At 55.7% G+C, this 454,186-nt stretch carries 424 protein-coding genes, 2 tRNA genes, 1 other RNA gene, 2 pseudogenes and 1 other annotated feature (2 of these 430 only partly in view); of the genes and pseudogenes, 210 read left to right on the forward strand and 219 right to left on the reverse strand.

Features of this window, described 5'->3' with window-relative positions:
- The 3 genes in view from AC2T6E_RS01970 to AC2T6E_RS01980 are tightly spaced (at most 15 nt apart) and all read right to left on the reverse strand, a layout consistent with a single transcriptional unit that may run on beyond the window.
- Positions 1–1,190 carry the 5' portion of an ABC transporter substrate-binding protein gene (locus AC2T6E_RS01970; RefSeq protein WP_108417420.1) on the reverse strand. 343 nt of this gene lie to the left of the window's left edge, so 1,190 of the gene's 1,533 nt are visible here — the first part of the coding sequence; it begins with the start codon at positions 1,188–1,190; its stop codon lies beyond the left edge, outside the window.
- Positions 1,191–1,205: 15 nt separating this feature from the next.
- Positions 1,206–1,781: a D-alanyl-D-alanine dipeptidase gene (gene ddpX, locus AC2T6E_RS01975; RefSeq protein ID WP_010431314.1), complete on the reverse strand. Its 576-nt coding sequence runs from the start codon at positions 1,779–1,781 to the stop codon at positions 1,206–1,208.
- Positions 1,782–1,793: 12 nt separating this feature from the next.
- On the reverse strand, positions 1,794–2,648 hold the full coding sequence (locus tag AC2T6E_RS01980; RefSeq protein ID WP_010431311.1) for a MurR/RpiR family transcriptional regulator: 855 nt from the start codon (positions 2,646–2,648) through the stop codon (positions 1,794–1,796).
- A gap of 267 nt (positions 2,649–2,915) precedes the next feature.
- Here AC2T6E_RS01980 and AC2T6E_RS01985 point away from each other — a divergent pair, with 267 nt between their 5' ends.
- From AC2T6E_RS01985 to dsbG, 11 genes are all read left to right on the forward strand, one after another.
- Positions 2,916–4,391, forward strand: coding sequence for an alpha/beta hydrolase (locus AC2T6E_RS01985; RefSeq protein WP_486690360.1), 1,476 nt, complete (start codon positions 2,916–2,918; stop codon positions 4,389–4,391).
- Between the two features lie 88 nt (positions 4,392–4,479).
- Entirely contained in the window at positions 4,480–5,691 is a 1,212-nt protein-coding gene (locus tag AC2T6E_RS01990) for a diguanylate phosphodiesterase (RefSeq protein WP_265186038.1), read from the forward strand.
- 100 nt (positions 5,692–5,791) lie between these two features.
- Positions 5,792–6,682 (forward strand): aminoimidazole riboside kinase, encoded by an 891-nt coding sequence (locus AC2T6E_RS01995; RefSeq protein ID WP_330752047.1) that lies wholly within the window; start codon positions 5,792–5,794, stop codon positions 6,680–6,682.
- 170 nt (positions 6,683–6,852) lie between these two features.
- The gene (locus AC2T6E_RS02000; RefSeq protein WP_211445560.1) at positions 6,853–8,370 is read left to right on the forward strand and encodes a carbohydrate porin; all 1,518 of its coding nucleotides are present in this window, start codon (positions 6,853–6,855) and stop codon (positions 8,368–8,370) included.
- Between the two features lie 67 nt (positions 8,371–8,437).
- Positions 8,438–9,808: a sucrose-specific PTS transporter subunit IIBC gene (locus AC2T6E_RS02005; protein ID WP_010431297.1), complete on the forward strand. Its 1,371-nt coding sequence runs from the start codon at positions 8,438–8,440 to the stop codon at positions 9,806–9,808.
- The gene (locus tag AC2T6E_RS02010; RefSeq protein ID WP_486690363.1) at positions 9,808–11,214 is read left to right on the forward strand and encodes a sucrose-6-phosphate hydrolase; all 1,407 of its coding nucleotides are present in this window, start codon (positions 9,808–9,810) and stop codon (positions 11,212–11,214) included. The genes AC2T6E_RS02005 and AC2T6E_RS02010 overlap by 1 nt, the downstream gene beginning before the upstream one ends.
- A 28-nt stretch (positions 11,215–11,242) precedes the next feature.
- Positions 11,243–12,259 carry a LacI family DNA-binding transcriptional regulator gene (locus tag AC2T6E_RS02015; RefSeq protein WP_330752040.1) on the forward strand — a complete coding sequence of 339 codons (1,017 nt, stop codon included), beginning with the start codon at positions 11,243–11,245 and terminating at the stop codon, positions 12,257–12,259.
- Between the two features lie 89 nt (positions 12,260–12,348).
- Positions 12,349–13,899, forward strand: coding sequence for a methyl-accepting chemotaxis protein (locus AC2T6E_RS02020; RefSeq protein ID WP_427353653.1), 1,551 nt, complete (start codon positions 12,349–12,351; stop codon positions 13,897–13,899).
- 200 nt (positions 13,900–14,099) lie between these two features.
- Entirely contained in the window at positions 14,100–14,513 is a 414-nt protein-coding gene (locus AC2T6E_RS02025) for a hypothetical protein (protein ID WP_108417429.1), read from the forward strand.
- A 5-nt stretch (positions 14,514–14,518) separates the two neighbouring features.
- Positions 14,519–15,079: an RNA polymerase sigma factor gene (locus AC2T6E_RS02030; protein ID WP_199906598.1), complete on the forward strand. Its 561-nt coding sequence runs from the start codon at positions 14,519–14,521 to the stop codon at positions 15,077–15,079.
- A gap of 41 nt (positions 15,080–15,120) precedes the next feature.
- Positions 15,121–15,897 (forward strand): thiol:disulfide interchange protein DsbG, encoded by a 777-nt coding sequence (dsbG, locus tag AC2T6E_RS02035; protein ID WP_226347823.1) that lies wholly within the window; start codon positions 15,121–15,123, stop codon positions 15,895–15,897.
- A gap of 44 nt (positions 15,898–15,941) precedes the next feature.
- Here dsbG and AC2T6E_RS02040 read toward each other — a convergent pair whose 3' ends face one another.
- From AC2T6E_RS02040 to AC2T6E_RS02050, 3 genes are all read right to left on the reverse strand, one after another.
- Positions 15,942–17,234 carry a glycoside hydrolase family 10-like protein gene (locus AC2T6E_RS02040; RefSeq protein ID WP_486690367.1) on the reverse strand — a complete coding sequence of 431 codons (1,293 nt, stop codon included), beginning with the start codon at positions 17,232–17,234 and terminating at the stop codon, positions 15,942–15,944.
- A gap of 7 nt (positions 17,235–17,241) precedes the next feature.
- Positions 17,242–17,529 (reverse strand): VF530 family protein, encoded by a 288-nt coding sequence (locus AC2T6E_RS02045; RefSeq protein WP_109082036.1) that lies wholly within the window; start codon positions 17,527–17,529, stop codon positions 17,242–17,244.
- A 121-nt stretch (positions 17,530–17,650) separates the two neighbouring features.
- On the reverse strand, positions 17,651–19,138 hold the full coding sequence (locus AC2T6E_RS02050; protein WP_214593974.1) for a UbiD family decarboxylase: 1,488 nt from the start codon (positions 19,136–19,138) through the stop codon (positions 17,651–17,653).
- Between the two features lie 112 nt (positions 19,139–19,250).
- On the opposite strand from AC2T6E_RS02050, the gene AC2T6E_RS02055 reads away from it, so the two are divergent.
- A complete protein-coding gene (locus AC2T6E_RS02055) occupies positions 19,251–20,135 on the forward strand; it encodes a LysR substrate-binding domain-containing protein (RefSeq protein WP_214593975.1) in 885 nt (294 codons plus the stop codon).
- On the opposite strand, the gene AC2T6E_RS02060 is transcribed toward AC2T6E_RS02055, so the two are convergent.
- The 4 genes from AC2T6E_RS02060 to AC2T6E_RS02075 form a co-directional block, all read right to left on the reverse strand.
- The gene (locus AC2T6E_RS02060; protein WP_126817073.1) at positions 20,126–21,037 is read right to left on the reverse strand and encodes a LysR family transcriptional regulator; all 912 of its coding nucleotides are present in this window, start codon (positions 21,035–21,037) and stop codon (positions 20,126–20,128) included. The genes AC2T6E_RS02055 and AC2T6E_RS02060 overlap by 10 nt on opposite strands.
- A 1-nt stretch (position 21,038) precedes the next feature.
- Complete coding sequence (locus AC2T6E_RS02065) at positions 21,039–22,025, reverse strand: MBL fold metallo-hydrolase (RefSeq protein ID WP_214593977.1); 987 nt, start codon at positions 22,023–22,025, stop codon at positions 21,039–21,041.
- A 142-nt stretch (positions 22,026–22,167) separates the two neighbouring features.
- Positions 22,168–22,920, reverse strand: coding sequence for a 5'-nucleotidase, lipoprotein e(P4) family (locus tag AC2T6E_RS02070; protein WP_120158172.1), 753 nt, complete (start codon positions 22,918–22,920; stop codon positions 22,168–22,170).
- A gap of 77 nt (positions 22,921–22,997) precedes the next feature.
- A complete protein-coding gene (locus AC2T6E_RS02075) occupies positions 22,998–23,525 on the reverse strand; it encodes a GNAT family N-acetyltransferase (protein ID WP_108417439.1) in 528 nt (175 codons plus the stop codon).
- Positions 23,526–23,656: 131 nt separating this feature from the next.
- On the opposite strand from AC2T6E_RS02075, the gene treZ reads away from it, so the two are divergent.
- Genes treZ through glgX form a run of 3 tightly spaced genes read left to right on the forward strand, consistent with a single transcriptional unit; the run spans position 23,657 to position 30,000 of the window.
- Positions 23,657–25,444, forward strand: a complete 1,788-nt coding sequence (gene treZ, locus AC2T6E_RS02080) for a malto-oligosyltrehalose trehalohydrolase (RefSeq protein ID WP_214593979.1) — start codon at positions 23,657–23,659, stop codon at positions 25,442–25,444.
- Complete coding sequence (gene treY / locus AC2T6E_RS02085) at positions 25,441–27,909, forward strand: malto-oligosyltrehalose synthase (RefSeq protein ID WP_330752021.1); 2,469 nt, start codon at positions 25,441–25,443, stop codon at positions 27,907–27,909. The genes treZ and treY overlap by 4 nt, the downstream gene beginning before the upstream one ends.
- 15 nt (positions 27,910–27,924) lie before the next feature.
- A complete protein-coding gene (gene glgX, locus AC2T6E_RS02090; protein ID WP_486690373.1) occupies positions 27,925–30,000 on the forward strand; it encodes a glycogen debranching protein GlgX in 2,076 nt (691 codons plus the stop codon).
- 1 nt (position 30,001) lies between these two features.
- Here the strand turns inward: glgX and AC2T6E_RS02095 are convergent, their stop codons facing one another.
- A complete protein-coding gene (locus AC2T6E_RS02095) occupies positions 30,002–30,547 on the reverse strand; it encodes a winged helix DNA-binding protein (protein WP_108417443.1) in 546 nt (181 codons plus the stop codon).
- A 201-nt stretch (positions 30,548–30,748) separates the two neighbouring features.
- Here AC2T6E_RS02095 and AC2T6E_RS02100 point away from each other — a divergent pair, with 201 nt between their 5' ends.
- The 3 genes from AC2T6E_RS02100 to AC2T6E_RS02110 are packed head-to-tail and all read left to right on the forward strand — an operon-like array spanning position 30,749 to position 33,459.
- Positions 30,749–31,471: a DUF969 domain-containing protein gene (locus tag AC2T6E_RS02100; protein WP_010431244.1), complete on the forward strand. Its 723-nt coding sequence runs from the start codon at positions 30,749–30,751 to the stop codon at positions 31,469–31,471.
- Complete coding sequence (locus AC2T6E_RS02105) at positions 31,468–32,454, forward strand: DUF979 domain-containing protein (RefSeq protein ID WP_100166635.1); 987 nt, start codon at positions 31,468–31,470, stop codon at positions 32,452–32,454. Before AC2T6E_RS02100 ends, AC2T6E_RS02105 begins: the two co-directional genes overlap by 4 nt.
- Positions 32,455–32,463: 9 nt before the next feature.
- On the forward strand, positions 32,464–33,459 hold the full coding sequence (locus tag AC2T6E_RS02110) for a DUF2891 domain-containing protein (RefSeq protein WP_330752015.1): 996 nt from the start codon (positions 32,464–32,466) through the stop codon (positions 33,457–33,459).
- A gap of 79 nt (positions 33,460–33,538) precedes the next feature.
- Here AC2T6E_RS02110 and AC2T6E_RS02115 read toward each other — a convergent pair whose 3' ends face one another.
- On the reverse strand, positions 33,539–34,924 hold the full coding sequence (locus AC2T6E_RS02115; RefSeq protein WP_444507907.1) for an MFS transporter: 1,386 nt from the start codon (positions 34,922–34,924) through the stop codon (positions 33,539–33,541).
- A 117-nt stretch (positions 34,925–35,041) separates the two neighbouring features.
- Here AC2T6E_RS02115 and AC2T6E_RS02120 point away from each other — a divergent pair, with 117 nt between their 5' ends.
- Positions 35,042–35,947 (forward strand): LysR family transcriptional regulator, encoded by a 906-nt coding sequence (locus AC2T6E_RS02120; protein ID WP_010431230.1) that lies wholly within the window; start codon positions 35,042–35,044, stop codon positions 35,945–35,947.
- A gap of 3 nt (positions 35,948–35,950) precedes the next feature.
- On the opposite strand, the gene AC2T6E_RS02125 is transcribed toward AC2T6E_RS02120, so the two are convergent.
- Both AC2T6E_RS02125 and AC2T6E_RS02130 read right to left on the reverse strand, forming a co-directional pair.
- Positions 35,951–37,408 carry a Cu(+)/Ag(+) sensor histidine kinase gene (locus AC2T6E_RS02125; protein ID WP_447853596.1) on the reverse strand — a complete coding sequence of 486 codons (1,458 nt, stop codon included), beginning with the start codon at positions 37,406–37,408 and terminating at the stop codon, positions 35,951–35,953.
- Positions 37,398–38,081 (reverse strand): copper/silver response regulator transcription factor, encoded by a 684-nt coding sequence (locus AC2T6E_RS02130; protein ID WP_148400706.1) that lies wholly within the window; start codon positions 38,079–38,081, stop codon positions 37,398–37,400. Before AC2T6E_RS02130 ends, AC2T6E_RS02125 begins: the two co-directional genes overlap by 11 nt.
- A gap of 190 nt (positions 38,082–38,271) precedes the next feature.
- Between AC2T6E_RS02130 and AC2T6E_RS02135 the strand changes: the two genes are divergently transcribed.
- The 6 genes from AC2T6E_RS02135 (at position 38,272) to AC2T6E_RS02160 (ending at position 46,348) form a co-directional block, all read left to right on the forward strand.
- Complete coding sequence (locus AC2T6E_RS02135) at positions 38,272–39,657, forward strand: efflux transporter outer membrane subunit (RefSeq protein ID WP_486690378.1); 1,386 nt, start codon at positions 38,272–38,274, stop codon at positions 39,655–39,657.
- 29 nt (positions 39,658–39,686) lie between these two features.
- Positions 39,687–40,028: a cation efflux system protein CusF gene (gene cusF, locus AC2T6E_RS02140; RefSeq protein WP_010431222.1), complete on the forward strand. Its 342-nt coding sequence runs from the start codon at positions 39,687–39,689 to the stop codon at positions 40,026–40,028.
- Between the two features lie 11 nt (positions 40,029–40,039).
- The gene (locus tag AC2T6E_RS02145; protein ID WP_486690380.1) at positions 40,040–41,290 is read left to right on the forward strand and encodes an efflux RND transporter periplasmic adaptor subunit; all 1,251 of its coding nucleotides are present in this window, start codon (positions 40,040–40,042) and stop codon (positions 41,288–41,290) included.
- Between the two features lie 10 nt (positions 41,291–41,300).
- On the forward strand, positions 41,301–44,477 hold the full coding sequence (gene silA, locus AC2T6E_RS02150; RefSeq protein ID WP_486690382.1) for a Cu(+)/Ag(+) efflux RND transporter permease subunit SilA: 3,177 nt from the start codon (positions 41,301–41,303) through the stop codon (positions 44,475–44,477).
- A 995-nt stretch (positions 44,478–45,472) separates the two neighbouring features.
- A complete protein-coding gene (locus AC2T6E_RS02155; protein ID WP_278435890.1) occupies positions 45,473–45,853 on the forward strand; it encodes a VOC family protein in 381 nt (126 codons plus the stop codon).
- Between the two features lie 132 nt (positions 45,854–45,985).
- Positions 45,986–46,348, forward strand: coding sequence for a TIR domain-containing protein (locus tag AC2T6E_RS02160; RefSeq protein WP_010431180.1), 363 nt, complete (start codon positions 45,986–45,988; stop codon positions 46,346–46,348).
- Positions 46,349–46,359: 11 nt separating this feature from the next.
- Here AC2T6E_RS02160 and AC2T6E_RS02165 read toward each other — a convergent pair whose 3' ends face one another.
- Together AC2T6E_RS02165 and AC2T6E_RS02170 are read right to left on the reverse strand one after the other, a co-directional pair.
- A complete protein-coding gene (locus AC2T6E_RS02165) occupies positions 46,360–47,652 on the reverse strand; it encodes a glycoside hydrolase family 28 protein (protein WP_278435889.1) in 1,293 nt (430 codons plus the stop codon).
- 100 nt (positions 47,653–47,752) lie between these two features.
- On the reverse strand, positions 47,753–48,526 hold the full coding sequence (locus AC2T6E_RS02170; protein WP_431642663.1) for a DeoR/GlpR family DNA-binding transcription regulator: 774 nt from the start codon (positions 48,524–48,526) through the stop codon (positions 47,753–47,755).
- 86 nt (positions 48,527–48,612) lie between these two features.
- On the opposite strand from AC2T6E_RS02170, the gene AC2T6E_RS02175 reads away from it, so the two are divergent.
- Together AC2T6E_RS02175 and tam are read left to right on the forward strand one after the other, a co-directional pair.
- Complete coding sequence (locus AC2T6E_RS02175; protein WP_486690386.1) at positions 48,613–49,197, forward strand: GDP-mannose pyrophosphatase; 585 nt, start codon at positions 48,613–48,615, stop codon at positions 49,195–49,197.
- 82 nt (positions 49,198–49,279) lie between these two features.
- The gene (gene tam / locus AC2T6E_RS02180) at positions 49,280–50,038 is read left to right on the forward strand and encodes a trans-aconitate 2-methyltransferase (protein WP_486690388.1); all 759 of its coding nucleotides are present in this window, start codon (positions 49,280–49,282) and stop codon (positions 50,036–50,038) included.
- 8 nt (positions 50,039–50,046) lie between these two features.
- Here tam and AC2T6E_RS02185 read toward each other — a convergent pair whose 3' ends face one another.
- The 7 genes from AC2T6E_RS02185 to AC2T6E_RS02215 form a co-directional block, all read right to left on the reverse strand.
- Positions 50,047–51,237 carry a cytochrome c biogenesis protein/redoxin gene (locus AC2T6E_RS02185; protein ID WP_108417460.1) on the reverse strand — a complete coding sequence of 397 codons (1,191 nt, stop codon included), beginning with the start codon at positions 51,235–51,237 and terminating at the stop codon, positions 50,047–50,049.
- Positions 51,238–51,374: 137 nt separating this feature from the next.
- Positions 51,375–52,670: a sensor histidine kinase gene (locus AC2T6E_RS02190; RefSeq protein WP_108417461.1), complete on the reverse strand. Its 1,296-nt coding sequence runs from the start codon at positions 52,668–52,670 to the stop codon at positions 51,375–51,377.
- Entirely contained in the window at positions 52,667–53,407 is a 741-nt protein-coding gene (locus AC2T6E_RS02195; RefSeq protein WP_042718094.1) for a response regulator, read from the reverse strand. The genes AC2T6E_RS02190 and AC2T6E_RS02195 overlap by 4 nt, the downstream gene beginning before the upstream one ends.
- 44 nt (positions 53,408–53,451) lie before the next feature.
- On the reverse strand, positions 53,452–54,447 hold the full coding sequence (locus tag AC2T6E_RS02200; RefSeq protein ID WP_486690392.1) for an alpha/beta fold hydrolase: 996 nt from the start codon (positions 54,445–54,447) through the stop codon (positions 53,452–53,454).
- A 145-nt stretch (positions 54,448–54,592) separates the two neighbouring features.
- Complete coding sequence (locus AC2T6E_RS02205; protein WP_108417463.1) at positions 54,593–55,033, reverse strand: GNAT family N-acetyltransferase; 441 nt, start codon at positions 55,031–55,033, stop codon at positions 54,593–54,595.
- A 12-nt stretch (positions 55,034–55,045) separates the two neighbouring features.
- Positions 55,046–55,516, reverse strand: coding sequence for a GNAT family N-acetyltransferase (locus tag AC2T6E_RS02210; RefSeq protein WP_108417464.1), 471 nt, complete (start codon positions 55,514–55,516; stop codon positions 55,046–55,048).
- A gap of 8 nt (positions 55,517–55,524) precedes the next feature.
- Positions 55,525–56,112: a hypothetical protein gene (locus AC2T6E_RS02215; protein WP_126816506.1), complete on the reverse strand. Its 588-nt coding sequence runs from the start codon at positions 56,110–56,112 to the stop codon at positions 55,525–55,527.
- Between the two features lie 101 nt (positions 56,113–56,213).
- On the opposite strand from AC2T6E_RS02215, the gene AC2T6E_RS02220 reads away from it, so the two are divergent.
- A complete protein-coding gene (locus AC2T6E_RS02220) occupies positions 56,214–56,762 on the forward strand; it encodes a GNAT family N-acetyltransferase (RefSeq protein ID WP_100166656.1) in 549 nt (182 codons plus the stop codon).
- Here AC2T6E_RS02220 and AC2T6E_RS02225 read toward each other — a convergent pair.
- The 9 genes from AC2T6E_RS02225 to sad all read right to left on the reverse strand — a co-directional run bounded on the left by AC2T6E_RS02225 (position 56,750) and on the right by sad (position 66,700).
- Complete coding sequence (locus tag AC2T6E_RS02225) at positions 56,750–57,664, reverse strand: bestrophin family protein (RefSeq protein ID WP_108417468.1); 915 nt, start codon at positions 57,662–57,664, stop codon at positions 56,750–56,752. The two genes, AC2T6E_RS02220 and AC2T6E_RS02225, sit on opposite strands and share 13 nt — an antisense overlap.
- A gap of 201 nt (positions 57,665–57,865) precedes the next feature.
- Positions 57,866–59,317: a tagaturonate reductase gene (locus AC2T6E_RS02230; protein WP_214593997.1), complete on the reverse strand. Its 1,452-nt coding sequence runs from the start codon at positions 59,315–59,317 to the stop codon at positions 57,866–57,868.
- Positions 59,318–59,433: 116 nt separating this feature from the next.
- Positions 59,434–59,961, reverse strand: coding sequence for a GNAT family N-acetyltransferase (locus AC2T6E_RS02235; RefSeq protein WP_214593998.1), 528 nt, complete (start codon positions 59,959–59,961; stop codon positions 59,434–59,436).
- Positions 59,962–60,038: 77 nt separating this feature from the next.
- Positions 60,039–61,004: a sensor domain-containing diguanylate cyclase gene (locus AC2T6E_RS02240; protein ID WP_265185837.1), complete on the reverse strand. Its 966-nt coding sequence runs from the start codon at positions 61,002–61,004 to the stop codon at positions 60,039–60,041.
- 53 nt (positions 61,005–61,057) lie between these two features.
- The gene (locus AC2T6E_RS02245) at positions 61,058–62,050 is read right to left on the reverse strand and encodes a sensor domain-containing diguanylate cyclase (protein ID WP_458666882.1); all 993 of its coding nucleotides are present in this window, start codon (positions 62,048–62,050) and stop codon (positions 61,058–61,060) included.
- Between the two features lie 204 nt (positions 62,051–62,254).
- On the reverse strand, positions 62,255–62,611 hold the full coding sequence (locus tag AC2T6E_RS02250; protein WP_348572642.1) for a DUF4186 domain-containing protein: 357 nt from the start codon (positions 62,609–62,611) through the stop codon (positions 62,255–62,257).
- Entirely contained in the window at positions 62,611–63,537 is a 927-nt protein-coding gene (gene glsB / locus AC2T6E_RS02255) for a glutaminase B (protein WP_148400686.1), read from the reverse strand. The genes AC2T6E_RS02250 and glsB overlap by 1 nt, the downstream gene beginning before the upstream one ends.
- A gap of 62 nt (positions 63,538–63,599) precedes the next feature.
- A complete protein-coding gene (locus tag AC2T6E_RS02260; RefSeq protein ID WP_486690399.1) occupies positions 63,600–65,189 on the reverse strand; it encodes a methyl-accepting chemotaxis protein in 1,590 nt (529 codons plus the stop codon).
- 122 nt (positions 65,190–65,311) lie between these two features.
- Positions 65,312–66,700: a succinate-semialdehyde dehydrogenase gene (sad, locus tag AC2T6E_RS02265; protein WP_486690401.1), complete on the reverse strand. Its 1,389-nt coding sequence runs from the start codon at positions 66,698–66,700 to the stop codon at positions 65,312–65,314.
- A 99-nt stretch (positions 66,701–66,799) separates the two neighbouring features.
- Between sad and ptrR the strand changes: the two genes are divergently transcribed.
- Positions 66,800–67,678 carry a putrescine utilization regulator PtrR gene (gene ptrR / locus AC2T6E_RS02270; RefSeq protein WP_010431127.1) on the forward strand — a complete coding sequence of 293 codons (879 nt, stop codon included), beginning with the start codon at positions 66,800–66,802 and terminating at the stop codon, positions 67,676–67,678.
- Here the strand turns inward: ptrR and AC2T6E_RS02275 are convergent.
- The 3 genes from AC2T6E_RS02275 to AC2T6E_RS02285 all read right to left on the reverse strand — a co-directional run bounded on the left by AC2T6E_RS02275 (position 67,632) and on the right by AC2T6E_RS02285 (position 69,795).
- Complete coding sequence (locus AC2T6E_RS02275) at positions 67,632–68,114, reverse strand: GNAT family N-acetyltransferase (protein WP_486690403.1); 483 nt, start codon at positions 68,112–68,114, stop codon at positions 67,632–67,634. The genes ptrR and AC2T6E_RS02275 overlap by 47 nt on opposite strands.
- An 81-nt stretch (positions 68,115–68,195) precedes the next feature.
- Positions 68,196–68,987 (reverse strand): PhzF family phenazine biosynthesis protein, encoded by a 792-nt coding sequence (locus AC2T6E_RS02280; RefSeq protein WP_174339538.1) that lies wholly within the window; start codon positions 68,985–68,987, stop codon positions 68,196–68,198.
- A 19-nt stretch (positions 68,988–69,006) separates the two neighbouring features.
- A complete protein-coding gene (locus AC2T6E_RS02285; RefSeq protein WP_486690406.1) occupies positions 69,007–69,795 on the reverse strand; it encodes a PhzF family phenazine biosynthesis protein in 789 nt (262 codons plus the stop codon).
- Between the two features lie 171 nt (positions 69,796–69,966).
- On the opposite strand from AC2T6E_RS02285, the gene AC2T6E_RS02290 reads away from it, so the two are divergent.
- Positions 69,967–71,163, forward strand: coding sequence for a sugar transporter (locus AC2T6E_RS02290; protein WP_100166674.1), 1,197 nt, complete (start codon positions 69,967–69,969; stop codon positions 71,161–71,163).
- A 91-nt stretch (positions 71,164–71,254) separates the two neighbouring features.
- Here AC2T6E_RS02290 and AC2T6E_RS02295 read toward each other — a convergent pair whose 3' ends face one another.
- Positions 71,255–71,920, reverse strand: a complete 666-nt coding sequence (locus tag AC2T6E_RS02295; protein WP_010431105.1) for a MarC family NAAT transporter — start codon at positions 71,918–71,920, stop codon at positions 71,255–71,257.
- Between the two features lie 256 nt (positions 71,921–72,176).
- Here AC2T6E_RS02295 and marR point away from each other — a divergent pair, with 256 nt between their 5' ends.
- Genes marR through marB form a run of 3 tightly spaced genes read left to right on the forward strand, consistent with a single transcriptional unit; the run spans position 72,177 to position 73,262 of the window.
- Complete coding sequence (gene marR / locus AC2T6E_RS02300) at positions 72,177–72,611, forward strand: multiple antibiotic resistance transcriptional regulator MarR (protein WP_010431103.1); 435 nt, start codon at positions 72,177–72,179, stop codon at positions 72,609–72,611.
- A 20-nt stretch (positions 72,612–72,631) separates the two neighbouring features.
- The gene (gene marA, locus AC2T6E_RS02305) at positions 72,632–73,012 is read left to right on the forward strand and encodes an MDR efflux pump AcrAB transcriptional activator MarA (protein WP_001303241.1); all 381 of its coding nucleotides are present in this window, start codon (positions 72,632–72,634) and stop codon (positions 73,010–73,012) included.
- Between the two features lie 31 nt (positions 73,013–73,043).
- A complete protein-coding gene (gene marB / locus AC2T6E_RS02310) occupies positions 73,044–73,262 on the forward strand; it encodes a multiple antibiotic resistance protein MarB (protein WP_010431092.1) in 219 nt (72 codons plus the stop codon).
- Positions 73,263–73,299: 37 nt separating this feature from the next.
- Here the strand turns inward: marB and eamA are convergent, their stop codons facing one another.
- Positions 73,300–74,199: an O-acetylserine/cysteine exporter gene (gene eamA / locus AC2T6E_RS02315; RefSeq protein WP_316466149.1), complete on the reverse strand. Its 900-nt coding sequence runs from the start codon at positions 74,197–74,199 to the stop codon at positions 73,300–73,302.
- Positions 74,200–74,392: 193 nt separating this feature from the next.
- On the opposite strand from eamA, the gene ydeE reads away from it, so the two are divergent.
- A complete protein-coding gene (ydeE, locus tag AC2T6E_RS02320) occupies positions 74,393–75,586 on the forward strand; it encodes an efflux MFS transporter YdeE (RefSeq protein WP_316466148.1) in 1,194 nt (397 codons plus the stop codon).
- A gap of 60 nt (positions 75,587–75,646) precedes the next feature.
- On the opposite strand, the gene zinT is transcribed toward ydeE, so the two are convergent.
- The 8 genes from zinT to AC2T6E_RS02360 all read right to left on the reverse strand — a co-directional run bounded on the left by zinT (position 75,647) and on the right by AC2T6E_RS02360 (position 83,659).
- Positions 75,647–76,285 (reverse strand): metal-binding protein ZinT, encoded by a 639-nt coding sequence (gene zinT / locus AC2T6E_RS02325; protein WP_427353627.1) that lies wholly within the window; start codon positions 76,283–76,285, stop codon positions 75,647–75,649.
- Positions 76,286–76,337: 52 nt separating this feature from the next.
- Complete coding sequence (gene urtE, locus AC2T6E_RS02330; RefSeq protein WP_421512270.1) at positions 76,338–77,036, reverse strand: urea ABC transporter ATP-binding subunit UrtE; 699 nt, start codon at positions 77,034–77,036, stop codon at positions 76,338–76,340.
- Positions 77,037–77,045: 9 nt separating this feature from the next.
- A complete protein-coding gene (gene urtD, locus AC2T6E_RS02335; RefSeq protein ID WP_010431077.1) occupies positions 77,046–77,843 on the reverse strand; it encodes an urea ABC transporter ATP-binding protein UrtD in 798 nt (265 codons plus the stop codon).
- Positions 77,843–78,916, reverse strand: coding sequence for an urea ABC transporter permease subunit UrtC (gene urtC, locus AC2T6E_RS02340; RefSeq protein ID WP_010431075.1), 1,074 nt, complete (start codon positions 78,914–78,916; stop codon positions 77,843–77,845). The genes urtD and urtC overlap by 1 nt, the downstream gene beginning before the upstream one ends.
- Positions 78,916–80,490, reverse strand: a complete 1,575-nt coding sequence (urtB, locus tag AC2T6E_RS02345) for an urea ABC transporter permease subunit UrtB (RefSeq protein ID WP_486690412.1) — start codon at positions 80,488–80,490, stop codon at positions 78,916–78,918. Before urtB ends, urtC begins: the two co-directional genes overlap by 1 nt.
- A 24-nt stretch (positions 80,491–80,514) precedes the next feature.
- Entirely contained in the window at positions 80,515–81,786 is a 1,272-nt protein-coding gene (gene urtA / locus AC2T6E_RS02350) for an urea ABC transporter substrate-binding protein (protein WP_089598465.1), read from the reverse strand.
- A gap of 199 nt (positions 81,787–81,985) precedes the next feature.
- Complete coding sequence (locus AC2T6E_RS02355) at positions 81,986–83,089, reverse strand: cobalamin-independent methionine synthase II family protein (protein WP_312957725.1); 1,104 nt, start codon at positions 83,087–83,089, stop codon at positions 81,986–81,988.
- A gap of 156 nt (positions 83,090–83,245) precedes the next feature.
- The gene (locus AC2T6E_RS02360) at positions 83,246–83,659 is read right to left on the reverse strand and encodes a rhodanese-like domain-containing protein (protein WP_174339534.1); all 414 of its coding nucleotides are present in this window, start codon (positions 83,657–83,659) and stop codon (positions 83,246–83,248) included.
- A gap of 73 nt (positions 83,660–83,732) precedes the next feature.
- On the opposite strand from AC2T6E_RS02360, the gene ftrA reads away from it, so the two are divergent.
- Entirely contained in the window at positions 83,733–84,731 is a 999-nt protein-coding gene (gene ftrA / locus AC2T6E_RS02365; protein ID WP_214594010.1) for a transcriptional regulator FtrA, read from the forward strand.
- A 151-nt stretch (positions 84,732–84,882) separates the two neighbouring features.
- On the opposite strand, the gene AC2T6E_RS02370 is transcribed toward ftrA, so the two are convergent.
- Positions 84,883–85,245, reverse strand: a complete 363-nt coding sequence (locus AC2T6E_RS02370; RefSeq protein ID WP_010431056.1) for a hypothetical protein — start codon at positions 85,243–85,245, stop codon at positions 84,883–84,885.
- Between the two features lie 296 nt (positions 85,246–85,541).
- On the opposite strand from AC2T6E_RS02370, the gene AC2T6E_RS02375 reads away from it, so the two are divergent.
- Positions 85,542–85,772, forward strand: a complete 231-nt coding sequence (locus AC2T6E_RS02375) for a DUF2554 family protein (RefSeq protein ID WP_108417495.1) — start codon at positions 85,542–85,544, stop codon at positions 85,770–85,772.
- Here the strand turns inward: AC2T6E_RS02375 and AC2T6E_RS02380 are convergent, their stop codons facing one another.
- Positions 85,773–87,737, reverse strand: a complete 1,965-nt coding sequence (locus AC2T6E_RS02380; protein ID WP_486690416.1) for a peptidase U32 family protein — start codon at positions 87,735–87,737, stop codon at positions 85,773–85,775.
- A gap of 80 nt (positions 87,738–87,817) precedes the next feature.
- Positions 87,818–88,345: a helix-turn-helix domain-containing protein gene (locus AC2T6E_RS02385; RefSeq protein WP_100166686.1), complete on the reverse strand. Its 528-nt coding sequence runs from the start codon at positions 88,343–88,345 to the stop codon at positions 87,818–87,820.
- A 95-nt stretch (positions 88,346–88,440) separates the two neighbouring features.
- On the opposite strand from AC2T6E_RS02385, the gene AC2T6E_RS02390 reads away from it, so the two are divergent.
- The gene (locus AC2T6E_RS02390) at positions 88,441–89,607 is read left to right on the forward strand and encodes a benzoate/H(+) symporter BenE family transporter (protein WP_486690418.1); all 1,167 of its coding nucleotides are present in this window, start codon (positions 88,441–88,443) and stop codon (positions 89,605–89,607) included.
- Here AC2T6E_RS02390 and AC2T6E_RS02395 read toward each other — a convergent pair.
- Complete coding sequence (locus AC2T6E_RS02395; protein ID WP_010431040.1) at positions 89,587–90,459, reverse strand: AraC family transcriptional regulator; 873 nt, start codon at positions 90,457–90,459, stop codon at positions 89,587–89,589. The two genes, AC2T6E_RS02390 and AC2T6E_RS02395, sit on opposite strands and share 21 nt — an antisense overlap.
- 173 nt (positions 90,460–90,632) lie before the next feature.
- Between AC2T6E_RS02395 and AC2T6E_RS02400 the strand changes: the two genes are divergently transcribed.
- On the forward strand, positions 90,633–91,529 hold the full coding sequence (locus AC2T6E_RS02400; RefSeq protein WP_108417499.1) for a DMT family transporter: 897 nt from the start codon (positions 90,633–90,635) through the stop codon (positions 91,527–91,529).
- A 33-nt stretch (positions 91,530–91,562) separates the two neighbouring features.
- Here AC2T6E_RS02400 and AC2T6E_RS02405 read toward each other — a convergent pair whose 3' ends face one another.
- Positions 91,563–92,237 carry a DUF3313 domain-containing protein gene (locus AC2T6E_RS02405; RefSeq protein ID WP_010431033.1) on the reverse strand — a complete coding sequence of 225 codons (675 nt, stop codon included), beginning with the start codon at positions 92,235–92,237 and terminating at the stop codon, positions 91,563–91,565.
- A 135-nt stretch (positions 92,238–92,372) separates the two neighbouring features.
- Entirely contained in the window at positions 92,373–93,968 is a 1,596-nt protein-coding gene (locus AC2T6E_RS02410) for an ABC transporter substrate-binding protein (RefSeq protein WP_108417500.1), read from the reverse strand.
- Positions 93,969–94,079: 111 nt separating this feature from the next.
- Between AC2T6E_RS02410 and pepT the strand changes: the two genes are divergently transcribed.
- Positions 94,080–95,309, forward strand: a complete 1,230-nt coding sequence (gene pepT / locus AC2T6E_RS02415) for a peptidase T (RefSeq protein WP_211445679.1) — start codon at positions 94,080–94,082, stop codon at positions 95,307–95,309.
- On the opposite strand, the gene tehB is transcribed toward pepT, so the two are convergent.
- Positions 95,306–95,899 carry a tellurite resistance methyltransferase TehB gene (gene tehB, locus AC2T6E_RS02420; RefSeq protein ID WP_211445680.1) on the reverse strand — a complete coding sequence of 198 codons (594 nt, stop codon included), beginning with the start codon at positions 95,897–95,899 and terminating at the stop codon, positions 95,306–95,308. The two genes, pepT and tehB, sit on opposite strands and share 4 nt — an antisense overlap.
- A complete protein-coding gene (gene tehA / locus AC2T6E_RS02425; RefSeq protein ID WP_486690422.1) occupies positions 95,899–96,900 on the reverse strand; it encodes a dicarboxylate transporter/tellurite-resistance protein TehA in 1,002 nt (333 codons plus the stop codon). The genes tehB and tehA overlap by 1 nt, the downstream gene beginning before the upstream one ends.
- 122 nt (positions 96,901–97,022) lie before the next feature.
- On the opposite strand from tehA, the gene ydcK reads away from it, so the two are divergent.
- The gene (gene ydcK / locus AC2T6E_RS02430; RefSeq protein WP_486691182.1) at positions 97,023–98,003 is read left to right on the forward strand and encodes a YdcK family protein; all 981 of its coding nucleotides are present in this window, start codon (positions 97,023–97,025) and stop codon (positions 98,001–98,003) included.
- Here the strand turns inward: ydcK and rimL are convergent.
- The 4 genes from rimL to AC2T6E_RS02450 all read right to left on the reverse strand — a co-directional run bounded on the left by rimL (position 97,998) and on the right by AC2T6E_RS02450 (position 102,494).
- Complete coding sequence (rimL, locus tag AC2T6E_RS02435) at positions 97,998–98,537, reverse strand: 50S ribosomal protein L7/L12-serine acetyltransferase (RefSeq protein ID WP_108417504.1); 540 nt, start codon at positions 98,535–98,537, stop codon at positions 97,998–98,000. The genes ydcK and rimL overlap by 6 nt on opposite strands.
- A 105-nt stretch (positions 98,538–98,642) precedes the next feature.
- On the reverse strand, positions 98,643–100,298 hold the full coding sequence (locus AC2T6E_RS02440) for a glucan biosynthesis protein D (RefSeq protein ID WP_108417505.1): 1,656 nt from the start codon (positions 100,296–100,298) through the stop codon (positions 98,643–98,645).
- Positions 100,299–100,540: 242 nt separating this feature from the next.
- Positions 100,541–101,314 (reverse strand): transporter substrate-binding domain-containing protein, encoded by a 774-nt coding sequence (locus AC2T6E_RS02445; protein ID WP_010431012.1) that lies wholly within the window; start codon positions 101,312–101,314, stop codon positions 100,541–100,543.
- 10 nt (positions 101,315–101,324) lie between these two features.
- On the reverse strand, positions 101,325–102,494 hold the full coding sequence (locus AC2T6E_RS02450) for a pyridoxal phosphate-dependent aminotransferase (RefSeq protein ID WP_010431010.1): 1,170 nt from the start codon (positions 102,492–102,494) through the stop codon (positions 101,325–101,327).
- A 113-nt stretch (positions 102,495–102,607) separates the two neighbouring features.
- On the opposite strand from AC2T6E_RS02450, the gene AC2T6E_RS02455 reads away from it, so the two are divergent.
- On the forward strand, positions 102,608–103,450 hold the full coding sequence (locus tag AC2T6E_RS02455; RefSeq protein ID WP_108417506.1) for a LysR family transcriptional regulator: 843 nt from the start codon (positions 102,608–102,610) through the stop codon (positions 103,448–103,450).
- Here AC2T6E_RS02455 and AC2T6E_RS02460 read toward each other — a convergent pair.
- Positions 103,437–104,942, reverse strand: a complete 1,506-nt coding sequence (locus tag AC2T6E_RS02460; RefSeq protein ID WP_486690426.1) for a carboxylesterase/lipase family protein — start codon at positions 104,940–104,942, stop codon at positions 103,437–103,439. The genes AC2T6E_RS02455 and AC2T6E_RS02460 overlap by 14 nt on opposite strands.
- 42 nt (positions 104,943–104,984) lie before the next feature.
- Positions 104,985–106,328, reverse strand: coding sequence for a 2-oxoadipate dioxygenase/decarboxylase HglS (gene hglS / locus AC2T6E_RS02465; RefSeq protein WP_212473915.1), 1,344 nt, complete (start codon positions 106,326–106,328; stop codon positions 104,985–104,987).
- A 227-nt stretch (positions 106,329–106,555) separates the two neighbouring features.
- Here hglS and AC2T6E_RS02470 point away from each other — a divergent pair, with 227 nt between their 5' ends.
- A complete protein-coding gene (locus AC2T6E_RS02470; protein WP_100166697.1) occupies positions 106,556–107,479 on the forward strand; it encodes a LysR substrate-binding domain-containing protein in 924 nt (307 codons plus the stop codon).
- A 261-nt stretch (positions 107,480–107,740) separates the two neighbouring features.
- Positions 107,741–110,125: a glucose/quinate/shikimate family membrane-bound PQQ-dependent dehydrogenase gene (locus tag AC2T6E_RS02475; RefSeq protein WP_486690429.1), complete on the forward strand. Its 2,385-nt coding sequence runs from the start codon at positions 107,741–107,743 to the stop codon at positions 110,123–110,125.
- Between the two features lie 119 nt (positions 110,126–110,244).
- On the opposite strand, the gene AC2T6E_RS02480 is transcribed toward AC2T6E_RS02475, so the two are convergent.
- The 3 genes from AC2T6E_RS02480 to AC2T6E_RS02490 form a co-directional block, all read right to left on the reverse strand.
- Entirely contained in the window at positions 110,245–111,936 is a 1,692-nt protein-coding gene (locus AC2T6E_RS02480) for a methyl-accepting chemotaxis protein (RefSeq protein ID WP_042715441.1), read from the reverse strand.
- A 160-nt stretch (positions 111,937–112,096) separates the two neighbouring features.
- Positions 112,097–113,215 (reverse strand): S-(hydroxymethyl)glutathione dehydrogenase/class III alcohol dehydrogenase, encoded by a 1,119-nt coding sequence (locus tag AC2T6E_RS02485; protein ID WP_010430994.1) that lies wholly within the window; start codon positions 113,213–113,215, stop codon positions 112,097–112,099.
- Between the two features lie 30 nt (positions 113,216–113,245).
- Positions 113,246–113,521, reverse strand: coding sequence for a metal/formaldehyde-sensitive transcriptional repressor (locus AC2T6E_RS02490; protein WP_486690432.1), 276 nt, complete (start codon positions 113,519–113,521; stop codon positions 113,246–113,248).
- 237 nt (positions 113,522–113,758) lie between these two features.
- On the opposite strand from AC2T6E_RS02490, the gene AC2T6E_RS02495 reads away from it, so the two are divergent.
- Positions 113,759–114,331 carry a YqhG/Tai3 family protein gene (locus AC2T6E_RS02495; protein ID WP_486690434.1) on the forward strand — a complete coding sequence of 191 codons (573 nt, stop codon included), beginning with the start codon at positions 113,759–113,761 and terminating at the stop codon, positions 114,329–114,331.
- Between the two features lie 28 nt (positions 114,332–114,359).
- Here the strand turns inward: AC2T6E_RS02495 and AC2T6E_RS02500 are convergent, their stop codons facing one another.
- The gene (locus AC2T6E_RS02500; RefSeq protein WP_486690436.1) at positions 114,360–115,280 is read right to left on the reverse strand and encodes a LysR family transcriptional regulator; all 921 of its coding nucleotides are present in this window, start codon (positions 115,278–115,280) and stop codon (positions 114,360–114,362) included.
- A 94-nt stretch (positions 115,281–115,374) separates the two neighbouring features.
- Here AC2T6E_RS02500 and AC2T6E_RS02505 point away from each other — a divergent pair, with 94 nt between their 5' ends.
- The gene (locus AC2T6E_RS02505; protein ID WP_089601340.1) at positions 115,375–115,851 is read left to right on the forward strand and encodes a GNAT family N-acetyltransferase; all 477 of its coding nucleotides are present in this window, start codon (positions 115,375–115,377) and stop codon (positions 115,849–115,851) included.
- A gap of 134 nt (positions 115,852–115,985) precedes the next feature.
- Positions 115,986–116,258, forward strand: coding sequence for an ElaB/YgaM/YqjD family protein (locus tag AC2T6E_RS02510; protein ID WP_316466138.1), 273 nt, complete (start codon positions 115,986–115,988; stop codon positions 116,256–116,258).
- Positions 116,259–116,283: 25 nt separating this feature from the next.
- Here AC2T6E_RS02510 and AC2T6E_RS02515 read toward each other — a convergent pair whose 3' ends face one another.
- Positions 116,284–117,747, reverse strand: a complete 1,464-nt coding sequence (locus AC2T6E_RS02515) for an EAL domain-containing protein (RefSeq protein WP_325842470.1) — start codon at positions 117,745–117,747, stop codon at positions 116,284–116,286.
- A 289-nt stretch (positions 117,748–118,036) separates the two neighbouring features.
- Here AC2T6E_RS02515 and AC2T6E_RS02520 point away from each other — a divergent pair, with 289 nt between their 5' ends.
- The gene (locus AC2T6E_RS02520) at positions 118,037–118,921 is read left to right on the forward strand and encodes a MarR family transcriptional regulator (RefSeq protein ID WP_486690439.1); all 885 of its coding nucleotides are present in this window, start codon (positions 118,037–118,039) and stop codon (positions 118,919–118,921) included.
- Between the two features lie 35 nt (positions 118,922–118,956).
- On the opposite strand, the gene AC2T6E_RS02525 is transcribed toward AC2T6E_RS02520, so the two are convergent.
- The 5 genes and pseudogenes from AC2T6E_RS02525 to AC2T6E_RS02545 form a co-directional block, all read right to left on the reverse strand.
- A complete protein-coding gene (locus AC2T6E_RS02525) occupies positions 118,957–120,132 on the reverse strand; it encodes an HlyD family type I secretion periplasmic adaptor subunit (protein ID WP_108417513.1) in 1,176 nt (391 codons plus the stop codon).
- Positions 120,129–122,294, reverse strand: a complete 2,166-nt coding sequence (locus AC2T6E_RS02530; protein WP_108417514.1) for a type I secretion system permease/ATPase — start codon at positions 122,292–122,294, stop codon at positions 120,129–120,131. The genes AC2T6E_RS02525 and AC2T6E_RS02530 overlap by 4 nt, the downstream gene beginning before the upstream one ends.
- 176 nt (positions 122,295–122,470) lie before the next feature.
- Positions 122,471–124,537: an FG-GAP repeat domain-containing protein gene (locus tag AC2T6E_RS02535; RefSeq protein ID WP_486691184.1), complete on the reverse strand. Its 2,067-nt coding sequence runs from the start codon at positions 124,535–124,537 to the stop codon at positions 122,471–122,473.
- 420 nt (positions 124,538–124,957) lie between these two features.
- Positions 124,958–140,476, reverse strand: a pseudogene (locus tag AC2T6E_RS02540) (Ig-like domain-containing protein); the annotation flags it as partial.
- A 121-nt stretch (positions 140,477–140,597) separates the two neighbouring features.
- The gene (locus AC2T6E_RS02545) at positions 140,598–141,935 is read right to left on the reverse strand and encodes a TolC family outer membrane protein (RefSeq protein WP_108417019.1); all 1,338 of its coding nucleotides are present in this window, start codon (positions 141,933–141,935) and stop codon (positions 140,598–140,600) included.
- A 738-nt stretch (positions 141,936–142,673) separates the two neighbouring features.
- Between AC2T6E_RS02545 and AC2T6E_RS02550 the strand changes: the two genes are divergently transcribed.
- The gene (locus tag AC2T6E_RS02550; RefSeq protein WP_120158106.1) at positions 142,674–143,417 is read left to right on the forward strand and encodes a DeoR/GlpR family DNA-binding transcription regulator; all 744 of its coding nucleotides are present in this window, start codon (positions 142,674–142,676) and stop codon (positions 143,415–143,417) included.
- A gap of 13 nt (positions 143,418–143,430) precedes the next feature.
- On the forward strand, positions 143,431–144,498 hold the full coding sequence (locus AC2T6E_RS02555) for an oxidoreductase (RefSeq protein WP_278435858.1): 1,068 nt from the start codon (positions 143,431–143,433) through the stop codon (positions 144,496–144,498).
- Between the two features lie 95 nt (positions 144,499–144,593).
- Here the strand turns inward: AC2T6E_RS02555 and cybB are convergent, their stop codons facing one another.
- The gene (gene cybB / locus AC2T6E_RS02560; RefSeq protein ID WP_337256103.1) at positions 144,594–145,124 is read right to left on the reverse strand and encodes a cytochrome b561; all 531 of its coding nucleotides are present in this window, start codon (positions 145,122–145,124) and stop codon (positions 144,594–144,596) included.
- Between the two features lie 189 nt (positions 145,125–145,313).
- Here cybB and gap point away from each other — a divergent pair, with 189 nt between their 5' ends.
- On the forward strand, positions 145,314–146,315 hold the full coding sequence (gene gap / locus AC2T6E_RS02565; protein ID WP_126816463.1) for a type I glyceraldehyde-3-phosphate dehydrogenase: 1,002 nt from the start codon (positions 145,314–145,316) through the stop codon (positions 146,313–146,315).
- 37 nt (positions 146,316–146,352) lie between these two features.
- On the opposite strand, the gene aldA is transcribed toward gap, so the two are convergent.
- Together aldA and AC2T6E_RS02575 are read right to left on the reverse strand one after the other, a co-directional pair.
- Positions 146,353–147,792 carry an aldehyde dehydrogenase gene (aldA, locus tag AC2T6E_RS02570; protein ID WP_316382840.1) on the reverse strand — a complete coding sequence of 480 codons (1,440 nt, stop codon included), beginning with the start codon at positions 147,790–147,792 and terminating at the stop codon, positions 146,353–146,355.
- Between the two features lie 198 nt (positions 147,793–147,990).
- On the reverse strand, positions 147,991–148,782 hold the full coding sequence (locus AC2T6E_RS02575; RefSeq protein WP_120158102.1) for a YdcF family protein: 792 nt from the start codon (positions 148,780–148,782) through the stop codon (positions 147,991–147,993).
- 392 nt (positions 148,783–149,174) lie between these two features.
- On the opposite strand from AC2T6E_RS02575, the gene AC2T6E_RS02580 reads away from it, so the two are divergent.
- From AC2T6E_RS02580 to AC2T6E_RS02600, 5 genes are all read left to right on the forward strand, one after another.
- Positions 149,175–150,494: an MFS transporter gene (locus tag AC2T6E_RS02580; RefSeq protein WP_486690446.1), complete on the forward strand. Its 1,320-nt coding sequence runs from the start codon at positions 149,175–149,177 to the stop codon at positions 150,492–150,494.
- Positions 150,495–150,651: 157 nt separating this feature from the next.
- The gene (locus AC2T6E_RS02585; RefSeq protein WP_316382834.1) at positions 150,652–152,304 is read left to right on the forward strand and encodes an MFS transporter; all 1,653 of its coding nucleotides are present in this window, start codon (positions 150,652–150,654) and stop codon (positions 152,302–152,304) included.
- 22 nt (positions 152,305–152,326) lie between these two features.
- A complete protein-coding gene (locus AC2T6E_RS02590) occupies positions 152,327–153,409 on the forward strand; it encodes an HlyD family secretion protein (RefSeq protein ID WP_108417011.1) in 1,083 nt (360 codons plus the stop codon).
- Positions 153,406–154,785, forward strand: coding sequence for an efflux transporter outer membrane subunit (locus AC2T6E_RS02595; protein ID WP_486690449.1), 1,380 nt, complete (start codon positions 153,406–153,408; stop codon positions 154,783–154,785). The genes AC2T6E_RS02590 and AC2T6E_RS02595 overlap by 4 nt, the downstream gene beginning before the upstream one ends.
- 101 nt (positions 154,786–154,886) lie before the next feature.
- Positions 154,887–155,546, forward strand: coding sequence for an O-methyltransferase (locus AC2T6E_RS02600; protein WP_486690451.1), 660 nt, complete (start codon positions 154,887–154,889; stop codon positions 155,544–155,546).
- 82 nt (positions 155,547–155,628) lie between these two features.
- Here AC2T6E_RS02600 and hrpA read toward each other — a convergent pair whose 3' ends face one another.
- Positions 155,629–159,531, reverse strand: a complete 3,903-nt coding sequence (gene hrpA / locus AC2T6E_RS02605) for an ATP-dependent RNA helicase HrpA (RefSeq protein ID WP_486690453.1) — start codon at positions 159,529–159,531, stop codon at positions 155,629–155,631.
- Positions 159,532–159,736: 205 nt separating this feature from the next.
- On the opposite strand from hrpA, the gene azoR reads away from it, so the two are divergent.
- Both azoR and AC2T6E_RS02615 read left to right on the forward strand, forming a co-directional pair.
- Positions 159,737–160,342 (forward strand): FMN-dependent NADH-azoreductase, encoded by a 606-nt coding sequence (gene azoR / locus AC2T6E_RS02610; protein ID WP_010430882.1) that lies wholly within the window; start codon positions 159,737–159,739, stop codon positions 160,340–160,342.
- A gap of 90 nt (positions 160,343–160,432) precedes the next feature.
- Complete coding sequence (locus AC2T6E_RS02615; RefSeq protein ID WP_316382826.1) at positions 160,433–161,119, forward strand: RluA family pseudouridine synthase; 687 nt, start codon at positions 160,433–160,435, stop codon at positions 161,117–161,119.
- A 7-nt stretch (positions 161,120–161,126) separates the two neighbouring features.
- On the opposite strand, the gene AC2T6E_RS02620 is transcribed toward AC2T6E_RS02615, so the two are convergent.
- Positions 161,127–161,666, reverse strand: a complete 540-nt coding sequence (locus AC2T6E_RS02620) for a DUF2058 domain-containing protein (RefSeq protein WP_470297344.1) — start codon at positions 161,664–161,666, stop codon at positions 161,127–161,129.
- 353 nt (positions 161,667–162,019) lie between these two features.
- Between AC2T6E_RS02620 and AC2T6E_RS02625 the strand changes: the two genes are divergently transcribed.
- Both AC2T6E_RS02625 and AC2T6E_RS02630 read left to right on the forward strand, forming a co-directional pair.
- Positions 162,020–162,994, forward strand: a complete 975-nt coding sequence (locus tag AC2T6E_RS02625) for a DUF1852 domain-containing protein (RefSeq protein WP_212473898.1) — start codon at positions 162,020–162,022, stop codon at positions 162,992–162,994.
- Positions 162,995–163,020: 26 nt separating this feature from the next.
- Positions 163,021–164,049: a methionine synthase gene (locus tag AC2T6E_RS02630; protein WP_211445711.1), complete on the forward strand. Its 1,029-nt coding sequence runs from the start codon at positions 163,021–163,023 to the stop codon at positions 164,047–164,049.
- Here the strand turns inward: AC2T6E_RS02630 and AC2T6E_RS02635 are convergent.
- The gene (locus AC2T6E_RS02635; RefSeq protein WP_486690457.1) at positions 164,046–164,984 is read right to left on the reverse strand and encodes a LysR family transcriptional regulator; all 939 of its coding nucleotides are present in this window, start codon (positions 164,982–164,984) and stop codon (positions 164,046–164,048) included. The two genes, AC2T6E_RS02630 and AC2T6E_RS02635, sit on opposite strands and share 4 nt — an antisense overlap.
- Before the next feature lie 97 nt (positions 164,985–165,081).
- Between AC2T6E_RS02635 and AC2T6E_RS02640 the strand changes: the two genes are divergently transcribed.
- Positions 165,082–165,516 carry a DMT family transporter gene (locus AC2T6E_RS02640; RefSeq protein WP_010430856.1) on the forward strand — a complete coding sequence of 145 codons (435 nt, stop codon included), beginning with the start codon at positions 165,082–165,084 and terminating at the stop codon, positions 165,514–165,516.
- A gap of 4 nt (positions 165,517–165,520) precedes the next feature.
- Complete coding sequence (locus AC2T6E_RS02645; protein ID WP_126544598.1) at positions 165,521–165,979, forward strand: DMT family transporter; 459 nt, start codon at positions 165,521–165,523, stop codon at positions 165,977–165,979.
- Here AC2T6E_RS02645 and AC2T6E_RS02650 read toward each other — a convergent pair.
- Genes AC2T6E_RS02650 through AC2T6E_RS02685 form a run of 8 tightly spaced genes read right to left on the reverse strand, consistent with a single transcriptional unit; the run spans position 165,976 to position 171,856 of the window.
- Positions 165,976–166,509 carry a DUF3833 domain-containing protein gene (locus AC2T6E_RS02650; protein ID WP_253178505.1) on the reverse strand — a complete coding sequence of 178 codons (534 nt, stop codon included), beginning with the start codon at positions 166,507–166,509 and terminating at the stop codon, positions 165,976–165,978. The two genes, AC2T6E_RS02645 and AC2T6E_RS02650, sit on opposite strands and share 4 nt — an antisense overlap.
- Positions 166,506–167,030, reverse strand: coding sequence for a chalcone isomerase family protein (locus AC2T6E_RS02655; protein ID WP_325840689.1), 525 nt, complete (start codon positions 167,028–167,030; stop codon positions 166,506–166,508). The genes AC2T6E_RS02650 and AC2T6E_RS02655 overlap by 4 nt, the downstream gene beginning before the upstream one ends.
- Entirely contained in the window at positions 167,027–167,512 is a 486-nt protein-coding gene (locus AC2T6E_RS02660; protein WP_253178503.1) for a DUF2878 domain-containing protein, read from the reverse strand. Before AC2T6E_RS02660 ends, AC2T6E_RS02655 begins: the two co-directional genes overlap by 4 nt.
- Positions 167,509–168,729 (reverse strand): SAM-dependent methyltransferase, encoded by a 1,221-nt coding sequence (locus tag AC2T6E_RS02665; RefSeq protein WP_253178502.1) that lies wholly within the window; start codon positions 168,727–168,729, stop codon positions 167,509–167,511. The genes AC2T6E_RS02660 and AC2T6E_RS02665 overlap by 4 nt, the downstream gene beginning before the upstream one ends.
- Positions 168,726–169,448, reverse strand: coding sequence for a DUF1365 domain-containing protein (locus AC2T6E_RS02670; protein ID WP_253178501.1), 723 nt, complete (start codon positions 169,446–169,448; stop codon positions 168,726–168,728). Before AC2T6E_RS02670 ends, AC2T6E_RS02665 begins: the two co-directional genes overlap by 4 nt.
- A 1-nt stretch (position 169,449) precedes the next feature.
- Positions 169,450–170,709 carry an NAD(P)/FAD-dependent oxidoreductase gene (locus tag AC2T6E_RS02675; protein WP_214594036.1) on the reverse strand — a complete coding sequence of 420 codons (1,260 nt, stop codon included), beginning with the start codon at positions 170,707–170,709 and terminating at the stop codon, positions 169,450–169,452.
- Positions 170,706–171,425: an SDR family NAD(P)-dependent oxidoreductase gene (locus AC2T6E_RS02680; RefSeq protein ID WP_316382807.1), complete on the reverse strand. Its 720-nt coding sequence runs from the start codon at positions 171,423–171,425 to the stop codon at positions 170,706–170,708. Before AC2T6E_RS02680 ends, AC2T6E_RS02675 begins: the two co-directional genes overlap by 4 nt.
- Positions 171,422–171,856 (reverse strand): nuclear transport factor 2 family protein, encoded by a 435-nt coding sequence (locus tag AC2T6E_RS02685; protein ID WP_126816448.1) that lies wholly within the window; start codon positions 171,854–171,856, stop codon positions 171,422–171,424. Before AC2T6E_RS02685 ends, AC2T6E_RS02680 begins: the two co-directional genes overlap by 4 nt.
- A 257-nt stretch (positions 171,857–172,113) precedes the next feature.
- Between AC2T6E_RS02685 and AC2T6E_RS02690 the strand changes: the two genes are divergently transcribed.
- Positions 172,114–172,311: a hypothetical protein gene (locus AC2T6E_RS02690; RefSeq protein ID WP_042715285.1), complete on the forward strand. Its 198-nt coding sequence runs from the start codon at positions 172,114–172,116 to the stop codon at positions 172,309–172,311.
- Between the two features lies 1 nt (position 172,312).
- Positions 172,313–173,083 (forward strand): hypothetical protein, encoded by a 771-nt coding sequence (locus AC2T6E_RS02695; RefSeq protein ID WP_126816447.1) that lies wholly within the window; start codon positions 172,313–172,315, stop codon positions 173,081–173,083.
- A gap of 62 nt (positions 173,084–173,145) precedes the next feature.
- Here AC2T6E_RS02695 and AC2T6E_RS02700 read toward each other — a convergent pair whose 3' ends face one another.
- Positions 173,146–173,484 (reverse strand): winged helix-turn-helix transcriptional regulator, encoded by a 339-nt coding sequence (locus AC2T6E_RS02700; RefSeq protein ID WP_120158082.1) that lies wholly within the window; start codon positions 173,482–173,484, stop codon positions 173,146–173,148.
- 90 nt (positions 173,485–173,574) lie between these two features.
- Between AC2T6E_RS02700 and AC2T6E_RS02705 the strand changes: the two genes are divergently transcribed.
- Positions 173,575–174,354 (forward strand): SDR family oxidoreductase, encoded by a 780-nt coding sequence (locus AC2T6E_RS02705; RefSeq protein ID WP_316382801.1) that lies wholly within the window; start codon positions 173,575–173,577, stop codon positions 174,352–174,354.
- Between the two features lie 51 nt (positions 174,355–174,405).
- On the opposite strand, the gene AC2T6E_RS02710 is transcribed toward AC2T6E_RS02705, so the two are convergent.
- A complete protein-coding gene (locus tag AC2T6E_RS02710) occupies positions 174,406–174,984 on the reverse strand; it encodes a TetR/AcrR family transcriptional regulator (protein WP_260661994.1) in 579 nt (192 codons plus the stop codon).
- Between the two features lie 104 nt (positions 174,985–175,088).
- Between AC2T6E_RS02710 and AC2T6E_RS02715 the strand changes: the two genes are divergently transcribed.
- The 8 genes from AC2T6E_RS02715 to AC2T6E_RS02750 all read left to right on the forward strand — a co-directional run bounded on the left by AC2T6E_RS02715 (position 175,089) and on the right by AC2T6E_RS02750 (position 183,229).
- A complete protein-coding gene (locus tag AC2T6E_RS02715; RefSeq protein ID WP_486690466.1) occupies positions 175,089–175,556 on the forward strand; it encodes a nuclear transport factor 2 family protein in 468 nt (155 codons plus the stop codon).
- Between the two features lie 76 nt (positions 175,557–175,632).
- A complete protein-coding gene (locus tag AC2T6E_RS02720; RefSeq protein ID WP_316382796.1) occupies positions 175,633–175,947 on the forward strand; it encodes a PTS sugar transporter subunit IIB in 315 nt (104 codons plus the stop codon).
- Between the two features lie 225 nt (positions 175,948–176,172).
- A complete protein-coding gene (locus AC2T6E_RS02725; protein ID WP_108416983.1) occupies positions 176,173–176,787 on the forward strand; it encodes a TetR/AcrR family transcriptional regulator in 615 nt (204 codons plus the stop codon).
- A 75-nt stretch (positions 176,788–176,862) separates the two neighbouring features.
- Positions 176,863–177,960: an efflux RND transporter periplasmic adaptor subunit gene (locus tag AC2T6E_RS02730; protein WP_212473887.1), complete on the forward strand. Its 1,098-nt coding sequence runs from the start codon at positions 176,863–176,865 to the stop codon at positions 177,958–177,960.
- Positions 177,957–181,046 (forward strand): efflux RND transporter permease subunit, encoded by a 3,090-nt coding sequence (locus AC2T6E_RS02735; RefSeq protein ID WP_316382792.1) that lies wholly within the window; start codon positions 177,957–177,959, stop codon positions 181,044–181,046. The genes AC2T6E_RS02730 and AC2T6E_RS02735 overlap by 4 nt, the downstream gene beginning before the upstream one ends.
- 35 nt (positions 181,047–181,081) lie before the next feature.
- Positions 181,082–181,675, forward strand: a complete 594-nt coding sequence (locus AC2T6E_RS02740; protein WP_174339492.1) for a TetR/AcrR family transcriptional regulator — start codon at positions 181,082–181,084, stop codon at positions 181,673–181,675.
- 74 nt (positions 181,676–181,749) lie between these two features.
- Entirely contained in the window at positions 181,750–182,349 is a 600-nt protein-coding gene (locus AC2T6E_RS02745; protein ID WP_312957865.1) for an NAD(P)H-dependent oxidoreductase, read from the forward strand.
- 337 nt (positions 182,350–182,686) lie between these two features.
- Entirely contained in the window at positions 182,687–183,229 is a 543-nt protein-coding gene (locus AC2T6E_RS02750) for a cysteine hydrolase family protein (RefSeq protein ID WP_312957867.1), read from the forward strand.
- A 45-nt stretch (positions 183,230–183,274) separates the two neighbouring features.
- Here the strand turns inward: AC2T6E_RS02750 and AC2T6E_RS02755 are convergent.
- A pseudogene (locus AC2T6E_RS02755) lies at positions 183,275–183,379 on the reverse strand (DUF6016 domain-containing protein); the annotation flags it as partial.
- Between the two features lie 192 nt (positions 183,380–183,571).
- Between AC2T6E_RS02755 and AC2T6E_RS02760 the strand changes: the two are divergent.
- Positions 183,572–184,042: a hypothetical protein gene (locus tag AC2T6E_RS02760; RefSeq protein WP_316382788.1), complete on the forward strand. Its 471-nt coding sequence runs from the start codon at positions 183,572–183,574 to the stop codon at positions 184,040–184,042.
- A 46-nt stretch (positions 184,043–184,088) separates the two neighbouring features.
- Here the strand turns inward: AC2T6E_RS02760 and AC2T6E_RS02765 are convergent, their stop codons facing one another.
- The gene (locus tag AC2T6E_RS02765; RefSeq protein WP_108416976.1) at positions 184,089–185,015 is read right to left on the reverse strand and encodes a LysR substrate-binding domain-containing protein; all 927 of its coding nucleotides are present in this window, start codon (positions 185,013–185,015) and stop codon (positions 184,089–184,091) included.
- A gap of 24 nt (positions 185,016–185,039) precedes the next feature.
- Complete coding sequence (locus tag AC2T6E_RS02770) at positions 185,040–185,576, reverse strand: MarR family winged helix-turn-helix transcriptional regulator (protein WP_316382785.1); 537 nt, start codon at positions 185,574–185,576, stop codon at positions 185,040–185,042.
- Between the two features lie 133 nt (positions 185,577–185,709).
- Between AC2T6E_RS02770 and AC2T6E_RS02775 the strand changes: the two genes are divergently transcribed.
- From AC2T6E_RS02775 to AC2T6E_RS02785, 3 genes are all read left to right on the forward strand, one after another.
- On the forward strand, positions 185,710–186,867 hold the full coding sequence (locus AC2T6E_RS02775; RefSeq protein ID WP_316382783.1) for an MFS transporter: 1,158 nt from the start codon (positions 185,710–185,712) through the stop codon (positions 186,865–186,867).
- 64 nt (positions 186,868–186,931) lie between these two features.
- Positions 186,932–187,369 (forward strand): VOC family protein, encoded by a 438-nt coding sequence (locus tag AC2T6E_RS02780; RefSeq protein WP_265185804.1) that lies wholly within the window; start codon positions 186,932–186,934, stop codon positions 187,367–187,369.
- 228 nt (positions 187,370–187,597) lie between these two features.
- Entirely contained in the window at positions 187,598–188,536 is a 939-nt protein-coding gene (locus tag AC2T6E_RS02785; protein WP_148399374.1) for an omptin family outer membrane protease, read from the forward strand.
- A 201-nt stretch (positions 188,537–188,737) separates the two neighbouring features.
- Here the strand turns inward: AC2T6E_RS02785 and AC2T6E_RS02790 are convergent, their stop codons facing one another.
- The 15 genes from AC2T6E_RS02790 to paaA all read right to left on the reverse strand — a co-directional run bounded on the left by AC2T6E_RS02790 (position 188,738) and on the right by paaA (position 201,302).
- Entirely contained in the window at positions 188,738–189,220 is a 483-nt protein-coding gene (locus tag AC2T6E_RS02790; protein ID WP_486690473.1) for a glutathione peroxidase, read from the reverse strand.
- 52 nt (positions 189,221–189,272) lie between these two features.
- Positions 189,273–190,016: an SDR family oxidoreductase gene (locus AC2T6E_RS02795; RefSeq protein ID WP_454539679.1), complete on the reverse strand. Its 744-nt coding sequence runs from the start codon at positions 190,014–190,016 to the stop codon at positions 189,273–189,275.
- Between the two features lie 101 nt (positions 190,017–190,117).
- The gene (gene paaY, locus AC2T6E_RS02800) at positions 190,118–190,714 is read right to left on the reverse strand and encodes a phenylacetic acid degradation protein PaaY (protein ID WP_262182019.1); all 597 of its coding nucleotides are present in this window, start codon (positions 190,712–190,714) and stop codon (positions 190,118–190,120) included.
- A 9-nt stretch (positions 190,715–190,723) separates the two neighbouring features.
- On the reverse strand, positions 190,724–191,659 hold the full coding sequence (gene paaX / locus AC2T6E_RS02805) for a phenylacetic acid degradation operon negative regulatory protein PaaX (protein WP_029485064.1): 936 nt from the start codon (positions 191,657–191,659) through the stop codon (positions 190,724–190,726).
- Between the two features lie 133 nt (positions 191,660–191,792).
- Complete coding sequence (paaK, locus tag AC2T6E_RS02810; RefSeq protein WP_089598793.1) at positions 191,793–193,109, reverse strand: phenylacetate--CoA ligase PaaK; 1,317 nt, start codon at positions 193,107–193,109, stop codon at positions 191,793–191,795.
- A 27-nt stretch (positions 193,110–193,136) separates the two neighbouring features.
- The gene (gene pcaF / locus AC2T6E_RS02815; RefSeq protein WP_214605019.1) at positions 193,137–194,342 is read right to left on the reverse strand and encodes a 3-oxoadipyl-CoA thiolase; all 1,206 of its coding nucleotides are present in this window, start codon (positions 194,340–194,342) and stop codon (positions 193,137–193,139) included.
- Positions 194,335–194,763 carry a hydroxyphenylacetyl-CoA thioesterase PaaI gene (paaI, locus tag AC2T6E_RS02820; RefSeq protein ID WP_237847797.1) on the reverse strand — a complete coding sequence of 143 codons (429 nt, stop codon included), beginning with the start codon at positions 194,761–194,763 and terminating at the stop codon, positions 194,335–194,337. Before paaI ends, pcaF begins: the two co-directional genes overlap by 8 nt.
- Entirely contained in the window at positions 194,753–196,177 is a 1,425-nt protein-coding gene (paaH, locus tag AC2T6E_RS02825) for a 3-hydroxyacyl-CoA dehydrogenase PaaH (protein WP_486690478.1), read from the reverse strand. Before paaH ends, paaI begins: the two co-directional genes overlap by 11 nt.
- Position 196,178: 1 nt before the next feature.
- On the reverse strand, positions 196,179–196,967 hold the full coding sequence (paaG, locus tag AC2T6E_RS02830; RefSeq protein ID WP_212474052.1) for a 2-(1,2-epoxy-1,2-dihydrophenyl)acetyl-CoA isomerase PaaG: 789 nt from the start codon (positions 196,965–196,967) through the stop codon (positions 196,179–196,181).
- Positions 196,967–197,734 carry a 2,3-dehydroadipyl-CoA hydratase PaaF gene (paaF, locus tag AC2T6E_RS02835; RefSeq protein WP_486690480.1) on the reverse strand — a complete coding sequence of 256 codons (768 nt, stop codon included), beginning with the start codon at positions 197,732–197,734 and terminating at the stop codon, positions 196,967–196,969. The genes paaG and paaF overlap by 1 nt, the downstream gene beginning before the upstream one ends.
- The gene (gene paaE / locus AC2T6E_RS02840) at positions 197,731–198,801 is read right to left on the reverse strand and encodes a 1,2-phenylacetyl-CoA epoxidase subunit PaaE (RefSeq protein WP_486690481.1); all 1,071 of its coding nucleotides are present in this window, start codon (positions 198,799–198,801) and stop codon (positions 197,731–197,733) included. Before paaE ends, paaF begins: the two co-directional genes overlap by 4 nt.
- Positions 198,802–198,808: 7 nt before the next feature.
- Positions 198,809–199,306: a 1,2-phenylacetyl-CoA epoxidase subunit PaaD gene (gene paaD / locus AC2T6E_RS02845; RefSeq protein WP_148399383.1), complete on the reverse strand. Its 498-nt coding sequence runs from the start codon at positions 199,304–199,306 to the stop codon at positions 198,809–198,811.
- Positions 199,307–199,317: 11 nt separating this feature from the next.
- A complete protein-coding gene (paaC, locus tag AC2T6E_RS02850) occupies positions 199,318–200,064 on the reverse strand; it encodes a 1,2-phenylacetyl-CoA epoxidase subunit PaaC (protein ID WP_148399384.1) in 747 nt (248 codons plus the stop codon).
- Positions 200,065–200,072: 8 nt separating this feature from the next.
- Entirely contained in the window at positions 200,073–200,360 is a 288-nt protein-coding gene (gene paaB, locus AC2T6E_RS02855; RefSeq protein WP_003857353.1) for a 1,2-phenylacetyl-CoA epoxidase subunit PaaB, read from the reverse strand.
- Between the two features lie 12 nt (positions 200,361–200,372).
- Positions 200,373–201,302, reverse strand: coding sequence for a 1,2-phenylacetyl-CoA epoxidase subunit PaaA (paaA, locus tag AC2T6E_RS02860; RefSeq protein WP_262350748.1), 930 nt, complete (start codon positions 201,300–201,302; stop codon positions 200,373–200,375).
- Positions 201,303–201,587: 285 nt separating this feature from the next.
- Between paaA and paaZ the strand changes: the two genes are divergently transcribed.
- The 4 genes from paaZ to AC2T6E_RS02880 all read left to right on the forward strand — a co-directional run bounded on the left by paaZ (position 201,588) and on the right by AC2T6E_RS02880 (position 209,428).
- A complete protein-coding gene (paaZ, locus tag AC2T6E_RS02865; RefSeq protein ID WP_486690484.1) occupies positions 201,588–203,627 on the forward strand; it encodes a phenylacetic acid degradation bifunctional protein PaaZ in 2,040 nt (679 codons plus the stop codon).
- 203 nt (positions 203,628–203,830) lie between these two features.
- Positions 203,831–206,107 (forward strand): primary-amine oxidase, encoded by a 2,277-nt coding sequence (gene tynA / locus AC2T6E_RS02870; RefSeq protein WP_486690486.1) that lies wholly within the window; start codon positions 203,831–203,833, stop codon positions 206,105–206,107.
- A 168-nt stretch (positions 206,108–206,275) separates the two neighbouring features.
- Complete coding sequence (locus tag AC2T6E_RS02875; protein WP_010430717.1) at positions 206,276–208,249, forward strand: alkyl/aryl-sulfatase; 1,974 nt, start codon at positions 206,276–206,278, stop codon at positions 208,247–208,249.
- 72 nt (positions 208,250–208,321) lie between these two features.
- Positions 208,322–209,428: a GGDEF domain-containing protein gene (locus AC2T6E_RS02880; protein ID WP_214594055.1), complete on the forward strand. Its 1,107-nt coding sequence runs from the start codon at positions 208,322–208,324 to the stop codon at positions 209,426–209,428.
- A gap of 88 nt (positions 209,429–209,516) precedes the next feature.
- On the opposite strand, the gene AC2T6E_RS02885 is transcribed toward AC2T6E_RS02880, so the two are convergent.
- Complete coding sequence (locus AC2T6E_RS02885; protein WP_486690489.1) at positions 209,517–211,016, reverse strand: aldehyde dehydrogenase family protein; 1,500 nt, start codon at positions 211,014–211,016, stop codon at positions 209,517–209,519.
- A gap of 241 nt (positions 211,017–211,257) precedes the next feature.
- On the opposite strand from AC2T6E_RS02885, the gene feaR reads away from it, so the two are divergent.
- Positions 211,258–212,166, forward strand: coding sequence for a transcriptional regulator FeaR (gene feaR / locus AC2T6E_RS02890; protein WP_212473868.1), 909 nt, complete (start codon positions 211,258–211,260; stop codon positions 212,164–212,166).
- On the opposite strand, the gene AC2T6E_RS02895 is transcribed toward feaR, so the two are convergent.
- From AC2T6E_RS02895 to AC2T6E_RS02905, 3 genes are read right to left on the reverse strand one after another with little or no spacing between them, the layout of a single operon-like run.
- On the reverse strand, positions 212,167–212,487 hold the full coding sequence (locus AC2T6E_RS02895) for a YdbL family probable chaperone protein (RefSeq protein WP_126817415.1): 321 nt from the start codon (positions 212,485–212,487) through the stop codon (positions 212,167–212,169).
- Positions 212,488–212,494: 7 nt separating this feature from the next.
- Positions 212,495–212,686 carry a YnbE family lipoprotein gene (locus tag AC2T6E_RS02900; RefSeq protein WP_010430706.1) on the reverse strand — a complete coding sequence of 64 codons (192 nt, stop codon included), beginning with the start codon at positions 212,684–212,686 and terminating at the stop codon, positions 212,495–212,497.
- Positions 212,683–215,322 (reverse strand): YdbH family protein, encoded by a 2,640-nt coding sequence (locus tag AC2T6E_RS02905; RefSeq protein WP_486690492.1) that lies wholly within the window; start codon positions 215,320–215,322, stop codon positions 212,683–212,685. The genes AC2T6E_RS02900 and AC2T6E_RS02905 overlap by 4 nt, the downstream gene beginning before the upstream one ends.
- 210 nt (positions 215,323–215,532) lie before the next feature.
- Here AC2T6E_RS02905 and AC2T6E_RS02910 point away from each other — a divergent pair, with 210 nt between their 5' ends.
- Positions 215,533–216,522, forward strand: a complete 990-nt coding sequence (locus AC2T6E_RS02910; protein ID WP_148399392.1) for a 2-hydroxyacid dehydrogenase — start codon at positions 215,533–215,535, stop codon at positions 216,520–216,522.
- 19 nt (positions 216,523–216,541) lie between these two features.
- On the opposite strand, the gene AC2T6E_RS02915 is transcribed toward AC2T6E_RS02910, so the two are convergent.
- Positions 216,542–217,750, reverse strand: coding sequence for an MFS transporter (locus tag AC2T6E_RS02915; protein WP_486690494.1), 1,209 nt, complete (start codon positions 217,748–217,750; stop codon positions 216,542–216,544).
- A 197-nt stretch (positions 217,751–217,947) separates the two neighbouring features.
- On the opposite strand from AC2T6E_RS02915, the gene uspF reads away from it, so the two are divergent.
- Positions 217,948–218,382: a universal stress protein UspF gene (gene uspF / locus AC2T6E_RS02920; RefSeq protein ID WP_108416950.1), complete on the forward strand. Its 435-nt coding sequence runs from the start codon at positions 217,948–217,950 to the stop codon at positions 218,380–218,382.
- Positions 218,383–218,446: 64 nt separating this feature from the next.
- Here the strand turns inward: uspF and AC2T6E_RS02925 are convergent, their stop codons facing one another.
- Both AC2T6E_RS02925 and dcp read right to left on the reverse strand, forming a co-directional pair.
- On the reverse strand, positions 218,447–218,893 hold the full coding sequence (locus tag AC2T6E_RS02925; RefSeq protein WP_486691187.1) for an EAL domain-containing protein: 447 nt from the start codon (positions 218,891–218,893) through the stop codon (positions 218,447–218,449).
- A 197-nt stretch (positions 218,894–219,090) separates the two neighbouring features.
- Positions 219,091–221,124 carry a peptidyl-dipeptidase Dcp gene (gene dcp / locus AC2T6E_RS02930; protein ID WP_316466115.1) on the reverse strand — a complete coding sequence of 678 codons (2,034 nt, stop codon included), beginning with the start codon at positions 221,122–221,124 and terminating at the stop codon, positions 219,091–219,093.
- Positions 221,125–221,267: 143 nt separating this feature from the next.
- Between dcp and ydfG the strand changes: the two genes are divergently transcribed.
- On the forward strand, positions 221,268–222,014 hold the full coding sequence (ydfG, locus tag AC2T6E_RS02935; protein ID WP_010430687.1) for a bifunctional NADP-dependent 3-hydroxy acid dehydrogenase/3-hydroxypropionate dehydrogenase YdfG: 747 nt from the start codon (positions 221,268–221,270) through the stop codon (positions 222,012–222,014).
- Between the two features lie 91 nt (positions 222,015–222,105).
- Positions 222,106–222,792 (forward strand): GntR family transcriptional regulator, encoded by a 687-nt coding sequence (locus AC2T6E_RS02940; RefSeq protein WP_109080899.1) that lies wholly within the window; start codon positions 222,106–222,108, stop codon positions 222,790–222,792.
- A 34-nt stretch (positions 222,793–222,826) separates the two neighbouring features.
- Here the strand turns inward: AC2T6E_RS02940 and AC2T6E_RS02945 are convergent, their stop codons facing one another.
- On the reverse strand, positions 222,827–223,258 hold the full coding sequence (locus AC2T6E_RS02945; protein ID WP_010430681.1) for a universal stress protein: 432 nt from the start codon (positions 223,256–223,258) through the stop codon (positions 222,827–222,829).
- A gap of 288 nt (positions 223,259–223,546) precedes the next feature.
- Here AC2T6E_RS02945 and ydfZ point away from each other — a divergent pair, with 288 nt between their 5' ends.
- Positions 223,547–223,750 carry a putative selenium delivery protein YdfZ gene (ydfZ, locus tag AC2T6E_RS02950; RefSeq protein ID WP_010430680.1) on the forward strand — a complete coding sequence of 68 codons (204 nt, stop codon included), beginning with the start codon at positions 223,547–223,549 and terminating at the stop codon, positions 223,748–223,750.
- 42 nt (positions 223,751–223,792) lie between these two features.
- On the opposite strand, the gene AC2T6E_RS02955 is transcribed toward ydfZ, so the two are convergent.
- From AC2T6E_RS02955 to AC2T6E_RS02975, 5 genes are all read right to left on the reverse strand, one after another.
- Entirely contained in the window at positions 223,793–225,256 is a 1,464-nt protein-coding gene (locus AC2T6E_RS02955; protein ID WP_486690498.1) for a mannitol dehydrogenase family protein, read from the reverse strand.
- A 224-nt stretch (positions 225,257–225,480) separates the two neighbouring features.
- Complete coding sequence (locus AC2T6E_RS02960; protein WP_486690500.1) at positions 225,481–226,860, reverse strand: MFS transporter; 1,380 nt, start codon at positions 226,858–226,860, stop codon at positions 225,481–225,483.
- Positions 226,861–226,933: 73 nt separating this feature from the next.
- Positions 226,934–227,953, reverse strand: a complete 1,020-nt coding sequence (locus tag AC2T6E_RS02965; protein ID WP_486690502.1) for a Zn-dependent oxidoreductase — start codon at positions 227,951–227,953, stop codon at positions 226,934–226,936.
- A 14-nt stretch (positions 227,954–227,967) separates the two neighbouring features.
- Entirely contained in the window at positions 227,968–229,182 is a 1,215-nt protein-coding gene (gene manD, locus AC2T6E_RS02970; RefSeq protein WP_089598768.1) for a D-mannonate dehydratase ManD, read from the reverse strand.
- Positions 229,183–229,293: 111 nt separating this feature from the next.
- Positions 229,294–229,620 (reverse strand): YnfA family protein, encoded by a 327-nt coding sequence (locus tag AC2T6E_RS02975; protein WP_010430670.1) that lies wholly within the window; start codon positions 229,618–229,620, stop codon positions 229,294–229,296.
- Positions 229,621–229,750: 130 nt separating this feature from the next.
- Between AC2T6E_RS02975 and AC2T6E_RS02980 the strand changes: the two genes are divergently transcribed.
- Complete coding sequence (locus tag AC2T6E_RS02980; RefSeq protein ID WP_042714686.1) at positions 229,751–230,089, forward strand: DUF1283 family protein; 339 nt, start codon at positions 229,751–229,753, stop codon at positions 230,087–230,089.
- A complete protein-coding gene (speG, locus tag AC2T6E_RS02985; protein ID WP_120158751.1) occupies positions 230,089–230,649 on the forward strand; it encodes a spermidine N1-acetyltransferase in 561 nt (186 codons plus the stop codon). The genes AC2T6E_RS02980 and speG overlap by 1 nt, the downstream gene beginning before the upstream one ends.
- A gap of 154 nt (positions 230,650–230,803) precedes the next feature.
- Here the strand turns inward: speG and AC2T6E_RS02990 are convergent, their stop codons facing one another.
- Positions 230,804–231,514: a YnfC family lipoprotein gene (locus AC2T6E_RS02990; RefSeq protein WP_126817432.1), complete on the reverse strand. Its 711-nt coding sequence runs from the start codon at positions 231,512–231,514 to the stop codon at positions 230,804–230,806.
- Between the two features lie 104 nt (positions 231,515–231,618).
- On the opposite strand from AC2T6E_RS02990, the gene AC2T6E_RS02995 reads away from it, so the two are divergent.
- The 3 genes from AC2T6E_RS02995 (at position 231,619) to dmsD (ending at position 235,202) form a co-directional block, all read left to right on the forward strand.
- Positions 231,619–231,912 (forward strand): DUF1161 domain-containing protein, encoded by a 294-nt coding sequence (locus AC2T6E_RS02995; protein ID WP_100166774.1) that lies wholly within the window; start codon positions 231,619–231,621, stop codon positions 231,910–231,912.
- Positions 231,913–232,045: 133 nt separating this feature from the next.
- A complete protein-coding gene (ynfE, locus tag AC2T6E_RS03000) occupies positions 232,046–234,484 on the forward strand; it encodes a selenate/tellurate reductase subunit YnfE (protein WP_486690507.1) in 2,439 nt (812 codons plus the stop codon).
- Between the two features lie 103 nt (positions 234,485–234,587).
- Entirely contained in the window at positions 234,588–235,202 is a 615-nt protein-coding gene (gene dmsD, locus AC2T6E_RS03005; RefSeq protein ID WP_486690509.1) for a Tat proofreading chaperone DmsD, read from the forward strand.
- Between the two features lie 59 nt (positions 235,203–235,261).
- Here the strand turns inward: dmsD and AC2T6E_RS03010 are convergent, their stop codons facing one another.
- The 3 genes from AC2T6E_RS03010 to AC2T6E_RS03020 all read right to left on the reverse strand — a co-directional run bounded on the left by AC2T6E_RS03010 (position 235,262) and on the right by AC2T6E_RS03020 (position 237,940).
- Positions 235,262–235,645: a Rid family hydrolase gene (locus AC2T6E_RS03010; RefSeq protein WP_010430656.1), complete on the reverse strand. Its 384-nt coding sequence runs from the start codon at positions 235,643–235,645 to the stop codon at positions 235,262–235,264.
- Between the two features lie 13 nt (positions 235,646–235,658).
- A complete protein-coding gene (locus tag AC2T6E_RS03015; RefSeq protein WP_126817437.1) occupies positions 235,659–237,113 on the reverse strand; it encodes an MFS transporter in 1,455 nt (484 codons plus the stop codon).
- Between the two features lie 80 nt (positions 237,114–237,193).
- Entirely contained in the window at positions 237,194–237,940 is a 747-nt protein-coding gene (locus AC2T6E_RS03020) for a glucose 1-dehydrogenase (RefSeq protein WP_486690512.1), read from the reverse strand.
- Between the two features lie 128 nt (positions 237,941–238,068).
- Here AC2T6E_RS03020 and AC2T6E_RS03025 point away from each other — a divergent pair, with 128 nt between their 5' ends.
- A complete protein-coding gene (locus tag AC2T6E_RS03025; RefSeq protein WP_042714671.1) occupies positions 238,069–238,938 on the forward strand; it encodes a LysR family transcriptional regulator in 870 nt (289 codons plus the stop codon).
- Between the two features lie 2 nt (positions 238,939–238,940).
- Here the strand turns inward: AC2T6E_RS03025 and AC2T6E_RS03030 are convergent, their stop codons facing one another.
- From AC2T6E_RS03030 to AC2T6E_RS03050, 5 genes are all read right to left on the reverse strand, one after another.
- Positions 238,941–239,480, reverse strand: coding sequence for a cytochrome b (locus tag AC2T6E_RS03030; protein WP_120158756.1), 540 nt, complete (start codon positions 239,478–239,480; stop codon positions 238,941–238,943).
- Complete coding sequence (locus tag AC2T6E_RS03035; RefSeq protein WP_214594064.1) at positions 239,477–240,532, reverse strand: catalase family peroxidase; 1,056 nt, start codon at positions 240,530–240,532, stop codon at positions 239,477–239,479. Before AC2T6E_RS03035 ends, AC2T6E_RS03030 begins: the two co-directional genes overlap by 4 nt.
- Positions 240,533–240,604: 72 nt before the next feature.
- Entirely contained in the window at positions 240,605–241,177 is a 573-nt protein-coding gene (locus tag AC2T6E_RS03040; RefSeq protein WP_108416934.1) for a hypothetical protein, read from the reverse strand.
- 190 nt (positions 241,178–241,367) lie between these two features.
- Complete coding sequence (locus AC2T6E_RS03045) at positions 241,368–241,952, reverse strand: TetR/AcrR family transcriptional regulator (protein WP_212473854.1); 585 nt, start codon at positions 241,950–241,952, stop codon at positions 241,368–241,370.
- Between the two features lie 525 nt (positions 241,953–242,477).
- On the reverse strand, positions 242,478–242,873 hold the full coding sequence (locus tag AC2T6E_RS03050) for a RidA family protein (RefSeq protein ID WP_214594065.1): 396 nt from the start codon (positions 242,871–242,873) through the stop codon (positions 242,478–242,480).
- Positions 242,874–243,013: 140 nt separating this feature from the next.
- Between AC2T6E_RS03050 and AC2T6E_RS03055 the strand changes: the two genes are divergently transcribed.
- The 3 genes from AC2T6E_RS03055 (at position 243,014) to AC2T6E_RS03065 (ending at position 245,175) form a co-directional block, all read left to right on the forward strand.
- Positions 243,014–243,604, forward strand: a complete 591-nt coding sequence (locus AC2T6E_RS03055; protein WP_010430627.1) for a TetR/AcrR family transcriptional regulator — start codon at positions 243,014–243,016, stop codon at positions 243,602–243,604.
- 349 nt (positions 243,605–243,953) lie between these two features.
- Positions 243,954–244,457 carry a P-loop nucleotide/nucleoside kinase family protein gene (locus AC2T6E_RS03060; RefSeq protein ID WP_010430625.1) on the forward strand — a complete coding sequence of 168 codons (504 nt, stop codon included), beginning with the start codon at positions 243,954–243,956 and terminating at the stop codon, positions 244,455–244,457.
- 313 nt (positions 244,458–244,770) lie between these two features.
- Positions 244,771–245,175 carry a cell envelope integrity TolA C-terminal domain-containing protein gene (locus AC2T6E_RS03065; protein ID WP_174339459.1) on the forward strand — a complete coding sequence of 135 codons (405 nt, stop codon included), beginning with the start codon at positions 244,771–244,773 and terminating at the stop codon, positions 245,173–245,175.
- An 88-nt stretch (positions 245,176–245,263) separates the two neighbouring features.
- On the opposite strand, the gene AC2T6E_RS03070 is transcribed toward AC2T6E_RS03065, so the two are convergent.
- Positions 245,264–245,674, reverse strand: coding sequence for an ASCH domain-containing protein (locus tag AC2T6E_RS03070; RefSeq protein WP_174339930.1), 411 nt, complete (start codon positions 245,672–245,674; stop codon positions 245,264–245,266).
- Positions 245,675–245,946: 272 nt separating this feature from the next.
- On the opposite strand from AC2T6E_RS03070, the gene AC2T6E_RS03075 reads away from it, so the two are divergent.
- On the forward strand, positions 245,947–247,347 hold the full coding sequence (locus AC2T6E_RS03075; RefSeq protein WP_481978670.1) for an alpha/beta hydrolase: 1,401 nt from the start codon (positions 245,947–245,949) through the stop codon (positions 247,345–247,347).
- Here the strand turns inward: AC2T6E_RS03075 and AC2T6E_RS03080 are convergent.
- A complete protein-coding gene (locus tag AC2T6E_RS03080) occupies positions 247,344–247,808 on the reverse strand; it encodes an outer membrane lipoprotein (protein ID WP_486690517.1) in 465 nt (154 codons plus the stop codon). The genes AC2T6E_RS03075 and AC2T6E_RS03080 overlap by 4 nt on opposite strands.
- A 63-nt stretch (positions 247,809–247,871) precedes the next feature.
- Positions 247,872–248,036, reverse strand: coding sequence for a phenolic acid decarboxylase (locus tag AC2T6E_RS03085; protein ID WP_481978528.1), 165 nt, complete (start codon positions 248,034–248,036; stop codon positions 247,872–247,874).
- 463 nt (positions 248,037–248,499) lie between these two features.
- Between AC2T6E_RS03085 and AC2T6E_RS03090 the strand changes: the two genes are divergently transcribed.
- Positions 248,500–249,297 (forward strand): tetratricopeptide repeat protein, encoded by a 798-nt coding sequence (locus tag AC2T6E_RS03090; protein ID WP_010430611.1) that lies wholly within the window; start codon positions 248,500–248,502, stop codon positions 249,295–249,297.
- A gap of 303 nt (positions 249,298–249,600) precedes the next feature.
- Here the strand turns inward: AC2T6E_RS03090 and AC2T6E_RS03095 are convergent, their stop codons facing one another.
- The gene (locus tag AC2T6E_RS03095) at positions 249,601–250,437 is read right to left on the reverse strand and encodes a MipA/OmpV family protein (RefSeq protein WP_486690520.1); all 837 of its coding nucleotides are present in this window, start codon (positions 250,435–250,437) and stop codon (positions 249,601–249,603) included.
- A 202-nt stretch (positions 250,438–250,639) separates the two neighbouring features.
- Here AC2T6E_RS03095 and AC2T6E_RS03100 point away from each other — a divergent pair, with 202 nt between their 5' ends.
- The 3 genes from AC2T6E_RS03100 (at position 250,640) to oqxR (ending at position 253,322) form a co-directional block, all read left to right on the forward strand.
- Positions 250,640–251,317 (forward strand): response regulator, encoded by a 678-nt coding sequence (locus tag AC2T6E_RS03100; RefSeq protein WP_100166787.1) that lies wholly within the window; start codon positions 250,640–250,642, stop codon positions 251,315–251,317.
- Entirely contained in the window at positions 251,317–252,705 is a 1,389-nt protein-coding gene (locus AC2T6E_RS03105) for a sensor histidine kinase (RefSeq protein ID WP_486690522.1), read from the forward strand. The genes AC2T6E_RS03100 and AC2T6E_RS03105 overlap by 1 nt, the downstream gene beginning before the upstream one ends.
- Positions 252,706–252,842: 137 nt before the next feature.
- Positions 252,843–253,322: an efflux pump transcriptional repressor OqxR gene (gene oqxR, locus AC2T6E_RS03110; RefSeq protein ID WP_010430601.1), complete on the forward strand. Its 480-nt coding sequence runs from the start codon at positions 252,843–252,845 to the stop codon at positions 253,320–253,322.
- Between the two features lie 64 nt (positions 253,323–253,386).
- Here oqxR and oqxB read toward each other — a convergent pair whose 3' ends face one another.
- Together oqxB and oqxA are read right to left on the reverse strand one after the other, a co-directional pair.
- The gene (gene oqxB / locus AC2T6E_RS03115) at positions 253,387–256,542 is read right to left on the reverse strand and encodes a multidrug efflux RND transporter permease subunit OqxB (RefSeq protein ID WP_486690525.1); all 3,156 of its coding nucleotides are present in this window, start codon (positions 256,540–256,542) and stop codon (positions 253,387–253,389) included.
- 24 nt (positions 256,543–256,566) lie between these two features.
- Positions 256,567–257,742, reverse strand: coding sequence for a multidrug efflux RND transporter periplasmic adaptor subunit OqxA (oqxA, locus tag AC2T6E_RS03120; RefSeq protein WP_237847719.1), 1,176 nt, complete (start codon positions 257,740–257,742; stop codon positions 256,567–256,569).
- Between the two features lie 337 nt (positions 257,743–258,079).
- Here oqxA and AC2T6E_RS03125 point away from each other — a divergent pair, with 337 nt between their 5' ends.
- The 5 genes from AC2T6E_RS03125 to AC2T6E_RS03145 all read left to right on the forward strand — a co-directional run bounded on the left by AC2T6E_RS03125 (position 258,080) and on the right by AC2T6E_RS03145 (position 261,272).
- Positions 258,080–258,433 carry a helix-turn-helix domain-containing protein gene (locus tag AC2T6E_RS03125; protein WP_029485062.1) on the forward strand — a complete coding sequence of 118 codons (354 nt, stop codon included), beginning with the start codon at positions 258,080–258,082 and terminating at the stop codon, positions 258,431–258,433.
- Between the two features lie 70 nt (positions 258,434–258,503).
- Positions 258,504–258,821: a YebG family protein gene (locus AC2T6E_RS03130; RefSeq protein WP_047174883.1), complete on the forward strand. Its 318-nt coding sequence runs from the start codon at positions 258,504–258,506 to the stop codon at positions 258,819–258,821.
- A gap of 95 nt (positions 258,822–258,916) precedes the next feature.
- On the forward strand, positions 258,917–259,132 hold the full coding sequence (locus tag AC2T6E_RS03135) for a DUF6500 family protein (RefSeq protein WP_023292566.1): 216 nt from the start codon (positions 258,917–258,919) through the stop codon (positions 259,130–259,132).
- A gap of 359 nt (positions 259,133–259,491) precedes the next feature.
- Positions 259,492–260,661 carry a hypothetical protein gene (locus AC2T6E_RS03140; protein ID WP_431641840.1) on the forward strand — a complete coding sequence of 390 codons (1,170 nt, stop codon included), beginning with the start codon at positions 259,492–259,494 and terminating at the stop codon, positions 260,659–260,661.
- Between the two features lie 209 nt (positions 260,662–260,870).
- A complete protein-coding gene (locus AC2T6E_RS03145) occupies positions 260,871–261,272 on the forward strand; it encodes a YybH family protein (RefSeq protein ID WP_444507970.1) in 402 nt (133 codons plus the stop codon).
- A 55-nt stretch (positions 261,273–261,327) separates the two neighbouring features.
- On the opposite strand, the gene AC2T6E_RS03150 is transcribed toward AC2T6E_RS03145, so the two are convergent.
- Positions 261,328–261,783 carry a hypothetical protein gene (locus AC2T6E_RS03150; RefSeq protein WP_444507971.1) on the reverse strand — a complete coding sequence of 152 codons (456 nt, stop codon included), beginning with the start codon at positions 261,781–261,783 and terminating at the stop codon, positions 261,328–261,330.
- 701 nt (positions 261,784–262,484) lie between these two features.
- On the opposite strand from AC2T6E_RS03150, the gene cspE reads away from it, so the two are divergent.
- Both cspE and AC2T6E_RS03160 read left to right on the forward strand, forming a co-directional pair.
- A complete protein-coding gene (gene cspE, locus AC2T6E_RS03155; RefSeq protein ID WP_010430585.1) occupies positions 262,485–262,697 on the forward strand; it encodes a transcription antiterminator/RNA stability regulator CspE in 213 nt (70 codons plus the stop codon).
- Between the two features lie 208 nt (positions 262,698–262,905).
- Positions 262,906–263,064, forward strand: a complete 159-nt coding sequence (locus tag AC2T6E_RS03160; protein WP_213329513.1) for a YnfU family zinc-binding protein — start codon at positions 262,906–262,908, stop codon at positions 263,062–263,064.
- Positions 263,065–263,107: 43 nt separating this feature from the next.
- Here the strand turns inward: AC2T6E_RS03160 and AC2T6E_RS03165 are convergent, their stop codons facing one another.
- Positions 263,108–263,992 (reverse strand): LysR family transcriptional regulator, encoded by an 885-nt coding sequence (locus AC2T6E_RS03165; RefSeq protein ID WP_486691190.1) that lies wholly within the window; start codon positions 263,990–263,992, stop codon positions 263,108–263,110.
- A gap of 114 nt (positions 263,993–264,106) precedes the next feature.
- Here AC2T6E_RS03165 and AC2T6E_RS03170 point away from each other — a divergent pair, with 114 nt between their 5' ends.
- The 9 genes from AC2T6E_RS03170 (at position 264,107) to clcB (ending at position 273,191) form a co-directional block, all read left to right on the forward strand.
- Entirely contained in the window at positions 264,107–265,234 is a 1,128-nt protein-coding gene (locus AC2T6E_RS03170; protein WP_182402352.1) for an alpha/beta hydrolase, read from the forward strand.
- Between the two features lie 49 nt (positions 265,235–265,283).
- Positions 265,284–266,480, forward strand: a complete 1,197-nt coding sequence (locus AC2T6E_RS03175; RefSeq protein WP_262182829.1) for an MFS transporter — start codon at positions 265,284–265,286, stop codon at positions 266,478–266,480.
- 72 nt (positions 266,481–266,552) lie between these two features.
- Positions 266,553–267,176 (forward strand): glutathione S-transferase family protein, encoded by a 624-nt coding sequence (locus tag AC2T6E_RS03180; RefSeq protein WP_126815433.1) that lies wholly within the window; start codon positions 266,553–266,555, stop codon positions 267,174–267,176.
- Between the two features lie 155 nt (positions 267,177–267,331).
- Positions 267,332–268,069 carry a YoaK family protein gene (locus AC2T6E_RS03185; protein WP_126815450.1) on the forward strand — a complete coding sequence of 246 codons (738 nt, stop codon included), beginning with the start codon at positions 267,332–267,334 and terminating at the stop codon, positions 268,067–268,069.
- Positions 268,070–268,345: 276 nt separating this feature from the next.
- Positions 268,346–269,056 carry an osmoprotectant ABC transporter permease OsmY gene (osmY, locus tag AC2T6E_RS03190; protein WP_278435034.1) on the forward strand — a complete coding sequence of 237 codons (711 nt, stop codon included), beginning with the start codon at positions 268,346–268,348 and terminating at the stop codon, positions 269,054–269,056.
- An 18-nt stretch (positions 269,057–269,074) separates the two neighbouring features.
- Positions 269,075–269,974, forward strand: coding sequence for an osmoprotectant ABC transporter substrate-binding protein OsmX (gene osmX / locus AC2T6E_RS03195; RefSeq protein WP_174339446.1), 900 nt, complete (start codon positions 269,075–269,077; stop codon positions 269,972–269,974).
- A gap of 8 nt (positions 269,975–269,982) precedes the next feature.
- A complete protein-coding gene (gene osmW, locus AC2T6E_RS03200) occupies positions 269,983–270,630 on the forward strand; it encodes an osmoprotectant ABC transporter permease OsmW (RefSeq protein ID WP_006808875.1) in 648 nt (215 codons plus the stop codon).
- A complete protein-coding gene (gene osmV, locus AC2T6E_RS03205; protein WP_148399419.1) occupies positions 270,630–271,778 on the forward strand; it encodes an osmoprotectant ABC transporter ATP-binding protein OsmV in 1,149 nt (382 codons plus the stop codon). Before osmW ends, osmV begins: the two co-directional genes overlap by 1 nt.
- 102 nt (positions 271,779–271,880) lie before the next feature.
- Positions 271,881–273,191, forward strand: coding sequence for a voltage-gated ClC-type chloride channel ClcB (gene clcB, locus AC2T6E_RS03210; RefSeq protein ID WP_120158773.1), 1,311 nt, complete (start codon positions 271,881–271,883; stop codon positions 273,189–273,191).
- Here the strand turns inward: clcB and bioD are convergent.
- The 3 genes from bioD to AC2T6E_RS03225 form a co-directional block, all read right to left on the reverse strand.
- Positions 273,126–273,821 carry a dethiobiotin synthase gene (gene bioD / locus AC2T6E_RS03215; protein WP_010430557.1) on the reverse strand — a complete coding sequence of 232 codons (696 nt, stop codon included), beginning with the start codon at positions 273,819–273,821 and terminating at the stop codon, positions 273,126–273,128. The two genes, clcB and bioD, sit on opposite strands and share 66 nt — an antisense overlap.
- A 130-nt stretch (positions 273,822–273,951) precedes the next feature.
- A complete protein-coding gene (gene mlc / locus AC2T6E_RS03220) occupies positions 273,952–275,172 on the reverse strand; it encodes a sugar metabolism global transcriptional regulator Mlc (protein ID WP_182402355.1) in 1,221 nt (406 codons plus the stop codon).
- 121 nt (positions 275,173–275,293) lie between these two features.
- The gene (locus AC2T6E_RS03225; RefSeq protein WP_010430552.1) at positions 275,294–276,199 is read right to left on the reverse strand and encodes a LysR family transcriptional regulator; all 906 of its coding nucleotides are present in this window, start codon (positions 276,197–276,199) and stop codon (positions 275,294–275,296) included.
- Between the two features lie 121 nt (positions 276,200–276,320).
- Between AC2T6E_RS03225 and AC2T6E_RS03230 the strand changes: the two genes are divergently transcribed.
- From AC2T6E_RS03230 to AC2T6E_RS03250, 5 genes are all read left to right on the forward strand, one after another.
- Entirely contained in the window at positions 276,321–277,574 is a 1,254-nt protein-coding gene (locus tag AC2T6E_RS03230) for an MFS transporter (RefSeq protein ID WP_010430549.1), read from the forward strand.
- A 74-nt stretch (positions 277,575–277,648) separates the two neighbouring features.
- Positions 277,649–279,133, forward strand: coding sequence for a carboxypeptidase M32 (locus tag AC2T6E_RS03235; protein ID WP_486690535.1), 1,485 nt, complete (start codon positions 277,649–277,651; stop codon positions 279,131–279,133).
- Positions 279,134–279,279: 146 nt separating this feature from the next.
- Positions 279,280–279,600 (forward strand): acid resistance repetitive basic protein Asr, encoded by a 321-nt coding sequence (gene asr / locus AC2T6E_RS03240; RefSeq protein ID WP_029485059.1) that lies wholly within the window; start codon positions 279,280–279,282, stop codon positions 279,598–279,600.
- Between the two features lie 90 nt (positions 279,601–279,690).
- Positions 279,691–279,774, forward strand: a complete 84-nt coding sequence (gene ydgU, locus AC2T6E_RS03245) for a small membrane protein YdgU (protein ID WP_020688251.1) — start codon at positions 279,691–279,693, stop codon at positions 279,772–279,774.
- Positions 279,775–279,875: 101 nt separating this feature from the next.
- Positions 279,876–280,697 carry a trypsin-like serine peptidase gene (locus tag AC2T6E_RS03250; protein ID WP_010430540.1) on the forward strand — a complete coding sequence of 274 codons (822 nt, stop codon included), beginning with the start codon at positions 279,876–279,878 and terminating at the stop codon, positions 280,695–280,697.
- Between the two features lie 46 nt (positions 280,698–280,743).
- Here AC2T6E_RS03250 and mdtI read toward each other — a convergent pair whose 3' ends face one another.
- The 3 genes from mdtI to AC2T6E_RS03265 form a co-directional block, all read right to left on the reverse strand.
- Positions 280,744–281,073, reverse strand: coding sequence for a multidrug/spermidine efflux SMR transporter subunit MdtI (gene mdtI, locus AC2T6E_RS03255; protein WP_010430539.1), 330 nt, complete (start codon positions 281,071–281,073; stop codon positions 280,744–280,746).
- Entirely contained in the window at positions 281,060–281,422 is a 363-nt protein-coding gene (gene mdtJ, locus AC2T6E_RS03260) for a multidrug/spermidine efflux SMR transporter subunit MdtJ (protein ID WP_010430538.1), read from the reverse strand. The genes mdtI and mdtJ overlap by 14 nt, the downstream gene beginning before the upstream one ends.
- A 117-nt stretch (positions 281,423–281,539) precedes the next feature.
- The gene (locus AC2T6E_RS03265; protein ID WP_085928911.1) at positions 281,540–281,710 is read right to left on the reverse strand and encodes a protein YdgV; all 171 of its coding nucleotides are present in this window, start codon (positions 281,708–281,710) and stop codon (positions 281,540–281,542) included.
- A 132-nt stretch (positions 281,711–281,842) separates the two neighbouring features.
- On the opposite strand from AC2T6E_RS03265, the gene AC2T6E_RS03270 reads away from it, so the two are divergent.
- A complete protein-coding gene (locus tag AC2T6E_RS03270) occupies positions 281,843–282,877 on the forward strand; it encodes an AI-2E family transporter (protein ID WP_486690539.1) in 1,035 nt (344 codons plus the stop codon).
- Positions 282,878–282,940: 63 nt separating this feature from the next.
- Here the strand turns inward: AC2T6E_RS03270 and AC2T6E_RS03275 are convergent, their stop codons facing one another.
- Positions 282,941–283,963 (reverse strand): LLM class flavin-dependent oxidoreductase, encoded by a 1,023-nt coding sequence (locus tag AC2T6E_RS03275; RefSeq protein WP_010430534.1) that lies wholly within the window; start codon positions 283,961–283,963, stop codon positions 282,941–282,943.
- Between the two features lie 178 nt (positions 283,964–284,141).
- Here AC2T6E_RS03275 and yajD point away from each other — a divergent pair, with 178 nt between their 5' ends.
- Positions 284,142–284,489 (forward strand): HNH nuclease YajD, encoded by a 348-nt coding sequence (gene yajD, locus AC2T6E_RS03280; RefSeq protein ID WP_003857471.1) that lies wholly within the window; start codon positions 284,142–284,144, stop codon positions 284,487–284,489.
- Positions 284,490–284,672: 183 nt separating this feature from the next.
- Here yajD and AC2T6E_RS03285 read toward each other — a convergent pair whose 3' ends face one another.
- Positions 284,673–285,458: a MipA/OmpV family protein gene (locus AC2T6E_RS03285; protein ID WP_486690543.1), complete on the reverse strand. Its 786-nt coding sequence runs from the start codon at positions 285,456–285,458 to the stop codon at positions 284,673–284,675.
- A gap of 124 nt (positions 285,459–285,582) precedes the next feature.
- Between AC2T6E_RS03285 and AC2T6E_RS03290 the strand changes: the two genes are divergently transcribed.
- The 4 genes from AC2T6E_RS03290 (at position 285,583) to AC2T6E_RS03305 (ending at position 291,772) form a co-directional block, all read left to right on the forward strand.
- The gene (locus AC2T6E_RS03290) at positions 285,583–286,278 is read left to right on the forward strand and encodes a response regulator (protein WP_042714589.1); all 696 of its coding nucleotides are present in this window, start codon (positions 285,583–285,585) and stop codon (positions 286,276–286,278) included.
- Positions 286,275–287,471, forward strand: a complete 1,197-nt coding sequence (locus tag AC2T6E_RS03295) for a sensor histidine kinase (RefSeq protein ID WP_348572715.1) — start codon at positions 286,275–286,277, stop codon at positions 287,469–287,471. The genes AC2T6E_RS03290 and AC2T6E_RS03295 overlap by 4 nt, the downstream gene beginning before the upstream one ends.
- Before the next feature lie 78 nt (positions 287,472–287,549).
- Positions 287,550–288,698 carry an efflux RND transporter periplasmic adaptor subunit gene (locus AC2T6E_RS03300; protein WP_486690546.1) on the forward strand — a complete coding sequence of 383 codons (1,149 nt, stop codon included), beginning with the start codon at positions 287,550–287,552 and terminating at the stop codon, positions 288,696–288,698.
- Positions 288,695–291,772 carry an efflux RND transporter permease subunit gene (locus tag AC2T6E_RS03305; protein WP_486690548.1) on the forward strand — a complete coding sequence of 1,026 codons (3,078 nt, stop codon included), beginning with the start codon at positions 288,695–288,697 and terminating at the stop codon, positions 291,770–291,772. The genes AC2T6E_RS03300 and AC2T6E_RS03305 overlap by 4 nt, the downstream gene beginning before the upstream one ends.
- Before the next feature lie 18 nt (positions 291,773–291,790).
- Here AC2T6E_RS03305 and AC2T6E_RS03310 read toward each other — a convergent pair whose 3' ends face one another.
- A complete protein-coding gene (locus AC2T6E_RS03310; protein ID WP_341494180.1) occupies positions 291,791–292,558 on the reverse strand; it encodes an arylamine N-acetyltransferase family protein in 768 nt (255 codons plus the stop codon).
- 96 nt (positions 292,559–292,654) lie between these two features.
- Here AC2T6E_RS03310 and AC2T6E_RS03315 point away from each other — a divergent pair, with 96 nt between their 5' ends.
- Positions 292,655–294,109 carry an aminotransferase-like domain-containing protein gene (locus tag AC2T6E_RS03315; protein WP_341494181.1) on the forward strand — a complete coding sequence of 485 codons (1,455 nt, stop codon included), beginning with the start codon at positions 292,655–292,657 and terminating at the stop codon, positions 294,107–294,109.
- Here AC2T6E_RS03315 and AC2T6E_RS03320 read toward each other — a convergent pair.
- On the reverse strand, positions 294,081–294,965 hold the full coding sequence (locus AC2T6E_RS03320) for a LysR family transcriptional regulator (protein ID WP_486690551.1): 885 nt from the start codon (positions 294,963–294,965) through the stop codon (positions 294,081–294,083). The two genes, AC2T6E_RS03315 and AC2T6E_RS03320, sit on opposite strands and share 29 nt — an antisense overlap.
- Before the next feature lie 135 nt (positions 294,966–295,100).
- Here AC2T6E_RS03320 and AC2T6E_RS03325 point away from each other — a divergent pair, with 135 nt between their 5' ends.
- Complete coding sequence (locus tag AC2T6E_RS03325; protein ID WP_486690553.1) at positions 295,101–296,081, forward strand: NAD(P)H-dependent flavin oxidoreductase; 981 nt, start codon at positions 295,101–295,103, stop codon at positions 296,079–296,081.
- 66 nt (positions 296,082–296,147) lie between these two features.
- Here AC2T6E_RS03325 and AC2T6E_RS03330 read toward each other — a convergent pair whose 3' ends face one another.
- Positions 296,148–296,594, reverse strand: a complete 447-nt coding sequence (locus AC2T6E_RS03330) for a hypothetical protein (protein ID WP_486690555.1) — start codon at positions 296,592–296,594, stop codon at positions 296,148–296,150.
- A 75-nt stretch (positions 296,595–296,669) separates the two neighbouring features.
- Entirely contained in the window at positions 296,670–297,725 is a 1,056-nt protein-coding gene (locus AC2T6E_RS03335) for an SDR family oxidoreductase (protein ID WP_486690557.1), read from the reverse strand.
- A gap of 97 nt (positions 297,726–297,822) precedes the next feature.
- Here AC2T6E_RS03335 and AC2T6E_RS03340 point away from each other — a divergent pair, with 97 nt between their 5' ends.
- Entirely contained in the window at positions 297,823–298,719 is an 897-nt protein-coding gene (locus AC2T6E_RS03340) for a LysR family transcriptional regulator (RefSeq protein WP_108416896.1), read from the forward strand.
- A gap of 7 nt (positions 298,720–298,726) precedes the next feature.
- Here AC2T6E_RS03340 and umuC read toward each other — a convergent pair whose 3' ends face one another.
- The 3 genes from umuC to AC2T6E_RS03355 form a co-directional block, all read right to left on the reverse strand.
- Positions 298,727–299,989, reverse strand: coding sequence for a translesion error-prone DNA polymerase V subunit UmuC (umuC, locus tag AC2T6E_RS03345; RefSeq protein ID WP_108416895.1), 1,263 nt, complete (start codon positions 299,987–299,989; stop codon positions 298,727–298,729).
- Positions 299,973–300,407, reverse strand: a complete 435-nt coding sequence (umuD, locus tag AC2T6E_RS03350; protein WP_010430481.1) for a translesion error-prone DNA polymerase V autoproteolytic subunit — start codon at positions 300,405–300,407, stop codon at positions 299,973–299,975. The genes umuC and umuD overlap by 17 nt, the downstream gene beginning before the upstream one ends.
- A gap of 133 nt (positions 300,408–300,540) precedes the next feature.
- Complete coding sequence (locus AC2T6E_RS03355; RefSeq protein ID WP_108416894.1) at positions 300,541–302,064, reverse strand: EAL domain-containing protein; 1,524 nt, start codon at positions 302,062–302,064, stop codon at positions 300,541–300,543.
- 213 nt (positions 302,065–302,277) lie between these two features.
- Here AC2T6E_RS03355 and AC2T6E_RS03360 point away from each other — a divergent pair, with 213 nt between their 5' ends.
- On the forward strand, positions 302,278–302,487 hold the full coding sequence (locus AC2T6E_RS03360; protein WP_174339430.1) for a hypothetical protein: 210 nt from the start codon (positions 302,278–302,280) through the stop codon (positions 302,485–302,487).
- A 37-nt stretch (positions 302,488–302,524) separates the two neighbouring features.
- On the opposite strand, the gene AC2T6E_RS03365 is transcribed toward AC2T6E_RS03360, so the two are convergent.
- Positions 302,525–303,391, reverse strand: coding sequence for an aldo/keto reductase family oxidoreductase (locus tag AC2T6E_RS03365; RefSeq protein ID WP_108416892.1), 867 nt, complete (start codon positions 303,389–303,391; stop codon positions 302,525–302,527).
- Positions 303,392–303,534: 143 nt separating this feature from the next.
- On the opposite strand from AC2T6E_RS03365, the gene tcp reads away from it, so the two are divergent.
- On the forward strand, positions 303,535–305,193 hold the full coding sequence (gene tcp, locus AC2T6E_RS03370; protein WP_148399441.1) for a methyl-accepting chemotaxis citrate transducer: 1,659 nt from the start codon (positions 303,535–303,537) through the stop codon (positions 305,191–305,193).
- Between the two features lie 9 nt (positions 305,194–305,202).
- Here the strand turns inward: tcp and smrA are convergent, their stop codons facing one another.
- Entirely contained in the window at positions 305,203–305,766 is a 564-nt protein-coding gene (smrA, locus tag AC2T6E_RS03375) for a DNA endonuclease SmrA (protein WP_108416890.1), read from the reverse strand.
- 355 nt (positions 305,767–306,121) lie between these two features.
- Positions 306,122–307,033: a LysR family transcriptional regulator gene (locus tag AC2T6E_RS03380; RefSeq protein ID WP_325839925.1), complete on the reverse strand. Its 912-nt coding sequence runs from the start codon at positions 307,031–307,033 to the stop codon at positions 306,122–306,124.
- Between the two features lie 175 nt (positions 307,034–307,208).
- Between AC2T6E_RS03380 and AC2T6E_RS03385 the strand changes: the two genes are divergently transcribed.
- The 6 genes from AC2T6E_RS03385 (at position 307,209) to uspE (ending at position 314,370) form a co-directional block, all read left to right on the forward strand.
- On the forward strand, positions 307,209–308,519 hold the full coding sequence (locus tag AC2T6E_RS03385; protein ID WP_486690563.1) for a M20 family metallo-hydrolase: 1,311 nt from the start codon (positions 307,209–307,211) through the stop codon (positions 308,517–308,519).
- Complete coding sequence (locus AC2T6E_RS03390; protein WP_486690565.1) at positions 308,519–309,964, forward strand: M20 family metallopeptidase; 1,446 nt, start codon at positions 308,519–308,521, stop codon at positions 309,962–309,964. Before AC2T6E_RS03385 ends, AC2T6E_RS03390 begins: the two co-directional genes overlap by 1 nt.
- 36 nt (positions 309,965–310,000) lie before the next feature.
- The gene (gene abgT / locus AC2T6E_RS03395; protein ID WP_456157720.1) at positions 310,001–311,527 is read left to right on the forward strand and encodes a p-aminobenzoyl-glutamate transporter; all 1,527 of its coding nucleotides are present in this window, start codon (positions 310,001–310,003) and stop codon (positions 311,525–311,527) included.
- Positions 311,528–311,537: 10 nt separating this feature from the next.
- Complete coding sequence (ogt, locus tag AC2T6E_RS03400) at positions 311,538–312,053, forward strand: methylated-DNA--[protein]-cysteine S-methyltransferase (RefSeq protein WP_042714140.1); 516 nt, start codon at positions 311,538–311,540, stop codon at positions 312,051–312,053.
- 183 nt (positions 312,054–312,236) lie between these two features.
- Positions 312,237–312,989: a fumarate/nitrate reduction transcriptional regulator Fnr gene (gene fnr, locus AC2T6E_RS03405; protein WP_006174991.1), complete on the forward strand. Its 753-nt coding sequence runs from the start codon at positions 312,237–312,239 to the stop codon at positions 312,987–312,989.
- A 430-nt stretch (positions 312,990–313,419) separates the two neighbouring features.
- Positions 313,420–314,370 (forward strand): universal stress protein UspE, encoded by a 951-nt coding sequence (uspE, locus tag AC2T6E_RS03410; protein WP_010430440.1) that lies wholly within the window; start codon positions 313,420–313,422, stop codon positions 314,368–314,370.
- A 119-nt stretch (positions 314,371–314,489) separates the two neighbouring features.
- Here uspE and pntB read toward each other — a convergent pair whose 3' ends face one another.
- Together pntB and pntA are read right to left on the reverse strand one after the other, a co-directional pair.
- Complete coding sequence (gene pntB, locus AC2T6E_RS03415) at positions 314,490–315,878, reverse strand: Re/Si-specific NAD(P)(+) transhydrogenase subunit beta (RefSeq protein ID WP_010430438.1); 1,389 nt, start codon at positions 315,876–315,878, stop codon at positions 314,490–314,492.
- 10 nt (positions 315,879–315,888) lie between these two features.
- On the reverse strand, positions 315,889–317,418 hold the full coding sequence (gene pntA, locus AC2T6E_RS03420) for a Re/Si-specific NAD(P)(+) transhydrogenase subunit alpha (protein WP_174339425.1): 1,530 nt from the start codon (positions 317,416–317,418) through the stop codon (positions 315,889–315,891).
- A 535-nt stretch (positions 317,419–317,953) separates the two neighbouring features.
- On the opposite strand from pntA, the gene ydgH reads away from it, so the two are divergent.
- From ydgH to folM, 3 genes are all read left to right on the forward strand, one after another.
- A complete protein-coding gene (gene ydgH, locus AC2T6E_RS03425; protein ID WP_010430434.1) occupies positions 317,954–318,898 on the forward strand; it encodes a DUF1471 family protein YdgH in 945 nt (314 codons plus the stop codon).
- A gap of 185 nt (positions 318,899–319,083) precedes the next feature.
- Positions 319,084–320,466: an amino acid permease gene (locus AC2T6E_RS03430; protein ID WP_148399446.1), complete on the forward strand. Its 1,383-nt coding sequence runs from the start codon at positions 319,084–319,086 to the stop codon at positions 320,464–320,466.
- A 39-nt stretch (positions 320,467–320,505) separates the two neighbouring features.
- Positions 320,506–321,228 (forward strand): dihydromonapterin reductase, encoded by a 723-nt coding sequence (folM, locus tag AC2T6E_RS03435; RefSeq protein WP_214604966.1) that lies wholly within the window; start codon positions 320,506–320,508, stop codon positions 321,226–321,228.
- On the opposite strand, the gene AC2T6E_RS03440 is transcribed toward folM, so the two are convergent.
- Positions 321,225–321,560: a GlpM family protein gene (locus tag AC2T6E_RS03440; protein WP_148399854.1), complete on the reverse strand. Its 336-nt coding sequence runs from the start codon at positions 321,558–321,560 to the stop codon at positions 321,225–321,227. The genes folM and AC2T6E_RS03440 overlap by 4 nt on opposite strands.
- A gap of 128 nt (positions 321,561–321,688) precedes the next feature.
- On the opposite strand from AC2T6E_RS03440, the gene rstA reads away from it, so the two are divergent.
- The 3 genes from rstA (at position 321,689) to AC2T6E_RS03455 (ending at position 324,164) form a co-directional block, all read left to right on the forward strand.
- Entirely contained in the window at positions 321,689–322,405 is a 717-nt protein-coding gene (gene rstA / locus AC2T6E_RS03445) for a two-component system response regulator RstA (RefSeq protein ID WP_010430424.1), read from the forward strand.
- Between the two features lie 252 nt (positions 322,406–322,657).
- Positions 322,658–322,918 carry a hypothetical protein gene (locus AC2T6E_RS03450; RefSeq protein WP_486690572.1) on the forward strand — a complete coding sequence of 87 codons (261 nt, stop codon included), beginning with the start codon at positions 322,658–322,660 and terminating at the stop codon, positions 322,916–322,918.
- Positions 322,919–323,210: 292 nt separating this feature from the next.
- Positions 323,211–324,164, forward strand: coding sequence for a lysozyme inhibitor LprI family protein (locus tag AC2T6E_RS03455; RefSeq protein ID WP_486690574.1), 954 nt, complete (start codon positions 323,211–323,213; stop codon positions 324,162–324,164).
- A gap of 322 nt (positions 324,165–324,486) precedes the next feature.
- On the opposite strand, the gene AC2T6E_RS03460 is transcribed toward AC2T6E_RS03455, so the two are convergent.
- Positions 324,487–325,749: a hypothetical protein gene (locus AC2T6E_RS03460; RefSeq protein WP_486690576.1), complete on the reverse strand. Its 1,263-nt coding sequence runs from the start codon at positions 325,747–325,749 to the stop codon at positions 324,487–324,489.
- A gap of 609 nt (positions 325,750–326,358) precedes the next feature.
- Here AC2T6E_RS03460 and rstB point away from each other — a divergent pair.
- Both rstB and tus read left to right on the forward strand, forming a co-directional pair.
- Positions 326,359–327,657, forward strand: a complete 1,299-nt coding sequence (rstB, locus tag AC2T6E_RS03465; protein WP_108416878.1) for a two-component system sensor histidine kinase RstB — start codon at positions 326,359–326,361, stop codon at positions 327,655–327,657.
- A gap of 73 nt (positions 327,658–327,730) precedes the next feature.
- Positions 327,731–328,660 carry a DNA replication terminus site-binding protein gene (gene tus, locus AC2T6E_RS03470; protein ID WP_108416877.1) on the forward strand — a complete coding sequence of 310 codons (930 nt, stop codon included), beginning with the start codon at positions 327,731–327,733 and terminating at the stop codon, positions 328,658–328,660.
- On the opposite strand, the gene fumC is transcribed toward tus, so the two are convergent.
- Both fumC and fumA read right to left on the reverse strand, forming a co-directional pair.
- Positions 328,661–330,055, reverse strand: a complete 1,395-nt coding sequence (fumC, locus tag AC2T6E_RS03475) for a class II fumarate hydratase (RefSeq protein WP_126815410.1) — start codon at positions 330,053–330,055, stop codon at positions 328,661–328,663. It lies immediately after the preceding gene.
- A 183-nt stretch (positions 330,056–330,238) separates the two neighbouring features.
- Positions 330,239–331,885: a class I fumarate hydratase FumA gene (gene fumA, locus AC2T6E_RS03480; RefSeq protein ID WP_126815409.1), complete on the reverse strand. Its 1,647-nt coding sequence runs from the start codon at positions 331,883–331,885 to the stop codon at positions 330,239–330,241.
- Between the two features lie 199 nt (positions 331,886–332,084).
- On the opposite strand from fumA, the gene manA reads away from it, so the two are divergent.
- Together manA and AC2T6E_RS03490 are read left to right on the forward strand one after the other, a co-directional pair.
- The gene (gene manA, locus AC2T6E_RS03485; protein WP_486690579.1) at positions 332,085–333,260 is read left to right on the forward strand and encodes a mannose-6-phosphate isomerase; all 1,176 of its coding nucleotides are present in this window, start codon (positions 332,085–332,087) and stop codon (positions 333,258–333,260) included.
- 99 nt (positions 333,261–333,359) lie between these two features.
- A complete protein-coding gene (locus tag AC2T6E_RS03490) occupies positions 333,360–334,892 on the forward strand; it encodes a YdgA family protein (RefSeq protein WP_486690581.1) in 1,533 nt (510 codons plus the stop codon).
- Positions 334,893–334,995: 103 nt separating this feature from the next.
- On the opposite strand, the gene AC2T6E_RS03495 is transcribed toward AC2T6E_RS03490, so the two are convergent.
- A complete protein-coding gene (locus tag AC2T6E_RS03495) occupies positions 334,996–336,024 on the reverse strand; it encodes a Mal regulon transcriptional regulator MalI (protein WP_126815407.1) in 1,029 nt (342 codons plus the stop codon).
- A gap of 178 nt (positions 336,025–336,202) precedes the next feature.
- On the opposite strand from AC2T6E_RS03495, the gene malX reads away from it, so the two are divergent.
- The 3 genes from malX to add all read left to right on the forward strand — a co-directional run bounded on the left by malX (position 336,203) and on the right by add (position 340,115).
- The gene (malX, locus tag AC2T6E_RS03500; RefSeq protein ID WP_089599526.1) at positions 336,203–337,795 is read left to right on the forward strand and encodes a maltose/glucose-specific PTS transporter subunit IIBC; all 1,593 of its coding nucleotides are present in this window, start codon (positions 336,203–336,205) and stop codon (positions 337,793–337,795) included.
- A 49-nt stretch (positions 337,796–337,844) separates the two neighbouring features.
- Positions 337,845–339,017, forward strand: coding sequence for a MalY/PatB family protein (locus AC2T6E_RS03505; protein ID WP_108416870.1), 1,173 nt, complete (start codon positions 337,845–337,847; stop codon positions 339,015–339,017).
- Between the two features lie 96 nt (positions 339,018–339,113).
- Positions 339,114–340,115, forward strand: coding sequence for an adenosine deaminase (gene add, locus AC2T6E_RS03510; protein ID WP_486690584.1), 1,002 nt, complete (start codon positions 339,114–339,116; stop codon positions 340,113–340,115).
- 51 nt (positions 340,116–340,166) lie between these two features.
- Here add and AC2T6E_RS03515 read toward each other — a convergent pair whose 3' ends face one another.
- Positions 340,167–341,207: an oxidoreductase gene (locus AC2T6E_RS03515; RefSeq protein WP_108416868.1), complete on the reverse strand. Its 1,041-nt coding sequence runs from the start codon at positions 341,205–341,207 to the stop codon at positions 340,167–340,169.
- A 241-nt stretch (positions 341,208–341,448) separates the two neighbouring features.
- On the opposite strand from AC2T6E_RS03515, the gene blr reads away from it, so the two are divergent.
- The 12 genes from blr (at position 341,449) to gstA (ending at position 351,628) form a co-directional block, all read left to right on the forward strand.
- Positions 341,449–341,574 carry a division septum protein Blr gene (blr, locus tag AC2T6E_RS03520; protein WP_168112406.1) on the forward strand — a complete coding sequence of 42 codons (126 nt, stop codon included), beginning with the start codon at positions 341,449–341,451 and terminating at the stop codon, positions 341,572–341,574.
- A 222-nt stretch (positions 341,575–341,796) separates the two neighbouring features.
- The gene (gene ydgT, locus AC2T6E_RS03525) at positions 341,797–342,012 is read left to right on the forward strand and encodes a transcription modulator YdgT (RefSeq protein ID WP_108416867.1); all 216 of its coding nucleotides are present in this window, start codon (positions 341,797–341,799) and stop codon (positions 342,010–342,012) included.
- 85 nt (positions 342,013–342,097) lie between these two features.
- Positions 342,098–342,538, forward strand: coding sequence for a DUF2569 domain-containing protein (locus AC2T6E_RS03530; RefSeq protein ID WP_010430380.1), 441 nt, complete (start codon positions 342,098–342,100; stop codon positions 342,536–342,538).
- Between the two features lie 76 nt (positions 342,539–342,614).
- A complete protein-coding gene (rsxA, locus tag AC2T6E_RS03535) occupies positions 342,615–343,196 on the forward strand; it encodes an electron transport complex subunit RsxA (protein WP_120158804.1) in 582 nt (193 codons plus the stop codon).
- Entirely contained in the window at positions 343,196–343,774 is a 579-nt protein-coding gene (gene rsxB, locus AC2T6E_RS03540; RefSeq protein WP_042716342.1) for an electron transport complex subunit RsxB, read from the forward strand. The genes rsxA and rsxB overlap by 1 nt, the downstream gene beginning before the upstream one ends.
- Positions 343,767–345,788 (forward strand): electron transport complex subunit RsxC, encoded by a 2,022-nt coding sequence (gene rsxC, locus AC2T6E_RS03545; protein ID WP_212473808.1) that lies wholly within the window; start codon positions 343,767–343,769, stop codon positions 345,786–345,788. Before rsxB ends, rsxC begins: the two co-directional genes overlap by 8 nt.
- Positions 345,789–346,841: an electron transport complex subunit RsxD gene (gene rsxD, locus AC2T6E_RS03550; protein WP_212473807.1), complete on the forward strand. Its 1,053-nt coding sequence runs from the start codon at positions 345,789–345,791 to the stop codon at positions 346,839–346,841. It abuts the gene before it with no gap.
- A 10-nt stretch (positions 346,842–346,851) separates the two neighbouring features.
- Positions 346,852–347,472, forward strand: a complete 621-nt coding sequence (gene rsxG / locus AC2T6E_RS03555; RefSeq protein WP_148399457.1) for an electron transport complex subunit RsxG — start codon at positions 346,852–346,854, stop codon at positions 347,470–347,472.
- Positions 347,473–347,474: 2 nt separating this feature from the next.
- Complete coding sequence (locus tag AC2T6E_RS03560; RefSeq protein ID WP_486690590.1) at positions 347,475–348,161, forward strand: electron transport complex subunit E; 687 nt, start codon at positions 347,475–347,477, stop codon at positions 348,159–348,161.
- On the forward strand, positions 348,158–348,793 hold the full coding sequence (nth, locus tag AC2T6E_RS03565) for an endonuclease III (protein ID WP_325839936.1): 636 nt from the start codon (positions 348,158–348,160) through the stop codon (positions 348,791–348,793). The genes AC2T6E_RS03560 and nth overlap by 4 nt, the downstream gene beginning before the upstream one ends.
- A gap of 611 nt (positions 348,794–349,404) precedes the next feature.
- Positions 349,405–350,913 (forward strand): dipeptide/tripeptide permease DtpA, encoded by a 1,509-nt coding sequence (gene dtpA, locus AC2T6E_RS03570; RefSeq protein WP_214604955.1) that lies wholly within the window; start codon positions 349,405–349,407, stop codon positions 350,911–350,913.
- 109 nt (positions 350,914–351,022) lie between these two features.
- Positions 351,023–351,628 carry a glutathione transferase GstA gene (gene gstA, locus AC2T6E_RS03575; RefSeq protein ID WP_023299960.1) on the forward strand — a complete coding sequence of 202 codons (606 nt, stop codon included), beginning with the start codon at positions 351,023–351,025 and terminating at the stop codon, positions 351,626–351,628.
- Positions 351,629–351,688: 60 nt separating this feature from the next.
- On the opposite strand, the gene pdxY is transcribed toward gstA, so the two are convergent.
- The 5 genes from pdxY to anmK all read right to left on the reverse strand — a co-directional run bounded on the left by pdxY (position 351,689) and on the right by anmK (position 356,270).
- Positions 351,689–352,549, reverse strand: coding sequence for a pyridoxal kinase PdxY (gene pdxY / locus AC2T6E_RS03580; RefSeq protein WP_120158808.1), 861 nt, complete (start codon positions 352,547–352,549; stop codon positions 351,689–351,691).
- 65 nt (positions 352,550–352,614) lie between these two features.
- Complete coding sequence (gene tyrS, locus AC2T6E_RS03585) at positions 352,615–353,889, reverse strand: tyrosine--tRNA ligase (RefSeq protein WP_214604953.1); 1,275 nt, start codon at positions 353,887–353,889, stop codon at positions 352,615–352,617.
- A gap of 125 nt (positions 353,890–354,014) precedes the next feature.
- Positions 354,015–354,671, reverse strand: a complete 657-nt coding sequence (gene pdxH, locus AC2T6E_RS03590) for a pyridoxamine 5'-phosphate oxidase (RefSeq protein WP_003857601.1) — start codon at positions 354,669–354,671, stop codon at positions 354,015–354,017.
- Positions 354,672–354,728: 57 nt separating this feature from the next.
- On the reverse strand, positions 354,729–355,052 hold the full coding sequence (mliC, locus tag AC2T6E_RS03595; RefSeq protein WP_010430347.1) for a C-type lysozyme inhibitor: 324 nt from the start codon (positions 355,050–355,052) through the stop codon (positions 354,729–354,731).
- 93 nt (positions 355,053–355,145) lie between these two features.
- Positions 355,146–356,270, reverse strand: a complete 1,125-nt coding sequence (gene anmK / locus AC2T6E_RS03600; protein ID WP_126815400.1) for an anhydro-N-acetylmuramic acid kinase — start codon at positions 356,268–356,270, stop codon at positions 355,146–355,148.
- A 254-nt stretch (positions 356,271–356,524) separates the two neighbouring features.
- Between anmK and slyB the strand changes: the two genes are divergently transcribed.
- Both slyB and AC2T6E_RS03610 read left to right on the forward strand, forming a co-directional pair.
- Entirely contained in the window at positions 356,525–356,992 is a 468-nt protein-coding gene (gene slyB / locus AC2T6E_RS03605; protein WP_010430343.1) for an outer membrane lipoprotein SlyB, read from the forward strand.
- 198 nt (positions 356,993–357,190) lie between these two features.
- On the forward strand, positions 357,191–358,552 hold the full coding sequence (locus tag AC2T6E_RS03610) for a sensor domain-containing diguanylate cyclase (RefSeq protein WP_214594102.1): 1,362 nt from the start codon (positions 357,191–357,193) through the stop codon (positions 358,550–358,552).
- Positions 358,553–358,593: 41 nt separating this feature from the next.
- Here the strand turns inward: AC2T6E_RS03610 and slyA are convergent, their stop codons facing one another.
- Complete coding sequence (slyA, locus tag AC2T6E_RS03615) at positions 358,594–359,034, reverse strand: transcriptional regulator SlyA (RefSeq protein WP_029485052.1); 441 nt, start codon at positions 359,032–359,034, stop codon at positions 358,594–358,596.
- A 184-nt stretch (positions 359,035–359,218) separates the two neighbouring features.
- Here slyA and AC2T6E_RS03620 point away from each other — a divergent pair, with 184 nt between their 5' ends.
- The 3 genes from AC2T6E_RS03620 to AC2T6E_RS03630 are packed head-to-tail and all read left to right on the forward strand — an operon-like array spanning position 359,219 to position 362,351.
- Positions 359,219–359,455: a DUF1656 domain-containing protein gene (locus tag AC2T6E_RS03620; protein ID WP_010430338.1), complete on the forward strand. Its 237-nt coding sequence runs from the start codon at positions 359,219–359,221 to the stop codon at positions 359,453–359,455.
- Positions 359,456–359,457: 2 nt separating this feature from the next.
- Entirely contained in the window at positions 359,458–360,321 is an 864-nt protein-coding gene (locus AC2T6E_RS03625; protein WP_458666766.1) for an efflux RND transporter periplasmic adaptor subunit, read from the forward strand.
- The gene (locus AC2T6E_RS03630; protein WP_486690597.1) at positions 360,318–362,351 is read left to right on the forward strand and encodes an FUSC family protein; all 2,034 of its coding nucleotides are present in this window, start codon (positions 360,318–360,320) and stop codon (positions 362,349–362,351) included. The genes AC2T6E_RS03625 and AC2T6E_RS03630 overlap by 4 nt, the downstream gene beginning before the upstream one ends.
- Here the strand turns inward: AC2T6E_RS03630 and sodC are convergent.
- The 3 genes from sodC to AC2T6E_RS03645 form a co-directional block, all read right to left on the reverse strand.
- Positions 362,330–362,848 (reverse strand): superoxide dismutase [Cu-Zn] SodC, encoded by a 519-nt coding sequence (gene sodC / locus AC2T6E_RS03635; protein ID WP_010430333.1) that lies wholly within the window; start codon positions 362,846–362,848, stop codon positions 362,330–362,332. The genes AC2T6E_RS03630 and sodC overlap by 22 nt on opposite strands.
- Before the next feature lie 80 nt (positions 362,849–362,928).
- Positions 362,929–363,825, reverse strand: a complete 897-nt coding sequence (locus AC2T6E_RS03640; RefSeq protein WP_486690600.1) for an aldo/keto reductase — start codon at positions 363,823–363,825, stop codon at positions 362,929–362,931.
- 48 nt (positions 363,826–363,873) lie between these two features.
- The gene (locus AC2T6E_RS03645) at positions 363,874–364,113 is read right to left on the reverse strand and encodes a DUF1289 domain-containing protein (RefSeq protein ID WP_010430327.1); all 240 of its coding nucleotides are present in this window, start codon (positions 364,111–364,113) and stop codon (positions 363,874–363,876) included.
- A gap of 148 nt (positions 364,114–364,261) precedes the next feature.
- Here AC2T6E_RS03645 and eptA point away from each other — a divergent pair, with 148 nt between their 5' ends.
- The 5 genes from eptA to rnt all read left to right on the forward strand — a co-directional run bounded on the left by eptA (position 364,262) and on the right by rnt (position 368,942).
- Positions 364,262–365,902, forward strand: a complete 1,641-nt coding sequence (gene eptA / locus AC2T6E_RS03650) for a phosphoethanolamine transferase EptA (RefSeq protein ID WP_120158900.1) — start codon at positions 364,262–364,264, stop codon at positions 365,900–365,902.
- Between the two features lie 26 nt (positions 365,903–365,928).
- A complete protein-coding gene (locus AC2T6E_RS03655; RefSeq protein WP_120158813.1) occupies positions 365,929–366,528 on the forward strand; it encodes a TetR/AcrR family transcriptional regulator in 600 nt (199 codons plus the stop codon).
- 53 nt (positions 366,529–366,581) lie between these two features.
- Entirely contained in the window at positions 366,582–367,679 is a 1,098-nt protein-coding gene (gene nemA, locus AC2T6E_RS03660; protein ID WP_010430318.1) for an alkene reductase, read from the forward strand.
- A 99-nt stretch (positions 367,680–367,778) separates the two neighbouring features.
- Positions 367,779–368,186 carry a lactoylglutathione lyase gene (gloA, locus tag AC2T6E_RS03665; RefSeq protein WP_214604949.1) on the forward strand — a complete coding sequence of 136 codons (408 nt, stop codon included), beginning with the start codon at positions 367,779–367,781 and terminating at the stop codon, positions 368,184–368,186.
- A gap of 96 nt (positions 368,187–368,282) precedes the next feature.
- Positions 368,283–368,942: a ribonuclease T gene (gene rnt / locus AC2T6E_RS03670; protein WP_486690603.1), complete on the forward strand. Its 660-nt coding sequence runs from the start codon at positions 368,283–368,285 to the stop codon at positions 368,940–368,942.
- 77 nt (positions 368,943–369,019) lie between these two features.
- On the opposite strand, the gene grxD is transcribed toward rnt, so the two are convergent.
- Positions 369,020–369,367, reverse strand: a complete 348-nt coding sequence (gene grxD, locus AC2T6E_RS03675; protein WP_010430312.1) for a monothiol glutaredoxin 4 — start codon at positions 369,365–369,367, stop codon at positions 369,020–369,022.
- A 338-nt stretch (positions 369,368–369,705) separates the two neighbouring features.
- Here grxD and AC2T6E_RS03680 point away from each other — a divergent pair, with 338 nt between their 5' ends.
- On the forward strand, positions 369,706–370,479 hold the full coding sequence (locus tag AC2T6E_RS03680; RefSeq protein WP_120158815.1) for a C40 family peptidase: 774 nt from the start codon (positions 369,706–369,708) through the stop codon (positions 370,477–370,479).
- Between the two features lie 123 nt (positions 370,480–370,602).
- Positions 370,603–371,184 carry a superoxide dismutase [Fe] gene (gene sodB / locus AC2T6E_RS03685; RefSeq protein ID WP_089599797.1) on the forward strand — a complete coding sequence of 194 codons (582 nt, stop codon included), beginning with the start codon at positions 370,603–370,605 and terminating at the stop codon, positions 371,182–371,184.
- A gap of 37 nt (positions 371,185–371,221) precedes the next feature.
- On the opposite strand, the gene AC2T6E_RS03690 is transcribed toward sodB, so the two are convergent.
- The gene (locus tag AC2T6E_RS03690; RefSeq protein ID WP_010430305.1) at positions 371,222–372,388 is read right to left on the reverse strand and encodes an MFS transporter; all 1,167 of its coding nucleotides are present in this window, start codon (positions 372,386–372,388) and stop codon (positions 371,222–371,224) included.
- Between the two features lie 165 nt (positions 372,389–372,553).
- Positions 372,554–372,643, reverse strand: coding sequence for a cytochrome bd-I oxidase subunit CydH (gene cydH / locus AC2T6E_RS03695; RefSeq protein WP_042717882.1), 90 nt, complete (start codon positions 372,641–372,643; stop codon positions 372,554–372,556).
- A 297-nt stretch (positions 372,644–372,940) separates the two neighbouring features.
- On the opposite strand from cydH, the gene purR reads away from it, so the two are divergent.
- Entirely contained in the window at positions 372,941–373,966 is a 1,026-nt protein-coding gene (purR, locus tag AC2T6E_RS03700) for an HTH-type transcriptional repressor PurR (protein ID WP_010430302.1), read from the forward strand.
- 16 nt (positions 373,967–373,982) lie between these two features.
- Here the strand turns inward: purR and punR are convergent, their stop codons facing one another.
- Positions 373,983–374,894, reverse strand: coding sequence for a DNA-binding transcriptional activator PunR (punR, locus tag AC2T6E_RS03705; protein WP_126543835.1), 912 nt, complete (start codon positions 374,892–374,894; stop codon positions 373,983–373,985).
- Between the two features lie 114 nt (positions 374,895–375,008).
- Between punR and punC the strand changes: the two genes are divergently transcribed.
- Complete coding sequence (gene punC / locus AC2T6E_RS03710) at positions 375,009–376,208, forward strand: purine nucleoside transporter PunC (RefSeq protein WP_316382586.1); 1,200 nt, start codon at positions 375,009–375,011, stop codon at positions 376,206–376,208.
- A 299-nt stretch (positions 376,209–376,507) separates the two neighbouring features.
- On the forward strand, positions 376,508–377,656 hold the full coding sequence (cfa, locus tag AC2T6E_RS03715; RefSeq protein WP_148399465.1) for a cyclopropane fatty acyl phospholipid synthase: 1,149 nt from the start codon (positions 376,508–376,510) through the stop codon (positions 377,654–377,656).
- Between the two features lie 31 nt (positions 377,657–377,687).
- Here the strand turns inward: cfa and AC2T6E_RS03720 are convergent, their stop codons facing one another.
- Positions 377,688–378,329: a riboflavin synthase gene (locus AC2T6E_RS03720; RefSeq protein ID WP_010430291.1), complete on the reverse strand. Its 642-nt coding sequence runs from the start codon at positions 378,327–378,329 to the stop codon at positions 377,688–377,690.
- Positions 378,330–378,554: 225 nt separating this feature from the next.
- Here AC2T6E_RS03720 and mdtK point away from each other — a divergent pair, with 225 nt between their 5' ends.
- From mdtK to AC2T6E_RS03740, 4 genes are all read left to right on the forward strand, one after another.
- Entirely contained in the window at positions 378,555–379,928 is a 1,374-nt protein-coding gene (mdtK, locus tag AC2T6E_RS03725; protein WP_108416850.1) for an MdtK family multidrug efflux MATE transporter, read from the forward strand.
- 153 nt (positions 379,929–380,081) lie between these two features.
- Positions 380,082–380,158, forward strand: a tRNA-Val gene (locus AC2T6E_RS03730).
- A 4-nt stretch (positions 380,159–380,162) separates the two neighbouring features.
- Positions 380,163–380,239 (forward strand) — tRNA-Val (locus tag AC2T6E_RS03735).
- 119 nt (positions 380,240–380,358) lie between these two features.
- Positions 380,359–381,954: an FAD-NAD(P)-binding protein gene (locus tag AC2T6E_RS03740; RefSeq protein ID WP_120158819.1), complete on the forward strand. Its 1,596-nt coding sequence runs from the start codon at positions 380,359–380,361 to the stop codon at positions 381,952–381,954.
- Positions 381,955–381,982: 28 nt separating this feature from the next.
- Here the strand turns inward: AC2T6E_RS03740 and AC2T6E_RS03745 are convergent, their stop codons facing one another.
- Both AC2T6E_RS03745 and AC2T6E_RS03750 read right to left on the reverse strand, forming a co-directional pair.
- Entirely contained in the window at positions 381,983–382,618 is a 636-nt protein-coding gene (locus AC2T6E_RS03745) for a carbonic anhydrase (protein ID WP_010430283.1), read from the reverse strand.
- A gap of 72 nt (positions 382,619–382,690) precedes the next feature.
- Positions 382,691–383,473, reverse strand: a complete 783-nt coding sequence (locus AC2T6E_RS03750; RefSeq protein WP_120158820.1) for an MBL fold metallo-hydrolase — start codon at positions 383,471–383,473, stop codon at positions 382,691–382,693.
- 125 nt (positions 383,474–383,598) lie between these two features.
- Between AC2T6E_RS03750 and AC2T6E_RS03755 the strand changes: the two genes are divergently transcribed.
- Positions 383,599–383,739, forward strand: a complete 141-nt coding sequence (locus tag AC2T6E_RS03755) for a hypothetical protein (protein ID WP_010430278.1) — start codon at positions 383,599–383,601, stop codon at positions 383,737–383,739.
- 38 nt (positions 383,740–383,777) lie between these two features.
- Here the strand turns inward: AC2T6E_RS03755 and AC2T6E_RS03760 are convergent, their stop codons facing one another.
- The 5 genes from AC2T6E_RS03760 to AC2T6E_RS03780 all read right to left on the reverse strand — a co-directional run bounded on the left by AC2T6E_RS03760 (position 383,778) and on the right by AC2T6E_RS03780 (position 388,079).
- Complete coding sequence (locus AC2T6E_RS03760; RefSeq protein WP_126543829.1) at positions 383,778–384,257, reverse strand: GlcG/HbpS family heme-binding protein; 480 nt, start codon at positions 384,255–384,257, stop codon at positions 383,778–383,780.
- 94 nt (positions 384,258–384,351) lie between these two features.
- Positions 384,352–384,963, reverse strand: a complete 612-nt coding sequence (locus AC2T6E_RS03765; protein ID WP_174339406.1) for a response regulator transcription factor — start codon at positions 384,961–384,963, stop codon at positions 384,352–384,354.
- Positions 384,956–386,269, reverse strand: coding sequence for a sensor histidine kinase (locus AC2T6E_RS03770; protein ID WP_250901285.1), 1,314 nt, complete (start codon positions 386,267–386,269; stop codon positions 384,956–384,958). The genes AC2T6E_RS03765 and AC2T6E_RS03770 overlap by 8 nt, the downstream gene beginning before the upstream one ends.
- A gap of 91 nt (positions 386,270–386,360) precedes the next feature.
- Positions 386,361–387,767 carry a DUF1996 domain-containing protein gene (locus AC2T6E_RS03775; protein ID WP_174339404.1) on the reverse strand — a complete coding sequence of 469 codons (1,407 nt, stop codon included), beginning with the start codon at positions 387,765–387,767 and terminating at the stop codon, positions 386,361–386,363.
- 144 nt (positions 387,768–387,911) lie between these two features.
- Positions 387,912–388,079, reverse strand: coding sequence for a hypothetical protein (locus AC2T6E_RS03780; protein WP_042713742.1), 168 nt, complete (start codon positions 388,077–388,079; stop codon positions 387,912–387,914).
- A 247-nt stretch (positions 388,080–388,326) separates the two neighbouring features.
- Between AC2T6E_RS03780 and AC2T6E_RS03785 the strand changes: the two genes are divergently transcribed.
- The 4 genes from AC2T6E_RS03785 to AC2T6E_RS03800 are packed head-to-tail and all read left to right on the forward strand — an operon-like array spanning position 388,327 to position 391,390.
- Entirely contained in the window at positions 388,327–389,157 is an 831-nt protein-coding gene (locus tag AC2T6E_RS03785; RefSeq protein ID WP_214605245.1) for an ABC transporter substrate-binding protein, read from the forward strand.
- A gap of 1 nt (position 389,158) precedes the next feature.
- Complete coding sequence (locus AC2T6E_RS03790; protein WP_214604945.1) at positions 389,159–389,974, forward strand: amino acid ABC transporter ATP-binding protein; 816 nt, start codon at positions 389,159–389,161, stop codon at positions 389,972–389,974.
- Entirely contained in the window at positions 389,974–390,720 is a 747-nt protein-coding gene (locus AC2T6E_RS03795; RefSeq protein WP_214604944.1) for an amino acid ABC transporter permease, read from the forward strand. Before AC2T6E_RS03790 ends, AC2T6E_RS03795 begins: the two co-directional genes overlap by 1 nt.
- Entirely contained in the window at positions 390,704–391,390 is a 687-nt protein-coding gene (locus AC2T6E_RS03800) for an amino acid ABC transporter permease (protein WP_010430258.1), read from the forward strand. Before AC2T6E_RS03795 ends, AC2T6E_RS03800 begins: the two co-directional genes overlap by 17 nt.
- Here the strand turns inward: AC2T6E_RS03800 and fumD are convergent.
- From fumD to AC2T6E_RS03820, 4 genes are all read right to left on the reverse strand, one after another.
- Positions 391,371–391,580 carry a fumarate hydratase FumD gene (fumD, locus tag AC2T6E_RS03805; RefSeq protein ID WP_008500615.1) on the reverse strand — a complete coding sequence of 70 codons (210 nt, stop codon included), beginning with the start codon at positions 391,578–391,580 and terminating at the stop codon, positions 391,371–391,373. The two genes, AC2T6E_RS03800 and fumD, sit on opposite strands and share 20 nt — an antisense overlap.
- A gap of 108 nt (positions 391,581–391,688) precedes the next feature.
- Entirely contained in the window at positions 391,689–392,501 is an 813-nt protein-coding gene (locus tag AC2T6E_RS03810; RefSeq protein ID WP_010430254.1) for a MetQ/NlpA family ABC transporter substrate-binding protein, read from the reverse strand.
- Positions 392,502–392,529: 28 nt separating this feature from the next.
- Positions 392,530–393,198 (reverse strand): methionine ABC transporter permease, encoded by a 669-nt coding sequence (locus tag AC2T6E_RS03815; protein WP_312958176.1) that lies wholly within the window; start codon positions 393,196–393,198, stop codon positions 392,530–392,532.
- Positions 393,191–394,213: a methionine ABC transporter ATP-binding protein gene (locus AC2T6E_RS03820; RefSeq protein ID WP_108416843.1), complete on the reverse strand. Its 1,023-nt coding sequence runs from the start codon at positions 394,211–394,213 to the stop codon at positions 393,191–393,193. The genes AC2T6E_RS03815 and AC2T6E_RS03820 overlap by 8 nt, the downstream gene beginning before the upstream one ends.
- 401 nt (positions 394,214–394,614) lie before the next feature.
- Here AC2T6E_RS03820 and AC2T6E_RS03825 point away from each other — a divergent pair, with 401 nt between their 5' ends.
- The 5 genes from AC2T6E_RS03825 to lpp all read left to right on the forward strand — a co-directional run bounded on the left by AC2T6E_RS03825 (position 394,615) and on the right by lpp (position 399,480).
- The gene (locus AC2T6E_RS03825; RefSeq protein ID WP_182402435.1) at positions 394,615–395,985 is read left to right on the forward strand and encodes a pyridoxal-phosphate dependent enzyme; all 1,371 of its coding nucleotides are present in this window, start codon (positions 394,615–394,617) and stop codon (positions 395,983–395,985) included.
- A gap of 11 nt (positions 395,986–395,996) precedes the next feature.
- The gene (locus tag AC2T6E_RS03830; protein ID WP_260661896.1) at positions 395,997–397,142 is read left to right on the forward strand and encodes a trans-sulfuration enzyme family protein; all 1,146 of its coding nucleotides are present in this window, start codon (positions 395,997–395,999) and stop codon (positions 397,140–397,142) included.
- 73 nt (positions 397,143–397,215) lie between these two features.
- Positions 397,216–397,512, forward strand: coding sequence for a protein YnhH (ynhH, locus tag AC2T6E_RS03835; protein ID WP_419716694.1), 297 nt, complete (start codon positions 397,216–397,218; stop codon positions 397,510–397,512).
- A gap of 7 nt (positions 397,513–397,519) precedes the next feature.
- On the forward strand, positions 397,520–398,932 hold the full coding sequence (pykF, locus tag AC2T6E_RS03840) for a pyruvate kinase PykF (RefSeq protein WP_010430242.1): 1,413 nt from the start codon (positions 397,520–397,522) through the stop codon (positions 398,930–398,932).
- 311 nt (positions 398,933–399,243) lie between these two features.
- Positions 399,244–399,480, forward strand: a complete 237-nt coding sequence (gene lpp / locus AC2T6E_RS03845) for a murein lipoprotein Lpp (RefSeq protein WP_010430241.1) — start codon at positions 399,244–399,246, stop codon at positions 399,478–399,480.
- Positions 399,481–399,540: 60 nt separating this feature from the next.
- On the opposite strand, the gene ldtE is transcribed toward lpp, so the two are convergent.
- The 7 genes from ldtE to sufA all read right to left on the reverse strand — a co-directional run bounded on the left by ldtE (position 399,541) and on the right by sufA (position 406,169).
- Entirely contained in the window at positions 399,541–400,554 is a 1,014-nt protein-coding gene (gene ldtE, locus AC2T6E_RS03850; RefSeq protein WP_120158827.1) for a L,D-transpeptidase LdtE, read from the reverse strand.
- Positions 400,555–400,651: 97 nt separating this feature from the next.
- Complete coding sequence (gene sufE / locus AC2T6E_RS03855) at positions 400,652–401,068, reverse strand: cysteine desulfuration protein SufE (RefSeq protein ID WP_108416839.1); 417 nt, start codon at positions 401,066–401,068, stop codon at positions 400,652–400,654.
- A 14-nt stretch (positions 401,069–401,082) separates the two neighbouring features.
- On the reverse strand, positions 401,083–402,303 hold the full coding sequence (gene sufS / locus AC2T6E_RS03860) for a cysteine desulfurase SufS (RefSeq protein ID WP_486690619.1): 1,221 nt from the start codon (positions 402,301–402,303) through the stop codon (positions 401,083–401,085).
- Complete coding sequence (gene sufD / locus AC2T6E_RS03865) at positions 402,300–403,571, reverse strand: Fe-S cluster assembly protein SufD (protein WP_486690621.1); 1,272 nt, start codon at positions 403,569–403,571, stop codon at positions 402,300–402,302. The genes sufS and sufD overlap by 4 nt, the downstream gene beginning before the upstream one ends.
- On the reverse strand, positions 403,546–404,292 hold the full coding sequence (sufC, locus tag AC2T6E_RS03870) for a Fe-S cluster assembly ATPase SufC (protein ID WP_238460212.1): 747 nt from the start codon (positions 404,290–404,292) through the stop codon (positions 403,546–403,548). The genes sufD and sufC overlap by 26 nt, the downstream gene beginning before the upstream one ends.
- A 9-nt stretch (positions 404,293–404,301) precedes the next feature.
- Positions 404,302–405,792, reverse strand: a complete 1,491-nt coding sequence (gene sufB / locus AC2T6E_RS03875; RefSeq protein WP_010430231.1) for a Fe-S cluster assembly protein SufB — start codon at positions 405,790–405,792, stop codon at positions 404,302–404,304.
- Between the two features lie 8 nt (positions 405,793–405,800).
- Positions 405,801–406,169 carry a Fe-S cluster assembly scaffold SufA gene (gene sufA, locus AC2T6E_RS03880; protein ID WP_010430228.1) on the reverse strand — a complete coding sequence of 123 codons (369 nt, stop codon included), beginning with the start codon at positions 406,167–406,169 and terminating at the stop codon, positions 405,801–405,803.
- A 442-nt stretch (positions 406,170–406,611) separates the two neighbouring features.
- Here sufA and AC2T6E_RS03885 point away from each other — a divergent pair, with 442 nt between their 5' ends.
- Positions 406,612–407,136 (forward strand): DUF2778 domain-containing protein, encoded by a 525-nt coding sequence (locus AC2T6E_RS03885; protein ID WP_214594116.1) that lies wholly within the window; start codon positions 406,612–406,614, stop codon positions 407,134–407,136.
- 241 nt (positions 407,137–407,377) lie between these two features.
- A complete protein-coding gene (locus AC2T6E_RS03890) occupies positions 407,378–407,869 on the forward strand; it encodes an Hcp family type VI secretion system effector (RefSeq protein WP_148399478.1) in 492 nt (163 codons plus the stop codon).
- A gap of 160 nt (positions 407,870–408,029) precedes the next feature.
- Here the strand turns inward: AC2T6E_RS03890 and AC2T6E_RS03895 are convergent, their stop codons facing one another.
- Together AC2T6E_RS03895 and AC2T6E_RS03900 are read right to left on the reverse strand one after the other, a co-directional pair.
- Positions 408,030–408,758, reverse strand: coding sequence for a MerR family transcriptional regulator (locus tag AC2T6E_RS03895; RefSeq protein WP_211445937.1), 729 nt, complete (start codon positions 408,756–408,758; stop codon positions 408,030–408,032).
- 187 nt (positions 408,759–408,945) lie between these two features.
- A complete protein-coding gene (locus AC2T6E_RS03900) occupies positions 408,946–410,166 on the reverse strand; it encodes a diguanylate phosphodiesterase (protein ID WP_214604935.1) in 1,221 nt (406 codons plus the stop codon).
- A 341-nt stretch (positions 410,167–410,507) separates the two neighbouring features.
- Between AC2T6E_RS03900 and ycgZ the strand changes: the two genes are divergently transcribed.
- The 4 genes from ycgZ to fdhF all read left to right on the forward strand — a co-directional run bounded on the left by ycgZ (position 410,508) and on the right by fdhF (position 413,721).
- Positions 410,508–410,747, forward strand: coding sequence for a regulatory protein YcgZ (gene ycgZ / locus AC2T6E_RS03905; protein ID WP_010430219.1), 240 nt, complete (start codon positions 410,508–410,510; stop codon positions 410,745–410,747).
- Positions 410,748–410,751: 4 nt separating this feature from the next.
- Positions 410,752–411,072, forward strand: a complete 321-nt coding sequence (locus AC2T6E_RS03910; RefSeq protein WP_120158838.1) for a hypothetical protein — start codon at positions 410,752–410,754, stop codon at positions 411,070–411,072.
- Between the two features lie 29 nt (positions 411,073–411,101).
- Positions 411,102–411,380 carry a biofilm development regulator YmgB/AriR family protein gene (locus AC2T6E_RS03915; RefSeq protein ID WP_010430215.1) on the forward strand — a complete coding sequence of 93 codons (279 nt, stop codon included), beginning with the start codon at positions 411,102–411,104 and terminating at the stop codon, positions 411,378–411,380.
- A 190-nt stretch (positions 411,381–411,570) separates the two neighbouring features.
- On the forward strand, positions 411,571–413,721 hold the full coding sequence (gene fdhF / locus AC2T6E_RS03920) for a formate dehydrogenase subunit alpha (protein ID WP_486690627.1): 2,151 nt from the start codon (positions 411,571–411,573) through the stop codon (positions 413,719–413,721).
- A gap of 63 nt (positions 413,722–413,784) precedes the next feature.
- Here the strand turns inward: fdhF and AC2T6E_RS03925 are convergent, their stop codons facing one another.
- From AC2T6E_RS03925 to AC2T6E_RS03950, 6 genes are all read right to left on the reverse strand, one after another.
- Entirely contained in the window at positions 413,785–414,426 is a 642-nt protein-coding gene (locus AC2T6E_RS03925) for a helix-turn-helix transcriptional regulator (protein ID WP_337256220.1), read from the reverse strand.
- 39 nt (positions 414,427–414,465) lie between these two features.
- Positions 414,466–414,978, reverse strand: coding sequence for a fimbrial protein (locus AC2T6E_RS03930; protein ID WP_108416829.1), 513 nt, complete (start codon positions 414,976–414,978; stop codon positions 414,466–414,468).
- A gap of 10 nt (positions 414,979–414,988) precedes the next feature.
- Complete coding sequence (locus AC2T6E_RS03935; protein WP_253179212.1) at positions 414,989–415,939, reverse strand: fimbrial protein; 951 nt, start codon at positions 415,937–415,939, stop codon at positions 414,989–414,991.
- Position 415,940: 1 nt separating this feature from the next.
- Entirely contained in the window at positions 415,941–418,484 is a 2,544-nt protein-coding gene (locus AC2T6E_RS03940) for a fimbria/pilus outer membrane usher protein (RefSeq protein WP_486690630.1), read from the reverse strand.
- Positions 418,485–418,512: 28 nt separating this feature from the next.
- Complete coding sequence (locus tag AC2T6E_RS03945) at positions 418,513–419,190, reverse strand: fimbrial biogenesis chaperone (RefSeq protein ID WP_278434922.1); 678 nt, start codon at positions 419,188–419,190, stop codon at positions 418,513–418,515.
- A 61-nt stretch (positions 419,191–419,251) separates the two neighbouring features.
- Entirely contained in the window at positions 419,252–419,782 is a 531-nt protein-coding gene (locus tag AC2T6E_RS03950) for a fimbrial protein (protein ID WP_029485046.1), read from the reverse strand.
- Positions 419,783–420,214: 432 nt separating this feature from the next.
- Here AC2T6E_RS03950 and AC2T6E_RS03955 point away from each other — a divergent pair, with 432 nt between their 5' ends.
- Both AC2T6E_RS03955 and AC2T6E_RS03960 read left to right on the forward strand, forming a co-directional pair.
- A complete protein-coding gene (locus AC2T6E_RS03955) occupies positions 420,215–420,874 on the forward strand; it encodes a helix-turn-helix domain-containing protein (protein ID WP_486690633.1) in 660 nt (219 codons plus the stop codon).
- A gap of 78 nt (positions 420,875–420,952) precedes the next feature.
- On the forward strand, positions 420,953–421,579 hold the full coding sequence (locus AC2T6E_RS03960) for a helix-turn-helix domain-containing protein (RefSeq protein WP_120158846.1): 627 nt from the start codon (positions 420,953–420,955) through the stop codon (positions 421,577–421,579).
- A 46-nt stretch (positions 421,580–421,625) separates the two neighbouring features.
- Here the strand turns inward: AC2T6E_RS03960 and AC2T6E_RS03965 are convergent, their stop codons facing one another.
- The 3 genes from AC2T6E_RS03965 to ydiJ form a co-directional block, all read right to left on the reverse strand.
- On the reverse strand, positions 421,626–421,820 hold the full coding sequence (locus AC2T6E_RS03965; RefSeq protein ID WP_010430192.1) for a YdiH family protein: 195 nt from the start codon (positions 421,818–421,820) through the stop codon (positions 421,626–421,628).
- Positions 421,821–421,906: 86 nt separating this feature from the next.
- The gene (gene menI, locus AC2T6E_RS03970; RefSeq protein ID WP_212473779.1) at positions 421,907–422,317 is read right to left on the reverse strand and encodes a 1,4-dihydroxy-2-naphthoyl-CoA hydrolase; all 411 of its coding nucleotides are present in this window, start codon (positions 422,315–422,317) and stop codon (positions 421,907–421,909) included.
- Entirely contained in the window at positions 422,314–425,370 is a 3,057-nt protein-coding gene (gene ydiJ / locus AC2T6E_RS03975; RefSeq protein WP_212473778.1) for a D-2-hydroxyglutarate dehydrogenase YdiJ, read from the reverse strand. The genes menI and ydiJ overlap by 4 nt, the downstream gene beginning before the upstream one ends.
- A gap of 200 nt (positions 425,371–425,570) precedes the next feature.
- Between ydiJ and ydiK the strand changes: the two genes are divergently transcribed.
- Positions 425,571–426,686, forward strand: coding sequence for an AI-2E family transporter YdiK (gene ydiK, locus AC2T6E_RS03980; RefSeq protein WP_010430184.1), 1,116 nt, complete (start codon positions 425,571–425,573; stop codon positions 426,684–426,686).
- A gap of 209 nt (positions 426,687–426,895) precedes the next feature.
- Positions 426,896–427,003, forward strand: an RNA gene (rprA, locus tag AC2T6E_RS03985) — antisense sRNA RprA.
- Positions 427,004–427,008: 5 nt separating this feature from the next.
- Here rprA and AC2T6E_RS03990 read toward each other — a convergent pair.
- The 3 genes from AC2T6E_RS03990 to ppsA form a co-directional block, all read right to left on the reverse strand.
- The gene (locus tag AC2T6E_RS03990; protein ID WP_486690637.1) at positions 427,009–429,384 is read right to left on the reverse strand and encodes a glycoside hydrolase family 3 N-terminal domain-containing protein; all 2,376 of its coding nucleotides are present in this window, start codon (positions 429,382–429,384) and stop codon (positions 427,009–427,011) included.
- Between the two features lie 3 nt (positions 429,385–429,387).
- Positions 429,388–430,788 (reverse strand): MFS transporter, encoded by a 1,401-nt coding sequence (locus AC2T6E_RS03995; protein ID WP_108416822.1) that lies wholly within the window; start codon positions 430,786–430,788, stop codon positions 429,388–429,390.
- Between the two features lie 234 nt (positions 430,789–431,022).
- Positions 431,023–433,401 carry a phosphoenolpyruvate synthase gene (gene ppsA / locus AC2T6E_RS04000; protein ID WP_010430177.1) on the reverse strand — a complete coding sequence of 793 codons (2,379 nt, stop codon included), beginning with the start codon at positions 433,399–433,401 and terminating at the stop codon, positions 431,023–431,025.
- A gap of 459 nt (positions 433,402–433,860) precedes the next feature.
- Here ppsA and ppsR point away from each other — a divergent pair, with 459 nt between their 5' ends.
- The 8 genes from ppsR (at position 433,861) to AC2T6E_RS04040 (ending at position 441,967) form a co-directional block, all read left to right on the forward strand.
- On the forward strand, positions 433,861–434,694 hold the full coding sequence (gene ppsR / locus AC2T6E_RS04005; RefSeq protein WP_042719439.1) for a posphoenolpyruvate synthetase regulatory kinase/phosphorylase PpsR: 834 nt from the start codon (positions 433,861–433,863) through the stop codon (positions 434,692–434,694).
- A 152-nt stretch (positions 434,695–434,846) separates the two neighbouring features.
- Positions 434,847–435,893, forward strand: a complete 1,047-nt coding sequence (gene aroH / locus AC2T6E_RS04010; RefSeq protein ID WP_108416820.1) for a 3-deoxy-7-phosphoheptulonate synthase AroH — start codon at positions 434,847–434,849, stop codon at positions 435,891–435,893.
- A gap of 189 nt (positions 435,894–436,082) precedes the next feature.
- Entirely contained in the window at positions 436,083–436,271 is a 189-nt protein-coding gene (hemP, locus tag AC2T6E_RS04015) for a hemin uptake protein HemP (RefSeq protein ID WP_010426061.1), read from the forward strand.
- 76 nt (positions 436,272–436,347) lie between these two features.
- On the forward strand, positions 436,348–438,333 hold the full coding sequence (locus tag AC2T6E_RS04020) for a TonB-dependent hemoglobin/transferrin/lactoferrin family receptor (protein WP_444508233.1): 1,986 nt from the start codon (positions 436,348–436,350) through the stop codon (positions 438,331–438,333).
- 23 nt (positions 438,334–438,356) lie between these two features.
- Positions 438,357–439,385: a hematinate-forming heme oxygenase ChuS gene (gene chuS / locus AC2T6E_RS04025; RefSeq protein ID WP_444508232.1), complete on the forward strand. Its 1,029-nt coding sequence runs from the start codon at positions 438,357–438,359 to the stop codon at positions 439,383–439,385.
- Positions 439,382–440,203 carry a heme/hemin ABC transporter substrate-binding protein gene (locus AC2T6E_RS04030; RefSeq protein ID WP_444508231.1) on the forward strand — a complete coding sequence of 274 codons (822 nt, stop codon included), beginning with the start codon at positions 439,382–439,384 and terminating at the stop codon, positions 440,201–440,203. Before chuS ends, AC2T6E_RS04030 begins: the two co-directional genes overlap by 4 nt.
- Positions 440,203–441,195, forward strand: coding sequence for a FecCD family ABC transporter permease (locus AC2T6E_RS04035; RefSeq protein WP_010426068.1), 993 nt, complete (start codon positions 440,203–440,205; stop codon positions 441,193–441,195). The genes AC2T6E_RS04030 and AC2T6E_RS04035 overlap by 1 nt, the downstream gene beginning before the upstream one ends.
- Complete coding sequence (locus AC2T6E_RS04040; protein WP_444508230.1) at positions 441,188–441,967, forward strand: heme ABC transporter ATP-binding protein; 780 nt, start codon at positions 441,188–441,190, stop codon at positions 441,965–441,967. The genes AC2T6E_RS04035 and AC2T6E_RS04040 overlap by 8 nt, the downstream gene beginning before the upstream one ends.
- On the opposite strand, the gene selO is transcribed toward AC2T6E_RS04040, so the two are convergent.
- The 14 genes from selO to thrS form a co-directional block, all read right to left on the reverse strand.
- Positions 441,964–443,406 (reverse strand): protein adenylyltransferase SelO, encoded by a 1,443-nt coding sequence (selO, locus tag AC2T6E_RS04045; protein ID WP_486690644.1) that lies wholly within the window; start codon positions 443,404–443,406, stop codon positions 441,964–441,966. The genes AC2T6E_RS04040 and selO overlap by 4 nt on opposite strands.
- A 64-nt stretch (positions 443,407–443,470) precedes the next feature.
- On the reverse strand, positions 443,471–444,181 hold the full coding sequence (locus AC2T6E_RS04050) for an EAL domain-containing protein (RefSeq protein WP_089601019.1): 711 nt from the start codon (positions 444,179–444,181) through the stop codon (positions 443,471–443,473).
- A gap of 294 nt (positions 444,182–444,475) precedes the next feature.
- Positions 444,476–444,940, reverse strand: coding sequence for a C40 family peptidase (locus tag AC2T6E_RS04055; protein ID WP_108416813.1), 465 nt, complete (start codon positions 444,938–444,940; stop codon positions 444,476–444,478).
- Positions 444,941–445,013: 73 nt separating this feature from the next.
- Positions 445,014–445,769, reverse strand: coding sequence for a vitamin B12 ABC transporter ATP-binding protein BtuD (gene btuD / locus AC2T6E_RS04060; RefSeq protein ID WP_148399490.1), 756 nt, complete (start codon positions 445,767–445,769; stop codon positions 445,014–445,016).
- A complete protein-coding gene (locus tag AC2T6E_RS04065; RefSeq protein WP_444508229.1) occupies positions 445,769–446,320 on the reverse strand; it encodes a glutathione peroxidase in 552 nt (183 codons plus the stop codon). Before AC2T6E_RS04065 ends, btuD begins: the two co-directional genes overlap by 1 nt.
- Positions 446,321–446,353: 33 nt before the next feature.
- Positions 446,354–447,334, reverse strand: a complete 981-nt coding sequence (btuC, locus tag AC2T6E_RS04070; RefSeq protein ID WP_486690648.1) for a vitamin B12 ABC transporter permease BtuC — start codon at positions 447,332–447,334, stop codon at positions 446,354–446,356.
- 103 nt (positions 447,335–447,437) lie between these two features.
- Positions 447,438–447,737: an integration host factor subunit alpha gene (gene ihfA / locus AC2T6E_RS04075; protein ID WP_003857805.1), complete on the reverse strand. Its 300-nt coding sequence runs from the start codon at positions 447,735–447,737 to the stop codon at positions 447,438–447,440.
- Positions 447,738–447,741: 4 nt separating this feature from the next.
- Positions 447,742–450,129: a phenylalanine--tRNA ligase subunit beta gene (gene pheT / locus AC2T6E_RS04080; RefSeq protein WP_444508228.1), complete on the reverse strand. Its 2,388-nt coding sequence runs from the start codon at positions 450,127–450,129 to the stop codon at positions 447,742–447,744.
- Between the two features lie 15 nt (positions 450,130–450,144).
- The gene (gene pheS / locus AC2T6E_RS04085; RefSeq protein WP_010426091.1) at positions 450,145–451,128 is read right to left on the reverse strand and encodes a phenylalanine--tRNA ligase subunit alpha; all 984 of its coding nucleotides are present in this window, start codon (positions 451,126–451,128) and stop codon (positions 450,145–450,147) included.
- 62 nt (positions 451,129–451,190) lie between these two features.
- Positions 451,191–451,315 (reverse strand) — a sequence feature (Phe leader region).
- Positions 451,266–451,310 carry a pheST operon leader peptide PheM gene (gene pheM / locus AC2T6E_RS04090; protein ID WP_001386830.1) on the reverse strand — a complete coding sequence of 15 codons (45 nt, stop codon included), beginning with the start codon at positions 451,308–451,310 and terminating at the stop codon, positions 451,266–451,268. Its footprint overlaps the feature before it by 45 nt.
- Before the next feature lie 117 nt (positions 451,316–451,432).
- Entirely contained in the window at positions 451,433–451,789 is a 357-nt protein-coding gene (rplT, locus tag AC2T6E_RS04095; RefSeq protein WP_000124850.1) for a 50S ribosomal protein L20, read from the reverse strand.
- Positions 451,790–451,840: 51 nt separating this feature from the next.
- Positions 451,841–452,038, reverse strand: coding sequence for a 50S ribosomal protein L35 (rpmI, locus tag AC2T6E_RS04100; RefSeq protein ID WP_003030583.1), 198 nt, complete (start codon positions 452,036–452,038; stop codon positions 451,841–451,843).
- A 97-nt stretch (positions 452,039–452,135) separates the two neighbouring features.
- Positions 452,136–452,678: a translation initiation factor IF-3 gene (infC, locus tag AC2T6E_RS04105; RefSeq protein WP_059443439.1), complete on the reverse strand. Its 543-nt coding sequence runs from the start codon at positions 452,676–452,678 to the stop codon at positions 452,136–452,138.
- Positions 452,679–452,681: 3 nt separating this feature from the next.
- Positions 452,682–454,186, reverse strand: the 3' portion of a protein-coding gene (thrS, locus tag AC2T6E_RS04110) for a threonine--tRNA ligase (protein WP_010430168.1). Its footprint extends 424 nt past the window's final position; the window shows 1,505 of its 1,929 coding nt (coding positions 425–1,929); the start codon falls outside the window, past its right edge — the gene reads right to left on this strand; it ends in the stop codon at positions 452,682–452,684.

Genomic DNA, 454,186 nt, shown 5'->3' on the forward strand with positions numbered 1-454,186 from the left:
TTGCCCACGCGGTCGCGCATGGTGGCGTTGGCCAGTTTCTCCAGCTTGACGTTAATCCCGAGCTTGCCGAGGCTCGCCTGAGTGGAGAGGGCGATCGGCTCCCAGTTCGGATCGTTGTCGGAATAGAGGAACGTCAGACTGGCGGGTTTATCCTTCACTTTTTCCAGCGCCGCTTTTGCTTTGGCCTCGTCAAAGCTGTACTGCATGGCGGTGGCGTCATAGCCCCACATGCCGTCCGGGATCGGCCCGCGCATCTGCTTGCCATTGCCGCTCAGAATACCTTTCACCATCCCCTGATAGTCCGTCGCCCAGGAGACTGCCCGGCGTAAATCAGCCTGGTTCATCGGCGCTTTGCTGTTGTTCAAATAGAGATAGGTCACACGCAGGGACGGGTATTCCGCGACGGTCACTTTGCCCTCCTGCTTGAGGGCAGAAAGCTGATCCACCGGCAGAGAATCGGCGATGTCCAGATCGCCACGGGAAAGCTGCAGGCGGCGCGATGCGCTCTCGCCAATGATCTTCACCGACACGCGCTTAAAGTGCGGCTTGTCGCCCGGCCAGTGTGGGTTCGGTACCAGCACCAGCTGCTGGCCTTTCTGCCAGCTTTTCAGCATAAACGGGCCAGATCCCGCCGTGTTCTGCGCCAGAAAACCGCGTGCATCATCGGCGGAATTGGCTTTCAGCGCCGCCGGGTTAATGATGGAGGCCCCGTCGTTCGCCAGCGTATAGAGGAACGGGGCAAACGGCTGGCTGAGGGTAAATTTCACCGTGTGCTCATCAACCGCATCAATCTTGAGATCTTTCGGGAAGGCTTCCGACGGGCCCTGAGCGATTTTCAGCAGACGTTCGAAGGATAGCTTGACCGCCTCGGCGGTGACCGGCGTACCGTCGGAGAATCTGGCGTTGTCCGTCAGGGTAAATGTCCACTCTTTCTGGTCGTCGGACGCTTTCCAGCCCGTCGACAGATCGCCTTCCACCTCGGTCGTGCCCGGCTTGTATTTCACCAGACGTTGATAGGACGGGTAGGTGACCGTCCAGTCGTTGTTATCAATTGTCACCGCCGGGTCAAGGGTTTGCGGATCGGCCGCCTTGCCAATCACCAGCATATCTTTGGGAACGGCTGCCAGTGCAGCGGTAGAAGTTAACGCCAGCGTAGCGGCGATCAGGGTGGTCAGAAGCGTTTTTTTCATGGCCGGGCTCCAGTATTAACGTGCAGCGTGTGTGGTCGAAAAACAGGGAAATTGGTCGTCTAACAGCGGGTAGCCTGCGGCGTTTGGCAGCTCGAAATGCCACCATTCGCTGCTGATGCCCACGAATCCGCCGCCAAACATAATGGCGTTGAGCAGCAGGCGGTTGCGCTGTGCCTGCGGCGGTACGGAAGGGTGATACGGATGCGAGCGGTCGTGCATTTCGTCAAACCCGGCGCCCATATCCAGCACGTGACCCCGTTCATCCATCAAGGTGACGTCGATGGCGGTCCCCCGGCTGTGGTTCGAGCCAATGGCCACATCAACCACGTATTCCGGGTTTGGGCAGGCATCCCACAGCTGCGCCTGGGCCTCCTGCGGACGGTAGGCGTCGTAGACCACCAGTTTCAGTCCGGCCAGGGTAGCAATACCGATCGATTTCGCTAACGCGGTAGCCGCATCGGTATGCAGCAAGCATCGCGCTTCCTGATAAATCGGCCTGCCGGTGATGTTGTCATCGGTGGCGTATTTAAGATCGATATGCAGCGCGGGAAACGTCTTCGCCACATCAACCAGTTGATACTCGTCGGACATTGATCCACTCCTTTAGCGTTCGAATTGACCAAACTCTTGTTGTAGCTGTCGGTTTACCGCGAGGCGTTCCGGCAGCGCTTCACCCAGTGCTTCCACCACGCCCGAGAGCAGCAGGTTGAACAGGCAACTGACGGGGGCAAGTGAATCCCAGAAGTGTCCGGTATCGGTTTTCACCTGCAGTAAATCGATAGGGTAATCCCGCGCCCACGGACACCAGATATCGGTAATGAGCGCCATCGGAATGCCTTTTTCACTCGCGACGCGACAGTACTGACGGGCAATAGCGGAGTAGGCGCGGGTATCGGTCAGCACCACGTAGGGGTTCGCAAATCCTGAGTTCAGGGACTCCACCCAACTGCCGGATAACCCTTCTGAGTAGCTCACGCGCGGGCGCAGATATTCCAGATGGCTGAAGAACGCATTAGCGATCCCGCGCGTCGACTGAATACCCAGCACAAAAACCGCGTCTGCACGGGCAAGCTGATGGACCACCTGCCTGAAGGCCTCGCTTTGCGCCAGCTGGTACACCTGCGTAATCGCGTCGATTTCCAGGGAAAGCGAGTGCTGAACGCGGTCCGACAGCGGTTGCTGCTGCTGCCACGAGTCAAGACGCTCGTTCATGCCCCAGGGCTGATAAGGGTCGCGCAGGCTTTTTTTAGCATCGTCCAGATTGCGGTAGCCCAGCTTGCGCAGGAAGCGCCCGACGGTGATCCCGCTGGTCCCGGTAATCAGCGCCACGCTTTCTGCCGTTTCAAAGGGGATCTGCGCGGCGTGCGCCAGCATCCAGCTTGCCACCCGCTTTTCGCTTGGCGTGAGCTGACTGAAGGTCGCTTCGATACGGCTCAGCACTTCAGGTTGTGTCGTCATACCGCCTCGCTGTTAACTGGCTGTCAATTGCCGATTTTTTGTTACCTGATTAACAATGCAGGACGCGTGCCATGTTCACAGAGCGGGTAAAACCCGCTATGCAGCAAAGTTAATGCAATATTTATTTAACCAATGATCAACATTTGTGCAGCGTAGTTCACTTTTGGTGCATTGGTCGAAGCGGAGGAGAATGATTTTGGTGAATACGTCAGTGCCTTCACATTTTTGTTAAGATTGAAGGACACTGAGCTGGAAAGGAAAATCGGCATGGCGAATTGGCCCTGGCGTGTCAGCGTGCGGCTGATCGCGTTCGCAAAGAAAAGTATCCTGGTGTTGGGGATTATCCTGTTTGTACTGCTCGCCGTGCGGGTTTATCTCTCGCAGCAGGGGCCGGAACTGCACCGCTGGCATACCTGGCGCGCGGATGAAATGTCCGTCCAGGAGATGGACAAGGCAAATTTCGCCCAGTACCTGACCCGCGAAAACGCCATTTTCAGCGCGCTGGAAAACGAGGTGACGGCGAAAACGGAAGCAGAAGAGCAGACCCCTCTTAACCGCTACAATCGCCAGAGCCTGGTATGGCCCGGACAGTTTTCACCCGATGCCAACCGTTCATTTGTGCTGATGCCAAAAGGCAAACCACGCGGAGCGGTGGTGCTGCTTCACGGACTGACGGATTCGCCTTACAGCGTAAAACACCTAGCGGTTAACTATCAGCAGCACGGCTTTGTCGCCGTCGTTCCGCGCCTGCCCGGTCATGGCACCGCGCCCGGTGCGTTAACGGATGTCGACTGGGAGATGTGGATGGCGGCGACGCGGCTTGCCGTACGTGAAGCGACGCGTCTGGCGGGGGATGCGGTGCCGCTGCATCTGGTGGGGTATTCCAACGGCGGGGCGCTGGCCATGAAATATGCCCTTGATGCGCTCGACGCCCCGACGTTGCGTAAACCTCAGCAGCTGGTACTGCTGTCGCCCATGATTGGCGTCACGGCGTTCGCCCGTTTTGCCGGATTCGCCGGGCTACCCGCGATGTTACCGGCATTTGCCAAAGCCGCGTGGCTCAACATTGCTCCAGAATATAACCCTTACAAATATAATTCGTTTCCGGTGAACGCGGCGCGACAGTCGTGGTTACTGACGCAGGCGTTGCAGCAGCAGCTTAGCCATGATGCGCAGAACCACAGCCTCGACCAGCTCGCGCCGGTGATAGCGTTTCAGTCCATCATGGATTCGACGGTCAGTACCCGGGCGGTGGTGACGGGGCTGTTCGACCAGCTTCCGGCAAACGGCAGTGAACTGGTGGTATTTGATATCAACCAGGCGGCGAGCTTCCGTCCGTTGTTTAAACCCTCTTCCTGGACAGCGCTTGCCGATCTCCTGCCTGCGGCAAAAAGGCGTTACAGTGTCACGGTGGTGACCAATCGCAGGGCAGACAGTGATGACACGGTTGCTAAGATTACGCCTGCGGAGAGTACGCGTGAAACGGTAGTTCCGCTCTCCACTTCGTATCCGCAAGAGGTCTATTCGCTCTCGCATGTGGCCATCCCGTTCCCTCCTGAAGATGATCTGTATGGCCGTCATCCGGAGGTCAAAAACCGCTATGGCATCAGCCTGGGGACCATTGCGCTGTGGGGCGAGACATCGGTTCTTAGCGTCGGGAAGGATGCGCTCATGCGGGTCACGTCAAATCCGTTTTACGACTATATGCAGGAGCGGATTAACGGGCGCATTGAGGGGAATTAATTGGTTTAATGAATAGATTAGGCCGCAAGGGGGAAGTATGTTAAACAGTAACGTTCAGACGTTTACCTCATATCCGGACCCCGATTCTGTGCTTACTACTCTCATTTATCGAAGCCAGTGGAATTTATCCTGCAGCTCTGCAGAGCTCAGCGCGCTGGTTGAAAAGGCCAGGATCCGTAATACGGGGGAGAACATCACCGGTATTCTTCTCTCGAACGGAAGCGAAATTCTGCAACTTCTCGAAGGGAAGGAAGAGAGCGTGGTGAAGCTCTTCCATAAGATCCGCGAAGATAAACGGCATGCAGACGTGGTGGAGCTCATGCGGGATTACGGTCCGCGCCGACGTTTCGACAACGTCGGCATGCTGCTGTTCGATCTGCAGGTCCAATCGCAGAAAGAGGTTCTGGAATCAGTTCTGCATTACAGCAAGCTCGAGAGTTATCTGACATCTGACGATCGGGTGTTTAAATTTATCCAGTCGTTTATTACCGGCAGTAAATCGACATCGTCTGGCTCGCATTACGAACCGGAGAAATGGACGCTTTCCCGCGAGAGCACGGATTTTAGTGACGCCTTAGGGCTGTTCGCGGATCAACCCTGCCAGTTTGCCCTTCAGCCGATTGTCGAGCCCTCGGAAGGCAAAATTAGCTCTTTTGAAGCGCTGATCCGCGGAAATGACGGCGGAAGCCCGGAGCATTTCTTCAATGCTCTCGACCCGGATAAGATTTACGAGGTCGATCTGCAAACCAAAGCCTATGCCTTCGCGCTGGCCGAAAAACTGGGGATCGGGAGTCACAAACTTGCAGTGAACCTGCTGCCAATGTCGCTGGTGAATGTGCCTGGCGCGGTTGAGTTTTTGGTCGAACAGATCGGCAGGTACGGTTTACAGCCTGAACAGGTCATCATCGAAGTGACCGAAAACGAGATGATTTCCGGTTTCAATCAGTTTAACAGCGCCATTAAACAGCTGCGTGCAGAAGGGATTGGTCTGGCCATTGACGATTTTGGCTCTGGCTATGCCGGACTTTCTCTGCTGACCCGATTCCAGCCGGATAAAATTAAAATCGACCGGGAGATTGTCAGCAATATTCACCTGAGCGGTCCGAAGCAGGCGATTGTGCGCTCAATCATCAGCTGCTGTACCGACCTTGAAATTACCCTGGTGGCCGAAGGCATCGAGAAGCTCGAAGAGTGGTTCTGGCTTGAGTCTGCCGGAATACGCCGTTTTCAGGGCTTTTTGTTTGCACGCCCACAGCTGAATGGCGTATCTGATATTAACTGGCCGCATATGACGCGGTGATCGCACATTCCATACATTTCCTCCTCGACTATTTCCCCCTCATGCCAGGCTGTGCTTAAATAGCTAAAACGGTTTAACATTGTTTAGCAAAGAGGGTGACATGAAAAAGATCTGGGTTCTTGGTGATGCCGTAGTGGATCTCCTGCCAGATGGGGAAGGCAGGTTACTGCAATGCCCCGGCGGCGCACCGGCAAACGTGGCGGTTGGCGTTGCGCGGCTGGGGGGAAACAGCGCGTTTATCGGCAGAGTGGGCGACGATCCTTTTGGCCGCTTTATGTATCAGATATTAGCTGATGAGCAGGTTGAGGTGCGGCAGATGCGCCTTGACCCTGCGCATCGTACCTCCACAGTGGTTGTCGATCTGGATGACCATGGCGAACGCTCGTTTACCTTCATGGTGCGCCCGAGCGCCGATTTGTTTCTGGAACCCGCCGATCTGCCGTCCTTCAGCGCCGGTGAGTGGCTGCACGTCTGCTCCATCGCCTTAAGCGCAGAACCGAGCCGCTCAGCGGCGTTTCAGGCGATGACCTCCATCAGGGAAGCGGGTGGTTACGTCAGTTTCGACCCCAATATTCGCCCTGATCTCTGGGCTGATGAGAACGAACTTCGCCGCTGCCTCGAACTGGCTTTGCAGCACGCAGACGTGGTCAAACTCTCCGTTGAGGAGCTGACGTTTTTAACCCACGACGCTCAGGTAAAAACCGGGCTGGCGTCACTCATGCGCCGCTGTCCGGCCCGTCTGGTGCTGGTCACGCTGGGCAAAGAGGGCGTTATCGCCTGGCATGATGGCGCCGTGAAACACTATCCGGCAACCTCCGTGGAGTGTGTCGATACGACCGGAGCAGGTGATGCCTTCGTGGCCGGTCTTCTGTACGGACTGGCCGCCGGTCAGGAACTTGTCCCGGTCATCGGACTCGCGCAGCGCTGCGGCGCGTTAGCCACGACGGCGAAAGGCGCAATGACCGCGCTGCCTTACCATCACGAACTGTAATTCCCCCCTTTGGCCGCCCGTCGGCGGCCTGAATTGTCGCCTCGATCACACAAACTAAATCGGTTTAGCAAAAAACATTGCCGATCCAAATTTCACAGGTTTAGTATCAGCAACCTAAACCGGTTTAGCAATTTAGCACTTTTAATAAATTCTTTTAGGGATGCGACAAAATGTATAAAAAACGCAGACTTGCCGTGATGATAGGCATGCTGGCCGGCAGTACCTCTGTTTTTGCCCAAACGGATATGACAAGCATCGAAGCGCGCCTTGCCGCGATGGAGCAGCGCCTCCAGGCTGCGGAAACCCGCGCACAGGTTGCCGAGAAACGCGCCACGGCGGCGGAGCAAAAAACGCAGCAGCTGGTGGCGGCACAGCAGCAGACGCAAACCACCACTCAGGCGGTGGCGCAACGTACGACGGTGCTGGAGAAAAAAGCGGACCAGAGCAGCGGGTTCGAGTTCCACGGCTACGCCCGTTCCGGCCTGCTGATGAACGACGCGGCCTCCAGCAGCAAAAGTGGTCCATACCTGACGCCAGCCGGGGAAACCGGTGGTGCGGTAGGTCGTCTGGGTAATGAAGCAGACACCTACGTTGAGCTGAACGTGGAGCACAAACAGACGCTCGACAGCGGGGCGACCACCCGCTTCAAGGCAATGCTTGCCGACGGTCAGAAGACCTATAACGACTGGTCCGCCGATACCAGCGATCTTAATATTCGTCAGGCCTTTGCCGAACTGGGAAATCTGCCAGATTTTACCGGCGCGCTAAAGGGCAGCACCTTCTGGGCGGGTAAACGATTCGATCGCGATAACTTTGACATTCACTGGCTGGACTCCGACGTGGTGTTTCTCGCCGGAACCGGCGGCGGCGTGTATGACGTGAAGTGGAACGAGAACCTGCGCAGCAACTTCTCGATTTATGGCCGCAACTTTGGCAGCGAAGAGGAGATCGACAATAACGTTCAGAACTACATCCTCAGCATGAACCACTTCGCCGGTCCGCTCCAGGTCATGGTCAGCGGCTTACGCGCGAAGGATAATGACGACCGTAAAGACAGCAGCGGCGATCTGATTAAAACCGATGCGGCGAACAACGGCGTGCACGCCCTGGTCGGCCTGCATAACGAGAGTTTCTACGGGCTGCGTGAAGGTTCCGCCAAAACGGCGCTGCTCTACGGCCACGGTCTGGGCGCCGAGGTCAAAAGCATCGGTTCGGATGGCGCGTTGCTGTCGGAAGCCGATACCTGGCGCTTTGCAAGTTACGGTGTCACGCCGCTCGGCGGTGGCTGGCATATCGCGCCTGCCGTGCTGGCGCAGAGCAGCAAGGACCGCTACGTGAAAGGCGACAGCTATGAGTGGGTCACCCTGAATACGCGCCTGATCAAAGAGGTCACGCAGAATTTCGCCCTCGCATTCGAGGGCAGCTATCAGTACATGGACTTAAACCCGGAAGGCTACAAGGATCGCAATGCGGTCAACGGCAGCTTCTACAAGCTGACCTTCGCCCCGACGTTAAAAGCGGGCAAGATTGGTGATTTCTTCAGCCGTCCGGAGCTGCGCCTGTTTGCCACCTGGATGGACTGGAGCAGCAAACTGGATAATTACGCCAGCGATGATGCCTTTGGCAGCAGCGGCTTCAACGCTGGCGGGGAATGGAACTTTGGGGTTCAGATGGAAACCTGGTTTTAACCCATCACGCTCCCGCCTGGCGGGAGCGTTTCGCACATCATAAAAAAGAAGTCAGGCAGAGGTATCTATGGATTTTAATCAAATCGCCCGCGAGCTTATTCCGCTGCTCGGTGGCAAGGAAAACATCGCCAGCGCCGCCCACTGCGCAACGCGTCTTCGTCTGGTGCTGGTCGATGACGCGCTTGCCGATCAGCAGGCTATCGGCAAGGTCGAGGGTGTAAAAGGCTGTTTTCGTAACGCCGGGCAGATGCAGGTCATTTTTGGCACGGGCGTGGTCAACAAGGTTTACGCGGCGTTTATTCAGGCGGCGGGTATCAGTGAATCCAGCAAGTCGGAAGCGGCAGATATCGCAGCGCGCAAGCTCAACCCGTTCCAGCGCATCGCGCGTCTGCTCTCCAATATTTTTGTGCCGATTATCCCGGCGATTGTGGCCTCGGGTCTGCTGATGGGGCTGCTCGGGATGGTGAAAACCTACGGCTGGGTTAACGCGGACAACGCGCTCTACATCATGCTGGACATGTGCAGCTCGGCGGCGTTTATCATTCTGCCTATCCTGATTGGCTTCACCGCCGCACGCGAATTTGGCGGCAACCCCTACCTGGGGGCCACGCTTGGCGGGATCCTGACGCACCCGGCGCTGACCAACGCCTGGGGCGTGGCGTCCGGCTTCCACACCATGAACTTCTTCGGGCTTGAGATCGCCATGATTGGCTATCAGGGCACGGTGTTCCCGGTGCTGCTGGCCGTCTGGTTTATGAGCATTGTCGAGAAAAATCTGCGCCGCGCGATCCCGGACGCGCTGGATCTGATTTTGACGCCTTTCCTGACCGTGGTGATCTCCGGCTTTATTGCGCTGTTGATTATCGGCCCGGCAGGGCGCGCGCTGGGCGACGGCATCTCCTTTATCCTGAGCACGCTCATTGAACACGCGGGCTGGCTGGCCGGGCTGCTGTTTGGTGGGCTTTATTCGGTGATTGTGATCACCGGTATTCACCACAGCTTCCACGCCATCGAGGCCGGGCTGCTGGGTAACCCGTCGATTGGTGTTAACTTCCTGCTGCCTATCTGGGCCATGGCGAACGTGGCGCAGGGCGGTGCCTGTCTGGCGGTGTGGTTCAAGACCAAAGATGCCAAAATCAAAGCCATTACCTTACCCTCGGCATTTTCTGCGATGCTGGGCATCACCGAAGCGGCCATTTTTGGTATCAACCTGCGCTTTGTTAAACCGTTTATCGCCGCGCTGATTGGCGGCGCGGTGGGCGGTGCCTGGGTGGTGTCGGTCCATGTCTATATGACCGCCGTTGGCCTGACCGCTATTCCGGGAATGGCTATTGTGCAGGCCAGCTCGCTGCTCAACTATATTATCGGCATGGTGATTGCGTTCGGCGTGGCGTTTACCGTCTCGCTGCTGCTGAAATATAAAACGGACTCTGAATAATGACCTTCGCTTCCCGCTGGCCTGCGATATTGCAGGCCGTCATGAAGGGCCAGCCGCGCGCGCTGGCCGACAGCCATTACCCCGCGTGGCACGCCGCGCCCGTGACGGGGTTGATGAACGATCCCAACGGGTTTATCTGGTTCGCCGGGCGCTACCACCTGTTTTATCAGTGGAATCCGCTGGAGTGCGATCATCGCTACAAGTGCTGGGGACACTGGAGTTCAGCGGATCTGGTGCACTGGCAGCATGAGCCGCTGGCGCTGATGCCGGATGAAGAATATGACCGCAACGGCTGCTACTCCGGCAGCGCCGTGGACAACGGCGGCGAACTGACGCTGTGCTACACCGGCAACGTGAAGTTTGACGACGGCAGCCGCACCGCCTGGCAGTGCCTGGCCGTCGAACAACCGGACGGAAGCTTTAAAAAACGGGGCCCGGTGCTGCCGCTGCCGGACGGTTATACCGGACACGTCCGCGACCCGAAGGTGTGGCAACACGACGGGGAGTGGTACATGGTGCTGGGCGCACAAGACGTGCAAAAGCACGGTAAAGTGCTGCTGTTCACATCCAGTGATTTACAGCGCTGGCAGCCTTGCGGCGAGATTGCCGGTCACGGCGTCAACGGCCTGTCGGACGCGGGGTATATGTGGGAGTGTCCGGATCTGTTTGCCCTCGACGGGACGCACGTGTTGATCTGCTGTCCGCAGGGGCTGGCGCGCGAGCCGCATCGCTACCTCAATACCTATCCGGCGACCTGGATGAGCGGGGCGTTTGACTATCAGCGCGCGACGTTTGATCACGGCGAGCTACATGAACTGGACGCCGGGTTCGAGTTCTACGCCCCGCAAACCACGCTGGCGGAAGACGGACGGCGTATCCTCATTGGCTGGATGGGCGTGCCGGACGGGGAAGAGATGCTCCAGCCGACGCGGGCCCATGGCTGGATCCACCAGATGACCTGCCCGCGTGAACTGCGGTATCGCGACGGCAGGCTGTGGCAAGCGCCCGTTCGTGAACTGGAAACGCTGCGCGAGACCGAATGTCAGTGGCGGGGTGCTGCCCGCGGTGCGCCCGCTCTGGATGCGACGAGTCTTGAGTTTGAGCTGGAAACGGCGTGTGTGAATGTGGATTTTGCCGGCGCGATGCGCCTTCGCTGGGATGAGAAGGGGCTGCGTCTTGAACGCGCCAGCCTGAAAAACGGCGAAACCTTGACCCGCTACTGGCTGGGTGACGTTAACCATTTACGCGTGCTGTGCGACCGTTCCAGCGTTGAGATTTTCATCAATCATGGCGAAGGGGTGATGAGCAGCCGCTATTTTCCTGCTCATCCGGCTCAGGTGTGCTTCGAAGGTGCGTCCGACATCACATTACGCTACTGGTCGCTGCGCCGCTGCATGATAGAATAGGGGTTTTGGCAGCCGGATCTAAGTCGTTGTGAGAAAAACAAAACGCGTCACAATTAAAGACATCGCGGAGCTGGCGGGGGTTTCAAAAGCCACCGCCAGCCTGGTACTGAACGGACGCAGCAAAGAGCTTCGGGTGGCGGAAGAGACCCGCGATCGCGTTCTGGCAATTGCCAAAGAGCATCACTATCAGCCGAGCATTCACGCCCGTTCGCTGCGTGATAACCGCAGCCACACCATTGGTCTGGTGGTCCCGGAGATCACCAACTACGGTTTTGCCGTCTTTTCTCACGAACTGGAAACACTGTGCCGCGAGGCGGGTGTTCAGCTGCTGATTTCCTGTAGCGATGAGAATCCGGGGCAGGAGACCGTGGTGGTCAAAAACATGGTGGCGCGCCAGGTGGACGGCCTGATTGTGGCCTCCAGCATGCTGAATGATGCGGACTACCAGAAACTGAGCGAGCAACTGCCCGTTGTCCTCTTTGACCGCCATATGAACGACAGCTCTCTGCCGTTGGTCATTACCGATTCGATTACCCCCACGGCGGAACTGGTGGCCGAGATCGCCCGCCAGCATCCTGATGAGTTTTATTTCCTCGGCGGGCAGCCACGGCTTTCCCCGACGCGGGACCGTCTGGAAGGCTTTAAGCAAGGTTTACGTGAGGCCAACGTCGAGCTACGTTCGGAGTGGATCATTCACGGCAACTATCACCCGAGCTCCGGCTACGAGATGTTCGCTGAGCTTTGCGCGCGCTTAGGCCGTCCGCCTAAAGCCCTCTTTACCGCCGCCTGTGGCCTGCTGGAAGGGGTATTGCGCTATATGGGGCAACATAACCTGTTGCAAAGTGATATCAGGTTAGCCAGTTTTGACGATCATTATTTGTATGATTCGCTGACGATACCGGTTGATACCATTCGCCAGGACAACCGCCAGCTGGCGTGGCACTGCTTTGATCTGATTGGGAAATTGATCGACGGCGAGGCGCCGCAACCTGTGCAGCGGAAGCTGGATGCTACCCTTCAGCGGCGCTATAAGTCAGCGGTATAGCCCCGGCCAATACATCAATAACTTTAATTAATTTAAGTTTTGGAACAGCCGATAACCATAAGGAATAATTTTCCTTGAGGTATTGGTTTATGTCGTTGAAGAAGTCGTCCCTGATTGTCCTGTTCTCACTGCTTTTCTTCTTTGTTGTCAGCACTGCTACCAGCGTTGGCCTCATCATTAAAAGTAATAATTCCCTGGATAACGTGAACAAAGAGATCCAGGTTGTGCTCTCCATTATTGACCCTATCAACCATAGCCGTACGCTGCGCGTCAGGGTGATGGAGTACGTGAAGATGGTGGAAGCGGGCAATACTGCCGATGAGGCTGCCAAGCTTTCTGCGGTGAAAGAGGCGCTGACCAAAGCGGACCACGCCTTTGCGGCCTTTATGGCTTCGCCGCGTCTGACGGATGAAGCCCCGCAGGTGGCTGCCTATCAGGATGCCTGGCAAAACTACCGCAACCAGGGGCTGGCTCCGCTGATCGATGCCGCCGAGGCGCACGACGTGGCCAAATTTAACGCGCTGATCCCGGAAGTCTCCCGCCTCGACCGCCAGTACGAGATCGTTCTCGACCAGGTCCTTTCCATTCATCAGAAATATGCCAAAAGTCTTAACGAGGATGCGAGCAGCAACTTTGTTTTTGGCCTGGTGATGATTGCCGTTATCGCCTGCCTGTTTGTGCTGGTGATTATCGCCGTCAGCCTGCTGATGAAGCGATTTGTCTTCGCGCCGGTTAACCTGGCCCGTGAACACTGCAGCCAGATTGCGGCGGGCAAGCTGGACATACCGGTGCCCGTGAAGGGCTGCGCCGGGAATGAAATCGATCACCTGATGGGTTCGATGGAACAGATGCGTCAGGCGCTGCTCGCCACTATCGCCCAGGTGCGCGACGCGAGCCATACCGTCACTCACGCGGCGCAAGAGATCGCCTCCGGAAATATCGACCTGGCTTCACGCACCGAACAACAGGCATCTGCACTGACCCAGACCGCAGCCAGTATGGAAGAGCTGAGCGCGACGGTGGCGAATAATACCGATAATGTATTCCAGGCCGGGAAGCTGGTGCAGGATGCGGTGAAAAATGCCCACACCGGCGAAGCGGTGACCCGCGAAGTGATCGAAACGATGAACACCATTGCGGCGAACTCGAAGCGCATCGAGGATATTACCAGCGTCATTAACAGCATCGCCTTCCAGACCAATATTCTGGCGCTCAACGCGGCGGTTGAAGCCGCGCGCGCGGGCACGCAGGGCCGCGGCTTTGCGGTTGTTGCCAGCGAAGTGCGAACACTCGCGCAGAAAAGCGCGGTGGCGGCCAAGGACATCGAGAGCCTGATTGCGCAGTCGGTTTCCAGCGTGAAAAACGGTGCGCAGTTGGTCCACCGCTCGGGCGACGTTATTGATTCGATTATTGCTTCGGTGAATAAAGTGAATACGCTGATGGAACAGATTTCCGTCGCTTCCGAAGAGCAGAGCCGGGGGATTGGGCAGGTCGGCCAGGCGGTGACCGAGATGGACGGCGTGACCCAGCAGAATGCGGCGCTGGTGCAGCAGTCCGCGGCAGCGGCGGCCTCGCTGGAAGAGCAGGCGCAGCAGCTTTCACGGAGTATTTCGAGTTTTAGATTGCCGGTGCAGGCGTAAGCCTTTGACATGTGCCGGGTGGCGCTGACGCTTACCCGGCCTACCAAACCTGTAGGCCCGCGCAAGCGTCAGCGCCGCCGGGCAATAACCGCGAATCTGCGGCCAGAGTACTTATTTCATTTTCTCCAGCAATATTTCCCGCCCTCATCCGTCTACCTCATCACAAGCCATAATCAGTTACTGTAAACGAGGTAAACACCATGAGAGATTTTGAAATGCACGGCAGAGGTCACGGACGCGGATTCGGTCGCCATCGTATGGGCAAGGGTTTAGTCATCGGCGCGGTGATTTTCATCGTGCTCGGCCTGCTGGTGATGACCCTGTGGAACGCATTACTTCCCGCCATCCTCGGCGTGAAAGCCATCGGCTTCTGGCAGGCGCTGGGCATTCTGCTGCTGAGCCGCATTCTGTTCGGTGGGTTGGGCTTCAGGCCTGGTATGTTCGGCGCACACCGCCGGATGCACGAGCGCTGGATGAACATGACGCCGGAACAGCGTGAAGCCTTTATTCAGCAGCGTCGCGCTGGGTTTGGACGCCACGGCCATTGTGGCTGGCGCGACCATCGTGATGAAAAGCGCGATGACAATGCGGCGAAAACACCGGAAGCAGAGTGAACGATATGAAAGCCGGTGAGGCAGGAGAATCATTACTGGTCTCGGCGCTTAATGCCTGCCGCACCCGCCTGAAGGCATTCATTCGCGGGCGAACGGCGGTTCGCGATGATGCCGACGATATCCTGCAGGAAGTGACGTATCAGCTGATGAAAGTGGAACAGCCGGTGGAGAACGTCGCCGCCTGGCTGTTTCGCGCGGCACGCAATGAGATGACCGACCGGGCGCGGAAAAAGCGCGAAGTTTCGCTCGCTGGCTACTTTACCGCTGACGACGACGAGGATTTTCCCGAAGAGGAGTTAGCCGAAACGTTATTCGGCGTGCCGCAAACGCCGGAGGAGGAGTATCTTAAATCGCTGCTGTGGGAAGAACTCGAGCAAGCCCTGTCGGAACTGCCGCCGTCGCAGCGGGAGGTATTCGAAAAAACGGAATTTCAGGGGTACAGCATGAAAGCGCTGGCGGATGAAACGGGCGACACGGTGCAGGCGTTGTTATCCCGCAAGCACAAGGCCGTGCGATTTCTGCGTAGTCGCCTGCAGGATATCTATGAAGCGTTGACAGGGGATTGAAGTTCGACCACTCTGAAAAACAATATGTTAGAGGGATCGTTATGCTTCAACTGCCTGCAAAGAAAAAAGTGCTGTTACTTGCTGCTCTGATGGTTTCTGGGGGGCTCAAAGCGGAAGAGACGCTGCCTGATGCCGTGAAGAACTTCAGTGAGCAGCAGGATATCAAGATCCTCAAGAAGATTGACGCCCCAGGCGGCGCACCTGCCTGGCTGGGACAATACCAGGACATGGGCGTCACCCTTTTTTTAACCCCTGACGGAAAGCACGTGGTTTCGGGGTATCTGTATGATGATAAGGGAAAAAATCTCAGTGAGGCCTATTTCCAGAAAGAGATCTACGCGCCGATGGGGCGTGAAATGTGGAAAAAGCTCAATGCAGCACATCCGCTGAAAGAGGGGGCTGACGCTGCGCCGCGTAAAGTCTTTGTCTTTGCCGATCCGTTCTGTCCGTACTGCAAAACCTTCTGGGCCGAAGCGCAGCCGTGGGTGAAGGCGGGCAAGGTCCAGCTCAACACGCTGCTGGTTGCGTTTCTCAACCCCAACAGCGGGCGTAACGCCTCAGCCATTCTGAATGCGAAAGATCCGGTCTCGGCCTGGAAAGAGTACGAACTTTCCGGTGGGAAAAAATTGCCTAAACCAGACGCTGCGGCGACGCGTGAAACCGTCGAGATCCTGCAGAAGCATCAGGCCTTAATGGACAGTCTGGGGGGGAATGCCACTCCGGCGATTTATTATCTGAATGAAGAAAACGAACTTCAGCAGGTAATGGGACTGCCGAACGAGAAACAGCTGGTAGAGATGTTCGGGCCGAAACCCTGATCGGCGCGGGCAGAAACGGCGTGTTCCTGCCCGCGTTTACCCTCTCAGCTACCCCAGCGCCCGCGGAGATAGCTTACCGCGTCCTGTGTTTGCGGCTGGTTGAGATAGTCTTCACGGAACAGGATGGTGCCATTCACGTTGGGCAGTGAATCGTTCAAATCGAGCTGTTTCTTCAGCTCAGGCACGCCGCCGTTAACCGTCCAGTCGGGCTCATTTTTAGAGGGTGCCCCCACTTTGTAAAACGCGATGCCGATGTAAAGGCGGGTATGGGTCGGTTTCACCACGTCAGCCCACCATTTGGTCAGAACATCATAGCGCGCGGCGTCACGGGCGAAGGGCCAGTAGATCTGCGGCGCGATATAATCCAGCAACCCCTGTTGAACCCATTTACGGGTGTCGGCGTAGGATTCATCATACGCGGCAGCACCGCGCGTGTCAGAGCCTGCCGGATCAAAGGAGCGGTTGCGCCAGACACCCGCCGGGCTCACACCAAACTCAACGTTGGGTTTTGCCTGTTTAATTGCACGGGAGACCTGCACGATCAACTCTTGCGTATTGTGACGTCGCCAGTCTGCTTTTGAGGCAAATCCCTCGCCATATCGCCTGTAGGTGTAGGCATCATTCAGTGTCGACCCGGGCGTTTCTGTGTAGAAATAGTCGTCGAACTGCACGCCGTCTATCGCATATTGCCTCACTACTTCTGTTACAACCTGGGTTATCCAGTCACGCACCTCCGGAATGCCCGGATCGAGGACGAAACGATCGCCTGAGGTACGGATCCATTCCGGGTGCTGTACGTAAACGCTGGAAGGGTGCAGTGACGATGTCCGGTTTAACGCGGCAATGGTCGAAGGTTTGGTGTTCGTGGAGACGCGGTATGGATTGAACCAGGCGTGGACTTTCATGTCGCGCTTGTGGGCCTCATCCAGCATAAACTGGAGCGGATCGTAGCCCGGATATTCTCCAATGGTTCCCGTCAGGGTATCCGACCAGGGCAGGATTTTAGATGACCACAGCGCCGTGCTGTCCGGCTTCACCTGGAAAAATACGGTGTTGATCCCGAGGCTTTTCAGCTTATCGAGTTTGTCCGTCAGCGCCTGCTTCTGCATCGCGATACGCTGGTCCGCGCTGCGGCCATTCACCGAGGCCAACGGCGGCCAGTCGAGACGAGAGACGGTCGCCAGCCAGATCCCGCGCATCGGCGCGTTTGCCTGCTGCGTCGGTTTGCTCACGGTCGGCAGAGGGGTAACCAGTGATTTGGGTGGTTTTGAGGAGCAACTCACAAGTAAAAGTGCGCAGGCAGCCAGCGCACCAATCCGTTTTACGTGTCGCGTCATTTGCGTTTTAGCTCTTGATAATCCGACTGTTAGCCCAGGGATTAAAGGCGGGCTCCGCCTGTTCTGTGCTTATCTCATCGTTGAGGGAATCCAGATACAGGGCTTCGACTTCTGCGCGCGCCCACGGGGTACGGCGCAGAAATTTCAGGCTCGATTTAACGCTGGGATCTTTTCTGAAACAGTTAATTTTGATTCGGTCGCCCAACTCGCTCCAGCCATATTTCGCCACCAGGGCGTTGACCATCATCTCCAGCGTTACGCCATGTAAAGGATCGTTAGAAATGTGTGCAGTCATAGGCGTCCGGATATCTCAATGTTTATGGGGGAAGGGTTTCCGGTGAAAGGGTACAAGAAAGCAGGGGAGGCGGCAATTTAAGCGTGAGGTTCTTCACCCCTGAGGGGTGAAGAAAAAGCGTTTATTTTTTATCTTTAAACAGCTCCGGCGCCCACGGACGCGGATCCACCTCCATAAACGGCGCGCGCTCGAAGCGGTCCTTCAGCGCCCACGGTACCGTGCAGTCGAAGATGGTCTTGCAGGAAATGCCGTTTCCGCGAATTGAGTTGCTGTAATCCGGCGACTGCGACGGATCCAGCTGGTGGCCGCGGATCCCCGGTATATTCGTGATGCTGACATCTCCCTGCATGCGGGTGGTCATCGCCCACAGAATGTCGTCGCTGTCGAAAATATCCACATCTTCGTCGACAAGAATAATGTTTTTCAGTTCCGAATAGGTGGCTAAGGCTATGAGCGCCGCCTGGCCCTGTCGTCCTTCGTCTGACGGCTGGCGTTTTTTCACCTGCAATATCCCGAGGAACTTACCGCCGCCCGCGGTATGCGCATAGACGTTTTGCAGGAAGCCCGGAATCGCCTCCTCAACGGCATTGCGGATGCTGGCCTCCGTTGGCAAACCGGCCAGCGTGGTATGTTCTTCTCCGGGGCCCACCAGCGTTTGCAGGATTGCGTGATGACGCATGGTCACCGCTTTCACTTTGATCACCGGCAGGGAGGGATTTGCCTCTCCGCAGTATCCGGGGAACTCCGGCATCGCGTGGCCGGTATTGGTGTGCTGATCTTCTCTTACGCGCACGCCCGGAAGCAGTTCGCCTTCGATGATGATTTCCGCCCGCGCAATGGCTTTCTCTTTCACTGCCACGCCTTGCACCAGTTCGACCGGCTGCTGGCGCAGCGCCCCGGCGACGCCCAGTTCGTTGTAGCCAAACGGCGTGGTGGGGGCCTCAAAGCACGCGCCGATATAGATGGCGGGATCGAGCCCCATGTTGATCGTCACCGGCAGCGGTTTTCCTGCATCTTCCGCCTTTTTACGGAAGACTTCGATATGCCGACCGGCGGCGAGGAACATGGAAAGCTCGTCGCGCTCCTGGACGCAGAGACGGTGGATGGTGACATCCGTGAGCGAGCTATCTTCAGGATCGCTTGCCAACACCAGCCCCAGACAGAAGAACGGGCCCGCATCAATTGGCGTGTTTGTCGGTGCCGGAAGCAGCTTGCGCAGGTCGAAATCAGGATCGTCCGCGTAGAAAACCTGCTCCTGACAGGGTGCCTGCGAGGCCGGGACGACAACGGGTGCCACCGGTTTTTTCACCGCCTGCCCGACGTGTTTTGCCAGTTCAGAAGGCTCGCAGCCCAGAAGGAGCGCCGCGCGATCGCGGCTGGCGTGCATGCCCACCAGAATGCGGGAGCCCGGATAGCCCTTCACGCTGTTGAACATCATGGCCGGGCCCGTACGGGTCGGACGTTTTACCGTACCGCCTGCGCCGATATGACGATAGACCCCCGCCAGCTCCGCGTTGGGATCGACCGGATAATCGGTTTCAATATAGTGCCCTTCGTGGCGCTGAAGCAGGGCGATGGCGCTGCGGAGATCGTTGATCGGGTTTTCCATATTTTCCTCCCTCGTTTGAATACCTCCATTCTTATGGCAATGACCAATAGCATCAATTGCATCATTACTGCTAAATTGATAAGTAAATTCATATCAAAAAAGGAGGCGTCCCGTGCAGTTTCGTCAGATGCGCCATTTCATCGTCGTTGCCGAAGAGCTTCACATGCACCGGGCCGCCGAGCGTCTGAACATGGCGCAACCGGCGCTGAGTCAGCAGATAAAGGCGCTTGAGGAACGTTTGGGCGTCACGCTTTTTAGCCGGGCGAACCGCCGCTTGACCCTGACTCCCGCTGGTGAAGCGTTTCTGCTGAAAGCCAGACTCGCCATCTCCCTGACCGAGCAGGCGGTTCTGGACGCCAGGCAAACGGCAAGGGGCGAGCAGGGGGTGTTAAACCTGGGGGGCGTGTCGAGCGCGATGTTCGACGGCAGGCTGCCCGCCGCGCTGCGCCAGATGCATACGCGCTGGCCGGACATCACCATGTCGCTGGTGACGGGAAATGTGCAGACGCTCTACGCTGCCGTGCAGAGCAATCAGCTGGATGTTGCCATCATACGGGCGCCCTTGCCCACGCTTCCTGACGATCTGCAGAGCCGACCGTTCACCGCCGAGAAAACGGTGCTGGCGCTGTATCGTCAGCATCCGCTGGCGGGCTCATCCGCGCTGACGCTTTCATCAGTCAAAGATGAAAAATGGATTTCCCTGCGCGACCCGGAGGGGATGGGGCTGGAACAGTACTTTTATGACGCCTGCAGCGGAGCGGGTTTTCAGCCGAACGTGGTACAAAACGCGACCGACGTGCCCACCGTGATAAGCCTGGTCTCGGCGGGGTTTGGGCTGGCGCTGCTGCCCGCCTCGGCAAAGGCGGTGAGCGTCGAGAATGTGGTTTATGTGGACATCCTCGACCGGCTCCGGGAGAGCGAGCTGACGCTGGTTTGCCACCGGATTATCCGCTCAGAGGTGCTTAAAAAGTTTCTGCTTACCCTCGATCACACCTGACGTCCGGCGGCCAGCAGCAGCTGCTCGCGCAGCCAGATATTCGCTGAATCATGGCTGTTTTTCGGGTGCCAGTACATGTTGATGGTAATCGGCTGGAGCGGCAGCGGCGGCGCGAAGAGATCCAGCGTGCTGGCAAACTGTTTCAGCATCCGCTCCGGCAGGGTGCACACCAGGTCGGTACCGGCCACAAGCGCAGGCGCCACGGCGTAGCTCTGCGTCGACATGGCGACGTGCCGCTGGTGGCCCAGCCCTGCGAGGGTTTGATCGACAAAGCCGGTAAACGGATCCCCCGCCGATGACACTACCAGATGAGAAAGGGCGCAGTAGCTTTCCAGATCTAACGGTCCTGTCCCGCGCGGATGGCCTTTGCGCTGTGCGGTGGCAAACGCGTCGTCGATGAGTTTGCGTCTTACCCAGCCGTCGTGGGCTCCCGCGCTCACGCCGATGTAGATATCCACATCGCCGTTTTCCAGCTGCTGCGGCAGTTCGGCCATCTGAGGCAGGGCAAAGCGCAGGCGAACGCCGGGGGCTGCTGCGCCTGCCTGGTTAAGCAGCCCGGTGCCCAGCATCAGCGCCGGGTTTTCATGCAGCGCGATAACAAATGTCCGGCTGCTGGTTTGCGCCTCGAAGGCGGTGGGGGCAAACATCGCGCTGATGCCGCGCAGTACGCTCTCCACCTGCGGCCTGAGCGCCTCCGCTCTCGGCGTGGGTAATACCCCGCGTCCATGCGGGGAGGGAATAAACAGCGGTTCGCCAAAGAGCGAACGCAGGCGCGCGAGACGGGCGGACATCGCCGGCTGGCTGATGCCCAGCCGCACGGCCGCATGGGTGATGTTCCTGTCCTGGAGCAGGGCGTCCAGGGTCAGGAGCAGGTCTATGTCCATCTCAGTGACCCGCGTCATCTTATTTCGCGCCGCTGGCGTCCCGGTTGGTATAGGTTACCGGTACCCAGGCATAACCGCTGCTTTCGCCTTTGGTCACGTAGCCGATACCCGGGAAAGGCAGATGGGGCGCGGCCACCAGATCTTTATTTTTCACAAAGTCCGCAAACGCGTGCTGGCGCACGCCTGCCGCTTTGTTCTGATCTTCATCGTAGGTGATTGTCACGTCAGGCTGCGGGAACTGGACCGCCGCGGCGTGAATAATGTCGCCCACGAAGGTGATCTTCTCGCCTGTGCTTTCCAGGGTATAAAACGCTGAACCCGGCGTATGTCCTGGATGAACCGTGCCGGTAATACCCGGAAGCAGTTCAGAGGTGCCGCTAAACGGCACGACCTTGCCGGCGTCCAGATAGGGCTTTAAGGTCTTCTGCGCGACGGTAAAGTAGTTCTTGCCGTAGCCGGTTTTTTTCTGGTTGTCGTCGTTAAAGAAAAAGTCGATGTCCGGTTTGCCCACGAAAACGCGGGCGTTGCTGAACACCGCCTTGCCGTCTTTTACCAGGCCGCCAGAATGGTCGGAGTGGGCGTGAGTCAGCAGGACTTCAGTAATGTCCTGCGGCTTAATTCCCTGCGTGGCGAGGCTCTCAATCAGACGTCCGCCGTTACCGGGGCCAAACAGCTGGCCTGAGCCTGTATCCACCAGAATTTTATGTCCGGGCATCGCAATCAGGAAGGCGTTGATGGACACCTCAGCCGGGTTAGTCTGGAAATTTTTCGCCAGTAGCGAATCGATTTGTTGCGGCGTTGTCCGGCGCAGCAGCTTGTGCAGATCCTGCGCGACGCTCCCGTCGGTAAACGAGGTGACAAGCACATCGCCGACCTGAACGCTGTATCCGCCCGCCGGTTGTTTAACAACGTGCTGAGGCGTCTGTGCCGACGCCTGCAGCGCAGGGTAGAAAAGCAATGAACTGGAAATCAGCGTGGACAGAGCAAGTTTTTTCACGGTAAGCATACGAGTCTCCTTTGAAAGCGCTCATCTTACTTCTCCGTAAAATTATAAGAACCTGCCTAATAATGATAGGACCTATAAATGGGATGGATAGTAAACCGAAGGGCCGGTAAGGCGGGCGATGCCTTTCCCGGCCAGTAAAATATTATTTTTTCAGGGAGGCGTTCCAGCTGTCCAGCGTGGCTTTCGACCAAGCGCCATAAGCGGCGTTAGGTAGCACAATCCAGTCATCGCCGAAGTGCGCTTTGCTGGCTTCAACCAGCTCACGCTGCTGCTCGCTCGGCTTTTTGTTTTTAAACTGCACGGCGAAATCCGGCAGGCTGTCGCCAAACAGCATCACGATCTGCTGCTTTTTGAGGATGCTCTGGCGACGCTCTTCCTTGCTGACCGTATCCAGAAGCACGCTTTCATCGGATACCTGCGGAAGTCCCAGGGCTTTTAACGTCCTGAGCGTATCGGCTTTATTTTCCTGCATGCGGTCCGAGACATAATAGATACGGACATTGCTTTGATTCACATGGTCAAGAAACGCCTTCGCGCCGGGAATTAAGCCGGGTTTTCCCTGTTTCTCCCAGTCGCTCCAGGTGTCCCATTTTGTATAGTCGTGACACTGCTCCGTGTCGCGCACCAGCAGAGGGGTGTTATCCAGTACTGTTTCATCCAGATCCATTACCACGGCGTAATTTTCAGGCGTTTTAAGGTCTTTTACCTTTTCGTTGAAACGCTCGGTGGCAAACCGATACGTCTGCAGCTGAAGAGCCATAATCTCTGCCGATTTCTGCTGATAGCGCAGCGCCATTTCGTACGCTTTGGGTTCACACAGGTCGCGCTCAGCGGCCGTTGCCGTTGCACTCAAAACAGGTAATGCCAGCAGTAATGCCTTAGCCATTGAATTCACACTTCTTTCCTCAACACCGTGGTTAAAATCCCGAAAGCGTAATGAAATCTAATGACAGAAATATGAAGGCTGCGTTGCTACACCAGCATGTAATACCAGAACAGGGCGACTTCGTCTTTTTCCGGTAAGGCGTTGTAGAGAAAACGATCGTATCCGCCCAGGGTAAACCCGTAGTGACGGTAAAACAGACAGGCAGAGACGTTCACATTTTGTGTTTCAAGCCGTAATCCCGGCGCGTTTACGCTGCGGGCCCAGACGTGGGCGGCGGCCATCAATTTTTGCGCAGCGCCGGTTCTGCGTTTTGTTCGCTCAACGGCAATATAATCCACTGAAATAAACTTATTCCAGCCGATTGACGCAGTAATAAATCCGGCTATTTCACCGTCATCCGTTTCGGCGATAAGAAATATGGCGTCCGGGTTAACGCAGTGGTTTTCAAGGGTTTGAATGTCGAGCTCATAGGTTTTTGTCCAGGGCTCGGCGACGGCTTCAATATGCAAATCACAGTGGATAAAGGGCTCTCGCGCAATATGGCTAATGGTGAAAGAAAAGTCACAGCATTCAAGACGTACGAGGTCAGTATTTAATCCTTTTCGAATCTGCATAGTATTCCCTGTAGTAAGTTATTTCATAAAGAATAGACGAAGCGGTTAAATCCGCTGAGCTAACACACTTTTCATCCTGAACTAAGCTTGTACTTCGTTTCGCGTAAAATGCGGTCATTCGAGGACAAGGAATGGAATTCAGAACATTTCAAAAGCAGTGGGGTGCTGAGTTTATTTCCGATGACGTGGTACGTTTTCGCGTCTGGGCAGAAGGACAGAAAGAACTTACGCTACGACTTGCCGCCACCGACGTGCCGATGACGGCAACCGGCGACGGCTGGTTCCAGGCTGATGTGCCCGGCGTCGCGCACGGCGCAGAGTATCAGTTTGTTCTTCAGGACGGCATGACGGTGCCCGATCCCGCGTCGCGCGCGCAAAAGGGGGACGTTAACGGCCCCTCCGTGGTGATCGATCCCCGACGCTATCAGCCAGTCAACCGGGACTGGAGCGGGCGGCCGTGGGAAGAGACGGTTATTTACGAACTGCACGTTGGTACCTTTACCCCGGAGGGCACCTTCCGGGCGGCCATCGACAGGCTGCCGTATCTGGCAGAGCTCGGAATTACCCAGCTTGAAGTGATGCCCGTCTCTCAGTTTGGCGGATCCCGCGGGTGGGGCTATGACGGCGTGCTGCTGTACGCTCCGCACGCCGCCTACGGTACGCCGGAGGATTTTCACGCGTTTATCGACGCCGCGCACGGGCTGGGGCTTTCGGTGGTGCTGGATATTGTGCTCAACCACTTCGGCCCGGAAGGGAATTATCTGCCCTTGCTGTCGCCGGCATTTTTCGATGCGGATCGGATGACGCCGTGGGGCAACGGCATCGCTTACGAGCGCGAACCGGTGAGGCAGTACATCACCGATGCACCGCTTTACTGGCTGACGGAATATCGTCTGGATGGCCTGCGGTTTGATGCCATCGATCAGATCAAAGACACCTCGGATACGCATATTCTTGAGGAGATAGCCGAAAAGATCCGAGAAGCGATCCCGCACCGTCACGTTCACCTGACCACGGAAGACAGCCGCAACGTGATTTTCCTGCATCCGCGAGATGAACAGGGAAATACGCCACTGTTCACCGCCGAGTGGAACGATGACTTCCACAATGCCGCCCACGTGTTTGCCACCGGCGAGACGCACGCGTACTACCAGGATTTTGCCTTTGAGCCGGAGAAAAAGTTCGCCCGGGCGCTGGCGGAAGGCTTTGTCTATCAGGGCGAGATTTCTCTGCAAACCGGTCAATCGCGCGGCGTGGAGTGCCACACCCAGCCGCCACCGTTCTTCGTCGATTTTATTCAAAACCACGATCAGACCGGTAATCGCGCCCAGGGGGAGCGGCTCATCACGCTGGCGGGCGCGGAAAAGACCCGCGTGCTTCTGGCAGCGCTGCTGCTTTCACCCCATATCCCGCTGCTGTTTATGGGCGAGGAGTTCGGTGAAACCCATCCGTTTCTGTTCTTCACCGATTTCCATGGCGAGCTGGCAAAAGCCGTGCGGGAAGGGCGCGCGAAGGAGTTTACCGGCCATGCCGGGCATGATGAAACCGTCCCCGATCCTAACGATCTGAACACGTTTGTTCGCTCAACGCTCGACTGGGATAAGCCGTCGCAGGAGGAGGGAAAATCATGGCTGCGCTTTACCCGAAGCCTGCTTACGCTGCGACATCGCCATATCGTCCCGCTGCTGCGCCAGGGCGGAACCGTTGAGGGCAAGATCCTGCATACGGCGCACGGCAGGGTCGCGGTGAGCTGGCAGTTCCCGCAGGGGACGCTGTCGCTGGCGCTGAATATTGGCAAAAAACCTGCCCCAATGCCCGAACTGGCCGGAGAAACTCTCTTTAGCTGGCCGGAGACGGGAGACGTTTTGCCGCCGAACAGTATTGTTGTTCGCTTTGCTGATGGAGAAGCCGCGTTATGATCCCTTCCGCCACGTACCGCATACAGTTTCGCAATGGCATGACGTTTGACCGGGTGGTTGCGCTGATCCCGTATTTCCGCGATCTCGGCATTAGCCATCTCTATGCGTCACCTGTTTTTACCGCGACAACGGACTCCACCCACGGCTATGACGTCACCGATCCCAACGAAATTGACCCCGCAATAGGCGGGCGAGACGGTTTTAACCGCATGGCCGCGGCGCTCAGGCAGGCTGGCATGGGGCTGATACTGGATATTGTCCCTAACCATATGTCGACCTCGCTGGAAAACCGCTGGTGGCGAGACGTGATTGAGCATGGCAAACAGAGCCGCTACGCACGTTATTTCGATATCGACTGGTCGCGACCGCTGACGCTGCCGTTTCTTGGCGATACCTTTGAGGCGGAGCTGGAGAAGGGGGCAATCAGGCTTTATCGTGACAGTGTCACGAATAAGGCCGCGCTGGTCTATTACGACACCGCCTATCCGCTTAACCCGGGTACCTGGGACGAGAACAAAAGCATCGCCGAACTGCACGAGGCGCAGAGCTGGCGGTTGATGTCATGGCGCGAAGCGCCGAAGCAGCTTTCGTGGCGACGCTTCTTTGAGATAACCGGGCTGGTCGGCGTCCGGGTTGAAGACGAACAGGTTTTTCACGACACGCACCGCCTGATCCTCGAGCTGGTTCACGACGGGACCGTTGACGGCCTGCGCATTGACCATATTGACGGGCTTGCGGATCCGCTGGGGTATCTGCAGCGCCTGCGCCAGGCCACCGGGCCAGACTGTTACATCACGGTGGAAAAAATTCTCGCGAAGGGAGAACAGCTCCCGGCCGAGTGGCCCGTGTCCGGCACGACGGGGTATGAATTCATCGCGTCGCTGGCGGAGGTATTGGTGGATGACAATAGCCTGGCGCGTCTGGAGAAAGTCCATAACGAGACGCTGGGCGTTACGGTCGATCGGCAAAACGCGCTGCGGGATGCCAAAGGGCTGATGACCGACCGCAACTTCGAAGGAGAATTCACCACGCTCCTCAACCTCGCCCGCGATTTGGCTCAGCACAATGGGGTTGAGATACAGACGGATGATATTCACCACGCGTTACGCGAACTGCTTATCGCCTTTCCGGTTTACCGCACCTACGGGACCGCGGAGGGGTTAACGCCTTCTGACGTTACGCTATTGAGCCGCGTTGTCGCCAGTGTGAACGCTTCAGAACCCGCGCTAAGCCTGATCGTGCGTATTCTGACCGGCGATCTGCCGGAGCGTGACCGCGATGCGGCCATCCTGTTCAGGACCCGTTTCCAGCAGTTGACCGGGCCGCTGATGGCGAAGTCCGTGGAAGACACGCTATTCTTCCGCCACAACCTGGAGCTTGCGCTTAATGAAGTGGGGGCCGACCCGACGCCGCGCGCCTTCTCGCTGTCGCGTTTCCATCAGGAGATGCGCATCCGTCTTGCCCGTCAGCCCGACGCGCTGCTGGGCACCTCGACGCACGACACCAAGCGCGGGGAGGATGCCCGGGCGCGCCTTTACACGCTGACCGAAGCGCCCGAGCAGTGGGGCGAAAATCTGGCCCGCTGGCGGCAGATGAACCAGACGCACGTGCGCTTCCTTAACGACGGCACCGCGCCGAACGCCGCTGATACCTGGATGATTTATCAGGCGCTGGCTGGCGTCTGGCCTGCCACGCTCTCACCTGACGACTGGGACGGGCTGCAAACCCTTGAAGCGCGTTTCCTCGGTTTTATTGAAAAAGCGTTGCGCGAGGCCAAGCAGCGAACCGACTGGATAGACAGTAACGAGAGCTACGAAAACGTGGTGATGGACTATGTTCGTCATCTGCTGTCGCCCGACAACACGCTGTTCCTGCATGATTTCAGTGAAACCTTACAGCCGTTTGTTCGAGCGGGCCTGATGAACAGCCTGAGCCAGACGGTGATTAAACTTACCGCGCCCGGCGTACCGGACATCTATCAGGGAAGCGAAGCGCTCAACTTTAGCCTGGTTGACCCGGATAACCGACGCGAACCGGACTTCGCCGCGCTGGTGCAAAACCTCACTAAGGCGAACCTCAGGGTCTTTAACGACGAACAGTGCTGGCGGGACGGACGCGTGAAGCAGTATGTCACTGCCACGCTGCTGCGCCTGCGTCCGCACTACCCGTCGCTGTTCCGCTACGGCGACTGGCTGCCGCTGAAAGTGACCGGTGAGCGCGAGGAGCATCTGATTGTGTATGCGCGCGTGAAGGACGACGAGGCGCTGATTGTTGCTGTGCCGCGCCTGGTTTTCAGTGTCACCAGGAACGAAAAACTGTGGGTCAATACCTCGGTAGCCATACCCGAAGAGCTGGTCGGGAAGCGCTATCGCGATGTGTTCAGCGGTGAAAGCCGCGTTCTGCAAGAGACGCTGGATCTAACGTCAGAAAAGGGATGTGCATTGGTTCTGCTTACCTGCGAATAATCGTGGAGAACGAAAATGGCAAAGGATAACAGGTTTGAAATTCGGGCCGGTCACGGCCAGCAGTTGGGCGCAAACTACGACGGAAAAGGCGTGAACTTTGCGCTCTTCTCCGCGCACGCAGAGCGTGTGGAGCTCTGTCTGTTTGACCCGTCCGGCAAAACGGAAATTGCCCGGCTGGAACTCCCGGAATATACCCATGAAGTCTGGCACGGCTACGTGCCCGATCTAAAGCCCGGCGCGCTGTACGGCTATCGCGTCTATGGTCCTTATGACCCGGAAAACGGCCACCGCTTCAACCCGCATAAGCTGCTTATCGACCCGTACGCGCGTGAACTGGTGGGCGATATCGACTGGAACGACGCCCATTTTGGTTATGAGCTTGGGCATGATGAACTGGATCTCAGTTTTGATACTCGCGACAGCGCGCCGTTCACGCCCAAATGCAAGGTTATCGATCCGGATGCCTTCGACTGGCAGGACAACAACCGACCGGAGGTGCCCTGGCCGCATACCGTTGTCTACGAGAGCCACGTGAAAGGCTTTACCCAGATGAACCCGGCCATTCCGCCCGAACTGCGCGGGACGTTTGAGGGGATGGGACACAAAGCCTCGGTCGATTACATCAAGAGTCTTGGCATCACCTCGGTTGAGCTGCTCCCGGTTCACTGGTTCCCGGACGACCAGCATCTGCTTGACCGCGGGCTGAAAAACTTCTGGGGATATAACACGCTGGGCTTTTTCGCTCCGGCGTCGCGCTACTACGGCCCGGCGGGGATCCAGGGTTTCCGCGACATGGTACGCGCGTATCATGATGCGGGCATCGAGGTCATTCTGGACGTGGTGTATAACCATACGGCGGAAGGCAACGAGCTTGGGCCAACGCTCTCGTTTAAGGGCATTGATAACTACAGCTATTACCGCACGCTGCCCGACCAGCACCGGTATTACATTAACGACACCGGGACGGGAAACACGGTCAACACCTCGCACCCGCGCGTGCTGCAGATGGTGATGGATTCCCTGCGCTACTGGATGGAATCGATGCATATTGACGGTTTTCGCTTTGACTTAGGGACCATCCTTGGCCGCGAGCCGGAAGGGTTTGATCCGCGCGGCGGTTTTTTTGACGCGGTCACACAGGATCCGGTGCTCTCTAAGCTTAAGCTTATCGGCGAACCCTGGGATATCGGTCCCGGCGGCTATCAGGTCGGCGGTTTCCCGCCGGGCTGGGGCGAGTGGAACGACAAATACCGCGACACCGTCCGCGAATACTGGAAGGGCGATAACGTCTCAACCGATTTTGCCGCGCGTCTGCTGGGCTCCGGCGATCTCTACGATCTGCGCGGTCGTCGTCCGTGGGCCAGCGTTAACTTCATCACCGCTCACGACGGCTTTACGCTGAATGACCTGGTGTCGTACAACGAGAAGCACAACGCCGACAACGGCGAGGACAATAACGACGGGCATAACGATAATCGCTCGTACAACTATGGCGAAGAGGGGCCGACGGAGAACCCGGATATTATTGCTACCCGCGAACGGCAGAAGCGTAATTTCCTGACCACGCTGCTGTTTTCCCACGGCACGCCGATGCTGCTGGCGGGGGACGAGTTTGGCCGCACGCAGAAGGGCAATAACAACGGCTACTGCCAGGACAGCGAGATCTCGTGGATAGACTGGAAGGGGCTATCCGAAAACGACGAAGCGCTGCGCGACTTTACCCGCCGTCTCATTGCCCTGCGCGCTTCACAGCCGTTACTGCGCCGTGAAAGCTGGCGCGACGGGCTGGAGATCCGCTGGTTTAATGCCGGAGGCGGGCCACAGCAGGAGGAACAGTGGGATGAGGGCTCGACGCTCGGGGTCTCCATCAGCAGACCGGATCTCAAGCAGGAGGACGGTATCTGGCACGATGTGCTGATGTTGTTTAACCCGTTTGAAGGCCCGGTTCCGTTCCAGATCCCGCAGTTTGGGGAAGGTGGATGGGTGCTTGAACTGTCTACGGCTGAAGATACTGCCACCGGAACGGTTATCACCCAGGCCGTAGATTACGAACTGGCCGGACGCAGTATCTCGCTTTTCAGACGTCCTTAACTCACAGCGATGCCGCCGCCCGCGCGGCGGTATCATACAGGGAGGAGATCGTGCGCAGCAGCTGCGCGGTTTCCCCGATAGACGCTCCTGAAATACCGCTCTCTCCATGAATGTTAATCAGGCAGGCTTCCCGCACGTCTCGGTACTTCATGCATAAGGCTTTGCCTTCCTCCGTGGTTGAGAAAAAGAGCTCCTTGCCCGCTTTCTCACTCGTCACATAGCCCGCTTTCACCAGTTTCTTTAGCGCATAGGTCACCACGTGCGTGTCCTCCACGTTCAGGACAAAGCAGATATCGGCCAATTTTTTCTTGCGGTTGCGATGATTCACATGATGCAGCAGCGACACGTCAAATGCCCCCATATCCGGCTCGCCGGCAGCCGTCATGCAGCGCACCATCCATTTGTTAAACGCGTTGCTGGTCATGATCAGCGCGTATTCCAGCTCCGATAGCTCCGCACAGCGTTCCGACACCAGGTGGCGAGAGGAGACGATGCGGCCATCCGTAATATCGTCGTGGTTTGAGGCAACACTCTTTTTTGAGGTCATAACGTTCCTTAGCCAGAAATGTAAACTCATCGATAAAATAAGAACATTTTATTGATAAATTGTTTACATGTTTTTGAGGTTCAGATATAGCTTTTTAGCGCAGGTTTTGCGAAGCCTGCCAACAAAACACAACATCGCTCGCCGCAAATTAAAAAAATAGCCGTCGGCGCGCAACGCTCACTTTGGATAGGGTAAACGTTTATGGACGGTACTACGCTGTTGCCGCTGATCGGGATACCGATCGTGGTTATTGGTTTTGCACTGCGCTTCAACCCGCTGCTGGTGGTCGTGGTGGCGGGGCTGGCGACGGGTCTGCTGGTCGGGATGGATTTCGGGATGCTGCTGGAGACCTTCGGCGAGAAGTTCGTGAATAGCCGATCGCTTGCCACCTTCATCCTGATCCTGCCGGTGATTGGTCTGCTGGAATACTACGGGCTTAAAGAGCGCGCCCAGGCCTGGGTGGCGAAGATCGCCAGCGCTACCTCGGCGCGTATTCTGATGCTCTATTTTGTCGCCCGTGAAGGGACCGCGGCGCTGGGTCTGATGTCTCTTGGCGGCCATGCCCAGACGGTGCGCCCGCTTCTGGCCCCGATGGCCGAAGGGGCGGCGCTGAACGAATATGGCGAACTGCCGCAGCATATCCGCGACAAAATCAAAGCCCATGCCGCCGCGTGCGACAATATCGCGGTCTTTTTTGGCGAAGATATCTTTATCGCCTTCGGTGCGGTTCTGCTGATTGACGCCTTTCTGAAAGAGAACGGGATCCAGGGGATCGAACCGCTGCATATCGGCCTGTGGGCTATTCCCACCGCCATTGCGGCATTAATTATTCATATGACGCGCCTGCTGCGCCTGGATGCCAGCATTCGTCGCGACGTCATGGCCTGGCGTGCAGAGCAGGGTAAACAGGAGGTGGCGCAATGATGACGCTTATCACCATTAACCGCGTGTACTACCTCATCGGCTTTGTCGTGATGCTGCTGGTCGTGATGACCCTGCGCGATCGCGCCAATCCGAAGCGTTTTACCACCGCGCTGTTCTGGTTTTTATTCGGCGGGATCTTCCTGTTTGGCGATCTGATGGTGCAGGAGCTGGGGAAATCGCTGGCGTACCGGATCATTGGCGGCGGCGTCATCGCTATCGCGCTGCTGGCGGGCTTTGGTCTGGTCGGGAAAGGGCACTATAAAATGGCCTCCGACGAGGAGCGCGTTGCCTCATCGAACCGGCTCAAAAACTGGCTGTTCCTGCCCGCGCTGATGATCCCGGTGGTGACGGTTATCGGGACGCTGTTCCTGAAGGGCGTGTCGATTGGCGGCGTTTATCTTCTCGACCAGAAACAGCTTACCCTGGCGGCGCTGTGCGTGGCCTGCGTCGCGGCGATCCTCACCGGATGGTGGCTAACGAAGGGGACACCGCTGCACGCTATCCGCCAGTCTCGTCGTCTTGTCGACACCATCGGCTGGGCGGTGATCCTGCCGCAGATGCTGGCGATGCTCGGTGGCGTGTTCGTGGCGGCCAATACCGGCGATTCAGTGCAGAAGGTGGTCAGCCTGTTCGTGAACCCGGATAGCCGCTTCATGCTGGTGGTGATTTACTGCGTGGGTATGGCGTTGTTTACCATGATCATGGGTAACGCCTTTGCCGCTTTCCCGGTATTAAGTGCCGGTATCGCCTTACCGTTCCTGATTAACGTGCATCACGGCAACCCGGCACCGCTGCTGGCGATTGGCATGTACGCGGGCTACTGCGGCACGCTGATGACGCCGATGGCCGCGAACTTCAATATCGTTCCCGCCGCGCTGCTGGAACTCAAAGACAAATATCAGGTGATCAAGATCCAGATCCCGACCGCGTTAACCCTGCTGGTGGTGAACGTGTTCTTAATGTATTTCCTCGTGTTTCGCTAAGGAGCTGATATGGAATTAACGCAACATCAGGCAGACGCGTTTGCCCGCATGCCTTTGACCTATTTGCGCCAGGAATACCCGAACCACATCATGCACCTGCTGAATGATGATGGCGATGTTCTGCCGCCTCGCGAGCTGCACCCCATTTTCTACGGCTGTTTTGACTGGCACTCGGCGGTGCATGGCTACTGGCTGCTGCTGCGCTGCGTGCGCCTCTATCATGAGCTACCGTGTCGGAATGACATCGTCGCGCTTATCGACGAGCATCTGACCGACGAGAACGTGGCGAAAGAGCTGGCCTATTTCACCGCGCCGTTCCGCGCGTCGTTCGAACGTCCGTATGGCTACGGCTGGCTGCTGGCACTGGCTCAGGAGCTGAAACAGTCGTCGCTGCCGCAGGCCGCAGGCTGGTACCAGACGCTTGAGCCGTTAACCCAGGATATTCGTAACCGGCTGGTGGATTATCTCAGCAAGCTCACCTATCCGATCCGCGTCGGAACGCACTACAACACGGCGTTTGCCCTCGCGCTGGGGCTGGATTACGCCCGTGCCGTGCAGGACAGCGGTCTGGAGCAGGCGATTCTGACGGCGGCTGAGCGGTTTTATCTCGCGGATACGCGCTATCCTGCGCACTACGAACCGGGCGGCGATGAGTATATTTCCGGCGCGCTGACCGAGGCGCTGCTGATGAGCAAGGTAACGGATAACTTCCCGGCATGGTTCGATAAATTCCTCCCTGACGTAGAGACTGTTGCGGCACTGATGAGCCCGGCAGAGGTGAGCGACCGTACCGACCCGAAAATTGCCCATCTGGACGGGTTAAACCTCAGCCGCGCTTGGTGTATGAAGCACATCGCAAAGGCGCTGCCGGAGAACCATCCGGGACAGCAGGCGCTGCGTGATGCCGTGGCGAAACACCTGACGGCAAGCGTCGAGCACGTGGTGGGCAGCCACTACAGCGGCGGGCACTGGCTGGCGAGCTTTGCGCTGCTGGCGCTGGAGTAAATAAACGCGTCGTCTTTTTTGCCGGGTGGCGCTGCGCTTACCTGGCCTACATTGTGCAAGCGTAGCGCCGCCGGGCGAATCAGGCTGATGCCCGAACGGCGGCGCGCAGCCTGCTCAGGCTAAACAACACCGACCCGGCAGAGGCGACCACCGCAGTCCACAGCGCAAAGTGAACGGCCTGGTCCGAGCCCGTCGTCGCGGCCAACCAAACACCCACCACGGCCGCCCCCAGACACTGCCCGAAGGTCCTGACGATGGACAATACCCCGGACGCATAGCTGGCATTCTCCCGCGCCACGTTAGCGAGCATTTCCCGATTATTGGGGCTCTGGAAGCAGCCAAACCCAATACCGCATACCAGACTGCGCAGGCAGATATCCCATGTAGGAGGGCTTGCGGGTAACGTTGCCAGCAGGATCAACCCAACGGCAAAAATCATCAGCCCGATGGTGGAAATCAGCGGCGCGGAAATCGTATCTGCCCAACGGCCCGCGTGAGGGGCAATCAACACGATGCCAATCGGCCAGGGGGTGAACAGAAGGGCCGATTCCAGCGGGCTGTAGCCATACACGCTCTGAAACAGAAACGGCAGCGCGATAAAGGTGATGCCCTGGCTCACAAACGACGCAAGTGAGGTGAGTGCGGCGAGCGTAAAGCGACCGTTGCGGAAGATAACGGGGGGCAGCAAGGGGCTTTGGACGCGGCGAATATGCCAGATGAAGGCGGTGGCGCTGAGCAGGGCAATACCCGCCCAGAACGCCGCCTCATGGCTGACGTGCTGGAAACTGTTTGCGGTCATGATTGTCGAACCTAGCAGCATCGCCGAGAGCACCGCACCTGCGGTGTCAAAGGGCGTTTTACTGGAAGCCGAACCGCGCGGTAGCGCCTTCCAGGCCAGCAGCAGTGCGACACTTCCCGGAATAATGTTAATCGCAAACAGCCATTCCCAGCGCAGCGCCTCCAGGATCGTGCCGCCCAGCACCGGCGCTATGGCCGTGCTGGCGGCAATCAGCAGGGCGTGCAGCCCCAGAACGCGGCCAAGCAGTCGTCCAGGAAAAACGGAGCGCAGTATCGCCGGGGCGATACTCAACGTGGCCGCCCCCCCTATGCCTTGCAAAACACGCATCCCGATCAGCATGTCCGGCGTCGTCGCCAGCGCGCAGCCAAGGGAGGTAAGCGTGAACGTCGTAAGACCTGCCAGAAACACCGGGCGATAGCCCATGCGCGCTGCCAGCGCGGCGAAGATAGCCAGCGTCATCGCCGCCGACAGCAGGTAACCGTTGGCAAACCATACTGCGACATTCGCAGAGACCTGCATCGCGCTCGCCATGGAGGGCAGCGCTACGTTAATCATGGTGCCATCAAAGACGCCCATCAGCGTGGTGGTCATCAGCGCGACCATGACCCGAGCACGTTCATGTCCCGGTAATCCCTCATCGCCGGGCTGGTTTGAAAACAGCGTCATGATATTTACTCCAGAAAAGAATAGTGATGACGAAACTATAATCATGGGGTATACAAGGCGGAAGACGCAGCCTGTGCACTCATTCGTTGCGTGTAACGCCTTATATGAGGAGGTAACGTGACCGACCCTGATTTTAATTTGCTGGTTGCCCTCGACGTTTTGCTGGCTGAAGCCAGCGTAGCGGCTGCGGCGCGGCGTCTAAACCTGAGCACCTCCGCCATGAGCCGAACGCTGAGCAGGCTGCGTGAAGTGACTGGCGATCCGATTCTGGTTCGGGCCGGACGTCACATGGTGCTGACGCCCTGGGCAGAAGCCACCCGGGACCGGGCCAGAAACGCCGTGCACGAGGCGAGGGCGGTGCTCCAGCCCTCCACCGAGACGCTTAACGTCCAAACGCTGGCACGACTTTTCACCATTCGGGCAAATGATGGCTTCGTGGTGGCCTTTGGTCCTGCCCTGATTGCCGCCGTTGCCGCGGCTGCCCCTGAGGTCTGTATACGCTTCGCACCGAAGCCTGAAAAAACGTCGCGGTACCTGCGTGAGGGGCTGGTTGACCTGGAAATTGGCGTACAGAGCAACATGGGACCGGAGATACGTTTGCAGCGGTTATTTCAGGACCGGTTTGTGGGTGCGGTACGCAAAGGACATCCGCTGGCCGCGCTGTCGGCAATCAGCATCAACGATTATGTGTCATGGGGCCATGTGGTCGCCTCGCCCGACGGTTCATTACACGGCTTCGTCGATGACGTTCTGGCGGAACAGAGTATGAAACGTAAAGTGGCCAGCGTGGTGCCGGGCTTCCCGACGGCGTTATCCGTGGCGCTGGCGTCCGATCTCATTGCGATGGTTCCCGCACTGTATCTGCGCAATCAAACCATGACGGAAAATTTGCACGTCTTCGAACTGCCGTTTAAAGCCCGGACCATTACGGTTTCCCAGATGTGGCACCCGCGAATGGAGCAGGATCCGGGGCACCGCTGGTTGAGAGAGAAAGTGCGCGAAGTCTGCCAGGTTGCGCAGTGAGCCTTAGCGCGTTATCGCCTTGGGCACAGACAAGATAAACCGCGTTGAGCGAGCGTCAGATTCCACACGCACTTTTCCATGATGGGCAACCACAATGGATTTGACGATGGCAAGCCCGATCCCGCTGCCTTCGCCTTTACGTTGCCTGGACGGATCCACCCGATAGAAGCGGTCAAACAGTCTCGGCAAATGCGCTTCCGGGATGGGCGTGCCGGGGTTTTCAATCATCAGAACAAAATAGCTATCTTGTTCTGTGAGTGAAACGGTCACAGCCTGTCCTTCCGGCGTATAGCGCAGGGCATTGGATAACAGGTTATTGATTGCTCGCCTGAACATCTGGGGATCGCCTTCAACCAGGCAGGGCATCCCGTTGAATTTCAGCGTGATGTTGCGCTCTTCCGCCCAGGCTTCGAAGAAATCGAAAACTTTCATCACCTCTGCACGTAAATCAAACATGACCCGGTCAGGGATCAGCTGGTTATTATCTGCCTGCGCGAGAAACAGCATGTCGCTGACCATGCGGGTCATCCGGGTGTACTCTTCAAGGCTGGAATAGAGCACGTCTTCAAGCTCTTTCTGGGTCCGGTTCTGGCTTAGCGCAATCTCGCTCTGTGTCATCAGGTTGGTGATGGGGGTTCTGATTTCGTGCGCTATATCGGCAGAAAAATTGGCCTGACGGGTAAAGACATCCTCAATTTTTTCAATCATATGGTTGAAGGAGATCACCAGCTGTTCCAGCTCAACAGGCACGCGGGACGGCTCCAGCCGCACATCCAGATTTTCAGAGGTGATATTTTTGATAGCGGTGCTGACGTTACGCAGGGGCAGGTGTCCCTGGCGAACCGCGATGCGGATGACAAGAATAATCAGCACGCTGATAACAGCAGCAATCGCGAGCAGATTCTTTTTCAGCGCATCGAGGTAGTGAAGATGAAAATTGATGGAAAGCCCGATAAGCATGACGTAGTTCTGCGTTTTTCCCTGAAATGAAGCCGTTCCAGAAGAGGCGATAATTCGGTAGGTTTCCATTTTCATTTCGGGGCCGGAATGCGCGGGCATGGACGGATCTTCTACCGTCCAGAGAAACACATCCTGCGCGCGGCGGTGTGTGCCAAAATCCGCCGTATTTATCGCAGGGCGTAATGCCGCGCCTTGCGCTGAACTGAACAGTTCATTCCCCTGAGGATCCAGAAGCAGCACGGCGACGTTGCGGTAACTGGCAATCGACTCTTTGATTTTACTGACCTTTCGTTCATCGGGATCGGCCGGTGACTGCAGTATGCGGTGCATTGCGGTACTGATTTGCTGCAGATCGCTAATATCCTGTTCGGCAAAATGCTTTTCAACCGAATGCAGCATAAACCAGGTAAAAGCGAAAAAAGCGAGGATCGTAGAGAGGCTGATAAAAAACGTCAGCCTCAGGGCAAGAGAGAATGGACGCCTGGCGGGCTTATTTTGCATCCGGCGCCTCCAGCATATAGCCGACGCCGCGGACGGTCTGGATCAGTTTTGGCTCATAATCATTATCTATTTTGGCGCGCAGGCGCTTAACCGCGACGTCGATGGCGTTGGTGTCGCTGTCAAAGTTCATGTCCCACACCTGCGAAGCAATCAGGGAGCGGGGCAGGACTTCGCCCTGATGCCGGATGAAAAACTCGAGCAGGCTGAACTCTTTACTGGTTAACAGAATACGGTTTCCGGCGCGGGTGACCTTCCGGGAGATGAGATCGATCGTCAGGTCCGCCACGTTGAACAGGCTCTCGGCTATCGCCGTATTACCGCGCCTTAGCAGCGTTCTCACCCGAGCGAGAAGCTCAGCAAACGCGAAAGGTTTTACCAGGTAATCATCTGCGCCCAGCTCAAGCCCCTTAACCCGGTGTTCAATCGTGCCGAGGGCCGTCAGTAACAGTATCGGCATCCCTTTCCCGGCAGAACGCAGCATGCGGACGATATCCCAGCCGTTCACATCAGGCAGCATGATATCCAGAATCAGCAGATCATACCCGGCGGTCATGGCGAGATGATATCCGTTCAGGCCATTGTCAGCGTAGTCCACCACAAAGCCCGCCTCCGTCAGCCCCTTGCTGAGGTATTCGCCTGTTTTAATCTCGTCTTCAACGATCAGTATTTTCATCTTGCTCCCCTGACTGGCTGCTAGCGACATTCTATTGCGCCGAAGGCCGTAATCAACGGCTTACGCTAAAAATGACAACATTGTCATTATCCTGTCACCGGGCAAACAGGATGATTTCGTTAGAGTAACCCTGGTAACACTCTGGACTTCATTGGAATCATTTACCAGGTCTGCCTGGACGAGAAGCGTTATGTTCACCTTAAAACGACTTAGCATCAGCACAATTTTCCTCCTTGCAGGCTGCGTCTCCCTGGCACCTGAATACCAGCGCCCCGCGGCACCGGTCCCGCAGCAGTTTTCACTGTCTCGCAACGGTCTGATGCCCGCAGCGCAGAATTATCAGGACAGCGGGTGGCGCAACTTTTTTGACGATCCGCAGGTGACAAGGCTGATCGCCGAGGCCCTGAGCAATAACCGCGATTTGCGCATGGCGGCCCTGAAGGTGGAAGAAGCCCGTGCTCAGTTTAACGTCACGGATGCAGACCGCTATCCGCAGTTGAATGCGTCGTCAGGTATTACCTACAGCGGCGGGCTGAAAAGTGACAAGCCGACATCACAAGAGTATGACGCGGGCCTTGAGCTTAGCTACGAACTCGATTTTTTCGGCAAGCTCAGGAACATGAGTGAGGCAGACAGACAAAACTTTTTTGCCAGCGAAGAAGCCCGCCGGGCGGTACATATTCTGCTTGTCTCCAGCGTGTCGCAGAGTTATTTCAGCCAGCAGCTGGCCTACAAACAGCTGCGTATTGCGCGCGAGACGCTGAAAAATTATCAACAGTCTTATGCTTTTGTAGAGCAGCAGCTGGTGACGGGCAGCACGAACGTCCTCGCGCTGGAGCAGGCTCGTGGACAAATCGAAAGCACCCGCGCGGAGATTGCCAAAAGAGAGGGCGAGCTGGCGCAGGCCAATAATGCCCTGCAGCTTGTGCTGGGCACGTATCGCGCGCTCCCGGCAGAAAACGGTGCGAGCGATAGCGCTCTGACACCCGTAAAGCTGCCGCCCAATCTGTCATCAGACATTCTGCTTCAGCGCCCGGATATCATGGAGGCGGAGTATCAGCTGAAAGCGGCTGATGCCAATATTGGCGCTGCGCGAGCCGCTTTTTACCCTTCAATTTCGCTGACAAGTGGACTTTCAACAAGCAGTACGGCGTTATCCAGCCTGTTCACACCGGCGAGCGGAATGTGGAATTTTATTCCTAAAATCGACATTCCAATTTTCAATGCCGGAAGGAATAACGCCAACCTGAAGCTGGCTGAAATTCGCCAGCAGCAGTCGGTTGTGAATTACGAACAAAAAATTCAGGCTGCATTTAAAGACGTTGCTGATGCACTCGCCCTGCGTGACAGCATCAGCAAGCAAATTGATGCGCAGCAGCGTTATCTGGATTCACTGCAAATTACTCTTCAGCGCGCCAGAGGATTATATGCCAGCGGTGCGGTGAGCTATATCGAAGTGCTTGATGCAGAGCGCTCTCTTTTCGCCACACAGCAGACCCTACTCGACCTGACCAATTCCAGACAGGTGAATGAAATTAATCTTTACACCGCGCTGGGTGGCGGCTGGGTTGAATAACTTATTTATCATTTAACAGGACAATGAATATGCGTAATTCCATTAAAGCCGTTGTATTTGGTGCTCTCTCTGTGATGTTTTCTGCTGGCCTTCAGGCTGAAGTTCATCAGCATGGTGAAATGGCTGCTGCCAGCGACGCCGCTTCAGAGCAGGTGATTGAAGGAACCGGTATTGTGAAGGACATTGATCTCACCAATAAGAAAATCACCATTTCTCATGATGCTATCCCGGCGGTGGGTTGGCCCGCGATGACCATGCGTTTCACCTTTACCCAGGCTGACGAGAGTATCACGGCGTTAAAAGTGGGTAGCCAGGTTAATTTTTCGTTTGTGCAGCAGGGCAATATCTCTTTACTGAAGAGCATTAAATAGCGAGAAATGGCATGGCGTCTTTTAAAATAAAATATGCTGCAATGATTATTTCCAGCCTTATAGCAGGCGGGCTGATTTCAGTGACGGCCTGGCAGGCGATGCATTCAGTGGATCAAACAGAAAAGACAGTACCCGAGCGAAAGGTACTTTTCTGGTATGACCCGATGAAACCAGACGTTAAATTTGATAAACCCGGTAAATCGCCTTTTATGGATATGGACCTAGTGCCAAAATATGCGGATGAAGACGACGAGAAAAGCAGCGTCGGTATTCGTATTGATCCGACACAGGTTCAGAATCTGGGATTAAAAACGCAAAAAGTCACGCGAGGCAAGCTTAATTATTCCCAGACCATTCCGGCCAACGTCAGCTATAACGACTATCAGTTTGTCATTGTGCAGGCACGCGCTGAAGGTTTCGTTGAGAAGGTGTACCCGCTGACAACGGGCGACCATGTGAAGAAAGGCACGCCGCTGATTGATATCACGATCCCGGACTGGGTCGAAGCGCAGAGTGAGTTTTTGCTGTTATCCGGCACCGGCGGAACGCCTACCCAGATTAAAGGGGTGCTTGAGCGGCTGCGGCTGGCAGGCATGCCAGACGACGATATACAAAGGCTGCGCGCAAGCCGAACGATTCAGACCCGATTTACCATTAAAGCCCCCATCGACGGGGTGATCACCGCGTTTGACCTGCGCACCGGAATGAATATTTCAAAAGATAAAGTGGTGGCACAGATTCAGGGGATGGACCCCGTCTGGATCAGCGCAGCCGTCCCTGAGTCCATCGCGTATCTCCTGAAAGACACGTCGCAGTTTGCTATTTCCGTACCGGCTTATCCGGACACATCTTTCCCCGTTGAAAAATGGAACCTTCTGCCGAGCGTGGACCCGGCCACTCGCACGCTGCAGGTGCGCCTGCAGGTTTCCAATAAAGATGAACATCTGAAACCGGGTATGAATGCCTATCTGAAGCTGAATACCCAAAGCCAGGACATGCTGCTGATCCCGTCTCAGGCCGTTATCGATACCGGCAAAGAACAGCGCGTGATTACGGTCGATTCGGAGGGGCGTTTTGTGCCGAAGCCGATCCACGTGCTGCACGAATCTCAGCAACAGTCCGGTATTGGTTCAGGCCTGAATGAAGGGGAGTCGGTGGTGGTCAGCGGCCTGTTCCTGATTGACTCGGAGGCCAATATTACCGGTGCGCTGGAACGCATGCGGCATCCTGAAAAACATGACGACGCGCATGCTGGTCACTAAGGAGACGACGATGATTGAATGGATTATCCGGCGGTCAGTCGCCAATCGTTTTCTGGTGATGATGGGGGCGCTGTTTCTCAGCGTCTGGGGAACCTGGACCATCATCAACACGCCGGTCGATGCCTTGCCCGATCTGTCTGATGTTCAGGTCATTATTAAAACCAGCTATCCCGGCCAGGCTCCGCAGATTGTTGAAAACCAGGTGACGTATCCGCTCACCACCACCATGCTGTCGGTGCCGGGCGCAAAGACCGTGCGCGGGTTTTCCCAGTTCGGTGATTCCTACGTGTATGTCATTTTTGAAGATGGGACAGATCTCTACTGGGCCAGGTCACGCGTGCTGGAGTATCTGAATCAGGTGCAGGGTAGACTGCCCGCCGGGGTAAGCGCTGAAATCGGGCCTGATGCCACGGGTGTGGGCTGGATATTTGAGTATGCGCTGGTCGATCGCAGCGGAAAACACGATCTCGCGGAACTGCGATCTCTTCAGGACTGGTTCCTCAAGTTTGAACTGAAAACCATTCCGAACGTGGCCGAGGTGGCGTCGGTCGGCGGCGTGGTGAAGCAGTATCAGATTCAGGTTGATCCGTTAAAACTGGCCCAGTACGGCGTAAGCCTGCCTGAGGTTAAGCAGGCCCTGGAATCGTCCAACCAGGAAGCAGGGGGCTCATCCATTGAAATCGCGGAAGCGGAGTATATGGTTCGCGCCAGCGGTTATCTCCAGACCCTTGATGATTTCAATAATATCGTCCTGAAAACCGGGGAAAACGGGGTCCCCATTAATCTGCGTGATGTTGCTCGCGTTCAGACGGGGCCGGAAATGCGACGCGGTATTGCCGAACTAAACGGGCAGGGGGAAGTCGCCGGAGGCGTCGTGATCCTGCGTTCGGGCAAAAATGCGCGTGAGGTCATTACTGCGGTGAAAGATAAACTGGAGACGCTGAAGGCCAGTCTGCCGGAAGGCGTTGAGATTGTGACCACCTACGATCGCAGCCAGCTAATCGACCGGGCCATTGATAACCTGAGTTCAAAGCTGCTTGAAGAGTTTATCGTGGTGGCTATTGTCTGCGCCCTGTTCCTCTGGCACGTCCGCTCTGCGCTGGTCGCCATCATTTCTCTGCCGCTCGGCCTGTGCATTGCCTTTATCGTCATGCACTTCCAGGGGCTGAACGCCAATATTATGTCGCTGGGTGGGATCGCCATCGCCGTCGGCGCAATGGTGGATGCCGCCATTGTGATGATTGAAAATGCGCATAAACGGCTTGAGGAGTGGGATCATCAGCATCCTGGAGAGCATATTGATAACGCCACCCGCTGGCAGGTGATCACCAACGCCTCCGTGGAGGTTGGCCCCGCGCTGTTTATCAGCCTGCTGATCATCACCTTATCGTTCATTCCTATATTTACCCTTGAAGGACAGGAAGGACGGTTGTTTGGCCCGCTGGCCTTTACCAAAACGTACTCCATGGCTGGTGCAGCCGCGCTGGCCATCATTGTTATTCCTATTCTGATGGGGTGCTGGATCCGCGGGAAAATCCCTGCGGAAACCCGTAATCCCCTGAACCGGCTGCTGATTAAAGCCTATCACCCGTTACTGCTCAGGGTGCTCCACTGGCCTAAAACTACCCTGTTGGTTGCGGCGTTATCCATCTTCACGGTTATCTGGCCTTTAAGTCAGGTGGGAGGTGAGTTTCTGCCGAAGATCAATGAGGGCGATCTGCTGTATATGCCGTCGACCCTGCCGGGCGTCTCTCCGGCAGAAGCGGCGGCGCTATTACAGACCACGGACAAGTTAATCAAAACCGTCCCGGAAGTGGCTTCCGTGTTTGGTAAGACGGGTAAGGCTGAAACCGCAACAGATTCCGCGCCGCTTGAAATGGTTGAAACGACCATTCAGCTCAAGCCGGAAGACCAGTGGCGGCCGGGCATGACGATTGACAAGATTATCGATGAACTGGATCAGACGGTTCGTTTGCCGGGGCTTGCCAATCTCTGGGTGCCGCCCATCCGTAACCGCATTGATATGCTCTCAACCGGGATCAAAAGTCCGATAGGGATCAAGGTGTCGGGTACCGTTTTGTCGGATATCGACGCAACGGCGCAGAGCATTGAGGCGGTAGCCAAAACCGTGCCGGGCGTGGTCTCAGCACTGGCTGAACGTCTGGAAGGGGGGCGCTACGTTGATGTGGATATCAACCGTGAAAAAGCCTCCCGCTACGGCATGACGGTGGGCGATGTGCAACTGTTCGTCTCCTCCGCCATCGGCGGCGCGACGGTAGGGGAAACGGTAGAAGGCGTGGCCCGGTATCCGATCAATATCCGCTATCCGCAGGATTACCGGAACAGCCCGCAGGCGCTGAAGGAGATGCCGATCCTGACGCCGATGAAGCAGCAAATCACCCTTGGCGATGTGGCAGAGATTAACGTCGTTTCCGGTCCAACCATGTTGAAAACGGAAAATGCCCGTCCCGCCAGCTGGATTTACATTGATGCGCGGGGCAGGGATATGGTGTCGGTGGTAAACGACATTAAGACAGCCATCAGCCAGAAGGTAAAACTGAGGCCGGGAACCAGCGTGTCATTCTCTGGACAGTTTGAATTACTCGAGCATGCCAATAAAAAACTGAAGCTGATGGTGCCGATGACGGTGATGATCATTTTCATTCTGTTATATCTGGCCTTCCGTCGCGTGGACGAAGCCTTGCTGATTCTGATGAGCCTGCCGTTCGCACTGGTTGGAGGGATATGGTTCCTGTACTGGCAGGGCTTCCATATGTCTGTCGCAACCGGAACCGGGTTTATCGCGCTGGCCGGGGTAGCGGCAGAATTTGGCGTGGTGATGCTGATGTATTTGCGTCATGCCATTGAAGCGCACCCGGAGTTGTCACGTCGTGAAACGTTCACCGAGCAGGGGCTTGATGACGCCCTTTATCATGGTGCCGTGCTGCGCGTGCGGCCAAAGGCGATGACCGTTGCGGTGATCATTGCCGGTCTGCTGCCCATTCTGTGGGGAACCGGTGCGGGTTCTGAAGTCATGAGTCGGATCGCGGCCCCCATGATCGGCGGAATGATTACGGCGCCGCTGTTATCGCTGTTTATTATTCCTGCTGTGTACAAGCTCATCTGGCTGCGAAGGCATAAAACGGCGACAGCATTTGCTGAAGATGACAGGGAGCACAACACCTGATGAATTAGCTATTCAATAACCTATTCACACAGCGATTCACAATAATGACAGACCGTTCTGAAACGATACGACAGCTGCTGAGGCAAGGCCCTACATCAGTAAGGCAACTTACTGATAGTCAGCCAACCATCTCGCGAGCGATGAAAGCGCTTGGTGATGAGGTTGTTCGAATTGGCACCGGTCCATCTATTCACTATGTGCTACGCGATGCGTTTCGGGGGTTCAGTTCGGCCCCCATTTACCGCATAAATCTTGCGCCAGCCTACGACATTCTGCCTATGGGGTTTGCGCCTAAGTCAGGTGGCGAAATAGTGAATACACTTCGTCCGGCAACGCTACTTGATGCGATCGGTGGGGAAACCTGGCGTGAAGCGTTGGAACTGGCGGAGCGATTTTATGCTTTAGCCCGCGATTGCGACCGTTTCTCTGCCAGCTTTGCACCTTGTTTGAGGGCGTTACGCGCACATCTTGACGAGGCGAGGTCAAGGATATCGCGCCTGGGATAATGAGTATAAATCCCGCCAGTTTATGGCGGGTTTTTTAGGGGAAATGGTTAGCGAGGCGTGTGAGCTTCACGAGTCTGGATGATTAGCTTGCGCCAGGCTCGATTATGCAGAGTGAATAACAGCATTTTATAGAAAGACGTAGAAAGAATGCAGCAAGCTGCGTCTTTATCTGTTGCAGTTGAACCGGGCTGGCTTTGCTGATACTGGCAGCCACCTCGTTACAGTGTTGCAGGCGACGGGATAAGACTTTAAACATTTAAATACTCGGCATTTAAGTAGAGAGTGGGTATGTGACCATAATATTCAATTTAACATAATATACATTATGCGCACCGACATAGATTAAGGCAAAATCCAGCATTTCATGGTCATCCTTTCCTTGTCCTCGTCAACGAACGTGCCCAAACCCACATTACCAGGCATCGAATCCACCATAATCACGCTCCGCTTCTATACTCCGTATTTCACCGCTACTTACTGGAGGCTCAAATGTTTGACCATGTTAAATTTGGCGTAAGTGATTATGAAAAAAGTAAAACCTTCTTCCTCGAAGCCCTTCGGCCGCTTGGCGTAAACATTATCGATGAAGGCGCACCAGACTACGGTGTCGAAATGAGTTCCGGCGATGTTTCACTTTGCCTGTATCAGACACATGATAAGCCAGCACCATTACATATCGCCTTTGTCGCAACAACGCGTCAGCAAGTTGATGACTTTTACAATGCCGCGCTGCGTACGGGCGCGCAAGATAACGGCGCGCCGGGATTACGATCTTACGGCAAAAATTATTATGCCGCGTTTGTCATTGCGCCCGATGGTCATAATATCGAGGCAGTTTGTCATGCCCTTGAAAGCGGCTCATTGGACTGACACTACCGCGACTTCGGTGATCTGCATGCATGATTCCACTTGATTTTGCATGATAATGCCTGTTATGTTTAATTTCATCGCAAAAAAGAAATTATCGTGCAATAACATGCATCATCACTCACAGAGGTAGATATGACTCAACAGCTGATTTTAATCGCCGGACCCTATCGTAGCGGCACGGATGGTATTCAGGAACGTATCGATGCCAATCTGGCAAGATTGGAAAACGCAGCGCTTGCGGTGTACGAACGTGGGCACATCCCGGTCATTGGTGAATGGCTCGCCCTGCCGCTGGCGAAGGCCGCAGGGTCAACCTCGTTGCATGATGAAATCAGTGAAGCGATGCTTTATCCCGTTGCCCATCGCCTCATTGGTAAATGCGACGCGATTTATCGCATCGAAGGTGCTTCAAAAGGCGCAGATATGGATATTGAGGTCGCGCGCAAGCGTGGTCTTCAGGTCTACACCAGCTTAGAGAGCATTCCTCAGGCCTGACGGAATACCCATCAGCGTTCGTAGCAATCATTGATGTCCTGCGTGAGTTCATTCGCGGTGACCAGGACATTATTAAAGCGCAGCCCCTCAACGCCCGATACTTTCCCAAACTCGGTGGCATCGACGGAAATATTGTCCAGCGTTAACCCGCAGACAGGACGGTCCGGATAGCCTTCGATAAAAAACGCACGAGAGAATAAGTTGCTGTCTGTACGGCGCGCGGTGATATTGCTAAGCGTCAGATGGCTCACTTCAGTCAGACCCGCCTCTCCTTCTACTCCGTCAGCCAGTTTGCGCCAGTGCTCAGGCTTATCCTGCAGGTTGCCACTATCACCGTAGCTGTACTGCGGGAACCAGTTCAGTTGGATAAGAATGGGGAAACGCACATTCTGGAGCTGCATATTCCGCACCGTGACGTGGCGGATAAACCCGCCGCGATTGCGGGCTGATTTAATGCGAAACCCAACCCCCGTGCCGTTAAAACGGTTGTTTTCGATCAGTACGTGCTCGATCCCACCGGAGGTTTCACTGCCCAAGGTGATGCCGGATCCCTTGTTCAACACGCATTCCCGAATGACAATGTCCCTGGCCGTACGGGCTTTTTGCGCGGCCTCGCGCCCGCGGCCCGCCTTAATACAGATATTGTCGTCATTGCAAGAAACCGTACAGCGCTCAATTCGAACCTGTTCGCAAGAATCAATGTCGATTCCATCGGTGCTTGGTCCCGCAGAATTAATGATACTCAGGTTCTCGACTGCAACATCGCGGGAATAACAAAGGTGAACATTCCAGAAACCGGACTCGCAGCTGGTGAAATCCTTGAGCAGGATATTCGTACTTTCATACACCAGAACATTGCGGGGACGCTGGCAATCATAGTCCACCACCCAGCGTAAACCGTTAGCGCTGTAGTCCCCAACCATGCCGCCGTGTTCATCATCTCCCCAGAATCGCTGCCACCAGATCCGCCCTTGCCCGTCGAGGGTACCCGTTCCGGTGAGGCTTACGTTCTGCGCGTTAATCACGTTGATCATGCCTGCTGGCCACCGCATATCAATGCCGGCAACCCGAGTGTCGATTAAGGGGTAATCGTCAAGGTGCTGGCTGCCTAAAAGCACCGCGTCTTGCGCAAGATGCAGCGTGATATCACTTTTAAGAAAAATGGCGCCGGTAAGATAACGGCCTGCAGGGATCACCACGCTGTCGCCAGGCTGCGCTTTCGCAATAGCCTGCTGGATAGCCGTCGTTGAAATACGTTCAGCACTCGGATCTGCACCGAACGTTAAAACTGAAATGTCTGCCATGGAATCCCTTATACTGTTGAAAATCAGCAGTATAAGAACTCGCTTAATCAATAACCTTTACCGCAAGGACAGCCTGACCAAAAAGCTGGCAGAAAAACGGTTATTCATGTGTCCGATCAGAGGTTTTAACGATCGTCACGCCCTTCTCTGTTATCGCATTTATCCAGGCCCGATCCGTGCCATCTTCCACAACCATCGTATTCGCCAGCGACACCTCGCCAATCGCAAATGACGAGGCGGTATTAATCTTTTCAGGAGAAGCCAGCACAATGGTCTCCGCGGCTCTGCCGGAAAATGCACGTTTGATGCATGCCTCCTCGAAATCGCCGGTCGTCAGCCCTGCCTCCGGGTGAATGCCCGTCACCCCCATAAAGAACAGATCCGCATGTATGTTCCCAATGCCTTCGATAGCTGCCGCACCTACGGTGACAATCGAGTGCTTGTACAGACGTCCGCCGATCAGGATAACGTCAATCAAAGGGTGCTCGACCAGACCCAGCGCAATACTCGGGCTATGCGTGACGACGGTAATCTGCAGGTCTGGGGGCAAAAACGTGATTAACTCAGCGGTGGTCGTGCCACCGTCGATAATCACCACTTGTCCTGCCGAAATAAGCTGAGCGCCCTTTCGGGCAACGTTTTTCTTCGCATCCATTTTCACGGTTTTACGCTCGGCAAAGGGTACTACCGCCGACGATGCCGGCAGCGCACCGCCGTGCACGCGCTGCAAACGCCCTTCTGCCGCCAGCTCGCGGAGATCGCGCCGGATGGTGTCTTCAGATACTGAAAAATGGACGCTGAGTGCCGTCGACTGTACCTGACCTTCCGCTTCGAGTTTTTCCAGAATCAATTGTTTTCGCTGACTGGTGAGCATCGGACTTTCCTGATGTTGCATGTTTTATCTTGAGGGTGCACGATAGTGCTGTTTATGATCTTAACTCTACGTAAGGAGAGCCGAACGTGCAATCAAAACGCGCAGATATCCGCATTATCGAGAGCGAAACCCTATCTGATAACTGGTACATACTGAAAAAATTTACCTTTGATAAACGACGCCGCGACGGCGAGTGGCAGCGCCAAAGCCGAGAAGTGTACGACCGGGGCAACGGAGCCACCATACTGCTCTACAATCGAGACAAAAAAACGATCATCCTCACCCGCCAGTTCCGCTTTCCGGTCTTTATCAACGGTCATGAAGGCGCTCTGATAGAGGCCGCTGCCGGGCTGCTCGACAATATGGATCCTGAAAGCCGTATCAAAGCGGAAGCCGAGGAAGAGACCGGGTTTACGGTGTCGCGCGTAGAGAAAATTTTCGAAGCCTATATGAGCCCTGGCTCGGTAACGGAAAAACTCTATTTCTACCTGGCGGAATATCACCCTCTGGATCAAACCGGTAAAGGTGGCGGAATCAAGTCAGAGGGAGAAGATATCGACGTGCTTGAGGTGACGCTGGACGAGGCGCTCCGCGGCATTGAGACCGGCCAAATCGTAGACGGCAAAACCATCATGCTGATTTACCACGTCGCCCTGAAAGGGATCTTATAAACATCGCGTTGTCAGATACCTGCCGCTGGCGGGTATTTGGCTGTGCTATTCTTCCTTAATCCCGTGAAATGGAGCTGCGAACATGGCCGACTGGAATCCTTCTCTTTACCTGCAATACGGCGCGGAACGCACACGCCCTGCCGCCGAGCTTCTGGCGCGTGTTCCGTTGGATGGGGTGACCACCGTCGTGGATTTGGGGTGTGGTCCGGGCAACAGTACCGCATTGCTGAAGCAGCGCTGGCCATCGGCACACATAACAGGGGTGGATAACTCTCCCGCCATGCTGGAGGAAGCGCGCAGCGCGCTGCCTGAATGTCACTTTGTCGAGGCAGACATTCGCCAGTACACACCACACCAGCCGCTCGATGTGATTTACGCCAACGCCTCTTTGCAGTGGATCCCGGACCATTACGATCTGCTGCCGCACCTGGTTTCGCTGCTTCGTCTGAATGGCGTGCTGGCGATTCAAATGCCCGACAACTGGCTTGAACCTACGCATGTTTCAATGCGCGAAGTGGCTTACGAACAAGGCTATCCCGACCGTGGCCGTGAGCCGCTGCCCGGCGTGCATGCCTACTATGATATTTTGACGGAGGCCGGGTGCGAGGTGGATATCTGGCGGACCACCTATTTCCACAAGATGAGCTCGCACCAGGCCATTATTGACTGGGTCAGCGCCACGGGATTGCGTCCGTGGCTGCAGGATCTCAACGAAAGCGAGCGAAAAGCCTACCTGAAGCGCTATCAGGAACTGCTGGAAGAGCAGTATCCGCTCCAGGAGAATGGGCAGATACTGCTGGCGTTTCCACGGCTTTTCATCGTCGCTCAGCGTCAACCCTGAGGTGGCGTTCAGGAGCGGGCTTCTTTCAGAAGCTGTTGAATGACCTGCTCCTGTTTGTCGTAGTTACCCTCGCCGAATGAGGTATAGCGTAGCTGTCCTTTGGCATCAAAGAAGTAATGCGCGGGCCAGTACTGGTTTCCAAATCTGTTCCAGATTTGATACTGATTATCCGCCACCACCCGGTACGGGAGCTGCCATTTATTGACCGCATTTTTTACGGACGAAAGCGGTTTTTCCCATGGATATTCTGGCGTGTGAACGCCAATCACCACGAGTCCCTGAGACTGGTATTTGTTGGCCCAATCCCGGACGTGGGGAAGCGTATGCTGGCAGTTAATGCAGTCCCAGGTCCAGAAATCGATCAGAACCACCTTCCCTCGTAGTGACTCAGACGTGACAGGGTCACCATTTAGCCATCCGGTGCCGCCGCTCAATGACGGTAATTCACTGCTCGGCGCGCTCTCCACCACCGGCTGCAATTTCACGGTTGAGGTCGACGGTTTTGCCAGGTTTAACAGTGAGTTTTCGAGCCGATCGGCGATGCCATTTGCCCCTTTTAAGGCCGACGTCATCCCCGTGACGTTGAATGCCACCGCGGCCAACATCACTGCACCTGCCGCCTGACGCAGTCGTCCCATGAGCGCCGATTTCGCCCTTAACGGCTGAATCAACTTACGGCCTCCGGCAACAAGCAATCCCAGCATCAGCGCGCATCCGCTTCCGTAGGCGATGAGCAGCGTTCCGGTGGTAAGGGGCGAGTGACCCGCGATATTGATGCTGAAGATCGCGCCAAGAATGGGGCCCGCGCAGGGAGACCAGAGCAGCCCGACCGCTAGCCCGGCCAGAAATGCGGCAGACATCCCACGCGTTTGTCCGCTTCGGGTATTCAGCACATTGCCGATATGGACCGCGGGTGTGGCAATACGCTGAGCAATCTGCGGAAAAATCAGCGCAAGGGCTGCAGTGGCCAAAATCATGAGTGCAATCCAGCGCCCTACCAGGGTGGCTTGCACGATCCACTCGCTGGCAGCCGTGACGGCCAGGGCCACCAGGGTGAACATCACAACCATGCCCGCGAGAAGCGCCGCGACGTGTCGCCGCTGCCCCTGAAAGCCAGCAAACAGCAGCGGAATAACGGGGAGCGTACAGGGGCTCAGCAGGCTAATCATCCCGCCTAGAAAAGCGATAATCAGAAACATAACGACCTCACATAACAGATTGGCTGCGTAGCTGCAGTGAGGTTATTTCAACGTACTGATGTGTTCAGATGATGTGCAAATCTGCGCGATTTGTCTGCCACCGTATCCGTATGGAACGCAGATACAAAGCCGTACAATCAACGGCGCGGCAGCGCGACGGAAACCTCCAGTCCCCCTTCGGTGCGATTCGCCAGGTGAAGTTTCCCGTCCAGCTGCGCGGTGAGCTGCGCCGCGATGGCAAGGCCAAGCCCGGTACCTCCCGTATCGCGGTTACGGGACGTTTCAATACGATAAAAAGGCTGTAATACCGCATCAAGTTCGGCATCAGGAATTCCCGGCCCGCCGTCTTTGATATGGATAACAACCTGTTCTGCCTGAGGCTCAATTTCAATCTCGGCGTAATCACCGAATTTAAGCGCATTGTCCAACAAATTGGTCATTACCCGCCGCAGCGCCTGGGGGCGAGTGACGATGGGCAGCCTTTCGTCGCTTGCCTGAAACTGCACGTTCTTACCGATGTCCTGATAATCACTGGCAAGGGTGTTTATCCAGGCGTTTAACTCCATCTTCACCGTGGCTTCTTCCAGAATTTCTGATGAGCGGGCATAGGCAATACCCTCCCGAACCAAACGCGACATGCTGTCGAGGTCGTTAAGCAGCTTGTCACGAAGTTCAGGTTGTTCGGCCATTTCAACGCGCAGCTTCATACGGGTTATCGGGGTCTGCAAATCGTGTGAAATGGAAGCCAGGATCTGCCCGCGCTCGCGGAGGTAAGCCTGAATGCGGGACTGCATGGCGTTAAAGGCATGCGCGGCGCGCTGCACCTCGATCGGCCCCTGCTCGGGCATGGCGGCATGTGATGACGGGTCAAGGGAGTCGACCGCGCGAGTAAACTGCGAGAATGGCCGTACCACCTGACGCACGGCTACCCACGAACAGGTGGCCAAAAGCAGCAGTTGTAAGATCAGCACCACGGGTAGCCAGCTGGCGACCGGCGGCATGCGGGGAATGAGATCAATCGTAAGCGGCGCACCATCGCTTAAAGTGATATGCGCCTGAATGTGCGACACCGGCCCGGCAACGGCCGTAAAATAAAGGGGGTAGTCTGCAGAAAGCGTCTCTTTGAGGGTGCGCACAGCATCTTGCGACCGCTTGTCCTGCGGGGCCGCACCCGGTTCGCCCGGCCCAAGAATATAGCGGTAATTTCCCCGGTCAAGCCGCGCCAGCCAGGCCGGACGTTCATTCGCCGGAAGACGGTCAAGAATGGCGACACTGGTAGCAACATCATATTCCAGGTTACCCAACATCACCGTGCGGGCGCTGCGCATGCGCTCCACCATAACCAGCGTCAGGCTGAGCGCATTAGCCAGTAGCAGCCCAACCAGCATAATAATCAGCAGCCGGGTCAGCAGCGATCGCGGCCAGAGGCTCATTCATTAACCTCCTTAATGGTCACCGGCATGGTGAAAACGTAGCCTTCACTACGAACGGTTTTAATGTAGGCCGGCGTTCGCGCATCTTCATTCAGACGCTGGCGGACGCGGCTCACCAACAGATCGATCGAACGTTCAAACAGTTCGGCATCTCGCCCCTGAGTCAGGTTCAGCAGTTGGTCGCGCGTCAAAACGCGTTGGGGATGGTCAAGGAAAACGCGCAGCAGGCGATATTCCGCACCGCTAAGCGCCACGATCGTGCCTTCCGGGTCGATAAGATGACGAGCAACGGTATCGAGCTGCCAGTCGCCAAACTCAACCAACCGCCCTGCTTCGGTGACCTGCAGATTGGGCGGCATCGTGCGAAAACGACGCATAATGGCTTTGATGCGTGCCAGAAGCTCGCGGGCAACAAAGGGTTTAACCACGTAATCGTCGGCGCCCATTTCCAGCCCCAGGATCCGGTCCGTCTCCTCGTTGCGGGCCGTCAGCATCAGTATCGGCAAATCTTTATGCTTGCTGCTGCGCAGCTGTCGACACAGCGTCAGACCGTCTTCGCCCGGCATCATCACATCCAGCACAACCAGGTCGACGTGCTGTTTATTAAGCGCCGCATGCATCTCTTTCCCGTTCGCCGCGCCGGAGGCGTGATAGCCGGATTTAATGAGATAAGCGACAATCAGTTCACGAATATCCCTGTCGTCATCGACGACAAGGATATGATCAATATGCTCCACCGCAAGCTCCAGAATGAAGGGTAACGGATTGAAAATAGCACATTTTAAAGCGCGTCAGCGTCGACGACCGCTTTAACGAAATCCTGCGGATCTTCCTGGGGAGGATTGTGCCCGACGGTGGCACCAAAGGTTCGGTGCTCATATTTTCCGGTAAATTTGCTGGCATAGGCCGCGGGTGCAGGATGCGGCGCGCCGTTATTACCGCCCTCAATGGTGATCGTAGGCACGGTGATGTTCGGCAGCGTTGCCAGTTTCTGCTCGTAGCGGTCGTATTTATGCTCCCCTTTCTCCAGGCCTAAACGCCAGCGGTAATTGCTGAGCGTTACGGCAACGTGGTCTGGGTTATCAAGCGATTTGGCGCTGGCGTTAAATGTGGCCTCACTGAATTTCCAGTCCGGTGATGCCTGGGTCCAGATCAGACGCGCGAAATCATGGGTATTTTTAGCATAGCCTTCCGCGCCGCGTTCGGTTGCGAAGTAGAACTGATACCACCACTGAACCTCGGCTTTCGGCGGCAAGGGCTGTTTGCCTAAGGCCTGGCTACCGATCAGATAACCGCTCACCGAGACCAGCGATTTAACGCGCTCAGGCCATAAAGCGGCGACGATATCCGCCGTGCGGGCCCCCCAGTCGTAACCCGCGAAAACGGCCTGCTTAATGTTCAGCGCGTCCATCAGGTTAAGAACGTCTTTCGCCATGGCGGAAGGCTGACCGTTACGCGGTGTTTTATCCGAGATAAACCGCGTGGTGCCGTATCCGCGCAGTGAAGGCACGATAACGCGATAGCCGTTTGCCGCGAGTGCGGGCGCCACTTCCGCATAGCTATGAATATCGTAGGGCCAGCCGTGTAACAAAATCACCGGCTGGCCGGTTTTCGGTCCGATGTCGACATAGCCGACGTTGAGATCGCCAGCGTTAATCTGCTGAGGGTGATCAAATGCCGAGGCGAAGTCGTTGCCCGTGGCTTCCGCCTGGCAGGACATGACTGTGCCAAGAGAAACGGTCAATGCAAGAGTCGAGTAAGCGAGTTTGCTAAACATGTTGATATCTCCGGTTGTGTACATTTCACGGGGATATAACAACATGTCACTGTATAGCGGATATGTGCGAAAGCGGGTTTATTGCAAGCCTGTGTATGTATCCGGGACGCTGATACAGTGTGATACAAACACAGGCGATTTGACGTTAAAGGGTTATGCGGTATCGGACGTAATCGTCAGCCTCACCATATTTATCATACAGTTTACGCGCCGGGTTGCTCTCCCGTGTGACCCAATACAGTTTTGACCACCCTTCGCGCTGGCCTTCCGCAATCAAGGCAGCTATCAGCGCCTTTCCTGCTCCCGCCCCGCGCTCTGCAGCATTCACAAACAGATCTTCCAGGTAGCAGATGGGGGCTGTCGACCAGGTACCTTCATGCAGAATACACATCGCGAAACCGATAACCTGTCCATCCTTCTCTGCGACCCGGCAAAATAGGGGTGAGTTATCTGAGAGCGCCCTTTCCCACGTCGATGCGGTAACAGATTCATCGAGGTAGCAATCATAAAAATGGGTATAGCCATCCCACAGCGGTCGCCACTGGGAATAGTCATCTGCGCGCAACGATCTTACCGTGACAGCCATGTGTTCCTCACATTACAACGTGATTGCCATTTCAAAACAGCGTAAATCAGCACCCGCCATACGCGAGTGATGATACTTTTCGCCCAGCGTGACAAAACCGAGCTTATGATAAAACGACCGGGCGTTTGGCGTCGAATCGAGCAGCAATCGCGTAATTCCACGGCTGCGGGCTTCGTTGATCAGTGCCTCGACGATCCGTGTCGCCATACCTTTACCGGATGCTGAAGGTAAGGTGAATATCGCCTCCAGGCTATGCGTATCAAGATCGAGATAACCCGTCGCCGCGATGTCACCCTTTTCATCTTCCACCACATAAAAGGGGTAATCTGTGACCATTTTTCGATAGTGTTCGGGCATAAGGTCGGGCGTCCAGCGCGCAATCACATCCGCGTCGTAACTGGTTTTACAGCCGTGACGGATCGCCTGATTGCGAATATCCCAGAGTATTTCGGCTTCCTGTGGTTTAGCTTTTCGTAACGTCATACCTCCCCTTAACGGCTTTTTAACCGGATTTCACGTGCCAGTCTGGCAAGACGCTGAGTGCGACAATAGAGGGTAAACAGCACAAAACCTCTGCTATTCATCACCACCCGGCAAAGTAACAAGGCGAAGCATGCGATGACTATTGGCCAAAGGCTTCCGCCATGAGAAAACAGGAGATGTAGCGCCTGAACGAGGGTCATGACCAGTAGGATGATGAACAATGCCATAACGCCCAGCAAACCTGACGTCACCCCTCGGGCAAGAAGCACGCTACTAACAATGAGCGTGACAAGGATTATCAATGATGGTACGAAAAAACTCAGTGCATGATGTAAAGGCGACAACCCCTGCAACGTGTGGAGAAAAGGTAGAAGATTTAACGCAAATGCCACTAAAAACAGAGGTAACAGCGCCGCTATCGGGTACGGGTTTTGACGTGGAAGTTCGTCGAGAGGACGAGAAAAATACCGTTCCAACTCGGGAGTGGAATGATTCAAAAGACGAGTATCACGACGAGCAACAGCTTCCTTTATCTCTTTGCCATGCTGCAGGAGATCCTGGAATACACGTCCGGTTAAAAAACTCAGAAATCTCATCAGAATACCGCCAGAGAAAAGCACAACTCATTAGAATGTGATAATGATGAAAATACCAGAACGCAAACAAAAGCATAACGCTTAAATATGGAGATCCGCGGATGACGATACCGACGCTTACGACAGAACGCCTGCTGCTGAAACCGCTGGTTGCTGAAGATGCCGTCCAGATTCAAGAGCTGTATCCGCGCTGGGAAATCGTACGCTATATGGTTTCTTCGGTGCCCTGGCCCTACCCGGAAAACGGTGCGGAAAGCTATGTCAACAACGTGGCGCTGCCGGATATGGAAAAAGGGATTGCCTGGTTCTGGAGTATCCGCCGTCGTGAAGCGCCGGATCGGCTCATGGGAATTATCTGCCTCTACGATGTCGAGGATAACAACCGAGGGTTCTGGCTGGCGCCGGAGTTTCAGGGGAAAGGGTTTATGCGTGAGGCCAGCATTGCCGCGACGGACTATTGGTTTAACACGCTCAACAAACCCGTTTTACGCGCCCCGAAGGCTGCCGCCAATAGCCGCTCCCGACGTATTTCAGACAGCAGCGGCATGCGGTTAATCAGAACGGAAAAGAAAGCCTACGTCAGCGGAATGCTGGATTCCGAGTTATGGGAGATCACCCGTGACGAGTGGAATGCCCGTCAGGTCAGCTGATAGTATTTATCCGGGAACAACCTTTCCGGAATGTTCTCTTCATCGTTCATCTGCAGCAGATCGCGTTCCATCATGTTGCAGATGGCGTCCAGCGGCAGATCGTTATCTTCGGTGCCAAACGGATCTTCGAGCTCTTCCGCCAGCGTATCCAGCGAGATAAAGGTATAGGAAATCAACGCGGAGACGAACGGCGTCATGTAGTGCAGATCCACAACCAGTGCAAACGGCAGCATGATGCAGAACAGATACACCGTGCGATGCAAAATCAGGGTGTACGCAAACGGCACCGGTGTTGTCGCAATGCGCTCGCAGCCGGACAGGACAATCGACATATCGTTCAGACGGTTATTCAGACTGTGGAACAGGATATCTGACAGCTGCCCGTTACGACGCCGTACGGCAAGCCACTCCCCCATGATCAGTAAAATGCGGTTCGCCGGAGAGTTGGCGTCCATCACTTTACGTAAATCTTCTGCCGCCAGATAAGGTGAAAGCTGTTCTGCGTTTGTTTCCCGGCGCAGCGTCATGCGTAAACAGTTGGCAAAGGCAATTTGCAGGCGCACAAACTCACCCAGATGTTTATCGTCGGGTAAGGTGTTTTTTACCTCGCGAAACAGCGAGCGTGCCGCTATCATCAGTTGCCCCCAGAGTTGGCGAGCCTCAACGTAGCGCGAATAACAGGCGTTGTTTCTGAAACCGAGAAAGATTGCGATCGCCACGCCAAGAATGCTAAACGGTGCGACGGTAAATTTGATGCCAAGCGAGGTATACCACGGCAGCATCAGGATGACGGCGATGGAAAGCAGGAAGTTGAGTAACAAGCGGGTGTAGATTTTCGGCAGAACCGAACCGTGCCAGACAAATATCAGTTGTAGCCAGTGCTGTTTAGGACGAACAATCATAGTCAGTGTCAGAAAGGAAAAGAGCGAGGCTATTAAACGTGATCCCCCTCACGGTTGCAAGCATGTTAATGGAACATTGCATTTTCCCCACTGGTAAGCCCAAACCGCACGGAGTTGAAGCCTTTTTTTAAAAAAGGAGTAAATAGTATGTTGTAACTAAAAAAGATCGTAAAAATACCCGACCGAAGCCGGGTAACCGTGTTAGCAAAGTGGTTTTACCGCATCACGCATCCCCTGATGAAGGATGGCATCAAGATCCAACGTAACCTGTTCTACCAATCCCTTCACCTGCGTCACATCCTGCCCCCAGTGATGACTTTCACTCAGCACCGCTTCCACCAGTGAACGGGTATCAATCTGCTTATCGTGGTGCTGTGCCCAGAGTTGCTGATAGCGGGTCAACCAGTGCGCATCATCCTGTACCGGATAGCGTTCGCCATGACGTTCACCCCGGTAAAACGCAATCAACGCGGCCAGCGCAAACGTCAGACGCGCGGGTAATTGACCCGTCGCCTGCTGCCCCGCCAGCAGCTGCGGCAGGATACGCGTGCGGTATTTGGTCATCCCGTTCAGGGCAATCGACAGCAGCTGGTGCTTGATGTAAGGGTTACGGAAACGGCCCGTCACCGCACTGGCGAACGACTCCAGCTCTTCGCGCGGCAAATCCAACACAGGAATAATTTCCTCATAAATCGCTTTTTCGACGAACGCACAAATCTCAGCATCGTTCATCGCTTCACCAACCGTATCCAGACCGGCCTGGAAGGCTACCGGTACCAGCGCGGTGTGCGCCCCGTTCAGGATAGCCACTTTGCGCTCTTTGTACGGCTTAATGTCATCAACGATGAGCACGTTGAGCGGGAATTTATCCAGACGCAGCTCGGCGGCAAGTGATTTTGGCCCCTGAATCACGAACAGATAGAAATGTTCAGCGGTATCGATAAATCCATCGTGATAGCCAAGCTGAGCTTCCAGCGATGCCACTTCGTCACGCGGATAACCGGTAACGATACGGTCAACCAGCGTAGAACAGAAGCTATTGGCGTCATTCAGCCACTGGATAAACGCCTGCGGCAACGCCCACTCCTGCGCATAGCGCAGCACCAGTTCGCGCAGTGCTTCACCGTTGTAGTCGATAAGCTCGCACGGAATGATAATCCAGCCTTTGTCCGCTGCGCCGTTAAAGTGGCTAAAGCGCTCAAACAGCAGTCGCGTCAGTTTCGCCGGATAGCTTACCGCCGGGGCATCGTCGAATTTGTCAGCGGCGTGATAGCTGATACCGGCTTCCGTGGTGTTCGAGAAGACAAAACGCATATCGGGGTTGTGGGCCAGCGTCAAAAACTCATCATAGTGATCGTAGACGCTGATTTCACGGTTAACGGAGCGGATAAGACGCGCATCGCTTACCGCCTCGCCCTTCTCATTCAGACCCCGAATGATGGTGGTGTACAAACCATCCTGGGTGCTGAGCGATGGCGGGAAATCGCTCTGGATCGGGCGAACAATCACCACACCGGCGTTAAGCTCGGTATGCTCGTTTAACAGGTCGATTTGCCAGTCAACGAACGCACGTAAGAAGTTACCTTCGCCAAACTGAATGATACGTTCAGGGTAGAGAGCACCGGGGAAATCACGTCGGTTGAGTGTGTTCACATTGGGGTCCTTTTCGATTAGTCATACAGCCTGATAAGATTGGTGTAATAACTTATCAAACCTTTCAGACCAGAACCCCTGTTTGGATCAACTCATCAGGCAATTGTGAAAAATAATCACAAGAATTTATAGAAGACGGATGTGGCCGTCATCGCACCGTCTGGCATCAGGGCGTAGCGCGGGATCTCCCCCACTTTTTGCCAGCCCGCCCGCTGGTAAAAGCTCTCCGCGCCGCTACCGGTGGAGGTATCCAGCACCAGAACCGATAGCCCTTTTTCGCGCGCAATCGCTTCAAGGGTCTCCATCAGCGCCATAGCCGCCCCTTTACGGCGGGCCTTTTCGTGAACCAGCAGTTTTGCGACATCCGCACGGTGCGGCTGATTTTCCGGCTGATCGGTGATGAGCTGTACCGTTCCAATAATGCCGTCCTGCTCATCAACGCACGCCAGTACGGTACGCTCATGACGGCCAACGCTTTCAGCAATCCCGCGCCAGAACGTGCGCGCTTTGTCGTGACTAAAAGGCAGCATAAAGCTGACGGATGCGCCGCCGTTAACACAGTTTTCGAGGATATCGGCCAGCGCATCGATGTGGGACAGAATGTGGTCCCGGGAGAGGGTTTTAATATGCAGTGGAGAGTTCATGTTTTGTCCTTTTAATGAATCTCTCCAGATTGCTATTAACATTTCCGTAACGCAATAACCTAATACATAGGATTTCGTTATCTCTCAGTATGTCTCTGCTGTTTCATGGAATACATTTTCCGATCGGCATTTTTAAGCCACTGCTGAATATCGTTGCTGTTATGGTCGAACTCACTCAAGCCCCAGGAGAAATGCAGCGACCAGGGGTGCAGTTGACGCGCGTTATAGCTCTCTACCTGTTCGATCAAATACTGCATGGCGATCCAGGCGCCCTGCTCATCCGTATCGGCAAACAGCACCGCGAATTCGTCACCGCCAAAGCGAACCAGCAGATCGGCCTCGCGGAAAGAGGCCTGCATGAGGGAAGCCATCGCTTTCAATGCTTTGTCGCCCTCCTCGTGGCCGTAACGATCGTTGATCTCTTTAAAACGATCGAGATCCAGCCATCCCAGGGTTAGCGGCTCCGCCCGACGTCTGGCGACAGAGAGGGTGAAACGAACAAACTGGTTAAAGCCGCGGCGATTGTATAAACCGGTGAGTTCGTCGGTGGTTGCCGCGCTGACTGCGGCAAATTCATCTTCCGCCAGCGCGCCCAGGTCCCCGAGTACGGCGAGATCCGCCGCGGAAAATTCACGTGGCGCGAAATCGATTAGGCACAGAGACCCAACGCTCGCCCCGTCACGCAAGCGCAGCGGAAAACCCGCGTAGAAGCGAACCCTTGGGTCGCCTGCCACCAGCGGATTATCGGCAAAACGGTCGTCCTGAAGCATATCACTCACCACCAGCGGCGCTTCGCTGAGGATCGTGTGACCACAAAAAGAGATATTGCGCGGAACGGTGTCAGGTGCCTGTCCGTCGGCAGATTTCACAATAAGTGAATGTTCATCAATGAGATTGACCATTGCCAGCGGCACCTGGAAAAAACGTTTAGCCAGACGCGTCAGCCGGTCAAATGCCACGGAATTGTCGATTTCAAGAAGGCCAGACTCGCGCAGCGAGTTCAGGCGTTCTGTTTCATTAGCGGGGTTTTCAGGTGCTTTCATAACGTCTCCTGACGCTTTGCGTTATTAAAAGCGTAGCTTAAACAGAGACATTGTCAGTGTGCGAATATTCTGTTCTTGCCTTCACGCTTGGCATGGTAAAGGGCACTATCGGCGGCCTGCAGCCAGTCGGCAACGCTGCTTGTATCTCGCGTTGCGCAGGCGATACCGATACTGAGGGTGCAATGCACGGCCTCTTGCGCCACATCCTTCATTACTGCCGCCGCGTCCATAATGCGGGTAGCCACAATCTGGGCCTCATCCACGCTGGTATCCGGGAGCAAAATGACAAATTCATCGCCCCCCAGACGCGCTGGGGTATCTGTAGGGCGCGTGGCCAGATGCAGGATCTTCGATACCGTCGCCAGCATCGCGTCGCCCACCTTATGGCCAAAGCGGTCATTTACATCTTTAAAGTTGTCGATATCAATAAACATCAAAGCAGATTCGCGGCACGTCTGACGAAGTTTATTCAGTTCATGATCGATGCGTTTTTCCAGCAGACGACGGTTGGCGATATCCAGCAGCGGATCCATCATGGCGATCCGTTCCAGCTCGCGGCTTTTTATCCGTAAGCGCTGCGCAATACTGTCAGTCAGCATGCTCATGGCCAGCAGGTAGATGGCGATCAGCGGTAAGGTGGCAAACATTGTCCGCTGGGAAACATACCCGTCTACCTCCATCCCCTGCGTCAGCCAGGTCACCAGGAATACGACCAGCATCAGAGCGGCGGCCTTTTTCAGCAGCGTAATACCGCCTGCAGAAAGCCTGTCTGAAAGCAAAATGGTCGCAATCACGACCGACGTAAGCGGATTAACCGCCATCATCGCGATCCAAAAGCCCCCGGCGCCTGCATCAAGCACCAGGTGCTGGTGCTCGGTCGCCAGTGGCGTCGGTGAACGACGCGCCCGCAGCCAGGCCACCGTTGGCCAAATAAAGGCATTCGCCCCTAGCAGGATCATCAGCCAGACCGAGCGATGATGTTCAATCAATACGGACAGGACAGGAATAAAACAGAGAAATGTGCCGAGTAAACGCATTAGATACATACGTTTGACAAACCGACGACCGGGTAAGCGAGGCTTGGGACTAAGTTTGTCAGTGGCATTCATACTAAGATTTTTCCGATATGTTTCTTGCGGTATCTTATTGAGCTTAAAAATACCTAGCAAGCAATTTATCTTTTAATCATATATATCAAGGCCGCTTTCTCCCTGTATGGGGATGAACAACAGGATAATCCTACGTCTGCGTCATGCATTCATTTGTATGACCAGCCAGTGATGGATCACGGTGACGATATACTGCTGCTGCTGCGCCGTAAGCTCGATATCCGGCGGAATGCTGTGCCATTTTGCCAGGCAGCCACGACAGCACGTGGCAGTGGCGTGCTGAGCAATAAACACCGGATGTCCACGCATCGGCGTTTGCTTACCGTCATTCGCGGGATGGGCTGGGGCAAGGCGCTGAGCAACAAAATCCGCCGCATGGCGATCGATGGTCTCAGCCCCTTTTTCCCAGCAGTATTGCCGCTCTTTCGGCCCCAGTCGAAAGCGCGACCGAAACGTCGAACGCGACAGGCGCGCAAATAATGGATCCAGGTTCGACATCAGTAAACCGAGCGCCCCAACCGTTGGGTCAGTCGTTCCAGTGCCGCCACACCTGCCAGTGAATTTCCCGTTTCATCGAGTTCCGGACTCCAGACGGCAATCGCCATCTCGTGGGGAACGATGGCCACGACCCCGCCGCCCACACCGGATTTTGCCGGTAAGCCGACACGCCAGGCGAACTCACCGGCATTCTGGTACATCCCGCTGGTTGCCATCAGCGCGTTCACCTGACGGGCCTGCATCGGCGACACCACCTCCTGATCGAGATGCGGTGCATGCCCCTGATGCGCGAGGAACAGGAACGTTTGCGCCAGTTCAACACAGTTCATTTCAAGCGCACAGTAATGGAAGTAGTTTTGCAGAACCGTCGCAACATCGTTGTGGAAATTGCCAAAGGATTTCATCAGCCAGGCTATCGCCGCATTGCGCGCCGAGTGCTCAAACTCCGAGCGCGCGACCACCGGATCGTAGGCAATGCTCTGCACGCCAGAAAGCTGGCGCACGATTTCGAGCATTCGCTGGCGAGGCGCGCTGAGGCGGCTTTGCAGCATATCGCACACCACCAGCGCCCCGGCATTGATAAAAGGATTACGCGGTTTACCCTGTTCCATTTCAAGCTGCAGCAGCGAGTTAAATGGCTGACCGGAGGGATCTTTACCCACACGTTGCCAGAGCTCGTCTTCTTCATACTGACGCATTGCCGCCACCAGGCTCAGCACCTTTGAGATGGACTGAATCGAGAATCGCTCGGTCGCATCACCGGCCTGGAAACGCTGTCCGTCTACCGTGCATATGGCGATACCCAGCTTATTACCGCTGACCGAGGCCAGCGCCGGAATATAGTCGGCAACCTTCCCCTTTCCGATTAACGGTCGGACCTGCGCCAGAATTTCGTCCAGCATCTCATTATGGATAACCGCAGCCACACTTTGCTCCTTGCCCTCAGGCTAAAACGGGCTGCGAGTATAACAGAGGCTTATATATGGCGTCAGGCGGGAAGACGAAAACGCGAGACGGCTTCCAGCAAATTATCGGACTCCTGATGCAAACGCGCAGAGGCATCCGATGCGTCAGACACCAGCGCATCCGTCTGCCGCGATACCTGATTCAGGGCGTGAAGCTGGCGAGTCATCTGATGAATACTCTCCCCCTGGCTCAGCGTGGCGTCTGAGATGTCATTCAGCAGGCTGCTTAAATTCGCCACCAGCCCGGTAACCTGCTGCAGGTTATCTTCCAGCCGGTTAACCGCTTTTGAGCCATCATGAATCCCCTGCAAAGAGTGATTGATCAGCGCCTGAATGGTCTGCGTAGAATGACTGCTTTTGCGAGCCAGCAGCCCGACCTCGCGGGCGACCACGGCAAAGCCGCGTCCCTGATTGCCCGCATGCGCCGCTTCAATGGCCGCGTTCAGGGCAAGAATATTGGTCTGGAACGCCACGCTGTCGATCATCGCTACGATCCCGCGCATCTCAGAGGATCGGTCAACGATCGCCTGCATGGAGGCATTCACCGTTGACATCATCTGGTCGCCGCCTGCCGCAGCCTGACGCGCCTCATCTGCGCGGGCGCTGGCAAGTTTCGCATAGCCGGTGTTGCCTTCAACATGCGTTTCCAGCGCGGCGATATTCGCCGTGACATCCTCAAGCTCTTTCGCCTGACGTACAGACTGCTGATACAGCTTCTGATTCCCCTGTGCCAGGGAGCCAATGTTCTCGACCATCGAGGTCGTGGCGTGGCTGACCTGCGATACCAGCTGCTGTAGCCCATGCTGCAGGGTATTAACACTGCCGCTGAGCTGACCAATCTCCCGGTTGAAGCAGGCTACAGCTGGCGGTGTACCGGACAGATCGCCCGCAGAAAGCTGGTTGATATGTGCAATCAACCGACGCAGCGGCGTAATGACCCACTTTGCCATCCCGAACCAGACCAGAATGGCAATCACCAGCAGAACGACGGGCGCAAACAGGAATAGCGTTTGCAGGCCTGAAAGCTGCGACACCAGCGTCTGCCGCCCTTGCAGGGCCTGTTTCTCGCTCAGCTGCTGGTAACGCGCATAGTTATCATTAAAGTCGGTCTGAAACGCCTGTGCAGGAACAGCAAAAAAGGCATCAATGGCGTTCGTTTTAATCAGCCCTTCCGCCTGCTCTTTAATGGCACCGTAGAAAAGCTGGTAGCTGTTCACCAGCGCCTCGTCTTTCGCCGGATGGAGTGCCAGCCACGCCGTCCATGCCTGATGAGAGTCGTCCAGCGCCTTTTGCGCCTCGTCCATCAGACTGTGCCAGCTCCCTTCCGAGCCGGTCTCCTTATCCTGCATAAACCAGACGCCGGAGCGGTTAAGCAAATCGCTTGCGGCCAGCAGGGAAACGCGCGCCTGATCCAGCTTGCCCTGCTGCTGATACGCCAGCTGGTTATGCTGTTCGTTGCGCTGGGCTTCTTTCAGAGAGGCGGTGAGCAGAAGCGTGGAGGAGAGTTGCAGTGCGGAGAAAAGCCCAATAATACAAAAAATGCCGGCCAGCAGACCAAATTGACGGGGGATGACGCGCTGCGCAATACGGCGAAAAATTTGCGTTAGGTTCATAATTTTCTTCTGTAACAATACGTTAGACGCGAGCGAGTCTACGAAACGAAAATGACAGAACCATTGCAGATACATGACAACAGCCCGCGTAATGAGGGCCGTAATCACAGATGGGCGATAAATTACACGCGATCCTTCCAGACCGTCTGCACGTTACAGAACTCATGCAAACCGAAATGTGAAAGCTCACGACCGAAGCCGCTCTTCTTCACGCCGCCAAAAGCCACGCGGGCATCGCTGGCGCTGTAGCCATTGATAAACACCCCGCCGCACTCCAGCTCGCGAGAGAATGTCTCCGCCAGCGCGTCGTTTGCGGTAAAGACCGTGGCAGACAGACCAAAGTCACTGTCGTTAGCCAGCGCTAAAGCATGCTCCGCATCCCTGGCGATCGTAATCGCCGCCACCGGGCCAAACAGCTCCTGGCGGAACGCGGTCATGTTCGGGTTGACGTTGCCGAGCACGGTTGGCGCATAGTAGTTACCCTCACCAGCCAGTTTCTCTCCGCCCAGCAGAAGGGTCGCCCCTTCTGCCAGGGTGGCCTGCACCTGCTGATCCAGTTCATCACGCAGATCGAAGCGCGCCATCGGGCCAAGATAGTTCTCTTCCGTCTCCGGCGAGCCCATCTTCAGCGCCACAACCGCGGCGACAAAGCGTTGGGTAAAGGCATCAGCTACCCCCTGTTCCACGATAAAACGCTTCGCCGCCGCGCAAACCTGTCCGGTATTTTGATAACGCCCCGCCACTGCGGCTTTCACCGCCAGATCCAGATCGGCATCGTTCAGGACGATAAAGGGGTCGGAACCGCCCAGCTCCAGCACGCATTTTTTGAGCGCCGCGCCCGCCTGAGCGCCAATTGCCGCCCCGGCACGCACGCTGCCGGTGACGGTAATCGCAGCGATACGGCGGTCGTTAATGGCCTGGCTGACGCCGTCGTTGGTGGCGTTTACCCAGCCAAACACGCCCTGAGGAAAACCGGCATCGGCAAAAATCTGCGCAATCAGCTCGGCGGAGCCGAGCACGTTCGGAGCGTGCTTGAGCAGGTAGCTGTTCCCCGCCAGCAGAATGGGAACCGCGCCGCGCAGCACCTGCCAGAGCGGGAAGTTCCACGGCATTACTGCCAGAATCGGTCCCAGCGGACGGTACTCGATGACCGCGTTGTGATCCTCGACCAGCGTGGGTTCAGCATTCAGCATTGCCGGGCCATGTTCGGCATACCAGTCGCACAGGCTGGCGGATTTAGCCACCTCGCCGCGCGCCTGCAAAATGGGTTTGCCCATTTCGCGGGACATCATCCGCGCCATCTCTTCACCCCGGTTACGCAAAGCCGCGCCCAGATCGCGCAGCTTCTGCGCGCGATGGGAAACGCTTTCGCGACGCCACTGGCGAAAGCCCGTATCGGCCTGGGAAATGGCGCGTTCTACATCGTCGGCCGTCGCCCAGGGATACGTGGCCAGGGTTTCGCCCGTCGCCGGGTTAACAGAGCGTGCATGAGTAGCAGATGAAAGGGTCATGATGTTCTCCTCGCAATAACAGTTGATTCATTGTGGCCCACTCTGCTATTTCTTAAAAATGAATAATACTGACCACCTTATTCACGAATCGAGAACGCTATGGACTTAACTCAGCTTGAAATGTTTAACGCTGTCGCGCTAACCGGCAGCATCACCCAGGCGGCGCAGAAGGTGCATCGCGTGCCGTCGAACCTGACCACCCGCATCCGCCAGCTTGAAGCAGATCTCGGCGTGGAGTTATTTATCCGCGAGAACCAGCGTTTGCGCTTATCGCCAGCCGGGCATAATTTTCTGCGCTACAGCAGGCAGATCCTGGCGCTGGTTGACGAGGCGCGGATGGTCGTGGCCGGGGACGAACCGCAGGGGCTGTTTGCCCTCGGCGCGCTGGAGAGCACCGCCGCCGTGCGCATCCCGGAGAGTCTGGCGCAGTTTAACCAGCGCTATCCGCGCATTCAGTTTGCACTGTCCACCGGGCCATCCGGGACGATGATTGATGGGGTACTGGAAGGTACCCTGAGCGCCGCATTTGTCGACGGGCCGCTATCCCATCCGGAGCTGGAAGGGATGCCGGTTTATCGGGAAGAGATGATGCTGGTGACGCCCGCCGGGCATGCTGAAGTCTCAAAAGCCACCCAGGTCAGCGGCAGTGATGTTTACGCTTTTCGCGCGAACTGCTCCTATCGCCGACATCTGGAAAGCTGGTTTCACGCCGACAGAGCCACGCCGGGGCGGATTCATGAGATGGAGTCGTATCACGGCATGCTCGCCTGCGTGATTGCCGGGGCCGGCATCGCATTAATGCCCCGATCCATGCTGGAGAGCATGCCGGGGCACCATCAGGTTGCAGCGTGGCCGCTGGTGGAAAACTGGCGCTGGCTCACCACCTGGCTGGTGTGGCGACGCGGGGCAATGACCCGTCAGCTTGAAGCCTTTATAGCGCTGCTAAACGAACGTCAACCACCAGCGCCTTCTCCATAAACAGGCTCAGCGGGTCTTCGACGTACGGGGCAAACGCCGGACGCAGTTCGTATCCGCACTGCTGATACAGACGGATAGCGGCATGCTGTTTGATCCCTGTCTCGAGCCGGACGGTATGGCATTCACGGCTCAGGGCTTCATCCTCAAGGGCGGCCAGCAGCTTTTCCCCAAGATGTTGTCCACGGTGCGTCGGGTCGATATACACCCGCTTCATCTCTCCCGTGCCGTCACCGTTCAGCACCACGGCGCCACACCCTACGGCATTGAGCTGCTGGTCGCGAATAATCATTAAAATCAGGGACGCGTCCGGCAGATTAGCCAAAGCGAGCAGGTGGTTGCTTTCGGCGGGGTAAAGTTCGCTCTGATAGCGGTCAAGGGCCGCGATCAGATTAAGGATGTCGGGATGACGGGCAGATTCAGAGGTGATGGAATACATGGCAGGCTCCTTGCTATTTTTCTTTTAACATAGCGCAGACCTGCCAGGGTGTTTCATAGCATTAACTTATATCGCTATCAGCTAGCGCAAGAAGATCCGTCCCTTCAGATACAGTGTCGCCTGCCCGCCAATCAGCACGCGGTCGCCCTTCAACTCGCAGCGCAGATCCCCGCCACGGGCTGACACCTGGCGGGCATTCAGAGACGTTTTACCCAGTTTTTCGCTCCAGTACGGAATCAACATGCTGTGCGCCGACCCCGTCACCGGATCTTCCGGCACGCCTTCACCCGGACAGAAGAAGCGGCTGACAAAGTCATACGCGTCCCCCGGTGCCGTGACGCAGACCATTTTATCCAGCGGGATCATTGCCGCGATATCCGGCGTTAAGGCTTCTACCTGCTGCTGGCTTTCCAGCACCACCATGTAATCGCGCCCTGCGCGGACCTCTTTCGCGCCGCTGATGCCCAGCGCGCTGAAGAGTAACGCGGGCGGATTGTCGACAACCTCCGTCGACCATGCCGGGAAATTGAGCGTCAGCCAGTCTCCGTTGCGCTTCACCGTCAGGTCGCCAACAAAACGCGTTGAGAAGGTGATTTCGGTATGCGGGTAGTCGAGATATTCAAAAATGACGTGGGACGCCGCCAGCGTCGCATGTCCGCAGAGGTTAATTTCATCAAGCGTGGTAAACCAGCGCAGCTCAAAGCCGTTATCCGTACGCACGAAGAAGGCCGTTTCCGACTGATTATGCTGCTTCGCCATGTTGAGCAGCGTCTCATCCGGAAGCCACTCTTCCAGCGGGCAAACCGCCGCCGCATTACCACCGAACGCCCTGTCGCTGAAGGCATCTACCAGATAAAAATCAATTTCCTGCATGGTCTCTTCCTCTTTTTTTCTAGCGCAGAAATACTGTGCCTTTCAGATATAGTGATGCCTGGCCGCTCATCATCACGCGCGAGCCTTTCAGTTCACAGCGCACATCACCGCCACGGGCCGACACCTGACGCGCAAACAGCGTCGTTTTTCCCAGCGTTTCACTCCAGTAAGGAATGAGCATCGTATGCGCAGAGCCGGTGACAGGATCTTCAGGTACGGCAACGCCCGGTGAGAAGAAACGGCTGACGAAATCGTACTCACCCTCCCCACGCGCGGTGACGGCAACTTTATGTTCTCCTGGCGTCATCGCGGAATAGTTTGGCGTCATGGCTTCCACCTGCTCACGATTTTCCAGCACCACCACCCAGGCGCGCCCCTTTCGGGCTTCAACGTAGCGGTTGATCCCCAGCGCGGCGAGCATCTCTGCCGGCGGGGTCAATTCCTGCGTCGGACAGGCCGGAAAATCGAGCGTCATCCAGTCACCTTCCCGGCTGACCGTCAGGCGGCCCGAGGCGGTCTCAAAGTGAATGCGCGAGTCCGGGTAGTCCAGCTCGTTAAATAGCACATACGCAGCGGCAAGCGTCGCGTGTCCGCAGAGATTGACCTCGGTTAAGGTGGTAAACCAGCGCAGCTCAATCCCGCCTTTACTGCACACGAAGAACGCGGTTTCGGACTGGTTATGCTGCTGCGCCATGCTGAGTAACGTCTCATCCGGTAGCCATGCCTTTAGCGGGCAAACCGCCGCCGGATTGCCACCAAATGAGGTATCACTAAACGCATCTACCAGATAAAAATCAATCTCCTGCATCGACTTACCGCCTGTTATCGTTGTGTTGTTCTTTATCTTCACGGAAAACCTCGCCCGCTGCTACCGCTGTGGCACGGTAAATTTTGTGATTCAGGTCACATTATGGTTGAGTTTTCGCCGTTTAAAGCTTTAAGATCGTCTCCTCATCGTTAATCAATCCCAGACATCTTTATGACAACAAACACGGTTTCCCGCAGGGTCGCGTGGCTACGTGTGGTCACGCTCGCCATCGCTGCGTTTATTTTCAATACCACTGAATTTGTTCCGGTTGGGCTGCTGTCTGACATCGCCGACAGCTTCCAGATGGAGACGGCGCAGGTGGGCATTATGTTGACCATCTACGCCTGGGTGGTGGCGCTGATGTCGCTGCCGTTTATGCTGCTGACCAGCCAGATGGAGCGGCGAAAGCTGCTGATTGGCCTGTTTGTGGTCTTCATCGCCAGCCATGTGCTGTCATTCATGGCGTGGAATTTTACGGTGCTGGTCGTTAGCCGCATCGGTATTGCCTTTGCCCATGCGGTGTTCTGGTCGATTACCGCGTCGCTCGCTATTCGCCTGGCACCGGCGGGGAAACGCGCGCAGGCGCTGAGCCTGATTGCCACCGGTACCGCGCTGGCGATGGTGCTCGGCCTGCCGATTGGCCGCATTGTCGGGCAATACTTCGGCTGGCGTACCACCTTCTTTGCCATCGGCATGGGGGCGCTGATCACGCTGGTCTGCCTCATCAAGCTGCTGCCAGCATTGCCGAGCGAACATTCCGGCTCGCTGAAAAGCCTGCCGCTGTTGATGCGTCGCCCGGCGCTGATGAGCATTTATTTACTTACGGTGATTGTGGTCACCGCCCATTACACGGCCTACAGCTACATTGAGCCGTTTGTGCAGGTTGTGGCGGGCTTTAGCGCCAATTTCGCCACGGTTCTGCTGCTGATTCTGGGCGGCGCGGGCATTATCGGCAGTATTCTGTTTGGTAAGCTCGGCAACCAGCATGCGTCTACGCTGGTGAGCAGCGCCATTGGCCTGCTGCTGGCGTGCCTGCTGTTGCTGATGCCTGCCGCGGGCAGCGAAAGTCATCTGGCGATCCTCAGCCTGTTTTGGGGCGTAGCAATCATGATCATCGGTCTGGGCATGCAGGTGAAAGTGCTGGCGCTGGCACCGGATGCCACGGACGTCGCGATGTCGCTCTTCTCGGGAATTTTCAATCTGGGGATTGGGGCGGGCGCGCTGCTGGGAAATCAGATTAGCCTGCATGTGTCGATGTCGGCGATTGGTTATCTGGGGGCGATCCCTGCGCTGGTGGCGCTTATCTGGTCGCTGCTGATCTTCCGTAAATGGCCGGTGGCGCTCGAGGAACAGGGCCAGCACGGGTGAGCCTTCTTGCCGGGTGGCGGCTTCGCCTTACCCGGCCTACAAACCCGTGATAACATAGGCCGGGTAAGCGCAGCGCCACCCGGCAATGACCTCAGTGATAGGTCTTAATAATTTCCAGCACGCCGTTAATAATAAACTGCACGCCCATACACACCAGCAGGAAGCCCATCAGACGGGAAATCGCTTCAATCCCGCCCTTTCCTACCCAGCGCATAATCGCACCGGAACTGCGCAGGGATGCCCACACGATAATACCGATAAGCGCGAAAATCAGCGGTGGCGCAACCGTCAGCACCCAGTCCGGGAAGGTGGAGCTATCACGCACCGTTGAGGCGGAGCTGATGATCATCGCAATCGTTCCCGGCCCCGCCGTACTCGGCATCGCTAAGGGGACAAAGGCGATATTCGCGCTGGGCTCTGTTTCCAGCTCTTCGGATTTGCTGGCCGCTTCCGGTGATTCATGCGCTTTTTGCGCGGGGAACAGCATACGGAACCCGATAAAGGCCACAATCAGCCCCCCGGCGATACGCAGGCCGGGAATCGAAATCCCAAAGGTGTTCATCACCAGCTGTCCGGCGTAATAAGCCACCATCATAATGGCAAACACATAGACAGAGGCCATCATCGACTGATGATTGCGCTCTGCGCTGTTCATGTTCCCTGCCAGCCCCAGAAACAGCGCCACCGTCGTTAACGGGTTCGCCAGCGGCAGCAACACCACCAGCCCGAGGCCAATTGCTTTAATCAAATCCAACATAGTGCGTCGTTGTCCTTATCCATATTCATCCCCGCAATTATAGGGTGAAAGTGTGTCCTTCAGCCATGACCACAACGTAACCATTATTTTCTCACTGCAATGATAACCCTGCGTTATGTATATGATTTGAAAGCACTCAAAAAAAGTTCATGAAACGTTTTAGCAATTCGTGGCATCTGTCGATTCATTCAGTTGACTTATACTTGCCTGAGCAATAATATCTGCCGTGACTAAACTACTTGCCAGGGCAACCATTGTGAAAAGCACCAGCGATCTCTTTAACGACATCATTCCACTGGGCCGTCTTATTCACATGGTTAACCAGAAAAAAGATCGCCTGCTCAATGACTATCTGTCACCGCTGGATATCACCGCAACACAGTTCAAAGTGCTGTGTTCCATTCGCTGCGAAGTGTGTATCACGCCGGTTGAGCTGAAAAAGGTGCTCTCTGTCGATCTGGGTGCGTTAACCCGCATGCTGGATCGTCTCGTCTGCAAAGGATGGATAGAACGAAGCCCTAACCCGAATGACAAACGCGGCGTGCTGATCAAACTGACCAGCGACGGCGCGGCCATGTGTGAGCAATGTCATCAACTCGTAGGACAAACACTGCATCAGGAACTAACAAAAAACTTAACGGCAGATGAAGTGGCAACGCTTGAGCTTTTGCTTAAGAAAATACTGCCGTAAACAGAAAAAGAGGTATGACGATGTCCAGACGCAATACTGACGCTATCACCATTCATAGCATTTTGGACTGGATCGAGGACAACCTGGAATCGCCGCTCTCCCTTGAAAAAGTGTCAGAGCGTTCAGGTTACTCAAAATGGCACCTGCAACGGATGTTCAAAAAAGAGACCGGTCATTCATTAGGTCAATATATTCGCAGCCGCAAGCTGACGGAGATTGCCCAAAAACTGAAAGAAAGCAATGAGCCGATCCTTTATCTGGCGGAGCGTTACGGATTTGAATCGCAACAAACCCTGACGCGCACGTTTAAGAACTACTTTGATGTGCCGCCTCATAAGTATCGTATCACCAGCATGCCGGGTGAATCCCGATATCTCTATCCGTTAAAACACTGTAGTTAAACAACGCCTGTAAAGACGTACCGAGGAAATCATGAAAGTTACCGTCTCCGCCGCCCTCGCCTTGCTGGTGCTGTTTTCCAGCCAGACCTTCGCGGAGCAAACGCCCAGTGCAACGCAGCAAAATAATCGTGACACGATGATTTTGCCGTCAGCACATGACCAGTCACCTTTTGATTTCAACCATATGGGGGCTGGTAGCGACAAATCCGACGAATTAGGCGTGCCGTATTACAATCAGCACGGCTTCTGATTCGTTTTGCCCCGCCTCTGCGGGGCTTTTTTGTGCCCTAATTTCGTACTCGCGCCGCCCGACGCACGCGCAAACCAAACACGTTGATGTAGAGTCCACCCATGATCAGCACCGCGCCAAAGAGCTGCAGCGCGCTGAGTTTTTCATCCAGCAGCAACGCCGCGCTGGCCAGCCCCACCACGGGTACCAGCAAAGACAGTGGCGCCACCCGCCAGGTTTCGTAGCGACCCAGCAGCGACCCCCAAATGCCATAGCCGATAATCGTGGCGACGAACGCCAGATAAATCAGCGACAGGATTGTTGTGAGATCGATCTCGACCAGGCTTTTCAGCATCAGATCCGGGCCGTCCAGAATAAACGATGCCGCCAGAAACGGGATTACAGGGATCAGCGCACTCCACACCACCAGAGACATCACCGCCGGGCGCGCCTCGTGCTGCATAATCAGCTTGTTGAAGATGTTTCCGCAGGCCCAGCTCAGCCCTGCCGCCAGCGTGAGCATAAAGCCCAGCAGGGCCACATGCTGACCGTTCAGGCTGGCTTCAATCAGCACCAGCACGCCAAACACCGCCAGCGTGATCCCCGCCAGCTGTTTACCCTGTAAACGCTCACCAAATACAAACGCGCCGAGAATAATGGTAAAGAACGCCTGCGCCTGCAGAACCAGCGAGGCCAGACCGGCGGGCATGCCGAACTTAATGGCGCAGAAGAGAAACGCAAATTGACCAAAACTGATGGTCAGACCGTAGCCCAGCAGCAATTTCAGGGGGATTTTTGGACGCACCACGAAAAATAGCGCCGGGAACGCCACCAGCATAAAACGTAAACCGGCCAGCATCAGCGGAGGCATATTGTGTAACCCCAGCTTGATGACCACGAAATTAAGCCCCCACACTACGACCACCAGCAACGCCAGCAGCCCGTCTTTACGCGTCATACCCTGCCCCTGAATTATTAATAATTTGTTAACACTTCAAGGTAACAGAAAAAATAGCACCACGAGAAGATCATTAATTCTGGCAGTCAGGCGAAGCACTTAGGGATAAATTAGGCGCTATACAAGCCCCTTATGTCGTGATACTCCTTTTATAACACAACAAAAAAAGCATAAGCATTTGTCGGGCAGGAATATGAAACCATCTCTCAGGCGCTCTACCGCAGCGCTGCTGGCATCGTCATTGTTATTAACAATTGGTCGAGGGGCAACGCTGCCGTTTATGACCATTTATCTCACGCGCGCGTATAGCATGAGCGTCGAGAATATCGGTTATGCGCTGACCATTGCGCTGACCATTGGCGTCGTGTTCAGCTTAGGGTTTGGTATTCTGGCCGATAAGTTTGATAAAAAGCGCTATATGCTGATCGCCATTGTGGCGTTTATTGCGGGCTTTGTGGCCATTCCGCTGGTGAATAACGTCACGCTGGTGGTGCTGTTTTTTGCGCTGATCAACTGCGCCTATTCCGTCTTTTCGACGGTGCTGAAGGCCTGGTTCTCCGACGTGCTCACCACGAGCCAAAAAGCGCGCGTCTTCTCGCTGAACTACAGCTTCCTGAACATTGGCTGGACGATCGGACCGCCGATAGGCACCCTGCTGGTGATGTACAGCCTGCAACTCCCGTTCTGGCTGGCGGCCTTCTGCGCCGCGCTGCCGCTCGGCTTTATCCATTTCTTTGTGCAGAAAAGCGTTGCGCTGGATACCGCCGAGGAGAAGATGCCCTGGCAGCCGTCGGTATTGCTGAAGGACCGCGCCCTGTTCTGGTACACGCTGTCAGGCCTGCTCGCGTCTTACGTCGGGGGATCGTTTGCGACCTGCATTTCGCAGTATGTTCTGGCCGCGCATGCAGACAGTGATTTCGCCGAAAAGGTGGTCGCCGTGGTATTGCCCGTCAATGCAGCCGTGGTGGTGACGCTGCAATACGCCCTCGGGCGTAAAATTTCAGCCAACAACATTCGCCCGCTGATGACCGTTGCCACCCTGTTTTTCATCGTGGGTCTGGGCGGGTTTATGCTCTCCGGTGAAAACCTGGTTTACTGGGGCATCGCTGCCGCGATCTTTACCCTCGGGGAGATTATCTATGCACCGGGGGAATATATGCTGATCGACAACATCGCCCCGCCGGGAATGAAGGCGAGCTATTTCTCCGCCCAGGCGCTGGGCTGGCTGGGCGCGGCGGCGAACCCGATGATCACCGGGCTCATCCTGACCCATCTGCCGCACTGGTCATTGTTTGTGATTATGATGGCCGCCATCGTCATCGCCTGGCTGATGATTTTGCGTGGGATGAGCGTGAAAGCGTGGTGCGACGCGCCCAAAGTCGCGTAGCCATGTAGGCCGGGTAAGGCGAAGCCGCCACCCGGCAACAACAACAGCAAAAGCAACCACTTAGTGGTGCAACATCTCTTCAACCACCTGTTCTTTGTACATCTCGTTCGGGTAGTACGTCGGCCAGTTATCCATCTCTTTCAGCAGCGCCTCGTGGGAGGTATTGCCCATGAAAAGATGGAAGTGTGAAGAGGCTTTCGGTCCAATGATATGGTCGCTGAACTGAACAAACTTCGGTGCCTTGCTGCTGGCATCCTTACACTCAAACAGATAGCGAACGCCTTTTTTCCCCGAGGCGTAGGTCAGGATTTTGTAGCCGCTGTAGTCGTAGTGACAGCGGCTTACCGTTTCCCCCTGGTGGAATTCCATCACGTTATTTTCGATGCCGATAGATCCCACGTCCGTTGCGTAGCCCGTCCGGTAATAGGCTTTCACCGCCTCAACGGATTTGTGGTCCTTCTCCGCTTTCTTCTTAAATACCGGATCGAGCGAACCGTCCAACAGGAACGGATAGACGGATTGCCAGGTGCCGTCCCAGTCCGACAGCTTTCTGTCCTTCACGTCTTTATTCTCAAACACGCCGTTCGCCGCCTTCTGTTCCGCCTCGGTCATCTGGTGACCATGCGAATGGGCAAACAGCTGGCCGCTGACCAGCAGCGCCCCCAGAGTCATGGCAATTTTTCCAATATGTGCAGCCAAAACAAAACCCTCATTCCGTTTTATAAGAATGAGGATGTTATATCATAACATATCAGATCGCAACCAGACCGCGAACGCCCTCCTGCTCCATATTTTCACCACGCCCCTGCTGAATAATGGTGCCGCGCGACATCAGCAGATAGCTGTCGGCCAGCTCGGCGGCAAAGTCGTAAAACTGCTCAACCAGCAGAATCGCCATATCGCCGCGATCCGCCAGCGAGCGGATCACCTGCCCAATCTCTTTGATAACCGATGGCTGAATGCCTTCCGTCGGCTCATCGAGGATCAGAAGCTGGGGACGGCTTGCCAGCGCGCGTCCAATCGCCAGCTGCTGCTGTTGTCCCCCGGAGAGATCACCCCCGCGGCGGTGTTTCATCTCTTTTAACACCGGAAACAGCTGCCAGATCTCATCCGGCACCTGCTTCGCGTCGCGGGCGGAAAAGCGTGACAGTCCCAGCAGCAGATTCTCTTCAACGGTTAAGCGCGGGAAAATCTCACGCCCCTGCGGGACATACGCCACGCCAGCGCGCACCCGCTGGTGCGGCTTGCTGTGGGTGATTTTCTTGCCCTGCCAGACGATGTCACCGCTTTTCGCCGGGATCAGCCCCATCAGACACTTCAGCAGCGTGGTTTTACCGACGCCGTTGCGCCCCAAAAGACAGGTGACCTCGCCGCTAAGAGCCTGAAAGCTCACGCCGCGCAGAATATGGCTGCCGCCGTAGTATTGATTCAGTTCGTTAACCTGTAGCATTACGGCTCCTTAGCGTCCCAGATAGACTTCAATCACCTGCTCGTTGGCCTGTACCTCACGAAGCGAACCTTCCGCCAGCACGCGCCCCTGATGCAGCACCGTCACCCGATCGGCGATGGTTTCCACAAACCCCATGTCATGTTCCACCACCATCAGAGAGTGCTTGCCCGCCAGCGTTCTGAACAGTTCTGCGGTGTATTCGGTTTCCGCGTCCGTCATTCCGGCGGCAGGCTCGTCCAGCAGCAGCAGATGCGGATCCTGCACCAGCAGCATACCGATCTCCAGAAACTGTTTTTGCCCGTGAGAAAGCAGCCCGGCGCGGCGGTCGCGCTCGCTGCTGAGCCGCAGAAGCACCAGCATTTCATCAATGCGATCGACCTGTTCGCCGTTTAGCTTTGCCCGCAGACTCGCCCAGACGGATTTGTCGGTTTTCATTGCGATTTCGAGGTTTTCCCACACCGTCAGCGCTTCAAACACCGTAGGTTTCTGGAATTTACGCCCAATCCCCTGTCGGGCAATAGCGGCGGGATCGAGCAGGGTCAGATCGACAGACTGGTCATAGCGCGCTTTGCCGCTTTGAGGCCGCGTTTTGCCCGTGATAACGTCCATTAACGTCGTTTTGCCCGCGCCGTTAGGCCCAATTACGCAGCGCAGTTCGCCCACGCCAATATTGAGCGTGAGATCCGTCAACGCCTGAAACCCGTCAAAATTGACGTTGATGGCCTCAAGCTGTAACACGGGATCGGTCTGTTCCCGGTAGCGGTCACCGGGCAGCTGCCGGGTGAATAATCCGTCAGATGGCTGCATTATTTCTCCCCCTTACGCAACAGGCCGTAGACGCCGCGCGGCAAGAACAGCGTGACGGCGATAAAAATCAGCCCCAAAAACAGCTGCCAGTACTCCGGCATCGCGACGGTGAAGAAGCTCTTGGCGCCGTTCACCAGCGCTGCGCCAATCACCGGACCGACCAGCGTGCCGCGCCCGCCCAGCGCCACCCAGATAGCGGCTTCAATCGAGTTGGTCGGCGACATTTCGCCAGGGTTGATAATGCCCACCTGTGGGACGTACAGCGCACCCGCCAGACCGCACAGCACCGCGGACAGCGTCCACACCAGCAGCTTGAACCCGCGCGGATCGTAACCGCAGAACGTCAGGCGGTTTTCCGCGTCACGCACCGCCGTCAGGATGCGGCCAAACTTGCTTTTCGCCAGCGCAAATCCTGTGCCTAATGCCAGAATCAGTAGCAACACGGTCGCCAGAAACAGCGCGATGCGCGTGGCGGTCTCCGTCACCGGAAATCCGAGCAGAGTCGTAAAACCGGTAAAGCCGTTATTGCCGCCAAAACCGGTCTCGTTACGAAAGAACAGCAGCATGCCCGCGTAGGTCAGCGCCTGGGTCATGATGGAAAAATAGACCCCTTTGATTTTTGAGCGGAAGGCAAACCAGCCAAACACCAGCGCCAGCAATCCCGGAACCATCACAATCAGGACCAGCGCCCAGGCAAAGTGCTGGGTGCCCCACCAGAACCACGGCAGCTCGCTCCAGGAGAGAAAGGACATGAACGCAGGCAGACCGTCACCCGCCGCCTGGCGCATCAGGTACATCCCCATCGCATAGCCGCCAAGGGCAAAGAAAATGCCGTGCCCCAGCGAGAGCATGCCTGCGTATCCCCACACCAGATCGAGCGCAACGGCCACGATGGCATAGCAGAGGATCTTGCCAATCAGCGTCAGCATCCAGGTCGAAAGCGCCAGGGGATGCGTGGCGGGCAGCAGCGCGAAAAACGGTAAGATCAGCAGACACGCCACCAGCAGGCTGCCCGCAATCTGAGTCGTGCGCGGTGCTTTACGCGCCATCGTTAAGGTAAGTGGCTGGCTCATCAGTCAGTAACCCTCCCTTTTAAGGCAAAGAGTCCCTGAGGGCGTTTCTGAATAAACAGAATGATTGCCACCAGAATCAGGATCTTGCCGAGTACCGCACCCATCTGCGGTTCGAGAATTTTGTTGAAAATCCCCAGGCCAAACGCCGCCGCCACGCTACCGGCCAACTGGCCCACGCCGCCCAGCACCACCACCAGGAACGAGTCGATGATGTAGCCCTGGCCCAGCTCCGGCCCCACGTTCCCCAACTGGGAAAGCGCCACGCCGCCCAGACCGGCAATGCCGGACCCCAGCCCAAACGCCAGCATGTCGACGCGCCCGGTAGGCACCCCGCAGCAGGCAGCCATGCTGCGGTTTTGGGTCACCGCGCGGACGTTCAGGCCAAGACGGGTTTTGTTCAGAATCAGCCAGGTGAAGAACAGCACCAGCAGCACAAAACCCAGCACCACAATGCGGTTCCACGGCAGCGTCAGGTTGGCGAACACCTGCACGCCTCCGGAAAGCCAGAACGGGTTTGCCACCTCCAGGTTTTGTGCCCCAAACGTCATGCGTACCAGCTGGATAAGCATCAGGCTGATCCCCCATGTCGCCAGCAGCGTTTCCAGTGGACGTCCGTAAAGATGGCGGATCACCGTGCGCTCGAGAATCATTCCGATGCCCGCCGTCAGGCAAAAGGCCACGGGCAGCGCAATAACCGGATAAAGCGCCAGCCACTGGGGCAGAAATTGCGCCATCACCTGCTGCACCATCCAGGTGGCATACGCCCCTAACATCAACATTTCACCATGCGCCATGTTGATGACGCCAAGCAGTCCGTAGGTGATCGCCAGCCCCAGCGCAGCCAGCAGCAGGACAGAGCCCAGAGAAAGCCCCATAAATGCTTGCCCAAGCAGGTCGCCCCACATCAGACGGTGCTGAATGTGGCTCAGGCTCTCGGCAGCGGCCGCACGCACCTTCGCATCCGGCTCCGTCTGCGGTTGGGTAAACGGCGTGATTTTTGCCTGCACGTCCGGGTCGTCGGATTGACCCAGTAGTTCAATAGCCTGAAGACGGGTCTCCGCCAGTGGACTGGCAAGCTGGAGGTTCGCCAGCGCCAGCAGCAGGGACTGCCGCGTCACATCATCCGTTTCGAGACTGACCCTTTTTTGCAGAAAACCGAGCATATCTGGCTGGATATCCCGCTGGAGCTGCCGGGCTGCGCCTCGCCTTTCTGTGACACTGTCACTTATAAGTTGGTGTGTCGCCAGGGCAGTCGCCGCCAATACACGGAGTCGGTTGGTCAGGCGTACGGCTTTGGTAGCGCCTTCTGCCGCCGTTGCCGCCCCGAGCGGCACCATCTCGCCGCCGTGCCTGGCAAAGGCATGTTTCTGGCCGTCGATAAACAGGCTTTCAGCTTGCAGCGCCTGAAGCAGCGGCATCCTTGCCGCATCCGGTGAAGCCGCCCACGCGGACAGCAATGCTGCTTGCTGCGTGCGGTTAGCAGCAACAAAATTATCGGCATCCGATGCCTGCGCCATCCCTGGCAGCAGTCCGGTAAGCCATACAAGAGCGATGAACATGCGCATGGCGTTCATGACGTTTCTCCCTGCGGTAATGGCTTAGTTACTGGCGGTTTTCATCGGCTGGTCAGGCTTTTTGTCATTTCCGGCGATGAACGGGCTCCACGGCTGGGCGCGCACCGGCGCGTCGGTTTGCCAGACCACGTTAAACTGGCCGTTACCCTCGATTTCCCCAATCATGACCGGCTTATGCAGGTGGTGGTTGGTGGCGTCCATGGTGAGCGTAAACCCAGACGGCGCTTTAAAGGACTGGCCCGCCATCGCGGCACGCACTTTATCCACGTCGGTTGTGCCTGCTTTTTCGACGGCCTGCGCCCACATGTGAATGCCCACATAGGTGGCTTCCATCGGATCGTTGGTTACGACGGTATCGGCATTCGGCAGCTTGTGCGCTTTGGCGTAGGCTTTGTAATCCGCCACGAAGGTCTGGTTGGTTGGGTTATCTACGGATTCGAAGTAGTTCCACGCCGCCAGGTTCCCCACCAGCGGTTTGGTGTCGATCCCACGCAGCTCCTCTTCACCGACAGAGAACGCCACCACTGGAACATCGGTAGCCTTCAGCCCCTGGTTAGCCAGCTCTTTGTAGAACGGCACGTTGGAATCGCCGTTGATGGTCGACACCACCGCCGTTTTACCGCCAGCGGAGAATTTCTTAATGTTGGCTACGATGGTCTGGTAATCGCTGTGACCAAACGGGGTGTAAACCTCTTCAATGTCTTTATCCTCAACGCCTTTTGAATGCAGGAAGGCGCGCAGGATCTTGTTGGTGGTGCGCGGATACACGTAGTCCGTCCCCAGCAGGAAGAAGCGCTTCGCCGCGCCGCCGTCTTCGCTCATCAGGTACTCCACCGCCGGGATCGCCTGCTGGTTCGGCGCCGCACCGGTATAGAAGACGTTCGGTGACATCTCTTCACCTTCGTACTGAACCGGGTAGAACAGCAGGCCGTTCAGCTCCTCAAACACCGGCAGCACGGATTTACGCGACACCGACGTCCAGCAGCCGAACACCACCGCCACCTTATCCTGGCTGATGAGCTGACGGGCTTTCTCGGCAAACAGCGGCCAGTTCGACGCCGGGTCAACCACCACCGGCTCCAGTTTCTTGCCCAGCACGCCGCCTTTGGCATTGATCTCATCAATCGTCATCAGAGCAACGTCTTTCAGAGGCGTCTCGGAGATCGCCATCGTGCCGGACAGCGAGTGCATAATTCCCACTTTGATGGTATCGGCAGCCTGCACGCCAAAACTCATTCCCATCGCGACCACGGAGGCCGACAGTGCAAAAGCTTTTAACAAGGTACGACGGTGCATATTTTCACTCCTGAAAAGAAAGCTGTGCGAAAGCGTCCGATACCGCAGGGACGCAGATAAACAAGGTGTCAGCTTCAGGAGAGCAAAAAGGATGCCAGAATGGAGAAAGCGGAATGGCGGGAGATGAGGCGCGGGTTGTAAAGAGAACGACTCAGAATGAATCAGCGCTGCACTTTTATAATGCAGCGCTGGAGGAGGCTTACCAGACTTCGCTGGCGATCTGCGTCACCAGACGCACTTTGTCCCACTGCTGGGATTCGCTCAGGCTGTTGCCCTCTTCTGTCGAGGCAAAGCCGCACTGCGGGCTAAGGCAGATTTGTTCCTTCGCCACGTATTTCGCCGCTTCTTCCAGACGCGCCTTCACCCCTTCCGGGTTTTCCAGCTCGCCGTTCTTGGTGGTGATAAGGCCCAGTACCACCTGCTGCTTGCCCGGACGCACGAAACGCAATGGCGCAAAGTCGCCGCTTCGGTCGTTGTCGTATTCGAGGAAGAACGCGTCAACGTTGACCGTCCCGAAAAGCACCTCGGCCACTGGCTCATAGCCGCCTTCGGAAATCCAGGTCGAACGGAAGTTACCGCGACAGACATGCAGCCCGATGGTCAGATCGTCAGGCTTGCCTTCGAGCGCTTTGTTCAGCACGCGGGCATAGATCCGCGCCAGTTCATCGGCATCATCGCCGCGCTCGCGGATCTGGCGTCGCTGGTCGTCCGAGCAGAGATAGGCCCAGACGGTATCGTCCAGCTGAAGATAACGACAGCCCGCGTCGTAAAACGCGCGGATGGCATCGCGCCAGGTGGTCGCCAGATCGTCAAAATAATCAGACAGATCGGGGTAAACCGTGGTGTCGATATCTTTACGTCCCCCGCGGAAATGCAGCACGCTCGGGCTTGGAATGGTCATCTTCGGCTGCGCGTGCCCGCTGATGCTTTTCAGGTAGCGGAAATCATCAAGCATCGGGTGCTCGCCAAAGCCCAGCTTGCCCGTCACGCGAACGCCGTGGGCTTTCGTCTGCACGCCGTTGAACTGAATGCCCTGCTGTGAATCGTAACGCTCCACGCCCTGCAGGCCGTCGAAGAAATCAAAATGCCACCAGGCGCGGCGAAACTCACCGTCAGTGACGACGTGTAGCCCGCAGGCGCACTGCTGTTCAACAACATGGCGGATGGCCTCATCTTCTACCGCACGAAGTTGCCCGGCATCAATTTCGCCGTTGGCAAATTTCTGGCGAGCCTGCTTGATGGCATCCGGGCGTAAAAAACTGCCAACTACATCGGCGCGGTACGGGGCGTGTTGTCGCTGCATGGAAATCTCCTCTGTCTGTCGGCAATGGTTGCCAACAGTGATAATTCATCATTTGAATTTTTAGACTTCTGGATGTCTAAATGTCCAAAAAAGATGTCATATCTGCCGCATTCCGGCAAACGAGAAAATTTCACCTGTGTTGAAAAAAATTCATCTTCACAGTGAAACGGGCGATCCTTCATGAGCAAACGTGAACCCTTCGTCTTCCCACCCGGTAATCCCTCCGAGCATGATTTTTACCTGCAGCCCAAGGCGTGCGAGCTTAAGCGCGGCCCTGTCTGCACCGTTACAGTGAGGCCCGGCGCAATACACGACAAACAGCGTACCGGCAGGCCATTGCGCCATGCGCTCTGCGGAAATCTGGCTCCAGGGTAAATGCAGCGCGCCGGGGACGTGGCGACGGGAAAACTGCTCTGCTTTACCCACCACGTGCAGCAAAACAAAGTCCTGTTCACTGTTTGCAATGGCATGATGAACATCAGCACAATCGGTCTCGACGCTCAGCCTACGCAGAAAATGGGCAACGGCTTCCTGCGGTTCTGCTGCCGGGATTTCAGTAACATAGCTCATGATCCTTCCTCATCTTGGGTGTTTGTGTTAACACTACTCTATCCAGAAATTCAGCCAGTGAATGCGTCTGCGTATGCCAGAAAACAGCAAAAAGATGACAAACTTAAGACAGGTTTCTCCTCCCAGAGTGGTCGTTCTGGCCTATGACGGTTTGTGTACCTTTGAGTTTGGTGTGGCCGTGGAAATCTTCGGTCTGCCGCGCCCGGAAATGGGCGAGAGCTGGTATCGGTTTGCGGTTGCAGGTGTGGATGAAGGCGAGTTACGGGCAACGGGGGGCATCCGTATTCTGGCCGATGGCGATCTGAGCCTGCTTGAGCATGCAGATTTAATCCTCGTGCCGGGCTGGCGCGGTATTGATGCCGCCGTACCGGACGCGCTTTGTGATGCCTTACGCCGGGCCAGCGCGCGCGGGTGCCAGCTGTTGTCCATCTGTTCAGGGGTCTTTGTACTTGCCGCTACCGGACTGCTTGACAGGCGCAAAGCCACCACGCACTGGCGCTACATTGAGGCGCTTAAAACCCGTTATCCGGCCATCGACGTGGTTGAAGATGTCCTGTATCAGGACGAAGGCGATATTCTGACCTCTGCGGGCAGCGCTGCGGGAATCGATTTGTGCCTGCACGTGGTGCGTCGGGATTACGGAATGGAAGCGGCAAACCGCGTGGCGCGGCGTCTGGTCATTCCGCCGCATCGGGACGGTTCGCAAACCCAACAGTTGAGCCGTCCAGTTGCCCAGCTGCGGGAAAGCCAGCGTCTGGGCCAGTTGTTTGATTTCCTGCACCAGCATCTGGCTCTGGCGCACACCGTGGACTCCCTGGCGCGTCGGGTTGGCATGAGTCAGCGCACCTTTCTGCGGCGCTTTCAGGACGCCACCGGGACCACGCCCACGCGCTGGCTGTTGAATGAACGCCTGCTGCGCGCCAAAGATTACCTTGAAAACAGTAAATTAAGCATCGACAGCATCGCTGAACAGACCGGGTTTGGCCAGGCCGCTACCCTGAGGCACCATTTCCGGCAGCATTACGCCCTTTCCCCGGCACGGTACCGTAAACAGTTCGCCCGCACGGGCTGAATACGGGCAAAAAAAAACCGCCATTAGCTGGCGGTAAATGCTTGCATGGATAGATTTGTATTTTGGTATCTACTTTCCCGACATTCCATGCCGGGGTGCGGATCCCGTACAACCTAACACCATCAGACTCAACGAAGGGTAAACAGACCGCTTATCCTGCCTGGGTGTTTATTTGCAGGTAACGCATCAGTCCCTGTTCCGCGCTCTGTTTAGCGTCATCATTAATCGCTTCAAGATAAAAAGAGCGTGATACGCCATAGGGCGCCTTTTCGGAAGGATATACGGCAAACTGGAATGACTTCCCTTTTGCCTGATTGGTGCAATCTAATTCCCAGCGCTGCTCGCTCTTTTGGCTGCTAATACACGCCACACGACCGTAATCGCTGGTTAAATAGGAGCCCACACGGGATTCGGCCGACTGGATATATTCCGGGGCGCCAGTACGGGTATAGCCTATCCCTGCAACTGCACCAACAGAAACCACCACGAGCGCAATAGGTAATATTTTTTTCATTTAATCAGACTCATTCCTTAGCCAGAGGAATACCATTATATAGGATTATTCTACTTTTTGGTGAGTCGGAGACATATCAAATTTGGCAGGGGTAATGTAATTCAGTTTAATCCTAAAATAGAGACGAATCTGCCCTTTCTTTTTTCAGGATGTTACCACTTCACTATTTATACACATTTATTGCGGGTATAGAGTACGGATTATGACAATTCCTTTTCGTTAATTTGAACTTCCGAATAATAATCCAAAGAAATTACCTGCATGATAGCCGTGAATTGTCATTCTGTGGTGAACGAATGTTTAGAAAAGAGTTATCACTCATTATGCTGGTCTGTGCACTGTTTTCCGGGCAGCTGATGGCCGGGCACAAAGGACATGAATTTCTGTATGTGAAGAGTGTGGAGCATCAGCTTCGGCATGAAGCCGACAGCGATGAGCTGCGTACCGCAGCGGAGGAGTCAGCGGAGGGTTTGCGCGAACACCACCAGTGGCAGAAATCGCGCAAACCAGATACCCATTTTCGCTAGTTAGCTGCCTTTACGCTTAGGCAGGGTCTTCATCAGTTCATCGGGGCTGACTGACGCCACGACGCTGCCGGGCTGCGGCATCTTAAAGATGTGATTTTTCATTTTACCGATGACGTGCATTTCACACGGGCGGCAGTCGAACTTAAGGGTCAATACCTCGTCGCCGTTCACCAGCTGCATTGGCGTTGCTTTCCAGCTCTTGATATTTCCCTTCGCCTGTTTCGGACACAGGTTAAACGCAAAGCGCAGACAATGTTTGGTGATCATCACCGGCACATCGCCCTTCTCTTCATGCGCTTCATAGGCCGCGTCGATCAGCTGCACGCCGTGGCGGTGATAAAATTCACGCGCTTTGTGGTTGTAGACGTTCGCCAGGAAGGACAAGTGCGTATCCGGATAAACCGGCGCGGGCACCGCTTCGGCTTTACGGCTACCGCGCGGGTAGTTCGCCAGACGTGCTTCATCCAGCATGTCGGCCGTTTCACGGCGGAACTGGTTGAGCAGACTGTTGGGGACAAACAGCGCGTCCGGGAGATTCACGTCGATGTGACGGGCGTAATAAATCGTCTGCCCCAGTTTCGCCACCCCGTCCTTCAGGCTATTCAGCGCTTTTTCCGCGTTGTTTGCCACCTCGAACAGGCCATCGAGCGTATGCGTCACGCTGATGCCGTCTTCGCAGGTCATGGTCAGGATCAGCTGTTCTTCCCAGCCGCCGAGCTCAATATCTACCGCAATGCGACGCTCGCTGGAGGTTTTCAGCAGCGCCTGCTGCCAGTTATGATCAAGGTTACGGTTCAGTGCCGCGTTCGGGCGCGCTTTGTAGAGATCCGCTGGCATCTCGTTTGGCCAGACGCGATAGCGATTTTCGCCGGTTTTTTCTACGGTATTGGCGCGGAAGCCCACGACTTCACGCTTGATCATCACGTTCAGGCCGTCACCGTTCGCCAGCGGCTCCGTCACTTCTACGTCCAGATGATCTTTCGCCACTTTCAGCACCTCGCCAACCGGTAAACCGATAAACTTCGGTGAGTCGAACGCGCCGATATCCCCTTTACGGGCATTAACAAAGTAGTCGGTGCTACCGCGATGGAAGGTTTTATCCGTCGACGGAACAAAGAAATGCTCTGTACGGCCGGCGGAAGCCCGCGCCAGGTCGCCGCGATCGTCGATGATGGCGTCAAGCATCTGGCGATAGTGCGCGGTGATATTCTTCACGTAGCTCATGTCTTTATAGCGCCCTTCAATCTTGAAGGAGCGCACGCCTGCGTCAATCAGCGCGCCAAGGTTAGCGGTCTGATCGTTATCCTTCATGGACAGCAGGTGTTTTTCGAAGGCCACCACGCGCCCCTGATCGTCTTTCAGGGTGTACGGCAAACGGCAGGCCTGCGAGCAATCGCCGCGGTTGGCGCTGCGGCCGGTCTGCGCGTGAGAAATATTGCACTGGCCGGAATAAGCGACGCACAGCGCACCGTGAATAAAGAACTCGATGGTCGCGTCCGTGGCCTGGTGAATATCGCGGATTTGGTTCAGGTTCAGCTCGCGCGCCAGCACGATCTGCGAGAACCCGACGTCAGAGAGGAATTTGGCTTTTTCTACCGTGCGGATGTCGCACTGGGTGCTCGCATGCAGTTCAATCGGTGGAATATCCAGCTCAAGAACGCCCATGTCCTGAACAATCAGGGCATCCACGCCGGTCTGGTAGAGATCGGTAATCAGACGCTGCGCAGGCTCCAGTTCATCATCATGAAGGATCGTGTTCAGGGTCACGAACACTTTCGCCCCAAAACGGTGGGCGAACGGCACCAGCTCGGCAATATCGCTCAGGCTGTTGCTGGCGTTATGGCGGGCACCGAAGCCAGGGCCACCAATATAGACGGCATCGGCACCGTGAAGGATCGCTTCACGGGCAATGGCGGCGTCACGGGCCGGGCTTAAAAGTTCAAGATGATGGGATTGCAGGCGCATACTTCGTCGTTATCCGTTATGGTCAAAATGGCGGCTATTGTAGTCAGAAGTATGCGTCAGCGAAACAGTTTTGCGTAGCCTCAGCGGGGATAATGAATAAGGGAGTGAAAATGCACCGTCCGGGCGCTGCTGTTGCGGTAGGCGTGCGGTTTATCCCCCGCAAAACGCACCCCGGCGTCAGCATGGATCGTGCGCCACTCGCCGTCGATGTTCATCTCCAGTTCGCCGCTAATCACCACCACATGTTCAATGACGCCTGCTTCATGCGGTGTGGATTCGCTCAGCGCGCCGGGCGCGAGGGTAATCGAAAAATGGTCAAACCTCAGCGTTTCATCCCACGGGAATAACGGTTTCACAACCATCGCCTGCTGCTGGGGATCAAACACGGCCTGCCCGTCCGCCTCTGGTGCGATGAAGGCAGAAAAGGGTACGTTCAGCCCGGTGGCGATTTTCCACAGCGTCGACACCGTCGGGCTGGATTCATTGCGCTCAATTTGGCCCAGCATGGCCTTTGACACGCCCGTCTCTTCTGCCAGCTTCGACAGGCTCCAGCCGCGCGCCTGGCGCTCGGTTTTCAGGGTATGAGCAAGATGTTGTGTAATTTCCATGGTCCCTCCAGATACTCACACAGCATACCACTTGTGCGCTATAACGCACAGTGTTACCTTATGCCGGACGCTATAACGCACAACGGAGTTTTTTTATGCGCCCTTCAACTCATCTCTTTCCTGCCGTCCTTGCCGGGTTTGTTGCCGTACTGGTGGGGTATGCCAGCTCGGCAGCCATCATCTGGCAGGCCGCAGCGGCGGCGGGCGCAAATGCGCACCAGATTGCGGGCTGGATGACCGCGCTGGGCATTGGGATGGGTCTCAGCACCCTTGCGTTATCGTGGTGGTACAAAGCCCCGGTACTCACCGCCTGGTCAACGCCCGGCGCGGCGCTGTTAGCCACCAGCCTCAACGACGTGACGCTTGCCGAAACCATCGGCATTTTTATCTTTGCCAACGCGCTCATTTTACTGTGCGGCGTGACCGGCCTATTTGCCCGCCTGATGAAGCTCATCCCGCATTCCCTTGCTGCCGCGATGCTGGCAGGCGTGCTGCTGCGGTTTGGCCTGCAGACGTTCAGCAATCTCGACGGGCATTTTCTGTTGTGCGGGAGCATGCTTGCGGCCTGGCTGATGGCCAAAGCCTTTGCGCCCCGGTACGCCATTGTCGCCACACTGCTGGTGGGTAGCGCAGTCGCATGGGCGGGAGGTGACGTTGTCACAAGTGATATCGCCCTTTCTGTCGCTATGCCGCAATTTATCGCACCGGCGTTTACCTTCACCAGCCTGCTAAGCATCGGCGTGCCCTTCTTCCTGGTCACCATGGCCTCGCAAAACGCGCCGGGGTTCGCCACGATGAAAGCATCGGGCTATCCGCTGGCGGTCTCACCGCTGATTATCGTGACGGGCGGGCTGGCGCTGCTGTTATCTCCCTTCGGCGTGTTCTCCATCTGTATCGCCGCCATTACCGCCGCCATTTGCCAGAGCCCTGATGCCCATCCGGATGCGGGTAAACGCTGGCTTGCCGCCGCGGCTGCGGGCGCGTTTTATCTCCTGGCGGGCATTTTTGGCGGATCGATCGCCGGATTAATGGCCGCATTACCGCTCAGCTGGATCCAGACGCTTGCCGGTCTGGCGCTGCTCGGCACCATCAGCGGGAGTTTGTATCAGGCATTGAATCACGAGGCGGAACGCGACGCGGCGATCGTCACCTTTCTGATGACCGCCAGCGGGGCAACAATTCTGGGGATTGGCTCTGCTTTCTGGGGGCTGGTGCTGGGTGGCCTCTGTTACGCCGTGTTTTCACGCCGTCGCCGCGCGTAGCTGTGACGGGGTTATCCCCATGATGCTGCGAAAACGGTTGCTGAAGTGGCTGGCGGAGTTAAACCCGCAGGCGAGTGCGATATCCGTAAGCGGTGTGTTGGTATGCTGCACCAGCGCTTTGGCTCTCTCCATACGGCGTTGCATAACGTACTGATGCGGAGCCAGCCCCATCGACTGACGAAACATTCTGGCAAAGTGATACTCGCTCAGCGCAGCCTGATCGGCCAGATCGGCCAGCGTCAGCGGCTGGGAGAGATGCTCTTCGATAAACGCCAGCACGTTTCGCAGCACAAACGGCGACAGCCCGCCGGTGACGACCGGCAGCTTCCACTGCACGCTGGCGTAATTCTGGAGCAGATGCGTCAGTAAAAGCGTAGAGGCGGTGCTGAGGGCGAGCTGATTCGCTTTTTGCTGCCAGTCGCAGCCAAGCAAAAACTGGCGATAAAGCGCGGTGATTTTCGGATCGCTGCCGAAGATTTTCTCATCAAGCGTCAGCGACAGCGGGCGTTTATCCCAGATTTTTTCGCCAACATCGCGCAAATGTTCATCGGTACAGTACAGATGAACAAATGACAGGTCATCGCGGATATCCCACGTCGATTCGCTCTCTTTCGGCATCAGGCAGAAACGGTCCGGACCGCCGCCATTCTTCCAGCCGCCCGGCGTTTTTTGGTAGCTTTCGTAACCATCGGCCACGTACAGGCTGAGGGTATGGTGATTGCTTTTTACGGTGATCGTATCGTGCTTGTTGTACCACGCCGCCAGTTGAATACCGGAATTAAGCGCGACCGTTTCCCGGAGCACTGCATTCTGTTGGCGTAGCGTTTCAAAGGTATCGTAAGCGTGAGACATAGCCGTGAACGGATGGTTGATCAGACCCTCAGTCTAAGAAGTGTTGTCACGCGATGCCAGCCTTCGCGCAACAAAAAAGCGCAAGAATTTGCAAGTCCAGCGCAAGAGGATGAAAGCAGCCCAGCGCCAGACGGGTCAGACTGTGCTTTTCGCGGTATGAGAAGAGAGAAACAATGAACGCATTGCTCTATGGACTGGTGGTCGTGATATGGGGAACGACCTGGATTGCAATTTTTCTGCAGCAGGGACCGGTCGCGGCCCCGGTGTCGATTTTCTGGCGCTTTGCCGTGGCCACCGCCACGATAATGATCGTCTTACTTGCCCTTCGCCGTTTGCGTAAGATGGCCCTGCGGGATCACCTCTTTTGCCTGCTGCAGGGATGCTGCGTTTTCTGCTTCAACTTCTGGTGCTTTTACGCCGCCGCCGCGCACATCAATACCGGCCTGGAGTCGGTGATTTTCTCCATGGCGGTGCTGTATAACGCCATTAACAGCTTTATTTTCTTCGGACAGCGCCCGCCCGCTCGTTTCTGGACGGCCGCCGCGCTGGGCCTGGTCGGGATCATCACCCTCTTCTGGGACGACCTGCTGGCAAGCGGCTGGAGCGCCTCTTTACTGACGGGCATTGGCCTGTCGGCGCTGGGCACCTACGGATTCTCACTGGGTAATATGATCAGCATGCGCCACCAGCGTAACGGTCTGGAGACCATGACCACAAACGCCTGGGCGATGCTCTACGGTACTCTGGTGATGGGCGGTATTGCGCTCGTCAGAGGGGACAATTTTATGCCGGAGTGGACGGTAAGCTACATTGGTGCGCTGCTCTATCTGGCCCTGTTTGGCTCGGTGATTGCCTTTGGCGCCTACTTTACGCTGGTCGGACGCATCGGTCCGGGTAAAGCCGCCTACAGCACCCTGTTATTCCCGCTGGTTGCGCTCTCTATTTCGACGATTTATGAAGGATACGTGTGGCACGTAAATGGGATTGTTGGGCTACTGCTGATTTTGGGCGGGAATATGGTGATGTTTACGAAGCCAGAAACCTGGTACAGACGACTGAGAACGGCATAAAAAAAGGCCTGCATCGCTGCAGGCCCTGATTCATTATTTCGCTGTTTTATGCACATCAAACATGGTGGCATCTGTCGCCATGTCATCCACAACTTGCTTCAGCGTTGCGAAGCCCATTGGCGTATTTTCGTTTGCCAACTCTTTCCCTTCGCCTTTACGCACTACTTTCATGACGGTTTTGTTCGTTGCCGCATCAATCAATTCACCTTCGAAGAACAGGTGCGTATCCATGGTGCGGTGACCGGTTGCCATCTGCGTACCCGCTACGACCAGCGCGACAGGCACCACTTCATAGAACTGCAGGCCTTCTTTTTGCGAACTCACGCCGGTGATAGCCCCGCGGAAGATCAGGCTGTGTTTGCCCGGCGTCGACACAACAGGTTTACGCTGACCAATTGCCGTTTTCATTTTGGTATTGGTATAGGCCAGAAGCTCATCAAGCGTTTTTTGACCAATCTGAGTCGTCGGTTTTGGCGCCGGATAATAGGTTATCGGCGTCCAGAGAATGCTGTCGTAATTGGCTTCGTTATACGAAGGATCAACCCAACGCAGCGTTGGTTTCCCCGTCGCGGACGTCGTTTGCTGCAAGCCTGAATAATCTTTTAAAAAGCCTGAATATTGTTCGGGAGCGGCAACTTTCGATGCACAGCCCGCCAACGCCAACAGACCAGAAAGCACTGCAACTTTAAAAAAAGTGTGAGTACGCATGATGGTATTCCATGTTATCTGCAAGTATGCACTTGAAGTTATAGCAAAAGATGGGGGGATTTGTTGTGGCAAAAAATGATGCAGGCAGCACAAATTGCGAAAAGACTGCCCGAACGCGATCCGGGCAGGACAACATTACGGCTTAATATCCACCTGCCAGAACAGATGCTTACCAAACGGGTCTATTTCGTAGCCAGTGACTTCCTTACGCACCGGTTCAAATATAGTGGAATGCGCAATCATGACGGCTGGCATCTGGTCATGCATTATCTGCTGCGCCTCTTTGTACAAGGCAATGCGTTTATTCTGATCGGTTATCGATTTTGCTTCGGCAATAATCTTATCAAAGGGTTTGTAGCACCATTTGGCCGAATTCGACCCGCCGTTGGCGGACGTACAGGTAAAGAGCGGGCCAAAGAAGTTATCCGGGTCGCCCGTGGCTGTTGTCCAGCCCATCAGCGCAGCCTGATGTTCGCCCCCTTTCACACGCTTGAGGTATTCCCCCCACTCATAGGTGACAATTTTGGCCTGCACGCCAACCTTCGCCCAGTCGGCCTGAATCATCTCCGCCATGCGTTTCGCATTCGGATTGTAGGGACGCTGCACCGGCATCGCCCACAAGTCGATGCTGACACCGTTAGCAAAACCGGCCTCTTTCAGCAGCGCTTTCGCCTTTTCGGGATCGTAATCGTAATCCTTAAGCTCGCTGTCTGCGCTCCAGACGCCCGGCGGCAGCAGGTTTTTCGCCGCAGTGCCCGTACCGTGGAATACCGCGTCAATAATGGCGGGTTTATTGATCGCCATCGCCAGAGCCTGACGGACTTTCACATTATCCAGCGGCGGCTTTTGCGTATTGAATGCCAGAAAACCGGTATTCAGCCCCGCCTTGCTCATCAACGTGATGTCTTTGTTCGCCTTCATGCGCGGCAGATCGGCCGGGTTCGGGAACGGCATCACCTGACACTCATTTTTTTCGATTTTTGCAAAACGCACGGACGCATCCGGCGTGATGGTGAACACCAGTCGGTCCAGCTTCGATTTACCCTGCCAGTATTCCGGGAACGCCGTGAATAAAATGCGGGAGTCTTTCTGATACTGCGCCAGCCTGAACGGCCCGGTCCCGACAGGATCCATGTCGACCTTCTCCGGCGTACCGGCTTTGAGCATCGCATCGGCATATTCCGCCGAAAGAATCGAGGCAAAATACCACGCCAGATCGGCCACAAACGGCGCTTCCGGGTGAGCCAGCGTAAAGCGCACGGTATGGTCATCCACCTTGTCTATTGCGGTAATCAGGCTGCCAAACTCCAGGCTTTCGAAGTTGGAATAGCTGCCGTTGGAGACGTTATGGTACGGATGATTGACATCCTTCTGGCGCATAAACGAGAAAATCACGTCGTCGGCGTTAAAATCCCGCGTCGGCTTGAACGCTTTATTGCTCTGGAATTTCACCCCTTTTCGCAGATGGAAGGTGTAGACCTTACCGTCCTCGCTTACCTCCCAGCGCTCGGCCAGGCTCGGCACCAGCTCCGTTGTGCCCGGCTTAAAATCGACCAGTCGGTTATAGACCGGCACGGCGCTGGCATCCACGCTGGTTCCCGAGGTATATAGCTGAGGATTAAAATTTTCCGGCGATCCTTCGGAACAATACACCAGCGTTTTCGCCGCCACGGTGGAACTGACCGTCAGCGCAGCAAACGCGAGCGTTAACATTGTGAGTTTGCTTTTCATCATTTATTCCTGTCTTTTTAATTCGACGGCTAATTAATTCTTTTGCCATTCCATAAATAACATTAAAGTGATGTGGCAAACACCTGAAAAATAAATACAGAAGGAATCACTATGGGCTCAGAACTCTCCAGACAATTAACCCAGCGCTTTTTCCGCTATCTTGCCATCACCAGCCAGAGCGACCCCAAAGTGAAAACCCTTCCCTCCACGCCAGGGCAGCATGACATGGCGCGGGAGCTGGCGCAGGAGCTGGCACAGCTGGGGTTAGACGATATTGTGATTGATGAATTCGCCACGGTAACGGCGGTAAAAAAAGGCAACGTGCCCGGCGCACCGCGCATCGGCTTTATTACGCATATTGATACCGTAGACGTGGGCTTATCACCGGATATTCATCCGCAAATATTGACCTTTCATGGTGAAGATCTCTGCCTGAATAAAGAGAAAGACATTTGGCTGCGGGTAAAAGAGCACCCGGAAATTCTGGCGTATCCTGGTGAAGAGATTATTTTCAGCGACGGAACCAGCGTATTAGGCGCAGATAATAAATCGGCGGTGACGGTGGTGATGACGGTGCTGGAAAACCTGACGGCGGAACATCAGCATGGGGATATCGTCGTGGCGTTTGTGCCTGATGAAGAGATCGGCCTGAACGGTGCCAAGGCGCTGGATCTGAAACGCTTCGACGTCGATTTCGCCTGGACCATCGACTGCTGCGAGCTGGGGGAAATTGTCTACGAAAACTTTAATGCGGCAGCCGCTGAGATCCGCTTTACCGGCGTAACGGCGCACCCGATGTCCGCCAAAGGCGTGCTGGTGAACCCTCTGCTGATGGCGACTGACTACATCAACCATTTTGACCGCCAGCAAACGCCGGAGTGCACCGAAGGGCGTGAAGGCTATATCTGGTTTAACGGCATTCAGGCCGGTCAGAACGAGGCCATTCTTAAAGCCAATATCCGGGACTTCGACAAGGACAACTTTGCCGCCCGCAAGCAGCAGATTGCCGACGTAGCCGCACTGATTGCCGCCCAACATCCAACGGCCAGGGTGGACTATCGCATTGAAGACACCTACAGCAATATCAGTAATGCGATTGGCGAAGACAGGCGCGCCATCGATCTGATGTTTGAGGCGATGGAATCACTGGGCATCACGCCGAAACCGACGCCGATGCGCGGCGGTACCGACGGCGCAGCGCTCTCGGCTAAAGGGCTGCTCACCCCGAACTTCTTCACCGGCGCGCATAACTTCCATTCGAAGTTTGAATTCCTGCCGCTGTCGTCGTTCGAGGCATCGTATAAAACTGCCCTGCAGATCTGCCTGCTGGCCGCCCGTTAAGCGGGCTTGCGCGCCAGCATAGTGGCAAAGCGCAGCTTGATGCGGTTGCCGTTTTCATCGGTGCGGTGCAGTTCGCCCACCTCTTCGTTGTATTTGAGCAACTCCCAGCCTTCATAGTAGTTGCTCAGCTCACCGGCTTTAAACGCAAACGGGAAGCCAACGGTGCACGGGTAGTCTGCCGTATCCATGGCGGCAACGATCAGGTTGTAGCCGCCCGGCTTCGTGCAGCGCTGCATATTGGCGATAAGACCAGGGATGGTGTTCGCTTCCAGGAACATCAGCACTACGGTGGAGAGGATAAAATCATACTCACCGTCAAAGCTCAGGTTATTAAGATCTTTGATCGCAGTCTGCAGCGCCGTAATCCCTTCTGCCGCTTTGATGCGCTCGATATTCTCGATGCTCATCGGGTTCTTGTCCCACGCGGTCACGTCAAAGCCGTTGGCGGCCAGGTAAAGGCTGTTGCGGCCATTGCCGCAGCCCAGATCCAGCGTTTTACCCGGTTTAACGATCTCCGCGCTGTACAGCACCTCAGAGTGGGTACGGGTTAAACCATATTTCTCTGTGAAGTAATTTTCATCGACAGCCATTATTTTTCCTCAGATTGCATAAGCAGTGCTTTATCAGTGCGCACCAGAAGTTTGCCCTGTATCAGCAGGATAAATGTACGAACCAATAGCATCCCAATAATGAGATTGGTAAAGATAAACAGCGGCACGGCAATGGCGTGGAAGAATCCAGACGAACTGCCGTGCCCAAGATGCAGCCCCGTAGTAGCCAGAGCCGACACGCCAAACGAAAAACTCCAGAAGGAGGCGTTAAACGACTGAGACAAATACCACGGCAGCAGGCGCAGCATAAACAGCAGCTGCAACAGGCCGTAGCCGAACAGCATTTTGGCGAAGGTGTCGGCTTCCCCACCGTTGACGCTAAACCAGGCGCTACACGCCACCAACGCAGGCGCCAGCTGAATGCCTAAAGAGGTACGCTGCGCGGAGGGAAGCTCTCCGGCGCTGCGAAGACGCTGGAGGATCACCGGCTCCAGACTGAGCCAGGAAAAGACGCCTGCGCCGAGGAAGACAAGCCCTGCGTCGTTGAATCCCAGCGCTCCGCACGCCATTGCGCTGATAAAATTATTCGCCACCGTTGGCAGATATAATCCCGGCGTGGTGGCCTCCTGCGGGTGCGTCCCCCGCCATAGCCCGGCGCTTTGCCAGGCAGCATAGGCAAGCTGCACCACCACGCCCACACCGAACAGCACCAGCGATACCGGGCGGAACCAGGGTACAAAGCCAATGGCAACCAGCATGGTAGTGGCCGGAAAAAGGCTGACGAAGCTGCTCATCACCGGGTGGCGCATCTCTGCCAGCACGCTGCACGGGAAACGGATCGCTCTGGTGACAAATGCCGCCGTCAGTAAAAACCAGCATGTAACCGCGAGAGCGACCAGAATCTCACCCGGCCAGCGCGTCACCGGCCACAGGGTGCTGGCGTATCGCCAGGCGAAGCCCATGCCAATGATGCCAAGCACCATGCCAAAATACCCCGCGGGAAGGTTAAGCACCTGTTGGGATTTGTTAAAGTTATTCATTAATTTGATTTTTTAAAATGTATTTTAAATGCCATTTTAAGAGGTTTCCGCTACGGATGCCAGCACAACGGAAAGCCGAAAGTTTGCTACGTTTAGTGGAGACGCTCACCAGGGATAACATGATGAACAAATACCGCCTTAGCGACGAGACCCGCCTCTGGCAGTGGAAAAACGGCGAGACAACCCACTCAGCCACGCTGCGGCAGATTATCGCCACGGCGGATTTTAACGACGTAACGACCGGCACGAAAGGCGGCTGGATTGACGACGAGAGTGCCCTCGCGCAGGACGGTGACTGCTGGATCTACGACGAGAACAGCGTGGTATTTGCGGGCGCGACAATATCGGATAACGCCCGTCTTACCCAGCCTTGTGTCGTGAGCCACCGTGCCCGCGTCGGCGGTAACAGCTGGCTGGACAATGCACAGGTGAGCCATGAGGCAAAAATAAGTGACAACGTCACCATTCAGCAATCCACCGTGCGCGGCGAATGCCATATTTATGGTGATGCCCGTGTGATCCACAACAGCATGGTGATTGCCGCGAAAGGCTTAACGCCCGACCAGGAACAGATCCTCAAAATTTATGACCGGGCCACGGTGAGCGAATCGCGCATTGTGCACCAGGCGCAAATCTACGGCGACGCGCTGGTCAGCTATGCCTTTATCGAGCATCGAGCCGAAGTCTTCGACAGGGCCATCCTGGAAGGTAACGATCTCAACAACGTCTGGGTCTGTGACTGCGCCAAAGTGTACGGCAACGCGCGTCTTATTGCGGGCTTTGATGACGACGCTATCCCCACCGTGCGCTACAGCTCGCAGGTTGCAGAAAACGCCGTTATCGAAGGTAACTGCGTCATCAAGCATCACGTGCTGATCGGTGGAGAGGCGTGGCTGCGCGGTGGGCCGATTCTGATTGACGATAAAGTCGTTATTCAGGGGCGCGCGCGCATCAGTGGCGACGTGTTTATCGAACATCGGGTGGAGATTACCGACGATGCGGTGATTGAAGCCTTTATGGGCGAGAACATTCACCTGCGTGGGGAAAAGGCGATCAACGGCGATACGCGCATTACCCGCACGCCGCTGCTTGGCGCGCTATAGCGGGAACAGTCTCGCGTAGGTATTTACATCATCATAACGGCCGTTCAGGTATTCGGCCTCACGCAGGCACCCTTCGAGCATAAACCCGTTGCGCAGCGCAACAGCGTTGCTGCTGTGGTTATCCACCCGGCACTTAATCACAAAGCGGCGAACGGTCCCGAGTTCAACATAACGGCGCATAAACGCCTGCAGCGATCGGGAGAGGATGCCCTTTCCCTGATGCGCTTCATCCAGCCAGTAGCCGATATAGCCCGTTTTGTTCGCGGGTTCAATGGCGTTGAACGACAGCACACCTGCCAGCGCATCGTCATGAAAAATTAAAAACATTTTGGCGTAGCCGCGCTGGTGCAGCATCTGGTTACTCTGCACGTTGCGGCGGGTATCCTCTTCGCTGCCCACGTGCTGCGCCCAGTCAAAGGCGGTTTGCAGGAAGATTTTGTTTTTGATGACGAGGTTGTGCAGGTCGGTGGTGTAACGCTCTTCGACGGATCGCAGTTCGATTTGCTGTGAAACGGGGATGATTTCTGAAGACATGGTGCCTCTCAATTGCCGGGTGGCGCTAACGCTTACCCGGCCTACAAATGCGTCCAGAGTAGGCCGGGTAAGGCAAAGCCGCCACCCGGCACAACCCCACAAACGTTAACGCATTATCCGGTCGTCAACGTAGTTACGCTTATCCGGCGCCGGCGGGAAATACTGATACAGCCAGGTTTCACTGATGGCATCGCCCTGACAGCGCAGGAACAGGCGCATATCCACCGGCTCGGTTGAATCCGAGGTTGGATACCAGTCAAACAAAATACGATACCCGTCAAACGGCTCAACGTAGAGGATCTCAACCTGCTTCGCTTCACCGCTGGAGAGCGTGATCACCGGCTCGATACCTTTTGGCGCAGCGGCCTTCAGGTCACCACCGACGAAATCAATGGCAAAGCGACGCGCCCATACTTTCGGGTAATTTTCGCCCGGTGCCCAGCCTTCCGGGAAGCCCCCCATACCGGTACGGGTGGCGAAGACGTTCGCCAGCGGAGAACGCACCGGCGGCTGCGCGCTCCAGTAAAGGCGGTATTTGAAGTCCAGCTCGTCCCCCGCTTCCACCGGCTTCTCCGGCTGCCAGAAGCAGACCACGTTATCCAGCGTTTCGCCCGTCGTTGGGATCTCCATCAGCCCTACCGCGCCTTTCCCCCAGTTGTTTCGCGGCTCCACCCACAGGCTTGGACGTTTGTTATACCAGCCCATCACGTCCTGATAGTGAGAGAAATCGCGGTCAAGCTGCAGCAGGCCAAAGCCCTTCGGGTTCTTATCCATGTAGGCATTGAACTGCAGCTTCTGCGGGTTGTTCAGCGGACGACAGATCCACTCCCCGTTGCCGCGCCACATCGCCAGGCGGTCGGAATCGTGGATTTGCGGGTGAATGGTGTCGCACATGCGGCGTTCGTTATTACCGCAGCTGAACATGCTGGTCATCGGCGCGATGCCCAACTGCTTGATGTCTTTACGTGCATAGAGATGGTTTTCCACCTCCATAATCACCTGGCTCTTCTCGCAGTGGATCACGAACTTATAGGCACCGGTGATACTTGGGCTATCCAGCAGCGTGTAGACGGTAAAAGTGGTATCGCCCGGCTTAACGGTTTCAAACCAGAAGGAGGTGAAATCCGGGAACTCTTCCGGCGTGTCGGTGAAGGTATCCACCGCCAGACCGCGCGCGGAAAGGCCGTACTGATAGGTATCATCCACCGCGCGGAAGTAGCTCGCACCGAGGAACGAGACGATGTCGCGACGCGCCAGCTCGGGGGCTTTAAAGGCGCGGAAGCCCGCAAAACCGAGATCGCTCTGGCCTTCAAGCTGTTTCGTATCAACACCCGTGTCGCCGTAGCTGAACAGTTCAGGGCGGAAGTGGATTTCACGCGCCTGAGAGGTTGTTTGATCCAGCGAGAACATACGCACGCGGCGGCGGAAACCCATCCCCATATGGAAGAACTGCACGTCCAGCTGACGGCCTTCGATGTTATTCCACAGAGACTGTTTTTCGTCGTAGCGGATGGCGTTATACGCCTGCGGCGTCATGGTTGCCAGCGTCTCCGGCAGCGGACGCGGCGCGCCACCCCACGGGGTTTTCGCCAGGTCATGCGCCATGGATTGCAGGACGGAGAAGTCAAAACGACGGCTCTGGCCGTCTGCAATGTCAGAGTCAGCCGCGTAGGCCGCTTTGGAAAACAGGGAAGCAAGGCCAGATGTGCCGCTCAGGGCAGCCATTGCAAGCGAACCTTTTAGAAAACGTCTGCGATTCATGCCTGGAAAAACGTCCTTATGGTCGTGTGAATGTGTTTCGCGCGCGGCGAAATGACGGCAAGAAAGAACGCACAGCCTAAACAAAAATGGTTAAGAATCCAATTGTTGGCCGGTGATTATATGAACAAAGTGAGAAATATTTTCTGTCGACCAGAACGGCCCGAAAGTGGTGTAAAGAAAGCCTGGAAAATGTGTAGAAAAATGCCCCGTCAGGACATCGGCTGACGGGGCTAACGAGGCGGTTATTTTACGCTGACATCGATACCCGGGAAGTACTTATCAGCGAGTTTAGCGATCGTGCCGTCGGCACGTACTTTATCAATCGCGGCATCAAGCTGCTTTTTGGTGGCCTCGTCACCTTTGCGCAACCCAAAACCGATCCCACTGCCGAGGATGGTGTCGTCAGACACCGGTTTGCCGATAAAGCCAAACCCTTTACCCTGCGGCTTGCTGAGGAAACCTGCCTGCCCGGCCGCGGACATGACCAGCGAGGCGTCGATACGGCCATTCAGCAGATCGCCCCACGCCATATTCTGATCTTTATAAGACACCACGGTGACACCGTGCTTTTCCCAGTGCTCTTTCGCATAGGTTTCCTGAATGGACCCCTGCAGCACGCCAATGGTTTTCCCCTTCAGCCCTTCAGCCGTCGTGTCTACCGCCGTACCGGCTTTGCCGACCAGCTGCGACGGAATGCGGTAAATCGGCTGGGTAAAATCAATGCTTTTGCGGCGCTGCTCGGTGATGTTCATCGCCGAGTTAATGGCATCGAATTTTTTCGCCACCAGGCCCGGGATCAACGCATCGAACGAGGTTTCAACCCAGCTGCACTTCAGCGCTGCCGCTTTGCAGATAGCGTTGCCCAGCTCAACGTCGAACCCTTCCAGTTCGCCAGACGCATTGCGGCTTTCAAACGGCGGATATTCCGCCTCAAGGCCGTAACGTAACTCGGTGGCAGCGAAGGAAGAAAACGTACACAGCAATCCCATGCCGACTATTAACGCGCGTAATTTCATCTCACACTCCTCAGCGTGGTTTAACCCGACACAGGGCCTGGGCACCTGCCCGTAACGTCGCCTCATCTTTGGCAAAAGAGAGACGAATCAATTTATTATCCGTGCCGTCCGCGTAAAACGCCGACAGCGGAATGGTGGCCACGCCACACTCAACGATCAGCCGTTTGACCATCTCGCTGTCCCGCTCGTCGCTGAAATGGCTGTAATCCGCCAGCAGGAAGAACGATCCGGCACTTGGCAGCAGTCGGAACGGTGATTCCGCCAGCAAACTTTGCAGCAGGTCGCGCTTGCGTTGATAGAATGCAGAGAGCGACAGCCAGGTTTGCGGATCGACCATGTGTTCAGCAAACGCGTGCTGCATTGGCGTATCGGCAGAAAACATTAAAAATTGATGGACTTTACAAATCTCGTCCATCAGCACCGCCGGGGCAACACAGTAACCCACTCGCCAGCCGGTGACGTGATAGGTTTTTCCGAACGATGAGATAATCACGCTGCGCTCCGCCAGCTGCGGATGCGTCGCCATGCCATGGTGCGGCTCGCCGTCAAAAACGACGTGCTCGTACACTTCGTCAGACAAAATAATGATGTCGGTATTACGGGTCACCGCCACCAGCTGTTGCAGATCGTTCGCTGAGAAGACCTGACCACTCGGATTATGCGGCGTGTTGATGATGATCATACGCGTGCGCGGCGTAATCGCGGCGCGAACTTCGTCCCAGTTAACGGCAAAATCCGGAACGGTCAGCTTAATGGCAACGGGTGTCGCCCCCTGCAACCGGACTATCGGCGCGTAGCTGTCAAATGACGGTTCGAAGTAAATCACCTCATCGCCAGGATGGACCAGCCCGCTGATGGCCGAGTAGAGCCCTTCACTGGCACTGGCAGTTACGAGCACTTCACTGCCGGGGTCATACCGGGTGCCGTAAAGCGTGGCAATCTTTTCCGCAATGCGTTCTTTCAGGGAGGTCAGGCCCGTCATTGCCGCGTACTGGTTATGCCCCGCCTCCATGGCGCGGGTGACACCGGCGATAAGCTTTGGGTCGCAGGAAAAATTGGGCGCGCCCTGAGAAAGGTTGATGGCGTTATGCTGTGCAGAAAGCTGCCCGATAACGGTAAAAATCGTGGTCCCCACGTCAGGCAATTTTGAACGGGTTTGCACCGGTGTCTGTAAAGTCATCCTCTATCCCTTCTCATTGTTGTTGCATAACTATTCAAACAATAACTCTGCTGTCGGGACAATCGAATTGTTGTCATAATAGCCATGAGAAAAACGCATAGCTGAGGTGTAGTATGTCGCGCCGTTCATTCCCGCTTAATGCCATCGACGCCTTTTTGATCACCGCGCGTCATCTGAACCTTACCCATGCGGCGCAGGAGCTTTGCCTGACGCAGGGTGCCGTGAGCCGCAAAATTGCCTCACTCGAAGCGTGGTTTGGCTTTCCCCTGTTCGAACGCCATGCGCGCGGGCTGCGGCTCTCTCCCCAGGGCAGCGCCCTGCTTCCGGAAATGCAATCGGCCTTTACGCAGTTACTGAACGTTGCGGATCGGGCGCGGGCGCACCAGACCGTCATTCGCCTGAAAGCGCCGACCTGCGCCATGCGCTGGCTCATTCCCCGGCTGCTGGACGTGGAGCGCGAACAGCCGGATCTGCAAATTGCGTTGACCACCACGACCGATCACAACGTCAATTTCAAAACCGAATCTTACGATGCCGCCATTGTTTTCGGTACCCACATGAGCGCGGGCGATTTGCTGTTTGAAGAAGCGCTGACGCCGGTGCTTAGCCCACTCCGGGCAGGCGCAGCGCTGGGCGCCTTGACTTTTCTTCATCCGACAAGAGATAAAACCGACTGGTCATTGTGGCTGGCGAAACAGGAAAGCCCGGCGTTTGTTATGCACAAAAATCAACACTTCGACACCATGGATCTCGCCATTACTGCTGCCATTCAGGGACTCGGCGTCGCCATTGCTGACGAAACGCTGGTGGCGGAAGATGTTCGCGCAGGAAGGCTGTTGCGGCCTTATGAGACAAGCATAAAAACCGGCGCGAGCTACCGGCTGGTACTGCGCGAAACGCCAGGCGAAGAAAACGGTCTGGCGGCGTTTCGCGCCTGTTTGCTTAATCGAGGCTGACGTGGTGCTTCATCACTCGTTTGAAGAGACTCATGCGGGCGCGCATAAAGCGGTTTTCAAGCCTGAAACCTGCATGTTTATTCACTCCAATACGCATCAATACGTCGCGCCCTTTGCGACAGGCGGGCCAGTGCACCGGTCCGGATAAGCTGTCCTGCGCCCCGGCCTCACGCGCGAAGCTCACCCAGTAATCCGCGACCTGGGCAGCAAACTGCAGATCGCGTTCGTTCACGTACTGACGAGAAGGCTCCACCTGACCCAAGGTATCGAACACGTAAGGCACTTCATTGCCGTGCCAGGCACCGTTGATATAGGTGCCATGTTCCGCTTCCGCGACATAATCAAACCAGTAGCGCCAGCACAGTCCGCCCACACGCTGCTGAGCCTGCATCGCCACATAGCCCATCGTGGTAAAGGCCATATCACGGCACACCTGTCTGCCCAGCTCTTCATCCCCCTTCACGCCCGGATAGAGCAGCTTAATCAGCCCCAGGCCAAAGCGTCGTTCCTGGCGAAGCTTCTGAATTTGCCCGGCAAGATCCACGCCAAACACCGCCATCACGCTGGCTTCATCGCTGTTTGAACCCATCATTAGCGGAACAGGATGCTGTCGCGCGGCAAAGAACACATCCAGCATCGCTTCCGGCAGGACGCAATCCCCAACGACGGGCGCAGGCGCAACGTTCAGCGGTGACGTGAGCGGCCAGAAGGCCTCAGGCGGCAGCGCGCGCAGCTGCCCGGCGGTGGCGTTCTCTAGCCCAAAATGCGTTGCTATCGCTTCCCCTTTTTGCAGGGCTTTCTCGCGCGGCGTATCCGGTAAGGTGTACCCGCTTTGCACGATCGCTTTATGGAACAATCCTTCCGCCAGCGGCGATGCCATCAGCGACAACACGCTGCGCGCGCCCGCAGATTCACCAAACAGCGTCACGCAGTTCGGATCCCCGCCAAATGCGGCAATGTTATCCCGCACCCACTCCAGCGCGGCGATCTGGTCAAGTAACGCAAAGTTATGCACCACGCGGCTTTCTTCGCCTTCCAGCGCCGGATGCGCGAAAAAGCCGAGATGACCCAGACGGTAGTTGATCGTCACAACCACCACGCCGCGCGATGCCAGCGCTTTACCGTTGTAGGGCGGCAGGCTACCCGCGCCAATCGTGAACCCGCCGCCGTGCAGCCAGACCATGACCGGAAGCAGCCCGGCCCGATCGACGGGAGACCAGACGTTAAGATAGAGACAATCTTCCGAGAACTGGCCGGGATCGCCGCCGCCCAGCTCTTTGCAGTACTCAATGCTTTGCCAGCTTGAGGGCGAAAACGTCGTTGCCTGCCGTTCGCCCTCCCAGCTTTCCGGCGGACGCGGAGAGCGCCAGCGCCAGTCGCCCACGGGCGGGGCAGCGTAGGGGATCCCACACCACGCATGAATATTGTTGTCTGTAAAACCAGTCAGTGCGCCCTGGCGCGTTTCAACCACAGGGGCGGAGGGATTTTGCATAACCACCTTCTTTTTCCATCACACCCCTGCAGAGTAACGATTTCAGAGCAAACCGCAACGCTGTTTGCTGCGCGCTTCCGCCTCCTGATAGAGCGTGAATTCGTCATATACCGTACAGCCCAGCGCCGCTTCAAAGGCCTCGCGGCTGGCATTTCCCTGACTGCGCGCCTGCGTTTCATTTCCGAGGTTGGACTGGAAAATACCCGCCGCGCTAACCGGCAGAAAATCTTCATACGTTATGGGTTGAGCAACCACCCAGCCGCGTTCGATCAGCGGCTGCGGATCGTCTCCCGGTCGAAACGCGTGGCGATGCGCTTCACCCGCTGGCGTCAGGCGATAGCGGAAATAGGCCAGCTCCTGACGGCGCAGGAACATTTCACTGTCCGGAAATGCGCTAAACACCTCGCGCAGATGCAGCTGGTGCGTAAGGTTATCTTTACCGGTACCGGCCTGGCTTAACAGACTGTCGTACAGCTCGCGACCTTTCGGCGTCAGCGCAACGCCACGCTGTTCAATTTCACCGAAGCGTGCGGTATGCGTTCCCTTATGTTCCCCGGCGAAAAGAACCGGTTCTTCCAGCGCCTTAAAGCTGGTCTGACGCAGCAGGATCGGCACCTCACGGCGCGGCGGCCCTTCAATCAGGATTTTGGGCTCAATGCCGTACTTCGGCATCAGCTCCTGCACCCGGTCGATATCCAGCGTGCGTGGGGTCAGATGGTTAATGTGGCAACCGGGGAAGCACACCACGTCGGCAATCAGCTTATGTTCTTTGCTCAGCGCCAGATAGGTTTCCTGGTCGACCGTTGCGTGGCTATGCCAGCGGAATGTTTCCAGCGCTTCCTGAACAAACTCGCGCGCCTGCGTTTCAGTGAATGCGCCTACTGACTCATGCAGCGCGATCAGTTCCAGGCAACGCGGCGTGAAAATGTTCCGCTGGGCGAGGATCCCGGCGGCACGTTCGCGCAGCTCGACATTTTCAATCAGCTCCAGGCGCAGCAGCGAGGTAAAAATACGAAACGGATTACGACACAGCGCCGCATCGTCCACCGGGCGGAATGCCGTGGAATGGACAGGCACCGCCGCCTGAGAGAGATCGTAATAGCTGACCGGATACATTCCCATAATGGCGAACATGCGGCGCAAGGTGGACAGTTCCCGCGCGGTGCCGACGCGAATTGCGCCGTGACGTTCGACATTCAGGCGCGCGAGTTCATCCGCGTTCGCCAGCTGTTCATGTAAGAGTGGATTATTTTCAAGAACCGCCAGGTTAACGTCCGCCACCAGTTCCAGCAAGGTGCCGTACTGCGGAACTTCCTGCTGGTACATCGCCGACATAGCCTGCGAAAAGTGTTCCCGAATATCATCAGCCGTGATGGTGTTCGCCATGATGTCATGCCTCCAGTGAATATTACCTGGAGTGTAGAGAAGCCCGTTCCTTCCGGCGGGAAGAATTTACGAATTGTGATCCAGGCAGACGAGTGGTCAAAGCCTGTGCATGACCAAAAACAGGTTGTAACTCAAATAGATCAAATGTTAAAAATATTTTGCTATCAAGTTATCAAAATCAAACAACTTAACTTGTCACCCGCATCGCTCTGTTTTTAACATCGCCTATGGAAAAAAATGGTCTGTTCAGTCAGCGCATACGCTTGCGCCATTTGCATACATTTGTGGCCGTCGCTCAACAGGGAACGCTGGGGCGAGCGGCTGAAACCCTTAACCTGAGTCAACCTGCACTTTCAAAAACCCTGAACGAGCTGGAACAGCTTACCGGAACGCGGCTCTTCGATCGCGGTCGTCTGGGCGCACAGCTCACGCTCGTGGGTGAGCAATTTCTGACGCACGCGGTAAAAGTGCTGGATGCCCTCAACACCGCAGGCCAGGCGTTGAACCGGAAAGAGGAACCTGCCAGCGATATCGTGCGCGTGGGCGCGCTTCCTACCGCGGCGCTGGGCATTTTGCCCGCGGTGATTGGTCAGTTTCACAAGCTGCAAAAGCACGCCACGATTCAGGTCGCCACCATGAATAACACGATGCTGCTTGCCGGGCTGAAAGCGGGCGAGCTGGATCTGGGTATTGGCAGAATGTCCGATCCGGAACTGATGAGCGGCCTCAATTACGAACTCTTGTTCCTGGAATCACTCAAGCTGGTTGTCCGTCCCGATCACCCGCTTTTGCAGGATACCGTGACCCTGAGCCGCGTCATGGAGTGGCCGGTTGTTGTGTCACCAAAAGGTACGGTTCCGCGTCAGAGTGCCGAAACGCTACTCGAAATGCAGGGGTGCACGCTCCCGTCGGGCTGCATTGAAACCCTGTCAGCCTCTCTTTCGCGCCAGCTTACCGTGGACTATGACTACGTCTGGTTCGTCCCCTCAGGTGCTGTCAAAGACGATTTACGTCGTGGCACCCTGACCGCACTCCCGGTGACCTCGCCGGGAGCCGGGGAACCTATTGGGATCCTGACCCGTGTTGATGCCCCTCTCTCCTCAGGCGCACAAGCGCTGTTAAGCGCGATCCGCAAGTCCATGCCAGCCTGATGTCCCTGCCCTGACCCGCCGTAAAGGCGGGTTTACCTTCTCCTGGGCAAATAATGCGAAATCATTCATTAACAATTGCGTAAAACAATTTAACAGTTTTATCATAGCCGCGAATTCACCAAATGGTTCGCACACGAATTTATACGAGTGAATTTCACGCTATTCAAACGGTAAAAACATCATAACGCCCGTCCTGCATGACCCAATTGGTACAGATGCGCACAGCACACCAGACGGGCGGGCGTATTTAAGGAGATAGACATGGCATTTGGCAGCGCGCCACGCGGGTTACCTCGTATCCTGCAGTGGCTCCTTGTCGGACTGATGATGCTCATCGGTCTGGCAGTCGGCGGGCTGGGCTTGAAGCTCGCAACGGTGGGCGGAAGCCTGTACTTCCTGATCATGGGTGCGGTGATGGTAATTGCTGCCATCCTGATATTCACCAACCGCACCAGCGGCATGGTGCTGTATGGTATCGCGTTTATCGCCTCGTTATTCTGGGCGGTAAGCGATGCAGGCTGGGATTTTTGGCCGCTCTTTTCCCGCCTATTCACCTTCGCCGTGCTGGCGTTCCTGTGCGCGATTGTGTGGCCCTTCCTGCGCGCCGCGAATACCCGTGAGCCAGTTAACAAAGCGCCCGCTTTTGGCATTGCCGCCGTGCTGGCCGTGGTCATGCTGGTCAGCCTGGGCTGGATGTTTAAGCCGCAGACGCTGGTTGCCGCGAATGAATCGGTGCCGGTAAAACCTGTCGCCGAAGGCGAGCAGCAGAAAAACTGGGCGCACTGGGGGAACACGACCCACGGTGACCGTTTCGCCGCGCTGGACCAGATTAATAAGCAAAACGTCAGCGATCTGAAGGTCGCCTGGGTTGCGCACACCGGGGATATCCCGCAGAGCAACGGCTCGGGCGCGGAAGATCAGAACACCCCGTTACAGATTGGCGACACGCTGTATGTCTGTACGCCGTACAGCAAAGTGCTGGCGCTGGACGTCGATTCCGGTAAAGAAAAATGGCGTTACGATGCCAAAGCGACGGCCCCTAACTGGCAGCGCTGCCGCGGTCTGGGCTATTTTGAAGATCGCTCAAGCGTGACGGCCTCACAGACGGAAACACAGCCTGCGGCATGCCCTCGCCGCCTGTTCCTGCCGACTACCGATGCCCGCCTGATTGCCATCAACGCGGATAATGGCAAGGTCTGCGAAGACTTCGGCGACCACGGCACCGTGGATCTGAGCGTCGGCATGGGCGAAATTAAGCCCGGGTATTATCAGCAGACCTCCACGCCGCTGGTGGCCGGGAATGTCGTTGTCGTCGGCGGTCGCGTCGCGGATAACTTCTCCACCGGCGAACCGCCGGGCGTAGTGCGCGCCTACGACGTTCACACCGGCAAGCTGGCCTGGGCGTGGGATCCGGGAAATCCGAACCTCACCGGCCTGCCGCCGGAAGGCCAGACCTACACGCGCGGCACGCCGAACGTCTGGTCAGCCATGTCTTACGATGCAAAACTCAATCTGATTTATCTGCCAACCGGCAACGCCACTCCGGACTTCTGGGCGGGTGAACGTACCGCGCTGGACGACAAATACAGCTCCTCCATCGTGGCCGTCGATGCAACGACCGGTCAGGTGCGCTGGCATTTCCAGACCACCCACCACGATCTGTGGGACTTTGACCTGCCTTCCCAGCCGCTGCTGTACGATCTCCCTGACGGTAAAGGTGGCACCACGCCGGTACTGGTGCAGACCAGCAAGCAGGGCATGATCTTCATGCTTAACCGCGAAACCGGTAAGCCGGTGGCGAAGGTAGAAGAACGTCCTGTTCCGGCGGGTAACGTTGAGGGGGAACGCTACTCTCCAACCCAGCCGTATTCCGTGGGCATGCCGATGATTGGCAACCAGACGCTGACTGAATCCGACATGTGGGGGGCGACGCCTGTTGACCTGCTGCTGTGCCGTATTCAGTTTAAAGAGATGCGTCATCAGGGCGTCTTCACCCCGCCGGGTCTGGACCGTTCCCTGCAGTTCCCGGGCTCCCTCGGCGGGATGAACTGGGGCAGCGTGTCGGTTGACCCGAACAACGGCCTGATGTTCGTCAACGATATGCGTCTGGGTCTGGCGAACTATATGGTTCCTCGCGCGAATGTTGCGAAAAATGCCAGCGGCATTGAGATGGGGATTGTACCGATGGACGGCACGCCGTTCGGCGCGATGCGCGAACGCTTCCTGTCACCGCTGGGTATTCCGTGCCAGAAACCGCCGTTTGGCACCATGTCAGCGGTCGATCTGAAATCCGGCAAGCTGGTGTGGCAGGTTCCTGTCGGCACCGTGGAAGATACCGGTCCGCTGGGCATTCGTATGCATATGCCAATCCCAATCGGCATGCCAACCCTTGGCGCATCGCTCTCCACGCAGTCTGGCCTGCTGTTCTTCGCCGGTACTCAGGATTTCTACCTGCGCGCGTTTGATACCGCCACCGGGAAAGAGATCTGGAAAGACCGTCTGCCGGTAGGCAGCCAGTCCGGGCCGATGACCTACGTTTCACCGAAAACGGGTAAGCAGTACATCATCATTAATGCAGGCGGAGCACGTCAGTCGCCGGATCGCGGTGATTACGTTATCGCCTATGCGTTACCCGATAAGAAGTAACACATGAAAAAGGGACCGAAAGGTCCCTTTTTTTGCCCGGTGGCGCTGCGCTTACGCGGGCCTACTGACACGTTTTTTGTAGGTCGGGTAAGCGCAGCGCCACCCGACAAACCCGCAACTCAGAACGTCTCCCAGTTATCCCCGGAAACCGTAGCCGCTGGGCGCAATGGCACACCCTTCGCCACTGGCGCAGACGCTACCGCACGCCCCGCCGTTGCACCGTTAAGTCGAAACGCCCCGACAGCCTCGGTCAGACGCGCACCCTGTTCTTCCAGTGATGCCGCGGCCGCTGAGGCTTCTTCCACCAGCGAGGCGTTTTGCTGGGTGACTTTATCCATCTCAGAAATGGCCTGGCTCACCTGGACAATACCACGGCTCTGCTCGTCGGACGCGGCAGCAATTTCCAGCATGATATCGGTGACGCGCTTCACCGCCTCGACGATTTCATTCATGGTGTTCCCCGCCGCGACCACTTCACCCGACCCCTGGTCAATCAGGGTCACCGACTCGTTGATCAGGCTTTCAATCTCTTTCGCGGCGTTGGCGCTGCGGCTTGCCAGCGTGCGCACTTCACTCGCCACCACTGCAAAGCCTCGTCCCTGCTCGCCTGCGCGCGCCGCTTCGACGGCAGCGTTCAGCGCCAGAATGTTGGTCTGGAAGGCAATGCTGTTAATCACGGCGGTAATTTCTGAAATTTTCTTCGAACTGGTCGAGATATTGCCCATCGTTTTCACCACGCCGGACACCATCTGGCCGCCGCGGCTGGCTTTACCGGAGGCATCTTCCGCCAGTTTGCTGGCATGATGGGCGTTATCGGCGTTCTGTTTCACCGTTGCGGTCAACTGCTCCATGCTGGCGGCGGTCTGCTCAATCGCGGCTGCCTGCTGTTCGGTACGAGAAGAGAGGTCGGTATTTCCCGCAGAGATCTCGCTGGTGCCGCGATAAATCTCTTCAGCCCCCTGGCGCACGGTGCCTACGGTGGTCACCAGCGAATGCTGCATGGTTTGCAGATCCCGCGTCAGGCGACCGATTTCGCTCCGGCTTGTCGGATCGTCCGGCATGGTTAAATCACCTTTCGCGATATTCTCAATGCGGGTGGCTGCACGCTGAAGCGGGTTAATCACCGTCCGGCGCAGCACCACAAAGGTCATGGCCGTTAACACCAGCGCCAGCGCAAACGCGCCGACCATAAACATCAGCCCTAGCTGTGTACGGGTGTGGGCCTGAGCGGTTAGCGCGCTGGCACGATCGGTACGGATTTTGATGGCCTTCAGCAGGACGGCGTTGTAGGCGTCATCCAGTGGACGCGCGGTTTCGTTTTCATGATTGATGATCGCCTCAAACATGCCGTTTTTGGCAAATTTGACCATCGGCTGCAGCCCCGCAATATAGGCGTCGTAGCGTGCTTTCAGCTCAGCATCCAGCGCTTCGTCCGCAGAGGTGCGCACGGCGCGATTCATATAGGCGGTAAAGCTTGACTGCGATTGCTTGATGCGCGTTTCCGCCTCGCTGATGTTTTGCTTCATCGCCTCCATTTCCGCGATACGGCTGGCCGCACCGGCATGGATCATATTGATTCGCGCGGTACGTAAATGGTTGGAGCTGTTCGAAAGCCCCATACGCACCTGAATTTCTGCTGTGACATCCTGCTGATCGGTATCAGCCTGCAACAGGAAATACCCCGCCAGACCTGCGCTCAAGGCAAACAGAAGAATAATGCCACCGAGAATGGAGGAAAACAGCGGAACCAGCCTGATGTGATGCAAGAAGCCCAGCTTGCGCTGCGCCTGCATCGAAGTTGTGTTGTCCATGACCGTCGACTCTCTTATAGGTAAGATGCGTAAAAACACGCCTGTTAGATAGTCATCGGCACGGCAGGGATTTAGATTACGGCTAAAAACGCCGCACTGGTCACACTTTAGAGAAGATTATTAAAGAAACGCCAGCGGCGAAAAACCGCTGGCAGAAGAGTTACTTGTCGCCGAAATGAATGACGGTACGAATGGATTTACCTTCATGCATCAGATCGAAAGCTTCGTTGATCTGCTCCAGCGGTAAACGGTGCGTAATGAACGGATCCAGCTGAATTTTGCCGACCATCGCATCTTCAACCATTCCCGGCAGCTGGGTACGCCCTTTCACGCCGCCAAACGCCGAACCGCGCCATACGCGACCGGTCACCAGCTGGAATGGACGCGTTTTGATCTCCTGACCCGCACCCGCCACGCCGATGATGATGCTTTCGCCCCAGCCTTTGTGGCAGCACTCCAGCGCGGAACGCATGACGTTCACGTTGCCGATACACTCGAAGCTAAAATCAACGCCGCCGTCGGTGAGCTCAACAATCACGTCCTGCACCGGCTTTTCGTGATCTTTCGGGTTCACAAAATCGGTCGCGCCCATTTCACCCGCCAGCTTGAATTTCTCCGGGTTGGTGTCGACAGCAATGATACGGCCTGCTTTCGCCTGCACCGCGCCCTGGATCACCGCCAGACCAATCCCACCGAGACCGAACACCGCAACGGTATCGCCTTCTTTCACTTTCGCCGTATTGTGTACCGCACCGATACCGGTGGTCACGCCGCAGCCCAGCAGGCAGACTTTATCCAGCGGCGCCTGCGGGTTGACCTTCGCCAGTGAAATTTCCGCACAGACGGTGTACTCGCTAAACGTGCTGGTGCCCATGTAGTGATAAATCGGCTCGCCGTTGTAGGAGAAACGCGTAGTACCGTCCGGCATCAGGCCTTTGCCCTGGGTGGCGCGAACGGCCTGACAGAGATTGGTTTTGCCAGATTTACAGAACTTACACTCGCCGCATTCTGCGGTGTAGAGAGGAATAACATGATCGCCCGGCTTCAGGCTGGTCACGCCCTCACCTACTTCAACCACGATACCGCCACCTTCGTGGCCAAGCACTGCCGGGAAAACGCCTTCCGGATCGTCACCGGACAGCGTAAACGCATCGGTATGGCACACGCCGGTATGGGTGATTTTGATCAGCACTTCGCCTTTTTTTGGCGGTGCAACGTCGATTTCAACGATTTTTAGCGGCTGGCCTGGACCAAATGCGACGGCTGCGCGTGATTTCATAATGACTTCCCTTATGTGATGTCTGTGGGTTTATTTTAGATAAGAGCGCAGCAAATGGCCGACTTCCGCCATCCGAACTGCCCGCTGATCCGGGGTTGTCTCCCCCGTCACCAGCTCATCTTTGAGGTGAATTTCGACCATTTCGCCCATCAGGCCATTGGCAGCGCCGCGCACGGCGGCGATTTGCTGCAAAATGGCAAGGCAGGGATCGCCCGTTTCCAGCGCACGTTCCAGGGCATCAACCTGGCCCCGAATGCGACGGACGCGCGTGAGAATGCGTTTTTTATCTTCGGATGAATGCGGCATACGCCCTCCGTTAAGATACTATAGGGGGGTATGGTATTTTACTTGTCTGAGGATGTAAACCTCCCAATTCATGTTGCAACAACAGCAGCGCATCAACTGCATCTCATAAACCAAGCAAATAAAATCAATCAAGAGATAACAAACTGAAATGGTTGATTTTTTAATGACATTATTTGTCTAACAAAATAAAAAACCTCGTTGTTTAGTGACGCTTTCATATACAACAGGACTTAACATATGGCATGGAACAAACACGCAGCGGCTTCGTTCAGCACGCCCTGCTTACAAGATTTACAGGGAAAACTAATGCGTCACGTTCTTTTGATGTGCCTGTTGCTGACGGGCTGTGCAACACAGATGATTACGCCGGAAAAACGTACACATGATTTTTATACGTTCTACCTCATGGCTTTCGTCACAGACAGCAAAGAAGATAATCTCGATTCACTAAAAATGCGTGACTATATTGCGCAAGACACGCTCTCCCGACTGCAGAAAATATCCTCTCTCTATGAGCAGGAAATTATCGGTACCGACTATTTTACCTATACGCAGGACTTTGCGGCGGAGTGGATCCCTGACCTAAGCGTAAGCAATGCGATTACCTATGCGTCCGGAAAAGTTGTTAACGTTCAGCTGGGTGTGGGTAATGAGCGGAAACTGCAGCTAAAAGTGTATCTGCGTACAGAAGATGGTAAATGGAAAATTTATCGCGTAACTGACGTGAGCCATCATTTCGAACAGTATATTTTTGACGACAAGGCGATTGCTGCCGCACAACGATATGCGGCCGGTATTACCTCTCCATAATTAGCAAGTTCGGTCAGGATTCTGGCGTTTAGCGGCCAGCCTGCGCCAGCGTTTGCAGCGCCTCCTTAAGCCAACGGGTCGCGCCCCGCTGGCCGCTGCGTTTATGCGAGTAAATTTTTACGTCAAACGTGCGTATCGAAAACGGTAAAGGAAAAATCCTCAGGTCCGCTGCCGCAGCCAGCTTCTCAGCGGCAAAACGGGGGATCGCCATCAGCAGGTCGCTTTCCGCAACGATAAAGGGCGCGCTGAGCATCGACGGCGTTTTGATCGCGATTTGTCGGGTATAGCCCAATTGCTCAAGCCGCACGTCCAGAACGCCCTGCTTCTCATTCCATGGCGTCACCACCAGGTGTCGTGCTGCGAGATAATCCTCCAGCGTCAGACGCGTCCGGCGTGCGTTGCTGATGACCACATACTCATCTTCAAACCAGTCGATCTCTTCCAGTTCCGGGTGCCGGATATCATCCTGAGTGCTGAACCCCAGCGCGAGATCCACTTCGCCCGCCAGCAGTTCCGTCAGCGCCGGGCTGTGCGGCAGATAGCGTAATTCGAAACGCAAACCCGGGGCAGAAAGCTGCAGTTTGTGCATCAGCGCCGGGAAAATGCACAGCGCGGTAAAGTCCGTAATCCCAATTTGTAGGCTTTCGGTACTGTTGGCCGGGTCAAACTCCGGCTGCGGGGTCAGCTCATGATTCAGGAACGACAATGCGGAAGCAATTGAAGGCGCAAGCTGAGTGGCATACACGCTGGGGGACATGCGATGCCCTTCCCGAAAAAATAGCGGGTCATTAAGGGTGATGCGTAAACGCGACAGCGCATGGCTCAGTGCCGAAGTACTCATCGCCAGCTCATCAGCGGCCCGCCGAACGGAACGGTGGCGGTAAATCGCGTCGAAAACGGGCAGCAGGTTTAAATCAAGGCGTCTCAGTGCCGGATGCATACTATTCATCGTTTGTTGATTTCATTGCACTTAATTCTTCGGACAATACTCCGTATGCTTAACGCCATCAATCGAAATACAGGCTAAAAAAACAGGAAAAACAATGAGCATAACCATTCGTCAGGCCCGTCCCGAAGATGCAGCGGCAATTTACGCCATGATCTACGAGCTCGCGGTGTATGAAAAAGCGCCGGAGGAAGTCGTGACCACACCAGAGGAGATCCGGGAAACGCTCTTTGGTACCGGCAGTCAAACCGAAGCGTTGATCGCGGAATATGAGGGTAAGATCGCCGGCTATGCCGTATTCTTCACCAGCTATTCTACCTGGCTAGGACGCAACGGTATTTATATGGAAGACCTGTACGTTTCCCCGGATTATCGTGGAAAAGGCGCGGGAAGAGCGCTGCTGAAACATATCGCGCAGCTCGCGGTAAAACGGCAGTGCGGCCGCCTTGAATGGAGCGTGCTGGACTGGAACCAGCCCGCCATTGATTTTTACCTGAGCATAGGCGCGCTGCCGCAGTCTGAATGGGTTCGCTATCGTCTTGACGGCGAAGCGCTGCTGAGTTTTGCCGAATAACAGCGTCTCTCTGTGCGAGTCTCACGCACAGAGATATATCCGAAAACAGCCCTGCCAGGGGCCGAAATAATCCTTTCGTCTCTCACATCGGCAAAGAGCGGCTATCCTTTAATTACTCACTAAAGGAGGTAAACATGTCTGATATCAATGCCGATAAAAACACCCAGTTCGCTGAAGACAAAGCCAAAAATAAGCTTGATGAACTGGCAGGTTCAGCGCAGCAGCAGTTTGGTGAATTCGTAGATTCACCAAAGCATCAGGTCAAAGGTGCGGCGAGAAAATATGCCGCCCAGGCCAGCGATGCCGTTTCTGACGTAACGGAATCGGTTAAGAATAATCCCCTAACCGGTCTCATTGCCGCCGGTGCTGTGGGTATTGTTCTCGGTCTGCTGCTGGGACGCAAATAATAAAGGCCCTCCGGGGCTTTATTTTCTAGCTAAACATTCTTACCATCCTGTCTAATTCCTCCTCTTTCACAGCCCGTGACAGATAATAACCCTGGAAGCTTTTCACCCCCAGCTCAACTAACTTTTCAAACTTCTCTTCACTGTCAACGCCCTCTGCGATGCAATCCGTTCCGGTCATGTCGCTATAAATTTGTATCGCTTTGATAAGATGGTAGTCATTATCATTTGCCACAAAATGTTCGACGATATCCCGGTCTAGCTTCAGCCCGTCAAAATGCACCTGCCTGACGGGGAACAGGGTGTGATGGTTGGAGAAGCAGTCGTCCAAAAATAATCTACACCCCGTGTTCCGCAGGAGACGCATGGTTTCAGGGATCCTGCTGTCCTTCATCACATCAATGCTTTCCGCGAACTCAAACACCAGCTTTTCCGCCCACTGCGGTTTGAGCAGCATGCCGGTGGCCTTCCTGGCCATATCCGGCAAGGCATTCCCGGAGGCCAGACGAGGTGGAATATTCACGGAAAAATAAAACTTCCCATTATATTTATTAATTCCACAAACGGCGGCGTGGATGACCAGCGCCGTAATCTTTAACCATATTTCATGATGTGAGATATCATTAAGGAAGCTGGCGGGCTTAACAATTTTACCGTTTTTATTCCAGCGAATAAGTATCTCAAAGCCTACCCCTTTTTTATCACGATCGGTAATGATCTGATACGCTGGAAATATTTCTCTTTTCAACAGTGCGTTATAGATATCGACTTCTTTATCGGTGAATCCTTCATTTTTATTGGGCAGGACGTCACGGCTTTCCGCTCTGAAATTGTGCGGATCGTTTAGCCATTGTCTAATCACATGTAATTTATTCACCCCTTCCTTACGGTGAGTATAAATAGTTTTATTAGACAACCCCGCCCTTTCACACTGCTCTTTTACGGACATCCCCCGGTAGAAACGTAATAAAACATCAATCTCTCTTTTTGTTAACCCTTTTATTTTCACCTGATTGGCGGATGCCATATATTGGCTGCGTAATAAGCGCGAACGGTCCTTAAGCTTTTCGCCGCGAATAGTGAGGCCGGATGCCAAATCAGCAACGCTGGATATACGAATCAATGACAATTGCTGGCTATTATTTAAAAGACTTCTCAGCGTACAATAGAGCCAGCCATCGGGGATGTCACCATACAGGGTTACGCGTCGAATAACGGGCAGCGCGTTCAGCACTGATGCCAGCCGCTTCAGGCTGGCAAGAAGTTCCACAACGCCCTTCCCAAGAAATACTGAAACACTAGCATGCTGATTTTTAACGACATCATCAAGATCTCCTTGGCGCACCTCATCTTCCTCAAAGTGAATAAGTGAGGCGTTTATCCCATACTGTTTGAGCAGCAGACAATATCCCTGAAATGTGAAACAACAGGTTGAGATGACAAATTTTTGCTCATCGCAAGCAGCATTTCTGAGAGACGTTTTTTGAGTCATAACCTGCTCCTGGGCACGAAAGCGCCAATCTCATTTTTTATAAATGCAAAAAACTGAATACACCTGGCTTGAATAATGATTTTACAGCACGCCGAGTGGTTAAGATATCGTTATCGACGCCATTAACCGGAACATTTTTGCGTTAATCACCCGCCCATTACCATGACTGTAAATATATCTTTCTTTTCAAATAACGACCGCAAACAACATTTTCTCAGGTATAATGAATATTCCGAAAAAGAAGGCTTAACACTTCATCTATCGGTTCAATAAACACGAGAAAAACGCTATGGATAATCACATCTCATCCAGGGCCTTGCTACATCGAAGGGATGTTATAAAGAACAACCCGCGATTCGGTGAGGCAGTATTAGAGCACTACACAATTAATGATACCATCTACAAAAAACAACCTTTGTTCTACAAGACTATGCTGCAGGAATCACGGTTTAACATTATTCTCTCCATGTGTTGTTTTATTTTTGGAAATCAGGCCGAGTCCGTTTCAGAGATTAAAGCGTTATGTTCACGCTATAAAATAGCCAGCCCCAACAGCGTCATTGCGATCATTACGATACTGCGAACCACCGGGCGCATCAGGACCTGGCGCTGTACGGAAGACAGGCGAAAAACAAGAATTGCCCCAACCGAAAAAGGATTGAATGAACTTAAACGCTATATGTCCGGCGCATTTATACCCGTCAGCATTCTGTATCCTGCGTTTAATATTGACGTCAATTTGCTGGACAATGATATTTTAAGAAATAATTTTTTCCGCCGCGCGGCGGAATACCTTTTTCGGGGATTAACGTTCAGGAAGGTTTTACCGGAAGTGGGGTTATTTATCGATAAAGACGGAGGCCGAATGATTATGCTATATCTTTATCTGCAGGCGGTAAAAAACAAATCAGCACACGGTGCAATTATTGATTATTCTGCCAGCACGCTCGCTAAAGAATTTTTTGTTTCACGCATTCACGTCAACCGAATTATCAAAACGGCGCAAGAGGCGGGCTATCTTAAAGATCGGGGTGATGGAAGGATGTCGATTTACCCGGCCTTTATCGAACTGGTGGAAAACTATGCCGGTTTGTATTTTGCGTATGTCACGCATTACATCAACGTGGTTCCGAAAGAACGACGCCACCTCAACAACGTGACGTCAACGGTATAATTCACATGGCGTTCGGGCTCCCGAACGCCACTATTTTATCTTTCGCGCAGCGCCTCTTTCGCCTTGTTCAGCGGCTTCAACAGATAATCCAGAATGGTTTTACTGCCGGTTTTAATATCAACAGTGGCAATCATGCCCGGAAAGACCGGAAATTCCTGACCTTGCTTATTGGTCAGATGGTTACTGTCGGTGCGAATATAAACGCGATAATAGTAGACATCCCTTTTCACCTCATCCTGCAGGGTGTCCGGCGAAATCATGGTCACTTCCCCTTCCAGCCCGCCGTAAATGGAGTAGTCATAGGCCGTAATTTTCACCAGCGCTTTCTGGCCTGGATGAATAAACGCCACATCGCGCGGGGAGATTTTCGCTTCGACCACCATCTGATCGTCCAGCGGGACCAGGCTCATCAGCTTGCCGTTCGGCGGGATAACGCCTCCCACGGTTGTCACGTCAATATCCTTCACGATCCCGCGAACCGGCGCATTGAAGGTCAGCCGGGTCAGGGAGTCCTCACGCCCTTTCATCACCGAACGCTGGGCTTCAATCTCCGCGTTGGCTTTCGCCAGCTCTTCGCGGGCGCGAACGTAATACTGGTTTTTCATCTCGGTGATTTTATTCTCAAGCTCATTTTTTTGACGCTCAAGACGTAACACCTCAACCTTGCTGGCCGCCCCCTGGGTCACCAGCGGACGGGTTAAGGACAGCTCGCGCTGCACCAGTTCGGCCCCCTGACGTAAACCGGCCAGCCCTTTTTCGAGGCTCTCACGACGGGACTGGTAGAGCGCCGTTTCCTGTTTAACCAGCTCAACGTCGTCATCCAGCTCTTCCGGGAACGCAAGTTCCGTGTCGTTCACCTCTGCCTTCAGGCGCGCTGCCGTTGCCAGCGCCGCATTCAGGCGAGATTCGCTCTCCAGCACGCTGGACTCGGTTTTTGTCCGGTCAAGCTGCGCGAGCTGCTGGCCGCGTTCAACAATATCGCCCTCGCGAACCATCAGGCTGTGGATAATCCCCCCTTCCAGGGACTGGATCACCTGCTCGTGGGAGGACGGGATCACCTTACCGTTGCCGGTCGTCACCTCATCCAGCTTGAACAGGCTCGCCCAGGCGATAAAGACCGTCAGCAGGGCAAAGAGTGACCATGCGACCAGTGACGCGCGCGGCAGGCGCGGCTCTTTCAGACGGCTGTTAAAGCGAGAGAAATCATTCATGCCACGCCCTCCGTTTTCATGGTGACGGTACGCTGTACGGCTTTCTGCGGTGCCATACCGTGCTGGTGCAGGATCGCATCGCGCGGGCCGTCCATCACCACCTTGCCGTTTTCCAGCACGATGATGCGGTCGACCAAATCCAGAATCGGCAGGCGATGCGTCGCTACCACCAGCGTCCGGCGTTTACCCAGCCATTTATGGAGATGCTGTATGAACTGCTTCTCGCTCATTTCGTCCAGCCAGGCGGTCGGTTCGTCCAGCAGCAGGATATTGGGTGAGACGATCAGCGCGCGCGCCAGCAATAGCGCCTGACGCTGTCCGCCGGAGAGGCCCGTTCCGCCCTCGTTGATGATGGTGTTCAGCCCCATTTTCTGCTTGCGCACAAACTCCAGCGCGCCGCTGTTGACCAGCGCCTGATGAATCTCGTCGTCGGTGGCCAGCGGGTTGCCCATCAGGATGTTGTCCCGCACGGAGCCAAAGAACAGTCGGGCCTGCTGGCTAAGCAGCTGCATGTCGCGACGCACGTCGGCCGGGTCCAGATGATTGAGGGCAATATCGTCGAGCAGGATGCTCCCCTGCTGCGGCTCCTGCATGCCTGCCAGAAGCTGTAACAGCGTGCTTTTACCGGAGCCATTACGCCCAAGCACCGCCACGCGCTCTCCGGCGCGGATCTGCAGCTTGCTGATGTTGAGCACGGTGAGTTTTTCTTCCTCGTCGTAATAAAACCCGACGTCCTCAAGGCTATAGTCGCCGCGCAGGTGGGCTTTGTGCACCTTCTTACCGTGCTGCGGGTCGTCAATCGGGCGCTGCATAAGGTCGTCCAGCCCCTTGCGCGCCACTTTTGCCGACTGCCAGCGCGAGAGCACGCCTGAGATCTGCGACAGCGGCGCGATAGTGCGCGATGCCAGAATCGAGGTTCCCACCAGCGCACCGGTGGTCATGTCTCCGCTGATGACCAGATAACAGCCCACCAGCAGTACCACCGCATAGACGATTGACTGGACCTCCTGCGTCCATGTGAGCAGCAGACCCGTCAGCCAGCGCTGCTTCATGCCGACGCTGGCGGCGACGTCGTTGGTGTTATTCCACTGGTTCTGGAAACGCTGTTCGGCGCGCATCAGCTTAATGTCTTCAAGGCCCTGCACCGCTTCTACCAGCGTGGCGTTACGAATGGCCGATTCGCGCATCCCTTCGCTGGAGAGTTTCCCCAGCGGGCGCTGCACCAGCAGGCCGGGAATGAGCAGCAGCGGCACGGCGAGCAGGACCACCAGCACCAGCGGCCCGCCGATCATCCACAGAATGAAGACGAACAGCAGGAAGAACGGCAGATCGGAAATGGCCGCAATGGTGGTCGAGGTGATGAGCTCGCGCACCGACTCCAGCTCGCGGATCTGCGCGATAAACGATCCGGTTGATTTGGATCGCGCGCCGTTTTTAATCCGCAGCGCGTGGGCAAACACGCGTTCTGAGATACGCAGGTCGGCGCGTTTCCCCACCACGTCAGAAATATGCACGCGCAGCATGCGCATGATGAATTCGAACAGAATGGCAATCATCACGCCGCCAAACAGCACCCACAGCGTGGCTTCCGACTGCGACGGCACCACCCTGTCGTAGACCTGCATGGAGAAGACCATGCCGGAAAGCGCCAGCACGTTAGCGACTAGCGCCACCAGCATGATGTCGCTGTAGCGTCGCCAGTCTTTCAGCGCCAGCTGCCAGAACCAGTTTTTCTCATAGGGTTTGATGTAGTCGTCCACGCGAGCATCCGGCGTGGATTCGAGCGGGCGCAACACCATCAGCCCCTTTAACCGCGCCCCGAGTTCGTCACGCGTCAGGGTCGTCTCCAGCCCCGCGTCGCCGCTAAACTGCAGGCTGACGTTGCCTTCGCTGTCCATGCGGTTAATGACCGCGATTTGTCCGCCGGTGAACTCCGCCAGCAGCGGAAGGCGCCACGGGTCGAGGGATACCGCTTCAGCCGCCACCACACGCATCCCCAGCCCAAGCTGGCGCGCCATCTCCTCCAGCACCAGCTGGCGCGGAGACTGACTTTCATGGTTAATCGTGACCCGAACGTGCTCCGCCGAAAAGTCCAGCCGATAGTGCTTCGCGATGATGAGCATGCCCTGCAGCCAGGGTTCGTACTGTGGATGTGTCTTCATAATGCTACGTCCTGTTCAGGGCGATAATTTCGCACTGAAATGATACCTTCACGGGATGATTGAGAATCGAACACTTCCTAAACGAGCCCGCAAAATAATCTTGTGAAATATAGGGTTATGGCTATTCGTGTAAAGAAACGCAAAAAGCCGCGAGGCTCGCTCCCCGCGGCGTTGTTTTACGCAATTAACAGCTGATGGTTCGCCAGCAGCGTCGCCAGATCCGTCTGCACGCCGTTCAGCGTCACCAGGGTGGTTGGCGAGAACTGGCCGCCCGTCCCGTCCAGGTCCACCTGGATCTCGGTGTTGCTGCCGTTCTGCACCACGCGGATGTAATCGCTGATATTGCCCGCGCTGCTGTCCAGCGTGGCCACGCCGTTCACGTAGCTCGCCGAACCCGTGCCGGTATAGCCGCTGCCGGAGAGCAGATCGCGCAGGTCGATACGATCCGTGTCCGCGGTCCCTTCCCAGGTGCCGACCGTAAAGCCGTTCACCACGTCGTGACCGTTACCGCCCGTGGCGTCAGACGCGTTGATCAGCTTGTAGAGCAACGTATCGTGACCGCCGCTGCCGATGTTGAAGGTGTCGTTCCCGCCGCGGCCTTCGAACTGGTTATCACCGCTGTTGCCGGTAATGACGTCGTCGAAGTTCGAGCCGTTAATTCCCTCAATGTTGAGCAGTCGTGTCGTACCGAACCCGGTGTCCTGTGCGGTAGAGAGGCGCAGGTCAACGGTCACGCCGGAGGTCGCATTGCGATAATCCACCACGTCCATCCCGCCGGTGTTGCTCCAGGTGTCGTAGTCGGAATGGGTATTCCAGCCGCCGGAACCGTTGTAGGTATAGGTGCCATCCTCTGCGATAAAGGTGTCGTTATACCCGGTCCCGGTAAGGGTCCCGCTGTGGCCGCCGGTGGCGGCTTCGGCCGTCAGAACGTAGCCCTCTTTGCCGTTACCCGCTTCCAGACCGCTCCAGGTGACGTTATCCGACACACCGTTGGTGATCTTCAGGATCTCAGCCGAATAGGTTTCATTCGGATCCAGCCCGTAGAAGCTCACCAGCGCAGAGGTATCGTTCGAGCCAATACCGGACTGGGCGTTGATGATCTGCGACGCCACCAGTACGCCCGCGGCGTTGTACAGATTGACCGTGTTGCCGTAGTAGGCGTTGATGCCCTCGCTATCGACAATGTGCAGATGCATCGCGGTGCCGTCAGCAATGGTTTTGCTGTTTTGCACCAGCACTACCTTGCCGTTCTGCTGCGACACCAGCAGATCCTGCGCGCCGTCCCAGTTGTAGTCCACTGCCGCCACGCCGGTGACGTTCGCCAGGCCCGAAACCAGCTGGCTTGAGGTCCAGGTGGAGCCGTAACCGTTGTTGGTGAACAGGGTCGCCGTCTGCGAGCCGCCGTAGGTGCTGAGCTTGATGATGTCCATCTGCCCGTCGCCGTTCCAGTCCACCGCCACCGACAGATACCCCGCCGTGGCGTTAGAGGCTTCCACCGCGCTCTTGGTAGCAGAAAGCGTCCCGGTACCGTCGTTGTAGTAGATCACCCCGCCGTTGTTGTTGTAGCTGCTGCCCAGGTACAGATCCATGTAGCCATCGCCGTTGAAGTCCGCCCACGTCATGGATGCTGCCGTGGTGGTGTTCGCGGCGTTAACCACAAACACGTTGGTCAGGTTCTGGCCGATAGAGAGCGTGCCGTTGCCGTTGTTGTTGATCACGGTTAACGAGTACGCGCCGCTGCGGTTGGTGTGCTGAACCACATCCACGGTGCCGTCATTGTTAATATCGACGCCGGAGATCTCACGCATGGTGGTGAATTGTCCCCAGAATCCCGCGCCGCCGTAGGTACCGTCAGGCGAAAGTACCCCATTGTTATTGATCAGATACGTGATGGAGTCAGCACCGGCATCGCCGTACGCCAGATCCAGATAGCCATCCCCGGTTTTATCGTAGGCAATGACGCCGCCGTACCAGATGGTGGTCCCCATCGCCAGCTGGCTGGCGTTATAGGTGCTGCCATCATAGGTCCACATCACCTGCGTAGAGCCAGCGTAGGTATTTTCCGTCGCGAAGATATCCTGCGTGCCGTTACGGTCAAAGTCAGCGGCGGTCTGGCTCACCGCGTAGTAGCCGCGGGTGTTGGTCAGCGTATTTCCGGCATAGGTCGAGCTATCGCTGCTGGAGTAAGACTGACCGTTAGCAATGATGTTCCACAGACCGCTGCTGTTCATGCCGAGGGTCATGGTGGAGTTGTTGCTGTTCCCTGCCGTGGTCGCCCAGTCGGTATTCACCGAGGTGGTATCTATCACCAGGCTGCCTGTCGCCGTACCGGTGGTATTGCCGTTACCCGCACTGCTCTTCACCTGCGCCGTCACGCTGTAGCTCGACACGCTCAGCGCATCACCGTCCGGGATCTGCAGATACCAGGTGTTGTGATCCGGGTCGATCACCACCGCGCCGCCGGTTTGGGAGGTGTAGGTTTTACCGTTCACCGTCACCACCAGGTATTCACCGTTCACCAGGTCAGCGGAGACGGTCCCGCTGACGATCGGCGTGGTGTCCGACGTGGTCTGCGCGGTAATCGCCGCCGTGGTGGTCGGGATGCTGGTATCAACGTTCAGCACAAAGCCGTCGGATTCCGTGTAGTTACCGGCCCTGTCGGTGACGCGCAGGATGTATGTGTGATTGCCGTCGCTCAGGCCATTGTCCTGGAAGGACCAGCTCGCGCTGCCGTTCATGGTCACCTGACCGAGCAGGACGCCGTCACGATAGAGCTGCACAATTTCACCGTCGTCCGGTGCGCGGTTAAGCGTGCCGTTGATCAGCGGCGAGTTATCGTCCGTTGCCACCGCACTGCCAAAGGTACCCTGACGCTCGCCTTCACCGTCGGTGTAGCTCACTACCGTGCCCACCGTGGTTGGCGGCGTCGTGTCTACCGTCACCACCTGAGAGGCGGTGGAGCCGACGTTGCCCGCCTGGTCGATAATCCGCACCTGGTAGGTGTAATCTCCGTCAGGCAGATCGCGGGTATCGGTGTAGCTCCAGCGCTGGTTGGTGACCGTGGTATCGAGCCAGGTATTTCCGCCGTCCAGGCTGATCTGTACGCGCTCGTCGCTTGCCAGCGCGCTGCCCAGCGAACCGTTGATGGTCAGCGTGGTGTCCATGGTGATGAAATCACTGCCGGACTGGCCGGTATCGTCGCTGATGCTGTCGATGGTGACGCCGTACTGCGGCGACTGCGTATCCACCGTCACCGCCTGCGCGGTGGTGGCCCCGACGTTCCCCGCCTGGTCAACGACCCGCACCTGATAGTTATGGCTGCCGTCGGTCAGGGTACGGGTGTCGCTGTAGCTCCACTGCGTACCGCTGACGGTGGCGTAAACCCAGGTGCTGCCGCCGTCCATGCTCACCTGTACGAATTCACCCGCGCCGAGTTCTGCGCCGAGCGTTCCGTGCAGCGTGTACGAGGTCGAACTGGTCAGGAAGTCGTTATTGTCAAAGCCGGTATCCACGGTGATGTTATCCACGGTCACCGTAATCGCCGCATCCGGGGCGACCGTATCGACGGTCACCTGCTGATGGGCGCTGGCGCCCACGTTACCGGCGGCATCCACCACGCGAACGTAGTAGTCATAGGTCTGGTTACCCAGCGTGCGGCCGTCCACGTAGTACCAGCTGTTGCCGGTGACGATGACGTACTGCCAGGTCACGCCGCCGTCGATGCTGATCTGCGCGTATTCCCCGTCGGCCAGCGTTGCGCCGAGCGAGCCGTGCAGCGTCAGGGACGTATCGTTGGTGATAAAGTCGCTGCTGCTCAGGCCGGTATCGTCACTGATGCTGTCGATAGCGATCGTTTTGCTGGCGTCCGGCGCGACGGTATCAATGGTCACCACCTGGCTGGTAGTGGCGCTGATATTCCCCGCGTCGTCAATCACCCGCAGCTGATAGTTGTAGTCTCCGTCGGCCAGCGTACGACCGTCTACATACGTCCAGCTCAGGCCGCTGACGCTGACGTCGGTCCATGTCACGCCGCCGTCGAGGCTGATCTGCGCGTGGTCGCCGCTGCCGAGCGCCGCGCCGAGCGTCCCTTTCAGGCTGATCTGGTTGTCGCTGGTGATAAAATCGCTGCCGGACAGGCCGGTATCCTGGGTGACGGAATCGACCGTAATCGTCGTCGCCGCAGGCTTCGTCAGGTCAATCACCACGTCCTGACTGTCCGTTGCCCCCACGTTCCCGGCGTTATCGATCACGCGCACCTGGTACTGGTACGTACCGTCCGTCAGAGTGCGGCCATCGGTGTAGCGCCAGGTGGTGCCGGTCACGGTCAGGTCAATCCAGGTGGTGCCCCCGTCAAGGCTGATCTGCGCCTTCTCGTTATTGCCGAGCTGCGCGGTCAGCGAGCCGTTGACGACCACCTGGCCGTCGTTGGTGATGAAATCACTCGCGCTCAGGCCGGTGTCGTTTTGCAGCGAATCAATCGTAACTCCCATCGACGGCGCGGTCAGATCGACGGTCACGGTGTGGTTATCACTGCCGCTGTTGCCGATGGCGTTGCTCACCTGCGCGTTAATCACGTACGAACCGCCGTCCGCCAGCGCCGTCACGTCTGCACTGCCCACCGTATAGCTCCAGCTGCCATCCGCCTGCACGGTCGCCGTGTAGGTTTTACCGTTCAGCGTGATGGTCACCGTCTGGCCCGCAGGGGCGTCGGTGGTGCCGCTGACAATCAGCGGCGTGCCGTGCTCGGCGGCGTTGACGATATCGTCCTGCGCAAAGGTGTTAATGGTGATGGTTGGGACATCGCCGTTCAGCGTCACGTCGTGCGTGGCGCTGCCCGGGTTACCGGCCTTATCGCTCACCGCAGCCGTAATGGTGTAATCCCCGTCGCTCAGGCCGAGGAAATCACGGCCCGGCACGAAGACCGACCATGAACCGTCCGCTCCGACGGTCGCCTGATAGCTGTGCCCGTTGAAGGAGACGGTCACCGTCTGGCCCTGTTCCGCCGTAGTGGTGCCGCTGATGGTCTGGCCCGCCAGCTGCTCGGCGTTGTTGACGATATCGTCATCGGCCACGGTGCTGATGGTCACGGTTGGCGCGACGGTATCTACCGTTAAGGTATGCGTGGTTTGACCGTTATTACCCGCCTTGTCGTTCACCGACGCGGTGACCGTCAGCGCGCCTTCGCTCAGGCTGGCAAGATCGGCGGCCGGAACGTCCAGCGTCCAGGTACCGTCGTTTGCCACGGTGGCCGTGTAGGTTTTGCCGCCCAGCGTCACGGTCACCGTCTGGCCCGCTTCCGCGCTGGAAGAGCCGTGTACGGTGAGCGGCTGCTGCGCTTCCGCCGCGTTAAGCACGTCGTCGCCAGACAGCGTGGCAATGCTCACCACCGGCGAGGTGGTATCCACGCTGATAGTATGCGTTGCCGAGGCGCTGTTGCCCGCGCTGTCCTGCGCCGAAACGGCCACCTGATAGCTCGCACCGTCGGCCAGCGCGCCCACATCGGCGGCCGGAACGGTTGTGGTCCATGAGCCGTCGCTTTGAATGGTAGCCGTGTAGGTCTTGCCGTTCAGGGTCACGGTGACTTGGGTGCCGCTGGCGAACTGCGAGCTTGAGCCGTTAATCACCAGCGAGTTACCCGCTTCTGCCGCGTTGATCACGTCATCGCCGCTGAGGGTGTTGACGGTCAGCGCAACCGATGCGGTGTTCACCACCACATCGTGGGTCTGGGTGCTGCTGTTGCCCGCACTGTCGGTAATGGTCGCGCTGAGGGTCACGGTGCCGTCGGTCAGCGCGGAAATCACGCTCGCCGGCACGCCCACGCTCCAGCTGCCGCTGGCGTCAACGGTGGTGGTGTACTGGTTCGCACCGATGATGATGACCAGCTTATCGCCGACGCTCGCGCCGGTTGCCGTGCCGCTGACGATCTGCGCCTGCCCGTGCTCCACGCTGTTGATGACGTTATCGCCCGCCACGACGTTAAAACTGACGGTCGGCGGCGTGGTATCAAGCGTAATCGCTTTGCCCGCGCTGCCCGGGTTACCCGCGGCGTCACTCACGCTGACCTGTACGGTGTAGCCGTTGTCCGCCAGCGCGGACAGATCGGCTGCCGGAACGTTAACGCTCCAGATACCGCCCTGCTGCACCTGCGCGGTATAGCTCTTCCCGCCCAGCGTCACGGTGACCGTCTGACCGACTTCCGCCGTGGTGGTGCCGGAAATGGCCACGCCCGCAGCCGCTTCGCTGCCGTTAATCACGTTATCGCCAGCGACCGTATCAATGCTCACGGTTGGCGCGGTGGCGTCTACGCTGTACTCGCGGCCCGCCGAGGCGCTGTTGCCGTGCGCGTTGGTGACGCTCACCTGCACGCTGGCATCGCCGTCTTTAAGGCCCGCGAGATCCGCAGACGGCACGGTGGCCGTCCAGTTACCGTCGGCATCGACCTTCGCGGTGTACGTCTTGCCGCCGAAGGTGACGGTAACGGTCTGGTTTTCCTCCACGTTAGAGGTGCTGCCGGACAGCACCAGATCCGCGCCTTTTTCTGCCGCGTTAATCACGTCGTCGGTGGCAATCGCATCAATGCTGATAGCCACTGCCGCCAGATCCACCGTCACGTCATGGCTGATGGTCACCGGGTTGCCCGCCGCGCTCTGGCCTGCAACGGTCACGGTGACCGTGCCCGCAGCCAGGGCCCCGACGTCTGCCGCCGGGATCGCCGCGCTCCAGTTACCGTCTGCCAGCACGGAGGCCGCATAGGTTTTGCCATTGACGGTCACGGTGAGCGTGGTGCCTGCCGCCAGCCCGTCGCTGGAGCCGGTGATAATCAGGTTCTGTCCATGCTCGATGCTGTTAATAACATCGTCGCCCGCGACGGTATCCACGCGCAGGCCCGGCAGGCTGGCGTCTATCACGATGTCGCGCTCGCCCGCGCCGGTGTTGCCGTGGCCGTTGGTGACGGTCGCCGACACGGTCAACTCGCCGTTGCCCAGCGCGGTGAGGACCGTTTCCGGCACGTTCACGGACCAGGTGAGATCGCTCTGCACCGTTGCGGTGTAGCTGTTGCCGCCGATAGTCACGGTTACCGTGTTGCCCGCTTCCGCGTTCGCCACTTTGCCGCTGATGGTCTGGCCTGCGGCCACTTCCGCCGCGTTGATAACGTTGTCGCCCGCCACGGTGTTGATGGTCACGGTTGGCAGCGCGGTGTCGACCAGCAGGTTCGCGGTGTTGCTCACGCTGTTGCCCACGCCGTTGGTGGCGGTCGCATTCAGGGTGTAACTGGCCTGGCCGAGACCGGCCAGATCCGCCGCCGGAACGGTCAGGCTCCAGGTACCGTCCGACGCCGTCGTGGCCGCGTAGTTTTTACCGTTAAGGGTCACGGTCACCATGGTGCCTTCCGCCAGGTTGGCGCTGGTGCCGCTGACGCTCAGATCCTGACCTTTCTCCACCGCGTTCAGCACGTTATCGCCGCTGATGGCGTTGAAGTTCACCGACGGCAGGCCGGTATCGACGGTGACGCTATGCGTGCCGGAACCGGTGTTGCCCGCCGCATCGGTCACTGACGCCGTGACGGTGACGGTGCCGTCGCTGAGGCCGGAAATGACGCTCGCCGGGACGCCCACGCTCCAGTTGCCCGCCGCATCCAGCACGGTGGTGTAGGTCTGGCCGCCGATGGTGACGGTGACCTTATCGCCCGCTGCCGCACCGGTGGCGGTGCCGCTGATGATGTGCGCCTGAGCGTGCTCGGCGATGTTAATCACGTCATCGCCCGCTACGGTGTTGATGGTTACCGCAGGAACGGTCACGTCCACCGTCAGGTTGTGATCGGCCGATGCCGGGTTGCCCGCCTTGTCGCTGACGCTCGCCGTGACGGTCACGCTGCCATCGCCGAGCGCCGCCAGATCCGCCGCCGGAACGTTCAGCGTCCAACTGCCGTCCGCGCCTGCGGTTGTGGTGTAGTCTTTGCCGTTCAGCGTTACGGTCACCGTCTGGCCCGCTTCGGCGGTGGTGGTGCCGGACACGGTCAGATCGGACTGCGCTTCAGTGGCGTTAAGAATGTCGTCGGTCGCCAGGGTGTTGATGGTTACGGACGGCGCGGTCGCATCCACGCTGTACTCGCGGCCCGCCGAGGCGCTGTTGCCGTTCACGTTGGTGACGCTCACCTGTACGCTGGCGTCGCCGTCCTTGAGGCCCGCCAGATCCGCAGACGGCACGGTGTAGGTCCAGTTGCCGCTGTCGTCTACTGTCGCGGTATAGATTTTGCCGTTCAGGCTGATGGTCACGGTTTGCCCGGCTTCCACGTTGGTGGTCGCACCGGACAGCACCAGATCCGCGCCCTTCTCCGCCGCGTTAATCACGTCGTCTGACGCAATCGCGTCAATGCTGATAGCAACGGTCGCCAGATCCACCGTCACGTCGTGGCTGATGGTAATCGGATTGCCCGCTGAGCTGTCGCCGGTAACGCTGATTTTGACGGTGCCTTCCGGCCACGCGCTCACGTCGGTGGACGGGATCGCCGCGCTCCAGGTGCCGTCCGCCAGCACGGTCGCCGCATAGTCTTTACCGTTGACGGTGACGGTCAGCGCGGTGCCCGCCGCCAGCCCGTCGCTGGAACCGGTGACGATCAGGTTCTGCGCGTGCTCGATGGTGTTGACCACGTCATCACCCGCGACGGTGTCAACGCGCAGGCCCGGCAGGTTAGCGTCGATAGCGATCTCGCGATCGCCGGTGCCGGTATTGCCGTGGCCGTTGGTGACGGTCGCCGTCACGCTCAGGCTGCCGTTGCCCAGCGCGGTCAGCACGTCAGACGGCACGTTCACGGACCAGGTCAGATCGCTCTGCACCGTTGCGGTGTAGCTGTTGCCGCCAAGGGTGACGGTAACGGTATTGCCCGCTTCGGCATTCGCCACGGTACCGCTCAGGGTCTGGCCTGCCGCCACTTCCGCCGCGTTGATGACGTTATCGCCCGCCACGGTATTGATGGTGACGGTAGGCAGCGCGGTGTCCACCAGCAGGTTCGCGGTGTTGCTCACGCTGTTGCCCACGCCGTTGGTGGCGGTCGCGTTCAGGGTGTAGTTGGCCTGGCCGAGACCGGCCAGATCCGCTGCCGGAACCGTCAGGCTCCAGGTGCCGTCTGCCGCCGTGGTGGCGGTGTAGTTTTTACCGTTGAGGGTCACGGTCACCACGGTGCCTTCCGCGAGGTTGGCGCTGGTGCCGCTGACGCTCAGATCCTGACCCTTTTCAACGGCGTTCAGGACGTTGTCATCGCTGATGGCGTTGAAGTTGACCGATGGCAGGCCGGTGTCGACGGTCACGTCATGGCTGCCAGTGCCGGTATTGCCCGCCGCGTCGGTGACTGACGCCGTGACGGTCACGGTGCCGTCGCTGAGGCCGGAAATGACGCTCGCCGGTACACCCACGCTCCAGTTGCCCGCCGCGTCCAGCACGGTGGTGTAAGTCTGGCCGCCAATCGTGACGGTGACCTTATCGCCCGCTGCCGCGCCGGTGGCGGTGCCGCTGATGATGTGCGCCTGGCTGTGTTCTGCGATGTTAATGACATCGTCGCCCGCCACGGTGTTGATAGTCACCGCAGGAACGGTGATATCTACCGCCAGGTTGTGGTCCACGGACGCCGGGTTACCCGCTTTATCGCTAACCGATGCGGTGACGGTCACGCTGCCGTCGCTTAATCCAGCCAGATCCGCCGCCGGAACGTTCAGCGTCCAGCTGCCGTCTGTGCTGACGGTTGTGGTGTAGTCTTTGCCGTTCAGCGATACGGTCACCGTCTGGCCCGCTTCGGCGGTGCTGGTGCCGGACACGGTCAGATCGGCCTGAACTTCGGCGGCATTCAGAATGTCGTCGTTCGCCAGGGTATTGATGGTCACGGACGGTGCGGTCGCATCCACGCTGTACTCGCGGCCCGCCGAGGCGCTGTTGCCGTTCACGTTGGTGACGCTCACCTGCACGCTGGCGTCGCCGTCTTTCAGGCCCGCCAGATCGGCCGCTGGCACCGTGGCGGTCCATTTACCGTCGGCATCGACCGTGGCGGTGTAATTCTTGCCGCCGAAGGTGATGGTGACGGTCTGATTTTCTTCCACGTTCGAAGTGGTGCCGGAGAGCACCAGATCCGCGCCCTTCTCGGCCGCGTTGATCACGTCGTCTGACGCAATCGAGTCAATGCTAATGGCGACGTTCGCCAGATCGACCGTCACGCTGTGGTCGATAGCGACCGGGTTACCGGCGCTGCTCTGGCCAGCAACGGATACAGTAACCGTGCCTGCACTCAGTGCGCCGACGTCTGCGGCCGGGATCGCCGCGCTCCAGGTACCGTCAGCCAGCACGGTCGCCGGATAGGTTTTGCCGTTGACGGTCACGGTCAGCGCCGCGCCCGCCGCCAGCCCGTCGCTGGAGCCGGTGATAATCAGGTTCTGCCCGTGTTCGATGCTGTTGATCACGTCGTCACCCGCCACGGTATCCACGCGCAGGCCCGGCAGGTTGGCGTCTATCACGATTTCGCGCTCGCCCGTTCCGCTATTGCCTACGCCGTTGGTGACGCTGGCTGACACGGTTAAATCACCGTTGCCCAGCGCGGTCAGAACGGATTCCGGCACGTTGACGGACCAGGTGAGATCGCTTTGCACCGTTGCGGTGTAGCTGTTACCGCCAATCGTCACGGTCACGGTGTTGCCCGCTTCGGCATTCACCACCTTACCGCTGATGGTCTGGCCGGCTGCCAGCTCCGCCGCGTTAATGACGTCGTCACCTGCAATGGTGTTGATAATCACGCCCGGCAGAACGGACTCCACGTTCACGGTGTGCGACGTGCTGGTATTGTTGCCGACGCTGTCCGTTGCCGATGCGGTAACGGTGTACAGCGCTTCACCCAACTCGCCGACCCGATCAGCCGGAACGGTGGTGGTCCATTTCCCGTTGCTATCGACCATCGCGCTGTACGCTTTGCCGTTCAGCATCACGGTTACTACCGCGCCTGTCGCCAGGCCAGAAGCCGTACCGGAGATCGTCAGATCCTGGGTTTTCTCGCTGTTGTTGATTACATCGTCACCGGAAACGGTGTCAATGGTCAGCACCGGCGCGGTCAGGTTCACCTCCACGCCGTGCGTGGCGCTGTTGCTGTTGCCCGCTTTATCGGTCAGCGCTGCGGTAATGGTGTAATCCCCCGCGGCCAGCGCGGTGACGTCCGCCGCAGGCACGCCCACGCTCCAGTTGCCTGAGGCATCCAGGGTAGCGGTGTACGATTTGCCGTTGAGGGTAACGGTGACCACGTCGCCCGCCGCCGCGCCGGTTACGGAACCCGTGACAATCAGTGCCTGCGCATGCTCGGCGCTGTTGATCACGTCGTCGTCGGAAACGGTGTTAATAGTCAGCTGCGGGACGGTGGTATCGACCAGCACGTCGCGATCCGCAGAGGCCGGGTTGCCCGCCTTATCAGACACGGCGGCGCTGATGGTGTAGTTGCCGTCGGTAATACCGCTCAGATCCGCAGACGGCACGGTCACGCTCCAACTGCCGTTCGCCTGTACGGTGGTAGTGTAATCCACGCCGTTCAGCGTTACGGTGACGGTCTGGCCCGCTTCGGCGTTGGTCACGCCGTTAACGACCAGATCCTGCTGCGCTTCGGCCGCATTGATGATGTTGTTGTCGCTGACAATTTCAATAGACACCGTCGGCGCGGTCGCGTCCACGCTGTACTCGCGGCCTGCCGACGCGCTGTTGCCGTTCACGTTGGTGACGCTCACCTGCACGCTGGCATCGCCGTCCTTCAGGCTGCCCAAATCGGCAGACGGCACGGTCGCCGTCCAGTTGCCGCTGGCATCCACCGTCGCGGTGTACGACTTGCCGCCGAAGGTGATGGTAACGGTCTGGTTTTCTTCCACGTTGGAGGTGGAGCCGGACAGCACCAGGTCCGCGCCTTTCTCCGCCGCGTTGATTACGTCGTCCGACGCAATCGGGTCAATGCTGATGGCAACTGCCGCCAGATCCACCTTCACGTCGTGGCTGATGGAAACCGGGTTGCCCGCCGTGCTTTGGCCTTCCACGGTCACGGTGACCGTGCCCGCGCTCAGCGCGCCGACGTCTGCCGCCGGAATGGCTGCGCTCCATGTCCCGTCCGCCAGCACGGTTGCCGCGTAGGTTTTGCCGTTGACGGTGACCGTCAGCGCCGAGCCGCTCGCCAGCCCGTCGCTGGAGCCGGTGATAATCAGATTTTGCGTATGTTCGATACTGTTGATCACATCGTCGCCCGCCACGGTATCGACGCGCAAGCCCGGCAGGTTGGCATCAATAGTGATGTCGCGTTCGCCGGTGCCGGTATTGCCGTGCCCGTTGGTGACGCTCGCCGTTACGGTGAGATCGCCGTTACCGATGGCGGTTAAGACCGTGGACGGCACGTTGACCGACCAGCTCAGATCGTCCTGAACCGTCGCGGTATAGGTATTGCCGCCGACTGAAATGGTGACAGCGTCACCGCTCGCCGCACCGCTCACTTTGCCGCTCAGGGTCTGCCCGGCAGCCACTTCCGCTGCGTTAATGACATCGTCCGTGGCGACAGGGTTGATGGTGACCTGCGGCAGCGCGCTGTCGACCAGCACGCTGTGGCCGGTGCTCGCGCTGTTGCCTGCGGTGTCGGTTACGCTCGCCGTCACCACATAGCTCGCTTCACCCAGCGCAGAGACGTTTGCCGCCGGAACGGTGACGCTCCAGCTGCCGCTGGCGTCGGTGGTGGCCGTATAGCTGATACCGTTCAGGGTCACCGTAATGGTGGTTCCGTCCGGCTGGTTGCTGGTGCCGGACACCAGCAGATCCTGGCCTTTCTCGGTCGCGTTGATCACGTCGTCAACCGCCAGGGGATTGATGGCAACCACCGGCGCGGTCAGGGAGACGTCAAACGCGTGCGTCGCGGTGGTGCTGTTACCGGCTTTATCGGTGAGTGTCGCAGAGATCGTCTGCTCGCCGTTTGCCAGCGCGCCCACGTCCGTCGCCGGAACGCCCACGCTCCAGCTGCCGGACGCATCCAGCATGGCGGTGTAGTCTTTGCCGTTCAGGTTCAGGGTAATCACGTCGCCCGCCTGCGCACCCGTCACCTTGCCGGAGACGATCAGCGCCTGGCCGTGCTCGGCAATATTCACGACGTCGTCGCCCGCAACGATGTTGAATGAAATCTGCGGTACGGTGGTGTCGACCAGCACCGAGGAGCCCGCGCTGGCCGGGTTGCCTGCCTTATCGGACACGGTCGCCGTTACCGCCACGCTGCCGTCGGTAATGCCTGCCATATCCGCCGCCGGAACGTCGAGCGTCCAGCTGCCGTCCGCCTGCACCTGCGCGGTATAGGTGTTGCCGTTGAAGGTCACGGTGACCGTCTGGCCTGCTTCGGCAGTAGAGGTGCCGCTCAGGGTCAGATCCTGCGCCGCCTCTGCCGCGTTCAGCATATTGTCATTGCTGATGGTGTTGATGGTCACCGTCGGCGCGGTGGTATCGACGCTGAACTCCTGCGCCGAAGACGCCGCGTTGCCGTTCACGTTGGTGACGCTGACCTGCACGCTGGCGTCGCCGTCTTTCAGGCCGCTCAGATCGGCAGACGGAACGGTCCAGGTCCAGTCGCCGTTGGCATCCACCGTGGTGGTATAGGTTTTACCCGCGAAGGTGATGATCACGGTCTGGCCCGCCTCAACGTTGGAGGTGGTGCCGGAAAGCACCAGATCCTGGCCTTTTTCCGCCGAGTTGAGCACGTTATCGTCGGTCACGCTGCTGATGGTGATGGCGACAGGCGCGAGATCGACGTCCACGACGGTCCCGATAGCCACCGGGTTGCCGGAGGCATCCTGCGCGCTTGCCTTGATATCCAGCGAACCGTCCGCCCACTGGGACACATCGGCCGCCGGAACCGCCGCCTGCCAGGTGCCGTCCGCCAGTACCGTTGCCGAATAGGCTTTGCCGTTGATGGTCACGGTCACGGTGCTGCCCGCCGCCAGATCGCTGCTGGTGCCGGAGACAATCAGGTTCTGGGCGTGTTCAATGACGTTAATCACGTCGTCGCCCGCGACGGTGTCAATGCGCAGACCCGGCAGCTGGGCGTCGATGGTGACGTCCAGCGACGACGAGCCGGTATTGCCGTGCGCGTTGGTCACGCTGGCGGATACGGTGAGGTCGCCGTTGCCGAGCGCGGTAAGCTGGCTCTCGCTTAACGGCAGGCTCCAGGTCAGATCGTCCTGCACGGTAGCGGTGTACGTCTGGCCGCCAAGGATAATAGTGACAGTGTCACCTGACGCCGCGTTCGTCACCTTACCGGTCAGGGTTTGCCCTGCCGCCACTTCCGCGGCGTTAACGATATTGTCGCCCGCCAGGGTGTCGATCGTCACCACCGGCAGCGAGCTGTCCACCAGCACATCGTGTGAGGTTGAGGCGCTGTTGCCTACGTTATCCGTGACGCTCGCCGTCACGGTGTAATGGGCTTCTCCCAGCGCGCTAACGGCCGAGGCCGGTACGGTCACGCTCCAGTTACCGCTGGCGTCAGTAGTGGCGGTGTAATTGATGCCGTTCAGGTTAACGGTGACGCGCGTGCCTTCCGGCTGATTGCTGGTGCCGGAGAGCAGCAGATCTTCGCCCTTCTCGGTCGCGTTAATCACGTCGTCCGCCGCCAGCGTGCTGATGGCGATAACAGGCGTCACGGTATTCACCACCACATCCAGCGAACTGCTTCCGGTGTTGCCGGATCGGTCGGTCACGGAGACGTCGATGGTCCAGGTGCCGTCCGTCAGCCCCTGCACGACGGATGCGGGCAGGCCGAGGCTCCAGTTGCCCGATGCATCCACCACGGTGGTGTAATCCACGCTGTTAATGGTGACGGTCACCCGATCGCCCGCTGCCGCACCGGTGACGGAGCCGCTCAGGATCTGCGCCTGTGAATGGGCGAGCTGGTTAACGGTGTTGGTGTCGGTGACAAAGTCGTTAATGGTCACCTGCGGTACGGTCGCGTCCACCAGACCCACGCGGTCCGCGCTGCTGGCGTTGCCCGCCACGTCGCTCACGGTTGCCGTCACGGTCACGATGCCATCCATCAGGGCACCCACGTCAGCCGCAGGCACGCTCAGCTGCCACGTACCGTCCGCCTGAACCGTGGTCTGATACGTTTTGCCGTTCAGCGTCACGGTGACCGTCTGGCCCGCTTCCGCAGTGCTGGTACCGCTTAAGGCTAAATCCTGCTGCGCTTCAGCCGCATTGATGATGTTGTCGTCGGTCAGGTTATCGAGCGTAATGGCCGGTGGCTGCGTATCCACCGTGACCACGCGCGCGGCGTCCGCGCTGTTGCCGCTGACGTTAGTGACGCTGACGCTCACCTGCGCGCGCCCGTCGATCAGGGTTTCCATGGCGCTGGCGGGTACGGTCAGGCTCCAGGAGCCGTCCTGCTGTACCTGCGCGGTAAAGGTCTGGTCGGCGAATTTCACCACCACGGTCTGCCCCGCTTCCACGCCCTGCGTCTGGCCGGAAAGGGTTAAGTCCGCGCCTTTTTCCGCCGCGTTCAGCAGGTCGTCGCCGGAGACGGTATCAATGGTGACCGCCACGGCGTTCAGATCGAGTTCAATCGGGTGTTCAGCCGCAACGGTATTGCCCCAGGCATCTTCAGCGCTGACGCTAACCGTCATGCCGCCCGCCGTCCAGGCCTGCAGGTCCGCCGCCGGAACGCCGATCTGCCAGTTGCCGCTGGCGTTAACCGCGGTGACGTACTCAACGTTGTTAATGGTGACGACAATCTGCGTCCCCGCGGCCAGATGGGTACTGGAGCCGGTGACGCTCAGATCCTGCTGCTGTTCAATGGCGTTGATCACGTCATCGCCGGAAATGGTGTTCACGCGCAGGCCCGGCAGCTCCGCGTTGATATTGATATCACGCTCGCCGGTGCCGGTATTGCCGTGCGCGTTGGTAACGGAGGCGCTGAAGGTCAAATCGCCGTCGCCGAACGCCTGAAGATCCGCTGACGGGATTTTCACGCTCCAGGTCAGATCGCTGCCCACCGTCGCGGTGTAGCTCTTGCCGCCTACGGTGACAGAGACGGTATCGCCCGCCGCCGCGCCGCTAACGCGTCCGCTGAGGGTTTGATCGACGCCCGCTTCGGCGTTATTGACCAGGTTGTCGCCCGCAAACGTATTGATAATGACCTGCGGCAGCACGGTGTCCACCAGCAGATTCGCCTCGGCAGAGCCGCTGTTACCCACGCTATCGGTACCGCTGACGCTGACGGTATAAAGGGTGTTCGCCAGATTCAGCACGTCAGAAACCGGCACCTGAACCGTCCAGATACCGTTTTCAACCGTGGCCTGATAGTTAACGTTGTTTAACGTGACGGTGATGGCGCTGCCGTTCGGCAGGTTACTGGTGCCGCTCAGGCTCAGGGGCTGCATGGCCTCCTGCGCGTTCAGTACGTTATCCTGGCTGATGGCGTCAATCGTGAATTCCGGCGGGTTGCCGCTCAGCGTCACGCCGTGCGTCGCGCTGCCGGTGTTGCCCGCGGCATCAGTGACGGAGACCGAAATCGTGTGGCTGCCCTCACCGAGCGCGCCGATGACGGAGGCAGGCACGCCGACGCTCCAGCTGCCGTCGGCAAGCACCACACCGGTGAAGGTCTGGCCATCAAGGGTCACGGTCACCACGTCACCTGCCGCCGCGCCGCTCGCCTTCCCGGAAACGATCTGCGCCTGGCCCTGCTCGCTGGTGTTCAGAATGTCGTCACCCGCGACGGTGTTGATCGTCACAACGGGAGCGGCGGTATCAACCGTGAAATCGGCGGTGGTGGAAGAACCGTTACCCGCTTTGTCGCTGACGTTGACCGTGAGGGTGTGCCCGCCGTTAGCCATCGCCTGTACTTCACCGGCAGGAAGCGTGACGGACCAGGTGCCGTCACTGCCCACGGTCGCCGTGTGATTTTTACCGTTCAGCGTGACCGTCACAATCTGGCCCGCTTCCGCATCGGTTTTACCGCTAATCGTCAGCGGCTGATTATGTTCAGCGGCGTTAATGATATTGTCCTGCGCGATTGCATTCACGGAAAGCGCAGGCGCAACGGTATCGACGCCAATCGTCTGACTGCCGCTCACGATATTGCCCGCCGCGTCTTTGCCGCTCACATTGACCGTCCAGGTGCCGTCGCCCAGCGCCTGCGCGTCTGCGGCAGGCACCTTCACGCTCCACGCGCCGTTTGCCCCCACTTCTGCGGAATAGGTTTTTCCGTTCAGCGTCACGGTGAGTTCGGTTCCCTGCGCCAGGTTTTTGCTGGCCCCGGAAAGCGTGAAGCCCGCGGACTGTTCGCTGGCGTTGATCACGTTATCGCCCGCCGTAGTGGCGAGCGTCACGGCGGCCTCGGCCGTTGAGACGGTTACGGTGATGCTGCCCGCAGAAGTGGTTTTGCTGCCGTCGATCTGTACGACCGACCAGGTGTGCTCCCCGTCTGTCTGTGTCGGGAGTTTTACCGTCCAGGTGCCGTCCTTCGCGACCATGGTGCTGGCGATGGTGCTGCCGCCGCTGTCTTTAATCTGAATGGTCGCGCCCGGCTGCCCGGTACCGCTGAAGGTTGGGGTGTTGTCGTCCGTGATCTCTTTTGCACTCAGCACGCCCTGCTTGTCACCCGCGTTATCCGTCAGCAAAAAGGTCGGCGTGGCGCTCTCAACCTCTTTGGTATTATCAATAACTTTCGTTTTTGTTTCGCCGTCACCGCCGTGAGCCAGCAGCGCCCCAATGGCACCGCCGCCTAACGCCGCGCCCGCAATCCAGCCCCACGGCGCATCGCTTAATACGCTTTCCTGCTCCAGGAAAGGCTCAATGCTGCTAATGGGTGCGGCCTGCGCGGTTAATTCCGTCGTGGCCATGCCTGACGCTTCCCCGGCATCGGCAAAAGAAATATGAGTCAGTTCCTGATTATCGTTGAACACCAGCTCTGACTGATTATGCGTTTCTGGATCTTCGACAAAATAGTTATTGCAGCGGATCACGCTGCCATCTTTCATATAAATCAGGAGATCTTTCCCCTGGCGGACATAACGCACTACGTCCTGAGCAGAACCCTGGATTTCTATCACGCTCGGCGATGAAATGGATACCGACAGATTTCCTTCGCCTGTTAATTTCGTTTTCTCCGCCGTTTTGCGAATGATGACATCAACAACTTTTACGTTACTCATATTCTTCTCCTTGCAGGTGTACGGATTCCTGTGGATATGTCCACCAGACGGATGTAGCTATCCCTGGGAAAAAACACCCATTATTGTCAGACTTATTTCGCGCAGAAAGACGCGTCTTTTTTTAACTCAAATCGGGTAATTTTGCGGCAGCGTTTTTCTCTATTCCGATAAGCGGCATCAAATTATCAACCGCAGAAGCGTAGTTAATCGCCGAACTCCAGCCGTCATATTCAGCCATTATTTTTGCGGAGGTGGCGGCCCAGACATCCTGTTCAACGCTGAGCAAATCGTTAATGCTCCGCTTGCTCAGGGTATATTCATTTTTATAGACATCGCGGGCGCGCAGGGCATTTTCCAGCTGCTGTTTTCCGGCTTCCATTCTCCCCCGGGCGCCGGTCCAGTCAGCCTGCGCGACGGAGGCTTTTTGCAGGACATCAAAGCGCGCCTGGTCGACCTGAGAGGAGGCCATAGCACGCGCCCCTTCAGCCTGACGCACGCGTGCGGAAACCGCGCCGCCCTGATAAAGCGGTGCGTCTATATTGAGCTGGATTTGGTCGTCCCAGTAAGAACGGTTGTCCGACTCATAGCGCGTACGTCCTCCCTTCAGGCTCAGGGTTGGCCAGTGCTGCGATTTTGCTGTTTCAACGCCATACTGGGCCGAGCGCTCCATGTTCTGTGCGGCCAATACCGTCGGTATCAACGAATAATCAATGCGGTTGAGGGAATCCGGCTCAACGGCGAGGTTCGCAGGGACAGGCGAATAGGTCTCAGCCTGCAGACCTGTGAGCACCGCGAGCCTTGCGCGGGCGCTGTTTAAGGCGGCGTTATACTGCGCCACGGTCGCCTGCATACCGGCAATGCGCGTGCGGGTCTGGAGTTCATCGGAGGTGGAACTTACGCCTGCATCCGCGCGCAGTTTCGCCAACTGCTCAACGTTTTTGAGCGCCTGGACGTTGTCTTTGGCAGCCTGTAAGAGATCGGAATAGCGTTTAACCTCCACGTAGCCGAGCGCCGTCTTTTCCGCCACGTCAGAGAGCGTGCTCATCAGCTGGTAGCGGTAGCTATCGCGCTGGGCTGAGGACTGGCTGATGCTGTTATTCGTCTTACCAAAATCGTACAACAGCTGCGTCAGGCTCACCCCCCAGGCCGCAGAATTCTTCAGCGATCCGCTTGAGTCGGTGGTCTGGCTATGCCCCGTACTGCCGTTCAGCGATATTTGCGGCATCCAGCCGCTGCGTGCCTCATCTATTTGTGCCTGACCAATACCTAATTGTGCGGCCTGCTGGCTAATAGACGGATCGCGATCGATAGCAAATAAAATGCTTTCTTTTAACGTTATCGCCGCCACCGGGGCCATCTGCATGTGGTCACTATTGGCGTACGCCATATTCATTGCGAGCGTAATTAATACGATTGTCGGTGTAAATTTGAGTGAAACGTTCTTTGGCAATACCGTCATTTTTATCTCCCTGACTCTGAGTGATACTTAAGCAATTACCCAAAAGGAGGTATAGATAATTAGACAAATATCTTCTTTAACTTCCCCACTGAATTTCAGGCAAAACTCCCCCGCATCCATTTCCATTGGAGATGAGATTGTTTCTTCTTATTTCGCATAAGAATTTACTTATTTATTTACTGGTTTGGAGCATAACAAAATGCGTTATAGGCAACTACACCCTCAATGTTAATGTGGTGTTACAAATAAGAAAAAACATGCAGGTTCTGGACAAAACGCGAAAAGTGGCCTTTCAAATGAAACATAAAAACCCACTGTTATTTAAAGAAAATTCCTAATTTCATTTGTGTACATTTTTGCGTTAATTTCCTGATGACTCAGACACAAAGATTTTCAAAGAAGTGTCAATTTAGGTAATCAGGCGAGCCTGGTCAATATTAAAACCCACATATAAAGTTATTATCAAAATAAAACACTAATCAATTTTATATAAGCGGAATTTAATCCCGGTTAATGGTTATACATTGGTTACATCATCCAAACTGATAAATAAAACATAACGATAACATCGTAGTCACTATTCCATACGGCTTCATTATATTCGCTTAATAAAATCTCAATAGTTACGCATATAAACTATCAGGTTTTCTTCCTGTTTTCGGCTAAACGCGCTCTTCCCTCCGCTCAAAATTGCTGTATTATGCGATTTATTGCGACATTTTGCAGGATTACCCCGTCATGCATAAAACTGCCCGTCAGAAGTACGTGCTCGATCTCATCATCGAGCAAGGCCAGGCCAGCATTACCGAGCTTGCTGAGAAACTGCAGGTTTCCGCAGATACCATTCGTCGCGACCTGACCGACCTGGAAAAACAGGGTCTGGCACAAAAGAACCACGGCGGTGCGATTGCGCTCGATCTCTCCGGCATGAATCGCCAGGGCAGAAATACCTTGCTGCCTGAAACAAAACAGCGGCTCGGTAAAGCGGTGGCGCAGCGCGTGCCGAGCGGTTCCACGTTGTTTCTCGATGCCGGGAGCACGGTGATGGCCGTCGCCACTTTCCTTCAGGGCCCCCTGAAAGTGATCACCACCTCACTGGATATCGCCCAACATTTCAGTGACCGGGACGATATCGAGCTGATCCTGCTCGGCGGACAGTGGGACCAGAAGCAGCGCCTGTTCGCCGGAAGCGCCACCCTGTCCCTGCTGTCCCGCTATCGCGCGGATATCGCCATTCTCGGGGCGTGTGCCATCCACGCGCAGCTTGGCTTAAGCGCGAGCAAAGAAGCGGATGCGGACGTTAAGCGGGCGATGCTCGCGGCAAGCCATGAGCACTGGATCGTCGCGGACCATATGAAATTAAACCACTGTGAACCCTGGCTGGTCGCCGGGGTAAGCGAAATTCATCAACTGTTTTTAGACAGGCCCTGGGCTGAACTTGGGGATACCGGCGCATTGCAGGTCACGGTTTGCGCGGAATAACGTGGAGAAGGTCATGAATAAAGCTAAGACAATCAATATTGCGCTGATCGGGTACGGATTTGTGGGTAAGACGTTCCACGCCCCGCTGATCCAGTCCATCGAAGGATTAACGCTTGCGGTCGTCTCTTCCCGTGATGAAGAGAAAGTGAAACGCGATCTGCCGAACGTACTGGTGGTCGCTACCCCGGAAGAAGCCATTCAACACCCGGATGTCGATCTGGTGGTGATTGCCTCCCCTAATGCCACCCACGCGCCGCTGGCAGCGCTTGCCCTCAACGCTGGCAAGCACGTGGTGGTGGATAAGCCATTCACCCTCGACATGCAGGAAGCCCGCGAGCTCATTGCCCTGGCGGATGAGAAACAGCGTCTGCTCTCCGTCTTCCACAACCGCCGCTGGGACAGCGATTTCCTCGGCATTAAGCAGGTGATTGAGGAAGGCCGCCTCGGCAAGGTGAAACTGTTTGAGTCACACATTGACCGATTCCGCCCGGAAGTGCGCGTGCGCTGGAGAGAGCAAAACGTTCCGGGCAGTGGCTTGTGGTTTGACCTTGGACCGCATCTGATCGACCAGACGCTGCAGCTTTTCGGGCTGCCACAGTCGGTTCAGGGCAATATCGCCACCCTGCGCGACGGTGCTGAAATTAACGACTGGGCGCACGTGGTCCTGAATTACCCTGAACATAAGGTGATTCTGCACGCCAGCATGCTTGTGGCGGGCGGTACGTCACGCTTTACCGTTCACGGCGATAAAGCCAGCGTGGTGAAGGCACGCATCGATCAGCAGGAAGCACAGCTGCTGGCGGGTGTTATTCCGGGCAGCGAAAGCTGGGGCGAAGACAGCGACGATATGGTGCTGTTTGATGCCGCCGGAGACGCGACGCGCCTGAAAACGCCGAAAGGCGATCAGCGTCAGTATTACATTAACGTGCGTGATGCGCTGACGGGCACAATCGGGAACCCGGTTCATCCGGTTGAAGCGCTGGCGGTGATGGCGGTGCTGGAAGCGGCGGTGAGGTCATCTGAAACAGGGACAACCCAGATGCTGGAATTGACAGCTGAAGAGCGTGCTCTGCTGCGTTAAAAAACAAGCCGGGTGGCGCGCTGCGCTTACCCGGCCTACGATACAGCGCTGTTTGTAGGCCCGTGCAAGCGTAGCGCCGCCGGGCAATAAGCTGGCTACAGGCGTTTTTTAGGCATCATGCGCAGCAGCGTATTATCTTTCCAGAAATAGTGATGCATCAGCGCCGCCGCCGCGTGCAGGCCAATCACGAAATACCCCAGATTGGCCAGCGTGACGTGCCACTCTTTCAGCACATCCACCAGGTCAAAATTCCCTTCCGCCGCATGCGGCATCGTCATGCCAAAGGCGAACCAGTCATTCCCGCGGTTGTACATCATCACGATACCGATCAGCGGCAACGCAATGAACAGCAGGTAAACGATCAGATGCCCCAGATGCGACATGCCGGTGATCATCGGTTTCGGCTTAGGCTGGATAGGCGGCGCCGGGTATTTAAGACGAATAAGCAGGCGCGCCACCATCAGCACGAGAATGGCGATCCCGCAGGAGACGTGAATCATGTTAATCAGTGGGCGATCGGTACGCGGAAAAAAGCCCCTGAATTCCATGGCGCAGTAAGCCACGATAACTAACAGAAACACCAGCCAGTGAATACCGATTTGCAGGCCTGTATATTTAGTGCGCATGTGATTTCCTGATGAATGACAAATACAGCGCCAACATAATCCGCTTTCCTTAAAAATTCATTAAGTTTTCTGTATGGATTTTCAAATACTTCCCCGCGCATGAAGCATCTTCAATTGCCGCCCTGCCCGTCATGGTCTAAGCCTGGATGAGTTCAAACTGTCGCATCGACACGTTTACAGGAGAACACCATGAGTAAAATTGGCATTAACGGATTTGGACGCATCGGACGCCTTGTACTTCGTCGCCTTCTTGAAACCCAGGACAGCAACACCGTCGTCGCCATCAACGACCTCACTTCGCCCAAAGTGCTGGCCTATCTGCTGAGGCATGACTCAAACTACGGTGGCTTCCCGTGGAGCGTGGATTTCACCGAAGACGCGCTGATTGTGGATGGCAAAACGATCGCGGTTTACGCCGAAAAAGAGGCCAAACATATTCCGTGGAAAACCGCGGGCGTGGATATCGTCGTTGAATGCACCGGTTTTTATACCTCTGAAGAGAAATCCAGAGCGCATCTGGATGCGGGTGCCAAAAAGGTGCTGATTTCCGCGCCTGCGGGTGAGATGAAAACCATTGTGTTTAACGTGAACGACGACACCATTGACGCCGGTGACACCATCATCTCCGTCGCCTCCTGCACTACCAACTGCCTCGCCCCGCTGGCAAAAGCCCTGCACGACGCCTTTGAAATAAAAGTCGGTACCATGACCACCATTCACGCCTATACCGGTACGCAGGCGCTGGTGGATGGCCCACGCGGGAAAGATCTTCGTGCCTCGCGCGCGGCAGCAGAGAACATCATTCCCCACACCACGGGCGCCGCGAAAGCCATTGGCCTGGTGATCCCTGCACTCAGCGGCAAGCTGAAAGGCCACGCCCAGCGCGTGCCGGTGAAAACGGGTTCGGTGACCGAGCTGGTGGCGATTCTGGGAAAAAAAGTGACCGTTGAGGAGATCAATACCGCGTTGAAAAAAGCGACCCAGGGCAATAAATCCTTCGGCTATACCGACGAAGAGATTGTGTCGTCGGATGTGATCGGCTCGCACTATGGTTCGGTGTTTGACGCCACGCAGACGGAGGTCAGCGAGGCTGGCGATCTGCAGCTGGTGAAAGCCGTGGCCTGGTACGACAACGAGTATGGCTTCGTGACGCAGCTGGTGCGTACGCTGGATAAATACGCCTCGCTGTAGCCTAAAATCCCCTCTCACCGGAGAGGGGATGTTCAGATTAAGACTGCAGGTAGACCACCTGCGTTTGCAGATATTCATTCAGACCATGCTTACCGTCGGCCCCACCAATCCCTGACTTGCGCCAGCCCGCGTGGAAGCCCTGCATCGCTTCAAAGTTCTCGCGGTTGATATAGGTTTCGCCAAATTTGAGCCCCTTGATGGCCTTCATGGCAACATTCAAATCCTGCGTATAAATAGAAGAGGTCAACCCGTAGTCGCTGTCGTTAGCCATCTTCAGCGCCTCTTCCAGCGTGTCAAACGCCACGACGGGCAGCACCGGACCAAAGGTCTCTTCATGCATGATGGCCATCTCCTGACGCACGTCCAGCAGCAGGGTTGGTGGATAGTAATATCCTTTGCCTTCAACCGCTTTACCGCCGAGCGCGACTCGCGCCCCTTCCTGTACCGCTCGCGCCACCTTCTGCTCCACGCGCTCAAGCGCGGCGGCATTAATCAACGGCCCCATCGCAATATCAGTGCGCTCTGCGGGATTACCAAACTGCACGGCTTTCATCGCCTCGCCCAGACGGTTGACGAAACGGTCGTAAATGCCTTTTTGCACGTAGACGCGTTCCGCGCAGTTGCAGACCTGCCCGGTGTTGATCACGCGGGAATCCACTATCGCTTTCACCGCCAGTTCCAAATCCGCATCGTCCATCACGATAGCGGGCGCTTTGCCGCCCAGCTCAAGCGCCACTTTGGTGATGTTTTTCGCCGCGGCGGCCATGATCTTTTCACCCGCCCCCACGCTGCCGGTCATGCTGACCATCGCCACCTTCGGATTGCCCGCCAGCTCCTGGCCCACGGTTTCACCGCGTCCCAGCACCAGGTTGAAGACCCCTTTAGGCAGGCCGATCGCATCGACAATTTTGGCGAACGCGATGGCGTTATTCGGCGTGAACTCGCTGGGTTTGATCACGATGGTATTGCCGGTAATCAGTGCCGGAGCGAGCTTGCGGGCAATCAGGAAGAACGGGAAGTTCCACGGCAAGATCCCGGTGGTCACGCCCAGGGCGCGTTTAAAGACCAGGATATTCTCTCCCGGACGGTCGCTCTGGACGATTTCGCCTTCGTAGCGGCGCGCCCATTCGGCCATATAGTCGATGTAGTCTGCGGTAAAGTTCACTTCAACTTCTGCCAGCTGCTGGATTTTGCCGCCCTCGGCGACAATCAGCGCGCTGATTTCACTGACGCGTTCGCGGATCCCGGCAGAGATTTTGCGCAGCCAGCCGGCGCGTTCGATGGCGGGTAAAGCTTCCCAGCCAGGCTGGGCACGCTCAGCGGCGTCGATGGCCTTGCGCGCATCTTCAGCACGGCCATCGGGAATACGGGAAATGACCTCTTCTGTGGCCGGGTTGATCACATCAATCCAGGCATCACCCTGCCAGGCAACAAACTGTCCATCGATATACATAGGATGTTGTACGGGTACCGTCATGACCTGCTCCTGTAATTACACTGTTTTTGACAAGTAAATGCATTGTTAAAAACTATAATTCCAGGGACGATTTCCTATCCTATGAGGCTGTTTTTGTGAGATATCTCAAAAAAGAAACGGGTCAGCCAATTTATACAATCACAAATCGGCAACATTAAATGCCCGTTTGCGTAAAACCTGGCGCAAACGGGCAGAGGGCTAGAGCAGAGAACGGCTGACCAGCGCGTCGGTGAGGATGGCGTCATTACGCAGAAGGGTCCACGCGTTCTCCACCTCGTCAGGAATGTCCACGTGCGCAATGAAGTCACGCCCCGCCGGGCCGTAGCCGTTAATGTCGTCCCGCAGGCGCGGCAGTTCCCCCAGCACCAGCGACAGATAGCGCTCCACCGGCCAGAGTCCTTCGCTAGCGCCGCTAAACGCCAGGCCGTCTTCACTGTTTTGCAGCACCGGCGTCACGCCGGGATGGCTAATCCACTCCGGCGAAACGGCCTCTTCCCGGCAAACGCGAGCAAAGGTCGCCATCGTGCGGCGCTGCATAGTCGGGTCCTGTACCACGAGGACGCGCCCGGCGTTCAGACCCTTTTGCTTCATCATATGCCAGCTAAACCGGGCGTTCTCGCCGCAGTTCGTTGACTGATCGTCTATCAGGATTTTGTCTGCCGGAATATTCCAGAACTCACGCGCGATATCGGCGAGGATTGCCGCCTCGGCCCGTCCGGTCGTGGGAAGGGTGTTGTAACGCGGATGTTTCGCCACCGCGGCATAAAGGAAGGTGGTTGAGTGCCCGATACCGCCGCTGATCAGCAGGGGGATGGCCTGTTCGGCCGCTATTTTACAGGCGGCATCGATTGTAGGGATGACCGCATTCCCTGCAAGGATCACGGCATCAACAGGCTGACTGCGGCGATCGTCCTGCGCAAGCCACGAGCCGACGGTGTTGACGGCATTAAGCGTCGAGCCGGGTAGAGAAGGAAAAAGTGCCAGTGTCATCGTTACCTCCTTACAGCGTTTACGTTCAGAGTACTGCACGCGTCACGGCTGAACAGGGGATCACTCCTAAAGCCAAAACGCCTGTCACTCTGCATTTTCTGGTATTTTTTTGAAATAACCAGAAACATCCAAAAACAATTGGGTTGCACCTGCATGTTATGCTTTTGATTATCCGGCATACAAAACATCATGCCAGTCAAACCGCATGTCAAAGCACCAGTCGCTGCTAATTTCACCGTGATCTGACCAGTATAGCCCGCCCTTTGCTTGCCAAACGCCCTATCCAACCCTAAGTTGCTTAACAATTTCACAACCTTTTTATTACTGCGGGTTGCACCTGAAGCGCGCCAGGTGACACCGCATTCATCCTCTCTGTGGCGGAGCTTCAGATCATGACACAACATGAAAGTACAACGACGGTTTTACGCAAAAACAAAAAGGTTTTAATTGCCAGCCTCACCGGCAGCTCCATTGAATGGTTTGACTATTTTCTCTATGGCACCGCCGCCGCGCTGGTGTTTAACAAGATTTTCTTTCCGATGGTCGACCCGGTAATCGGGCTGATCCTCTCTTATCTCTCGTTCTCGCTGACCTTTTTTATCCGCCCCATTGGCGGTGTTCTCTTCGCCCACATCGGGGACCGTATCGGGCGCAAAAAAACGCTGGTGCTGACGCTGTCATTAATGGGAGGTGCAACCGTCACGATCGGCCTGCTCCCCACCTACGACATGATTGGCATGTGGGCACCCGCCCTGCTGATCCTGATGCGCATCATTCAGGGCATGGGCATTGGCGGTGAATGGGGCGGCGCGCTGCTGCTGGCCTACGAATACGCGCCTGAAAAACGCAAAGGCTTTTTCGGCAGCATTCCGCAGGCGGGCGTCACCATCGGCATGCTGATGGCGACCTTTATTGTCTCGCTGATGACGCTGTTCAGTGAGGACGATTTCCTCTCCTGGGGATGGCGCATCCCGTTCCTGCTCAGCTCAATTCTGGTCTTGATCGGGCTGTGGATCCGTAAGGACATCGACGAGACGCCTGATTTCCAGAAGGTAAAACAATCGGGCCAGGTGGCGAAAGCGCCCCTGCGCGATACCCTGAAACACCACTGGCGTGAAGTGTTGATTGCTGCCGGTCTGAAGGTCGTCGAAACCGCCCCGTTCTATATCTTCTCGACGTTTGTGGTGAGCTATGCCACCACCACGCTGACGTACCAAAAATCTCAGGCGCTGGAAGCCGTGACCCTGGGCGCGCTGGTTGCCACCATTATGATCCCGTTGATGGGGCTGCTCTCCGATAAAATAGGTCGTCAGCGCATGTATACGGTCAGCGTCTTCGTGCTCGGCTTGTTTATCGTCCCGTGGTTTATGCTGCTCAATACCGGCACGACCTGGGGCATTGTCCTCGCCACCGTCATCGCGTTTGGCGTGCTCTGGGCGCCGGTAACGGCGGTACTCGGCACACTGTGCTCTGAAATTTTCAGTGCCAACGTGCGCTACACCGGCATCACCCTCGGGTATCAGTTAGGTGCCGCGCTGGCAGGCGGTACCGCCCCGCTGATCGCCACCGGTCTGCTGGCGAAATACGACGGCGACTGGGTGCCGGTAGCCTGGTATCTGGCGGTGACGGTCGTTATCTCGCTGATCGCCATTTTCTGCGCCAGCCGGGTCAAACCAACTCCCGCCGTCCAGGCACAACCTGACCACATCTGACCTTTCAGCGGCCCTTCCCGGGCCGCTCTTTTTGTTCAAGCGTCCTCTCAACATTTGATTAACATGCGATAATCATATTCACTTGAATTATGTTTTGCGGCAGACGTAGAATCGCGTGCCCGTTAATTCTTCAATTTTTTCAAAGGTAAACAACGTTATGCGCCTGCCCGAACGCGATCCTTATGCTCCTCGCGAGTGGCAGCCACACGAGAAACCCGCTCTGCTGGGTTCGCCTTCCACGCCGGAGCACAGCACGCCCAAACGGATTGCCTACGGCATCGTAGGCCTGCTGGTCTGCCTGACGGGAGCCCTGGGAAATGCGGTCGTCACCGCCAATCTACAAAACCTTCAGGGCACCTTCGGCGCCTGGTCAACCGAAATCGCCTGGCTGCCCGCCGTGTATGTGATGACCAACGTTTCCATCAACCTGCTGCTGGTGAAATTCCGTCAGCAGTACGGTCTGCGCGCCTTTACGGAAGGTTTTCTGGTGCTGTATGTGCTGGTGACCTTTTTCCACCTTTTCGTGAACGATCTCAGCTCCGCGCTGATGGTGCGCGCCGCCCACGGCATGGTCGCTGCCGCGCTGAGCTCACTGGGTATTTACTACCAGATCCAGGCGTGGCCCGCGAAGCATCGCCTGAAAGCGCTGACGATTGGCATCACCGGCTCGTCACTGGCAATCCCGCTGGCGCGCCTGTTTTCTACGGAACTGTTGCAGCTTGACGAGTGGCGCGGGCTTTACTTCTTCGAACTGGGTCTGGCCCTGATCTCGCTTGCCTGCGTGATGGCGCTGAAGCTGCCGCCGGGTGACAGGCGAAAAGTGTTCGAGAAAAAAGATTTCATCACCTTCTTTTTGCTGGCGCCCGGCGTGGCGCTGCTGTGCGCAGTTCTGTCCCTGGGCCGTCTGGACTGGTGGTTCGAAGCCCCCTGGATCGGCTGGTCGCTGGCGCTCTCGCTGGTGCTGATTGTCTCCGCCATTGTGTTCGAACATAACCGCAGCAACCCGCTACTGAACACCCGCTGGCTTTCGAGCGGCAGCATCGTCCGTTTAGGGCTGATCATGCTGCTGATCCGCATCGTACTGGCCGAGCAAAACACCGGGGTCATCGGCTGGCTGCAGTACGTGGGGTTACAGAACGAGCAGATGACCCACCTGGCGTGGTCCATTTTCGCCGGGATTGTCTGCGGGATCGTCACCAGCTGTCTTACCATCAAGCCGACAAAACTGGCGTGGCCAATCATCACCTCGCTGGCGCTGATGATTATCGCCTCGCTGCTGGACAGCCAGTCCAACAGTCTGACCCGGCCGGATCAGCTGATGTTAAGCCAGTTCCTGCTCGGCTTCGGCAGCGCCTTCTTCCTGGCACCCGCGATGCTGGCAGCCATCGGTGGGGTCATCGCCGACCCGCGCAATCTGGTCAGCTTCTCGGTGATGTTTGGCATGAGCCAGAACATTGGCGGCCTGCTGGGTTCCGCTATTCTCGGCACCTTTCAGACCTGGCGCGAGAAGTACCACTCCAGCCTGCTGGCCGACCAGCTCACCACGCTGAACCCGCTGGTGAATGAACGCATTCAGGCTTACACCCAGATGTACCAAAGCCTGATCGGCGACAGCGCGCTTTTGGGAACGCAGGCGATTACGCAGCTGCAAACCGTCACCACCCTGGAAGCAAACATTCTGGCTTACAACGATACTTACCTGCTGACGGCGAGCATTGCCGCCGCCACGCTGGTCTGGATTTTATGGCGCCTGTTGCGCCTGCGCATCACTGCCCGTATGGCGCTGAAGAACGCCACCGGCAACAAATAATTGAACTATTTCTGGAGAGTTTATGAGTCAGCAGGATGCCGCCAAAGAGCAGGCCAACACCCGCAAAAATGTGCGCATTGTTTCCGTATTCACCGCCGCCGCCATCGGTATTGTCGGGGTGCTGGTGATCCTGTACGCGTGGCAGCTGCCGCCGTTCACCCGCCACGCACAGTTTACCGACAACGCCTACGTGCGCGGCCAGACGACGTTTATCAGCCCCCAGGTGAATGGGTATATCACCGAGGTGAACGTTCAGGACTTTGTGCAGGTTAAAAAAGGCGAGGTGCTGTTTCAGATCGACGATCGTATTTATCGACAGCGCGTCCATCAGGCCGAGGCGCAGCTGGCGATGAAAATTGCCGCGCTCAATAACAACCTGCAGCAGCGTAAAAGCGCCGAAGCGACGATCGCCAAAAACGACGCGGCGCTGAAAAATGCCCGCGCCCAGAGCCTGAAAACGCAGGCAGATTTAAAGCGCGTGAAGGATCTGACGGCAGACGGTTCCCTTTCCATTCGCGAGCGCGACGCGGCGCTCGCCAGCGCGGCTCAGGGCAGCGCGGATATCGATCAGGCCAAAGCGACGCTTGAGATGTCGCGTCAGGATCTGCAGACGGTCATCGTCAACCGTGGTGCGCTGGAGGCGGATGTTGAAAACGCGAAAGCAGCGCTGGAGCTGGCGCAGATTGACCTGCAAAACACCCGCATTATCGCCCCGCGCGACGGTCAGCTCGGCCAGATTGCCGTACGTCTGGGCGCTTATGTCACCGCCGGGACGCACCTCACCACGCTGGTTCCGCCGCAGCACTGGGTGATCGCTAATATCAAAGAGACGCAGCTGGCAGAGCTACGCGTCGGACAGCCGGTAAAATTCACCGTCGATGCCCTGAACGACAAAGCGTATCAGGGCCGCGTGGAGAGTATCTCACCGGCGACGGGCGTGGAGTTCAGCGCCATCACGCCGGATAACGCCACGGGTAACTTTGTTAAAATCGCGCAGCGCATTCCGGTGCGCATTGAAGTGCTCGGGAAACCGGAAGAGTACAAGCTGCTGCGCCCCGGCATGTCGGTGCAGGTGACGATTGATACGCGGGAGGCGAAGCAATGACCCTTCGTCCACTAGCCAGCCTGGTCGTGGCGGTGATGCTGGCCGGATGCCAGTCGGTTGAAGTTGAACCTGCAACATCGTCACTACAGATCCCCGCCCAGTGGCGCGCCGCGTCGGGGCCGAACAGCCCGGCGGAACAGCTCTGGTGGCGAAATTTCCACGACAATAACCTGAACCGCTACGTGGACCAGGCGCTGAAAAACAACAGCGACGTCCTGATTGCCCGCGAGCGGATTAATGAGTATCAGGCGCGAGTTTATGCTGCGGACGGCAGCCTGTTCCCGTCCCTTGATGCGGGCGTAACGGGCACGCGCGCCCGCTCACAGTCTGCCGCGACCGGGCTGCCGGTCTACGGGACGTTGTACAAAGGGAGTCTGACCGCCAGCTACGACGTTGATATCTGGGGCGTCAATCGCAGCACCGCCAATGCCGCCGAGGCGTCGCTGGAGGCGCAAAAAGCCGCTGCCGTCGCCGCGGATTTAACCGTTGCGTCGTCGGTAGCTGCCGGGTATATCACCCTTCTCTCGCTTGACGAACAGTTGCGCGTGACCCAGTCCACGCTAAAATCACGCGAAGAGGCATTTAACCTCGCGAAGCGTCAGTTTGAGACGGGCTATAGCTCGCGTCTGGAGCTCATGCAGTCCGACTCCGAATTGCGTTCTACACGGGCGCAGGTTCCACTGTTGCAGCATCAAATTACGCAGCAGGAAAACGCGCTAAGCCTCCTGCTCGGGAGTAATCCAGGCGATGTGGCCCGCAGTGAAAACTTCGACCTACTGACGCCGCTGAAGCTGCCGTCACAGCTGCCATCCACGCTGTTAAACCGCCGCCCGGACATCGTTCAGGCTGAACGTCAGCTGGTGGCGGCAGATGCGACGCTTGCCGCGTCACGCGCCAGCCTGCTGCCGTCGATCAACCTGACCGCAACCGGATCGGTCCAGGATCGCACCCTGTCAGGCTTACTGGATAACCCACTCCAGCTGTGGAGCGTTGGCGGCAGTATTCTTGCGCCGCTGCTGAACCGTCAGGCGCTGAATGCGCAGGTGGATATTTCCCAGTCCCAGCGTAATCAGGCGCTATACAGCTACGAAAAAGCCGTGCGTAACGCATTTGCTGAGGTGAATGACAGCCTTGATGCCATTACGCGCTATCAGGAACAGCTGACGGAGCTGCTTGCCCAGCAGGATGTGGCGCAGGAGACGCTGCGCATTGCGCAGAATCGCTATCGCAACGGTTATTCATCTTATCTGGACGTGCTGGACGCGCAGCGTACATTGTTCTCGGTGCAGACCAGCGTGGTACAGGTGAAAAATAACCTGCTGCTGGCGCAAATTGATTTGTATAAAGCGCTGGGTGGCGGTTGGGTCAGTGCCTGAAAACCTGCCCGGTGGCGCTGCGCTTACCGGGCCTACATTTCGCCCCGTAGGCCGGGTAAGGCGCAGCCGCCACCCGGCAATCCCTCTCAAGGAGTCAATCTATGCAACAACAGTGGTCTGCAGTAGATAATTACATGATTTCTTCGCTTATTCCTGATGATGATGTACTGAGTCAGGTACTGGAAAACAACAAACGCGCCGGGCTACCCGAGCACGATGTGGCCGCCAATCAGGGGCAATTGCTGGCGCTGTTCGTACGCATGACGCAGGCAAGACGCATTCTTGAGATCGGTACGCTGGGTGCCTATAGCTCAATCTGGATGGCGCGCGCCCTGCCGCCGGATGGGAAGCTGATTACGCTCGAGGCTGACCCGACGCATGCCGATGTTGCCCGCCAGAATATTCACCTCGCGGGGCTAACCGATCGTATTCAATTAATTGAAGGCCCGGCGCTGAACTCGCTGGAGAATTTCGGTGACGTTCCACCGTTCGACCTGATCTTTATTGATGCCGATAAGCCCAACAATCCCGGCTATCTGGAGTGGGCGCTGCACTATTCCCGCCCCGGCACGGTAATCATTGGCGATAACGTGGTGCGCGACGGCGAGGTCATTAACGGGCAAAGCGACGACGCGCGCGTGCTGGGTGTGCGTCGTTTCATCGAGATGATTGGGGATAACCCGCGCTTAACCGCCACCGCGCTGCAAACGGTGGGGATTAAGGGATGGGATGGGTTTACGTTGGCGATTGTAGAACGATAACCAGCCGGGTGGCGGCTACGCCTTACCCGGCCTACATATTCTCCCGTAGGCCCGGTAAGCGCAGCGCCACCGGGCAAGGTTTTTAAGCGGAAATCTGCTCCATCGCCTGCAGGATACGCTTATCCGAAATCGGATACGGCGTACCGAGCTGCTGGGCAAAGAAGCTGACGCGCAGCTCCTCGATCATCCAGCGGATCGCCTGAACGTCTTCATCGTCGCGGCGCGCGGGCGGCAGCTTGTTCAGCCACTGCTGCCATGCCTGCTGCACGCTTTCCACTTTCAGCATCTGAACGCGGTCGCGGTGCGGATCGATGGCCATTTTTTCCAGACGTTTCTCAATCGCCTGCAGATAGCGCAGGGTATCGCCCAGACGGTTGAAGCCGTTGCCGGTGACAAAACCACGGTAGACCAGCCCCGCCATCTGCGCCTTCACGTCCGAAAGCCCCAGCGCCATGGTCATATCCACGCGCCCTTTCAGGCGTTTGTTGATATTGAACACGGCGGTGAGGATCTGCTCGACCTGTTTGGCAATCTCTACCACGGTGTCGTTCAGCTCGGCGCGCACCTTTTCATGAAGCTGTGCAAAGCCCTCTTCCGTCCAGACCGGACCGCCCGCCTCGTGGATCAGCTTGTCCACGCCGCAGGAGATGCAGTCGTCAATCAGATCCAGAACCTTGCCGTACGGGTTAAAGTACAGCCCCAGCTTGGCTTTGTTCGGCAGCTTCTCGTGCAGATACTTGATTGGCGACGGGATGTTCAGCAGCAGCAGGCGACGCAGCCCGCGCCACATCATCTGCTGCTGTTCCTGCGGGTTATCAAAGAGCTTGATCGCCACGCTGTCGCGCTCGTCCACCAGCGCCGGCCAGGCTTTGACCTTATAGTTACCGCGCTTCTGCTCGTAGCTTTCCGGAAGCTGACCAAAGCTCCAGATATGCAGCCCGCTCTGCTCGATGCCATCGTCCGCCACCGCAGAGAGCGTTTCCTGAACTTTGCCCTTCAGAGCATCCTTCAGCTCTGTTAGCGAACGGCCTTCCTGCAGCTTTCTGTTTTTGTCGTCCACCACGCGGAAGCTGATTTTCAGGTGATCGGGCACCTGATCCCAGTTCCAGTCTTCGCGGTCGATGGTAGTGCCGGTCATGCGTCGGAACTCGCGCTCGAGCGCGTCCAGCAGCGGCATTTCCAGCGGCGTGACGCGGCCTAAAAACGCTTCCGCGTAGTTGGGCGCAGGCACAAAGTTACGGCGCACCGGCTTAGGCAAGGATTTGATCAGCGCAATCACCAGCTCGCGACGCAGGCCAGGAATTTGCCACTCAAACCCGCTCTCTTCCACCTGGTTCAGCAGCGGCAGCGGAATGTGGACGGTCACGCCGTCCGCGTCAGTCCCCGGCTCAAACTGATAGGTCAACCGCAGCTTGAGGTTGCCCTGATGCCAGAAGTTCGGGTAGTCGAGTTTGCTGACCGACTCCGCCCCCTCTTTAATCAGCATGCTCTTTTCGAAGTTGAGCAGGTCCGGCGTCTCTTTACTGGCCTTTTTCCACCAGCTGTCGAAGTGGCGGGCGGAGATAACATCGTGGCTGATGCGCTGGTCGTAAAACTCAAACAGCGCCTCGTCGTCCACCAGAATATCGCGGCGGCGGGACTTGTGCTCAAGCTCCTCCACTTCGGCGCGCAGCTTCAGGTTTTCACGGAAGAACGCGTGGCGGGTCTGCCAGTCGCCCTCCACCAGCGCGTGGCGGATAAACAGCTCGCGGCTGAGCGCCGGGTCAATCTGGCTGTAGTTCACCTTACGCGCGGCAACCACCGGCAGGCCATAGACAGTCACTTTCTCGGTCGCCATTACCGCGCCCTGCGCGCGCTCCCAGTGCGGTTCACTGTACGAGCGTTTCAGCAGGTGCTGCGCCACCGGCTCGACCCATTCCGGATCGATACGCGCGGCAATGCGCCCCCACAGGCGGCTGGTTTCTACCAGCTCGGCAACCATGGTCCACTTCGGCGGTTTCTTGAACAGGCCGGAACCCGGGAAGATGGAGAAACGGGCGTTGCGCGCGCCGGTATACTCCTGCTTTTCGGCATCCTTCATGCCAATGTGGGACAGCAGGCCGGTCAGCAGCGCGATATGAATCTCGCGGTACTCAGCAGGCTCGCTGTTAACCGGAATGCCCAGCTCTTTCACCACCTGGCGCAGCTGGGTGTAGATGTCCTGCCACTCGCGCACGCGCAGGTAGTTGAGGAAATCCACGCGGCACTGGCGGCGGAACTGGTTCGAGGAGAGCGCTTTCTGCTGCTCGCCGAGATAGTTCCACAGGTTTACGAAGGCGAGGAAATCGGACTCTTTGTCGTGGAAGCGACGGTGCTTTTCGTCAGACGCCTGCTGCTTGTCCATCGGACGCTCGCGCGGGTCCTGAATGGAGAGCGCCGAGGTTATGATCATCGCCTCGCGCACGCAGCCGTGCTTTTGCGCTTCCAGCACCATACGCGCCAGACGCGGATCGACCGGCAGCTGGCTGAGCTGGCGGCCCAGCGGCGTTAGCTTGTAGACCGTGGCCTGCTCGTCGGTGGTAATCGCGCCCAGCTCTTCCAGCAGACGTACGCCGTCCTGAATGTTGCGTTTGTCCGGCGCTTCAACGAACGGGAACGCCGCGATGTCGCCCAGCCCCAGCGCGGTCATCTGCAGGATAACGGACGCCAGGTTGGTTCGCAGAATTTCCGGGTCGGTAAATTCCGGGCGCGACAGGAAATCGTCTTCGGAATAGAGACGAATACAGATCCCTTCCGACACGCGGCCGCAGCGGCCTTTACGCTGGTTGGCGGATGCCTGAGAGACTGGCTCAATCGGCAGACGCTGGACCTTGGTGCGGTAGCTGTAGCGGCTGATGCGCGCCGTGCCCGGATCAATCACGTATTTGATGCCCGGCACGGTCAGCGAGGTTTCCGCCACGTTAGTTGCCAGCACGATGCGGCGTCCGCCGTGAGGCTGGAACACACGGTTCTGCTCGCTGTTTGACAGGCGCGCGTAAAGCGGCAGGATCTCGGTGTGGCGCAGGTCGCGCTTGCTGAGCGCATCTGCGGTATCGCGGATTTCGCGCTCGCCGCTCATGAAGATCAGGATGTCGCCCGCGCTTTCGTTACCCAGCTCGTCAACGGCATCAAAAATGGCCTGAAGCTGGTCGCGTTCGGTATCATCCGCCTCTTCCACAATCGGGCGATAGCGCACCTCTACCGGATAGGTGCGGCCCGAGACTTCAATAATCGGCGCGTTGTTGAAATGCTTCGAGAAGCGCTCCGGGTCGATGGTCGCGGAGGTGATGATGATTTTCAGATCCGGGCGACGCGGCAGCAGCTCTTTCAGATAGCCGAGCAGGAAGTCGATGTTCAGGCTGCGTTCATGCGCCTCATCGATGATGATGGTGTCGTACTGCATCAGCAGGCGATCCTGCTGGATTTCCGCCAGCAGAATACCGTCGGTCATCAGCTTGACCATGGTGTTATCACTAACGTGGTCGCTGAATCGCACCTTATAACCAATGCAGCCGCCCGGCTCTGTTTGCAGCTCTTCGGCAATACGGTTTGCCACGGTACGCGCCGCCAGACGACGCGGCTGGGTGTGGCCAATCAGCCCTTTTAGCCCTCGCCCAAGCTCCATACAGATTTTCGGCAGCTGGGTGGTTTTACCCGAACCGGTTTCCCCCGCGACAATGACCACCTGGTGGTCGCGGACGGCCTCAAGGATGTCCTGTTTTTTCTGACTGACGGGCAGGTTTTCCGGGTAGGTGATCGCCGGGCGTGCGGCTTCACGCAGCGCAACTTTCCCTGCCGCCTGTTCAATCTCTTTCGCCATCTCCTGGTAAATGGCCTGTTGTGCATCAGGATTTTTAACCTTCTTCACCCCGTGCAGACGGCGGGCAAAGCGCTGTTTATCGCGCAGCATCAGGGAATCAAGCTGTTGCAGGAGCATCGGGAAGGTTAATTTTTGTTGTTCTGTCATAGCGTTAAAGGGCTGTACACGCCCTGATAAACTCTCTTTTTAATGATTGCTATAGAGTACCACATTGACGCCTTTCGCGCCTTATTCAAAAAATTCGAACATAGACTTCGATATATTGCGCTATCTCTGTGGCAGGATTGTGAATAGAGTGTCAACAAGCAACGGGGCAACCCCCTTCAATCAAATGCAACAACAGGAATCACCCATGAGCAAAGTATTAGTTTTGAAATCCAGTATTCTGGCAGGGTACTCACAGTCTGGTCAGCTGTCTGATTACTTCGTTGAACAGTGGCGTGAACAGCATTCTGCTGACGAAATCACCGTGCGTGACCTGGCTGCAAACCCGATTCCTGTGCTGGACGGCGAGCTGGTTGGCGCGCTGCGTCCAAGCGATGCACCACTGACTCCGCGTCAGCAGGAAGCCCTGGCGCTGTCTGATGAACTGATTGCAGAACTGCAGGCGCATGACGTTATCGTCATCAACGCCCCAATGTACAACTTCAACATCCCTACCCAGCTGAAGAACTACTTCGACCTGGTAGCGCGTGCTGGCGTGACCTTCCGTTACACCGAAAACGGCCCTGAAGGTCTGGTGAAAGGCAAGCGTGCGGTTGTACTGACCAGCCGTGGCGGTATTCACAAAGATACCCCAACCGATCTGGTTGCGCCGTACCTGACCCTCTTCCTGGGCTTCATCGGTATCACCGACGTGAACTTCGTGTTCGCTGAAGGTATCGCCTACGGTCCTGAAGTGGCGACCAAAGCGCAGACCGATGCGAAAGCAGCCATCGACGGCTTCGTCGCAGCCTAAGAATTCCCCCTCTCACCGCCCGGTGGGAGGGTTTTTCTTTTCCTCCGCTTTTCGTTATCATCCGCTCCCACTCTCCAGCCGGGCGGCCTGATGTCTGTAATCGTCGATAATTTTATTGCCCCACCTTGTCTCGATGAGATTGACATTCTCTGGCAGGACGAGCACCTGCTGCTAATCAATAAACCTTCCGGCCTGCTTAGCCTGTCGGGCAAAAACCCGCAAAACCTGGATTCCGTTCATTACCGTCTGGTGCAAAACTTCCCGGGCTGCACGTTGGTGCATCGCCTTGATTTTGGCACGTCCGGTTTAATGGTGATTGCGCGTAATAAAGCGATTAACGCCGCGCTTTGTCATCAGTTCAGCCAGCGCGCCGTGAAGAAGGTGTATAACGCCCTGCTTTGCGGGCATGTTGAAAATGACGAAGGGGTGATTGACGCGCCGATTGCCAAAGACCCGGCGCTGTTTCCGCTGATGTCGATTTGCGCCGTCACGGGCAAACCGGCGCGCTCCCGCTACCGGGTTATCGAACGTTTTTATCAGGCGACGGGCTTACCGTTGACGCGGGTTGCGCTCACGCCGGAGACGGGGCGAACCCATCAGCTGCGTATTCACTGCCAGCAGTTGGGTCACCCTATTTTGGGCTGCGATTTATATGGCGGCCTTGAATGGCCGGGCGCCGAAACGACGCCGCGGCTGATGCTGCACGCCAGCGGGCTGGATTTTGTGCATCCGGTGAGCGGCGAGACGATTAACGCCCGACACGCTGCTCCGTTTTAGACAGGGTTTACCACATCAAATCGTCAGGGATTTTGAAGTCCGCGTACGGATCGTCTTCATCCTGCTCTTCCTGGCTCAGCGTGCTGTTCAACACAATGCTGTCGGCATCGCGTTGGGCAATTTTGTCGGCCACCACCGCCGGAATGATCGCGTAGTCGCAGTCACCGTTAGCATTGAGCACCAGGCGCGCAATCGCCAGACGGCCATTGATCAGTTGGGTCTGCGTTTGCTTATCGACGTCGATTTTTTTGATCAGATTGCCGTCCGTGAAGTTGAAGGTGATGTTGCCCCTTGAAACGGTGATGCGGTTCATCTCAATCAGCTGCTTCACCTGGGCTTTAAACTCTTTCGCCAGCACGGCCTGCTTCTGCTGTTCGCTCAGCTGCTTGTCGCGCTCAAGCTGCGCTTTCTTGTTCTCTTCGACCGCTTCACGGGCCTCACGCGCCTGAACGCGTGATTTCTTTGCCGTGCGCTGCACTTTCGCCGCTTTTTTGCTGCTGACCAGGCCCGCTTTCAGCATCTGCTCTTGTAAGGTGAGTTTTGTCATGATTGTTTCTAAACCGGTTGGAAATTTTGGGGATTATAGCGGGAATTGAACGGAAATAAAAAATCCCTCTCCCCTGCAGTCGGTAAACGACAAGGGCAAAGTGCATGTCACAGACATATTGCGAGCTTCGCCCGGCGGCGCTGCGCTTGCACGGGCCTACAAACGACGCTGAACCGTAGGCTGGGTAAGCGCAGCGCCACCCGGCAAGAAGTCAGCAACACCTTAAGCATTACACTTCATGAACTTCCCTCATGTTGCATTGAAATTAAGTCACTTCCCCTCTGCCACTGGCTCAGGCATAAATTATGCATTGATAACTTCCTGGCAACATGAACTTAGGATGCATAACCACAATGAGTAAAGCTTTTACATTTAGCCTTAAGCGCAGTTGCTTCGATGAAAATTACAACCCGTCCGAAAATACGCGTACCACCACCAACTTTGCCAACCTGGCGCGCGGGGAAAAGCGTCAGGAGAACCTGCGCAATACGCTGGTGATGATCAACAACCGCTTCAACGCCCTGGCGCGCTGGGATAACCCAAAAGCCGATCGCTATGCCGTTGAGCTTGAAATTATTTCCGTTGATATGAACGTCGATGGCGATAATAGCTTCCCGGCCATAGAAATATTGCAGACGTTCATTGTCGACAAGCAAACCCATGAGCGCATCGAAGGCATTGTCGGGAATAACTTCTCTTCCTACGTGCGTGACTATGACTTCAGCGTATTGCTGCTCGAACATAATAAAGATCGCTCAACGTTCAGCATCCCGGAGAACTTTGGGGAATTGCACGGCAACATCTTCAAGCACTTCACCCACTCTGCTGAATACAGAGAAAACTTCAAAAAACCGCCGGTGATCTGCCTGAGTGTCTCAAGCAAAGATACCTACCATCGTACGGGCAACACGCACCCTGTATTGGGGATTGAGTACCAGCCGGACGGTACATCTCTGACTGAACAATACTTTGGCAAGATGGGCCTGAAGGTGCGTTATTTCATGCCTGAGAACAGCGCTGCGCCTTTTGCGTTTTATTATTCCGGTGATTTGCTGGCGGATTATACGAATCTTGAACTGATTGGAACGATCAGCACCATGGAAACATTCCAGAAAATTTACCGTCCTGAAATTTATAATGCGAACTCGACCGCCGGACAGTGCTATCAGCCGGATCTGAATCAGCAGGATCATTCATTAACGAAAATTGTTTATGACCGTGAAGAGCGCAGCCAGTTAGCAATTCAACAGGGCAAATTTACGGAAGAACAGTTTATTAAGCCTTACAAACAACGTCTTGAGCAGTGGTCTCATAACTTCACGCTTTAATTAACCGATAATAAAGGTCTTCTATTATGAAAACATTGCTCCCGACATCAACGGCTGGCAGCTTACCTAAGCCAACCTGGCTAGCACAACCTGAAACGCTGTGGTCACCGTGGAAACTTCAGGATGATGAATTACTGGCGGGTAAACAGGATGCGCTGCGTTTATCCCTCGACGAACAGCTCCGCGCGGGCATTGATATCGTCAGCGACGGCGAGCAGACCCGCCAGCACTTTGTTACCACCTTTATTGAGCACCTGAGCGGCGTCGATTTTGAGAACCGCCAGACGGTGCGCATTCGCAACCGCTATGACGCGAGCGTGCCGACCGTGGTTTCAGCCGTTGCGCGTCAAAAGCCGGTATTCCTGGACGATGCGAAGTACCTGCGCCAGCTGACGGACAAGCCGATCAAATGGGCGCTGCCGGGCCCGATGACCATGATCGACACGCTTTACGACGCCCATTACAAAAGCCGCGAAAAGCTGGCCTGGGAATTTGCCAAAATTCTCAACCAGGAAGCGCGCGAGCTGGAAGCCGCAGGCGTCGATATTATCCAGTTTGATGAGCCGGCATTTAACGTCTTTTTTGACGAGGTGAACGACTGGGGTATCGCCGCGCTGGAGCGCGCCGTTGAAGGGCTGAAATGCGAAACCGCGGTACACATCTGCTACGGATACGGCATCAAGGCTAATACCGACTGGAAAAAGACGCTCGGCTCCGAGTGGCGACAGTACGAAGAGGCTTTCCCTAAGCTGCAGACCTCAAACATCGACATCATTTCGCTGGAGTGCCACAACTCGCGCGTGCCGATGGATCTGCTGGAGCTGATCCGCGGCAAAAAAGTGATGGTGGGCGCGATTGACGTGGCGACGAACCATATCGAAACACCGGAGGAAGTCGCCGATACGCTGCGTAAAGCGCTGCAGTTTGTCGATGCCGACAAGCTTTATCCGTCTACCAACTGCGGAATGGCTCCCCTTTCCCGTCAGGTTGCTAACGGCAAGCTGAGGGCACTGAGCGCGGGCGCAGAGATCGTTCGCCGTGAGCTAACCCTCTAACGCTCACGCTGCCAGTACGGCGGCGTGCCGAACCGCTCTACGTAATAATCAATCACCGCCCTGACGTTAAGGGGCGGATGACGCGCGTTCGGGTAGATCGCCGCAATGGTCTGCGGCTCGGTGTTGATCGAACACTCATGATCCGGCAGAAGCGACACCAGCTCGCCGCTGTTTAACCTTTCGCTCACCAGCCAGTCGGGGAACAGCACGATCCCCATTCCGCCCAGCGCGGCAATCAGCAGCGTTTCGGCGTTGTTGGAGGTCATCAGCGGCGCAATGGGATAGTGAACCCACGCCGCATTTGGACGGCGAATGAGCCAGCGGTTAGGCCCGGACGATCCGCGATAGACAAGGCAGCTGTGATGCGCAAAATCCTCCGGCTTCTCAGGCACGCCGTGCTTTTGCAGATAGGACGGCGATGCCGCCAGATGATACCACTGCTGCCCGAGCACCCGCGCGTGAAACGAAGAGTCCGTCAGCGTGCCGATGCGGAACAACACGTCGGCGGCGTCCCGGTGAGGGTCGATAAAGTCGTCGGTGAGGGTCAAATCAAGATTGAGCCGGGGGTAGCGCGCCGACAGCCCCGCCAGGCCAGGGGCTACGTGCCGCTGTCCAAAAAATACCGGGCAGTTAATGCGAATGAGCCCAGTTGGCTCGATGGATCGCTCATCCAGCTCCCGGCGCGCCTCGTCAAGACTTCCTGCCATCGCCCGGGCGTAGCGGATAAAGAGATGCCCGCTTTCCGTCGGGATCACGGCCCGCGTATTGCGATAAAAAAGCTGCTGGCCGAGCGCGTCCTCAAGCTGGTGGATCACGCGTGAAACCTGCGAGGCGGAGATCCCTTCCCGCCGCGCAACCACGGAGAAATTCTGCGATTCATAAACCGCGATAAAGATCAGCAGCGCGCGAATGCTGATATTTCCGGCATCGATCATTAGTGCATTTCCTGCAATGGTGTTTCCTGCATTATGGCATTTTTCTCACTGCTGATACCCCGTATTCTTCGTCGCCTGGACAACAAGAGAGTGAGCTATGCAACTTATTTTAATTTTCCTGGTGATTGCTGGCGGGATGGGGCTGTCCGTAGAGGCGGGACTGCTGGGACCGCTAGGCGGCGAAGTGGGTGATTTGTGGGCCACGTTCAGCATCTTCGGCGTGGGTGCCGCGCTGACGTTTCTGCTGATGCTGTTTTTCAGCCCGCGCAACAGCCCGTCATTTTTTACACAGCCGTCCTGGCAACTGCTCGGCGGCGTGCTCGGCCCCGTGTACGTGGTCATTCTGACCGTTGCAACACCCGCTATCGGCATCGCGATGACCATGATTGGTATTCTGGCCGGTCAGGTGTTTAAGAGTCTGATCATCGATCACTTTGGTCTGCTGGGTACGCCACACAGGAAGATAAACGCGAAACGCATCGTGGCGCTGGTTTTTATTATTGCCGCACTGGTTCTGGTGGCACAGGGGTAAACGCATGACACTGATGATGATTCTACTGGCCGTCTGCGGCGGCGCGACGCTGAGCATTCAGGCCGCGATCAACGGGCAGCTCGGCAGCAGCGTGGGCGTATTTAAAAGCGCGTTTCTGACGTTTTCCGTCGGCGCGCTGGTGACCGCCCTGCTCATTTTCTTCTTTGAGCCTAAGCAGGCGGTCACGCTGCTGGACGTGCCAAAATGGCAGCTCCTCGGCGCGATGTTTGGCGTGCCCTATATCGTGATAATGGTGCTCGCCGTACAGCGGATCGGCACCGCCGTCGCCACGGTAGCGGTGATCTTCGGCCAGCTCACCATGAGTATGCTGATTGATAACTTTGGCTGGCTGGGCAATCCCGCCATTCCGTTTTCGCTGAGCCGCCTGGGCGCGGTAGTTTGCCTGGGGATTGCCCTGTACTTCATCTACTCCAGCAGCAAAACCGGCAGCGTCCGCGACTAAGCCGAGGTCTTACGGGTAAAGAACAGCGTCACCGTGGCGACGGTGACGCCAAATTTCTTCATCTCGGTTTTATTGAACAGATGGGTCTCATCCTGCAGGTACATCCAGTCGTCGAAATGCAGCAGCCAGGTTTTGCCGTTGGCCGTCACGTTCATGCTGTAATGCCAGTTAAAGGCATTGCCTGCGGCCTGCCCCGTGGCAACCCCTTCAATATCCCCCGCCGTTCCCTCGTAGCGATCGTTCCCCACGCGGCGGATGTGCCAGACGCGCTGCTGTTTTTCACCATCGTCGTAAACAAAGTGTTCGTTGAGCGTCAGCGTATCGCCAATCACATCCCCGGCGATCTCAACGTGGAAACGGCGGATCTGCTTGCCGCTGCGATCCTGCACCATGCCCCACGCTTCGGTTTTACCCTGGAAGTAATGGAAGATATCAAGCCGTGGCTGCTGCTGGCGATACTCGGTCACCTCGGTGCTGCAGCCTGCCAGCAGCATCGTGAGCGCCAGCGCCAGGGTCAGGAAACGTTTCATTTTTGGCCTCCGATTAACTGCTGACGCAGTTCAGGGTATTGCGTGCGGGGATCGAGCCAGATGGCCAGAAAGCGCTTACTGAACGCCGCTGGCTGCGCTGGCCCCAGTGGAGTGAAACCTGTCGGCGCGTCAGGCGCGCGGTACCAAAACTGTCCCTGCTGATTTTTAAGCACAAACGCCAGCTGCGCGCCTGCCTTGACGTCCGGCCAGAGCGATGCCAGCCTGCGAAGCCATGCTTCGCTCAGCGGCTCCTGCTGCAAAATTCCCTGCGCCTGCCACTGATCGCGCGTCGCCTCGACCAGATCCTTACGGTCGATGTCGCGCGCATAGGTAATGACCAGCGCCTGATCACCGTTTTCGCCGGTATAGCGGCCATCGGGCGTCAGCAGCTGCGAGGTGTAGACGGTGAAGGGCCCCCAGGTGAGCGTGGCGCTGCCTACTTTGCGCCAGCTTAGCCAGTCAGCGGCGTTCGCGACCGGCACGGTAAGGGTCAGACAGATTAACATCAGCAGGATTTTCATTGGTGTCTCCCCATCAGCAGGTGGAAAAACAGCATTAATACCAGCCAGCCCGGCGCCATCCAGCTGACGACGATAAAGCCAGGTTCCAGGAACGTCATTGCACCCAGCCGCTCGCCGATAAGGTAGGCCACGGGCCCGCCGACGGTCGCCAGCAGCGTTAAGATCCAGCCCGGCAAGGAAGTGGTGCACGTCAGCCGGGTCCAGACGGTGGCGAACATCAGCCACAGCGCCACCATCCACAGGGGCATCAGCGAGTCGCCTGTGAAGGCAATAAGCCCCGTCACCGCCCAGAGGGCGTCCAGCAAGCTGCCTGCGGCCGCCAGCAAAATGGCGTAAATACGGTGTGCAGGCGACAGCATCAGGCAGGCAAGGATCGCCAGCGCGAGCCAGACGACCAGCCCCCGCTCGCGAAACAGCACTACCAGCGTCCAGTAGAGATCGAACGCAATCGCCATCAGGAACACCTGCACGTAACGTCTCATACGCGTTCCGCTGTCAGCTGCACCACGCTGATGGTGCGGGCGTTAAACCCGGCTTCGCAGTAGCCGAAGTAGTAGAGCCACATCCGGCGGAAACGTTCGTCAAAGCCGAGCGTTTCAATCTCCTGCCAGGCGTGGACAAAGCGCTGACGCCAGTGAGCCAGCGTGCGGGCGTAGTCCGGCCCCATATCGAAGAGGTTGCGCACCACAAAATCGGTGTGGCGCGTCATCAATTCGTTCATGGCGGTGACGCTCGGCAAAAAGCCGCCGGGGAAAATGTAGCGCTGAATAAAGTCGACGCTTTTGCTGTAGTCGCGGTAGCGCTGGTCCTGAATGGTGATGGCCTGAATCGCCATCCGTCCCCCCGGGCGCAGCCGCGCCTGGCAGGTACGGAAGAACGTGGGCAGATAGCGTTGCCCGACGGCTTCAATCATCTCTATCGACACCAGCTTGTCGTACTGCCCAGTAAGGTCGCGATAGTCGCAGAGCAGCACCTCAACGCGATCCTGCAACCCGGCGCGGGCGATGCGCTCGGTCGCCCAGATATATTGCTCCTGCGACAGCGTGGTGGTGGTGACCCGACAGCCGTAGTGACGGGCCGCGTATTCCGCCATTGCTCCCCAGCCGGTGCCAATTTCCAGCAGGTGGTCGCCCGCGTTAAGCGCCAGCTGGTCGCACAAACGCGCCATTTTGGCCTGCTGAGCCGCCGTAAGATCCTGCTCGTCAGCGGTAAACAGCGCGCTGGAATAGAGCAGCTCTTTATCCAGAAAATGGGCATAAAAGGTGTTGCCCAAGTCGTAATGGGCGGCAATATTTTCGCGCGCCTGCGCGCGGGAGTTACGCCGCGTCCAGTGGCGCAGCCGCTCCAGCGGCCTGCCGAGCAGGCGGAACCCCTTCTCCAGACGGCCTAGCACCTTGCCGTTGAGCGCCAGCAGTTCCAGAAGCGGCGTCAGGTGCGGGGTCTCCCATTCGCCGTCCATCCAGGCCTCTGCCGCCGCGAGGCTACCGCCCGTTAAGATGCGCCAGTAAAGCCCAGGCGAGAGGATCTGCACGTCGGCATGCAGCGCGGCAGATGCCTCACCAAAGTGAAAGGTTTGCGCCCCTTCACGCAGCGTCAGCGAGCCGCCGCGTATGCCGCTTAACAGCCGAAAAAGCAGCCAGCGCGCGATGCGGACGTTGCGCGGGATATCGGGTTCTAGCGCAAAGACGGGATCGGTCATGAGCGTTCACTCCTGCTGACGGGATGGTTATACAGCGGCACGCGCTTGAGCCACAGCCGCAGCGCTTGCCAGTAAATGGCGAAAACGGTTTTCAGGGTCATCAGCGGGATACGCAGCAGCAGCGAACGCAGCGCCGGGCGGGTCAGCGGCTCCCGACGCAGCGCCAGCGTAGCGTCAAAGACCTTCGCTTCCTGATGATTTTCAATGTGCATATGAAGCGTATTGTCCGGGTTGTTGAAGCGCCAGTGGTAGACCATGTCCATCGGGTTGAAGGGCGAAACGTGAAACGCTTTCTCCGTGGGCCGGGCATTCTGCCCGTCTACCGCGTAGTAGTGCCGCTCGTTCCACGGCGTGTTGCGCACTTCGGCGAGCACCCAGCGAAGCGCATTGTGCTGGTCATAGCAGTAGTAAAAATTGACCGGATTAAAATGGAACCCGAAATAGCGCAGCTGTGTCAGGAGCATGACTCGCCCCTGCGGACGTTCCCCGGTCAGGCTCTCCAGCCTGCTCAGCACGTTCTCTTTGAGCGGCGTGCCCAGCGGATAGTCCGCGTCGTGGAACGAGGCGGCGGCCACGCGGTTACGGCGTACGCCCACCGAGGGCAATATTTCCAGCTCATCGAGATCCAGCCAGGCCATAAAAACGCTGTAGCTGAATGTGTGGGTTTTCGGCTGGAGGCGTCGGTGGCGCAATACGCCGTGGTAGAGGCAGCTGTTCATCTCAGTTCCCCTCCCCGGCGGCTAGCGCATTGACCACATCCAGCGCGCTGCGCACCCCGTCCTCATGAAAACCGTTGTACCAGTACGCCCCGCAGAACCAGCTTCGGTTATGACCGTTAATCTCCCCGCGACGCGCCTGCGCGCGCCAGCTTTGAGGGTTGAACAGCGGGTGTTCATAGATAAAGCGCTTCAGAACGAAACGCTCATCAATCGGCGTTTCAGGATTCAGCGTGACGCAGAACAGCGGACTCCCCTTGGGCAGTCCCTGCAAAATGTTCATGTTGTAAGTGACGCAGGCGCTGGCCTGGTCACGTTCACTCAGGCGATAGTTCCAGCTCGCCCACGCGCGCTCGCGCACCGGCAGCCAGCGTCTGTCGCTGTGTAACACCACCTCGTTGCGCTGCCAGCCGATATCGCCCAGCACGTCACGTTCTGCAGGCGTCGGCTCGTCCAGCATCGCCAGCGCCTGCCCGGAATGGCAGGCAAAAATCACCTGATCGAAGGTATAACTGCCGTTTTCAAGCTGAAGCGTGACCCCGTGCTCGTGGCGGCTCACCCTCTGGACCGGCGAATTGAGATGCAGGTTCAGACGGTCGCCCAGCTTGTCGAGCATGGCGCGGATGTACTCCCGCGAGCCGCCGGGGACAACGTACCACTGCGGGCGATGGGTAATATCCAGCAGGCCGTGATGCTCAAAGAAGCGCAGGAACAGCGGCAGCGGAAAGCGCCTCATCTCCTGCAGCGACGAGGACCAGATCGCGGCCCCCATCGGCAGAATGTAGTGGCGTGCAAAAAACGGGGTGAAACGGTGCTGTTCAAGAAACGTCTCCAGCGTGGCGTTCGGGTCCACCTCCCCGTCCAGCGCCTGTTTTGCCAGACGATTGAAGCGGACGATCTCCCCAAGCAGCCGCCAGAATGACGGATTCACCAGGTTTCGGCGTTGGGCAAACAGCGACGTCAGCGTGTGTCCGTTATACTCCAGCCCAGTCCCCGGGTTGCGCACAGAAAAGCTCATCTGCGTTTTTTGTCCGCTGATGCCCAGCTCGCTAAGTAGGCCCATGAAGCGCGGATAAGTACGGTCGTTATAGACGATAAACCCGGTGTCGATGGCCCAGGTCCCCTGCGACGTGGAGACGTCTACCGTCGCGGTGTGTCCGCCCGGCGTTGCGCCCGCTTCAAATAGGGTGACCTGATGATGGCCCGCCAGACGCCAGGCGCAGGTTAGCCCGGCAATACCGCTGCCGATAATCGCGATCTTCATGAGCGCACCATCCTGCGCAGCAGCGCGTTCTGGATCAGGGTAGGAAGCCATGAGAGCAGCCGCAGGATCAGGCCGAAACCGGAAGGAAACGCGATATGGCTTTTATTCTTCGCCAGCCCGGCGCGTATTGCATTCACGGCCTCGTCAACGGTCACTCTGCCCGGCATGGCAAAATCATTTTTTTGGGTCAGCGGCGTATCGACAAACCCCGGTGAAACCACGGTTACACCAATCCCTTTCGGCTCCCAGTCCAGACGCAGCGTGTCGGCGAACCAGGTGAGCGCGGCTTTGGACGCTCCGTAGGCTTCGGCTCGCGGAAAATGAAGCCAGTGCGCCATCGAACTGACCAATACCACGCGATGACCTGCAGCCAGCTGCGGCTGAAGCGCGGCAAGGCAGTTCACCGGGCCGAGGAAATTGGTCTTCATCACCCGCTCCACCAGCGCGGGATCCACCACGCCACGATCGAGGTATTCACACGTCCCGGCGCAGAGGATCGCCAGTTCGGCATTACAGTCCTTCAACGCCTGGCAACAGGCGTCTCTGTCTGTCATGTCGAAGCGGCGCACCGTGATGTTCGGACTGTGCAACTGGAGGGCGTCCAGACGCGACGCATCGCGCCCGCAGGCAATAACCTGGTAGCCATCAGCGGCAAAGGATTTCGCCAGCCCGGCCCCAATGCCCGAGCTGGCGCCGGTAATGAGCACCGTTTTCATGATTTGACCCTCCGCTTCACGCCGCGTACCGCCCAGCCCAGCAGAGGAAGGTGTTCGTAGATCATCTCCCCCGCGTCGTAGTAGTCGCGCTGACGCGTGATGAGATCGTTTTCCGTGTCCACCACTGAACACCCCGGCAGGCCGAGCGGCTCACCCCCGGCAATGCGCGGGTGCGACCAGTGCATTGTCCAGGTGACGACAAACCGGCGTTCGCTCAGAAGGGGGGCATCAATGGTAAAACGGCAGTTTTCGACGTTCGCCAGCAAATGGGTGAAATAGCGCTGGAGCGCAAAAAGCCCGTTGTGTTCGCCAAACGGATCGACAAGCGTGGCGTCCGGGTGATAAAGCCCCACCAGCGCCGACGGCGGTTGAGCGTCAAGCGTGGCGTAGTAATCAACAAACCGACTGACAACGGCGGGCAACGTGCTCATGGGTCACATCCTGGCTGTAAATAACGTGGCGTAATCGCATAATTAAAACTTACACAATCATAGTTATTTGTCCAAGTTTGTGTTGATCTATTTTTTATTTTAGATACATATCAATAGTTTAATAACAGGGAAAAGAATGAATCTTGTAGACCGGATAAGGCGTAGCCGACACCCGGCTTTAACTTTCAGGATATCCTTAAGGCAAACTCGCCGCCCTTCTTCCAGGCTTATCCTTTTTATTCATAAGGATGCCTGACATGAAACGCTTCTTTCTCTCCCTTTTCTCCAGCCCTGAGTCATTGCTCCAGGTAATGAGCCAGCAGGAAATCATTGAAGCCGTAGAAGATGGCGATCGCATCATTATCGACCAGGACGGAAACGCCTCGGTGAACTACAAAAGCAACGAGGTACGGCAGGATTTTCTGCGTCACGTCGACGCGCTGAAGAGGGCCTGATATGGGAACGGCAATCTTTATGGTGCTGATGGTGTGCGGGTACTGGTATACCAGCCGAGACCTGTCCACCCGCTTTAAAATCAAGCGTTCTTTTGGCTGGGACGTCTATTTTCTCGTGGCGCTTTATGGCTGTATTTTTGTTCTTCAGGGCGTGATTGCCACCGGTTTGCTCTGGCTACTCCTGCTCTCCCTTTCCGCCGCCAACAACGCATTTCACTTTGCCTCACCGAAATATACCGACTGGCAAATCGACTTTATGAACTGGAGTTTTTTAGGCATTCAGGCACCGGTGGTCGTGATGCTGGCGTTTGCCATCCTGTTTTGCCTCTACCGCTCTAACTGGGCAGGCAGCGCGCGTCTGGACGGTGAAAGCCGGAAAAAGCTCTACAAACGTCTGGCGCAGTCGAGCGGTATTGAACAGGTGCTGTATCAGTGCATGGAGGAAGGCGAGCTGGCGCAAGTATCGCTCAGGTCGGGGCGGATTTACATCGGGATGATCCACACCGCGACGCTGGAGTACGAAAAAACGGCCAATATCGTGCTGATCCCGATGCTGAGCGGGTACAGAGATGCGAAGACGATGAATCTGCGCATCGAGAATAACTACAGCAGGTGGTATGCGGAGCATGACATTACGCTCGACTCTGAACCCCGCAGCGCCATGTCATTCCGGAAGGTAATTTTACTCAATCAGATTGAGAGCATCTCGCTGTTCGATCCCGCGAGTGCCAGCGCGCTGGAGATGGCGCAGGCAGAAGAGAAACCGGAGTGAACGCGTTCCGTTCTGGCAGAGATCGCCACGATTAGCCATCCGAGGCTTACCGGGCACAGAATTTACAGCTCGGCGTAAGCCTCGCGTTTTTCTGCCCATTTCAGCATGGCATCGAGCGCCGGGCATAATGCCTGCCCCCAGTCGGTGAGTCGATATTCTACTTTCGGCGGCACCTGAGGGTAGACCATCCGCGAAACAATTCCGTCGGATTCCAGTTGCCGCAGCTGCTGCGCCAACATTTTCTGGGAAATACCGGGGATCAGTTTTTCAAAATCAGAGTAGCGCTGCACTTTTCCGTCGAACAGATGAAAAAGAATAATTAATTTCCAGCGACCTTCCAGCAGCCGTAATACCTGCTCCACGCCGCTTGCGGCAGATTCCGGGCTATATAACTTACTCATAATTCAGTCACTCACTTTTTCGTGCGTACTTGTCAATTTATCAGTCTATGTTGAATATACCCGTACTGTAAATAACGGGAGTTAAAGGTCATGTCACTAGATTTTCATTTCACTGGTAAGCGCGTGCTTGTTACCGCTGGAACAAAAGGGCTTGGAAAAGCAGTGGTCGGACTTTTAAAACAGCTGGGCGCAACGGTATTAACCACGGCGCGCCACGCGCCTGAGGTAAATATCGCCGATGCATTCGTAGCCGCTGACCTGACGACAGTTGCAGGATGTGCCTCCGTCGTATCGGCGGTGGAGGAACAGATGGGCGGCGTCGACGTGATTGTCCATGTCGCAGGTGGTTCAACCGCACCCGGTGGCGGTTTCGCTGCGCTTGGCGAAGACGAGTGGCAGCAGGAGCTAAATCTTAACCTGTTGCCCGCCGTACGCTTAGATCGCGCCCTGCTCCCCGGCATGCTTGCGCAGGGAAACGGGGTGATTATTCACGTGACGTCTATTCAGCGCGAACTGCCGTTACCGGAATCAACCACGGGCTACGCGGCGGCGAAAGCAGCCCTCTCGACCTACAGCAAGAGCCTATCAAAGGAAGTCTCGCCGAAGGGTGTTCGGGTGGTGCGCGTTGCACCCGGCTGGATCGAAACCGAAGCCGCGGTTGCACTGGCGGAGAGGCTGGCAGAGCAGGCAGGAACAGACTACGAAGGTGGCAAACAGATCATTATGAAGGCGTTAGGTGGAATACCGCTCGGACGCCCTGCCAAACCGATTGAGGTGGCTAACCTCATCGTCTTCCTCGCGTCATCTCATGCTTCAAGTATCACAGGGACAGAATACGTGATTGATGGCGGCACCATTCCGACAGTATAGCGCGGGTGCTTGATCGGCTCGGTACGAGAGCTGATTAAGCGCGGGGGAATGTCACTGACCGGTCAGTTTCTCTAAGCCCGTTTTTAACGCTTTTACCACCCTTTCTGGATCCATACCCATTTGCGCATGAATAATAGCGCCGTCAATGAGCATCATCATGTCATTGACGGTCTCTTCATCATTTATACCGGTGAGCGTGACGATTGTTTTCTTTGTCTCTGATTTATGGTCCCGGCATATCTCTTTTATTTCGCTTTCAATATCTTCCGCTTTTGCCTCTGCGCTGGCATTAATAAACGCGCAGCCGTGGAACTCGGGCGAAATAAACCATTCGTAAAGCGTTTCAGATATCGCATTAGAAGGTATTTCGCCTTCGTCAAAATGTCGACGCAGCGTAGTCTCAAACCAGCTAATCCATATTTCATGCCGATAGTGTAAATAGGCGAGAATAAGTAAACTCTTACTCGGAAAATGACGATAGAAAGTCACCTTGGTCACTTTTGACGCTTTGATCAGCGTATCCACCCCCGTCGCCCTGAAGCCTGTGGAATAAAACAGATCGTGCGCCGTGAGTAATATCTTATCTCTGACGCTAATTTTAGTATCGTTGCCTGCGGGTTCTGTTTTCATTTTTTTAGTAGCCTCAAAACGGAGGTTGACAGCGTTATTTTACAGGCATAGATTACCGCAAGTAGACAGACCTGTCTACATTATATAACCCAGAGGTAATCGCAATGAACACACGTCCTCCTTTACCGCCCTTCACCCGTGAAAGCGCTATCGAAAAAGTCAGACTGGCAGAAGATGGCTGGAACAGTCGCGACCCGGCGAAAGTCGCGCTTGCCTATACGCTCGATACCCAATGGCGCAACCGCGCAGAATTCGTGACCAACCGTGAAGAAGCCCAGGCGTTTCTGGCGCGGAAATGGAAAAAAGAGCTGGAGTATCGTCTGATTAAAGAGCTCTGGGCATTTACGGATAACCGAATCGCGGTGCGCTATGCCTATGAATGGCATGATGATTCCGGTAACTGGTTCCGTTCATATGGCAATGAAAACTGGGAGTTTGAGCCGGACGGACTGATGAAGCGACGCTTTGCCTGCGTAAACGATATGCCGATAAAAGAATCAGAGCGAATGTTCCACTGGCCGCTGGGAAGACGTCCGGACGATCACCCTTCTCTGAGCGATCTGGGTTTATAGCTTTATTAAGAGATAGCGCACATTTCAGGCGTGGCTTCAGGACTACCCTGTGAGCGGTTTTCAGGAGGTAGAAAATATGAAAAAGCTTCTGATCTGTTGTTTGTTTGGTAATACCGCAGACTCGCTCGCCAAAAAGATGCAGTCTCTGGCAGAACGCGAAGGCTATCCGCTGATGATTAGCGCTGTTGGGCTGAATAACTTCGCCAGTGTCGCTCCCGCTTTCGATGGTTTCCTCATCGCGCCGCATATTCAGTACAAACTCGATGAGATAAAAGAAACGGTGGGCAATACGCGTTCCATCGCCATTATTGAGAGTTTACCCTATGCGTCTCTGGACGCGAGTAAGGTGTTAAATTTCGTGAAGGAACAGATGCCTGAACTGGCTGCCTGATATATAAGGCCGCATTTTTTGCGGCCTCCTCTCACCCGCCGATTAAAACGCATCGACACAAGGCTGGCACTGTCATATAGATGCCATTGCGCGCGAAAAACAGTGATACACTTACCCCATCTGATTTATCGTCCCGTCTGAAGGGTTCATGACGAAAACGCATGTAACCAAATCACGAAATGGTCACTCGTTGTCATTCGAAGCCTGTCACGCTAAGCTTAAAAAATGACTAAAAATTTGAACGTCCCAGTTACACGTGGTCCACTTGACCACTCCGTCCGAGAGCAGATCGTCGAAGCGGCATTTGAGCACTTCGGTCACTACGGCTATGAAAAAACCACCGTGGCAGAGCTTGCTAAATCCATCGGTTTTTCAAAGGCCTACATTTATAAATTTTTTGACTCCAAACAGGCTATCGGCGAGGTGATCTGTGCTAACCGCCTGGAACTGATCATGACCGCAGTGCATTCGGCGCTCGCCGATGCGCCCTCCGCCAGCGAGAAAATACGTCGTCTCTTCAGGGCGCTCACCGAGGCAGGAAGCGAACTGTTTTTCCACGATCGTAAACTTTACGACATCGCCGCCGTGGCCGCGCGGGAAAAATGGCCTTCAGCAGAAAGGTATTCAGAACACCTGTTAAAACTGATTGAGAGCATTATTGTCGAAGGTAGGCAGGCCGGGGAGTTCGAAAGGAAAACCCCGCTCGATGAGGCAACGCTCGCGATATATCTGGTGATGTGCCCTTTCATTAACCCCATTCAACTGCAATACAATCTCGAAACTGCCCCCACTGCTGCGATCCTTCTCCCCTCACTGATTTTAAGAAGTCTGGCTCCCTGATTTGTGACCATTGACATTATTGGTCACTAGTCAGAGAATGCGGAAACTGTCCTGTTATTTTAATAAGGGTTTCCCATGCTCAGGCTTACTTCAGCCCGTTGTCTCGTTTCTCTCCTGCCGCTGGCCCTCGTGGCCTGCGGCGATAACGCGGCGAGTGACGATCCGCGCACGCACCCACCGCTCGTCAGATCCGCGTCCGTTGAACGCGCGAACGCGACGTCTCGCGCATTTACCGGCGTGGTGGTTGCCAGAACGCAAAGCGATCTCGGTTTCAGGGTTCAGGGCAAAGTCCTTGAGCGCCTTGTTGATACAGGCCAGAGCGTAAAAAAAGGCCAGCCTTTAATGCGCCTCGATCCCGTTGACCTGACGTTACAGGCGCAGGCTCAGCAGCGGACGGTGGATGCCGCCCAGGCGCGTGCAAGAAAAGCGATCGCCGACGAAGCGCGCTATCGGGGTCTTGTGGCTACGGGCGCAGTGTCTGCCTCCGAGTACGACCAAATTAAAGCGGCGGCCGACACCGCCAGAGCGGAGCTTAGTGCCGCCAGGGCGCAGGCAAGCGTAGCGCAAAACGCGACAGGCTATGCCGTACTGTTGGCCGATTCAGACGGCGTGGTGATGGAGACCTTCGCTGAGCCAGGTCAGGTCGTAAGCGCCGGACAGGCAGTGATCCGTCTTGCCCGCGCGGGACAACGTGAGGCGCTGGTGCAACTTCCAGAGACCCTGCGTCCCGTCGTCGGGAGCGAAGCACAGGCGACTCGCTATGGCAACGAAAAACAGCCTGTTACCGCAACGCTTCGTCTGCTCTCTGATTCCGCCGATGCCACCACCCGCACCTATGAGGCGCGGTATGTTCTGGCAGGCGCGCTGGCAGACGCGCCGCTGGGTGCGACCGTCACGCTGAACATAGGGAGTCATAATGAGAAAAACCAGGTCATGCAGGTTCCCCTTGCGTCGCTCTACGATGCGGGCAAAGGGCCTGGCGTCTGGCGGATCTCGACTCAACCCGCCAAAGTGACCTGGCAACCCGTCAAGGTGCTTAGCGTGAGCGATGATTCCGCCCAGGTAACGGGGGGCGTGACGCCCGGTGAAAAGATTGTCGCGTTAGGGGTGCATCTTCTGCATGAAGGCGAAGTGGTCCGCCTCGCTCAACAGCGCACGGAGAGTCAGCCATGAGCGAAGGACGCTTTAACCTGTCAGCGCTTGCCGTACGCGAGCGCTCGGTCACGCTGTTTCTGATTATTCTGGTGACGATTGCCGGTATTCTCTCGTTTTTTGGGCTCGGGCGTGCAGAAGATCCGCCTTTCACGGTGAAGCAGATGACCGCAATCGCCGTGTGGCCCGGCGCGACCGCGCAGGAGATCCAGGATCAGGTGGCCGAACCGCTGGAAAAACGCCTTCAGGAGCTCAAATGGTATGACCGTACGGAAACCTATACCCGCCCCGGCATGGCCTTTATCACGCTGTCATTACAGGACAATACGCCACCTTCTGAGGTGCAGGAAGAGTTCTATCAGGCCAGAAAAAAGCTTGGGGATGAGAGCCGAAATCTCCCAGCAGGCGTAACGGGACCGATGATTAATGACGAGTTCGCCGATGTGACCTTTGCTCTCTTTGCGCTCAAAGCAAAAGGAGAGCCGCAGCGTTTGCTCGTGCGCGATGCCGAAACCATGCGCCAGCAGCTCCTGCACGTCCCCGGCGTGAAGAAAGTCAATATCATTGGGGAGCAGGCAGAGCGGATTTATATCTCCTTCTCTCACGAGCGTCTCGCGACGCTTGGCCTGTCGCCTCAGGATATTTTCAATGCGCTGAACAATCAGAACGTATTGACGGCTGCGGGTTCAATTGAGACGCGCGGCGCGCAGATCTTTATCCGCCTCGACGGGGCTTTCGATACCCTACGGAAAATCCGCGATACGCCGTTTATTGCGCAGGGCAAAACGCTCAAGCTCTCCGACGTCGCCACGGTGGAACGAGGTTATGAAGACCCGCCTGTTCTGCAAATTCGTAACCAGCATGAACCGGCCCTGCTGCTGGGTATTGTGATGCGCGAAGGCTGGAACGGGCTGGCGCTGGGGAAAGCGCTTGATGCCGAAACGTCGAGAATCAATGACGGTCTGCCTCTGGGAATGACCCTGACGAAAGTCACCGATCAGTCCGTGAACATCAGCTCGTCGGTGGACGAGTTCATGATCAAATTCTTCGTCGCCCTGCTGGTTGTTATGGTGGTCTGTTTTGTCAGCATGGGCTGGCGCGTGGGCGTGGTCGTCGCGGCGGCGGTTCCTCTGACACTGGCCGTGGTCTTTGTGGTAATGGAAGCCAGCGGCATTAACTTTGACCGCATCACGCTGGGCTCCCTCATTCTTGCCCTGGGCTTGCTGGTTGATGATGCCATCATCGCCATCGAAATGATGGTGGTAAAAATGGAGGAAGGCTACGACAGAATCAAAGCCTCCGCCTACGCCTGGAGCCATACCGCGGCCCCGATGCTCGCCGGCACGCTGGTAACGGCCATTGGCTTTATGCCGAATGGTTTCGCCCAGTCAACGGCGGGAGAATACACCAGCAATATGTTCTGGATTGTCGGCCTGGCGCTGATTGCATCGTGGGTCGTCGCCGTGGTTTTCACCCCCTATCTCGGCGTGAAAATGCTGCCGGATATGCCCAAAGTGGAAGGAGGCCATGCCGCCATCTATGGCACGCCTCGCTATAACCGTTTTCGCCATCTCTTAACCCGCGTCATCGCCAGAAAATGGATTGTGGCGGGGTCGGTTGTCGCCATTTTTATCCTGGCGATCCTGGGCATGGGGCTGGTGAAAAAACAATTTTTCCCGACGTCGGATCGCCCCGAAGTGTTGGTTGAAGTGCAGATGCCCTACGGCACGTCAATCGAGCAGACCAGCGCCGCCGCAGCGAAAATAGAAGACTGGCTGAAAAAACAGCCAGAAGCCAACATCGTCACATCGTACATTGGTCAGGGTTCACCGCGTTTTTATCTGGCCATGGCTCCTGAGTTACCCGATCCGTCATTTGCGAAGATAGTGGTGTTGACGGATAGCCCGGCATCACGTGAGGCACTCAAGCTCCGACTACGTAAAGCGGTTGCCGAAGGCCTTGCGTCCGAAGCGCGCGTGCGCGTCACGCAGCTGGTGTTTGGTCCCTACTCTCCCTTCCCGGTCGCCTGGCGAGTCACGGGACCCGATGTCGATACGCTACGCGGCATCGCTGACAAAATGAAAGGCGTGCTCGAGGCAAGCCCGATGATGCGGACCGTCAACACGGACTGGGGAACGCGCGTACCCACACTGCATTTCACGCTCGATCAGGACCGCCTACAGGCCACTGGCTTAACCTCGAATGCCGTTGCTCAGCAGCTGCAGTTCCTGCTGTCCGGTGTTCCCATCACGTCTGTACGAGAAGACATTCGCGCCGTTCAGGTGATTGGCCGCGCCGCAGGTGACATTCGCCTGGATCCGGCAAAAATAGCGGGCTTTACCCTGGTCGGCAATGCGGGCCAGCGCATCCCTCTGTCACAAATTGGCGATGTTGAGGTGAGAATGGAAGATCCGCTGCTGCGTCGTCGCGATCGAACGCCGACTATCACCGTGCGGGGCGATATCGACGAAACGCTTCAGCCACCGGACGTGTCTACAGCCATCATGAAACAGCTCCAGCCGATCGCGGATTCGCTGCCGCCAGGATACCGTATTGAAATGGCCGGATCGATTGAAGAATCAGGCAAAGCCACCCGGGCAATGTTGCCATTGTTCCCCATTATGATTGCCCTGACGCTACTGATCATCATTCTGCAGGTGCGTTCCATGTCGGCCATGGTCATGGTCTTTCTTACCGCGCCGCTGGGGCTTATCGGCGTGGTGCCAACCTTGCTGCTGTTCAATCAGCCGTTTGGCATCAACGCCCTCGTCGGATTGATCGCCCTTTCGGGCATTCTGATGCGCAATACGCTGATTCTTATTGGTCAAATCGATCATAACCAGAAAGAGGGGCTCGATCCGTTCCATGCGGTTGTCGAAGCGACAGTACAGCGCGCCAGACCGGTCTTACTGACGGCGTTGGCCGCCGTTCTGGCCTTTATTCCCCTGACGCATTCCGTATTCTGGGGAACGCTCGCCTGGACGCTGATCGGCGGAACTTTAGGAGGAACCATCATTACGCTGGTCTTCCTGCCCGCGATGTATGCGATCTGGTTCAGGATCCGTCCAGCGACACAAAGCGTTCAGCCTCTGGCAGAAAGCGTGTAAACTACTATCAGTAGATAAACGATACGAGGGACATCATGGTTGTTAAGCGCTTAAGAAAAGAGGATCGCCGGGTGCAGTTGCTGGAGGTTGCTCGCGGCATTGTTCGCCAGCAAGGCACCGAGGCGCTCACCTTGGGCTATCTTGCCGAGCGGGCTAACGTGACAAAGCCTATTCCCTATGACCACTTTGGCGATCGTGAAGGCTTGCTGATGGCGCTGTACCAGGATTATAGCGATAGTCAGCTGGCGAAATTCCGCGAGACGCTGGCGTTCGACAGCAAAACGCTGGAGAAGACGATCCGCTTTTTCAGCGCTGCCTATATCGACTGCGCCATTACCGCCGGCCCGGAAACGGGTCCGATAGCCGCAGCGCTGTCCGGCTCCCGCGCGTTGCAGACGTTCCGCGAGGCGTGCGTTGCCGAATGTGCCGACTGTCTTCGCACGGCGCTTTCTCCGTTTATCGTGCTAAAAGGCGTTCAGGGTGAAGCGGTACTGACTGCCATCATCGGTGCCGCGGACGCGCTCAGTACAGCCGCGGGGAACGGGATACTCGCCCGCAACGTCGCAGAAGATATGCTCAGCGGCGCCATGTCTGGCGTTCTGGATACCTACGCCAACAGCACAAAATGATCGTTGCTGTCGGATTGACACCTAACTTACCAATAGTAATATAGGTGTCAGTTCACTCCCCTGCTGAGGTTGCTATGTCTGTTACACATGTCATAAATAATGCACTGATCGTGACGGCTCACCCTGTTGAACATTCATTATCCCATTCGCTGGCGGATCGCATTGCCGCGACGTTACGCGAGCAAGGGACGCAGGTAGAAATTGCCGATCTTCATGCTGAAGGCTTTAATCCGACCATGTCTCGCCCCGACCTTGATTTGTATCACGGCGATCCCACTGCGCTTCCCGAGGATATTTTGCGCGAGCAGCAGCGCGTTGAGCGCGCAGATATGCTGGTATTTGTCTTCCCGGTATACTGGTGGTCAGTCCCCGCACTGTTAAAAGGCTGGTTCGATCGGGTGTTGACCCTGAACTGGGCGTATAAAGTGGCCGACGATGGCCGGATTGTGGGCAATTTACGCGATGTTCCCGTCCGCCTGATTGCCACCGGCGGCAGCGATCTCACCGGATTCGACAAACATGGCTATTCGACGGCGATTCAGACGCAGATAATCGAAGGTGTATTCGGCTTCTGCGGGTTGAAGAACGTGAAGCTTGATATCCTTTACCAGGCTGATACGGCGACGCCTGCCCAGGTGGAGGAATTCCTGCAAGGGCTCGAGAGCCTGAGATGATTATGGCTATCCCGTCAGCAAAGGCGTGCCCCGCAGGCTACGCGCCTTTGCTGACAACTTCCTGCCGCTGCATCAGCCCCCTACCCAACTTGGTGAATTGAAGAAATGCGCTAAGCAACGCTATAACTAATGCGTTAGTTCCGCGTAGAGCGGACTGAATAAACAAAGGTCATTCCATGTATCAGTCAGTTAAGCCAACAACCACCCTCACCACCACCGACACCCTCGGCGGCGTGAGCGTATCTGTAGCGAACTACTGACAAACAGAACCTCAATCCCCGCCGGCCTGGACGGGGAAATCGCTCTCCGTTCATCCCCCTCTGAATGGAGAAAGAAAATGGTGTCATCTGACAATGCTCTCTTAATTATCGACATGCAGCGCGGCCTCTTCCGTGGCCCGGTTTCCCCATGCTCCGCGGACGCCGTTCTGGCAAATATCTGCTTGTTAATCGCCCGCGCGCGACAAGCAGAGGTGCCCGTCTTTTTTGCCCGCCATATCGGACCAGACGACTCCCCCTTCTCGGAGAAAGGCCCATTAACACAGCTGATACCCGAGCTGGACGTGAAGACGCTGGATGTTGTTTTCACAAAGCGCTATCCCAGCTGTTTTCGGGATACCGAATTGAAGCGTGAACTTAATCAGAGAGGCATCAAGCAGCTGGTCATTGTCGGGATGAAAACAGAATTTTGTGTTGATACCACATGCCGGTCCGCGCCGGAGCTGGGCTTCAGGACGGTATTGATTTCAGATGCACATACCACAATGGACAATGAACATTTATCCGCCAGCGACATTATTGGTCATCACAACAGCACGCTGGCCGGTCCGTTCGTGACGCTGTCCACTGCAAGCGACTGGCATTTTAATACGGTCGGTTGAGTTGGCGGGATCTTGTCTATCTTGTCCGGCGCGCCTTTCCGCGTGCCGGGTCACTTTACCGCTGCCATCAAAATTCAAGACCATCAAGCGACTTCTCCGAGCCGTCAGCAGTTCCAACGTGTGCGGATGGCGATGGGGACGAACACAGGTAATCAGCAAGCTCTATGATACTAACACGGTATCAAATCCTATATTGAGTAAAACTCACATTGACGCCCACTATTTATCGTTTTTCAACCGTTATAGCGATGAAATACCATCCATTCACCCTTGGTATAGTGCTGTCGATAGTAGATAGCGACGTTAAAACAATAAATAATAATGTGCGTATATGGAGCACCTATGACACTCGATGCTTTATTTCATTTAATGAAAATACTTTCACCGGAAATAAACACCGTGGATGAAAATATCCCTGCGCTAATTTCGCGACTGTCGTCAGAAAACCATCGTTCAGATGCGCTTTCGCCCTTTGTACATCGACTGCATCTTCTGTCTTTTGCCCAAAGCAACCCGGGTAACGCCGAAGAGTTGCTGTCAGCACACTTACCAAAAGACGATGGAACCCTTCCCCTGCTTGACTTCGCCGAATGGCCCCACGTGCGGTACGCCACGTCGGGCGAAGCGCAGACGCCTGAATCAGAAGCGTACTTCCATAAAATGACCGCGGCTGCCAATGTATTGCGCGAGGCGCTGATCGATACAGAGCGCACAAAGGGTACGCCTGCGCTTTATATTCTGGATAAATTACTCAACCTGAATAGCGCCCTGCCGGAAAGATATAAGAAGATGGCAAATATCCCCTACGCATAAACGCATTAACTATGCGGGATATCCCGTCAGGAATATCCTGCTTAATTTAAGAAAACCGTTTTTCATCGTACTCAAGACAGACGATATCCAGAGAAGGCACTACCGGCGAGTTCAGGTTTAGCCAGGCCAGCAGACGTTCAATACTCTGTCTTCTGAGCGAATTTTTCGGCCAGACCAGGTAGTAGCCATCCCCTGTTGCAATCGCCTCCCTGAACGGTAGCGCGAGCAGGCCGCTTTTCAGCGCTTCCAGCGTGAGCCGGAGATCGGCCATCGCCACGCCGTGTCCGTGCATGGCGGCGAGACTTCCCTGCTCCAGGGTGTCAAACACAATCCCGCCGCTCATGTCGAGACCGGGAAATAGCCCCGTTCTTTTCAGCCAGCGTCGCCAGTCCCGTCTGTCCGGGGAGGGGTGAATAAGGTCGCACTGCGGCAGCTGATGCCGGGCTGATTCAAGCAAAGACGGGGTACAAACCGGAATGAGCCATTCGCTGAAGAGCAGCCTGCTTTCTGTTGACTCGCCGAAATAGCCATTACCGAGGAGGATCGCGCAATCGTAGGGCTCACGGCTGAAGTCAACGGTGTCGAAGTCCATCCAGACGCTGGCAATTTCTACTTTCGGTTTCGCATGGTTTTCACGAAACGATTTCAGGACGTTAAGAAGCCATCTCATTGTCAGGGTGCTGGGAGCCTTGAGGCGCAGAAGGTGATTTTCACTTCTGAACGCGCGGCAGGCCCACTCGATGTTCGAGAAGCTTTCGCTAAGCTGTCCGGCCAGAATACGCCCGGCCTCACTGACTTCGACTCTCGGCCCTTGCCGTTTAAAGAGCTCGCAGTCGAACCACATTTCAAGCGTCCGGACATGCCTGCTGACCGCGCCCGGCGTGATATTCAGTGCCTCAGCCGCTTTGCTGAAGGAGTTCAGCCGCGCGGCAACTTCAAAGGCGCGCAGGGCATACAGTGGTGGTAAAGACATACGTTCCCTTTCTGTGAGATTTGGCTATGCAGTTTTTGTATTATCGGCACTCTGTGACTTGTCACCCAGACCCTCGGGCGGAAACGTCAGCAGCAGCTCCCTGAGCAGGGACTCAAGCTGCGCGCGCTGCGCGTCAGATAAGCTGCTCAGCAGCGCATTTTGCGTTTGTGTATGCACGATCAGCGCCTCCTCGATAAGCTCTTGCCCGTGCGGTGTCAGGCTTACGAGGGTGCTGCGCTTATCGTCCAGATCGGCAATACGTCTGATAAGCCCTTGCTGTTCGAGATGGCTGAGCCGGTTCGTCATCGCCCCTGACGTGATCAACAGCGATTTATACAGCTGCGTGGGCGAAAGGCAGTACGGCTCACCGGCGCGACGCAGCGTGGCGAGCACGTCAAACTCGCCCTCGCGAAAACCAAACGGGGACATGGCCTGCGCCCGTTCTTTACCCAGATGCTTCATTAGCCTGAGCATTCGGCCAAAAATTTTCATCGACGAGGCGTCCAGCTCCGGCATGGCACGGCTCCACTGGTCGACAACGAAGTCTACATGATCTTTCATTTTCACCCCTGATGGCGTGGGTATTTATCCTGTTGTGCGGTACATCTTACGCAAAAACATATTTTATCTTAACGTTAAGATAAATGCTCGCGGCAATTTGCCCGAGCCATTCACAACTGAAAAGGATTCCCTGTTGAAACGCACGTCGCCATTACTCTTCGCCATTATCGCTTTTATCGTCGGGCTGAACCTGCGCCCTATTCTGGCTTCTGTCGGACCGTTGTTTTCCGTACTTCAGCGCGAAGCGGGGCTAACTGCTACGCAATTCAGCCTGCTGACTACCCTGCCTGTCGCGATGATGGGGCTGGCCGCTTTATGTGGGCCCTGGCTTTTAGTCAGAGTCGGTGCCGTGCGGGGAATTATGTTCGGGCTCCTCATCCTGCTTGCGGCCTGTTTATTGCGCGGTTTTAGCGCCTCACCAGCGAGTCTTATGGGCTCCGCGTTACTGGGCGGGGCCAGCATAGGCACGATCCAGGCGTTAATGCCTGCCCTGATTAAAAAGGAATATACGCAAACGGCCAGCACGGTAATGTCGCTATTCAGCACGGGCATTATGGCCGGTGCGGCAGTCGCCGCCGCCAGCGCCGAGCCGTTGTTTTCATGGCTCACGCTAAAACCCGCGCTGGCCATAGCCGGGCTGTTGGCGCTGCTGGCGCTGATACTGTGGTTGACTCTGGTTAAGCACCCACAAGGGGAAAAAACAGCACACGAAACCGTTCCGCTCTCGTCCTCTCGCACGGGACTACTGTTGCTCTTTTTCGGCGTGGGAACAGGAGCCTATACGCTGGTATTGGCCTGGCTGCCTCCTCTCTATATTCAGGCGGGATGGTCCGCACGCAGCAGCGGCTACATGCTGGCCTGGCTGACGTTAACCGAGGTTGTCGCTGGGTTTGCCGTCTCCGCGCTGATCGGTAAATTCCCCGACCGTCGCGTGCCGCTGATTACGGTCCTGTTACTGCTGCTGGCAGGATTACTGTGTCTGGTCTTTGCGCCGGGTACAACGCCGGTGTTATCCACGTTGCTGCTTGGCACTGGGATCGGCGCCCTCTTCCCGCTGTCGCTCATCGTCACGTTCGATCATGCGCGCACGCCCGCGCAGGCCGGGAAGCTATTGTCTAACGTTCAGGGAGGTGGATATATGATTGCCGCGCTAATGCCGTTAATTGCGGGGATCGTTCGCGACAGCGCAGTTTCACTGACCAGCGCATGGCTGGTCATGAGTGCGGGTGTTATCCTGCTGATCGTCATCGCGCTGAAGTTTAAACCCGTCGTGAAAGCGCAGGTGCGGTGAATGCGGTACCCGTTTTGAGAGCAATACTATAAATTCTGGAGTTTCAACCCATTAAGGAGTGGATATGCCGCAGACGTTACCGGGAATTGAGGTCTTATTTATCGCCGGCTTCGGGCCTGTTTCAGAAAGCAACGACGCCAGCATCGCGTTTTATGTCCAGACGCTCGGTTTGCCGCTGAAGCCGATGGAAGGAAATGCCGACTATCTGCTCACTGAAGAGAGCCAGTTGCCAGGCGCGAAGCATTTTGCCGTCTGGCCGCTTGCACAGGCGGCAACCTCCTGTTTTGGCGAAGCGCAGTGGCCCTCTGAATACCCGATACCGCAGGGATGGATTGAATACGAGGTGCAGGACCTGGATTCGGCTACCCGCATTCTGAGTGAAAAAGGCTATCGGTTGCTGGTGACTAACCGCATCGAACCATGGGGACAGACCGTTACTCGCCTGCTCAGCCCGGAGGGCCTGCTGACAGGACTAACGATCACGCCGTGGCTGCGTGGGTAAACGGAATTTATTGTGCCGCCGGTTACAGTGAATCAACTTAATGCTATTTTGCACCGAGCAAGTAATGATTTAAATATTAGCGGCCGCCTCCTTCAGGCGGCCCAAAGTTAAATATCACTCCTTACGTCAAATTATAAAAAATTACCAAAACTGGCAGTTGATTCTTATTTGTATGAGTTTTAATATTTCCCTGCAACTCATTGATTAATTTGTTTTAGGGAAATAAAAATGACAAGAAATATTGTTGCGGGAATGATGATGGCCGCGTTTTCAGGGGCAGTATATGCAGGCACCGCACAAGTCACACCGAATTTTTCACCGGAAAGTTTAACGGTTTCAGCCTCTGCCGGGATGTTGAGCGGAAAATCTCACGAAATGGTTTATGACGAAGTCACCGGAAGAAAAATTAGCCAGCTGGACTGGAAAATAAAAAATGTCGCTATTCTGAAAGGCGATATTTCCTGGGATGCATACTCATTTTTGACGCTGAACGCCCGCGGCTGGACCTCTCTGGCATCAGGCTCAGGTCATATGGACGACTATGACTGGATGAATGCAAAACAATCCTCCTGGACAGATCATTCAAGCCATCCTTCGACGAACGTTAACTATGCCAATGAATACGATCTCAACGTAAAAGGCTGGATCTTCCAGGGCGATAACTATAAAGCAGGCGTCACCGCAGGTTATCAGGAAACCCGCTTCAGCTGGACGGCGACCGGGGGGTCTTACAATTACGACAATGGTGCTTATCAGGGTAATTTCCCGGCAGGCGAACGCGGGATTGGTTATAGCCAGCGCTTCTCTATGCCGTATATTGGCCTTGCAGGACAGTACCGCTTTAATGACTTTGAATTTAATGCCCTGTTTAAATTCAGTGACTGGGTCCGCGCGCATGATAACGACGAGCACTACATGCGCGATTTAACCTTCCGCGAGAAGACAACGGATTCCCGTTATTATGGCGCATCCGTTGATGCCGGATATTATGTGACTCCGCACGCCAAAGTTTTTGCTGAATTTACCTATAGCAGTTACGAAGAAGGTAAAGGCGGTACGCAGATTATTGATACCAATACTGGCGAATCCGGTTCTATTGGCGGGGACGCTGCGGGTATTTCTAACCACAACTATACCATTACAGCGGGTCTGCAATATCGCTTCTAATCCAGACGTTTAAGCAGACCAGGCCCCTCACGGGGCCTGAGATTGATGACAAACCCCGCCATCAACATTTTAACCGTCTTTTTGCCGGGTGGCGCTGCGCTTACCCGGCCTACATTCCGCACCGGGTGAAACTCACAAATCGCACGGTGTCAGCAGTCTGAGCCCCCTTAAAATCCATCAGGCTGCTAAAAACGAAGATTCTTAGCTTTCCAGGGCAGCCAGAATTGCTGCTTCCATTTTCTCGGGCTTTGTCATCGGTGCAAAACGTTTGAGTGGTTTACCGTCGCGTCCTATCAAAAACTTAGTAAAGTTCCACTTGATCCGCCCACCCAGCACGCCGGGCAATTCGTTTTTCAGATAACGAAACAGCGGGTGAGCTGCGCTACCGTTAACCTCGACTTTCTCGAACATCTGGAAACTCACGCCGTAGTTGATGTAACAGGTTTTCGCAATTTCGTCGGCGCCGCCGGGTTCCTGTTTACCGAACTGGTTGCAGGGGAAGCCAAGCACCACTAACCCTCGATCGGCGTATTTCTTGTATAGCGCTTCAAGCCTGGCGTACTGAGGCGTGAAGCCGCACTGGCTGGCGGTATTAACGACCAGAACCACCTTACCCGCATAGTCGGCCATTAAGATCGGTCGGGCATCAAGGCTGGTCGCTGTAAGTTGGTAAAAGCGCGTCATCTCTGTGGTCCCTGTTCTGCTAAATCAAAAGGTGGATACAAAAATAAGAGGTTCAGGACTGACATTCCAGATCTTCGCGAGTGGGTCCCTGAAAGTAGACGGTACCAATATGGCAGCTACGTGGCTGAGTCAGCACAAAACGCATCGTTTCCCAGACCGATTGTCCATTCATTAAGCGCTCCCCCATTCGTGATCGATCGTCGACAAGCGCATCTAACCCGGTAAGTTCAAAATCGGGTGGATACATGCCGGTTACCCTTATATTTTCGAGGGACAATTCTTTTGACAGTTTGGTGATAAAGCCGCTCATTCCATGTTTGCTGGCAAAAAAAGCGGGATGGGCAATCGAATCTGTAAAGTTCGGAATACCGCACGCAGATATAACCGCAATGATGTCTGCACTCTCTGAACGTCTTAAACCCGGAAGTATTGCCTGGGTGAGCAGGATTGAACCTGTCAGGCCTGAACTGACGGTATTGACGATTTCAATGCTCGATTGTTGGTCTATTGTCCCGGACAACCACTGAGCAGCATTCAGAATTAAAATATCGATTGGCCTGTCTGAATCTAAAACCTGCGAAGAAAACTCAGAAATGGATTCCGGCAGGGCTAAATCACAGAGATACCCTTTCGCCTCACCACCTTCAGCTGCGATGAGGCTGCAGGTTTTTTGAATATCCACCGCCCGACGGGCGCTAAAATCCACTTCTACGCCCTCTCGTGCCAGCCAGACGCACAGCGCCTGACCAAATCCTCCGCCACCACCCGTGATAACAGCGCGTTTACCTCTCAGCATAACTCTACGTCCTTTGTCGTGATGAGTCTGTATCGGAGGATTAATAGCACGATGAGGCGGGTAACATCTTCCCGTTAGTGCTGTGGTAAGAACTTCCCGTTCTACACCGCCGACTTCGGCCTTAAATTCTCATCAAACGCCAGCCGTTTCCGGTCAGGCTCTTCCTCGCGCAGCGGCTCTACCTGATGCATGGTCAACTTGCAGCGCTCCACCAGCACCTGATACTCCCGCGTGCCCTGCTGCTTCCATGCCAGCTCCTGCTCGCTGAGTTCGCGAATCGCTTTGGCCGGGCTGCCGATAATCAAATGGTTGGCGGGCATCTCCGCTTTCGCCTTCACGAACGCCGCCGCGCCGACGATGCTGTTTTCACCGATGACCGCGCCGTCCATCACCACCGCGTTCATGCCCACTAGCGCATTGCGGCGGATAATGCAGCCGTGCAGAATGGCGCTGTGGCCGATATGCCCGTCCTCTTCCACCACCGTGTCCTGCTCCGGGAAGCCGTGCATCACGCAGTTATCCTGAATGTTCGCCCCGTCTTTCACTACGATGCGGCCAAAATCGCCGCGCAGGCTGGCGTTAGGGCCAACATAAACGCCTTTGCCCAGAATCACGTCGCCAATCAGTACCGCCGTTGGGTGAACGTAGCTCTCGTCCGGCACGACCGGCGTCAGACCATCAATTTGATAAACAGGCATACCCTCTCCTTACGCAGTATTCAGACCACCAAAACGTTGATAGTAAAGCGTGCCGGGCACGGGCAATTCCCCAACCGAGGTTTCGCCTTTTTCGCTGACAAACGCCAGCGCCCCCGGCGCGACGCGCTGGTAGATATTGATGCAAAGCTGTCGGGCGCTTTGACCCGCCCAGTGCGCGGGCAGTAACTCTTCCGGCAACAGCGGGTCTTTCAGCACCACACGACGATAAAAGTGAATCAGCAGCAGTTGGATCTGGAAGCAGCGTTCCGGCGTCAGCTCCTCCGGCGCTGCCTCTTTCAGCAGCGGCAGCAGCGGGCGGAATGAATCGATGAACGTCTCGTACATTGCGTTTTGCTCAGTGAGCTGCCAGCACTCTTCCACTCGCGAACGCAGCGCCGCGCGCGAAAGCGCCAGCGGCGAGTGGGCTTCAAAGAAAATCACGTTTTCCGCCACGCCGGCATCATGCAGTAGCGATTGTACGTCGGCCAGATGCTGTGACGGCGAGGCCATCAGGCTCGGTGCCAGCGTGCCAAACCCCTGCCAGATCAGCTGTTTTTTGACGTCGGCAAGGGTGGTTTTATCCAGCCCTTCTGAGAGCAGCAATAACCATTTGCCGTCCCAGGCGGGCAGTTCCGCGCGGTAGATCTTATTCTCCGCGCGACGCGTCAGACGCAGCCCTTTATCGCTCAGGCGGTAAAAGCTGCGACGCCCGATGCGGGAAACGTCCAGCCAGCCCTCTTTATTGAGGCGAAACAGCGCGGTGCGCACGAAGCGCTCGCCAAACCCCATGCCTTCCAGCAGGGCGGCAAGGCTGCCGAGCCAAATCTCACCGCCGCGATGGGAAAGCGCGTCACCGTATAACGAAGAGATAAGCGAGGTCCCGCTGACGGGAACGGAGCTAACCGCGTGCTGGATAAAGGCGTCGAGTTTATTCATGTGATTCATTCTGTTGTAATTTTTGTCCTGGATGAATCATAGCATACGAATCTGGGATCGACCCTCACCCTAACCCTCTCCCAAAGGGAGAGGGAACTTTTTACACCCTCTCCCTTTGGGAGAGGGCTGGGGTGAGGGAGATTCAACCGTTGGCCGCAACTTTACGCAAATCAAACACCCGGCAGGCTTTCCCCTCCGAGCGCGGGATGCTGCCGCAGTTCACGATCGTCACGTCGGTGGAAATCCCCACCATCGACTTAATGCGGTGGCGCAGCTGGTGGCACACCTGGCAACGCTGCTCGTGCGTCAGGATTAAGCTGCTCTCTTTTAGCTCGACCTTCACCGAAAGTGAATCAAGATGCCCGCGGCGGTTCACCTCCAGCTGGTAGTGCGGAGAAAGGTGTTCGAACTTCACGATCTCCTCTTCCAGCTGCGACGGGAAGACGTTGACGCCGCGGATGATCAGCATATCGTCACTGCGACCGCTGATCCGGTCCATACGACGCATGCTGCGCGCGGTTGCCGGGAGCAGGCGAGTCAGGTCGCGGGTGCGGTAGCGGATCACCGGCAGCGCCTCTTTGGTCAGGGTGGTGAACAGCAGCTCGCCCTGCTGACCGTCATCCAGCGGCGTGCCGTCGTTCGGGTTGACGATCTCCGGGTAGAAGTGGTCTTCCCAGATGGTCGGGCCGTCGACGGTTTCGATACACTCCATCGCCACACCCGGCCCCATCACCTCGGAGAGGCCATAGATATCCAGCGCCGTAATGCCTAAGCGTTTTTCAATTTCGCGCCGCATGGCCTGCGTCCACGGCTCGGCGCCGAAGACGCCCACGCGCAGGGAACAGCCGCTGGCATCGCCGCCCATCTGGCGCTCCAGCTCCTCAATCAGGTTGAGGCAGTAGGACGGCGTCACCATGATCATGTCCGGCTGGAAATCACGGATCAGCTGCGCCTGTTTCTCCGTCTGGCCGCCGGACATCGGGATCACCGTCGCCCCTAAACGCTCGGCACCGTAGTGCGCCCCCAGCCCACCGGTAAACAGGCCATAGCCATACGCCACGTGTATTTTGTCCTTCGCGCTGCCGCCCGCCGCGCGCAGGGAGCGGGCCACCAGATTGGCCCAGTTGTCGATATCGCCCTGCGTGTAGCCGACAACGGTCGGTTTGCCGGTGGTGCCGGATGATGCATGAATGCGCACCACCTGCTCCATCGGCACGGCAAAGGTATCGAACGGATAGTTATCCCGCAGGTCCTGCTTGGTGGTGCACGGGAATTTGCGGATATCCGCCAGCTCGTTGAAATCGTCAGGGTGAACGCCCGCGGCGTCAAACTTGCGTTTGTACATCGGCACGTTGTTGTAGGCGTGATGCAGCGTCCATTTCAGACGCGCGGTCTGCAGCGCCTGTAACTCGTCAAGGGAGGCCGTTTCAATCGGATCAAGCTTTGTTGTATTTGTCATTGTAGGGTACTCACATTGTTTTTATGCTCAAACACGCTCAAGGATCATGGCAATGCCCTGACCCACACCGATGCACATCGTACACAGCGCGTAGCGCCCGCCGCGTCGGTGCAGTTCATTGCTCGCGGCCAGCGCCAGTCTGGCCCCGCTCATGCCCAGCGGGTGGCCCAGCGCAATCGCGCCACCGTTCGGGTTGACGTGCGCGGCATCATCCGGCAGGCCCAGCTGACGCAGCACGCCCAGCGCCTGCGAGGCGAACGCTTCGTTAAGCTCAATCACGTCCATATCGTTAATACTGAGTCCGGCGCGCTCCAGCACCCTGCGGGTGGCGGGTACCGGGCCGAGCCCCATCAGACGTGGCTCCACGCCCGCCGTTGCCATCGCCACGATCCGCGTACGCGGGACTAACCCCTGCGCCAGCGCCATCTTCTCGCTGGAGACAATCAGCGCCGCCGCGCCGTCGTTGACGCCGGAGGCATTTCCCGCCGTAACCACCCCGTTCTTACGGAACGGCGTTTTCAGACCGGCAAGCTGCTCGAGCGTGGTGTCCGCGCGCGGGTGTTCATCCACGTTAAACTCGGTGACCGCCCCTTTTTTGCCCGGCACCCGCACCGGCACAATCTCCTGCGCCAGAATGCCGTTCTGCTGCGCCTGTGCGGTACGCTGCTGGCTGCGCAGCGCGAACGCGTCCTGATCGGCACGGCTGATATTTAACAATTCAGCTACATTCTCTGCCGTTTCCGGCATACTGTCAGTTCCGAATTGCTGATGCATGAGCGGATTCACAAATCGCCAGCCGATGGTGGTATCAAAGATCTCCGCCTGACGCTGAAACGCGGCGGTGGCTTTGCCCATCACAAACGGCGCGCGGGACATCGACTCCACGCCGCCCGCGATCAGCAGGTCGCCATCGCCCGCCTTAATGGCGCGCGCCGCAAAACCAATCGCGTCCAGCCCCGACCCGCACAGGCGGTTAAGGGTGGTTCCGGACACCGTCTGCGGCAGTCCGGCGAGCAGGGACGACATGCGCGCGACGTTGCGGTTATCTTCCCCTGCCTGGTTGGCGCAGCCGAAAATCACATCGTCAATCCGCTCGAGGTCGAGCTGCGGATAGCGGGCCAGCAGCGCGCGCAGCGGCACGGCGCCGAGATCGTCGGTTCTTACCGCAGAAAGCGAGCCGCCGTAGCGCCCCACAGGGGTTCGAACGCCATCACAAATAAATGCGTCACGCATCTGCCTCTCCTGTCACGCTGCCGCCGATGCGGTGAGATTTTCCGCGAAAAAGGGCGACGGTTTTCTGTTGTTGGTTCTGGATTTCAATGTCATACACGCCGGTCAGCTTGCCCTGATGCATCACCCGCGCGGTGGCGGTGAGCGTGTCCCCGGCAAAGCCCGGACGCAGAAAATCAATCGAGCAGCCGGAGGCGACCGCCGCCAGCCCCTGGCTGTTGCAGGCGTAGGCAAAGGCGGTGTCTGCCAGCGAAAAAAGCTGCCCACCGTGGCAGGTGTTGTGGCCGTTAAGCATCTGCGGAGTGATGGTCATGGTCACTACCGCGTAGCCCTCGTCCATCTCGACAATGTCCATCCCCATCGCCTGCGCGCAGGCGTCCCGTTCGTACATCGCGCGGGCGTTATGCCAGGCGTTAAGACTCATAGCTACTCTCCAGAAGCGCGCGCTGGCGCAGCAGTGAACAGGGGCGATAGCGCTCTTCACCGTAATGGCGCTGCAGGTTCTCCAGCAGCGTCAGCAGGCGCTGCCAGCCCAGACGCTCGCCCCAGGCGATCGGCCCGCTCGGGTAGTTCACGCCCAGGCGCATGGCGGTATCGATGTCCTTCTCGCTGGCGACCCCTTTTTGCAGGGCATCCAGCGCTTCGTTGGCAATCATTGCCAGCGTCCGCCAGACCAGCAGGCCGGGATAATCGGCAATTTGCACCACCCGGTTACCCTGCTGTTGCAGGTAGCGGATGGCTTTTTGCGTCGCGGTATGCGGGTTGCTTGCCGCCGCGGCAATCACCGCCACATCGCGTTCAATGCGGTCGACCACCACCACCGGGCCGTTGAGCCGCAGCGCCAGCGCCTGAGCGGTTTCCCCCTGCGTTTCAATCAGATACACATCATCAATTTCGGTGACACCGTCACGTCTTTTTTCAACGCGCATCGGGCTGTAGCTGTCGTTCACGGCTGCCACCCACCGCACCTCGGGTTTATCACCCTGCCAGTTGTAGACGCCCTTCCCGCTCTTTTTGCCCAGCCGCCCTGCCAGCACCAGCTCCTGCTGGACCAGCGAAGGCAGAAAACGACGCTCCTGCCAGAAGGCGTTAAATACCGAGCAGGTCACCGCAAAGTTCACGTCCTGACCAATCATGTCGGTCAGCTCCAGCGGCCCCATCGGGAAACCGCCGCCTTCGCGCAGGGCGGCATCAATCACCTCCGGTGGGGCGACCTGCTCTTCCAGCGCGCGCCAGGCTTCGGAATAGAACGGACGCGCGACACGGTTGACGATGAACCCCGGCGTTGACTGGCAGCGAACGGGCTGTTTGCCCCAGTTCAGCGCCAGCTCGCACAGCGCGTCGGCCACTTCCGGAGAGGTCGCCAGCCCGCTGACCACCTCCACCAGCTTCATCACCGGTGCCGGGTTAAAGAAATGCAGCCCTGCGACGCGCTCCGGATGGTGGATGTCCGCCGCAATCGCCGTGACGGAGATAGAGGAGGTGTTACTGGTCAACAGCGTCTGCGGCGGGCAGACTTCCGCCAGTTTCGCAAACAGCGTTTTTTTGACGTCAAGGCGTTCGGAGGCCGCCTCAATAACCAAATCTGCCGATGCCAGCGCATCGATATCCGTCACCGGAATCAGTCGGGCGAGGATCTGTCCGCTCGCGTCCGCAGAAAGCTTTCCGCGCGTTACCCGGGACGCGAGGCGTTGACGAATGCCGTCAATCGCACGGGAAATGGCGTCGGCAGAAATGTCGTAAATCAGAACCTGATGACCGTGGCTTGCCGCCACTTCGGCAATGCCTGCGCCCATCGTGCCGCTGCCAATCACGGCGACAGTCCGTATGTTCAGCATCTTATTTCCCCGTAAAGTTTGGCGCGCGCTTCGCCAGGAAGGCGCTGACGCCCTCGCGGTAATCGTCGCTGCGCCCGGCCAGGCGCTGATAGTCGCGCTCCAGATCGAGCTGGGCGTCGAGGGTGTTGGTTTCTGCGGCATTGATCGCCTGCTTGATCAGCCCCAGCCCGAAGGTCGGTTGAGAGGCAAAATGCAGCGCCATCTGCTGCGCCGTGGTGGAGAGCTGTTCGTCATCCACCACCTGCCAGATCATCCCCCACGCCTGCGCCTGTTCGGCGCTGAGTTTGTCGCCGAGCAGCGCCAGCCCCATGGCGCGTGCGCGTCCGGCCACGCGCGGCAGCAGCCAGGTGCCGCCGCAGTCCGGTACCAGCCCGAGCTTGCTGAAGGCCATCACGAAGTTGGCGGAACGGGCGGCAATGACCATGTCACACCCCAACGCCAGCGTGGCGCCCGCACCGGCCGCCACACCGTTAACCGCACAAATGACCGGTTTCGGCAGCTTTGCCAGGCGGCGCACCAGCGGGTTGTAAAAGGTCTCAACGGACATGCCCAGATCCGGCGCCGGGCCGTTGGGGTCGACGTTGCGGTCGTTCAGATCCTGACCGGCACAAAAGCCGCGTCCCGCTCCGGTGATCAGCAGGCAGCGGATGGTGTCATCACGCTCGGCCTGTTTCAGGCACTCGGCAAGCTGCTGGTGCATCACGTCGTTAAAGCTGTTCAGACGCTCCGGACGGTTCAGCGTAATGGTCATTACGCCCTGCTCAACATGACTGAGAATACATTCCACAATTAGCGTCCTTTAAAGTCGGGGGTGCGTTTTTGTAAGAAGGCGTCGATGCCTTCCCTGCGGTCTTCGGTGGCAGAAAGCAGCGTAAACAGCTGGCGCTCCTGCGCGAGCCCGGCCTGGAGCGGTACCTCCTGAGACTGGCGAAGCGCCTGTTTCGCCGCCTGCAGCGCCAGCGGAGAGTGGCGCGCCATCAGCGCCGCCTGCTTCAGGGCATACTCCAGCGTCAGCGCTGCCGGGAAAACGTCGCTGACCAGCCCGGCGCTCAGCGCCTGCTCTGCGGTAATACTCTCGCCCGTCAGCACCATTTTGCTGGCAAGGGATTTCCCGACGCAGCGAATCAGACGCTGGGTGCCGCCCGCGCCGGGCATAATGCCCAGCGTGATTTCCGGCAGACCGAAACGGGCGTTATCGCCCGCAATGATCACGTCGCACTGCAGCGCCAGCTCGCAGCCTGCGCCCAGCGCGAAGCCGTTCACGGCGGCAATCAGCGGTTTAGGAAAAGCGTTGATTCGCGCCCACAGCTGCGGACGGATATCGTTCAGGGTGGCAGGCAGGTCTTTCTCCGCCATTTCGTTGAGATCGGCCCCGGCGGCAAAACAGCGCTCGCTGCCGTAAATCACGCAGACGGTGATGTCGGCATCCACGGCGGCAGCCTCAAGCTGCTCAGCAAGCTGCGTCAACAGCGCGTTGTTGAGGGCGTTGCGCGCCGCCGGACGGTTGAGCGTCAGCTGCAGCACGCGGCCATGACGGGTAACAATCAGTTCGCTCATGCCATCCCCTTCGCGTCGAAGTCGACAATCACGTCGGCGGTTAACGGCAGCGACTGGCAGCTCAGCACATACCCGGCGGCCAGCTCGTCCGGCTCCAGGCTGTAGTTGGTCGCCATGTCCACCTTCCCGCGCAGCACTTTGCATTTACAGGTGGCGCACACGCCCCCCTTGCAGGCATACGGAAGATCCGCCCCCTGACGCAGGGCGGCGTCAAGAATGCTTTCATCGTCCGCCGTCAGAGTGATTTCATGGTCGCGCCCGTCCTGGCGTACGGTCACTTTCTGCCCTTCCGCCTGCACGTGCACCGCGCGTTTAGCGGTGGTTCCCGGCGTGTTAAAGCGCTCCAGGTGAATCGCTTTGTCCGGCATCCCCAGCGCCTTCAGCGCGGCTTCGGCGTCGTCCATCATCGCCGACGGGCCGCAGATAAACGCCTCGTCGTACTGGCGGAAGTTGATCAGGGTTTTCGCCAGCGCCTGCAGCTTTTCCCCGTCGATGCGGCCGTAGAGCAGATCGCTGTCCAGCCGCTCCTGGCTGAAGATGGAGACGAGCTGAAGTCGCTGCGTGTATTTGTCCTTCAGATCCGCCAGCGACTGGCGGAACATCATGCTTTGGCTGCTGCGGTTGCCGTAGATCAGGGTGAACTGGCTGTTGGGTTCGGTCGCCAGCGTCGCAGAGATAATCGCCAGCATCGGGGTGATCCCGGAGCCTGCCGCAATGGCCAGGTAGTGGCCTTCGCGTTCGGCCCGCGGCTGGTAGCCAAACTGCCCCTGAGGAACCATCACCTCCAGCGCCATACCCGCTTTGATCTCATCCCGGGCATAGCGGGAAAAACGCCCACCGTCGATGGCTTTGACCGCCACGCTGATCTCGCCCGGCGCGGTACTCCGGCAGATGGAGTAGCAGCGGCGCAGCTCGTCCCCGTCAAGCTTCGTTTTTAACGTCAGGTGCTGGCCGGGACGGAAGCGGTAGGCGTCCTGCAGCGCCTGCGGCACCGCGAACGTGATGGTCACCGCATCGCGGGTTTCGGGTTCCACTTTTGCCACTGTTAATGAATGAAACGTTGTCATGGCAGCCTCAAATACATTTGAAATAGTCGAAGGGCTCGCGGCAGGTGTTGCAGCGGTAGAGCGCTTTGCAGGCCGTCGAACCAAATTCACTGATAAGCGAGGTGTCGGTGCTGGCGCAGCGCGGGCAGCTCACCTCCAAAGGTGCGTGCACGTGACAGCTATGCCCCACGGGCGGGCTGATGCCGTACCCCCGCAGGCGCTCGCGCGCGTCGGCGGTCATCCAGTCGGTAGTCCAGGCGGGGTCAAGCTGGAGCACAATATGCACCGGGGTAAAGCCGCGCTTGGTCATCGCGTCGCGGATCGCCCCCAGCAGGTGTTCCGTGGCCGGACAGCCCGAGTAGGTAGGCGTGAAGCCGATAACCCAGCCTTCACCCTGCGCCTTCACGCTGCGCACCATGCCTAAATCGGTGATGGTTAACACCGGCACTTCCGGGTCCGGGATCTGGCTTAACAGCGACCAGATCTCAGGAATTTGCGCAGGCGCGATGTCGACGAGGCGTTGCATAGCGTTCTCCTTTACCACTGCTGGCCGGGGTACGCGCGCTGGAGATACTGCATTTCCGCCAGCATCGGGCCCAGATGTTCGGTGTGCAGCCCCTGCTTGCCCCCGGTGCGGTACGCCACCTCTTCGGGCACCTGCAGGCAGGCTTCATTCAGACCGGCAAACACTTCGCTTTCCCACGGTTGACGCAGGAGGCGCGGGTCAACCGCCACGCCGGCGTCAATCAATTCCAGCTCAACGTCATCCGCCTCAAACAGCTCCGCCGTAAAACGCCACAGGCTGTCGATGGCCTGCTGCATTTTTTGCGCGGAGGTTTCGGTCCCGTCGCCCAGCCGCACCAGCCAGCCGCGGCTGAAGCGCAGATGGTAACGCGCCTCTTTAATCGCTTTGGCGGCAATGGCGGCAAGCTGTCCGTCGCTGCTTTGGGTTAACCGTTCGTACAGCGCCACGTTCCAGGCATCCATCAGGTACTGCCGGGCAATCGTGTCGGCGAAATTGCCGTTCGGCTGCTCCACCAGCAGGACGTTGCGGAACTGACGTTCGTCGCGACCAAACGCCAGGGTGTCTTCATCGCCCTGGCCTTCCCGCTCCGCGGCATAGGTCAGGAAATTGCGCGCCTGGCCCAGCAGGTCGAGACCGATATTGGCGAGCGCGAGGTCAATTTCCAGCTCCGGCGCGTGGCCGCACCAGGCGCCGAGGCGCTGGGAAAGCACCAGACCGTTGTCGCCCAGACGCAGGGCATAGGCAGTCACTGAATTCATTCTTTGCCTCACATATGCTCGATGCCGTCAGGGATGGTGTAGAACGTCGGATGTCGATAGACCTTGCTTTCCGCCGGGTCGAAGAACTCACCGCTCTCTTCCGGCTGGGAGGCGACAATCTCGCTCGCCTTAACCACCCAGATAGAACATCCTTCGCTGCGGCGGGTGTAGGCATCGCGCGCATTTTCCAGCGCCATGCGATCGTCGGCGGCATGCAGACTGCCCACGTGACGGTGGGACAACCCTTGTTTGCTGCGTACGAACACTTCGTACAGCGGCCAGTAGACATTGCTCATGGTTATTTCCTCTTATGCGGCCTGACGGGCGCGCTGTTTTTCCGCGTGCGCCAGTGCGGCTTCGCGCACCCACGCCCCGTCTTCCCAGGCTTTTCGTTTCGCGGTCAGGCGTTCGTGATTGCAGATGCCGCGCCCGTTAATGACCTCTTCAAACTCCTGCCAGTCGATCTCGCCGAAGCGGTAGTTGCCGCTCTCTTCATCCAAACGCAGGTCGGGATCCGGCACCGTCATGCCCAGCATCTCCACCTGCGGCACCGTGTTATCGACAAAGCGCTGGCGAAGTTCGTCATTGCCGAAGCGTTTGATTTTCCACGCCAGGCTACGGGCGCTGTTCGGCGAGTTGTCGTCGTTCGGCCCGAACATCATCAGCGCCGGCCACCAGAAGCGGTTGATGGCGTCCTGCAGCATCTGGCGCTGGGCCTCGCTGCCCTGCGCCAGCGCCATGCAGGCTTCAAAGCCCTGACGCTGGTGGAAGCTCTCTTCTTTACAGATTTTCACCATCGCCCGGGCATACGGACCGTAGGAAGTGCGGCACAGGGCCACCTGGTTGACGATGGCGGCACCATCTACCAGCCAGCCGATCACGCCGATGTCGGCCCAGCTCAGGGTTGGATAGTTGAAGATGGAGGAGTATTTCATCCTGCCGTCGAGCATCTTCTGGTAGATGTCTTCCCGCGCGCAGCCCAGCGTTTCCGCCGCGCTGTAGAGGTAGAGCCCGTGCCCGGCTTCGTCCTGCACTTTCGCCAGCAGGATCGCTTTTCGGCGCAGCGTCGGCGCGCGGGCGATCCAGTTCCCTTCCGGCAGCATGCCGACAATTTCGGAGTGCGCATGCTGACCAATCTGACGGATCAACGTCTTACGGTAGGCGTCAGGCATCCAGTCCTGAGGCTCAATCGCCGTCTCCTGCGCTATGCGCTGCTCAAACCGTTGTTCTTGCGTCACGTCGTCACCTTTATGATTCGTTAGTTTGCAAATTAAAGCGTATTGTTGAATCACTTTGTTTTTTAAAAGTTACACAAAGGTTAAATATAACCCCAAGAATTGTTTCCTGGTTTTGTGATGTTGCTCGCAAGGCTTTTACTCTAAGCCGCGCACCAAGCGCCTTTGCGCGATGCAATTCGTCCAGCCAGATCACAACGTTAACAATTCATTAAAAACACAGCTTGATTTTTATGATTCACGATCAAACTATTAATAGTGAAATTACGAAACATTTGGAGATAAGCGATGCAGCAGTTAGCCAGCTTCGTGTCCGGTACCTGGCAGTCTGGCCGGGGCCGCGAACGCACTATTCATCACGCCATCAGTGGCGAAGCGCTTTGGAGCGTGACCAGCGAAGGGCTGGACATGGCGGCCGCCCGTCGCTATGCGATTGAGCGCGGCGGTGAAGCGCTTCACGAGATGACCTTTATCGAACGGGCTGCCATGCTGAAGGCGGTGGCAAAGCACCTGCTTGGCGAGAAAGAGACGTTCTATGCCCTGTCAGCCCAGACGGGCGCGACGAAGGCGGACAGCTGGGTGGATATTGAAGGCGGCATCGGCACCCTCTTCACTTACGCCAGCCTGGGCAGCCGCGAGCTGCCGGACGACACGCTGTGGCCGGAAGATGAGTTAATCCCGCTGTCGAAAGAAGGCGGCTTTGCGGCGCGCCACGTCCTCACCTCGAAATCCGGCGTGGCGGTGCACATCAACGCTTTTAACTTCCCCTGCTGGGGGATGCTGGAAAAGCTGGCGCCGACCTGGCTTGCCGGGATGCCCGCCATTATCAAACCCGCTACCGCTACCGCACAGGTAACGCAGGCGATGGTGAAATCCATCGTGGAAAGCGGACTGGTGCCGGACGGCGCCATCAGCCTGATCTGCGGCGGCGCGGGTGACCTGCTGAACCAGCTCGACAGCCAGGACGTGGTGACCTTTACCGGCTCCGCCAGCACCGGGCAAAACCTGCGCGTGCACCCGAATATTGTGGCGAATTCCATTCCCTTCACCATGGAGGCGGACTCTCTGAACTGCTGCGTGCTCGGGGAAGACGTTACGCCGGAACAGCCGGAATTTGCCCTGTTCATCCGGGAAGTGGTGCGCGAGATGACCGCCAAGGCCGGGCAGAAATGTACCGCTATCCGCCGGATTATCGTCCCGCAAAACCAGATTGACGCCGTGAGCCAGGCGCTGATTGCCCGCCTGGAAAAGGTGGTGGTGGGCGACCCGGCGCAGGAAGGGGTGAAGATGGGCGCGCTGGTCAATGCCGAACAGCGTGCGGACGTGCAGGAGAAAGTGGAGCAACTGATCGCCGCAGGCTGCCAGATCCGTCTGGGTGGCAAAGCGGATTTGCAGGCCCCGGGCGCGTTCTTCCCGCCGACCCTGCTGTTCTGCCCGCAGCCGGATGAAACTCCGGCTGTTCACTCTACCGAAGCCTTCGGCCCGGTTGCGACGCTGATGCCGTATCGCAACGCACGCCACGCGATACAGCTTGCCCGCGCGGGCGGCGGCAGCCTGGCCGGTACGCTGGTCACCGCCGATTCGGCGATTGCCCGCCAGTTTATTGCCGGTGCGGCGCGCGCCCACGGGCGCATTCAAATCCTTAACGAGGAGTCATCAAAAGAGTCCACCGGCCACGGCTCCCCGCTGCCTCAGCTGGTGCACGGCGGCCCGGGCCGCGCGGGCGGCGGCGAAGAGCTGGGCGGCCTGCTCGCGGTGAAGCATTACCTGCAGCGCACCGCGATTCAGGGTAGCCCGTCGATGCTGGCCGCCATTGGCAAACAGTGGGTGCGTGGCGCAGCGGTGCAGGAAGATCGCGTGCATCCTTTCCGCAAATACTTTGAGGAGCTACAGCCGGGCGACAGCCTGCTGACGCCGCGCCGCACCCTCACGGAAGCAGACATTGTGAACTTTGCCTGCCTGAGCGGCGACCACTTCTACGCCCATATGGATAAGATCGGTGCGGCAGAGTCGATCTTCGGCGAGCGCGTGGTGCACGGCTACTTCCTGATCTCCGCTGCTGCAGGACTGTTTGTTGATGCGGGTGTCGGGCCAGTCATTGCCAACTACGGCATGGAGAACCTGCGCTTTATCGAGCCGGTTAAGCCGGGCGACACCATTCAGGTGCGTCTGACCTGCAAGCGTAAAACGTTGAAGAAACAGCGCACCGTAGAGGAAAAACCGACCGGCGTGGTGGAATGGGCGGTTGAGATTTTCAACCAGCACCAGCAGGCCGTGGCGCTCTACTCCATCCTGACGCTGGTGGCGCGCCAGCAGGGCGATTTCTGACACCTTCCCTTCACCGCCTTTCCTCCGGGTGGCGCGATGCTTACCCGGCCTACGATGACCAGCGGGGTGTGACACCGCCCCGCTCTTTTTTTAACCTGGCAAGACCAACAAATAACCTGGCAGATGCAGGCAAACGCTTTTCTCATGGGCCTGTCAGGATAAGGCTGTCACAACACAATAAACACAACAAGATGAGGTCTACGATGGGAAGCAATTCTTCTTTTTCTGCCCGTAGAACGGCGCTGGCCATGGCCGTTGCGCTGTGTTGCGCCTGGCAATCCCCTGTTTTCGCCCACGGCAGCGAGGCGCATATGGTCCCAATGGACAAAACGCTGCAGGATTTTGGCGCGGACGTTCAGTGGGATGATTACGCACAGATGTTCACCATTGCGAAAGACGGTGCCTTTGTGAAGGTCAAACCGGGCGCAAAAACCGCCATCGTCAACGGTAAAAGCCTCAAGCTTGAGGTACCGATAGTGATGAAAGGCAAAAAAGCCTTTATCTCTGAGACCTTCATCAACGATGTTTTCCAGTCTGGCCTCGATCAGACCTTCCAGGTTGAAAAACGCCCTCACCCGTTAAACGCGTTAACGGCGGACGAAATTAAGCAAGCCGTTGAGATTGTGAAAACCTCGGCGGATTTTAAACCCAATACCCGCTTTACCCAGATCGCCCTTGCAGAGCCGGAGAAAGCCAAAGTGTGGGACTTTGTGCTCAACGGCACGGCAGTCGATGCCCCTCGCCAGGCGAAGATCGTCATGCTCGATGGCAAGCACGTTATCGAAAGCGTGGTGGGCCTGAAGGATAAAAAAATTCTGCGCTGGGAACCGGTAAAAGACGCGCACGGCATGGTTCTGCTGGATGACTTCGCCACGGTACAGCAGATCATCAACGAGAGCACCGAGTTTGCCGAAGTGCTGAAAAAGCGCGGTATCACCGATACGAAGAAAGTGATTACCACCCCGCTGACCGTCGGCTATTTCGACGGCAAGGACGGTCTGAAGCAGGAAGATCGCCTGCTGAAGGTGGTGAGCTATCTGGACGTGGGCGACGGCAACTACTGGGCGCACCCGATTGAGAACCTGGTCGCGGTTGTCGATCTTGAGCAGAAGAAAATTCAGAAGATCGAAGAAGGCCCGGTCATCCCGGTTCCGCTCACCCCGCGCCCGTATGACGGCCGCGACCGGGTTGAAACGGTGAAAAAACCCCTGGAGATCGTCGAGCCGGAAGGCAAGAACTACACCATCACCGGCGATATGGTGCACTGGCAGAACTGGGATTTCCACCTGAGCCTGGACTCCCGCGTGGGCCCGATGATTTCAACCGTTACGTATAACGACAACGGTAAAAAGCGCCAGGTGATGTATCAGGGTTCGCTCGGCGGCATGATCGTCCCTTACGGCGATCCGGACGTGGGCTGGTACTTTAAAGCCTATCTCGACTCCGGCGACTACGGTATGGGCACCCTGACCTCACCGCTGGTGCGCGGTAAAGACGTGCCGTCCAACGCCGTGATGCTCAATGAAACCATCCCGGATTATACCGGCGCGCCGATGGAGATCCCGCGCGCGATTGCGATTTTCGAACGCTACGCGGGGCCGGAATATAAGCATCAGGAGATGGGCCAACCGAACGTCAGCACCGAACGCCGCGAACTGGTGGTGCGCTGGGTAAGTACCGTGGGCAACTACGATTACATCTTCGACTGGGTGTTCCATGAAAATGGCACCATCGGCATTGATGCCGGCGCGACGGGTATCGAAGCGGTGAAAGGCGTTCAGGCGAAAACCATGCATGATGCCACCGCCAAAGACGACACAAAATACGGCACGCTGATCGACCATAACATCGTCGGCACCACGCACCAGCACATCTACAACTTCCGCCTGGATATGGACGTGGACGGCATCAACAACAAGCTGGTGGCGATGGACCCGGAAGTGAAGCCGAATACCGCCGGTGGCCCGCGCACCAGCACCATGCAGGTGAATCAGTACGACATTGACACCGAACAGCAGGCGGCGCAGAAGTTCGACCCGGGCACCATTCGGCTGCTGAGCAACACAAGTAAAGAGAATCGCATGGGCAACCCGGTTTCGTATCAGATTATCCCTTACGCGGGCGGTACGCACCCGGTGGCAACCGGTGCGAAATTTGCCCCGGACGAGTGGATCTACCATCGCCTGAGCTTTATGGACAAACAGCTGTGGGTGACGCGCTACCATCCGGATGAACTGTACCCGGAAGGCAAATTCCCGAACCGCTCCATCCACGATACGGGGCTGGGGCAGTACAGCAAAGATAACGAGTCGCTCAACGACCAGGATGACGTGGTCTGGATGACCACCGGCACCACCCACGTGGCGCGCGCGGAGGAGTGGCCGATCATGCCGACGGAATGGGTGCATACCCTGCTTAAACCGTGGAACTTCTTCGACGAGACGCCAACGCTCGGAAAGAAGAAAGATGAAAAGAAATAAATAACGTACCGGGCGCAACGCCCGGTTTCTCATCTATTTACTTGCTGAATACCTCTCCCCGATTATAGTTATTTCTACCTCATTTTTTTCAATTCATTTTTTGAATCACTTTCTGCCAGGACGCGAACTTTCCACAAGTGACGTAATACATCATTGAGAGGTTTTAGGATGAAATTCAATTTGATCGTCAGGAGTCTTGCTCTGGCTGGACTTTTTATTTCCGTCAGTTCCGCGTATGCCGCAGAAGCCCCGAAAGATGCCACGGCCGCCACGCAACAAGCCAATAACGCCCTGTTTAATCAGCTTCCTTTCTCCGACAACACCGATTTCACGGACGCCCATAAAGGCTTTATTGCGCCTCTTCCTCAGGACATTATCAAAGGGGAACAAGGCAATGTTATCTGGGATCCACAGCAATATTCGTTTATTAAAGAAGGCGATAAAGCACCGGACTCCGTTAATCCCAGCTTATGGCGTCAATCTCAGCTGATTAATATTAGCGGCCTGTTTGAAGTGACCGATGGCGTATATCAGATCCGAAATCTTGACCTGTCGAATATGACCATCATTGAAGGGAAAGAAGGTATTACCGTGGTTGACCCGCTGGTGTCGGCAGAAACAGCGAAGGTCGGGATGGATCTCTATTTTAAAAATCGCGGCAAAAAACCGGTCGTCGCCATTATTTATACCCACAGCCACGTTGACCACTATGGCGGCGTGCGCGGCGTGGTGGATGAAGCCGACGTGAAGTCCGGCAAGGTGAAAATCTACGCGCCTGCCGGGTTTATGGAAGCGGCCGTTGCCGAGAACATCATGGCGGGTAACGTCATGAGCCGCCGCGCCAGCTACATGTATGGCAACCTGCTGAAGCCTGATGCCAAAGGTCAGGTGGGTGCCGGTCTTGGGACAACGACCTCCGCCGGGACGGTGACGCTGATAGCCCCGACCAACATCATCGAAAAAGATGGGCAGAAAGAGGTCATCGACGGCCTGACATACGATTTTATGCTCGCGCCGGGCTCCGAAGCGCCATCCGAAATGCTCTGGTATATCGAAGAGAAAAAACTGATTGAATCCGCTGAGGACGTGACCCACACCCTGCACAACACCTACTCGCTGCGCGGGGCCAAAATCCGCGAGCCGCTGCCGTGGTCGAAATACATCAACCAGGCGATTGTACGCTGGGGTGACAAAGCCGAAATCATCATGGCGCAGCACCACTGGCCGACCTGGGGTAATGAAAACGTGGTTAAGCTGCTGAAAAGCCAGCGTGACCTCTATCGTTACATCAACGACCAGACGCTGCGTATGGCGAATGAAGGGCTGACGCGCGACGAGATCGCCGCTAACTTCAAGCTCCCGGATTCACTGGCGCATACCTGGGCTAACCGCGGCTATTACGGTTCGGTGAGCCATGACGTAAAAGCCACCTATGTGCTGTATCTGGGCTGGTTTGACGGCAACCCGGCGACGCTGGATGAACTGCCGCCAGAAGAAGGCGCGAAGAAATTCGTGGAGTATATGGGCGGCGCGGATGCCATCCTGAGCAAGGCGAAAACCGACTTCGACCAGGGGAACTACCGCTGGGTGGCGCAGGTGGTAAGCAAAGTGGTCTTTGCCGATCCGAACAACCAGGCGGCGCGCAACCTGGAAGCGGATGCGCTGGAACAGCTCGGTTATCAGGCCGAATCCGGCCCGTGGCGTAACTTCTACCTGACCGGTGCACAGGAATTGCGTAACGGTGTGGTGAAAGGTCCAACGCCGAATACCGCCAGCCCGGATACGGTGCGGGCGATGACGCCGGAGATGTTCTTTGACTACCTTGCCGTTCACATCAACGGACAAAAAGCAGGTGACGCCAAATCAGTGTTTAACATTGATCTTGGCAGCGATGGCGGGAAATACAAACTCGAGCTGGAAAACGGCGTGCTGAACCACACGGCAAACGCGGAGGCGAAGGACGCAGACGCTACTCTCACCCTTAACCGCGACACGCTGAACAAAATTATCCTCAAAGAGGTGACGCTCAAACAGGCCGAACAGAGCGGCGACGTGAAACTCACCGGTGACGGCGCTAAACTGGATTCAATGCTTGGATATATGGATAAATTTGATTTCTGGTTTAACATTGTGACACCGTAACGGTCACGCAAAAGGGCGGCTCGTCCGCCCTTTCCTGCTTCACGTGTTCGCCAGAAAGGGTAAAAAGCGTTAATGGAAAAAAGAAAAAAACCGACACTTGAACGGGCAACCTGGCCAACGCGCCATGCCATGGTCATGCATGGGCTGGCGATGAACCTGCCATGGCTGGCCTTCGTCAATATCAGCTTCGCGGTGATGATTCTGCTGCGACACGTTCTGCTTAAGGCCGGCGATCCCCTTTATCCCCACTCACCGCAGCTGACGAAAATAGTCGATGCCTCCATGCTGGGCATAACCCTCCTCTCAGCTGCGCTGATCCTCATGGCCTGGCGGCGCATCGCCGGTATCAGTGTGGTGTTGTTTATTTGTAGCGTCATCTGGTCGGTCTCCTGTTTCTGGTTTATCACCCATCTGCTGCTCCCGCACGTCTGGCCGCTGTGCGTCATTTTATTACTCTCCGGCTTAACGGCGCTCTATTTTTACCCTAAAGGGTTGCTCGCCTTTGTGCTGCCGCTCTGGATCACCCTGCCGATAGCAAGCTGGGTACGAAACGATGGCCTCAACCTTCACTTCATTATTATCTGGAGCGTCTTTACGCTGATCCTGATCTGCGGGCGTTTCATCCTGTTGAGCTGGTTTGACGAAGCCTGGCGACGTAACCAGCAAAACCAGCTGCTGATCTCCAGACTGGATGCGCTGGCGCATCAGGATCCATTAACCAAAACTGCTAATCGCCGGAAAATGGAAGTGGTGCTGGAAAACGCGGTAGAACAGAAAAAAACCTTCTCGGTGATTATGCTGGATATCGATTACTTCAAGCTCTACAACGATACCTATGGCCACCAGGCGGGTGACGAATGCCTCACACGCGTGGCTGAGGTGCTTAAGAAATCGGTGCGAACCCCTGACGATGTGGTGTCACGCTATGGTGGCGAGGAGTTTGTGGTGATCCTGTTTAACTGCCCGGCAAACATCGCGGAAAAGGTTGCCCTGCGTATTCAGGACGGCCTGTGTACGGAAGCCATACCGCACGGCGCCTCTACGGTCAGCGACCATGTAACCGTAAGCATGGGGATTGCGAGCATGGCGGAGGGGCTGGCCGGCACCGAGATCATCGCTCGTGCCGATGCCGCGCTGTACCGGGCAAAAGAGGCCGGGCGGGATCGGTGGTCGCTTTAAATAGAAGCCGGGTGGCGCTGCGCTTACCCGGCCTACAACGACTCGCACCGTAGGCCGGGTAAGGCGTAGCCGCCACCCGGCTTGTTTTTTAATAGCGCACGCACACCGACTTGGTTTCACACCAGCCGTCCAGCCAGTCCGGGCCGAAGTCACGTCCGGTACCGGACTGCTTCATGCCGCCGAACGGCAGGTTGGCGTCGATCAGCGTATGGCTGTTCACCCACACGGTGCCTGCCTGCAGCCTGTCAGTGTATTCCAGCGCTTTGCTGATGTTCTGCGTCCAGACGCTGGCCGTCAGGCCATATTCGGTGTCGTTTGCCAGTTGGAGCGCCTCTTCTGCATCGGATACGCGTACCAGGTTGACTACCGGGCCAAACACCTCTTCACGGGTCAGCCGCAGCGCGGCATCCGGGTTCACCACCAGCGTCGGCGATACGTAATACCCTTTGTCATCCGGGCCGCGGTTGCCGGTGATCAGCTCTGCGTTGCGTGCTGTCGCCTCATCCAGGAAGGTCTGCACCTTGTCGCAGTGCGCACGCGACACCAGCGGGTTAATAAATGCCTCAGGCGACATGCCCGGGCCGACGCTCAGGGATTTCACCGCTTGCTCAAACCCGCTCACCAGCGTGTCGAACAGCGGCGCTTCAATGTAGATACGCGAGCTTGCCGCGCAGACCTGCCCCTGATTCAGGAAGCTACCGGTCATCAGGCCTTCGATCACCCACGCCGGGTCCGCATCTTTCAACACGATTGCCGGGTTTTTGCCGCCCAGCTCCAGGGTCACGCCCGTCAACGTATCCGCCGCCGCGCGCGCAATCTGTTTTCCCGTCGCGGTCGAGCCGGTGAAACTCACTTTCGCAATATGCGGATGCGAGGTTAACGCGGCGCCACATACCGCGCCGCTCCCGGTCACCACGTTGAACACGCCATCCGGAATCCCCGCCTCACTCGCTAACTCCGCAACGCGCAGCAAGGTGAGCGGCGTGGTCTCTGAAGGTTTAATCACGATGGAACAGCCCGCCGCCAGCGCAGGCATCACTTTCCACATGCCAATCATCAGCGGGAAGTTCCACGGCACAATCCCGGCCACGACGCCAACCGGCTCTTTGCGCGTCCACGCCTGATAGCGCGCGCCCTGAGGCAATGGAATGGAGAGATCGAGGGTTTTCCCTGCAATCTTGGTGGCCAGCCCGGCGGTATAGCGCATCCAGTTCAGGGTACAGCCCACTTCGAAGGCGCGGGAAATGTTGATCGACTTCCCCTGCTCCAGCGTTTCCAGCTGCGCCAGCTCCTCGCTGTGCTGTTCGACCAGATCGGCAAAACGCAGCAAGATGCGTTCACGCTCTGCCGGAAGTTTTCCTGCCCAGCTGCGGGCGACAAAGGCCCGCCAGCCGGACATCACCGCACGATCCACATCATCAACGCTGGCATCCGCGGTTGAGGCAATCACCTCTCCCGTCGCCGGGTTGTAGACGTTCAGGCGCTTTTCGCTATCGGACGCAACCTGACGCCCTTCAATCCACAAGCCGTGGTGGCGATCCATAAAACGCTGGACCTCGGGCAGGACGGCTACCTGTGATTCAGACATAGGGTACTCCTTCGTTATTCTTCGTAGGGTGTTAATGCAGTCTACGAGGCGTTTCGCATTCCCGCTTTTGTCTGTGTGACATTCGCTTTGCCACCTGTGACAGGCTCCGCAAAACATGATAATTACCGCTTATAACGCTGTTACCAGTGAGTGTTCTTTCCTATAGTCAGCCTCATGGCTCTGACAAATTGCAACACAAATGCAACAATGAAAAAACATTGACGGTGCGGCGAGATAAACGATGGCATGTGCGAGCGAACAGGAAAAGTATCAGCAGTGGCTGGCGCAAATTAACCAGGTTTGCGGACGGTTTGACGCTCGCCCGTTAGAGGGCACATTCATTGGCGAACTGGAAACCAGCTACGCAAGAAGCCTGAAGCTCAGCACCGTGACTGCAGGCAACGTCAACCTGTTCCGTACCCGCCGGGAAATAAAAAACAGTAACGATGCCTGGTTCTACGCCGTGTTTCAGCTTGAAGGCGGTGCAGAGATTGAACAGGATGAACGACGTTCCATTCTCCATACCGGCGACATAACTCTCATCGACGCGTCGCGCCCCTGCTCCATCTCCTGGCAAGATAAATCCCGCCAGATTTCACTCCTCGTGCCGCGTCAAATCATTGAGCAGCAGTGTCGTTTTCAGGAGGTGAGCTGCGCGCTGACGCTTTCGCGTAGCCTGCCGACCGTACAGCTGAGCCATCGCCTGTTGCAGGAGAGTATGGGAAATGCGGAACTGAGCGACAGAGAGAGCGAAGCGGCGCTGGAAGCGATGGTCTGCCTGCTCCGCCCGGCCTTTCAGCAACGTGACGTCGTCCAGCCGCGAAAGGAACGCCAGTTCCAGCACGTCCTCTCGCTGATTGACGATCATATTCAGTCTGATGCCCTGCGACCGGAGTGGATTGCTACAGAGAGCGGGATGTCGGTACGTAGCCTGTACCGCATGTTTGCCGATAAGGGGCTGGTCGTGGCGCAGTACATCAAAAACCGCCGCCTGGACCTTTGCGCACAGGTGTTGCGCTCCGCCAGCGATGATGAAAAGCTGGCGGGGATCGGCTACAGCTGGGGCTTTGCCGATCACAGCCATTTTTCGACGGCGTTTAAGCAGCGTTTTGGCGTGTCTCCGGGAGAGTATCGCAAGCGCTTCCGCTGATCACTTCTTCAGCCATTTACCGTTTATACCCTTCACATATTCCCCCGGCTGCGCGCGGGCAACCAGCTTTTGCCCCGCCATTTTTGCCACTTCATCTACAGGTAAGTTATTGCTGTCGGCCAGCTTCTGATAGCTTTCCGTACGCGCTGCGTTAATGCGGCTAACCAACGCCAGCGTTTCGGCATCGTGTTTGATCGGCGCGATATAGCCGCTCAGGGTCTCCCCCACACGCCCCTGTTCACGGGCGTCATTCAGGGTAAGTGTTGCCGCCTGCACGTGCATTCCCAGTGCCAGCAAAATGAGAGCTAACGTTCGTTTCATGGCGTCCTCAGAACAGATCGCTGCGCGATTTCAGCAGGGTTTCAACGTCTTTATCGACCTTAATATGGATCTCGTGTTCGATTTTGACGTTCATGTTGATAGTAATCGGCTCCTTTGGCGCAGCGACTTCAATGCGCGGCGTACAGCCTGTCATCAGCGCGGCAACGGCAACGGTGAGCACACCAGCCATCTTTTTCATTGTTGTTCCTCACTTTCCTTGCCCGTCGAACTGCGGAGACCCGGTATCGCCGCATGTTGCTCAAACCATGTTTGCAGGTTGTCCCCAAAGCGCAGGCTGCGCCAGAGGGTAAATACGTTCTCTTCGTGGGTGTAATTCAGGTTCACGGAGCTGCTTTTGCCATCAACGCGGCTGGTGCCTTTAATGGTCGCCTTCAGCGTTAATACACCCAGATTATCTACATTCAGTTTTGTCCACGATTGGGAAATTTCCATATAGCGTAACCAGTTAATCGCCGCCCCTGCGACCATATTGTCTTTCACAATGGCATCAGCGGTGTCTTTGTCGAGACGCAGCGTCATCGGCCCCGGATTGGTCAGCCAGCCATCTTTGATGATCCATTTTTCATTGTCCAGCCAGAACGGTAGCGCGCCGCTGACCGGCCCGGACATCGCAAACTGTTTCGGATTGACGGCGCTTACCAGCTCGCTGGACGAGATATTGTCCACGCGCAACAATGCCGGATCGTGCTGCGGCATCCTCAACTGCTGCATGGTGATTTTCCCGCCCAGTACCTCAACCTTGACGTTGGTGAGCAACAGCGGGTTCTCTTCGCTCCAGGGGTAGTCCCCCTGCAAATCCGCGGTGATATTCCTCGCCGTGACCAGGTTTTGCACCTCGCCAATACGCAATGTGACCGGCCCTCGCGTACCCAGCGACCATGTGCCTTCGCTAAAACGGAACGGCAGGACAAAGTCGATACCGTTAATCTGGTTATCCGGCATCCAGATGCTGCCGGATTTCAGCACCCCGTGTCCGCCCGCCTCAAAGCCCTGACCGGCCGCAGCCGAGAAGGCAACCTGTGCATACAGTTCGCCGTCGTGCAGCGTCATTTTCCAGTCGGGTGGGATCAGCGGCTGGAACACGGTGAGCGACTGTTTCGGCCACCAGGCCTGACCACGAAGGCGTTCGCCGTCCCAGCGTCCATTGACCTGTACCGGACCAATTTTGTCGGCATGGAGGTCGCCCTTAAACTGGAAAATAGTCGGGTCGGTGCCGTCGACGCTGAAACTCAGTACCGAAGGCGGCAGTACGCTTCCGCCGGAGAACGTGGTTTGTCCGGCATTCAGCGCCAGAGCGCCGCTAAAGGAGGGTTTGGCCGGATCGCGGTTCCAGCGAACGGGGGTATCCAGTACCAGGCGCGGCTCGCCTACCATCATGGTGCCGTACTGGAGCTTGTCGAATCCGGTCGAGAGTTCGGTTAACTCAATAAGCGCGTCGCGCCACTCGCCTTTACCGGCGACATCCCAGCGCGCGTGCATAGGCGTAAAGCTCCCTTTTCCCCAGTAGCGCCACTGCCACAGGCCATTATCAGGTAAAAAGTCGTTGGCCTGACCGTCCAGGTGCAGTTCGAAATCGCCCATTTCATTTTCATGCGCGCGCAGAATGGCCTGAAGTCGGCCATCTACGCCTTTTTGCGTGAGCTTCACGCCCGCCAGCGGCCAGCGGATTTCATCAATATCCAGCGAATCGATAATGCGACCGCGCGAACGCAGCAGCGCGCCGGGTTCAAAGGAAAGCTGCGGATCGTTGAGGCTTCCGGTCAGTTTGGCCGGGAGTTTGGCGTAGAGAATGAGATCGTTTTGTTTCGCCTCGCCGCTCAAATACAGCGGCATATCGCTGTTTTCCATGCTAAGCGAACCCGGGCCGATATTCAGCACCGCATTACCTTTGCCCGCATCGCCCTGCGTGAGCACATTCAGTCGCCCGGAAACGGTGGCTTTTTCCAGCCCCTGCTGCCAGTTCTCAATACGCAGGCCAACCCGCCCGCTCAGCGGCAGGCCGGGCAGCGCCCAGTTCCAGCGTCCGTCGCTGATATTCAGCTGTTCGGCGGTAATCTGCCACGGCAGGTCGAGCAGCGGATCGGGATTGTCCCGCGCCATCACCACCAGTTGCCCCTGATTGTCTTCCCAGTCCAGATCGGCATCGACCAGAGAGGTCAACTGTGGCACGTTAAAGGTGGCAACGGCGTGCCCTTTCACCGGCACACCGTCCGGCACCAGCGGCAGGGTAAATTTCCCGACCAGTTTGACAGGCTGAGCCTGGTCTGGAAGGCGAATATCGAATTGACTGACAGAGAGGGTTTGTCCCCGTAGCTGGCCTTTAATGCTGACCTGCTCGCCTTTATAGGTGATTTCCTGACTGGCGGGAGTGAGTGACGCTTGAAGTTCGCCCTCCCACTGCTGCCAGGGGGCAAGAGAAAGACGATGCACCGTCAGCCAGGTATTCGGTAACACCGCCTGCCACTGGGCCAGCGTTTTAGGTGCCACCGTCGACGGCGCAGATTGAGGGAGTTTGCTGAGGCAGACGGAGTTAAGTTCAAGTGTGCCTACATCAAGCTTCCAGCGGCTTGGGTGTGACAACGTCACGTTATCGATACGCGCAATTTCACACTCATCCACCAGATAACGAAGATCGGGGATCACTAGCGCGTGACGGGTGAGTTTTGGGCTTTCCTCGAAAGCGATACGCGTTCCGACGGGGAGCCAGATCCCGGCGAGCGTTGGCACCCACTGGGCGAGCGTCATCAGCAGCGTCAGCGGCACCAAAATCAACAGCAGTAAAAGCGCAATCGCGGCTTTGTATTTACCCTTCATGGGCAGTTAATATCCTGATTTAGCGAAAGAATTAAGCCGACATTGCCGATCATTGTCGCATGTTTAGCCAGTCAGTTGAAGTGAATGCCTTTTTTAAGGATAGATGCTCTAGAATAATTGATAGAACTTATTGAATTCAATAATATTTTAGAAATTGTAAGATTATTTTAATCATGCTAACGTGAATGCAAAATCACTGGAGAAAGTCTTATGAAACTCGCGGTATATAGCACAAAGCAGTACGACAAAAAGTATCTGCAACATGTTAACGAGGCTTACGGGTTTGAGCTTGAATTTTTCGACTTTCTGCTGTCCGAAAAAACCGCCAAAACGGCGCACGGCTGTGAAGGCGTCTGCATTTTTGTGAATGATGATGGCAGTCGTCCGGTGCTGGAAGAGCTGAAAAAGCAAGGGGTGAAGTATATCGCCCTGCGCTGTGCAGGCTTCAACAATGTGGACCTCGACGCGGCGAAGGAGCTGGGTCTGAGGGTGGTACGCGTTCCGGCATACTCCCCGGAAGCGGTCGCGGAACATGCCATCGGCATGATGATGTCCCTGAACCGACGTATTCACCGCGCTTATCAGCGCACCCGTGATGCCAACTTCTCACTGGAAGGCCTGACGGGCTTTACCATGTACGGTAAAACCGCTGGCGTTATCGGCACCGGCAAAATTGGCGTCGCTGCCCTGAGGATCCTGAAAGGCTTTGGTATGCGCCTGCTGGCATTTGATCCGTACCCAAGCGCAGCCGCGCTGGATTTGGGCGTGGAGTATGTTGACCTGGCGACGCTGTTCTCCCAGTCTGACGTGATCTCCCTGCACTGCCCGCTGACGCCGGAAAACTACCACCTGCTTAACCAGGCGGCGTTTGACCAGATGAAAGATGGCGTGATGATCATCAACACCAGCCGCGGCGGACTGGTTGACTCTCAGGCCGCTATCGAAGCGCTGAAGACCCAGAAAATTGGCGCGCTGGGCATGGACGTGTATGAGAACGAACGCGACCTGTTCTTTGAAGACAAGTCCAACGACGTGATTCAGGACGACGTGTTCCGCCGCCTGTCTGCCTGCCATAACGTGCTGTTTACCGGACACCAGGCGTTTCTGACTGCCGAAGCGCTGATCAGCATTTCAGAAACCACGCTGGGTAACCTGCAGCAGCTGGAAAAAGGTGAAGCCTGCTCTAACGAGCTGGTTTAAACCTTTCGCCGGGTGGCGGCTATGCCCCATCCGGCGTACTGTCTGTTTCCCAGGTCCGGTGCGCAAAGCACCACCAGAGCAGGACGGCCATAAGGGCAATCGCGCTCAGTACACTGAATGCCGTCGCAAACGAGTAATGACCGGCGATCGTCCCGGTTAACGCCGGGCTCATGGATGCCCCAACCCCCTGCATCAGCATCACCACACTTTGCCCGGCATTGACGTGCCCGCTCCCGCGCAAAAGCACCACAATAAACGACGGTACCACGACGCCCAGGATCCCGGCAGCCAGACCGTCAAGGATTTGTACCGGGATCATCATCAGAGGCGCGTCCGTAGACGCCGCCAGCGCAGCGCGCACCGGCATGACCAGCAGCGCCAGCATAATTAAGCGCCAGTAGCCGTAGCGTTCAATTCGGCCTGCGACCCAAAGTGCGACGGGGATCATCACGGCCTGAGAGATAATGACGGTACCAGCGGCATACAAACCGGGGTTGATCGAGGCGGGTGCCGCAGCAACCCTCATGCTCAGCATCGGCAGCAGCGCAGCGTTCGCAAGGTGGAACAGCAGTAGCGTCAGTCCGGTCACAAATAGCGCGCGGTTTTTAATCAGCACCGCAAAGCCGGGCACTGGCAGGTTCGCTGAAGAGGAGAGTCCTCGCGCCGCGTCGTTGTCGATGTCTCCGTTGCGGATGGCAAGCAGTGCGCAGAGCGTGAGCAGCGTTGTACAGGTCATCAGCAGGAAAATCCCCCCGACGCCCCAGTACCAGGCAATTCCGCCTGCTATCAGTGCGGTCATGAAATTGCCCGCGTGATTAAACGCCTCGTTTTTGCCCATCTGCGCGCTGAACCCGCCCTGACCGGTCAGGCCCAGCGTAATCCCGGCAATCAGCGGCCCCACAAACGCCGCGCAGATGCCGGTGACCATTTGCGAAGCGGCGACAACGCCAGTTTGCTGGCTAAACCAGAGCAGCAACGTGCTCAGGGTAATCAGGGTGCAGACCAGTGCCAGCACGGAGCGTTTGTTCCGGGAGGTATCGGTGATAAACCCAGCCGGAAGCGTGGCCAGCAACCCCGCCAGCCCACCGGCCGTCATCAGTATGCCGATACCATCGGGGGTCCAGTGGCGTTCAGTCAGAAAGATGCCGAGAAAAGGACCGAGGCCATCACGGACATCGGCAATGAAAAAACTTGTCAGGCATAACGCCCGCAGCGAACGAAGAGACATACTTCCTGCCTTGTCTGTTATCGCCTGTAAAAAAGGATAAGTAGTATACCGGGTATTATTGAAAAACAGATGACGCCTTAAAAAACATTCTTTCCGAACCTTACGCGATCTTTGTACCCGTTATGTCAGCTCGCTCTCTGTTTTCCTGCAATTAACGGTCTAACCTGAATTGTGTGAAAAACACTCAGGAGGGACACATGTACAACTCAATTTTGGTTCCAATTGATATTTCGGAGGATAGCCTGACGCACATGGTTATTCCTTTCGTTCAGGCACATACAGCACTGAATACGGCCAAAGTCCATTTTCTTACTGTTATTCCATCGCTTCCTTATTATTCATCATTAGGTTTGGCCTACTCCGTGGAAATGCCGAAGCTAAAAGATTTCCAGCACGCGGCCCTGGCAAAACTGGATGAAATCGTTAAACAATTCAAAATTCCTGCAGACAAGATACAGACTCACGCCGTGACGGGCTCCCCTAAGGATCAAATCCTTAAGCTCGCTGACACGATCGCTGCCGACCTGATTATCATTGCTTCCCACAAACCTGACATATCGACGTATCTGTTGGGTTCAAACGCGGCGGCAGTGGTGAGGCATGCGAAATGTCCGGTGCTGGTCGTAAGATAGAAAACCGGGCGAGAAGCCCGGTTTTTCATTGACGTTTTCCTGAGTCAGGGCTGGAAAAACGCGTTTAACCATTCAGTACGTTTACGTTTAAATTGAGATCGGCAATGGCGGCCGGTTTTCCAAGCAAGTAGCCCTGAACTTCGTCACATTTATTCTTTTTAAGAAAAGACAGCTGTTCGGTGGTCTCCACCCCTTCTGCGGTTACCGCCATCGAATAGGCTTTACCCAGATCGATAATTTTCTCTACGACTGACTGGTTCTGCGGCGAATCGCCCAGGGAAAAAATAAAGCTCTTGTCGAGCTTGAGCCCATCAAACTGAAACTTCCGGAGATAGCTCAGGGAGGCATAGCCGGTACCGAAGTCGTCAATCAGAATGCGAACGCCCATTTTTTTGAGAGACTTCATAGTCTGCAAGGTTTTGTCAGGATCGGAAAGCGTGACATTTTCAGTCACTTCTATTTCCAGCCGGTCAGGTTCAAGCCCGGATTTGAATTTTCCAATCCAGATCAAATTATTAATCATTAACTCTTTTACAGCCTAAATTCGATTAATTAAATATACCGATCGACGTCACTTTTAACCTCAACGGTATTATTTACACAGAATGGATATTAAGACTCTATTTTTGCTGAAACGGTTACAGGAACGATGAAACGTATAAAAAAACCGGACATAAAGCCCGGTTCTTTTTTCTGAAGGGACTGACTCTATTCGCTCAACCCGCGATTTTCCAGCATCGGCTCAATCTTCGGGTCGTGCCCACGCCAGTTCCGATACAGTTCAGCCAGGTCAGTGCTGTTACCACGAGACAAAATCGCCTCACGGAATAGTTGCCCGTTCTCACGCGTCAGCCCACCCTGCTCCACAAACCACTGATAGCCGTCGTCGGCCAGCATCTGCGTCCACAGGTAAGCGTAATACCCCGCCGCGTAACCGCCGCCAAAAATATGCGCAAAGTAACTGCTGCGATAGCGTGGCGGGACGGCGGGAAGATCCAGCCCCTCTTTTTTCAACGCTTCCGCTTCAAACGCGTCTACGCTCGAAACGGCTTCGCTAATCCCGTGCCATTTCATGTCCAACAGCGCCGCACTCAGCAGTTCCGTCATGTCGTACCCTTTGTTGAACTGGGTCGCAGTCAGCATTTTATCGCGCAGCGCATCCGGCATCGGCTCATTGGTTTCATAGTGACGCGCATAATGGGCAAAGACCTGCGGATGGCTAGCCCAGTGCTCATTAATCTGCGACGGGAATTCGACGAAATCGCGCGGGGTATTTGTCCCGGAAAGCGTGGCGTAGCGCTGGCTGGCAAAAAGTCCGTGCAGGGTATGACCAAATTCGTGGAACAGGGTCACGACATCATCCCAGGAGATGAGCGCCGCCTGCCCGTTTGCCGGTTTTTGATAGTTACAGACGTTGTAGATCACCGGACGTGCGGCAAACTCATGGGACTGCTCAACGAAATTCCCCATCCACGCGCCACCGCTTTTGGAATCGCGGGCGAAGAAATCACCGTAGAACAGCGCCATACCTTCACCGGTGTGGTCGAAAATCTCCCACACCCGCACGTCGGGATGGTAAACAGGAATATCAAAACGCTCGACAATACGGATGCCAAACAGCTGGCTGGCGGCCCAGAACACGCCGTCGTGCAGTACGGTGTTCAGTGCAAAGTAAGGCTTGATTTGCGATTCATCCAGCGCGTACTTCCCGAGGCGCACGCGCTCGGCATAAAATGCCCAGTCCCAGGCCTGCACGGTGAAACCATCCTGCTCGTCATTAATGACCTTCTGAATATCGGCCTGCTCGCGTTCCGCACGCGCACGGGCGGCTGGCACTATGCCGCGCATAAAGGCCAGCGCGGCATCGGGCGTTTTCGCCATCTGGTCGGCAGTGCTCCAGCTGGCGTAATCGTCAAATCCGAGCAGCCGGGCCTGCCGTGCGCGCAGCGCCGTCAGACGGAGGATCAGCTCGCGAGTGTCGTTTTCATCCCCTTTCTGGGTACGCGTCCAGCCTGCGTTGAACAGGTTTTCGCGCGTCTGACGATTACGCAGCGCCGATAGCGCTGGCTGCTGGGTGGTGTTCAGGAGCGGGATCAGCCAGCGATCGTTTAGCCCCTTCTCCGCAGCGGCCTGCGCGGCAGTCGCGATCTCATCTGCGCTAAGCCCCTCAAGCTGATGCGCGTAATCCACCACCAGCCCACCCGCCTTATTGGCAGCCAGCAGGCGCTGATTAAACTGACTGGTCAGGGAGGCCGCCTCGGTATTCAGCGCCTTCAGCTCGGCCTTTTCCGTTTCATTCAGACGCGCACCGGCCAGAATAAACCGCTGGAATGTCTCCTCGACCAGCCGACGAGATTCAGCGTCCAGCGCAGCACGATCCTGCCAGACGCTCTCCACGCGGGCGAAAAGGGTGTCATTCAGCCAGATATCGTTCGCCAGCGCGGCAAGTTCGGTAGAGAACTGCTCCTCCAGCTCCTGCAGGTACGCATTGGTGTGCGCGGAGGCCATGGCAAAGAATACGCTGTTTACGCGGGAAAGCATGGCACCGCTTTTCTCCAGCGCCAGCACGGTATTGGTGAAGTCTGGCGCAGCGGCCTGAGCGACAATGGCAGCAATGTCCGCCCGCTTCTGGCGAAGCGCTTCATCGAAGGCCGGGCGATAGTGGCTATCATTAATCTCATCAAAACGCGGCGCCTGATAAGGCAACAGGCTAATGTCAAAAAAAGGGTTATTGGCCGACATCTTTCACTCCTGAGAACGGTATATCTCCCCAGAGTAGGACAGGCAGCCCTGGCCTGCAATGGCGTCATACAAATGTTGCCTTAACGGCGCGCCTGAGAGCGTGCTATGTTAATACAACACAAAAAGCGTTGAGGAACAGTGAGATGATTATTTTAGTTACCGGGGCGACAGCGGGTTTTGGTGAAAGCATCACGCGTCGCTTCGTCGCCAACGGACACAAGGTGATTGCGACCGGTCGCCGTCAGGAGCGCCTGCAGGAGCTGAAAGAGGCGTTAGGTGACAGCATCCTGACCGCGCAGCTGGACGTGCGTAACCGCGCGGCTATTGAAGAGATGATTGCTAATCTGCCAGCAGAATGGCGCGCCATCGACGTGCTGGTTAACAATGCCGGTCTGGCGCTGGGCATGGAGCCTGCCCACAAAGCCAGCGTTGAAGACTGGGAAAACATGATCGACACCAACAACAAAGGGTTGGTGTATATGACCCGCGCCGTGCTGCCGGGTATGGTCGAGCGCAACCGCGGTCACATCATCAACATCGGCTCGACTGCCGGGAGCTGGCCTTACGCGGGCGGCAACGTCTATGGCGCAACGAAAGCGTTTGTGCGTCAGTTCAGCCTTAACCTGCGCACCGACCTGCACGGCACCGCCATTCGCGTCACCGATATCGAGCCAGGCCTGGTGGGTGGGACCGAGTTCTCGAACGTGCGTTTTAAAGGTGATGACGCGAAAGCGGACAAAACCTACGAAAACGCCAATGCCCTGACGCCAGAAGACATTACTGAAACAGTCTGGTGGGTGGCGACGCTGCCAAAACACGTCAACATCAACACCGTTGAGATGATGCCAGTCAGCCAGAGCTTTGCCGGACTTAGCGTCCATAGAGGCTAATTACGCCCTTCCCGGCCTGCGGGCCGGGTATGTGATGGCAGGCAAAAGAATGGTAGTATGTTCAGGTTAACTCTCTGAGAAATCACAACCCATGGCCGCTGAATCACAACTCAATCCTACCCAGCCCGTTAACCAGCAAATCTATCGTATTTTACGACGCGATATCGTCCACTGCCTGATCCCGCCGGGAACGCCGCTCTCTGAAAAAGAGGTCTCGGTGCGTTTTGACGTTTCCCGTCAGCCGGTGCGCGAGGCGTTTATCAAACTTGCTGAAAATGGCCTGATTCAGATCCGCCCCCAGCGCGGCAGCTATGTAAATAAGATTTCCCTTTCGCAAGTCCGTAATGGCTGTTTCGTCCGCCAGGCCATTGAGTGCGCAGTGGCACGTCGCGCCGCAGCGCTTATCGATGACAACCAGTGCTACCTGCTGGAGCAAAACCTGCATCAGCAGCGGATTGCGATTGACCGTAAGCAGCTCAACGACTTCTTCCAGCTTGATGACGAATTCCACCAGAAACTGGCGCAAATTGCGGATTGTCAGCTGGCGTGGGATACCATCGAAAACATCAAAGCCACCATCGACCGCGTGCGCTACATGAGCCTTGACCATGTTTCCCCGCCGGAAATGCTGCTCCGCCAACACTATGATATTTTCAGCGCGCTGGAAAAACGCGACGCGGACGGCGTGGAAAACGCGATGACGCTGCATCTGCAGGAAATTAGCGAATCGGTCCAGCTAATCCGCCAGGAAAATAGCGAGTGGTTTAGCGAGGAGTAATATTCGCCGCCACCTTTCGGGTGCGGCGATGTGATTAGCGAACGACTAATACCGGAATCGTGGCGTAGCGCAGAATAGATTCCGCATTTGACCCCAGCAGATGGGTGGTGATGCTCGGGTTTTTCGACCCGATGACAATAACGTCATACTCCCCTTCTTTGCTGAGCTTGATAATTTCATCACGCACGTTGCCAAAGCATACTTTGCAGTGAATATCATTCGGCGAAATATCGAAGAGCCGCTTTAACGCCGTCATTTTTTTCTCAGACTCCGCGGTCATATACTCTTCAAACTTCTTGATGTCTGCGTTAAACCCGCGCAGCAGCGAGCGGCTGCTGTTAGGCAGAATGTTGACCAGGGTAATCGACGCGCCTTCGGCTTTTGCCAGGTTGGCCGCGTGGCGTACCGCTTTATCGCTCAAGTCCATTTCAAACACGTCTACAGGCATCAATATTTTCTTGTACATAAGCCTGACTCCTTATTCCGATGAAAGGATTATTTCCTGACTCAAGAGTGCCATTGGCAATATAAACAAACCCTCAACGCTTGCAGGGTGAAATTATCCATTAAGGAAAATAATTGTCGGCTTTGTAAATTACTGTCCGGAACCGTCAGCGGGCTGCACTGAGGATAAAAAAAGTGTGACCTTGATCAAAAGCAAATAATTTAGGCGGCGAGAGGCGTATTAATAATGCCCGTGAACGGCGGAAGGTAAAATAGCGCCGTAGCGAAGAGTAAGAGAGGAGAAAATACCATGATGACATACGACCGTAACCGTAACGCCATAACCACCGGCAGCCGGGTCATGATTAGCGGCACCGGCCGCACCGGCGTGATTAAAGCGATTCACAGCGAGGGACTGGACGCCGCGCAGGTGCGCCGCAGCAAAACGGTTGAAGTGGAAGGAAGTGAAGGTAGGTACGAACCGATCGAACTGATTCGTCTGGGAATGCACTAAGCGTGCAGGTTCATGCCGCCGCGAGCGGCGGCATGAAATAAATTACGGTTGTACCGCGTACTGGGCCACTGTGGCTTTCGCCCCCTTCTGCAGCAGCGTCTGATAGGCCTCCATCACCGCATTCACAAACACGGCATCCTGCGGCAGTTCGTTTCCAAAAATGGCTTCAATGCCCAACAGCGCCTTAACGCGACGTTGCCCCTCTGCGCTTCCCTTTACTGCCGCCTGAATCACCGCCAGCTGCGGGTCGCTCACCTCAATGGCATTACCCTGCTCGTCCACACCGCCGACATAACGCATCCAGCCAGCCACGCCCAGCGCCAGCAGCGGGAAAGGCTTCTGGTGCACCCGATGCCAGCGCACGGAATCCAGCATACGCTGCGGGAGCTTCTGGCTGCCGTCCATCGCGATCTGCCAGGTGCGGTGACGCAGTGCCGGGTTGTTGTAGCGCGCAATCAGCAGGTCAGCATAGTGGCCTAAATCAACGCCTTTCACTTTCAGCGTGGGAGCCTGCTCTTTTAGCATCAGCGCGTGCGCGGCTACACGGTAGTTTTCATCTTCCATGCAGTCGTTGATGTGCTGATACCCTGCCAGATAGCCGAGATAGGCCAGGAAAGAGTGGCTGCCGTTGAGCATACGCAGCTTCATCTCTTCGAACGGGATGACATCTGCAACCAGCTCGGCACCTGCTTTTTCCCACTGCGGACGGCCAGCAACAAAGTTGTCTTCGATAACCCACTGGCGGAACGGCTCGCAGGCCACGCCCGCCGGATCGCGCACGCCGGTCAACTGCTCGATTTTATCCAACGTATCGGCGGTGACTGCAGGCACAATGCGATCCACCATCGTTGACGGGAAGGTGACGTTGGCTTCTATCCAGTCCGCCAGTTCACCGTCTACGGCGCGCGCGTAGGCGCAGGTTACGTTACGCATGACGTGACCATTCTCCGGCATGTTGTCGCAGGACATTACGCTGAAAGCAGGCAGACCTGCCGATTTACGACGCGCCAGCGCTTCAACCACGACGCCAGGGGCAGATTTCGGCTGAAGCGGGTTTTCCAGGTCGGCGGCGATTAACGGATGATCGAGCATCAGTTGTCCGGTTGCCGGGGAGTGGCAGTAGCCTTTCTCGGTGATGGTCAGTGAGACAATGGCGACCTGAGGTTCACACATCGCCGCCAGCACGGCTTCCAGCCCGTCAACCTGCGCGTGCAGTGCTTTTTTGACCACGCCGACGACGCGTGAAGTCCATGCATCGGCAGACATCTCCGCGACGGTGTAGAGGTTATCCTGCGCATTGAGATCGGCAATTTGCTGTTCGCCACCAATCAGATTCACTTCGCAGTATCCCCAGTCGCTGCCGTGTTCAGCCGCAAGAATATCGGTATAAACTGCCTGATGCGCACGGTGAAATGCGCCAAATCCTAAATGAACAATGCGCGCCTTAAGGCTGCCGCGATCGTACTGAGGCAGCGTCGCTTTCGCCTGTAATAACCGGTTTTCCATGATTGAGACTCGTTAATTAATGAAAGCTGCGATCCGCTGCCGCTCTCCTTCCGAAGCGGCAGCGCCTGCTGACTACACCAACTAGAATGGCAGTTGGGGTAAAAAAATAACTGCCATCAACCATACTGATACTTCAATTTCAGATATTGATTTATATTAACTTTTGTCCATGTGGTGTGACATGATCGAAAAGTTATGTGACAAGTCACTCAGGATATAAACCATTAACGTCGTGACGAGAGTGCGCCATAGCCAACTGATTCGCGCCGGGGCGCTTCCGCCGCATCTTCTGCCGCACTCAAGTCACGGTCACGCACTTCCGGCATCAGAATTGCCGAGACCAGCCCAATCACGGAATAGGCCACCAGCATGGCGACAATCGGCCACCAGGATCCGGTCATGTTGCAGAAGATCCCCGCCAGTACCGGACCAAAGCCCACCGCCACCAGCCCCCCTGCCTCTTTTGAAATAGCCATGCGGGTAAAGCGATTACGAGAGCCAAACATCTCCGCCATGGTGATGTTTTCCAGCGCAAACAGCCCCAGTACCGAAATGTTATGAATGACGATAATGGAAAGCATGATTGTCCCCGGCGCGTAGCTCTTATCGACGATAATCGACAGCATGGGGTAAGCCAAAAGAATGGCGGAGGTGTTAACAATGATGTACGGCAGCCGACGCCCTACCTTGTCAGACATCCAGCCCAGTAGAGGAATGGTGATGAACCCGAGGACAGAGCTAATCATCAGTGCATCGGTGGGAATTGCCTTATCGAACAGCAGCGTCTGTACCAGATAGCCTGCCAGGAACGTCTGAATCAGACCCGAGTTACCCGCCTGTCCGAAGCGCAGCCCGGTTGCCAGCCAGAAGGATTTGCTTTTGAACATCGCACCCAGGGAGGTTTCCTGGGCAGCCACCGGCGCGACAGTTTCTGCGTCGTTCACTTTCTCAAAGACCGGGCTCTCTTTCAGGTTCATTCGCAGCCAGATGGCAAAGATCATCACCACGACGCTGGCGAGGAAGGGTACGCGCCAGCCCCAGGCGACAAGTTCTTCACGGTCGAGGGCAAAGAACATAACAGCCCAGATGGCCGTTGCGCTCAGCGTCCCGCAGTTGGTCCCCATCGCCACCAGCGAGGAGATAATGCCGCGTTTCCCCTTCGGGGCGTATTCCGCGAGCATCGTGCCAGCGCCAGATATCTCCGCGCCAGCGCCCAGCCCCTGAATAATGCGCAGCGTCACCAGCAGCACCGGCGCGAAAATCCCAATCTGCGCGTAGGTCGGCAGCACGCCAATCAGCGTGGTGCAGATCCCCATCATGGTGATGGTAATGAACAGCACTTTTTTACGGCCAATGCTGTCACCCATTCTGCCGAAGATGAAAGCCCCGACGATACGCGCGATATAGCCCGCGCCGTAGGTCCCCATCGCCAGAATTAGCGCCATCGCGGCAGACTGTTCCGGGAAGAAGATTTCGTGGAATACCAGGGCGGCACCCAGCGAATAAAGCTGGAAATCCATAAATTCCAGCGCGGTGCCCAGCCAGCCGGAAACGGCGGCTTTCACCAGGTCGGAGGTGGTTCGTTGAGGTTGTGCTTGCGTCATAATGGCTATCTCTAAAAGGTAAGATGCGTACCACATAGAGCCTGTCTGCGCAGGCTCTTAACCGCGTGCTTAATTATTGACCGAACGTGAGCAAGACTTTGCAGCACTGCCGCTGGTCTTTTTCAAACAGTTCGATGGCGTCTGTTACGTGGTGATAGTCAAAGGTATGGGTGATCAGTTTTTCCGGGTCGATCAGCCCCTTTTCCAGCCAGTCAATCACGACCGGGAATTTGTTGGCGTTGAGGCGCGAAGAGAAGATCGCCAGTTCTTTGCCGGTGATGCCCTGCTGCACAACCTGGCTCGGCTCGCTGGAGAAGCCCATCAGCACGATGCGCGCCGCCGGGGAGGCCAGGGTTATTGCTTCCTGTAAAATCGTTGGATGACAGGCGGCATCAATGATTAACGTCGGTTTGATGCCCTTTGCGTCCAGCGCGGCCTGCAGCGACTGCTCGCCGTTATTCAACACCCAGTCCGCGCCGCTGCGCTGGGCCATTTCCAGGCGTTCGTCTATACGGTCAACCACGATTACCTGCTTCACCTTATAGACGCCTTTCAGCGCCTGCACGGTGACCAGCCCCATCGGGCCTGCGCCGTAAATCAGCGCAACATCCTGTTCGGTGGGTTTCGCCTGCCCCGTCACGTTGGCGGCAATGGTGAAGGGCTCAACCATGACGGCGTGTTTATCCGGGATCGCATCCGGGATGGGCCAGGCATTTTTAGCGGGCACAGCCGCATATTCGCTGAAGCCGCCGTCGCGGTGGACGCCCAGTACCACCAGTGAGGTGCAGACGTTCGGTTTCCCGACGGAACACGGGTAGCAGTGTCCGCAGTTGATCACCGGATCAACCGAGACGCGCTGGCCCAGTCGCGCGCTGTCGACGCCCTCGCCCACGGCGTCAATCACGCCGAAGAACTCGTGGCCGATCACGCGCGGATACTTCGCAAACGGATTATGTCCACGGTAGATGTGACTGTCTGAACCGCAAATCCCTGCCAGCATGATTTTGACGCGGACTTCTCCTGCGCCTGGCTCCGGGCGTGGACGCTCTTCAATCACCAGCTGGTTCGGCTGTTGAATCACTACGCTTTTCATCGTTCGTTCCTCGGTTACCAGTTCCACAGCGTGCCGTCTTCAAGACGGGCCACCGGCAGATAGGCCGGGTCATAGGGGTATTTCGCGGCCAGTTTTTCATCAAACTCAATGCCAAGCCCCGGTTTGTCGCCCGGATGCATGTAGCCATTATCAAAGCGCCAGCTGTGTGGGAAGACGTCCAGCATCTGTTCGGAGTAGCCCATGTATTCCTGCACGCCGAAATTCGGCACCCACAGGTCGAAATGCAGCGCGGCGGCGTGACATATTGGCGACAGATCGGACGGTCCGTGCGAGCCGGTGCGCACCTGGTAGAGCGAGGCGAAGTCTGCAATGCGGCGCATCCCGGTGATCCCGCCCGCGTGAGTGATGGTGGTGCGGATATAGTCGATAAGCTGCTCTTCAATCAGCTGCTTGCAGTCCCAGATGCTGTTGAATACCTCACCCACCGCAATTGGCGTGACGGTATGCTGGCGGATCAGGCGAAAGCATTCCTGATTTTCCGCAGGCGTTGGGTCTTCCATCCAGAACATGCGGAACTCTTCAATGCTCTTGCCGAAGCGCGCCGCTTCGATTGGCGTCAGGCGATGGTGCATGTCGTGCAGGAGATGTTCGTTGAAACCGAATTGACTGCGCACCGCGTCGAACAGCTTTGGTGTGAAATCGAGATATTTCTCAGTGGACCAGAGCTGCTCTTCTGGCCAGTCGCCTTTGGTGGCAGGCTCGTAGGCAAGGCCTTTCCCTTTGGACATGCCGTAAGTGGTTTTCATGCCCGGCACGCCGCACTGCACGCGGATCGCCTTAAAGCCCATCTCTTTATGACGGGCGTAATCTTCCAGCACGTCGTCAATGGTGTGCCCGGTGGTGTGGCAGTAGACCATTACCCCTTCACGGGATGCGCCGCCCAGCAGCTGATAGAGCGGCATGTTGGCCGCTTTCGCTTTGATATCCCAGAGCGCCATATCAACGGCGGAGATGGCCGACATGGTGACCGGGCCGCGACGCCAGTAAGCCCCTTTATAGAAAAACTGCCAGATGTCTTCGATGCGGTGGGCATCACGGCCAATCAGCTGGGGACAAAGGTGATCTTTCAAATAGGACGCGACAGAGAGTTCGCGTCCGTTCAGGGTGGCGTCGCCAAGACCCACGATCCCCTCATCAGTGGTGATTTTGAGGGTGACAAAGTTACGCCCTGGGCAGGTGACAAAGACTTCAGCCCCGACAATCTTCATAATTCCTTTCCTTACATCGCATGTTGTGATGCAGGAAATTTACGCAATTACGCAACTACCATACAAGTATATTGATCATAATATCAGCGAGAGATCACAAAATCAGGGCGCTCAGGTGCGCCCCCATCCCGCCACGATGATCAGCATCCCGCAGAGCGCAACCAGGGCACCGGCCCAGTCGTAGACGCTGAGTTTGACCCCATCCACGACGCGTAGCCACAGCAGCGCAGTACAGACATAGACACCGCCGTACGCGGCGTAGACGCGTCCGCTCGCGGCCGGATGCAGCGTTAACAGCCAGACGAACAGCGCCAGCGCAACAGCCGCGGGGATGAGCAGCAACACGGATGCCCCCTTCTTCAGCCAAAGCCAGGGCAAAAAGCAGCCGATGATTTCACAGAGCGCGGTGGCAAAAAAAAGCAGCGTGGTTTTGAACATAATTCTCTTCTGGTGAGGATTGATTTAACCATCTTACCCGATGATAACCGCGGGTATGACGCTATCTCGCTTTGGTGTAGAATCTGAACAGGGTAACGTGATTATCTGCCCCCATTAAAAAGGAAACGCTATGACTACATTAAGCAAACGCCTTTGTCTGACCGCCGCGCTGGCGCTGTCAACGCTCGCTTTCACCGCGACGGCGACCGCCGAAACCAGCAAGCTGATTATTGAATCCGGCGATAGCGCACAAAGCCGTCAGAACGCGGCGATGGACAAAGAACAATGGAATGACACTCGCAGCCTTCGTCAGAAGGTCAACACGCGTGCCGAGAAAGAGTGGGACAAAGAAGATGTCGCTTTCGACGCGCGTGATAAGTGCCAGCAAAGCGCCAACGTCAACGCCTACTGGGAGCCAAACACCTTGCGCTGCCTGGATCGCCGCACTGGCCGCACGGTTGCACCCTAATGCCTGCACAGTATGACATTAAGCTTCGTCCGCTGGAGCGTGAAGATCTCCGTTTCGTCCACCAGCTCGACAACAATGCTAGCGTGATGCGCTACTGGTTCGAAGAGCCTTACGAGGCCTTCGTCGAGCTGTCGGATCTTTACGATAAGCACATTCACGATCAGAGCGAACGCCGTTTTGTGGTGGAGTGTGAAGGTGAAAAAGCCGGTCTGGTCGAGCTGGTGGAGATCAACCACGTTCACCGCCGGGCGGAGTTTCAGATCATCATTTCGCCTGAGCACCAGGGGAAAGGTCTTGCCTCGCGGGCGGCAAAGCTGGCGATGGATTACGGATTCAACGTCCTGAACCTCTATAAGCTTTATCTCATCGTGGATAAAGAGAACGAGAAAGCGATCCATATCTACCGCAAGCTGGGCTTTATGGTGGAAGGTGAACTGATTCACGAGTTCTTTATCAACGGCGAATACCGCAACACCATCCGCATGTGCATCTTCCAGCACCAGCACCTGGCCGGACACAAGCCGTCAGGCGCCAGCCTGCTGAAACCTACCGCGCAATGAGAGTGACGCTCCCCCATTGAGCTCTCTTTCTTGCCGGGTGGCGCTGCGCTTACCCGGCCTACATGGTGCAAGAATATCAATATGTTGCACGCTTCATTGTAGGCCCGTGCAAGCGTAGCGCCGCCGGGCGAAACGCACAAAATGCACTTTACTCTCAGTAATATTCAATCGTGTTTTTAATGGTGTACTTGCGCTCAACGGCCGGTTTGACGCTATCATCCGTGATCGTCAGATCGCAACTCACCGGATTATTATGTCTATCGTAGTCGCAGTTCTGCTTCACATTCCCGAGCGGCTTGTCATTCAACAAACTCACGGCCGAGAAATCCATCCTTTTGCGCAGATCCTTCGACGGTGTCGACTGTACGGATAAGTGCTGGTCCCCGGAGACGGTGGTTTTGCCCAGCGGATAGCCATCCGCATCGTAGCGGTACTTCACTTCCATCTCCTTGCCGTGCGCCGCGACGACGAATCCATTATCGTCGGTCTCCCACGTCACCCCGGCTGAGGGTAATTCCGCCAGCTGACATTTCCCCTGCAGCTTCACCTTCTGCTGTTGGGTTTCGGCATCCAGGTAGTAATTTGCATCCAGCACCAGCGCCACGCCGGTGTTGTTCTCAAGGTCGTGCAGTTCCAGCGTATCAAAGCACCCTTCTGTCGACAGGGTACCGGTCACGCGCTTGGACACTTCCCCCTTGTCGTTAAATAGGGTCTGGGTAAAGTCTTTCACCGGACCGCGCAGCGGGTCGAAATCGAATTCATTAGAAAAGCTCGCCATCTCAGGCGTATACGACAGCGGCGCGGAGTTGTTGTCGCACCCCACCAGTGTTGCTGCCAGTAGCGTTATCGCTGCGTATTTCTTCACATTTATTACCGTTTCAGAGAGATTATTCCCAATCATATTAGCAAATACAGATGTTTACACGAACCCTGCTAAAATTAATCTCTACACAGAGAAAGGAGCTACAGATGAAACGGTTACCCTGGATTACCGCCCTGCTGTTAATGAGTGCGTCAACCGCCGCGCTGGCGGCACCGGATTCCTGCGAGCGCGTGAAAAGCGACATTCAGCAGAAGATCGTCAACAACGGCGTGCCTGAGTCTGGCTTTACGCTGAACATCGTGCCAAACGATCAGGCAGATCAGCCGGATGCGCAGGTGGTTGGGCATTGTGCCAACGACACCTTTAAAATTTTATACACCCGCACAGGAAGTGGCGCTGCCTCTGGCAGCCAGGACAATGCACCGAGTGAACCTCAGTAACTTCCCGCTCAATGTCCATTGATTTGATAAGGATTAACATTTAGTACCTCAAAATAAGTAACACTCACCCCATCATTAGCCCGGTTGTAATCACGGGTAAAAATAATACGTAATCTCAATGTTGGGGTGAGCCATGTCTGAGGTCGATCATCACGGCGGTATAAGCCGCCGAACGCTTGTTAAATCTACAGCGATGGGTTCGCTGGCGCTTGCCGCGGGTGGACTATCATTACCGTTTGGTTTGAAAACTGCCGCTGCTGCAGTGCAAAACGCCGTGCAGCCTGCGGAAGATAAAGTGGTGTGGGGAGCCTGTTCGGTCAACTGCGGCAGCCGCTGCGCACTGCGCCTGCACGTTCGCGACGATGAGGTCTACTGGGTCGAAACGGACAACACCGGCGAGGATATTTACGGTAATCATCAGGTGCGTGCCTGCCTGCGCGGACGTTCTATTCGCCGTCGTATCAATCACCCCGATCGTCTGAACTACCCGATGAAACGCGTGGGCAAACGCGGCGAAGGCAAGTTTGAGCGCATCACATGGGACGAAGCGCTGAACGCCATCACCGCCAGCCTGAAAGACGTGGTCGACAAATACGGCAACGAAGCGGTTTACATTAACTACTCCTCCGGCATTGTCGGCGGCAATATCACCCGCTCCTCCCCTTACGCTTCGCTGGTGGCGCGCCTGATGAACTGCTACGGCGGTTTCCTGAGCCACTACGGCACCTACAGCACGGCGCAAATTGCCTGCGCGATGCCTTACACCTACGGCAGCAATGACGGGAACAGCACCTCTGACATTGAAAACACCAAACTGGTGGTGATGTTCGGCAATAATCCGGCGGAAACGCGCATGAGCGGCGGCGGGATTACCTATTATCTGGAGCAGGCTCGCGAGCGCTCCAACGCGCGCATGATCGTCATCGACCCGCGCTATACCGACACCGCCGCCGGACGTGAAGACGAGTGGATCCCTATTCGTCCAGGTACCGATGCCGCCCTGGTTGCGGGCATCGCGTGGGTACTCATTGACGAAAACCTGGTGGACCAGCCGTTCCTGGATAAATACTGCGTCGGCTATGACGAAAAAACGCTGCCGGAAGGCGCTCCCGCTAACGGTCACTACAAAGCCTATATTCTCGGCCAGGGTGATGACCACACGGCGAAAACCCCTGAGTGGGCCTCACGCATCACCGGCATTCCAGCGGATCGCATCGTTAAGCTTGCTCGCGAAATCGGCTCCGCAAAACCGGCGTATATCTGTCAGGGCTGGGGACCACAGCGGCAGGCGAACGGCGAGCTTACGTCCCGCGCCATCGCGATGCTGCCAATCCTCACCGGAAACGTGGGGATTAACGGCGGTAACAGCGGCGCGCGTGAGTCGACCTACACCATCACCATCGAACGTATGCCGCTCCCGGACAACCCGGTCAAAACGCAAATCTCCTGCTTCAGCTGGACGGACGCCATCGCCCGCGGGCCGGAGATGACCGCCCTGCGCGACGGCGTGCGCGGTAAGGATAAGCTGGACGTGCCGATTAAGTTCATCTGGAACTACGCGGGCAACACCATTATTAACCAGCACTCTGATATCAATAAAACTCACGAGATCCTGCAGGACGAAAGCAAGTGCGAAATGATTGTCGTCATCGACAACTTCATGACCTCGTCAGCGAAGTACGCCGATATCGTGTTGCCGGACCTGATGACCGTCGAGCAGGAAGACATTATTCCTAACGATTATGCAGGCAACATGGGCTACCTGATTTTCCTCCAGCCCGTGACCGCGCCGAAGTTTGAGCGTAAGCCTATCTACTGGATCATGAGCGAAGTGGCAAAACGCCTCGGGCCGGACATCCATCAGAAATTCACCGAAGGACGCACGCAGGAACAGTGGCTGCAGTTCCTGTATGCCAAAATGCTCGAAAAAGATCCTAAGCTTCCATCCTATGACGAGCTGAAAAAAATGGGCATTTATAAGCGCAAGGATCCGAACGGACACTTTGTGGCCTATAAAAAATTCCGCGAGAACCCGGAGGCCAATCCGCTGAAAACGCCATCGGGCAAGATTGAAATCTACTCCAGCAAGCTGGCGGACATTGCCGCCACCTGGGAGCTGGAAAAGGATGAGACCATCAGCCCCCTTCCCGTCTACGCATCGACCTTTGACGGATGGGATGCCCCCGAGCGCGCGCAGTTCCCGCTGCAGCTGTTTGGCTTCCACTTCAAAGCCCGTACCCACTCGAGCTACGGCAACGTCGATGTGCTGAAAGCGGCCAGCCGCCAGGAGGTCTGGCTTAATCCTGTCGATGCCGAAAAACGCGGCATCAAGAACGGCGATACGGTGCGCGTTTTTAATCGTCGCGGCGAGGTGCGAATTGAAGCGAAAGTGACGCCACGCATCATGCCCGGCGTGAGCGCCATGGGCCAGGGAGCGTGGCACGATGCCGATATGAGTGGCGATCGTATCGACCACGGTTCGTGCATCAACACGCTGACCACGCACCGCCCGTCACCGTTGGCAAAAGGCAACCCTCAGCACACCAATCTGGTGCAGATCGAGAAGGTGTAGAAGGTGTAGAGGGTGAAACGCGAGACCGTGGGTTATTCTATGGTCAGTATTATCGGTTAACACAGTCGCGCGGACATCTTCCGCGCGAGAAAGGAAGGTTGTAATGAGAGATGTCTCACCACGTGAATCGTTCGCGTTTAGTGCCCGGGTATTGGGCGCACTGTTTTATTTTTCTCCCGACAGCGAGCAGGCTGAGCCGCTGGTACGGGCCCTCACCGCGGGCGACTGGGTTCAGGACTGGCCCCTGCCATCGGAAATGCTGCAGCCCGTTGCCGATACCTTTGCCTCCTCTTCCGATGAGACGCTGACGGACGCGTGGCAACGGCTGTTTATTGGCCCTTATGCCCTGCCCGCACCGCCGTGGGGTTCCGTCTGGCTTGACCGCGAATCCGTGCTGTTTGGCGACTCGACGCTCGCGCTGCGCCAGTGGATGCGTGAGAATAATATTGCTTTTGAGATGCAGCAAAATGAACCGGAAGATCATTTCGGCACTTTGCTGCTGCTGGCAGCGTGGCTGGCCGAGAATGGCCGCGAAGCGGAGTGCGATCGGCTTCTGGCATGGCACCTGCTGCCGTGGAGCACCCGCTTCCTGTCGGTGTTTGTCGACAACGCCGGGCATCCGTTTTATACCGCGCTGGGTCAGCTCGCGCAGCTGACGCTCGCAGACTGGCGTTCTGCGTTACTTATTCCGGTTGCGGAAAAGACGCGCTATCGCTAAGGGGTGCGGCTTGCTCGCGGGTGGCGAGCAAGCCTTCTTTTTAGCCCATACGACCGAAACTATCTTTTTGCCACGATCCGCATTTCCACCAGGGCATTTTCCGGAATGAACTCTGATACACCGATGGCAGACCATGCCGGGTATGGTGCCTTGACATACTCATCCTTCACTTTAGAAAAAACAGCGATATGTTTCTTGAGATCAATATGAAAAGTGGTCATCTCCAGAATGTTTTCATAGCCTAAGCCAGCAGCGTTCAGATACACACCCAGCTTATAGAAGGCATCATGAAACTGTTCTTCCGGCTCCTTGCTTATAGGTTTGTCCCTGCGCGCTGCGGTCACTCCTGAGAGATAGACTGTGCCATCGGCTTCGATGACGGGGGAAAAGTGCCAGTCATCGAAGTAATGCTGGAATGCGTCAGGAACTATTGATTTTTTCATGATGATGTCTCTTTTAACACGTTGATTTATGCTCAGGAAAACGTCCCCACGAAGCATACCTGATAAGCCGGACGCTGAGTCCTGCGCCTATGGCAAGGCATACCGCCATTGTCAGAAGGGAGACGATAAAGGCGTGCGTAATAGTGGCTTCACTTTTTCCAGCGTCTAACATGCTGTAAAAAATGCCGCCGATGATGGCAACGCTCAGCGCGGTGCTGATTTGCAGAGTCGAGCTGGTCACGCCAGCGATCGTGCCTGAGAACGCGGGCGCCACGCGGCCTGTCACCATGCGCACCAGCGTCGGCATCGCCAGCCCCTGTCCAAGACCGGTAACAAAAAGCAGTGCCGCGAGCGGCAACATGGCTGGCGGGCGCCCTGTCAGCGTGTGGGCAACCAGCCACGCAAGGCCTGCCAGCCCCACCGTCTCGCAGCCCATCCCGATGGCGCTTAAGTAATTTCCGACAAAACGCCTCAGGTACGGCGTCAGCAACGGTCCGATCAGAAAGCCGATGCCAAAGGGCAGAAAAATCAGTCCCGCCGTCAGGGCGTTTATATGCAACGCATCCTGGAGATAAACAGAAAATAACAGAAAGAAGGCACCAATCGAATAAAACAGCAAAACGACTGTGAGCCCCCGCCCCAGCCCTGGCGCGCGCAGCACGGAAGGATCGAGCAGCGGTGAACCACCGCTCTGGCTAAGATGCCGCTCATAACGCCACAGCAGCCTGGCCAGCAGAGGCACAGCAAGAAATGACAGCCACGTCCACCAGGGCCATCCCGCCTCGCGGCCTTCAATTAACGGCACAATCAGCGCACTCAGCGTGACGGTTGCCAGCAGCATTCCGACGGGATCCAGACGCTGTGCAGATTGCGCACGCGTCTCTTTTAGCAGCGGCAGTCCAAAAAGAATGACCAGCATCGCCACCGGCAGGTTAACCAGAAAAATAACCCGCCATCCCAGATGAAACAGATCCGCTGAAAGCAGGGCTCCGCCCAATACCTGTCCTATAACGGAAGCCAGACCAAACACCGCGCCATAGATACTCAGCGCGAGCGGTTTTTCCGCCTCCGGAAAAATAGCCTGAACGGAAGCCAGCGCCTGCGGAGCCATAATCGCGGCCGTGGCGCCCTGTAATATGCGTCCGGTTATCAGAACCCACGGTGACCAGGCTAAACCGCACAACAGCGATGCCGCAGCAAAACCGACGAGCCCCAGAAAAAACATCTTCCCGCGCCCGTAAATATCCCCCAGCCGTCCGCCGGTGATTAACGTTACCGAGTAAACGGCGGCATAAGACGAAATGACGAGCTGCTCAGCAGAGGACGTGGCGCTCAGCTCGCCCTGAATTGCAGGCAGTGCCACATTGACAATAAAAAAATCGAGCGGAGGCAAAAATGCGCCAACCAGCAGGATAATAAACATTGCCCAGCGACGGGGCTCGGCTTGCGTGAGGGTATGTGTCGACATAGAACACTCCATAGATAACGGTTCCCTGCCCCGTTAAGAGACATTATTGTGGATTGTGGGCTGCCGCCGCGTGGCTTAGCTCAACGCATGCCGCCAGAGGCCAGAATCACCTCGCCGGTCACCCAGGCCGCGTCGTCTGAGGCGAGAAATGAAACAATCGGGGCCACATCCTGCACCTGGCCGATGCGGCCAAGCGGCGTCTGGCTTTCATTCCATGTCTGGAAATCCGAGTTCATCGCGCCCGCGCTATGACTCCCTTCCGTTTCGATAAGGCCGGGATTGACCGCGTTGACGCGAATGCCGCGCGGGCCGAGTTCGCGTGAGAGTACGCCGGTAATGGCGTCAATCGCGCCCTTGGTGCCGCTGTAGATGGTACTCTCAGGAATAAAGACCCGGGTGACGAATGAGCTGATATTGATGATGCTGCTGCCTTTTGTCAGATGCGGTGCAGCCGCCCCAGCCACCAGCAACGGGCCCAGCACGTTGATATCAAACTGCCTGCGAAACAGCGCCTCGGTGCTCTCTTCAATCCTCGCGAAGGCATAAACGCCTGCATTGTTCACCACAATGTCCAGCCGCCCGTAATGGCTTACAGCCGCGTTGATCAGCGCCTCAACCTCGGTCTGGCAGGTGATGTCCGCCGCAACCGCCATGGCCTTTCCACCCGCGGCTTCAATATCGGCAACGACCTTATCCGCATCGCTTCTGCTTGAGGCGTAATTAACAATGACCTTCGCGCCGTCAGCCGCCAGCTGACGAGCAATGCCAGCTCCGATACCTTTGGAGCCACCGGTGACGATGGCAACTTTGTCTTTTAATTTGTTCATGTCTTCAGCTTCCTGATTAGCCGCCCGTGGCGGTGTGGTTGAGAAGATCATATTGATATCGACAAAGTTGTTTTAGAACTGCCACTTTTGTATATTCAATGTTCATTTTTGTACGGTGTGAGACTGACATGGAATGGGGTGATGTCCGGGTATTTCTTGCAGTTATGCGTAAGCGCTCTTTCGGCGAAGCGGCCCGAAGCCTTGGCGTGAGCCATCCTACGGTGGGTCGTCGGATAAAGGCGCTTGAGGATGAGGCTCAGCAAGCCCTCTTTCGCCGGACCAAGGAGGGCCTCGTCCTGACCGACGCGGGCGACAGGGTTCTGAAGCTGGCAGAAGCGGTGGAAAACTCCGCGCTGGCGATGGAACGACGCCTGGCAGGTAATCACGACCGTCTTGAAGGCCTCTTACGGATATCGTCAGCAGAGTGGTTTGCTAACTATGTTCTGGCACCTGTCCTGAGCGAGCTGACGCGTCGTCATCCGGCGATTGTCCCTGAACTTATCGCGAGCTACCGCTTACTCAATCTGTCGCGACGTGATGCCGACATTGCGTTTCGCATCGTGCCCTTTACCGAACCCGATATTGTCCAGCGCCGCCTGATGCGCATCCCCTATGCGCTTTACGGGACGCCAGACATCGCCGATATCGCCCGACACGACCCGGCCGCAGTGGGGCTGATTCTGATGAATACGGCCCAATCCCACTTTTCTGACGTGGCCTGGCTGCTGGACAGGTTCCCACATTCCCCGCGCGTCTTCACCAGCACCAGCCGGGCCGTGCAGGCGCAGATGTGCAGTCGGGGGATGGGCATCGCCGTGTTACCGCGTCCATTGGGTGATGCCATCACCGGGTTGCAGGCCATCAGCATGCCGGAGCCACCGCCGTCCAAAGATATCTGGGTAGGGTATCACTCCGATCTCCGGCATATGGATCGCCTTCGGGTCATGATGGATATCGCCGATACGATGCTTGCCGACCCCGCCACGGCGACAGCGTGAGCCTAGGGTTTACGGTGACCAGTCATACTGCTGAAGACGCCGTCACGCAGTACGAAAGCGTGAAGCAGCGCAGCGGCAAGGTGAAGCATTATCATCGCGAATAACGCCAGAGCAACCCAGGTATGAAGTGGCCGCAGTATCGCATACCGATCATTACTGATGTCCACGATCGGCGGCAGAACGATGCCGTTACCCAGCGTGACGGGATACCCTGCTGCTGAGAGCATTGCCCAGCCTATCAGCGGCTGGGCCACCATCATCAGATAGAGCATCCAATGTGAGAGATGGGCCATACCGCGCTGCCAGGCCGGAATGGACGCTGGCAACGCGGGCTTGGCCGTCGTGAATCGCAGCCATAATCGCACGATGACCAGAAGCAATATCATCACCCCGAGAGGCTTGTGGATCGACACCAGCAGGCTGTGCGCGGAGGAGACGGTCGAAACCATCGCAACACCGATAAACAACATCATGAGAATGGCTGCGGCCATCAGCCAGTGCAGGACGCGCAGAGCCGGATGAAAATAGACGGCCTGTTTCATAACGTCTCTCCCTTCTGTTGCGCCTGTTCATGGGTGCGCAGGTTATAGGATTTGGCATAAGCCGATGAGCGTGCGTTAAGTATCGGGTCAGAGGACGGAGCCATACCGTCGGGTAAAATCAGCGGGTCATAGTTGATGTCATTACAGGGTCCCTGCTGTTGAGGGATAGCCTTGTTTAAGACTAACGTTCCGGCATTAATCGTTTTCCTGTCGGCAGGCCATGCCCTGGTGGCGTCGTCGCCTTTATCACCTGCCTGAGCAAGCGTGAACACTAAATCCCATTTCAGCGCGCCCTGTTCCAGACGATGCTGAAGATCCTGTTGCAGGAAATCGCTGTTCTGTTTATCGGCGTCGCTTATGGGAGTAAATCCGGCATGAGGCACCATGCTCCAGCGTACAAGTTGTTCATGGCCTGCCTTATCAATCAGGCGAAAAGCATTCAGGCTGTTAAAGCGATCGCTGGCCCAGCTTGAGGAGGGTGTGTATTGCTTTGCCCACGCAAAAAACGGTTTTATTTCCGGATGGTTCATGACAAAGGAACGTAATTTTTCCGGGTTAGGTTTTCCGGTTGCGGCATCTGGCAGGGTGGCCGTCTGGAGTTCATAGAAACTCTCAACGGAACTGACGGGGAAAAATGGCATGGCGTTCATACCGGTGCGCCACTGCTCACCATTCGTCTGCTGAAAGGAGAGCGCCATACTCCGAACGGGCACGGCATAATCCGGTGCAGCCGGGTTCCCGCCCGCAATGGCAAAACGTCCTGTGACAGCGGTTTCACCTTTGCTGAACAGGGAGGCACGTGAAAGCACACTGGCATTCCCGTTTGAGATAAACGAGCCCAGCACACACATGCCTTTAGCATGATTACGGCGATAGCCTTTATGTACTCCACCCGACTGCTGTAATACATCAACGAGCTTATCCGACGTCAGACGTTGAGGCGTCAGCCAACCGCCAGTCCAGAGGAATAATAAAAAAAGGATCAGGGGAATAATTCCGACCAGCGCCAGACGTACAACCGTTTGTCTGTTTAAATGTACTTTACTGTTCATATTGTTAACTCATTCTGCTCACGATATGTCAAAACGAAACGTGCAGGGGGTGATGACGCGTCGTGCCTGAAATCAGCATGACCGTTTCGCTTCTCTTTTTTGTCGGAATGTTAACGTCAGGGCTGACAGGCAAAAATAGACGGCACCAAACGCAGCATACCCCGCGATATTTGCTATTGACGGTGGCTCAGGCGTCCGGGCCTGATAGATAAAAAACGCGCCTGCAAGTGCAGACTGTGCGCCACTTAATATCATGCTCCATTGCGCACCATAATGTTTCCAGCGCTGTGTTGCCGCGCCCAGCTGCAGCAGACCGGATAATATCGCCCAGCAGCCGAATACCCGAATGACATCATTTATATTGCTTTTAAGAGCCAACACGACAGCCAGCGTTGTTATAACGCTAACGATAATATTAACGGTCTGCATCCGGTTGCGGCCAAACCCCCCGCTTTTTCTTGCATCAATATAATTCGCCATTGCATCCCATGCGGGGTAAAGAATGAGCAAAATCGATGCGCCAACAGGCGAAGACAGGCCAGCGGTGAACACGGCAATAACCCATAAAACAGAGAAAGCCGTCCGGATAAAATAATACTGTTGTAGCCAGTTCTGCTGATTCCCGTGGTGGATAGTGTCGGACATATAGACCTCTTAACCTGGCATATTTAACAAACGAAGCAGCGTAGCATGCCTCACCCGATAACAAACCTACTAGTAGGTAGATAAAAGATCAATATGTTTTACGCTAACCGTTACAAAAGGATCGTCAAGGCGCGGGAAAGTGAAAGACGTGTTGAAAACAGGCACAGCCCGGTCAATAACCGGGCGTCCTTCAGGCTGCGGTGAGAACCTTATCGATCAGTGGATAGGCAATTTGCTCAAAGACGTGCGGATTATCAAACGCCCGCGCTGCCAGCATGGCACCATGCATGCCCGCCATGAGAGCCCTGGCTTCGACTTCGGCACTTTCGCTGAGAGTGAAAACGCCTTGCGCTTCGCCGGCACTCAGTAATGCGGTCAGCCAGTCAGAGAGATCGTTAAAATGGCCGGTCACTTCTGCGGCAATATCCGCAGGTAATGTCGGAAGTTCAACGGCCAGCATCACACAGATACAAAATGGTGAAGCCCCCTCTTTAATACAGGCCGACCAGAAATCAGCATAGCCTTTCACTTTGATCAGAGGATCGTTGGTTTGCCGATCCATCGCTTCCATGCCACTCCGTGCTTCTGCGCGGTATTCCTGCACTACAGCTTTGACTAAATCTTCTTTGCCCGGAAAATGATGGTGGATACTGGCTTTGCGGATACCCACGCGCTCCGCAAGATCGGCATAGCTAAAGCTTTTGTACCCACCCGTTGTGAGCAGCTGCCTCGTATTTGCCATAATTTCGCGCGCTTTCGGCGAACGTTCGATCATTTCACGCTCCAGTGTTCAATCCAGTGAAAAAATGTGCTGTCTGTGACAGGCGCGTCCCGCCGGGACAACCTACTGAGCGGCAACAGGAATGTCAAATAGCCGGGCCCGCAAAGGGCCAACGTGAGAAAGCCGCCTGATATTATTGACACCACCCCATCCTACTACTAGGATGGTTTCACTTCAAAACATATCCCTGTAGTGGAGAGTGTATGGCAGTTATCCCTTTTCCGGACAGGCACAGCCCAGCGGCCCCAGTGCGTAACATTCGCGAATTATCCAACGTCATTCACGCGAATGAAGATCGCGGCCGCACGGCGTGCGTAGAGAACAATGATGCCGTTCGCCGTTTCGCATTAAGCGTTGCCACGAAGCTATTAAGCGATCGGGAGCTTAATCAGGCTGCGCCTTTTATGATAGACAGAATTGTCAGGCTGCTAATGACTGAATCCAAAAACAGTTAAGAGTAGCAATTACGGATCGGTGAGATATCGTTTCTCTTGATATCTCTGTGCATCGTTTGCCTTCTTAATGTTCAGGAATGCGGGCGATAACCTTTATCTCAAAATCAAATCCTGCAAGCCAGTTAACCCCCACGGCTGTCCAGTTCGGATACGGGGGCTTCGGGAAAATGCCGCTTTTCACCTTCATAATGGCTGGAAATTGATTCTCCGGATCGGTATGAAAGGTGGTCACATCGATAAGATCGTCAAACGTGCATCCCGCGGCGGCAAGCGTAGCCTTGAGATTCTCGAAAGCACGCTCTACCTGCGTAGTAAAGTCGGGCTCGGGTGTACCGTCCTCCCGGCTACCCACCTGTCCGGAAACAAACAGTAAATCACCAGAGCGGATCGCTGCGGAATAACCATGCTGTTCATAGAGTGCGTGGCGATTTGCAGGGAAAACAGGTTTCGGTTGGTTCATAACATATCCTTTCTTTGGATGTGCAACAGCGGATGCGTGGCATCCATAAATGAATTAAGATACGCGGCGTATGTCAACTTAATCACACATACGCCGCGTATGTCAAACATCATGCGTGGCGTACAGGATAAGGAGCCCGTATGGCAGCCAAACGCCGCGCCGAAACGATGGAAGAAACCCGCACAAAGTTGATTGCGGCTGCACGAAAAGCCTTCGCTGAAAAAGGGTTTGCGGCAGCTTCGATGGATGATTTGACCGCCAGCGTCGGCCTGACGCGTGGCGCCCTCTACCATAATTTTGGGGATAAAAAAGGGTTACTTGCCGCGGTGGTGACCCAGATTGATTCTGAAATGGCGCAAGGCGCCAAACATGCAGCGGCGCAATCCGGTGATGACCAGCAAAAGCTTCTGGCCGAAGGGATAGCTTATATCAAGATGGCGCTGGATGAAGAAGTCCGGCGTATCGTTCTGCTTGATGGCCCAGCTTTTCTTGGGGATCCGACAAAATGGCCAAGTCAGAATACCTGCCTCGACGCCACTCGCGAAAGCCTTTCAGACCTGATTGAACGTGGCGTAATCAAACCGGTAGACGTTGATGCCACCGCCTGGTTATTAAATGGTGCCGCACTGAATGCCGCCCAGTGGGTGGCCGCGAGTGACGATCCGAAGCAGGCATTGCCCAAAGCGATTGAGGTTTTCACCCTGTTGGTCAGTGGCGTGTTGCAGCAGTGACCGCACCGCCCACCCGGTTATCTCGTGCTGAGAGCAAGCTTAGCCGCGAAGGAAAAGCAAGAAGTGAATCGGTAGCAGATATTTTCTTTATCCGAAGGAGCGGATGTTATCGGATAACTTTCCAGGGCAACGGATTGCTGGCATTTTTGTTGGACAATTGTTACCGATCTGCCGAGTCTGGCCGCTTTGTGCCAGGAGCGGACATCGATTAATGCAATCGTTGTTCAAATACTGTAATAATTCTCAAATCTGATTTAAGGTTTATCTATACAGAACTTCCCAAATATTAGAAATACTCAGGGTGTATATAAAAAGGTATAATTTTAGCTCAACCATCAATGGATAAATTATGTTAATTATATTTAATGGTTTACCTGGTAGCGGTAAAAGTACAGTTGCAAAATTGTTATCCCAAAAAATTAATGGTGTGTATCTACGGGTTGATACGGTTGAGCAGGCGATTCGTTCAGCATCTGAACAGAACAAAAAAATTGGCCCTGAGGGTTATTTTGTTCTTTATGAGTTGGCGCGTGAAAATCTACAGTTAGGCGCTACTGTTGTCACCGATTCGGTTAATGATATCAATCTGATACGTAATAATTTCCGCGATATAGCGATATCGTTAAATGTTCCGTTTTTAGAAGTTGAAATACTCTGTTCAGATATGACACAGCATCGTTATCGTGTGGAGAACAGAATCTCAGATATCCCGGGGTTAACCCTCCCTGACTGGGAACAAGTACAACGCCGTAACTATGAACCATGGGAACGAGAGCATTTGCAATTAGATACAGCAATTTTATCAGCACCAGAATGTGTCGATGTAATTCTCAGAAGAATATCGTCCGTTTGAAAAGGATAATGGCAAAATTAAGTAGACGACGGTTGAACACTAGCGTCTGCTTTTCGCTCTTAGCCGACGTTCATATTTAAGCGTAGCTCAATACAGCGAACGGTTTGGTGATCTATGGACGAGTTCAGGGAGCCAGCGCAACGTAAATCTTACTGCGCCCAGGCTGATTTTTCCTGCAATTTTCAAGCCTGCCCCCCTTAAAATTGGGGGGGGGTATGAGCCAACAAGCCCCCCTCTCTGATTTTCGTGCCATAATGCCCCGATTCATCGGTGCGTATCGATACTTTTGGAAAAATCATAAACGGACTTAGACATGACCAAAATCTTGATGCTGGTAGCAATGGTAGCAACCTTTGCTGGTTGCACTCCATTAACCCCAAAAGATTGCCAGAAGAAAAGCGCTCTTGATTCGTGCTCTTACAAACGTTCAGGAAAAGTAACCGATAAAGACATTTATGGCGAACAAGCATCAGGTATAAAAAAAGCACTCGATGCAGCACTGACCAAACCCCGAGCCTGGAGTGGGAAAAGATGTAATGTGCATCTGGATTTCAATATGGACGGCACCTTGCAGAATTTCATCATAAAGAGTGGAGATAAGGATTACTGCCGTGCTTTAGCTGAAGCCTCCAGGCAAGCAAAATTCCCATCATTTACTAACCAGCATGTTTACGACGACATGAGTTCTGCCCGGTGGGAAATGCACGGACAACCATGAAAAATATCTACTTTGACTGTCGGCTTCGTGCCTGAAGCGGACATTGATATGAATGGAAATTGATGAACGTCAATCCGTTTACTCTGTTCTACAGGATCTCAACCACTTCAAACTCTTCTGCGATCAACTCCATATCTTCAGAAAAATGACCTTCGCGGCTGAAAAATCTCTGATGCTCTTTCTGCCAGTATTCAAGGCTTAAATCCCCTTCACCTTCTTTGCGGGCGAACGCCTCAGTCACATCACAAAAACGCACAAGCCGCAATGAAACCAGTCTGATCACACAGACCGGAACATTCTGGCCATCAAGAATAATGTTATAACTCCCAATCTTCAGGGCAGAATCCTCCTGCTGGAAAGAGGCAAAAGATCCGCAAGAGGCCGTTTTGATCCCTTTTTTGATCAGGTCCGCAAGCTCGCTGGCGAGTTCCGGGCTGTCACCCATTTGCCAGGCATCTGCGCCTGGATACTTCATTTTTATTACCTCAACCTCAACCATTGAAATCCCTTCTTTATCGTCGGTGAAAATAAAAGTTATACATTTTATAGCATGAGCTGTCCCGACATTATCTGTGATGCCTTTAAAGAGTCGGCAAATTTTGAAAAGCCCGGGACGAGTTAACACAGTGTATCTTTTACATACCACGCGAGTAATGCTGTGCCATTATTTTAGGTACCACGCGCCCTCGGCAGACAAGGAGCCTGACGTTGAAATTCTTAAGATGGTTCAAACGTATTGTCTTATCCCTTGTTTTGTTGGTCATTGGCGCGATGGGCCTGCGTCTTTATGACATTCAGCGCGGACCGGATCTGCAACTCTGGCATACCTATGTTCCTCATGAAATGGATGCTGACGAAATAGACAAAGCAGACTGGAACCATTACCTGAAGGTTGAGGATTCTCTTTTCACAGAAGTGAAACTCAATGTCACGGACAAGCTGGATGCTCAACAGCAAACGGAACTCAATCGCTATTATTCCGGCAGTCCCATTTATCCTGACAGATTCCAGACTAACTGGAATCGCTCTTACATTATGTTCCCTGATGCCAAACCCAAAGGTGTCGTGGTGATGTTGCATGGTTTAACCGATACCCCGTACAGTCTGCGACATATTGCAGAGAATTATCGTCAGCATGGATTTATTGCTATTGGTATCCGATTACCGGCACATGGTACGGTCCCAGCAGCCTTGACGAAGGTGACATGGCAGGATTGGCTGGCCGCGACGCGCCTTGCAGTCAGAGAAGCCAAAAAGTTAGCGGGTAATGATGTGCCGCTACATATTGTCGGATTTTCCAATGGCGGTGCTCTTGCCATGAAATACACGCTGGACGCTCTTAATGATCCCCGTCTGGCAAAACCTCAGCGCGTTATCCTGATTTCACCGATGATTGGCGTTACCAGTTTCGCGCGTTTTTCAGGTGTTGCGGGCTGGCCATCATTTCTGCCCGCGTTTGCGAAAGCAGCATGGTTAACCATCATGCCAGAGTTCAATCCGTTTAAATTTAATTCATTCCCGACGAATGCCGCCCGGCAGTCTTTCCTGCTAACCAGTGCGCTGCAAACCCAAATTGCGGCTGATTCACGAAACAAAAAACTAGACCAGTTACCGCCGATAATGACATTTCAGTCGGCAATGGACTCTACCGTCAGTGCCCGAGCGGTCATTACAGCGTTATATAATCGTTTGCCGGTTAATCACAGCGAAGTGGTTTTATTCGATTTGAACCATGCCGTCAGGTTTAATGCACTATTGCGGAGATCTTCTTACACCGCGCTGTCGAGATTACTCCCTACCCCCCCACGTCGATACGACACAACGATAATCACGAATGTGACCGCGGGCAGCACAGAGATGGAAATCCGCACGATTCCAGCGGGTAAAACAGAACAGATCGTTGAAAAAATGGGGCTGCGCTATTTGCCGGACGTTTACTCACTCTCTCATGTCGCCCTGCCTTTCCCTATGACTGACTCCCTGTATGGCCGTTATCCTGAACCACAGAATCAATACGGTATTAGCCTGGGGACCTTTGCCGCGCGTGGAGAACGCGCGGTACTGATCGTCGGACTTGATTCTCTTATGCGCCAGTCTTCAAACCCCTTCTATCCTTATATCATTGAGCGTATCAATGAAGGCATAGATACCCGAGTACAGCGGAATAATTAGCGAGGTGACACCGTCGTTTGCCCGCCCGCGGATGATATGGCCACCCGTTGTTCAGCGGAGAAGCGAGTCGGCCCCTGGCGTTGCACTACCATAAGCATGCGTCCATCATCCAGACGAATCTCAAGCTCTACGCCCTGGACAAGATTCATGCGCCCTTGTACGCCCTGCCCAGCCATTCCCCCGGCGACAGCCCCAGCTGCCGTCGTCAGTCTGCGACCAGAGCCTCCGCCTACCGTACTCCCGGCCAGACCTCCGAGAACACCACCAGCCACCGCCCCCATGGCATTATTTTCATCACCCGCCTGAATTTGCACGGCACGAACATGAACTAGCGTGCCGTAATATACCTGCTGTACCCGACCTGCAGTGGAGGCTGAATGAACATCGCCGGAAAGATTGCTTGTGTTGGTACAACCGACAATACCTAAGGCAATAATGAGCACGCAGTGTCTGAATAACATTTTGCTTCTCCATCCAATTTAACGGTTTAGTGGTCTTTCGCGTCACGAATAACTGGACTTTTGTTATCCAGCGCCCCCGACAAGCCCCTGATGGATACGGCAGTCCTGGGTATTGCTGTTGTGCGCATACCACTCATACTTCCAGCCTTTGTCATAGGTGTATACCCAATGCGTTGGGACAAACTCAGACAGATCTTCTGATCCAGCGTTGTATAATTCCTCAGTCATTTATACGTTCTTCTGTGTGCAGATATTTAACAGTAGCCTCGATAGTTTAACCTGACCTGGTTTCACAATACCGTCACCCGCTCCCTTCTTAAGGGAAGGAATTTTGTTTCGCGTATCCATCTTAGGTACAAAGCGTACTTCGCGCGCCAGCAAAGTTGAGGTCACTATAGATTCAGACGGCATGGCTTCCGTGACGATCCTCAGAAAGGTAGCCGGTTCCAGAACCATCGCTTTCGTGATGCCAAACGGAAATTTCCCCGAATTTTCGAACGTTTTGTTGCAGATGCTGCGAGGGCGAGGGTCAAGCAAGTCAGAATAGAATGTCCGCTTTGTGCCAGGAGCGGACATTATATATGCCACTTAAATATATACACATACCACCATCAATGGGTTTATAAATAAAGAAAATTACTCTATTGCCGATAACAGTTATAATTAAAATCTAGACTTGGATGATAAACAAATGTCGACATTGAACACTGAAAATAAAATCAAGATAACTGAATTAATAATGGTTTTTATTGCAACTCTCCCAATGGGAATCGCAAATATTTGGATAACAAAAAGTCAAAACGATGAAAGACTTGCTTTCGAGAGACAAAACGCGGAAAGTATTCTCTCTATACAAAATAAAGAGTTATTCATAAAGAGTGCAGAGCAAGGTTTGAATTCACAGAAACTTGATATTGATTTTTTAAGAACAAGCTATGAAGAATGCCAGAAAGATGGAGAGCTATCGATTGGAAAAATAAAATCTTATGCTGATGCTTACTATTCTTCATCAGAAAAGAAAAATATCATGATTGCAAAGGTTCAAACAAACTGCTTATCAAAAAACAATAATCAATCAGTAGATAGCCAAGATAAACCGACTTACAGCATCGAGTATTACAAGAGTCTTGGGTTCAACTATTTGCACAATAAAAAATTTCTGGAGGCAGCAGAGTCATTCTCCCAGGCAACTCAAATGACACCCGTAGATGCTTCTTTGTGGAATCAAAAAGCTTATGCACAATTTAGAGCAGGGAATTATACTGATGCAATGAATAGTATTTCCATTGCGCTTAGGATTGGCAGTGATAATGATAAAATTAGAAAATATATGGCCATTAACGCGGCTAAAATATTATGTGCGAAAGGGGATGTAAATGATGGGAGAAATTACATGCAACAATCAATAAATGCCATACCGGATTTATTGCCAATGGTTAAAAAAGATTTAGAACTGGGTAGTATTTGTAAAATTGATCTCAGTAAATAAAAATGTTCTTATTGCTTAAAAATAAAGCATTTTTTCTTATTTGTGAAAGTGGACGTATGTTAAGTCCGCTTTTCGCTCACAGCGGACCTATCCCCCCGTCCGCCATCTTCCCGCAAAACCTTACCCGACTAACGAACAGACGAGCTCTAAATACATCCGTGAAGGATCAACTGACCCTCTTCAGCGCAGTGAATTTTGATAATCCATGATTATTCCTTGTATCAAACACTGCCGCCCCATCATCTTCCCGGGGCGGCTCGAATTCGTCGCTATTGCGCGCTCATGTCCATAAGTAACCAACCATCAAAAACTGTACGTCACCTTCAAACTCCCCGTGGGCGATGTTTTACGTTGAACAATGGGGCTATCGGCCGCATCCCCCGCCAGCTGCGTCACGCCCGCTGCGGCAAGCACGCTCCAGCGCGAGGTGAGCCTGTGTGTCCAGTCAAGATTCAGCGAATACGCATAAATTCCGGCTCCGGCGTCATGTCGGGCAAACCCCGATGCGGCCGACTGGGCGGCGCTGACGCCATAGTACGTCTGCATATACTTGTCGGATCCCCAGCTGCCGGTCAGCGCCAGCGTCACCTCATTTTTTGGTGAGGTATAGAGCGGGCTGATAATACCGAAATGCACCGCCTCACCGTTGTCCCTTTCAGAAACCGGAACCTCAGCCTGCAGCTGCAGATGAAGCCAGTCGGTCAGCTTATACCCCAGCCCAGGCACAACGATGGCCGAGCCTTTGATGTCGCCCATACCCCGCAGATAGTCGCTGCCGGAGCTGATCGAATCGCTGCTCACGTCTTTATCTTTACGGCCTGTTCGATAGCTTACTGCGGCGCTGTAATCCAGGTTGCCGATGTTGTTGCCGTAACCGACGCCCCGCGTGGTGCTGATAAAGAAGCCGTTTTCCATGGCGTAATCCACCACCTGCACCGCACCGACGCGGCTTTTATCCGAACCCGAGTAGCGTGGCGCGACATCCACGCCGCCCCCCAGGGTTAAAACGTTACCCTGGCTCTGCTCTGCCGCCAGTACTGGCGTGGTCAGTAACGCCAGAACGACGCCCGGCACGATGTTTTTCAGGCTGCGGCCCGAGAGCAAGTGTGGGGACGTATGACGCAGTTCGATGTTTCTCATTAAAGAAGTCCTTCTGGATTCAAATGGTGACGATGCAAGCGGTTAAACGCCAGAACGCCCATTTTGAATACTGACCCTAAGGTTCTTATGAGCCGAAAATGAAGAAACACTGAAGCGCACGCGGATGCTGTAAACCGGACAGATTTCCTGATACCGTTTTTTCTTAAGATGTTCTTCATTCACGGTTGATACAGTTACCAGTGTGAAAATTCTACTCATCGAAGACGACCTGGATCTGGGCAATGGCGTACGTATCGCCCTTGCCGATCAAGGATTTGACGTTATATGGGTTCGCCGTAAAGAGGATGCGCTGCATCAGCTTGACGTCTGCGTGCCAGAACTTATTTTGCTCGACCTGGGGCTACCCGACGGCGACGGCATGAGCCTCATGACGCGCTTACGCCAGCAGCTTAAGGGGATCCCGGTCATCATTCTGACGGCGCGAGGTACGCTGCAGGATCGCCTGTGCGGGCTGGATGCAGGTGCAGACGACTATCTCGTTAAACCTTTTGTTCTCGCCGAACTGCTGGCGCGGGTAAGAGCCCTTGCACGGCGCAGTTACGGTTTCGAGAATGAGGCGATAGAGATTCGAGGCTTATCTCTTCATGTACCGACGCGTCGTGTAACGGTGAGCGCACGCCACATAGACCTGACGGCGAGTGAATATGCGCTGCTTGAAACGCTGATGCTGCGTGCGGACCGCGTGATTACGCGACGGTTTCTGGAAGAACGGATATTCGGCAACAAAGAGAACCTCAGTAATGCGCTCGACGTGCACATGGGAAATTTGCGAAGAAAAATCGGCGACGGCTATGTGCGAACGGTGCGTGGCGTCGGGTATGTTATTGATACCGTTGCTGTTCAGAGGGTGACGACTTAATGCGAAACCTGTGGTATCACCTGAGGTGCCCGACGCTGGTACGCCGAATTATCATCGCCCAGTTGCTGCTGCTTACCCTGCTGTGGTGTCTATTTTTAACCTTCATTCTGTGGGAGGACCTGCGCAGCCCTCCCATCCTCACGGGCAGTAATACCTATGAAACGCTTTTTACGCTGGTCGAGCGAATGGACGAACACCCGCAGGATCGTACCGCCGTGCTGGCAGCCTTCAGCAAAGCGTTACGAGAGGGCTATGGCGGCGGTGAAGATCCCGCCCTGTCGATCAACTTCATCGTGCGCAGAAATAACGCGGTTATTTTTTCATCGCCTGATGCACCAACGGGGGTAACTAACACCCGGTTTGGGGAAATGCAGCGTGTTCAGAGCGACGGTCGTACCTGGACCAGCCGAACCCTTAAATCCGCTCATTCCGATGTGGAGGTCACCCTTTTCACCCCGGCCGGTGGCTGGAACTTCTTTATCTACCTCAACTCGCGCGGTTACTACGTCATGCCGCTGCTGGTCTGTTTCCCTTTTCTTCTGTTCCCCGCGTGGCTGTCAATCCGCATTGCCATGCGACCCTGGAACAAGGTGGTCAATGAAATTGCATTGCGTTCGCCAGACGATCTCTCCCCCTTAAAAGCCGTACCAAAACACAGAGAGCTTCGCCAGATGGTGGACGCGATTAACGACTTTCTTGCCAGGGTACGAGAAAGTGCGGAAAGGGAGCGGGTTTTTATTGCCGATGCGGCTCACGAACTGCGAACGCCGCTGGCGGCGATGCGAATCAACGTGGAAGCGTTGCAATCGTATGTACTCAGCGAGAGCCAACAGGAATTGCTTGCGGGGATTGTTCGCAGCAACAGTCGTGCTGCGCGTCTCGTCAATCAGTTGCTGCTGATGATGCACAGTGAAGCACGCCTTGATACGGAGCTGGAGCCCGTGCCGCTAACGACGCTCATTCAAGAGCGAATGGCCGAACTGGAACCGCTGGCGTCTGCGCGCAGGATTGAGCTGGAATTTTTCGCCGAGGATGAAATCTGGATCTCAGGCGTAAGGGAGCGCCTGGTGTCGCTCATTGATAATCTCATTGAGAACGCCGTGAAGTACAGTCCTGAAGGCGGGCGGATTCAGGTCGATGTCAGCACATTCGATGGCTCCGCGCGGCTACGCGTTTCCGATGCAGGGCCCGGTATTCCGGTTGAATTGCGCGAGCGCGTGTTTGACCGATTTTTCCGCGATCCCAGTCAACTGCAAAGCGGAAGTGGACTGGGGCTTGCCATCGTTAAAGCGGTGGCGCAGCAGCACAACAGCAGCGTAAACCTGAGTACTTCCGCAGAAGCTGGCCTGATGGTGACGGTTGACTTCCCGAACCGCACGTATAGCTAAACAGGAACAGGGTGTTCGATCGCAAATGCCGCAGATTGCTTCAAAAAAATTACCGTATTTGTTATATTGTTGTTTATTGCTTATTCACCTCTGCGGTGCCAAAAAGAACAAGATTCACCGCAACCCAGGATACAAAAATGTTAGATTACCGCTTCCCGACAGCTTTGCAGATGGTTCTCAGCGTAGCAATGGCGGAGCAATTGGGTGAACGTTCGACGAGTGCGATTCTGGCCTACGGTCTGGAAGCAAACCCGAGCTTCATCCGCAAACTGATGGTTCCCCTCACGCGTGACGGTATTATCGTCTCCACGCTTGGCCGTAACGGCTCTATTCATCTTGGACGCCCGGCGGAAGAGATCACCCTGCGCGATATCTACCTTTCCGTCATCGAAGATAAAAAGCTGTGGGCATCACGTCCTGACGTACCGGCCCGCTGCGTAGTCAGCGCTAACGCCTGCTGGTACTTCAAGTCTATCTCCGAAGAAGCGGAGCAGGCTTCGTTACAGGTACTGGCGCGCCACACCGTGGCAAGCGCGCTGGAAGAAGTGAAAAAAGCCGATACCAGCGGCTGCGATCCGGTGCCTGAACTTATCGCCAAGTATAAAGAAGCCCTTTAACTTTCCTTGAGTGCAAAAAAAACCGCCTTGCTATGAAGGCGGTTTTTTATTATCTGCAACATCCCTACGCGGGCAGAACATCCCTTTCCGCTTTTTTGCCGCGCGTCACGAACTTACGCAGCGTCACGTAAAACACCGGCGTCAGGAACAGACCAAACAGCGTCACCCCCAGCATCCCGGAGAAGACTGTGATCCCGGTGACGCCGCGCACTTCTGCGCCCGCGCCGTGGCCGAGGATCAGCGGAATGGTCCCGGCAATAAAGGCGATGGAGGTCATCACAATCGGGCGTAAACGCAGGCGGCACGCCTCCAGCGCGGCCTCCATAATCCCTTTGCCCTGAATTTCCAGCTCGCGGGCAAACTCCACGATAAGAATCGCGTTTTTACACGCCAACCCCATCAACACTACCAGCCCTACCTGCACGAACACGTTGTTATCGCCACCGGTTAGCCAGACGCCAAACAGCGCGGAGAGCAGGGTCATCGGCACGATGAGGATCACCGCCAGCGGCAGCGTCCAGCTTTCATACAGCGCTGCCAGCACCAGGAACGCCAGCAGCACCGCGACCGGGAAGACGATCAGCGCCGTATTGCCCTGCGTCGCCTGCTGGAAGCTCAGATCCGTCCATTCAATGTTCATCCCGTTCGGCAGGATCTGCTTCGACATTCCGTCCAGCTGCGCCATCGCCTGCGAGGACGAAAGTACGCGCGGGTCGGCATCGCCAATCAGATCCGCCGCCGGGTAACCGTTGTAGCGAATCACCGGGTCCGGGCCGTAGGTGGTCGTGATATTCACCATACTGCCAATCGGTACCATTTCGCCCTGGTTATTACGGGTACGCAAGTTCGCAATGTCTTCCACGCTATCGCGGAACTGCCCGTCGGCCTGCGCCATCACGCGCCAGGTACGTCCGAACTGGTTGAAGTCATTCACGTACGATGAGCCCAGATAGGTTTGCAGCGTACCGAAAAGATCGGTCAGCGACACGCCCTGCGCTTTCGCCTTGTCACGGTCCACCTGCACGTCCAGCTGTGGAACGTTAGCCTGGTAGGTTGAGATCGGGAAGTGCATTCCCGGCGTCTGCATAATCGCACCGGACATGGTGTTTACCGCGTTTTGCAGCGCGCCATAGCCCAGACCACCGCGATCCTGAATGTACAGGGAATACCCCGACCCCTGACCCAGCCCTAAAATCGGCGGCGGCAGGATGGAGAAGCCAAAGCCCTGCTGGATTTGCGCGATTTTCGCGTTGATTTCCGCGTTAATTTCCGCCGCAGTATGTTTACGCTGGTCGAACGGCTTCAGGCCGAAGAAGACCGTCCCCGTATTCGGCGTATTGGTGAACTGCAGCGCGTTCAGCCCCGGGAACGCGACCGCGTAGTCCACGCCTTCGGTATTCATCCCGATTTCGCTCATTTTGCGGATCACCGCATCGGTGCGCGCCAGCGATGAACCTTCCGGCATCTTCACGCCGCCAATCAGGTACAGTTTATCCTGCGTCGGAATAAACCCGCCGGGAACCGCTTTAAACATGACGCCTGCGGCACAGAGCAGCAGCAGATACACCACAAATACCGCCCCGCGTCGGCCGAGCGTTTTGCCCACCAGCCCCTGATAGCCGTTCGAACTACGGTGGAAAAAGCGGTTAAACGGACGGAAAATCCAGCCGAACAGACGATCGATAAGCCGGGTCGGGAAATCTTTCGGCGCGCCGTGCGGTTTTAACAACAGTGCCGCCAGCGCCGGAGAGAGCGTCAGCGAGTTAATGGCGGAGATGACCGTGGAAATCGCGATCGTCACCGCAAACTGCTTGTAGAACTGCCCGGTAACGCCCGAGAGGAACGCCATCGGCACAAACACCGCGCACAGCACCAGCGCAATCGCGATAATCGGCCCGGACACTTCACGCATCGCCTGATGCGCCGCCGCAAGCGGAGCAAGCCCCTCTTCAATGTTTCGCTCGACGTTTTCCACCACCACGATGGCGTCGTCCACCACGATACCAATGGCTAATACCAGCCCGAACAAACTCAGGGTATTCAGCGAGAAGCCCAGCAGGTAGAGAATGCTGAAGGTCCCCACCACCGAAACCGGCACCGCGATCAGCGGTATGATCGACGCGCGCCAGGTTTGCAGGAACAGGATCACCACCAGCACCACCAGCACCACCGCTTCCAGCAGCGTTTGCACAACCGCGCGGATGGAGTCGCGCACGAAAACGGTCGGATCGTAAGGTGCCGCCCACTTCATATCTTCCGGGAAACGGGTCGACAGTTCGTCCATTTTCGCGCGCACCGCGTTAGACAGATCGATGGCGTTCGCCCCTGGAGACTGGAAGATACCAATCCCGACCGCGTCTTTGTTGTTCAACTGAGAACGTAGCGCATAGCTGCCGGAGCCCATTTCTATACGCGCCACGTCGCGCAGGCGAACGACCGTACCGTCCTGCGTCGTTTTCAGGACAATATTGCCGAACTCTTCTTCGGTATGCAGACGGCCCTGGGCGTTAATGGAGATCAGGAAATCGCTCTCTTTCGGCAGTGGCTCGGCACCAAGCTGCCCGGCGGATACCTGCACGTTCTGCTCCTGCATCGCCGTGACCACATCCGAAGCGGTCAGCCCGCGGGCCGCCACCTTGTTGGGATCCAGCCAGACGCGCATCGCGTATTCACCCGAGCCGAAAATCTGGATCTGACCAACGCCGGGCAGGCGTGCCAGTTCGTCCTTCACCTTCAGCGTGGCGTAGTTACGCATATACAGGGAGTCGTACTTACCGTTGGGTGAAAACAGATGCACTACCAGCGTCAGCGTCGGGGATTGTTTCTGGGTGGTAATGCCCAAACGCCGCACGTCTTCCGGCAGACGCGCTTCGGCCTGCGCGACGCGGTTTTGCACCTGAACCTGCGCCTGATCCGGGTCAGTCCCCGGACGGAAGGTGACGGTGGTGACCAGCACGCCGTCCGAGCCCGCGACGGACTTCATATACATCATGTTCTCAACGCCGTTGATCGCCTCTTCCAGCGGCGTCGCCACGGTCTCTGCAATCACTTTCGGGTTGGCGCCCGGGTACTCCGCGCGCACCTGCACGCTTGGCGGCACGACGTCAGGATACTCGCTTACCGGCAGCAGCGGGATGGCGATTAACCCTGTGATAAAAATCAGAATCGACAGCACCGCGGCAAAAATCGGCCTGTCGATGAAAAAACGGGAAAAGTCCATGGGTTGGATTCTCAGGTCAAGGGATCAGTTGAGGGCGCTGGTGGCGGTCATGGCAACGGTTTTGGCGTTAACCGGCATACCCGGCATAAACACTTTTTGTAAACCCTCGACGATAACTTTATCGCCAGGGTTCAGCCCCTGCTGCACGATGCGTAGCCCGTCTGCCAGACGTCCCGGTGTGATATCGCGACGCTGTGCTTTGCCTTCTTTATCAACCACGTAAACATACTTGCGATCCTGATCGGTCAGCACCGCTTTGTCGTCGACAAGCGTGGCTTTGAATTCCGCGCTGCCCGGCAGGCGTACGCGGGCAAAGAGTCCCGGCGTGAACTGACGCTGCGCGTTATCCAGCAGCGCGCGCATGCGGATGGTGCCGGTACTCGGCGTTAGCTGATTATCCAGAAAATCCACTTTGCCCTGATGGGGATACCCCTCCTCGCCCGTCAGGCCAATCTCAACCGGTAGCGCCGTGTGATCGCTGGACGCCCCCTGCCCGCTGCGGGCCAGATTTTGATAGTGAAGGTAGGTCGACTCATCCACGTCAAAGTAGACGTAAACCGTCTTCTGCGAGACCAGCGTGGTGAGGACGCTGGCGGTGTCGCCCGCGGTCACCAGGTTCCCGCTGGTGATCAGCGCCCGGCTCGCGCGTCCGTCGATAGGCGCGGTGACTTTGGTGAAGTCCAGGTTGAGCTGCGCCGCGTCAACCGCCGCCTGCGCGGCGCGAATGTCGGCCTGCGCCTGAACGGCGGCCGAGCGACGTTGCTCCCACTCTTCCCGTGAGACCAGATGGGTGTTGATCAGCTTATCGGTACGGTTAGCCTCACTTTGCGCCAGGCTGGCCTGCGTTTTGGCTCTCGCCAGGTTCGCCTGTGCCTGTTCCAGCGCGGCGCGATAGGTTCGGTCATCAATGGTGAACAGCACCTCGCCCTTCTTCACTTCCTGACCGTCGGTGTAATTCACTTTATCGATGTAGCCGGAAACGCGCGGGCGTAGCTGAACGCTCTCCACCGCTTCGATCCGGCCGTTAAAGCTATCCCACTGGCTGATGGATTTCACGACCACATTAGCGGCACTGACAGCGGGCGCTTGTGGCGCAGCGTTTTGCGCGACGCTGTCATCGCACCCGACGAGCAGCACGGAGGCGAACATCGCCCCCAGCGCGCTCAGATGAAAGTTACCCCAGGTTTTTTGCAGGCTCATTATTTTTATTCCGGTAATTGTAGCCGCCGGGCAAGACGCAGCGGGAGGCGCTACGCCACTTCCTTTGTCCGGTGGCTGGCTTAAGGCCATTTGTGTCGTTCATCGCCACAAAACTGTAACAGTTGCGAATACACTATTCCCGGCGATTGTAGGAAGGCGCTTAATTAAGTGCAAGAATAATTGTTGCACTTTATGTGCTATTTGAGTCGATGTTAAAACACCCGTTTCGCTCAGGGATTTAAATGCAATAATAAAACTTGCAATTAACAGAAAAACGCGCCACCTTTAAATGCAACAGATAAAGATACTTTTCTCTATGCAGCGTGGGGGTAACAACATGAACACTGGCGCATTTATGCATGATTTACTCGACTGGATCGACAACAACCTGGATAGCCGTCTGGATATTGAGTCCGTTGCCAGGCGTTCCGGCTACTCAAAATGGCACCTCCAGCGTCTGTTTAAGGAACATACTGGCTATCCCCTTGCCGGGTACATTCGCGCGCAAAAGCTGCAAAAATCGGTTGAGCGCTTAACCCACAGCGACGAGCCGATTTTGAACGTGGCGATCGCGCTGGGCTTTGACTCTCAGCAGTCCTTCAACCGCAGCTTTAAGCGTCAGTATGGTCAGGCGCCTGGGGCATGGCGGCGGAGCATGGGTGGCCCGGAAACACAGCAGCTGCGCCAGTAATGCATATTTTGCTGCAACTTCGATCTGTAGCTGATATACTGTATATAAACACAGTATAGCGAGGTGCACGATGGCTGTTGAAACAAAATTTGTTGTCGTAAGAAAAGGTGAAGAGAAAATGACTTTTGCCAGTAAGAAAGAAGCTGACGCTCACGACAAGCTGCTCGATATGGCAGACGCGTTCACCGACTGGCTGTTGCAAAGCGGAATGCAGATGGATGAAACGCAGGCTGAAAATCTTGGCCTGTATCTCGCCGAGCAGAAAGAGACCGTGCAGCATATTCTGCGTACCAGCAAGCTTCCCGATCTCACTGCCCCAGCTGCAGCGGATAAAACTGAATCCGATGCGGCTGACACGAAAAAGATCAGGGCTGTAAAAGCGGCCTGATTCTCAGAATGCGTCATCAACGATCTTGTAGCCGCAAGCAGCCATCTGCTTGCGGTTTTTTTTAGCCCGAACATGAAAATAGTAAAGGAGATGAGGTGCGGCAAGGAATGAAGGAAAAGATCATCCGGATCTGTGATTCAAAAATTGCCTCGAAGGGAAGCGACGTTGGGCTTTCGTTTTATGCTTTTTTTGCTAATAAAAATGACGATCCTGAACTGCTTATGGAAGTGGCGCACTGGTGGATTATGGAGATGAAACTGGACCATTTTGAAAAGGCTGAAAAGATCAGAAACCTCGTATCAGCCCTTTAACACGCTAAAACGAGATGGCCGGTAACATTGCGGGATTTCATCGCTCTGGCCGTCGCATAAATCTTCACAGACCAGTCAGCCAATGGTCACTGCGCACGTAAGCCTGCTTCTTATTGCGCGTTGTGCAGCATCCGCTGTTTCGTTGACGTTGTAGCTAACAGGGTAATTTTTGTTCGTGGTGCGGTCCGCTTTGTGCCAGAAGCGGAAGTTCAACAACCATCTGTGCGATCAAAATTTAACAATACCTTGATGGCGCAGCGGGTATCACTACCATAAAACATGATATGTAAGAGAGATTGATTGCTGTTAGGAACCCAGACGGTATTTATCGTTGATGGAACCAAGTTGAGGTATCCGTTATGAAGAGACCAATAGCGCACAAAAATGATCGTCTGCCAGTGCCGAGAACAAATCACTTCACGCCTGAAGCGAAGCAGCGCGTTATCAATGGACTTGTTGCAACGGCGAAAGCTGACTTCGTATCCTTAGTTCACTGGCTGAAAACAGGTAAACAGAATGGTGAACCTATCCCGTTAGCTATATGTGAAAGTCTTCGATCCGCTATTCATAATCTTGAGACCCTTAAGGCTGGTGTGCAAACAGATTGGAAGCAGGCGATCCAGTTAATGGAAAAAGAAATCCATAAAAGCCATCAACTGAAAGCCTCAGCTCCTGCGTCCTCGCAGATTGTTACTGGCGTTTTAAAGAATCTTAATGACATTAGTGAGAAGATCGCTTCGGGCAATGCTGTCCCCGAGATGCTTGGTAGGCTCGAAAATATTCAGCAAATGATTACCAATCTTAAGGGGAGTGAAGATCTGGTTAAAAGTGTCATGATTCTAACCAAGAGTGCGCAGGATGCTTTGCGTGGTTATAACAAGAAGCAGCCGAAATCAAAAATTAGGAAGCCTGAAAAAGCAAATCTTACCTTTCGTGACGAGCAATCCTTCCGTGAGGAGTGTGCCCCTCTGATCGGGGAAAATGATATTTTCATAATCGCCAGTTGCCTTATCTCAATGTCGGCTCGGTTGGGGCAGTCACCTGTTGGTTTGGCTAAACGAGCAGCCACTTTAAAAGGTGTAATCAAAATTGAGCTTTTGCCTGAACTTCTGGAGTTGCTTCAGCAGGATGTAGAGTTGAATGCCTTATCGCCGGTTCCCAGAGTCAAAGATGACAATACTCGTAGTGATGGCGGTAAGCTTGTTGGGTTGACTGGGATCGTTGAAGGAGGCTCGTCTATCGGTGTGGAAGCGCAGCGAATTATTACCGCAGAACTTAAAAAGCTCGCACATATCTCCGTAGTTCAACGGGTTTATCTGGATACTGCTCGTCTAGGACTGGCTTTGGAAAACGATACGTTTAAAGTTATCGAGGAGGTAAAACGTATAGCTGGTAAGCATAACTGGAGCCCATTATTGGTTGCGGTGTATGCGACTTATAAAACGCCTGGTATCAGACCGGATATCGCTGGTGATGTGATTACTTTACTGGCACAGGATGAGGCTCTTTCAGCGACCGCTAAACTGTAACATTATTTTTGAACCATACTTTTCTTTCTCGATAAATAAAGCCGTTCTCATATGCGGATAAGCTTGATGTCCGCTCCTCGCTCTTAGCAGACCTAACGTTACCTCCCCCACCTCTTCCCCCCAACGCTACCAGCCATAAAACCTGGTAGCTATACAAACGCGCTAGGCTGTTACGTTAATACCTGTTTACCCCTTAACGAGGAATCGCCATGACCCCACATCCGCTACGCCAGATCATCGAATCCTGTGACCACGCCATCACCACCAAAAACTATGACGCCCTGATGGAGTACTACGCCGACGACGCGGCTCTGGTGGTCAAGCCCGGCATGACCGCGAAAGGAAAAGAGCACATCCGCAGAGCGTTTATTGCCATCTCGGATTATTTTCAGGGCCAGCTGATTGTCGAACAAGGGGAGATGCAGGTAATCGAAGGTGGCGGCAATGCCCTCGTTATCATGGAAACCGTACTGCGTTTTCCTGATGGTCAGGGTGGGATAACAGAAATGTCGCGTCGCGCGACCTATGTTTTTCGGCAGGAAAGCGACGGTCGCTGGCTTTGTACTATCGACAACTCCTACGGTACATCGCTTCTGGATACCGGGGACTGATCGCATTAATTACGTGGTTTCAAAGGGGCGCTGCCGCCCCTCCACGCCAGCGTCCTTAATGCGCAGTAATGCGCGGCTCCTTCACAAACTCAGCCAGCAGCCACACCATATCGTGCAGCAGACCCGTTAGCTCTTTCGCTACGTGAGCGGGCAGCGTGCCACCCATCACCGCTTGCGTCAGCGCCAGAACATAGTCCACCTGAGTCAGGGTGTCCTGCCAGCAATCCGGCACGCAGGAGTTTAGTTTTTCACCCATGATCAACTGTTCTATCAGATGGGGAGGAAGATCGACATCGCAGAGTTTACGCAGCCTGCGCAGGGCCTGAAGAAGACGCTCGCACAGCGCAGTACGGCTCGTGACATCAACGGTTTCGACCAGCACGCTCACCAGCGCGGCGCAGTTGTCGGCGACGTCAAATAGATCGGCATCAGCCGGAAGCGGTCGGGAGATAAGTTGCAGAATGACGTTTTCGTCAGACAGAAGATAAGTCAGGGTTGGGATAGTAGCCATACAAGGCATCCTTCTATATGTAGTTTATGTAACCACCCTTTGAGTTCCTACGCTCGGGGGGTAGCGCTGACAGAGGTAGGAATACCGCCCACATAGAAAAACGGCCAGCCTTACGGCTGCTCCGTCAGCGCCACCGCTATTGTAACGAGATCGGCACTGCTGCGACATACGTAATGTCACTATATGGTTGACGGGTTCCTACGCCCGATTGCGGATGTGCCGCAACGCAGGCACTTTACGACCGCGACCCGTTGAGGAAAAGACATAACGCTGAATTTCATAAGGTTACTTTGCGGTTTGCGAGGCGCCTTCCAGAATGACAACGCTGCCCTAAATTTTAAGCGTATCAATCACCGCTCCAGGCGCAGGCGACACGCTACGGTGCGGATATTGGGTTCTTGCCAGGCCGCGGCAGCTAATAGGGTATTCAGAATATTATCAGCCGTTCAGCCATCCGGGTGTTTAAATGGTTAAAATAAAATAATATTTACATTGCGGTAATAAATATTCTATGTCTTAATAGCGTCATCGGTTTGGAAAACAGACCTTATGAAAGCAGTTTTAGTAAAGCAGTCCTCAGTTCAGGTGTTATCCTTTGATATCCCTTCTTCATGAGCCTTCTCCTAAGTGCCAAATAAGTAACTCTCTCAATACAGGCCATCATCGCCGCACTATGTGGCTCATAAATTAAGGAATTATCTATGTCTAATAAAATGACTGGTTTAGTAAAATGGTTCAACGCAGATAAAGGTTTTGGCTTTATCACTCCTGACGACGGCAGCAAAGATGTATTCGTGCATTTCTCTGCAATCCAGGGGGATAACTTCAAAACTCTGGATGAAGGTCAGAAAGTGTCCTTCACCATTGAAAATGGCGCTAAAGGCCCTGCGGCCGGTAATGTCACTGCACTGTAATAGGTGCTCATTATCTGTGGCGCTTACGATAGCGATGAAGGCGTTGGCCTGAGCAGTTATGTGCTACTGATAATAAAATCAACCCGCCCCGAGCGGGTTTTTTATTTATACTTCCTGACGTCTTAATCTCTTCAAATATTGTTAAAAAAATAAGTAATCATCATTTTAATCGTGTATTGTTTTTGTCCCCTTATAGCTGGAGCTCCCTATGTCAGTACGTAAAAAAACACAAACTCATCGTAATTATTTAGTGAAATGCACATGTCCAGGCTGTGCAAAAGATTCAGAACACAGCTTTAGCCGCGTTCAGAAAGGCTCTCAACTTGTCTGTCCATCTTGCAATACCCTCTTTAAATCTTCCAAATGAATGAAGGCGTGTTCCTGCCATTCTCTTTATCCCTGAAATAAAGCTATATTTTCAGCGTATCGATCACAGCCCTCAGGGCAGGCGACACGTTGCGGTGTGGATAATAGAGATACAACCCGTCCATGCGCAGGCTATAGCGCTGCAACACCCTGATCAGCGTTCCGCGCTCCAGATCGTCAGCCACCAGCTCCACCGGGACATAGGCCAGCCCAAGCCCCAGCCGGGCGGCTTCGGCTTCCATGTAGCTGTCAGACAGCGCCCATTGCCCCTCTGGCCGATGGGTGATTTTTTTCCCGTCCTGCACCAGTTCCCACTGATAGTCACTACCGTCGGCAAACTGGTAGGCAATGCAGGGATGAGCCACTAAATCGGCTGGCGTCTGCGGAAAACCGTAGCGTCTGAAGTGTTCCGTGGCAGCCACTGCGGCCATTTCCATATCAGGCGTGATACGCACTGCAATCATTCCCTGCCCCACTTCCGGCCCCAGTCTGACACCCGCATCAAACCGCTCGGCGATAATGTCGACGAAGCGGCTTTCATTCATCAGCTCCAGCCTGATGTCCGGGTAACGCTGTTTAAAAATGGCGAGCTTTGGCAGCAGACATTTATCGATAGCGTGCTGGCTGGCATTAATACGCACCGTGCCGGACGGCGTCTGACGATAGTGTGCCAGGGTCGCCAGACCCGTATCGAGCGTATCGAATGCAGACTCGGCGGTCTGATAAAGCTGTTCCCCGGCATGGGTGAGCGAGAGCTTGCGCGTGGTGCGGACCAGAAGTTGAACGCCTAATCGCGCTTCCAGCTCGCGAACCGAGCGGCTGATCCCGGATTGCGCCAGCCCAAGCCGAAGCGCGGCCGCCGTGAAGCTCCCCTCCCGTACCACCTGCATGAACAGGTACAGCTCATTATAGTTTTCCCGTTTAGCCATCATCCTCACCAATTTATAACAATATGATATTAATCCTAGCAGCTTTCGCCCTCTAATCAGCACTATTTCTGCTAACTATAATGACCGCAACACAACAACCCAGGGTTCATTTCCATGAAAACATTTACCCAAAAACTGTCCGTTGCGATGCTGCTATGTGCATCATTAAGTGGAGTGACAACAATGAGTTATGCAGAAACCACCAACCCAAACGCACCGGTTTCGATGGTGACTACATGGGATAAAACCTTCGCCGAAAGTGACAAAGTCGATCACCGTAAGGTGTCCTTCCAGAACCGATACGGGATCACCCTGGTAGGCGATCTGTATCTTCCCAAAAACCGTGGCGACCGCAAGCTGGCGGCGATTGCGGTCAGTGGGCCGTTTGGCGCGGTCAAAGAGCAGTCCAGCGGCCTGTATGCGCAGACCCTGGCAGAAAATGGGTTTGTGACCCTGGCGTTTGACCCGTCCTATACGGGCGAAAGCGGTGGACAGCCCCGCAACGTCGCGTCTCCGGATATCAATACCGAAGACTTTAGCGCGGCGGTGGATTTCCTGGGGTTGCAGGAAGAGGTTGATCGTAACCGCATTGGTATTCTCGGCATCTGCGGCTGGGGCGGTATGGCGCTGAATGCAGCCTCCATGGACACCCGCGTGAAAGCGGTCGCCACCAGCGTGATGTACGACATGAGCCGGGCGATGGGCCACGGCGTGGGCGACGGGAAAGATCGCTATTCAACGTCTGACCGCCGTGCCGTTCTGCAGTATCTGAACGCACAGCGCTGGAAAGATGCTGAGAACGGGACCTTCGCGCACGGCGGTCATGACATTTATGTCGATGAGAACGGCAAGGTGACGGCGGCTGAACGTATTCTGCCAGAGGCGTTGCCAGCAGACCCGCATCCGGTACTGAAGGAGTTCTATGACTACTACCGCATGCCGCGTGGCTTCCACGCGCGTTCCGTCAACTCCACCGGCGCGTGGACCGCGACCACGCCATTATCCTTTATGAATATGCCGCTGCTGAGCTACGCCGGTGAAGTGACTATCCCGACGCTTATCGTAACCGGTGAAAAGGCACACTCCCGCTACTTTGCGGAAGATGCGTTTAAAGCGGTCGGCAGCAAGCAGAAGGAACTGGTGATTGTTCCGGGCGCAAACCATGTCGACCTCTACGACAACGTTGCCGGGAAGATCCCTTTCGCGCAGTTTGAACAGTTCTTCAAAACCAGCCTGAAATAAACCTCTCCGCCGCCCGTGTTGAGCGGGCGGTGCTTCGTGAAAGATGACTATGTCCACTCTGAACCCTACCACCTCACAGAATGAGGAACGCGCGCACTGGGGCGGTATTTTTGCCATGACCTTGTGCGTATTTGTCCTGATTGCCTCGGAATTTATGCCCGTCAGCCTGCTCACGCCCCTTGCCAGAGATTTGGGCGTTACAGAGGGGCTCGCTGGCCAGGGGATCGCGATTTCCGGCGCGCTGGCGGTTCTGACCAGCCTCTTCCTTTCCCGGCTTGCCGGGAATATGAACCGCAAACACCTTCTGCTGGGCATGACGATCCTGATGGCGCTCTCGGGGATGATTATCGCTTTCGCCCCAAACTATCTGCTTTACATGACAGGCCGCGCGCTGATCGGTATCGCAATAGGTGGGTTCTGGTCCATGTCTGCTGCAACGGCCATTCGCCTTGTTCCGCAGCATCAGGTATCGCGCGCGCTGGCGATATTCAACGGGGGGAACGCGCTGGCGACAGTGGTGGCAGCCCCACTGGGGAGCTATCTCGGCGCCACCATTGGCTGGCGCGGTGCCTTCCTGTGCCTGGTTCCTGTAGCGATAGTCGCCTTCATCTGGCAGTGTTTTAGCCTGCCGGGTATGAAAGGGAATCAGTACGATGCCTCGCGTGGAAGCGTTTTTCGTTTGTTCCGTCAGCGAGCGGTCTCTGTGGGTCTGCTGGCCTGCGGCCTGTTCTTTATGGGACAGTTTGCGCTGTTTACCTACGTGCGGCCGTTTCTTGAAACCGTCACGCAGGTCAGTCCCTCTGGCTTATCGCTGATTTTACTCACCATCGGCGTCGCGGGTTTTGTTGGCACACTGCTCGTTGCCATGGTTCTGAACGCGGCGTTTTACCAGACGTTAATCGCCATTCCCCTGCTGATGGCCGTCATTGCAGGCGTGTTGATACTGACCGGTCACAGCCTGTGGATCGTTGCCCTGCTGTTAAGCTTTTGGGGGATGCTGGCGACGGCGGCCCCCACGGGATGGTGGACATGGATTGCACGAACGCTGCCGCAAGATGCCGAAGCCGGTGGCGGGTTAATGGTCGCCGTGATCCAGCTCGCCATTGCGCTCGGCTCAACGGCGGGCGGTATGGTGTTCGATCATAGCGGCTGGCAGAGCACGTTTGCATTGAGCGGAATATTGCTCCTGGGCGCGGTTGTGTTGACGCTTCTGCTTTCGCGTCTTCACAAATCACTCGCCGGATGATTTGTTGACGCTTTTCTTCACCGCTGGTGTATTGTTTTTAAACGATTCATCACTTTGAAGAGAAGCGGCGACATGATTAACATCCTCGGCAAAACCACCTCCATCAATGTTCGTAAAGTGCTCTGGACCTGCGAAGAAGCAGGCCTCGCGTATCAACAGGAAGATTACGGCAGCGGTTTTGCCTCAACGGAAACGGATGCCTTCCGCGCGCTGAACCCCAACGCCATGGTGCCGGTACTGATTGACGGTGATTTCGTGCTGTGGGAGTCCAACGCCATCTGCCGTTATCTGGTGCGCAAGGCCGGAAATCACGAGCTGCTGCCCGCAGAGCCGCAGGCCTGCGCCAACGTTGAGCGCTGGATGGACTGGCAGGCAACCGAATTCAATAACGCCTGGCGCTATGTCTTCCCGGCGCTGGGGCGTAAAAACCCGGACTTTAACGACCCTCGGCGCATTGCGGCGGGAATAAAAGAGTGGAACCACTGCATTACCATTCTGGAAAACCAGCTGCAGCACACCGGAGCCTTTGCAGCGGGCGAGACGTTTACCCTTGCGGACGTGGTGCTTGGGCTGTCGGTGAATCGCTGGAAGATGACGCCGTTTGATAAGCCCGACGTGCCCGCGATTGAGGCCTGGTTTGAACGTCTCAACCAGCGGCCGGCGTTTTTGCGTCACGGCAATAACGGCATGATGTGAAGTATTTACGCCCCCATGTTGAGCAAGGATATTTTATTTAATTACTTAACCCTGAAAGTCGCCTGAGGGAATAATAATTAAGCCATATCCTGGACAGCCCGTTGCACCGCTTTGCTAGCCTGACTATTCAGGCAACGCTCAACCTGGAGGTATTTTTGCTGATTAGACTCAAGAAAGAACGAACGCATAAGGAGGATCGCCGGCTTGCTCTCTGGCTGGCGACCTCGGCAGGTTTGCTGAATGCCATCGCCCTCGGCGCATTTGGTTTTTTCCCCTCACACATGACCGGCAACACCTCACAATTATCCAGCGAAGTCTCTTCCACCGACCTGAGCGATATGATTTTTTTCGGGTCGATTATTCTCTCCTTTGTCGCAGGCGCCATTATTGCGCGCACAATCGTGATATGGGGTATTATCCATAACGTCCGGCTGGTTTTTTGCCAGATCCTGTTTGTTGAAGGGATATTGCTGACCGGCGTCTCCTTCTACGAAATGTTTTTTCATACCCTCACGAGCAACCGAGAAATTATTCTTTTTCTGTGCGGCCTGATGGGCATTCATAATTCCACTTCCACGCAGCTGTCCAGCGGACGGGTGAGATCGACGCACATTACCGGGACGCTGACAGACGCGGGAATATCCCTGGCCTCCGTACTGGTTGCAATGCTCCGCAGGGATTACTCCAAAGATACGGCGGCACAAAAAAGCCAGTTGAAAACCCACTTAACCACCCTTTTCTCGTTTATTACGGGCGGTATAGCGGGACTGCTGCTGTTCAGGTGGATCGGGTTTAACGCCATGCTGGCGCTCGGGTTGATGCTCGCCGTGGTCGCTATCGTTTCAATTATCACCGTCTCGACGCGGGTTCGACGGGTGCGTGCCTCTCAATGAAGATTGAGATTGATATTCGGTGTAAGCGCCTTTTAAATGTGACAGCGTCACTTTTAAAAAAGCGCTTTAGGACTATTCTGTCTGCACCTCTATCAGCCCTTACGCCATAAGGCTTAACCCGAGGTTGTCACTGTTTTCATAGGGTTACTGATTTTACCCCTTCGCTGGAACCCTTCCCAAACGCTTGCTATAGGTGAAATACCCCTGCCGAAACATGGCATAACAACAGGCAACCGGTGGTTGCTATAACGCATGCGCACAGGGAGACACACCGCAATGCACCCATTACTCAAACGCTCGCTGCTGTTTGTCGGCGCCATTATCGTGGTTCTCGCCCTCCTCGTCTGGGGCATTGGGCTGGAGACGATCAGGGCGCGCCAGGTTGACCTGGTCTATCTCGGGCAACAGCACATGATTCTGGTTTTCTCGTCGATGTTTTTTGCCCTGCTGGTCGGTATTCCGAGCGGGATCCTGCTGAGCCGCCCTGCGGCGCGAGGTATCGCCGAATACGTCATGCAAATCTTCAACGTCGGCAATACGCTGCCGCCGCTGGCCGTTCTGGCGCTGGCGATGGTGGTGATTGGCATTGGCGATACGCCCGCCATCATCGCCCTGTTCCTCGCCTCGCTGCTGCCGATAGTGCGCAATACCTACGCCGGGCTGTGCTCGGTCACGCCATCGCTGCTGGAAGCGGCAAACGGCATCGGGATGACCAAATGGCAGCGTCTGCGTCAGGTTGAGCTGCCAGCCGCCTGGCCGGTCATGCTATCGGGGATCCGCATCGCCACCGCCATTAACGTCGGTACCGCGCCGCTGGCGTTCCTGATTGGTGCCAGCAGCTACGGCGAGCTGATTTTCCCCGGTATTTACTTAAACGATTTCCCGACCCTGATCCTCGGCGCGGCGGCCACCGCCCTGTTCGCCCTGATCCTCGATACCCTGCTGGCGGCGCTGGGTCGCGCGATGAGTCCCCATCTCGCTCGATAACAATAACAAGGAGCTTTTATGAGACTGTTTTCCGGCCTGACGGCACTGTGTGCCGCGGCGCTGTTCACCAGCCAGGCAATGGCGGCCCCGCTGATTCTGGCGACCAAGAGCTTTACCGAGCAGCACATTCTTTCGGCAATGACCGTGCAGTACCTGCAAAAGAAAGGTTTTCAGGTACAGCCGCAAACCAACATTGCCACGGTGATTTCCCGCAACGCGATGATCAACAAGCAGATTGACATGACCTGGGAGTACACCGGCACGTCGCTGATCATCTTTAACCACATCAACAAGCGCATGTCACCGCAGGAGTCCTGGGAGACGGTAAAACGCCTGGACGCGAAGCACGGTCTGGTCTGGCTCAAGCCTGCCGACATGAACAACACCTATGCCTTCGCCATGCAGCGCAAGCGCGCCGAGGCGGAACATATCAACACCATGTCCGAGATGGTGGCGAAGATTGAGCAGATCCGTAAAACCAACCCGGACAAAAACTGGCTGCTGGGCTTAGACCTGGAGTTTGCCGGACGCAGCGACGGCATGAAGCCGCTTCAGGCGGCCTACAACATGGAGCTGGATCGCCCACAGATCCGCCAGATGGACCCGGGCCTGGTATACAACGCCGTACGCGACGGGTTTGTCGATGCCGGACTGATTTACACCACCGACGGGCGCGTGAAAGGCTTCGACCTCAAGGTGCTGAAAGACGATAAAGGCTTCTTCCCGAGTTACGCGGTGACGCCGGTGGTGCGTAAAGACACACTGGAGGCCAACCCCGGTCTGGAAGAGGCGCTCAACACCCTCTCTGCCCAGCTCAACAACGACGCTATCACCGAACTGAATAAGAAGGTGGATATCGACCATCAGTCACCGCAGCAGGTCGCCCGAGATTTCCTGCGTAGCAAACAGCTGCTGTAGGAGGCGCCATGGAGACGATTCACTACATTCTGGACAACTGGGATTACCTCTTAACCCTGACGCTGCAGCATCTGTGGCTGGTGGCGCTGGCCGTAGGTTTAGCCATCATCATCGGCGTACCGCTGGGCATTCTGATTGTCCGCCACAAGTGGCTGGCAACGCCGGTGCTGGGGATAGCCACCATCGTGCTGACCATTCCGTCCATCGCCCTGTTTGGCCTTATGATTCCGCTGTTTTCGCTGATCGGTCAGGGGATTGGTGCCCTACCCGCGATTACGGCGGTGTTTCTCTACTCGTTGCTGCCGATTGTGCGTAATACCCATACGGCGCTCGACAGCCTGCCGCCGGGCCTGCGCGAAGCCGGGCGCGGTATCGGCATGACCTTCTGGCAGCGCCTGCGCTGGGTTGAGATCCCGATGGCGCTGCCGGTGATTTTCGGCGGGATCCGCACCGCCGTGGTGATGAACATTGGCGTGATGGCGATTGCCGCCGTGATCGGCGCCGGCGGACTGGGCCTGCTACTGCTCAACGGCATCGGCGGAAGTGATATTCGCATGTTGATCGCGGGCGCGCTGATGATTTGTCTTTTAGCGATTGTGCTCGACTGGCTGCTGCACCGTCTGCAGGTGGTTCTGACTCCAAAGGGGATTCGATAATGATAAAACTGGAAAACCTCACCAAACAATTTTCACAGAAGCATGGCCAGACCTTTAAGGCCGTTGATAACGTCAACCTGAACGTGCCCGAAGGGGAAATGTGCGTCCTGCTCGGCCCGTCCGGCTGTGGGAAAACCACCACGCTGAAGATGATTAACCGCCTTATTACCCCGAGCAGCGGGACAATCCTGATCAACGGTGAAGACACCAGCGGGATGGACACCGTCACCCTGCGCCGCAACATTGGCTACGTGATCCAGCAGATTGGCCTGTTTCCGAACATGACCATCGAAGAGAACATCACCGTCGTGCCGCGCATGCTGGGCTGGGATAAAGCGCGCTGCAAAACCCGCGCCGAAGAGCTGATGGATATGGTGGCGATGGATCCGCATAAGTTCCTCAACCGCTACCCGCGCGAGATGTCCGGCGGCCAGCAGCAGCGTATCGGCGTAATTCGCGCTCTGGCGGCGGATCCTCCGGTGCTGCTGATGGATGAACCCTTCGGCGCGGTGGACCCGATCAACCGCGAGGTGATCCAGAACCAGTTCCTGGAGATGCAGCGCAAGCTGAAAAAAACCGTCATGCTGGTGAGCCACGATATCGACGAAGCCCTGAAGCTCGGTGACCGTATTGCGGTGTTTCGTCAGGGGAAAATCGTGCAGTGCGCCAGCCCGGATGAACTGCTGGCGAAACCGGCGAATGAGTTTGTCGGCTCGTTTGTCGGTCAGGACCGCACCCTGAAGCGCCTGCTGCTGGTATCGGCGGGCGACGTCACCGACCAGCAGCCGACCATTACGGTGCGAGGCTCTACCCCGCTTCCCGAAGCCTTTGCGACCATGGATGATAATGACATTCGCGCGATTACCGTGGTCGACGAGCATGGCAAACCGCTGGGCTTTGTGAAGCGTCGCGAAGCGCGTAACGCCAGCGGCACCTGCGCCGACATCCTGCATCCGTTCCGGATGACCGGCAAAGCGGAAGACAACCTGCGCGTGGTGCTTTCACGTCTGTATGAGAGCAATACCAGCTGGATGCCGATTGTGGATGAGGACGGACGCTACAACGGCGAGATTTCTCAGGACTATATTGCCGAGTACCTGAGTTCAGGGCGTACGCGCCGGGCGCTGAATATTCATAGTGAGAGTTAATCTTTCAGGCCGGGCATCGCCCGGCTTTTTCGCACGCATACCTTTTGCTAACCCCACGATTTCCCGCCACAATATTGTATCTTTCCCGCTGACTCGCGACCCATGCAACGTCTTCACGCTTACCCCGACATTCGCGCGATGTTTCGCCGACTCCTGATTGCCACCGTCACCGGCGTGTTGGCCGCGCTGGCCGTTGCGGTATTCCGCCACAGCATGTATCTGCTGGAGTGGCTGTTTCTCAGCAACGACAGCGGCAGCCTGGTGAACGCCGCCGCCGCATTATCGCCCTGGCGACGGGTGCTGACGCCCGCGCTGGGGGGGCTGGCTGCTGGGCTGCTGCTCTGGGGATGGCAACGGTTTACCGCGCAGCGGCCTCACGCACCAACCGATTATATGGAAGCGCTGGAAACCGAAGACGGACAGTTTGATTACGGTGCCAGCCTGGTGAAATCACTCGCTTCTTTGCTGGTGGTCGCCAGCGGCAGCGCCATCGGGCGTGAAGGGGCGATGATCCTGCTTGCCGCCCTCGCGGCTTCCCTGTTCGCCCGGCGCTTTACCCCTAAATCAGAATGGAAATTGTGGATTGCCTGCGGGGCCGCCGCCGGGATGGCCAGCGCCTACCACGCCCCCTTAGCCGGAAGCCTGTTCATCGCTGAAATCCTGTTTGGCACGCTGATGCTGGCCTCGCTCGGCCCGGTGGTGATTGCTGCCGTGGTCGCGCTGCTTACGACCCGCCTGCTCAGCCCCGGCGCAAACACCCTTTATTCGGTTCACCTCAGCGAGAGCCTTACCGCGGTAGATTATTCCCTGATTGTCGGCATGGGACTGCTGGCCGGGCTGTGCGGTCCGCTGCTGATGTGGCTGATGGCGTACAGCCACGCTCTGTTTCTGCGCCTTAAGCTTTCGCCGCCGTGGCAGCTGGCGCTGGGCGGGCTGATCGTTGGGCTGCTGTCGCTGCTGACGCCGAAGGTGTGGGGGAATGGCTACAGTGTGGTTCAGGCTTTTCTTCTCGCCCCGCCGTTGCTGTCGGTGATTGCAGGCGTGTTTATCTGTAAATTGCTGGCGGTACTGGCAAGCAGCGGCTCGGGCGCGCCCGGCGGGGTGTTCACACCGACGTTATTTGTCGGCATGGCGACAGGAATGCTGTTTGCGCAGCTATCCGCGCTGTGGTTTCCTGGTGCTGAGACGGCAATTTTGCTGGGACTGGCAGGTATGGCAACGCTGCTGGCTGCCACGACGCATGCGCCGATTATGTCGGCACTGATGGTCTGTGAAATGACCGGGCAGTATTTTTTACTGCCCGGCTTGCTGGTCGCGTGCGTCGTCGCGTCGGTACTGTCGAGGACGTTACGCCACGACTCTGTCTACGGACCCCATACTGCTGAAAGCAGAGAGGTCGATGTATTGCGCTAATTCGCGCTGCTCGGCGCGCGGCAGGTAGGGCAATTCACCCACTAAAGGCCCTGGGAGTTTTTTGCTCAGCACCTCGATGATTTCAGCATAGTGCGCAAGCCCCGGGTTAATACGGTTAGCCACCCAGCCCACCAGCGGCAGGCCGTCATTGGCAATGGCCTGTGCCGTCAGGAGGGCATGGTTGATGCACCCTTCCTGAATGCCGACCACCATCACCACGGGCAGCTGTTCCTGCACCACCCACTCGGAAAGCGGGCGTAAATCATTCATCAGGCTGCGCCAGCCGCCGGTACCTTCAACCACAACGTGGTCAACTTTCTCGCTCAGGCTTGCCAGACCATCGGAAAGCAGGCTGTAGTTGATCAGACCGCTGTGCGCCACGCTGCTCTCATCCTCGCTCAGCGCGATAGGATTTACCGCGTGATAAGGTAATTCAATGGACGAAACGCTTTGCAGCACCAGGGCGTCTTTATTACGCAATCCGTCTGGCGTCTCTTTACTGCCTTTTGCGACCGGTTTGTACCCTGCCACGCGTTTACCGCTGGCTGCCAGAGACTGCAGCAATGCGCGGGATACGACGGTCTTGCCGACAGAGGTATCAGTACCAGTAACAAAGAAACGCTTAAGCATGACTCATTCCACCTCTTGGGTATGCTTCGAAAATATAAACCAGGTAAATAATTCAGTGGGGGAAGTCTACGGGATGCGTGCGCTACCCGGCTTGAGATAGCGCAATATTTCTTACATCTATGGAAAAGAGTTAACCCTGCAACAAACGGATCAGTAAAGAGCCGTTATACATCGCATCTTTCACCAGCGCGGCACCGGCCATGGTTCCCTGGTTCGAAAATTGGGTGCTTTCGACCGCGATGTTTTTACTGTACGCAGGAAGCGCCTGCTGGTTGATGCAGGCAGAGATCGCCGGAAAGAGAATATCCGCCGCCTGGCTGAGCGGTGAACCAATCAGAATTTTTTGTGGGTTAAACAGATTGACCATAATGGCGAGAATGCGGCCCACGTTGTTACCGACGCCCGTGATGATATCTTTCGCCAGTAAATCCCCCTGTCGGGCTGCCGCGCAGAGAGAATCCACGGTAAGCGGCTGGCCGTGAAGCGAGGAGCTCATCGACTGGCTGAGCCTCACCTGCGCCAGCTCCAGCACGCTTTCGACGCTGGCAATGGTTTCCAGGCAGCCGTGGTTCCCGCAATAGCAGCGTTTACCGTACGGGTCGACCTGCGTGTGACCGATTTCCACCAGGCTGCTGCTTCCGGCGTGCAACAGGCGACCGTCGGTAATCACCCCCGCCCCCACGTTGTGATCAATCACCACCTGAATAACGTCACGCGCGCCGCGAGATGCGCCAAACAGCGCCTCCGCCATGGTCCAGGCGCTGATATCATGCTGAATGTAGACGGGCACGCCGGTATGGTTTTTCAGCACCTCACCCAGCGGCATCTCTTTGACATTGTCATAAAACGGCATGCGGTGCACGATGCCATTCTCGGTATCAATGATACCCGGCATGGTGATAGCAATCGCCGTTAACCGTTCAAGCCGCTGCTGATGGCGGATAAAGAAGTGATCGATATGGGCCAGGATGGCGTCAAGAAGCGGTTGTTCCGCATCGAGCGGGAGCTCCAGCCGGTCTTCCACCACCAGCTTGCTGCTGAGATCGCGCAGCGCAAGGAAGATCTCCCCCCGGCTAATGCGCAGTGACAGGTAGTGCCATGCTTCCGTTTCTACCACCAGCCCGACAGCAGGACGTCCACGGCTGCCCGGCTCCTGTATTTCCGTCTCCTGGACCAGGTGAGCTTCCAGCATTTCGCGGACTATCTTGGTGATACTGGCGGGTGCCAGTTGTGCCAGGCGCGAAAGATCGATACGCGAAACCGGACCGAGCTGATCGATCAGGCGATACACTGCGCCTGCATTGGTCTGCTTAATCTGATCAATATGCCCTGGCTGGCTATCAGCAACCACCTCGTACTCCCTTATTTTCGAGCTTCGAAATAAACTGTTGGCTATGGTGAAGCACTTCACCAGGCGTCGTCAAATATTTACTTAGCCATGTGATTTACCGCACATTTTTACCCCAGTTTCCCTATAAATATCGCCCTGCCGAAGCTGTAATAAGCTGCTTTTTAAACCGCTGCGCCGCCTGACTCTGTTCGCGATGTTTTGACCAGACCAGCCACATCTCGGAAACCGCCTCTTTTTCGGCAATCGCCACCCAGCGCATTTCCTGCAATTGTACCCGCTTAAAGGACGCCGGGAGAATAGAAACCCCAAGTCCGGCGGCAACCAGACCAATAATGGTCATGGCCTCCCCCACTTCCTGAGTAATAACCGGGGCGAGATCGTGGCGACGCATCAGGCCCAAAATATCGTCATACAAACCGGTGCCGACCTGAGGGTCAAAAAAAACAAAGGGCTCTTTTGCCAGCTCTGCCAGCGTCACGGAAGCTTGCGACGCCAGAGGGTGATCCTGCGGGATCATCGCCATCAGGGGTTCGCGCAGGATAACCTGCCACGCCAGCGTATCCGGTAGCGCGGTATTACGCATCAGCCCCAGGTCGAGCGCCCCCTCGTTGAGCGGCGAAATTTGCTCGCGGGTGTTTATTTCGCGGGTCTGAATATGCACGTCCGGGAAATGGCGGCGGAACGATGAGAGGGTTTCTGAGACGGCGCTAATGAAGGGCGCCGACGAGGTAAAGCCGATCCGCAGTTCGCCGGTCTCCCCAAGATACAGCCGCTCCGCCCTGGCAGCGGCGTCATCCACCATGCTCAGAATTTGCCTGCTGTCGGCCAGGAACTGCTTGCCCGCGGCGGTCAGGCTCACGCTACGGTTCGTACGCGCCAGCAAACGCGCCCCAACCTGCTGTTCGAGGATCTGAATTTGCTGGCTGAGCGGTGGCTGAGAGATGTTCAGCCTCGCTGCCGCGCGGCCAAAATGCAGCTCCTCCGCTACCGCCACGAAGTAGCGTAAATGACGCAGTTCGATATTCATATTTTTAAAGTATCATTTGAGATTATTAATATATTAGACAGAATATTTACATTTTCCTACTCTGATCTTGTGGTCATACCCGTCACCAGAAATCACGGGGATGTTTAAGCAAGGAACATGTGTGAGTCGTACAACTACCATTGATATCACTCCGGCAAATGATATTGATGATTTACCTGCAGCATCGCAGCCGGTGCAGTTTATTAAACGTGGTACCCCTCAGTTTATGCGCGTCACGCTGGCGCTTTTCTCAGCGGGTCTCGCAACCTTTGCCCTGCTCTACTGCGTTCAGCCGATCCTGCCCGTGTTGTCCCACGAGTTTGGCGTGTCGCCTGCCAGCAGCAGTATTTCGCTTTCTCTCTCCACCGGGATGCTGGCGGTCGGTCTGCTGTTCACCGGGCCGCTCTCAGATGCGATTGGCCGAAAGCAGGTCATGGTCACCGCACTGATGCTGGCCTCCGTCTGTACGCTGCTTTCGACGATGATGACCAGCTGGCACGGTATCCTGATAATGCGTGCGCTGATCGGGTTATCGCTGAGCGGCGTGGCGGCGGTCGGGATGACCTATCTCAGCGAGGAGATCCATCCGAGCTTTGTCGCCTTCTCTATGGGGCTGTACATCAGCGGGAACTCCATCGGCGGGATGAGCGGACGCCTGCTGAGCGGGGTGTTTACGGATTTCTTTAACTGGCGCATTGCGCTGGCGGTGATTGGTTGCTTTGCGCTCGCCTCTGCGCTGATGTTCTGGAAAATTCTGCCGGAATCACGTCACTTCCGCCCGGCGTCCCTGCGTCCCAAAACGCTGTTTATCAACTTCCGCCTGCACTGGCGTGATAAAGGGCTGCCGCGCCTGTTCCTGATGGGTTTTCTGTTGATGGGTTCGTTTGTCACGCTGTTTAACTACATTGGCTATCGCCTGATGCTTTCTCCGTGGCATCTCAGCCAGGCGGTGGTTGGCCTGCTTTCCGTCGCGTACCTCACCGGTACCTGGAGTTCGCCAAAAGCCGGAGCGATGACCGCACGCTACGGTCGTGGCCCGGTGATGCTGTTCTTCACGGCGGTGATGCTGGTCGGCCTGCTGCTGACGCTCTTCTCCTCTCTGTGGCTGATTTTTGCCGGAATGCTGCTCTTCTCTGCAGGCTTTTTCGCCGCCCACTCGGTCGCCAGCAGCTGGATTGGCCCGCGCGCCCGTCGCGCAAAGGGCCAGGCCTCGTCGCTGTATCTGTTTAGCTATTACCTGGGATCAAGCATTGCCGGGACACTCGGCGGCGTGTTCTGGCACAACTACGGCTGGAACGGCGTGGGCGGGTTTATCGCGCTGATGCTGTGCGCGGCGCTGCTGGTAGGGGCCAGTTTGCATAAACGTCTGCATTAACATTCTGCGGCCTTCGTGTTTAAATCGAGCCGATGCTAATTTTTGTCATCGGCTGATTCAGACACGAGGACTTCATGAAAAACAATAACTACCAGCAACTCACCCGCACCTTCCAGCGTCTCTCCCGCTTCTCCCACCTCTCCTCCATCGCCAGCTGGGACATGTTCACCATGATGCCACCGGGCGGCAGCGCCGCGCGCGGTGAAGCGCTGGCGGAGATGAGCGTCCTGCAACATCAGCTCCTGACCGATAAAAAAGTGGGTGACTGGCTGGCTGCAGCGGCAAGCGAAGACCTGAATGATGTTGAACAGGCCAACCTGCGTGAAATGACGCGCCATTATCAACAAGCAACATTGCTACCCGAATCACTGGTGGAAGCCAAATCGCTGGCAGGCAGCAAATGCGAGCACGCGTGGCGTACTCAGCGCCCCGCCAACGACTGGCAGGGGTTTTCCGCCAACCTGAAAGAGGTGGTGAAACTGAGCCGCGAAGAGGCTCGCCTGCGCGCCGACGCCAAAGGGTGTTCGCCCTACGACGCGCTGCTCGATATTTTTGAACCAGACATGACGAGCGCGCGTCTGGACGTGCTGTTCGGCGACATGAAATCCTGGCTGCCGGACCTCCTGGCAAACGTCGTGGAAAAACAGGCTCAGCGGTCGTTCGTTCCGCCGCAGGGCCCTTTCCCGACCGCGACGCAGCGTGAGCTGGGTCTGGAAGCCATGAAGATGCTTGGCTTCGATTTTAACGGCGGTCGTCTGGACGTCAGCGCCCACCCGTTCTGCGGCGGCGTGCCGGAAGACGTGCGTATCACCACGCGCTACGACGAGGACGAGCTGCTGAGCGCGCTGTTTGGCGTGATCCACGAAACCGGACATGCGCGTTACGAACAAAACCTGCCGCGCGCCTGGGCCGGGCAGCCCGTGGCGCTGGCGCGCTCAACGGCAATCCACGAATCTCAGAGCTTGTTCTTTGAGATGCAGCTCGGGCGTAGCGAGGCCTTCCTGAAGCATCTGCTCCCTGCCGTTCACGCCCGCTTTGGCAGTCAGGCTGCGTTCAGCGAAGAGAACTTTATCGCCTGGAACCAGCGCGTGAAGCCGGGCTATATCCGCGTTGATGCGGACGAAGTGAGCTACCCGGCGCACGTGGTGCTGCGCTATGAAATTGAACGCGCGTTGATCAACGGCGACATTGAGGTGGACGACATTCCGGCGCTGTGGGATGAGAAAATGCAGGCCTGGCTTGGGCTATCGACCAAAGATAACTATCGCAACGGCTGTATGCAGGATATCCACTGGACCGACGGCGGCTTTGGGTATTTCCCGTCGTACACGCTGGGTGCGATGTACGCTGCGCAGCTCTTCCACGCCGCGAAAACGGCGCTTCCGGGTCTGCAAGCATCTATCGCTGACGGCGATTTCTCAGCGCTGTTCGACTGGCTGCGCCAGAACGTCTGGCAGCACGGCAGCCGGTTTAGCACCTCTCAGCTGATTACCCAGGCGACGGGGGAAGATCTGAATATCCGCTACTTCCGCGAACACCTGACGTCACGCTATTTGTAATCGACATCGCCGGGGGAACCCGGCATTGTACAAACGGTTACACGCCGATACCAATCACTCACGGAAACCCCGAGTTTACAGGGATATAGTTCTTTCAACGGCCCCGCAGTGGGGTTAAATGAAAAACCAAATTCGAGGGTATGAAAATGAAAAAAGTATTAGCTCTGGTTGTTGCCGCTGCTATGGGTCTGTCTTCTGCTGCATTTGCTGCTGAAACTACCGCGACCGCAACACCTGCTGCGGCTCCAGCTGCAACCACCACCGCTGCGCCAGCCAAAGCGGTTCACCATAAAAAACATCACAAAGCAGCAAAACCTGCTGCAGAGCAGAAAGCCCAGGCCGCTAAAAAGCACCACAAAAAAGCGACCAAACCTGCTGTAGAGCAGAAAGCGCAGGCTGCTAAAAAGCATCACAAAAAAGCAGTAAAACACGAAGCTGCTAAACCAGCTGCACAGCCAGCTGCGTAAGAGTACAAGCTAAACCGTGCCCTTCGGGGCACGTTGGTAAACCGGCGCTGAACCGACCAGTTCCGCGCCGTTTTTTTATCCGGAGGGCGTATGCTGCGGCGCTATCGGTTTGAGCTCATTCTTATCTTGCTTATTTTATGCGCGCTCATCGCAAGCCAGTTTTATCTTTCCTGATTGTAGCACGCTGATTTTACTCCCACTTTCGCGCTGTCCCGTCTATAGTATTTTCATAGGGTTCACTTTTAATAATCATAATTACCCCACCAGAGTGTGATATGCGTAAATCTGTTGTGTTGTTACTGGGAACGTTTGGTCTTTTTTCAGGATTCTTACATGCGGACGATGGTGATGAAGACGCTATCAGCGCCAAAGAGGTCAAGACCCTTTTTTTTGGTCATGATGACCGCACGCGGGTTACCGATCCGACGCAGGCTCCCTGGGATGCCATAGGACAACTGGAAACGGCCAGCGGTAACTTATGTACCGCAACATTAATTACGCCTCAACTGGCACTGACGGCTGGTCATTGCCTTCTCATGCCGCCAGCCGGTAAACCGGATAAAGCTATCGCCCTGCGCTTTGTGTCGCAAAAAGGGGTCTGGCGCTATGAGATCCACGGCATTGAAGGACGGGTTGATCCCTCTCTGGGTAAACGCTTAAAACCGGATGGTGAGGGCTGGATTGTACCCCCTGCCGCCGCATCCTGGGATTTTGGGCTGATTGTTCTGCGTTATCCGCCATCGGGTATCACCCCCCTGCCCTTATTCGACGGTGACAAAGCCGCGCTGACGGCGGCGCTGAAAGCCGTCGACCGAAAAGTGACGCAATCCGGCTACCCGGTCGATCATCTTGATTCTCTCTACACGCATACGGACTGCACGGTCACTGGCTGGGCGCAAAACAGCGTGCTCTCGCATCAGTGCGATACGCTACCGGGTGACAGCGGGTCACCGCTGATGTTGAAAACCGAGAATGGCTGGCAGTTGATTGGTGTTCAAAGCTCTGCCCCATCCGCCAAAGACAGATGGCGCGCCGATAACCGTGCCCTGTCGGTTACCGGTTTTCGCGACAAGCTGGAAGCGCTCGCGCAGCAATAAAAAAGGCAGCGAATATCGCTGCCTGAAGAGGATGTCGAAACTGACATCAGGCGAGTTTTATCATAATCATGCCTGCGAGCAGCAGAACCAGGCCGATCCAGCCTTTGTGATTCAAACGCTGGCCGAACAGGATCCAGCCTGCTGCCAGGGTGGCGGCGATACCGAAGCCCCCCCACAGTGCATAGGCCACAGAAAGGTCGATCCCTTTCACCGCCTGCGACAGGGCGCTAAATGCCCCCAGCACGGCGGCAATGGACATCAATCCATAAAACTTACGGCGAAAACCGTCAGAGAATTTTAAAAAGACGTTAGCCACGATTTCCAGCACGATGGCCAGCGCCAGCCAGGCCGCGTGGATCCATTCAAACTGCTGCATGAGCCTGCTCCTTCTGCTGTTTCGTCGGTTTACGTGTACCCGATTTAATCAGCACGATCCCTACCACCAGCGTGGTTAATCCGGCAATTTTCATTGTCGACAAGGTTTCGTCAAATATCATGACGCTGAACAGCGTGATCAATAAAATACCGATACCTTCCCACAGGGCATACGCGACACCCAGCGCGATTTTTTTTACCGCAAATGAGAGGAAAATATAGGAAAGGGTAATCATCACCAGCATTAAAATAAAACCGGTATTACCATCGCTCACGCTTGCCCATTTCATCGACAGGGTGCCGGTAATTTCAGCGATAATAGCCAGGGCTAATAAAATCCAGTAAAACATGTTCTTCTCCTGCTTGAGAATATAATCCATCGTGGCTCGCGTTGGACAGCAAACCAAAAAATATTAAATGAGATCAGACAGCTAAGCGCAGGGCGCCAGCTCAGGCAGAAGACGTGACTACAGCGCGTTGCGCCAGTGTTGCTCACCAGACAGAAGGCAGAAGGAAGTGGAGAATACAGCGGTGTTTGTTGAAAAATACGTCCTGAACAAATTGTCCATAAAATTACAATTATCCGCGTTGTTGCTTCTCGTCTTTGCGGATGAAAATTGTCCTCGGTAGTTGAACACGCTAGATTTGTACCATAAGCCAGGATTTTACTCAAAGTCTTTTCATTTCTTTACCCATTCTGTTTGATTTTGGTTAGTTTTTTTACTCGGATAATGCATCTATTATAAATAAAACATTATTCAGGAACTTCCATGGCTAAACCCATCATTACCCTGAACGGGCTGAAGATTGTCATTATGCTGGGCATGCTGGTAATCATATTGACCGGCGTTCGTTTTGCAGCCGACATCATTGTGCCATTTATTCTGGCGCTTTTTATTGCGGTGATCCTGAACCCGCTGGTACAGCGCCTGGTGCGGCTACGCGTTCCCCGCGTGCTGGCGATCACGCTGCTCATCAGCATTATCATCGTTGTCATGGTGCTACTGATGGCCTATCTCGGGACATCGTTGAACGAGTTGGCGCGTACGCTACCAAAATACCGTTCTTCGCTGGCGATCCCGCTCCTGCAACTCGAGCCCTGGCTGCAGCGGGCAGGTATTGAGGTCTCGGTTGAGGAACTGCTGAAGTATATCGATCCGAATGCCGCCATGACCCTCGTTACCAGCCTGCTGGCGCAGCTCTCTAACGCTATGACATCCATTTTCCTGCTGTTTTTGACGGTCGTGTTTATGCTGCTGGAAGTGCCGCAACTGCCCGCAAAGCTCCAACAAATCATGGTTCGTCCGGTAGAAGGTATGGGGGCGATTCAGCGCGCGCTGGACAGCGTTTCACGCTATCTGGTGCTGAAAACCGCCATCAGCCTGGTGACTGGCCTGGTGGTCTGGGGGATGCTCGTCGCGCTGGATGTCCGCTTCGCTTTCGTCTGGGGATTGCTGGCCTTTGCCCTCAACTACATTCCTAACATCGGTTCCGTGCTGGCGGCGATCCCCCCTATTCTTCAGGCGCTGGTGTTCAGTGGGCTTTATGATGCGCTGGTTCTGTTAGCGGGTTATCTGGCGATCAACCTGGTGTTCGGGAACATTCTTGAACCACGCATGATGGGCCGCGGGCTGGGGCTTTCCACGCTGGTGGTGTTCCTGTCCCTGATATTCTGGGGCTGGCTGCTGGGTCCCGTGGGTATGCTGCTTTCTGTTCCACTGACGATCATCGTGAAGATTGGGCTGGAGCAAACGGCGGGCGGGCAAAGCATCGCCGTGCTGCTAAGCGATATGGATCATCGCTAGCCTCTTCATCGCCCTACACCCGACTCTGGATCGCCGAATCGGCGATCCAGAGTGCCCGGGACATCATCTCCAGCCCATTTCCGGTGCGACATGCTTCAGAATGGACTCAATAACATGTGCGTTATAGTCCACGCCCAGCTGGTTCGGCACGGTCAGCAAGAGCGTATCCGCCTCGGCGATGGCCTCATCCTTTTTCAACTGTTCGATCAGCGCGTCAGGCTCTGCGGCATAGCTGCGACCGAAAATAGCGCGCGTTTTCTCATCAAGATAACCGACACTATCGCTCTCATTGCGGCTTGAACCGAAATACATCCGGTCGCGGTCATCCATCAGGGCAAAAATGCTGCGGCTGACCGACACGCGTGGCTGACGGGTATGCCCCGCGTCGGCCCAGGCCTGCCGATACGCGCGGATCTGCTTTGCCTGCTGAATATGAAACGGCTCGCCGGTTTCATCGTCCTTCAGCGTGGAGCTTTGCAAATTCATTCCGAGGGTAGCGGCCCATACCGCGGTCGCATTCGACCCCGCGCCCCACCAGATACGGTCCCGCAAGCCTTCGGAATGCGGCTCCAGACGCAATAACCCTGGCGGGTTCGGGAACATCGGCTGTGGATTCGGTTTTGCAAATCCTTCTCCGCGCAGTACCTCGAGCAGCACCTCGGTATGACGGCGCGCCATATCCGATTCGTCTTCCCCTTCCTGCGGAACATAGCCAAAATGACGCCAGCCATCAATGACCTGCTCCGGGGAACCGCGGCTGATGCCAAGCTGTAAACGACCGCCGGAAATGAGATCCGCTGCCCCCGCGTCCTCCGCCATATACATCGGGTTCTCATAGCGCATGTCGATCACGCCCGTACCGATTTCAATACGTTTGGTTTTTGCACCTATCGCCGCCAGTAAGGGGAACGGTGAGCTCAGCTGGCGGGCAAAGTGGTGTACGCGGAAATAGGCACCGTCTGCTCCCAACTCTTCGGCCGCCACGGCCAAATCGATCGACTGCAGCAGCGTGTCTGCCGCCGAGCGCGTACCGGACTGCGGCGATGGCGTCCAGTGACCAAAGGATAAAAACCCGATCTTTTTCATGACTCTGTGTCCTGATAATGCTTTGCGTTGTACCTACTTTACGCATTACCGGGTGAGAATAAATGGCGTTTATTTAACGGAGTGATTCAAATAAATTGACAGAATTGAGCAGTGCGTCATTACGCGCCATAATGGGATATAATATTCCCCACTCTTTTCATGGCAGGTAAAACCGGCAATGGCTTTGATCCCCAAAAATTACGCGCGGCTGGAAAGCGGCTATCGCGAAAAAGCTTTAAAAATCTACCCATGGGTCTGCGGACGCTGCTCGCGGGAGTTTGTCTATTCCAACCTGCGTGAACTGACGGTTCACCATATCGATCACGACCATACTAATAACCCGGAAGATGGCAGCAACTGGGAGCTGTTGTGCCTGTTTTGCCATGACCATGAGCACTCAAAATACACCGAAGCGGATCAGTACGGTACTACCGTCGTGGCCGGTGAAGACGCGCAAAAAGACGTGGGCGTCGCCACGTTTAACCCGTTTGCCGATTTAAAAGCGATGATGGACAAGAAGAAGTAACAACGCCAGGAATGGCGTTTTTTCGCGGGTTACTACTTCTTCAGTTTTTGCTCACTCCGATGTTCTTAGAGAGATTCACGTATAGACATACACGTAGTAGGTTATGACGTATATCCCCGCGATCGCTACTCCTGCCGTACTGAAAAATGGCCAATCCCATAAGCGCATACCGTCACCTCGACGTTAAAATGTCCAGGTGATGGCCGCTGTTGCAGCCCCCTCATTTCGCCGCATCACAATCGGGCTTTCATTCGCATGGTCGCCAAGCCAGGTATAGTCCGCACTCAGGACCGTTCCCCAGTGGGCATCGAACTGATGGCTCCAGGTCAGACTGGTGTCGACGCCATAAAATCCACCCGGCGCTAAATAGCGGTGATATCCGGTGCGGCGGCTCTGCTGCTCGCTGACCCCATACCAGGTATTCAGATAACGGCTGTCGCCAAACAGGGCCGCAGACTGAAAGGCGACCATGTCCTGGTTATTTTGTACAGGGATTAGCGTAACGGAGGCCTGATAGCTTCCTCCCTGGCTGTCCGTTAACGGCAGCGTCGCTTTGCCTTCCACACTTAGCCAGGGCGCGGCCTGCCAGCCCACGGCAAGGCCGGTATTCAGGGTGGCATCAATGTTCCCCATCCCTTTCAGATTGTTTGCGCCCTCACGCCAGTCAGAATTTTTATCAGCCCTTCCGAAGTCGTAGCCCAGCGTGTGTTCGAAATACCAACCGCTGTCGTTTTGCAGGTCATATCCCAGCCCTTTTTGCGCATCAATAAAGAAAGCGCCTTTGCGACCCAGCAGCACAGGAACCACCTGCCACACCTGCTTGTCTGAGCCTGAGTAACGCGGGGCATACTGTCCCCCCAGCCCGACGGTTAAGGAATCGGACGCAGAGCCATCATCCGCCTGCGCGCCGGATGCCACTACCATCAGAAGCGGGACGGACATATACAGGACTTTTTTTATCGCTATCATACTGCTCTCCATACAGACGCTGGCGTCTCCTGGTTCAGGAGCGGCCACACAATGTTGGCGCAGTATGATTTGGCTGAATCAATGAATCGTCGGGATAGTGTTAAGAAATGGTCAAGGTGAACGGATGTTGTCCAGAAGAGTGCTGATTATTGAAGATGACGCCGATGCGGCTGGCGTGCTCGAAGCCTATTTACGGCGTGAAAATTACGACGTGACCATTACCAGAGACGGTCTTTCCGGGCTGGATATGGCCCAGCGGTGGAAGCCCGACCTCATCCTGCTGGACGTGATGCTACCGGGGCTTAACGGCACCGAAGTGCTGGCTGGGCTGCGTCGTAAAAGCGATGTGCCGGTGATCATGGTCACGGCCATGGGGGATACCCCCGACCGTATTGGTGCCCTGCGGTACGGTGCCGATGATTACGTTGTGAAGCCTTATCATCCGGGAGAAGTCGTGGCTCGGGTGCAGGCGGTGCTGCGGCGCAGCAGTAAAAAAGAGACAGACGAAGCGATCCTTCGCTGGCAAACGCTGGAGGTGGATGTCGCCGCCATTGTGGCGAGCGTGGATAACGGCGACGACACGCCTGTGATGCTCGATCTTACGCCAACGGAATTCTCGCTTCTGGCAACGCTGCTGCGTTCTCCTGCGCACCCGTTCTCCCGCCAGTATTTACTGGAACACTGTTTGCCGGAAAGCGAGGCGCTGGAGCGCGTGGTGGACACCCATATATATAACCTGCGTAAAAAACTCGAAGCGGTGGGTATTTCCGGCGTGCTGATCAACGTTCGCGGCGTGGGTTACAGGTTCAGACAACCATGATAAAAAACCGGCACTCCTCTCTGTGGCGCTGGATTTGCGCGCGTATCCTGGCGCTGGCCATCGGCAGCGTGATCGTCATTGCCACCTGCATGTGGCTACGTTATGCGGTACAGAACTACTGGATAATGGGCAGGATGCCGCCGGCGGTCCGACAGGAGTTTCTTACGCTCAGCCAGAACCCGCAGGCCAATCCAGCCCGTTTCCACACGATTGTGGACACCTGGTGGGGTCTGAGCTATTCCACGCCGTCTATCGCCTCAGCCGACTGGGTCACGGTGGCGCTGCTGGTGCTGGTGATGATCCCGTTTATTGTGGTGATGGGGCTAAAACACGCCCGGCCGCTGGCGCTGCAGTTCAGCCGCCTTCGCGATGCGGCAAAGTATGTTGCCGAAGGGCAGTTTGGCCGTCAGGCGGAACTTATCAAAGATGCCCCGGCGGAAATGGTCAGCTTTGCGACCGACTTTAACTCCATGACGGGGCAACTCGCCCGCTATGAAAAAGAGCTCCGCGCCTCACACGTCGCGATGGCGCACGAGCTACGCTCGCCCCTGACGGCCGCCATCGGGCGTCTCCAGGGCATGCTAGACGGCGTGTTTGATGCCAGCCCCGCGCAGCTGGAAATGGTGATGAAGCAGCTCCAGCACCTCAACCGCCTTACCGATGAGCTCCACCTTCTCTCTCTGGCCGACGCGGGTAATCTCGTGCTGGAGGACCAGTCGTTCTGTCTGGATGAGCTGATTCAGGAGCGGGCCGCCTGGATCATGCCCCAGGCTGATGCGCATCATTTCCGGATAACGCTTCGTAACCCGCGTACCTGCCCCTTCAGAGGCGATGCGTTCCGTCTGGGACAGGTCGTGACCATCCTCATGGAAAATGCACTACGTTACGGGCGCGATGGCGGCCACCTTGAGGTGGCGCTGCACGACGCCAGCGGGCATTACACCCTTGAATTTACCGATGACGGGCCGGGCGTATCGCCCCAGTTCTTGCCGGAAATGTTTAAACGCTTCAGCCGCGAGGAGCAGTCCCGCGCGCGGCATTCCGGCGGCAGCGGCCTCGGTTTGTCCATCGCCCGGGCGATTTGTCAGGCGCATGGCGGAGAAATTAGCGCGTCATTACCGGAAACCGGCGGCCTCTCCGTGCGCATTTTGTTGCCCTGGCATCCGTCCGATAATGAAAATATCCACTCTTGATAAAGCCTTGACACAACATCGAATCTTTCTCGACGTAGCGCGCATTTAATAACGCCATTACCTTTATGGAGCGGCGTTATGTCAGACGAATTATTTCTCTCCCTCCGCCACTGCCTGCATCATTTGTACGGCGTGGCGCGCACCCTTTCCTGGCTGTATTTTCTTCCCCTGGCACTGCTTGCGCTGACGATTTTTCCGCTGACCGGCTGCGGTGATAAACACGAAAATAAGCCCGCCTCTGTGCGAGCGGTACGCTACGTCGTCGTCGGGGCCGCCCAAACTCTTCCCGCGCTGGAAAGAACCGGTGAGATCCATGCCCACGATGAAACGACCCTGAGCTTTCGTACCGGGGGCCGGATACTGACGCGCAGCGTTGATATTGGCGACCGGGTCACTGCCGGACAGGTGCTGGCCACGCTTGACAACACGACCGGGCAAAACCAGCTCGACAGCGCGGCGGCCGACTATGAAGGCGCTAAAGCCTCAGCGCAGGTCGCCGCGCTTAACGTCAGTCGAATGCAAAAGCTCATGCCAACGGGTGCGATAGCCCGCGCGCAGCTCGACAGCGCCCGTGCGGACTGGCTTGTCGCCAGCGCGCGCTTAAAAAGCAGCGAGGCCGCGTGGCGAAATGCCCGAGAAAGCCTCGGCTGGACGCGCCTGATCGCGCCACAAGCGGGCGTCATCACAGCCGTGAACGCCTCTGCGGGGCAGGTTGTCAGCGACGGTCAGTCCGTGCTGACGCTGGCGACCGGGAAAGATCGCGACGTGGTGTTTGATATTGCCACCCCCGATGCGATCCCGCCTCTGGATAAGGTGGTTTTACAGGTTTCCCTCCTCAGCGCCCCGTCGGTACAGGCGTCTGCCGTGCTGCGGGATATCACCCCGCAGGCCGATCCCCAGACCCGCACCTGGCGCGTCAGAGCCACCCTGCATAACCCGCCAGCGGCCATGGCGCTGGGTGCCAGCGTTACCGTCACGTTGCCATCGTCAGCCCCGCACGGGTATACCCTTCCCGCCTCGGCGCTGAGCCGTGCAGGCGACAAACCAGCGGTTTTTGTGATTACCCCGCAGTCGCGGGCGCAGCTGCGCGCGGTGGTGCCCGCCAGCTATACGGCCACCTCCGTCATGATTGCCTCCGGCCTTGAGTCCGGCGATCGGGTGATCACGGCGGGCGTGAGCACATTGCGGTCCGGCGAGCCGGTGATCACCGGAGAGGTTCAGCCATGAACGCAGGACCGGAAGCCAAATTTAACCTCTCCGCCTGGGCGCTGAAGAACCAGCAGATGGTGAGCTTTTTCATGCTGCTGGTGATTGCGATGGGCGTGTTCTGTTATGAAAAGCTGCCGCGTAACGAAGATCCGGCTTTCACCATTAAAACGGCCGTCGTCTCCGCGCAGTGGCCGGGAGCATCCGTGGCAGATACCACCCGCCTGTTGACCGATACGCTTGAAAAAAAGTTGCAGGAAACGCCCTGGCTGGATTATCTCGAAAGTGAAACCCGGGCCGGACGCACCGTTATCTATGTCAACCTCCGTGACGATACGCCCCCGCAGAGCGTGCCGGACATCTGGTATCAGGTTCGCAAAAAAATGCAGGACATCGCGCCGTCCCTACCTGAAGGAGTACAGGGCCCTGCCGTGGACGACGAGTTTGACGACACGTTCGGCACAATTTATGCCTTTATTCCCGAGGGCTTCACCCTACGGGAGGTGCGGGATCGCACAGAGACAATACGTCGAGAGCTTATGTCCCTGCCGGATATGGGCAAAACCACCCTGCTGGGCGAACAGCAGGAGCAGTGGGTTCTCGCCTTTTCTCCGGCACGCCTGGCCGGGATGGGGCTCGATATTCAGGCCGTCGCCGACGCCCTCCGGGCGCAGAACGCGGTTGTTCCGGCTGGCGTTATGCGTACCGGGCGGGAGAACATGGCGATAAAGGTCAGCGGGGCGCTCACGACCGAAGAGAGCTTACGTGCCGTCACGCTGCACGTTAACAATCGCTATATTCCGCTGACCGACATTGCCACCGTCACCCGGGAAATCGCCGAGCCACCGGCCCCGGCCTACCGGGTGAACGGCAAACCGGCTATCGGGCTGGCGGTGTCGATGGCACCAACGGGCAACATGCTGCGTTTCGGTGCTGCACTGAACGCCAGAATGGCGGCCCTCAGCGCCGGGCTTCCGCACGGCATAGAGATGGTAAAAGTCGCCGATCAGTCGGCGGTGGTCAGTGACGCGGTAAGCGGATTTATCCGGGTGCTTATCGAAGCCGTTATTATCGTGCTGGCGGTTTCATTTGTCTCACTGGGTTTACGGGCCGGACTGGTGGTGGCGACGGCCATCCCGCTGGTGCTCGCCATGACGTTTGCCGGCATGATGCTCTCCGGTATTGGCCTTCAGCGTATCTCGCTCGGAGCGCTGATCATTGCCCTGGGGCTGCTGGTGGATGACGCCATGATCGCCGTCGAAACGATGGTCTCCCGGCTGGAAGCGGGTGATTCCCGTCGGCATGCGGCCACCCATGCATTCAAAACGACGGCCTTCCCGATGCTCACCGGTACTCTGGTGATGATTGCCGGTTTTATTCCCGTTGGTTTCGCGGCCTCCAGCGCCGGTGAATACTGTTTTTCCCTGTTTGCGGTGGTGCTCATTGCCCTGCTCTGTTCCTGGGCTGTCGCGATCCTGTTTTCACCGCTGACGGGCACGTGGCTACTGCCGGAAAAAGTCAGACATCACGCGACGGGACCCGGCAGGATCGCGCGCGGGTACGGACGGCTTTTGCGCCTGGCACTGCGTCACCGAGTCGCTACCCTGCTGTTCGCCCTTTCCGCGCTGGGGCTGTCCGTGTACGGCACGACGTTTATGCAGGGCGAGTTTTTCCCCGCTTCGGACAGGCCTGAGCTGCTGGTCAGCCTGACGCTTCCGGCCAACGCGTCGCAGCCGGAAACGTTAAGAGAGGTGGAAAAGCTGGAAAAGGCGCTGGTCGGCAACGGCAACATCAATCGCTATTCGACGTACATTGGGTCGGGTGCCATCCGTTTTTACCTGCCGATGGACGTGCTGCTGGAAAATGAAAATATCGCCCAGATGGTCGTGGTGGCTAAAGATCTTGAGGCGCGGGATCGTCTGCATGCGCAGCTCAACAGGCTCCTGGCGACGCAGTTTAGCGACATCATCACGCGCGTGTCGCCCCTTGAACTGGGGCCGCCCGTCGGCTGGCCAATCAAATACCGGGTGAGCGGGCCTGATTATCTGCAGGTTCGGGCGTTTGCGAACCGTCTCACGGACGCGATTGGGCAGTCTCCGTTCTCACGTGACGTGAACCAGACGGCCGGAGAGCCGGAGAGGGTCATTACCCTTAAGGTGAATCAGACGGCGGCCAGGGCGGCGGGAATATCGTCAGAAAGCCTCGCACGCACGCTGAACACCGTCTGGTCTGGCAGCGTGGTCACGTCCATCAGGGATAACGACCGCCTTGTCGACGTGGTGCTTCGGGCCACGGACAATGCACGTCACAGCACCGCTACCCTCTCCTCGCTCACGATTCAGGGGAATGACGGTAAAAAAATTCCGCTCAGCGTCGTCGCAACGCCGGTCTGGGGCGTGGACGATCCGGTCATCTGGCGTCGCCAGCGCGTGCCCTTTATCACGGTGCAAACGGATCTTGCCCCGGGGCTGAAAGCTGAAGCGGTATCCGCGGCGCTGCGTCCGGCGGTCGACAAGCTGCGCGCGAGCTTGCCCGCAGGTTACAGCATTGAAGAAGGCGGCGCGGTTGCCGAATCGGATAAGGGGAACAGCTCCGTCTTTACCGTTCTTCCGGTAACGCTGGTCATCATGCTGTTGCTGCTGATGCTTCAGCTGCGGCGATATTCCCGTATGCTGCTGGCACTCCTGATGGCCCCGTTTGGTTTACCGGGGATCGTGCTGGCTATGCTCCCCGGCGGAACGCCGATGGGGTTTGTCGCGCTACTGGGCGTCATCGCCCTTGCGGGGATGATCGTGCGTAACGCGGTGATATTGATTAGCGAGGTTGACAGCAATCTTGCTCAGGGGATGACAAGCGATGCCGCGATTATGGCGGCTGCGGAGCACCGGGCCAGACCCATCAGTCTGACCGCCTGTGCCGCCATTCTGGGCATGATCCCCATTTCTCATCAGGTCTTCTGGGGGCCAATGGCCTATGCCATCATCGGCGGGCTGCTGGTTGCGACGCTGGTGACGCTGACCGTGTTACCCGCGTCGTTTAGCCTGCTGTTACAGTGGGGGGCTCAGCGCAAAGCCGCAGCCGACGGGCCGGGCTGAGTCCCCATCTTTCTCCGATTACGCGGCGGTCAGCGCAAAACGGTCTTTCAGGACATGGCGGATTTCCTCCTCCGCCAGTTTCCGCGTTTCAGTGCCGTTCGCCGTGATGGTTTTCAGCATATCGCCCAGCAAAATCTGGCGTCCTTCGGGGCTGTGCTGCACCACCACCCGCTTCTGCACAAAGATCGCATCCGGATGCGTGGAATTAAGGTAGTTGGCCGGAACGAAATCAATCCATTCCTGAGGCGTGAGATCGAAGCCGTATTGATTAGCCCATTCCCCCTCCACCTTCGCCTGAAGCAGGTACTCGCCCTCCGCGCTGCGGCTCAGTCGGAACGTGTCGAAATCCTGTGCGATCTCAACATCAAGCGTGTCTAACGCCATCGGCGCGCGAATGCCGTAGCTGCCGAACCCGAGGTCGCAAAGCCACTGTCGGCTCTCCACCTCGGCAATCAACGCCATATGGGTTTTCGGCCGCCGCGCGGGGTAGAACATCGGGCGCGCCGCCACGAAACGGTAAGGTATCCCCAACGCTTCCAGCGCCATGGCAAAAAGCCCGTTAACCTCATAGCAGTAGCCGCCGCGCCCCTGCGTTAGCACCTTATCGGCAATGTCGTCTGGCGCCAGCGAGACAACTTTGCCCGCCTGTACATCCAGATTTTCAAAGGGAACGGAAAAGAGCTGATGACGCATAAGAGCATGCAGAGTGACCGTATCGGCACCCGCCGGTCCGGTATAGTTTATGCGTTTGAAATAGGTGGAAATGTTGAAGTTTTCGCTGTGCATAATGCCTCCTTGTCCTGAACATGTCGGACACTATAGATGGCGCACATCATTGGCTGTGTAGTCAGTTTTATCGAAAATTAGCCTGAACAGATACCCATGTCTGCCCCGTCCCAGTCGTCCCCACACTATCGTCGAATTGCCGAGATGCTGCGCCTCACGCTGACGTCTGGCGCGCTGCGCGCCGGTGACCGGATGATCTCCGCGCGTAAACTGGCCGAACGCGAGCACGTTAGCCTTCCAACGGCGCTGGAGGCCCTTCGCTGCCTGGAGGCTGAAGGGCTGATCGTTGCGCGTCCGCGTTCAGGTTATTACATCCGCCAGACCAACCTCCCTCCGCGCGTGGAGACTTCCCGTTTCCCGCCAGGTCCGGTGCCTGTCACCCTGTCGGCCGTGGCCCGGTCGCTGTTCAGCAGTGCAGAAGCCCGTCTGGTTCCGCTGGGCGCCGCCCTGCCCGATCCCGCGTGGTTGCCAGGAGATGCGCTACAGCGGGCGTTGCACTCTGCGAGTCGTCGTCTGGACGCGCATGGGCAGAGCTATAGCCTGCCTCCGGGAAGGGTTGATTTGCGCACCAGGATTGCCGCGCGTTCTGCGCAATGGGGAGCCCGCTTCGGCGCAGACGATCTCATTATTACCGCAGGCGCAACGCAGGCGCTGCGCCTGGCCCTTCGGGCCGTGTGTCAGCCGGGTGATGTCGTGGCGATTGAGCAGCCCGCTTATTTTGGCACGCTCCTGCTGCTGGAGGATTTAGGCCTGAAGGCCTTAGCGATCCCCACCGATCCTGTGGAAGGCCTGCTGCTGGAACCGCTGGCGGACGCCATTCGCTGCCACCGTCCCGCTGCCGTTCTGGCCTCGCCCACCGTGCAAAACCCATTGGGTGCCAGCATGCCCGTCGCGCGCAAGCAGGAACTGGTTGCTCTGCTTGAAGAAGCCGGTATTCCTCTGATTGAAGACGACGTTTACGGTGACCTGGTCGGCGACGGGCAACGTCCTCCGGCCTGCAAAGCCTTCGACCAGAGCGGGAATGTGATTTACTGCAGTTCGCTGTCTAAAACGCTTGCGCCGGGCTGGCGAATCGGCTGGATTGCGCCAGGACGCTACCATTTGCAGGTTTTACAGGCCCGCATGGCCGGAGACTGGGCGGGCGCCCCGCTGCTGGAAGCCGCGGCGAGCGAGATGCTCGCAAGCGGCGACTACGATCGCCACCTGCGGCGGCTAAAGCGCCGGGTTGCAGAGGGTGTTTTAGCCGTCGTTGCACGAGTCGAAGGCAGCTTCCCTCCCGGTACGCGCGTTAGCGTACCCGCAGCCGGTTTCCTGCTGTGGGTAGAACTGCCTCAGCAGGTCAACGCGCTGGAGGTGCACCGTCGCGCGCTGGCGCTGGGCATTGGCGTCAGCCCTGGCCCCCTGTTTTCCCCTGGCGCAGAGTTAACGCACTTTCTGCGGCTGAACTGCGCAAACGAACCCTCGCCCCGCCTGCTGAACGCCGTGGAACAGATTGGCGCGCTGTGTCACGAGCTGGCTGCTTTCACACCAGACTCTCCAGCCACTCGGTAAAGACCCGCACCTTGCGGGAGAGGTGGCGGTGCGGGTAGAGAAGCGACAGTTTGCGGTCCGGAGAGCGATGCTTTGGTAGAACTTCAACCAGAAGACCGCGGTCAATGTAAGGCTGGAGAAAGAGATTCATCCCCTGCATTAACCCCAGCCCGGCCAGGCCTGCTGCGATGTAGGCTTCGGAGTTATCCACGACAAGCTTACCGGGCAGAGTAATCTCCGCGATGCCTTCTGGCGTCGTAAATGTCCACGGATGGATTTGTCTGCTGTTGTTATTCACCCAGTTGATGGCCTGATGTTGGTGTAAATCATCCAGCGTTTCTGGCGTGCCGTGTTGTGCCAGCCAGGCCGGACTGGCACAGGTCGTAATTTTGATGTTCCCCACTTTTCGCGCGATATAGTCGCCGTCGTCCAGTTCGCCCACCCGCAGCACGCAGTCCAGGCCGTCCCGGAGCATATCCCGGCGGCGATCGGAGCTGCTCAGAATGATGTCGATCTCAGGATGCTGCCGATAAAAATCAGGCAGGTTCGGTATCACCCGCAGCGCCGCAAAAGCGATGGGCATATCCACACGCAGCTGGCCGTGTATTGCCCGGCCAGCACCAAACGACTCCAGCAATTCGTCCGCCCGCGCCAGCAGGGGTTTACTCCGGCGATAAAACGCATCGCCATCCGGCGTCAGGCTAATCCGACGCGTTGTTCGCTGCAGCAAACGCGTGCCGCTGTGCTGCTCCAGAAGCTGTAACGCTTTGGTGACCGCCGGGCGATGGATCTGCAGGTTTTCCGCAGCCCTGGACAAGCTCCCCGACTCGACAATTTCAATAAAAATTCGAATAGATTCAAAGAGGTTTATGTTCATAAGGGACGCTCTTACCGCGAGCGGGATAAAATTATTGTTATTAATTTTATAACAGTGATGAATCTTTTTGGCTATTTTTCCTAACAATTCTACGCCCTACACTCTCCTCCATTCAAACAAGAGGGAGAGTCCGCTATGAAAAATAACCGTATCTGTCAGATCCTGGGGATCGAAAAACCTGTTATTCAGGGACCGTTATCCTGGCTCACGGATGCCCGTTTAGTTGCCGCAGTCAGCAATGCTGGCGGGCTCGGCGTGCTGGGACCCAATGCCGGTTTAACCGCGGACACCGCAGTTTCCACGCCGGAAGAGACCGCCGAAAAAATGCGCGAAGAAATTCGTAAAACCAAACGGCTGACCGAGAAACCGTTTGGCGTGAACCTGATCCCCACAGCCGTTAATGACGTCTGGACAGGGCCTATTCTTCAGGTGGTGAAAGAGGAAGGCGTCAGAGCCGTGGTGTATACGGGCTATGGGGAAGGCAGCATTATTCCTGCGCTCTTCAGCGAGATAAAAGAGGCGGGTATCGCCATTATCTACCGCGACATCAATCCAACGCCGGAGAACACCCGCCTCGCAGAAGAAATGGGGGCAGACATTATCGTGGCTACCGGTTTTGATGAGGGCGGGACCTTACCCGCAACAGCGCTTGGCACCTTTTCCATCGTGCCGCTGATTGCCGATGCCGTGAAGCACATCCCGGTGATGGCCGCGGGCGGCATTACCGATAATCGCACCGCCAGAGCGGCGCATGCATTGGGTGCGGAAGGCGTGTTTGCCGGTTCGGTGTTTATCAGTACGGAAGAAAGCCGCGTGCCGCAGGGGGTCAAAGAGAAAATTGTTGCCGCCAATGGCCTCGATTTGCTGCTTTTCCGCACCGTGCCCCATTACTACCGCGCTCTTCCCGGCAAGCTGGCGGAAAAACTGGCGTCGATGGATAAAGCAGGCGCAAGCAACGAAGAGCTGGGCAAGGCGATGGGTGGATTACGGGGCCTGCGTCTGGGCATGCTCGAAGGCAACACCGATGAAGGCTATATCGCGCTCGGCACGGGGATTGGGAACATCCGCAGCGTGAAAAGCGTGGCCGAGGTTGTTAATGCGTTAGCGGTTGAGTAAGCCCTTAACTCTGATGCTATGGACGCTGCACAAGAGCGGCGTCCGTACACCGTCTGCGGTTGTTTTTCACAAATTGAGGATTGCGCGTTCTTTAACGACAGCGTCAGGATTGGCAGTTTTCACCGCAGCCAGAAAAGCCGTGAAGTTATGATTCCAGAGGGTGAGATTGTTATAAAACTGCACTTGCTTTTCATTAGCACCGTCACGGTAAATAACAATCCAGGCCCGTCTGCTATTTATCTCGGTATTCCCCGGCCCGATTTTAATGATATCAGCCAGCGCAATCTTGCGGGTGGCGTTGTTTTTAACTTCATATAAAAACTGGTCATCATAAAACCAGGTTTTACCTGCATTCCCGCCAAATAGTGAGGGGTTGGCAGATATCTTTTTCATCCCGTTACGATCTGAAATGATCCGTTTTGCCTGGCGAATACGTCTGACAAAAAAGCTTAACAGAATGAAAACCGCAATGAGGGGTAGCGCGACTGATATCATTTTTAAACTCTCGTGCATTCATCTGCCCCGCGATACCTTTTTATTAACGCGTGAGTATAACGCGCCGATCGTTTATGACAACAACCCTTACGGTCAGGGAATAATCCGCGCGGCTCTCAGCTGCGCGAACAGACGGAAAAACATCTCATCGGTGGCCTGCATTTGCGTAAAGCCCGCCCTGCGCAGCTTGCTCCCGTCACCAAACATGTCGTAATTCCAGCTAAAGACAAAATCGGCAAACTGCCCGTCGCTCAACTGCAAAATATCCGCTTCCACCAGCCGCTCTCCGGCAAGCTCGCGCCATACGCCGCGATAGTCGTTAAACAGCTGATGAAATGACAACCTCACCGGCGGCGCAGAATCCAGTTCAAACCAGCGTGCGATGCGCGGCCACAGCTCGCTCCAGCGCCAGATATCGCCATTGTTCACGTTGAACGCCTGATTCTGTGCCGCAGGTGACGTGGCAGCCCACAGCGTTGCCTCGGCCAGCAGCCCGGCGTCGGTATGATCAACGATGCTGTGCCAGGTCTGTTCCGAACCGGGAAAACGCAGCGGTAAATCCAGCGCCTTGCACAGGGAGGCGTACAGGGCGATGCTCAGCGCAAGGTTCATGGCATTGCCCGGTACCGCACTCCCCACCACGCCCGGCCTGATGGCATTCCAGTGCCAGCGTTTTCCCCGCTGAAACTGGCTGAGCCAGGTGAGCTGCGCAGCGTTAAATTCGGCACCCGCTACGCCGGGATCGCTTTCCCGCGCCGGGGTTTTAAACGGCCCAAGATGCGCACCATAGACTTTGTACCCCTGCATCAGGCTTACCGTCTGCAAAGATGTCGTTTTTTCGAGGGTGCTGACCAGATTACGCAGCATGGTGACGTTCGGCTCAACCATGTCTGTCCAGTTCGCCGCGTTCGCCCAGGCGCTGTAAAAAATGTGGGTGACACCGTTCAGGGCGTGCAGCGCCCGTGCAGTGTCCTGCGCATCCAGTAAATCGACGTTCACCAGGGGGATGCCGTCAGGATGAGACTCGGCATGGCGGCTAAGGCCGATCACCTCCCACTGATGGTGCAGAAGCGTGTTGACCAGCTGTCTGCCGACAATGCCGCTGGCACCCGCGACCAGGGCGACGTTGTGTTGCTGCATCTTATTCATGGTGTTTCTCCGGAATGGGTGACAGACGCAGTGTGATATATTATTTTTTCTGGAGATATCCCCTGAAACCGATGGCACTTATAAGCAGAATCATTAAATGAATAACAAGCTCAATGCCATTTCTACCTTTCTGCGCGTCGCTGAAGCGGGCTCGTTTTCTGCAGCCGCCCGTCAGACAGGTATTAAGCAGTCCGCCGTCAGTCAACAGATCGCGGCGCTTGAGGAATCGCTGGGTGTGGTATTGCTGCACCGTACAACGCGTACGATGAAGCTGACCGAACAGGGTGAACGTTACCGGCGAGATATGCAGCTTGTGCTGGACGCCATGGGGGAAGCGGAGAGGCGTTTACATCCTGTCGATCATAGCGTTCAGGGACGCGTCCATGTCCAGTTACCGAGCGGCCTGGGGCAGATCATTTTGCCGCATCTGCTGGGGCTGCAGCGCCTGCATCCCGAACTGCAGCTGATGATTTCCCTGGATGACCGCCTTGCCGATCTGGTGACGGAAGGCGTGGATGTTGCGATACGGCTGAGCAGTGAGCCTCCGCAGGCGCACGCGGCTCGCGTGCTGGCGCGGATTGAAGCCGCGCTGTTTGCCGCTCCCGGCTTTCAGGCGGTAAACGCCGTCAGCGAGCTGGCGACGCTGCCACACGTACGGTTCAGCGGTATTCCGCTGGATGCCCCCCTGCGTCTGATTTCTGGCGAGGAAACGGTCGAGATAAACGTGAATACCGTTTTCCGTGCCAATACCAGCGACGTGCTGCTACAGGCGCTGGAGTCCGGCATCGGTATCGGCGGCCTGCAGCGACCGCTCGTGGTCAGAGCGCTGCAGGCGGGCACGCTGGTACCGGTACTGCCCGACTGGCGGTTACCCGATCGCTTCCTCTATGCCGTATATCCCGATGCCCGCTTTATTCCGCAGCGCGTCAGAAAGGTCATCAGCGTGATTGAGCAGTTACTGCCTGAGATCGCGACGCATGAAACCACAAAATAGTCGCCTTCTACTTCGCCACCGGCAAATCGGCGTATCGCGTCGTATAGGCCGGTGACAGCATCTCACGCTTCATCGTCCACGGTTTCTCAATACCCTGCCCGGCAAACCATATCTTTCCTTTGCCGGAATGATTTACGCTGTCGATCATCTCCATCAGCGCCGCGCTGTTGGCGCGCAAACGGTTATCGTCAAACAAATTAAGCTGGGCGACGCCGCTGCTGAAAAAGTCCGCCAGCATCACCCCGGCTTTCATATAGCGATAGCCGTCGAGCCATATACGCCCCAGCGCCTCCGTGGCGGCGCGGATGATATCGCGCGAGTCATTAGTGGGCGTCATCAGGGTGACCGAAGCCTGATTGCCGTAATAAATTTCGTTGTCAGCATGCGGGCTGGTGCGCACAAACACACTGATAAAGCGGCAGTACTGATGCTCGCCGCGCAGTTTTTCCGCTGCGCGTTCCGCGTAGGCGCAAATCGCCTGGTGCATCTCTTCGTATTGCGTAATACGGTGACCAAACGAACGGCTACAGATAATTTGCTGTTTCGTGGGGGTGAATTCTTCCAGATCAAGGCACGGCTCGCCGCGAAGCTCGCGCGCCGTACGTTCCATTACCACGTTAAAATGTTTGCGAATGACCCAGGATGACGCTTCCGCCAGCTCCAGCGCCGTGGTAATGCCCATCGCGTTCAGTTTTTTCGTAATGCGCCGTCCTACCCCCCACACCTCCTCTACCGGAACCTTTTCCAGCAGTTTACGCTGCCGCTCGCGGCCTGAGAGATCGACCACGCCGCCCGTGCTGGCCCAGCGTTTCGCCGCATAGTTGGCCAGCTTCGCCAGCGTTTTTGTCGGAGCAATACCGACGCCAACGGTTAAGCCCGTATTTTTAAAGACCTGCGTGCGCATCTGGTGACCGAACGTTTCCAGCGACAGGCAGTGGCTGACACCCGAAACGTTCACAAATGCTTCATCAATGGAGTAGATCTCAATGGCCGGAGCGAGATCGGTCAGCGTCTGCATGACCCGACTGCTGAGATCGGCATACAGCGCATAGTTTGAGCTAAAGACGTAAACCCGCGACGGGTAGCGCTTTTCTTTGAATTTAAAATACGGCTCACCCATTTTTATGCCGAACTGCTTTGCCTCCCGCGACAGTGAAATAATGCAGCCGTCGTTATTGGACACCACCACGATGGGCTTCCCTTCCAGATCGGGGCGGAACACCCGCTCGCAGGAGGCATAGAAGCTATTTACATCAACCAGCGCGAACATGTTTATGCGTTTTGAGCGTGTGGGTGACGACGCCGAAGATCTGCAGCTCCTCTTCGGACTGAAAGGCGATCGGCTGATAGCGGACATTATGTGGCAATAGCCTCAGAACCGGGCGGGTCTGTAGCTCTTTCACCGTAAACTCACCGGCGACCGACGCCACGACGATATCCCCATGTTCGGCATTTAACGAACGATCCACCACCAGCAGATCGCCATCGCTAATTCCCGCCCCAATCATGGAGTCTCCGCTCACCTTGATAAAATAGGTCGCACTGGGGTGTCTCACTGCCAGCCGGTTAAGATCGAGACGATCCTCTACGTAATCCTGCGCCGGGCTCGGGAAACCACAGGCGACGCGTTCTAAAAATAACGGTAATTCAATGACTTGTTTTGGGTGATAAGAAAAGAGAGTGTCCATAATGCCTTTCTCGCCAGATACTGTATATAAATACAGTATTACGGATTATGGACAAGGATCAAGATGATTTCCGGAGGCGAACCCAAACGCGTTGAAGTTTGAGCGGATTTAATTTAGCCATAGCCTGTACAAGTCACTCCACCATGACCTTCACCTTGGGTTTAGACAGCAAAATATGGATAAGCCCGGTAAAGGCGACCGGTCTAAAGAAGTAGTATCCCTGCTGGTATACGATGTTATTCCGGTTGAGATAGTCTAACTGCGCCTTCGTCTCAACGCCTTCCGCCACAATGCTGATGGAGAGCTTACGCGCCAAATCCAATACGCAATCGAGGATCCGGGTGGAGTCCTCGTGTTCATTGACTCTGCTGACGAAGCTGTGGTCAATCTTGATGTAATCGATATGCAGATCGTGTAGATATGAGAGCCCGGAATAGCCGGTACCAAAGTCATCCAGGGCAATGGCAAAACCATTTTCATGGAGCACGTTCAGGGTCTGCACGAGGCGTTCATCAATATCCAGCGGCTCTCGCTCTGTCACCTCAATCACATGGTTTAAATCCTTTCTGACGAAGCTATTTTTATACTTCAGGCATTCGTCCACGAAGCCAGGCATCGCGATATGGGAAGCGCTGAAGTTAATCCCGATATGAAAACCTTCCGGAAGCTTACTGGAGATGGCATTCATTTGCGTCACCACCTGCGCCATCAGGCTTTGCGTGAGGGAAACAATCAGCCCCGATTTTTCAGCAATCGGAATGAATGCGCCGGGTGAAATATAACCCGCTTTGGGGTGCTTCCATCTTGCCAGAACCTCCACGCCCCGCAGCGTGCCCTCCCTGCCGTTAACCACGGGCTGGTAAAACGGAATGATTTCTCTCTTCGCAATCGCACTGCGAAGTGTTTCTTCAGGAAGCGTGTGTTTGTTCAGGTACTTATACAGAACATAAGCCGCGATACCGGCAACCAGCAGTACGAAAAGGAGTATGCCGCCCCCCTGACGAAGCAGCCTTTGCGGGCTGAAAAAAGGCGCAGGGTTGTATCGGATGCTATAGGCGTATTGTTCAGAGTGAACCTGTCTGGCCTGACGTTCGCCGGGAGACGTGATGTGCAGTTCGCCAGAGGCGTCAATTGCGCTCCCGCCCACCGCTAATGAATAATTCACGTGCTTTAACGGCGTGCTTAACGCATCCCGGATATGGCGATCGCTGATCGTCACGATAATACGGTTTTCTGCAAACCGGGTCTGAAAGAGCAAAACCGGCTGCCCGTTTACCGTATCGCTTGCCGGAACAAGAAATAAGGGAGTATCGGGTAATGTATTAATATGCCGCAATAACACGCGATTTCCCGGCAGAGAGGAACACCAGGGCTGCCCCTGCCTGATGATGACGATGGTTCTGAGATGTGGCTGAAGCGCTGCCTCCGTACCCAGCTGGTACTGGCCTTCTGCATCGCACCCCTTGACGATAATTTCCGTCGCCGTTCGGGCGGCAACGCGCGCCTCGTCAAGAATGTCATTAATATCGCTTACCGCGTATCGGGCTCCCGACTGACTGTCGGCCCGTGCTGAATACCAGAGTTGAATATTGAGGATAAAAATACCCGCAATAAAAATGGCTACTGCTGCTGCGACAGGCACAAAAGCGTTACGCATCAACGTATCTACCCTACAGGGTTATGATTATAAATAGCATGGTCGACAATAATAAAAATAACCATGTTATCTTTAAATTAATGACTTACTTATGACTTACCGTGAGAGCTCAACTAAATCAATCACTATAAAAACACTAATGATTGACTTTAAATTTAGACTAATGCATATTTTACAGCACAAATTAACAAGACTTTTTGGAGGACGTTTTCTATGCCAGCCCGTGATTATCCCGACAAACGCGTTGCTCGCGGTTTAGCAAAGGAGGCCGATCTCAGGATGTTGAGCGCCCGCATCGATCCCGACCTGATGGAGTACATCAGAACCACCGCCTATGAAACCCGCAAAAGTAAGCAAGAGATTGTGGCGGAAGCGTTAGCGCTTCACCGACAGAATAACCAGATGACGCCTGCGGCAGACTAAGCAGGGCTTCATCTGGCAGGCGGTATTCTGTTTTCGCTTAATCCACCAGTGAATTCAGCGTGTCCAGCGCGTCCGGCGGTAACACCAGATCCCCGGCGGCAAGGTTTTGCCGGAGATGCGCCACGGAGGACGTTCCGGGGATCAGCAGGATGTTCGGAGAACGTTGCAACAGCCACGCCAGCGCAACCTGCATTGCCGTTGCTCCCAGCGCATCCGCAACCGTCTGCAGCCCGGAAGATTGCAGCGGCGTGAAACCGCCCAGCGGGAAGAATGGCACCCAGGCAATCCCCTGCTGCGCAAGCGTATCCACCAGCGAATCATCACCGCGATTCACAATGTTGTACATGTTCTGCACGCACACCACGGACACCATTTTCTGCGCCTCGGCGACCTGAGAGGCCGTGACGTTGCTCAATCCAATATGGCGAACCAGCCCCTGCTGCTGTAGCTCCGCCAGCGTGGACAACGGTTCAGCGATCGATCCTTCCGCAGGACCGTGGGCGCTAAACATAATCCGCAGATTGACCACATCCAGTACGTCCAGCTGCAGGTTGCGCAGGTTATCATGCACCGCCTGAGTCAGTTCCTGCGCGGAAAAGGCCGGGAGCCAGGCACCTTTGTCGTCGCGGCGGGCGCCGATTTTGGTCACGATGGTCAGATCGTCCCGATAAGGATGAAGCGCCTCGCGGATCAGCTGGTTAGTCACGTGCGGACCGTAAAAATCGCTGGTATCGATATGATTCACACCTGCGGCCACCGCTTCGCGGAGCACCTCCAGCGCGGCCTGCTTATCCTTCGGTGGGCCAAACACGCCCGGCCCGGCAAGCTGCATCGCGCCATAGCCCAGTCGTTTAACCGTTCGCGTGCCGAGCGCGTACGTTCCGCTTTTATCAATGCTGCTCATGTTGACCTTCCTCATAAAAATGATCCGGGTTTACAACAGGTTCCCGATCGGAGCCCTAAGTTAAGCACGAGTTAAATTAAAGTTTAAATTCTATACGACGATAGTATTGATGTACCTCTGCATCTCTCTAACGGACGACCGCTATGCTGAAAAATCTGCACGTGATTACCGGTATTATCTTTGCCCTCACCATATTCTGTCTGCTGCAAGTTGTCACGGGAGGGTTGTTCTACTCTGCCGTCAGCAACGATCGCCATAACTTCCAGAACTCCGGGGTGCTCAATGCCCAGCAGGAGAGCCTGAGCGACAGCGTCAATACGCTGGTAAAAACGCGCGTTACCGTCACCCGCGTGGCGATCCGTTACCTGAAAAACCAGCGCGATCCTGCGTCCCTCGCGGCGATCAACAAGCTGTTAGGTACCGCCAATGACTCTCTGGCGAAAGCCGAAGCCTATAACAAAGCGTGGCAGAAAATGCCGCAGGTTAAGGGCCAAAACGCGGCGTTAACCGAAGAGATGCAGAAATCCTGGAATCAAATGCACGAGGTGATGCGTCTGTCGATTGAGTATCTGCGCGCCGACAACTATCAGGCTTACGGTGATCTGGATGCCCAGCAGGCACAGGACGGGATGGAAGCGGTCTATAACCGCTGGCGTGCCGAAAACAACACCCTGCTTAAAGCGGCGACACAAGAAAACCAGAGCAGCTTTACGCAGATGCAGTGGACACTGGCAGGGATTTTCCTGGCCGTGATCGCCGTACTGGTCGTGATCTGGCAGGGTTTACAACACCTGCTGCTGAAACCGCTCAAAACCATCATGAACCACATCCGCACCATCGCGGGCGGCGATCTGACGCAAAACGTCGATATCTCTGGCCGCAATGAGATGGGACAGCTGGCGGCAGGCCTGCATGAGATGCAGCAGTCGCTGGTTAACACGGTCAGTGCCGTACGCGGGAGCACGGATTCGATCTATACCGGCGCGGGTGAAATTGCCGCCGGGAGCAACGACCTCTCGGCCCGTACCGAACAGCAGGCTGCCTCGCTGGAAGAGACGGCCGCCAGTATGGAAGAGCTGACCGCAACGGTTAAACAGAACTCCGATAACGCGCGTCAGGCTACGCTGCTGGCGAAAAATGCCTCAGAAACGGCCGCACGCGGCGGTCACGTCGTGGATAACGTGGTTCGCACGATGACCGAAATTGCCGACAGTTCGCAGCAAATCGCGCACATCACCGGTGTGATTGACAGCATCGCCTTCCAGACGAACATTCTGGCACTTAACGCGGCGGTGGAAGCCGCTCGCGCCGGGGAACAAGGCCGTGGATTTGCGGTTGTCGCCGGTGAAGTCCGTACGCTGGCGAGCCGCAGCGCCCAGGCGGCGAAGGAGATCAAAGGACTGATTGAGAATTCCGTCAGCCGGGTCAACACCGGCTCTGAACAGGTGAGCGAGGCTGGAGCAACGATGAAAGAGATCGTCGCCGCAGTCACCCGCGTCACCGATATTATGGGCGAGATTTCGTCAGCCTCTGACGAGCAGAGCCGTGGTATTGAGCAGGTGAGCCTGGCCGTATCGCAGATGGACAGCGTAACGCAGCAAAACGCCGCGCTGGTGCAGGAATCCGCCACGGCCGCAGCGGCACTGGAAGACCAGTCCGAGCAATTGCGTCAGGCCGTGGCCGCATTTCGCCTGAACGTGCAGGAAAGCGCCGCGCCGCGCGCCAAAAATGTGAAAACGCCGCAGCTGTTGCGCCCGGCAACGGCCAGCGCGTCGGGCGACAATCACTGGGAAACGTTCTAAGCCGTACCGCTAGCGGCTGCGCTTGGCGTGCCGCTCCCAGTTTTCCTGTTTCGCTTCGTCGGATTTTCGCAGCGAAACATAGCAAGCCCCGCTGCCGCCATGGTGCGGCAGCGCGACACAAAATGCCTGCACTTCCTCGAACTCCGTCAACCAACGCGCCAGATAGCTGCGCACCACATTAGGGTGTGACTTCAGCTCACGCCCTTTGCCGTGCACGATAATCAGATTGCGCAGCCCGTCACGACTCGCCTGCCGGATAAAAGAATACAGCATCTGGCGGCAGCGTTCGGCGGGCTGACGTAAGAGGGTTAAGCTGGCCTGACGGGAATATTTGCCGGAACGCAGCTTATCAATAACGCCCTGCTGAACCCCTTCGCGCTGGAACATCAGCGGCTCTTCGAGCGGCAGCAATTCCAGAAAACCCAGGGTCAGAAAGTTGTCGAGCTGTTCGGTATCAATGTCCTGGCGAGCCCGTGAATTACGGCTTTGCTGCCAGTGGATATCCGTGCAGCGTTTCAGGGGCTGAACATCTTCCATGGCGTCAAGAAAAAGGGATTTGTCGTCAGGGTTCATGGAAATCCTCCGGCTACATCTGGGCTTGTACTATACCTGCACCAGACAGGCGCCTCAATCACCCCTGCAGAATGCGGGGTGAGATACATATTATCCTGATGAATATATATAGCCATTATTAAAAACATTTAAATCAGACTTAACTAAAACTTCAGTAAAGTTAAAATAAGTGATTTGCGTTAAATTTTTATAAAATCAATCACTCGCCTGCCTTTCATTTTTCGGAAAAGATGTTATACCTAAATATACCTGCCTCAGGGATATAATACTCAGGACTGGCAAAAGGATGTACTGCTGTGTGTACTATAGGGTCTGTCTGATGTCGGACAGATCCTGTTTTTTTATAATAGGCATTTCACGCAACGACTATTTTTCTCGCTTCCCTTCTGAATTGCGTAATTAATGATTCGGCAAGGGGCGTCTGACGTGAATCACGGCGCTGAATTAAATAATAGGTTGCTTTAGGAAGCGACTCAACGACCGGCAGCATGACCAGACGGTGCGCCAGTAGCGGGTCACAGCCTAGCTCCTGCGGCAATATGCTTAAAAAATCACTTTGCGCGACAAGGCTAATGCAGGAAGAAAAGGTTTCGCAGACGACACCAATTCGCGGTATTTGCGAGCGGTGGTTAAATACCTCTTCTAATTGCTTATAATAACTTCCCCGCGGCGTCGGCATTGTCCAGTTATAATGCAGAAGCTCATTAATAGAGGTTGCCCCCGTTGCCGGATGCCCTTCCCGACAAAATACTGCAAACGGTTTTTCAAAGAGCTTTTCAAACGTAAATTCATGGTCGTAAGGCCCCTGATAATAGGTATTGATGGTGAAATCCAGCTCGCCCTGGCGTAATTCATTGATCATCGACACCAGTTGCCCTTCCATAATTCGCACCTTGACCTGCGGATGTTGCGCATGAAAACGGGTGATGACGGCGGGCATCAGGCTTCGTGAAACGCTGGCCCCCATTCCGATGTTGATCTGCCCGGCCAGTTCGCCCTGCCGCTGACGGATATCATCCTGCGCCGCACGCAGCTCTTCCAGAATCAACCTGGCGCGCTGGTAAAAGCCCTCACCGCATTCGGTCAACGCGACGCCCTTACTCCTGCGCACGAAAAGCTGCGCCGCTATGCCCTCCTCCAGCTCTTTGATGGATTTGGTCAACGCCGGTTGCGAAAGATTCAGCGTCCTGCTGGCACCGCGAATGCTGCCCTGACGCGCGACTTCAACAAACGCCCGGATTTGATGAAATTTAATCTGGAATGTCATAGCCCGACCGATAACCGTTGTTTATCAGAGTAAAGAAACTGTCATCTACTTTAATGGAAAGGGATGTGCGAGGGTAATTCCTGAACGGTTAAAACTGTGAAAAATCGGTTAGTGATAAGTAAAAACTATCACAGCGTGAAGCAGTTCACATATTTTAATGATGACAGGAACAGATATGGACACACTGGCGCAGTACATCCAGACATTATCCCCGCAGCTGAGCGCATGGCGTCGTGATTTTCACCATTTCGCGGAATCCGGCTGGGTAGAGTTTCGTACCGCCGCGAAAGTCGCGGAAATCCTGGACTCGCTGGGTTACGAACTGGCGATGGGTCGTGACGTGGTCGATGCCGAAAGCCGGATGGGGCTGCCCGATGCCGCGACTCTGGCGCGTGAGTTTGCCCGCGCGCGGGCGCAGGGCGCGACTGAGAAATGGCTGGCACCGTTTGAAGGCGGGTTTACCGGCATTGTGGCGACCCTCAATACCGGGCGTCCTGGTCCAACCCTGGCGTTTCGCGTCGACATGGATGCCCTTGATTTAAGCGAAGCGCTGGATGAAAGCCATCGCCCGTTCCGCGACGGGTTTGCCTCCTGCAACGCGGGGATGATGCACGCCTGCGCGCACGACGGCCACACCACCATTGGTCTGGGGCTGGCGCAGGTGCTTAAGCAGAATGAAGCACAGCTCAACGGCACCCTCAAGCTGATCTTCCAGCCTGCCGAAGAAGGCACCCGCGGCGCGCGCGCCATGGTTGCCGCCGGGGCGCTGGACGACGTGGACTATTTCACCGCCATCCATATTGGTACCGGCGTCCCTGCCGGAACGGTGATTTGCGGCAGCGATAACTTTATGGCTACCACCAAGTTCGACGTGAACTTTACCGGCGTGGCCGCACACGCGGGCGGTAAACCGGAGGACGGACGTAACGCCCTGCTCGCCGCCGCGCAGGCCTCCCTCGCCCTGCACAGCATCGCCCCGCACAGCGAAGGGGCCTCCCGGGTGAACGTCGGCGTGATGCAGGCGGGCAGCGGACGCAACGTGGTGCCCGCCAATGCCCTGATCAAGGTTGAAACGCGCGGCGAAACCGAAGCCATTAACCAGTATGTCTTTGAACGCGCGCAGGCGGTCATTACCGGCGCAGCGGCGCTCTACGGCGTGCGCGCCGAGATGCGCCTGATGGGTGCCGCGACCTCCAGCGCGCCGACACCGGCGTGGGTGGATTATCTGCGCGAACAGGCGAGCCAGGTTTCAGGGGTTGTTCACGCCATCGATAAGGTGAAGGCGCCAGCAGGCTCCGAAGACGCCACGCTAATGATGGCCCGCGTGCAGGAGAACGGCGGCATGGCCTCCTATATGGTGTTTGGCACCGATTTGAGTGCCGGACATCACAACGAAAAATTCGACTTCGATGAGCAGGTTATGACCATCGCCATTGAAACGCTGGCGCGAACTGCGCTCAATTTCCCGTGGACACGAGGTGTGTAATGCAGGAGAACTACGCTTTTATTGCCGATGCGATCGACACGCGATGTCGCACGTTAACCGATATTGCCGACGCGATCTGGGATCGCCCTGAAACCCGCTTTGAAGAGTTTTGGTCCGCCGAACGGCTCGCCAGCGAGCTGGAGGCCGAGGGCTTCACGCTGACGCGCCAGGCTGGCGGCATCCCCAACGCGTTTATCGCCAGCTTCGGCAGCGGGAAACCGGTTATCGCCCTGCTGGGCGAATACGACGCGCTGGCCGGGTTAAGCCAGCAGGCGCACTGTGCAACGGCGCAATCCGCCACGCCGGGGGCAAATGGCCACGGCTGCGGGCATAACCTCTTAGGCACCGCGGCGCTGGCGGGCGCGGTGGCGGTGAAAAGCTGGCTGGAGGAGCACGGCGGCAGCGGAACGGTGCGTTTTTATGGCTGTCCCGGCGAGGAAGGCGGTTCCGGGAAAACCTTTATGGTGCGCGAAGGTCTGTTTGATGACGTCGATGCCGCCGTCACCTGGCATCCTGAAGCCTTCGCCGGGATGTTTAACGTCAGCACGCTGGCGAATATTCAGGCCGCCTGGCGTTTTCACGGCGTGGCGGCGCACGCGGCCAACTCACCCCATCTGGGACGCAGCGCGCTGGACGCCGTGACACTGATGACCACCGGTACCAACTTCCTCAACGAACACATCATTGAAAAAGCGCGCGTCCATTATGCCATTACCGATACCGGCGGGATTTCACCCAACGTGGTGCAGGCGCAGGCGGAGGTGCTGTACCTGATCCGCGCCCCGGAGATGGCCGATGCGCAGCAAATCTACGAACGCATCGGGAAAATCGCCCAGGGCGCGGCGATGATGACCGAAACTACCGTCGAGTGTCGCTTTGATAAAGCCTGCTCAAGCTATCTGCCAAACCGCACGCTCGAGGCGGCGATGTATCGCGCCCTGCAGCACTACGGCACGCCGCTCTGGACGGAGGAAGAACGCGCCTTCGCCCGCGAGATCCGCGCCACGCTAACGCCCAACGATCTGCAGAACAGCCTGAAAAATATTGCCGCAACGGGTGGCGACGCGGGGAAAGCCTTTGCCCGTCGTCATCAGGAGACGCTGCTGGTGGATGAAGTCGCCCCCTATGCCATCACCGACAACGTGCTGGCGGGTTCAACCGACGTGGGCGATGTCAGCTGGAAAATGCCGGTCGCCCAGTGCTTCAGCCCCTGCTTTACCGTCGGCACGCCGCTGCACACCTGGCAACTGGTGGCGCAGGGGCGTACCTCCATTGCCCACAAAGGCATGCTGCTGGCCGGAAAAGTGATGGGTGCGACCGCGCTCAATCTGCTGCAGGACGCAGCACTGCTGAAAAAATGCCGTGAAGAGTTCGAACAACAATTACAAGAAAAACCGTACGTGTGTCCGATCCCTCAGGGCGTGACACCGTCACCTTTAAAATAAAAAAACACAACACAACAACACTCCCGAGGAACGCCCATGAGTATGTCATCCATACCTTCGCATTCCCCATCCGGTAAGCTCTATGGCTGGGTTGAGAGGATCGGCAATAAAGTGCCGCACCCTTTCCTGCTTTTTATCTATCTGATTGTGATTTTGATGGTCGCCACCGCCGTACTCTCCGCCTTTGACGTGAGCGTGCGCAGTCCGGCTGACGGCAGCCTGGTGGCGGTGAAAAACCTGCTCAGCGTTGACGGGCTGCACTGGTTTTTACCCAACGTGATTAAGAACTTCAGCGGTTTCGCCCCGCTGGGCGCCATTCTGGCGCTGGTGCTGGGCGCCGGGCTGGCGGAACGCGTGGGCTTGCTGCCCGCGTTAATGGTGAAGATGGCTTCCCACGTCAGCGCGCGCTACGCGAGCTATATGGTTCTGTTTATCGCCTTCTTCAGTCATATCTCCTCCGACGCCGCGCTGGTGATCATGCCGCCGATGGGGGCGCTGATTTTCCTCGCCGTCGGGCGTCATCCCGTGGCGGGTCTGCTGTCGGCGATTGCGGGCGTGGGCTGCGGATTTACCGCTAACCTGCTGATCGTCACCACCGACGTGCTGCTCTCTGGCATCAGCACGGAGGCCGCGAAAACCATAGATGCGGCAATGCACGTCAGCGTGATCGACAACTGGTACTTTATGGCCAGCTCAGTGATTGTCCTGACGATTGTTGGCGGGCTGATTACCGATAAGATCATCGAGCCGCGGCTGGGTAAATGGGAAGGACGTAGCGATGAAAAGCTGGATACTCTGAGCAAAAAGCAGCGCTTCGGCCTGCGCGTAGCTGGCCTGGTCTCGCTGGCCTTTATCGCGCTGGTGGCGCTGATGGTGGTGCCGGAAAACGGCATATTGCGCGATCCGGTTAAACATACCGTCCTGCCGTCGCCGTTTATTCAGGGCATCGTGCCGCTGATTATCCTCTTCTTCTTTGTCGTCTCGCTCGCCTACGGTATCGCCACCGGCAAAATCCGCCGTCAGGGCGATCTGCCGCAGCTGATGATCGAGCCGATGAAGGAGATGGCGGGTTTTATTGTGATGGTATTCCCGCTGGCGCAGTTCGTGGCGATGTTTAACTGGAGCAACATGGGCAAGTTTATGGCCGTGGGCCTGACCGACGCGCTGGAGGCAGCCGGGTTAAGCGGCGTACCGGCGTTTGTCGGCCTGGCGCTGCTTTCATCGCTGCTGTGCATGTTTATCGCCAGCGGCTCCGCCATCTGGTCGATTCTGGCACCGATCTTCGTGCCGATGTTTATGATGCTGGGCTTCCACCCGGCTTTTGCGCAGATCCTGTTCCGTATCGCAGACTCCTCGGTCATTCCACTGGCGCCGGTTTCACCGTTTGTTCCGCTGTTTTTAGGCTTCCTGCAGCGCTATAAACCAGAGGCCAAACTGGGTACCTACTATTCGCTCGTCTTGCCTTATCCGCTTATCTTTTTAGGGGTATGGCTGGTGATGTTGGTGGCGTGGTATCTTGTCGGCCTGCCGATTGGACCGGGAATATACCCGAGGCTGAACTAAAGGAATGAGGATGCTGAGATTACTCGAAGATAAGATTGCGACGCCGCTGGGGCCGCTGTGGGTTATCGCCGATGAGGCGTTCAATCTGCGCGCCGTCGAATGGGAAGAGCACAGCGACCGCATGGAAGAACTGCTGAACATTCATTATCGCGCTGAGGGTTTTGAGCGTATCAGCGCCACCAATCCGGGTGGGCTGAGCGACAAGCTTGCGGCGTACTTCGAGGGCGATCTCAGCATCATTGATACTCTGCCAACCGCCACGGCAGGCACGCCTTTTCAGCGCGACGTATGGCAGGCCCTGCGGTCGATACCGTGCGGGCAGGTCATGCATTATGGTCAGCTCGCAGAGCAGTTAGGCCGTGCGGGCGCGGCGCGCGCAGTGGGGGCCGCAAACGGCTCCAACCCGGTCAGCATCGTGGTGCCCTGTCACCGCGTGATTGGCCGCAACGGCACCATGACGGGCTATGCCGGTGGCGTGCAGCGAAAAGAGTGGCTACTGCGCCATGAAGGGTATCTTTTGCTGTAGAAACCAGGCTTTTAGTGCTTAATTTTCTTCCGGTTAGGGTAAAAATCCATAAGCAATTTGTGGAATTTCAAGAAGATGGCGACACATTGTCGCCACTTGTCCTTATTGAGGGTTTGCCAGGCTTACGTACTTACCAAAAAGATGTTAAAATTGACCAATATCAATTAAGGCTTGAGCAAACCTATGATCCCGGAAAAGCGAATTATACGACGCATTCAGTCTGGCGGTTGTGCTATCCATTGCCAGGATTGCAGCATCAGCCAGCTCTGTATCCCGTTTACCCTGAATGAGCATGAACTCGATCAGCTTGATAATATCATCGAGCGTAAAAAGCCTATTCAGAAAGGGCAGACGCTGTTTAAAGCGGGAGACGAACTGAAATCGCTCTATGCTATCCGTTCTGGCACCATCAAGAGCTACACCATCACCGAACAGGGTGATGAGCAGATCACCGGCTTCCATCTGGCGGGCGACCTGGTGGGCTTTGATGCTATCGGCACGGGTCATCACCCGAGCTTTGCTCAGGCGCTCGAAACCTCAATGGTTTGCGAAATTCCGTTTGAAACGCTGGACGATCTGTCCGGTAAGATGCCTAACCTGCGTCAGCAGATGATGCGTCTGATGAGCGGTGAGATCAAAGGCGACCAGGACATGATCCTGCTGCTTTCCAAAAAGAATGCAGAAGAGCGCCTGGCCGCGTTTATCTACAACCTCTCCCGCCGTTTCGCGGAACGTGGTTTCTCGCCGCGTGAATTCCGACTGACGATGACGCGTGGCGATATCGGTAACTACCTGGGCCTGACCGTTGAGACCATCAGCCGTCTGCTGGGACGTTTCCAGAAAAGCGGCATGCTGGCGGTTAAAGGTAAGTACATCACCATCGAAAATGGTGAAGCGCTGGCGGTTCTCGCCGGGCACGCCCGCAACGTCGCATAACATCCCCGAATGATTCATGCCAGTTTCGTACATTTTCGTGATGACGGGACTGGCATTTTACATTGTCCTTTTCAACCGCTCCCACTCCCCGGTCTGCGCCTGGCACGTTCCCGTTGAGGTTATGATTTGAGAGAAAGTTTATTTTTCGTTTCAGTCGTTATTGCCTCAATCACCTTCATATTCATCTGGATCATGCTTGTCGGCCCTATGAAGGGAGAGGAAAAGACCTATGTGCAGGATTCAACGACCTTTGCGATAGCGGTGATGGTGCTGCTGTTGATTGCGTTTATCGCGGTGACATCCACCGTGCTTTTCCTCTGATAAATTTTCATGAATTATTGATCTGGCAAAAGCTCCCCTCTGTTTCATTCAGGATATATAGGTTACTCTTTTAATTACAGACTGTGGTGACAGTAGTAAGGAGACCTGTATGGCCAAGTATCAAAACATGCTGGTAGCTATCGATCCGAATCAGGACGATCAGCCAGCATTACGACGTGCTGTGTATTTACATCAACGGATTGGTGGCAAAATCAAAGCGTTTTTGCCGATCTATGACTTCTCGTATGAGATGACCACCCTTCTGTCCCCTGACGAGCGCACCGCGATGCGTCAGGGCGTGATCGGCCAGCGTACCGCGTGGATCCGTGAACAGGCGAAATATTACCTGGAAGCGGGTGTTCCTATTGATATCAAAGTGGTCTGGCATAACCGACCTTTCGAAGCCATTATCCAGGAAGTTGTCGCCGGTGGGCACGACCTGCTGCTGAAAATGGCGCACCAGCATGACAAGCTGGAATCCGTGATCTTCACCCCTACCGACTGGCATCTGCTGCGTAAATGTCCTTGTCCGGTCTGGATGGTAAAAGACCAGCCGTGGCCTGAAGGCGGAAAAGCCGTCGTGGCAGTAAACCTCGCGAGCGAAGAGGATTACCACAATTCGCTGAACGAGAAGCTGGTGAAGGAAACCATCCAGCTTGCCGAACAGGTCAATCACACCGAAGTGCATCTGGTGGGCGCGTATCCGGTCACACCGATTAACATTGCCATTGAGCTGCCTGAATTTGACCCGAGCGTCTATAACGATGCGATCCGCGGACAGCACCTGCTGGCGATGAAAGCGCTGCGCCAAAAATTCAGCATTGATGAGAAAATGACGCACGTTGAAAAAGGTCTGCCTGAAGAGGTGATCCCGGATTTAGCGGAACATCTTCAGGCGGGGATTGTGGTACTGGGAACCATCGGGCGCACCGGTATTTCAGCCGCGTTCCTGGGCAATACCGCCGAACAGGTGATCGACCATCTGCGCTGCGACCTGCTGGTCATTAAGCCGGATGAGTTCCAGACGCCGGTTGAGTTGGATGACCCGGAAGACGATTAACCCCAACGCCCGGCGGCGCAGGCTTGCCGGGCCTACAAAATCGTAGGACGGGTAAGCGTCAGCGCCACCCGGCAATAAAAAAACCGCCGGATTCGGCGGTTTTTTCGTTTCAACGCAACTTACAGCGCTTTCAGAATCGCATCCACGCTGGCTTTGGCATCGCCAAACAGCATGTGAGTGTTCTCTTTGAAGAACAGCGGGTTCTGAACGCCTGCATAGCCGGTATTCATGGAGCGTTTAAACACAATCACGTTCTGTGCTTTCCACACTTCCAGAACCGGCATACCGGCGATTGGGCTGCGCGGATCGTCCTGCGCCGCCGGGTTAACGGTGTCGTTAGCGCCGATGACCAGCACGGTGTCGGTGTCGGCGAAATCATCGTTGATCTCGTCCATTTCCAGCACGATGTCGTAAGGCACTTTCGCCTCCGCCAGCAGCACGTTCATGTGGCCTGGCAGGCGACCTGCCACCGGGTGGATACCAAAGCGAACCTTGATACCGCGCGCGCGCAGCTTCTCGGTGATTTCCGCAACCGGATACTGCGCCTGCGCCACCGCCATGCCGTAGCCCGGGGTGATGATCACGGAATGCGAGTTTTTCAGCATATCCGCCGTGTCTTCCGCGCTGATTTCACGGTGCTCACCCACTTCCTCATCGGAACCGGTCGAAGAGCCGTCAGAACCAAAGCCACCGGCAATCACGCTGATGAACGAACGGTTCATCGCCTTACACATGATGTAAGACAGGATCGCACCCGAAGAACCCACCAGCGCACCGGTGACGATCAGCAGGTCGTTGCTCAGCATAAAGCCTGCCGCCGCTGCCGCCCAACCGGAGTAGGAGTTCAGCATCGAGACAACCACTGGCATATCCGCACCACCGATGGACGCCACCAGGTGCCAGCCGAACGCCAGCGCAATGATGGTCATCACCAGCAACGCCAGCACCTGCAGGCCTACGCTTTCGGTACGCACGAAGACCACCAGCAGCACAAATGAGACCACCAGCGCCGCCAGGTTCAACTTGTGACGGTTTGGCAGCATCAGCGGCTTAGAGGAAATTTTCCCGCGTAGCTTGCCGAACGCCACAATCGAACCGGTGAAGGTCACCGCACCGATAAAGATACCGAGGAACACTTCCGTCAGGTGAATGTTCACCAGAATCGGTTCCAGGCCCGGTTCGTGATACAGATAGCTATTAAAGCCCACCAGCACCGCCGCCAGACCCACGAAGCTGTGCAGAATCGCAACCAGCTCCGGCATCTCGGTCATTTCAACGCGTTTTGCAAGGCGAATACCAATTGCGCCACCGATAATCATCGCCACCAGGATCCACGCAACGTTGCCGGTGTCCGGCCCGAAGATGGTGGCAATCAGCGCAATTGCCATCCCGGCGATACCAAAGTTATTCCCCTGCTGAGACGTTTCGTGTTTGGAAAGTCCCGCCAGACTGAAAATAAACAGGATTGCAGCAACAATGTATGCGGCTGTCACTAATCCTCCAGACATATGCTACCCCTTAGCCTTTACGAAACATTTTCAGCATGCGCTGAGTCACGGTGAAACCACCGAAAATATTGATACTGGCAATCAGTACCGCGACAAAGCTCAGGAAGCTGATCCAGCCGCCGTGACCAATCTGCAGCAACGCCCCGACCACGATAATCCCGGAGATGGCGTTGGTCACCGACATCAGCGGCGTATGCAGCGCATGGGAGACGTTCCACACCACGTAGTAGCCCACGACGCAGGAGAGCGCGAAGACGGTGAAATGACCAAGGAACTCTTTTGGTGCGACGTCAGCCAGCCAGCCGAAGAGAATAATCACCAGCGCCATGATCGCGTATTTGCGCCACGGGGAAGCCGGCTTAGCGGGTTCTTTTGGCTCTGGCGCGGCTTTTGGTGCCGCCTGAGGCTGCGCGGAAACCTGAATAGGCGGTGCAGGCCAGGTGATTTCACCTTCACGGACCACGGTGACGCCACGGACAACCACGTCGTCAAAATCAACGGTGATGTTGCCATCTTTCTCTTTGCAGAGCAGCTTCAGCAGGTTGACGAGGTTAGTGCCGTACAGCTGTGAAGACTGGGTTGGCAGACGACCCGGCAGATCGGTATAACCAATGACCTTCACACCGTTCGCGGTCGTGGTCACCTGATTCGGCACGGTATATTCGCAGTTACCGCCGTTCTGCGCGGCCAGATCGACAATCACGCTGCCCGGCTGCATGGAATCGACCATCTCGCGGGTGATCAGCTTCGGTGCTGGTTTGCCCGGAATCAGCGCCGTGGTGACGATGATGTCGACCTCTTTCGCCTGCGCGGCGAAGAGTTCCATTTCGGCTTTGATAAAGGCTTCGGACATTACCTTCGCGTAACCATCACCGCTGCCCGCTTCTTCCTTGAAGTCCAGCTCAAGGAACTCGGCGCCCATACTCTGGACCTGCTCCTTCACTTCCGGACGGGTATCAAAAGCACGGACGATAGCGCCCAGGCTATTTGCTGCTCCAATCGCAGCAAGACCGGCCACGCCCGCACCAATCACCATCACTTTCGCTGGCGGTACTTTACCCGCCGCGGTGATTTGACCGGTAAAGAAACGACCAAACTCGTGAGCCGCTTCAACGATAGCGCGGTAGCCCGCGATGTTCGCCATGGAGCTCAGCGCATCCAGTGACTGGGCGCGCGAAATGCGCGGCACCGAGTCCATCGCCATCACGGTGACGCCACGGGCTGCCAGCTTCTCCATCAGCTCTGGATTTTGTGCAGGCCAGACGAAGCTCACCAGCGTCGTGCCCGCGTTCAGCAGCGCAATCTCGTTCTCTTCCGGTGCGTTGACCTTCAGAATGATCGGTGATTGCCAGATCTCTGCCCCTTCGACCACTTCCGCACCGGCCTGGATAAAGGCCTCGTCATCGAAACTGGCCAGTTTGCCCGCGCCGCTTTCAACCGCGACGGTAAAACCCAGTTTGAGCAGTTGCTCCACCGTTTTCGGTGTTGCCGCTACACGGGTTTCATTGGCTAACCGTTCTTTTGGTACCCCAATACGCATAGTTTTCCCTTCCATCGGTTTTTGATGATGGTTTGTCGATAATTGCCCGCGGTCGGTCGCAGATTTCGCCATCCACATAACGACGAAAAATGATCCACCCCGGAAAATAAAACAGTAACAAACTTTCTATAACCTACTGAAAATAACGCCCGTGATCTACCGTCCAAAAACACTATTTCTTACTTTATCTGTGAAAAATAAGCGATCGGCATCGCTGACAGAGATATTTACCTTAAATTCATCGCTGAGACCGATAAAACGCGCAAGCGAAGCGGCAAAAACATGATATAGCGCCATAACAGAACAACTTATTAACATTAAATTAACTTGTAAAAGTCATAAGCTTTATCAGTTTTACTTGTCAAACGTCTGTTTTTTCAACATATCACTAAATGTTATCGAATTGGGTCATGCGCTGAGCACAGGCTGTGAAAAATGGCGCAGACAGCGACGGGATTTAAATGCCATAATCGGGACCGTCTCAAATTAACAACAATACCAGTACATGGTTTGCGCAAGGCGAAGGATTATTTTTATGAAGCTTAAGAACACACTCCTGGCGTCCGCACTTCTTTCCGCGACCGCCCTGTCTGCGAATGCCGCGACAGAGTTAACGCCGGAGCAAGCGGCAGCGTTAAAACCTTTTGACCAGACGGTCATTGTGGGTCGCTACAACTCCATTGGCGACGGCGTTGCCGCCGCGTCAAAAGCCGCTGATAAAAAAGGCGCGGCTTCGTTTTATGTGCTCGATCAGTCCGATCAGGGCAACAGCGGCAACCAGCGCGTCACCATTGCGCTGTACAAAGAAAATGCGCCTAAAGCGGATGAACAGAAAAACCGCGTGATTAACGGCATCGTTGAGCTGCCAAAAGATCAGGCGATTGCGCTTGAGCCGTATGACACCGTTACCGTTCAGGGCTTCTACCGCAGCCAGCCTGAAGTGAACGATGCCATCACCAAAGCCGCGAAACAGAAAGGGGCTTACTCTTTCTATATCGTGCGTCAGGTGGATGCTAACCAGGGCGGCAACCAGCGTATTACCGCGTTCATCTATAAAGAAGATGCGAAAAAACGCGTTCTGCAAAGCCCGGACGCTATCCCTGCTGATTCCGATGCGGGACGTGCGGCGTTAGCAAAAGGCGGTGAAGAAGCGAAGAAAGTTGAGATCCCGGGCGTCGCGACCTCTGCAGCGCCAAGCGCTGAAGTGGGCCGTTTCTTTGAAACGCAAACCACCAAAGGTGGACGCTATTCCGTCACTCTGCCGGATGGAACCAAAATTGAAGAGCTGAACAACGCCACTGCCGCGCAGATGGTACCGTTCGACAGCATCAAGTTTACCGGCAACTACGGCAACGGAACGGAAGTCTCTTATCAGGTCGCGAAACGCGCGGCGAAGAAAGGCGCGAAGTACTACCACATCACCCGCCAGTGGCAGGAACGTGGTAATAACATGACCATCAGCGCCGATCTGTATAAGTAACAAAACGGTTGATCTGAGGCGGCGTAATGCCGCCTTTTTTGTTACTTTTTTTCTAATTTCGGCCACACATCATTGCATGCTTTCCTGACACTCCGTAAAATCCCGCGCCTTAGTGTGATCCACCATTTTTATGCGCCCGTGCGAAATAATTATTCTGGATTTGGACCTTTCATAACAGGAAGCCAATGGAAAAGAAACTTGGCCTGAGTGCATTAACTGCACTCGTTTTAAGCTCAATGCTGGGTGCGGGTGTATTCAGTTTGCCGCAGAACATGGCGGCAGTCGCAAGCCCTGCCGCGTTAATTATTGGCTGGGCGATCACCGGCGTCGGGATCCTGCTGCTGGCATTTGCCATGCTGCTGCTCACCCGCATTCGCCCCGATCTGGATGGCGGCATTTTCACCTATGCCCGCGAAGGCTTCGGGGAGCTGATTGGCTTCTGTTCCGCATGGGGCTACTGGCTTTGTGCGGTGATCGCGAACGTCTCCTACCTGGTGATTGTCTTCTCGGCGCTCAGTTTCTTTACCGATACCCCTGAGCTCCGTCTGTTTGGTGACGGCAATACCTGGCAATCCATTGTCGGGGCATCTGTACTGCTGTGGGTAGTGCACTGGCTGGTATTACGCGGTGTCCAGACGGCGGCCAGCATAAACCTGGTTGCGACGCTGGCTAAACTTGTCCCGCTTGGCCTGTTTGTCGTGCTGGCATTTATTGCGTTTCGTCTTGACGTCTTTAAGCTCGACTTCACCGGTATCGCGCTGGGCGTGCCCGTCTGGGAGCAGGTCAAAAATACCATGCTGATCACCCTGTGGGTGTTCATCGGCGTTGAGGGTGCCGTCGTGGTTTCGGCCCGGGCGCGTAATAAGCGCGATGTCGGCCGCGCCACGCTGTTGGCCGTGCTGGCGGCGCTGGGGGTCTATCTGCTGGTGACGCTGCTGTCGCTGGGCGTGGTGGCGCGTCCTGAACTGGCAGAAATGCGTAATCCGTCGATGGCTGGGCTGATGGTGAAAATGCTCGGCCCGTGGGGAGATGTGGTGATTGCTGCGGGGCTTATCGTTTCCGTGTGTGGCGCTTACCTGAGCTGGACCATCATGGCGGCAGAAGTACCGTTCCTGGCCGCCACGCACAAGGCGTTTCCTCGCCTGTTTGCCCGCCAGAATAAAAACAATGCGCCGTCGGCCTCACTCTGGCTCACCAACATCAGCGTACAGGTCTGTCTGGTGCTGATCTGGCTCACAGGTTCGGACTATAACACCCTGTTGACCATCGCCTCTGAAATGATTCTGGTACCCTATTTCTTAGTGGGTGCGTATTTGTTAAAAATCGCGACGCGCCCGGCGCATTACATTGTCGGTGTCGGCGCCTGTATTTACGGTCTGTGGTTGTTGTATGCTTCCGGGCCTATGCATCTGCTGCTGTCGGTGGTGTTGTATGCGCCGGGTCTGCTGGTGTTTATCTATGCACGTCGCACGCATCAGTTGGAGAACGCCCTCAAGCGCCGTGAAATGGCCGCGATCGGGTTGTTACTGATTGCTGCCATACCGGCCACGTGGATGTTAATGGGATAGCATCGCCTTTCCCATTGTTGAACTGAAAAGGAGAATACGATGGGAAATGCACAGCAACGCCCAATATTGATCACCGGTGGAGGCCGTCGTATCGGCCTCGCCATCGCCCATCACTTTCTCAACCTTCGCCATCCGGTTATCGTCAGTTACCGCAGTGAATATCCCTCGATTGAAGGATTACGAAAAGCCGGTGCGGTTTGCATTCAGGCCGATTTTTCAACCGATGAAGGGATTCTTGCTTTCGCGGAGAAGGTGAAATCTACCACCAGCGGGCTGCGCGCCATTATTCATAACGCCAGCGCCTGGCAGGCCGAAACGCCTGCAACGCCGCTGAGCGAAACGCTCTCCTGCATGCTGCAAATCCACGTCAATGCGCCCTATTTGCTGAACCATGCATTGCAAGACCTACTGCGCGGCCACGGGCATGCCGCAGGTGACATTATTCATTTCACCGATTATGTGGTGGAGCGCGGCAGCGACAAACACATCGCCTATGCGGCCAGCAAAGCTGCGCTGGATAACATGACGCGTTCGTTTGCCCGCAAGCTGGCACCCGAAGTGAAAGTGAACGCCATCGCCCCGGCGATGATTCTGTTTAACGAACATGATGATGCCGAGTATCGCCAGCAGGCGCTGAATAAATCACTGATGAAAATCGCGCCGGGCGAGAAAGAGGTGATCGACCTTATCGATTATCTGCTCACCAGCTGCTACGTTACGGGCAGAACCTTCTCCGTGGACGGAGGACGCCCGCTTCGCTAGTGAAAGCGGCTCCAGAAGAAGATCAATACCCAGGCGCTGAGGCTCCAGCAGACCACTGCCCCGCCCAGCGCCAGCGGAAGCCGCATAAAACCGGTGAAGTACCACAGCGACAATAGATAGAAAAAATACGGGATGATGGACCACATTCCGAACACAATGGTGGCGCGCAGCGCTTCAATGCCACGCTCGGACGCAACGATGTAGTGCGCAATGAGCGCAAAGGTCGGAAAGAGCGGAATCAACCCGGCAATGTAGTAATTCTTCGTTTTCGCCAGCACCCCAATCAACAACACCACCAGCGCACCCAGCGCGGCTTTAATCAGCAGCCCCATCATTTTTTCCATAACAATCAAGAAACAATATGAGGCAGAATAACGGAACTGGCGTTAATTTAGAAAGATTAATGGAAGGTTAAGGTTGTGCGGTGTATGTTGGCTTTTTTCGCGATAACAGACGCAGTATGAATAAGATTGTTTATGTAGAAGATGAACCCGAAGTGGGACAACTGATCGCCGCTTATCTGGGTAAACACGATATGGACGTCATCGTTGAGCCTCGCGGCGATCGCGCTGAAGAGGTTGTGCTACGCGAAAATCCGGATCTGGTGCTGCTGGACATCATGCTGCCCGGTAAAGATGGCATGACGCTCTGCCGTGACCTGCGCGCCCGGTGGGAGGGGCCTATCGTGCTGTTGACCTCTCTGGACAGCGACATGAACCATATTCTGTCGCTGGAGATGGGCGCTAACGACTACATTCTCAAAACCACGCCGCCAGCCGTTCTGCTGGCCCGGCTGAGGCTTCATTTGCGCCAGCGCGCCAGCAGCGAACGCGAAACGCCCGCGCCGTCTCTTACGCCGCACAAAGCGATGCGCTTCGGTACGCTGTCTATTGATCCCATTAACCGCCAGGTGCTGCTCTCTGGGGAGCTTATCGCTCTCTCCACCGCAGACTTTGACCTGCTGTGGGAGCTGGCAACGCATGCGGGGCAAATCATGGATCGCGATGCCCTGCTGAAAAACCTGCGTGGCGTCAGCTATGATGGAATGGACCGCAGCGTGGACGTCGCGATTTCGCGCCTGCGTAAAAAACTGCAGGATAATGCCACCGAGCCATACCGCATTAAAACCGTGCGTAATAAGGGGTATCTGTTCGCCCCGCACGCCTGGGAAACCTGATTCCGTTATCCGGCTAGCATAACATGCGCGAAATGAAGGCATTACACAGCGATGCCCTCGCCTTCGCGCTTTTATTTATCCGTTTGCGCAACAATTAACTTGCTAAGCACGCGAACTCTCCCATACTTAAATCTTCATCCATCCTTTCTACAGCTAGCGCCGCCCCGTCTATATACAGACTCTTTTTCACCGTGAAGCTCTCACGCTACCTCTCCCATAAAATCTTGAAATGAGGATTTAAGCCCATGAAATATGTATAGCTACAATCAGGTAGAAGCCATCAAAACCAATCTTGAATGGATTGTTAATCAGGCAGCGCTTAGCCATTCCTCCCCCTCACGCGCCGATCAAAAAGCGCTCTTTGACCTCCTTGAACTTATCCAGTCTTACGAAATTCTCCTGGATTTAATAAACGAATTCGGGACCGATGTGATTGATATGCACATTGCGGAAGGCCTGGCCGTAACGGAAACACTCATCGCCAAGGTAAAAAAAAGTACGCGCGCGATGTAATGCGCTCTGCCCGACAGAGATGACGCTTTCCACACGCTAAAGAGACATGAAAACACCGTGGGTTTTTCGCATGTTTTACGAGAACCCGCCTTGCAGGCTCTCACTTCAGGATCATCGTTAAAGTACCCGTTGCATAATATTCTCATCATTGAATTAAAGATTTTACAGCCATTGCCGATACTACTCTGGTCCTTGCTTGTGACGCGTTCAGTGTTCAGTACTGTTTGCTTTAACCATCCGAACTGATTACATACCGCCTCATAAAAGCCAATCCTTAATATAAAGGGAACTTATGAGATTAAAATATGCAGCACTCATGCTCGCCGTTGCCATTACAGCCTGTGATAACAAAAAAGACGAGATCGGTTGTTCCTCTGAAATGTCCCAGTCAGCGCTCATGGATTTATTAAAAAAATCTGCTTATGAAGGACTCTCTGAACAGGTTGACAAATACCCTGACGTCACTAATCAGACCAAACGAAGCGCCCTGGACAAGATCAAACTAGCCATCACTGAAATCTCCACAACCTCAAGTGACACGGGTAGCACATTGAAAACATGTGAAGGTACCGTGACGATGACCCTACCTGCGAATGAATACGCTCAGCTTTCTGATGCTTACAGAAAGAACTTTAACCGTAATCTCGACAAGCAAATGGAAAGCCTGTCTTTAGATCACAACGCAAACACCTTTTCAAAACGCATCTCCTACACCGCACAGGCAACCGACGATCAGAAAAACGTTTTTGTAAAAGCCTCCTCTGATAATCCAATATCTGTGGGTGCTGCTGTACTTACATCGCTTTCCATCATCAACCCGATCGTTGAACAGCAGAAGATCCAGCAGGCTAAGGATGCCCAACAGAGCCAAATTGAAGCACAACAGCAGGCTCAACTAAGGGCGCAGCAACAGGCCCAGTATGAGGCAGAGCAGCAAATTGAGAGACAGACACAGCTGCAGGAACAAGAAAAAGCGGAGCAGCAGGCTCAACAGCAAAACGCTGGGAGCCTTGATCAGTCCCGAATGGCGTTTGCGAATGCCGACTCTGATTTGAATACCGCCTGGAGCACACTAACGCCAGCAAAGAAAAAGGAGTTACTGCCTTCTCAGCGCCAGTGGATCAAAACAAAGGATGCTATGTGTGGCAAAATTTCAATGCAGGGAACTGATTCTGAAGTTAAGAAAATGGTCGACTGCCAGACGCAAATGACCCTTTCAAGGACTGCTTTCATCAGAACACAATAACTGAAGCTCCTTTCAGGCTGGTGGCCAGTACTGAGCTGGCCCCAGCGTAATGCTTGATAATTTCCGGCGTGTCCTCTGACATTTCTTCAAGCATGACACATACACGCCTCGTCAGAACCGTAGTGATGTAAAATCATCTAAGATCAGTTTTTTAACTGCTCTAGCCCTTGTTGGGATGTCAGCTTTATGCCAAAAGCGGAATTAACTAATAACATTTTGTTGGATCTACGAGTTACAGGCCACAAGTCATCGCTATCACGGGTGCACCTGGATAAGGATTGCTCCTTCGATGGAAGACCTTTAGGGGGCATCCCCCCTTTAATTAAAGCTTGTAGCGAACATATACATTCTGCTTACGGTCTGCGGTATACACAACAGAACTGCTTAGATCTGCCTGCACGATTGGATGTGGATGGTGCTTTGTGCCCGATGCGCAATGTACAAATTGCGCAGGAGCCAGTAAGCTCGCATTACCTGGTTCCCACGAATGTTGAGAGCCATGATGAGGAACCTGTACCAGGCCAATTCTGTTCCAGCGTTGCGTTCCCAGATGGTTTTGGATATCTGAAATCACTGATGAAGTAAGATGAATATCGCCAGTACAGAGTGTGGCCAGCCTAACAGTGGGCATCTTCGCGTGCAAGGCAACGTGACAGTAATTACTCACATAAAATTGACAGGGTGTTGCTCTGATAGGTGCAGCATACATACATAGCGAAATATTATTTTTAGCCTTGCCAGAGTGACCAAAATGGTTTTCATAGCAATTTTTTAGAGTTTTCCTCCAGCCTGTAGGCATTTTCGATAACGGCTGGTGTAGGTTAATACTCATGATGGTGTTCTGAATATCTGTTTTGACATCAGATAAGAGACTACCTGAGTGCTTTGCGTACCACTGTCCGTTTCGCTTTTCAATCAACCCCAGGGCGGCAAAGTCTTTTTCTGCATTATAAAATACGAACTCAAAATCACTATTTAAGGCCTGAATAGAGCGATCATGGCGGAGAATTCTAACCCTTGAAGCGCCAGACATAGCAGAACCCAAAGAAAAATAATTCTGACTGAAACGTCTGACATCATCGTCCTGCTGAAAATCTCTCGGGTCTGGTTCAGGCTCATCATCACCATAGGGAACAGGTGAAGTATCCATCCCCCCCTGAATCAGTACAATCTCTTCAACATGAGTATCAAAATTTCTTGATGCCAGCCATTTAACTGGATTGAGTTGCATGAGCGCTGTTGACGGTGAAGTACCCTTTTTGCCCATAACCGAAATTTCTCGCACGGTCTGCGCCCATTCTGAAAATGGGAGGACAAGCGTTTTAACGCGACAGTGCTTCAGAATCTCTTCGACGCCGTTAACGTGATCATTATCGAAATGCGATAGCACTAGCATATCAATAGATTCTGGCCATCCGCGCCGGGTTATTGCCCCTAATACGCGGTTTAGCGTAGTCATGCTTGTGGAGCCACAATCATAAACCCATTTGAAATTCTCTCTTGTATCCAGGCTTTCTACAATACCTAATTTAAAAGTTCCATTCCCTACCGAGTGAAATTTTTGAGCCACTTTAAGCGATGTCATTTCTCTTCCTTAAATTTGGATGCAATTATGTTTAAGCACATCTGCCCCCGGGGTGGTATTTAAATATTATCGGCAAATTTCCGCCATTATTAAATGATGATTTAGGATTTCAGCTCTACATGAGTGTGCCAAATAACCACCTCGCTACCAGAGGCTCTAAGTCAGGCTTTAACGCCACTTCTGTCAATTCAGATGAGTTTGCAGGTTTGCCTGCAAGGAGAATCGCCCCCCAGGGCGCTGAAAAACGCTTCCGATAATCTTTGCACAAGACCAAACCACTGGTTCCATGAATTCAGTCAGTTCTATTGTGTCACTATGGGATATTACGGTAAGACGTCCGGGCATTCGCCGCAGACGCCCCTATCAGCTGGGTCATACATACGCGTGCTGGATGTTGTCGGCAGGTGCTAATCCTGCTTTTATAGTGAATCAGATGGGTCATGAGAATGCAGAGATGGTCTTCCATGTATACTCTGCGTGGATAAATGCTCTCGCTAGCGATCAGGTATCATTTTTGAATCAGCGCTTTGGTGGATATACAAATGCCCCTATAGTGCCCCTGAAGGTAAAAACAACGTAGTTAATTACTTGATTTTCCGGTGATATTTAATGAAAAAGCTGTTTGTGCAGTTTTATCTTTTGCTGTTTGTCTGCTTCCTGGTGATGACCATGCTGGTCGGGCTGGTCTATAAATTCACCGCCGAACGTGCGGGCAGGCAGTCGCTGGACGATCTGATGAAAAGCTCGCTCTATCTGATGCGTAGCGAGCTGCGGGAAATTCCCCCGCACGACTGGGCGAAAACCCTTAAAGAGCTGGATTTAAATCTGTCGTTCGATCTGCGCATCGAGCCATTGAAAGATTTCGATTTAGATGCCCCCACCCTGCAACGTTTGCGTGACGGGGACATTGTGGCGCTGGATGAGAAGTACACCTTTATCCAGCGTATTCCTCGCAGCCATTATGTACTGGCTGTCGGGCCGGTGCCTTATCTGTATTATCTGCATCAGATGCGCCTGTTAGACCTCGCCCTGCTGGCGTTTATTGCCATTTCACTGGCTTTTCCGGTGTTTATCTGGATGCGTCCACACTGGCAGGACATGCTGAAACTGGAATCTGCCGCGCAGCGTTTTGGTGAGGGTCATCTTACCGAGCGGATTCATTTCGACAGCGGTTCCAGTTTCGATCGCCTCGGCATTGCGTTTAACCAGATGGCCGATAACATTAACGCCTTGATTGCCAGCAAGAAACAGCTGATCGACGGGATTGCTCACGAGTTGCGTACCCCGCTGGTTCGCCTGCGCTATAGGCTGGAGATGAGTGAGAACCTGACCGAGGCGGAGAATCAGGCGCTGAATCGCGACATTGGCCAGCTAGAAGCGCTGATTGAGGAGCTCCTGACCTACGCGCGCCTCGACCGTCCGCAAAACGAGCTTAACCTCAGCACGCCGGATCTGCCCGTCTGGTTACAGGCGCATATTGATGATGTGCAGAGCGTTAATCCCCAACGCACGCTGTTAACGGCGGTGACGCCGGGGGATTACGGCGCGCTGGATATGCGCCTGATGGAGCGCGTGCTGGATAACCTGATGAATAACGCCATGCGCTACAGCGAGAGTACGCTGCGGATTGGCCTGGATTTGCAGGGCAATCAGGCGAGCCTGACCGTAGAGGATGACGGACCGGGAATTTCCCCGGAAGCACGAGAAACCGTGTTTGAACCCTTTGTCCGCCTCGACCCCAGTCGCGATCGCGCCACCGGAGGCTGTGGCCTTGGGCTGGCGATCGTCTACTCTATCGCCCAGGCGATGGGCGGCACGGTACATTGTGAGGAGAGCGAACTTGGCGGCGCGCGCTTCTGCTTTAGCTGGCCGGTGTACCATAACATCGTCCTTCCCGTCCCTGCCTGACCTCAACCGCACGCTGGCCTGACCCGGCGTGCTGTGCTATATGATAAGTATGTTGTAACTAATGAGAGTGTTTATGGCGACCTACGATCTCATCGAAAGGCTGAACAGCACCTTTCGGGAAATAGAACACGAGCTACTTACCCTGACAGAACGCCTGCAAACCTGCCGCCTGCTGGCCGCCCGCGTCTTTACTCTGCCTGATGTAGCCAAAGGGGCGGAACACGACCCGCTGAACACCATCGAAGTTGAACAGCACATCGGCAGCGCCGCATTTGAGCTGGCCATGAAGCACTATCGCCACCTTTTTATCCAGCAGCAGTCTGAACATCGCAGCAGCAAGGCGGCCGTCCGTCTGCCTGGCGTGATCTGTCTACAAACCGATGCGACAATGCGTGAAACGCTGGAAGGCCAGATTACCCATATCAACAGCCTGAAAGCGGCCTTTGAAAAGATCGTCACCGAAGAGTCGGGCCTCGCCCCTGCCGCCCGGTTTGAGTGGGTGCACCGTCAGCTTCCGGGGCTGATTACCCTGAATGCCTATCGCACGCTGACGGTACTGCGTCACCCCGCCACGCTGCGCTTCGGCTGGGCGAATAAGCACATCATTAAAAACTTCACCCGGGATGAGATTCTGGCGCAGCTTGAGAAAAGCCTGAAAGCACCGCGTACGGTTGCCCCCTGGTCTCGCGAGCAGTGGATTGAGCGTCTGGAGCAGGAGTATCACCGCATCGCCTCGCTACCGGCGGACACGCGCCTTAAGATAAAGCGCCCGGTGAAGGTGCAACCTATTGCCCGCGTCTGGTATTCCGGGCAGCAAAAGCAGGTGCAGTATGCCTGCCCAACGCCGCTGATTGCGCTCTTTGATGCCGATCAGGGGGCCATCGTGCCGGATATTGGTGAGCTTTTGAATTACGATGCGGACAATGTCCAGCACCGTTACAGACCTCAGGCGCAGCCGCTACAGCTGATTATTCCACGGCTGCACCTGTATGTGGCGGGATGATTATTTAAGACTGCCGACCATCGCTTCCGGGCGAACCCAGGCGTCGAACTCAGCCTCTGTCAGATAGCCCAGCGCCAGGGCGGAGGCTTTCAGCGTCAGCCCCTCTTTATGCGCTTTTTTAGCGATCTCGGCGGCTTTGTCGTAGCCAATATGGGTATTCAGCGCCGTCACCAGCATCAGGGATTCATTGAGCAACTGGCTGATGCGCTCGCGATTTGGCTCAATCCCTACCGCACAATGCTCGTTAAAGCTCTCCATCCCGTCCGCCAGCAGACGAATCGATTGCAGAACGTTGTGGATCACCATCGGGCGATAGACGTTCAGCTCGAAGTTGCCGGACGCGCCGCCCAGGTTGACGGCCACGTCGTTGCCCAACACCTGACAACAGAGCATGGTCATGGCTTCGCACTGGGTCGGGTTGACTTTACCCGGCATGATGGAGCTGCCCGGCTCGTTTTCCGGGATGCTGATTTCACCGATGCCGCAGCGTGGACCCGAGGCCAGCCAGCGCACGTCGTTGGCGATTTTCATTAATGATGCCGCCAGCCCTTTCAGCGCGCCGTGGGTGTGGACCAGCGCATCGCAGGTTGCAAGCGCTTCAAACTTGTTTGGCGCCGTGACGAACGGCTGTCCGGTGATGCTCGCCAGCTCTTCAGCCACGCGCACCGCATATTCCGGATGAGTATTTAACCCGGTACCCACCGCCGTACCGCCGAGCGCCAGCTCCGCCAGATGCGGCAGGCTGTGGTCGATGTGCTTCAGGTTATGTTCCAGCATCGCCACCCAGCCGGAAATCTCCTGCCCGAGCGTCAGGGGCGTGGCGTCCTGCAGGTGCGTACGGCCGATTTTAACGATGTCGCGGAAGGCCTGCGCTTTCTCGTTGAGCGTGGTTTTGAGCACGTTGAGCTGCGGGATAAGCTGCTCGCGGATGGCAATCACCGCCGCCACGTGCATCGCCGTCGGAAAGACGTCGTTAGAACTCTGACTTTTGTTGACGTCATCATTCGGGTGAACCTTACGCTCCATGCCGCGCACGCCGCCCAGCAGTTCACTCGCCCGGTTCGCCAGCACTTCGTTCATGTTCATGTTGCTTTGGGTGCCAGAACCGGTCTGCCAGATGGCGAGGGGGAATTCATCGGGATGCTTGCCCGCCAGCACTTCGTCGGCGGCGTTGATGATGGCGGTCGCTTTGTCTGCCGTCAGCAGGCCTAAATCCTGGTTCACTTTAGCGGCTGCACGTTTGGTGAGCGCCAGCGCCTGAATCAGCGAGACGGGCATTTTTTCAGTTGAGATACGGAAATGCTCCAGCGAACGCTGGGTTTGCGCGCCCCATAGCTTGTCGGCGGGGACGTCGATGGCGCCCATCGAGTCTTTCTCATGGCGTACCGTGGTCATTACTTTCTCCTTGATAACAAAAGAGGGATTGCTCACATGCTTAAGGGATAAGTATTGATGACTTCTGAGAAACGTTATGGCGCTTTGTGCGCTCTTTTTGGTGTCGGGTGGCGCTGACGCTTACCCGACCTACCAGACTCGTAGGCCGGGTAAGGCGCAGCCGCCACCCGGCAATTTACAGAATTACTTCACACACGCCGAACACTGAGAAGACTGGATCTGTTTGAAGAAGTCGTTACCTTTGTCATCCACCAGGATAAACGCCGGGAAATCTTCCACTTCAATTTTCCAGATCGCTTCCATACCCAGTTCCGGGTATTCCACGCACTCCAGGCTCTTGATGCTGCCCTGCGCCAGCACCGCTGCCGGGCCGCCGATGCTGCCCAGGTAGAAGCCGCCATGCTTGTGGCAAGCGTCCGTCACCTGCTGGCTACGGTTACCTTTCGCCAACATGATCATGCTGCCGCCGTTGGCCTGAAGCTGGTCAACGTAAGAGTCCATGCGGCCTGCCGTAGTCGGGCCTAACGAGCCGGACGCGTAGCCTTCAGGCGTTTTCGCCGGGCCTGCGTAGTAGATTGGGTGATCTTTAATGTACTGCGGCAGCCCTTCGCCGTTGTCCAGACGCTCTTTCAGCTTCGCGTGCGCAATGTCGCGGCCCACGATAATCGTGCCGTTCAGGGAGAGACGGGTCGAGACCGGATATTGAGAAAGCTGCGCCAGAATCTCTTTCATCGGACGGTTCAGGTCCACGCGAACCGCTTCCCCCTCACCCGCTTTACGCAGTTCTTCCGGGATGTATTTGCCCGGGTTGTTCTCCAGCTTCTCGATCCAGATGCCGTCGCGGTTGATCTTCGCCTTGATGTTACGATCCGCCGAGCAGGAGACGCCCATGCCCACCGGGCAGGATGCGCCATGGCGCGGCAAACGGATCACGCGAATGTCGTGCGCGAAGTATTTGCCGCCAAACTGTGCGCCCAGCCCCAGGTTCTGCGCTTCGGTCAGCAGTTCCTGCTCAAGCTGCACGTCGCGGAACGCCTGGCCGTGTTCGTTCCCTTCTGTCGGCAGGCCGTCGTAGTATTTGGTCGACGCCAGCTTGACGGTTTTCAGCGTGCTTTCCGCTGAGGTACCGCCGATCACGAAGGCGATATGGTACGGCGGACACGCTGCGGTGCCGAGGGTACGCATTTTCTCAACCAGGTAGTTTTTCAGCTTGCCCGGGGTGAGCAGCGCTTTGGTTTCCTGGTAGAGGTAGGTTTTGTTAGCCGAACCGCCGCCCTTGGCGATGCAGAGGAATTTGTATTCGTCGCCATCGACGCTGTAGAGGTCAATCTGAGCAGGCAGGTTGGTGCCGGTATTGACCTCTTTGTACATATCCAGCGCCGCGTTTTGCGAGTAGCGCAGGTTATCTTCGATATAGGTGTTGTAGACGCCGTGCGCCAGCGCCGCTTCGTCACCGCCGCCGGTCCAGACGCGCTGGCCTTTCTTGCCGGTGATAATTGCGGTACCCGTATCCTGGCAGGTCGGCAGAATGCCCTTCGCCGCGATATCCGAGTTACGCAGGAACTGCAGCGCTACGTACTTATCGTTCTCGCTGGCCTGCGGATCGCTCAGGATATCGGCAACCTGCTGCTGATGCGCCGGGCGGAGCATAAACGAAGCGTCGTGGAAGGCCTGCTGCGCCATCAGCGTCAGCGCCTGCGGGTCAACTTTGAGGATCTCCTGTCCCTCAAACTCAGAGACAGAAACGTAATCGCGGGTTAACAGGTAATACTCGGTCCGATCCTTACTGAGGGGAAAAGGATCCTGATAATGAAAGGGTTTGTTCGACATTGTTCTCTCACTTACTGCTTCGGTCTGATTGTTCAGGGCAGATGTTCCGCTGCCCGGCTTAAAAGCGAGTCAGCTTATCCTACACAATTTTTTAACAAAAACTGAGACTAGTACGACTTTTTACATCCGCAGGTTACTTCCACGCGGTTTATTGCTTTAATACCCGGAGTTAATTCCACATTTGAATCAGGGCTTGATAATGCAAAAACTCATCAACTCAGTGCAAAACTACGCCTGGGGAAGTAAAACTGCGTTAACGGATCTCTACGGTATCGCCAACCCGGACAACCTGCCGATGGCAGAGCTGTGGATGGGCGCGCACCCGAAGAGCAGCTCAAAAATTGAAGACGCCAGCGGCCAGGTACGCAGCCTGCGCGACGTGATTGATGCCGATAAAGCCGCACTGCTGGGCGACAAGGTTGCCACGCGTTTTGGCGAGCTGCCGTTCCTGTTTAAGGTACTGTGCGCCGACCAGCCGCTCTCCATTCAGGTTCACCCGAACAAGAAAGCCTCTGAAATCGGCTTTGCGAAAGAGAACGCGGCGGGGATTCCATTAGACGCGGCTGAACGTAACTACAAAGATCCGAACCACAAACCGGAGCTGGTTTTTGCTCTCACCCCTTTCCTGGCGATGAACGCGTTCCGCGCGTTTTCGGAGATCGTTTCTCTGCTGCAACCTGTCGCGGGTGCTAACAAGGCTATCGCCCACTTCCTGGAAAACCCGAACGCGGACGCGCTGAGCCAGCTGTTCGCCAGCCTGCTGAATATGCAGGGCGAAGAAAAATCTCACGCGCTGGCAGTGCTGAAAGCCGCACTGAACAGCCAGCAAGGTGAGCCGTGGGAGACCATCCGTCTGATTTCCGAATTCTACCCGGACGACAGCGGCCTGTTCTCTCCCCTGCTGCTGAACGTGGTGAAGCTGAACCCGGGCGAAGCGATGTTCCTGTTTGCCGAAACCCCGCACGCCTACCTGCAGGGCGTAGCGCTGGAAGTGATGGCCAACTCGGATAACGTGCTGCGCGCGGGCCTGACGCCAAAATACATCGATATCCCTGAGCTGGTCGCCAACGTGAAGTTCGTGGCGAAGCCTGCCGACGAACTGCTGACTCAGCCGGTGAAAAACGGCGCAGAGCTGGACTTCCCGATCCCGGTTGAGGATTTTGCGTTTTCTCTGCACGACCTGAGCCAGGCCGAAACCGCCATCTCACAGGAGAGTGCGGCGATCCTGTTCTGCGTTGAGGGCGAAGCGACGCTGCAGAAAGGCCAACAGCGTCTGGTGCTCAAGCCGGGCGAGTCGGCTTTTGTTGCAGCGAACGAGTCGCCGGTTAGCGTGAGCGGCACCGGTCGTCTGGCGCGCGTTTTTAATAAGCTATAAGCACTTACTGAATTTTTTAACAACTCTTGCTAAGCTAGTTTAAGGCTTTATATCTCCGGGCGGTTTTTACCGCCTGGTTTCATTTTAGGGATAGTCGCAATGAAAAAATCGGTCGTAGCGGTTGGAGTGATTGTAGCGTTAGGCGTGGTCTGGACGGGAGCCTCCTGGTTTACCGGGAAACAGCTAGAAGGCCGTCTGGCTGAGATGGTCGCGCAGGCTAACGGAGAGATTAAGCGCAGCGCGCCGGAGGCTGGCGTTGAGCTTAGCTATCAGAACTATCAGCGCGGCGTGTTTACCAGCCGTATGCAGATGGTGGTGAAACCTGTAGCAGGAAACGCCAATGCCTGGCTGAAGCCAGGCCAGAGCGTGGTGCTGGATGAAGTGGTCAGCCATGGTCCGTTCCCGCTGGCACAGTTAAAATCGTTTAATCTGATCCCATCAATGGCGTCCGTTCACACGGTGCTGGTGAATAACGACGTCACCAAACCGCTGTTTGATCTGGCAAAAAATACCTCACCTTTCGAAATCAATACCCGCATCAGCTATGCCGGTGACACGAGTTCCGATATTGCGTTGAAAGCGCTGAACTACGAGAAAGAGAACGAGAAGGTCGCCTTCAGCGGGGGGAACTTCAAACTGGACGCTGACCGCGACGGAAACGTGTTCTCTCTGACCGGTGAAGCAGAAAGCGGCATGGTGAACGCGGTTAACGAATATAACCAAAAGGTTCAGCTCAGCTTCAACAACCTGAAAGCCGACGGCAACAGCCGTATGACCGACTTTAAAGAGCGTATTGGCGATCAGAAGCTCTCTCTCGATAAGATTGCAATCGCGGTTGAAGGTAAAGAGATGGCCGTGCTGGAAGGCATGGACGTGAACGGCAAATCCGACATTTCCAAAGACGGCAAGAATATCAATACGCAGCTGGATTACGCCCTGAAGAGCCTGAAGGTGCAGAATCAGGATCTGGGGACCGGAAAATTAACGCTGAAGATCGGCAATATCGACGGCCAGGCGTGGCACGAATTTAGCCAAAAATACAGCAAAGAGAGCCAGGCACTGCTGACCGATGCCGCGCTGCAGCAGAATCCGGAAGTGTACCAGCAGCAGGCGATGGCGGTGCTGTTCAACAACCTGCCAATCCTGCTGAAAGGCGAGCCGGTGATCACCGTCGCACCGCTGAGCTGGAAAAACAGCAAAGGTGAAACCAACTTCAACCTGTCTCTGTTCCTGAAAGATCCGGCAGCTGCAACGGGTGAACCGCAGACGTTGGCGCAGGAAGTGGATCGCAGCGTGAAGTCGCTCGAGAGCAAGCTGACCATCCCAATGGACATGGCGACCGAGTTTATGACCCAGATTGCGAAGCTGGAAGGTTACGGCGATGAAGACGCTGGCAAACTGGCGAACCAGCAGGTGAAAGGTCTGGCTGCGATGGGCCAGATGTTCCGCATCACTAAAGTGGAAGACAACACGATTTCCACCAGCCTGCAGTATGCCAACGGCCAGGTAACCCTGAACGGCGATAAAATGCCGCTGGAAGATTTTGTCGGCATGTTTGGTATGCCCGCTCTGGGGATGCCGGAACCGGCTGAACCTGCAGCGCCAGCCGAACCGGCGTCACCGCAGCCGTAAACGTCAAAACCCCTCCTATGAGGGGTTTTTTATTGCCGGGTGGCGCTGACGCTTACCCGGCCTACGACTCGGGGCCGTTGTAGGCCCGCGCAAGTGCCCGGCGCTATTTCACCGTGACCAGTCGCGCCGCCACAATCTGGTGCCCGGCCTGGACATCGGTATTTTCGATGCGCTGCATGATCCTGTCCGCCAGCGTGTAGCCCATTTCGCGCGCGGGGGTAGTCGCCCAGACGATGGGCAGATCGTCGAGCGCGTTTTCGCCTACATCGGCAAATGCACCCAGCGCTACCTGATGGCCGAAGAAGGTTTCAACGCCCCCTTCACCGCTCTGACGTCCGGCGCGGATCAGGCCAAACCAGGCGCCCATCGCAATCACGTCGTTGTAGCAAATTACGGCGCTAATGGTCGGGCTGGCGCGCAGCAGCGAACCAATCGCTTCCGCCGCCATCTTTTGGCTGGATCCACATTCCACCACCCACTCACTGTGGAACGGCAGCCCGTATTTGATCAGCGTCGAACAGTAGCCGCCTACCCGCTCGGCGCGCGTGAGCGATGAGCTTTTCCCGCCGAGCCACGCAATACGCTGGTGTCCGCGACGAATAAGATGCTCGGTCAGCATTTGTGCAGCCTGCATGTTATCCGGACGCAGCGTATCGGCTTCGTCGAGATAGCTGGCGCGGGAAGCAAAGACCAGCGGTACTCCCTTCTCTGCGGCGCGCTCACACAGCTCGCTGCCCACACCCGACGCCCCCGCCACGATCACGCCATCAACCCCCTGCGTCAACAGCATATCCAGCCGGGACAGCAGCTGCTCGGCGTCGCGACCACCGTGCAGTAAAAACACCATCCGTCCCTGTGCCTCTAGCGCTTCCGTTAATCCGGCCGTGAGCTCCGCATAAAACGGCGAGGTTAAGTCGCGAACGATCAAACCAATCACCCCACTTTGCCCACCGCGAAGCGCGGACGCCTGGCGGTTACGCACAAAGCCCAGTTGCTCAACCGCCTCGTTGACCCGCTGTCCGGTGGCGGGGGAGATACGCCCCTTCCCGCTTAAAACCAGCGACACCGTGCTGACGGAAACGCCAGCCGCGAGGGCAACATCATTGATGGTGATCTTTTTCGCTACAGCCATGGGTTGGCGTGACTCCCTGATAATGAGATCGGTAAAACGTTTTATCAATACGTTATCTTTATACTACCAGTAAAAGCCTGAGAATGTGATTTAGCGCGCACTAAAGTTTGATAAAACGTTTTATCTTCTCGCTGCATTGAAGCAGGTAAACTATTTTTAACCATCAAGGAGTCGTTTTATGACGGCGAAAGCAGCACAAAAAATATCGCTGTGGGAGTTTTTCCAGCAACTGGGTAAAACCTTTATGCTGCCCGTGGCACTCCTCTCATTCTGCGGGATCATGCTGGGGATCGGCAGCTCCCTGAGCAGCCATGACGTCATCACGCTGATCCCGTTCCTCGGCAACCCGGTGCTGCAGGCGATCTTCATCTGGATGAGCAAAGTCGGCTCCTTTGCGTTTAGCTTCCTGCCCGTCATGTTCTGCATCGCCATCCCGCTGGGCCTGGCGCGCGAGAATAAAGGCGTAGCCGCCTTTGCGGGCTTCGTGGGCTACGCGGTGATGAACCTTGCGGTTAACTTCTGGCTGACCGCAAAAGGCATTCTGCCTACCACCGACGCTGCCGTACTGAAAGCCAATAATATTCAGAGCGTGATTGGTATCCAGTCTATCGACACCGGGATCCTCGGTGCGGTGATCGCGGGTGTGATCATCTGGATGCTGCACGAACGCTTCCACAATATCCGCCTGCCGGATGCCCTGGCCTTCTTCGGCGGTACCCGCTTTGTCCCGATTATCACCCTCGTGGTCATGGGTCTGTTTGGTCTGATCATTCCGCTGATCTGGCCTGTCTTCGCGATGGGTATCACCGGTATTGGTCGCATCATTAACGGCGCGGGTGATTTCGGTCCGATGATCTTCGGTACCGGTGAACGTCTGCTGCTGCCGTTTGGTCTGCAGCACATTCTGGTGGCCCTGATTCGCTTCACCGAAGCGGGCGGGACGATGGAGGTGTGCGGTCACGACGTGAGCGGTGCGCTGACGATCTTCCAGGCGCAGCTGAGCTGCCCGACCACCCACGGCTTCTCTGAGAGCGCAACCCGTTTCCTGTCTCAGGGCAAAATGCCTGCCTTCCTGGGCGGCCTGCCGGGCGCGGCGCTGGCAATGTACCACTGTGCTCGTCCGGAAAACCGTCATAAGATTAAAGGCCTGCTGATTTCCGGTGTGATCGCCTGCGTCGTTGGCGGCACAACCGAGCCAATCGAATTCCTGTTCCTGTTCGTCGCGCCGGTGCTGTATCTCATTCACGCCGTGCTGACCGGTCTGGGCTTCACCGTGATGGCGGTGCTGGGCGTCACCATCGGTAACACCGACGGCAACGTGATTGACTTCGTGGTGTTCGGGATCCTGCACGGCTTGTCCACCAAGTGGTATCTGGTGCCGGTCGTGGCGGCAATCTGGTTTGCGGTCTACTACGGCATCTTCCGCTTCGCCATCACCCGCTTTAACCTGAAAACACCGGGCCGTGATGCTGAAACAGCGACCAGCGTTGAACAAGCGGTTGCAGGGACGGTAGGAAAATCAGGTTACAACACCCCTGCCATTCTGGCAGCGCTGGGCGGTGCGGATAACATCACCTCGTTGGATAACTGCATTACCCGCCTGCGTCTGTCGGTGGCGGATATGTCGAAAGTGGATACCAATGCGCTGAAAGCTAACCGCGCCATCGGTGTGGTACAGTTAAATCAGCATAATTTGCAGGTGGTTATCGGCCCGCAGGTACAGTCGGTAAAAGATGAACTGGCAACCCTGATGCGAACAGTAGAAGCCTGATGCCTCAGCCCCCTCTCATGAGGGGGTTTTACGTTTAAGGATGAGAGTTATGTTTGATTTCTCGACCGTCGTGGATCGTCACGGCACCTGGTGCACCCAGTGGGATTACGTTGCCGACCGCTTTGGCGCGGCCGATCTGCTGCCGTTCACTATCTCGGATATGGATTTTGCCACTGCGCCCTGCATTACCGACGCGCTGCATCAGCGCATCGATCACGGCGTGTTTGGCTACAGCCGCTGGAAAAACGATGAGTTTCTGGCTGCCGTCGCGCACTGGTTCCAGCAACGCTTTAACAGCCGTATCGATACCGAATCCGTCGTTTATGGCCCTTCCGTCATCTACATGGTGTCAGAACTGATCCGTCTCTGGTCGCAGCCCGGCGACGGCGTGGTGGTTCATACTCCCGCGTACGATGCGTTTTATAACGCCATCGAAGGCAACGCGCGCCACGTCGTACCGGTTGCGATGGTGAAACAGGCGAGCGGCTGGATGGGTGATATGGCCGCGCTGGAAACGGCCCTGGCCAAACCAGAAAACAAAATTTTGCTGCTCTGTAGCCCGCAAAATCCAACCGGTAAGGTCTGGACGCGGGATGAGCTGACGCAGATGGCGGAACTGTGCGCACGCTATGACGTGGCGGCGATCAGCGATGAAATTCATATGGACATGGTGTGGGGAAAACATCATCACACACCGTGGAATGAGGTAGCACGCGGCAAATGGGCGCTCCTCACCTCTGGCTCGAAAAGCTTTAATATTCCGGCACTGACCGGGGCTTACGGGCTGATCGGCGATGAAGCGAGTCGCACGGGTTACCTCCGCGCGCTTAAAGGCCGCGACGGACTCTCTTCCCCTTCCGTGCTGGCGCTGACGGCGCATATCGCCGCCTATCAACAGGGAGCGCCATGGCTGGATGCCTTGCGGGGTTATCTGGAAGAGAATCTGTTGTATATAGCGCAGGAATTAAACCGCGCTTTTCCGAAACTGAACTGGCAGCCGCCGGAAGCAACCTATCTGGCCTGGATTGACCTGCGCCCGCTGAACATTGACGACAGGGTGCTGCAAAAAGTGCTGATAGAGCAGGAAAAAGTGGCGATCATGCCGGGATATACCTACGGAGAAGAAGGTAATGGCTTCGTGCGCCTGAACGCAGGCTGCCCACGCAGCAAGCTGGAACAAGGGGTGCAACGCCTCATCGCCGGGATCGCCACCCTGCTGTAATACCATTGCGCAACGGAATATTCCCTTGCGCAAATAGCTTTTTACCCCGTTTTGTTTTTATAATATGGCGCACTTTAACCAGCAAAGAGTGCGACCATGATTGATACACGCCTGCCTTTAACTGATATTCATCGTCACCTTGACGGTAACATTCGTGCCCAAACCATCCTCGATCTTGGCCGCCAGTTCAATTTAACGCTTCCAGCACAAACGCTTGAAACCCTGATCCCACATGTTCAGGTCACCTCGAATGAGCCGGATCTGGTCAGCTTCCTGAGCAAACTCGACTGGGGCGTAAAGATGCTGGCCTCGCTCGATGCCTGCCGCCGCGTGGCGTTCGAGAACATTGAAGACGCCGCCCGTAACGGCCTGCATTACGTCGAGCTGCGCTTCTCGCCGGGCTATATGGCCATGACCCACAACCTGCCCGTCGCGGGCGTGGTGGAAGCGGTGATTGAGGGCGTTCGAGAAGGGTGTAAAGCTTTCGACGTTCAGGCTCGTCTGATTGGCATCATGAGCCGCACCTTCGGTGAAGCGGCTTGCCTTCAGGAACTGGAAGCATTGCTGGCGCATCGTGACCAGATTACCGCTGTCGACCTCGCCGGGGATGAACTAGGCTTCCCGGGTAGCCTGTTCCTCTCTCATTTCAATCGCGCGCGTGACGCGGGCTGGCACATTACCGTTCATGCAGGTGAAGCAGCAGGCCCGGAAAGCATCTGGCAGGCCATTCGCGAGCTGGGCGCAGAGCGTATCGGCCACGGGGTGAAAGCCGTCGAAGATCGTGCCCTGATGGATTTCCTGGCAGAGCAGCGCATCGGTATCGAATCCTGCCTGACCTCCAACATTCAGACCAGCACCGTGGCAACGCTGGATAAACATCCGCTGAGAACCTTCCTGGAACACGGCGTGCTGGCCTCGCTGAATACCGACGATCCGGCGGTTCAGGGGGTGGATATTATTCACGAATACAACATCGCCGCACCGCAGGCGGGCCTGAGCCGCGAGCAGATCCGCCAGGCGCAGATTAACGGGCTGGAAATAGCGTTCCTGACGCCTGAAGAGAAGCAGGCGCTTAAAGATAAAGTGGCTCACGGTTGAGCATTTGCCGGGTGGCGCTGCGCTTGCCCGGCCTACAAAAACATGTAGAACTTATGCCAGACAGAGCGTGGCGCGATGTTTGGCAGATTCAATGCCCAGCTCAATCAGCTCCATGATCTGAATCGCCTGGCTGGCCGGAACCGGATTCTCACCCGTCCCGTTGAGCGCATCACGGATAGCCGCGTAATAAGCCGGATAGTTCCCTGGAATGGTCAGCAGCGTTTCCTGAACCAACTCTTCACCTTCCGCGCGCGTCAGCACGCCATCACGCATGTCGTAGCCCCAGTCCTCTTGCGGCAAACGCTCACCGTTTTTCAGGCGGTCCTCCTGCGGATCCAGACCAAACTTCACGTAGCTACCGCGCGTGCCATGAAGGATATAACGCGCCGATTCCGCGGCAGCGAGCATCGTCCCGTGCAGTACGACACGACGCTGCGGATAGCTCAAAACGGCGTGGAAGTAATCTGTCGTCTGCGCGCCAGGCCGAAGCTGCGCTAAATCAACCGTCATACTCACCGGCAGACCAAACAGATTGACGGCCTGATCGAGTAAATGCGGCGCTAAGTCATACCAGATACCGCTTCCGGGGCCCGCCTGTTCACGCCAGCGGTTACGCACCTGCGGACGAAAGCGGTCAAAATGAGATTCAAAATAGCCTATTTCACCGAGAGTGCCTTCACTAAGCAGGGCTTTCACCGTCAGGAAATCACTATCCCAGCGCCGGTTATGGAAGACGGACAACAGCCTGCCAAGACTTCTTGCCAGCGCATCCAGCTCGCGCGCCTGTGACAGTGTCACGGTGAAGGGCTTATCGACCACAACATGCTTACCCGCCTCCAGCGCCGCTTTAGCTAACGGAAAGTGCGTGTCGTTTGGGGTAGGAATGACGATGACATCAATATTCGGATCGTTGAAAAGATGTTTAGGCTCAGAAACAACCGGAACGGTTGGCCAGTCGACATGTACTTTGGCGGCATCACTGCTCGAAACCGCCCCCAGCGACATTCCCGGGGTCCCGCTAATCAGAGGCGCGTGAAAGGTTTTACTCGCGTAACCATAACCAATCAGCCCGACACGGATATTTTCACTCATCGTAGTGCCCTCCTGTCATTATCTTATTTCACACTGGCTTTGCGGGTATTACTACACATTAATAATGTGTCATATGACTTAAAATAGCACCTTGCACCAGATGTTTTTGTTACAAGGATGTAACTCACTAAGATTGATTAAGGGTATCGTTCCCAAACCGCTTGCCGAGGTCAGTGCTGCACGGTAACATTTGCAATCTGTATTTATGGATAAATTACAAACACGAGTTATGTCATCAATAATTAATCGAATCATTGAATTAGCGGGATGGATTGTCCTTGGGGTTTCGGTCATTTTGCTTGGCGTTGCCAGCCACATCGATAACTACCAACCGCCGGAGCCTGTCACCGTCGCACAACCGAAGTAACGCCCTTGTGACACATTCTGTCAGTTGCATATTGCCAGCCGTGTTGAACAGGGTTAACCTTCTCTTCCAGGCATCGTCTGATGCCTGAATCTTTCAGCAAAGAAAACTCCTAATTTCGTCACATTACCTGAGTGGGCTGTTTTACGTCTTTATTTATCCGTTTATTATTCGAACGAATTACCGACACGGGTATTACTCACTTTTATATGGAAACTTATTAACATGACAGTTCAGGACTATTTATTAAAATTTCGCAAGATCAATTCCCTTGAGAGCCTGGAAAAACTGTTTGACCATCTAAACTACACGCTGTTGGATAATCACGAAATTATCAATATGTATCGCGCCGCTGACCACCGCCGGGCTGAACTGGTCTCCGGTGGCCGTTTGTTCAACGTTGGGGAAGTGCCGAAGTCCGTATGGCGTTACGTTTTATAAGAAAGTAGCCATCCGCGCGAAATGTTATATACTCTCCGCCCTGCAAATTTCTGTATACCCTTTCGCGCAGACTATGGGAGAGAGCATGACCGTATCGCCTGGAGAAAGAATTGGAGGCTGGTTAATCGCCCCGCTGGCATGGCTGCTGGTTGCATTATTAAGCGCATCGCTTGCGCTGTTACTCTATACCACCGCGCTGATCACACCTCATGCCATTCAGACCCTGATGTCGCAAAGTGTGCTTAATATTGCGTTGTGGTTTGCCTCGTTCGTCTTCGCCATCGGGATGTGGTACTACACGCTCTGGTTGACCATTGCGTTCTTTAAGCGCCGCAAAAGTGTGCCAAAACATTATATTATCTGGCTGCTGATTTCCGTGCTGCTGGCGGTGAAAGCCTTTGCTTTTTCTCCGGTTTCTGACGCGCTAGCGGTTCGCCAGCTGTTATTCCCGTTACTGGCTGCTGCGCTGCTGGTCCCTTACTTCAAGCGTTCGACGCGGGTGAAGAAAACCTTCGTGAACCCGTAATAACCTTACTGTTAACCTGTTGTCGCCTGTCGTGCTTTGTCCGATAATAGGCGGCTTTTTTATTTCAGGCTGAATAATGACCGATTACTTACTGCTCTTTGTCGGCACTGTGCTGGTTAACAACTTCGTTCTGGTGAAGTTTCTTGGCCTGTGTCCTTTTATGGGGGTTTCCAAAAAACTGGAGACCGCGATGGGCATGGGGCTGGCGACGACCTTCGTCATGACGCTGGCGTCCATCTGCGCATGGTTGATTGATACCTGGATCCTGATCCCGCTGGACATGATCTATTTGCGCACCTTGTCCTTTATTCTGGTCATTGCGGTCGTCGTGCAATTTACCGAAATGGTGGTGCGCAAAACCAGCCCGGCGCTCTATCGCCTGCTGGGTATCTTCCTGCCGCTGATCACCACCAACTGCGCCGTACTCGGGGTCGCGTTGCTGAACATCAACCTCGGGCATAACTTCATGCAATCGGCGCTGTACGGCTTTTCCGCCGCCGTCGGTTTCTCATTTGTTATGGTGCTGTTTGCCTCTATTCGTGAACGTCTGGCAGCAGCAGATATCCCTGCGCCCTTCCGCGGCAACGCCATTGCACTGGTGACGGCAGGTTTAATGTCTCTGGCCTTTATGGGCTTTAGTGGTCTGGTGAAGTTGTAATGAGTGCTATCTGGATTGCCATCGCCTCCATCAGCGTACTGGGGTTGGTGTTTGGCCTGATTCTGGGTTACGCCTCCCGCCGTTTCGCGGTTGAGGACGATCCCGTTGTCGAAAAAATTGACGAGCTGCTGCCGCAAAGCCAGTGCGGGCAATGTGGCTACCCCGGCTGTCGGCCTTATGCCGAAGCGGTTGGCGTGCAGGGTGAAAAAATCAACCGCTGTGCGCCCGGTGGCGAAGCGGTGATGCTCAAAATTGCCGCCCTGCTTAACGTTGACCCGCAGCCTGTTGACGGCGATGCCGAGGTGCAGGAACCGGTTCGCGCCCTCGCGGTGATCGACGAAGCGAACTGCATCGGCTGCACCAAATGTATTCAGGCCTGCCCTGTTGATGCCATTGTGGGCGCAACCCGCGCCATGCACACCGTTGTGGCCGATCTGTGCACCGGCTGTAACCTTTGCGTGGCCCCCTGCCCAACGCAGTGCATAGAGCTGCGCCCGGTTGAAACGACTACCGAAAGCTGGAAATGGGATCTTCAGACCATTCCGGTTCGCAATATTCCTGTGGAACAACATGCTTAAGTTATTTTCTGCTTTCAGAAAAGAGAAGATTTGGGACTTCGACGGCGGTATCCATCCCCCGGAGATGAAAACCCAGTCAAACGGCACGCCGCTGCGACAAATTCCGCTGGCGACGCGTTACGTCATGCCGCTCAAACAGCATATCGGTGCGGAAGGCGAACTCTGCGTTAAAGAAGGCGATACCGTTCTTCGCGGCCAGCCGCTGACCTTTGGTCGGGGACGAATGCTGCCGGTACACGCCCCCACCTCCGGTAAAGTGGTGTCGATCGCCCCACATACCGTCGCGCACCCTTCAGCGCTGTCTGAACTGAGCGTGATTATTGAAGCCGACGGCGAAGACCGCTGGATCGACCGTGACGGCTGGAGCGATTACCGTTCCCGCAGCCGCGAAGAGCTGATTGAACGCGTCCATCAGTTCGGCGTGGCCGGTCTTGGCGGCGCAGGTTTCCCGACGGGTACCAAACTGCGCGGCGGTGGCGACAAAATTAACACGCTAATCATCAACGCTGCGGAATGCGAACCTTATATCACCGCCGATGACCGTCTGATGCAGGACTGTGCCGCCCAGGTGGTGGAAGGTATTCGCATTCTCGCCCATATTCTGCAGCCACGAGAAGTGCTGATCGGCATTGAAGACAATAAGCCGCAGGCCATTTCCATGCTGCGGGCCGTGCTGGCGGGTTGCCATGATATTAGCCTGCGCGTAATCCCGACCAAATACCCGTCTGGCGGCGCAAAGCAACTGACCCAGATCCTCACCGGTAAACAAGTACCGCACGGTGGCCGCTCCTCTGACATCGGCGTGCTGATGCAAAACGTCGGTACGGCGTATGCGGTAAAACGTGCGGTGATTGACGGCGAGCCGCTAACCGAGCGCGTGGTGACGTTGACCGGTGAGTCGGTGTCACGTCCAGGCAACGTCTGGGCGCGTCTGGGTACGCCGGTGCGTCATCTGCTGGAGCAGGCCGAGTTTTGCCCTGGTAGCGACCAGATGGTGATCATGGGCGGCCCGCTGATGGGCTTTACCCTGCCGTGGCTGGATGTCCCGGTCGTCAAAATTACTAACTGTCTGCTCGCCCCCTCTCCGACCGAGATGGGTGAAGAACAGGAAGAAAAAGGCTGCATCCGCTGCAGCGCCTGTGCTGATGCCTGCCCGGCGGATCTGCTCCCGCAGCAGCTGTACTGGTACAGCAAAGGCCAACTGCACGACAAAGCGCAAGCCCACAATCTTGCCGACTGCATTGAATGCGGCGCCTGCGCCTGGGTCTGCCCAAGCAATATTCCGCTGGTGCAATACTTCCGTCAGGAGAAGGCCGAGATTTATGCCATCTCAATGGAAGAGAAGCGCGCAGCCGAAGCCAAAGCGCGCTTTGAAGCCCGTCAGGCGCGTCTCGAACGCGAGAAAATCGCCCGCCAGGAGCGCCATAAACAGGCTGCCGTTCAGCCTGGTGAGAAAGATCAGGACGCCATCAACGCTGCACTGGCGCGCGTGCGGGAGAAAAAAGCCACTGCAGCGCAAGCGCTGGTGATCCCGGCAGGCGAAAAACCGGATAACAGCGAAGCGATTGCGGCACGCGAAGCGCGCAAGGCCCAGGCTCGCGCCCGTCAGGCAGAGAAAGCAGAAACTGCCCAGCCTGAAACGGGCGTCGATCCGCGTAAAGCGGCGGTTGAAGCGGCAATTGCCCGTGCCAAAGCCCGTAAAGCGGGTCAGCAGGACGTGGTTGTTGAGAAAGACGCTGAGGATCCGCGTAAAGCTGCCGTCGAAGCGGCCATTGCACGCGCGAAAGCGCGCAAAGCAGCGCAGCAGGCGCAAACTGCGGAGCCCGAAGTGCCGGTTGATCCTCGCAAAGCCGCTGTCGAAGCCGCTATCGCTCGGGCCAAAGCGCGCAAAGCCGCCCAGCAGGAAGAGCAGCCGCAGGCCGCAAACGACGATCCACGCAAAGCCGCCGTCGCCGCCGCGATTGCGCGCGTTCAGGCGAAGAAAGCCGCACAACAAGCAGTTAACGAGGATTAAATGGTTTTCAGAATCGCAAGTTCCCCTTACACCCATAACCAGCGCCAGACATCGCGCATCATGATGCTGGTCTGCCTGGCGGCGTTGCCAGGCATCGCCGTTCAGTGCTGGTTTTTCGGCTGGGGAACCCTTTTCCAGTTGGTCCTTGGCTGCGCCAGTGCGTTAGCGGCGGAAGCGCTCGTGTTGAAGCTGCGAAAAATGGCGGTCTCCCGCATTCTCGCTGACAACTCCGCGTTACTGACCGGGCTGCTGCTTGCGATCAGTATTCCACCGTTTGCCCCATGGTGGATGGTGGTGCTGGGTACCGTGTTTGCGGTGATTATCGCCAAACAGCTGTACGGCGGGCTCGGGCATAACCCGTTTAACCCGGCAATGATCGGCTATGTTGTTCTGCTGATCTCCTTCCCGGTGCAGATGACCAGTTGGTTACCACCCCATGAAATTGCCGCCACGGTTCCTGGCTTTATGGATGCCCTGCACGTTATCTTTACCGGCCATACGGCCCTCGGCGCGGATATGAACGCGCTGCGTATGGGCGTGGACGGTATCAGCCAGGCAACGCCTCTCGATACCTTTAAAACGTCCCTGCACGCCGGGCACAGCGTTGAACAGATCATGAAATCCGCCATCTACAGCGGCGTGCTGGCCGGTGCAGGCTGGCAGTGGGTCAACCTGGCGTATCTGCTGGGTGGCCTGTTCTTGCTGCAGCAGAAAGCGATCCGCTGGCATATTCCGGTCAGCTTCCTCGTGACGCTGGCGGTTTGCGCTACGCTGGGCTGGGTCTTCTCTCCTGAGTCACTGGCCAGCCCGCAGATGCATCTGCTCTCCGGCGCGACCATGCTGGGTGCATTCTTTATTCTTACCGACCCGGTTACGGCGTCCACCACCAATCGTGGCCGTTTGATCTTCGGCGCGCTGGCGGGTCTGCTGGTGTGGCTGATTCGCAGCTTTGGCGGTTATCCGGATGGGGTAGCGTTCGCCGTCCTGCTCGCCAACATTACCGTTCCGCTCATCGACTACTACACGCGTCCGCGCGTGTACGGTCATCGCTAAGGGTTTCGCCATGTTAAAGACCATGCAAAAACACGGCGTCACGCTGGCTATTTTCGCTGCGGTACTGACCGGCCTGACGGCGCTGGTGAACGAGCTGACCAAATCGACGATTGATGAGCAGGCGGCAAAGCAGCAAAAAGCGCTGTTTGATCAGGTGATCCCGTCTGACTTCTACGATAATGACCTGCAGAAAAGCTGCTTTGTTGTAGACGCGCCGCAGCTTGGGAAAGGCCCGCACCGCGTCTTTATCGCCCGCAAAGGGGATAAGCCGGTGGGTGCAGTCATGGAAACCACGGCCCCCGACGGTTATTCCGGAGCCATTCAACTGCTCGTCGGCAGCGATTTTTCCGGTACCGTACTGGGTACCCGTGTGACGGAGCATCACGAGACGCCGGGCCTTGGCGATAAAATTGAAACACGCTTAAGCGACTGGATTCTGCACTTTGCCGGTAAAGTGATCCACGGCGAAAATGACGCAGCGTTTGCGGTGAAGAAAGATGGCGGTGAGTTCGACCAGTTCACGGGTGCGACCATCACGCCGCGTGCCGTGGTTAACGCCGTAAAACGCGCCGGGCTGTATGCTGAAACGCTGCCCGCGCAAATCAACAATCTTCCGGCCTGTGGAGAGTAATCATGAGCCAGGTTAAAGAGGTTATTATTCAGGGGCTGTGGAAGAACAACTCCGCGCTGGTACAGCTTCTGGGGATGTGTCCACTGCTGGCGGTCACGTCCACCGCCACCAACGCGCTCGGTCTGGGTCTGGCAACCACGCTGGTGCTGACCCTGACCAACCTGTCCATTTCCGCACTGCGCCGCTGGACGCCTTCGGAGATCCGTATTCCGATTTACGTCATGATCATCGCGTCGGTGGTGAGTATCGTTCAGATGCTGATTAACGCTTACGCGTTTGGCCTGTATCAGTCGCTTGGGATCTTCATTCCGCTGATCGTGACCAACTGTATTGTGGTCGGGCGTGCCGAGGCGTTTGCCGTGAAGAACAGCCCGGCTATGTCGGCGCTTGACGGTTTCGCCATCGGTATGGGGGCGACAGGTGCCATGTTTGTCCTCGGCTCGATTCGTGAGATCCTCGGCAACGGTACGCTGTTCGACGGTGCAGATGCGCTGCTGGGCGGCTGGGCAAAAGCGTTGCGTATTGAAGTGTTCCACACCGATACGCCATTCCTGCTGGCCATGCTGCCGCCGGGTGCTTTCATTGGCCTTGGCATGATGCTGGCGATAAAATACCTGATTGATGAAAAACGTAAGCGCCGCGCGGCTGAGCGTAGCGTTCTGGAAGGGACACCCGAGAAGGCTTCATGAATAAAGAAAAGCGCATTGCGATCCTGACCCGTCTGCGGGACGAGAACCCGCACCCAACGACGGAGCTGAATTTTACCTCCCCGTTTGAGCTGCTGATCGCCGTGTTGCTCTCTGCGCAGGCTACCGATGTCAGCGTCAATAAAGCCACCGCCCTGCTCTTTCCGGTGGCCAACACGCCGAAGGCGATGCTTGAGTTAGGCGTCGAAGGCGTGAAGTCGTATATCAAAACCATCGGCCTGTTTAACAGCAAGGCCGAGAACGTGATCAAAACCTGCCGGATTTTGCTGGAACAGCACGGAGGCGAAGTGCCGGAGGATCGCGCCGCGCTGGAGGCACTGCCCGGCGTCGGACGCAAAACGGCGAACGTGGTGCTGAATACGGCCTTCGGCTGGCCGACTATCGCCGTCGATACGCACATTTTCCGCGTCTCTAACCGCACCAACTTTGCACCTGGCAAAAACGTTGAACAGGTTGAGGAGAAGTTATTAAAAGTCGTTCCGGCGGAATTTAAGGTCGACTGTCATCACTGGCTGATTTTGCATGGCCGCTATACCTGCATCGCACGCAAGCCTCGCTGCGGCTCCTGCATCATCGAAGATCTTTGCGAATATAAAGAAAAAGTCTACTCTTGATCGCTTTAGTGTTTTTACTCCTGAATCAAAACCCTACAAAAGGAAGGTTATCTGTATACCTTCCTTTTGACCGTAATTTGTCCGCTTTTGCGCTATCCCACCTTATGGATTGTTCGGCCGTTTAACACTCAAACAGGTTAATAGTTTTTTCATCACCAAAAATTTCTATACATCTGTGATCAAGATCACTCTGATAACGTCATGTTGGATTTTTGTTGTCAAACCCCTCGCAAAACCTTTGCCTGACAAGAATTAACCGTTCATTTACCGCATATAAGACCAGTCATTTTTCAGATTATGGGCTATATCACTACCTTAAAGGTCAAATAGCAGAACATATCGCCATATCGGGCTGAAAGGGGGTTGGGGGTAGTGAAAAAAACCAACAAAACGCAACGGATGAAATTTAACGCTGAATAACATTTGCGTGACCCGTTGATTATACCAGCTCAGTTATATGTAACAGAGTATTTCAAACATATTGCCAGATGGGTCAGGATAGTGAACATTACCCGCCGTTTCCCCTCCCAATATAACTATAAAGCGGATGGACTACGGTCATCACGCTATGAACACCCCCGTTAATATGGGATGTAAAAAAAGAGGTATATGTGTCTACTGCAAACAATAAACCAACAAATGAAAGCGTGAGTCTCAACGCTTTTAAACAGCCGAAAGCGTTCTATCTCATCTTCTCTATCGAGTTATGGGAGCGTTTTGGTTATTACGGACTGCAAGGGATCATGGCGGTTTACCTGGTTAAACAACTGGGTATGTCCGAAGCGGATTCCATCACGCTGTTCTCCTCCTTCAGTGCTCTGGTGTACGGTCTGGTTGCTATCGGCGGCTGGCTGGGTGACAAAGTCCTCGGCACCAAACGCGTCATTATGCTGGGCGCCATTGTCCTGGCGATTGGCTATGGTCTGGTTGCATGGTCTGGACACGATGCGGCTGTGGTCTATATGGGTATGGCAACGATTGCCGTCGGTAACGGTCTGTTCAAAGCGAACCCGTCCTCCCTGCTCTCTACCTGCTACAACAAAGATGACCCACGTTTGGACGGTGCATTTACCATGTACTACATGTCCATCAACATCGGCTCATTCTTCTCCATGCTGGCAACACCATGGCTGGCAGCGAAATTCGGCTGGAGCGTGGCCTTTGCGCTGAGCTTCGTAGGTATGCTGATCACCGTTGTGAACTTCCTGTTCTGCCGCAGCTGGGTTAAAGACTACGGTTCTAAGCCAGACTTCGAACCGGTTCACATGGGTAAACTGCTGGCCACCATCGTGGGCGTTGTCGTTCTCGCCGCGATTGCCACCTGGCTGCTGCACAACCAGGGCGTTGCACGTGCGGTTCTGGGCGTGGTTGCGCTGGGCATCGTCTGCATCTTTGCGAAAGAAGCCTTCGCCATGCAGGGCGCTGCACGTCGTAAGATGATTGTCGCGTTCATCCTGATGCTGGAAGCGATTATCTTCTTCGTGCTGTACAGCCAGATGCCAACTTCCCTGAACTTCTTCGCTATCCGTAACGTTGAACATTCAATCCTCGGTATCGCGTTCGAACCTGAGCAGTTCCAGGCTCTGAACCCGTTCTGGATCATGATTGGTTCCCCGATTCTGGCCGCTATCTATAACAAGATGGGCGACCGTCTGCCAATGCCGCACAAGTTCGCCGTGGGCATGGTGCTGTGTTCTTGCGCCTTCCTGGTGCTGCCGCTGGGTACCAAATTCGCCACCGACGCAGGTATCGTCTCCGTTAACTGGCTGATCCTGAGCTACGCCCTGCAGTCTATAGGTGAGCTGATGATCTCCGGTCTGGGCCTGGCGATGGTTGCACAGCTGGTGCCACAGCGTCTGATGGGCTTCATCATGGGTAGCTGGTTCCTGACCACTGCGGGTGCGGCAATCATTGCAGGTAAGATTGCTAACCTGATGGCGGTTCCGGAAAACGTGACTGACCCACTGCTTTCTCTGAACGTGTACGGCACCGTGTTCATGCAGATTGGTATTGCCACGGCGGTTATCGCTGTGCTGATGCTGTTGACCGCGCCTAAGCTGAATCGCATGACTCAGGACGACGACAAAACGTCTAAAGCGACCGAAACCGCTACCGCGTAATGTCATCGGGAAACGACTGAATGGAAAGAAGCCGCTAAAGCATTAGCGGCTTTTTTTTTATCCGAACGCGCACTAACATAGCTGAAACCTCAGCAAAAAGGAGTTACCGATGAAACTGTTCTACAAACCGGGCGCCTGCTCTCTTGCTTCCCATATCACTCTTCGCGAGAGCGGCAAAGATTTCACGCTGGACGGCGTTGACCTGATGAAAAAGCGCCTCGAAAACGGCGATGATTTTTTTGCGATCAACCCGAAAGGACAAGTTCCGGCTCTGCTGCTGGATGACGGTACGCTGCTGACCGAAGGCGTGGCGATTATGCAGTACCTTGCCGACAACGTGCCGGATCGTCAGCTGCTGGCACCAACAGGCAGTATCTCTCGCTATAAAACCCTTGAGTGGCTTAACTATATCGCGACCGAGCTGCACAAAGGCTTTACGCCGCTGTTCCGCCCGGACACCCCGGAAGAGTACAAACCGACCGTACGTGCGTTACTTGAGAAAAAGATGCAGTACATTAATGAATCACTGAAAGACGATCAGTGGATCTGCGGCGCGCGTTTCACCATTGCTGATGCGTATCTGTTTACCGTTCTGCGCTGGGCGCGCGCGGTGAAGCTGAACCTGGAAGGGTTAGATCATATTGCGTCGTATATGGAACGCGTCGCGGCACGCCCTGCGGTTGCAGCGGCGCTGAAGGCGGAAGGGTTGAATTAATCCGAGCGCTCTGTATTGCCGGGTGGCGCTGCGCTTACCCGGCCTACACTATCCCTGCTCTTACAATTGGGTTGCGCTGAAATAATGCTCGGGCTTCGCGATACGATCCTGCGCTGCCACCACCTGCAGCTCATATTCCTGCATGTTTTTCGTCGCCATCATAATTTCATAAACGGCTGCGGTCACATGCTCAAGCGCATCCCGCAGAGCCGTCCCCTGGAGCAACTTCACCAGCAGCAGGCCGCTGGTCACATCGCCCACCCCTACCGGCTGACGCGTACCAAAATCCACCAGCGGACGGCTGATGTGCCATGCCTCGTCTTTCGTCACCAGCAGCATCTCAAAACGGTCCTGGCTTAACCCTGCGCGCGCAAGATGCTTCACCAGTACAATCTCAGGCCCCTGAGCAATTAGCTCGCGAGAGGCGCTTACAGCCTCTTCTACGCTGTTGACCGGATGCTCGCAGAGGATTTCAAGCTCGATCAGATTTGGCGCAATAATATCGCTGGCCGGCAGCGCGTGGCGGACGTGGAATTCCGCCACGCCTGGCGCGACAATACAGCCCTTTTCTGGGTGGCCCATGACCGGATCGCAAAAATACTTTGCCGCAGGATTCGCCGCTTTCACCTGGCGAACGATCCCCAGGATATGTTCCCCCTGCTCTGCTGAACCGAGATAGCCGCTCAGTACGGCGTCACAGCGCTTGAGCTGGTCGATTTCGGCAATACCCTGCACAACCTCCGTCAGATGCGATGGCGGCATCACGCAGCCGGTCCATTTGCCGTATTGCGTGTGGTTTGAAAACTGTACGGTATTGAGGGGCCAGACGTTGGCACCGAGGCGGCGCATCGGGAATTCCGCTGCGCTGTTGCCAGCATGCCCAAAAACAACGTGGGACTGGATGGCGAGGATGTTCTTCATTTTTTCTTACCAAACCCTGTAAAAACAAAAGGGGCGTGGTTTCCCACGCCCCTGTGTACTTTTAATTACTTCCAGCAGACCAGACAGTAATTTTTCTTACCGCGACGCAGCAGCGTGTAACGTCCGTACAGACGATCGCCGTCAACGAAGGTGTATTCCGGGTCAGCCTGCTTCTCACCGTTGATGGTGATGGCGTTAGACGCGATGGTTTTACGCGCCTGACCGCGAGACGGCTGCAGCTCAGAATCCACCAGCGCCTGCATCAGGTCAGCCCCTTTATCCATCTCAACCATTGGCACGCCGTCCTGCGCCAGCTGTTCGAAGTCCGCTTCGCTCAGATCGCTCAGGGTACCGTTGAACAGGCTTGCGGTAATGCGTTTTGCCGCGGCCAGACCTTCTTCACCGTGAACCAATTTGGTCACTTCGTCCGCCAGCACGTACTGCGCGCGTGGCGCTTTACCGCTGTTTTTGTCTTCTTCTTCCAGCGCATTGATTTCTTCAATGTCCATAAAGGTGAAGAACTTCAGGAAGCGATAAACATCGGCATCCGCCGTGTTGATCCAGAACTGGTAGAATTTGTACGGGCTGGTTTTCTTCGGATCGAGCCACACCGCGCCGCCTTCAGTTTTACCGAATTTGGTGCCGTCGGCTTTGGTGATCAGCGGAACGGTCAGGCCGAAGACCTGATTCTGATGCAGACGGCGGGTCAGATCGATACCGGAGGTGATGTTACCCCACTGGTCAGAACCGCCAATCTGCAGGGAAACGCCGTGCAGTTTGTTCAGGCAGGCAAAGTCATAGCCCTGCAGCAGGTTGTAGGAGAACTCGGTAAAGGAGATGCCCTGGTCGTCACGGTTCAGACGCTGTTTCACGGCTTCTTTGTTAATCATCTGGTTAACAGAGAAGTGTTTGCCGATATCACGCAGGAAGGTCAGCACGTTCATGCCACCAAACCAGTCGTAGTTGTTAGCAGCAATTGCGGAGTTGTCGCCACAGTTGAAGTCGAGGAACGGTGCTACCTGTTTGCGGATTTTATCCACCCACTCCTGCACAGTGTCTTCTGTGTTCAATTTACGCTCAGCGGCTTTGAAGCTTGGGTCACCAATCAGACCGGTCGCGCCGCCCACCAGGGCAACAGGCTTATGGCCTGCCATCTGGAAGCGTTTCAGGCATAACAATGGAACAAGATGCCCCAAATGCAAGCTGTCAGCGGTGGGATCGAAGCCGCAATAGAGCGCGATCGGGCCTTGCGCCAGTCGCTCTGCTAACGCTTCCTCGTCCGTCACCTGGGCCACGAGGCCCCGCTCTTGCAATTGTTTAATCAAGTTACTGCTTGCCATCAAATTCTCCATGTATAAACGACTGCACCTTTGCCGGTACACGACTTTTCGCCTGATGCGAAAGGACCATAGAATAAAGCGCAAGCGCGGTGCGCGCTAGCGCTTAAATCAACAAATTTCGGGGATTACGGTGCCAGTCTGTCGATTTTCCAGCCGCCGTTGTCGCGCTGGTATAAAAAGCGGTCGTGCAGGCGGTGTTCACCCCCCTGCCAGAATTCCATCTGCTCAATGGGGATGCGGAAACCGCCCCAGAAGCTTGGCAGCGGCACTTCGCCCTGCTGGAACTTCTGTTTGAGCTCAAGGAATTTGCTTTCCAGCACGCCGCGGGCAGAAATACGGCTGGACTGTTTTGAAACCCAGGCGCCAATCTGGCTGTCGCGCGGGCGGCTGTGGAAATACTTCACCACTTCCAGCGTCGAAAGACGTTCCGCTTTGCCTGTCACCATCACCTGACGCTCCAGCATGTGCCACGGAAACAGCAGGCTGATGCGAGGATTGTTTTCCAGGTGGTGCGCTTTGCGGCTGCCCAGGTTGGTATAAAACACCAGCCCTTTCTCGTCATAATGCTTGAGCAATACGATGCGCTGATACGGTTGACCGTTTTCATCAACCGTCGCGACAACCATGGCGGTGGGGTCGGCCAGTTTCGCTTCGCAGGCCTGTTTCAGCCAGCGTTCGAAAAGCACAAGGGGTTCAGCGGGAAGATCCTGGCGACGCAGGCCGCCTTTGGTGTATTCACGGCGCAGATGCGCAATTTGCTGCAGTTCGTCGTTATCTGACATGGCGTTAGCTGACATTGAGAGTGGGAGGCGCTATTGTGCGCCGCCCCTGTAAAAATCTCAACGCTTCGGATTTTCGAGCTGGCAATTGTTCAGCACAATGCGGTCACGTTTGTAAACCGTTGCGCTGTCACCTTTCGACCAGAACACGTAAATCCCGTCGGTATAACGCGCCCCGGAAGCCGACATCCCCTGTTTCAGGGTCAGCAGTTTGTTGTCGTAGACAAAACTGGCTTCCTGACGCGGATTATTCAGCTTAACGGTTAGCGGCTTTTCATCGCAGCGATACGCCAGCGTATCGGTCTGCATGCGCTCAAGGAGTTGGTTATAGACGCTGCATCCTGACAGCAATAAAGGCGCGGCAATAAGAAGAAGTTTTTTCATGGGCGTATTCCGAAGACTTTCCTGGTCCTGGAGGGCATCGCTGCCCTCCTGTTTCGTTCCATTCTAACGACGACACGCCACGATGAATTTCAGTTAACTCTGATTATGACGCGGATTTGCCGGGAAAATCGCCCCGAGGACGCTTGCCTCCCGCGCGCCGGTAACAGAAGGTAAATTACCGGGCAAACCGGCAACGGTACGCCAGGCAAGCCAGGCGAAAGCCAGCGCTTCCATATCATCACCGCTGATCCCGGCTTCATCCGTTGTGGTGACTTCAGTACCCGGCAGTAGCCCCGCCAGACGCGCCATCACCAGCGGATTCCGGCTCCCTCCGCCACACACCAGCAGGCGTTCGCACCCGCCGCTGAGGAGAACCTGTTCGGATATCGACACGGCGGTCAATTCGGTGAGCGTGGCCTGAACATCCTTTGGTGCCAGCGCAGGGAACTGCGCCAGCTGGCGTTCAAGCCAGCCGAGATTGAAATACTCGCGCCCCGTACTCTTCGGCGCGGGCAGCGCAAACCAGGGATCGCTTAGCATGGACTGCAGCAGCGGAAGAATGACTTTGCCTTCGCTGGCCCACTCCGCGTCTTTATCATAGGGCTTTCCGCACTGACGCCAGATCCAGGCATCCATTAACATATTGCCCGGCCCCGTATCGTACCCGCGCACGGGCTGACCGGGGATCAGCATCGACAGGTTTGCAATCCCGCCGATATTAAGCACCATACGGCGCTCAACCGGATGTGCCAGCAACGCGTGATGGAACGCTGGCACCAGCGGCGCACCCTGCCCGCCCAGCGCAATATCGCGGCGACGAAAATCCCCCACCACGGTGACACCTGTTTTTGCCACAATCTGATTATTATCACCGATTTGCAACGTGTGCGGCGCGTCGCCGGTGGGTTCATGCCAGACGGTCTGACCGTGACAACCAATGGCGACCACATCCTGCGGTTGCAGATTCTCTTTGCGCATCAGGGCTAAAACAGCCTCTGCAAACAGCGCCCCCAGCCGCACATCGAGCTGTCCCAGCTGCGAAAGCGTCAGTTGTTGACCCTGGCAAATGCTCAAAATGTCTTCTTTGAGCGAAACGGGGATAGGCCAGGTCAGACTCGCCTGCTGCGCCACCATGTTTTCATCAATGGCGGCCAGAACGACATCGACACCGTCAAGACTGGTGCCAGACATCACACCGATATAGCGACCCGATTTCATGCGCTTTCCTTACGTTGAGTGGGCTAAGGATATCCACTCCACCATAAACAGCGGTGCTTTGCTATGCGGAGATAATATTTTTTAACAATGTCAGACAGGCGGCACGCGGGAAGTCCGTTTATCTTCCGTTAAGCCAAATTCAAGTACAATTTTCTGATAGTTAGTGCAAAGATATGAAGTATGGCCCGTAATGCCATATAATTTAGCCATAATGGATGCCCGAACCGGGCGTTTTGGGTGAACAGGAGATTCAAATGATTTTACGTGTACTGGGCGTTTCGCTGATTGGTTTAACACTCGCTGGTTGTGTGAATGACAGTTCACTTTCTGGCGACGTCTATAGCGCTTCTGAGGCTAAACAAGTTCAGAACGTGACTTACGGTACCATTGTTAATGCGCGTCCTGTTCAAATTCAGGGCGGCGATGAAAACAACGTAATGGGTGCTATCGGCGGTGCGGTTCTGGGCGGCTTCCTCGGTAACACCGTAGGCGGTGGTACGGGCCGTTCTCTGGCGACAGCAGCAGGTGCCGTTGCCGGTGGTGTCGCAGGCCAGGGCGTTCAGGGTGCAATGAACAAAACCCAGGGCGTGGAGCTGGAAATCCGCAAAGATGACGGTAGCACCATTATGGTCGTTCAGAAACAAGGCAACACCCGCTTCTCCGCTGGCCAGCGTGTTGTTCTGGCGAGCAATGGCCGTCAGGTGACGGTTTCCCCGCGTTAATCTGATAACGGATGTGGCTCTCGGGCCACATCCGTTTACAAAACACATCATTTGAATGAATATATTTACAATATATATTTATTGCACTTATTATTAATGTTATCTGATATTGTTTCTGCGCAAAGTATTTATTGAATAAATAGTTTAGACTCGTCGCAATTACCTCTTTTAATTCATTATAACTTTGTTAAAAATTATATGCTTGCGATGAGTCGTTTTGTAAAAGGTCGTTATATCTCGTTCTGTCTCGGTTGCATTGTTGTCATCGGGATATTACAAACGTTATTTATCAAACTGGTGGGTTGGATCCCTTCCTTTTCACCGTTTCTGTTCCCGACGCTCACCATTTTCTTGCTTGTATTTCACCTGTTTATTGCCTGTTTTATGCTAATGAAATACTGGTGTGACAGGAAACGGTTGTATCTGGTAGCGATCGCCTTCGCCTTTGCCGGTTCGGCATTGTTGATGATTGGCACGCTTTCGAGTTTCCCGGCCTGGCTGGATCTCTATCAATTCAATGTCGTCAACTATAACGATGCGATGATTTACTACATGTTCCGCCATCTGTTAATGGCGATACTGATCATCGTCTCGGCATTACTCTACACCACGCGGAGTCGGCCACTGTCACGGCTGGCGCATGTTTCAATTATTAGCGGGTTATTTGTCTTTACCTTTTGTGCCGTGTTTCTGGCCTGGGTCTATTCAAGTCATTCAGATTTGTTATCAATTGACCTGGTGGATAATGAAACCCGCCAGTTTATGGTTCTCTGGAGCCAGTGCATTAATATTTCATTAATTGTCCTGTGGATAGTGACATTAGCAACGCTGATGTTTATTACGCGCGTACGCAATCTTTTCTGGGTCGGAGGGAATTTCCTTTGCGTCTGTTATGTGGTCACGCTATCAATGCTGTTAGTGGGTGGGCATGCCGAAGATATCTCCTGGTATCGCGCCCGTTTATTTGAAACTGTCGCGACGCTGCTTATTATTTTTGTCCTGCTTTACGATGTTTTCAATTTGTATCGTGAATCACATTTAAAGTATCAGCAGTCTTATCAGAACTCGATTCGCGATCCGCTGACGCGTCTTTATAACCGCAGTTATTTTTATGATTCATTAAATCAGGCGCTGGCAATCGCCAAAGCCAACCGTCCGGTTTCGGTGATTGTCAGCGATCTCGATCGCTTCAAACGCATTAACGACAACTACGGGCACTTGCAGGGCGACAAAGTGCTGCAGTTTGTCTCTAACCTGCTGATGGATTCCGTGCGACCGCAAGATATCGCGGCACGTATCGGCGGCGAGGAGTTTGTCCTGATGCTGGAAAATACCTCTTCAGAAGAAGCACGCCAGGTCGCTGAACGCATCCGTATAAAGTTAAGCAGCTTTGATAAAGCCAGCAGTGAGGGGCAACTGCCCGAGCCGATTACGATCAGTATGGGCGTCTTCACGGCAATATCGCCGGACATAACCGCCGAGAAGTGTGTAGAAAGTGCGGATAAGGCGATGTACGAGGCCAAAGAGACTGGCCGAAACCGCGTGGTGATTTTCCAGTAAAAAGAGAAAGGCCTTGCTCATGCAAGGCCTTTTTTTACTTCTCAGTCGCGTGACTGCAACTCATGAATGTTTTGCTCAAGGCGTCCAATAAGACTGATGAGCATTTCCAGTTCTTCAGGTGATACCCCGGACAGGATTTCACCTCGCGTTTTACTGATAACGGCTTCCATCTCAGTAATGATAGGCGCCGCTTTTTCCGTCAGTTTAATCCGCTTCGCGCGACGATCGCTGGCACAGGTTTGCCGGGAGATGAGTCCTTTCTCTTCCAGTTGATCGAGCGTGCGCACCAGTGACGGTTGCTCAATACCGATCGCTTTTGCCAGTTGAATTTGCGACTGCTCGGGCGGTAGCTGATGAATGTTATGCAGCGTGACCCAATGCGTCTGTGTCAATTCCAGAGGTTTCAGGCGATGGTCAATCAGAGCACGCCAGACGCGTACCAACCTTGCCAGATCAGAACCTAATGGCGATTCCAATTTCATCTCCTTATAATTAGCTTGCTAAGTTATTATACTGATTTTAGAATAGTGTGCAGTATTTGTATTGCCAAAACAAATGCATTACTGCATTCAACATTAATAAAAGTATGATTTACACTGAATACTCATGTTACATCATTAAGACAGCCCATCGTGGCACTCAGTTCACTGCAAAGGACCACTGCTCGTGACGTTCTCGTTAAACTCCACGGGGTTACCCCTCCAGGACCTGATCTTTGGTGCATCAGTCTATTTTCCTCCCCTGTTTAAAGCCGTACTGGTGGGCTTTGCTATCTGGCTTGTCGCACACCGGCTCCTGCGAGACTGGATGTATTCCGGCGAGATCTGGCACCCCATGCTGATGGATCTCTCCCTGTTTGCCCTCTCCGTATGCCTGGGCCTTGCTGTGTTGACCGTGTGGTGAATATGTCTCTGAAAACGCTGAAATACTTTTCCACTCTTCTTGTTCTGGCGCTGGCGCTGGTTGCCGGTTGGTGGATGTGGAACTACTACATGCAGTCCCCCTGGACACGCGACGGTAAAATTCGCGCAGAGCAGGTCAGCATCACACCGCAGGTGTCAGGAAGCATCACGACACTTCTTGTTAAGGATAACCAGTTCGTCAAAAAGGGAGACGTTTTATTCCGGATTGATGATACGCCCTTTCATATCGCCATCCTCAACGCCCAGGCACAGCTAGCGAAAGCGCAGTCCGATCTCGCGAAAGCCAATAACGAAGCGACCCGTCGTCGGCATTTGTCGCAAAACTATATCTCTGCCGAAGATTTAGACACTGCCAACATAAACGTTAAGGCTATGCAAGCCAGCGTTAACGTGGCGGAAGCTACGCTCAAGCAGGCGCAGTGGGCGTTAACGCAAACGGTGGTGGAAGCACCGGTCGATGGCTGGGTGACAAACCTCTCTGCCCGCGTGGGGAACTATGCCACTACCGGTCAACCCGTTTTTGCCTTAGTCGACAGCCACTCTTTTTATGTCGTGGGCTATTTTGAAGAGACCAAGCTTCGCCATATTCAGGAAGGGGCACCTGCAACTATCACACTCTATAGCGGCTCGAAAAGGTTACAGGGTCACGTTTCCAGCATTGGGCGCGCCATTTACGATCAAAGCGTTGAGACGGATTCCGGCCTGGTACCCGATATTAAACCTAACGTTCCGTGGGTTCGTCTGGCACAGCGCGTTCCGGTTCGCGTAGAGTTTGATAACCTGCCCCAGAATCTCACGCTGGTTTCAGGCACGACCTGTACTGTTTCTATCGGAACGCGCAGATGAACCTGCGGGTGCTCTCCTGGCAAAACCTTCCGTGGGTAAAAGCGTCGCGCCCTCAGTGGCGTTACGCGCTGCGAAACGGCATTGCCATGTGCCTTGCACTGACCGTCGCCTATTACCTGAATCTGGATGAACCCTATTGGGCGATGACCTCTGCGGCGGTGGTAAGCTTTCCGACCGTCGGTGGGGTCATCAGCAAAAGTCTGGGGCGCGTGGCCGGGAGCCTGCTGGGAGCCACCGCAGCGTTAATCATTGCGGGGCATACGCTAAACGATCCGTGGCTCTTTTTACTGAGCATGGCGGCCTGGCTGGGGTTTTGTACCTGGGCCTGCGCCCATTTTACCAATAACGTCGCCTACGCATTCCAGCTGGCGGGTTATACCGCCGCCATTATTGCCTTTCCCGTCGTGAATGTACTCGACACCACCGAGCTATGGGACATCGCCCAGGCGCGCGTCTGTGAAGTGATTGTCGGCATTCTTAGCGGTGGGTTTATGATGATGATCCTGCCCAGTACCTCCGACGGGACAGCGCTTATCACCGCCCTGAAGACCATGCATGCCCGCTTACTGGAGCATGCAAGCCTTCTCTGGCAGCCAGATACCAACGATGAAATCCGTCTGGCCCACGAAAAGGTCATCGGGCAGATCCTGACCATGAATCTTCTGCGCATTCAGGCCTTCTGGAGCCACTATCGCTTTCGTCGGCAGAACAAACTCCTCAACTATTTGCTGCATCAGCAGTTGCGGATGACCAGCGCTATCTCCAGCCTGCGTCGAATGCTGCTCAACTGGCCCGCGCCGCCTGCCAACACGCGCGCCGTCATTTATACCTTGCTAGCTGCCCTCGCCCGCCCGGATACGGACATCTACACCGTGGTAAGGATCATCGCCCCGCTCGCTCCCGTCGATGAATACGATTACCGCCACCGCGCGTTCTGGCAGCGCCTGAACTATTTTTGTCGGCTGTATCTGCGAAGCAGTCGCTGGATCAACGCGGTCGAAAATGCCACTCCAATAACGGAATTCACCGTCCCCAGCAGCCCGGCGCTGGCACGCCACACCGACTATATGGAAGCGCTGTGGAGCGGTTTTCGCACCTTTTGCGCCCTTACCCTCGTTGGCGCGTGGAGCATCACCACGCAGTGGGAATCCGGCTCTGCGGCCTTGACGCTTGCCGCCATCAGCTGCGTGCTCTATTCCGTTGCCGCGTCACCGTTTAACTCGCTTACGCTGCTGTTACGCACGCTGCTGTTGCTGTCGCTGTTCAGTTTTGTGGTGAAGTTTGGATTGATGGTTCAGATAAGCGACCTGTGGCAGTTCCTGCTGTTCCTGTTCCCGCTGTTAACCACCATGCAGCTGCTGAAACTGCAAATGCCCAGGCTGGCCGGTCTTTGGGGGCAGCTGATTGTCTTTATGGGGTCGTTTATCTCTGTGACGAATCCACCGGTGTATGATTACGCCGACTTTCTCAATGACAATCTGGCGAAGATCCTCGGCGTGGGTTTGGCGTGGCTGGCGTTCGCCGTACTGCGGCCAGGTTCTGATGCGCGTAAAAGCCGCAGACATATCCGTGAACTAAGACGGGGCTTTGTCGACCAGCTTAGCCGTAAACCGCATCTGCGTGAAAGCGAGTATGAATCGCTGGTTTATCACCATGTCAGCCAGCTCAATAATAGCCAGGACTCTCTTTCTCGCCGCTGGCTGTTACGCTGGGGCGTGGTACTGCTGAACTGTTCACACGTCGTCTGGCAGCTTCGTGCGTGGGAAACGCGTTCCGACCCGCTGTCGCAGGTGCGCGATGTCTGCCTCTCCCTGCTACGCGATGTAATGAGCGAGCGCGGCGTCCAGCAGCGGCCGCTGGAAACCACGCTGGCTGAACTGCAGCGGATCTGCGATACCCTTGCGCGGCATCATCTGCCCGCGGCTCGTGATTTGGCCTCGATAATCTGGCGCCTGCACTGCTCGCTGTCGCAGCTGGAACAGGCACCGCCACCGGGAACGATTGGGGATCAGATCACGCCACAGGCATAGCGTGCTCCGCCACCCCCGAGGGGTTTAGGCTGATCGGACATGTTATCGCCGCCGACATGGATCATCAGCGCTTTCCCTTTCACCTCGTCCAGCTTTTTCAGACGAGGTGCCACCACCGGATCCGTCGCTTTACCGTCATTGTTCACCACCAGCACAGGCAAATCGCCTAAATGTCCCATTCCCTCCGGGCCTTCATGCTTGCCGGAATGCTGCGGATCGAGGTGACCCCCTGCTGCTTCCGCCGCCGACGGTTTGCCTTCTTTTAACGCGGGCTGACAGCTGCCTTTTGCATGGACATGGAAACCATGTTCACCGGGAGGAAGTGCTTTGAGGTTGGGGGCGAACTCCAGCCCTTTATCGGTCTCCGTGATCTTCACCGTACCGATGGACTGACCTACCCCCTGTGAGGTGACGAGATTCATTTCTACTTCGTCGCTGGCTGCCTGCGCCCCTGCGCAAACAACCAGCGTGACCAATGCCAGAGCAAAACGCTTCATATGACCTCCGCTGGTTATTTTTTGCCCCTTAAGTGTATACCAGAGGCAAAGATTTCACCGGAAAGTCACCTTATGGCGGTTTATGGCACGTCGTAACCCAGCGCGGCCTTGCGGATGCGGAACCACTGCTGACGGCTCATCTGCAGCTCTTCGGCCGCCAACGCGGACCGCACACGCTCAATTTTACCCGAACCGATAATCGGCAGTGGTTTAGACGGCAGACGCAGGATCCACGCATAGACCACCTGCTCAATGCTTTCGGCATTCAGTTCGCGGGCAACGGCTTCCAGCTCGTCACGCAGGGGCTGGAATTCATCGTCATTGAACAAACGACCGCCGCCGAGGCACGACCACGCCATAGGACGGATGCGCAACTGCTGTAGCTGATCGAGCGTACCATCCAGCAGCAGCGGCTGGTGTACTGGAGAGATCTCGACCTGATTAGTGGCCAGGGTAAACGGCAAACGCGATTGCAGGAGCGCAAACTGCGCCGGGGTGAAGTTAGACACGCCAAAGTGTCGGACTTTGCCACTCTGGTGCAGATTCAGAAACGCTTCCGCCACCTCATCGGCATCCATCAACGGGTCCGGACGATGGATCAGCAGCAGATCGATATGATCAGTTGCCAGATTCACCAGAGATTGTTCGGCACTTTTAATAATGTGTGCGCTGTCGGTAATGTAATGGCCGAGTGTGTTTTCAGGTTTCGCGGTGGTGGCGATCCCGCACTTGGTGACGATCTCCATCCGCTGACGCAGGGCTGGCACCAGCTTTAGCGCCTCGCCGAAGGCGGCTTCACACTGATAGCCGCCATAGATGTCGGCATGATCGACGGTGGTGATGCCTAAATCGAGATGCTCTTCAATGAAGCTTGCCAGCTGAAGCGGGGACATATTCCAGTCCATCAAACGCCAGTAGCCCATGACAAAACGGGAGAATTCCGGGCCCTGCGGGGCAAGGGTAATACGCTGAACCATAACATTTTCCTCAAGAACGTGATGTCATGAGTATACGCAATTACCGTGTTAAAACAGTGAAGGTTGCTGGGGTTCTTCGGTTTCCCCCGCTTTGTTTGCGCGAATTTTGCGCAGCAGACGCTGTCGGCAGAGGCGAAGCACGTCCTGCTTTTGCGTATCGCTAAAGTTTTGCCAGTTAAACCGCTCATCACGGGTACGCATACACCCACGGCAATAGCCGCGTTCATCAACCTGACAAATCCCCCGGCACGGGCTCTGGATGGGGAAAAATTCCAGTTGCTCTGCCACACTCACCTCCACAAACCGACCATCACTTACAGTGAAGACGTTATGCGCCTACTGTGCAAGAGATTTACCACCGTTTTGTGGCATTAAGGTTTCACTAATCTTCCCTCTCTATACTCGCCGCATCACTATAAAGAATGGTTTGCTTATGATGTGGTTTGCAAAAAAGTTACACTGTAACGATATTAAATTCACTCTGGGTTGTGCGCTTTTCTTCACTGCGCTAAATGCACTTTTTATTCAGCGCAGCTGGGCCATTATCGCCCCTGCACATCTGCACGATATCCTCTTCGCCGCTTCCGTACCGCTGGTGCTGTTCTGCGGCTGGGTGATTGTCTTTAGCCTGCTTAATATTCCCTTTATTCGTAAGCCGCTGCTGATTGTCCTGACCATGGGATGTGCTGCCGCGACCTACTTTATGTACACCTACGGCGCGGTTATCGATCAGAACATGATTGTGAACGTGTTTGAAACCAATTCCCAGGAAGCCACGGCACTGCTCACGCCACAGATGATCCTGTGGATTGCCGTTGCCGGTATTGTCCCTTCCGTCATACTCGCACTGACGCGGATCCGTACCGGGAAATGGTGGTATGCCCTCCTGATGCGCTTTGCAGCAATGCTGGGGGCACTTCTGGTCATTATTCTGGTGGCTGCCGTCTTTTATAAAGATTACGCCTCGCTGTTTCGGAATAATAAAAGCATTGTCAAAATGGTCACGCCGGCGAACTACGTCAGCGCCGTCGTGAAATACAGCAAAATGCGCTGGTTTGCGGGCGACCAAACGCTGGTACGCATCGGTGAAGATGCCCATAAAGGCCCACTGATTGCCGGGCAGCAGAAAAAAACCGTGTTGGTGCTGGTCGTCGGTGAAGCCTCACGCGCGGCAAACTACTCGCTCAACGGTTACGGGCGCGAAACTAACCCAGAACTGAAAAAGCAAGACGTCATTAACTTCCCGCAGGCCTCATCCTGCGGTACCGAAACCGCCGTTTCTGTCCCTTGTATGTTCTCCGGCATGACCCGAAAAAAATACGATGCCGACCTCGCGCGTCACCAGGAAGGTCTGCTCGACGTGCTTAACCATGCAGGTGTCAATCTGCTGTGGCGCGATAATGACGGCGGCTGTAAAGGTGCCTGCGACCGTGTGCCGCACACAGACATGACGCAGTGGAAACTGGATCAATTCTGCAAAGACAAAACCTGTATTGATGATGTGAATCTCTATCGTCTGGATAATGTGCTGGACGGTCTGAAGCAAGACACGGTATTGGTTATACATCTGATGGGCAGTCACGGTCCGGCGTATAGCAAACGCTATCCGGACAATTTCCGAAAATTTACGCCAACCTGTGATACCAACGAAATTCAGGACTGCGATCATCAGGCGCTGATGAACACCTATGACAACACCATCCTCTATACCGACAGTGTGGTCAGTAAAACGATTGACGCCTTAAAAGCCCGTCAGGCCAACATGAATACTGCGCTGATTTATCTTTCCGATCACGGTGAATCACTGGGTGAAAGCGGGATTTATCTGCACGGTACGCCCTACATGCTGGCGCCAGAGCAGCAAACGCATATTCCCTTTATGTTCTGGCTCTCCCCTGACTACGCGAAAAATTATGGCGTCAACGAGCAGTGTTTGCGTGACCATGCAGCAAAAGATGCGGTATCGCAGGACAATTTGTTCGCCACCGTACTGGGCATGATGGACGTGAAATCAACGGTTTATCAGCAACAGATGGATATTTTGTCGCCATGTCGTCACTCAGCAAGCTTGCATTAGACCGAACGGTCTATTAGAGTGCATCCATGAGCAGACACACTGAACACGATACACGCGAACATTTACTGGCAACCGGCGAGCGTCTTTGCATGCACCGCGGGTTTACCGGTATGGGGTTGAGTGAGTTACTGAAAACCGCTGAGGTGCCGAAGGGGTCGTTTTATCACTACTTCCGCTCCAAAGAAGCCTTCGGCGTGGCCATGCTGGAGCGGCACTACGCCAGCTACCATCAGCGCCTTGCCACCCACTTCGCCAGCGGTGCAGGTAACTACCGGGATCGTGTTCTGAACTACTATCAGGAAACGCTGACGCAGTTCTGTCAGCAGGGCATCATCAGCGGTTGCCTGACGGTAAAACTCTCTGCAGAAGTGTGCGATCTCTCCGAAGATATGCGCGCGGCGATGGATAAAGGTGCCAGCGGGGTTATCGCCCTGCTCGCGCAGGCGCTGGCGAAGGGACGTGATGAAAACACGCTCTCCTTCCCCGGTGACCCGCTAACACAGGCTCAGGTTTTATACTCCCTCTGGTTAGGAGCCAACCTGCAGGCCAAGATTTCTCGCAGTGCCGTGCCGCTCGAAAGCGCGCTGGCACATGTAAAAAGCAGTATTAGTGCGCCTGGCGCTTAGCAGGCGTTTTTATTTACATTATTACTAGTCGACTGGTCTACTCAGGAGTCGTTATGTCCGCTGAAAAGTTATTTACCCCACTGAAAGTGGGCGCCGTTACCGCGCCAAACCGTGTGTTTATGGCCCCGCTGACCCGTCTTCGCAGCATCGAGCCGGGTGACATCCCAACGCCTCTGATGGGTGAATATTACCGTCAGCGCGCAAGCTCAGGCCTTATCATCTCAGAAGCCACGCAGATTTCAGCCCAGGCGAAAGGCTATGCCGGTGCGCCCGGTCTGCACAGCCCGGAACAGATTGCCGCGTGGAAGAAAATCACCGCAGGCGTGCACGCAGAAGATGGCCGCATTGCGGTTCAGCTGTGGCACACCGGCCGTATCTCGCACAGCAGCATCCAGCCTGGCGGTCAGGCTCCGGTGTCTGCTTCTGCCCTGAGCGCAAATACCCGAACGTCCCTGCGCGATGAAAACGGCAATGCAATCCGCGTCGATACCTCCATGCCGCGCGCGCTGGAGCTGAACGAGATCCCTGGCATCGTGAACGATTTCCGTCAGGCCGTGGCGAACGCCCGTGAAGCCGGTTTCGACCTGGTTGAGCTGCACTCTGCACACGGTTACCTGCTGCACCAGTTCCTGTCACCGTCTTCTAACCACCGCACGGACCAGTACGGCGGCAGCGTCGAAAACCGCGCGCGTCTGGTCCTGGAAGTGGTGGATGCGGTGTGTAAAGAGTGGAGCGCAGACCGTATTGGTATTCGCGTCTCCCCAATTGGTTCTTTCCAGAACGTCGACAACGGCCCGAACGAAGAAGCGGACGCGCTGTATCTGATTGAAGAGCTGGCGAAACGCGGTATTGCTTATCTGCACATGTCCGAGCCGGACTGGGCAGGCGGCCAGCCTTACACAGAAGCATTCCGCCAGAAAGTGCGCGAGCGCTTCCACGGCGTGATCATCGGTGCGGGTGCCTATACCCCAGAAAAAGCGGAAGATCTGATCGGCAAAGGCCTGATCGACGCCGTCGCGTTTGGCCGTGACTTTATTGCGAACCCGGATCTGGTTGCCCGTCTGCAGAAGAAAGCGGAGCTGAACCCACAGCGCCCTGAAAGCTTCTACGGCGGCGGCGCGGAAGGCTATACCGACTACCCTTCGCTGTAATCCCCCATTGTGCATTGATAGCGGCGACATTTCGCCGCTATACTAAAACATCGTTTCTGTTCAAAAAGATACTCCATTCTATTGGTTAATGAGGAAATTATGCGCCTACTTCACACCATGCTGCGCGTTGGCGACCTGCAACGTTCCATCAATTTCTACACTAACGTTCTGGGCATGACGCTGCTGCGCACCAGCGAAAACCCTGAATACAAATACTCGCTGGCGTTCGTGGGTTACGGCCCGGAAACCGATGAAGCCGTCATTGAGCTGACCTATAACTGGGGCGTGGAAAGCTATGAGCTGGGCACCGCATACGGTCATATCGCGCTGGAAGTGGACAACGCAGCGGAAGCCTGCGAGCGCATCCGCAGCAACGGCGGCAACGTTACGCGTGAAGCGGGCCCGGTAAAAGGCGGCACCACCGTGATTGCGTTTGTTGAAGATCCCGACGGTTATAAAATCGAACTGATCGAAGCCAAAGACGCTGGCCGCGGTCTGGGCAACTGATCCCGCAGGGCGCACTATGCGCCCGTAGTTTTACTGCATCCCCTCTCAAAATTTGCCATAATGCGCACTGCTTTTTTCCCCTTGTAAGAGACCCTGATGTCCGATAACGCTCAATTTACCGGTCTGTGCGACCGTTTTCGTGGTTTTTATCCCGTTGTCATTGATGTAGAAACAGCCGGATTTAACGCTAAAACCGATGCGCTGCTTGAAATTGCCGCCATCACGCTGAAGATGGATGAACAGGGCTGGCTTACACCGGACACCACGCTGCATTTCCATGTTGAACCTTTCGAAGGAGCAAACCTGCAGCCAGAGGCGCTGGCCTTTAACGGTATCGATCCGAAAAACCCGTTACGTGGCGCGGTCAGCGAATATGACGCGCTGCACGCCATTTTTAAAATGGTGCGCAAAGGCATGAAAGAGAATGACTGTAGCCGCGCCATTATGGTGGCCCACAACGCGACGTTCGACCACAGCTTTACGATGGCCGCCGCAGAGCGCGCCTCGCTGAAACGCAACCCGTTCCATCCGTTTGTGACCTTTGACACCGCAGCGCTAAGCGGTCTGGCGCTGGGGCAAACGGTGCTGTCCAAAGCCTGCATCACGGCAGGGATTGAGTTTGACGGCACCCAGGCGCACTCGGCGCTCTACGATACAGAGCGAACGGCAGAACTGTTCTGTGAAATTGTTAACCGCTGGAAACGTCTGGGCGGCTGGCCGCTGCCAATGGATGATGAGGCCTATCGCCAATCGTAGGCCGGGTAAGCGCAGCGCCACCCGGCAAAAAAAAAGCGACCACACTAAGCGGGTCGCTTTTTTATTAACGCAGAAACTTACTCCGCGTCTGGTTCTTCCGTTTTGTACTTCGCCGCCGTCTCTTTGATCAACTGCTGCAGTTCGCCACGCTGATACATTTCAATCAGGATGTCGCAACCGCCCACCAGCTCACCGTCAACCCACAGCTGTGGGAAAGTCGGCCAGTTTGCGTATTTTGGCAGCTCAGCGCGGATGTCCGGGTTCTGCAGGATATCAACGTAAGCAAAACGCTCACCACAGGCAGATAACGCCTGAACCGCTTGCGCAGAGAAACCGCAGCTTGGCAGCTTCGGAGAACCTTTCATGTACAGGAGAATCGGGTTTTCAGCGATTTGTTGCTGAATTTTTTCAATAGTGGTGCTCATGTCTTGCTTCCTTTAACTTCTGTTACGGCATTAGTCTGACATTGTAGCGGTTCAGACAGACATCGGAAAATAACATTTTTGTCACGTCTTACTATTTTAACGGCTAACGCTAAAAGATGCATTGCAAATGACGTTTATCCCTGTTTGCCGTACGGTTTTGCTTAGGGAGTGAACAATAGTGCGACAGAACGATGAATTTTTTTGCACTTGCTAACGAAACATGATTTTAGAATGAAAAATGCTATTAACTTCTCGGGTTTTTATGGATTAGAATCGACAGGCTTTGTAAATCATACGCGGGTATTATTGATGGCCTGCATTAATCAGGGGACTGCCCAGTGGCGCGGATAAATAAAATCTCGATCACGCTCTGTGCTTTACTGTTTACATCACTCACTTTCACGCCAGCGGCGAACGCCTCTGAACAGGCGCGGCATTCTGCTGTACAAAAATCGCATCTGGTTAAGTCCACAGAACGTAAGAAAAAAACCACCAGCAAGACCGTAAAGAAAAAAACACCCACACCGACCAAAAAGACCGCCTCCAGCAAGACGAAAACATCCCCAACCCACACCGCACATTCTAGCCGACGTAAAGCCTCGCAAACGGCCGCCAACCTCGTGACAGAAAAATGCACTACGCGTAAAGGTCACAAAGCGAAGTGCACGAAAGTTACGAAACTAGCCGAAGTGCATAAAGTTCGTATGCAGAAAGCGCAAAAAACGGCGATGAATAAATTAATGGGGCAAATAGGTAAACCGTATCACTGGGGTGGCACTTCTCCGCGAACGGGTTTCGATTGCAGTGGCCTGGTCTATTACGCTTATAAAGACCTGGTGAAGTTCCGTATTCCGCGTACCGCTAATGAAATGTACCACCTGCGCGACGCCGCACCGGTCAATCGTGGTGAGCTGGAGAACGGTGACCTGGTGTTCTTCCGTACCCAGGGTCGCGGCACGGCTGACCATGTCGGGGTCTATGTCGGCAACGGAAAATTCATTCAGTCACCGCGTAGCGGCCAGGACATCCAGATTACCTCACTCAGTGAAGACTACTGGGTGCGTCATTACGTTGGCGCGCGCCGTGTGATGACGCCAAAAACCATTCGCTAACCCCTGCCCTGCCGCACGCGTGGCAGGGTAAGTTCCTCTTTTGCATACTCTTTCAATTTGCTATCCTTTCCCTGTTGTCTGTAGGGTTATTGACAACGTACAAATAAAATAAGGAGAGAAGCAATGTCGTTCGAATTACCTGCACTACCGTATGCAAAAGACGCCCTGGCACCACACATTTCTGCGGAAACGCTGGAGTACCATTACGGCAAACATCATCAAACCTATGTCACCAATCTGAACAACCTCATTAAAGGTACCGATTTCGAAGGCAAAACGCTGGAAGAGATCGTCCGTAGCTCAGAGGGTGGCGTGTTTAACAACGCGGCTCAGGTGTGGAACCACACCTTCTACTGGCACTGCCTGGCGCCAAATGCCGGTGGTGAACCTGACGGTGAACTGGCGAGCGCCATTAACGCCGCTTTTGGCAGCTTCGCGGACTTCAAAGCGAAGTTTACCGATGCGGCCATCAAAAACTTCGGTTCCGGCTGGACGTGGCTGGTCAAAGAAGCGGATGGCAAGCTGGCTATCGTTTCCACCTCTAATGCGGGCACCCCGCTGACTACCAGCGCTAAACCGCTGATGACCGTGGACGTATGGGAACACGCTTACTACATTGATTACCGTAACGCGCGTCCTAACTATCTGGAGCACTTCTGGGCACTGGCTAACTGGGACTTTGTGGCGAAGAACTTCGCCGCGTAAGAGACACGCAGAAGGGTTCGCCCTTCTGCGTTTTTGTTTATTCCGCCGCGCAGGCAGCTTCTGGCTGTTTACGACCGGACATCAGCACTAACAGCAGGCCGAGTGCGGCAATAATTGCGCCCATCACCGGCACAAAACTGTATCCCAGCCCACCGGAAATCACCGCCCCGCCCGCTGCAGCCCCCAGCGCATTACCCAAGTTAAACGCACCGATATTCACGGAAGAAGAGAGACCTGGCGCTTCATGGGCGACACGCATCACCCGCATCTGAAGCGGTGGTACCACGGCAAAGGTGGCAGCACCCCACACGACCATTGCGATCGCCGCACCCCATTCGTTGCGTGCCAGCCACGGGATCGCAATCATGATGACAATCAGCAGGGTTAAAAAGCCTTTCAGCGTACCGCTCACGGAGCGATCGGCCAGTTTTCCGCCCAGATAGTTACCGATAGAGAAGCCCACGCCTATCAGCACCAGCATCGCGGTAATAAAGATCGGCGTCGCGTGGGTAATATCGTGCAGCACCGGTGAAATATAGGTGTAGAGGGTAAACATCGCACCTGCCCCCAGCACCGTGGTCAGCAGCGCGGAAAGCACCTGAGGACGCATCAGCACCGACAGCTCTTTGCGCACGTCAGGACGTTCCCCGGCGCTCCCCTTCGGTAAGGAGAAGAACAGCGCCACCATCGCCACCACGCCCAGCCCTGCTGTCGCCAGGAAAGACATTCGCCAGCCAATGACTTCACCCAGCCAGGTGGCCGCAGGCACACCGCCTATGTTGGCGATCGTCAGCCCCATAAACATGGTCGCCACCGCGCTGGCCTGCTTGTGCTTCGGAACCACGCTTGCCGCAACAACCGAGCCCAGACCGAAAAATGCGCCATGATTCAGGCTGGTCAGAATACGCGACAGCATCAGAGTGGTGTAATCCGGCGCAATCGCGGAGAGCACGTTGCCCAGCGTAAAGATCGCCATCAAAAATATCAGCGCATTGCGACGCGCGCGGTGCGACAGCAGCAGCGTCATCAGCGGGGCCCCGACCATCACGCCGATGGCATAGGCGCTGATTAACATCCCGGCCGCAGGAATAGAGACGTCTACACCGCGTGCGATAACAGGCAGTAACCCCATCGGGGAAAATTCAGTGGTGCCGATCCCAAAGGCGCCAATCGCCAGGGCCAGCAGAGGAAAATTGATTTTCATGAGTCAACTCCGGATGCCGTGTCATCACGCGACACAGAACTAAGAAGTCAAAAGCATGACATCAATCACAAAATTTGAGAAGTTAACATTTTGGCAAAAGATTTTTGCCGGAGAGGTAACAATAGGAAGAAAATGAGGAGGGAGAGGACTCTCCCCCCGCGTAAATCAGTGCAGCGCAGCCGTCAAACCACCGGCAACAATCAATGCCAGCACGATAAAGGTGGTCACCAGCGAAAACTTCAGATCGGAACTCATCAATTTTTCTCCTTTTAATCACCCCACGAAAAGTGAGCTTGCTCATTTTTACACAGTTTACGTCAAAAATCTTCCTGGATTTAAACTGATATCCACTTTAGCTCTTCCCCTTTTCATCAAGATAGGACAAAATTCCACGCTAAATTTATTAGCGTACCGGCCATTGACCCCCTCCTGACGTCCTGTGTCGTTTTCCCGGCGTGTCGCAACTCAAGATTGCGTAATAAGGGTGAGAGAAGGCAAACGTTTACCTTCAAGTTTTTCAGGAGGTTAGGATATGGTCTGGAGTGACATTGAATGGCAACAATAAAAGACGTAGCAAAACGCGCAAACGTTTCCACTACAACCGTATCACATGTAATTAACAAAACCCGCTTCGTCGCGGAAGAGACGCGCAACGCCGTCTGGGCGGCGATCAAGGAGTTACATTACTCCCCAAGTGCGGTTGCGCGCAGCCTGAAGGTGAATCACACCAAGTCGATTGGCTTGCTGGCGACCAGCAGTGAAGCGGCCTATTTTGCCGAAATCATCGAAGCCGTTGAGAAAAACTGCTTCCAGAAAGGCTATACGCTGATTCTGGGCAACGCGTGGAACAGCATTGAGAAGCAGCGCGCCTACCTGTCGATGATGGCGCAAAAGCGCGTCGATGGCCTGCTGGTAATGTGTTCCGAGTACCCAGAGTCCGTACTGTCCATGCTGGAAGAGTACCGCCACATCCCGATGGTGGTGATGGACTGGGGCGAAGCGCGCGCGGACTTCACCGATTCCGTTATCGATAATGCCTTTGAAGGCGGCTATATGGCCGGTCGTTATCTGATCGAACGCGGTCACCGTGAGATTGGCGTGATCCCGGGTCCGCTGGAGCGCAACACCGGTGCGGGCCGTCTGGCCGGGTTTATGAAGGCAATGGAAGAGGCGCTCATCACCGTGCCGGAAAACTGGATTGTCCAGGGCGACTTTGAGCCGGAATCCGGTTACCGCGCAATGCAGCAGATTGTCTCCCAACCGCATCGCCCGACGGCTGTTTTCTGTGGCGGCGATATTATGGCGATGGGCGCACTCTGCGCCGCCGACGAGCTGGGCCTGCGGGTGCCGCAGGATATTTCCGTGATCGGGTATGACAACGTGCGTAACGCGCGCTTCTTCACCCCGGCGCTGACCACCATTCACCAGCCAAAAGACTCGCTGGGCGAAACGGCTTTCAACATGCTGATGGACAGGATCGTCAACAAGCGTGAAGAATCCCAGTCGATTGAAGTTCACCCACGCCTCATCGAGCGCCGCTCCGTGGCGGACGGTCCGTTCCGCGACTATCGCCGTTAATCGCTTACGGAGCCAGTTATGCTGGCTCCCGTAGCCACTCCCGATTCAACGTTTCACTGTCTCCCAGATAATCCAGAAGCCAGGCCATCGCAGGCGATACGTCGTTTTGCTGCCAGGTCAGACAGCAGGCCGCATCCGGGAACGGATTTTCCAGCGTCAGCGCTGTCCACTCTCCGGTATCGATGCGCGGACGCGCGAAGTGAACGGGCACCATCGCCACGCACAGCCCCGCAGAAAGACAGGTTGCCGACGATTCCCAGTCAGGGGCCACCACGCGGCGCTGGTTGTCCAGGAGCCAGGTGATGCGCTTGGGCAGCGAGCGCGAGGTATCTTCCAGCACCAGCGACGGCCAGTTGCGCAGCGTGTCATCGCTGAGAGGGCCTTCCATTGCCGCCAGCGGATGATCGCTGGCGACAACGCAGGTCCAGCTCAGCATCCCCATATCGCGAAATGCATAGCGTCCCCCAACGGGGATCGCCTGCGTTGCACCAATCGCCATCTCCACCCTGCCATCCGCCAGCGCATCCCAGACGCCGTTGAACACCTCCTGGGAGACCCGCAGTTCGACATCAGAAAAGTGACGATAGAAATCCACGATCATTTGCCGGGTCCGTTCCGGCTTAACGATATTATCCACCGCGATGGAGAGATGGCCTCGCCAGCCGTTAGCGATCTGCTGACACTGCTCGCGGGTGATCTGCATTTTTTTGATGACAGAACGCCCTTCCTTCAAAAACCACGCCCCTGCAGGCGTTAATTCCACGTCGCGATGACGCCGCTCGAACAGCGGAACCGCCAGCCACTCTTCCAGCTGACGCACGGTGTAACTGATCGCCGAGGGTACGCGGTGTAACTCCTGCGCGGCACCGGTGAAACTGCCGTTACGGGCAACAGCATCCACCACTTCAAGAGAATAATCTGACCACATGCTCTGCCTGCAAAAAATTTGAATGCACTCAGCAAATATTAGCGTTTCACAAGCCGCTTTGCACTCCCTACACTCTGCGCCAACGTACACCTGCCTCCTCAGGAGAATAAAACAATGCAACCCAGGAAAGGATTTTTAGTCTGGCTCGGCGGCTTAAGCGTGCTGGGCTTTTTAGCGACCGACATGTATCTGCCCGCCTTTGCCGCGATGCAGGAAGATCTGCAAACCCCCGCAGCCGCTATCAGCGCCAGCCTGAGCCTGTTCCTCGCCGGTTTTGCCTTCGCACAACTGCTCTGGGGACCGCTCTCCGACCGCTTTGGTCGTAAACCGGTGCTGCTGCTGGGTCTGGCTATTTTTGCCGTGGGCTGCCTGGGCATGCTGTGGGTACGCGACGCCACTTGGCTGCTGGTACTGCGATTCATTCAGGCCGTTGGCGTCTGTGCTGCAGCGGTCACCTGGCAGGCGCTGGTGACGGATTATTACCCGGCATCACGCACTAACCGAATTTTCGCCACCATTATGCCGCTGGTCGGTCTCTCGCCTGCCCTCGCACCGTTGCTCGGAAGCTGGATCCTGGCCCATTTCGACTGGCAGGCGATCTTCGCCACGCTCTTTGCCATCACGCTGGTATTAATGCTGCCTGCGTTTTTCCTCAAGCCTGCGCATAAAAAAGAGACGCATCCTGACGCGAAGCCGATGACCTTTGCCTCGCTGCTGCGTTCAAAAGCCTATCGCGGCAACGTCCTGATTTACGCGGCCTGTTCCGCCAGTTTCTTCGCGTGGCTGACTGGCTCGCCGTTCATTCTGCACGATATGGGATACAGCCCGGCGGCAATCGGCCTGAGTTATGTTCCGCAGACCATTGCTTTCCTGGTCGGCGGCTACGGCTGTCGTGCAGCGCTGCAGAAGTGGGAAGGCCAGCAGATGCTGCCCTGGCTACTGGTACTGTTCGCGTTAAGCGTTTTCGGCACATGGGCCGTCGGGTTTATTCCGGGTACGGGCCTGACCGAAATTTTGATTCCTTTCTGCGTCATGGCAGTCGCTAACGGTGCTATTTACCCCATCGTGGTGGCGCAGGCGTTACGTCCGTTCCCACAGGCGACGGGACGCGCCGCCGCGCTGCAGAACACGTTACAGCTGGGTCTGTGCTTCCTGGCGAGTCTGGTGGTCTCTGCGTTGATTGTCACGCCGCTCCTGACCACCACCAGCGTGATGCTGGTGACCGTTGCGCTGGCTGCCCTTGGCTACCGTATGCAGTCTTCCGCTCAGCGCGAGCAGAATGCGCGTCAGAAGGTGGAAACGTCGCACGCATAATCGCGCCAGAAATTATGTTAAGACATAGTGATTAGGTTGCTAAGAATTTTCTATTGAATCACCAAATTTTGAGGCCTATACTAAATTTGGTTCGATTAAATACGATAAATATTAAGTGTTAACGGGAGCCGGAGTGCTCCCGTTTTACCATGGAAGGCTTTTCGGCAAGGGTTATCTCCCTTCCTCTGTTCTACGTCGGATATTAGCCTCGCGGGCATTTACCGTGAGATTTCTCACAAACCCAAAAAAGCGTCTACGCTGTTTTAAGGTTCTGATCACAGCAAGGTGATGGAGAAGCTATGAGTTCATCGTGTATAGAAGAAGTCAGCGTTCCGGACGATAACTGGTCCCGGATCGTCAGTGAACTGTTGGGACGTGCGGGCATCACGATTAATGGGTCTTCCCCCGCCGATCCGCAGGTCAAACATCCCGATTTTTTTAAACGCGTCTTGCAGGAGGGATCGTTAGGCCTGGGCGAAAGCTATATGGACGGCTGGTGGGAGTGTGAACGTCTGGACATGTTTTTCTCCAGCGTATTGCGCGCCGGTCTTGAAAATCAGCTCCCTCGCCACTTCAAAGATACGCTGCGTATCGCCTCCGCTCGACTGTTCAATCTGCAAAGTAAAAAGCGGGCATGGATCGTCGGTAAAGAGCACTACGATCTCGGTAATGACCTGTTCAGCCGTATGCTTGATCCCTTAATGCAATATTCCTGCGGCTACTGGAAAAAGGCCACAACGCTTGAAGAGGCGCAGCAAGATAAACTGCGTCTAATCTGCGAGAAACTGCAGTTAAAACCGGGTATGCGCGTGCTGGATATCGGCTGCGGCTGGGGCGGTCTGGCGTATTTTATGGCGAAGCATTACGGTGCCAGCGTTGTGGGCGTGACGATTTCAGCTGAGCAACAAAAAATGGCGCAGGCACGCTGCCAGGAGCTGGATGTCGATATTCGGCTTCAGGACTACCGCGACCTAAACGAACAGTTCGACCGCATCGTTTCCGTTGGCATGTTCGAGCACGTGGGTCCGAAAAACTACAGAACCTATTTTGACGTTGCTGACCGAAACCTGAAGCCTGACGGTATTTTCCTGCTCCATACCATTGGTTCTAAGCGCACCGACAATAACGTCGACCCGTGGATCAATAAATACATCTTTCCGAATGGCTGTTTACCGTCCGTGCGGCAGATTGCTAACGCCAGCGAGCCCCACTTCATTGTGGAAGACTGGCATAACTTCGGCGCGGATTACGACACCACATTGATGGCATGGCACTCCCGTTTTCAGGAAGCCTGGCCTGAGATTGCAGACAACTATTCCGAACGGTTCAAACGCATGTTTAGCTATTATCTGAATGCCTGTGCGGGTGCGTTCCGTGCGCGGGATATTCAGCTCTGGCAGGTTGTTTTCAGTCGCGGCATTGAACACGGATTACGTGTCGCCCGCTAAAAAAATAACCCCGGATATCCGGGGTTATTTTTTATTCTTCCTCAACGGCTTTTATTATCGCCGCCTCTTTCGCCGCCAGGACGCGTTCAACGGTATCCACAACCGCCTGGGTTTGCGGATCGATTTCGATATTCACGCGATGCCCCAGTTTTTTTGCGCCCAGCGTTGTGCGCTGCAGCGTTTCGGGAATTAAATGCACGCAAAAGCGCGTCGGCGTCACTTCTCCGACCGTCAGACTAATCCCATCAATACCAATAAATCCTTTGTACAGGATGTATTTCATTAATGCGGGATCCTGAACTTTAAACCAGATTTGACGGTTATTTTCCGAGGTCACAATTTTTGCGACCTCGGCGGTGGTCATGATGTGGCCCGACATCAGATGGCCGCCGATCTCGTCGCTGAACTTCGCCGCGCGCTCAACGTTGACGGTATCCCCCACCACCAGTTCACCCAGGTTGGTGATACGCAGCGTCTCTTTCATTAAATCGAAGCTAATCTGGTTACCGTTAATTTCGGTCACCGTCAGGCAGCAGCCGTTATGTGCAATCGAGGCGCCGGTCTCTATGCCGTCGAGCATATATTCCGGCAGCTCAACCACGTGAGTGCGGAAATTGGGTTTTTCATCAATGGACACCACTTTGGCGGTGCCCTGCACAATACCAGTAAACATGCTTACAACTCCTGTTTTTTCCGGACGGTGGTGACACCGTTTAATCCCATCACAATAACAGTTGGAAAAACAGGTTGCCAGTGGAGCGCATTTTCTGGCGATTTTTTCACTAGATAAATAGTTAAAGCCCGCTACAATAGCTGGCACCCCCCTGCATTTTCTTCTTGCTGCCCGTTTCGGCGGCTTTTTTAGTCTCTCAAATAACTACAAAATAAAGGTGTTCACGTGCAGAAGTACATGAATGAAGCGCGCCAGTTATTGGCACTGGCTATACCAGTGATCATCGCGCAAGTGGCCCAAACCGCAATGGGATTTGTGGATACGGTAATGGCAGGTGGTTACAGCGCCACCGATATGGCTGCCGTGGCAATCGGCACTTCTATCTGGCTACCGGCCATCCTGTTTGGTCACGGTTTACTGCTCGCGCTCACGCCAGTTATTGCACAGCTGAACGGCTCGGGCCGCCGCGAGCGCATTGCCCACCAGGTTCGTCAGGGTTTTTGGCTGGCAGGGTTTGTCTCCGTGCTGATTATGGTGGTGCTCTGGAACGCCGGGCACATCATTCGCGCAATGGACAACATTGACCCGGCGCTGGCGGATAAAGCCGTGGGCTATCTGCGCGCCCTGCTCTGGGGCGCGCCTGGCTACCTCTTTTTCCAGGTGGCGCGTAACCAGTGTGAAGGTCTGGCAAAAACCAAGCCCGGTATGGTGATGGGCTTTATCGGTCTGCTGGTCAATATCCCGGTGAACTACATCTTTATTTACGGCCACTTCGGCATGCCGGAGCTGGGCGGCGTCGGGTGCGGCGTGGCGACGGCAGCCGTATACTGGGTGATGTTCTTCTCAATGATCACCTTTGTAAAACGCGCCCGTTCCATGCGCGATATTCGCAACGAGAAAAGATTTAGCACGCCGGACTGGAACATCATGACGCGCCTGGTGCAGTTAGGGCTGCCTATCGCGCTGGCGCTGTTCTTCGAAGTGACCCTGTTTGCCGTGGTCGCCCTGCTGGTCTCCCCGCTGGGCATTATTGATGTCGCGGGCCACCAGATTGCGCTGAACTTCAGTTCCCTGATGTTCGTCCTGCCGATGTCGCTGGCCGCGGCGGTGACGATTCGCGTAGGCTTCCGTCTAGGCCAGGGATCAACGCTGGATGCGCAAACGGCCGCCCGGACCGGGCTGGGCGTCGGCGTCTGCATGGCCGTCTGTACGGCGCTCTTTACCGTTGCATTACGCGAGCAGATTGCGCTGCTCTACAACGACAACCCGGAAGTCGTCACGCTGGCGTCGCACCTGATGCTGCTGGCCGCAATTTACCAGATCTCTGACTCCATCCAGGTGATTGGCAGCGGCGTGCTGCGCGGATATAAAGACACGCGTTCGATCTTCTTTATCACCTTCATCGCCTATTGGGTGCTGGGACTGCCGACAGGCTACATCCTGGCGCTTACCGACCTGGTGGTGGATCGCATGGGTCCGGCAGGGTTCTGGATGGGCTTTATCATCGGTCTGACCTCTGCGGCCATCATGATGATGCTGCGTATGCGTTTTCTGCAACGCCAGCCTTCCATGGTCATTTTGCAACGCGCCGCACGTTAAACAGGCAGTAGCCGCCAGCTGGCGGCTACTTTCTCTTCACTTTGCGCGGTAATGAAGCAATCGCGTGAATTCAGAGAGAAAAATGCGTTTTCCCTCTTGCCTCAACGATGCTGTGCCGCTAATATTCGTCCCCGTTGTCACCGACAACACGTTGCGTTCATAGCTCAGTTGGTTAGAGCACCACCTTGACATGGTGGGGGTCGTTGGTTCGAGTCCAATTGAACGCACCATTCTGCGTCCGTAGCTCAGTTGGTTAGAGCACCACCTTGACATGGTGGGGGTCGGTGGTTCGAGTCCACTCGGACGCACCATTTCAGTCCTGAAATGGTGCAAATCCTCTCTTTATGTTCTGAATTATCCCAATCTCCTGATTTCTTAATTATTCTCCTGCTACGCTTTTCTCATGACAAAAAAAGCAGGAAGAACGCCGATGAAGAAAATCGCGATTATTGGCTCCGGCCCAACAGGGATTTACACCTTTTACGCACTTCTTAAAAATACGCAGCCGCTTTCGATCTCCGTCTTTGAACAAGCTGATGAAGCTGGCGTGGGTATGCCCTATAACGACGACGAAAACTCTCGTCTGATGCTGGCGAACATTGCAAGCATTGAAATCCCGCCCATTTTTATGACCTATCTCGACTGGCTTAAGGGCCAGAGCGAAGCCCATCTGGCGCGCTTTAAGGTTGATAAAGCCCGTTTGCATGACCGGCAGTTCCTGCCCCGGCTCCTGCTGGGTGAGTATTTCCGCGACAGCTTTCTCACGGTTGTAAAAGAGGCTAAAAAATTAGGATTCAAGGTCGAGATCCACGAATCCTCGGAAGTCACAGATATCGAGGTCAACTCAAACGCCATCACGCTTTCAGTTAACGGTGATGCGTTCGCCGATCGGTATGACCTTGCGGTTATCGCCACCGGTCACGTCTGGCCAGACGAAGATGAAGCCACGCGCACGTTCTTCCCAAGCCCGTGGTCAGGACTCATGGACGCCGAAATCCGCCCCTGTAAGGTTGGCATTATGGGAACGTCTTTGAGCGGTCTGGACGCGGCCATGGCGGTGGTGATGCAGCATGGTCAGTTTGTGGACGACGCGTTCATTCTGGATAAAGGAAGCGAGGCGCTAAAAATTGTCCTGATGTCCCGGACCGGCATTTTACCAGAGGCCGATTTTTACTGCCCGATCCCTTACGAGCCGCTGTCGGTACTGACTGAATTCGTGGTTCAAACCGAGATTGCCAAAGGAGCAGACGGCTTGCTGGACCGCATCTTCGCCCTGATGGTTAAAGAGCTTGAACTTGCCGACCCGGCGTGGTGCGAGGCCATATCGCTGTGGCAACAGGACGCAGACAGCCTTCGCGAGGCGTGGTTTGAAGAGCGTAAACAGCACGGTCCCTTTACCTGGGCGGAAGAGAATCTCAAAGAGGTCGAGCGAAACAAACGTGAACGGCGCACCGTGGCCTGGCGCTATACCGTACTTCGCCTGCACGAGATCGTTGCAGAAATCGTACCCGCCCTGAACGAAAAGGACAGAGCGCGGTTCAAAGCCGGGCTGGAGCGCGTGTTTATTGATAACTATGCCGCCATCCCCCCTCAGTCTATTCGCAGGCTGCTTGCCCTGCGCGAGGCGGGGATCATAAGCGTAGTGGCATTGGGTGAGGATTACACTCTGGATATCGGTAGTGCTCAAACGGTCATTACCACCAAAGAGCACCGCTACCGCTTCGACGTCTTTATTGATGCGCGCGGGCAGAAACCCCTCAAGACAAAAGATTTACCCTTCCCGTCCTTGCGTAAACTGCTACAAACGACAGGCGACGATATACCCGATGTTGGTGAAGATTACACGCTGCTGGCGCCCGATACGCTTCGCGGACGTATTGCCTTTGGTGCGATACCGTGGCTGATGCACGACCGCCCCTTTGTACAGGGGCTGGCAGAGTGCGCAGAGATTGGGGAAGCAATGGCAAAAGCGGCAAATAAACCTGCGTCGGTTACGCGCAAAAAGTTACCTTTTATGGAAAACTGACAGGGCCTCCCTGCCCTGAACGGTCTGATTACTCGAAGAAAACCTCCGGGTTTTCAGACAGAGAGATAAAGGTTTTCGTCGCTTTATCCAGCGCGCGAATGTCGCCGCTTTCAATGTCGTACACCCAGCCGTGCAGTCGGATGGAATTATTACGCAGGCCCACCGCGACGGACGGGTGGGTCTTAATGTTGCTCAGCTGCGCAAACACGTTCTCCTGCACCATCGCATTCACTTTATCGATTGGCTGGTCCCAGGATTTCTTCTCCACCACGGCTTTCGCCGCATCAGAGTAGCGCAGCCAGTGGGAGACCGCAGGCATCGGCTCGAGGTTCGCATTGTCGGCAATCGCTTTCATCGCACCGCAGTTTGAGTGGCCACAGATCACGATGTCGGTCACGCCCAGCGCCACAACCGCGTATTCGATAGTGGCTGAGACGCCGCCCGGCTCTGGCCCGAACGGCGGCACAATATTGCCAGCATTACGAATGACAAAGAGTTGTCCTGGCTCTTGTTGCGTGACCAGTTCTGGCACCAGTCGGCTGTCGGAGCAGGAGATGAACAGCGCTTTGGGATTCTGGCTGGACGCTAAACTGCGGAAGAGCTCTTTACGTTGCGGGAAAATCTCTTTTTGAAAGCTGAGAAAACCTTCAATGATATGTTGCATAGCAATTTCTCTTTTATCTGTTGTAGTTTAGGTATGATCGCGATCACACTCGTAAAGTTTACCCACCGTGCTTTACTTCAGACAAGCAATATATTTTTGGCCAGACCGTTGCACAATATCGTCCGCGAAAGCCTGGATGTTCTGCCCCTCGAACGCGCCATACAGACGCTCAAATTTTCTGCCTTCAAGGCGATGGGTGACGGACGCAACGGTGTGGGCGGGTAGCGGAAGCATATTCGGATAGCTCCACATAAATGAAACGGCGTCTTTCCCCGGCGTGACCTGCAGGATATCCCCCGCCAGCAAAACCCCATCGCCCTCCTGCCAGTGCAGCACCGTTCCGCCCGCAAAGTGGCCGCCGAGACGCAGCAACGTCACGGAGGGGACAATCTCCAGCGTTTCGCCTTGCCAGAAGTGAATGGCCGGACTGTCGCGCATGACCCACTCCCGATCGCTCGCATGAAGATACACCGGCGCGTCGAACGTCTCCGCCCAGTCCTGCATGGTGGTGTAATAGTGAGGGTGTGAAATGGCGATGGCACTGATACCCCCGAGGGCGGCGATCAGCGTTCGGCTTGCCGGGTCGAGGTTGGCGATGCAATCCCACAAAATGTTGCCGTGTGGGGTGCGCAGCAGCAGTGCCCGCTGGTTGATGGCAAAGGCGGGCACCGTTTTGATGCTAAAGAGCTGCGGTTCAAGCTGCTGCCATTTGTTGGTATGCGCGGCAGTGACGGTTTCAAGTTCGGTCCACGCCTGCCCGGTAACTGGAACATACTGGCGCTCATCCTCGCAGACAGGGCATCTGTCGGGTTGGTACGCATACGAGGTCCCGCAGGCTTTACAGAGTATAATCATGTGCTTTCCTCAGTGACAACGCACTGAGTATGGCAGGGATTATCCTTATGTGCTGCGAGGTACATTCCTGGTTTTTTTTGCCCTATACTGTGCCAGTATCAAAAACTGAACATAGCAGGTGCCACATGGAAATTGATCTCGATAACCTGGTCTTTAACGGACTGGATGAAGCAGAAGAGCGTAACGCCGAACGTCTGGACGACGCAGACAAAAAAGCGCAGGCGATGGTTGCCGATGATGACTGCGGCGACGCCTGCAAGATCTGATTGCAAAGCACCGGTAAAGCCGGTGCTTTTTTTTGATATTACTTCTTCAGCCCGTCAATGGCTGCCTGAGCACAGGCCTCATCCAGATGACCGCCCGGCGCCCCGCCGATACCAATCGCCCCGATCACCTCATCGCCCTCTTTAACGGGTAAGCCACCCGCCAGCAGCAGGAAGCCTGGGATATCACGCATATTCTGCGCACCCGCGTTGTTCTGCGCCGCTTCCATCACTTTGCCTGAGGCATTCTTCGCGCTGAGCGCCGTGAAGGCTTTCATTTCACTGGCTTTGACCGTATGTGGGCCCGCATTATCGGTGCGCTGTACCGCTTTCACCACACCCGCACGGTCAACCACGGTCACCGAAACCTGATAGTTCTTCGCCAGACACGCCTGAACGGCAGAGTTTGCCAGCGCATTGGCCTGCGCCAGGGAGAGATTTTTCTGGCTCACGGAATCTGCCTGCGCAGTCAGACTTACGCTACCCGCGACCAGCGCTGCCGCCATCATTAACTTTTTCATTGCATAACCTCGAATAGAATAACTGAAAACCCTTCGAGGATACCGGGACAGGCAACGACGCGTAATTCGGTTGATTACGCACGCATCCTGGTAATTATACGGATTGCAATTTATCGTACTCGCGGCTTGCCTGAACCAGGCTCGTGACGCCCAGCTTGGCAAACGCAGCTGCACGATGCGCTTCCACCGTGCGCGGCGACAGGTTAAGCCGCGCCGCCACCTCTTTATTGCTGAGCCCTTCCATCAACACCGCCAATACCTCATGTTCCCTCGCGGTGAGTTGTTCAAAGCGCACTTTTATGCGTGAGATCGCCTGCCAGTCGGCGAACCGTCTCTGGCTCTCCTCACACGCCAGCCCCACGGATTCGATAAGCTTGTCCGCATCCAGCGGCTTGGTGAAAAACTCAAAGACGCCGTTACGGAACGCCCGGCGGCAGGCGTCGACGCTGCCGTGTCCGGTCATGATAATTACCGGCAGCAGCGGCCACGGCCACTCGCCCTCTTCCAGCCACGTCAGCCCCCCTTTTCCCGGCATGCGCATATCCAGCAGCAGGCAGCCGACGAGCGTTGAGTCCTTAACATGGGCCGAGGTAAACGCGTCGATACTCCCGAATGTCTTCACCTCCCAGCCCATGCCCGAAAGTAAAAATGCCATCGATTCTCTGATGGATTCATCGTCATCGATCAGCCAGATGATATTATCCATGCGTCGTCTCCTTTCCATTAGCCAGTTGCAGGACGATTCGCGCCCCTCCCTCCGGCGAATTCCCCAGCGTAATCGATCCGTTCATGCGCGTCATCAGTGACTCCGTTAAGGTCATCCCCAGGCCAATTCCCTCTTCTCTGCCGCTGTAAAACGGCATAAAGGCATTCTGTAGCGCCTCCGGGCTAAAACCGGGGCCGCCATCCGTCACGATGACCTGAATGCCATTTGCGCCTTTCCGGCTTTCGATCCGCACCCAACCCTGCGCGTTCGCCTGTTGAGCCTGAATCGCATTGCTGAGCAGATTGTGCAGTACCTGCTCAAGCCAGAGTCTGTCAGCCAGAACCGTCGTTGCCTCCGGTGTAAACGCATGGGTGACGATAATATGTTCAGCGCGTCTCTCGTGCTCCAGTAAATTCACAACCTGCTGCCAGCATTGCGCCAGGTCGGTTTCGCGCAGCGTCACTTTCTCCTGCACCACGTGTTCACGAAAACGGGTTAACAGGGCGCTGATACGCTGTGTTTGCACCAGCGCTGCTGCCAGTGCCTGGGACACCGCCTGTGGATTGTCCAGCTTTTGCTGCCGCTGCGCGCCCTGGATCCAGGTCTGCACGGCCGTGAGCGGCTGGTTGATCTCATGGACAATACCCGCAGTGATCTCCCCCAGCGTGTTGAGTCGGGCATGCTGGTAATACAAAGCGCGCTGCTCTGCGTCTCGTCTTGCCTTGCGCTGCCAGAGCGCCACGCTGCCCACCGCAATGACCATTCCCCATCCGAGAAAGACGGCCAGGAAGATAAACCACTGAATCCCGAGCCAGTCCGGCTGAGCATCGGCTGAAAGCACGAAGGGTTGCGTTACCTGTGGGAAGGAGCGTGCCCAGTGCCAGAAGGCATCTGAAGAGTGTAGTTCGCTACGCTTCGAATAAGAGACGTCGAGGCGCTCAAAGGCATGATGCGTATTGAGTAGTGGGGCAAGATCCACCCGTACACGGATTTGCCGCCAGGGATTGTAGAGCCAGTATTGTCGATCGCTGGCGGGCTCAACGCGGGCGGCGTCCAGCGCGCGTCCGGTTGTTTTCTCCAGCGCAAGAAGATGGGGGAATTTTTTATTCAGTGCCGTGATGTCTTCATTACCGCTCAGTAGCGGCAAGACAGACTCGTTCTGCGTAAGGACGGCGCTAATCTCAGAAAAGAGCACCGAATACTCGCGATCGCGCTCCCAGAACTGACGGCGGATCTGTTCCACATATAGCAACACACTGCTTATCAGACAGATCGCCACCCATACGGCGATGCTGCGCTTTATCATCTTTTTTATACTCATCGCGTTAACTGGCACCGTCATTCAGGCTACCGACATTACCAGTTAACGTTGATGAGAACAAAAAACGCGGGCGGTATTAGATCTCCGGCGTTTTGCTAAAGCCGGTCAGCATCAGGAGCATACTTTGCGGAGATGACGCCGTCTCAAACTGGTAATGATTTCCCTGACGATCGCCGCCGATATACCACGAAATCTCGGTTTTCCCTTCTGCCAGCGCCTTGCGCACCGCTTTATCCACGTCCACCATCCGGTATTCGCGGGAGTGGTTAAGGTAAAGCACCGCATCCGAACGGTAGTTGCAGGCTGGCCGCGTATGCCAGCTCACGCGGGTCGGATCCCAGTCATTGCTCGCCGGATAGAAGAAAATTTGATCCGCGCCGTTGGTTTCCACTTTCCCGCCATAAATACGCACGCGGTATTTAAACTGCGACGGTTCCTGCCCGACAGGCAGCGGCGGAATGTTGAACTTCACCAGCGACAGCGTTTCGCTGTTTTTCGTGCGCCCGCCGTTCTGCCAGTTATCCTGCACCAGCAGGACCTGTGGTTCCGGCTGGGAAAGCGCTGGCTCCAGGCTGCTAAGCCAGACGTTGGCCTTCGCTTTTGAGTAGCCATACGGAACGGTGGTGCCGCAGTCTATCCCGCGGTTCATGCAGAGATCGGTCATAAAGCGCGCGGCGTCCTCCGTCCAGCCGTTCATGAAGTCCGCATGCGCCGTGTACAGGCTTCCCCACCGCTCTTCGCGCTCGCTGCCGTGCATGATAGGGTCGAGAGAAAGCTGCGCTTTGCTGGTATCCAGAGCGCTAATCGTCGGGAGCACGTACGCAATATTCATGTTCACGGTCGGAATTTTCACCGGGAAAGCAGACGGGCACTGCCCTTTCGTGTCGTAGGTGGCGTTGTTCATCCCGTGAGCGGGCTTCAGGTTGACCCCGTCCCAGCAGTTCGGAAACTGAATGCCGATATTAAACTGCACGGCATCGTTCGCCTTGCGCAAGCCGCACACTTCGCCCGTTTTGGTGGTGTAGCCTTTGCCGTTGGCGCATAAGAACGTAATATGGGGATTCGGCGCGGTGCCATGATGATCGCCCGCCAGCAGCGACAGCCCCGCCGGGAAAGGGTGCAGCGGCCAGGCGTCAACGTTCGAGGCCTGATAGTAGGTTTTTTGATAGGCGGGTTTGACCACCGTTCCGTCAGGCAACCTCAGAGAAGGTGCCCAGTAGGCCGAGCTGTCGGCTTTGTTATCACAGGTGGTCTTTTCATCTCTACGCAGCGATTCGCGGCTAGAGAAGGCATCCGTTTGCACGTTGCCAAAAAAATCGTGCAGCATGGCCTCGTTGGGCATGCCGTACATCATAATGGCATCATCGCCGAGCGTGTGGGAGTAACCGCAGACGACGTGCGCCTGTGGTGCAGCGTGCGCCGCCTGCATGGCAATCAGTAATGCGGTGGTTGTAAGCGTGGTGGTTAATACTGTCCGTTTCATTATCATCTCCATCTCTGAAAGGAGATAGTGGTAACAAAACGGCTATCGTTTACCGAGGATTTGCCTGCGTATTTTTCCGCTCATCCCTGCTTTACAGTCATCACGCACAGCTCATTCCAGTACATTTCGCGCGTCCGGCGCAACTCAGCGTGACGTTTTATCATAGAACCACTCCGGATCGATGTTGGCAACGTCCACGCCATACAGGCTGGCGACAGGCAGTATCGACTCAAGAACCCGTTGCGCGCTGTTCTCCGCATTGACCTGCCGGGTCGCAAAAAACCGCCGTAACGTGCTTATCCATTTTTTCATTGTCTTTACCTCTCTTCGCTTTGCCTGACCTAAGTTAAACACTCAACTTTGGCGCGAGGGAAATACCAATATCGTCTGTTCATGTGCAGTATCTGCAAATAGCGTCCCCTTTCATTTACCTGTTCATAACACCCTGTTCACTAATGCTTTTTTGCTTATAGCAAAGAACGATTTCTTATTTGGCGATAGCTTTCGCTTATGGGAGCGTAAAGGGACAAAACAAAAAACGACGGGATGACGTATGACTATGGCAGCAAAAACGAAAGGGTTTAACAAACGGACATGGGTTCTGGGATTACTGGCAGCCGGGAGCCTGCTTTCAGCGCAGGTACAGGCCGATCAGCTAGCGGATATTAAGGCCGCAGGGGTGGTGAAAGTCGCCACCTTTGACGCCAATCCGCCGTTCGGCTCTATTGATGCAAAGACGCACGACATCGTGGGTTACGACGTGGACTTTGCCAAAGCGCTGGCAAAATCACTCGGCGTGAAGCTTGAAATGGTTGCCACCAATCCGGCGAACCGAATTCCGTTGCTTCAGTCCGGTAAAGCAGATCTGATCGTGGCGGATATCACCATCACCCCGGAACGCGCACAGGTGATTGATTTCTCCACCCCCTATTTCGTGACCGGCCAACAGTTCCTGGTCCCCGCCAAATCACCCGATAAGCTGGATGAATACAGCCGGGCACGCATTGGTGCGGTGAAAGGGACAACGGGCGAGCAGGCGCTGCACCAGCGTTTCCCGCAGTCTCGCGTGCTCTCTTATGATGACATTCCTCTGGCGCTGACGGCGCTGCGCAACGGCAACGTGCAAGCCATCACCCAGGACAGCACTATTCTTGCAGGCCTGCTGGCACAGGCCCCGGATAAAGCGAACTTTAAAATCCTGCCCGATCTGCTCAGCAAGGAAGAGATTGGCGTTGGGGTGAAAAAAGGTGAAATCGCGCTGCTAAAGGCCGTTAACGATGAGCTGGTTAATCTCGAGAAGAACGGCCAGGCGGCAAAAATCTACGATGTCTGGTTTGGCCCAAACACGCCCGCTCCACAGCCTCGCGCCTTTAAAATAGAAGCCCAGTAATATGCTCTCAGATTTATTTTCACACTCCGCGGCCGGTGCCGCGGATTTTTCACATCTGGAACACGCCAGCGTCGAGTTTCGTGACGTCGTAAAACGTTACGGCGACCATGAGGTATTAAAAGGCATTAACCTCAGCATTTCTCCGGGTGAAGTGGTGGCGATCCTCGGTCCATCCGGTTCGGGGAAATCGACGTTGATCCGTCTTATCAACCAGCTTGAAACCCTCAGTGACGGCGACATTCTGATTGATAACAAACCCACCGCCCGGCTTGCCACTGCGGCACTGCGCCAGTTACGCAGCCGCGTCGGTTTTGTGTTCCAGCAATTTAACCTTTACGCCCATCTCACCGCCAGCCAGAACATTACCCTGGCGCTGGAGCATGTACACGGCTGGAAGCCGCAGCCTGCCCAGGAGCGCGCGCTAACGCTGCTGGAAAAGGTCGGGATGCTGGAAAAAGCCCATCATTTTCCTGCGCAGCTCTCCGGCGGCCAGCAGCAGCGCGTGGCGATTGCTCGCGCGCTGGCCTCCTCGCCGCAAATCATTCTCTTTGATGAACCGACGTCAGCCCTCGATCCCGAGATGATTGGCGAAGTGTTATATGTGATGAAAGCCCTCGCCCACAGCGGGATCACCATGATTGTGGTGACGCACGAGATGCAGTTTGCCAGGGAGATTGCTGACCGGATCGTCTTTATCGACGGCGGACACATTCTCGAAACCGCCCCGCCTGCGCAATTTTTCAGTCAACCGTCGCATCCACGCGCCCAGCGGTTCCTGCAAAAAGTGCTCGACCCGCTTCACCAGGAGCCGCTGTAATGCCCGCGCTCGACTGGCAGGGAGTGCTGACCGGGCAGCCCCTGCAGTGGATAGTATCCGGTTTTCTCACCACGCTGTGGGTCACGCTCGCGGGCGTGGTACTTGCCACCCTGCTTGCGTTGTTTTTTCTGCTGCTTCGCCTCTCCGCAGGACGGTTCGGTCATGCCGTCGTCAGCGGCTGGGTCTCGCTGTTTCGCAACACGCCGCTGCTGGTGCAGCTCCTGTTCTGGTACTTCGCCGCCTGGAACGGGCTGCCGCTCGGGTTTCGGGAGGTCGTGAATGCCGATCACGCCTGGTCGATTTTGCCCGGTGACGTCTGGTGGTTCACGCCTGAATTTTTATGTTCTGCCTGGGGGCTGGGCGTGTTCACCTCGGCCTTTTTAATTGAGGAGATTGAGTCCGGGCTGCGTTCCGTCCCCAACGGACAGCGGGAGGCGGCGCTGGCGCAGGGGTTTTCTGCCTGGCGGTTATTCCGCTACATTCTGCTGCCGCAAGGACTGGCGAATGCCTGGCAGCCTGTCGTCGGTCAGTATCTCAACCTGATGAAGCTCTCCTCGCTCGCCAGCGGCATTGGCTTTGCCGAACTCACCTATCAGGTGCGGCAGATTGAAAGCTATAACGCGCACGCGCTGGAGGCCTTTACCGTGGGAACCGCACTGTATCTGCTTACCGGCGTGCTAATGGGTATGCTACTGACGCGACTCGGCCCCCGCGCAGGGAGGACTCAGCATGATTGCCGGATTTAACGTGATTGTTGATAACCTGGATTATCTGCTGTGGGGACGTGCTGCTGCGGGTGAACCCGGTGGCGTGTTGCTCTCGCTGCTGATGGCCGCAGGAGCCGCCATACTTGCTCTGCCCTGCGGAATTGCGCTGGCGTGCGCCGCGTGGCGCTATCCCGGGCTTGTGCGTAAGGCGCTGTTCCTGTGGGCAGAGTTGATACGCGGCATTCCGCTCATCTTTGTGATTTTCTGGATGTGGTATCTGCTGCCGCTGATGACCGGCGGCGATCTGCCCGGCGCCCTTACCGTGACGCTGGCGCTGGCCTGGTTCACGGCGGCATCGGTTATGCATTCGGTACTCGCCGGACTAAACGCGTTGCCCGCCGGGCAATATGAAGCGGCACTGACTCAGGGATTCAGCACGCGGCAAACCTTGTGGCGCGTGCTGCTCCCGCAGGTGATGCGCAATATTCTGCCGTCTCTGGTGGGGATATTTATCAGCCTGCTGAAGGATACGTCGCTGGCGTTTATTGTGAACGTACCTGAACTGACCACCGTGGCGGGCCAGGTGAACAACCGGGTGCAAATCTACCCGGCGGCCATTTTTATCTTTACGGGGGTGGTTTACTACCTGCTGTGCTGCTCGCTTGAGCAACTCGCGAAGCGCTGGCGCATTACCCGGCCAGCGCTTTAACCACCGTTTCCATCGCTTCGGTTGTCAATTCACTGCGTTTGACGCGCTGGTTCGCCAGCGCGGTTCGCAGCACACCAGCAATCACAATATGCTTTGGCTCCTGCCCTAAATCACGCATTTCGAGAACGACCTTGCCGACCACCCGACACATCTCCTGGTACAGCGCTTCGTCTTTGGTCACATTGCCCATTGCCTTCACTCCATTGCCCTAAAGCGCCAGCTTAAATGATTCATCGGCTGGATACAAAAAAGAAGCCCGACGAGAGACTCGCCGGGCTTCATCTGAAAAATCAGCTAATTAGTTGTTTACGGGAATGACCGCGCCTTTGTATTTGGTGCGGATCCAGTCCTGAATCTCTTTGGAGTGCAGGACGTTCACCAGCGCAACGATATCTTTTTTCTTCTCATCACCGCGGTGTACGGTAATGATGTTGGCGTACGGGTTATTTTCACCACTCTCTACCGCAATCGGATCGTGAACCGGGTCCAGACCTGCATCAATCGCGTAGTTGGCGTTGATCACCACCGCAGCGCCTTCATCGTTGTTATACATCTGCGGCAGAAGAGACGCTTCGACGTTAGGTGTGAACTGCAGTTTTTTGGGGTTTTCGACGATATCGCTGATGCGCGCGGTCACTTTATCAATGCCCGGCTTCAGCTTGATCACGCCCTCTTTCTCGAAGATAGAGAGAATGCGCCCCTCTTCGGAGACCGCGTCACGCATGATGATCTTGCCGCCTTCCGGCAGGTCTTTCAGCGACTTGTATTTTTTAGAGTAGATACCGATTGGCTCAATGTGGATCGCGCCTGCGCTGACAAAATCGTAGTCTTTATCGCCCGCATGATCTTTCAGCACGCTGTTCAGGTAAGGAATATGCTGGAAATAGTTCGCATCGATGTCACGTCCCGCCAGCGCGGTGTTAGGCAGAATGTAGTCCTGGAACGGTTTAATCTCCAGGTCGATACCCTGCTTCGCCAGAATCGGCTTCGCCTGCTCCAGAATTTCGGCGTGCGGCGTGTTGGACGCGCCTACGGTCAGCGTGTCAGCCCAGGAGGCGAAGCTCAAGGCGCTCAGGGTTGCTGCGGCGATCAGTGTCAGTGTCTTTTTCATGATGATGGTTCCTGTGTGTTATTCGTGTTTATCTTTTATCTAACAGTGAAGTAATGATGTCGCCGCAGAACTGGATAATGAAAACGATGATTAAAATGGTCACCGTTGCCACCAGCGTGACGTCACCATGGTTGCGCTGGAATCCTTCCAGATAAGCCAGATTTCCCAAACCGCCGGCACCAATCACCCCCGCCATTGCGCTGTAGCTCACCAGCGCAATCAGCGTCACCGTAATACCTGAAACCAGTGCAGGTGATGATTCCGGCAGTAAAACCCGAAACACTAACGTGCTCAGTCGTGCGCCCATCGAGCGCGTTGCTTCTATAACGCCTTTATCCACTTCACGCAGGGCGATTTCCACCAGGCGTGCGTAGAACGGTGCTGCGCCCACAATCAGCGCCGGGAGTGCCGCGTTGGCGCCAAGGATGGTCCCCACGATGGTTTTCGTGAACGGGATCAGCAATACAATCAGGATGATGAACGGAATGGAGCGGAAAACGTTCACCACAATCGAAATCACACTGTAGACCGTGCGGTTATGGAACAGCCCGCCGCGCGCGGTTAAAAACAGCGCCAGACCGAGCACGAGCCCCAGAACAAAGGTCGCCACGCCGGAGAGCGCGGTCATGTACAGCGTCTCCTGGGTTGCTGCCCACAGCTGGTCCCACTTCAGATGCGGAAAGAGATCCTCAGTCATGTTTAATCACCTCGCCTTCAATATCGCTGTGCTGCAGGTCGGCGAGGATATTGTTCAGTTGTTCATCAGATGCCACTACGTGCACCCAGAGTTGCCCGAAAACACCGTGGGCGGTTTGCGTCATTTTTCCGTGCAGGATGTTAAACGGCAGGCCATAGCGCAGCGTTAATTCACCGACGACAGGCTTATGCGTGCTATGTCCGGTAAAGGTCAGCTTGATAATCGTGCCTTCGAGTTCATTTGCCAGCTCAGCGTTGAAGGTCTCTTCCTCGGCGTACTGGCTCACCTGACGAACAAACTGTTGTGTGATGGGCTGTTGCGGATGGGTAAAGACGCTCAGGACGTCGCCCTCTTCCACCACCTTGCCATTCTCCATCACCGCCACGCGGTCGCAGATTTTGCGCACCACGTGCATCTCGTGGGTGATCAGCACGATGGTGAGTTTGAAACGACGGTTAATATCCAGCAGCAGATCGAGGATCTGATCGGTGGTCTGTGGGTCAAGAGCCGACGTGGCTTCGTCGCAGAGCAGCACGTCCGGGTTATTGGCCAGCGCGCGCGCAATGCCCACGCGCTGTTTTTGCCCGCCGCTCAGCTGGGACGGGTACGCATTCTCACGCCCTTTCAGGCCGACCAAATCCACCAGCTCAGCAACGCGCGCCTTGATATTGGCTTTAGGCACGCCCGCGATTTGCATCGAGAAGGCGATGTTCTCGTTAACCGTTCGCGACCAGAGCAGGTTGAAATGCTGGAACACCATGCTGATCTTCAAACGTGCCTGACGTAAGGCTTCGCCCTTAGCGGCAGAAATATTCTGCCCGTTGATGGTTACGCTGCCGGTACTGGGTTTTTCCAGACCGTTCAGCAGGCGGATAAGCGTACTTTTCCCGGCACCGCTATAACCGATAATCCCGTAAATCTGTCCCTGCGCTATCGTCAAATTGACATTATCAACGGCTGTCAGTGCCACCTTTCCGTTGTCAAAAACCTTTGAAATATTGCTCAGTACAATCATTCTTATTCGTTATCCGTTCCGCCCATGGCGGTTTAGCAGTATGGATGTCCAAACGATAGTAAACAGGCGTTATCAGGTTTTAAATGAACAAAAAAGAATGTGTTATAACTTTCGGAAATAAACAGCGGATTTAACGGCTGGAAAGCATTTAGATCATTTTCAGCAATGATTATCTGCCATACGCATATTCGATGGCTGACCCGCTGAAAAAATGGTCATTTTTGCAGCATTTTATCCCGATATAGCCATCCTCACATCCAGACAACTTTACGTCTTGCTGTCCTTACATCCGAAAACATGCTGAATATTCCTTTCTGTTCTAAAAGGCAGTGAAACGTTCTTTATTGAGAAATTTTCATAGTCCTATCATCCGGTCATGACCTCGTTAAAGGAAAAAGACCATGACGATTTATCACTCCGTCACCGAACTGATTGGCCACACGCCGCTTATCCAGCTGCATAAACTGGATACCGGTCCCTGCTCCTTGTTCCTGAAGCTGGAAAACCAAAATCCCGGCGGCTCGATTAAAGACCGCGTTGCGCTGTCGATGATCAACGAAGCGGAGCGCACCGGCCAGCTGCAGCCGGGTGGCACGATTATAGAAGCGACGGCGGGCAATACCGGCCTCGGCCTGGCCCTGATCGCCGCGCAGAAAGGCTACTCGCTGATCCTGGTAGTACCCGACAAAATGAGCCGCGAAAAGATTTTCCACCTGCGCGCGCTGGGAGCTCAGGTGGTGTTGACCCGCTCCGATGTGAATAAGGGGCATCCGGCCTATTACCAGGATTACGCCCAGCGTCTGGCCAACGAATTGCCCGGCGCGTTTTACATCGACCAGTTCAATAATGAGGCCAACCCGCTGGCGCACCGCACCACGACGGCGCCGGAACTGTTTGAACAGCTTGATGGGCGGATCGACGCCATTGTTGTCGGCGTGGGCTCTGGCGGCACGCTGGGGGGATTACAGGCGTGGTTTGCGGAACATTCCCCCGATACGGAGTTTGTCCTGGCAGACCCGGCCGGATCGGTTCTGGCCGACCAGGTGGAAACCGGACGCTATCACGATGCAGGCTCATGGCTGGTTGAAGGGATTGGCGAAGACTTTATTCCGCCGCTGGCCCACATCGAAGGGGTGAATCGCGCCTGGCGCATCGCCGACCGGGAAGCCTTCACCACCGCGCGCGATCTGCTGAAAACGGAAGGCATTCTGGCGGGCTCCTCCAGCGGCACGCTGCTGGCGGCGGCGCTGAAATATTGTCAGGCGCAGACCACGGCGAAACGCGTGGTCACCTTCGCCTGCGACAGCGGCAATAAATATCTCTCGAAGATGTTCAACGATGACTGGATGCGTCAGCAAGGGCTCATCACGCGTCCTCAGGCTGGCGATCTCTCCGACTATATTGCCCTGCGTCACGATGAAGGTGCCACCGTCACCGCCGCCCCGGACGACACACTTTCAACCGTACTGGCGCGCATGCGTTTGTATGACATCTCCCAGCTTCCGGTGCTGGAGAACGGCAAGGTGGTGGGCATCATCGACGAGTGGGATCTGCTGCGGCATATCGGCGGCGATGGCGATCGCTTTGCCCTTCCGGTGACAGCAGCCATGACGCGTCAGGTGGAGTTCCTTGATAAACACGCCCCTGAGAGCGCCCTGAACGCTATTTTCGACCGTGGCCTGGTGGCCGTGATTAATGACAACGACCGCTTTTTGGGTCTGATCACGCGCAGCGACGTCCTGACCGCCTGGCGCAACCGTCTACAACAATAAAGGAATAAGAGATGAAAAACCTGGCAACCCTGAGCGTTCACAGCGGCGAGTTCAACGACCAGCACGGCGCCGTCATGCCGCCGATTTACGCTACCTCGACGTTTGCGCAACCGTCACCCGGCGAGCATACCGGCTATGAGTATTCCCGCAGCGGCAACCCCACCCGCCACGCGCTGGAAACCGCCATCGCCGAACTGGAAGGCGGCTCGCGCGGCTACGCGTTTGCCTCCGGTCTGGCGGCCATCTCCACGGTGCTCGAACTGCTCGATAAAGACAGCCATATTGTCGCCATTGATGACGTTTACGGCGGGACGTATCGCCTGATTGAAAACGTGCGCAAGCGCAGCACCGGTCTGCAGGTCAGCTGGGTTAAACCGGACGACCTGGCCGGGCTTGAGGCCGCCATTCGTCCGGAAACCCGCATGGTATGGGTTGAAACGCCAACCAACCCGCGGCTGAAGCTGGCGGATCTGGCGGCTATTGCGCAAATTGCCCGTCGTCATAACGTCATCAGCGTGGCGGATAATACCTTCGCGTCGCCGGTGATCCACCGTCCGCTGGAATCAGGTTTCGATATCGTGGTGCACTCCGCCACTAAATACCTGAACGGCCACTCTGACGTGGTGGCCGGGCTGGCGATTGTCGGGGACAACAAGGAACTGGCGGATAAGCTGGGTTATCTGCAAAACGCGGTGGGCGGCGTACTGGATCCGTTCAGCAGCTTCCTGACGCTGCGCGGTATTCGCACCCTTGCGCTGCGCGTCGAAAAGCACAGCACCAACGCGCTGGCGATTGCGCAATGGCTCGATCAGCATCCTCTGGTGGAAAACGTTTTCTATCCCGGTCTGGAATCGCATCCACAATATCAGCTTGCCCGTACGCAGATGGCGCTGCCGGGCGGGATGATTTCCGTCGTGGTGAAAGGCAATGCGCAACGCGCCACCGAGGTGATCCGTAACCTGAAGTTGTTCACCCTCGCGGAAAGCCTGGGCGGCGTGGAGAGCCTGGTGAGCCAGCCCTACAGCATGACCCACGCGTCAATTCCGCTGGAACAACGCCTGGCCAACGGCATTGTGCCGCAGCTGATCCGCCTGTCAGTCGGAATTGAAGATCCGAAAGACCTGATAGCCGATCTCAGCCAGGCGCTGCAAAAATAAGCAAAACGCGGCAGGTCAGGCACCTGCCGCCATAAGTTGTCATTATGCCTTAACGCCTTGATAACAAACTTATGTGAATCTGCACAGATTATTTTTGAAACGCTGTTTCCATTTTCCTTTTATCTTAAAATCAGCGTATAATGCGCGCCAAATCCCTGGTGAATGGTTTCAGCGCTTGGAATACAAAAAACAACGTACAACTTCTCCTCTCCTTCGTTGGGCTGACACTCAGGCACACTTTCTTCTGCACGCTCATTTGATGTCTCCTATCCTTAGTGCGTGTCATATACTCTTTTGCAACACAGGTTTGACTCCGCGGCGGTGCGCCCCCGGAGCGAGATTTCCATATCCTTCCCAACTTAAAGACTAAGACTGTCATGAAAAAGACGAAAATTGTTTGTACTATCGGCCCGAAAACCGAATCTGAAGAGATGCTGAGCAAAATGCTGGATGCCGGCATGAACGTGATGCGTCTGAACTTCTCCCATGGCGACTATGCTGAGCACGGCCAGCGTATCCAGAACTTGCGCAACGTGATGAGCAAGACCGGCAAAAAAGCCGCTATTCTGCTGGATACCAAAGGTCCGGAAATCCGTACCATCAAACTGGAAGGCGGTAACGACGTTTCTCTGAAAGCGGGCCAGACCTTCACCTTCACCACCGACAAATCTGTTGTTGGTAACAGCGAAATCGTTGCAGTGACCTACGAAGGCTTCACCAGCGATCTGTCCGTCGGCAACACCGTGCTGGTGGATGATGGCCTGATCGGTATGGAAGTTACCGCTATCGAAGGTAACAAGGTTATCTGTAAAGTGCTGAACAACGGCGACCTGGGCGAAAACAAAGGCGTTAACCTGCCGGGCGTTTCTATCGCGCTGCCAGCACTGGCTGAAAAAGACAAACAGGACCTGATCTTTGGTTGCGAGCAAGGTGTTGATTTCGTTGCTGCATCCTTCATCCGTAAGCGTTCTGACGTGGTTGAGATCCGTGAGCACCTGAAAGCGCACGGCGGCGAGAAGATCCAGATCATCTCCAAAATCGAAAACCAGGAAGGCCTGAACAACTTCGACGAAATTCTCGAAGCGTCTGACGGCATCATGGTTGCACGTGGCGACCTGGGTGTTGAGATCCCGGTTGAAGAAGTGATCTTCGCGCAGAAGATGATGATCGAGAAATGCGTTCGCGCGCGTAAAGTGGTTATCACTGCAACGCAGATGCTGGACTCCATGATCAAAAACCCACGCCCTACCCGCGCTGAAGCAGGCGACGTGGCGAACGCCATCCTCGACGGTACCGATGCAGTGATGCTGTCCGGTGAGTCAGCGAAGGGTAAATACCCGCTGGAAGCGGTCGGCATCATGGCAACCATCTGCGAGCGTACTGACCGCGTGATGACCAGCCGTCTGGACTTCAACAACGACAGCCGCAAACTGCGCATCACCGAAGCTGTGTGCCGCGGTGCAGTTGAAACCGCTGAGAAACTGGACGCACCGCTGATCGTGGTAGCGACCCAGGGCGGTAAATCTGCTCGTGCAGTGCGTAAATACTTCCCGGATGCCACCATCCTGGCCCTGACCACCAATGAAACCACCGCGCGTCAGCTGGTGCTGAGCAAAGGCGTGGTTGCCCATCTGGTGAAAGAGATCGCGTCTACCGATGATTTCTACATTCAGGGTAAAGCGATGGCGCTGGAAAGCGGTCTGGCACAGAAAGGCGACGTTGTGGTGATGGTTTCTGGTGCCCTGGTTCCAGCAGGTACCACTAACACTGCATCTGTTCACGTACTGTAATAATTCCCGAACGAATTATTTTTTGATAGAAAGCGTCCTTCGGGGCGCTTTTTTTATTCCTGTCATTAGCCCTATCTATTCAAAAAGCAAATCGGGTTTTTCTATTTAATTGCGATTTATCTAAGATGAATCCGATGAAAAATGCCTTTTTTAACATGGCTTTTTCGACAAAAAGGCCAAATTCGTTGCTTCTTTGAGCGAACGATCAAAAATAGGCGTATTCCCATCAAAAAAATATTCTCAACCCAAAAAACTTTGTGTAATACTTGTAACGCTACATGGAGATTAACTCAATCTAGAGGGTATTAATAATGAATCGTACTAAACTGGTACTGGGCGCGGTAATCCTGGGTTCTACTCTGCTGGCAGGTTGCTCCAGCAACGCTAAAATCGATCAGCTGTCTTCTGACGTTCAGACTCTGAACGCTAAAGTTGACCAGCTGAGCAACGACGTGAACGCAATCCGTTCCGACGTTCAGGCTGCTAAAGACGACGCAGCTCGCGCTAACCAGCGTCTGGACAACCAGGCTACTAAATACCGTAAGTAATAGTACCTGTTAATAAAATGGCGCACATTGTGCGCCATTTTTTTTGCCTTCGTCAAACCCCTACTGCGTCACCCTCTCCCCTTCCTCTTCGGCTACCGCAGCTGACACCCGACTGTTCTGCACCGACAACACGCTGTTGCTTGCTGATGGACCACTACCGGCAGACACTGCCACCGGGATCCCCGCACGACGTGACAGGGCTTTATCGATAAGCGCTTTATCACTCCCCGATTGAGACACGAAGGTCGCGAAATCTTCAGAGTGGCTAATGGGCGCTACCTGTGGGTTTTCCCCCTCGACCTGCGCCAACGGACGGTGTACTTCGATGTAGCGTTTCCCGTCCGGCTCGACGGCAAACTTCACCGGCTCATTGATAATCTGGACCCGCGTGCCAACACGCACCTGCCCAAAAAGCGCTTTGATATCCGGCGCGTTCATCCGCATACAGCCTGAACTGACCCGTAAACCGACGCTGTCCGGCGCGCTGGTGCCGTGGATGAGATATTCACCGTTCCCTACGCCTAAACGCAGCGCAAAGCGTCCTAACGGGTTATTTGGCCCTGCTGGCACGACCGGCGGCAATTTAATTCCTTGCGCCAGAGAGCGCGCCCTGATGCCCGCTGTCGGTGTCCAGGTTGGATTAGGGATTTTCTGACTCACGCGGGTGGTCGTCACCGGCGTTTCCAGTCCCAGCTGCCCGATACCGAGCGGGAAGACCTGAACGATATTCTCCCCCGGCGGGAAATAGTAAAGCCGAAGCTCAGCCAGGTTGACCACGATCCCTTCCCGCGGGGTATCCGGCAGCAGCATTTGAGAAGGAATGGTGATCACCGTCCCCGGCGCGGGGTTCACCGGTGCAATGGTATTATTGGTTTCAAGAATAAGCTGAGCAGCCGTATTAAACCGGCGGGCAATGGCCTGCAGTTTATTGTCGCCTTCCTGAATCGTGTAGGTTTGATTTTGCCCAATCAGACGGCTGCCTGCGGGCGGCAACGGATAATCCACCGCCCGGGCCGAATTAAGCACACCGAGCGAACCAAGGAGTAATAGAGTTATTAGAGACGCGCGCTTCATACTGAGATTCCTTATTCACTGACAGAACGCCAGAAAGCTGAAAAACCAGCGAGGCGGGAACCACCTCGCGAAACAGAATGAATGCTGTTCTGTAAGTCTAGCTAAGGATTGCAGCTTTGGCGCGAATGCCGCGGATCATCGCTTCCAGTCCCTGGGATCGGGACGGGGTGAGATGTTGGGTGAGTGCCATTTTTTCGAACCAGGGACGAACATCAAAAGCGACAATGTCCTGCGCCGACATCTGGTGATAGAGAATAAAGACGACGGCAATAAGCCCTTTCACAATCGCAGCGTCGCTGTCGCCATGTAATTCGATAGTGCCATCGGCAGATTGCTTCATCACAATCCACACCTGGCTCTGGCAGCCCTGAATAATATTATCCGGGTTATGCGCCTCTTCGCTGAGCGGCGCTAAACGCTGCCCCAACTCAATAATATAGAGATATTTCTCTTCCCAGTTAGCGCAACGCCCGAAGTTGCGCAGCAATTTATCTTTATCCGGCAGTTCTGCCATCTTTCGCCTCTCCGTTAGCCCAGCAACTGGTGAATGCGCTTAAGCCCCGCCACCAGCCTGTCGACCTCTTCCGTTGTGTTGTACATCACCAGCGACGCGCGACACATTGCCGGCACCTGGTAAAACGCCATCAGGGGCATGACGCAGTGATGCCCGGTACGGACCGCCACGCCATAATTATCCAGAAAACTGCCCACGTCATAGGCGTGATGTTTACCCAGATTAAACGCAATCACACCCTGTCGGTCAGCCGGGCCGTATAAGGTTAAATCCGGTACGCTGGCAAGCTGGGCAAGCGCATAGTGCATCAGCAGCTGTTCATATTCCTGAATGGCATCAAGGCCAATCGCAGAAACGTAGGAGACCGCCGCCCCCAGCCCGATAATGCCCCCGGTGTTGGGCGTGCCCGCCTCAAAACGCCACGGCGCGCGGGCGTAGGTAGTCCCTTCTGAGAGGCTAACGGTGGCGATCATCGACCCGCCCCCTTCCCACGGCGGCATCGCCTGCAGGATGTCTTCTTTCACATACAGCACGCCAATCCCGGTCGGGCCGTAGAGTTTGTGTCCCGAGAAGACGTAGAAATCGCAGTCCAGCGCCTGGACATCAACCGCGTGGTGCATCACCGCCTGCGCGCCGTCAATCAGTACCTTCGCCCCTGCCTGATGGGCCTTTGCGATAATCTCCGCCACCGGGTTCTCAGTCCCCAGTACGTTAGAGACCTGGGTGACGGCCACCAGCCGCGTGCGCTCATCCAGCAACGCGTCAAGCTGCTCAAGCTGAAGCGTCCCGTCGGCATTCAACGGGATCACCCGCAGCTGCGCACCAACGCGCTCACAGAGCATTTGCCACGGCACGATATTGGCGTGGTGCTCCATTTGCGTGATGACGATGTTATCGCCCGCATGCACCTGTGCGTTGCCCCAGCTGTTGGCGACCAGGTTGATCCCTTCGGTGGTGCCGCGCACGAAGACCAGCTCTTCAGGCGATTGCGCATTGAGGAAAGCGGCAATCTGCGTGCGCACGTTTTCCATACGCTGGGTCGCCTCGGCGCTCAGGGTATGAATACCGCGATGCACGGCGGCATAGCCGTGACGATAGAATTCGGCTTCTGCATCCACCACCTGATTCGGTTTCTGCGCGCTGGCCGCGCTGTCCAGATAGGCCAGCGGCAGACCGTTCACTTCACGGGTCAGAACGGGAAAATCTGCCCGTACTTTCTCGACGGGAAAACTCATGCTTCGCCTCCAGGCAGACGCTGACCGATACGGGCCAGCACCTGCTGTTTTAACGCGCCATCGTGCAGCGCTTCCGTCAGCTCGGCGGCAAACGCGTAGATGATCATCTTCTGCGCCGCCTGCCGATCGATACCGCGGGAGCGCAGGTAGAACATCTGCTCATCGTCAATCCGCCCGACCGTCGCACCGTGGCTGCATTTCACGTCATCGGCGTAGATCTCCAGCTGCGGTTTGGTGTCCACTTCCGCCAGACGCCCCAGCAGCAGGTTGTTGTTGGTCATCTGTCCGTCGGTTTTAATGGCGTGCTGGGCCACGTTAATCAGGCCGTTAAACACCGCGCGCCCTTTGTCGCTGACGATCGTTTTATGCAGCTGACGGCTGTTGCAATAGCCTTTGTTGTGCTCAAGCCAGGTGCGCGTGTCGCACACTTCAGATTTGACCGGCATCGCCAGGCTGTTAATGCGTAGGGTGGTATTTTCACCGTTAAGCTGGGTGCTGGTATTGTGGCGCAGCACCGCGCTGCCGAGCAGGAAGCTATGGCTGTAGGCCGCGGCATCTTGCCCCAGTAAAATGTCGTTATGGGCAAAGTGGTGGCTCTGCGGGTTCTCAAACGCCAGCTTGATGTGGTGAAGCTGGGCATTGGCCGCCACATTCATCGTCAGACGCGAGCCGGTAAAGTGGCGCGTCTCGTTGAGGCTGACGTAATGTTCAATCACCGTGGCCTCTGCCCCCTCCCCCAGTTCAAGATGGTGGCGATAGTGCGCGGTGTTGATTTCGTCACCGTCCAGCCCCTGAGTGATGTGCATCAGCAGCAGCGGCTTCGCCGGACGCTGGTTATGTTTTACGCTGATATGCGTCACAGACTGCGCCAGACTTTCGGTGAGATGCAGGAAGACCTCCGGCTGTACCGGTGCGGCCAGACTCTGATGAACGTCATTCACGGCGATTTCAAAGCCGCTGTGTCGCGTCTCGTCACTGAGTTCCGGGTGAAACACGCCGTCGACAAAGACCAGACGCAGCGCATCCACAGGTAACGCCAGCCCGTCTCGCTGGGCCGGAGTGACGTCCGCCGAGCGCGTGACAAACTCGCCGTTCAGCAGGCCATCGAGCGGAGTGTATTTCCAGTTTTCGTGCTTACGGGTGGGCAGACCCAGACGCAGCATCTGCTGAAGGTGCTGCTGGGCCTGCTCTGAACGCGATTGCCCCTGCGTTTCAAACAGCCGGTGCCACTGCTGGAGTGCATTACTGCTGTTCGGTAAGCCAGCCATAACCCTGCTCCTCCAGTTGTTTAACCAGCGTGAAATCGCCGGATTTCACAATGCGCCCCTGGTAAAGCACGTGGACGTAGTCTGGTTTGATGTAGTCAAGAATGCGCTGGTAGTGGGTGACGATAATAAACGAGCGCTTGCCGTCACGCAGCGAGTTCACCCCGTCTGCGACAATCTTCAGGGCGTCGATGTCCAGGCCTGAATCGGTCTCATCAAGAATGCACAGCTCGGGCTCAAGCACCGCCATCTGCAGAATGTCGTTACGCTTTTTCTCACCGCCGGAGAAACCGACGTTCACCGAACGGGTCAGCAGGTCTTCCGGCATTTTCAGCAGCTTGATCTTCTCTTCCATCAGATCCTGGAAGTCGAAGCGGTCCAGCGCGTCGAGACCGCGATATTTGCGCACCGCGTTCAGCGCCGTCTGCAGGAAGAACTGATTGCTGACGCCCGGAATTTCTACCGGGTACTGGAAGGCCATAAAAATGCCCTCCCCGGCCCGCTCTTCCGGCGACATCTCCAGCAGATCTTTGCCGTTAAACTCGACGGAGCCGTGGGTGACTTCGTAATCTTCGCGTCCTGCCAGCGTCGCGGAAAGCGTACTTTTCCCGGAGCCGTTCGGCCCCATGATGGCGTGAACTTCACCCGGCTTGACGTCAAAATTGAGGCCACGCAGGATGGCTTTCTCTTCCACGCTAACCTGTAAATCTTTAATGCTTAACATGTGCTTTCCTTAACCGACGCTGTGTTCAAGACTAATGGCGAGGAGTTTTTGTGCTTCAACGGCGAATTCCAGCGGCAGTTCAGAGAACACGTCCTTACAGAAGCCGTTCACAATCATAGAAATGGCATCTTCTTCACTGATCCCGCGCTGCAGGCAGTAGAAGAGCTGGTCTTCCCCGATGCGCGACGTGGTCGCTTCGTGCTCAAGCTGGGCCGTGTTATTACGGCACTCGACGTACGGGAAGGTATGCGCGCCGCAGTCAGCGCCAATCAGCATCGAGTCACACTGGGTAAAGTTACGCGCGTTGGTGGCCGTCGGCATGATTTTCACCAGCCCGCGATAGCTGTTCTGGCTGTGCCCGGCGGAGATCCCTTTCGAAATAATGGTGGATTTGGTGTTTTTACCAATGTGGATCATCTTGGTGCCGGTATCGGCCTGCTGATGCCCGCTGGTCAGCGCCACCGAGTAAAACTCGCCGATGGAGTTATCCCCGCGCAGGATGCAGCTCGGATATTTCCAGGTAATGGCCGAGCCGGTTTCCGACTGGGTCCAGGACATCTTGCTGTTTTCGCCTTCACACAGCGCGCGCTTGGTAACGAAGTTCAAAATGCCGCCGGTATTACCGTCGCCCGGGAACCAGTTTTGCACCGTGGAGTATTTCACCTCAGCGTCTTTGTGGATGATGACTTCCACCACCGCCGCGTGCAGCTGATAGCTGTCGCGTACCGGGGCGGAACAGCCTTCGATATAGCTGACGTAGCTGCCTTCATCGGCCACCAGAATGGTACGTTCAAACTGGCCGGTTTTTTCCGCGTTGATACGGAAATAAGTTGACAGCTCCATCGGGCAACGTACGCCTTTTGGTACGTAAATAAAGGTACCGTCGGAGGCCACCGCTGCGTTGAGCGCTGCGAAGAAATTATCGTTAGAGGGCACCACGGTCCCAATGTACTTTTTCACCAGTTCCGGATGATCGTGAATCGCTTCGCCGAAGGAGCAGAAAATGATCCCCTGCTCTGCCAGCTTCTCGCGGTAGGTGGTCGCCACCGAGACGGAGTCGAAAATGGCGTCCACCGCCACCTCTCTTCCTTCGCGAACGGGCACGCCAAGCTGATTAAAGGCTTCTTCAACTTCTTTGCTCAGGAAGCTGTTTTCTGCGCCGGTTTGCTGTACCGCTCCCGGCTGCGAGGCGCAGGTGTCGTCACAGCTGCCGCAGGAGGGCGCGGAGTAGTAGCTGTAATCCTGATAGTTCAGCTTGTCGTAGTGCGCTTTCAGCCAGTGCGGCTCTTCCATTTCCAGCCAGGCGCGGAAGGCACTCAGACGAAATTCGAGCATCCATTCGGGTTCATTACGTTTGGCCGAGATCGCCCGCACGACATCTTCGTTGATGCCTTTCGCCAGCTCATCGGTCTGCAGCTGCGTGAAGAACCCTTCTTTATAATTCAGGTGTCCGCCGCTCCAGGTGTTCACATCACTCGTTGCTTCAGTATTACGAGACATAGTACCGCCTATACCCCAAAGCTTTCGCCGCAGCCGCATTCGTTCTGGGCTTTCGGGTTATGAAATTTGAATAACTGGTTTAAGCCTTCGCGGACGTAGTCCACTTCGGTGCCGTCAATAAAGGGCATCGCCTGCAGCGCAACGAACAGTTTCGCGCCATCGGTTTCGAAGACCAGGTCATCTTTCTCGGGTTCGGTGACGGTATCAAGCACGTAACCAAAACCTGCGCATCCGGTCTGTTTGACGCCTAAACGTACGCCGAGGATCTCGGGCTTTTTCGCCACCAGCTCGTGAATGTGTGCCGCCGCCGCTGGCGTGAGCGTTAAACCGCGCCAGGCAAAATCGGCCGGATTAAAGGTTTCTGAATGCAGTTCCATAGGTCCACCTCGTCTGAATAGCCATCAGGGCATAACACCATGTTAGTGATAACGATTATCACTTCAACCCCCTGTCAGTAGGGGCATCCGGGTAAACCGCCCTTTTTGGTTACTTTTATTAAGCATAGACCCTGTAGAAGGATGCAGGCAGGATGGATTTAATTGTTCAATGCATTGATAAATAATGCATTTCGCCGCGGCATTTGTGGCGATGAGGAGAAAAGTAAAATATGCATCGGAAATGCCTATTTTTAAGATAGCTTCTTTAGCTGTCGTAAACATAGTCAAACGAATGCGCTTTGGCGCACAGAAACAAGTGCTACCCCAGCAGCAAACAATCGGATAATCAGAGTCTTTTTCTGAAAATCATGCAGTCCCTCTGGATCACATTAACAATCGCTGTAGCATTAACCATACACATTTAATGGAAAATAGGTGTCATATGGCGTTACAGGGAAAGATGATTCTGAACGGCGCAGATTACGCGCCTTTCGATTTGTATGGGGTGGGCGTGTTCATGGCGCACTCAGGGTTGGGGGCCAGCAGAAACAATGCCAGTTGCGGACATGTCGCCAATACGGGTCCTATTCCCTTAGGGAAATACTGGATTGTAGATCGCAGGGAGGGTAACTGGTTTTCGCAAAAAAAAGAGGAAATTCACGATGGAGCTAACAGATTTATTGGCAGAAATGCTTTTGGTAAATCGGACTGGTTTGCTTTGTGGCGTGATGACTGGGGTATTGATGATTACACATGGGTAGAAAGCGTAAAACGTGGAAATTTCCGACTCCATCCAGGCACGGTTTCAAAAGGTTGCATAACTATCGCCAACATGTCTGATTTTGCGATGATTCATAACGCGCTAATGAATACATCACTTATTCAGGTCCCATGCATGAGGTCATTAATGGCGCGGGGATGGGTGGAGGTCGTAGCTGGTGGCTACATTAAAAAACCTTGCTCGTAGAGCATGTAAAATTATTTATTTTCTCATTTTATTACTCACTGTAGGTCATATACTACCAGGCCCTGAGATATATATTAACTATGATTTAGCCAGAACAACAGCAATGATTATCACCGGAAATGAGAGTGCAGAATCAATGTATGACGCCTACTCATTTATTGACTGGATTATAATGCTAATTATCATCATCCCTTTTTATATTATAACAATGAATTTAATCGAAAAAATAAGGAACTAATAAATGCCTATACCTCCCTATATGTGGCTTAAAGACGATGGCGGTGCAGATATCAAAGGATCTGTTGACGTACAAGATCGTGAAGGAAGTATTGAAATTATCGGCCTGAGCCACGGTATAAACTTGCCCGTTGACAGCGCAAACGGCAAAATCACCGGCACCCGCCAGCACTCATCCATGATGATTGAAAAAGAAGTTGATAGCGCTACACCATATCTTTACAAGGCTGCAGCAACCGGGCAGACGTTGAAAAGCGCAGAAATCAGGTTTTATCACATCAATGATGCAGGTCAGGAGGTTTGCTATTACACCGTTCTTATGGAGAATGTGAAATTAACGGGCGTCCACTGTAGCGTTCCAAATGTTAAGCTAGCGGGCAACGATAAAATGAATCATATTGAAAGTGTCAGCATTCAATATGAAAAAATCACCTGGAGAATTATTGACGGTAATATCCAATTTTCAGATGCATGGAATGAGCGCCATACAAGCTGAGTAATAATAAGGAGCACCGCCACCTATTCTTTTGTGAATTATCTGGTAATGGTGCTCATCCTTTCACGCTCCTGATGACGCCTCGGCACATTAAACATGCGAAGTTAACTTTTGCTCAGGAAGTGACAAAAACAAAAAAGGCCCTCAAGGCCTCTTACGATCAGTGATGAAATGAAACAGCAAACCCCTGTTCACGCCAGTGATCGAGCTGTTCCTGCTGGCGAGGTGTGGGGGATTTCCCCGTCCAGACGAAGATTTTTTGCCCCGGGAAGAGTTCAGGCCGCGGTGAATCGATGGGTTCAGCCAAGACGTCAATGTGCCAGCCCTTCTGCGATAAGCGCGCAGCTTCCAGCCACAGGTGGGTGCGGTCATCGCATTCCCAACCAATCAGGAGAGCATCTTTACCGGCTTTCTTGCGGGATTCCGCCAGGCTTGCAACCGCGAATTCGATCAGTACGCCGTCAAACAGACTCGCCATGTGACGCACGGTATTTTGGTCCTGGTTCATTCGCTGTCGGACCGGAGAAATAATGTTATCAATCAGCGCATCCATCGCATGATCGCGGCGGAATTCGCCGATTTTGGCACGCAGTTTACCCGGGCTGGCGTAACGCAGAACCGTCATCATCTCTTCCTGGAAAGAGACCCAGTTGCCCTGCGTCAGCTCTTCTTTATTTTCCAGTAACGCTTTGACTTTTCCGACCGAGACGCCGGTTTTCATCAGGCGCTTGATCTCTTCGATACGCAGGATATCCTCATCGTCAAACTGACGATGGCCCCCTTCGCTGCGTTGCGGCTTCAACAAACCATAACGGCGTTGCCAGGCGCGCAGCGTAACGGGGTTGATACCGCATCGTTCGGCGACTTCGCCGATACTGTAATAGGCCATTAACTCCCTCACGCTCAACACTTCCATACCTAACCGCACCAACCTTATCAGATTGTACAACGCATTTGTATAACCAACTCCCCGTTATGAGACAAGTGAAAGGGGTCAAATCCTTTCACTTGTTAATCTATTGTTGTCCAAATTTCTCTGTTCGTACAGTTAACTCTCGGGTGTCATGTACAGGTTTTTAGAAATCGTTCTTTTTTTCAGGCCAGGCAACAGCCGGGATCCCGCCCAGACGCGGGCTGGCAAAAAGATGCCCCTGAAACTGCGAAATCCCGGCGGATTCCAGCCACATCCACTCCTCAGCCAGTTCAACCCCCACCGCGCAGAACTGGATTTCCAGGGACGCGCAGCATTTGATGATGGCTTGTACAATCGCCTGGCGCGGGCCGCTTTTGTGCACGTTGGCGATCAAATCCCGATTAATCTTAATTCTGTCCGGCTGGAACTGCGCCAGCAGCTGCAGCCCGGCAAACCCTGCGCCAAAGTGATCGATCGTCACGCTGATACCCGCGCTCTTTAACTGCCTGACTGAATGTGTAAATTCGTCAAAGCGGGAGATCGCTTCACTCTCTGTGAACTCGACAACGATCTGTTCCGGCACAAAACCATTCGCCTCAATGACCGTGAGCAGGAAATCAACCGCGTTAGGCACGTTAACCAGCGTCATCGGCAGCAGATTGAGGGACAGCGTTTGGGTGTGTAGCCCCAGCGCGCTGGCCATCGACAGTGCCACCTGCTTGCTCTTCAGATCGGCCTCATAAAGCGCGTCTTGCGGCAGAGTCTGAAAATAGGCAGCAGGTGAGTCCCCTTCGGGCGTACGAATCAGCGCTTCCCAGGAGACAATCTGTTGCATAAAGGGATCGACGATGGGTTGAAACGCAAAGCTGCACTCTGCACCTTTTGCCACAACCTCTGACTGCGCGGATAAGGGCGTCTCTTCGGAAATAAATTCCCAGCTGTTCGCCGGAGGCAGTTCAAAATAGTTGGCTTTTTCTGTGGCCTCAACGAAGGTGCGGAAAAACTGCAGGGCACGGTCGCTATACGTCAACCGGTACCTCGTCGTCCCTTTATCAAGCACCTGCTGGAGCACTTCGTCTGTATCAAATTGACGCAAATCGAAAAGCTCCATACCCACATTGCCAAAGCGTCGGAAGGGACCATGATCGCACATGAGTTCCACCACATTATGATGTCGCGGGTCACGGCAGATATGCTGATAGATGGCCGTCACATTATCAACTGGCCCTTCAAGTAACTGGAAAAAATGTGTGCCGTTAAACAGCAAGATCCCCGTGACATCGGAGTGCCGATTTTTACGATTTGCAGCAGCTACCATTTCTTCCAGCGCTTTCACCGGAACGTCCTCGCAGATATGACTGCGGTAAATGATGGTTGTTAGCATGCTATTCCTGGGGGTTTATAGGTTCGGCCACGAAAAGATCGTGGATAGAGTGTTGTTATAGCACATTCATTGCTTAACAAATAATTTACACGTCAATGATTTAGCGCATTTACAAAGCCGGGTTTTGGTGTTGTACAACTCTCTGAGCACAATCGAGATTGTACAATATATCCTGCAACGATAACGCTGAATGATACAATCACAACCAACTGATATTTATAAAAATTATAAAATATATCAAGAAAAATCTAAAAATCTGTACATTTTGAATGTACAGATTTGAAAAATATGTATACCTTAATTGTAACGTTACTGATTACGGATATTTACAGGAGCGAAACATGAACCAGAACGGTTATGTCGCAGATTCAGCAGCAGCAATCGCGCAGTACTTCGAGAAAGCCGCGCTACCTACTCAGCAGGAGACGCTGGGTCAGGTGGTTGTTGAAATTCTTAGCGACGGGCGACATCTCAATCGCAAATCGCTCTGTACCAAACTTTTAAGTCGTCTCGAAAGGGCTGAAGGCCCGGAAGAGGAACAGCATTATCACATGCTGCTTGGACTGCTTTTCGAACGGTAACGTGATGAACAGTAGTGACGCAGATCGCCTGATCGACCAGCTAATCGGTGAAGCCGTTCTTTCTCTTCTGAGAGAGCGTGGCCCCGTGACAACCGAAGGTCTTATCCAGCGTCTGCGCAATATGAAAGCACATGAAAAGGATCCCCAGCGGCGGGAGACACTTGCGAGGGTGATTGCCGAAATCGGTTCAAATGACCCCGCCTTTAAACGTCGCAGAACCGCACACGGACGACCAAAAAGAGAGGGATCTCTCAGAGAGAGTCGAGACAATGTAGTGCCGTTATTTGGTAATGGAAAACCGTCCGATCCAAAGAAGATACATTGACTGCAACCATACAGCTACGGTGAGAACAAATGAGACAAAATATTCAGCTTCAACCCGAATTTCATTCTGCCTTTCTAGACAGTGCGTTATCGGAGTACTTCCGTCATGCAGGCGAACGTTTTGCTGAAGAGTCCGCTGTTTTTTCTACTGCAGTACGCTGTGTCCTTGCCTCTGAAGGGCATCTGACCAATAAGGCCATTATCCTTTGGCTGATCCAGACGCTGGAAGCCACTGACGATGTCGTTCAGGCAGATGTGATCCGCAAGACGCTGGAAATCGTCGTCGGCTACACCATGGACGATCTTTGACCCCCTCCTCCTCCCAAAAAAGCGAGCGTGTCATCGTCAATTCTGACGAACAGCCTGACGATGACACGCACTCCTTCCATAACACCCTGTAAATCAAGCACAAGCAATGTGGCATGGTTCCTGCTTAAGCCAATAAGGGACTGGGCTTTCCAGTTAAACATTGCTTCATTTCTTAACAGGTCTGTTATTGATGAAAAAAATCGCCAGCGTCTGCCCGTACTGCGGTGCAGGCTGCAAACTTAACCTCGTCGTTGAAAATAACCGTATTATCCGAGCCGAAGCAGCAGACGGCGTCACCAATCAGGGCACGCTTTGCCTGAAAGGATTCTACGGCTGGGATTTCCTTAACGACACCCGCCTGCTCACCCCCCGCCTGACGCAGCCCATGATCCGCTACCACAAAGGAGAGGCGCTTACCCCCGTCACCTGGGAAGAGGCCATTCGCTATACCGCTCACAGGCTCAAGAGCATCAAAGAACAGTTCGGTCCACGGTCAATCATGACCACCGGCTCCTCGCGAGGAACGGGTAATGAGACCAACTATGTCATGCAGAAATTCGCCCGTGCCGTGCTTAATACCAACAACGTTGATTGCTGTGCACGCGTCTGCCATGGCCCTTCGGTTGCCGGTTTGCAGGAGACGCTCGGTAACGGCGCCATGAGTAACTCGATCAACGACATTGAAAACTCAAAATGCCTGCTGGTGTTCGGCTATAACTGCGCAGACTCTCACCCTATCGTCGCCCGGCGCGTGCTGAAAGCGCGTGAGAATGGCGCAAAAATCATCGTCTGCGATCCGCGTCGCATTGAAACGGCACGCATTGCCGATCAGCATCTTCAGCTGAAAAACGGCAGCAACATGGCGCTGGTGAATGCCTTTGGCTATGTGCTGCTGGAAGAGGAACTGTACGACAAAAACTACGTCGCACGTTTTACGGAAGGGCTGGAGGCGTACCGACAGATCGTCAAAGATTATGCGCCAGAGCGCGTGGAGCATCTGACGGGCATCCCCGCGCGCGATGTGCGCCAGGCAATGCGCACGTTCGCGGCGGCACCGTCAGCGACGGTAATGTGGGGGATGGGTGTTACCCAGTTTGGTCAGGCGGTCGATGTGGTGAAAGGCCTTTCCAGCCTGGCGCTGCTGACGGGCAACCTGGGCCGTCCGGCGGTCGGCGTTGGCCCGGTGCGCGGGCAAAACAACGTTCAGGGCGCGTGTGACATGGGCGTTCTGCCCAATATGTTCCCCGGCTATCAGGAGGTAACGGACCCGGCGGTCAGACAGAAATTTGCCGATGCGTGGAAGATAGACGTCAGCAGAATGGACGATCGCGTCGGAACGCGCATCACCGAAGTGCCGCATCTTGCGCTGGAAGGTAAAGTCAAAGCGTATTACATCATGGGGGAAGATCCGCTTCAGACAGAAGCCGATCTCGGTCTGGTCCGTCGCGGTTTCGACGCGCTCGATTTTGTGGTGGTTCAGGACATCTTTATGACCAAAACGGCGGAAGTGGCGGATGTGCTGTTACCGGCCACCTCATGGGGTGAACACGGCGGCGTCTTTACCTGCGCCGATCGCGGCTTCCAGCGCTTCGGAAAAGCTATTGAGGCCCGCGGCAACGTGAAGCGCGACTGGGAGATCATCAGCCTGCTGGCGACGGAGATGGGCTACCCGATGCATTACGACGACAACCAGCAGATCTGGGACGAAATGCGCGAACTGTGCCCGCTGTTCTATGGCGTGACCTACGCAAAAATGGGCGAGATGGGCCATGTTCAGTGGCCGTGCCCGACGCTCGATCACCCCGGTACGCCCTACCTGTACAAGGACAATCAGTTCGACACCCCAACGGGCAAAGGGCAGCTTTTTGCCGCCGCCTGGCGCGCGCCAGCGGAAACCCCGGATGAGGAATACCCGCTGGTGCTGTGCACGGTACGCGAGGTGGGGCACTACTCCTGTCGCTCCATGACCGGAAACTGCGCGGCGCTGCAAAGCCTGGCCGACGAGCCTGGACGCGTCCAGATGAACCCCGCCGATGCCCATAGACTGGGAATTGCAGACGGCCAACTGGTTTGGGTACGTTCACGCCGGGGTAAAGTGATAACCCGCGCCAGCATTAGCGAACGCATCAACGCCGGGGCCGTCTACATGACCTATCAGTGGTGGATTGGCGCCTGCAACGAGCTGACCCAGGATAACCTCGACCCCGTCTCCAAAACGCCGGAAACGAAGTATTGCGCGGTGCAGCTGGAGGCGATTGAGGATCAGCGCTGGGCCGAGGACTTTGCGGCGTCGGCCTACCAGTCCATGAAGTCGCGGTTAATCAGTGCGGTAAACGTGTGAATGTACTGCCGGGCGGCGCTACGCTTGCCCGGCATATTCTCTGCAGCAATATCAAATTACCGCTCATGCATAATTATTTTCCAGGTAATCGCGCAGCGGGTTTGGCCGACTCTTTTTCTCCATTAACCTTCTGAGCAGAACGATCAACTCGTAATCACTGCGCAGGTTAAACTTCTGCATCATCATATATTTATGGGTAAAGACCGTTTTATCACTCATCTTTAATATGTTGGCGGTCTGCACAACCGAGTGTCCCTGATAGAAATTCACCATAATTCGAATCTGTTGCGGTGACAGGACTTTATGTTGGCATTCGAAACAGGATTTTTTATTCCAGGCGTAGCCCGGTAATTGCGTCCTGAACAAGGCGATAAACAATGCCCCGCTTATACGATCGAGCGAAGCGCGGCGAGAGAGAAAAATAATGTCCTGAAAGCAGGAGGGTAACGCGGAAAAACGGTGCTCATCATCCACCAGACCTATCACAATCCCTTTTTCCCGGACCTGTAATTCAGGAAAACAGGTCAGCGTTTCCCCCTGACAGAGCGAAAGGACAATAATATCCGCCTGAATGACGTTGTCCTCGGTCAGGCCAGCGTAAAAATGGATGGATCGATGAAAATTATGCTCAAAAAAATCTTCGAAAAAATACCGCAGCCCGGCCTGAAAAAATAAATCCGTTTCCTGAATCAGGATATTCAACATAGCTCCCCCACGTCTCATGATAAATGCGCTTTCCGGCATTCAGTTGTATTGCATCGTCATCACAACAACCGCGCTGATGCTTCCCGGCGTCGCGCCACCGGCCTGGGATATCACCGATGCCTGCATGGGCATGCTGGCCGTTCGGTCGGCGGCGATATTTTGCGTCATGCTGGAGCCCGTTCCTTTGAGCGTGCCGGTCCCCGCCTCACGCATGGCCACCGCCACGTTCGTTGCCGAGCCGCTGTTCATGTAGTAGTCCGCCCCGGCTACCGGATCGGGGTTTCCGGTGAAGGAGACCGTCACGCTGCGCGTCCCCGCGGGACATTGCGTAAACTGCAGATTAAACGTCACTGGGTCGGAGGATGATCCTGGCGTCACCATGTTTGTCGCCTGAATATTGCCGAGATTAATATCCAGCTGCGTATTTCCGCCATTAAATATGCAGGGCGAGGCCACAATATTTCCCGTCACGTCAAGATTCACGTTATCGGCGGAAAAAGCCCTCCAGCTCAATAAGGCGAGAAAGGCCAGTTTCTTGTGCGATATTTTCATCATTTACCTGCTACTGGTAGGTCAAATTAAGCGTGGCAGAGGCATTGGCCGCGCCGGATTCGACAGACGTTAACGTCTGGTAATATCGCGCCGTAAACGGCAGCGTCTCTAGTCCACCCGAAGATTGTTTTAATAGCAGGCGGCTATTCAGCACCAGCGGCGTTCCGTTATATAAAAGTTGCACGCCCACGCCTTTTGCCGTACCGGTCATCCCCTGTCCCGTTAGCGCCATTACGCTGGTATTGGTGCTGTCCGGGTTCTGAATTCCACCAAGCGAAACGCTAATATTGGTTCCGGGGGTGCAGGTTAACCCCAGATTTTGCGTATTCTGCGCGCCCGTGGGGGTGGTGCCGATCGCCGTGCCAAACGCTGAGGCGGAGATATCGCCAATGGGGAACGTCAGCTGAGGCGTGGTAATACTGCATGCAAGCGCGTTAATCGTCCCGCTGGTGAGCTGGGTCGTCAGGCCGTCGCGGTAGACGCCGTCGCTCCCCTGAAGCGTCACTACGCCTATGACTCCCGGCGTTAAGGCACCTGACGATACCTGACCGGTGACCACCAGCTCAACTCTACCGCCGTACCAGTCAACATAGGAGGTCTGCGCATTATAAGAAAACGTATTGGTCGGATTCTCAAAGTAGTTATTCGAAGAAAAACGAATACCCACTCCGCTGATATTGGTGTTGTAAACATGGTTGCCATAGCTGCTCAACGTGGCGTTGTTATAGCGCATGCTAAATCCGAGCATTAATGGATTACTGCACCCGGTAAGATAGGATCCCGTATAGGTGGCCGCGCCGGAAAATATCACCGTCCCGACAGGTGCATCGCGCTGGACATTAATCGTGCCCACCGACAGCGTGGACACTTGCGGTGTTATTGTCGTGCAGGTCCCTGCACGCACGCTGTTATTCCAGCCGGTGAGTAAACAGAGCAGTAAAATAGCCTGAATGAATTTCATGTTAATGCTCCTGGCGACACGTGGCACTCACGTCGGTTATTCCACTGTAGGTTGATTGTTTCGGCAGACTGAAATCAGCACGGCACTGTTGGCTGTCCTGGTTTCCCCAGGTCGCAACTAACGTCCCTTGCTCGCTCATGCCGGTCAAATACACCTGGCCGCGATCGCCCACGATGAAACTGTTGTTACGGTCACCCGCGAGGGTGACCACGGCCCCAAACGGGACGGGACGGTTGTTGTCTGTCAGGGTCATCAGCACCCGGCGTCCGACTCTGGAAAGGTAGTCTGCTCTCACCACCGCCCCGCGCGTCGGGGTGACCGTACGGGTATTGATCTCCAGCTCAACATCGTCAGGCATATTTTCCGGGTCGAGGATGAGATCGTTTTTCCGGTACACGGACAAATTACTGACCACCGTATAACCGCGATAATCCGTACGTACTCCGGACTGATTTCGGATATCGACACCCCGCGCACCGGGCGCTTTTATCAGGGCATTCGTCTCACCCAGCGGCTGAGAAAGCGTGACGCCATCGGCGTGGGCGAGTATGCCCCCCTGCAGCCCGTAATTCAGACGCTCGCTGTTTTTGTCGTAGCCATAGCCCGCCGTCAGTTCGCCGTAGGTGCCTTTGTAATCACCGTTCATGTTGCCGGTGTAACCCACGCCGTTCGTGCCGTAACCCTGCTGCACGTTCCAACTGAGCGCGCTGTTTTCCAGCGCAACGCCGTTCATGCCGAGATTGTGGGTGGTGCCATTATTCTTGCTGGCGCTCATGGCATAGTTGGCCCAGGTCCGCGGCATGAATTTATCCAGCGGCACGCTGACGTTGAATGCCAGCTGCTGGTCATGGTCATAGGTTTTCCCGCTGCCGCTGCCGTATGCCGCTGCGCTGGCATTTTTGCTGTATGTCCACGTCACGCCGTAGCTGATGTGATGCCAGTCGTTGTTGTATCCGACACTCCAGGAAGCCATCGACTTACCGGTGTTCCAGTAATCTTCCCGCGCCGCGCTAAGGGTTAGAGACCCAAGGTCGCCGCCCAGCGTCTGGCTCATCGTCAGCTCTGCGCGGTTACGCCGCCTTTCCTGAAGCGCGCTGCTGTCTCCGTAAGAATCCAGCACCTCCTGCATCCCGTAATAACCGCGGGTTGAATAGCGGTATCCCGCGATGGAAAAGTTCGTCCCGGTATTCACGAAATTCTTGCTATATCTCACGCGCAAGGACTGACCGTTGGTTTTGGCTGTGTTATCCGGCGTTGACCAGCCCTGCGTGACGTCTGCTGAGAGCGCGCCGAAATCGCCCATGTTCTTCCCCACCCCCAGCGCCAGCGACCGATATTTGCTTGAGCCCTGCACTCCGCCATAGAGGGTAATCCCGTGCTTAAGGCCATAAATGCCGGTAAGTTGCCCGAAAGGCGTGTTGTCAACGCTGTGGTTATAGGATCGATATTGCCCCCCGGTGAGGGCATATTTCAGACGGCCTTCGCGCTGCAGTACCGGCAACGACGCGTACGGCAGTATGAAATGTTGCTCGCTGCCGTCGGCTTCTTTGATCGTCACGTCCAGATCGCCAGCCCCTCCGGTCGGATACATATCCGTAATCTCGAATGCACCGGGTGCAACGTAGCTTTGGTAGATCTGATAACCATTCTGACGCACCACAACCTGCGCATTGGTGCGCGCGATACCCCGCACGACAGGGGCATACCCCTTCAGGGAATCTGGCAGCATGTCGTCATCAGAGGCCAGCTGAGCGCCGCGAAACGGCATACTGTCAAACACGTCAGCCGGTGCAGAACTGTCTCCAAGCGTCAGCTGTGCTTTCAGGGGGATCACGGCACGCTGCGCGTAGGTATAGACGGTGTCCCACCTGTCCTGACCGGAAGCGTCCCGTGACCACGTGGAGTAATTGCGCAGACGCCACGGACCGATATTGATCCCCGGACGCAGGTTGGCATACTGGCTGTCACTGCTGTTGCCTTCACCGTGGCTCGCCCGGGTGTTAGCGCCGCTCAGGCTGTAATTGAGCATGGCCGCCGCGATCCCCTCATCCCACATCTCTGGCGACACATAGCCTCGCGCGGGCAGATCGATCGCCGCCTGTGGAATGCTGATCAAAAGGCGCTGAGCGCCAAACTGAAAATCGGTACTGGCTTGCGGAATGGCCTGAAGATCCGCGCAGTCACTTTTTCCCGAAGCAAGCTGAGGAAATAGCGCGGTTTTCACTCCCCACTGTTTTAACTGGTCGATGCTCAGGCAAGGCTGCAATATCTCATTACCGTCGTCGCTTTTCACTGCGGCAAAGGCGATATCGCGGGTCTCCATTAACTGGTCGTCAAGAATGATGTCAACATGGTACGTTCCCGGTGCCTGAGAGCCTGTTTCAAAAGCCGACAGGTCTGCTTTGCCCATTCCAGGATTATCCAGCTCAACCAGTTCCGTATTAAACGTTTCACTGGCATAAAGTGCCGATGATGAACCGGCAAGTGCGCAGGCGATAAATATCGCCAGACGAGCAGGCCGTATCATATGTGTTGATGATGTCATTGCAGGAAACCTAATGAATGCACGAACATCAGAAACTGGCTTGATGTGCGGTGCCAGGACTGCCATAGTCATTAATGACTTTAAATGTGAGAGAATGACCACTCACCCCTTCAGGTAATGAAAACCGGGCTGATGCGCCGGGTAAAACATAGGTCACATCATCAAGTTTTCGCCCGCCCAGGGTAATCTCATTGAAATTGATCACGTAGGGCGTGGGATTATTCACCTGAATCGCATTCCCGGATTGTTGCCACGTTAATTTATTCGCTTGTTCTTCCGGAGTTGACGCACGCAGACCTTCAGGCCGATAAATTAATTTAATCCGCGTCTTTACCGCAATTTGCAGGGCGTTCATCTGTTTTGAGGCTGAGGGAATCGCTTTAATATTCAACCAAAATAAACTTTCCTGCTCCTGAGGTAGGGAACCCGTCATTACAATACGCTCAAGGTTTTTTTGTCCACCGTCCAGGCGATACAGCGGCGGCGTAATAATAAACGGCGTTTTACCCGCCCCCCCATCCTGCATATCTATCCAGGACTGGATTAAATAAGGAGTATTGTCAGGGTTAGTAATATTGATTGTGGCTTCTTTCTTCGCACCCTCGAAAATAATGCGAGTACCACCAATAATAACCCCGGCATTGGCCGTCATTAATGCCAACGGTAACAGCGCCACCGCCAGCCCTGTTGTTCTGATAAAATGCATGGGAAAAAACCTCGTAAAACAAAGGGGCCGGGTTGGGCCCCCTACTGATTGCTGCAAAAACTCAGTTGTAAACCACGGAGAAGTTCGCGACCGAGTTTGCCGGACCGGCAGTGACTGACGCGGCGGTCGAAATATACTGCGCATAGAAGTTCAGCGTATTATCTGCGGTGCTGCTCAGTGCATAGGAATAGCTGTTGCTGCCATGCAGAGGCAGATCGGCCTTATCGGCGCTCATCAGGTTGATTGCCACCCCTGTTGCCGCCCCTGCCACCGAGGAGTCAATCGCCAGCAGGCTGGCGTTGCTTAAATCAGGCGTACCGTCAAAGCGCACTTTCGCGTTAGTCACCGTGACCGGACAGTTTTTCAATACAATACTGAATTGTGTGGCAGCGGTTCTGGCTCCCGTTGTCGGGAATTCAGTTTTATAATAATCGCCTAATACGACGACCTGGTTCTGAGAAGCCACATCAACGTCGCAGGCGGAATCCAGAATATTACCGTTAAAATTAACGGTACCCGCTGCAGCAAAAGCCTGCGTCATCGGCAGTGCAGAACTCACTGCCAGCATTGCCATCATCATTTTCTTTTTCATCATATCCTACCCTGTATCACTTTATTTATTACTGAAATCCGGGCAAACGTTCCCCACAAGCTTCAATCAACCTGAGCGTTGCCTTTTATTTTTGTCAGGAACCCGATAAATGACTCACAAATAGAAGTCTGAGCATTCCTGTCGACGAGTCAAAATTTAACCAACTCTTATTCAGCGCACAATCTAATTGAGGTCTAGCTGTAGACTTACATTTAACAATCACGAAACATTCCCTTTAGATAAACCTTAGACATGTTATTCATGGGTCTACTTTTAGACTCTTAATACAAAGCCTTTAAATTCATAAGATTAGATTTTACACATCCTCCAGTCTATTATTAGACCTGCTTCGGTCATTCCCTGAGATGCTGTTTTTTAAGATAATTCTCTATGCCGATCAAAAAATGATCGCATGCGTGAATGAGGCATCTGATGAATACCCGAATGGCTATAGAATGTAGTAAAGACAATTCCACCGTGCTCCACCTAAAACCCTATAAGCACATTGAAAAAATTATCGATACCCTATTTCCTTCAGCAGAAAGGAAAATACTGTCCAGAGGGGAAGTGGTTCACTATTATAAGAGCGATATTCGCCAGTGTTTTTTACTGATCCAGGGGAGCGTGGCCTTACACCGCCGTGGAGATGGTATTGTCTTAAATTCTGAATCAGCACCCTTTATTCTGGGTGTAAGCAGCCAGTTCTCCTCTGAGCATCTTTATGTCAGGGCGCTGGAAACCTCCGAAGTCGCGGCAGTGTCGCTGGAGCGTTTTAATTGCATCGTTGCGCAGCAAAATCTGTGGGAGCATTTTTCTAACCTGCTGATCTATACCGCCTCACGCGTCTATGAGCACTGTGCCCAGATATCGCAAATGTCGGCTTACGACATTATCCGCTTTCAGCTTGTTGAGCTGATGCAGGAGCCTGAAGCGATAAGGCTCAACACGACCGCCGCGGCCTATATCAAAAGCCGCACCTATCTTTCCCGTAGCGGTATTATGCGTATTCTGGCGGAGTTACGAACGGGTAAATACATCACTATGGCGCGCGGCGTGCTGATGGATATCCATCACTTACCCCGAAAGTACTGACCTCACATTTATATCTGGAGAAGGTGGAGGATAAGAGCGACACTATAATCAGTCCGGTCTTTTTTCAGGTTTCAGACAATGTCTTCAGCACAACAACATCGCGGCTCTCCCTACGCCCAGGAACTGATCTCTTATTTAGAGCCGTACTGCACCACGCGCAGAACAGGCCGTGGCGAGCAATTCGATCTTCAGGTCGACGGCAAGGGGATCTGTTATTTAATTCTGGAGGGGACAATTGCCGTCTACCGCAGAAGCGATGACATGATGCTCTCCACCGCCCGCAGCCCTGCTCTGTTTGGTCTCGCGAATCTGACGGACATTTATTTCAATGATTACATCAAAACCGTGAGCCCATGCCTGATTGGCATTCTCCCTACCGAGAAGGTCAGTGAAATTATTAAAGAGAAAGCATTATGGGGCCTGCTCTCTAACCAGCTGATGTTTGTCTATAGCCGACTGTATAACAACGTGATGCCACAAGGCGCACCGACGGCGTATGAGATGATTCGCCAGCAGCTTGTTAAGCTGATGGAGGAAGATGAGGCTTATCGGCTCGGCGTGACGGCAGAAAGGTATATCAGGGAAAAAACGCAGCTTTCGCGCAGTGGCGTTATGCGCATTCTGGCCGATCTCAAAACAGGCGGATTTATTGAAATCGATGAAGGCAGGCTGATAAAAATCAATAAGCTTCCCGCCAAATACTGAATTCCAGACACAAAAAAGGCCGCATACGCGGCCTTTTCATTCGCACTCAATGGACGTGAACGCCCAACCGCCAGGCAAAATAGATCTCTTCTTTCAGCTCGTTTGAAGAGAGCGCCAGCAAATCTGCAAATTCCAGCTCAAGTTGTTTCAGTTTTTTCAGGTACTGCGCCGGAGACAGGTTGCTCTTATCGCGACGTAAATATTCAATTGCCAGTTGGGTTGGGGTTATTTCAGTATCCATGATGTCCTCGCTTATGTACAAATCCTGACCAGTATATCACAACGCACTGGCTAGTTTTTGACCATGGGCAAAAACATCAGGAAACTTTACACAACTGCCGTCGTCAGTCTTGAGGAGCAGCACAGGCGTTCCTGCTCATCGAGAATATCGATCTGCCACACATGATGACGGCTCCCGGCATGAAGCGCGCGGCAAATACCGCGCACGCGCCCGCTGCGAACAGAGCGGATATGGTTAGCGTTCACCTCCAGCCCGACAACCTTCTGCTCCCCTTCGGTACAGAGATAGCCCGCAACCGAACCCAGCGTTTCGGCCAGCACAACGGACGCGCCGCCGTGCAATAAACCGAACGGCTGATGCGTGCGGCTATCGACGGGCATCGTCGCTTCCAGCTCATTCTCGCCAATGCGGGTAAACTGGATGTCCAGCAGCCCCACCATGTTTCCCTCGCCCATGGCGTTTAACGCCTGCAGCGTCACCGCACGTTTCCAGATCATCCGATAATCTCCAGCAAAGCCTGTAATGGATGGCGAACGCCGTTACCCTCAACGCGTTTCACCTGGCTGCGACACGAATACCCCGTGGCCAGACAGCGGTTACGCGGTAGACGCTGCATCGCCTGTTGCCACGATAATTCATAGATCCCAAGCGAATTGGCGTGGTTTTTCACTTCGTGCCCGTAGGTACCTGCCATACCGCAGCAGCCCACGCTGACGTTTTCCAGCTTCGCGCCAAAACGGGCAAAAATAGCGGCCCACTGGGCAGGTGCACCCGGCAGTGCCGTGACTTCAGTACAGTGGCCAAAGAGATACCATGGCTCACCGCTGGCCTCTCGTGCGGCAGTTTGCTGTAGCGCTAAAGGCAGCCACTCGTGTACCAGCATGACGTGGAAATCACCGCGTTTTTCGCCCAGCGTCTGCTTGTACTCATCGCGGTAGCACAGTACCAGCGCCGGATCGACGCCGACCATGGGTATCCCAAGCTGCGCCACGCGATTCAGGAAGTCAGACGTTTTCTGCGCCGTCTTCGCAAAACGGGTCAGGAAGCCCTTAATGTGCTGGGCCTTGCCATTCGGGGAGAACGGCAGCACAACCGGCTGGTAGCCCACTTTTTCCGCCAGACGGATAAAATCGGCCACCACCTGCGCATCGTAATAACTGGTAAACGGATCCTGCACCACCAGCACCATGTTGGCTTTTTGCGCATCACTCATGGCTTCAAGCTGCTCCAGCGTCATGTTTGCCGAGCGGTGTCCCACCAGCTGGCGTTGCAGCGACGGTGTCGAGAGCAGCGGCAGATCCACCATGCCGATATGTTTTTCGGAAAGCTTGCGCACCAGCGGCTGATTGATAAAGAAGTTAAAGGTCTTCGGCGCACGCGCCATCAGCGGGGCGTAGCTTTCCACCGTCGCCACCAGATGGTCGCGCATCGGTCGCAGATAGCGCGTGTGATACAGCTGCAGGAAGCGCGAGCGGAACTCCGGCACGTCGATTTTGATCGGACACTGCGTCGAACAGGCCTTGCAGGCCAGGCAGCCGGACATGGCCTCTTTCACTTCATGCGAGAAGTCGTATTCGCCTTTATTCGCATGCCAGCTGTTGCGGGTGCGTTCGATAAGGGAACGCAGGCTGGCGCGTTTTTCCGGCAGTTCCTGCTCGAGCTTGAGCGGGTCGACGCCGCGGTCCGCCAGCAGTCGCAGCCACTCGCGCACCAGCGTCGCACGCCCTTTTGGCGAGTGGATACGGTTGCTGGTGATTTTCATCGACGGGCACATCGGGCTCTTCACATCGAAGTTAAAGCACAGGCCGTTGCCGTTGCACTCCATCGCGCCACGCCAGGAAGAGCGCACCGCAATCGGGATTTGTCGGTCATAGGTGCCGCGCTTGACCGCATCCACCTGCAGCATTGGCGCGTCAACGCCCTCCGGCGGGCAAATCTTACCGGGATTGAGGCGGTTATCCGGGTCGAATGCCGCTTTGACCTTACGCAGTTCACCGAAGAGCTGCTCCCCGAAGAACGCCGGGCTGTACTCCGCGCGGAACCCTTTGCCGTGCTCACCCCACAGCAGGCCGCCATATTTGGCGGTTAAGGCCACCACGTCGTCGGAGATCTCCTTCATCAGGATCTCCTGCTGCGGGTCGCACATATCCAGCGCCGGACGCACGTGCAGCACGCCCGCGTCCACGTGGCCAAACATGCCGTAGCTCAGGCCGTGGCTGTCCAGCAGCGCGCGGAATTCAACGATGTAATCCGCCAGATGTTCCGGCGGCACGCAGGTATCCTCGGCAAACGGAATTGGCTTCGCGGCCCCTTTCGCATTCCCGAGCAGCCCCACCGCTTTTTTACGCATCGCGTAGATACGCTCAATGCCGGAGAGATCGTTGCACAGCTGCCAGCCGATCACGCCGCCTTCACCGCGTGCAATCAGTTCGTCCAGCCGCTGGCACAGCGTGCTAACCTGACGTTCAATCAGTTCGGCGTCATCGCCAGCGAACTCAACGATGTTCAGACCGAGCATCTCTTTGTCGGGTACATCGGTAATCAGCTCACTGACCGAATGCCAGACGATATCTTCTCTTGCCAGGTTCAACACTTTTGAGTCAACGGTTTCCACCGACAACGCCCGCGCATCCACCATAAATGGCGCATTGCGCAGAGCAGAATCGAAGGAGTTGTATTTAACGTTCACCAGGCGACGCACCTTCGGCAGCCGGGTGATATCCAGACGCGCTTCGGTAATAAACGCCAGCGTACCTTCCGAACCGGTCAGCACGCGGGTTAAATCGAACTGGGTCAGGTCGTCGTTAAAGACGTGACGCAGATCGTAACCCGTCAGGAAGCGGTTCAGTTTCGGGAATTTGTCGAGGATCAGCTGACGGTTATCGCGACAGCGCTCCAGCACGGTGCGATAAATCCGCCCGCTCGCCGTGCTCTCTTTACCCAGCGTCTCGGCCAGCTCGACCGGCATTGGCTGGGTATCGAGGATGTCGCCCCCCAGAAGCACCGCGCGCACGCCCAGCACGTGATCGGAGGTTTTACCGTAGACCAGAGAGCCCTGGCCGGATGCGTCGGTATTGATCATCCCGCCAATGGTCGCCCGGTTGCTGGTCGACAGTTCCGGCGCAAAAAAGTAGCCGTACGGTTTTAAAAATTGATTAAGCTGATCTTTGATAACCCCCGCTTCCACGCGCACCCATCCCTCTTCAGGGTTGATTTCAATGATGCGGTTCATATAGCGGGACATATCGATGATGATGCCCTGGTTCAGCGCCTGCCCGTTGGTGCCGGTACCGCCGCCACGGGGTGTGAAAACCAGAGAGGTGAAGCGCTCCTGCGAGGCCAGACGGGCAATCAGCGCCACATCCGCTGTAGAGCGTGGAAAAACGACGGCATCGGGGAGAAGCTGGTAGATACTGTTATCGGTCGCCATTGTCAGCCGGTCGGCATAATTCGTGGCGGTATCACCTGTAAAACCCTGTTGCTCCAGTGCTTGCAAAAAATTAAGCACCAGCTGAACGACGCCAGGTGCCTGAGAAATCTGTGGGATCATCACTGTCGACCCTAATTAGAGTTGTTGTGGAAATCGTTTGCGTTGTATCACAACTTTTTATCACATTTTTTTCTTATGCGCTCAGCAGAATTACGGGCAAAATCCGCCTGTCAAAAATCGCTGATATCACTAATGATTAGAGAAAGGCGGTTCACGTTCTCGCCAGCCATGCTGGTGTTCATTTAAGGAAAGTTACATTTATGGTCAATCTTCGTCAGCCCAGGGATGTTGCGCAAATTTTGCTGTCGGTGCTGTTTTTAGCCCTGATGATTATTGCGTGTCTGTGGATTGTTCAACCCTTCGTGCTTGGCTTTGCGTGGGCCGCTACCGTTGTCGTCGCCACCTGGCCTCTGCTATTACGGCTTCAGAAACTGCTGTTTGGCCGCCGTGGCCTGGCGGTGCTGGTCATGACGCTGCTGCTGTTCATGCTGTTTATTATTCCGATTGCCCTGCTGGTAAATAGTCTTGTCGACTCCAGTGGCCCGGTTATCCGTGCCGCCACCAGCGGGGATCTGACGTTGCCGGATCTCGCGTGGCTTAACAGCATTCCACTGGTCGGCGCGAAACTTTACAGCGGCTGGCATAGCCTGCTGGAGATGGGCGGTAGCGCGCTGATCGCGAAAGTGCGGCCGTATATTGGCACCACCACCACCTGGTTTGTCGGTCAGGCGGCGCATATTGGCCGCTTTATGATGCACTGCGCGCTGATGCTGGTCTTTAGCGCGCTCCTGTACTGGCGCGGTGAGCAGGTTGCCCTTGGGGTGCGTCATTTTGCCACCCGACTGGCGGGTAAACGCGGCGATGCCGCCGTGCTGCTGGCTGCGCAAGCCGTCCGTGCCGTTGCGCTGGGCGTGGTGGTGACCGCGCTGGTGCAGGCGGTGCTGGGCGGTATCGGTCTGGCCATTTCCGGCGTGCCGTACGCTACAGTATTCACCGTTGTCATGCTGATGACCTGTCTTGCGCAACTGGGACCGTTGCTGGTGCTGGTGCCTTCCATCATTTGGCTCTACTGGACGGGCGATACCACCTGGGGCACCGTGCTTCTGGTCTGGAGCTGCGTGGTCGGCACCATGGATAACGTCATTCGCCCGATACTGATCCGCATGGGGGCTGATTTACCGTTGATTCTGATCCTCTCAGGCGTTATCGGCGGGTTAATCGCGTTTGGGATGATCGGCCTCTTTATCGGCCCGGTGCTGCTCGCAGTGACATGGCGTCTCTTCTCGGCCTGGGTGCATGAAGTTCCCCCTCCGGGAACAGATCCAGATGTGATCCTGAGCGAACTGGAAGAGCTGGAAGAGAAGAACACGCATTAAGCCTTTTTGCCGGGTGGCGCTAACGCTTACCCGGCCTACATGCTTTCGTACAATACTTAAATGCTACTAAAGTATTTATTCATTACTCACTGGTCAGACCCGCCATTTCAGCAGCAAGTCCGCTGCTAACCTCAAGAAATCTTTACGTCTCTTTAACTATTGAGACGAATCTGATCGACGCTAAAAGCCGACATGCCTACTATTAGGACACGGTTATAAATCAACACCTTGATTTATAAGCATGGAAATCCCCTGAGTGAAACAACGAATTGCTGTGTGTAGTCTTTGCCCATCTCCCACGATGGGCTTTTTTTTATCCTGACTACGCGCGCTTAACCTCACAGGTACTGAGCATCCGCCACTCAGCAGGCAGTACCCGCGTTTCCCCTGTCACATTGACCGTCACCGCCTCGCGAATATCCGCCGACGATGCGCCAACCTGTAGCTCAAACTCACCCGGCTCAACGATGCGTTTCCCGTCGCGACGGGTAAAGTTGAACATCTCAACCGGTAGCGTAAAGGTGAGCGTGGCGGTTTCGCCCGGCGAGAGCGTGACGCGCTGGAAGGCCTTCAGCTCCTGTAGCGGCCGCACCTGCGTGGCGACCTTATCCCTGACGTAAACCTGTACCACCTCGCTGCCGCTGCGCTCACCGGTATTGGTGATATCCACATTCAGCGTGACCTCGCCGTCGACCGGCACGCTGGATGACGCCACTTTTGCCGCTCCCCAGCTAAACTGCGTCCAGCCGAGGCCGAAGCCAAACGGGTAACGCGAACCGAAATGGAACGCAAACGGCGTGCCGCCGCTTTTCAGCTTGTGATTGTAGTAATACGGCATTGCTCCGGCGCTTTTCGGCACGCTCACCACCAGACGCCCCTGCGGCTCCGCCCGCCCCGTCAGTACATCGGCAATCGCCCAGCCCCCTTCCTGCCCGGGTGCCCAGGCCATCATCAGCGCCGCGACCTTATCTTCCAGGCCCTGAAGGTTGTACGGGCGCCCGCCGGTCATCACTACGATCACCGGTTTACCGGTGGTGACCAGCGCTTCCAGCAGCTGTTGCTGCACGCCAGGCAGATTCAATGAGTCAGTATCTGAGCCTTCACCCACGGTGCCGCTCTGGAACAGCCCGGCGAGATCGCCCACGCAGGCCACCACCACGTCACTTTGTTGCGCGGCGTCTACCGCCTCGGGGATCAGTGCGGTGCTCAGTGAAACCGGCGACTGCTGCATCGGCTTACCGCCGCTGTCGCCGGGGAAGACCGGCGCGCCCGCCATCCGTTTTTCAATGATGTGGCACCCTTTGGCATAGCGCACGTTCGATGCACCGAGATAGTGTTCCAGCGCCGCGCGCGGGGTCGTCACCTGCGACGTCTCTTCTACCATGTCGCTGATGATCAGGTGTACCGGGAAGCTGTAACCGCTGAGTAACGCCAGCGGATCGTCTGCCGTCGGGCCGACCAGCGCAACGCGAGGCTTTCCGCCGAGGGGCAGGATGCCATTGTTTTCCAGAAGCGTGATCGACTTTGTCGCGACATCACGCGCCACCTGCCGGGTCGTCTCATTTTGCAGATCGCTGCCCTGCTCATCGGCATAGGGACGTTCAAACAGGCCAAGGCGGAATTTTTCCGTCAGCGTACGCGCAACGATCTCATCCACCTTCGCCATCGAAATCAGCCCACGCTCTACCGCTTCCGCCAGATGGCGCGCGCAGTCATCTTTCGGCAGCTCAACGTCCAGCCCGGCGTTAAAGGCCAGCGCAGCAGATTCGGCCGCGTCGTGGGAAATCCCGTGGTGCTGGTGCAACAGGCTGACGCCGCCGTAGTCCGCCACAATAATCCCATCGAATCCCCACTGTTCTCGCAGGACGGTGGTAAGCAGGAAGCTGTCGCTGTGACCCGGCTGATTATCAATATCGTGGTAGGCGGGCATGACCGAACCGGCGTTAGCCAGCTTCACCGCCATTTCAAACGGCAACAGGAAGGTATCATTCAGCTCGCTAAACCCGAGGTGCACCGGCGCGTGGTTGCGCGCCCCTTCGCTAAACGAGTGGCCAACGTAATGTTTCAGGGTCGCCAGCAGGTCGCGTTTATCGCCCTGTAACCCCTTCACGTAGGCGGTCGCCATCACCCCCACCAGCCAGGGATCTTCGCCGAAGGTCTCTTCGGTACGCCCCCAGCGCACGTCGCGGGACACGTCCAGCACCGGCGCCAGCCCCTGCTGACAGCCGACGGAGCGCGCCTCTTTGCCAATCTGCTCCGCCGCCCGCTGCACCAGCTCCGGGTCCCAGGTCGAACCATAGTTCAGCGAGGACGGGAACAGTGTTGCGTCTTTGCACAGCAACCCCACCAGACACTCCTCGTGGAACAGCGCCGGAATACCGAGACGCGTCTCTTCCATCATCATGCGCTGGAGTCGGTTGGCCGCGCGCACGCCCGTTTTCGCATCAACAATATGCGTGCCGAGCGGACGCGTGATCTGCCCCACGCCCAGCTTCAGCCGTTCGCTGAGCGAGGCCTGCTCGCTCACGCCTGCGAACTCATCGCTGAGATCGCTCCGTTCGCGGTGATTGCCGTTTTCATCGAGGATCAGCCAGTACGCGTGCATCTGGGCAAACTTCTCTTCCGGGGTCATGCGCGCCAGTAAATCGGCGACGCGCTCGTGTACCGGACGTCCTGCGTCCTTATAGATAGCCGTCATGTTTTACTCCTGTATTGCAGAATGGGTTGCCGGGCTGAGCTTTCCTGCGTCGGGACGCACATCACGCTTGCCCGCAAGTTCACGGGCAATGGAATCCACCAGCCGACTGTTGAGTTTGTAAATGGAAAGAAGCGCCACCATGCAGAGGAACAGCACGCAAGGAATGAGCGTAAAGAGCGCGTTGATGGTAGAGAGCACGTGCGGCGCCTGCGTCACCTGGCCCGGGGCGTAATCCACCATGCCAAGCACCCAACCGACCACGGCCCCGCCCAGCGCCAGCCCAAACTTGATGGCAAACAGCGCGGTAGAGAAAACCAGACCGTCCAGACGACGACCGCTGCGATGCTCTTCGTAATCCACCACGTCGGAGAACATGGTCCACTGGAGCGGAGTGGTCAGGTTTTGAATAAAGCTAAAAACGATGTTGAGGCCGAATATCAGCCAGACCTGCGAAGGCGGAATGAAGAAAATCAGCGCCCCGAAAATGACGAACGTCATAATGGTCCACTGATAGGCGCGAACGCGATCAAATTTTCCGAGCAGGCGTTCAGATAATAATGCCCCGCTTAATGAGGCCACCATGCCTGAAACAATAAAGGCAAAGACCAGTTCCGGGCGCAGCAGCACATAGTTGACGTAATACATGGTGGCAGAGCCGCGCGTCACGACCGCCGTTAACAGCAAAATATTAAACACGAACACAATTCGCCACTGGCTGTTTTTGGCCAGCAGTTTTAAATCCGTCAGCATGGAGCCGGAGGTATCATTTCGTGGCGAATAACGTTCGCGGGTCATCAGGAAGCAGCAGAAGAATAAAACAATACCCAACAGCCCCATCAGGCTCATGGCATAGAAATAGCCTTTCTGTACGTTACCTTGCCCCAGCTGTGACACCAGCGGCAGGGCAATCACCGTCACGATCAGCCCGCCGATAAAGGACAACCCAAAGCGCCAGGATTGCAGAGAGTGACGTTCGCGGGGATCCAGCGTCAGCGCCCCCGGCATGGCACAGTAAGGCACGTTAATCGCCGAGTAGATAAGGCTCAGAATGGCGTAAGTCACGCAGGCATAGACGATTTTCCCGGTCGGCCCGACGTCCGGTACATAGAAGGTAATCAGACAGCTGACGCCAAACGGAATAGCAAACCACAGCAGCCAGGGGCGAAAGCGACCGTGGCGCGTTTGCGTGCGGTCGACGAGTGCGCCAATGCAGGGATCGATAAATGCATCGACCACGCGCACCACTAAAAACATGGTGCCCATAATCGCGGCGGGCAAGCCAAAAACGTCCGTATAAAAATAGGCGAGAAATAACGTCGCCGTTTGCCAGACCAGCGCGCTGGCCATATCGCCTAAGCCATAACCTATTTTATCTTTCGTACGTAATACAGAGGAGATTGTCATTGTTATTTGCCTTTTTATCAGGTTAAAACGTATTTCAACCAGTTGCGCATCATCTGAAGGGAAGTGCGCAGTAAGGCTCAAGTATTAGCAACGCTTTGCGCGCTAACAATTGTCTAAATTAACAGACAAATTATGATATTTGGTTTTTTGTTTTATTTGTGATGGGGAGCATATTCGGGCGGAAATAAAAAAAGGCGAGGAGATATCTCCTCGCCTTTTTCCGTTTTTACGCGGTTACTTATTCAGTTCTGCCAGGCTCAGCCAGGTTTGCACCACGGTGTCCGGGTTCAGGGAGAGACTATCAATCCCCTCTTCCATCAGCCAGGCGGCAAAGTCTTCATGGTCGGACGGACCCTGACCGCAGATCCCGACGTATTTCCCCTGCTTCTTCGCCGCGCGGATGGACATCGAGAGCAGCGCTTTCACCGCCTCGTTACGCTCGTCGAACAGCTCAGAGACCACGCCAGAGTCGCGGTCCAGACCGAGCGCCAACTGCGTCATGTCGTTCGAGCCGATAGAGAAGCCGTCGAAGTGCTCGAGGAACTGCTCGGCCAGCAGGGCGTTGGACGGGATTTCGCACATCATGATGATCTTCAGCCCGTTCTCGCCGCGCTTCAGCCCCTGACGCGCCAGCTCGTCCACCACCGCTTTCGCCTGGTCCACGGTACGCACGAACGGGATCATGATCTCCACGTTGGTCAGCCCCATGTCGTTGCGCACGCGTTTCACCGCGTCACACTCCAGCGCGAAACAGTCGCGGAAGCTGTCGGACACGTAGCGTCCGGCCCCACGGAAGCCCAGCATCGGGTTCTCTTCTTCCGGCTCGTAGCGTTCGCCACCCACCAGGTTGGCGTATTCGTTAGACTTAAAGTCTGACAGACGCACAATCACGCGTTTCGGGTAGAACGCCGCGCCCAGCGTCGCGATCCCTTCGGTCAGACGGCCGACGTAGAACTCTCTTGGTGAGTCGTAACCTTTCATCATCTCGCGGATTTCGTTCTGCAGCTTCGGCTCCTGGTCGTCAAACTCCAGCAGCGCGCGCGGGTGAACGCCGATCATACGGTTGATGATAAATTCCAGACGCGCCAACCCTACGCCTTCGTTCGGCAGGCAGGCGAAGTCAAACGCGCGGTCCGGGTTACCGACGTTCATCATGATCTTCAGCGGCAGGTCCGGCATGGTATCCACGCTGGAGCTTTTCACGCTGAAGTCCAGAATATCGGCGTACACGTAGCCGGTATCGCCTTCGGCGCAGGAGACGGTTACGTTCTGCCCGTCCTTCATGCGTTCGGTGGCGTCACCGCAGCCGACAACCGCAGGAATACCCAGCTCGCGGGCAATGATCGCCGCGTGACAGGTACGACCGCCGCGGTTGGTGACGATGGCCGCCGCTTTCTTCATGATCGGTTCCCAGTCCGGGTCGGTCATGTCGGTCACCAGCACGTCGCCTGGCTCAATGCGGTTCATCTCGCTGATGTCGTGGATCACTTTCACCGGACCGGCACCGATACGGTGACCGATGGCGCGGCCTTCCGCCACGATTTTGCCCTGCGCGTGCAGCGTATAACGCTCCATCACCTGACCACGAGAGCGGACGGTTTCCGGACGCGCCTGCACGATAAACAGCTTGCCGGTGTTACCGTCTTTCGCCCATTCGATATCCATCGGACGGCCGTAGTGTTTTTCGATCTGCACCGCCTGCTTCGCCAGTTCTTCCACTTCGGCGTCGGTCAGGGAGAAGCGGTCGCGCTGCTCCTGCGGCACATCTTCAATCTTAACCTGCTTGCCATGCTCCTGGGTTGGGGCATAGATCATGCGAATTTTTTTCGAGCCCATGGTGCGGCGCACCACTGCCGGACGGTTAGCCGCCAGCGTAGGCTTGTGGACGTAGAATTCGTCAGGGTTTACCGCGCCCTGCACCACCATCTCGCCCAGGCCCCACGCGGAGGTGATAAACACCACCTGGTCGAAGCCGGATTCGGTATCGATGGAGAACATCACGCCGGAAGAACCTACGTCCGAGCGAACCATACGCTGCACGCCAGCGGAGAGCGCGACGCCGCGATGGTCGTAGCCCTGGTGCACGCGATAGGAGATGGCGCGGTCGTTAAACAGGGAAGCAAAAACGTGCTTCACCGCCACCAGCACCGCATCGTAACCCTGAACGTTCAGGAAAGTTTCCTGTTGTCCGGCGAACGAGGCATCGGGCATATCTTCTGCGGTTGCAGAAGAACGCACGGCAAAGGAGGCCTGCGCATCGTCAGCAGAGAGCTGGTTGTACGCGTCATGAATGGCTTTTTCCAGTTCCGGCTGGAAAGGTGTGTCGATGATCCACTGGCGGATTTGTGACCCGGCTTTGGCAAGCTCGGTGACGTCATCAATATCCGTTTTATCCAGCAGGTCGTAAATGCGCTGGTTAACACCGCTCTGGTCTAAAAACAGGTTAAAGGCATCGGCGGTGGTGGCAAACCCGTTTGGTACGGAAACACCCATACCGGACAGATTTGTAATCATTTCACCCAGGGAGGCATTTTTGCCCCCAACTCTGTCTACATCATTCATGCCGAGTTGGTTATACCAAAGCACCAGCGGTGACGAGCCATTGTTGGACATCGAAACAATCCTTTTGTGATATTTGATCGGAGTAAGAAACACCTGACTACGTATTTATACTGGCATATTTACTTCCGCTAAAAAAACGGTGAATCGTGTAAGCAATTTAAATTTTCAACTTTTCGGATACTTTCCCATCACTCGCTAAACCGATGATTCCTTTATATTCAGCCAAAAACCACAGAAATAAAGTCGCTATTTGAAAAATGAAATCCACTTTTCAGGAAAATCAAAAACACCGTTTCATTTTTACCCTAAATAATTCGAGTTGCAGGAAGGCGGCGACGCAGAGAGTCCCAGGAGCGTACATTTAGTACGTGACTGGGCGAGCGATGAAAGCCAACGCGCCTGCAGCTTGAATTATGACGGGTAAATAATTAGGACAAGTTCTTTGCTGTTTAATTTACTTTTTTAATTTATGCTTTCAGGCAATTAGGTCTGATATTCAGGGTGGATAAAATGGATAGTGCTGTCGATCGCCACGTTTTTTATATTTCTGATGGTACGGCGATCACCGCCGAGGTGCTGGGGCACGCGGTGATGTCGCAGTTTCCCGTTTCGATTAACAGCATCACGCTGCCCTTTGTGGAAAATGAGAGCCGCGCCAAAGCGGTGAAAGACCAGATTGACGCCATCTTCCAGCAAACCGGCGTGCGCCCGCTGGTGTTCTATTCGATTGTTATCCCGGAAATTCGCAGCATCATTCTGCAAAGTGAAGGGTTTTGTCAGGACATCGTGCAGGCGCTGGTGGCACCGTTGCAGAGCGAGCTCAAGCTCGACCCCACGCCCATCGCCCACCGTACACACGGGCTGAACCCCGGCAACCTGACCAAGTACGATGCGCGTATCGCCGCCATTGACTACACCCTCGCCCACGATGACGGTATCTCTCTGCGAAATCTCGACCAGGCGCAGGTGATCCTGCTCGGCGTGTCGCGCTGCGGCAAAACCCCGACCAGCCTCTATCTGGCAATGCAGTTTGGCATTCGCGCTGCAAACTACCCGTTTATTGCCGACGATATGGACAACCTGGTGCTGCCCGCCGCCCTTAAGCCGCTGCAGCACAAGCTGTTCGGCCTGACCATTAACCCGGAGCGCCTCGCCGCCATCCGCGAAGAGCGCCGCGAGAACAGCCGCTACGCCTCCATGCGCCAGTGCCGGATGGAAGTTTCCGAGGTTGAAGCGCTGTACCGCAAAAACCAGATCCCGTGGCTGAACAGCACCAACTATTCTGTAGAAGAAATTGCCACCAAAATCCTCGACATCATGGGGCTGAATCGCCGCATGTACTAATATGCTAGTACATTAATCCAGTTTCAGTTATCATAATGGGCATCATCGGGGCGAATTTGCCCCGAACTTGAAATCAGCAGGGATTGGTTTAAGGTGATGCCCATCACTTCCCGGTAGTCTGCCGATGAAGCACAAAAATTCTGAGACATTCCATGAACAAAACCGACGAACTCCGCACTGCGCGCATTGATAGCCTGGTGACTCCGGCTGAACTGGCCCAGCGGCACCCCGTTTCCGCAGGCGTTGCGGAACATGTAACGGCGTCTCGCCGCCGCATTGAAAAAATCCTGAACGGCGAAGACAAGCGCCTTCTGGTGGTGATTGGCCCCTGCTCCATTCACGACCTGGATGCCGCGATGGACTACGCAAAACGTCTTCAGGGGATGCGTGAGAAGTATCAGCATCGCCTTGAGATCGTCATGCGCACCTACTTTGAAAAACCGCGCACCGTGGTGGGCTGGAAGGGTCTGATTTCCGATCCTGATCTCAACGGCAGCTATCGCGTGAACCACGGTATTGAGCTGGCGCGGAAGCTGCTTTTACAGGTCAACGAGCTGGGCGTTCCGACGGCGACCGAGTTTCTCGATATGGTAACCGGGCAGTTTATCGCTGATCTGATCAGCTGGGGCGCAATTGGCGCACGCACCACCGAAAGCCAGATCCACCGTGAGATGGCCTCCGCGCTCTCCTGTCCGGTCGGCTTTAAAAACGGGACCGATGGCAACACGCGAATTGCGGTCGACGCGATCCGCGCCTCGCGTGCCAGCCATATGTTCCTTTCGCCGGATAAGAGCGGTCACATGACCATCTACCAGACCAGCGGTAATCCGTACGGGCATATCATTATGCGTGGCGGCAAAAAACCGAACTATCATGCGCAAGATATCGCAGCAGCCTGCGAAACGCTGGCCGAGTTCGACCTGCCGGAACACCTGGTGGTGGATTTCAGCCACGGCAACTGCCAGAAGCAGCACCGTCGCCAGCTGGATGTCTGCGATGAGATCTGCCAGCAGATCCGCAGCGGTTCCACCGCCGTGGCAGGCATTATGGCGGAAAGCTTCCTCAAAGAAGGCACGCAGAAAATCGTTACCGGACAGCAGATGGTTTACGGCCAGTCGATCACCGACCCGTGCCTGAGCTGGGAAGACAGCGAACTGCTACTGGAAAAGCTGGCAGCTGCGGTTGATTCTCGCTTCTGATGGTATTGTCGGGTGGCGCTGCGCTTACCCGACCTACGATCCGTGCCCTCTCCCTGTGGGAGAGGGCATCAGACTGCATCTCCCACAAATTTGATCCCGTCACACAATTTTCACAAAAACGCTTGCCGTGAATTTGCAGTTTATTGATAATGATTATCATTGTTACATTGATTGTTATTTATAAACATTATGTCACGTACGGATAACAGCGCGGCAACGCCAATAAAAACACACACAGCGCCTTCCCCCACCTCCACCGATCGCCGTATCGACAGCAAAACCCTGCTCGGTGATGAGGGGCGGGTCATTATCGAGCATGACGGCCAGCACTATCTTCTGCGCCAGACCCATGCTGGAAAACTGATCCTGACTAAATAAACAACACGATAATTTCGCCAGCCACCCAGGTGATCCCCAGGCAGCCAGCGCTTTTCAATTCTTATGGAGAGTTGCTATGCCACACCTGCCTTCCGCATCTTTACGTCCGTCACTTCTGGCGCTGGCGATTGTCAGCACCCTGCCGGGGGCTGCGTTTGCCGCTACAGACGACATCACCGTAACCGCCACCGGCAACGCCCGAAGCGCCTTTGAGGCGCCGATGATGGTTAGCGTCATTGACGCCACCGCCCCGGAAAACCAGACCGCCAGCTCTGCCGCCGACCTGCTGCGCAAGGTACCCGGCCTGACGCTGGACGGTACCGGCCGCACGAATGGTCAGGACGTCAACCTGCGCGGTTACGACCGTCGCGGCGTGCTGGTCCTGGTCGACGGCGTGCGTCAGGGAACCGATACCGGCCACCTCAACAGCACCTTCCTCGACCCGGCGCTGATCAAACGTATCGAAGTGGTGCGCGGTCCTTCCGCTCTTCTGTACGGCAGCGGCGCATTGGGCGGCGTGATTTCCTATGACACCGCCGACGCCAACGATCTGCTCGAGCCGGGCAAGAACAGCGGCTACCGCGTGTTTGGTACGGGCGCGACGGGCGATCACAGCATCGGAATGGGTGCCAGCGCCTATGGCCGTACCGAGACGCTGGACGGTCTGGTGGCATGGTCGAGCCGGGATCGCGGTGATATTCGCCAGAGTGACGGTGCAACGGCGCCTAACGACGAATCCATTAATAACATGCTGGCAAAAGGGAGCTGGAAAATCGACCCGGCTCAAACCCTGAGCGGCTCCCTGCGCTACTACAACAACGACGCGCAGGAGCCGAAAAACCCGCAAACCACCGACGCGTCCGACAGCAGCAATCCCATGACCGACCGCTCCACCATCCAGCGTGATGCGCAGCTTGGCTACCACCTTGCCCCGGAAGGTAACGACTGGCTGAACGCCGATGCAAAAGTCTACTGGTCCGAAGCGCGCATTAACGCCCAGAACGTCGACGGCACCGGCGAGTTCCGCAAGCAGACCACCAAAGGCGGCAAAGTGGAAAACCGCACCCGTCTGTTCAGCGACTCCTTTGCGTCTCATCTCCTGACCTACGGCGGCGAATACTATCGTCAGGAGCAACGCCCGGGCGGTGCGACAACCGGCTTCCCGAATGCCAAAATCGATTTCAGCTCCGGCTGGCTGCAGGATGAGATCACCCTGCGCGATCTGCCCGTGACCCTGCTGGGCGGTACGCGCTACGACAATTATCGCGGCAGCAGCGAGGGTTACGACGATGTGGATGCCGATAAGTGGTCATCCCGCGCCGGGTTAACCGTCAGCCCAACCGACTGGCTGATGCTGTTCGGCTCTTATGCGCAGGCCTTCCGCGCGCCGACCATGGGCGAGATGTATAACGATGCGAAACACTTCTCCATCGGCAGCTTCTACACCAACTACTGGGTACCTAACCCGAATCTGCGCCCGGAAACCAACAAAACCCAGGAGTTCGGTTTTGGTCTGCGCTTTGACGATCTGATGCTTGCCAACGATGCGCTGGAGTTTAAGGCCAGCTATTTCGATACCAAAGCCAAAGACTACATCTCCACCACCGTCGATTTTGCCGCGGCGACCACCATGTCCTATAACGTCCCCGACGCCAAAATCTGGGGATGGGACGTAATGGCAAAATACGCCGCCGACCTGTTCAACCTCGACGTGGCCTACAACCGCACGCGCGGCAAAGACACCAACACCGGCGAGTATATCTCCAGCATTAACCCGGACACCGTCACCAGCAAGCTGGATATCCCGGTGGCGCAAAGCGGGTTCTCCGTCGGCTGGATCGGTACTTTTGTCGATCGCTCAACGCATATCAGCAGCAGCTACAGTAAACAGCCGGGCTATGCGGTCAATGATTTCTACGTCAGCTATAAAGGTCAGGAACAGCTCAAAGGCGTGACCACCACGCTGGTGCTGGGCAACGCCTTCGACAAAGCGTACTGGTCACCGCAGGGGATCCCGCAGGACGGTCGTAACGGTAAGATTTTCGTGAGTTATCAGTGGTAACGCATATTGAGAAGGAAGAGACAATGAATCACTACACACGCTGGCTTGAGTTAAAAGAAAACAATCCGGGTAAATACGCGCGTGACATCGCAGGGCTAATGAACATCAGCGAAGCGGAGCTGACCTTTGCCCGCGTAGGTCACGACGCCTGGCGACTGCACGGTGAAATCCGCGAGATTTTAGGCGCGCTGGAGGCTGTGGGCGAAACCAAATGTATCTGCCGCAACGAATACGCCGTGCACGAGCAGGTCGGGAGCTTTACCAACCAGCACCTGAACGGCCACGCCGGGCTGGTGCTGAACCCGCGCGCGCTGGATCTGCGCCTGTTCCTCAACCAGTGGGCGAGCGTGTTTCACATCAGCGAAACCACCGCACGCGGTGAGCGTCAGAGCATTCAGTTCTTCGATCGTCAGGGCGATGCCCTGTTGAAGGTGTATACCACGGACAATACCGACGTCTCTGCCTGGGGCGACGTGTTGACCCGTTTTATCTTTGCCGATAACCCGCCGCTTGAGCTGAAGGCCGCCGATGCCCCGGCTCACGCTGAGAATGCAGATGCCGCGCGTGTGGACAAAGAGTGGCGCGCCATGACCGACGTTCATCAGTTCTTCAGCCTGTTGAAGCGCCATAACCTCAGCCGCCAGCAGGCGTTTCGTCTGGTGGGCGACGACCTCGCCTGCAAAGTTGAGAACAGCGCGCTGGGGCAGCTGCTGGAAACGGCACGTCAGGACGGTAACGAAATCATGGTCTTCGTGGGCAACCGCGGCTGCGTGCAGATCTTCACCGGCGCGGTGGAAAAAGTCGTACCGATGAAAGGCTGGCTGAATATCTTTAACCCCACCTTTACGCTGCATCTACTGGAAGACGCCGTCGCGGAGAGCTGGGTAACGCGCAAGCCGACCGCAGATGGCCACGTCACCAGCCTGGAACTGTTTGCCGCCGACGGTACGCAAATCGCCCAGCTGTATGGCCAGCGTACCGAAGGCGAGCCGGAGCAGAGCCAGTGGCGCAGCCAGATTGACGCCCTGACGCCAAAAGGGATGGCCGCATGAAAAGCTGGTTTGCCCTGCTGAGCGCCCTGCCTCTGGTGGCGTTTGCCGCCACGCAGGAGAAAATTGTCACCCTCGGCGGCGACGTCACGGAGATCGTTTATGCCCTTGGCGCAGAGTCTTCTCTGGTCGCGCGCGACAGCACCAGCCAGTGGCCGCAGGCGGCGAACGACCTGCCAGACGTGGGTTATCTGCGCCAGCTTAATGCGGAGGGGATTTTGTCCATGCGTCCCACGCTGGTGCTGGCGAGCGCTCAGGCTCAGCCCTCTCTGGCACTGAAGCAGGTTGAGCAAAGCCGCGTCAGGGTGGTCACCGTTCCCGCCAGTAACGCCCTGAGCGTGATTGACGAGAAAGTCCGGACGATCGCCGACGCAACGCACCAGCAGGCGCAGGGAGAAATCCTGCGCAAAACGCTGCATGCGGAGCTGGCCGCACTGCCTGGGTCGTCGCTGAACAAGCGGGTGCTGTTTATTCTTAACCACGGCGGGATGACCGCCATGGCTGCCGGGCAGCAGACCGGCGCGGATGCCGCCATCCGTGCGGCAGGTTTACAGAACGCTATGCAGGGATTTTCCCGCTATCAGCCGCTGTCGCAGGAGGGCGTGATTGCCAGCCAGCCCGACCTGGTGGTGATTTCGCAGGACGGCGTGCGGGCGCTGGGCGGTGAAGAAAATCTGTGGACGCTGCCGGGTCTGGCGCAAACGCCAGCCGGGCGGAACAGACAGATGCTGGCGATTGATGACATGGCGCTGCTGGGCTTTAGCGTGCGAACGCCGAAAGCGATCCAGCAATTGCGCGCCAAAGCGGAGCAACTCCCCTGATGTCCCGACGGGTTACGGTTTCACTGTGGCTGCTGGCTGCCCTGCTCTCCCTTTTGACGTTCACGGCCACCGGCTTTGGTGCGTTGCGCCTGCCGGTCAGCCTGCTGTGGAACGGCAGCGACGAGGCGCTGCGTCAAATCTGGCTGACGATCCGCCTGCCTCGCGTGCTGCTGGCGCTGGTCATCGGCGGGTCGCTGGCGCTGGCGGGGTGTGTGATGCAAGGACTGTTTCGCAATCCCCTGGCGGATCCGGGTTTGCTCGGCATCAGCAGCGGCGCGGCGCTGGCGGTCGCGCTGTGGGTCGTTCTTCCGCTCTCGTTACCTGCCCTGGTGATGCTCTACGCCCCGATGCTGGCAGCCTTTCTCGGCGCGCTGGCAGCGACCGTTGCGATCTTCCTGCTCAGCCAACAGCGTAACAGCTCCCTGTCACGTCTGTTACTGGTTGGCATTGCGATAAATGCCCTGTGCGGCGCGGCGGTCGGCGTCCTCTCCTGGGTGAGTAACGATGCGCAGCTTCGCCAGCTTTCGCTCTGGGGAATGGGCAGCCTCGGTCAGGCACAGTGGTCGACACTGCTGGCCGTTACCTCGCTGATGGTGCCCACCGTTCTGGTTATCTGGCGGCTGGCGAACGCGCTCAACGTGCTGCAACTCGGTGATGAGGAAGCGCACTACCTGGGTGTGGATGTCGCCGTCGTACAGCGGATCCTGCTGCTGTGCAGCGCCCTACTGGTTGCTGCCGCAGTGGCGGTCAGCGGCGTGATCGGCTTTGTGGGGCTGGTGGTACCGCATCTGATGCGTATGTGGCTGGGCGCTGATCACCGGGCCGCGATCCCCGGCTCGGTCCTCGCCGGAGCTTCGCTGCTGTTGGTTGCGGATACGGCCGCGCGAACGCTGGTCGCGCCAGCAGAAATGCCGGTTGGTTTACTGACCAGCCTTCTTGGCGCCCCCTGGTTTCTCTGGCTTATTTTCCATCGTGGAGGGCAACATGGCTGACCGCTATTGCGCTGAAAATATTGTTTTTCAGGCGGGACGACGCACGATAATCAACGACATTTCGCTGTCGTTGTCGCAGGGTGAACTGATCGCGTTAATTGGCCCGAACGGTGCCGGGAAATCAACGTTATTACGGCTGTTAACGGGTTATCTCAAGCCTGCCAGCGGGCACTGTCTTCTGGCGGGGAAACCCCTCAGCGCATGGCGTCCGGACGCGCTTTCCCGCCAGCGGGCGGTAATGCGTCAAAACACGCAGCTGGGATTTGACTGGCCGGTGGAGGCCGTTATCGGCATGGGCCGCGCCCCGTGGACGCGCACGCCTGAAGCGGCAGTGATTCAGGAAATCATGCGGATCACCGAATGTTTACCGCTTGCCGGAAGGCAATTTGCGGCGCTTTCCGGTGGCGAACAGCAGCGTGTCCAGCTTGCGCGCGCGCTGGCGCAACTCTGGTGCGACGGTGCTCCGCGCGGCTGGCTGTTCCTGGATGAACCCACCTCCGCGCTGGATCTCTACCATCAGCAGTATCTGCTGCGGCTGTTGAGAACGCTGACCTGTCAAAAGGATCTGCACGTCTGCGTAGTGCTACACGATCTCAATCTGGCGGCGCTGTGGGCTGACAGGATCCTGCTGTTGCATAACGGCAGGCTGGTCGCCGGAGGCACACCGGAGGCCGTCCTGCAGGCCGATGCGCTGACCCACTGGTATGGCGCACAGCTGCACGTGGGTCAACATCCGGCTCACGCCGCGCCGCAGGTGTTTCTCGCCCGCTAGCTTGAGCAGCTCACTTCCAGCCGCTTGCCCCAGTCAGGCGGGCGGCTGACGTAGTCATCGTCCCGGTCGGCAAACGGCGTGCGCAACGCCACATGCAGGCGGTGTAGCTCGTCGTACTGTCCCTGCTCTGCCTGCTCAATCGCCCGCTGCGCCAGCCAGTTGCGCAACACCATTGCGGGGTTCGCGGCCTTCATCTTCTCCTGGCGGGTTGCATCGTCCACCTGCTCCTGCTGAAGCCGCGAGCGGTAGAGCGTGAACCAGTCGTCAAACGCCTGCCTGTCGATAAACTCGTCGCGCAGCGGTGACGCCGCGCTGTTCTGCTCCGTCTGGCTCAGCATCCGGAAGGTGCGGGTGTAGTCACTCCCTTCCCGCGCCATCAGCGCAAACAAGGTGTTCAGTAATTCGTTATCGCCCTTCTCCTGGGTCAGCAGGCCCAGCTTGTTGCGCATCAGCGCACCATACTCCCGCAGCAGAACCTCCTGATAACCGTCGAGCGCATCGTTCAGAGCATCGACGTCAATAAAAGGCGACAGGCTTTGCGCAAGGCGTTGTAGATTCCACAACCCTACAGCAGGCTGATTATCAAAACGGTAGCGTCCCTGATAGTCCGAATGGTTACAGATGTAACCCGGCTGGTAATCATCAAGGAAGCCATACGGACCGTAATCGAAGGTGAGTCCCAGAAGGGACATGTTATCGGTATTCATGACCCCGTGTGCAAACCCGACGGTCTGCCAGCGGGCAATCATTGAGGCGGTACGGGAGACGATATCGCGGAACCAGAGAACATACTTTTCCGCTTCGCCCTGCAACTGTGGCCAGTGGCGGCGAATGGCATAGTCGGCAAGCTGTTGGACTTTTTCCGGCTCGCGGCGATAGTAAAAGTGTTCAAAATGACCAAAGCGCAGATGGCTTTCAGCGATGCGGATCAGCATTGCCCCCTGCTCCATCGTCTCACGCGCAACCGGCGTATCGCTGGTAACAATGGACAGCGCGCGCGTGGTAGGGATCCCCAGCGCATGCATGGCTTCCGATGCCAGGCTTTCGCGGATCGTTGAGCGCAGCACCGCGCGCCCGTCGCCCATTCGCGAATAGGGGGTAAGACCTGCACCTTTCAGATGCCAGTCAACCGTCTCCCCGTTGGGAAGCTGTTGTTCACCGAGCAGGATCCCCCGGCCGTCACCCAGTTGCCCCGCCCAGACGCCAAACTGGTGGCCGCTGTAGACCTGAGCCAGTGGCTGCATGCCCGGCAAAAGCGTTTCTCCGCCCCAGACGCCAGCCCCTTCTGCAGGCTGGAACAGGTCAGGCGGGATCGCCAGTTCGTCAGCCAGCGGCGCGTTATGCCAGATAAGACGGGAATGGTGTAACGGTGTAGGTTTGAGTGCGGTATAAAAGCCAGGCAACTCGTCATGCCAGTGTGCAGTAAAAGACAGGGTCATAGGTCCTCCTGCTTTTAGTGTAGAGGGTTTAGCGGGTCTTAAACACGGGCGAAGAGAAGGGTTATCATTGAACGAGCGTTGTCACCTGCTCTGCCGGTACGGCAGGCCAGAGACTTCCCTGCATCGCGCCAAAATTAAACGTCAGCACGCGCTGCAACAGGCTGTGATCGTCAATCCCGGATACCATAACCGACTGGCAGTGTGGGGTGATTTGCCAGAGAATAGCGCGCATAAAGGGCTCAAAAGAAAGCGCTGCAGCCCGCTGCTGGATAAAACCCTTGTCCAGTATTACGCGCTTAAACAAACCGTCATAAACCGCTTTGAGAGATGCTGCACCTGCGCCAAAGTTTGTCAGCACTAAAGGAAAATGGATTGCCATTCTCGCCAGGTTCAGATCATCTTTTCCATTATTTAAACCTGGATAGTTCTCATTAACAGTAAACTCAAGAAAAGGATAGCGCTCAAGTAATGAAACAGCATTTCCATTCGTTAATAAAAACTCAACTATTACAGGTGTAATATTGATCCATGCAATTAACTGGTGCTGAATAAAGAACAGTTTACAGGTGTCGAGCAATTGCAGTTTCTCTTGAAACAGCACTAACTCTTCTGCGGGTGAAAGACGCGGGATAACCAGTTCAGTAGGGATCCTCACTTCCGTGTCAACGCCAGCAAAGTTAACCACAAGCTCTAAACCTTTAAGCTCCCCGGCGCTATTACGCGCAGGTTGCAGCAAAAGTTCAGACTTGTAGGCATTATCTAGCGTAATAATCATTGCACTCGCCCCGCATTAAAGATGAGAGAGGACATCCTGGAGCAATTGACGACACAATTCCACTGTCTTGATTTTAATAAGATTAATTTCATCAGTTCCGTAATATTTTTCAGATTTATCCCTGAATCTAAATTAATCTTATCCTGGTTGCTGTGTAATAGCCAGTTTTAGATAAAACAGATACATCTGGACATAACTAATTCTTCGTAAATTTAACTTTAATCATCTTATATGATTAAAAGCGGCAGAGTTTATTAGTTACCCTGCCGCCAGCGTTAAGCCGTCAAGGCGCGACTAAATACGCCGCGCCTGCCAGAAATTTTTACGCCAGTAGACATTATCGAGCGAAGAGCGCATCACCCCACGGCTGGTCGAAGCATGAATAAACTGGTTGTCCGTATCGTAAATGCCAACATGGAGACCGCTTTCACCCGAACCGGTTTTGAAAAAGACCAGGTCGCCAGGCAGTAGCTCATCTTTGTCGATTTCCGTGCCTATTTCAGCTTGCTTGCGCGTTTCACGCGGAAGCTGCAAATCAAACTTATCGCGGAAGGTCATTAGCACAAAACCAGAACAGTCCACGCCGCCGCGGCTCATACCGCCGTAGCGATAAGGCGTGCCGCGCCAGTTGCTTAACTGGTCGTTCAGGCTGGCAATCACGGTGATTGAATCCGAGAGCCGGGCGTTAGGGGGTGGCGCACGATGGCTACTGCATCCCGCAAGAAAGAGCGCTGCCACAAAGAGAAACCAGAATCGCATGTCCAGACGAATCCTCTGCTTTTTTATTCTTTTTGTAATTTAGCGTGCAAGTAGGCTACCAGGCAAGAAACGGTTACTCTTGCGCGGTAGAAATCAGCATCTTATGCCCTTCTATGTCCAGCCTGCGAAACGACATATTGTAAGCGCGGGCAAGATTTGGGGGCGTAAGAACCTGGTCACGCGCGCCGCTGGCAATCATTTTGCCTCGCGACAGCAGCCAGACCCTGTGGGCATGACGCAGCGTGTGGTTCAGGTCATGACTGCTCATGACGACGGCTATCCCCTGACGGGACAACCCGCTTAGCAGGGTATCCAGCGCCGCCTGCTGGGCGACATCCAGACCGCTCATCGGCTCGTCCAGAAGCAGCAAGCGTCCGTGAGGATTTCCTGCCGGATGGATCTGCAGGATAACCGCGGCCAGACGCACGCGCTGCCACTCCCCACCGGAGAGCTGGCTGGCGTGACGGGTGAGTTTATCGTCTAACCCTAACGCCGTCGCGACATCCGAGAGCAGCGTGGGGCTGTTTTTATCATGCAGATGCAGCATCAGATAGTGCCAGACCGGCATCGCAAACGGTGGCACCTGCTGCTGAACTAAATAGCTACGCCGATGTGCCAGCGATACCGGTGACCATTCGGCAAGGGCGTGCCCCTGCAGCACGATCTCACCCGGACCAGAGGTCAAGCCCGCCATGCGTGCCAGCAGCGTGCTTTTACCGGCCCCATTTGGCCCAACAAAATGCAGGATTTCTCCGGCATTAACAGCACCGGTTACCGGCTCCAGACGTCCCTTATCGGAGACGTCCGTGAGCTGCATCAGCAACGTCATTATTTCGCCAGCGCCAGCTTGATAGACTCCATGACGATCGGATCTTCAGGCGTCATATCCGGTGAGAAACGCTGGACAACCTGGCCGTCGCGATCAATCAGGAATTTTTCAAAATTCCACAGAATATCGTCAGGATAGAGCGGCGCACGCCCCTTGCTTGCCATACGTTCATAGAAACCGCTGCCCTCTGGCGCCACGGCGGTCGGCGCTGCGGCCACCAGCTTCGCATAGAGCGGGTGGCGGTCTTCACCGTTGACGTCGATCTTGCTGAATAGCGGGAACGTCACGCCATAGGTGGTGCTGCAGAAGGTTTTAATCTCCTCTTCGCTGCCCGGCTCCTGGGCCAGGAATTGGTTGCACGGGAAGCCCAGTACGGTGAAACCGTCTTTCTCCCAGGCTTTCTGTATGTTCTCCAGCTGTTCGTACTGCGGCGTCAGGCCACATTTAGATGCCACGTTGACGATGAGCAACACGTTGCCCTTGTAGCCTTCCAGCGTGGTTTTCTCGCCGTCAATGGTGGTCACTTCGGTATTCAGAATATCAGTCTGCATAGCATTCCCTCAGGTTGTCTTACGGGTAGTGATTTAACGTCCAGCTTTTAAGAGTAGCCAGATAAATACCGGCGCGCCCAGCGTAGCGGTCACTACACCAATCGGCAGTTCGGCTGCGCTCAGGGCGAGTCGGGCGATGATGTCAGCCACCAGCAGCGTTGCCGCCCCGGCAACCGCTGAGGCCGGAAGTAACGTCCGATGGTCGGTAATACCGCACAGACGCAACATATGTGGGATAACCAGCCCGATAAAGCCAATCGCCCCCGCCAGCGCCACGCTCACCCCCACCATCCAGCCAATGGCAATCACCAGCGCATTGCGCCAGAAGCTAATCGGCATGCCGAGCTGGCGAGCCGACGTTTCGCCGAGCGCGAGAATATTCAGCGGCTGTGCCTGAAAAGCGGTCCACAGTATGACCGGGATCAACAGCGCCATCAGCCAGCCCTGCCGCCAGTCAACGCCGCCGAATCCGCCCATCATCCAGTACATTAGCTGGCGCAAATCGAACGACGTTGAAAAATAGACCGCCCAGGTCATTAACGCACTGCAGATGATCCCCAGCGCCACCCCGGCAAGCAGCAGCCGACTGGTCGACAGATGCCGTCTGGCAAAACGCAGAAGAATGAGGGTTATCAGCAAGGCGCCGAGAATAGCGCTAAAGCTAATGCTCCACGCTGAGAGCGCCCCACCCCCCAGCATGACAGCCGCAATCAGCCCCACGCCAGCCCCATTCGACACGCCAAGCAGCCCGGGCTCCGCCAGCGGATTTTCAAACAGCGCCTGCATGATGGTGCCGCACAGCGCCAGCGCGGCCCCCACCAGGATCACCGCCAGCGTGCGCGGCAGGCGTATTTGCCAGACAAAAAGCTGGCCATCCGAACCCAGCCAGCTTTCCGGCCCCAGCCACCTGTCGCCCGCGCACAGGCTAACGACAGCGGCCACAATGAGCAGCAGCGCAAGCAGAAGCAGGCGACGTCGATCGGAACGGTGCTGGCGATGGGCAAAATCAAGCATGGGTATGGTTTTAGTCACGTGAGATGTAATTGATTTTACGGTGGGTTTGCAGAAGAGCGCAAAGAAAAAAGGCCGCAATAGCGGCCTTTTTAGTTAGTTCATATTACTCTGCTTTAGGCGTTGCGTTTTCGACACGGCTTTTTAACTTCTGGCCGGGTCTGAAGGTCACCACGCGGCGGGCTGTAATGGGAATATCTTCCCCCGTCTTCGGGTTGCGACCCGGACGTTGGTTTTTGTCTCGCAAATCAAAATTGCCAAAACCGGAGAGTTTTACCTGCTCACCATTTTCCAGAGCACGACGGATCTCTTCGAAAAACAGCTCTACCAGCTCTTTGGCATCCCGTTTGCTAAGCCCAAGCTTATCAAACAGATATTCTGACATTTCAGCTTTTGTAAGCGCCATAGGTTCAATCCCTCAATGATGCCTGGAATCGCTCTTTTAATGCCTCTACACATCTGGCAACGGTAGCGGCAATCTCCTCTTCTTCGAGTGTACGGCTGGTATCCTGAAGGATAAGGCTAATAGCGAGGCTCTTGAAACCTTCTGCTACGCCCTTGCCGCGGTACACGTCAAATAAGTTTACGCCAACTACCTGATTTACGCCAACTTTCTTACATTCGGCCAAAATATCTGCTGCCGGCACGTTTTCAGCGACGACAACCGCGATATCACGGCGGTTCGCCGGGAAGCGTGATACGTCCTGCGCCTGAGGAATGACGCGGTCTGCGACCGGGTTCCACTCCAGCTCGAACACGATGGTACGGCCATTCAGGTCCAGCTTACGCTCCAGCTCCGGATGAACTACTCCAATGAAACCAACGCGTTTACCGTCTAAATAAATCGCCGCGCTCTGGCCCGGATGCAGGGCTGGATTCGCTTCTGCGCGGAATTCAATTTCAGATAATTTACCGGTCAGATCGAGAATGGCTTCCAGATCGCCCTTCATATCGTAGAAATCAACCGTACCTTTTGCCAGATCCCAGTGCTCTTCATAGCGGTTACCGCTGATCGCCCCCGCCAGCATGAGATCCTGACGGATGCCTAAATTTGCCTGATTATCCGGTACAAAGCGCAAACCGCTTTCGAAAATGCGCACGCGGTTTTGCTGACGATTCTGGTTATACACGATAGTCCCGAGCAGGCCGGTCCACAGGGACAGACGCATCGCGGACATCTCGCTGGAGATCGGGCTTGGCAGGAGCAGCGCCTCCTGGCTCGGGTGGATCAGCTGCTGCAGCTTAGGATCAACAAAGCTGTAGGTGATCACTTCCTGATAGCCTTTGTCATTGAGCATGGTTTTCACACGCTTCAGGGACAGGTCGGCTTCACGGTGGGTGCCCATTACCAGACCCGCCTGTACCGGCTCGTCAGGGATGTTGTTGTAGCCGTAAACGCGGGCCACTTCTTCCACCAGATCTTCTTCAATTTCCATGTCGAAACGCCATGATGGCGCAACGGCTTTCCACTCGTCCTGGCCTTCGGTCACTTCACAGCCCAGACGGGTCAGAATGTCGGTAACCTGTGCATCGGCAACGTGGTGGCCAATCAGACGATCCAGCTTGCTGCGGCGCAGGGTAATGGTGGCACGCTTAGGCAGCGTCGCTTCGTTGGTCACGTCGATAACCGGACCCGCTTCGCCGCCGCAGATGTCGATCAGCAGGCGAGTCGCACGTTCCATCGCCTTGTACTGCAGAGCCGGGTCAACGCCGCGCTCGTAGCGGTGAGAGGCATCGGTATGCAGACCGTGGCGGCGTGCGCGGCCGGTAATGGAGAGTGGGCTAAAGAACGCGCATTCCAGCAGAACGTTTTGCGTTTCATCGTTCACGCCAGAGTGTTCACCCCCGAAGATACCGCCCATTGCCAGCGCTTTGCTGTGGTCAGCAATCACCAGCGTATCGGCGTTCAGTTTGGCTTCGCTGCCGTCCAGCAGAACCAGGGTTTCGCCCTCTTTCGCCATGCGCACAACGATACCGCCTTCGATACGGTCTTTATCGAATGCGTGCATCGGCTGGCCCAGCTCCAGCAGAACGTAGTTGGTTACGTCAACAACCGCATCGATAGAGCGGATACCACAGCGGCGCAGCTTCTCTTTCATCCACAGCGGCGTTAGCGCCTTAACGTTAATACCTTTCACCACACGGCCCAGATAGCGCGGGCAAGCATCCGCAGCCTCAACCTGGATTGGCAGCACGTCACTGATGGTCGCTTCAACCGGCGCAATATCCGGCGCGTTCAGTTCAGTCTGGTTCAGCACGGCAACGTCGCGCGCCACGCCGATGATGCCCAGGCAATCGGCGCGGTTTGGCGTCACGCTGATTTCGATGGTGTTGTCATCAAGCTTCAGGTATTCACGGATATCGGTACCGACTGGCGCATCCAGCGGCAGCTCAATGATGCCGTTGTGGTCGTCGGAAATACCCAGTTCGGAGAAGGAGCACAGCATGCCTTCAGACGGCTCGCCGCGCAGCTTAGCCGCTTTAATTTTGAAATCGCCCGGCAGCACTGCACCGACGGTCGCCACGGCCACTTTCAGCCCCTGACGGCAGTTTGGCGCGCCGCAGACGATATCCAGCAGACGGTCACCGCCCACGTTCACTTTCGTCACGCGCAGTTTGTCGGCGTTAGGGTGCTGGCCGCACTCGACCACTTCACCCACCACCACGCCGGTAAAAGCACCCGAGACAGGATCGACGCCATCAACTTCCAGACCCGCCATGGTGATCTGGTTAGAAAGTGCTTCGCTGTCGAGCGTCGTGTTCACCCATTCGCGTAACCACAGTTCACTGAATTTCATTGTTCTGTCCTGCCCTTATTTAAACTGTTTGAGGAAACGCAGATCGTTTTCGAAGAATGCACGTAAGTCGGTCACGCCGTAGCGCAGCATGGTCAGACGCTCCATGCCCATACCGAAGGCAAAGCCGGAGTACACTTCCGGATCGATACCCACGTTGCGCAGCACGTTTGGATGCACCATACCGCAGCCCAGTACTTCCAGCCATTTGCCGTTTTTACCCATCACGTCAACTTCCGCAGACGGTTCGGTGAACGGGAAGTAGGACGGACGGAAACGAACCTGCAGATCTTCCTCAAAGAAGTTGTTCAGGAAATCGTGCAGCGTACCCTTCAGGTTGGTGAAGCTGATGTTTTTATCAACAATCAGACCTTCCATCTGGTGGAACATTGGGGTGTGGGTCTGATCGTAGTCGTTACGATAGACGCGGCCCGGCGCGATAATACGGATTGGCGGCTCCTGATCCTTCATGGTACGGATCTGAACGCCGGAGGTCTGAGTACGCAGCAGACGCGTAGCGTCGAACCAGAAAGTGTCGTGGTCAGCGCGTGCCGGATGATGGCCAGGAATGTTCAGAGCATCGAAGTTGTGATAATCATCTTCAATTTCCGGGCCAGTCGCCACGGTAAAGCCGAGCTCACCGAAGAAACTTTCAATGCGATCGATGGTGCGGGTTACCGGGTGCAGACCACCGTTTTCAATACGGCGACCGGGCAGAGAAACGTCGATGGTTTCCGCCGCCAGACGCGCATTCAGCACCGCGCTTTCGAGTTCAGCTTTACGCGCGTTCAGCGCCTGCTGTACCTGCTCTTTGGCTTCGTTAATCACCGCACCCGCTGCCGGGCGTTCTTCCGGCGGCAGCTCACGCAGGGTAGTCATTTGAAGGGTTAAATGCCCTTTCTTGCCCAGATATTCGACGCGGACATTGTCTAACGCGGCAACATCTGAGGCCTGGTTAATGGCGGCCGTTGCACTGGCAACCAGCTCTGCGAGATGTGACATGGTTTTCCTCATTATGTCGGTGCAGACACCGATTTGGTGGACTTATTCTCTCGAATTTAGACACAAAAAAAGCCTCCATCGGGAGGCTTATCTGGCGCTGTTTTTCGTTTCATCTTTCACGCGCTAGCCTCCTGAATTCAGGTGCTAAAGTAAAAGAAGAAGCGGAAAATAGCAGCATTCATGCTTGCGTTACCTTATGTGGTAAAAACCGTAAAGACCTTATTGAAAAGCCTGGACGGGTAAAAGTCAATGTTCTGATGATGTTAAAACAAAAGAGGGAGCAAAGCTCCCTCTCTCAACTGGCTTATGCCAGTGCTGCTTTCGCTTTTTCGACCAGAGCGGTGAACGCTACTTTGTCGAATACTGCGATGTCAGCCAGGATCTTACGGTCGATTTCAACAGAGGCTTTTTTCAGGCCGTTGATGAATTTGCTGTAAGAAATACCGTTCTGACGTGCTGCTGCGTTGATACGCGCAATCCACAGTTGACGGAACTGACGCTTACGCTGACGACGGTCACGGTAAGCGTACTGACCTGCTTTGATAACAGCCTGGAAGGCAACGCGGTATACGCGTGAACGCGCACCGTAGTAGCCTTTAGCTTGTTTCAAAATTTTCTTGTGACGTGCACGTGCAATTACACCACGTTTTACGCGAGCCATGTGTGCTCTCCTGTATCTATATTCTTAGTAAAAAAATTAAACGTTAACGGCTTATGCGTACGGCAGGCACGCGATAACCAGACCCAGATCGCCTTTAGAAACAAGGCCTTTTGGACGCAGGTGACGTTTACGCTTAGTAGATTTTTTGGTCAGAATATGACGCAGGTTTGCGTGCTTACGCTTAAATCCACCACCACCGGTTTTTTTGAAGCGCTTAGCAGCACCGCGTACGGTCTTAATTTTTGGCATCTTAATAACTTCCACTTCGCATTGTTAAATAAACGAAACATAGGCGAACAAAACCTATGAAACCCGAAGGCTCCACAGATTTTGCTGCTTGAAGGCCTTACTGTTTCTTCTTAGGAGCGAGCACCATGATCATCTGGCGGCCTTCGATCTTCGTAGGGAAGGATTCGACTACTGCCAGTTCACTCAGATCTTCACGGACGCGGTTAAGCACTTCCATACCGATCTGTTGGTGGGCCATCTCACGACCGCGGAAACGCAGTGTGATCTTGGCCTTATCGCCATCTTCCAGAAAGCGAATCAGGCTGCGGAGTTTTACCTGATAATCGCCATCGTCGGTACCAGGACGGAATTTGATTTCCTTAACCTGGATAACTTTTTGCTTCTTCTTCTGTTCCTTAGAAGACTTACTCTTTTCATAAAGGAACTTGCCGTAGTCCATGATACGACAAACTGGCGGTTCGGCGTTAGGGCTGATTTCAACTAAATCTACTCCAGCTTCTTCAGCTTTTTCGATCGCTTCTCTCAGACTCACAATTCCCAGTGGTTCACCTTCAAGATCTGTTAAGCGAACTTCCTGGGCGCGAATCTCGCCATTGATACGATTCGGACGTGCCGTTTGAACTCGTTTTCCGCCTTTAATACCTTATTCCTCCAGTTGTTGAAGACTGCGGCTGCGAATCTCTTGTTGCAGCTTCTCAATCACTTCACTTACGTCCAGGCTCCCCAGGTCTTTACCACGGCGGGTGCGAACGGCAACTTTGCCTGCTTCCACCTCTTTATCACCACAGACCAACATATACGGGACACGACGTAAAGTGTGCTCGCGGATTTTAAAGCCAATCTTCTCATTTCTCAAGTCTGCTTTTACGCGAATGCCCGCATTTTGTAGTTTCTGCGTCAATTCTTTAACGTAATCCGCCTGAGAATCGGTAATGTTCATCACCACGACCTGCACTGGCGCAAGCCAGGTTGGGAAGAAGCCCGCGAACTCTTCGGTCAGGATGCCGATGAAGCGCTCCAGAGAACCGAGAATTGCACGGTGAATCATTACCGGTACCTGACGCTCGTTGTCTTCGCCAACATAAGAGGCGCTTAAACGCTGCGGCAGGGAGAAGTCCAGCTGTACAGTACCGCACTGCCATGCGCGATCGAGGCAGTCATACAGGGTAAATTCAATTTTCGGACCGTAGAATGCGCCCTCACCCAGCTGGTATTCGAACGGAATGCCGTTCTCTTCCAGCGCCACGGCGAGATCCGCTTCTGCGCGATCCCAGGTCTCATCGCTACCGATACGTTTTTCCGGACGCGTTGAGAGTTTGACCACGATCTTCTCGAAGCCAAAGGTGCTGTACATATCGTAGACCATACGAATACAGGCGTTAACTTCGTCACGTACCTGATCTTCAGTACAGAAGATATGCGCATCATCCTGAGTAAAGCCACGAACGCGCATCAGACCGTGCAGCGCACCTGATGGCTCGTTACGGTGGCAGCTACCGAACTCCGCCATACGCAGCGGCAGGTCGCGGTAGGATTTCAGACCCTGGTTGAAGATCTGAACGTGACCCGGGCAGTTCATTGGCTTGATGCAGTACTCACGATTCTCAGACGAGGTGGTGAACATCGCATCTTTGTAGTTGTCCCAGTGGCCGGTTTTTTCCCACAGCACACGGTCCATCATGAACGGGCCTTTCACTTCCTGGTACTGGTACTCTTTCAGCTTGGAGCGAACGAAGGTTTCCAGTTCACGGAAGATAGTCCAGCCGTCGTTATGCCAGAACACCATACCCGGCGCTTCTTCCTGCATATGATACAGGTCAAGCTGCTTACCGATTTTACGGTGGTCACGCTTCGCAGCCTCTTCAAGGCGCTGCAGGTACGCGCTCAGGGCTTTCTTATCTGCCCATGCGGTACCATAAATACGCTGCAACATCTTGTTGTTGCTGTCGCCACGCCAGTAGGCGCCCGCGATCTTCATCAGCTTGAAGTGATGACAGAAGCGCATGTTCGGCACGTGCGGTCCACGGCACATGTCGACGTATTCTTCGTGATGGTACAAACCAGGCTTGTCATCATGCGAAATATTTTCGTCAAGAATAGAGACTTTATAGTTCTCACCGCGCTTCACGAAGGTTTCACGCGCTTCGT

Source organism: Enterobacter sp. B79-1 (genome assembly GCF_057444735.1).

Bases quoted from the DNA above. Each gene is read 5' to 3' on its own strand.
- ddpX (WP_010431314.1), bottom strand. From the start codon at position 1,781: ATGTCCGACGAGTATCAACTGGTTGATGTGGCGAAGACGTTTCCCGCG.
- AC2T6E_RS01980 (WP_010431311.1), bottom strand. From the start codon at position 2,648: ATGACGACACAACCTGAAGTGCTGAGCCGTATCGAAGCGACCTTCAGT.
- AC2T6E_RS01985 (WP_486690360.1), top strand. From the start codon at position 2,916: ATGGCGAATTGGCCCTGGCGTGTCAGCGTGCGGCTGATCGCGTTCGCA.
- AC2T6E_RS01995 (WP_330752047.1), top strand. From the start codon at position 5,792: ATGAAAAAGATCTGGGTTCTTGGTGATGCCGTAGTGGATCTCCTGCCA.
- AC2T6E_RS02000 (WP_211445560.1), top strand. From the start codon at position 6,853: ATGTATAAAAAACGCAGACTTGCCGTGATGATAGGCATGCTGGCCGGC.
- AC2T6E_RS02005 (WP_010431297.1), top strand. From the start codon at position 8,438: ATGGATTTTAATCAAATCGCCCGCGAGCTTATTCCGCTGCTCGGTGGC.
- AC2T6E_RS02010 (WP_486690363.1), top strand. From the start codon at position 9,808: ATGACCTTCGCTTCCCGCTGGCCTGCGATATTGCAGGCCGTCATGAAG.
- AC2T6E_RS02020 (WP_427353653.1), top strand. From the start codon at position 12,349: ATGTCGTTGAAGAAGTCGTCCCTGATTGTCCTGTTCTCACTGCTTTTC.
- AC2T6E_RS02025 (WP_108417429.1), top strand. From the start codon at position 14,100: ATGAGAGATTTTGAAATGCACGGCAGAGGTCACGGACGCGGATTCGGT.
- AC2T6E_RS02030 (WP_199906598.1), top strand. From the start codon at position 14,519: ATGAAAGCCGGTGAGGCAGGAGAATCATTACTGGTCTCGGCGCTTAAT.
- dsbG (WP_226347823.1), top strand. From the start codon at position 15,121: ATGCTTCAACTGCCTGCAAAGAAAAAAGTGCTGTTACTTGCTGCTCTG.
- AC2T6E_RS02040 (WP_486690367.1), bottom strand. From the start codon at position 17,234: ATGACGCGACACGTAAAACGGATTGGTGCGCTGGCTGCCTGCGCACTT.
- AC2T6E_RS02045 (WP_109082036.1), bottom strand. From the start codon at position 17,529: ATGACTGCACACATTTCTAACGATCCTTTACATGGCGTAACGCTGGAG.
- AC2T6E_RS02050 (WP_214593974.1), bottom strand. From the start codon at position 19,138: ATGGAAAACCCGATCAACGATCTCCGCAGCGCCATCGCCCTGCTTCAG.
- AC2T6E_RS02060 (WP_126817073.1), bottom strand. From the start codon at position 21,037: ATGACGCGGGTCACTGAGATGGACATAGACCTGCTCCTGACCCTGGAC.
- AC2T6E_RS02065 (WP_214593977.1), bottom strand. From the start codon at position 22,025: ATGCTTACCGTGAAAAAACTTGCTCTGTCCACGCTGATTTCCAGTTCA.
- AC2T6E_RS02075 (WP_108417439.1), bottom strand. From the start codon at position 23,525: ATGCAGATTCGAAAAGGATTAAATACTGACCTCGTACGTCTTGAATGC.
- treZ (WP_214593979.1), top strand. From the start codon at position 23,657: ATGGAATTCAGAACATTTCAAAAGCAGTGGGGTGCTGAGTTTATTTCC.
- treY (WP_330752021.1), top strand. From the start codon at position 25,441: ATGATCCCTTCCGCCACGTACCGCATACAGTTTCGCAATGGCATGACG.
- glgX (WP_486690373.1), top strand. From the start codon at position 27,925: ATGGCAAAGGATAACAGGTTTGAAATTCGGGCCGGTCACGGCCAGCAG.
- AC2T6E_RS02095 (WP_108417443.1), bottom strand. From the start codon at position 30,547: ATGACCTCAAAAAAGAGTGTTGCCTCAAACCACGACGATATTACGGAT.
- AC2T6E_RS02100 (WP_010431244.1), top strand. From the start codon at position 30,749: ATGGACGGTACTACGCTGTTGCCGCTGATCGGGATACCGATCGTGGTT.
- AC2T6E_RS02105 (WP_100166635.1), top strand. From the start codon at position 31,468: ATGATGACGCTTATCACCATTAACCGCGTGTACTACCTCATCGGCTTT.
- AC2T6E_RS02110 (WP_330752015.1), top strand. From the start codon at position 32,464: ATGGAATTAACGCAACATCAGGCAGACGCGTTTGCCCGCATGCCTTTG.
- AC2T6E_RS02115 (WP_444507907.1), bottom strand. From the start codon at position 34,924: ATGACGCTGTTTTCAAACCAGCCCGGCGATGAGGGATTACCGGGACAT.
- AC2T6E_RS02125 (WP_447853596.1), bottom strand. From the start codon at position 37,408: ATGCAAAATAAGCCCGCCAGGCGTCCATTCTCTCTTGCCCTGAGGCTG.
- AC2T6E_RS02130 (WP_148400706.1), bottom strand. From the start codon at position 38,081: ATGAAAATACTGATCGTTGAAGACGAGATTAAAACAGGCGAATACCTC.
- AC2T6E_RS02135 (WP_486690378.1), top strand. From the start codon at position 38,272: ATGTTCACCTTAAAACGACTTAGCATCAGCACAATTTTCCTCCTTGCA.
- cusF (WP_010431222.1), top strand. From the start codon at position 39,687: ATGCGTAATTCCATTAAAGCCGTTGTATTTGGTGCTCTCTCTGTGATG.
- AC2T6E_RS02145 (WP_486690380.1), top strand. From the start codon at position 40,040: ATGGCGTCTTTTAAAATAAAATATGCTGCAATGATTATTTCCAGCCTT.
- silA (WP_486690382.1), top strand. From the start codon at position 41,301: ATGATTGAATGGATTATCCGGCGGTCAGTCGCCAATCGTTTTCTGGTG.
- AC2T6E_RS02155 (WP_278435890.1), top strand. From the start codon at position 45,473: ATGTTTGACCATGTTAAATTTGGCGTAAGTGATTATGAAAAAAGTAAA.
- AC2T6E_RS02160 (WP_010431180.1), top strand. From the start codon at position 45,986: ATGACTCAACAGCTGATTTTAATCGCCGGACCCTATCGTAGCGGCACG.
- AC2T6E_RS02165 (WP_278435889.1), bottom strand. From the start codon at position 47,652: ATGGCAGACATTTCAGTTTTAACGTTCGGTGCAGATCCGAGTGCTGAA.
- AC2T6E_RS02170 (WP_431642663.1), bottom strand. From the start codon at position 48,526: ATGCTCACCAGTCAGCGAAAACAATTGATTCTGGAAAAACTCGAAGCG.
- tam (WP_486690388.1), top strand. From the start codon at position 49,280: ATGGCCGACTGGAATCCTTCTCTTTACCTGCAATACGGCGCGGAACGC.
- AC2T6E_RS02185 (WP_108417460.1), bottom strand. From the start codon at position 51,237: ATGTTTCTGATTATCGCTTTTCTAGGCGGGATGATTAGCCTGCTGAGC.
- AC2T6E_RS02190 (WP_108417461.1), bottom strand. From the start codon at position 52,670: ATGAGCCTCTGGCCGCGATCGCTGCTGACCCGGCTGCTGATTATTATG.
- AC2T6E_RS02200 (WP_486690392.1), bottom strand. From the start codon at position 54,447: ATGTTTAGCAAACTCGCTTACTCGACTCTTGCATTGACCGTTTCTCTT.
- AC2T6E_RS02205 (WP_108417463.1), bottom strand. From the start codon at position 55,033: ATGGCTGTCACGGTAAGATCGTTGCGCGCAGATGACTATTCCCAGTGG.
- AC2T6E_RS02210 (WP_108417464.1), bottom strand. From the start codon at position 55,516: ATGACGTTACGAAAAGCTAAACCACAGGAAGCCGAAATACTCTGGGAT.
- AC2T6E_RS02215 (WP_126816506.1), bottom strand. From the start codon at position 56,112: ATGAGATTTCTGAGTTTTTTAACCGGACGTGTATTCCAGGATCTCCTG.
- AC2T6E_RS02220 (WP_100166656.1), top strand. From the start codon at position 56,214: ATGACGATACCGACGCTTACGACAGAACGCCTGCTGCTGAAACCGCTG.
- AC2T6E_RS02225 (WP_108417468.1), bottom strand. From the start codon at position 57,664: ATGATTGTTCGTCCTAAACAGCACTGGCTACAACTGATATTTGTCTGG.
- AC2T6E_RS02235 (WP_214593998.1), bottom strand. From the start codon at position 59,961: ATGAACTCTCCACTGCATATTAAAACCCTCTCCCGGGACCACATTCTG.
- AC2T6E_RS02240 (WP_265185837.1), bottom strand. From the start codon at position 61,004: ATGAAAGCACCTGAAAACCCCGCTAATGAAACAGAACGCCTGAACTCG.
- AC2T6E_RS02245 (WP_458666882.1), bottom strand. From the start codon at position 62,050: ATGTATCTAATGCGTTTACTCGGCACATTTCTCTGTTTTATTCCTGTC.
- AC2T6E_RS02250 (WP_348572642.1), bottom strand. From the start codon at position 62,611: ATGTCGAACCTGGATCCATTATTTGCGCGCCTGTCGCGTTCGACGTTT.
- AC2T6E_RS02260 (WP_486690399.1), bottom strand. From the start codon at position 65,189: ATGAACCTAACGCAAATTTTTCGCCGTATTGCGCAGCGCGTCATCCCC.
- sad (WP_486690401.1), bottom strand. From the start codon at position 66,700: ATGACCCTTTCATCTGCTACTCATGCACGCTCTGTTAACCCGGCGACG.
- ptrR (WP_010431127.1), top strand. From the start codon at position 66,800: ATGGACTTAACTCAGCTTGAAATGTTTAACGCTGTCGCGCTAACCGGC.
- AC2T6E_RS02275 (WP_486690403.1), bottom strand. From the start codon at position 68,114: ATGTATTCCATCACCTCTGAATCTGCCCGTCATCCCGACATCCTTAAT.
- AC2T6E_RS02280 (WP_174339538.1), bottom strand. From the start codon at position 68,987: ATGCAGGAAATTGATTTTTATCTGGTAGATGCCTTCAGCGACAGGGCG.
- AC2T6E_RS02285 (WP_486690406.1), bottom strand. From the start codon at position 69,795: ATGCAGGAGATTGATTTTTATCTGGTAGATGCGTTTAGTGATACCTCA.
- AC2T6E_RS02290 (WP_100166674.1), top strand. From the start codon at position 69,967: ATGACAACAAACACGGTTTCCCGCAGGGTCGCGTGGCTACGTGTGGTC.
- AC2T6E_RS02295 (WP_010431105.1), bottom strand. From the start codon at position 71,920: ATGTTGGATTTGATTAAAGCAATTGGCCTCGGGCTGGTGGTGTTGCTG.
- marA (WP_001303241.1), top strand. From the start codon at position 72,632: ATGTCCAGACGCAATACTGACGCTATCACCATTCATAGCATTTTGGAC.
- marB (WP_010431092.1), top strand. From the start codon at position 73,044: ATGAAAGTTACCGTCTCCGCCGCCCTCGCCTTGCTGGTGCTGTTTTCC.
- eamA (WP_316466149.1), bottom strand. From the start codon at position 74,199: ATGACGCGTAAAGACGGGCTGCTGGCGTTGCTGGTGGTCGTAGTGTGG.
- ydeE (WP_316466148.1), top strand. From the start codon at position 74,393: ATGAAACCATCTCTCAGGCGCTCTACCGCAGCGCTGCTGGCATCGTCA.
- urtE (WP_421512270.1), bottom strand. From the start codon at position 77,036: ATGCTACAGGTTAACGAACTGAATCAATACTACGGCGGCAGCCATATT.
- urtD (WP_010431077.1), bottom strand. From the start codon at position 77,843: ATGCAGCCATCTGACGGATTATTCACCCGGCAGCTGCCCGGTGACCGC.
- urtC (WP_010431075.1), bottom strand. From the start codon at position 78,916: ATGAGCCAGCCACTTACCTTAACGATGGCGCGTAAAGCACCGCGCACG.
- urtB (WP_486690412.1), bottom strand. From the start codon at position 80,490: ATGAACGCCATGCGCATGTTCATCGCTCTTGTATGGCTTACCGGACTG.
- urtA (WP_089598465.1), bottom strand. From the start codon at position 81,786: ATGCACCGTCGTACCTTGTTAAAAGCTTTTGCACTGTCGGCCTCCGTG.
- AC2T6E_RS02355 (WP_312957725.1), bottom strand. From the start codon at position 83,089: ATGCAGCGACAACACGCCCCGTACCGCGCCGATGTAGTTGGCAGTTTT.
- AC2T6E_RS02360 (WP_174339534.1), bottom strand. From the start codon at position 83,659: ATGAGCTATGTTACTGAAATCCCGGCAGCAGAACCGCAGGAAGCCGTT.
- ftrA (WP_214594010.1), top strand. From the start codon at position 83,733: ATGCCAGAAAACAGCAAAAAGATGACAAACTTAAGACAGGTTTCTCCT.
- AC2T6E_RS02370 (WP_010431056.1), bottom strand. From the start codon at position 85,245: ATGAAAAAAATATTACCTATTGCGCTCGTGGTGGTTTCTGTTGGTGCA.
- AC2T6E_RS02375 (WP_108417495.1), top strand. From the start codon at position 85,542: ATGTTTAGAAAAGAGTTATCACTCATTATGCTGGTCTGTGCACTGTTT.
- AC2T6E_RS02380 (WP_486690416.1), bottom strand. From the start codon at position 87,737: ATGCGCCTGCAATCCCATCATCTTGAACTTTTAAGCCCGGCCCGTGAC.
- AC2T6E_RS02385 (WP_100166686.1), bottom strand. From the start codon at position 88,345: ATGGAAATTACACAACATCTTGCTCATACCCTGAAAACCGAGCGCCAG.
- AC2T6E_RS02390 (WP_486690418.1), top strand. From the start codon at position 88,441: ATGCGCCCTTCAACTCATCTCTTTCCTGCCGTCCTTGCCGGGTTTGTT.
- AC2T6E_RS02395 (WP_010431040.1), bottom strand. From the start codon at position 90,459: ATGTCTCACGCTTACGATACCTTTGAAACGCTACGCCAACAGAATGCA.
- AC2T6E_RS02400 (WP_108417499.1), top strand. From the start codon at position 90,633: ATGAACGCATTGCTCTATGGACTGGTGGTCGTGATATGGGGAACGACC.
- AC2T6E_RS02405 (WP_010431033.1), bottom strand. From the start codon at position 92,237: ATGCGTACTCACACTTTTTTTAAAGTTGCAGTGCTTTCTGGTCTGTTG.
- AC2T6E_RS02410 (WP_108417500.1), bottom strand. From the start codon at position 93,968: ATGAAAAGCAAACTCACAATGTTAACGCTCGCGTTTGCTGCGCTGACG.
- pepT (WP_211445679.1), top strand. From the start codon at position 94,080: ATGGGCTCAGAACTCTCCAGACAATTAACCCAGCGCTTTTTCCGCTAT.
- tehB (WP_211445680.1), bottom strand. From the start codon at position 95,899: ATGGCTGTCGATGAAAATTACTTCACAGAGAAATATGGTTTAACCCGT.
- tehA (WP_486690422.1), bottom strand. From the start codon at position 96,900: ATGAATAACTTTAACAAATCCCAACAGGTGCTTAACCTTCCCGCGGGG.
- ydcK (WP_486691182.1), top strand. From the start codon at position 97,023: ATGAACAAATACCGCCTTAGCGACGAGACCCGCCTCTGGCAGTGGAAA.
- rimL (WP_108417504.1), bottom strand. From the start codon at position 98,537: ATGTCTTCAGAAATCATCCCCGTTTCACAGCAAATCGAACTGCGATCC.
- AC2T6E_RS02440 (WP_108417505.1), bottom strand. From the start codon at position 100,298: ATGAATCGCAGACGTTTTCTAAAAGGTTCGCTTGCAATGGCTGCCCTG.
- AC2T6E_RS02445 (WP_010431012.1), bottom strand. From the start codon at position 101,314: ATGAAATTACGCGCGTTAATAGTCGGCATGGGATTGCTGTGTACGTTT.
- AC2T6E_RS02450 (WP_010431010.1), bottom strand. From the start codon at position 102,494: ATGACTTTACAGACACCGGTGCAAACCCGTTCAAAATTGCCTGACGTG.
- AC2T6E_RS02455 (WP_108417506.1), top strand. From the start codon at position 102,608: ATGTCGCGCCGTTCATTCCCGCTTAATGCCATCGACGCCTTTTTGATC.
- AC2T6E_RS02460 (WP_486690426.1), bottom strand. From the start codon at position 104,942: ATGCAAAATCCCTCCGCCCCTGTGGTTGAAACGCGCCAGGGCGCACTG.
- hglS (WP_212473915.1), bottom strand. From the start codon at position 106,328: ATGGCGAACACCATCACGGCTGATGATATTCGGGAACACTTTTCGCAG.
- AC2T6E_RS02470 (WP_100166697.1), top strand. From the start codon at position 106,556: ATGGAAAAAAATGGTCTGTTCAGTCAGCGCATACGCTTGCGCCATTTG.
- AC2T6E_RS02475 (WP_486690429.1), top strand. From the start codon at position 107,741: ATGGCATTTGGCAGCGCGCCACGCGGGTTACCTCGTATCCTGCAGTGG.
- AC2T6E_RS02480 (WP_042715441.1), bottom strand. From the start codon at position 111,936: ATGGACAACACAACTTCGATGCAGGCGCAGCGCAAGCTGGGCTTCTTG.
- AC2T6E_RS02485 (WP_010430994.1), bottom strand. From the start codon at position 113,215: ATGAAATCACGCGCAGCCGTCGCATTTGGTCCAGGCCAGCCGCTAAAA.
- AC2T6E_RS02490 (WP_486690432.1), bottom strand. From the start codon at position 113,521: ATGCCGCATTCATCCGAAGATAAAAAACGCATTCTCACGCGCGTCCGT.
- AC2T6E_RS02495 (WP_486690434.1), top strand. From the start codon at position 113,759: ATGGCATGGAACAAACACGCAGCGGCTTCGTTCAGCACGCCCTGCTTA.
- AC2T6E_RS02500 (WP_486690436.1), bottom strand. From the start codon at position 115,280: ATGAATAGTATGCATCCGGCACTGAGACGCCTTGATTTAAACCTGCTG.
- AC2T6E_RS02505 (WP_089601340.1), top strand. From the start codon at position 115,375: ATGAGCATAACCATTCGTCAGGCCCGTCCCGAAGATGCAGCGGCAATT.
- AC2T6E_RS02510 (WP_316466138.1), top strand. From the start codon at position 115,986: ATGTCTGATATCAATGCCGATAAAAACACCCAGTTCGCTGAAGACAAA.
- AC2T6E_RS02515 (WP_325842470.1), bottom strand. From the start codon at position 117,747: ATGACTCAAAAAACGTCTCTCAGAAATGCTGCTTGCGATGAGCAAAAA.
- AC2T6E_RS02520 (WP_486690439.1), top strand. From the start codon at position 118,037: ATGGATAATCACATCTCATCCAGGGCCTTGCTACATCGAAGGGATGTT.
- AC2T6E_RS02525 (WP_108417513.1), bottom strand. From the start codon at position 120,132: ATGAATGATTTCTCTCGCTTTAACAGCCGTCTGAAAGAGCCGCGCCTG.
- AC2T6E_RS02530 (WP_108417514.1), bottom strand. From the start codon at position 122,294: ATGAAGACACATCCACAGTACGAACCCTGGCTGCAGGGCATGCTCATC.
- AC2T6E_RS02535 (WP_486691184.1), bottom strand. From the start codon at position 124,537: ATGACCCTCGGCATGAACAGCAGCGGTCTGTGGAACATCATTGCTAAC.
- AC2T6E_RS02545 (WP_108417019.1), bottom strand. From the start codon at position 141,935: ATGACGGTATTGCCAAAGAACGTTTCACTCAAATTTACACCGACAATC.
- AC2T6E_RS02550 (WP_120158106.1), top strand. From the start codon at position 142,674: ATGCATAAAACTGCCCGTCAGAAGTACGTGCTCGATCTCATCATCGAG.
- AC2T6E_RS02555 (WP_278435858.1), top strand. From the start codon at position 143,431: ATGAATAAAGCTAAGACAATCAATATTGCGCTGATCGGGTACGGATTT.
- cybB (WP_337256103.1), bottom strand. From the start codon at position 145,124: ATGCGCACTAAATATACAGGCCTGCAAATCGGTATTCACTGGCTGGTG.
- gap (WP_126816463.1), top strand. From the start codon at position 145,314: ATGAGTAAAATTGGCATTAACGGATTTGGACGCATCGGACGCCTTGTA.
- aldA (WP_316382840.1), bottom strand. From the start codon at position 147,792: ATGACGGTACCCGTACAACATCCTATGTATATCGATGGACAGTTTGTT.
- AC2T6E_RS02575 (WP_120158102.1), bottom strand. From the start codon at position 148,782: ATGACACTGGCACTTTTTCCTTCTCTACCCGGCTCGACGCTTAATGCC.
- AC2T6E_RS02580 (WP_486690446.1), top strand. From the start codon at position 149,175: ATGACACAACATGAAAGTACAACGACGGTTTTACGCAAAAACAAAAAG.
- AC2T6E_RS02585 (WP_316382834.1), top strand. From the start codon at position 150,652: ATGCGCCTGCCCGAACGCGATCCTTATGCTCCTCGCGAGTGGCAGCCA.
- AC2T6E_RS02590 (WP_108417011.1), top strand. From the start codon at position 152,327: ATGAGTCAGCAGGATGCCGCCAAAGAGCAGGCCAACACCCGCAAAAAT.
- AC2T6E_RS02595 (WP_486690449.1), top strand. From the start codon at position 153,406: ATGACCCTTCGTCCACTAGCCAGCCTGGTCGTGGCGGTGATGCTGGCC.
- AC2T6E_RS02600 (WP_486690451.1), top strand. From the start codon at position 154,887: ATGCAACAACAGTGGTCTGCAGTAGATAATTACATGATTTCTTCGCTT.
- hrpA (WP_486690453.1), bottom strand. From the start codon at position 159,531: ATGACAGAACAACAAAAATTAACCTTCCCGATGCTCCTGCAACAGCTT.
- azoR (WP_010430882.1), top strand. From the start codon at position 159,737: ATGAGCAAAGTATTAGTTTTGAAATCCAGTATTCTGGCAGGGTACTCA.
- AC2T6E_RS02615 (WP_316382826.1), top strand. From the start codon at position 160,433: ATGTCTGTAATCGTCGATAATTTTATTGCCCCACCTTGTCTCGATGAG.
- AC2T6E_RS02620 (WP_470297344.1), bottom strand. From the start codon at position 161,666: ATGACAAAACTCACCTTACAAGAGCAGATGCTGAAAGCGGGCCTGGTC.
- AC2T6E_RS02625 (WP_212473898.1), top strand. From the start codon at position 162,020: ATGAGTAAAGCTTTTACATTTAGCCTTAAGCGCAGTTGCTTCGATGAA.
- AC2T6E_RS02630 (WP_211445711.1), top strand. From the start codon at position 163,021: ATGAAAACATTGCTCCCGACATCAACGGCTGGCAGCTTACCTAAGCCA.
- AC2T6E_RS02635 (WP_486690457.1), bottom strand. From the start codon at position 164,984: ATGATCGATGCCGGAAATATCAGCATTCGCGCGCTGCTGATCTTTATC.
- AC2T6E_RS02640 (WP_010430856.1), top strand. From the start codon at position 165,082: ATGCAACTTATTTTAATTTTCCTGGTGATTGCTGGCGGGATGGGGCTG.
- AC2T6E_RS02645 (WP_126544598.1), top strand. From the start codon at position 165,521: ATGACACTGATGATGATTCTACTGGCCGTCTGCGGCGGCGCGACGCTG.
- AC2T6E_RS02650 (WP_253178505.1), bottom strand. From the start codon at position 166,509: ATGAAACGTTTCCTGACCCTGGCGCTGGCGCTCACGATGCTGCTGGCA.
- AC2T6E_RS02655 (WP_325840689.1), bottom strand. From the start codon at position 167,030: ATGAAAATCCTGCTGATGTTAATCTGTCTGACCCTTACCGTGCCGGTC.
- AC2T6E_RS02660 (WP_253178503.1), bottom strand. From the start codon at position 167,512: ATGAGACGTTACGTGCAGGTGTTCCTGATGGCGATTGCGTTCGATCTC.
- AC2T6E_RS02665 (WP_253178502.1), bottom strand. From the start codon at position 168,729: ATGACCGATCCCGTCTTTGCGCTAGAACCCGATATCCCGCGCAACGTC.
- AC2T6E_RS02670 (WP_253178501.1), bottom strand. From the start codon at position 169,448: ATGAACAGCTGCCTCTACCACGGCGTATTGCGCCACCGACGCCTCCAG.
- AC2T6E_RS02675 (WP_214594036.1), bottom strand. From the start codon at position 170,709: ATGAAGATCGCGATTATCGGCAGCGGTATTGCCGGGCTAACCTGCGCC.
- AC2T6E_RS02680 (WP_316382807.1), bottom strand. From the start codon at position 171,425: ATGAAAACGGTGCTCATTACCGGCGCCAGCTCGGGCATTGGGGCCGGG.
- AC2T6E_RS02685 (WP_126816448.1), bottom strand. From the start codon at position 171,856: ATGAGCACGTTGCCCGCCGTTGTCAGTCGGTTTGTTGATTACTACGCC.
- AC2T6E_RS02690 (WP_042715285.1), top strand. From the start codon at position 172,114: ATGAAACGCTTCTTTCTCTCCCTTTTCTCCAGCCCTGAGTCATTGCTC.
- AC2T6E_RS02695 (WP_126816447.1), top strand. From the start codon at position 172,313: ATGGGAACGGCAATCTTTATGGTGCTGATGGTGTGCGGGTACTGGTAT.
- AC2T6E_RS02700 (WP_120158082.1), bottom strand. From the start codon at position 173,484: ATGAGTAAGTTATATAGCCCGGAATCTGCCGCAAGCGGCGTGGAGCAG.
- AC2T6E_RS02705 (WP_316382801.1), top strand. From the start codon at position 173,575: ATGTCACTAGATTTTCATTTCACTGGTAAGCGCGTGCTTGTTACCGCT.
- AC2T6E_RS02710 (WP_260661994.1), bottom strand. From the start codon at position 174,984: ATGAAAACAGAACCCGCAGGCAACGATACTAAAATTAGCGTCAGAGAT.
- AC2T6E_RS02715 (WP_486690466.1), top strand. From the start codon at position 175,089: ATGAACACACGTCCTCCTTTACCGCCCTTCACCCGTGAAAGCGCTATC.
- AC2T6E_RS02720 (WP_316382796.1), top strand. From the start codon at position 175,633: ATGAAAAAGCTTCTGATCTGTTGTTTGTTTGGTAATACCGCAGACTCG.
- AC2T6E_RS02725 (WP_108416983.1), top strand. From the start codon at position 176,173: ATGACTAAAAATTTGAACGTCCCAGTTACACGTGGTCCACTTGACCAC.
- AC2T6E_RS02730 (WP_212473887.1), top strand. From the start codon at position 176,863: ATGCTCAGGCTTACTTCAGCCCGTTGTCTCGTTTCTCTCCTGCCGCTG.
- AC2T6E_RS02735 (WP_316382792.1), top strand. From the start codon at position 177,957: ATGAGCGAAGGACGCTTTAACCTGTCAGCGCTTGCCGTACGCGAGCGC.
- AC2T6E_RS02740 (WP_174339492.1), top strand. From the start codon at position 181,082: ATGGTTGTTAAGCGCTTAAGAAAAGAGGATCGCCGGGTGCAGTTGCTG.
- AC2T6E_RS02745 (WP_312957865.1), top strand. From the start codon at position 181,750: ATGTCTGTTACACATGTCATAAATAATGCACTGATCGTGACGGCTCAC.
- AC2T6E_RS02750 (WP_312957867.1), top strand. From the start codon at position 182,687: ATGGTGTCATCTGACAATGCTCTCTTAATTATCGACATGCAGCGCGGC.
- AC2T6E_RS02760 (WP_316382788.1), top strand. From the start codon at position 183,572: ATGACACTCGATGCTTTATTTCATTTAATGAAAATACTTTCACCGGAA.
- AC2T6E_RS02765 (WP_108416976.1), bottom strand. From the start codon at position 185,015: ATGTCTTTACCACCACTGTATGCCCTGCGCGCCTTTGAAGTTGCCGCG.
- AC2T6E_RS02770 (WP_316382785.1), bottom strand. From the start codon at position 185,576: ATGAAAGATCATGTAGACTTCGTTGTCGACCAGTGGAGCCGTGCCATG.
- AC2T6E_RS02780 (WP_265185804.1), top strand. From the start codon at position 186,932: ATGCCGCAGACGTTACCGGGAATTGAGGTCTTATTTATCGCCGGCTTC.
- AC2T6E_RS02785 (WP_148399374.1), top strand. From the start codon at position 187,598: ATGACAAGAAATATTGTTGCGGGAATGATGATGGCCGCGTTTTCAGGG.
- AC2T6E_RS02790 (WP_486690473.1), bottom strand. From the start codon at position 189,220: ATGACGCGCTTTTACCAACTTACAGCGACCAGCCTTGATGCCCGACCG.
- AC2T6E_RS02795 (WP_454539679.1), bottom strand. From the start codon at position 190,016: ATGCTGAGAGGTAAACGCGCTGTTATCACGGGTGGTGGCGGAGGATTT.
- paaY (WP_262182019.1), bottom strand. From the start codon at position 190,714: ATGCCTGTTTATCAAATTGATGGTCTGACGCCGGTCGTGCCGGACGAG.
- paaX (WP_029485064.1), bottom strand. From the start codon at position 191,659: ATGAATCACATGAATAAACTCGACGCCTTTATCCAGCACGCGGTTAGC.
- paaK (WP_089598793.1), bottom strand. From the start codon at position 193,109: ATGACAAATACAACAAAGCTTGATCCGATTGAAACGGCCTCCCTTGAC.
- pcaF (WP_214605019.1), bottom strand. From the start codon at position 194,342: ATGCGTGACGCATTTATTTGTGATGGCGTTCGAACCCCTGTGGGGCGC.
- paaI (WP_237847797.1), bottom strand. From the start codon at position 194,763: ATGAGTCTTAACGCCTGGCATAACGCCCGCGCGATGTACGAACGGGAC.
- paaH (WP_486690478.1), bottom strand. From the start codon at position 196,177: ATGCTGAACATACGGACTGTCGCCGTGATTGGCAGCGGCACGATGGGC.
- paaF (WP_486690480.1), bottom strand. From the start codon at position 197,734: ATGAGCGAACTGATTGTTACCCGTCATGGCCGCGTGCTGCAGCTGACG.
- paaE (WP_486690481.1), bottom strand. From the start codon at position 198,801: ATGACAACGTTTCATTCATTAACAGTGGCAAAAGTGGAACCCGAAACC.
- paaD (WP_148399383.1), bottom strand. From the start codon at position 199,306: ATGCAACGCCTCGTCGACATCGCGCCTGCGCAAATTCCTGAGATCTGG.
- paaC (WP_148399384.1), bottom strand. From the start codon at position 200,064: ATGAATTCAGTGACTGCCTATGCCCTGCGTCTGGGCGACAACGGTCTG.
- paaB (WP_003857353.1), bottom strand. From the start codon at position 200,360: ATGAGCAATGTCTACTGGCCGCTGTACGAAGTGTTCGTACGCAGCAAA.
- paaZ (WP_486690484.1), top strand. From the start codon at position 201,588: ATGCAGCAGTTAGCCAGCTTCGTGTCCGGTACCTGGCAGTCTGGCCGG.
- tynA (WP_486690486.1), top strand. From the start codon at position 203,831: ATGGGAAGCAATTCTTCTTTTTCTGCCCGTAGAACGGCGCTGGCCATG.
- AC2T6E_RS02875 (WP_010430717.1), top strand. From the start codon at position 206,276: ATGAAATTCAATTTGATCGTCAGGAGTCTTGCTCTGGCTGGACTTTTT.
- AC2T6E_RS02880 (WP_214594055.1), top strand. From the start codon at position 208,322: ATGGAAAAAAGAAAAAAACCGACACTTGAACGGGCAACCTGGCCAACG.
- AC2T6E_RS02885 (WP_486690489.1), bottom strand. From the start codon at position 211,016: ATGTCTGAATCACAGGTAGCCGTCCTGCCCGAGGTCCAGCGTTTTATG.
- feaR (WP_212473868.1), top strand. From the start codon at position 211,258: ATGGCATGTGCGAGCGAACAGGAAAAGTATCAGCAGTGGCTGGCGCAA.
- AC2T6E_RS02895 (WP_126817415.1), bottom strand. From the start codon at position 212,487: ATGAAACGAACGTTAGCTCTCATTTTGCTGGCACTGGGAATGCACGTG.
- AC2T6E_RS02900 (WP_010430706.1), bottom strand. From the start codon at position 212,686: ATGAAAAAGATGGCTGGTGTGCTCACCGTTGCCGTTGCCGCGCTGATG.
- AC2T6E_RS02905 (WP_486690492.1), bottom strand. From the start codon at position 215,322: ATGAAGGGTAAATACAAAGCCGCGATTGCGCTTTTACTGCTGTTGATT.
- AC2T6E_RS02910 (WP_148399392.1), top strand. From the start codon at position 215,533: ATGAAACTCGCGGTATATAGCACAAAGCAGTACGACAAAAAGTATCTG.
- AC2T6E_RS02915 (WP_486690494.1), bottom strand. From the start codon at position 217,750: ATGTCTCTTCGTTCGCTGCGGGCGTTATGCCTGACAAGTTTTTTCATT.
- uspF (WP_108416950.1), top strand. From the start codon at position 217,948: ATGTACAACTCAATTTTGGTTCCAATTGATATTTCGGAGGATAGCCTG.
- dcp (WP_316466115.1), bottom strand. From the start codon at position 221,124: ATGTCGGCCAATAACCCTTTTTTTGACATTAGCCTGTTGCCTTATCAG.
- ydfG (WP_010430687.1), top strand. From the start codon at position 221,268: ATGATTATTTTAGTTACCGGGGCGACAGCGGGTTTTGGTGAAAGCATC.
- AC2T6E_RS02940 (WP_109080899.1), top strand. From the start codon at position 222,106: ATGGCCGCTGAATCACAACTCAATCCTACCCAGCCCGTTAACCAGCAA.
- AC2T6E_RS02945 (WP_010430681.1), bottom strand. From the start codon at position 223,258: ATGTACAAGAAAATATTGATGCCTGTAGACGTGTTTGAAATGGACTTG.
- ydfZ (WP_010430680.1), top strand. From the start codon at position 223,547: ATGATGACATACGACCGTAACCGTAACGCCATAACCACCGGCAGCCGG.
- AC2T6E_RS02955 (WP_486690498.1), bottom strand. From the start codon at position 225,256: ATGGAAAACCGGTTATTACAGGCGAAAGCGACGCTGCCTCAGTACGAT.
- AC2T6E_RS02960 (WP_486690500.1), bottom strand. From the start codon at position 226,860: ATGACGCAAGCACAACCTCAACGAACCACCTCCGACCTGGTGAAAGCC.
- AC2T6E_RS02965 (WP_486690502.1), bottom strand. From the start codon at position 227,953: ATGAAAAGCGTAGTGATTCAACAGCCGAACCAGCTGGTGATTGAAGAG.
- manD (WP_089598768.1), bottom strand. From the start codon at position 229,182: ATGAAGATTGTCGGGGCTGAAGTCTTTGTCACCTGCCCAGGGCGTAAC.
- AC2T6E_RS02975 (WP_010430670.1), bottom strand. From the start codon at position 229,620: ATGTTCAAAACCACGCTGCTTTTTTTTGCCACCGCGCTCTGTGAAATC.
- AC2T6E_RS02980 (WP_042714686.1), top strand. From the start codon at position 229,751: ATGACTACATTAAGCAAACGCCTTTGTCTGACCGCCGCGCTGGCGCTG.
- speG (WP_120158751.1), top strand. From the start codon at position 230,089: ATGCCTGCACAGTATGACATTAAGCTTCGTCCGCTGGAGCGTGAAGAT.
- AC2T6E_RS02995 (WP_100166774.1), top strand. From the start codon at position 231,619: ATGAAACGGTTACCCTGGATTACCGCCCTGCTGTTAATGAGTGCGTCA.
- ynfE (WP_486690507.1), top strand. From the start codon at position 232,046: ATGTCTGAGGTCGATCATCACGGCGGTATAAGCCGCCGAACGCTTGTT.
- dmsD (WP_486690509.1), top strand. From the start codon at position 234,588: ATGAGAGATGTCTCACCACGTGAATCGTTCGCGTTTAGTGCCCGGGTA.
- AC2T6E_RS03010 (WP_010430656.1), bottom strand. From the start codon at position 235,645: ATGAAAAAATCAATAGTTCCTGACGCATTCCAGCATTACTTCGATGAC.
- AC2T6E_RS03015 (WP_126817437.1), bottom strand. From the start codon at position 237,113: ATGTCGACACATACCCTCACGCAAGCCGAGCCCCGTCGCTGGGCAATG.
- AC2T6E_RS03020 (WP_486690512.1), bottom strand. From the start codon at position 237,940: ATGAACAAATTAAAAGACAAAGTTGCCATCGTCACCGGTGGCTCCAAA.
- AC2T6E_RS03025 (WP_042714671.1), top strand. From the start codon at position 238,069: ATGGAATGGGGTGATGTCCGGGTATTTCTTGCAGTTATGCGTAAGCGC.
- AC2T6E_RS03030 (WP_120158756.1), bottom strand. From the start codon at position 239,480: ATGAAACAGGCCGTCTATTTTCATCCGGCTCTGCGCGTCCTGCACTGG.
- AC2T6E_RS03035 (WP_214594064.1), bottom strand. From the start codon at position 240,532: ATGAACAGTAAAGTACATTTAAACAGACAAACGGTTGTACGTCTGGCG.
- AC2T6E_RS03040 (WP_108416934.1), bottom strand. From the start codon at position 241,177: ATGTCCGACACTATCCACCACGGGAATCAGCAGAACTGGCTACAACAG.
- AC2T6E_RS03045 (WP_212473854.1), bottom strand. From the start codon at position 241,952: ATGATCGAACGTTCGCCGAAAGCGCGCGAAATTATGGCAAATACGAGG.
- AC2T6E_RS03050 (WP_214594065.1), bottom strand. From the start codon at position 242,873: ATGAACCAACCGAAACCTGTTTTCCCTGCAAATCGCCACGCACTCTAT.
- AC2T6E_RS03055 (WP_010430627.1), top strand. From the start codon at position 243,014: ATGGCAGCCAAACGCCGCGCCGAAACGATGGAAGAAACCCGCACAAAG.
- AC2T6E_RS03060 (WP_010430625.1), top strand. From the start codon at position 243,954: ATGTTAATTATATTTAATGGTTTACCTGGTAGCGGTAAAAGTACAGTT.
- AC2T6E_RS03065 (WP_174339459.1), top strand. From the start codon at position 244,771: ATGACCAAAATCTTGATGCTGGTAGCAATGGTAGCAACCTTTGCTGGT.
- AC2T6E_RS03070 (WP_174339930.1), bottom strand. From the start codon at position 245,674: ATGGTTGAGGTTGAGGTAATAAAAATGAAGTATCCAGGCGCAGATGCC.
- AC2T6E_RS03075 (WP_481978670.1), top strand. From the start codon at position 245,947: ATGGGCCTGCGTCTTTATGACATTCAGCGCGGACCGGATCTGCAACTC.
- AC2T6E_RS03080 (WP_486690517.1), bottom strand. From the start codon at position 247,808: ATGTTATTCAGACACTGCGTGCTCATTATTGCCTTAGGTATTGTCGGT.
- AC2T6E_RS03085 (WP_481978528.1), bottom strand. From the start codon at position 248,036: ATGACTGAGGAATTATACAACGCTGGATCAGAAGATCTGTCTGAGTTT.
- AC2T6E_RS03090 (WP_010430611.1), top strand. From the start codon at position 248,500: ATGTCGACATTGAACACTGAAAATAAAATCAAGATAACTGAATTAATA.
- AC2T6E_RS03095 (WP_486690520.1), bottom strand. From the start codon at position 250,437: ATGAGAAACATCGAACTGCGTCATACGTCCCCACACTTGCTCTCGGGC.
- AC2T6E_RS03105 (WP_486690522.1), top strand. From the start codon at position 251,317: ATGCGAAACCTGTGGTATCACCTGAGGTGCCCGACGCTGGTACGCCGA.
- oqxR (WP_010430601.1), top strand. From the start codon at position 252,843: ATGTTAGATTACCGCTTCCCGACAGCTTTGCAGATGGTTCTCAGCGTA.
- oqxB (WP_486690525.1), bottom strand. From the start codon at position 256,542: ATGGACTTTTCCCGTTTTTTCATCGACAGGCCGATTTTTGCCGCGGTG.
- oqxA (WP_237847719.1), bottom strand. From the start codon at position 257,742: ATGAGCCTGCAAAAAACCTGGGGTAACTTTCATCTGAGCGCGCTGGGG.
- AC2T6E_RS03125 (WP_029485062.1), top strand. From the start codon at position 258,080: ATGAACACTGGCGCATTTATGCATGATTTACTCGACTGGATCGACAAC.
- AC2T6E_RS03130 (WP_047174883.1), top strand. From the start codon at position 258,504: ATGGCTGTTGAAACAAAATTTGTTGTCGTAAGAAAAGGTGAAGAGAAA.
- AC2T6E_RS03140 (WP_431641840.1), top strand. From the start codon at position 259,492: ATGAAGAGACCAATAGCGCACAAAAATGATCGTCTGCCAGTGCCGAGA.
- AC2T6E_RS03145 (WP_444507970.1), top strand. From the start codon at position 260,871: ATGACCCCACATCCGCTACGCCAGATCATCGAATCCTGTGACCACGCC.
- AC2T6E_RS03150 (WP_444507971.1), bottom strand. From the start codon at position 261,783: ATGGCTACTATCCCAACCCTGACTTATCTTCTGTCTGACGAAAACGTC.
- cspE (WP_010430585.1), top strand. From the start codon at position 262,485: ATGTCTAATAAAATGACTGGTTTAGTAAAATGGTTCAACGCAGATAAA.
- AC2T6E_RS03160 (WP_213329513.1), top strand. From the start codon at position 262,906: ATGTCAGTACGTAAAAAAACACAAACTCATCGTAATTATTTAGTGAAA.
- AC2T6E_RS03165 (WP_486691190.1), bottom strand. From the start codon at position 263,992: ATGGCTAAACGGGAAAACTATAATGAGCTGTACCTGTTCATGCAGGTG.
- AC2T6E_RS03170 (WP_182402352.1), top strand. From the start codon at position 264,107: ATGAAAACATTTACCCAAAAACTGTCCGTTGCGATGCTGCTATGTGCA.
- AC2T6E_RS03175 (WP_262182829.1), top strand. From the start codon at position 265,284: ATGTCCACTCTGAACCCTACCACCTCACAGAATGAGGAACGCGCGCAC.
- AC2T6E_RS03180 (WP_126815433.1), top strand. From the start codon at position 266,553: ATGATTAACATCCTCGGCAAAACCACCTCCATCAATGTTCGTAAAGTG.
- osmY (WP_278435034.1), top strand. From the start codon at position 268,346: ATGCACCCATTACTCAAACGCTCGCTGCTGTTTGTCGGCGCCATTATC.
- osmX (WP_174339446.1), top strand. From the start codon at position 269,075: ATGAGACTGTTTTCCGGCCTGACGGCACTGTGTGCCGCGGCGCTGTTC.
- osmW (WP_006808875.1), top strand. From the start codon at position 269,983: ATGGAGACGATTCACTACATTCTGGACAACTGGGATTACCTCTTAACC.
- osmV (WP_148399419.1), top strand. From the start codon at position 270,630: ATGATAAAACTGGAAAACCTCACCAAACAATTTTCACAGAAGCATGGC.
- clcB (WP_120158773.1), top strand. From the start codon at position 271,881: ATGCAACGTCTTCACGCTTACCCCGACATTCGCGCGATGTTTCGCCGA.
- bioD (WP_010430557.1), bottom strand. From the start codon at position 273,821: ATGCTTAAGCGTTTCTTTGTTACTGGTACTGATACCTCTGTCGGCAAG.
- AC2T6E_RS03225 (WP_010430552.1), bottom strand. From the start codon at position 276,199: ATGAATATCGAACTGCGTCATTTACGCTACTTCGTGGCGGTAGCGGAG.
- AC2T6E_RS03235 (WP_486690535.1), top strand. From the start codon at position 277,649: ATGAAAAACAATAACTACCAGCAACTCACCCGCACCTTCCAGCGTCTC.
- asr (WP_029485059.1), top strand. From the start codon at position 279,280: ATGAAAAAAGTATTAGCTCTGGTTGTTGCCGCTGCTATGGGTCTGTCT.
- ydgU (WP_020688251.1), top strand. From the start codon at position 279,691: ATGCTGCGGCGCTATCGGTTTGAGCTCATTCTTATCTTGCTTATTTTA.
- AC2T6E_RS03250 (WP_010430540.1), top strand. From the start codon at position 279,876: ATGCGTAAATCTGTTGTGTTGTTACTGGGAACGTTTGGTCTTTTTTCA.
- mdtI (WP_010430539.1), bottom strand. From the start codon at position 281,073: ATGCAGCAGTTTGAATGGATCCACGCGGCCTGGCTGGCGCTGGCCATC.
- mdtJ (WP_010430538.1), bottom strand. From the start codon at position 281,422: ATGTTTTACTGGATTTTATTAGCCCTGGCTATTATCGCTGAAATTACC.
- AC2T6E_RS03270 (WP_486690539.1), top strand. From the start codon at position 281,843: ATGGCTAAACCCATCATTACCCTGAACGGGCTGAAGATTGTCATTATG.
- AC2T6E_RS03275 (WP_010430534.1), bottom strand. From the start codon at position 283,963: ATGAAAAAGATCGGGTTTTTATCCTTTGGTCACTGGACGCCATCGCCG.
- yajD (WP_003857471.1), top strand. From the start codon at position 284,142: ATGGCTTTGATCCCCAAAAATTACGCGCGGCTGGAAAGCGGCTATCGC.
- AC2T6E_RS03285 (WP_486690543.1), bottom strand. From the start codon at position 285,458: ATGATAGCGATAAAAAAAGTCCTGTATATGTCCGTCCCGCTTCTGATG.
- AC2T6E_RS03290 (WP_042714589.1), top strand. From the start codon at position 285,583: ATGTTGTCCAGAAGAGTGCTGATTATTGAAGATGACGCCGATGCGGCT.
- AC2T6E_RS03295 (WP_348572715.1), top strand. From the start codon at position 286,275: ATGATAAAAAACCGGCACTCCTCTCTGTGGCGCTGGATTTGCGCGCGT.
- AC2T6E_RS03300 (WP_486690546.1), top strand. From the start codon at position 287,550: ATGTCAGACGAATTATTTCTCTCCCTCCGCCACTGCCTGCATCATTTG.
- AC2T6E_RS03305 (WP_486690548.1), top strand. From the start codon at position 288,695: ATGAACGCAGGACCGGAAGCCAAATTTAACCTCTCCGCCTGGGCGCTG.
- AC2T6E_RS03310 (WP_341494180.1), bottom strand. From the start codon at position 292,558: ATGCACAGCGAAAACTTCAACATTTCCACCTATTTCAAACGCATAAAC.
- AC2T6E_RS03315 (WP_341494181.1), top strand. From the start codon at position 292,655: ATGTCTGCCCCGTCCCAGTCGTCCCCACACTATCGTCGAATTGCCGAG.
- AC2T6E_RS03320 (WP_486690551.1), bottom strand. From the start codon at position 294,965: ATGAACATAAACCTCTTTGAATCTATTCGAATTTTTATTGAAATTGTC.
- AC2T6E_RS03325 (WP_486690553.1), top strand. From the start codon at position 295,101: ATGAAAAATAACCGTATCTGTCAGATCCTGGGGATCGAAAAACCTGTT.
- AC2T6E_RS03330 (WP_486690555.1), bottom strand. From the start codon at position 296,594: ATGCACGAGAGTTTAAAAATGATATCAGTCGCGCTACCCCTCATTGCG.
- AC2T6E_RS03335 (WP_486690557.1), bottom strand. From the start codon at position 297,725: ATGAATAAGATGCAGCAACACAACGTCGCCCTGGTCGCGGGTGCCAGC.
- AC2T6E_RS03340 (WP_108416896.1), top strand. From the start codon at position 297,823: ATGAATAACAAGCTCAATGCCATTTCTACCTTTCTGCGCGTCGCTGAA.
- umuC (WP_108416895.1), bottom strand. From the start codon at position 299,989: ATGTTCGCGCTGGTTGATGTAAATAGCTTCTATGCCTCCTGCGAGCGG.
- umuD (WP_010430481.1), bottom strand. From the start codon at position 300,407: ATGGACACTCTCTTTTCTTATCACCCAAAACAAGTCATTGAATTACCG.
- AC2T6E_RS03355 (WP_108416894.1), bottom strand. From the start codon at position 302,064: ATGCGTAACGCTTTTGTGCCTGTCGCAGCAGCAGTAGCCATTTTTATT.
- AC2T6E_RS03360 (WP_174339430.1), top strand. From the start codon at position 302,278: ATGCCAGCCCGTGATTATCCCGACAAACGCGTTGCTCGCGGTTTAGCA.
- AC2T6E_RS03365 (WP_108416892.1), bottom strand. From the start codon at position 303,391: ATGAGCAGCATTGATAAAAGCGGAACGTACGCGCTCGGCACGCGAACG.
- tcp (WP_148399441.1), top strand. From the start codon at position 303,535: ATGCTGAAAAATCTGCACGTGATTACCGGTATTATCTTTGCCCTCACC.
- smrA (WP_108416890.1), bottom strand. From the start codon at position 305,766: ATGAACCCTGACGACAAATCCCTTTTTCTTGACGCCATGGAAGATGTT.
- AC2T6E_RS03380 (WP_325839925.1), bottom strand. From the start codon at position 307,033: ATGACATTCCAGATTAAATTTCATCAAATCCGGGCGTTTGTTGAAGTC.
- AC2T6E_RS03385 (WP_486690563.1), top strand. From the start codon at position 307,209: ATGGACACACTGGCGCAGTACATCCAGACATTATCCCCGCAGCTGAGC.
- AC2T6E_RS03390 (WP_486690565.1), top strand. From the start codon at position 308,519: ATGCAGGAGAACTACGCTTTTATTGCCGATGCGATCGACACGCGATGT.
- abgT (WP_456157720.1), top strand. From the start codon at position 310,001: ATGAGTATGTCATCCATACCTTCGCATTCCCCATCCGGTAAGCTCTAT.
- ogt (WP_042714140.1), top strand. From the start codon at position 311,538: ATGCTGAGATTACTCGAAGATAAGATTGCGACGCCGCTGGGGCCGCTG.
- fnr (WP_006174991.1), top strand. From the start codon at position 312,237: ATGATCCCGGAAAAGCGAATTATACGACGCATTCAGTCTGGCGGTTGT.
- uspE (WP_010430440.1), top strand. From the start codon at position 313,420: ATGGCCAAGTATCAAAACATGCTGGTAGCTATCGATCCGAATCAGGAC.
- pntB (WP_010430438.1), bottom strand. From the start codon at position 315,878: ATGTCTGGAGGATTAGTGACAGCCGCATACATTGTTGCTGCAATCCTG.
- pntA (WP_174339425.1), bottom strand. From the start codon at position 317,418: ATGCGTATTGGGGTACCAAAAGAACGGTTAGCCAATGAAACCCGTGTA.
- ydgH (WP_010430434.1), top strand. From the start codon at position 317,954: ATGAAGCTTAAGAACACACTCCTGGCGTCCGCACTTCTTTCCGCGACC.
- AC2T6E_RS03430 (WP_148399446.1), top strand. From the start codon at position 319,084: ATGGAAAAGAAACTTGGCCTGAGTGCATTAACTGCACTCGTTTTAAGC.
- folM (WP_214604966.1), top strand. From the start codon at position 320,506: ATGGGAAATGCACAGCAACGCCCAATATTGATCACCGGTGGAGGCCGT.
- AC2T6E_RS03440 (WP_148399854.1), bottom strand. From the start codon at position 321,560: ATGGGGCTGCTGATTAAAGCCGCGCTGGGTGCGCTGGTGGTGTTGTTG.
- rstA (WP_010430424.1), top strand. From the start codon at position 321,689: ATGAATAAGATTGTTTATGTAGAAGATGAACCCGAAGTGGGACAACTG.
- AC2T6E_RS03450 (WP_486690572.1), top strand. From the start codon at position 322,658: ATGTATAGCTACAATCAGGTAGAAGCCATCAAAACCAATCTTGAATGG.
- AC2T6E_RS03455 (WP_486690574.1), top strand. From the start codon at position 323,211: ATGAGATTAAAATATGCAGCACTCATGCTCGCCGTTGCCATTACAGCC.
- AC2T6E_RS03460 (WP_486690576.1), bottom strand. From the start codon at position 325,749: ATGACATCGCTTAAAGTGGCTCAAAAATTTCACTCGGTAGGGAATGGA.
- rstB (WP_108416878.1), top strand. From the start codon at position 326,359: ATGAAAAAGCTGTTTGTGCAGTTTTATCTTTTGCTGTTTGTCTGCTTC.
- tus (WP_108416877.1), top strand. From the start codon at position 327,731: ATGGCGACCTACGATCTCATCGAAAGGCTGAACAGCACCTTTCGGGAA.
- fumC (WP_126815410.1), bottom strand. From the start codon at position 330,055: ATGACCACGGTACGCCATGAGAAAGACTCGATGGGCGCCATCGACGTC.
- fumA (WP_126815409.1), bottom strand. From the start codon at position 331,885: ATGTCGAACAAACCCTTTCATTATCAGGATCCTTTTCCCCTCAGTAAG.
- manA (WP_486690579.1), top strand. From the start codon at position 332,085: ATGCAAAAACTCATCAACTCAGTGCAAAACTACGCCTGGGGAAGTAAA.
- AC2T6E_RS03490 (WP_486690581.1), top strand. From the start codon at position 333,360: ATGAAAAAATCGGTCGTAGCGGTTGGAGTGATTGTAGCGTTAGGCGTG.
- AC2T6E_RS03495 (WP_126815407.1), bottom strand. From the start codon at position 336,024: ATGGCTGTAGCGAAAAAGATCACCATCAATGATGTTGCCCTCGCGGCT.
- malX (WP_089599526.1), top strand. From the start codon at position 336,203: ATGACGGCGAAAGCAGCACAAAAAATATCGCTGTGGGAGTTTTTCCAG.
- AC2T6E_RS03505 (WP_108416870.1), top strand. From the start codon at position 337,845: ATGTTTGATTTCTCGACCGTCGTGGATCGTCACGGCACCTGGTGCACC.
- add (WP_486690584.1), top strand. From the start codon at position 339,114: ATGATTGATACACGCCTGCCTTTAACTGATATTCATCGTCACCTTGAC.
- AC2T6E_RS03515 (WP_108416868.1), bottom strand. From the start codon at position 341,207: ATGAGTGAAAATATCCGTGTCGGGCTGATTGGTTATGGTTACGCGAGT.
- ydgT (WP_108416867.1), top strand. From the start codon at position 341,797: ATGACAGTTCAGGACTATTTATTAAAATTTCGCAAGATCAATTCCCTT.
- AC2T6E_RS03530 (WP_010430380.1), top strand. From the start codon at position 342,098: ATGACCGTATCGCCTGGAGAAAGAATTGGAGGCTGGTTAATCGCCCCG.
- rsxA (WP_120158804.1), top strand. From the start codon at position 342,615: ATGACCGATTACTTACTGCTCTTTGTCGGCACTGTGCTGGTTAACAAC.
- rsxB (WP_042716342.1), top strand. From the start codon at position 343,196: ATGAGTGCTATCTGGATTGCCATCGCCTCCATCAGCGTACTGGGGTTG.
- rsxC (WP_212473808.1), top strand. From the start codon at position 343,767: ATGCTTAAGTTATTTTCTGCTTTCAGAAAAGAGAAGATTTGGGACTTC.
- rsxD (WP_212473807.1), top strand. From the start codon at position 345,789: ATGGTTTTCAGAATCGCAAGTTCCCCTTACACCCATAACCAGCGCCAG.
- rsxG (WP_148399457.1), top strand. From the start codon at position 346,852: ATGTTAAAGACCATGCAAAAACACGGCGTCACGCTGGCTATTTTCGCT.
- AC2T6E_RS03560 (WP_486690590.1), top strand. From the start codon at position 347,475: ATGAGCCAGGTTAAAGAGGTTATTATTCAGGGGCTGTGGAAGAACAAC.
- nth (WP_325839936.1), top strand. From the start codon at position 348,158: ATGAATAAAGAAAAGCGCATTGCGATCCTGACCCGTCTGCGGGACGAG.
- gstA (WP_023299960.1), top strand. From the start codon at position 351,023: ATGAAACTGTTCTACAAACCGGGCGCCTGCTCTCTTGCTTCCCATATC.
- pdxY (WP_120158808.1), bottom strand. From the start codon at position 352,549: ATGAAGAACATCCTCGCCATCCAGTCCCACGTTGTTTTTGGGCATGCT.
- tyrS (WP_214604953.1), bottom strand. From the start codon at position 353,889: ATGGCAAGCAGTAACTTGATTAAACAATTGCAAGAGCGGGGCCTCGTG.
- pdxH (WP_003857601.1), bottom strand. From the start codon at position 354,671: ATGTCAGATAACGACGAACTGCAGCAAATTGCGCATCTGCGCCGTGAA.
- mliC (WP_010430347.1), bottom strand. From the start codon at position 355,052: ATGAAAAAACTTCTTCTTATTGCCGCGCCTTTATTGCTGTCAGGATGC.
- anmK (WP_126815400.1), bottom strand. From the start codon at position 356,270: ATGAAATCGGGTCGCTATATCGGTGTGATGTCTGGCACCAGTCTTGAC.
- slyB (WP_010430343.1), top strand. From the start codon at position 356,525: ATGATTTTACGTGTACTGGGCGTTTCGCTGATTGGTTTAACACTCGCT.
- AC2T6E_RS03610 (WP_214594102.1), top strand. From the start codon at position 357,191: ATGCTTGCGATGAGTCGTTTTGTAAAAGGTCGTTATATCTCGTTCTGT.
- slyA (WP_029485052.1), bottom strand. From the start codon at position 359,034: ATGAAATTGGAATCGCCATTAGGTTCTGATCTGGCAAGGTTGGTACGC.
- AC2T6E_RS03625 (WP_458666766.1), top strand. From the start codon at position 359,458: ATGTCTCTGAAAACGCTGAAATACTTTTCCACTCTTCTTGTTCTGGCG.
- AC2T6E_RS03630 (WP_486690597.1), top strand. From the start codon at position 360,318: ATGAACCTGCGGGTGCTCTCCTGGCAAAACCTTCCGTGGGTAAAAGCG.
- sodC (WP_010430333.1), bottom strand. From the start codon at position 362,848: ATGAAGCGTTTTGCTCTGGCATTGGTCACGCTGGTTGTTTGCGCAGGG.
- AC2T6E_RS03640 (WP_486690600.1), bottom strand. From the start codon at position 363,825: ATGGTTCAGCGTATTACCCTTGCCCCGCAGGGCCCGGAATTCTCCCGT.
- eptA (WP_120158900.1), top strand. From the start codon at position 364,262: ATGTGGTTTGCAAAAAAGTTACACTGTAACGATATTAAATTCACTCTG.
- AC2T6E_RS03655 (WP_120158813.1), top strand. From the start codon at position 365,929: ATGAGCAGACACACTGAACACGATACACGCGAACATTTACTGGCAACC.
- nemA (WP_010430318.1), top strand. From the start codon at position 366,582: ATGTCCGCTGAAAAGTTATTTACCCCACTGAAAGTGGGCGCCGTTACC.
- gloA (WP_214604949.1), top strand. From the start codon at position 367,779: ATGCGCCTACTTCACACCATGCTGCGCGTTGGCGACCTGCAACGTTCC.
- rnt (WP_486690603.1), top strand. From the start codon at position 368,283: ATGTCCGATAACGCTCAATTTACCGGTCTGTGCGACCGTTTTCGTGGT.
- grxD (WP_010430312.1), bottom strand. From the start codon at position 369,367: ATGAGCACCACTATTGAAAAAATTCAGCAACAAATCGCTGAAAACCCG.
- sodB (WP_089599797.1), top strand. From the start codon at position 370,603: ATGTCGTTCGAATTACCTGCACTACCGTATGCAAAAGACGCCCTGGCA.
- AC2T6E_RS03690 (WP_010430305.1), bottom strand. From the start codon at position 372,388: ATGAAAATCAATTTTCCTCTGCTGGCCCTGGCGATTGGCGCCTTTGGG.
- cydH (WP_042717882.1), bottom strand. From the start codon at position 372,643: ATGAGTTCCGATCTGAAGTTTTCGCTGGTGACCACCTTTATCGTGCTG.
- purR (WP_010430302.1), top strand. From the start codon at position 372,941: ATGGCAACAATAAAAGACGTAGCAAAACGCGCAAACGTTTCCACTACA.
- punR (WP_126543835.1), bottom strand. From the start codon at position 374,894: ATGTGGTCAGATTATTCTCTTGAAGTGGTGGATGCTGTTGCCCGTAAC.
- punC (WP_316382586.1), top strand. From the start codon at position 375,009: ATGCAACCCAGGAAAGGATTTTTAGTCTGGCTCGGCGGCTTAAGCGTG.
- cfa (WP_148399465.1), top strand. From the start codon at position 376,508: ATGAGTTCATCGTGTATAGAAGAAGTCAGCGTTCCGGACGATAACTGG.
- AC2T6E_RS03720 (WP_010430291.1), bottom strand. From the start codon at position 378,329: ATGTTTACTGGTATTGTGCAGGGCACCGCCAAAGTGGTGTCCATTGAT.
- AC2T6E_RS03740 (WP_120158819.1), top strand. From the start codon at position 380,359: ATGAAGAAAATCGCGATTATTGGCTCCGGCCCAACAGGGATTTACACC.
- AC2T6E_RS03745 (WP_010430283.1), bottom strand. From the start codon at position 382,618: ATGCAACATATCATTGAAGGTTTTCTCAGCTTTCAAAAAGAGATTTTC.
- AC2T6E_RS03750 (WP_120158820.1), bottom strand. From the start codon at position 383,473: ATGATTATACTCTGTAAAGCCTGCGGGACCTCGTATGCGTACCAACCC.
- AC2T6E_RS03755 (WP_010430278.1), top strand. From the start codon at position 383,599: ATGGAAATTGATCTCGATAACCTGGTCTTTAACGGACTGGATGAAGCA.
- AC2T6E_RS03760 (WP_126543829.1), bottom strand. From the start codon at position 384,257: ATGAAAAAGTTAATGATGGCGGCAGCGCTGGTCGCGGGTAGCGTAAGT.
- AC2T6E_RS03765 (WP_174339406.1), bottom strand. From the start codon at position 384,963: ATGGATAATATCATCTGGCTGATCGATGACGATGAATCCATCAGAGAA.
- AC2T6E_RS03770 (WP_250901285.1), bottom strand. From the start codon at position 386,269: ATGATAAAGCGCAGCATCGCCGTATGGGTGGCGATCTGTCTGATAAGC.
- AC2T6E_RS03775 (WP_174339404.1), bottom strand. From the start codon at position 387,767: ATGAAACGGACAGTATTAACCACCACGCTTACAACCACCGCATTACTG.
- AC2T6E_RS03780 (WP_042713742.1), bottom strand. From the start codon at position 388,079: ATGAAAAAATGGATAAGCACGTTACGGCGGTTTTTTGCGACCCGGCAG.
- AC2T6E_RS03785 (WP_214605245.1), top strand. From the start codon at position 388,327: ATGGCAGCAAAAACGAAAGGGTTTAACAAACGGACATGGGTTCTGGGA.
- AC2T6E_RS03790 (WP_214604945.1), top strand. From the start codon at position 389,159: ATGCTCTCAGATTTATTTTCACACTCCGCGGCCGGTGCCGCGGATTTT.
- AC2T6E_RS03795 (WP_214604944.1), top strand. From the start codon at position 389,974: ATGCCCGCGCTCGACTGGCAGGGAGTGCTGACCGGGCAGCCCCTGCAG.
- AC2T6E_RS03800 (WP_010430258.1), top strand. From the start codon at position 390,704: ATGATTGCCGGATTTAACGTGATTGTTGATAACCTGGATTATCTGCTG.
- fumD (WP_008500615.1), bottom strand. From the start codon at position 391,580: ATGGGCAATGTGACCAAAGACGAAGCGCTGTACCAGGAGATGTGTCGG.
- AC2T6E_RS03810 (WP_010430254.1), bottom strand. From the start codon at position 392,501: ATGAAAAAGACACTGACACTGATCGCCGCAGCAACCCTGAGCGCCTTG.
- AC2T6E_RS03815 (WP_312958176.1), bottom strand. From the start codon at position 393,198: ATGACTGAGGATCTCTTTCCGCATCTGAAGTGGGACCAGCTGTGGGCA.
- AC2T6E_RS03820 (WP_108416843.1), bottom strand. From the start codon at position 394,213: ATGATTGTACTGAGCAATATTTCAAAGGTTTTTGACAACGGAAAGGTG.
- AC2T6E_RS03825 (WP_182402435.1), top strand. From the start codon at position 394,615: ATGACGATTTATCACTCCGTCACCGAACTGATTGGCCACACGCCGCTT.
- AC2T6E_RS03830 (WP_260661896.1), top strand. From the start codon at position 395,997: ATGAAAAACCTGGCAACCCTGAGCGTTCACAGCGGCGAGTTCAACGAC.
- pykF (WP_010430242.1), top strand. From the start codon at position 397,520: ATGAAAAAGACGAAAATTGTTTGTACTATCGGCCCGAAAACCGAATCT.
- lpp (WP_010430241.1), top strand. From the start codon at position 399,244: ATGAATCGTACTAAACTGGTACTGGGCGCGGTAATCCTGGGTTCTACT.
- ldtE (WP_120158827.1), bottom strand. From the start codon at position 400,554: ATGAAGCGCGCGTCTCTAATAACTCTATTACTCCTTGGTTCGCTCGGT.
- sufE (WP_108416839.1), bottom strand. From the start codon at position 401,068: ATGGCAGAACTGCCGGATAAAGATAAATTGCTGCGCAACTTCGGGCGT.
- sufS (WP_486690619.1), bottom strand. From the start codon at position 402,303: ATGAGTTTTCCCGTCGAGAAAGTACGGGCAGATTTTCCCGTTCTGACC.
- sufD (WP_486690621.1), bottom strand. From the start codon at position 403,571: ATGGCTGGCTTACCGAACAGCAGTAATGCACTCCAGCAGTGGCACCGG.
- sufC (WP_238460212.1), bottom strand. From the start codon at position 404,292: ATGTTAAGCATTAAAGATTTACAGGTTAGCGTGGAAGAGAAAGCCATC.
- sufB (WP_010430231.1), bottom strand. From the start codon at position 405,792: ATGTCTCGTAATACTGAAGCAACGAGTGATGTGAACACCTGGAGCGGC.
- sufA (WP_010430228.1), bottom strand. From the start codon at position 406,169: ATGGAACTGCATTCAGAAACCTTTAATCCGGCCGATTTTGCCTGGCGC.
- AC2T6E_RS03885 (WP_214594116.1), top strand. From the start codon at position 406,612: ATGGCGTTACAGGGAAAGATGATTCTGAACGGCGCAGATTACGCGCCT.
- AC2T6E_RS03890 (WP_148399478.1), top strand. From the start codon at position 407,378: ATGCCTATACCTCCCTATATGTGGCTTAAAGACGATGGCGGTGCAGAT.
- AC2T6E_RS03895 (WP_211445937.1), bottom strand. From the start codon at position 408,758: ATGGCCTATTACAGTATCGGCGAAGTCGCCGAACGATGCGGTATCAAC.
- AC2T6E_RS03900 (WP_214604935.1), bottom strand. From the start codon at position 410,166: ATGCTAACAACCATCATTTACCGCAGTCATATCTGCGAGGACGTTCCG.
- ycgZ (WP_010430219.1), top strand. From the start codon at position 410,508: ATGAACCAGAACGGTTATGTCGCAGATTCAGCAGCAGCAATCGCGCAG.
- AC2T6E_RS03910 (WP_120158838.1), top strand. From the start codon at position 410,752: ATGAACAGTAGTGACGCAGATCGCCTGATCGACCAGCTAATCGGTGAA.
- AC2T6E_RS03915 (WP_010430215.1), top strand. From the start codon at position 411,102: ATGAGACAAAATATTCAGCTTCAACCCGAATTTCATTCTGCCTTTCTA.
- fdhF (WP_486690627.1), top strand. From the start codon at position 411,571: ATGAAAAAAATCGCCAGCGTCTGCCCGTACTGCGGTGCAGGCTGCAAA.
- AC2T6E_RS03925 (WP_337256220.1), bottom strand. From the start codon at position 414,426: ATGTTGAATATCCTGATTCAGGAAACGGATTTATTTTTTCAGGCCGGG.
- AC2T6E_RS03930 (WP_108416829.1), bottom strand. From the start codon at position 414,978: ATGAAAATATCGCACAAGAAACTGGCCTTTCTCGCCTTATTGAGCTGG.
- AC2T6E_RS03935 (WP_253179212.1), bottom strand. From the start codon at position 415,939: ATGAAATTCATTCAGGCTATTTTACTGCTCTGTTTACTCACCGGCTGG.
- AC2T6E_RS03940 (WP_486690630.1), bottom strand. From the start codon at position 418,484: ATGACATCATCAACACATATGATACGGCCTGCTCGTCTGGCGATATTT.
- AC2T6E_RS03945 (WP_278434922.1), bottom strand. From the start codon at position 419,190: ATGCATTTTATCAGAACAACAGGGCTGGCGGTGGCGCTGTTACCGTTG.
- AC2T6E_RS03950 (WP_029485046.1), bottom strand. From the start codon at position 419,782: ATGAAAAAGAAAATGATGATGGCAATGCTGGCAGTGAGTTCTGCACTG.
- AC2T6E_RS03955 (WP_486690633.1), top strand. From the start codon at position 420,215: ATGAATACCCGAATGGCTATAGAATGTAGTAAAGACAATTCCACCGTG.
- AC2T6E_RS03960 (WP_120158846.1), top strand. From the start codon at position 420,953: ATGTCTTCAGCACAACAACATCGCGGCTCTCCCTACGCCCAGGAACTG.
- AC2T6E_RS03965 (WP_010430192.1), bottom strand. From the start codon at position 421,820: ATGGATACTGAAATAACCCCAACCCAACTGGCAATTGAATATTTACGT.
- menI (WP_212473779.1), bottom strand. From the start codon at position 422,317: ATGATCTGGAAACGTGCGGTGACGCTGCAGGCGTTAAACGCCATGGGC.
- ydiJ (WP_212473778.1), bottom strand. From the start codon at position 425,370: ATGATCCCACAGATTTCTCAGGCACCTGGCGTCGTTCAGCTGGTGCTT.
- ydiK (WP_010430184.1), top strand. From the start codon at position 425,571: ATGGTCAATCTTCGTCAGCCCAGGGATGTTGCGCAAATTTTGCTGTCG.
- AC2T6E_RS03990 (WP_486690637.1), bottom strand. From the start codon at position 429,384: ATGACGGCTATCTATAAGGACGCAGGACGTCCGGTACACGAGCGCGTC.
- AC2T6E_RS03995 (WP_108416822.1), bottom strand. From the start codon at position 430,788: ATGACAATCTCCTCTGTATTACGTACGAAAGATAAAATAGGTTATGGC.
- ppsA (WP_010430177.1), bottom strand. From the start codon at position 433,401: ATGTCCAACAATGGCTCGTCACCGCTGGTGCTTTGGTATAACCAACTC.
- ppsR (WP_042719439.1), top strand. From the start codon at position 433,861: ATGGATAGTGCTGTCGATCGCCACGTTTTTTATATTTCTGATGGTACG.
- aroH (WP_108416820.1), top strand. From the start codon at position 434,847: ATGAACAAAACCGACGAACTCCGCACTGCGCGCATTGATAGCCTGGTG.
- hemP (WP_010426061.1), top strand. From the start codon at position 436,083: ATGTCACGTACGGATAACAGCGCGGCAACGCCAATAAAAACACACACA.
- AC2T6E_RS04020 (WP_444508233.1), top strand. From the start codon at position 436,348: ATGCCACACCTGCCTTCCGCATCTTTACGTCCGTCACTTCTGGCGCTG.
- chuS (WP_444508232.1), top strand. From the start codon at position 438,357: ATGAATCACTACACACGCTGGCTTGAGTTAAAAGAAAACAATCCGGGT.
- AC2T6E_RS04030 (WP_444508231.1), top strand. From the start codon at position 439,382: ATGAAAAGCTGGTTTGCCCTGCTGAGCGCCCTGCCTCTGGTGGCGTTT.
- AC2T6E_RS04035 (WP_010426068.1), top strand. From the start codon at position 440,203: ATGTCCCGACGGGTTACGGTTTCACTGTGGCTGCTGGCTGCCCTGCTC.
- AC2T6E_RS04040 (WP_444508230.1), top strand. From the start codon at position 441,188: ATGGCTGACCGCTATTGCGCTGAAAATATTGTTTTTCAGGCGGGACGA.
- selO (WP_486690644.1), bottom strand. From the start codon at position 443,406: ATGACCCTGTCTTTTACTGCACACTGGCATGACGAGTTGCCTGGCTTT.
- AC2T6E_RS04050 (WP_089601019.1), bottom strand. From the start codon at position 444,181: ATGATTATTACGCTAGATAATGCCTACAAGTCTGAACTTTTGCTGCAA.
- AC2T6E_RS04055 (WP_108416813.1), bottom strand. From the start codon at position 444,940: ATGCGATTCTGGTTTCTCTTTGTGGCAGCGCTCTTTCTTGCGGGATGC.
- btuD (WP_148399490.1), bottom strand. From the start codon at position 445,769: ATGACGTTGCTGATGCAGCTCACGGACGTCTCCGATAAGGGACGTCTG.
- AC2T6E_RS04065 (WP_444508229.1), bottom strand. From the start codon at position 446,320: ATGCAGACTGATATTCTGAATACCGAAGTGACCACCATTGACGGCGAG.
- btuC (WP_486690648.1), bottom strand. From the start codon at position 447,334: ATGCTTGATTTTGCCCATCGCCAGCACCGTTCCGATCGACGTCGCCTG.
- ihfA (WP_003857805.1), bottom strand. From the start codon at position 447,737: ATGGCGCTTACAAAAGCTGAAATGTCAGAATATCTGTTTGATAAGCTT.
- pheT (WP_444508228.1), bottom strand. From the start codon at position 450,129: ATGAAATTCAGTGAACTGTGGTTACGCGAATGGGTGAACACGACGCTC.
- pheS (WP_010426091.1), bottom strand. From the start codon at position 451,128: ATGTCACATCTCGCAGAGCTGGTTGCCAGTGCAACGGCCGCCATTAAC.
- rplT (WP_000124850.1), bottom strand. From the start codon at position 451,789: ATGGCTCGCGTAAAACGTGGTGTAATTGCACGTGCACGTCACAAGAAA.
- rpmI (WP_003030583.1), bottom strand. From the start codon at position 452,038: ATGCCAAAAATTAAGACCGTACGCGGTGCTGCTAAGCGCTTCAAAAAA.